Annotated in this window: 439 protein-coding genes, 2 tRNA genes and 16 pseudogenes (2 of these 457 only partly in view); 206 read left to right on the top strand and 251 right to left on the bottom strand. The window is 64.6% G+C overall.

Going from position 1 to position 446,467, the window contains the following annotated elements; translation table 11 throughout:
• From RX327_RS20030 to RX327_RS19995, 9 genes and pseudogenes are all read right to left on the bottom strand, one after another.
• Positions 1 to 117: the beginning of a S49 family peptidase gene (locus RX327_RS20030; protein WP_317246887.1), read on the bottom strand. 930 nt of this gene lie to the left of the window's left edge; 117 of the gene's 1,047 nt are visible here — the first part of the coding sequence; its start codon is at positions 115 to 117; its stop codon lies beyond the left edge, outside the window.
• On the bottom strand, positions 114 to 1,145 hold the full coding sequence (locus tag RX327_RS20025) for a phage major capsid protein (RefSeq protein WP_317246886.1): 1,032 nt from the start codon (positions 1,143 to 1,145) through the stop codon (positions 114 to 116). Before RX327_RS20025 ends, RX327_RS20030 begins: the two co-directional genes overlap by 4 nt.
• A gap of 3 nt (positions 1,146 to 1,148) precedes the next feature.
• Positions 1,149 to 1,748 (bottom strand): hypothetical protein, encoded by a 600-nt coding sequence (locus RX327_RS20020; protein WP_317246885.1) that lies wholly within the window; start codon positions 1,746 to 1,748, stop codon positions 1,149 to 1,151.
• A gap of 112 nt (positions 1,749 to 1,860) precedes the next feature.
• Positions 1,861 to 2,196, bottom strand: coding sequence for a hypothetical protein (locus RX327_RS20015; protein ID WP_317246884.1), 336 nt, complete (start codon positions 2,194 to 2,196; stop codon positions 1,861 to 1,863).
• A 25-nt stretch (positions 2,197 to 2,221) separates the two neighbouring features.
• A complete protein-coding gene (locus tag RX327_RS20010) occupies positions 2,222 to 2,623 on the bottom strand; it encodes a hypothetical protein (RefSeq protein WP_317246883.1) in 402 nt (133 codons plus the stop codon).
• Positions 2,620 to 2,907: a hypothetical protein gene (locus RX327_RS20005; RefSeq protein ID WP_317246882.1), complete on the bottom strand. Its 288-nt coding sequence runs from the start codon at positions 2,905 to 2,907 to the stop codon at positions 2,620 to 2,622. Before RX327_RS20005 ends, RX327_RS20010 begins: the two co-directional genes overlap by 4 nt.
• A gap of 220 nt (positions 2,908 to 3,127) precedes the next feature.
• Positions 3,128 to 3,715 (bottom strand): hypothetical protein, encoded by a 588-nt coding sequence (locus RX327_RS20000; protein ID WP_317246881.1) that lies wholly within the window; start codon positions 3,713 to 3,715, stop codon positions 3,128 to 3,130.
• The gene (locus RX327_RS39285; protein ID WP_410712066.1) at positions 3,715 to 3,993 is read right to left on the bottom strand and encodes a DUF6074 family protein; all 279 of its coding nucleotides are present in this window, start codon (positions 3,991 to 3,993) and stop codon (positions 3,715 to 3,717) included. The genes RX327_RS20000 and RX327_RS39285 overlap by 1 nt, the downstream gene beginning before the upstream one ends.
• 174 nt (positions 3,994 to 4,167) lie before the next feature.
• Positions 4,168 to 4,374, bottom strand: a pseudogene (locus RX327_RS19995) (hypothetical protein); the annotation flags it as partial.
• Positions 4,375 to 4,843: 469 nt separating this feature from the next.
• On the opposite strand from RX327_RS19995, the gene RX327_RS19990 reads away from it, so the two are divergent.
• Together RX327_RS19990 and RX327_RS19985 are read left to right on the top strand one after the other, a co-directional pair.
• The gene (locus RX327_RS19990) at positions 4,844 to 6,217 is read left to right on the top strand and encodes a methyltransferase (RefSeq protein ID WP_317246880.1); all 1,374 of its coding nucleotides are present in this window, start codon (positions 4,844 to 4,846) and stop codon (positions 6,215 to 6,217) included.
• A 773-nt stretch (positions 6,218 to 6,990) separates the two neighbouring features.
• Positions 6,991 to 7,122 carry a hypothetical protein gene (locus tag RX327_RS19985; RefSeq protein ID WP_256438746.1) on the top strand — a complete coding sequence of 44 codons (132 nt, stop codon included), beginning with the start codon at positions 6,991 to 6,993 and terminating at the stop codon, positions 7,120 to 7,122.
• Between the two features lie 365 nt (positions 7,123 to 7,487).
• Here the strand turns inward: RX327_RS19985 and RX327_RS19980 are convergent, their stop codons facing one another.
• Both RX327_RS19980 and RX327_RS19975 read right to left on the bottom strand, forming a co-directional pair.
• Complete coding sequence (locus RX327_RS19980; protein ID WP_050384381.1) at positions 7,488 to 7,724, bottom strand: hypothetical protein; 237 nt, start codon at positions 7,722 to 7,724, stop codon at positions 7,488 to 7,490.
• A gap of 201 nt (positions 7,725 to 7,925) precedes the next feature.
• Positions 7,926 to 8,090 (bottom strand): annotated as a pseudogene (locus RX327_RS19975) (ribonuclease Z); the annotation flags it as partial.
• A 217-nt stretch (positions 8,091 to 8,307) separates the two neighbouring features.
• Here RX327_RS19975 and RX327_RS19970 point away from each other — a divergent pair.
• The 3 genes from RX327_RS19970 (at position 8,308) to RX327_RS19960 (ending at position 10,847) form a co-directional block, all read left to right on the top strand.
• A complete protein-coding gene (locus RX327_RS19970; protein WP_193395206.1) occupies positions 8,308 to 8,595 on the top strand; it encodes a DUF5658 family protein in 288 nt (95 codons plus the stop codon).
• A 236-nt stretch (positions 8,596 to 8,831) separates the two neighbouring features.
• Positions 8,832 to 9,521 (top strand): GDSL-type esterase/lipase family protein, encoded by a 690-nt coding sequence (locus tag RX327_RS19965; protein ID WP_317246879.1) that lies wholly within the window; start codon positions 8,832 to 8,834, stop codon positions 9,519 to 9,521.
• 258 nt (positions 9,522 to 9,779) lie between these two features.
• A complete protein-coding gene (locus RX327_RS19960) occupies positions 9,780 to 10,847 on the top strand; it encodes an acyltransferase (protein ID WP_317246878.1) in 1,068 nt (355 codons plus the stop codon).
• A gap of 331 nt (positions 10,848 to 11,178) precedes the next feature.
• On the opposite strand, the gene RX327_RS19955 is transcribed toward RX327_RS19960, so the two are convergent.
• Together RX327_RS19955 and RX327_RS19950 are read right to left on the bottom strand one after the other, a co-directional pair.
• Positions 11,179 to 12,084 carry a ribonuclease Z gene (locus RX327_RS19955; protein ID WP_050384378.1) on the bottom strand — a complete coding sequence of 302 codons (906 nt, stop codon included), beginning with the start codon at positions 12,082 to 12,084 and terminating at the stop codon, positions 11,179 to 11,181.
• Positions 12,085 to 12,302: 218 nt separating this feature from the next.
• Positions 12,303 to 12,497: a hypothetical protein gene (locus RX327_RS19950; RefSeq protein ID WP_016846119.1), complete on the bottom strand. Its 195-nt coding sequence runs from the start codon at positions 12,495 to 12,497 to the stop codon at positions 12,303 to 12,305.
• Positions 12,498 to 12,763: 266 nt separating this feature from the next.
• On the opposite strand from RX327_RS19950, the gene RX327_RS19945 reads away from it, so the two are divergent.
• Positions 12,764 to 12,982 carry a hypothetical protein gene (locus tag RX327_RS19945; protein ID WP_050384377.1) on the top strand — a complete coding sequence of 73 codons (219 nt, stop codon included), beginning with the start codon at positions 12,764 to 12,766 and terminating at the stop codon, positions 12,980 to 12,982.
• 27 nt (positions 12,983 to 13,009) lie between these two features.
• On the opposite strand, the gene RX327_RS19940 is transcribed toward RX327_RS19945, so the two are convergent.
• The 3 genes from RX327_RS19940 to RX327_RS19930 form a co-directional block, all read right to left on the bottom strand.
• On the bottom strand, positions 13,010 to 13,468 hold the full coding sequence (locus tag RX327_RS19940; protein ID WP_050384375.1) for a hypothetical protein: 459 nt from the start codon (positions 13,466 to 13,468) through the stop codon (positions 13,010 to 13,012).
• Positions 13,469 to 13,503: 35 nt separating this feature from the next.
• The gene (locus tag RX327_RS19935) at positions 13,504 to 13,668 is read right to left on the bottom strand and encodes a hypothetical protein (RefSeq protein WP_016846117.1); all 165 of its coding nucleotides are present in this window, start codon (positions 13,666 to 13,668) and stop codon (positions 13,504 to 13,506) included.
• Positions 13,669 to 13,756: 88 nt separating this feature from the next.
• On the bottom strand, positions 13,757 to 14,017 hold the full coding sequence (locus tag RX327_RS19930) for a DUF3551 domain-containing protein (protein WP_028332076.1): 261 nt from the start codon (positions 14,015 to 14,017) through the stop codon (positions 13,757 to 13,759).
• A 376-nt stretch (positions 14,018 to 14,393) separates the two neighbouring features.
• Between RX327_RS19930 and RX327_RS19925 the strand changes: the two genes are divergently transcribed.
• The gene (locus RX327_RS19925; RefSeq protein ID WP_317246877.1) at positions 14,394 to 15,149 is read left to right on the top strand and encodes an anthrax toxin lethal factor-related metalloendopeptidase; all 756 of its coding nucleotides are present in this window, start codon (positions 14,394 to 14,396) and stop codon (positions 15,147 to 15,149) included.
• 157 nt (positions 15,150 to 15,306) lie between these two features.
• On the opposite strand, the gene RX327_RS19920 is transcribed toward RX327_RS19925, so the two are convergent.
• The gene (locus RX327_RS19920) at positions 15,307 to 16,158 is read right to left on the bottom strand and encodes a 3-hydroxybutyryl-CoA dehydrogenase (protein WP_317246876.1); all 852 of its coding nucleotides are present in this window, start codon (positions 16,156 to 16,158) and stop codon (positions 15,307 to 15,309) included.
• 580 nt (positions 16,159 to 16,738) lie between these two features.
• On the opposite strand from RX327_RS19920, the gene RX327_RS19915 reads away from it, so the two are divergent.
• From RX327_RS19915 to RX327_RS19885, 7 genes and pseudogenes are all read left to right on the top strand, one after another.
• Positions 16,739 to 16,888, top strand: a complete 150-nt coding sequence (locus tag RX327_RS19915) for a hypothetical protein (RefSeq protein WP_167350391.1) — start codon at positions 16,739 to 16,741, stop codon at positions 16,886 to 16,888.
• 215 nt (positions 16,889 to 17,103) lie between these two features.
• On the top strand, positions 17,104 to 17,319 hold the full coding sequence (locus RX327_RS19910) for a hypothetical protein (protein ID WP_050384374.1): 216 nt from the start codon (positions 17,104 to 17,106) through the stop codon (positions 17,317 to 17,319).
• Between the two features lie 128 nt (positions 17,320 to 17,447).
• A complete protein-coding gene (locus RX327_RS19905; protein WP_050384373.1) occupies positions 17,448 to 17,705 on the top strand; it encodes a hypothetical protein in 258 nt (85 codons plus the stop codon).
• Positions 17,706 to 17,869: 164 nt separating this feature from the next.
• Positions 17,870 to 19,160: pseudogene (locus RX327_RS19900) on the top strand (hemolysin family protein).
• Positions 19,161 to 19,280: 120 nt separating this feature from the next.
• Entirely contained in the window at positions 19,281 to 19,880 is a 600-nt protein-coding gene (locus RX327_RS19895; protein ID WP_317246875.1) for a formyltransferase family protein, read from the top strand.
• Between the two features lie 193 nt (positions 19,881 to 20,073).
• Positions 20,074 to 20,433 (top strand): hypothetical protein, encoded by a 360-nt coding sequence (locus RX327_RS19890; protein ID WP_317246874.1) that lies wholly within the window; start codon positions 20,074 to 20,076, stop codon positions 20,431 to 20,433.
• 121 nt (positions 20,434 to 20,554) lie between these two features.
• Complete coding sequence (locus RX327_RS19885) at positions 20,555 to 20,932, top strand: hypothetical protein (RefSeq protein ID WP_152977555.1); 378 nt, start codon at positions 20,555 to 20,557, stop codon at positions 20,930 to 20,932.
• A 92-nt stretch (positions 20,933 to 21,024) separates the two neighbouring features.
• On the opposite strand, the gene RX327_RS19880 is transcribed toward RX327_RS19885, so the two are convergent.
• Positions 21,025 to 21,423, bottom strand: a complete 399-nt coding sequence (locus RX327_RS19880) for a RidA family protein (RefSeq protein ID WP_317246873.1) — start codon at positions 21,421 to 21,423, stop codon at positions 21,025 to 21,027.
• Positions 21,424 to 21,566: 143 nt separating this feature from the next.
• Between RX327_RS19880 and RX327_RS19875 the strand changes: the two genes are divergently transcribed.
• The gene (locus tag RX327_RS19875; RefSeq protein ID WP_050384368.1) at positions 21,567 to 22,442 is read left to right on the top strand and encodes a DMT family transporter; all 876 of its coding nucleotides are present in this window, start codon (positions 21,567 to 21,569) and stop codon (positions 22,440 to 22,442) included.
• Between the two features lie 86 nt (positions 22,443 to 22,528).
• On the opposite strand, the gene RX327_RS19870 is transcribed toward RX327_RS19875, so the two are convergent.
• Positions 22,529 to 22,768 carry a BrnA antitoxin family protein gene (locus tag RX327_RS19870; RefSeq protein ID WP_317246872.1) on the bottom strand — a complete coding sequence of 80 codons (240 nt, stop codon included), beginning with the start codon at positions 22,766 to 22,768 and terminating at the stop codon, positions 22,529 to 22,531.
• Between the two features lie 18 nt (positions 22,769 to 22,786).
• On the bottom strand, positions 22,787 to 23,761 hold the full coding sequence (gene cysK / locus RX327_RS19865; protein WP_317246871.1) for a cysteine synthase A: 975 nt from the start codon (positions 23,759 to 23,761) through the stop codon (positions 22,787 to 22,789).
• 224 nt (positions 23,762 to 23,985) lie between these two features.
• Here cysK and RX327_RS19860 point away from each other — a divergent pair, with 224 nt between their 5' ends.
• A complete protein-coding gene (locus RX327_RS19860) occupies positions 23,986 to 24,201 on the top strand; it encodes a hypothetical protein (RefSeq protein WP_028332087.1) in 216 nt (71 codons plus the stop codon).
• A gap of 9 nt (positions 24,202 to 24,210) precedes the next feature.
• On the opposite strand, the gene tgt is transcribed toward RX327_RS19860, so the two are convergent.
• Positions 24,211 to 25,344: a tRNA guanosine(34) transglycosylase Tgt gene (tgt, locus tag RX327_RS19855; RefSeq protein ID WP_317246870.1), complete on the bottom strand. Its 1,134-nt coding sequence runs from the start codon at positions 25,342 to 25,344 to the stop codon at positions 24,211 to 24,213.
• A gap of 248 nt (positions 25,345 to 25,592) precedes the next feature.
• On the opposite strand from tgt, the gene RX327_RS19850 reads away from it, so the two are divergent.
• The 3 genes from RX327_RS19850 to RX327_RS19840 all read left to right on the top strand — a co-directional run bounded on the left by RX327_RS19850 (position 25,593) and on the right by RX327_RS19840 (position 28,464).
• Entirely contained in the window at positions 25,593 to 26,726 is a 1,134-nt protein-coding gene (locus RX327_RS19850) for a patatin-like phospholipase family protein (RefSeq protein ID WP_317246869.1), read from the top strand.
• 96 nt (positions 26,727 to 26,822) lie between these two features.
• The gene (locus RX327_RS19845) at positions 26,823 to 27,584 is read left to right on the top strand and encodes a TetR/AcrR family transcriptional regulator (protein WP_317246868.1); all 762 of its coding nucleotides are present in this window, start codon (positions 26,823 to 26,825) and stop codon (positions 27,582 to 27,584) included.
• A 262-nt stretch (positions 27,585 to 27,846) separates the two neighbouring features.
• Positions 27,847 to 28,464, top strand: coding sequence for a PepSY domain-containing protein (locus tag RX327_RS19840; RefSeq protein WP_050384363.1), 618 nt, complete (start codon positions 27,847 to 27,849; stop codon positions 28,462 to 28,464).
• Positions 28,465 to 28,549: 85 nt separating this feature from the next.
• Here RX327_RS19840 and RX327_RS19835 read toward each other — a convergent pair whose 3' ends face one another.
• Entirely contained in the window at positions 28,550 to 28,678 is a 129-nt protein-coding gene (locus RX327_RS19835) for a hypothetical protein (RefSeq protein WP_283087423.1), read from the bottom strand.
• 118 nt (positions 28,679 to 28,796) lie between these two features.
• Here RX327_RS19835 and RX327_RS19830 point away from each other — a divergent pair, with 118 nt between their 5' ends.
• Complete coding sequence (locus RX327_RS19830) at positions 28,797 to 29,834, top strand: aspartate-semialdehyde dehydrogenase (protein WP_317246867.1); 1,038 nt, start codon at positions 28,797 to 28,799, stop codon at positions 29,832 to 29,834.
• A gap of 368 nt (positions 29,835 to 30,202) precedes the next feature.
• Here RX327_RS19830 and queA read toward each other — a convergent pair whose 3' ends face one another.
• The 5 genes from queA to coaD all read right to left on the bottom strand — a co-directional run bounded on the left by queA (position 30,203) and on the right by coaD (position 33,394).
• The gene (gene queA / locus RX327_RS19825) at positions 30,203 to 31,279 is read right to left on the bottom strand and encodes a tRNA preQ1(34) S-adenosylmethionine ribosyltransferase-isomerase QueA (protein WP_317246866.1); all 1,077 of its coding nucleotides are present in this window, start codon (positions 31,277 to 31,279) and stop codon (positions 30,203 to 30,205) included.
• 125 nt (positions 31,280 to 31,404) lie between these two features.
• The gene (locus RX327_RS19820) at positions 31,405 to 31,869 is read right to left on the bottom strand and encodes a peptidylprolyl isomerase (RefSeq protein ID WP_317246865.1); all 465 of its coding nucleotides are present in this window, start codon (positions 31,867 to 31,869) and stop codon (positions 31,405 to 31,407) included.
• Positions 31,845 to 32,282, bottom strand: a complete 438-nt coding sequence (locus tag RX327_RS19815; protein WP_317246864.1) for a hypothetical protein — start codon at positions 32,280 to 32,282, stop codon at positions 31,845 to 31,847. Before RX327_RS19815 ends, RX327_RS19820 begins: the two co-directional genes overlap by 25 nt.
• Before the next feature lie 5 nt (positions 32,283 to 32,287).
• Complete coding sequence (locus RX327_RS19810) at positions 32,288 to 32,851, bottom strand: peptidylprolyl isomerase (protein WP_317246863.1); 564 nt, start codon at positions 32,849 to 32,851, stop codon at positions 32,288 to 32,290.
• 45 nt (positions 32,852 to 32,896) lie between these two features.
• Complete coding sequence (gene coaD, locus RX327_RS19805; RefSeq protein WP_317246862.1) at positions 32,897 to 33,394, bottom strand: pantetheine-phosphate adenylyltransferase; 498 nt, start codon at positions 33,392 to 33,394, stop codon at positions 32,897 to 32,899.
• 267 nt (positions 33,395 to 33,661) lie between these two features.
• On the opposite strand from coaD, the gene RX327_RS19800 reads away from it, so the two are divergent.
• Positions 33,662 to 33,919: a hypothetical protein gene (locus RX327_RS19800; protein ID WP_317246861.1), complete on the top strand. Its 258-nt coding sequence runs from the start codon at positions 33,662 to 33,664 to the stop codon at positions 33,917 to 33,919.
• 166 nt (positions 33,920 to 34,085) lie between these two features.
• Entirely contained in the window at positions 34,086 to 35,984 is a 1,899-nt protein-coding gene (locus RX327_RS19795; protein WP_410712194.1) for a potassium transporter Kup, read from the top strand.
• Between the two features lie 115 nt (positions 35,985 to 36,099).
• On the opposite strand, the gene RX327_RS19790 is transcribed toward RX327_RS19795, so the two are convergent.
• From RX327_RS19790 to RX327_RS19775, 4 genes are all read right to left on the bottom strand, one after another.
• Positions 36,100 to 37,875: an adenylate/guanylate cyclase domain-containing protein gene (locus RX327_RS19790; protein WP_050384361.1), complete on the bottom strand. Its 1,776-nt coding sequence runs from the start codon at positions 37,873 to 37,875 to the stop codon at positions 36,100 to 36,102.
• A gap of 169 nt (positions 37,876 to 38,044) precedes the next feature.
• Positions 38,045 to 40,771, bottom strand: a complete 2,727-nt coding sequence (gene gyrA / locus RX327_RS19785) for a DNA gyrase subunit A (RefSeq protein WP_317246860.1) — start codon at positions 40,769 to 40,771, stop codon at positions 38,045 to 38,047.
• 225 nt (positions 40,772 to 40,996) lie between these two features.
• Entirely contained in the window at positions 40,997 to 41,395 is a 399-nt protein-coding gene (locus RX327_RS19780) for a DUF2306 domain-containing protein (protein ID WP_050384359.1), read from the bottom strand.
• 253 nt (positions 41,396 to 41,648) lie between these two features.
• Positions 41,649 to 42,137: a single-stranded DNA-binding protein gene (locus tag RX327_RS19775; protein ID WP_317246859.1), complete on the bottom strand. Its 489-nt coding sequence runs from the start codon at positions 42,135 to 42,137 to the stop codon at positions 41,649 to 41,651.
• A 448-nt stretch (positions 42,138 to 42,585) separates the two neighbouring features.
• Between RX327_RS19775 and RX327_RS19770 the strand changes: the two genes are divergently transcribed.
• From RX327_RS19770 to RX327_RS19755, 4 genes and pseudogenes are all read left to right on the top strand, one after another.
• Complete coding sequence (locus tag RX327_RS19770; RefSeq protein ID WP_050384358.1) at positions 42,586 to 43,332, top strand: outer membrane protein; 747 nt, start codon at positions 42,586 to 42,588, stop codon at positions 43,330 to 43,332.
• 270 nt (positions 43,333 to 43,602) lie between these two features.
• Complete coding sequence (locus tag RX327_RS19765) at positions 43,603 to 44,262, top strand: outer membrane protein (RefSeq protein WP_317251287.1); 660 nt, start codon at positions 43,603 to 43,605, stop codon at positions 44,260 to 44,262.
• Positions 44,263 to 44,533: 271 nt separating this feature from the next.
• A pseudogene (uvrA, locus tag RX327_RS19760) lies at positions 44,534 to 47,516 on the top strand (excinuclease ABC subunit UvrA).
• Positions 47,517 to 47,573: 57 nt separating this feature from the next.
• The gene (locus RX327_RS19755) at positions 47,574 to 48,014 is read left to right on the top strand and encodes a hypothetical protein (RefSeq protein WP_050384357.1); all 441 of its coding nucleotides are present in this window, start codon (positions 47,574 to 47,576) and stop codon (positions 48,012 to 48,014) included.
• A 122-nt stretch (positions 48,015 to 48,136) separates the two neighbouring features.
• On the opposite strand, the gene RX327_RS19750 is transcribed toward RX327_RS19755, so the two are convergent.
• The 5 genes from RX327_RS19750 to RX327_RS19730 all read right to left on the bottom strand — a co-directional run bounded on the left by RX327_RS19750 (position 48,137) and on the right by RX327_RS19730 (position 51,995).
• Positions 48,137 to 48,709, bottom strand: a complete 573-nt coding sequence (locus RX327_RS19750) for a hypothetical protein (RefSeq protein WP_317246858.1) — start codon at positions 48,707 to 48,709, stop codon at positions 48,137 to 48,139.
• A 188-nt stretch (positions 48,710 to 48,897) separates the two neighbouring features.
• Complete coding sequence (locus RX327_RS19745; RefSeq protein WP_028332108.1) at positions 48,898 to 49,230, bottom strand: PRC-barrel domain-containing protein; 333 nt, start codon at positions 49,228 to 49,230, stop codon at positions 48,898 to 48,900.
• A 258-nt stretch (positions 49,231 to 49,488) separates the two neighbouring features.
• Positions 49,489 to 50,427, bottom strand: coding sequence for a cytochrome D1 domain-containing protein (locus RX327_RS19740; RefSeq protein WP_317246857.1), 939 nt, complete (start codon positions 50,425 to 50,427; stop codon positions 49,489 to 49,491).
• A 97-nt stretch (positions 50,428 to 50,524) separates the two neighbouring features.
• On the bottom strand, positions 50,525 to 51,070 hold the full coding sequence (locus RX327_RS19735; RefSeq protein ID WP_317246856.1) for an SRPBCC family protein: 546 nt from the start codon (positions 51,068 to 51,070) through the stop codon (positions 50,525 to 50,527).
• A gap of 157 nt (positions 51,071 to 51,227) precedes the next feature.
• Entirely contained in the window at positions 51,228 to 51,995 is a 768-nt protein-coding gene (locus RX327_RS19730) for an AAA family ATPase (protein ID WP_317246855.1), read from the bottom strand.
• Positions 51,996 to 52,078: 83 nt separating this feature from the next.
• Here RX327_RS19730 and RX327_RS19725 point away from each other — a divergent pair, with 83 nt between their 5' ends.
• Entirely contained in the window at positions 52,079 to 52,402 is a 324-nt protein-coding gene (locus RX327_RS19725) for a hypothetical protein (RefSeq protein WP_317246854.1), read from the top strand.
• 311 nt (positions 52,403 to 52,713) lie between these two features.
• Here the strand turns inward: RX327_RS19725 and RX327_RS19720 are convergent, their stop codons facing one another.
• From RX327_RS19720 to RX327_RS19705, 4 genes are all read right to left on the bottom strand, one after another.
• On the bottom strand, positions 52,714 to 53,589 hold the full coding sequence (locus RX327_RS19720) for a PCC domain-containing protein (RefSeq protein WP_317246853.1): 876 nt from the start codon (positions 53,587 to 53,589) through the stop codon (positions 52,714 to 52,716).
• 4 nt (positions 53,590 to 53,593) lie between these two features.
• Positions 53,594 to 55,234, bottom strand: coding sequence for an acyl-CoA synthetase (locus RX327_RS19715; protein WP_317246852.1), 1,641 nt, complete (start codon positions 55,232 to 55,234; stop codon positions 53,594 to 53,596).
• 210 nt (positions 55,235 to 55,444) lie between these two features.
• Complete coding sequence (locus tag RX327_RS19710) at positions 55,445 to 55,846, bottom strand: SPW repeat protein (RefSeq protein WP_028332114.1); 402 nt, start codon at positions 55,844 to 55,846, stop codon at positions 55,445 to 55,447.
• 180 nt (positions 55,847 to 56,026) lie between these two features.
• Entirely contained in the window at positions 56,027 to 56,971 is a 945-nt protein-coding gene (locus tag RX327_RS19705) for a tetratricopeptide repeat protein (RefSeq protein WP_050384346.1), read from the bottom strand.
• 100 nt (positions 56,972 to 57,071) lie between these two features.
• Here RX327_RS19705 and RX327_RS19700 point away from each other — a divergent pair, with 100 nt between their 5' ends.
• Positions 57,072 to 57,344, top strand: a complete 273-nt coding sequence (locus RX327_RS19700; RefSeq protein ID WP_317246851.1) for a GNAT family N-acetyltransferase — start codon at positions 57,072 to 57,074, stop codon at positions 57,342 to 57,344.
• 111 nt (positions 57,345 to 57,455) lie between these two features.
• Here the strand turns inward: RX327_RS19700 and RX327_RS19695 are convergent, their stop codons facing one another.
• The gene (locus tag RX327_RS19695) at positions 57,456 to 58,247 is read right to left on the bottom strand and encodes a fumarylacetoacetate hydrolase family protein (protein WP_028332117.1); all 792 of its coding nucleotides are present in this window, start codon (positions 58,245 to 58,247) and stop codon (positions 57,456 to 57,458) included.
• Positions 58,248 to 58,352: 105 nt separating this feature from the next.
• A complete protein-coding gene (locus RX327_RS19690) occupies positions 58,353 to 58,769 on the bottom strand; it encodes a DUF3597 domain-containing protein (protein WP_317246850.1) in 417 nt (138 codons plus the stop codon).
• Between the two features lie 288 nt (positions 58,770 to 59,057).
• Here RX327_RS19690 and RX327_RS19685 point away from each other — a divergent pair, with 288 nt between their 5' ends.
• The 3 genes from RX327_RS19685 (at position 59,058) to RX327_RS19675 (ending at position 61,016) form a co-directional block, all read left to right on the top strand.
• Positions 59,058 to 59,969 (top strand): DUF2189 domain-containing protein, encoded by a 912-nt coding sequence (locus RX327_RS19685; RefSeq protein WP_317246849.1) that lies wholly within the window; start codon positions 59,058 to 59,060, stop codon positions 59,967 to 59,969.
• Positions 59,970 to 60,052: 83 nt separating this feature from the next.
• Positions 60,053 to 60,193, top strand: coding sequence for a hypothetical protein (locus RX327_RS19680; RefSeq protein ID WP_160321740.1), 141 nt, complete (start codon positions 60,053 to 60,055; stop codon positions 60,191 to 60,193).
• Positions 60,194 to 60,200: 7 nt separating this feature from the next.
• The gene (locus RX327_RS19675) at positions 60,201 to 61,016 is read left to right on the top strand and encodes a lytic murein transglycosylase (protein WP_317246848.1); all 816 of its coding nucleotides are present in this window, start codon (positions 60,201 to 60,203) and stop codon (positions 61,014 to 61,016) included.
• A gap of 135 nt (positions 61,017 to 61,151) precedes the next feature.
• Here the strand turns inward: RX327_RS19675 and RX327_RS19670 are convergent, their stop codons facing one another.
• Positions 61,152 to 61,436, bottom strand: coding sequence for a hypothetical protein (locus tag RX327_RS19670; protein WP_050384343.1), 285 nt, complete (start codon positions 61,434 to 61,436; stop codon positions 61,152 to 61,154).
• Between the two features lie 723 nt (positions 61,437 to 62,159).
• Between RX327_RS19670 and RX327_RS19665 the strand changes: the two genes are divergently transcribed.
• From RX327_RS19665 to RX327_RS19650, 4 genes are all read left to right on the top strand, one after another.
• Positions 62,160 to 62,312 (top strand): DUF1127 domain-containing protein, encoded by a 153-nt coding sequence (locus RX327_RS19665; protein WP_317246847.1) that lies wholly within the window; start codon positions 62,160 to 62,162, stop codon positions 62,310 to 62,312.
• 110 nt (positions 62,313 to 62,422) lie between these two features.
• On the top strand, positions 62,423 to 63,856 hold the full coding sequence (gene trmFO, locus RX327_RS19660; protein WP_317246846.1) for a methylenetetrahydrofolate--tRNA-(uracil(54)-C(5))-methyltransferase (FADH(2)-oxidizing) TrmFO: 1,434 nt from the start codon (positions 62,423 to 62,425) through the stop codon (positions 63,854 to 63,856).
• A gap of 5 nt (positions 63,857 to 63,861) precedes the next feature.
• Positions 63,862 to 64,965, top strand: a complete 1,104-nt coding sequence (locus RX327_RS19655) for an AMP-binding enzyme (protein ID WP_317246845.1) — start codon at positions 63,862 to 63,864, stop codon at positions 64,963 to 64,965.
• Between the two features lie 150 nt (positions 64,966 to 65,115).
• Positions 65,116 to 65,337, top strand: a complete 222-nt coding sequence (locus RX327_RS19650) for a DUF1488 family protein (protein WP_244481965.1) — start codon at positions 65,116 to 65,118, stop codon at positions 65,335 to 65,337.
• Here RX327_RS19650 and RX327_RS19645 read toward each other — a convergent pair.
• From RX327_RS19645 to yajC, 5 genes are read right to left on the bottom strand one after another with little or no spacing between them, the layout of a single operon-like run.
• The gene (locus RX327_RS19645) at positions 65,334 to 66,197 is read right to left on the bottom strand and encodes a phytoene/squalene synthase family protein (protein WP_317246844.1); all 864 of its coding nucleotides are present in this window, start codon (positions 66,195 to 66,197) and stop codon (positions 65,334 to 65,336) included. The genes RX327_RS19650 and RX327_RS19645 overlap by 4 nt on opposite strands.
• Entirely contained in the window at positions 66,194 to 66,577 is a 384-nt protein-coding gene (locus RX327_RS19640) for an Mth938-like domain-containing protein (protein WP_018271534.1), read from the bottom strand. The genes RX327_RS19645 and RX327_RS19640 overlap by 4 nt, the downstream gene beginning before the upstream one ends.
• A gap of 6 nt (positions 66,578 to 66,583) precedes the next feature.
• Positions 66,584 to 67,618 (bottom strand): protein translocase subunit SecF, encoded by a 1,035-nt coding sequence (gene secF / locus RX327_RS19635; protein WP_317246843.1) that lies wholly within the window; start codon positions 67,616 to 67,618, stop codon positions 66,584 to 66,586.
• An 11-nt stretch (positions 67,619 to 67,629) separates the two neighbouring features.
• Entirely contained in the window at positions 67,630 to 69,231 is a 1,602-nt protein-coding gene (gene secD, locus RX327_RS19630; RefSeq protein WP_317246842.1) for a protein translocase subunit SecD, read from the bottom strand.
• Between the two features lie 39 nt (positions 69,232 to 69,270).
• On the bottom strand, positions 69,271 to 69,627 hold the full coding sequence (yajC, locus tag RX327_RS19625; protein WP_317246841.1) for a preprotein translocase subunit YajC: 357 nt from the start codon (positions 69,625 to 69,627) through the stop codon (positions 69,271 to 69,273).
• 190 nt (positions 69,628 to 69,817) lie between these two features.
• On the opposite strand from yajC, the gene RX327_RS19620 reads away from it, so the two are divergent.
• A complete protein-coding gene (locus RX327_RS19620; RefSeq protein ID WP_317246840.1) occupies positions 69,818 to 70,801 on the top strand; it encodes an ATP-binding protein in 984 nt (327 codons plus the stop codon).
• Positions 70,802 to 71,043: 242 nt separating this feature from the next.
• Here the strand turns inward: RX327_RS19620 and RX327_RS19615 are convergent, their stop codons facing one another.
• Both RX327_RS19615 and RX327_RS19610 read right to left on the bottom strand, forming a co-directional pair.
• A complete protein-coding gene (locus tag RX327_RS19615) occupies positions 71,044 to 72,435 on the bottom strand; it encodes a LysM peptidoglycan-binding domain-containing M23 family metallopeptidase (RefSeq protein ID WP_317246839.1) in 1,392 nt (463 codons plus the stop codon).
• Between the two features lie 111 nt (positions 72,436 to 72,546).
• Positions 72,547 to 73,203 (bottom strand): protein-L-isoaspartate(D-aspartate) O-methyltransferase, encoded by a 657-nt coding sequence (locus RX327_RS19610; protein ID WP_410712065.1) that lies wholly within the window; start codon positions 73,201 to 73,203, stop codon positions 72,547 to 72,549.
• Positions 73,204 to 73,579: 376 nt separating this feature from the next.
• Here RX327_RS19610 and RX327_RS19605 point away from each other — a divergent pair, with 376 nt between their 5' ends.
• Entirely contained in the window at positions 73,580 to 73,957 is a 378-nt protein-coding gene (locus RX327_RS19605) for a response regulator (RefSeq protein WP_026192734.1), read from the top strand.
• 108 nt (positions 73,958 to 74,065) lie between these two features.
• Here RX327_RS19605 and surE read toward each other — a convergent pair.
• Positions 74,066 to 74,834, bottom strand: a pseudogene (surE, locus tag RX327_RS19600) (5'/3'-nucleotidase SurE).
• 605 nt (positions 74,835 to 75,439) lie between these two features.
• Between surE and RX327_RS19595 the strand changes: the two are divergent.
• Entirely contained in the window at positions 75,440 to 75,856 is a 417-nt protein-coding gene (locus RX327_RS19595; RefSeq protein WP_317246838.1) for a hypothetical protein, read from the top strand.
• A gap of 108 nt (positions 75,857 to 75,964) precedes the next feature.
• Here RX327_RS19595 and serS read toward each other — a convergent pair whose 3' ends face one another.
• The 10 genes and pseudogenes from serS to RX327_RS19545 form a co-directional block, all read right to left on the bottom strand.
• Positions 75,965 to 77,296, bottom strand: coding sequence for a serine--tRNA ligase (serS, locus tag RX327_RS19590; RefSeq protein WP_317246837.1), 1,332 nt, complete (start codon positions 77,294 to 77,296; stop codon positions 75,965 to 75,967).
• 204 nt (positions 77,297 to 77,500) lie between these two features.
• The gene (gene tatC / locus RX327_RS19585; RefSeq protein ID WP_317246836.1) at positions 77,501 to 78,307 is read right to left on the bottom strand and encodes a twin-arginine translocase subunit TatC; all 807 of its coding nucleotides are present in this window, start codon (positions 78,305 to 78,307) and stop codon (positions 77,501 to 77,503) included.
• Positions 78,304 to 78,804, bottom strand: coding sequence for a Sec-independent protein translocase protein TatB (tatB, locus tag RX327_RS19580; protein WP_317246835.1), 501 nt, complete (start codon positions 78,802 to 78,804; stop codon positions 78,304 to 78,306). The genes tatC and tatB overlap by 4 nt, the downstream gene beginning before the upstream one ends.
• Before the next feature lie 159 nt (positions 78,805 to 78,963).
• A complete protein-coding gene (locus RX327_RS19575; RefSeq protein WP_317246834.1) occupies positions 78,964 to 79,197 on the bottom strand; it encodes a twin-arginine translocase TatA/TatE family subunit in 234 nt (77 codons plus the stop codon).
• A gap of 201 nt (positions 79,198 to 79,398) precedes the next feature.
• Positions 79,399 to 80,244: pseudogene (scpB, locus tag RX327_RS19570) on the bottom strand (SMC-Scp complex subunit ScpB); the annotation flags it as partial.
• 22 nt (positions 80,245 to 80,266) lie between these two features.
• Positions 80,267 to 81,088: a ScpA family protein gene (locus RX327_RS19565; RefSeq protein WP_317246833.1), complete on the bottom strand. Its 822-nt coding sequence runs from the start codon at positions 81,086 to 81,088 to the stop codon at positions 80,267 to 80,269.
• A complete protein-coding gene (gene nagZ / locus RX327_RS19560; RefSeq protein ID WP_317246832.1) occupies positions 81,085 to 82,107 on the bottom strand; it encodes a beta-N-acetylhexosaminidase in 1,023 nt (340 codons plus the stop codon). The genes RX327_RS19565 and nagZ overlap by 4 nt, the downstream gene beginning before the upstream one ends.
• A 46-nt stretch (positions 82,108 to 82,153) precedes the next feature.
• The gene (locus RX327_RS19555) at positions 82,154 to 83,620 is read right to left on the bottom strand and encodes an SPOR domain-containing protein (RefSeq protein ID WP_317246831.1); all 1,467 of its coding nucleotides are present in this window, start codon (positions 83,618 to 83,620) and stop codon (positions 82,154 to 82,156) included.
• A 118-nt stretch (positions 83,621 to 83,738) separates the two neighbouring features.
• Positions 83,739 to 85,535 carry an arginine--tRNA ligase gene (gene argS / locus RX327_RS19550; protein ID WP_317251193.1) on the bottom strand — a complete coding sequence of 599 codons (1,797 nt, stop codon included), beginning with the start codon at positions 85,533 to 85,535 and terminating at the stop codon, positions 83,739 to 83,741.
• Positions 85,536 to 85,544: 9 nt separating this feature from the next.
• Positions 85,545 to 86,753: a deoxyguanosinetriphosphate triphosphohydrolase gene (locus RX327_RS19545; protein ID WP_317251192.1), complete on the bottom strand. Its 1,209-nt coding sequence runs from the start codon at positions 86,751 to 86,753 to the stop codon at positions 85,545 to 85,547.
• Positions 86,754 to 86,892: 139 nt separating this feature from the next.
• Here RX327_RS19545 and erpA point away from each other — a divergent pair, with 139 nt between their 5' ends.
• Positions 86,893 to 87,222, top strand: a complete 330-nt coding sequence (gene erpA, locus RX327_RS19540; RefSeq protein ID WP_317251191.1) for an iron-sulfur cluster insertion protein ErpA — start codon at positions 86,893 to 86,895, stop codon at positions 87,220 to 87,222.
• A gap of 63 nt (positions 87,223 to 87,285) precedes the next feature.
• On the opposite strand, the gene RX327_RS19535 is transcribed toward erpA, so the two are convergent.
• Entirely contained in the window at positions 87,286 to 90,414 is a 3,129-nt protein-coding gene (locus RX327_RS19535) for an efflux RND transporter permease subunit (RefSeq protein WP_028332142.1), read from the bottom strand.
• Between the two features lie 3 nt (positions 90,415 to 90,417).
• Positions 90,418 to 91,551, bottom strand: coding sequence for an efflux RND transporter periplasmic adaptor subunit (locus tag RX327_RS19530; protein WP_028332143.1), 1,134 nt, complete (start codon positions 91,549 to 91,551; stop codon positions 90,418 to 90,420).
• 162 nt (positions 91,552 to 91,713) lie between these two features.
• On the opposite strand from RX327_RS19530, the gene xth reads away from it, so the two are divergent.
• Complete coding sequence (gene xth, locus RX327_RS19525; protein ID WP_317251190.1) at positions 91,714 to 92,505, top strand: exodeoxyribonuclease III; 792 nt, start codon at positions 91,714 to 91,716, stop codon at positions 92,503 to 92,505.
• A 21-nt stretch (positions 92,506 to 92,526) separates the two neighbouring features.
• Here xth and RX327_RS19520 read toward each other — a convergent pair whose 3' ends face one another.
• The 4 genes from RX327_RS19520 to RX327_RS19505 form a co-directional block, all read right to left on the bottom strand.
• The gene (locus RX327_RS19520) at positions 92,527 to 93,363 is read right to left on the bottom strand and encodes a tetratricopeptide repeat protein (protein ID WP_317251189.1); all 837 of its coding nucleotides are present in this window, start codon (positions 93,361 to 93,363) and stop codon (positions 92,527 to 92,529) included.
• Positions 93,350 to 95,074 carry a dihydroxy-acid dehydratase gene (ilvD, locus tag RX327_RS19515; RefSeq protein WP_317251188.1) on the bottom strand — a complete coding sequence of 575 codons (1,725 nt, stop codon included), beginning with the start codon at positions 95,072 to 95,074 and terminating at the stop codon, positions 93,350 to 93,352. Before ilvD ends, RX327_RS19520 begins: the two co-directional genes overlap by 14 nt.
• Before the next feature lie 988 nt (positions 95,075 to 96,062).
• Positions 96,063 to 96,323 (bottom strand): GGDEF domain-containing protein, encoded by a 261-nt coding sequence (locus tag RX327_RS19510; protein WP_283809398.1) that lies wholly within the window; start codon positions 96,321 to 96,323, stop codon positions 96,063 to 96,065.
• A complete protein-coding gene (locus tag RX327_RS19505; RefSeq protein WP_283809397.1) occupies positions 96,238 to 97,680 on the bottom strand; it encodes a PAS-domain containing protein in 1,443 nt (480 codons plus the stop codon). The genes RX327_RS19510 and RX327_RS19505 overlap by 86 nt, the downstream gene beginning before the upstream one ends.
• 485 nt (positions 97,681 to 98,165) lie before the next feature.
• On the opposite strand from RX327_RS19505, the gene RX327_RS19500 reads away from it, so the two are divergent.
• The gene (locus tag RX327_RS19500; protein WP_016846867.1) at positions 98,166 to 98,348 is read left to right on the top strand and encodes a hypothetical protein; all 183 of its coding nucleotides are present in this window, start codon (positions 98,166 to 98,168) and stop codon (positions 98,346 to 98,348) included.
• 317 nt (positions 98,349 to 98,665) lie between these two features.
• On the opposite strand, the gene RX327_RS19495 is transcribed toward RX327_RS19500, so the two are convergent.
• The 4 genes from RX327_RS19495 to RX327_RS19480 all read right to left on the bottom strand — a co-directional run bounded on the left by RX327_RS19495 (position 98,666) and on the right by RX327_RS19480 (position 104,509).
• Entirely contained in the window at positions 98,666 to 99,580 is a 915-nt protein-coding gene (locus tag RX327_RS19495; RefSeq protein ID WP_317251187.1) for a hydroxymethylglutaryl-CoA lyase, read from the bottom strand.
• On the bottom strand, positions 99,577 to 101,586 hold the full coding sequence (locus tag RX327_RS19490; protein ID WP_317251186.1) for an acetyl/propionyl/methylcrotonyl-CoA carboxylase subunit alpha: 2,010 nt from the start codon (positions 101,584 to 101,586) through the stop codon (positions 99,577 to 99,579). The genes RX327_RS19495 and RX327_RS19490 overlap by 4 nt, the downstream gene beginning before the upstream one ends.
• 4 nt (positions 101,587 to 101,590) lie before the next feature.
• Positions 101,591 to 103,195: a carboxyl transferase domain-containing protein gene (locus RX327_RS19485; protein ID WP_317251185.1), complete on the bottom strand. Its 1,605-nt coding sequence runs from the start codon at positions 103,193 to 103,195 to the stop codon at positions 101,591 to 101,593.
• Between the two features lie 141 nt (positions 103,196 to 103,336).
• On the bottom strand, positions 103,337 to 104,509 hold the full coding sequence (locus tag RX327_RS19480) for an isovaleryl-CoA dehydrogenase (protein WP_317251184.1): 1,173 nt from the start codon (positions 104,507 to 104,509) through the stop codon (positions 103,337 to 103,339).
• A 192-nt stretch (positions 104,510 to 104,701) separates the two neighbouring features.
• Between RX327_RS19480 and RX327_RS19475 the strand changes: the two genes are divergently transcribed.
• Both RX327_RS19475 and RX327_RS19470 read left to right on the top strand, forming a co-directional pair.
• Positions 104,702 to 105,355, top strand: coding sequence for a TetR/AcrR family transcriptional regulator (locus RX327_RS19475; protein WP_050384314.1), 654 nt, complete (start codon positions 104,702 to 104,704; stop codon positions 105,353 to 105,355).
• A 2-nt stretch (positions 105,356 to 105,357) separates the two neighbouring features.
• Positions 105,358 to 105,852: an Lrp/AsnC family transcriptional regulator gene (locus RX327_RS19470; RefSeq protein WP_050384390.1), complete on the top strand. Its 495-nt coding sequence runs from the start codon at positions 105,358 to 105,360 to the stop codon at positions 105,850 to 105,852.
• A gap of 32 nt (positions 105,853 to 105,884) precedes the next feature.
• Here RX327_RS19470 and RX327_RS19465 read toward each other — a convergent pair whose 3' ends face one another.
• Complete coding sequence (locus tag RX327_RS19465) at positions 105,885 to 106,190, bottom strand: ETC complex I subunit (RefSeq protein WP_317251183.1); 306 nt, start codon at positions 106,188 to 106,190, stop codon at positions 105,885 to 105,887.
• Between the two features lie 243 nt (positions 106,191 to 106,433).
• Between RX327_RS19465 and RX327_RS19460 the strand changes: the two genes are divergently transcribed.
• Complete coding sequence (locus tag RX327_RS19460; protein ID WP_317251182.1) at positions 106,434 to 107,597, top strand: OpgC domain-containing protein; 1,164 nt, start codon at positions 106,434 to 106,436, stop codon at positions 107,595 to 107,597.
• A gap of 83 nt (positions 107,598 to 107,680) precedes the next feature.
• Here the strand turns inward: RX327_RS19460 and RX327_RS19455 are convergent, their stop codons facing one another.
• Positions 107,681 to 109,498 (bottom strand): carbamoyltransferase, encoded by a 1,818-nt coding sequence (locus RX327_RS19455; RefSeq protein ID WP_317251181.1) that lies wholly within the window; start codon positions 109,496 to 109,498, stop codon positions 107,681 to 107,683.
• Between the two features lie 367 nt (positions 109,499 to 109,865).
• On the opposite strand from RX327_RS19455, the gene RX327_RS19450 reads away from it, so the two are divergent.
• On the top strand, positions 109,866 to 110,153 hold the full coding sequence (locus RX327_RS19450) for a hypothetical protein (RefSeq protein WP_080666942.1): 288 nt from the start codon (positions 109,866 to 109,868) through the stop codon (positions 110,151 to 110,153).
• A 321-nt stretch (positions 110,154 to 110,474) separates the two neighbouring features.
• On the opposite strand, the gene RX327_RS19445 is transcribed toward RX327_RS19450, so the two are convergent.
• Complete coding sequence (locus RX327_RS19445; protein ID WP_317251180.1) at positions 110,475 to 111,251, bottom strand: cyclase family protein; 777 nt, start codon at positions 111,249 to 111,251, stop codon at positions 110,475 to 110,477.
• Between the two features lie 425 nt (positions 111,252 to 111,676).
• Between RX327_RS19445 and RX327_RS19440 the strand changes: the two genes are divergently transcribed.
• Positions 111,677 to 111,859, top strand: coding sequence for a hypothetical protein (locus RX327_RS19440; RefSeq protein ID WP_028332156.1), 183 nt, complete (start codon positions 111,677 to 111,679; stop codon positions 111,857 to 111,859).
• Positions 111,860 to 112,029: 170 nt separating this feature from the next.
• Here RX327_RS19440 and RX327_RS19435 read toward each other — a convergent pair.
• The 4 genes from RX327_RS19435 to RX327_RS19420 all read right to left on the bottom strand — a co-directional run bounded on the left by RX327_RS19435 (position 112,030) and on the right by RX327_RS19420 (position 114,463).
• Positions 112,030 to 112,106: transfer RNA gene (locus RX327_RS19435), tRNA-Pro, on the bottom strand.
• Positions 112,107 to 112,225: 119 nt separating this feature from the next.
• A complete protein-coding gene (locus RX327_RS19430; RefSeq protein ID WP_410712171.1) occupies positions 112,226 to 112,705 on the bottom strand; it encodes a DUF192 domain-containing protein in 480 nt (159 codons plus the stop codon).
• Positions 112,706 to 112,826: 121 nt separating this feature from the next.
• Positions 112,827 to 113,492, bottom strand: a complete 666-nt coding sequence (locus tag RX327_RS19425; RefSeq protein WP_317251179.1) for a cold-shock protein — start codon at positions 113,490 to 113,492, stop codon at positions 112,827 to 112,829.
• Between the two features lie 209 nt (positions 113,493 to 113,701).
• Complete coding sequence (locus tag RX327_RS19420) at positions 113,702 to 114,463, bottom strand: SIR2 family NAD-dependent protein deacylase (RefSeq protein ID WP_050384309.1); 762 nt, start codon at positions 114,461 to 114,463, stop codon at positions 113,702 to 113,704.
• Positions 114,464 to 114,715: 252 nt separating this feature from the next.
• Here RX327_RS19420 and RX327_RS19415 point away from each other — a divergent pair, with 252 nt between their 5' ends.
• On the top strand, positions 114,716 to 114,877 hold the full coding sequence (locus RX327_RS19415; protein ID WP_162832435.1) for a hypothetical protein: 162 nt from the start codon (positions 114,716 to 114,718) through the stop codon (positions 114,875 to 114,877).
• A gap of 446 nt (positions 114,878 to 115,323) precedes the next feature.
• On the opposite strand, the gene RX327_RS19410 is transcribed toward RX327_RS19415, so the two are convergent.
• Positions 115,324 to 115,509 (bottom strand): hypothetical protein, encoded by a 186-nt coding sequence (locus tag RX327_RS19410; protein WP_035632016.1) that lies wholly within the window; start codon positions 115,507 to 115,509, stop codon positions 115,324 to 115,326.
• Between the two features lie 252 nt (positions 115,510 to 115,761).
• Positions 115,762 to 116,109 carry a GrlR family regulatory protein gene (locus RX327_RS19405; RefSeq protein ID WP_050384308.1) on the bottom strand — a complete coding sequence of 116 codons (348 nt, stop codon included), beginning with the start codon at positions 116,107 to 116,109 and terminating at the stop codon, positions 115,762 to 115,764.
• Positions 116,110 to 116,279: 170 nt separating this feature from the next.
• Between RX327_RS19405 and RX327_RS19400 the strand changes: the two genes are divergently transcribed.
• From RX327_RS19400 to RX327_RS19380, 5 genes and pseudogenes are all read left to right on the top strand, one after another.
• Entirely contained in the window at positions 116,280 to 116,453 is a 174-nt protein-coding gene (locus tag RX327_RS19400; protein ID WP_018271496.1) for a hypothetical protein, read from the top strand.
• A gap of 68 nt (positions 116,454 to 116,521) precedes the next feature.
• Positions 116,522 to 116,734 carry a hypothetical protein gene (locus tag RX327_RS19395; RefSeq protein ID WP_050384307.1) on the top strand — a complete coding sequence of 71 codons (213 nt, stop codon included), beginning with the start codon at positions 116,522 to 116,524 and terminating at the stop codon, positions 116,732 to 116,734.
• 202 nt (positions 116,735 to 116,936) lie between these two features.
• On the top strand, positions 116,937 to 117,155 hold the full coding sequence (locus RX327_RS19390; RefSeq protein WP_038377170.1) for a hypothetical protein: 219 nt from the start codon (positions 116,937 to 116,939) through the stop codon (positions 117,153 to 117,155).
• 818 nt (positions 117,156 to 117,973) lie between these two features.
• Positions 117,974 to 118,426 (top strand): VOC family protein, encoded by a 453-nt coding sequence (locus tag RX327_RS19385; RefSeq protein WP_317251178.1) that lies wholly within the window; start codon positions 117,974 to 117,976, stop codon positions 118,424 to 118,426.
• Positions 118,427 to 118,774: 348 nt separating this feature from the next.
• A pseudogene (locus RX327_RS19380) lies at positions 118,775 to 119,415 on the top strand (glutathione S-transferase family protein).
• An 18-nt stretch (positions 119,416 to 119,433) separates the two neighbouring features.
• Here the strand turns inward: RX327_RS19380 and RX327_RS19375 are convergent.
• Genes RX327_RS19375 through RX327_RS19365 form a run of 3 tightly spaced genes read right to left on the bottom strand, consistent with a single transcriptional unit; the run spans position 119,434 to position 120,465 of the window.
• A complete protein-coding gene (locus RX327_RS19375; protein WP_050384304.1) occupies positions 119,434 to 119,682 on the bottom strand; it encodes a hypothetical protein in 249 nt (82 codons plus the stop codon).
• Between the two features lie 31 nt (positions 119,683 to 119,713).
• Complete coding sequence (locus RX327_RS19370) at positions 119,714 to 119,971, bottom strand: PilZ domain-containing protein (protein WP_028332166.1); 258 nt, start codon at positions 119,969 to 119,971, stop codon at positions 119,714 to 119,716.
• Entirely contained in the window at positions 119,971 to 120,465 is a 495-nt protein-coding gene (locus RX327_RS19365) for a hypothetical protein (protein ID WP_050384303.1), read from the bottom strand. Before RX327_RS19365 ends, RX327_RS19370 begins: the two co-directional genes overlap by 1 nt.
• Positions 120,466 to 120,666: 201 nt before the next feature.
• Between RX327_RS19365 and RX327_RS19360 the strand changes: the two genes are divergently transcribed.
• Positions 120,667 to 121,308: a methyltransferase domain-containing protein gene (locus RX327_RS19360; protein ID WP_050384302.1), complete on the top strand. Its 642-nt coding sequence runs from the start codon at positions 120,667 to 120,669 to the stop codon at positions 121,306 to 121,308.
• 322 nt (positions 121,309 to 121,630) lie between these two features.
• Here RX327_RS19360 and RX327_RS19355 read toward each other — a convergent pair.
• From RX327_RS19355 to RX327_RS19345, 3 genes are all read right to left on the bottom strand, one after another.
• Positions 121,631 to 121,705, bottom strand: a tRNA-Glu gene (locus RX327_RS19355).
• 158 nt (positions 121,706 to 121,863) lie between these two features.
• Complete coding sequence (locus tag RX327_RS19350) at positions 121,864 to 122,013, bottom strand: hypothetical protein (RefSeq protein WP_016844593.1); 150 nt, start codon at positions 122,011 to 122,013, stop codon at positions 121,864 to 121,866.
• 84 nt (positions 122,014 to 122,097) lie between these two features.
• The gene (locus tag RX327_RS19345) at positions 122,098 to 122,442 is read right to left on the bottom strand and encodes a hypothetical protein (RefSeq protein WP_028332168.1); all 345 of its coding nucleotides are present in this window, start codon (positions 122,440 to 122,442) and stop codon (positions 122,098 to 122,100) included.
• 152 nt (positions 122,443 to 122,594) lie between these two features.
• On the opposite strand from RX327_RS19345, the gene RX327_RS19340 reads away from it, so the two are divergent.
• Positions 122,595 to 123,827 (top strand): Zn-dependent hydrolase, encoded by a 1,233-nt coding sequence (locus RX327_RS19340; protein ID WP_317251177.1) that lies wholly within the window; start codon positions 122,595 to 122,597, stop codon positions 123,825 to 123,827.
• A gap of 7 nt (positions 123,828 to 123,834) precedes the next feature.
• On the opposite strand, the gene RX327_RS19335 is transcribed toward RX327_RS19340, so the two are convergent.
• Positions 123,835 to 124,704: a sulfite exporter TauE/SafE family protein gene (locus RX327_RS19335; RefSeq protein WP_244481959.1), complete on the bottom strand. Its 870-nt coding sequence runs from the start codon at positions 124,702 to 124,704 to the stop codon at positions 123,835 to 123,837.
• 389 nt (positions 124,705 to 125,093) lie between these two features.
• Here RX327_RS19335 and RX327_RS19330 point away from each other — a divergent pair, with 389 nt between their 5' ends.
• The 4 genes from RX327_RS19330 (at position 125,094) to RX327_RS19315 (ending at position 130,046) form a co-directional block, all read left to right on the top strand.
• A complete protein-coding gene (locus tag RX327_RS19330) occupies positions 125,094 to 126,131 on the top strand; it encodes a PrsW family intramembrane metalloprotease (protein ID WP_317251176.1) in 1,038 nt (345 codons plus the stop codon).
• A gap of 79 nt (positions 126,132 to 126,210) precedes the next feature.
• Positions 126,211 to 128,070, top strand: coding sequence for an acyltransferase family protein (locus RX327_RS19325; protein WP_317251175.1), 1,860 nt, complete (start codon positions 126,211 to 126,213; stop codon positions 128,068 to 128,070).
• A gap of 88 nt (positions 128,071 to 128,158) precedes the next feature.
• On the top strand, positions 128,159 to 128,731 hold the full coding sequence (locus RX327_RS19320; protein ID WP_317251174.1) for an HdeD family acid-resistance protein: 573 nt from the start codon (positions 128,159 to 128,161) through the stop codon (positions 128,729 to 128,731).
• A 229-nt stretch (positions 128,732 to 128,960) separates the two neighbouring features.
• Positions 128,961 to 130,046 (top strand): 3-deoxy-7-phosphoheptulonate synthase, encoded by a 1,086-nt coding sequence (locus RX327_RS19315; protein ID WP_317251173.1) that lies wholly within the window; start codon positions 128,961 to 128,963, stop codon positions 130,044 to 130,046.
• A 66-nt stretch (positions 130,047 to 130,112) separates the two neighbouring features.
• Here the strand turns inward: RX327_RS19315 and RX327_RS19310 are convergent, their stop codons facing one another.
• The 3 genes from RX327_RS19310 to epmA all read right to left on the bottom strand — a co-directional run bounded on the left by RX327_RS19310 (position 130,113) and on the right by epmA (position 132,762).
• Positions 130,113 to 130,358 (bottom strand): hypothetical protein, encoded by a 246-nt coding sequence (locus RX327_RS19310; protein WP_225644401.1) that lies wholly within the window; start codon positions 130,356 to 130,358, stop codon positions 130,113 to 130,115.
• 263 nt (positions 130,359 to 130,621) lie between these two features.
• The gene (locus RX327_RS19305) at positions 130,622 to 131,713 is read right to left on the bottom strand and encodes a lysine-2,3-aminomutase-like protein (RefSeq protein WP_317251172.1); all 1,092 of its coding nucleotides are present in this window, start codon (positions 131,711 to 131,713) and stop codon (positions 130,622 to 130,624) included.
• A complete protein-coding gene (epmA, locus tag RX327_RS19300) occupies positions 131,710 to 132,762 on the bottom strand; it encodes an EF-P lysine aminoacylase EpmA (protein WP_317251171.1) in 1,053 nt (350 codons plus the stop codon). The genes RX327_RS19305 and epmA overlap by 4 nt, the downstream gene beginning before the upstream one ends.
• A gap of 344 nt (positions 132,763 to 133,106) precedes the next feature.
• Here epmA and RX327_RS19295 point away from each other — a divergent pair, with 344 nt between their 5' ends.
• The 4 genes from RX327_RS19295 (at position 133,107) to RX327_RS19280 (ending at position 136,486) form a co-directional block, all read left to right on the top strand.
• A complete protein-coding gene (locus tag RX327_RS19295; RefSeq protein WP_160321738.1) occupies positions 133,107 to 133,271 on the top strand; it encodes a hypothetical protein in 165 nt (54 codons plus the stop codon).
• A 165-nt stretch (positions 133,272 to 133,436) separates the two neighbouring features.
• Positions 133,437 to 134,003, top strand: a complete 567-nt coding sequence (gene efp / locus RX327_RS19290) for an elongation factor P (RefSeq protein WP_317251170.1) — start codon at positions 133,437 to 133,439, stop codon at positions 134,001 to 134,003.
• 127 nt (positions 134,004 to 134,130) lie between these two features.
• Complete coding sequence (locus RX327_RS19285) at positions 134,131 to 135,735, top strand: M23 family peptidase (RefSeq protein WP_317251169.1); 1,605 nt, start codon at positions 134,131 to 134,133, stop codon at positions 135,733 to 135,735.
• Between the two features lie 298 nt (positions 135,736 to 136,033).
• Positions 136,034 to 136,486, top strand: coding sequence for a DUF805 domain-containing protein (locus RX327_RS19280; RefSeq protein ID WP_082190562.1), 453 nt, complete (start codon positions 136,034 to 136,036; stop codon positions 136,484 to 136,486).
• Positions 136,487 to 136,608: 122 nt separating this feature from the next.
• Here RX327_RS19280 and RX327_RS19275 read toward each other — a convergent pair whose 3' ends face one another.
• The 3 genes from RX327_RS19275 to RX327_RS19265 form a co-directional block, all read right to left on the bottom strand.
• Positions 136,609 to 137,502, bottom strand: a complete 894-nt coding sequence (locus tag RX327_RS19275) for a dihydrodipicolinate synthase family protein (RefSeq protein WP_317251168.1) — start codon at positions 137,500 to 137,502, stop codon at positions 136,609 to 136,611.
• 147 nt (positions 137,503 to 137,649) lie between these two features.
• On the bottom strand, positions 137,650 to 138,156 hold the full coding sequence (locus RX327_RS19270) for a cupin domain-containing protein (protein ID WP_317251167.1): 507 nt from the start codon (positions 138,154 to 138,156) through the stop codon (positions 137,650 to 137,652).
• A gap of 41 nt (positions 138,157 to 138,197) precedes the next feature.
• Positions 138,198 to 138,677 (bottom strand): carboxymuconolactone decarboxylase family protein, encoded by a 480-nt coding sequence (locus RX327_RS19265; protein WP_317251166.1) that lies wholly within the window; start codon positions 138,675 to 138,677, stop codon positions 138,198 to 138,200.
• Between the two features lie 95 nt (positions 138,678 to 138,772).
• Here RX327_RS19265 and RX327_RS19260 point away from each other — a divergent pair, with 95 nt between their 5' ends.
• Both RX327_RS19260 and RX327_RS19255 read left to right on the top strand, forming a co-directional pair.
• Complete coding sequence (locus RX327_RS19260) at positions 138,773 to 139,348, top strand: MarR family winged helix-turn-helix transcriptional regulator (RefSeq protein ID WP_050384289.1); 576 nt, start codon at positions 138,773 to 138,775, stop codon at positions 139,346 to 139,348.
• 113 nt (positions 139,349 to 139,461) lie between these two features.
• Positions 139,462 to 140,688 (top strand): annotated as a pseudogene (locus tag RX327_RS19255) (lytic murein transglycosylase).
• Between the two features lie 199 nt (positions 140,689 to 140,887).
• On the opposite strand, the gene RX327_RS19250 reads toward RX327_RS19255, so the two are convergent.
• The 7 genes from RX327_RS19250 to RX327_RS19220 all read right to left on the bottom strand — a co-directional run bounded on the left by RX327_RS19250 (position 140,888) and on the right by RX327_RS19220 (position 148,633).
• Positions 140,888 to 141,706: a glucose 1-dehydrogenase gene (locus RX327_RS19250; RefSeq protein ID WP_317251165.1), complete on the bottom strand. Its 819-nt coding sequence runs from the start codon at positions 141,704 to 141,706 to the stop codon at positions 140,888 to 140,890.
• A gap of 18 nt (positions 141,707 to 141,724) precedes the next feature.
• Positions 141,725 to 143,566 carry a single-stranded-DNA-specific exonuclease RecJ gene (gene recJ, locus RX327_RS19245; RefSeq protein ID WP_317251164.1) on the bottom strand — a complete coding sequence of 614 codons (1,842 nt, stop codon included), beginning with the start codon at positions 143,564 to 143,566 and terminating at the stop codon, positions 141,725 to 141,727.
• A gap of 55 nt (positions 143,567 to 143,621) precedes the next feature.
• A complete protein-coding gene (locus tag RX327_RS19240; RefSeq protein WP_317251163.1) occupies positions 143,622 to 144,341 on the bottom strand; it encodes a haloacid dehalogenase type II in 720 nt (239 codons plus the stop codon).
• A 140-nt stretch (positions 144,342 to 144,481) separates the two neighbouring features.
• Positions 144,482 to 145,483 (bottom strand): class II fructose-bisphosphatase, encoded by a 1,002-nt coding sequence (gene glpX / locus RX327_RS19235; protein WP_317251162.1) that lies wholly within the window; start codon positions 145,481 to 145,483, stop codon positions 144,482 to 144,484.
• Between the two features lie 79 nt (positions 145,484 to 145,562).
• Positions 145,563 to 146,882, bottom strand: a complete 1,320-nt coding sequence (locus RX327_RS19230; protein ID WP_317251161.1) for a homoserine dehydrogenase — start codon at positions 146,880 to 146,882, stop codon at positions 145,563 to 145,565.
• A 38-nt stretch (positions 146,883 to 146,920) separates the two neighbouring features.
• Positions 146,921 to 148,141, bottom strand: a complete 1,221-nt coding sequence (locus RX327_RS19225) for an LL-diaminopimelate aminotransferase (RefSeq protein WP_317251160.1) — start codon at positions 148,139 to 148,141, stop codon at positions 146,921 to 146,923.
• 216 nt (positions 148,142 to 148,357) lie between these two features.
• Complete coding sequence (locus RX327_RS19220; RefSeq protein ID WP_050384285.1) at positions 148,358 to 148,633, bottom strand: hypothetical protein; 276 nt, start codon at positions 148,631 to 148,633, stop codon at positions 148,358 to 148,360.
• 291 nt (positions 148,634 to 148,924) lie between these two features.
• Between RX327_RS19220 and RX327_RS19215 the strand changes: the two genes are divergently transcribed.
• On the top strand, positions 148,925 to 150,730 hold the full coding sequence (locus RX327_RS19215) for a class I poly(R)-hydroxyalkanoic acid synthase (RefSeq protein ID WP_317251159.1): 1,806 nt from the start codon (positions 148,925 to 148,927) through the stop codon (positions 150,728 to 150,730).
• 109 nt (positions 150,731 to 150,839) lie between these two features.
• Positions 150,840 to 151,238 carry an MAPEG family protein gene (locus tag RX327_RS19210; RefSeq protein WP_317251158.1) on the top strand — a complete coding sequence of 133 codons (399 nt, stop codon included), beginning with the start codon at positions 150,840 to 150,842 and terminating at the stop codon, positions 151,236 to 151,238.
• Between the two features lie 50 nt (positions 151,239 to 151,288).
• On the opposite strand, the gene RX327_RS19205 is transcribed toward RX327_RS19210, so the two are convergent.
• The 5 genes from RX327_RS19205 to RX327_RS19185 form a co-directional block, all read right to left on the bottom strand.
• Positions 151,289 to 151,879 (bottom strand): class I SAM-dependent methyltransferase, encoded by a 591-nt coding sequence (locus RX327_RS19205; protein ID WP_317251157.1) that lies wholly within the window; start codon positions 151,877 to 151,879, stop codon positions 151,289 to 151,291.
• 14 nt (positions 151,880 to 151,893) lie between these two features.
• Positions 151,894 to 152,871 (bottom strand): N-acetyl-gamma-glutamyl-phosphate reductase, encoded by a 978-nt coding sequence (gene argC / locus RX327_RS19200; protein WP_317251156.1) that lies wholly within the window; start codon positions 152,869 to 152,871, stop codon positions 151,894 to 151,896.
• On the bottom strand, positions 152,868 to 153,545 hold the full coding sequence (locus RX327_RS19195) for an FMN-binding negative transcriptional regulator (protein ID WP_317251155.1): 678 nt from the start codon (positions 153,543 to 153,545) through the stop codon (positions 152,868 to 152,870). The genes argC and RX327_RS19195 overlap by 4 nt, the downstream gene beginning before the upstream one ends.
• Positions 153,546 to 153,885: 340 nt before the next feature.
• The gene (locus RX327_RS19190; RefSeq protein ID WP_050384280.1) at positions 153,886 to 154,875 is read right to left on the bottom strand and encodes an MBL fold metallo-hydrolase; all 990 of its coding nucleotides are present in this window, start codon (positions 154,873 to 154,875) and stop codon (positions 153,886 to 153,888) included.
• Between the two features lie 148 nt (positions 154,876 to 155,023).
• The gene (locus RX327_RS19185; protein ID WP_317251154.1) at positions 155,024 to 155,554 is read right to left on the bottom strand and encodes a DedA family protein; all 531 of its coding nucleotides are present in this window, start codon (positions 155,552 to 155,554) and stop codon (positions 155,024 to 155,026) included.
• A gap of 185 nt (positions 155,555 to 155,739) precedes the next feature.
• On the opposite strand from RX327_RS19185, the gene RX327_RS19180 reads away from it, so the two are divergent.
• The 4 genes from RX327_RS19180 (at position 155,740) to RX327_RS19165 (ending at position 160,281) form a co-directional block, all read left to right on the top strand.
• Complete coding sequence (locus RX327_RS19180) at positions 155,740 to 156,108, top strand: hypothetical protein (RefSeq protein WP_028332200.1); 369 nt, start codon at positions 155,740 to 155,742, stop codon at positions 156,106 to 156,108.
• Between the two features lie 126 nt (positions 156,109 to 156,234).
• The gene (gene parE, locus RX327_RS19175; protein ID WP_317251153.1) at positions 156,235 to 158,295 is read left to right on the top strand and encodes a DNA topoisomerase IV subunit B; all 2,061 of its coding nucleotides are present in this window, start codon (positions 156,235 to 156,237) and stop codon (positions 158,293 to 158,295) included.
• A gap of 226 nt (positions 158,296 to 158,521) precedes the next feature.
• Positions 158,522 to 159,313 carry a porin family protein gene (locus RX327_RS19170; RefSeq protein WP_317251152.1) on the top strand — a complete coding sequence of 264 codons (792 nt, stop codon included), beginning with the start codon at positions 158,522 to 158,524 and terminating at the stop codon, positions 159,311 to 159,313.
• A 197-nt stretch (positions 159,314 to 159,510) separates the two neighbouring features.
• Positions 159,511 to 160,281 carry a glucose 1-dehydrogenase gene (locus RX327_RS19165; RefSeq protein WP_317251151.1) on the top strand — a complete coding sequence of 257 codons (771 nt, stop codon included), beginning with the start codon at positions 159,511 to 159,513 and terminating at the stop codon, positions 160,279 to 160,281.
• A gap of 75 nt (positions 160,282 to 160,356) precedes the next feature.
• Here RX327_RS19165 and RX327_RS19160 read toward each other — a convergent pair whose 3' ends face one another.
• From RX327_RS19160 to RX327_RS19150, 3 genes are all read right to left on the bottom strand, one after another.
• Positions 160,357 to 161,133, bottom strand: a complete 777-nt coding sequence (locus RX327_RS19160; RefSeq protein WP_317251150.1) for an outer membrane protein — start codon at positions 161,131 to 161,133, stop codon at positions 160,357 to 160,359.
• Between the two features lie 199 nt (positions 161,134 to 161,332).
• On the bottom strand, positions 161,333 to 162,577 hold the full coding sequence (locus RX327_RS19155; protein WP_317251149.1) for an FAD-dependent oxidoreductase: 1,245 nt from the start codon (positions 162,575 to 162,577) through the stop codon (positions 161,333 to 161,335).
• A 76-nt stretch (positions 162,578 to 162,653) separates the two neighbouring features.
• Positions 162,654 to 164,150, bottom strand: coding sequence for a caspase family protein (locus RX327_RS19150; protein ID WP_317251148.1), 1,497 nt, complete (start codon positions 164,148 to 164,150; stop codon positions 162,654 to 162,656).
• A gap of 231 nt (positions 164,151 to 164,381) precedes the next feature.
• Between RX327_RS19150 and RX327_RS19145 the strand changes: the two genes are divergently transcribed.
• The 4 genes from RX327_RS19145 to RX327_RS19130 all read left to right on the top strand — a co-directional run bounded on the left by RX327_RS19145 (position 164,382) and on the right by RX327_RS19130 (position 169,422).
• Positions 164,382 to 165,335, top strand: coding sequence for a helix-turn-helix transcriptional regulator (locus RX327_RS19145; RefSeq protein WP_317251147.1), 954 nt, complete (start codon positions 164,382 to 164,384; stop codon positions 165,333 to 165,335).
• Positions 165,336 to 165,587: 252 nt separating this feature from the next.
• A complete protein-coding gene (locus tag RX327_RS19140; protein ID WP_317251146.1) occupies positions 165,588 to 166,280 on the top strand; it encodes a helix-turn-helix transcriptional regulator in 693 nt (230 codons plus the stop codon).
• A gap of 254 nt (positions 166,281 to 166,534) precedes the next feature.
• Positions 166,535 to 168,037 carry a DEAD/DEAH box helicase gene (locus tag RX327_RS19135; RefSeq protein WP_317251145.1) on the top strand — a complete coding sequence of 501 codons (1,503 nt, stop codon included), beginning with the start codon at positions 166,535 to 166,537 and terminating at the stop codon, positions 168,035 to 168,037.
• A 317-nt stretch (positions 168,038 to 168,354) separates the two neighbouring features.
• On the top strand, positions 168,355 to 169,422 hold the full coding sequence (locus RX327_RS19130; RefSeq protein WP_317251284.1) for a GGDEF domain-containing protein: 1,068 nt from the start codon (positions 168,355 to 168,357) through the stop codon (positions 169,420 to 169,422).
• A 128-nt stretch (positions 169,423 to 169,550) separates the two neighbouring features.
• Here the strand turns inward: RX327_RS19130 and RX327_RS19125 are convergent, their stop codons facing one another.
• The 9 genes from RX327_RS19125 to RX327_RS19085 form a co-directional block, all read right to left on the bottom strand.
• On the bottom strand, positions 169,551 to 170,033 hold the full coding sequence (locus tag RX327_RS19125; protein WP_317251144.1) for a TfoX/Sxy family protein: 483 nt from the start codon (positions 170,031 to 170,033) through the stop codon (positions 169,551 to 169,553).
• 150 nt (positions 170,034 to 170,183) lie between these two features.
• Positions 170,184 to 170,573, bottom strand: a complete 390-nt coding sequence (locus RX327_RS19120) for an iron-sulfur cluster assembly accessory protein (RefSeq protein WP_317251283.1) — start codon at positions 170,571 to 170,573, stop codon at positions 170,184 to 170,186.
• Between the two features lie 162 nt (positions 170,574 to 170,735).
• On the bottom strand, positions 170,736 to 171,107 hold the full coding sequence (locus RX327_RS19115; protein ID WP_317251143.1) for an SUF system Fe-S cluster assembly protein: 372 nt from the start codon (positions 171,105 to 171,107) through the stop codon (positions 170,736 to 170,738).
• Positions 171,104 to 172,348, bottom strand: coding sequence for a cysteine desulfurase (locus RX327_RS19110; RefSeq protein WP_317251142.1), 1,245 nt, complete (start codon positions 172,346 to 172,348; stop codon positions 171,104 to 171,106). Before RX327_RS19110 ends, RX327_RS19115 begins: the two co-directional genes overlap by 4 nt.
• Positions 172,345 to 173,667, bottom strand: coding sequence for a Fe-S cluster assembly protein SufD (gene sufD / locus RX327_RS19105; RefSeq protein WP_317251140.1), 1,323 nt, complete (start codon positions 173,665 to 173,667; stop codon positions 172,345 to 172,347). Before sufD ends, RX327_RS19110 begins: the two co-directional genes overlap by 4 nt.
• Before the next feature lie 17 nt (positions 173,668 to 173,684).
• Positions 173,685 to 174,437, bottom strand: a complete 753-nt coding sequence (sufC, locus tag RX327_RS19100; protein WP_317251138.1) for a Fe-S cluster assembly ATPase SufC — start codon at positions 174,435 to 174,437, stop codon at positions 173,685 to 173,687.
• 57 nt (positions 174,438 to 174,494) lie between these two features.
• Positions 174,495 to 175,991, bottom strand: coding sequence for a Fe-S cluster assembly protein SufB (gene sufB, locus RX327_RS19095; RefSeq protein WP_317251137.1), 1,497 nt, complete (start codon positions 175,989 to 175,991; stop codon positions 174,495 to 174,497).
• Between the two features lie 94 nt (positions 175,992 to 176,085).
• Positions 176,086 to 177,243 carry a cysteine desulfurase family protein gene (locus RX327_RS19090; protein ID WP_317251282.1) on the bottom strand — a complete coding sequence of 386 codons (1,158 nt, stop codon included), beginning with the start codon at positions 177,241 to 177,243 and terminating at the stop codon, positions 176,086 to 176,088.
• A gap of 100 nt (positions 177,244 to 177,343) precedes the next feature.
• Entirely contained in the window at positions 177,344 to 177,541 is a 198-nt protein-coding gene (locus RX327_RS19085; protein ID WP_157344967.1) for a hypothetical protein, read from the bottom strand.
• Positions 177,542 to 177,686: 145 nt separating this feature from the next.
• Between RX327_RS19085 and RX327_RS19080 the strand changes: the two genes are divergently transcribed.
• Complete coding sequence (locus RX327_RS19080) at positions 177,687 to 178,334, top strand: alpha/beta hydrolase (RefSeq protein ID WP_024337874.1); 648 nt, start codon at positions 177,687 to 177,689, stop codon at positions 178,332 to 178,334.
• Positions 178,335 to 178,529: 195 nt separating this feature from the next.
• Here RX327_RS19080 and RX327_RS19075 read toward each other — a convergent pair whose 3' ends face one another.
• The 3 genes from RX327_RS19075 to RX327_RS19065 form a co-directional block, all read right to left on the bottom strand.
• Positions 178,530 to 178,859, bottom strand: a complete 330-nt coding sequence (locus RX327_RS19075; protein WP_028332217.1) for a DMT family transporter — start codon at positions 178,857 to 178,859, stop codon at positions 178,530 to 178,532.
• A 3-nt stretch (positions 178,860 to 178,862) separates the two neighbouring features.
• Positions 178,863 to 179,537: a glutathione S-transferase family protein gene (locus RX327_RS19070; RefSeq protein ID WP_317251136.1), complete on the bottom strand. Its 675-nt coding sequence runs from the start codon at positions 179,535 to 179,537 to the stop codon at positions 178,863 to 178,865.
• Positions 179,538 to 179,619: 82 nt separating this feature from the next.
• Positions 179,620 to 180,723: an anhydro-N-acetylmuramic acid kinase gene (locus tag RX327_RS19065; protein WP_317251135.1), complete on the bottom strand. Its 1,104-nt coding sequence runs from the start codon at positions 180,721 to 180,723 to the stop codon at positions 179,620 to 179,622.
• A 152-nt stretch (positions 180,724 to 180,875) separates the two neighbouring features.
• Between RX327_RS19065 and tyrS the strand changes: the two genes are divergently transcribed.
• Together tyrS and RX327_RS19055 are read left to right on the top strand one after the other, a co-directional pair.
• Entirely contained in the window at positions 180,876 to 182,126 is a 1,251-nt protein-coding gene (tyrS, locus tag RX327_RS19060; RefSeq protein ID WP_317251134.1) for a tyrosine--tRNA ligase, read from the top strand.
• Between the two features lie 56 nt (positions 182,127 to 182,182).
• Positions 182,183 to 183,430 carry an MFS transporter gene (locus RX327_RS19055; protein ID WP_317251133.1) on the top strand — a complete coding sequence of 416 codons (1,248 nt, stop codon included), beginning with the start codon at positions 182,183 to 182,185 and terminating at the stop codon, positions 183,428 to 183,430.
• A gap of 674 nt (positions 183,431 to 184,104) precedes the next feature.
• Here RX327_RS19055 and RX327_RS19050 read toward each other — a convergent pair.
• The gene (locus RX327_RS19050; protein WP_317251132.1) at positions 184,105 to 187,806 is read right to left on the bottom strand and encodes a DUF3971 domain-containing protein; all 3,702 of its coding nucleotides are present in this window, start codon (positions 187,804 to 187,806) and stop codon (positions 184,105 to 184,107) included.
• A gap of 227 nt (positions 187,807 to 188,033) precedes the next feature.
• Here RX327_RS19050 and RX327_RS19045 point away from each other — a divergent pair, with 227 nt between their 5' ends.
• The gene (locus RX327_RS19045; protein ID WP_167350427.1) at positions 188,034 to 188,747 is read left to right on the top strand and encodes a peroxiredoxin; all 714 of its coding nucleotides are present in this window, start codon (positions 188,034 to 188,036) and stop codon (positions 188,745 to 188,747) included.
• 100 nt (positions 188,748 to 188,847) lie between these two features.
• On the top strand, positions 188,848 to 190,203 hold the full coding sequence (locus RX327_RS19040) for a peptidoglycan DD-metalloendopeptidase family protein (RefSeq protein WP_317251131.1): 1,356 nt from the start codon (positions 188,848 to 188,850) through the stop codon (positions 190,201 to 190,203).
• 69 nt (positions 190,204 to 190,272) lie between these two features.
• Here RX327_RS19040 and RX327_RS19035 read toward each other — a convergent pair whose 3' ends face one another.
• Both RX327_RS19035 and RX327_RS19030 read right to left on the bottom strand, forming a co-directional pair.
• The gene (locus RX327_RS19035; RefSeq protein WP_317251130.1) at positions 190,273 to 191,517 is read right to left on the bottom strand and encodes a DUF5666 domain-containing protein; all 1,245 of its coding nucleotides are present in this window, start codon (positions 191,515 to 191,517) and stop codon (positions 190,273 to 190,275) included.
• The gene (locus RX327_RS19030; RefSeq protein ID WP_050386551.1) at positions 191,514 to 192,389 is read right to left on the bottom strand and encodes a DUF6502 family protein; all 876 of its coding nucleotides are present in this window, start codon (positions 192,387 to 192,389) and stop codon (positions 191,514 to 191,516) included. Before RX327_RS19030 ends, RX327_RS19035 begins: the two co-directional genes overlap by 4 nt.
• Positions 192,390 to 192,552: 163 nt before the next feature.
• Here RX327_RS19030 and RX327_RS19025 point away from each other — a divergent pair, with 163 nt between their 5' ends.
• The 6 genes and pseudogenes from RX327_RS19025 to RX327_RS18995 all read left to right on the top strand — a co-directional run bounded on the left by RX327_RS19025 (position 192,553) and on the right by RX327_RS18995 (position 199,053).
• The gene (locus RX327_RS19025; RefSeq protein ID WP_317251129.1) at positions 192,553 to 192,984 is read left to right on the top strand and encodes a hypothetical protein; all 432 of its coding nucleotides are present in this window, start codon (positions 192,553 to 192,555) and stop codon (positions 192,982 to 192,984) included.
• Positions 192,985 to 193,420: 436 nt separating this feature from the next.
• A complete protein-coding gene (locus tag RX327_RS19020) occupies positions 193,421 to 193,633 on the top strand; it encodes a hypothetical protein (protein ID WP_050386552.1) in 213 nt (70 codons plus the stop codon).
• Between the two features lie 17 nt (positions 193,634 to 193,650).
• Positions 193,651 to 195,591: a glycosyltransferase gene (locus tag RX327_RS19015; protein ID WP_317251128.1), complete on the top strand. Its 1,941-nt coding sequence runs from the start codon at positions 193,651 to 193,653 to the stop codon at positions 195,589 to 195,591.
• 3 nt (positions 195,592 to 195,594) lie between these two features.
• Entirely contained in the window at positions 195,595 to 196,335 is a 741-nt protein-coding gene (locus RX327_RS19010; protein ID WP_050386553.1) for an ABC transporter ATP-binding protein, read from the top strand.
• Positions 196,332 to 197,760: pseudogene (locus RX327_RS19000) on the top strand (glycosyltransferase family 4 protein). Before RX327_RS19010 ends, RX327_RS19000 begins: the two are co-directional and overlap by 4 nt.
• A gap of 6 nt (positions 197,761 to 197,766) precedes the next feature.
• Entirely contained in the window at positions 197,767 to 199,053 is a 1,287-nt protein-coding gene (locus RX327_RS18995; protein WP_050386555.1) for an O-antigen ligase family protein, read from the top strand.
• 194 nt (positions 199,054 to 199,247) lie between these two features.
• Here the strand turns inward: RX327_RS18995 and RX327_RS18990 are convergent, their stop codons facing one another.
• On the bottom strand, positions 199,248 to 200,483 hold the full coding sequence (locus RX327_RS18990) for an ABC transporter substrate-binding protein (RefSeq protein WP_317251125.1): 1,236 nt from the start codon (positions 200,481 to 200,483) through the stop codon (positions 199,248 to 199,250).
• A 160-nt stretch (positions 200,484 to 200,643) separates the two neighbouring features.
• Between RX327_RS18990 and RX327_RS18985 the strand changes: the two genes are divergently transcribed.
• Complete coding sequence (locus RX327_RS18985) at positions 200,644 to 202,797, top strand: carbamoyltransferase C-terminal domain-containing protein (protein ID WP_050386557.1); 2,154 nt, start codon at positions 200,644 to 200,646, stop codon at positions 202,795 to 202,797.
• Here RX327_RS18985 and RX327_RS18980 read toward each other — a convergent pair.
• The 6 genes from RX327_RS18980 to RX327_RS18955 form a co-directional block, all read right to left on the bottom strand.
• Positions 202,757 to 203,692, bottom strand: coding sequence for a DMT family transporter (locus RX327_RS18980; RefSeq protein ID WP_317251124.1), 936 nt, complete (start codon positions 203,690 to 203,692; stop codon positions 202,757 to 202,759). The two genes, RX327_RS18985 and RX327_RS18980, sit on opposite strands and share 41 nt — an antisense overlap.
• 83 nt (positions 203,693 to 203,775) lie before the next feature.
• On the bottom strand, positions 203,776 to 204,645 hold the full coding sequence (locus tag RX327_RS18975; protein WP_317251123.1) for an NAD(P)-dependent oxidoreductase: 870 nt from the start codon (positions 204,643 to 204,645) through the stop codon (positions 203,776 to 203,778).
• A 2-nt stretch (positions 204,646 to 204,647) separates the two neighbouring features.
• A protein-coding gene (gene prfB, locus RX327_RS18970; protein WP_317251122.1) for a peptide chain release factor 2 occupies positions 204,648 to 205,779 on the bottom strand; the annotation gives its coding sequence in 2 pieces (ribosomal slippage) (positions 204,648 to 205,709 and positions 205,711 to 205,779; 1,131 coding nt in all).
• Positions 205,780 to 205,987: 208 nt separating this feature from the next.
• Positions 205,988 to 208,489 (bottom strand): penicillin-binding protein 1A, encoded by a 2,502-nt coding sequence (locus RX327_RS18965; RefSeq protein ID WP_317251121.1) that lies wholly within the window; start codon positions 208,487 to 208,489, stop codon positions 205,988 to 205,990.
• Between the two features lie 237 nt (positions 208,490 to 208,726).
• A complete protein-coding gene (locus RX327_RS18960; RefSeq protein ID WP_317251120.1) occupies positions 208,727 to 210,037 on the bottom strand; it encodes an N-acetylmuramoyl-L-alanine amidase in 1,311 nt (436 codons plus the stop codon).
• A 615-nt stretch (positions 210,038 to 210,652) separates the two neighbouring features.
• Positions 210,653 to 211,381 carry a hypothetical protein gene (locus RX327_RS18955; protein WP_317251119.1) on the bottom strand — a complete coding sequence of 243 codons (729 nt, stop codon included), beginning with the start codon at positions 211,379 to 211,381 and terminating at the stop codon, positions 210,653 to 210,655.
• Between the two features lie 27 nt (positions 211,382 to 211,408).
• Between RX327_RS18955 and RX327_RS18950 the strand changes: the two genes are divergently transcribed.
• Together RX327_RS18950 and RX327_RS18945 are read left to right on the top strand one after the other, a co-directional pair.
• A complete protein-coding gene (locus RX327_RS18950; protein WP_410712170.1) occupies positions 211,409 to 213,934 on the top strand; it encodes an Rne/Rng family ribonuclease in 2,526 nt (841 codons plus the stop codon).
• Between the two features lie 106 nt (positions 213,935 to 214,040).
• Positions 214,041 to 215,273, top strand: coding sequence for an FAD-dependent oxidoreductase (locus tag RX327_RS18945; RefSeq protein WP_317251118.1), 1,233 nt, complete (start codon positions 214,041 to 214,043; stop codon positions 215,271 to 215,273).
• Between the two features lie 70 nt (positions 215,274 to 215,343).
• Here the strand turns inward: RX327_RS18945 and RX327_RS18940 are convergent, their stop codons facing one another.
• Both RX327_RS18940 and RX327_RS18935 read right to left on the bottom strand, forming a co-directional pair.
• Complete coding sequence (locus tag RX327_RS18940; protein ID WP_317251117.1) at positions 215,344 to 216,678, bottom strand: dicarboxylate/amino acid:cation symporter; 1,335 nt, start codon at positions 216,676 to 216,678, stop codon at positions 215,344 to 215,346.
• Between the two features lie 219 nt (positions 216,679 to 216,897).
• Positions 216,898 to 218,083 (bottom strand): annotated as a pseudogene (locus RX327_RS18935) (pyridoxal phosphate-dependent aminotransferase).
• A gap of 227 nt (positions 218,084 to 218,310) precedes the next feature.
• On the opposite strand from RX327_RS18935, the gene RX327_RS18930 reads away from it, so the two are divergent.
• Together RX327_RS18930 and RX327_RS18925 are read left to right on the top strand one after the other, a co-directional pair.
• A complete protein-coding gene (locus RX327_RS18930) occupies positions 218,311 to 219,717 on the top strand; it encodes a M48 family metalloprotease (protein ID WP_317251116.1) in 1,407 nt (468 codons plus the stop codon).
• Positions 219,718 to 219,803: 86 nt separating this feature from the next.
• Entirely contained in the window at positions 219,804 to 220,571 is a 768-nt protein-coding gene (locus RX327_RS18925) for a DsbA family protein (protein ID WP_317251115.1), read from the top strand.
• Between the two features lie 22 nt (positions 220,572 to 220,593).
• On the opposite strand, the gene RX327_RS18920 is transcribed toward RX327_RS18925, so the two are convergent.
• Entirely contained in the window at positions 220,594 to 220,911 is a 318-nt protein-coding gene (locus RX327_RS18920) for a hypothetical protein (protein ID WP_167350428.1), read from the bottom strand.
• A 50-nt stretch (positions 220,912 to 220,961) separates the two neighbouring features.
• On the opposite strand from RX327_RS18920, the gene RX327_RS18915 reads away from it, so the two are divergent.
• The 8 genes from RX327_RS18915 (at position 220,962) to RX327_RS18880 (ending at position 228,552) form a co-directional block, all read left to right on the top strand.
• Positions 220,962 to 221,780, top strand: a complete 819-nt coding sequence (locus RX327_RS18915) for a DUF1236 domain-containing protein (RefSeq protein ID WP_050386562.1) — start codon at positions 220,962 to 220,964, stop codon at positions 221,778 to 221,780.
• Positions 221,781 to 222,143: 363 nt separating this feature from the next.
• Complete coding sequence (gene aroQ / locus RX327_RS18910; protein WP_317251114.1) at positions 222,144 to 222,629, top strand: type II 3-dehydroquinate dehydratase; 486 nt, start codon at positions 222,144 to 222,146, stop codon at positions 222,627 to 222,629.
• A 52-nt stretch (positions 222,630 to 222,681) separates the two neighbouring features.
• The gene (gene accB, locus RX327_RS18905; protein WP_317251113.1) at positions 222,682 to 223,176 is read left to right on the top strand and encodes an acetyl-CoA carboxylase biotin carboxyl carrier protein; all 495 of its coding nucleotides are present in this window, start codon (positions 222,682 to 222,684) and stop codon (positions 223,174 to 223,176) included.
• Between the two features lie 24 nt (positions 223,177 to 223,200).
• Positions 223,201 to 224,559 carry an acetyl-CoA carboxylase biotin carboxylase subunit gene (gene accC, locus RX327_RS18900; protein WP_317251112.1) on the top strand — a complete coding sequence of 453 codons (1,359 nt, stop codon included), beginning with the start codon at positions 223,201 to 223,203 and terminating at the stop codon, positions 224,557 to 224,559.
• A 99-nt stretch (positions 224,560 to 224,658) separates the two neighbouring features.
• On the top strand, positions 224,659 to 226,188 hold the full coding sequence (locus tag RX327_RS18895) for a sensor histidine kinase (protein ID WP_317251111.1): 1,530 nt from the start codon (positions 224,659 to 224,661) through the stop codon (positions 226,186 to 226,188).
• Complete coding sequence (locus tag RX327_RS18890; protein ID WP_317251110.1) at positions 226,185 to 226,625, top strand: response regulator; 441 nt, start codon at positions 226,185 to 226,187, stop codon at positions 226,623 to 226,625. The genes RX327_RS18895 and RX327_RS18890 overlap by 4 nt, the downstream gene beginning before the upstream one ends.
• Entirely contained in the window at positions 226,622 to 227,713 is a 1,092-nt protein-coding gene (locus tag RX327_RS18885) for a sensor histidine kinase (protein ID WP_317251109.1), read from the top strand. The genes RX327_RS18890 and RX327_RS18885 overlap by 4 nt, the downstream gene beginning before the upstream one ends.
• A gap of 203 nt (positions 227,714 to 227,916) precedes the next feature.
• Complete coding sequence (locus RX327_RS18880) at positions 227,917 to 228,552, top strand: hypothetical protein (RefSeq protein WP_028332254.1); 636 nt, start codon at positions 227,917 to 227,919, stop codon at positions 228,550 to 228,552.
• A 25-nt stretch (positions 228,553 to 228,577) separates the two neighbouring features.
• Here the strand turns inward: RX327_RS18880 and RX327_RS18875 are convergent, their stop codons facing one another.
• From RX327_RS18875 to RX327_RS18845, 7 genes are all read right to left on the bottom strand, one after another.
• Positions 228,578 to 228,904, bottom strand: coding sequence for a BA14K family protein (locus RX327_RS18875; protein WP_244482490.1), 327 nt, complete (start codon positions 228,902 to 228,904; stop codon positions 228,578 to 228,580).
• 11 nt (positions 228,905 to 228,915) lie between these two features.
• Entirely contained in the window at positions 228,916 to 229,224 is a 309-nt protein-coding gene (locus RX327_RS18870; protein WP_028332256.1) for a hypothetical protein, read from the bottom strand.
• 8 nt (positions 229,225 to 229,232) lie between these two features.
• On the bottom strand, positions 229,233 to 230,705 hold the full coding sequence (locus RX327_RS18865; RefSeq protein ID WP_050386566.1) for an efflux transporter outer membrane subunit: 1,473 nt from the start codon (positions 230,703 to 230,705) through the stop codon (positions 229,233 to 229,235).
• On the bottom strand, positions 230,706 to 233,990 hold the full coding sequence (locus tag RX327_RS18860; protein WP_317251108.1) for an efflux RND transporter permease subunit: 3,285 nt from the start codon (positions 233,988 to 233,990) through the stop codon (positions 230,706 to 230,708).
• A 3-nt stretch (positions 233,991 to 233,993) separates the two neighbouring features.
• A complete protein-coding gene (locus RX327_RS18855) occupies positions 233,994 to 237,101 on the bottom strand; it encodes an MdtB/MuxB family multidrug efflux RND transporter permease subunit (RefSeq protein ID WP_317251107.1) in 3,108 nt (1,035 codons plus the stop codon).
• The gene (locus RX327_RS18850) at positions 237,098 to 238,405 is read right to left on the bottom strand and encodes an MdtA/MuxA family multidrug efflux RND transporter periplasmic adaptor subunit (RefSeq protein WP_410712169.1); all 1,308 of its coding nucleotides are present in this window, start codon (positions 238,403 to 238,405) and stop codon (positions 237,098 to 237,100) included. The genes RX327_RS18855 and RX327_RS18850 overlap by 4 nt, the downstream gene beginning before the upstream one ends.
• 178 nt (positions 238,406 to 238,583) lie before the next feature.
• On the bottom strand, positions 238,584 to 240,029 hold the full coding sequence (locus RX327_RS18845; RefSeq protein WP_050386568.1) for a DASS family sodium-coupled anion symporter: 1,446 nt from the start codon (positions 240,027 to 240,029) through the stop codon (positions 238,584 to 238,586).
• Positions 240,030 to 240,252: 223 nt separating this feature from the next.
• On the opposite strand from RX327_RS18845, the gene aat reads away from it, so the two are divergent.
• Positions 240,253 to 240,933 (top strand): leucyl/phenylalanyl-tRNA--protein transferase, encoded by a 681-nt coding sequence (aat, locus tag RX327_RS18840; RefSeq protein WP_317251105.1) that lies wholly within the window; start codon positions 240,253 to 240,255, stop codon positions 240,931 to 240,933.
• A gap of 108 nt (positions 240,934 to 241,041) precedes the next feature.
• Here aat and RX327_RS18835 read toward each other — a convergent pair whose 3' ends face one another.
• The gene (locus tag RX327_RS18835; protein ID WP_317251104.1) at positions 241,042 to 242,046 is read right to left on the bottom strand and encodes a DUF2155 domain-containing protein; all 1,005 of its coding nucleotides are present in this window, start codon (positions 242,044 to 242,046) and stop codon (positions 241,042 to 241,044) included.
• Positions 242,047 to 242,304: 258 nt separating this feature from the next.
• On the opposite strand from RX327_RS18835, the gene RX327_RS18830 reads away from it, so the two are divergent.
• From RX327_RS18830 to RX327_RS18815, 4 genes are all read left to right on the top strand, one after another.
• On the top strand, positions 242,305 to 243,084 hold the full coding sequence (locus RX327_RS18830) for an SDR family NAD(P)-dependent oxidoreductase (RefSeq protein ID WP_050386570.1): 780 nt from the start codon (positions 242,305 to 242,307) through the stop codon (positions 243,082 to 243,084).
• Between the two features lie 120 nt (positions 243,085 to 243,204).
• Positions 243,205 to 244,149, top strand: a complete 945-nt coding sequence (locus RX327_RS18825; RefSeq protein WP_317251103.1) for an alpha/beta hydrolase — start codon at positions 243,205 to 243,207, stop codon at positions 244,147 to 244,149.
• Between the two features lie 164 nt (positions 244,150 to 244,313).
• A complete protein-coding gene (locus RX327_RS18820; RefSeq protein ID WP_028332265.1) occupies positions 244,314 to 245,537 on the top strand; it encodes an SLC13 family permease in 1,224 nt (407 codons plus the stop codon).
• A gap of 114 nt (positions 245,538 to 245,651) precedes the next feature.
• The gene (locus RX327_RS18815; RefSeq protein ID WP_063616696.1) at positions 245,652 to 246,086 is read left to right on the top strand and encodes a hypothetical protein; all 435 of its coding nucleotides are present in this window, start codon (positions 245,652 to 245,654) and stop codon (positions 246,084 to 246,086) included.
• A 246-nt stretch (positions 246,087 to 246,332) separates the two neighbouring features.
• On the opposite strand, the gene RX327_RS18810 is transcribed toward RX327_RS18815, so the two are convergent.
• Positions 246,333 to 246,551, bottom strand: coding sequence for a hypothetical protein (locus tag RX327_RS18810; protein ID WP_050386572.1), 219 nt, complete (start codon positions 246,549 to 246,551; stop codon positions 246,333 to 246,335).
• 122 nt (positions 246,552 to 246,673) lie between these two features.
• Positions 246,674 to 247,612, bottom strand: coding sequence for a GlxA family transcriptional regulator (locus RX327_RS18805; protein WP_317251102.1), 939 nt, complete (start codon positions 247,610 to 247,612; stop codon positions 246,674 to 246,676).
• A gap of 159 nt (positions 247,613 to 247,771) precedes the next feature.
• Here RX327_RS18805 and RX327_RS18800 point away from each other — a divergent pair, with 159 nt between their 5' ends.
• A complete protein-coding gene (locus RX327_RS18800; RefSeq protein ID WP_317251101.1) occupies positions 247,772 to 248,458 on the top strand; it encodes a DJ-1/PfpI family protein in 687 nt (228 codons plus the stop codon).
• Positions 248,459 to 248,832: 374 nt separating this feature from the next.
• Here the strand turns inward: RX327_RS18800 and RX327_RS18795 are convergent, their stop codons facing one another.
• Positions 248,833 to 249,243, bottom strand: coding sequence for an NADH:ubiquinone oxidoreductase subunit NDUFA12 (locus tag RX327_RS18795; RefSeq protein WP_317251100.1), 411 nt, complete (start codon positions 249,241 to 249,243; stop codon positions 248,833 to 248,835).
• A 268-nt stretch (positions 249,244 to 249,511) separates the two neighbouring features.
• Here RX327_RS18795 and RX327_RS18790 point away from each other — a divergent pair, with 268 nt between their 5' ends.
• Positions 249,512 to 250,078, top strand: a complete 567-nt coding sequence (locus tag RX327_RS18790; protein WP_050386575.1) for a BA14K family protein — start codon at positions 249,512 to 249,514, stop codon at positions 250,076 to 250,078.
• Between the two features lie 68 nt (positions 250,079 to 250,146).
• Here RX327_RS18790 and RX327_RS18785 read toward each other — a convergent pair whose 3' ends face one another.
• Positions 250,147 to 251,043, bottom strand: a complete 897-nt coding sequence (locus tag RX327_RS18785) for a DMT family transporter (protein ID WP_050386576.1) — start codon at positions 251,041 to 251,043, stop codon at positions 250,147 to 250,149.
• Between the two features lie 180 nt (positions 251,044 to 251,223).
• Here RX327_RS18785 and RX327_RS18780 point away from each other — a divergent pair, with 180 nt between their 5' ends.
• Positions 251,224 to 251,628 carry a response regulator gene (locus RX327_RS18780; RefSeq protein WP_317251099.1) on the top strand — a complete coding sequence of 135 codons (405 nt, stop codon included), beginning with the start codon at positions 251,224 to 251,226 and terminating at the stop codon, positions 251,626 to 251,628.
• A gap of 19 nt (positions 251,629 to 251,647) precedes the next feature.
• Entirely contained in the window at positions 251,648 to 253,885 is a 2,238-nt protein-coding gene (locus RX327_RS18775; protein WP_317251098.1) for a CHASE3 domain-containing protein, read from the top strand.
• A 6-nt stretch (positions 253,886 to 253,891) separates the two neighbouring features.
• On the opposite strand, the gene RX327_RS18770 is transcribed toward RX327_RS18775, so the two are convergent.
• The gene (locus RX327_RS18770; protein ID WP_317251097.1) at positions 253,892 to 254,785 is read right to left on the bottom strand and encodes a DMT family transporter; all 894 of its coding nucleotides are present in this window, start codon (positions 254,783 to 254,785) and stop codon (positions 253,892 to 253,894) included.
• Positions 254,786 to 255,592: 807 nt separating this feature from the next.
• Here RX327_RS18770 and RX327_RS18765 point away from each other — a divergent pair.
• The 3 genes and pseudogenes from RX327_RS18765 (at position 255,593) to RX327_RS18755 (ending at position 260,541) form a co-directional block, all read left to right on the top strand.
• Positions 255,593 to 259,370: pseudogene (locus RX327_RS18765) on the top strand (vitamin B12-dependent ribonucleotide reductase).
• 159 nt (positions 259,371 to 259,529) lie between these two features.
• The gene (locus tag RX327_RS18760; protein WP_317251096.1) at positions 259,530 to 259,742 is read left to right on the top strand and encodes a hypothetical protein; all 213 of its coding nucleotides are present in this window, start codon (positions 259,530 to 259,532) and stop codon (positions 259,740 to 259,742) included.
• On the top strand, positions 259,726 to 260,541 hold the full coding sequence (locus tag RX327_RS18755) for a hypothetical protein (RefSeq protein ID WP_317251095.1): 816 nt from the start codon (positions 259,726 to 259,728) through the stop codon (positions 260,539 to 260,541). Before RX327_RS18760 ends, RX327_RS18755 begins: the two co-directional genes overlap by 17 nt.
• Before the next feature lie 144 nt (positions 260,542 to 260,685).
• Here RX327_RS18755 and RX327_RS18750 read toward each other — a convergent pair whose 3' ends face one another.
• The 3 genes from RX327_RS18750 to RX327_RS18740 all read right to left on the bottom strand — a co-directional run bounded on the left by RX327_RS18750 (position 260,686) and on the right by RX327_RS18740 (position 262,392).
• Positions 260,686 to 261,087 carry a lysozyme inhibitor LprI family protein gene (locus RX327_RS18750; RefSeq protein WP_244482508.1) on the bottom strand — a complete coding sequence of 134 codons (402 nt, stop codon included), beginning with the start codon at positions 261,085 to 261,087 and terminating at the stop codon, positions 260,686 to 260,688.
• A gap of 86 nt (positions 261,088 to 261,173) precedes the next feature.
• Positions 261,174 to 261,881, bottom strand: coding sequence for a L,D-transpeptidase (locus RX327_RS18745; RefSeq protein WP_050386582.1), 708 nt, complete (start codon positions 261,879 to 261,881; stop codon positions 261,174 to 261,176).
• A gap of 250 nt (positions 261,882 to 262,131) precedes the next feature.
• Positions 262,132 to 262,392, bottom strand: a complete 261-nt coding sequence (locus RX327_RS18740) for a DUF2312 domain-containing protein (RefSeq protein ID WP_317251280.1) — start codon at positions 262,390 to 262,392, stop codon at positions 262,132 to 262,134.
• 158 nt (positions 262,393 to 262,550) lie between these two features.
• Here RX327_RS18740 and RX327_RS18735 point away from each other — a divergent pair, with 158 nt between their 5' ends.
• A complete protein-coding gene (locus RX327_RS18735; RefSeq protein ID WP_317251094.1) occupies positions 262,551 to 263,312 on the top strand; it encodes a hypothetical protein in 762 nt (253 codons plus the stop codon).
• A 156-nt stretch (positions 263,313 to 263,468) separates the two neighbouring features.
• Here RX327_RS18735 and RX327_RS18730 read toward each other — a convergent pair whose 3' ends face one another.
• Together RX327_RS18730 and RX327_RS18725 are read right to left on the bottom strand one after the other, a co-directional pair.
• Entirely contained in the window at positions 263,469 to 263,732 is a 264-nt protein-coding gene (locus RX327_RS18730) for a hypothetical protein (RefSeq protein ID WP_317251093.1), read from the bottom strand.
• A gap of 228 nt (positions 263,733 to 263,960) precedes the next feature.
• On the bottom strand, positions 263,961 to 265,085 hold the full coding sequence (locus tag RX327_RS18725) for a metallophosphoesterase (RefSeq protein WP_317251279.1): 1,125 nt from the start codon (positions 265,083 to 265,085) through the stop codon (positions 263,961 to 263,963).
• 629 nt (positions 265,086 to 265,714) lie between these two features.
• Here RX327_RS18725 and RX327_RS18720 point away from each other — a divergent pair.
• Positions 265,715 to 266,710, top strand: coding sequence for an LLM class flavin-dependent oxidoreductase (locus RX327_RS18720; protein ID WP_317251092.1), 996 nt, complete (start codon positions 265,715 to 265,717; stop codon positions 266,708 to 266,710).
• Positions 266,711 to 266,748: 38 nt separating this feature from the next.
• On the opposite strand, the gene RX327_RS18715 is transcribed toward RX327_RS18720, so the two are convergent.
• Together RX327_RS18715 and RX327_RS18710 are read right to left on the bottom strand one after the other, a co-directional pair.
• The gene (locus tag RX327_RS18715) at positions 266,749 to 267,597 is read right to left on the bottom strand and encodes a S1C family serine protease (RefSeq protein ID WP_317251091.1); all 849 of its coding nucleotides are present in this window, start codon (positions 267,595 to 267,597) and stop codon (positions 266,749 to 266,751) included.
• Position 267,598: 1 nt separating this feature from the next.
• Positions 267,599 to 267,967, bottom strand: coding sequence for a hypothetical protein (locus RX327_RS18710; protein WP_317251090.1), 369 nt, complete (start codon positions 267,965 to 267,967; stop codon positions 267,599 to 267,601).
• A gap of 273 nt (positions 267,968 to 268,240) precedes the next feature.
• Here RX327_RS18710 and RX327_RS18705 point away from each other — a divergent pair, with 273 nt between their 5' ends.
• Positions 268,241 to 268,591 (top strand): zinc ribbon domain-containing protein YjdM, encoded by a 351-nt coding sequence (locus RX327_RS18705; RefSeq protein ID WP_317251089.1) that lies wholly within the window; start codon positions 268,241 to 268,243, stop codon positions 268,589 to 268,591.
• 11 nt (positions 268,592 to 268,602) lie between these two features.
• Here RX327_RS18705 and panD read toward each other — a convergent pair whose 3' ends face one another.
• From panD to RX327_RS18675, 6 genes and pseudogenes are all read right to left on the bottom strand, one after another.
• A complete protein-coding gene (panD, locus tag RX327_RS18700) occupies positions 268,603 to 268,992 on the bottom strand; it encodes an aspartate 1-decarboxylase (RefSeq protein WP_050386751.1) in 390 nt (129 codons plus the stop codon).
• Positions 268,993 to 269,232: 240 nt separating this feature from the next.
• On the bottom strand, positions 269,233 to 269,535 hold the full coding sequence (locus RX327_RS18695) for a putative quinol monooxygenase (protein WP_028332283.1): 303 nt from the start codon (positions 269,533 to 269,535) through the stop codon (positions 269,233 to 269,235).
• A gap of 113 nt (positions 269,536 to 269,648) precedes the next feature.
• Positions 269,649 to 270,933, bottom strand: a pseudogene (locus RX327_RS18690) (cystathionine gamma-synthase family protein).
• 183 nt (positions 270,934 to 271,116) lie between these two features.
• Positions 271,117 to 271,377: a PepSY domain-containing protein gene (locus tag RX327_RS18685; RefSeq protein ID WP_028332285.1), complete on the bottom strand. Its 261-nt coding sequence runs from the start codon at positions 271,375 to 271,377 to the stop codon at positions 271,117 to 271,119.
• 130 nt (positions 271,378 to 271,507) lie between these two features.
• Positions 271,508 to 272,245, bottom strand: a complete 738-nt coding sequence (locus RX327_RS18680) for an ROK family protein (RefSeq protein WP_050386590.1) — start codon at positions 272,243 to 272,245, stop codon at positions 271,508 to 271,510.
• Between the two features lie 460 nt (positions 272,246 to 272,705).
• Positions 272,706 to 273,644 (bottom strand): LysR family transcriptional regulator, encoded by a 939-nt coding sequence (locus RX327_RS18675; RefSeq protein ID WP_050386591.1) that lies wholly within the window; start codon positions 273,642 to 273,644, stop codon positions 272,706 to 272,708.
• A gap of 116 nt (positions 273,645 to 273,760) precedes the next feature.
• Here RX327_RS18675 and RX327_RS18670 point away from each other — a divergent pair, with 116 nt between their 5' ends.
• Positions 273,761 to 274,564 (top strand): alpha/beta fold hydrolase, encoded by an 804-nt coding sequence (locus RX327_RS18670; protein WP_050386592.1) that lies wholly within the window; start codon positions 273,761 to 273,763, stop codon positions 274,562 to 274,564.
• Positions 274,565 to 274,837: 273 nt separating this feature from the next.
• Here the strand turns inward: RX327_RS18670 and RX327_RS18665 are convergent, their stop codons facing one another.
• Together RX327_RS18665 and RX327_RS18660 are read right to left on the bottom strand one after the other, a co-directional pair.
• Positions 274,838 to 275,506: an FMN-binding negative transcriptional regulator gene (locus RX327_RS18665; protein WP_050386593.1), complete on the bottom strand. Its 669-nt coding sequence runs from the start codon at positions 275,504 to 275,506 to the stop codon at positions 274,838 to 274,840.
• A gap of 86 nt (positions 275,507 to 275,592) precedes the next feature.
• Entirely contained in the window at positions 275,593 to 275,835 is a 243-nt protein-coding gene (locus RX327_RS18660) for a hypothetical protein (RefSeq protein WP_283090521.1), read from the bottom strand.
• Between the two features lie 588 nt (positions 275,836 to 276,423).
• Here RX327_RS18660 and RX327_RS18655 point away from each other — a divergent pair.
• From RX327_RS18655 to RX327_RS18625, 7 genes are all read left to right on the top strand, one after another.
• Complete coding sequence (locus RX327_RS18655; protein WP_166204622.1) at positions 276,424 to 276,597, top strand: hypothetical protein; 174 nt, start codon at positions 276,424 to 276,426, stop codon at positions 276,595 to 276,597.
• 10 nt (positions 276,598 to 276,607) lie between these two features.
• Positions 276,608 to 277,480 (top strand): pyridoxal kinase PdxY, encoded by an 873-nt coding sequence (pdxY, locus tag RX327_RS18650; protein WP_063779966.1) that lies wholly within the window; start codon positions 276,608 to 276,610, stop codon positions 277,478 to 277,480.
• Positions 277,481 to 277,498: 18 nt separating this feature from the next.
• Entirely contained in the window at positions 277,499 to 278,125 is a 627-nt protein-coding gene (locus RX327_RS18645; protein ID WP_050386594.1) for a LysE family translocator, read from the top strand.
• Entirely contained in the window at positions 278,125 to 278,469 is a 345-nt protein-coding gene (locus RX327_RS18640) for a tRNA-binding protein (protein WP_028332291.1), read from the top strand. The genes RX327_RS18645 and RX327_RS18640 overlap by 1 nt, the downstream gene beginning before the upstream one ends.
• A gap of 140 nt (positions 278,470 to 278,609) precedes the next feature.
• Entirely contained in the window at positions 278,610 to 278,840 is a 231-nt protein-coding gene (locus RX327_RS18635) for a DUF6894 family protein (protein ID WP_028332292.1), read from the top strand.
• Between the two features lie 9 nt (positions 278,841 to 278,849).
• A complete protein-coding gene (locus RX327_RS18630) occupies positions 278,850 to 279,023 on the top strand; it encodes a hypothetical protein (protein ID WP_317251088.1) in 174 nt (57 codons plus the stop codon).
• Positions 279,024 to 279,440: 417 nt separating this feature from the next.
• Entirely contained in the window at positions 279,441 to 279,677 is a 237-nt protein-coding gene (locus RX327_RS18625; RefSeq protein ID WP_016840755.1) for a hypothetical protein, read from the top strand.
• Between the two features lie 85 nt (positions 279,678 to 279,762).
• Here RX327_RS18625 and RX327_RS18620 read toward each other — a convergent pair whose 3' ends face one another.
• A complete protein-coding gene (locus tag RX327_RS18620) occupies positions 279,763 to 279,948 on the bottom strand; it encodes a hypothetical protein (protein ID WP_028332293.1) in 186 nt (61 codons plus the stop codon).
• A 128-nt stretch (positions 279,949 to 280,076) separates the two neighbouring features.
• Between RX327_RS18620 and RX327_RS18615 the strand changes: the two genes are divergently transcribed.
• Positions 280,077 to 280,805 carry a class I SAM-dependent methyltransferase gene (locus tag RX327_RS18615; RefSeq protein WP_028332294.1) on the top strand — a complete coding sequence of 243 codons (729 nt, stop codon included), beginning with the start codon at positions 280,077 to 280,079 and terminating at the stop codon, positions 280,803 to 280,805.
• Here the strand turns inward: RX327_RS18615 and RX327_RS18610 are convergent.
• From RX327_RS18610 to RX327_RS18600, 3 genes are all read right to left on the bottom strand, one after another.
• Positions 280,802 to 281,008, bottom strand: a complete 207-nt coding sequence (locus tag RX327_RS18610; protein ID WP_028332295.1) for a hypothetical protein — start codon at positions 281,006 to 281,008, stop codon at positions 280,802 to 280,804. The genes RX327_RS18615 and RX327_RS18610 overlap by 4 nt on opposite strands.
• Before the next feature lie 105 nt (positions 281,009 to 281,113).
• Positions 281,114 to 281,284 carry a hypothetical protein gene (locus RX327_RS18605; protein WP_160321804.1) on the bottom strand — a complete coding sequence of 57 codons (171 nt, stop codon included), beginning with the start codon at positions 281,282 to 281,284 and terminating at the stop codon, positions 281,114 to 281,116.
• A 382-nt stretch (positions 281,285 to 281,666) separates the two neighbouring features.
• Positions 281,667 to 282,248, bottom strand: a complete 582-nt coding sequence (locus tag RX327_RS18600; RefSeq protein WP_317251087.1) for a septal ring lytic transglycosylase RlpA family protein — start codon at positions 282,246 to 282,248, stop codon at positions 281,667 to 281,669.
• Between the two features lie 379 nt (positions 282,249 to 282,627).
• On the opposite strand from RX327_RS18600, the gene RX327_RS18595 reads away from it, so the two are divergent.
• Positions 282,628 to 283,722 carry a hypothetical protein gene (locus RX327_RS18595; RefSeq protein ID WP_050386595.1) on the top strand — a complete coding sequence of 365 codons (1,095 nt, stop codon included), beginning with the start codon at positions 282,628 to 282,630 and terminating at the stop codon, positions 283,720 to 283,722.
• A 76-nt stretch (positions 283,723 to 283,798) separates the two neighbouring features.
• Here RX327_RS18595 and RX327_RS18590 read toward each other — a convergent pair whose 3' ends face one another.
• Positions 283,799 to 284,428, bottom strand: a complete 630-nt coding sequence (locus RX327_RS18590; RefSeq protein ID WP_410712168.1) for a L,D-transpeptidase — start codon at positions 284,426 to 284,428, stop codon at positions 283,799 to 283,801.
• Between the two features lie 175 nt (positions 284,429 to 284,603).
• Between RX327_RS18590 and RX327_RS18585 the strand changes: the two genes are divergently transcribed.
• Entirely contained in the window at positions 284,604 to 284,987 is a 384-nt protein-coding gene (locus RX327_RS18585) for a hypothetical protein (RefSeq protein WP_317251085.1), read from the top strand.
• A gap of 85 nt (positions 284,988 to 285,072) precedes the next feature.
• On the opposite strand, the gene RX327_RS18580 is transcribed toward RX327_RS18585, so the two are convergent.
• Together RX327_RS18580 and RX327_RS18575 are read right to left on the bottom strand one after the other, a co-directional pair.
• A complete protein-coding gene (locus tag RX327_RS18580; protein ID WP_317251084.1) occupies positions 285,073 to 285,855 on the bottom strand; it encodes an SDR family oxidoreductase in 783 nt (260 codons plus the stop codon).
• A gap of 34 nt (positions 285,856 to 285,889) precedes the next feature.
• Positions 285,890 to 286,480, bottom strand: coding sequence for an NAD(P)H-dependent oxidoreductase (locus RX327_RS18575; protein WP_317251083.1), 591 nt, complete (start codon positions 286,478 to 286,480; stop codon positions 285,890 to 285,892).
• A gap of 196 nt (positions 286,481 to 286,676) precedes the next feature.
• Between RX327_RS18575 and RX327_RS18570 the strand changes: the two genes are divergently transcribed.
• Both RX327_RS18570 and RX327_RS18565 read left to right on the top strand, forming a co-directional pair.
• Positions 286,677 to 286,928, top strand: coding sequence for a hypothetical protein (locus tag RX327_RS18570; RefSeq protein ID WP_050386599.1), 252 nt, complete (start codon positions 286,677 to 286,679; stop codon positions 286,926 to 286,928).
• Between the two features lie 165 nt (positions 286,929 to 287,093).
• Positions 287,094 to 289,175: a HAMP domain-containing methyl-accepting chemotaxis protein gene (locus RX327_RS18565; RefSeq protein ID WP_317251082.1), complete on the top strand. Its 2,082-nt coding sequence runs from the start codon at positions 287,094 to 287,096 to the stop codon at positions 289,173 to 289,175.
• A 199-nt stretch (positions 289,176 to 289,374) separates the two neighbouring features.
• On the opposite strand, the gene RX327_RS18560 is transcribed toward RX327_RS18565, so the two are convergent.
• Positions 289,375 to 290,538, bottom strand: coding sequence for an acyl-CoA dehydrogenase family protein (locus RX327_RS18560; protein ID WP_092086311.1), 1,164 nt, complete (start codon positions 290,536 to 290,538; stop codon positions 289,375 to 289,377).
• Positions 290,539 to 290,773: 235 nt separating this feature from the next.
• Positions 290,774 to 291,451 carry a nitroreductase gene (locus RX327_RS18555; RefSeq protein ID WP_317251081.1) on the bottom strand — a complete coding sequence of 226 codons (678 nt, stop codon included), beginning with the start codon at positions 291,449 to 291,451 and terminating at the stop codon, positions 290,774 to 290,776.
• A 150-nt stretch (positions 291,452 to 291,601) separates the two neighbouring features.
• Between RX327_RS18555 and RX327_RS18550 the strand changes: the two genes are divergently transcribed.
• On the top strand, positions 291,602 to 291,850 hold the full coding sequence (locus RX327_RS18550) for a hypothetical protein (RefSeq protein WP_317251080.1): 249 nt from the start codon (positions 291,602 to 291,604) through the stop codon (positions 291,848 to 291,850).
• A 125-nt stretch (positions 291,851 to 291,975) separates the two neighbouring features.
• On the opposite strand, the gene RX327_RS18545 is transcribed toward RX327_RS18550, so the two are convergent.
• Both RX327_RS18545 and RX327_RS18540 read right to left on the bottom strand, forming a co-directional pair.
• A complete protein-coding gene (locus tag RX327_RS18545) occupies positions 291,976 to 292,221 on the bottom strand; it encodes a PilZ domain-containing protein (RefSeq protein ID WP_026192700.1) in 246 nt (81 codons plus the stop codon).
• 71 nt (positions 292,222 to 292,292) lie between these two features.
• Entirely contained in the window at positions 292,293 to 293,261 is a 969-nt protein-coding gene (locus RX327_RS18540; RefSeq protein ID WP_050386754.1) for an AraC family transcriptional regulator, read from the bottom strand.
• Positions 293,262 to 293,573: 312 nt separating this feature from the next.
• Between RX327_RS18540 and RX327_RS18535 the strand changes: the two genes are divergently transcribed.
• From RX327_RS18535 to RX327_RS18525, 3 genes are read left to right on the top strand one after another with little or no spacing between them, the layout of a single operon-like run.
• The gene (locus RX327_RS18535; protein WP_063779968.1) at positions 293,574 to 294,683 is read left to right on the top strand and encodes a DUF2336 domain-containing protein; all 1,110 of its coding nucleotides are present in this window, start codon (positions 293,574 to 293,576) and stop codon (positions 294,681 to 294,683) included.
• 8 nt (positions 294,684 to 294,691) lie between these two features.
• The gene (locus RX327_RS18530; protein WP_028332307.1) at positions 294,692 to 294,994 is read left to right on the top strand and encodes a PilZ domain-containing protein; all 303 of its coding nucleotides are present in this window, start codon (positions 294,692 to 294,694) and stop codon (positions 294,992 to 294,994) included.
• Positions 294,995 to 295,044: 50 nt separating this feature from the next.
• Positions 295,045 to 295,236 (top strand): hypothetical protein, encoded by a 192-nt coding sequence (locus RX327_RS18525; RefSeq protein ID WP_028332308.1) that lies wholly within the window; start codon positions 295,045 to 295,047, stop codon positions 295,234 to 295,236.
• 25 nt (positions 295,237 to 295,261) lie between these two features.
• Here RX327_RS18525 and RX327_RS18520 read toward each other — a convergent pair whose 3' ends face one another.
• Positions 295,262 to 296,137 (bottom strand): MBL fold metallo-hydrolase, encoded by an 876-nt coding sequence (locus tag RX327_RS18520; RefSeq protein WP_317251079.1) that lies wholly within the window; start codon positions 296,135 to 296,137, stop codon positions 295,262 to 295,264.
• 310 nt (positions 296,138 to 296,447) lie between these two features.
• Here RX327_RS18520 and RX327_RS18515 point away from each other — a divergent pair, with 310 nt between their 5' ends.
• From RX327_RS18515 to RX327_RS18505, 3 genes are all read left to right on the top strand, one after another.
• Positions 296,448 to 297,158 carry a dienelactone hydrolase family protein gene (locus RX327_RS18515; RefSeq protein ID WP_317251078.1) on the top strand — a complete coding sequence of 237 codons (711 nt, stop codon included), beginning with the start codon at positions 296,448 to 296,450 and terminating at the stop codon, positions 297,156 to 297,158.
• A gap of 65 nt (positions 297,159 to 297,223) precedes the next feature.
• The gene (locus RX327_RS18510; protein WP_317251077.1) at positions 297,224 to 298,198 is read left to right on the top strand and encodes a glycerophosphodiester phosphodiesterase family protein; all 975 of its coding nucleotides are present in this window, start codon (positions 297,224 to 297,226) and stop codon (positions 298,196 to 298,198) included.
• A gap of 76 nt (positions 298,199 to 298,274) precedes the next feature.
• On the top strand, positions 298,275 to 298,907 hold the full coding sequence (locus RX327_RS18505; RefSeq protein ID WP_317251076.1) for a DapH/DapD/GlmU-related protein: 633 nt from the start codon (positions 298,275 to 298,277) through the stop codon (positions 298,905 to 298,907).
• Between the two features lies 1 nt (position 298,908).
• Here RX327_RS18505 and RX327_RS18500 read toward each other — a convergent pair whose 3' ends face one another.
• Positions 298,909 to 300,531 (bottom strand): ABC-F family ATP-binding cassette domain-containing protein, encoded by a 1,623-nt coding sequence (locus RX327_RS18500; protein WP_317251075.1) that lies wholly within the window; start codon positions 300,529 to 300,531, stop codon positions 298,909 to 298,911.
• 159 nt (positions 300,532 to 300,690) lie between these two features.
• On the opposite strand from RX327_RS18500, the pseudogene RX327_RS18495 reads away from it, so the two are divergent.
• Positions 300,691 to 301,135: pseudogene (locus RX327_RS18495) on the top strand (DMT family transporter).
• Between the two features lie 10 nt (positions 301,136 to 301,145).
• Here the strand turns inward: RX327_RS18495 and RX327_RS18490 are convergent.
• Positions 301,146 to 301,850, bottom strand: a complete 705-nt coding sequence (locus RX327_RS18490; protein WP_317251074.1) for a GrlR family regulatory protein — start codon at positions 301,848 to 301,850, stop codon at positions 301,146 to 301,148.
• A 285-nt stretch (positions 301,851 to 302,135) separates the two neighbouring features.
• Here RX327_RS18490 and RX327_RS18485 point away from each other — a divergent pair, with 285 nt between their 5' ends.
• The 4 genes from RX327_RS18485 (at position 302,136) to RX327_RS18470 (ending at position 307,282) form a co-directional block, all read left to right on the top strand.
• Entirely contained in the window at positions 302,136 to 303,227 is a 1,092-nt protein-coding gene (locus RX327_RS18485; RefSeq protein WP_050386606.1) for a hypothetical protein, read from the top strand.
• A gap of 130 nt (positions 303,228 to 303,357) precedes the next feature.
• Positions 303,358 to 306,132 (top strand): xanthine dehydrogenase family protein molybdopterin-binding subunit, encoded by a 2,775-nt coding sequence (locus tag RX327_RS18480; RefSeq protein ID WP_317251278.1) that lies wholly within the window; start codon positions 303,358 to 303,360, stop codon positions 306,130 to 306,132.
• Positions 306,129 to 306,653, top strand: a complete 525-nt coding sequence (locus tag RX327_RS18475) for a (2Fe-2S)-binding protein (protein WP_028332318.1) — start codon at positions 306,129 to 306,131, stop codon at positions 306,651 to 306,653. Before RX327_RS18480 ends, RX327_RS18475 begins: the two co-directional genes overlap by 4 nt.
• 11 nt (positions 306,654 to 306,664) lie before the next feature.
• Entirely contained in the window at positions 306,665 to 307,282 is a 618-nt protein-coding gene (locus tag RX327_RS18470; protein ID WP_082190759.1) for an Isoquinoline 1-oxidoreductase subunit, read from the top strand.
• A gap of 16 nt (positions 307,283 to 307,298) precedes the next feature.
• Here RX327_RS18470 and RX327_RS18465 read toward each other — a convergent pair whose 3' ends face one another.
• The 5 genes from RX327_RS18465 to RX327_RS18445 all read right to left on the bottom strand — a co-directional run bounded on the left by RX327_RS18465 (position 307,299) and on the right by RX327_RS18445 (position 310,989).
• Positions 307,299 to 307,448: a hypothetical protein gene (locus tag RX327_RS18465; RefSeq protein ID WP_211985139.1), complete on the bottom strand. Its 150-nt coding sequence runs from the start codon at positions 307,446 to 307,448 to the stop codon at positions 307,299 to 307,301.
• Positions 307,449 to 307,511: 63 nt separating this feature from the next.
• Positions 307,512 to 308,330, bottom strand: coding sequence for a tetratricopeptide repeat protein (locus RX327_RS18460; RefSeq protein WP_317251277.1), 819 nt, complete (start codon positions 308,328 to 308,330; stop codon positions 307,512 to 307,514).
• Between the two features lie 32 nt (positions 308,331 to 308,362).
• Positions 308,363 to 309,049: a substrate-binding domain-containing protein gene (locus RX327_RS18455; protein WP_050386608.1), complete on the bottom strand. Its 687-nt coding sequence runs from the start codon at positions 309,047 to 309,049 to the stop codon at positions 308,363 to 308,365.
• 5 nt (positions 309,050 to 309,054) lie between these two features.
• The gene (locus RX327_RS18450) at positions 309,055 to 309,756 is read right to left on the bottom strand and encodes a GrlR family regulatory protein (protein ID WP_317251073.1); all 702 of its coding nucleotides are present in this window, start codon (positions 309,754 to 309,756) and stop codon (positions 309,055 to 309,057) included.
• A 198-nt stretch (positions 309,757 to 309,954) separates the two neighbouring features.
• Positions 309,955 to 310,989 (bottom strand): glutamine synthetase beta-grasp domain-containing protein, encoded by a 1,035-nt coding sequence (locus RX327_RS18445; RefSeq protein WP_317251072.1) that lies wholly within the window; start codon positions 310,987 to 310,989, stop codon positions 309,955 to 309,957.
• A 538-nt stretch (positions 310,990 to 311,527) separates the two neighbouring features.
• Here RX327_RS18445 and RX327_RS18440 point away from each other — a divergent pair.
• The gene (locus RX327_RS18440; protein ID WP_050386610.1) at positions 311,528 to 311,740 is read left to right on the top strand and encodes a DUF2735 domain-containing protein; all 213 of its coding nucleotides are present in this window, start codon (positions 311,528 to 311,530) and stop codon (positions 311,738 to 311,740) included.
• An 86-nt stretch (positions 311,741 to 311,826) separates the two neighbouring features.
• Here RX327_RS18440 and RX327_RS18435 read toward each other — a convergent pair whose 3' ends face one another.
• Positions 311,827 to 312,138 carry an MliC family protein gene (locus tag RX327_RS18435; RefSeq protein ID WP_028332324.1) on the bottom strand — a complete coding sequence of 104 codons (312 nt, stop codon included), beginning with the start codon at positions 312,136 to 312,138 and terminating at the stop codon, positions 311,827 to 311,829.
• Positions 312,139 to 312,223: 85 nt separating this feature from the next.
• Here RX327_RS18435 and RX327_RS18430 point away from each other — a divergent pair, with 85 nt between their 5' ends.
• Complete coding sequence (locus RX327_RS18430) at positions 312,224 to 312,967, top strand: tyrosine-protein phosphatase (protein ID WP_317251071.1); 744 nt, start codon at positions 312,224 to 312,226, stop codon at positions 312,965 to 312,967.
• 72 nt (positions 312,968 to 313,039) lie between these two features.
• Here the strand turns inward: RX327_RS18430 and RX327_RS18425 are convergent, their stop codons facing one another.
• Both RX327_RS18425 and RX327_RS18420 read right to left on the bottom strand, forming a co-directional pair.
• Positions 313,040 to 313,246 (bottom strand): hypothetical protein, encoded by a 207-nt coding sequence (locus tag RX327_RS18425; RefSeq protein WP_035634033.1) that lies wholly within the window; start codon positions 313,244 to 313,246, stop codon positions 313,040 to 313,042.
• Positions 313,247 to 313,380: 134 nt separating this feature from the next.
• Positions 313,381 to 314,070 (bottom strand): SGNH/GDSL hydrolase family protein, encoded by a 690-nt coding sequence (locus tag RX327_RS18420; protein ID WP_050386612.1) that lies wholly within the window; start codon positions 314,068 to 314,070, stop codon positions 313,381 to 313,383.
• A gap of 125 nt (positions 314,071 to 314,195) precedes the next feature.
• On the opposite strand from RX327_RS18420, the gene fabG (RX327_RS18415) reads away from it, so the two are divergent.
• Positions 314,196 to 314,876: a 3-oxoacyl-ACP reductase FabG gene (gene fabG, locus RX327_RS18415; protein WP_317251070.1), complete on the top strand. Its 681-nt coding sequence runs from the start codon at positions 314,196 to 314,198 to the stop codon at positions 314,874 to 314,876.
• Here fabG (RX327_RS18415) and RX327_RS18410 read toward each other — a convergent pair.
• Entirely contained in the window at positions 314,873 to 315,217 is a 345-nt protein-coding gene (locus tag RX327_RS18410) for a GrlR family regulatory protein (protein WP_035634127.1), read from the bottom strand. The genes fabG (RX327_RS18415) and RX327_RS18410 overlap by 4 nt on opposite strands.
• Positions 315,218 to 315,350: 133 nt before the next feature.
• Here RX327_RS18410 and RX327_RS18405 point away from each other — a divergent pair, with 133 nt between their 5' ends.
• The 3 genes from RX327_RS18405 to RX327_RS18395 all read left to right on the top strand — a co-directional run bounded on the left by RX327_RS18405 (position 315,351) and on the right by RX327_RS18395 (position 316,839).
• Positions 315,351 to 316,034 (top strand): DUF2161 domain-containing phosphodiesterase, encoded by a 684-nt coding sequence (locus tag RX327_RS18405; RefSeq protein ID WP_317251069.1) that lies wholly within the window; start codon positions 315,351 to 315,353, stop codon positions 316,032 to 316,034.
• A gap of 107 nt (positions 316,035 to 316,141) precedes the next feature.
• Positions 316,142 to 316,441, top strand: coding sequence for a putative quinol monooxygenase (locus tag RX327_RS18400; protein ID WP_317251068.1), 300 nt, complete (start codon positions 316,142 to 316,144; stop codon positions 316,439 to 316,441).
• Between the two features lie 89 nt (positions 316,442 to 316,530).
• A complete protein-coding gene (locus RX327_RS18395) occupies positions 316,531 to 316,839 on the top strand; it encodes a hypothetical protein (protein WP_317251067.1) in 309 nt (102 codons plus the stop codon).
• 136 nt (positions 316,840 to 316,975) lie between these two features.
• Here RX327_RS18395 and RX327_RS18390 read toward each other — a convergent pair whose 3' ends face one another.
• Together RX327_RS18390 and RX327_RS18385 are read right to left on the bottom strand one after the other, a co-directional pair.
• Positions 316,976 to 317,599: a GNAT family N-acetyltransferase gene (locus RX327_RS18390; RefSeq protein ID WP_050386614.1), complete on the bottom strand. Its 624-nt coding sequence runs from the start codon at positions 317,597 to 317,599 to the stop codon at positions 316,976 to 316,978.
• Positions 317,600 to 317,738: 139 nt separating this feature from the next.
• A complete protein-coding gene (locus RX327_RS18385) occupies positions 317,739 to 318,137 on the bottom strand; it encodes a PaaI family thioesterase (protein ID WP_317251066.1) in 399 nt (132 codons plus the stop codon).
• A 148-nt stretch (positions 318,138 to 318,285) separates the two neighbouring features.
• On the opposite strand from RX327_RS18385, the gene RX327_RS18380 reads away from it, so the two are divergent.
• A complete protein-coding gene (locus RX327_RS18380; protein ID WP_317251065.1) occupies positions 318,286 to 319,071 on the top strand; it encodes a cobalamin-binding protein in 786 nt (261 codons plus the stop codon).
• Positions 319,072 to 319,266: 195 nt separating this feature from the next.
• Here the strand turns inward: RX327_RS18380 and RX327_RS18375 are convergent, their stop codons facing one another.
• Both RX327_RS18375 and RX327_RS18370 read right to left on the bottom strand, forming a co-directional pair.
• Positions 319,267 to 320,544 (bottom strand): ArgE/DapE family deacylase, encoded by a 1,278-nt coding sequence (locus tag RX327_RS18375; RefSeq protein WP_317251064.1) that lies wholly within the window; start codon positions 320,542 to 320,544, stop codon positions 319,267 to 319,269.
• Positions 320,545 to 320,598: 54 nt separating this feature from the next.
• Positions 320,599 to 321,291: a pyridoxamine 5'-phosphate oxidase family protein gene (locus RX327_RS18370; protein ID WP_410712193.1), complete on the bottom strand. Its 693-nt coding sequence runs from the start codon at positions 321,289 to 321,291 to the stop codon at positions 320,599 to 320,601.
• Between the two features lie 106 nt (positions 321,292 to 321,397).
• Here RX327_RS18370 and RX327_RS18365 point away from each other — a divergent pair, with 106 nt between their 5' ends.
• From RX327_RS18365 to RX327_RS18355, 3 genes are read left to right on the top strand one after another with little or no spacing between them, the layout of a single operon-like run.
• On the top strand, positions 321,398 to 322,912 hold the full coding sequence (locus RX327_RS18365; protein ID WP_317251063.1) for a PLP-dependent aminotransferase family protein: 1,515 nt from the start codon (positions 321,398 to 321,400) through the stop codon (positions 322,910 to 322,912).
• Between the two features lie 46 nt (positions 322,913 to 322,958).
• Positions 322,959 to 323,108, top strand: a complete 150-nt coding sequence (locus RX327_RS18360) for a hypothetical protein (protein ID WP_167350431.1) — start codon at positions 322,959 to 322,961, stop codon at positions 323,106 to 323,108.
• Positions 323,109 to 323,119: 11 nt separating this feature from the next.
• Positions 323,120 to 323,365 carry a DUF6719 family protein gene (locus RX327_RS18355; RefSeq protein ID WP_038377224.1) on the top strand — a complete coding sequence of 82 codons (246 nt, stop codon included), beginning with the start codon at positions 323,120 to 323,122 and terminating at the stop codon, positions 323,363 to 323,365.
• 51 nt (positions 323,366 to 323,416) lie between these two features.
• On the opposite strand, the gene RX327_RS18350 is transcribed toward RX327_RS18355, so the two are convergent.
• Together RX327_RS18350 and RX327_RS18345 are read right to left on the bottom strand one after the other, a co-directional pair.
• Positions 323,417 to 323,824, bottom strand: coding sequence for a hypothetical protein (locus RX327_RS18350; protein ID WP_410712167.1), 408 nt, complete (start codon positions 323,822 to 323,824; stop codon positions 323,417 to 323,419).
• A 41-nt stretch (positions 323,825 to 323,865) separates the two neighbouring features.
• Positions 323,866 to 324,024, bottom strand: coding sequence for a hypothetical protein (locus RX327_RS18345; protein ID WP_167350432.1), 159 nt, complete (start codon positions 324,022 to 324,024; stop codon positions 323,866 to 323,868).
• A 430-nt stretch (positions 324,025 to 324,454) separates the two neighbouring features.
• Between RX327_RS18345 and RX327_RS18340 the strand changes: the two genes are divergently transcribed.
• The gene (locus RX327_RS18340) at positions 324,455 to 324,679 is read left to right on the top strand and encodes a hypothetical protein (protein ID WP_028332338.1); all 225 of its coding nucleotides are present in this window, start codon (positions 324,455 to 324,457) and stop codon (positions 324,677 to 324,679) included.
• A 43-nt stretch (positions 324,680 to 324,722) separates the two neighbouring features.
• On the opposite strand, the gene RX327_RS18335 is transcribed toward RX327_RS18340, so the two are convergent.
• Positions 324,723 to 325,280: a CreA family protein gene (locus RX327_RS18335; protein ID WP_317251061.1), complete on the bottom strand. Its 558-nt coding sequence runs from the start codon at positions 325,278 to 325,280 to the stop codon at positions 324,723 to 324,725.
• Between the two features lie 221 nt (positions 325,281 to 325,501).
• Here RX327_RS18335 and RX327_RS18330 point away from each other — a divergent pair, with 221 nt between their 5' ends.
• The 4 genes from RX327_RS18330 to RX327_RS18315 all read left to right on the top strand — a co-directional run bounded on the left by RX327_RS18330 (position 325,502) and on the right by RX327_RS18315 (position 329,671).
• Entirely contained in the window at positions 325,502 to 327,223 is a 1,722-nt protein-coding gene (locus RX327_RS18330; protein ID WP_317251060.1) for a L,D-transpeptidase, read from the top strand.
• A gap of 127 nt (positions 327,224 to 327,350) precedes the next feature.
• Positions 327,351 to 327,920, top strand: coding sequence for a glutathione peroxidase (locus RX327_RS18325; protein WP_317251059.1), 570 nt, complete (start codon positions 327,351 to 327,353; stop codon positions 327,918 to 327,920).
• 171 nt (positions 327,921 to 328,091) lie between these two features.
• Positions 328,092 to 329,096 (top strand): polysaccharide deacetylase family protein, encoded by a 1,005-nt coding sequence (locus RX327_RS18320; protein ID WP_317251058.1) that lies wholly within the window; start codon positions 328,092 to 328,094, stop codon positions 329,094 to 329,096.
• A gap of 17 nt (positions 329,097 to 329,113) precedes the next feature.
• Positions 329,114 to 329,671, top strand: coding sequence for a dihydrofolate reductase (locus RX327_RS18315; RefSeq protein WP_317251057.1), 558 nt, complete (start codon positions 329,114 to 329,116; stop codon positions 329,669 to 329,671).
• Positions 329,672 to 329,764: 93 nt separating this feature from the next.
• Here RX327_RS18315 and RX327_RS18310 read toward each other — a convergent pair whose 3' ends face one another.
• Together RX327_RS18310 and RX327_RS18305 are read right to left on the bottom strand one after the other, a co-directional pair.
• Positions 329,765 to 330,217, bottom strand: coding sequence for a DoxX family protein (locus RX327_RS18310; protein ID WP_317251056.1), 453 nt, complete (start codon positions 330,215 to 330,217; stop codon positions 329,765 to 329,767).
• 155 nt (positions 330,218 to 330,372) lie between these two features.
• Positions 330,373 to 332,682, bottom strand: coding sequence for an NADP-dependent malic enzyme (locus tag RX327_RS18305; protein WP_317251055.1), 2,310 nt, complete (start codon positions 332,680 to 332,682; stop codon positions 330,373 to 330,375).
• Positions 332,683 to 332,905: 223 nt separating this feature from the next.
• Here RX327_RS18305 and RX327_RS18300 point away from each other — a divergent pair, with 223 nt between their 5' ends.
• A complete protein-coding gene (locus RX327_RS18300) occupies positions 332,906 to 334,897 on the top strand; it encodes a hypothetical protein (RefSeq protein WP_050386623.1) in 1,992 nt (663 codons plus the stop codon).
• A 112-nt stretch (positions 334,898 to 335,009) separates the two neighbouring features.
• On the opposite strand, the gene aspS is transcribed toward RX327_RS18300, so the two are convergent.
• Positions 335,010 to 336,785, bottom strand: coding sequence for an aspartate--tRNA ligase (gene aspS, locus RX327_RS18295; RefSeq protein WP_317251054.1), 1,776 nt, complete (start codon positions 336,783 to 336,785; stop codon positions 335,010 to 335,012).
• 200 nt (positions 336,786 to 336,985) lie between these two features.
• Here aspS and RX327_RS18290 point away from each other — a divergent pair, with 200 nt between their 5' ends.
• Entirely contained in the window at positions 336,986 to 338,458 is a 1,473-nt protein-coding gene (locus RX327_RS18290; RefSeq protein WP_317251053.1) for a protein adenylyltransferase SelO, read from the top strand.
• 15 nt (positions 338,459 to 338,473) lie between these two features.
• On the opposite strand, the gene RX327_RS18285 is transcribed toward RX327_RS18290, so the two are convergent.
• A complete protein-coding gene (locus tag RX327_RS18285; protein ID WP_317251052.1) occupies positions 338,474 to 339,463 on the bottom strand; it encodes a zinc-dependent alcohol dehydrogenase family protein in 990 nt (329 codons plus the stop codon).
• 103 nt (positions 339,464 to 339,566) lie between these two features.
• Between RX327_RS18285 and RX327_RS18280 the strand changes: the two genes are divergently transcribed.
• From RX327_RS18280 to RX327_RS18255, 6 genes are all read left to right on the top strand, one after another.
• The gene (locus RX327_RS18280) at positions 339,567 to 340,466 is read left to right on the top strand and encodes a LysR family transcriptional regulator (protein ID WP_317251051.1); all 900 of its coding nucleotides are present in this window, start codon (positions 339,567 to 339,569) and stop codon (positions 340,464 to 340,466) included.
• Between the two features lie 117 nt (positions 340,467 to 340,583).
• Complete coding sequence (locus RX327_RS18275; protein ID WP_317251050.1) at positions 340,584 to 340,787, top strand: hypothetical protein; 204 nt, start codon at positions 340,584 to 340,586, stop codon at positions 340,785 to 340,787.
• A 36-nt stretch (positions 340,788 to 340,823) separates the two neighbouring features.
• The gene (locus tag RX327_RS18270; protein WP_028332351.1) at positions 340,824 to 341,318 is read left to right on the top strand and encodes a ferritin-like domain-containing protein; all 495 of its coding nucleotides are present in this window, start codon (positions 340,824 to 340,826) and stop codon (positions 341,316 to 341,318) included.
• 161 nt (positions 341,319 to 341,479) lie between these two features.
• Entirely contained in the window at positions 341,480 to 342,001 is a 522-nt protein-coding gene (locus RX327_RS18265) for an OsmC family protein (protein ID WP_050386625.1), read from the top strand.
• Positions 342,002 to 342,336: 335 nt separating this feature from the next.
• A complete protein-coding gene (gene chrA / locus RX327_RS18260; protein ID WP_317251049.1) occupies positions 342,337 to 343,560 on the top strand; it encodes a chromate efflux transporter in 1,224 nt (407 codons plus the stop codon).
• A gap of 112 nt (positions 343,561 to 343,672) precedes the next feature.
• Positions 343,673 to 344,785 (top strand): acyltransferase family protein, encoded by a 1,113-nt coding sequence (locus RX327_RS18255; RefSeq protein ID WP_050386626.1) that lies wholly within the window; start codon positions 343,673 to 343,675, stop codon positions 344,783 to 344,785.
• 144 nt (positions 344,786 to 344,929) lie between these two features.
• Here RX327_RS18255 and RX327_RS18250 read toward each other — a convergent pair whose 3' ends face one another.
• On the bottom strand, positions 344,930 to 348,397 hold the full coding sequence (locus RX327_RS18250; RefSeq protein WP_317251048.1) for an adenylate/guanylate cyclase domain-containing protein: 3,468 nt from the start codon (positions 348,395 to 348,397) through the stop codon (positions 344,930 to 344,932).
• A gap of 828 nt (positions 348,398 to 349,225) precedes the next feature.
• Here RX327_RS18250 and rnd point away from each other — a divergent pair.
• Positions 349,226 to 350,374: a ribonuclease D gene (rnd, locus tag RX327_RS18245; protein WP_317251047.1), complete on the top strand. Its 1,149-nt coding sequence runs from the start codon at positions 349,226 to 349,228 to the stop codon at positions 350,372 to 350,374.
• Between the two features lie 354 nt (positions 350,375 to 350,728).
• The gene (locus tag RX327_RS18240; protein WP_317251046.1) at positions 350,729 to 350,932 is read left to right on the top strand and encodes a cold-shock protein; all 204 of its coding nucleotides are present in this window, start codon (positions 350,729 to 350,731) and stop codon (positions 350,930 to 350,932) included.
• 77 nt (positions 350,933 to 351,009) lie between these two features.
• Here the strand turns inward: RX327_RS18240 and purN are convergent, their stop codons facing one another.
• Together purN and purM are read right to left on the bottom strand one after the other, a co-directional pair.
• The gene (gene purN / locus RX327_RS18235; protein ID WP_317251045.1) at positions 351,010 to 351,660 is read right to left on the bottom strand and encodes a phosphoribosylglycinamide formyltransferase; all 651 of its coding nucleotides are present in this window, start codon (positions 351,658 to 351,660) and stop codon (positions 351,010 to 351,012) included.
• Positions 351,660 to 352,733 (bottom strand): phosphoribosylformylglycinamidine cyclo-ligase, encoded by a 1,074-nt coding sequence (purM, locus tag RX327_RS18230; RefSeq protein ID WP_317251044.1) that lies wholly within the window; start codon positions 352,731 to 352,733, stop codon positions 351,660 to 351,662. The genes purN and purM overlap by 1 nt, the downstream gene beginning before the upstream one ends.
• 160 nt (positions 352,734 to 352,893) lie before the next feature.
• Here purM and RX327_RS18225 point away from each other — a divergent pair, with 160 nt between their 5' ends.
• The 4 genes from RX327_RS18225 to ppx all read left to right on the top strand — a co-directional run bounded on the left by RX327_RS18225 (position 352,894) and on the right by ppx (position 358,054).
• Complete coding sequence (locus RX327_RS18225; RefSeq protein WP_317251043.1) at positions 352,894 to 353,436, top strand: CDP-alcohol phosphatidyltransferase family protein; 543 nt, start codon at positions 352,894 to 352,896, stop codon at positions 353,434 to 353,436.
• 88 nt (positions 353,437 to 353,524) lie between these two features.
• Entirely contained in the window at positions 353,525 to 354,202 is a 678-nt protein-coding gene (locus RX327_RS18220) for a DnaA/Hda family protein (protein ID WP_050386630.1), read from the top strand.
• A 132-nt stretch (positions 354,203 to 354,334) separates the two neighbouring features.
• The gene (locus RX327_RS18215; RefSeq protein WP_317251042.1) at positions 354,335 to 356,539 is read left to right on the top strand and encodes an RNA degradosome polyphosphate kinase; all 2,205 of its coding nucleotides are present in this window, start codon (positions 354,335 to 354,337) and stop codon (positions 356,537 to 356,539) included.
• 12 nt (positions 356,540 to 356,551) lie between these two features.
• Positions 356,552 to 358,054 (top strand): exopolyphosphatase, encoded by a 1,503-nt coding sequence (gene ppx, locus RX327_RS18210; RefSeq protein WP_317251041.1) that lies wholly within the window; start codon positions 356,552 to 356,554, stop codon positions 358,052 to 358,054.
• Between the two features lie 87 nt (positions 358,055 to 358,141).
• Here the strand turns inward: ppx and RX327_RS18205 are convergent, their stop codons facing one another.
• Positions 358,142 to 358,981: a TerC family protein gene (locus RX327_RS18205; RefSeq protein ID WP_317251040.1), complete on the bottom strand. Its 840-nt coding sequence runs from the start codon at positions 358,979 to 358,981 to the stop codon at positions 358,142 to 358,144.
• 112 nt (positions 358,982 to 359,093) lie between these two features.
• Positions 359,094 to 359,516, bottom strand: coding sequence for a nucleoside-diphosphate kinase (ndk, locus tag RX327_RS18200; RefSeq protein ID WP_035670008.1), 423 nt, complete (start codon positions 359,514 to 359,516; stop codon positions 359,094 to 359,096).
• 346 nt (positions 359,517 to 359,862) lie between these two features.
• Here ndk and RX327_RS18195 point away from each other — a divergent pair, with 346 nt between their 5' ends.
• The 3 genes from RX327_RS18195 (at position 359,863) to RX327_RS18185 (ending at position 362,490) form a co-directional block, all read left to right on the top strand.
• A complete protein-coding gene (locus tag RX327_RS18195) occupies positions 359,863 to 360,126 on the top strand; it encodes a hypothetical protein (protein ID WP_018271306.1) in 264 nt (87 codons plus the stop codon).
• A 211-nt stretch (positions 360,127 to 360,337) separates the two neighbouring features.
• Positions 360,338 to 360,520, top strand: coding sequence for a hypothetical protein (locus RX327_RS18190; RefSeq protein WP_038377182.1), 183 nt, complete (start codon positions 360,338 to 360,340; stop codon positions 360,518 to 360,520).
• Between the two features lie 107 nt (positions 360,521 to 360,627).
• Positions 360,628 to 362,490, top strand: coding sequence for an ABC-F family ATP-binding cassette domain-containing protein (locus RX327_RS18185; protein WP_317251039.1), 1,863 nt, complete (start codon positions 360,628 to 360,630; stop codon positions 362,488 to 362,490).
• 134 nt (positions 362,491 to 362,624) lie between these two features.
• On the opposite strand, the gene RX327_RS18180 is transcribed toward RX327_RS18185, so the two are convergent.
• The 3 genes from RX327_RS18180 to RX327_RS18170 all read right to left on the bottom strand — a co-directional run bounded on the left by RX327_RS18180 (position 362,625) and on the right by RX327_RS18170 (position 365,251).
• Complete coding sequence (locus tag RX327_RS18180) at positions 362,625 to 363,179, bottom strand: hypothetical protein (protein ID WP_050386635.1); 555 nt, start codon at positions 363,177 to 363,179, stop codon at positions 362,625 to 362,627.
• Positions 363,180 to 363,280: 101 nt separating this feature from the next.
• Positions 363,281 to 363,733 carry a DNA polymerase III subunit chi gene (locus tag RX327_RS18175; protein ID WP_317251038.1) on the bottom strand — a complete coding sequence of 151 codons (453 nt, stop codon included), beginning with the start codon at positions 363,731 to 363,733 and terminating at the stop codon, positions 363,281 to 363,283.
• Positions 363,734 to 363,748: 15 nt separating this feature from the next.
• The gene (locus tag RX327_RS18170) at positions 363,749 to 365,251 is read right to left on the bottom strand and encodes a leucyl aminopeptidase (RefSeq protein ID WP_317251037.1); all 1,503 of its coding nucleotides are present in this window, start codon (positions 365,249 to 365,251) and stop codon (positions 363,749 to 363,751) included.
• Positions 365,252 to 365,621: 370 nt separating this feature from the next.
• On the opposite strand from RX327_RS18170, the gene lptF reads away from it, so the two are divergent.
• The 8 genes from lptF (at position 365,622) to RX327_RS18130 (ending at position 375,724) form a co-directional block, all read left to right on the top strand.
• Positions 365,622 to 366,788 carry an LPS export ABC transporter permease LptF gene (lptF, locus tag RX327_RS18165; protein WP_317251036.1) on the top strand — a complete coding sequence of 389 codons (1,167 nt, stop codon included), beginning with the start codon at positions 365,622 to 365,624 and terminating at the stop codon, positions 366,786 to 366,788.
• The gene (gene lptG / locus RX327_RS18160; protein ID WP_317251035.1) at positions 366,785 to 367,882 is read left to right on the top strand and encodes an LPS export ABC transporter permease LptG; all 1,098 of its coding nucleotides are present in this window, start codon (positions 366,785 to 366,787) and stop codon (positions 367,880 to 367,882) included. Before lptF ends, lptG begins: the two co-directional genes overlap by 4 nt.
• A 77-nt stretch (positions 367,883 to 367,959) precedes the next feature.
• The gene (locus RX327_RS18155) at positions 367,960 to 370,383 is read left to right on the top strand and encodes an LPS-assembly protein LptD (protein ID WP_317251034.1); all 2,424 of its coding nucleotides are present in this window, start codon (positions 367,960 to 367,962) and stop codon (positions 370,381 to 370,383) included.
• 82 nt (positions 370,384 to 370,465) lie between these two features.
• A complete protein-coding gene (locus RX327_RS18150) occupies positions 370,466 to 371,413 on the top strand; it encodes a SurA N-terminal domain-containing protein (RefSeq protein WP_317251033.1) in 948 nt (315 codons plus the stop codon).
• Between the two features lie 17 nt (positions 371,414 to 371,430).
• Complete coding sequence (pdxA, locus tag RX327_RS18145) at positions 371,431 to 372,432, top strand: 4-hydroxythreonine-4-phosphate dehydrogenase PdxA (protein WP_317251032.1); 1,002 nt, start codon at positions 371,431 to 371,433, stop codon at positions 372,430 to 372,432.
• Positions 372,433 to 373,287 (top strand): 16S rRNA (adenine(1518)-N(6)/adenine(1519)-N(6))-dimethyltransferase RsmA, encoded by an 855-nt coding sequence (rsmA, locus tag RX327_RS18140; RefSeq protein WP_317251031.1) that lies wholly within the window; start codon positions 372,433 to 372,435, stop codon positions 373,285 to 373,287.
• A gap of 19 nt (positions 373,288 to 373,306) precedes the next feature.
• On the top strand, positions 373,307 to 374,365 hold the full coding sequence (locus RX327_RS18135) for an alcohol dehydrogenase (RefSeq protein WP_317251030.1): 1,059 nt from the start codon (positions 373,307 to 373,309) through the stop codon (positions 374,363 to 374,365).
• 291 nt (positions 374,366 to 374,656) lie between these two features.
• Entirely contained in the window at positions 374,657 to 375,724 is a 1,068-nt protein-coding gene (locus RX327_RS18130; protein WP_050386641.1) for a hypothetical protein, read from the top strand.
• A 59-nt stretch (positions 375,725 to 375,783) separates the two neighbouring features.
• Here RX327_RS18130 and gmk read toward each other — a convergent pair whose 3' ends face one another.
• The 9 genes from gmk to RX327_RS18085 form a co-directional block, all read right to left on the bottom strand.
• Positions 375,784 to 376,443: a guanylate kinase gene (gmk, locus tag RX327_RS18125; protein ID WP_317251029.1), complete on the bottom strand. Its 660-nt coding sequence runs from the start codon at positions 376,441 to 376,443 to the stop codon at positions 375,784 to 375,786.
• Between the two features lie 3 nt (positions 376,444 to 376,446).
• Positions 376,447 to 377,334 carry a YicC/YloC family endoribonuclease gene (locus RX327_RS18120; protein ID WP_317251028.1) on the bottom strand — a complete coding sequence of 296 codons (888 nt, stop codon included), beginning with the start codon at positions 377,332 to 377,334 and terminating at the stop codon, positions 376,447 to 376,449.
• A gap of 213 nt (positions 377,335 to 377,547) precedes the next feature.
• Complete coding sequence (gene mltG / locus RX327_RS18115; protein WP_317251027.1) at positions 377,548 to 378,798, bottom strand: endolytic transglycosylase MltG; 1,251 nt, start codon at positions 378,796 to 378,798, stop codon at positions 377,548 to 377,550.
• Between the two features lie 127 nt (positions 378,799 to 378,925).
• Entirely contained in the window at positions 378,926 to 380,191 is a 1,266-nt protein-coding gene (fabF, locus tag RX327_RS18110) for a beta-ketoacyl-ACP synthase II (protein ID WP_317251026.1), read from the bottom strand.
• A gap of 96 nt (positions 380,192 to 380,287) precedes the next feature.
• Complete coding sequence (locus tag RX327_RS18105) at positions 380,288 to 380,527, bottom strand: acyl carrier protein (protein ID WP_008551805.1); 240 nt, start codon at positions 380,525 to 380,527, stop codon at positions 380,288 to 380,290.
• Between the two features lie 289 nt (positions 380,528 to 380,816).
• Positions 380,817 to 381,554, bottom strand: coding sequence for a 3-oxoacyl-[acyl-carrier-protein] reductase (gene fabG / locus RX327_RS18100; protein WP_317251025.1), 738 nt, complete (start codon positions 381,552 to 381,554; stop codon positions 380,817 to 380,819).
• A gap of 21 nt (positions 381,555 to 381,575) precedes the next feature.
• The gene (gene fabD / locus RX327_RS18095) at positions 381,576 to 382,529 is read right to left on the bottom strand and encodes an ACP S-malonyltransferase (protein ID WP_317251024.1); all 954 of its coding nucleotides are present in this window, start codon (positions 382,527 to 382,529) and stop codon (positions 381,576 to 381,578) included.
• A gap of 265 nt (positions 382,530 to 382,794) precedes the next feature.
• On the bottom strand, positions 382,795 to 383,820 hold the full coding sequence (locus tag RX327_RS18090) for a fatty acid desaturase family protein (protein ID WP_317251023.1): 1,026 nt from the start codon (positions 383,818 to 383,820) through the stop codon (positions 382,795 to 382,797).
• A complete protein-coding gene (locus tag RX327_RS18085) occupies positions 383,817 to 384,533 on the bottom strand; it encodes a TetR/AcrR family transcriptional regulator C-terminal domain-containing protein (protein ID WP_317251022.1) in 717 nt (238 codons plus the stop codon). Before RX327_RS18085 ends, RX327_RS18090 begins: the two co-directional genes overlap by 4 nt.
• A gap of 341 nt (positions 384,534 to 384,874) precedes the next feature.
• Here RX327_RS18085 and rpsF point away from each other — a divergent pair, with 341 nt between their 5' ends.
• The 4 genes from rpsF (at position 384,875) to rplI (ending at position 387,334) form a co-directional block, all read left to right on the top strand.
• Positions 384,875 to 385,345 carry a 30S ribosomal protein S6 gene (gene rpsF, locus RX327_RS18080; protein WP_317251021.1) on the top strand — a complete coding sequence of 157 codons (471 nt, stop codon included), beginning with the start codon at positions 384,875 to 384,877 and terminating at the stop codon, positions 385,343 to 385,345.
• 5 nt (positions 385,346 to 385,350) lie between these two features.
• Positions 385,351 to 385,590, top strand: a complete 240-nt coding sequence (rpsR, locus tag RX327_RS18075) for a 30S ribosomal protein S18 (protein WP_007592020.1) — start codon at positions 385,351 to 385,353, stop codon at positions 385,588 to 385,590.
• A gap of 121 nt (positions 385,591 to 385,711) precedes the next feature.
• The gene (locus tag RX327_RS18070; RefSeq protein ID WP_317251020.1) at positions 385,712 to 386,680 is read left to right on the top strand and encodes a hypothetical protein; all 969 of its coding nucleotides are present in this window, start codon (positions 385,712 to 385,714) and stop codon (positions 386,678 to 386,680) included.
• Between the two features lie 51 nt (positions 386,681 to 386,731).
• Positions 386,732 to 387,334, top strand: a complete 603-nt coding sequence (rplI, locus tag RX327_RS18065; RefSeq protein ID WP_317251019.1) for a 50S ribosomal protein L9 — start codon at positions 386,732 to 386,734, stop codon at positions 387,332 to 387,334.
• A gap of 49 nt (positions 387,335 to 387,383) precedes the next feature.
• On the opposite strand, the gene RX327_RS18060 is transcribed toward rplI, so the two are convergent.
• From RX327_RS18060 to RX327_RS18050, 3 genes are all read right to left on the bottom strand, one after another.
• A complete protein-coding gene (locus RX327_RS18060) occupies positions 387,384 to 387,845 on the bottom strand; it encodes a PaaI family thioesterase (RefSeq protein WP_317251018.1) in 462 nt (153 codons plus the stop codon).
• The gene (locus RX327_RS18055) at positions 387,842 to 388,447 is read right to left on the bottom strand and encodes a TetR/AcrR family transcriptional regulator (RefSeq protein ID WP_317251017.1); all 606 of its coding nucleotides are present in this window, start codon (positions 388,445 to 388,447) and stop codon (positions 387,842 to 387,844) included. Before RX327_RS18055 ends, RX327_RS18060 begins: the two co-directional genes overlap by 4 nt.
• Positions 388,448 to 388,538: 91 nt before the next feature.
• Positions 388,539 to 389,495, bottom strand: a complete 957-nt coding sequence (locus RX327_RS18050) for a hypothetical protein (protein WP_317251016.1) — start codon at positions 389,493 to 389,495, stop codon at positions 388,539 to 388,541.
• Between the two features lie 258 nt (positions 389,496 to 389,753).
• On the opposite strand from RX327_RS18050, the gene RX327_RS18045 reads away from it, so the two are divergent.
• Positions 389,754 to 391,007: a cyclopropane-fatty-acyl-phospholipid synthase family protein gene (locus tag RX327_RS18045; RefSeq protein WP_317251015.1), complete on the top strand. Its 1,254-nt coding sequence runs from the start codon at positions 389,754 to 389,756 to the stop codon at positions 391,005 to 391,007.
• Between the two features lie 20 nt (positions 391,008 to 391,027).
• Here the strand turns inward: RX327_RS18045 and RX327_RS18040 are convergent, their stop codons facing one another.
• Complete coding sequence (locus tag RX327_RS18040; RefSeq protein ID WP_167350434.1) at positions 391,028 to 391,198, bottom strand: hypothetical protein; 171 nt, start codon at positions 391,196 to 391,198, stop codon at positions 391,028 to 391,030.
• A 184-nt stretch (positions 391,199 to 391,382) separates the two neighbouring features.
• On the opposite strand from RX327_RS18040, the gene RX327_RS18035 reads away from it, so the two are divergent.
• From RX327_RS18035 to RX327_RS18020, 4 genes are all read left to right on the top strand, one after another.
• Complete coding sequence (locus RX327_RS18035) at positions 391,383 to 391,505, top strand: hypothetical protein (RefSeq protein WP_256520498.1); 123 nt, start codon at positions 391,383 to 391,385, stop codon at positions 391,503 to 391,505.
• A gap of 291 nt (positions 391,506 to 391,796) precedes the next feature.
• Positions 391,797 to 393,299 carry a replicative DNA helicase gene (locus tag RX327_RS18030; protein WP_317251014.1) on the top strand — a complete coding sequence of 501 codons (1,503 nt, stop codon included), beginning with the start codon at positions 391,797 to 391,799 and terminating at the stop codon, positions 393,297 to 393,299.
• Positions 393,300 to 393,347: 48 nt separating this feature from the next.
• Entirely contained in the window at positions 393,348 to 394,652 is a 1,305-nt protein-coding gene (gene alr, locus RX327_RS18025; RefSeq protein WP_317251013.1) for an alanine racemase, read from the top strand.
• Between the two features lie 30 nt (positions 394,653 to 394,682).
• Entirely contained in the window at positions 394,683 to 395,453 is a 771-nt protein-coding gene (locus RX327_RS18020) for an exodeoxyribonuclease III (RefSeq protein ID WP_317251012.1), read from the top strand.
• A 225-nt stretch (positions 395,454 to 395,678) separates the two neighbouring features.
• Here RX327_RS18020 and RX327_RS18015 read toward each other — a convergent pair.
• Positions 395,679 to 396,539: pseudogene (locus RX327_RS18015) on the bottom strand (IS30 family transposase); the annotation flags it as partial.
• 236 nt (positions 396,540 to 396,775) lie between these two features.
• Here RX327_RS18015 and RX327_RS18010 point away from each other — a divergent pair.
• The 9 genes and pseudogenes from RX327_RS18010 (at position 396,776) to RX327_RS17970 (ending at position 406,740) form a co-directional block, all read left to right on the top strand.
• Positions 396,776 to 397,501, top strand: coding sequence for a sulfite exporter TauE/SafE family protein (locus tag RX327_RS18010; RefSeq protein WP_317251011.1), 726 nt, complete (start codon positions 396,776 to 396,778; stop codon positions 397,499 to 397,501).
• Between the two features lie 452 nt (positions 397,502 to 397,953).
• Complete coding sequence (locus RX327_RS18005) at positions 397,954 to 398,241, top strand: hypothetical protein (RefSeq protein ID WP_050386652.1); 288 nt, start codon at positions 397,954 to 397,956, stop codon at positions 398,239 to 398,241.
• A gap of 172 nt (positions 398,242 to 398,413) precedes the next feature.
• Entirely contained in the window at positions 398,414 to 399,028 is a 615-nt protein-coding gene (locus RX327_RS18000) for a hypothetical protein (RefSeq protein WP_050386653.1), read from the top strand.
• Positions 399,029 to 399,124: 96 nt separating this feature from the next.
• A complete protein-coding gene (radA, locus tag RX327_RS17995; RefSeq protein WP_317251010.1) occupies positions 399,125 to 400,636 on the top strand; it encodes a DNA repair protein RadA in 1,512 nt (503 codons plus the stop codon).
• 204 nt (positions 400,637 to 400,840) lie between these two features.
• Complete coding sequence (locus tag RX327_RS17990) at positions 400,841 to 401,476, top strand: CvpA family protein (RefSeq protein WP_317251009.1); 636 nt, start codon at positions 400,841 to 400,843, stop codon at positions 401,474 to 401,476.
• A gap of 64 nt (positions 401,477 to 401,540) precedes the next feature.
• Positions 401,541 to 403,039, top strand: a pseudogene (gene purF, locus RX327_RS17985) (amidophosphoribosyltransferase).
• A 224-nt stretch (positions 403,040 to 403,263) separates the two neighbouring features.
• Positions 403,264 to 404,004 (top strand): SDR family NAD(P)-dependent oxidoreductase, encoded by a 741-nt coding sequence (locus RX327_RS17980; protein WP_317251008.1) that lies wholly within the window; start codon positions 403,264 to 403,266, stop codon positions 404,002 to 404,004.
• A 220-nt stretch (positions 404,005 to 404,224) separates the two neighbouring features.
• A complete protein-coding gene (locus RX327_RS17975) occupies positions 404,225 to 405,364 on the top strand; it encodes a hypothetical protein (protein ID WP_317251007.1) in 1,140 nt (379 codons plus the stop codon).
• Between the two features lie 149 nt (positions 405,365 to 405,513).
• Positions 405,514 to 406,740: an ABC transporter substrate-binding protein gene (locus RX327_RS17970; protein WP_317251006.1), complete on the top strand. Its 1,227-nt coding sequence runs from the start codon at positions 405,514 to 405,516 to the stop codon at positions 406,738 to 406,740.
• Between the two features lie 124 nt (positions 406,741 to 406,864).
• Here RX327_RS17970 and RX327_RS17965 read toward each other — a convergent pair whose 3' ends face one another.
• The 4 genes from RX327_RS17965 to RX327_RS17950 all read right to left on the bottom strand — a co-directional run bounded on the left by RX327_RS17965 (position 406,865) and on the right by RX327_RS17950 (position 409,630).
• A complete protein-coding gene (locus tag RX327_RS17965; protein ID WP_028335142.1) occupies positions 406,865 to 407,434 on the bottom strand; it encodes a DUF2147 domain-containing protein in 570 nt (189 codons plus the stop codon).
• Between the two features lie 51 nt (positions 407,435 to 407,485).
• A complete protein-coding gene (locus tag RX327_RS17960; protein WP_050386657.1) occupies positions 407,486 to 408,148 on the bottom strand; it encodes a DUF3313 domain-containing protein in 663 nt (220 codons plus the stop codon).
• Between the two features lie 391 nt (positions 408,149 to 408,539).
• A complete protein-coding gene (locus RX327_RS17955; RefSeq protein ID WP_028335140.1) occupies positions 408,540 to 409,214 on the bottom strand; it encodes a TetR/AcrR family transcriptional regulator in 675 nt (224 codons plus the stop codon).
• A 158-nt stretch (positions 409,215 to 409,372) separates the two neighbouring features.
• The gene (locus tag RX327_RS17950; protein ID WP_317251005.1) at positions 409,373 to 409,630 is read right to left on the bottom strand and encodes a hypothetical protein; all 258 of its coding nucleotides are present in this window, start codon (positions 409,628 to 409,630) and stop codon (positions 409,373 to 409,375) included.
• 199 nt (positions 409,631 to 409,829) lie between these two features.
• On the opposite strand from RX327_RS17950, the gene RX327_RS17945 reads away from it, so the two are divergent.
• Positions 409,830 to 410,222 carry a nuclear transport factor 2 family protein gene (locus RX327_RS17945; protein ID WP_050386659.1) on the top strand — a complete coding sequence of 131 codons (393 nt, stop codon included), beginning with the start codon at positions 409,830 to 409,832 and terminating at the stop codon, positions 410,220 to 410,222.
• A gap of 38 nt (positions 410,223 to 410,260) precedes the next feature.
• Here the strand turns inward: RX327_RS17945 and RX327_RS17940 are convergent, their stop codons facing one another.
• The 9 genes from RX327_RS17940 to RX327_RS17900 form a co-directional block, all read right to left on the bottom strand.
• The gene (locus RX327_RS17940) at positions 410,261 to 411,517 is read right to left on the bottom strand and encodes an MFS transporter (protein ID WP_317251004.1); all 1,257 of its coding nucleotides are present in this window, start codon (positions 411,515 to 411,517) and stop codon (positions 410,261 to 410,263) included.
• A gap of 49 nt (positions 411,518 to 411,566) precedes the next feature.
• The gene (gene der, locus RX327_RS17935; protein ID WP_317251003.1) at positions 411,567 to 412,949 is read right to left on the bottom strand and encodes a ribosome biogenesis GTPase Der; all 1,383 of its coding nucleotides are present in this window, start codon (positions 412,947 to 412,949) and stop codon (positions 411,567 to 411,569) included.
• A 212-nt stretch (positions 412,950 to 413,161) separates the two neighbouring features.
• Positions 413,162 to 413,719 (bottom strand): hypothetical protein, encoded by a 558-nt coding sequence (locus RX327_RS17930; RefSeq protein WP_317251002.1) that lies wholly within the window; start codon positions 413,717 to 413,719, stop codon positions 413,162 to 413,164.
• A gap of 33 nt (positions 413,720 to 413,752) precedes the next feature.
• Positions 413,753 to 414,409: a tetratricopeptide repeat protein gene (locus RX327_RS17925; RefSeq protein ID WP_317251001.1), complete on the bottom strand. Its 657-nt coding sequence runs from the start codon at positions 414,407 to 414,409 to the stop codon at positions 413,753 to 413,755.
• 205 nt (positions 414,410 to 414,614) lie between these two features.
• On the bottom strand, positions 414,615 to 416,213 hold the full coding sequence (locus RX327_RS17920; protein ID WP_317251000.1) for a class I adenylate-forming enzyme family protein: 1,599 nt from the start codon (positions 416,211 to 416,213) through the stop codon (positions 414,615 to 414,617).
• A 10-nt stretch (positions 416,214 to 416,223) separates the two neighbouring features.
• Positions 416,224 to 417,045, bottom strand: coding sequence for a 3-methyl-2-oxobutanoate hydroxymethyltransferase (panB, locus tag RX327_RS17915; RefSeq protein ID WP_016839889.1), 822 nt, complete (start codon positions 417,043 to 417,045; stop codon positions 416,224 to 416,226).
• Between the two features lie 2 nt (positions 417,046 to 417,047).
• Positions 417,048 to 417,632 (bottom strand): NnrU family protein, encoded by a 585-nt coding sequence (locus RX327_RS17910; RefSeq protein WP_317250999.1) that lies wholly within the window; start codon positions 417,630 to 417,632, stop codon positions 417,048 to 417,050.
• Positions 417,633 to 417,702: 70 nt separating this feature from the next.
• Positions 417,703 to 418,314 (bottom strand): hypothetical protein, encoded by a 612-nt coding sequence (locus RX327_RS17905; RefSeq protein ID WP_028335131.1) that lies wholly within the window; start codon positions 418,312 to 418,314, stop codon positions 417,703 to 417,705.
• Positions 418,315 to 418,551: 237 nt separating this feature from the next.
• Positions 418,552 to 420,171: a peptide chain release factor 3 gene (locus RX327_RS17900; protein ID WP_317250998.1), complete on the bottom strand. Its 1,620-nt coding sequence runs from the start codon at positions 420,169 to 420,171 to the stop codon at positions 418,552 to 418,554.
• A 153-nt stretch (positions 420,172 to 420,324) separates the two neighbouring features.
• Between RX327_RS17900 and sugE the strand changes: the two genes are divergently transcribed.
• Positions 420,325 to 420,639: a quaternary ammonium compound efflux SMR transporter SugE gene (sugE, locus tag RX327_RS17895; RefSeq protein WP_317250997.1), complete on the top strand. Its 315-nt coding sequence runs from the start codon at positions 420,325 to 420,327 to the stop codon at positions 420,637 to 420,639.
• A gap of 60 nt (positions 420,640 to 420,699) precedes the next feature.
• On the opposite strand, the gene RX327_RS17890 is transcribed toward sugE, so the two are convergent.
• From RX327_RS17890 to RX327_RS17860, 7 genes are all read right to left on the bottom strand, one after another.
• Positions 420,700 to 421,704: an inorganic phosphate transporter gene (locus RX327_RS17890; protein ID WP_317250996.1), complete on the bottom strand. Its 1,005-nt coding sequence runs from the start codon at positions 421,702 to 421,704 to the stop codon at positions 420,700 to 420,702.
• A 100-nt stretch (positions 421,705 to 421,804) separates the two neighbouring features.
• On the bottom strand, positions 421,805 to 422,449 hold the full coding sequence (locus RX327_RS17885) for a DUF47 domain-containing protein (RefSeq protein ID WP_317250995.1): 645 nt from the start codon (positions 422,447 to 422,449) through the stop codon (positions 421,805 to 421,807).
• Between the two features lie 146 nt (positions 422,450 to 422,595).
• Entirely contained in the window at positions 422,596 to 423,564 is a 969-nt protein-coding gene (locus RX327_RS17880) for a branched-chain amino acid ABC transporter permease (RefSeq protein WP_317250994.1), read from the bottom strand.
• A gap of 1 nt (position 423,565) precedes the next feature.
• Entirely contained in the window at positions 423,566 to 424,429 is an 864-nt protein-coding gene (locus RX327_RS17875) for a branched-chain amino acid ABC transporter permease (RefSeq protein WP_028178028.1), read from the bottom strand.
• A gap of 64 nt (positions 424,430 to 424,493) precedes the next feature.
• A complete protein-coding gene (locus RX327_RS17870; protein WP_317250993.1) occupies positions 424,494 to 425,723 on the bottom strand; it encodes an ABC transporter substrate-binding protein in 1,230 nt (409 codons plus the stop codon).
• A 40-nt stretch (positions 425,724 to 425,763) separates the two neighbouring features.
• Positions 425,764 to 426,507, bottom strand: a complete 744-nt coding sequence (locus RX327_RS17865; protein WP_317250992.1) for an ABC transporter ATP-binding protein — start codon at positions 426,505 to 426,507, stop codon at positions 425,764 to 425,766.
• Positions 426,500 to 427,255 (bottom strand): ABC transporter ATP-binding protein, encoded by a 756-nt coding sequence (locus RX327_RS17860; protein ID WP_317250991.1) that lies wholly within the window; start codon positions 427,253 to 427,255, stop codon positions 426,500 to 426,502. The genes RX327_RS17865 and RX327_RS17860 overlap by 8 nt, the downstream gene beginning before the upstream one ends.
• 338 nt (positions 427,256 to 427,593) lie before the next feature.
• Here RX327_RS17860 and RX327_RS17855 point away from each other — a divergent pair, with 338 nt between their 5' ends.
• Positions 427,594 to 427,755 carry a hypothetical protein gene (locus RX327_RS17855; RefSeq protein WP_167350425.1) on the top strand — a complete coding sequence of 54 codons (162 nt, stop codon included), beginning with the start codon at positions 427,594 to 427,596 and terminating at the stop codon, positions 427,753 to 427,755.
• Positions 427,756 to 427,758: 3 nt separating this feature from the next.
• Positions 427,759 to 428,376, top strand: coding sequence for a hypothetical protein (locus RX327_RS17850; RefSeq protein ID WP_050386668.1), 618 nt, complete (start codon positions 427,759 to 427,761; stop codon positions 428,374 to 428,376).
• 45 nt (positions 428,377 to 428,421) lie between these two features.
• On the opposite strand, the gene RX327_RS17845 is transcribed toward RX327_RS17850, so the two are convergent.
• The 3 genes from RX327_RS17845 to RX327_RS17835 all read right to left on the bottom strand — a co-directional run bounded on the left by RX327_RS17845 (position 428,422) and on the right by RX327_RS17835 (position 430,460).
• Complete coding sequence (locus RX327_RS17845) at positions 428,422 to 428,790, bottom strand: ArsC family reductase (RefSeq protein ID WP_317250990.1); 369 nt, start codon at positions 428,788 to 428,790, stop codon at positions 428,422 to 428,424.
• Between the two features lie 99 nt (positions 428,791 to 428,889).
• The gene (locus RX327_RS17840; protein WP_050386670.1) at positions 428,890 to 429,399 is read right to left on the bottom strand and encodes a cytochrome P460 family protein; all 510 of its coding nucleotides are present in this window, start codon (positions 429,397 to 429,399) and stop codon (positions 428,890 to 428,892) included.
• A 20-nt stretch (positions 429,400 to 429,419) separates the two neighbouring features.
• Positions 429,420 to 430,460, bottom strand: a complete 1,041-nt coding sequence (locus tag RX327_RS17835) for an alpha/beta hydrolase (RefSeq protein WP_317250989.1) — start codon at positions 430,458 to 430,460, stop codon at positions 429,420 to 429,422.
• A gap of 163 nt (positions 430,461 to 430,623) precedes the next feature.
• On the opposite strand from RX327_RS17835, the gene RX327_RS17830 reads away from it, so the two are divergent.
• On the top strand, positions 430,624 to 432,177 hold the full coding sequence (locus RX327_RS17830; protein WP_050386672.1) for a winged helix-turn-helix domain-containing tetratricopeptide repeat protein: 1,554 nt from the start codon (positions 430,624 to 430,626) through the stop codon (positions 432,175 to 432,177).
• Between the two features lie 343 nt (positions 432,178 to 432,520).
• A complete protein-coding gene (locus tag RX327_RS17825) occupies positions 432,521 to 434,995 on the top strand; it encodes an arylsulfatase (RefSeq protein ID WP_317250988.1) in 2,475 nt (824 codons plus the stop codon).
• Between the two features lie 220 nt (positions 434,996 to 435,215).
• Here RX327_RS17825 and RX327_RS17820 read toward each other — a convergent pair.
• The 3 genes and pseudogenes from RX327_RS17820 to RX327_RS17810 all read right to left on the bottom strand — a co-directional run bounded on the left by RX327_RS17820 (position 435,216) and on the right by RX327_RS17810 (position 437,853).
• Positions 435,216 to 435,856, bottom strand: a pseudogene (locus tag RX327_RS17820) (glutathione S-transferase family protein).
• 141 nt (positions 435,857 to 435,997) lie between these two features.
• Entirely contained in the window at positions 435,998 to 436,216 is a 219-nt protein-coding gene (locus tag RX327_RS17815; protein WP_063616606.1) for a hypothetical protein, read from the bottom strand.
• Between the two features lie 308 nt (positions 436,217 to 436,524).
• Positions 436,525 to 437,853, bottom strand: coding sequence for a dicarboxylate/amino acid:cation symporter (locus tag RX327_RS17810; RefSeq protein WP_317250987.1), 1,329 nt, complete (start codon positions 437,851 to 437,853; stop codon positions 436,525 to 436,527).
• 140 nt (positions 437,854 to 437,993) lie between these two features.
• On the opposite strand from RX327_RS17810, the gene RX327_RS17805 reads away from it, so the two are divergent.
• Complete coding sequence (locus tag RX327_RS17805; RefSeq protein ID WP_167350435.1) at positions 437,994 to 438,152, top strand: DUF5993 family protein; 159 nt, start codon at positions 437,994 to 437,996, stop codon at positions 438,150 to 438,152.
• Between the two features lie 8 nt (positions 438,153 to 438,160).
• Positions 438,161 to 438,706, top strand: coding sequence for a disulfide bond formation protein B (locus tag RX327_RS17800; RefSeq protein WP_050386675.1), 546 nt, complete (start codon positions 438,161 to 438,163; stop codon positions 438,704 to 438,706).
• Positions 438,707 to 438,711: 5 nt separating this feature from the next.
• Here the strand turns inward: RX327_RS17800 and RX327_RS17795 are convergent, their stop codons facing one another.
• On the bottom strand, positions 438,712 to 439,416 hold the full coding sequence (locus RX327_RS17795) for a glutathione S-transferase family protein (protein WP_317250986.1): 705 nt from the start codon (positions 439,414 to 439,416) through the stop codon (positions 438,712 to 438,714).
• Positions 439,417 to 439,510: 94 nt separating this feature from the next.
• Here RX327_RS17795 and RX327_RS17790 point away from each other — a divergent pair, with 94 nt between their 5' ends.
• Positions 439,511 to 440,392 (top strand): SDR family oxidoreductase, encoded by an 882-nt coding sequence (locus tag RX327_RS17790; protein ID WP_050386676.1) that lies wholly within the window; start codon positions 439,511 to 439,513, stop codon positions 440,390 to 440,392.
• A gap of 32 nt (positions 440,393 to 440,424) precedes the next feature.
• Here RX327_RS17790 and RX327_RS17785 read toward each other — a convergent pair whose 3' ends face one another.
• Both RX327_RS17785 and RX327_RS17780 read right to left on the bottom strand, forming a co-directional pair.
• Positions 440,425 to 440,769: a Lin0512 family protein gene (locus tag RX327_RS17785; protein ID WP_317250985.1), complete on the bottom strand. Its 345-nt coding sequence runs from the start codon at positions 440,767 to 440,769 to the stop codon at positions 440,425 to 440,427.
• A gap of 62 nt (positions 440,770 to 440,831) precedes the next feature.
• Positions 440,832 to 442,055, bottom strand: coding sequence for a CynX/NimT family MFS transporter (locus tag RX327_RS17780; RefSeq protein ID WP_050386678.1), 1,224 nt, complete (start codon positions 442,053 to 442,055; stop codon positions 440,832 to 440,834).
• Between the two features lie 98 nt (positions 442,056 to 442,153).
• On the opposite strand from RX327_RS17780, the gene RX327_RS17775 reads away from it, so the two are divergent.
• Positions 442,154 to 443,095 carry a LysR family transcriptional regulator gene (locus RX327_RS17775; RefSeq protein WP_028335110.1) on the top strand — a complete coding sequence of 314 codons (942 nt, stop codon included), beginning with the start codon at positions 442,154 to 442,156 and terminating at the stop codon, positions 443,093 to 443,095.
• Between the two features lie 48 nt (positions 443,096 to 443,143).
• On the opposite strand, the gene RX327_RS17770 is transcribed toward RX327_RS17775, so the two are convergent.
• From RX327_RS17770 to RX327_RS17750, 5 genes are all read right to left on the bottom strand, one after another.
• Positions 443,144 to 443,848, bottom strand: coding sequence for a PA1136 family autoinducer-binding transcriptional regulator (locus RX327_RS17770; protein ID WP_028335109.1), 705 nt, complete (start codon positions 443,846 to 443,848; stop codon positions 443,144 to 443,146).
• A 154-nt stretch (positions 443,849 to 444,002) separates the two neighbouring features.
• Positions 444,003 to 444,878: a glyoxalase III HchA gene (gene hchA, locus RX327_RS17765; RefSeq protein WP_028335108.1), complete on the bottom strand. Its 876-nt coding sequence runs from the start codon at positions 444,876 to 444,878 to the stop codon at positions 444,003 to 444,005.
• Positions 444,879 to 444,978: 100 nt separating this feature from the next.
• Positions 444,979 to 445,674 carry a GNAT family N-acetyltransferase gene (locus RX327_RS17760; protein ID WP_050386680.1) on the bottom strand — a complete coding sequence of 232 codons (696 nt, stop codon included), beginning with the start codon at positions 445,672 to 445,674 and terminating at the stop codon, positions 444,979 to 444,981.
• A 109-nt stretch (positions 445,675 to 445,783) separates the two neighbouring features.
• Entirely contained in the window at positions 445,784 to 446,428 is a 645-nt protein-coding gene (locus RX327_RS17755) for an O-methyltransferase (RefSeq protein ID WP_244482502.1), read from the bottom strand.
• A 26-nt stretch (positions 446,429 to 446,454) separates the two neighbouring features.
• A protein-coding gene (locus RX327_RS17750; RefSeq protein WP_317250984.1) for a PadR family transcriptional regulator crosses the window boundary here: on the bottom strand, positions 446,455 to 446,467 show its 3' end. The gene runs 620 nt beyond the window's last position; the window shows 13 of its 633 coding nt (coding positions 621-633); its start codon lies off the right edge, out of view; the stop codon is at positions 446,455 to 446,457.

Below are 446,467 nucleotides of genomic sequence, written 5' to 3'. Positions count from 1 at the left end.
TCCCATCCGCTCGAATAGCGGCATCAGCGTCGATCCGTAGCCGGAGATATCGAAGGCCATCACCTTGCCGTTGGCGCCGCGGATCTCGCGCTTGAAGTCGAGAAGAGCGCGGTTCATGGACGAGCCCCGAGCGCGACGAACGGGGACTGAGTGTTGGCCGAATTCTCCGGTGTGATCGGGGATGCCCACGCCGGCTGCCCCTCCGCTCGATACCTGAATTTGAACGTCGATTCGTCCGTGATAAACTTCACGTGGATCGAACTCATGAACTGGGGCTCTCGCTCGGCGAGCAGATACTGACTGAAATCACCGAGCACGATGTCGCCAGCCACGCCGAGCGAAGTGGTGTACTCGCAGAGTTCGATCGGCATCTGATGCAACAAGCGCTGCCCGTCGGCTCCGGTTTTGATGAGCTCGAGGCCAAGCTCGCTTTCGAGCTTCAGGATGCTGCTGAAGGCATCGTTGCCCATCAGCCAAACTGCGTTGGCGTGGGACGGGCCCCATAGTCTTTCGACCATGTTGGCGAGGTTCTCTTGCACAACGCTACCGGCTGCCTGCCCGGCCTCGGGCGCCACGGTGATCAGCGCGGGCGAATTTAGAACTCCGAGCGGTGCGCCGACGCCGGATCCTGAGATGATTGCTTTCTCGATTTCGAACGCAGCGGCTATGCCGAAGAGCCGCTCGACCGTCACGGCCAGGGCGGGTGCATCCTCGAGCAATTCGTCGGCTGCATAAACAACGGCCAACAGCTTCTTGAGCTTCATCTTGAGGAGATCGATCTTGGGGCGCGTCTCCCCGCCCGGCGCCGCCTCATCGGTCCAACTGATCTGGACGCCTCCGAAGCGCGCTGCGCCCACCCCGCCGGTGTCTGCAATGGCGGGAATCCGCACCTCGCGTTTGCCAGTGGAAATCTTCGCGCAGCGACGGATGATGGACCCGATGGCATAGACCCTCTGCCACAGGGCTTCAGCGACCTCTTCTTCGACGAGAAAGCCGCCGGTAGACCCGACACCTTCGTTCAGGCCGAGGGCAACGGCCTCCATGCGAAGCCGGCGATCTGGAATGTCCGCATTGTGCCCAGCGTGAAAGACTGCATCGAGGAAGGGTGCAAAGGTGCCGAACGATTCTTGCAGTTGAAGTGTCATTGATCAGCTCCGGAGAGATCGAATTCGGCGAGCCCAGCGCGCTGCTGCGCTGTCCCATTTCGCGAGGTCGGCCTCGGCGAGATCATCGCTGACGTTCGGCAAGAGGCACGATGTCGGCTCGGGCGAAACGGCCGCGTATTCTGCGCGAACCAGCCGTTCTGCCTTGAGCGCTTCCGCGAGGGACTCGACGGCGTCGATGATGGCCTGGACCGCGTCGCCGTGCCGGGCCCGGAAGGTCTCCGCGACGCGAACGGCTTCTTGACTCCGCGCAATGAGATATCGCTCTCTCGCGGCGGTATGCTTTGGCCGGAGTTCAGACAAGTCGAAGCGGAGGCTCTCGAGATCGGCGGCCGCACGGAGCGGGCTTCGCCGGCATGACAGAATCAGGCCAGTCACCTCGGCGGCGATATGCTTCGCTCGCTCGGGAATTTCCTGAACCGACGCAAACCACATCGCGTGCTCGAGCCGCTCGATAGAGCGGGTCAGATCTCGCAGTCGGCCATCGATCGACTTCCATTCGGCCAGCGCCGCCTGGTATCCGTCGGGAGTCGATGTAGCTGCGGCCGCCGGCGGGGCAGGCTTGGTTTTGGTAGCAGCGCCCATCGGTACCCCTCATCACCGCCCCGGTTTCGGATCACCATCGCGACCGCGCGGCTATCCTTGGGGGCGTGATTCGGGTTTCAGTGATTTGGTGGGTAAAGCAAACCCGCGATTTTTACCCACGTAGGATTTGGCGGAGCCGCTCGAACCCCAGCCGCGGGCCGGATGTCAGGATCTCGAAGGCTTCGGCCTGTTTCGGGTCCGAGATGCTCGGCATCACCCGCACGCTGAGCGGGCTCGCCGCAGCGCGTGCGAGATCTTGCTCGATCTGCCGGGCCGCGGCGCGGTCGCTGAGCTCGTGGTACCAGCTTTGCCGGTATGCCCGCAGCAAGCGGACATGCTGCCGAAGCAAGCTGCGCTTGCGCAGTTCGTCGGCAATGGCGAGACAATCCTCATCGTTCAGGTGCTGCAACACCATCTCGATGAACTGCCTGAAGACGTCGCGATCCATCAGCAAAGGACTGCCTCCCTCGCGCTCAGCGAAGCGGCACTTCGCGGAGCACCGGTCCTTCCTGTCCCGGCCCCGTATGCGCGCGGTCAAGCAGTGACGCGTAATGCCGTGGGTCCCTCCAGCGCACGGAATTGACGCCGGCGACACACGCACGAACGTAGGCAAGATCAATATCGGGGCGGACCTTCCGCTCATCCGCCGCGATCTGCAGCATGGCCTCGAGCAGTGCGGCGGCCAGCAAGCGCGACTCCGGCGGCCAGGTGGGATCAGCGCAAATCTTCAGCAATCTCTTGGGATCCGACGACGTCGCAAACACTGCATCGATCGCTGCACGGACCACGGCGAGACGCGCTTCGGACTGCTGGTCATGCAAGCCGACGTGTCGATAGGTTCCGACTGTCGGGATTGCGTCTTCGCTGTCAGTCATGCCCTGCCTCCGTTCAAAATGCGCAAAGCGCGCCTTGCGACCGGGTTGGTTTCCTGGTCCTCCGGCAGCCTCGGTCGCTGCGGCTCCGCGGTCCCGTTCAACAATGCGCGCGCGGCCTGCAGCCTGGCCGTCGCGGGTGCCGAGCGGTCGCCGGCGATCTCGAGCAAAACTTGCCGTGGATCGATCGTCGCTAGGTCGACACCGCGCAGCGCCTTTTTGCTGGCTTCGCGCCGGGTCGGCCTGCCCTTTTTGCGTTTCGTGGTTCGCTTGCTGGCCTTAGCCAATTTCTGCTCCTTTGGCATTTTCTGTGATTTTTCTCCGCGCGCGCGAATGGTGCGAATGCGGTCCTGAGCGGTCCTCGCCCTACCCATTCGTCGGGAATTCGCCCGGGGGGTAGCCATCCGTCGGCCGACGTCGCGTAAGCCGTCCCGATCAGCGCTGAACGGAGCCGCGCAGGTCCCGATACCGGCGGGTCGAGCATCGGAGGACCATGGTGAGGAGCGCTTAGGCAACACTGCGTCCCCTACCCGAAATATCGAGAGTACCCCCGGTTTCCGTACTATGCGTAGTGGTACTGGTTTCCGTACCTTTGGACGCCGGTTCTGAGTACGTTTCCCGTACCGAGATGTGCCGATTTCCGTACGTTTGATTTTGCTTTTTCGGCGGACGCTCTTTCCGAGCAGCAGCGGCGACGGCGGCGGCCTCTTCGTCCGTCGTTATTTTCATCCATTCGTGCGTGCCGTCCCCACGCACGCCCCTAGCGTGACGATAGGTGAGCCGAAATTTCGTTGGCTTGCGATAGTCCGGACCGCCGGCCACGCCTTGTTGCGTGACTTCGACAAACCCCAAGGCGACGGTCTCCCGGATTGCGGGATAGATCGCCTCGCGGTGAATGCCATAGTCGACGAAGTCCTGGTAAGTGCATGGCAAGTTGCCGTTATCTGTACCGCCATGGTCGGCCAGCTCGATCTCCAAACGATCGAGCACACGCCGGGCAGACAGGCTCAGGGCGCGATAGGCCGGCGAGCGCAGCATATCGATGCGACGAGGAGCAAATTGCCCGCCAATGCTCGTACGGCGTTCCCTGGCCATCAGCGGCCTCCCCTGGGGGCATCAATGACGGTACGCCACAGCGCAGCCCGGATGGCTGTCTCCATGCACCGCGCTTCACGGGCGATCAGGTCCTCGCCAATGCCGCGCCGGCGCATTGCGTCTACCTGGATCTGTACCTGGTTCCGGATATGTCGTTCGCCTGCGTCCGGGCTGAGTTCGGCGGCACGGCAAGCTTGGCGCTCGATGAACGAGTGTCGCCGCGTGATTGGGAATGGGATTACCCTAGCTGTACCAACAGATCCTTTTCGTTCCGACATGCGCAAATTTTCCTTTCGGCTCAATGGGGGGCCGAAAGGTGGTAATGTCGGAATGGAGATTGATCTTACTGGCGAGACGGCTGTCTTTTAATCATGGGGTCGAGGGTTCGAGTCCCTCCGCGCTCACCAAACAAATTCTTTGTCCAGCCCGGCGACATGGGTAACAGGTCGTACCTAAGACATGGGTGACAGCCTCGTGCCGAACGGGTTGTCGAGGGGTTGCAAGGTTTTCTGCTCCAGGTCGAAGTATCCCAAATCATCGTGCATGAAGCTGACGAGCAAAATGCCGTCGTCGACTTCCTCGATGCCGAGTTGTTGGCCGACCAGCACGGTGGAGATGTCGATCCGCTTGCGGTACAGGCAAAGCCGCCCGACGCTTGATGGAGCACGCGAGAGCATTCGAGCCGATCCAGGCGGCCGAATTTACATCGAGAAGATCAGCGCCCCCAATGCTCTACCGGGACAAGGCAACGCCGGCCGAGTGGACTGGGCTCCAGCATGCAATCGGAAAAAGCTGGCTTGAATATCACGAGAGCGGGACGTTCGCGCGGACGCTCCCGTCTGGGAAAGACCTGTTCGCCTGGGCTGTCCCATACGTTCGGAGTACCTCATCTAGTGGGGCTAAGGCCACGAGCCCTTGGCGTTTCGCACGTCGCAATATCCATCGGGAATTTGCACTTCCCCCGGCGCTAGGTCGGCGCCGCCCGCATGCATTTCAAGCGGACGGCGTTGGGTGTTCTCGCCATGCGGATGATTGACCAGGTGCCGAAAGAAGCTTGGGATGGCATCTGCCCGGCTCCTCCAAGGTCGGGCGCCCATTCCAAGGCGAAGCACCCGAGGACGATCTCAAATGGAAACGGCCACGCTTCTATCGGTTCTCCGCGACCGGAACGTCAGAGTATGGGTTGAAGGGGACCGCCTCAAGTGCAGCGCCCCCGCTGGCGCGCTTGACGCAGAGTTACGCGCGACACTGGCCGACCGAAAGCAAGAACTGCTCGCCTGGCTTCGGCAGGCGGAGACGCCGAAGAGCGGTCCGGCCGACTCCCTGCCGATCGAGCGCGAGGACGGGACAAGAGCGCTCCTGCCGACAGTTTCCAGGGAAGTTCCGCTGCCGATAATCCCGGCACAGCGTGAACGCATGAGCCGCTTCGTTAAGGAGTTCCGGAACTGCGGTTACGACCTCGCAAGCTGTGCCGAACGTCTTGAGGTCCTTCCTCGCCTCGGCGTCAATTTCTGGCAAAGAATGCGAATGTCCTGGACTCCTCGGAAGAGCGATCCGATCGACAATCTCATTACGCTCTTCATCGATGGCCAGCAGGTGAGCGCAGACGTTATCGCGAAGCAGATTTCGTCGTTCTTTGTCGATGCGGCCCTCGAAATGAGATTGGTTGAAAAAAACGGCGACTTGTTGCAGTCGAACTTCTGTTTGTTCCCATGTTATGGGAAATACCTGGTCACCGACCAAGCAGAGAAGAATACCGCAATCAATCAAGTCATGTGGTTGTGGGGAGAGAGCTTTATGCTCGGCGGCTTTGTGAAGCGGATCCCCCGCAGGCGCGCCATTGATCTCGGAACAGGCTCCGGAGTGCACGCTATTCTGGCAAGCGACCATTCTGCGACAGTAGTGGGCGCAGACGTCAGTCCACGCGCCATCGCCTTCTCCAACTTCAATGCAGCGCTAAACGAAAAGAGCAACATCGATTTCGTTACAAGCGATCTCTTCGATTCGATCGACGGGACATGTGATCTGCTGGTATGTAACCCTCCTTACGCACCGGACACTGCCGCCAAGGCGAGCGATAATTTTTGGAGCGGTGGAATAGAAGGCACTGAGCTTCTGCGGAGGGTCGTCGAGGCTCTTCCCACGAGGTTGGATGCGGACGGAACAGCGTACATCAATGCTCTGTTTCCGAATCCTCCGGGAACGAAAATCAGGGATCACTTCGATGCCTGGCTTGAAGGCAATCTCACGGAGTGGGACGTGCTGGATCACACCTGGCCTGTGCCGGGATATCAAGATTTGTTCTCCGAGCAACCATTCCAGGGTGATATGAGCGCGTGGCGCTTTGGCGTGGTGAGTATGCGTCGATCTCGGACTGGCCGGGGTTGGTGGAAGGAAGTCGCAGGCAATGGCCTGTTCTTCCGAGAGGACGGAAGTTGCAGCGTAATCGCTGATCACGATGCCTACGGGTCACCTGCTGGAATATCGCCGAACAACTCGTAGGACACGGTGGAGCACAGCATCACTCCCGGCAGACGTCCGTCATGGCCTCGCCGTCCAGCAGATGGGCGACAAAGCTAAGGCGCTCTTCCATCACCGAACTCGCTTTGCGCGGCAACCACACCTCCCGCAGAACGGAAGCGGAAAGTGTAACCCATGTGTCCGGTACGGACCGTCGCCCATGTCTCGGGCCGCTCATACATTTTGAGCCAAGTAGTCAGCCTCCCAAACATTCGCGAAATTTCCGTGCGGCAGTGACATCGCTCTCGTGGTGTTTGGAAGCCGGCCCGGGCCCTGGCACCGGCCCCTCTTCTTAATTTTGTGTGAACCAAGCCACAGTTGTTCGGCGTGATCTTTAGTAGGTTTTCGGCGCTGGGGATTTCAGGGCCCAGAGGCTGGAAGAACAGGGCGCCGCCGGGACAACTCATTTCGGGCCCGGCGGCGTAAATTTTCGGGACGGTCAGAACTCCAATCCCAATGCTCGGACCAGACGCATTCGGACGCCAACGGCTCGTTGCTCTCCCTGTCGCAGTCCACGTTCGGCGTCGCCTGCGTCGAGCCTGCCTGCGGTTCTCCGGACCGGTTGGCGGCGCGTGTATTCCGGCATGAGCCTTGCTCTTTAGGTGGCGCAGGAAATTTCAGTGTCCCGGTTCGGAACAAGCTGCCGCCGGATGTGTCTTTTGGAGACGAGCAGCTGGATTTATTGGGAGGCATCGTTGAGATACGCAGCGCCCCTACAGTCAAGGTTTGTCGTTCGGAGAGGAAGCACCGACTGGATGGTTTATGATCGCGAGCTCAAGGGGCCAGCGCAGTTGAAGAAAGACGGCCACTTCGCCGAGAAGCTGACGAAGGAACAGGCCGAACACATCAAGCAGGCATTGACGGACGCCCTGAAGCCCGAGCCGTAGGCAAAGCTGGATCGAGTACCCCGATTGGTGGCGACACAAACCGCGAACAGATGACATCTGTGTTACCTCGTAAGGTATATGAACAGAGTTGGGCAAAGCGAACGAGGCGCGGCAAAATGGCGGCGCATCGATGGAGCAAATTAGGCCCCTGCGGGATTTCAGCCTTGGCCACTGGACGTTCTGATCGGGCCAGAGTTGTCGTTGAAAGGGAACGATCGGGGAACAGCTCAAGGCACATCGAAAGCCGCCCGCCTCAGAAAGGTCACCCCCGCGCCGAGGGGTGGAGCGCGAGGCATGACGGCGCAAGCGCGCCGTTCAGCGCACAATTCGGAGCGAACATTCGGAACGCGGCTGGAGTTCGGCCGTCAAGATAACGGCAGTTCGCCCTGGCCGCCTGTCCAGTCGATAATGTCGAGCTGCAGCCCTCGCTTCAGCATCTCGGCCTCGAGGCTGCCGGCATGCCGCTTCCACTCGGGCGTCGCGCGGACGCGGAATTTTGGCTCTTCGCCGGCCGCCTCGAATTCGTCGTCGGCTCTGAGCGCACCGCGGACGGCTTCGTACATCATCTTCAGGCTGGCGTCGGTGAAGGCGCCGTAGTCCATCGGTCGTCTCCCTTGGCACTGTGAGACGCGAAAGGCCGCCACGTAGTCACTCGTGGCGGCCTTCTGCTAGCGGCCCATCCAGACGGCCTGGGACGACGTTGCGTGAGTTGGGTTAATGAAGCGTTGCTGGTACGGCACTGGCACGCTTTCACAGACAGCCTCGACAGCGTTCGGCCACCGGGATCGTGGAGGCCGCTGCACTCAGATCGCGATGCGATCGAAGTCGGCGGCTATCCGGCTGTTCGGGAAAATCCTCATCGCCTCCGTCAGAATGTCCTCATCCGGGTAGCGGCCGGAGATGTGGGTGAGCACGAGTTGCTTGACCCCGCTCCGCGCCGCGAGCGCGGCGGCTTCGTCAGCGGCAAGGCCAGCCCTTCAAGCGCAGCCACTTGGTGGCATTGCGAACCAACAAGGTTTCCGTTTTGAATCCGCCTTCGATGTGGTGGCTAGGCTAGCGATAAGAGGAGCCTTCGGAAAATGTCGAGCTGCTTCCAGCTGTATCCTCGTGGTGGAACCAACGATTAAGGAATTGACCTTAACTGTAGGGCTTTCACAGTCCGGCGGTCGAGACCGAGAGGCTGAAATGAATTTCGCAAAGCTGGTTTTGGTGCTTTCCGTCCTGCTACTAGGGTGTGCTGATCTCGCGACAACTAACAAGATTTTAGAAATGGGTTTCGGCGAGGCCAACCCGTTCATGCATTTGGCTCAAACGTGGCTCGGTGCATGGTGGCTGATCCCGAAGCTCGGTTTGACCTTCGTCATCATGGCGCTGCTTTGGCGCAGCAAGAGCATCTTCAACACAGCACTGGTGGTGGCTTTTTGCTCAACGCCTGTGATCAACAACTTGCTCCTCATCGCGGGCGCAAGCTGACCAATCATCCGTAGTCGAGATTTTTCTTTGACGAAAGAGAAGCTTGCTCGGGACGCCGCAGAGATATTTCGACTGCTGCGAACATTTCGCTCGATCAAGGATCGGACGGCACGGCGACGCATTATTGCGACGGCAGAGGCAATGGCCGAACGCAGCACAGCAGGCCGGCCACTAGACGGCTCCAAGGCGGACATGAGCACAAGATAACTATCGAGCAAATCATTGAAGCTTGCGTGATGAGCCCAATCGGCATGGTCGAGCATCTAAGTGGAACGGACAGCCGTCGAACCGAGCATGAGATTAGCTTTGCTCGCGACTGGCCGAATCTCGGCCAATACCGAGACAGCAATGCGGCGATAGCGGCGCCGTTGCGCGCGGTGTTTATCGGGGATTCTCTGACCGAAGCATGGCCCCACGTCGATTTTGAGTTGTTCTCGAACGGGATCGTCGGGCGTGGCATCGCTGGGCAGACCACGCCTCAGATACTGCTGCGTTTCATGGCAGACGTCGTCGCACTCAGGCCCAAAGTGGTTCACATTCTGTGCGGCTGCAATGACATTGCCGGCAATACCGGCCCGACGACCTTTCGCGACTATCAAAACAACGTGCTGGCGATGCTGACCCTTGCTGATGCGCACAACCTGCGTGTGATCCTCGGCAACTATGCCGATTACGACCTGTTCGCATGGGCGCCAGAAGTCGATCCCAAACCTTGGATCCGGCGCATGAATGCCTGGATCGAGGATACCGCAAGAATGCGGGGATATATATTTGCCGACTATCGAGCTGCATTCGGAGAGATCAATGACGCCAGAAAGGCGGCGATCATGCCTGATGGCGTCCATCCCAATGTCGCGGGTTATGCCTTGATGCGGCCTGTCGCGCTCCGAGCGCTGGACCAAGCCTTCGAACGGGCAGGCGCATAAGCAGCGAAACAAAGTGCCCGTCTAGGATGCCTCCATTCGCTGTCGTTCACCGAACTTATTGCGCACTCCTCGTGCTTCAGAGTGTAAGCCGTGACGGTCGCCATGGACACTCGCATTGCCAAACGGCGTGCTGAGAACTCCCATCCCGATCAGCAATGAGCGGCAATCACGCTTGCAGGTGCGGCGGCGCCATTCGCAGATATTGAATCCGAGCGAGTAACCCTATTATCATGTGCTTTTTTAAAGCAAATGATTTCGATGGGCGAGATGAAGCACAGCTCTGGGCTAGATGCGATCAGGGGCGTTGCGATTGGCTTGGTGTTGATCAGACACCTCATCGTCGAGGTGCACCACGATAGCCTGTTCGCTAAACTGTTTGTCCTTAGCGCGTGCGGCGTGGATCTCTTCTTTGTGCTGTCAGGCTTTCTGCTCGGAGGCATCCTGATCGACAATCGGTATAAGCAGAACTACTTCGAGGTTTTCTATGCGCGGCGCGCGCTTCGCATCCTTCCATTGTATCTGCTCTTGGTCATCCCGATCTGCAATTTGATCGGCGAGCCGCTATTTCCCTTTCTCACTTTCTCACAGAATTTTCTTTGGGCGGATGGCCGAGTTGGCAATCCGCTGACCGTCATCACGTGGTTGTTGGCGGTTGAAGAGCAATTCTACCTAATCCTGCCGGCAATCGTTCGATATTGGCCAACTGGCCGACTACTCCACTTGATTGTTGGACTAATCTGCGCCGCCCCAATCGCTAGGGTGATGCTCAATCATGCATATGGCGATACTGCTCCGGCGTACTTTCTCCTGCCCGCACGAATGGACGGATTGTTCCTCGGAGTATTGGCGGCTTGCCTGATCCGTAACCGCCAGAGCATTTGCTGGCTGAATGAACATCGACGAGAGCTGTACGTTGGAGCGATGCTTCTAACAGTGCCGCTGATTGTCATGACGTGGCTGATTTCGTGGCAGCAGGTAAGTGGGCGAAGCCCCTTGATGCAGTACCTGGGTTATAGCGCCGCGCCGCTCCTATTCTTTGTTGTGCTCTTGCTTGTCGTGACCGGAAGAAGGAGCGTCCCAAATGTGCTGTCCCCCCTTTGTTGGTTAGGCCTTGGTGCGTATTCGCTCTACCTGACCCACCGGTTATGTCTTTTTCTCGCGATTGGCGTTGTTGGCCAATATGTTTCGGCAATATCGCTCGCTTCTTCTGTCCTGGCGTCACTCGCTCTCTGGCTATTGATCGAGAAGCCGTTTATGACGTTCGGGCGCGAGCGATTTAAGTATAGGGACAGAGACAGCGATCTCGCTTCAATTCGGCCCGCGTAACTCGTCGGCATCTTATCGCCTGCCTTCAAGGTGAGGTGCCGGTCCCTCGTGCATCGAGAACGACGCTTCGCTTGTTTTTCGGCATGGACAAGCGAATGGACATCGTAAATTCAATCGCCGATCGCCCCAAGCGCCTTCTACAGACACTCTGGGGCGGCGCGTTGCCAAACTATCCGCCTGCGGTGCTCGGGCTACGACGATAACATGCAGCTTGGCCCGACAACTCGTATCGGCATTCAGCCCCGCCGGTGAAGCGTTGCTGGTACCGCACCGGCACGCTTTCACAGACACCCTCGACACGTTCCTCCACCGGGACCGTGGCGGCCGCCGCTCAGATTGCGATGCGATCGAAGTCGATGGCTATCCGGCTGTTCGGGAAAATTCTCGTCGCCTCCGCCAGAATGTCCTCATCCGGGTAGCGGCCGGAGATGTGGGTGAGCACGAGTTGCTTGACCCCGCTCCGCGCCGCGAGCGCGGCGGCTTCGCTGGCAGTCAAGTGTCCGTAGTCGCGCGCGATAGCCGCGTCGCGCTCGAGAAACGTCGCTTCGATCACCAGCACGTCGGCGTCCCTGGCGTGTTCGGCCAGCCCGTCGGTTGTTTCAGCATCACCGACAATGACGAGCTTCTTTCGCCCCTGGGCCGGGCCAAGCACATGCTCCGGATCGATGGTGCGACCATCGTCCAGCTTCACCTGCCGCCCCTCCGCGAGTTCCCGACGAACCGGCCCATCAGGCACGCGCAGCGCCAGAAGCCGGTCCGGGAGCAGATGCCGGCGCACCGCGCTCTGAAAGGAGAAGGCGAAGCTGTCCGTATCCCGGTGGCGGACCGGAAAGCAATCGATGGTGAATTCGCCGGCATCGAGGACCTGCCCCTCGCTCAACGGCACCAGATCAAGCGGGATCGGCGCTCTGCCCTCGCCCCATAGGCCTGCCAGCATCCGGACGACGACATCGAGCGTACCGGGTCCGGCATGAATTGTCATCGCATCCGAACTTTGCCGCAACCGGAGGGTCGAAAACAGCCCGGGGATGCCGAGCACATGATCGAAATGCCCGTGGGTCAACAGCAGATGATCAAGCCGTCGAAAGCCGGCGCCACTCCGCAGCAGCTGGCGCTGCGTTCCCTCGCCGCAATCGACCAGAATACGACTGCCGGCTGCCTCGACGAGGATGCCCGGGTGGTTGCGCTCGGGAGACGGCACGCTTGCCGACGTTCCCAGAAAAGTCAGCGAGAACATCGCAGCACCTCGCCTTCCGACTACCGACGGCGCCATGCCGCCGGGATCGCGCAATCTGATGGCAGCGTCGCCCGATGTGTTCAAGCACTTCGATGCGGACGACGGTGGACCGAGGCGTCCTGAAGCCGGCTGCGTTACGGGCAGACCGCATCCGCGCCGCCAACGGGATCGATCGTCGTGACCGGCGCGCGCGGCGGCCTCGTCACGCCCTCAACCGGTCACAGCCTCAAGCATCGAAACAGCTGCGCGAGCGCAGTGTTGGCGGATTGCGCGCGCCGTTCGACGATTTCGGCCGCGGCGGCGTAGTTGCGCGCCAGGATCTGGAGCGCGCGGCGGGCATCCGGCAGCGTGGATTGCTCCGCCATCTCCAGGCACTGATGCTCGAAATATCTGAGCTCCTCAAGTTCGGTCATTGGCGAATTGTCCGATCGGGTCCTGCATTTTCGAACTCAGTGCGCCAGCGCCCTAGTGAAAGTTTGGCAAGTTTGTTGCGGGGGCCGGGCAATCTGGTCGGAGTGTTTCTGGACGCATGATTTGATGATCACCGCTGCGTGACCGATGCGAGGTGAGCTGCGCGGATCGACAAGCGCGTGCAATCGTCTCACAATGCGGCGGTCTCGCTTGGCGAGCCCTGGAACGCACGCGGTTGATGCCGTAGCGAATTGGCTTTGTTGGACCGATGAGGAAACGCGATTGGGCTTTCGTGGCGGCCTGTGTGGCAGGCGCGCTGCTGTTCGGCGTCTGGAGTTTCCAGATGGGTATCGCGTTTCATCGATCCCAGCACGGTGCGACCGACCTCTCCAGTTCGCACCGGCGGAGCCAGGACGGTGCTTCCGCGCGCAGCCCGGCCCGGCTCGAGGCGGATGACGGCGATCAGCAGGCCGGACAGCCGCGATAGCGTTCGTCATCGCCAAATCGCGTCCGACTAGGCCCAAGCCAGGCCTGCCATGCCGGCGGCGCCATCGTCATCTGTCTTCGCATGCGTGAGCCGCCTGCGGCGCGTGCTGTCCTTGGCACGACGGTGACGAACGCCAAATCTGTGCAGCGCCATCGGCACATGCCGCATCGCGGCGCGGACGAGACCAATGGCCTGTCTGACGACGGCCACAACCGTTGCAACGCGGGTAAAGAAGCCGATCAGGAAGATCATCGAGAAGATGTCGATATAGGCCAGCACATCGCCGACCAGCATCAGCTCGGGAGGAAGCGGAATCCGGTGCCAATAGGCGCCGATCACGATCGCAACCGGAATCAGCGCGATCAGCTTCCGCAACGTCAGCCGATCGAGCAAGGCGGCGAGCTCAACGACCAGGATCTGCCACAGCCAATCGCCAAGCACGGCCGGCTTGTCGATCGTCCAAGTCTGCCACAAACGCTGCCACATCGCCGCTCCGCCTCCCCTTGCGCGCATTACCGGCGCTACGGCTTCGACGACGCCTCGCTGCCGCTGCCCTCGTCTGCGGCGCCTTGCGCATCAGCCGGATCGGCCGATGGAAAGATGCGCTCATAGTTCGCACGCGCCTCGCGGATCAGCCGCGCGCGCTCGCGTTCGGACTTCGAGATGAACCTGATGATCTCGCCCATATTCGCTCCAAGGCAAAAAAAATGATCCGACCGTCAGCTATGCAACCATCGTGCCCGACGGTCGCTTGGCCCGACCTCCTCGCACCGCTCAGCGGAATGCCCGCGGCGCCACCCGCTGCTGGCTGAACGCGACGCGCGGATTGATGCCGCAATAGGCGTCGCGGCCCGACGCGGATGCCTGGCACTGCTGGTAGGTCTGGTAGCCGCAATAGCCGGGATATCCCTCCTGCCGGCCCTGGATGCACCAGGGATACTCATAGGGATCGGCCGCCGCAGGCGACGCGGAACCGACAATCCAGCTCGTTCCGAGCGCCGCGAACGCCAGAATTGCCCAATTCGTCCTGCGCATGATCGTGTTTCCTTGCTCCATCGGCTCCCAGCCGCTGATCTAGGTACGCCTGCAGGATCTGCGAGGTTTCCGGTGACCGCCTCAAGAAGCTGTGACGATCGTTCGAAGCCTGGTCGCGGCACGGTGAGGACCGGCTGATCGATCATCGGCCCTCGCGGCCTCGAGACCCGCCGGCCCGCCATCTGCCGAGCCCCCCAACGCACGTAGTTAACCGGCGCCTAATCGCAGATGCGCGGTGGAAATGTACGACTTAAGCGCGCTGCAAGGCGGCTGCCCTAGTCTCCCGCGCGGCTCAATGGACGACGACACCCGGAGAGGCTCGTCGCACGGGGGATAATCATGCGCAGCGCGCTCATTGCTTCAATGATCCTGTCACTTGCGGCCGGGGCCGGCCGTTGCCGGACCACGAACGTCGGGGCCGTCCGAGGCGGCACCGAGCAGCGTCGAGAAATATCGCGGCTACGTCTTCGATCTCTCCGAGAACGCCGACCGGAAGGACGTTACCAGCATCGCCGACATGGTCCGCCGCCAACTCGACGTCGTGGAAACCGCAGGCTTCAGCCCGAAGGTGCTGCAGTTCTTCCATCGCGTGCCGATCGTTGCCAGCGAGATGGCGTGTCTCGATGAAGGCGCGGCGGCGGCCTGCTATGGCTTGACGGCGCCGGAATGGGATCGCGGCACGACGCGCGACGTCACCATCTGGGATCACGACAAGCAGCAATGGACCAATTCGGATCCGCTCGCGCTTGCGCTCGATTCCGGCATCGGCATCATCAGGATGCGTCCGAACATGATGCGTTACGCGAAGGACCCGGTGCTGCTGCACGAATTCCTCCACGCCTATCACGCCCGGCTGATGCCGAACGGCTATGAGAACAAGGGCATCAAGGCTTTCCTCAGCCAAGCGAAGTCGAAGGAACTGTTCGCCAAGGAGACCTATGCGTTGAAGAACCAGCAGGAGTTCTTCGCGGTGACGGCGAGCATCTTCCTGGCCGGCAAGGATTCCGAGCACGAACCCTATACGCGCGCCACGCTCAAGGAGAAGATGCCGGACTATTACAAGTACCTGGTCGGCGTGTTCGGCTTCGACCCCGAGGAAACCGGCGTCACGCCGGTCGCATCGGCCAACTGAACCCGGTATCCCACAAAAAAAACGAGGCCCGGTGTGCCTAGGAGACCGGGCCTCGTTTCTGATGTCCCCCGCCTCGTGGCGGATCAGGTCTTGTCGTTACGCGACCTTGTCCGCGCGATCCATCCCGGATGATTACGGGGTCGGGCGCGCGCCGGCCTCACTTGCTATAGGTGTAGAAGCCCTGCCCGGTCTTGCGGCCGAGATGGCCGGCATCGACCATTTCCTTCAGCAGCGGCGCTGGCCGGTATTTAGGATCGTTGAAGCCCTTGTAAAAGACCTCCATCACCGAAAGCATGGTGTCGAGCCCGACGAGATCGGCGAGCGCCAGCGGCCCGATCGGATGGTTGCAGCCGAGCTTCATGCCGGCGTCGATCTCTTCCGCGGTTGCGATCCCCTCCTGGAGCGCGAAGATCGCCTCGTTGATCATCGGGCACAGGATGCGGTTGACGGCGAAGCCCGGGCTGTTCTTCGCCGTGATCGCCACCTTGCCGACGCGCTTGGCGAAATCGAGCGCCTTGGCATGGGTGTCGTCCGAGGTCTGCAAGCCGCGGATGAGTTCCAGCAGCGCCATCACCGGCACCGGGTTGAAGAAGTGCATGCCGATGAACCGGTCGGGACGATCGGTCGCCGCAGCGAGCTTGGTGATCGAGATCGACGACGTGTTGGTCGCGACCAGCGTGCGCGGCGACAGCTTGGCGCAGAGGTCCTTCAGGATCTTGACTTTGAGCTCCTCGTTTTCGGTCGCGGCCTCGATCACGAGATCGCAGGCGGCGAGCTTGGCCTTGTCGGTGGTCGCATTGATGCGCCCGAGCGTCGCGTCGCGATCGGCCGCGGTCATTTTCTCCTTGGCGACCAGCCGATCGAGACTGCTCCCGACCGTCTTCAAGCCGCGCTGGACCGCCGCGTCGGAGATATCCACCATGGTCACGCCGAGGCCTGCCGCAGCGCAGATCTGCGCGATGCCGTTGCCCATGGTCCCGGCGCCGATAATGCCAACCGTCTCAATCATTGCGTTCGTCCCTCGTCGCTTGCGCGGCCGCGCGGCCGCATCGTCAAAAACGGCGGACCGGAGGGGTCCGCGGATGGCGCATGAATAGCAGTCCGGCCGCACGGCCGATACAGCGGAAGCCGGTATTCCGGTGAGGTCTATTCCGGGCGCGGCTGGACAGGTCGCCTTGGCGGAACGGCTGGCCGCGGCGGCAATTGGGTGCGCGGTGGTTCGGCCGCGCGCGACGGTTCGAGCACGCGATTAAGTCGGACGATCCACCAGGCCAGCCGCCCGTAGCTGCGGCGCAGCGTCGATCCAAATCCCTCGTCGATGTCCTGGTCACGATCCATACCCCTATCATTAACGTGCATCCTTGAAGGAACGGTGAGCGCCATCACGTGCTGCACCGGCAATCGTTAGGAACCTGGCAACTATTTCGCGCAAGCCGTCGGTTGACGGCGTGGGCGCCGGTAATCTCCCGGATTGCGTGCGGGAGGCCTTGCGCCGCAGCATCGCCATGCCGGTGCGACTCGCATTTTGTTGATCGAATTTTCCGCGGCGCGCCGCGACACAAGGACATTAGACGACGAGGGCTACGCCCATGCTTTCTGAAAAATTCTTTTTGGTGCTCGAGACATTGCTCAACGGCCAGACCCATTCCGACGGAAGCCCCCGCGTGGTGAGCACCGCGCCCCACATCCCGGTCGAGCTTCCGCGCGAAGGCCAGCCGAAACGCAGCCCTTCCCGCTAGGCCGCTTGCTGGCGGCAGGTGGCCGCCAAGGCCGGGCTGGAGTTTCAGTCGCCGCGGCCACGTCGCTGCGGAATGCCGATCGCGACGTTTGCCTCCGCCAGTTGGCCCGTCGCGACGCACGAAGCCGTTCGGCCGGAGCGGCGCCTCGCCCGTGATCCAGCTCATAGGTGGCGAAGCCGAACCACGCTACACCGCTCCCGCAACGAGGTGGCGCCGTGGACGACAAGACCGACAGCAAGACCGATTTCGGAAGCATCGCCGTCGCAATCTGCGTCGCCGCCTACATCGCGATCATGCTGGCCTATCTCGCCCAATACGATCTCGGCCTGACCGCCGCGCAGACGCGTCATCTCTCGATGCTCGCAGCGCTGGTCCTCGCGCTGCCGGTCGCGCTGGATTTGCTGCGCACCGGGCCCGGCGACGCTCGCTGACGCGGGCACGAACAAGCCTGCAGCCTTCGATCTCCCCTGCAGCAAGCGCGCCTGCGCAACATAGCGCTAGGTGAAGTGACGCGAATCAGCGTTACTTTGCAACTGATCGCTTCGTGGGATTTGGCGGCATGACCCAGCCCGACGTGTTTGATCAGAAGGTTCTGGATCAGAACATTCGCGAACTGCAGGAATGGCTGCGCAGGGCCTGGCAGCAACTCGCGGACCCCTCGCTCACCGCCTTCTCCCGCCGCGAACTGCGCAACCAGATGAAGCAATGCAACGCCGATTTGCGCGTGCAACTGCAAGCCGCCTCCAAGCGGATGCTGATGCAGCCCGCCTCATCGGGCAGGAGGTTCGCCAAGCCGGCGCTGCGGATCCTCGCCTAGGACCTGATGCCAGCGCGCCAAAATGCCGCGATATCTTGCTGCATGCTGGCCATACGCACCCTCTGCTTGTGCAGGAACGCCCGACAAGGCACAGCAAAACCGCTCCGGTATGCCTATATTGGGCGTCATGTAGCGGCTCACGCCGCCAATGTTTAGGGACTCCCGTGTTATATCTGGAACTTGCGATCGTGGCGGTCTTGATCGTCGTCAACGGTCTGTTGTCGATGTCGGAGCTCGCGATCGTCTCCTCGCGTCCGGGGCGTCTTGCGGCGCTGGTCGAACGAGGCGTCAGCGGTTCGCGCCGCGCCCTTGCACTGGCCGCCGATCCCGGCAAGTTCCTGTCGACGGTGCAGATCGGCATCACGCTGGTCGGCGTGCTCTCCGGCGCGTTCTCGGGCGCGACGCTCGGGCAGCGGCTGACGCAATGGCTGCTCGAGCTCGGCGTGTCCGCAAGCATCGCCGACGCGGTCGGCGTCGGCCTCGTCGTCGGCGTGATCACCTATGCCTCGCTGATCGTCGGCGAGCTGGTGCCGAAGCAGATCGCCTTGCGCGATCCCGAGTTCGATCGCGGTCAAGGTCGCTCCGGCCATGACCATGATGGCGCGGCTGTCGCTGCCGCTGGTGTGGCTGCTCGACCGTTCCGGCAAGCTGCTGCTATGGGTCCTCGGCCATCGCGAGGATGCACAAGACCGCGTCAGCGAGGACGAGATCAAGACGCTGGTGGTGGAGGCCGAGAACGCCGGTGTGCTGGAGCCCGGCGAAAAGGAGATGATCGCCGGCGTGATGCGGCTCGGCGATCTGCCGGTCGGCGCGGTGATGACGCCGCGCCACGAGGTCAGCCTGATCGACCTCGCCGCCCCCGCGGCCGAGATCCTGGCGACGCTGCAGAAGAGCAGTCACTCGCGCTGCGTGGTGTTCGACGGCAACCGCGATCATGCGCTCGGCATCGTGCAGGCCAAGGACGTACTCGACGTCTACCTCGCGGGCCAGACGCCCGACATCCGCGCGCTCACGCGCGATGCGCCGATCATTCCGGAGACCGTCGACGCCCGCGACGTGGTCGCGATCCTGCGCGACTCCAGAGTGCATATCGGCCTCGTCCACGACGAGTACGGCACCTTCCAGGGCGTCGTCACCAGCGCCGACATCCTCGAGGCCATCGTCGGCGCCTTCCACACCGAGGAAGGCCCGGCCGAGCCTGCCTATGTCCGGCGCGCCGACGGCTCCTATCTGATCTCGGGCTGGATGCCGGCGCTGGAATTCAGCGAACTGCTCGGCATCACGCTGCCCTCGCCGCGGCCGTACCAGACCGCGGCCGGCTTCCTGCTGCATGAATTCGGCGCGATCCCCGATGTCGGCGCGAAAACCGCCGCGCAGGGCTGGGAATTCGAGATCGTCGACCTCGACGGCCGGCGCATCGACAAGGTTCTGGCCAGCAAGCCGCCGGCGGCCTGACATTGCCACCCGGCCGTCCTGTTGATAAGCGGCAAGACAGCGAAACAGGCCGCCGCGGTGTGCTATCGGCATAGCGGCGGCCCGAGCAATCCCCGAGTAAACCCCACGGAATAGATACCCATGCGCATTACCCTCGTCGGCTCCCGCCATTTCGGCGTGACCACCCTGAACATGCTCCGAGAGCACCACGTCACGCTGGTCAGGGTGGTCGTCCATGACGGCGAGGACCGGCTGGCGGCAGCAGCCAGGGCGGCCGGCATCGAAGTCGTTGTGCAGGCCGATCCAAAGCTGGTGACGGCCGCCGAGATTGCGCCGGACACCGACCTGATCGTGACCGCCCATAGCCACGCCCGGGTCAGCAGAGAGGCGCTTGCCGCGTCCCGGCTCGGCGGGATCGGATATCACCCCTCGCTGCTGCCGCGCCATCGCGGCAAGGCCGCCGTGGAATGGACCATCAAGGAAGGCGATCCGATCGCCGGCGGCACGATCTATCATCTCGCCGACCGTATGGACGCTGGCGCCATCGCCGCCCAGGACTGGTGCTTCGTCAAGAAGGGCGAGACCGCACGGGAGCTTTGGGAGCGCGCGCTGGCGCCGCTCGGGCTGCGTCTGCTCGCCCAGGTCATCGACTATGGCAAGGTCAACGGCTCGCTGCCGGCCAAGGTCCAGGATGAGCAGTTTGCGACCAAGGCGCCGAATCTGAGCCCTGGCAAACACTAACCCGAGCTAGAGTATAATAGTACCTTGCTCGAAAAGGCCATGCCCGGATTTTCCGTTCCTGATCCGGAACCGAATTCACCGTGATGTGTTTGAGTTCACAGGAACATTTGGGGACTCCCGCGACGCAGCAAATTTTGAACACATTGTGACAGGATAAGCCGCGTCATCACACGAAATTACAGGGATTTGATTCATGCGTTCGATCCGCATTCGCGACCTGATTTTGGTCACTTCGGTCGCTTCGGCTGCCGCCCTCACCGCTGCTCCCGTGTCCGCGCAGCAGCCTTATGACGGCCTTTGGAACGTCACCGTCGTCACCAAGACCGGCAGCTGCGAACCGTCGCAGAGCTCGACCGTGACCGTCGCTGAAGGAAAGATCTCGGCACAGGGCGCGGCGATCTCCGGCACCATCGGCCGCGAGGGACTTGTGAAAGTTTCGATCAATGGTGCATATGCCAACGGTCAACTCAACGGCAACGCCGGATCGGGGAAGTGGAATGGAGCATCAGCAGGCATACCTTGCAGCGGGCGCTGGGAAGCATCCCGTCAGTAAGATCACCAGCCTATCAAGTTTCTTTGCCATCGCGCGGCGGCCAGCATTTGCATCCGCCGCATTTTTTGTGACCGCACTCGCAAGCACCACGGGCCATGCCCAGTCCGGCCCGTTCGCCGGCATGGCGGGCACCTGGTCGGGCGCCGGCTCGGTCACGCTGGACGACGGCTCCAGCGAGCGCATCCGCTGCCGCGCCACCTATCACGTCGGCGGGCCCCGGATGACCATGATCCTCACCTGCGCAAGCGACGCCTACAAGTTCAACCTGGCGGCCGATGTGCAGGCCGAAGGCAGCGCGGTCAGCGGCAATTGGAGCGAGTCCAGCCGCAATGTCAGCGGCTCGTTGCAGGGTCGCGGTGGCGGCGGCAACTTCCAGGTCGTTGCCAGTGCTCCCGGCTTCAACGCCGATATCTCGATGCGAACCACCGGCAACAAGCAGGCCGTTACCATCAGGGCCGACAGCCAGTTCCGCGGCGCCAGCATCACGCTGTCGAAGTAATCGATCCGCGCTCCAACGTGGAAAGCCCTCGGGTCATCCCCGAGGGCTTTTGTTTGGCTGAGCGGCAATTCCTCGCGTACGCCCCAGCGGTGCTATGCCGCAGGCACGAACGCCGTGACCTCGATCTCGACCTTGGCCCGGTCGTCCACGAGGCCACCGATATAGAGCAGCGTCGAGGGCGGGAAATTTCGTCCGAGCGTTTCCTTCCAGGCCGCACCGATGCCAGCACCAGCCGCTTCATACTCGTTGCGGCTGGTCAGGTACCAGGTCAGGCGGACGATGTGCTCGGGGCCGGCGCCGGCCTCGCCCAGGAGCTTGATGATCCGTTTCAGCGCGGTGGCGACCTGCGCTGCCATGTCGGGCGCGTAATTGCCGGCCTCGTCGCCGCCGGTCTGGCCCGCCAGCACGATCCACCTGCCGGGCGCGTCGAACGCGACACCGTGCGAGAAGCCGCGGGGTTTCGACCATTCGGCTGGTTGCAAGACACGCATGAGCAGATCCTCCTGATTTGATTTTGCCGACCTGCTTAGCAGAGATCACATGGTTGACGCATCACCGCGCAGGCAGAATTGCGCGTTGCAAATTCATGGCAGCTCGCCGATACCGGGCACCCCTCCTCCGCTCGTTCCCCGTCATGGATCGCACGCCCTCAAAGACCCGCGCAGCATTGTGGATGTCCGGCTGGCTCGCGCTGATGCTGATCGTGGCGGTGGCCGGCCGCGAGGCGACGCGCGAGGTCAACGTCTTCCAGCTGATGGCCGTTCGCGGCGTGCTCGGCTTCGCGATGCTCTATCCGCTGATCCACATGAATGGCGGGTTTGCGATCGTGAAGACGGCACGGGTGCACGTCCATATCGCGCGCAACCTGATCCATTTCTGCGCGCAGCTCGGCTGGTTCTTTGCGCTGACATTGATCCCGATCGGCCAGGTGGTCGCGATCGAGTTCACGATGCCGATCTGGACCGCGATTCTTGCGGCGAGCTTTCTCGGCGAGCGGATGACGCGGTGGAAGATCGTCGCGATCGTGCTTGGCCTGGTCGGCGTGTTCGTGATCGTGCGGCCGGCGGCCGGCGCGATCAATCCGGGCCAGCTGATCGCGCTCGCCGCGGCGGTCGGCTTCGGCATCTCGGTCGCCGTGGTCAAGTCGCTGACGCGGACCGAGCAGACGCTGACGATCATGTTCTGGATGCTCGTGGTGCAATCGCTCGCGAGCATCGGGCCTGCGCTCTACGTCTGGACCTGGCCGCCGCTCTCGACCTGGGGCTGGCTCGCCTTGATCGCGTTCTGCGGCACGTTCTCGCACTATTGCATGGCACGCGCCCTGCTCCACGCCGACGCGACTGTCGTGATCCCGATGGATTTCGTCCGCGTGCCGCTGACGGCGATCGCCGGCTGGCTGATCTATGCCGAAAGGCTCGATGTCTACACGGTGCTCGGCGCGGCCATGATCCTGGCCGGCAACCTCATGAACCTGAAACCGACCGCGAGGAAGCCGGCGCGCGCGAGGTGACATCCGTGCCGTGCGAGCGCAGCACCGCCGCGCGCCACCCGCCAAAGCCCGGGGATCGTCCCGCGCCTCCTGGCTTCGAAAGCGTGTTACTTTCCGGCGGCCTTTCGCAGAGCCTCGTTGATGCGGTCCTGCCAGCCGGGGCCACCCTCCTGGAAGAACTCCAGCACGTCCTGGTCGATGCGCAGCGTGACCTGCTCGCGGACGCCGGGGACAGCGACGGTCTTTGGCACCGCGTCCGCGACCTTGGTGGTGGCGCGCTTGAACGCCGCCTCGGCTTCGCTGCGGGCATCGCTCAGGGTTCGCGGTCGCCTCGGCTGGTCAGCCATATACTGGATTCCTGTGTCTCAGATTCCTTCAAACAAAGCCGTCGAGAGATAGCGCTCGGAGAAGGACGGCACGATCGCCAGGATGGTTTTTCCCGCCGCGTCCGGACGCTTGCCGATTTGCAGCGCGGCCGCAATCGCCGCACCCGAGGAGATGCCGCCAGGAATGCCTTCATGCCGTGCCAGCGCGCGCGAGGTCTCGATCGCCGTCGTCGAGTTGATCTTCACGATCTCGTCGATCACGGCGCGGTCGAGGATGTCGGGGATGAAGCCGGCGCCGATGCCCTGGATCTTGTGCGGCGTGTGCTGTCCTCCCGACAGCACCGGGCTCTCCTCCGGTTCGACCGCAACCACCCGCAGCGAGGCCTTGCGGGGCTTGAGCACCTGGCCGACGCCGGTGATCGTTCCGCCGGTGCCGACGCCGGCCACGAAGAAATCGATGTTGCCGCCGGTGTCGTTCCAGATTTCCTCCGCGGTGGTGCGGCGGTGCACCTCGGGATTGGCGAGGTTCTTGAATTGCTGCGGCATCACCGCGTTCGGCGTCGTCTTCACCAGTTCCTCGGCGGCCGCGATCGCACCCTTCATGCCTTGCGCCGCCGGCGTCAGCACCATCTCCGCACCGAGAAAGGCCAGCATCCGCCGTCGCTCGATCGACATCGACTCCGGCATCACCAGCTTGAGCCGGTAGCCGCGCGAAGCCGCTACGAAGGCGAGCGCAATACCGGTATTGCCGGAGGTCGGCTCGATCAGCACGGTGTCGGGCTTGACGATGCCCGCCTTCTCCATCGCGATGATCATGGCCGCGCCGATGCGGTCCTTCACGCTTGCTGCAGGATTGAAATATTCAAGCTTGGCGAGGATCGTCGCGTTGACGCCAGCCGCCTGCGGCAATCTGCGCAGCCGCACGATCGGCGTGGAGCCGATCGCATCGACGATGGAGTCAAAGACGCGGCCGCGTCCGGGTTGCACTGCACTCGTTGTCGACGGCGCGTCCATCAAGCGGCTCCTGTAGCGGATGTGCTGGGAATATGCGGTCTTGTCTCATTAGAAGCAGCGCACCATGGCGCGCAAGTGAGAAACCGCCGCAATGCGAATTCGTTGCATCGCAAAATAGAACCTGCGCAAATAACGTAAAACCTACGCATTTGTGTTGCGACAAGGTCAAACAAATGGGTTTATATACTTTCGTCAGGTGCAGCTCAGAACGCAAAGGAGGTCACATGCCAGCTCTCGCTGAAGTTCTGTCGACCACAGCGTCCAGGCCCGATCCGCGCGGCTGCGATTTGCCGACCTGTCCGGTGTGTGCGGACTCCATGGTGGCGGCGGAAGCGTCCGCGTACCTGTTCGACAATTTGATCAGCTATCTCTGGACCTGCGACAATTGCGGCTATGGCTTCGTGACCAAACACGCGGTGAAACCGATCGTGTGCAACTGATCACACAGCTCATCTTGGAGCGATGTCACCGCGCGCCCAACCGGCGCGCGTTTTCGTTCTGAAGTCCTCGAACGTGCCGTTCGCCACCGCATCGCGGATGCCCTGCATCAGCTGCTGGTAATAGGCGACGTTGATTTCGGACAGCAGCATTGCCCCAAGTGTTTCGCCCGACCGCACCAGGTGATGCAGATAGGCGCGCGAATAGCCGTTCGCCGCCGGCCACGGGCTTTCTTCATCGAGCGGACGCGGATCGTCGACGTGCCGGGCGTTGCGCAGGTTGATCTGCCCGAAGCGGGTGAACGCCATGCCGTGGCGTCCGTTCCGTGTCGGCATCACGCAATCGAACATGTCGATGCCGCGCTTCACGGCTTCGAGGATGTCGTCGGGCGTGCCGACGCCCATCAGGTAGCGCGGGCGCTCTCTCGGCAGCAATGGTGCGGTCTCGTCGATCATCGCCAGCATCACCGCCTGCGGCTCGCCGACCGCGAGGCCTCCGATCGCGTAACCGTGAAAGCCGATGCCAGTCAGCCCGCGCGCGCTGGCGTGTCGCAGATCCGGGACGTCGCCGCCCTGCACGATACCGAACAGCATGTAGCCGTCGGGGGCGTTCTCGAAGGCGCGCTTGCTTCTCTCGGCCCAGCGCAGCGACAATTGCATCGCGCGCTCGATGTCGGCGCGCTCGGCCGGAAGCCGCACGCATTCGTCCATCTGCATGGCGATGTCGGAGCCGAGCAAACGCTGCACCTCGATCGAGCGCTCCGGCGACAGTTCGACCTTGGCACCGTCGATATGCGAGCGGAAAGTGACGGCGTTCTCGCTGACCTTGCGCAAATCCGCCAGCGACATCACCTGGAAGCCGCCGGAATCCGTCAGCATCGGTCCGTTCCAGCCGGTGAACCGCTGCAATCCGCCGAGCGCGGCGATCCGCTCCGCGCTCGGACGCAGCATCAGGTGGTAGGTGTTGCCCAGCACGATGTCGGCGCCGGCATCGCGCACCTCGCGCCAATGCATCCCCTTCATGGCACCGGCGGTCCCGACCGGCATGAAGGCCGGCGTCCGCACGACGCCATGCGGCGTGGTCAGCCGCCCGGTGCGCGCGGCCCCATCGGTTGCCAGCAGCTCGAAATGATTGGGAAGATTCATGCGGCTGCTTATTGCGTGTCGCCGGTGCCCGATCAACCCGTCGGATAACGGCCCTCGCGCGACTTCGTGAACACGGACAACCGGCCGGACGCTTGCCTTGCATCATCAGCTAGCTTAAACAAAACGAAACCGTGTCGTTTTATGACGACAATATGGCAACCGGCTCCCCGCAGCGACGTCGATCCGCGAACGTGACTGGCAGAGATGGTCTTACCCCTAGCGTCCGGCCCGCCGGCGCCGGCCCTTGGATGACGGCTGCCTGCGCGATCCGGCAGGCGGTGCTGCTGTGCGGCCTCGCCCTAGCGCTTTCGGCCTGCAGTTCGCTGCCGCGGATGCCTTACACGGCCGCCGACGCCGCCAATTCCCGCGTGCTCGATCTCGATGGGCTGCGCCGCTATGCCGACGAGCCGGCATCAAAATTCAAGCTCGAGAAGCGCAGCGTCGCGCCGATCACGAGTTATCTCGCCCTCTCCGGCGGCGGTGCTGACGGCGCCTATGGCGTCGGCGTGCTCAACGGCTGGACCGCGGCCAGAACCCGCCCCACTTTCACCGTCGTCTCGGGCGTCAGCACCGGCGGCCTGATCGCGCCGTTTGCGTTCCTCGGTCCGCAATATGACGACACGCTGAAGGAGGTCTACACCAGCGGCATCGCGGAGAGCCTCCTGAACGACCCCAGCATCATGCGCGTGCTGTTCGGATCCGGCCTGTTCGGCAACACGCGGCTGCGCGAGCTGGTCGCGCGCTATGTCGGTCCGGAGATCTTGAGCGAGGTGGCGCGCGAAAACGCCAAGGGCCGAAAGCTCCTGATCGTCACGACCGACCTCGACACCCAGCGCACTGCGATCTGGAACATGGGCAAGATCGCCGCGGTCGGAACGCCCGAGGCCCTGAAGCTGTTTCGCGACGTGATGGCGGCCTCGGCCAGCATTCCGCTGGTGTTTCCGCCGATCATGATCGACGCCGAAGGCCAGGGCCGCAGGTTTCAGGAGATGCATGTCGACGGCGGCGTGACGGCCCCGGTGCTGACACTGCCGGAAGCCCTGCTGTTCCACGAGCGCGGCTGGCCCGCCAACAGCCGTATGAATATCTACATCCTCGTCAACAAGAAGATCGAGCGCAACTTCGAGCTGGTGTCGAATTCGACGATCGACGTCGCCTCCCGCAGCATTTCCGCGATCACGCAGGCGCAGACGCGCTCGGTCATCCTCTCGACCTATGACTTCGCCCGGCGCAACCGGCTGGGTTTCCATCTATCCTACATCGAGCGCGACTATCCGGCGCCGGAGACGCAGGGCTTCGACACCGCCTATATGCGCGCGCTCTACCAGTACGGATACGACAAGGCCGCCGCCGGGCAGGCCTGGACCGCGACGCCGCCGTAGGCGGCCTGCTCCCGGTACCGCCGAATGGACGAATCCGCTCGGCGCGGGTTATAGACCGGACGGACCCGTCCGACGCACAACGAGATGAATGGGCAAATGGGATTGACCGCAACCAAGGCCAAGGTGGCCAAGCGCAGCGTGATCAAGTCACGCGGCGGCCGGCCGACGCGGGACGCTGCGATCGAGCGCGACCAGCGGCTGATCGAGGTCGCCACCCGCCTTTTCCTGGATCGCGGCTTCGAGGCGACCTCGCTCGATGCGGTCGCGGAAGCGGCCCGGGTGAGCAAGCCCACGGTCTACGGTCAGTATGGCGACAAGCGCGGCCTGTTCGCCGCGGTGCTCCGCCGCGAGATCGCCCGCTGGCTTGCCCCGCTCGCCGCCGCGGCGGCCGAAGCGCAGGCCGGCGGCAACTGCGACGGTTCGGTCGAGGAACGGCTGACCGAGCTCGGGCGTCAGTTGTTGGTGCTGAATTGCAGCGCCGACTCCATTGCCTTCAGCCGGATCCTGACCGCGCAGGCAATTAATTTCCCCGAGGTCGCCAAGCTTGCCGTCGACGAGGGCTGGTCGAAAGCGGTGTCCACCACGGCGGATTTCTTCGACCATCTGGTCGACAAAGGCGCCCTCGACCTCGAGGACACCACGATCGCGGCCGAGACATTCCTCAACATGGTGGTCGGCCACACCCACCGGATGGCGACATTCGGAATTCCGATTGACATGAAGACCGCCGAGACCCGGATGGAAGTCTCGATCCGGCTGTTTCTCGCCGGCGCCGTCGGGCCGCAGGACCGGCTTCGTGATGCGGCCAAAGAGGCGATCAAGGAAGCGACGAAGACGCGCCGTCGCCCGGCCCGCTGACAGTTTTAGGATCGTTGCATCGCCTCACACGTTGTCGTGATGAGCCTTGAAGGAAACAGAACGAAACCGTATTGTTTAGTTGCAATGGGACGCGAGACCCAAGTTCAGCCCCCCAACGGTTTCGTGTCGCCTTGTAACTTCGATCGTCACGACGGAGCTGCCGCCATCGCTCCGTCTGAACGTTCGGCGGCCGACCTCTGACTAACAAAGGTCGGCCGCACTTTCTCTGCCCGGGCGGCGGTTCGACGCGACGGATGCGACCATGACGACGGGACGATTACACGCACTGCGGCATTGGGCATTCGGCACGCGGCTGCTGGCAACCGCGCTCATTGCCCTGCCCTTCGCGACGCCGGCGCACGCGATCACGAGCTCGACGGCCGCAGCGCTCACCCCGCAGGATAACGACACCGCGCTCGACGCGCACACGGTTCGCCGCGAGCTCGACAGCTTCCAGGCGGCCCAGATCTCGCTGCGCAAGGCGATGGCGATTGCGGAGGCGCTGCATTCCGGTTCGATCACCGCCGACATCAGCTTCGACGGCGCGTCGGAGCCCGCGGTCTACCGGGTCAAGACTATGCAGCAGGACCGCATCTGGCGGCACGCCATCGACGCGGCGACCGGCGAAGTGGTGGGTGGCGAGGCCGCCGCGCCGCTGAAGTCGCTCGGCGCCGAAGACCGTGACAACCTCGTCGTGCTCAAGGCGCTCCGGCATCGCCTCGCCGACGCCGTGCGGGTGGCCGAGCGCACGACCTCCGGGAAGGCGATCAGCGGCGGCCTGATGCGCGAACGCGGCAAGCTCAATTTCGTCATCGTCGTGCTCGCCGGCAGCGACCTGAAAGAGGTGATCCTCGAACCGCCCGGCGCGCGCAGGCGCTGAGGCCAAGAGCGTTTTCGAGCGAAGCGGACAGCGGTTCGCGTGAAGAAAGCGCGTCAAAACAAGAAGCTAGAGCTTCGGTTCTGATTCAATCAGAACCGAAAATGCTCCAGGCGGGCATCGCCAAGTTTTCGCCCAAAAGCCGTTGACGGACGCCGATCTGTCCCGCATAAGTCCGAGCCATGATCACCGCGACCAAACGCACCAGCAAAACCACCAAGCCCTCCGGGGCCTCGGGAGGCGTGCGCGCGTAGTCGGTCGAACCGCATCATCTCTGCCCGAAGCCCCGCCTGATGAAGGTCCGGGGCTTTTTTGTTGCCTGAAATACAACTCGAATGGAGGACAAAGTGAGTAACGATCCCGTCGTCGCGATTGTCGGCGTCACCGGTGCGGTGGGCGCCGAATTCATCGCCACCATGGACAAGCGCGGCTTTCGCGTCGGCAAGCTGAAGGCGCTCGCCAGTGCCCGCTCGGCCGGCAAGACGGTGTCGTTCCGCGGCAAGGACGTCGTCATCGAGGAATTGACCGAGCGGTCTTTCGAAGGTGTCGACGTCGCCCTGTTCTCGGCCGGCGGCAGCATCTCCAGGAAGTTCGCGCCGATCGCGGTCAAGGCCGGTGCGGTGGTGGTCGACAACTCCTCCGCCTTCCGCATGGACCCGAACGTGCCGCTGGTGATCCCGGAGATCAACGCCAGCCGTATTCGCGACCACAAGGGCATCATCGCCAACCCCAACTGCGCGGCGATTACCGCGCTGGTGCCGCTGTGGCCGATCCACCGGCAGAACCGCATCAAGCGCGTCATCATCTCGACCTACCAGGCGGCATCCGGCGCAGGAGCCGCCGCCATGGAGGAACTCGTCGAATCCACCCGCGCCAACCTCAACGGGCAGGTTTATACGCCCAGGGTGATGCCGCACCCCTACGCCTTCAACCTCTTCAACCACAACACCGCCGTCGATCCCGACACCGGCTACAACGACGAAGAGACCAAGGTCATCAAGGAAACCCGCAAGATCTTCGAGGACGACACCATCGCGGTCGGCGTCACCTGTGTCCGCGTGCCGGTGCTGCGCGCCCATTGCGAGGCCATCACCTTCGAATGCGAGAGGCCGATCACCGAGGATCAGGTCCGCGCCATCATGGCGCAGGCGCCGGGTGTGAAGGTCGTCGACGACCGCGCCAGGAACTACTTCCCAATGCCGATCGACGCCTCGGGCCAGGACGACGTCCTGGTCGGCCGCATCCGCAAGGACCTCAGCGACGCCAGCGGGCATTCGATCTCGATGTTCGTGGCGGCCGATCAGCTGCTCAAGGGCGCAGCGCTGAACGCGGTGCAGATCGCGGAGCTGCTCCCTGAGCGTGCGATGGCGTGAATGTAAGGACCGTCATCCTGAGGGCCCGCGCAGCGGGCGTCTCGAAGGATGCATCGGCCCCAGTCGGGCCGTCGCCCTTCGAGGGCCGCTGAAGAAGCGGCCACCTCAGGGAATGTGAATATATGGCGGAGGAGCGGTGCCAAACATTCAATGTCGTCCCGGCGAAGGCCGGGACCCATAACCACCGAAGGCCATTGTTGCGCAGGGCTGGGGCCACAGCCTTCCTCAACAATTAAACCCTGTGGTTATGGGTCCCTGCTTTCGCAGGGACGACGTCGGACATGTTGTCCCGCCTTCAGTCCCGTCATCCTTCGAGGCTCGCTCCGCTCGCACCTCGGGGTGACGGCGACAAAGTTGAGCTCGCTTAACTACCTGCCTGCGCGAAACAGCAAACACGCATCGCCATACGAATAGAACCGGTAGCCGCTCGCGATGGCGTGCGCATAGGCCTGCTTCATCGTCTCGAGCCCGGAGAAGGCCGAGACCAGCATGAACAGCGTCGATTTCGGCAGATGAAAATTGGTCATCAGGACATCGACGGCGCGGAAGCGATAGCCGGGCGTGATGAAGATCGCGGTCTCGGCCGCGAACGGCTGGATCGTGCCGTCGGCATTGGCGGCGCTTTCCAGCAGCCGCAGCGACGTGGTGCCGATCGCGACGATCCGGCCGCCCTTTGCGCGCGCGGCATTCAAGGCGGAAGCAGTCTCGGCGGTGACGCAGCCCCATTCGGCATGCATCTTGTGCTCCGAGGTCTCCTCGGTCTTCACCGGCAGGAACGTCCCTGCCCCCACATGCAGCGTGAGACGGTGCAACTCGACGCCGCGGCTCCTCAGCGCGGCCTCCAGTGCCGGCGTGAAATGCAGACCCGCGGTCGGCGCCGCCACCGCGCCTTCGTTGGCCGCGAACATGGTCTGGTAGTCGGCGAGATCCTGGTCGTCAGGCGTGCGCTTGGAGGCGATGTAGGGCGGCAGCGGCGGGCTGCCGAGATCGGCGATCGCCTGGTCGAGCGCTGGACCATGGAACGAGAACGACAGCGTCACCTCGCCCTCGCCGCCCTTGGCCTCGACCTCGGCATCGAGATGGCCGAGCAAGCACACCTTGCCCTCGTTGCCGAAACGGATGCGGTCGCCGGCCGTGAGCTTCTTCGCCGGCTTCACCAGCGCCTGCCAGCGCGAGCCGTCGAGCCGCTTGATCAGGGTCGCCTCGATCTTCGGCTCGGTCTCGCGGCCGATGCGGCGGCCCTTCAATTGCGCCGCGATCACCTTGGTGTCGTTGACGACGAGCTGGTCGCCCGGCTTCAGCCATTGCGGCAGGTCGGCGATCGAGGCGTCGCGCAGCACGCCTTCCGGATGCACCACCAGCATCCGCGCGGCATCGCGCGGGCTCGCGGGGCGAAGCGCGATGCTTTCCGGGGGTAGTTCGAAGTCGAAGAGGTCGGTGCGCATCTTACTCAGCAACGTCGTTCCGGGGCGATGCGACAGCATCGAACCCGGAACCTCGAGATTCCACAATGCGCAATTGCGCATTGGGGTTCACGCTTCGCGTGCCCCGGAATGACGGAGTGTTTGACTTACGTCGCGTCGACGGCCATCCGCGCCTTGACGATCTTGTCCGGATTCATCACGGGCTCGCCGCGCTTGATCTTGTCGACGTTCTCCATGCCCTCGGTGACCTTGCCCCAGACCGTGTACTGGTTGTCGAGGAAGCGGGCATCGTCGAAGCAGATGAAGAACTGGCTGTCGCCGGAATCGGGGTTGGCGGCGCGGGCCATCGAGGTGGTGCCGCGCACATGCGGCTCCTTGTTGAACTCTGCCTTCAGCTTCTTGCCGGAGCCGCCGGTGCCGGTGCCGTGCGGACAGCCCGTCTGCGCCATGAAGCCCTCGATCACGCGGTGGAACACGATGCCGTCGTAGAAGCCCTCGCGCACGAGCTCCTTGATGCGTGCGACGTGGTTCGGCGCAAGGTCGGGCCGCATCTCGATGGTGACGGGGCCCTGCGTGGTCTCGAGGATCAGGGTGTTTTCGGTGGCAGCCATGCTCGCTTCTCCTGGCTTCGGGGTGGATACTGCTTATTCCTGAACGGGATTGCGAATGGACGGCCGGCGACCGCGCCGCCCAGGCTCTCGGTAAATGGCATCGGCGTGCAGCGTTGCAACGCCTCCATCACCGCGATCCGGTACGCAATCCGGTCGTTGTCGGTCGCCTCCTGCGATTCATAGCTGATCCTGGGATGTCCGAGGATTGCGCCCTCGCGGTTGAAGCTGACAATGACGGTGATGTCGATCGGGCCGGCCTTCTCCGCCGGCGGCGGCCGCCAGCAGCGGTGGATGGCAAGAACAACGTCCTTGATCGTATTGAGTTGCTCCGGCTCGGCCTGCACCGGTACGGCCAGCGTCAGGCAAACCAGCGGCGCGGCGAACCAGGCGAGTGGTTTGCAGCGCGCCGCCATGCGGATCACTTGATGTCGGAGGCGACCTGAACCTTCACCATCTTGTCGGGATCGGTCACCGCGCCGCCTGGCGAGCCCGGGGGCGCCTTTTTCAGCTTGTCGACGACGTCCATGCCCTGCACGACCTCGCCGATCACCGTGTACTGGCCATCGAGGCTGCCGCCATCGGCGAACATGATGAAGAACTGGGAGTTGGCGCTGTCGACGCTGTCGCCGCGGCGGGCCATGCCGACGATGCCGCGGGCGAAATGCACCTTGGAGAATTCCTGCTTCAGGTTCGGGTATTTCGAGCCGCCGGTGCCGTTGAAATTCTGGCCGTCGCCCGTCTGCGCCATGAAGCCGTCCATCACGCGATGAAACGGCACGTTGTTGTAGAAGCCCTCCCGCGCGAGCTGCTTGATGCGCTCGGCATGCTGCGGCGCGATGTCGGTCCTGAGCTTGATGACGATGCGACCCTTGGTGCTGTCGATGACGATGGCGTTGGCCTTGTCGAGGTTCGCCGGCAGCGGCTGCGCGACCGCGGGCACGACGCAGAGCAGCGCGGCAACGAATGCAAGAATGCGGATCATGGCAACTCCGGAGCTTTAACGTTGAGGTGTGGCAGGCCGCCGGGATCAGCCGGCGAACTTGGCCTTCAGGCTAGCTGCGACCGATGACGGCACGAATGCAGAGAAGTCGCCGCCCATCTGGGCGATCTGGCGCACCAAAGTGGCGGTGATCGGGCGGACCATGGGAGAGGCCGGCAGGAAGACCGTATGCACCTCGGGCGCCATCGCCTCGTTCATGCCGGCGAGCTGCATCTCGTAGTCGAGGTCGGTGCCGTCGCGCAGGCCCCGGATCATCAGCGTGGCCTTGGCCGCGCGCGCCGCTGCGACCGTGAGATTGTCATAGGTTGCGCTTTCGAAGGCGCAGCCCGCCTGCTGGGCGATGGGGTCGAACACCTCATGGACCATGGCCAGCCGTTCCTCGATGGAAAACAGCGGCTTCTTGCCGGGATGGACGCCAATGGCGACGATCAGGCGGTCGCAGAGGAAGACGGCCTGTTTCACCACGTCCAGATGGCCGTTGGTGACGGGATCGAAGGAGCCGGGATAGATCGCGATACGGGACATGGTCCCTCCTAACCCGCCCGGCTCTCCCCGGCAAGCCGCCCGGGTTCCATCGCCCGCTCGAAACAAATTTCCAGTCGTCCAGTGAACGAGTCCTGGGATGCCAGCGTCTACGAGGGTGAATGTTTCGTCGGCCGTTGGCGGACGAAACAGAAGCGGTCCGCGACGAAACCATTTCGCGGGGCGGCGAAGACACCAGGAAACTTGCGGCCGGTAGACATTGGACAACGAAACGACGGGCCTGGGCGGCCCGATCAACTGGGGACCGTCATGATCAAGGCACTTTCCGCCATCGCTGTTGCCGCGTTCATTGCCGCTGCGCTCACCGTGCTGCCGGGCTTTGCGCCGCAGGTCGAAGCCTCCACGCCGCAGCCGCTGGCCAAGAGCGACCGGCTCGACATCCGCAGCGTCGGAAAGGACTGCTCGCAGCAGGCCTGGCCGAACTTCGAGGCCTCCTGCCTGCGCACCGCCGGCACCAAGACGGCGGTTCGCGAAGCCCGCCTGGTTACCGCCGACCGTACCCCGTAGCCCGCATTCAATCGAACTCCCTCGTCAGCCTGGCGTAAGGTCAGGCCGTCACACAAAACCCAATGGTAATTTGCGACGTCCCGTCGCAGACTATCGTCTAAGGCGCCCGGCCGGATGATCCGGCGGGCGCAGCCATCGGGGGATTGCCGTGACGAGTACGCCCGCCATCGTTTCTTCTGGCCACCCCCCGTCCAGTCCGATCCCGGTTGCCGTCACGCTCGGTGCCATCGGCGTCGTCTATGGCGATATCGGCACCAGCCCGCTCTACGCTCTGAAGGAAGCCGCCAAGGCCGCCACCCATGGCGGTCCCCTCACCGAGAGCGCGGTGCTCGGCGTGGTCTCGCTGATCCTGTGGGCGCTGATCCTCATCATCTCGATCAAATACGCGATGCTGATCCTGCGCGCGGACAACCGCGGCGAAGGCGGCATCGTCGCGCTCTTGGCGCTGCTCTCGGCGCGCAACGCGGCGCCCGGCACCTGGCGCGCCCATCTTCTGGTGGTCGGCCTGATCGGCGCCGCCCTGCTCTACGGCGACGGCGCCATCACGCCGGCCATTTCGGTGCTGTCGGCAATCGAGGGCCTCAAGGTCGACGCGCCCTCGCTGACCCCTGCGGTGGTGCCGATCACCGTCGTGATCCTGATCGGCCTGTTCATGATGCAGAAGCAGGGCACCGGCTTCATCGGGAGGATCTTCGGCCCGGTGATGCTGTTCTGGTTCGCCGTGCTGGCAGCCCTCGGCATTCACGGCATCGTCAAGGCGCCCGGCGTGCTGGTTGCGCTGAGCCCGCTCTATGCATTCGATTTCCTGATCCATCAGGATTTTCACGTCAGCTTCGCCATCCTTGGCGCCGCCTTCCTCGCGGTGACCGGCGGTGAGGCGATGTATGCCGACATGGGGCATTTCGGCCGCTTTCCGATCCGGCTCGCCTGGTTCGCTGTCTGCCTGCCCGCCTTGGTGCTGAACTATTTCGGCCAGGCCGCGCTGTTGATCACCGACCCGACCGCGATCGAAAACCCGTTCTTCCAGCTCTCGCCGGACTGGTCGCATTACCCGCTCGTGCTGCTCGCGACCATCGCCACCGTGATTGCTTCGCAGGCCATCATCTCGGGTGTGTTCTCGCTGACCCAGCAATCGATCCAGCTCGGCTTCCTGCCGCGCATGCACATCGAGCACACCACGAGCGATGCGATCGGGCAGATCTACGTGCCGCTGGTGAACTGGATGCTCGCCGCCGGCACACTCGGCGCGGTGCTCGCCTTCGGCAGCTCCGACGCGCTCGCTGGCGCCTACGGCATCGCAGTGTCGCTGTTGATGGCGATCACCACGCTGCTTGCAGCGCTGGTCGCGATCCAGTGGGGCTATTCGCCGATCATCGTGATCGCCGTGAACGGCTTTTTCTTCGTCATCGACGCGATCTTCTTTGCGGCGAACTCGACCAAGCTGTTCGAAGGCGGCTGGTTCCCGCTGCTGCTTGCGGCGGCCGTTGCGTTCCTGATGCTGACTTGGCGCGGCGGCGTGAAACTGGTCGAGACGGCGCGCAGCAAGCTGCGTCAGCCGGAAGAAGATCTGATCGAGACCGCGGTCAACAAGTGCCACAGCAGGCTGCCGGGCACCGCCATATTCCTCGCCTCCGCCCCCAACGGCGTGCCGCTCGCCTTGACCCAGTTCGTCAAGCACAACCACGTGCTGCACCAGCGCGTGCTGCTGGTCACCGTCCAGATCGAGGAATCCCCGCGCATCTCGGACGAGGATCGCGTTGTGGTTCACGACGTCACCCCGGGCATCATCCGGGTCATCCTGCGTTACGGCTTCATGCAATATCCGACCGTGTACGAAGGGCTGAAACTCGCCTGCCGTCAGGGCAAATTGCCCGGTCTGCGTCTGACCGATGTGACCTACTACATCGGTCGCGAGACCATCATTCCGCGGGAAGACATTCCGGGCATGTGGGTGTGGCGGGAATCGCTATTCGCGTTCCTGCAGCGCAACGCCGAACGGTCGGCGGCGTTCTTCGGCGTGCCGACCGGACAGGTCGTGGAGTTCGGGACGGAGATCGAGATTTAATCTCGTCGCCTGCGTAGCCCGGATGAAGCGAAGCGCAATCCGGGACAATGGAAACCGCACCGCAAGCCACCGGATTTGGTTCGCTGGCCACCTCGTCGGCGCCCGCAGGCACAATTCATTCGGGCAATCCCGCCTTCTGAAGCCCCTCGATCAACAGCTGCGCGTTTGGGTACCCGCCCCTGGCGATCATTGCGGATATTGTAAAGGCGGGATCGAGCTGAAGCAGGAGCGCCGCCGCCTCACGCGCCTCCGCGTCGCGTCCGAGATGGGCGAACGCGGACGCGAGACAACGGTAAGCCAGCGAATAGGAGGCATTCTGGCGCCGGCATTTGTTCGCTGCGGCAATGGCCTCGTCAAAGCGGCGAAGCTCGATGAAGGCCATCCCCATCCCAACAAACGTGATGGGTAGCCGCGGGTCTAACGGGCTCAGGCGGATGGCGCGTTCAAAACTCCGGACCGCTTCATCCGGAAGCCCGGCAACTCGATAGACACTGCCTCTGGCTGTCCATGCGCGATATGAATTCGGATTGAGAGCGACCGCCCGGTCGGCCAATTCGATCTCACTCTCACAATCGCCGACCATGTACGCCGAGGTGAGGGAAACCCAGGCTAATGTTTCCGCATCCCCATCGTCGATGCTCAATGCCAGGCGAAGCAGCCGAACCGCTTCCTTGCGGTCAAATTGAGGATCGACGGCATGCCCCCAAAGGATGTTCTGCATGTGCGCGAGACCTGCCAGAGCGGCGACAAAGCCGAACCGGGGGTCAAGCTCCAAAGCACGATGCGCCAGCCTGATCGCCTCGGCCAACCCGTCGGCGGTCATCAGGTAATGCTGCTGCATGGCGCGGAGATAGAAATCATAGGCGGTGAGGTTCTCCGGTCGCCGTGCCGACAGGCCGATTTCGATCTGCAGCAATTTTGGTTGAATGGCCGAAACGACGGCGACGGTCACCTCGTCCTGGAGGGCGAATATATCCGTCAGGTCGCGCTCGAACCTGTCTGCCCAGATGTGCGTTCCGGTCACCGCATCGATCAACTGCCCGGTGATGCGAACCTTCCCCGCGGCCTTGCGCACAGACCCCTCAAGGACATAGCGGACGCCAAGCCTGCGGCCGACCTCCTTGATATCGACCGCCCGGCCCTTGAAGGTAAAACTCGAATTTCGGGCGATCACGAACAGCCATTTGAAGCGCGACAGCGCGGTGATGATCTCCTCGACCATTCCGTCCGCGAAGTATTCCTGCTCGGGGTCGCCGCTCATATTCTCGAACGGCAGCACGGCGATCGACGGCTTGTCGGGGAGCGCCAGAGCTTGCGCGCTGTCGACCGGCGGCTCGATCGGCGCGCCCGCGGGATGGCCCGCATTTACCCTCAATCGCCACGCGCGCATCGGCTCAGCAATGTTCTTCAGGTTCTGCGAGCCCATGTCCTCGAACACGGCATCGACCTTGCCGCGGATTTGACGTTGCGCATCGTCCGAGATGCAGATTCCGCCGGGCTCCGCGATCCCTTCAAGGCGGGCGGCGATATTGACGCCGTCTCCAAAGATATCGTTTTCATCGACGATGATGTCGCCGACGTGGATACCAATGCGGAATTCGATCCGCTTGAGTTGCGGCACCGTGGCATTTTGCTCGGCCATTCCGCGCTGGACCTCAATCGCGCAACGCACCGCATCCACGACACTGCCGAACTCGGCGAGCACGCCGTCGCCCGTGTGCTTGACGACCTTGCCACGGTGTTCGCTGATCTTGGGATCAGCGAGTCCACGCAGACGCTCCCTGAGCCGGACGTGTGTCCCTTCCTCGTCCAGGCCGGTCAGCCGACTATATCCGGCCACGTCAGCCGCGAGGATCGCTGCAAGCCGCCGTTCAACGCGATGATCGGTCAAAACGGCCTCCCGAGATCGGTAGATCCGCCGGACCCCATCAAAGCATAGGGCGTTGCCCTTGGGCTAGGGGCGTGAGGCAGGCCGCCGGATTCCCGGAGCCTGTCAACGGGCGCGCATGTTGCGCGTCCGTTGGCGGCATTCGGGCTGGGGGTTCTCGGAAACGGCGGCGCTAGCCGCCGTTGCCGTTCTCGCCGTTTGCCTCTTCCGTGATGTGCTCGACCGACACCACATGCTCGTCCTCGGCGGTGTCGAACACGATCACGCCCTGGGTCGAGCGGCCGGCGATGCGGATGCCTTCGACCGGGCAGCGGATCAGCTGGCCCTTGTCGGTGACCAGCATGATCTGGTCGGCATCCTCCACCGGGAAGGAAGCCACCAGATTGCCGTTGCGGTTGTTGACGCTCATGGCGACGATGCCTTTGCCGCCCCGGCCCGTGGTGCGGTACTCGTAGGACGAGGTCCGCTTGCCGTAGCCGTTGACGGAGACGGTCAGCACGACCTGCTCCTGCGCCGACATCTCGGCATAACGCTCCTGCGACAGCTGGATCGCATTCGCGGTCTCCTCGCCCTCGGCCTCGACCGGCTCCTCGGTCGTGGCTTCGCCGGCCACCGCTCGGCGCATCTTCAGGTACGCCGAGCGCTCGTCGGACGTGGTCTCGACATGGCGCAGGATCGCCAGCGAGATCACCTTGTCGCCCTCGGCAAGCGCGATGCCACGCACGCCCATCGAGGTCCGTCCGGTGAACACGCGCACGTCGGTGACGGGGAAGCGGATGCACTGGCCGCCCGCAGCCGTCAGGAGCACGTCGTCGCGCTCGGTGCAGATCTGCACGTCGACGATCGCCTCGTTGTCGTCGAGCTTCATCGCGATGATGCCGGAGCGGCGGACGTCGACGAAGTCGGACAGCTTGTTGCGGCGGACGTTGCCGCCGGTGGTGGCGAACATCACGTCGAGATTGCCCCAGGTCGACTCATCCTCCGGCAGCGGCATGATGGTGGTGATGCGCTCGCCCTGCTCCAGCGGCAGGATGTTGATCATCGCCTTGCCGCGCGCGTTCGGCGCGGCCATCGGCAGCCGCCAGACCTTTTCCTTGTAGACCTGGCCGCGCGAGGAGAAGAACAGCACCGGCGTGTGCGTGGAGGCGACGAACAGGCGGCTGACGAAATCCTCGTCGCGGGTCTGCATGCCGGAGCGACCCTTGCCGCCGCGGCGCTGGGCGCGGTAGGCCGACAGCGGCACGCGCTTGACGTAGCCGGCGTGGGAGACGGTGACGACCATGTCCTCGCGCTGGATCAGGTCCTCGTCCTCGACCTCGCCTTCCTGCTCCATGATCACGGTGCGGCGTGGCGTGGCGAACTCAGCCTTCACCTCGGCGAGTTCGGTCTTGATGATGTCGAGGATGCGCGCGCGCGAGCGCAGGATCTCGAGATACTCGCCGATCTCGCCCGCGAGCTTGTCGAGCTCTTCGGAAATCTCGTCGCGCCCCAACGCGGTCAAGCGCTGTAGGCGAAGCTCCAGGATGGCCCTGGCCTGCTCCATCGACAGGCGAATCGTGCCGTCCGTATTGATCCGGTGCCGGGGATCGTCGATCAGCGTGATGATGTCCTCGACGTCGCGGGCGGGCCAGTCGCGCGTCATCAGCGTTTCGCGCGCAGCCGCCGGCGTCGGCGAGGTGCGGATCACGCGAATGATCTCGTCGATATTGGCGACCGCGATGGCGAGGCCGACCAGGATGTGGGCGCGGTCGCGCGCCTTGCCGAGCAGGAACTTGGTCCGCCGGGTCACCACCTGCTCGCGGAACGCGACGAAGATGGTGAGCAGGTCCTTCAAATTCATCGTCTGCGGACGGCCGGAATCCAGCGCCAGCATGTTGGCCGGGAAATTCGTCTGCAACGGCGTGAACTTGTAGAGCTGGTTCAGCACCACGTCGGGCATGGCATCGCGCTTGAGCTCGACGACGACGCGGTAGCCGTCGCGATCGGACTCGTCGCGAAGATCGGAGATGCCCTCGATCTTCTTCTCCTTGTAGAGCTCGGCGATGCGCTCGACCATGGTCGCCTTGTTCACCTGATACGGGATCTCGGTGATGACGATCGCTTCGCGTTCCTTCCGGATCGTCTCGAAGGCGACCTTGCCGCGCATCACGATCGAACCGCGGCCGAGATGATAGGCGCTGCGGATACCCTGACGTCCGAGGATGATACCGCCGGTCGGGAAATCCGGGCCCGGGATGATGTTGATGAGCTCGTCGATGGTCAGCGACGGATTGTCGATCAGCGCCACGCAGGCATCGACCACCTCGCCGAGATTATGCGGCGGGATGTTGGTCGCCATGCCGACGGCGATGCCGCCGGCGCCATTGACCAAGAGGTTCGGGAACCGGGCCGGCAGAACCGACGGCTCCTTCTCCGAATTGTCGTAGTTCGGCTGGAAATCGACAGTTTCCATGTCGATGTCGGCCAGAACGGCAAGCGCCGCCCGGGTCAGCCGCGCTTCCGTATATCGATAGGCGGCCGGCGGATCGCCGTCGACCGAACCGAAATTGCCCTGGCCGTCGATCAGCGGCACGCGCAGGGAGAAATCCTGCGCCATGCGGACCATCGCGTCGTAAATCGACTGGTCGCCATGCGGGTGATATTTACCGATCACATCACCGACGACGCGCGCGGATTTCACGTATTTCTTGTCCGGCGTATGTCCCTGCTCATGCATCGAATAGAGGATGCGGCGGTGCACCGGCTTCAACCCGTCGCGCGCATCGGGCAGCGCACGGGCCACGATCACGCTCATGGCGTAATCGAGATAGGACTTCTTCATCTCCTCGTAGATGGAAACGGGGCGAATGTCCGAGGGTCCCGGCGGCTCGCCGGGCTTGTGGTCGTCGTTATCGGACAATGGGGAAATCCGGTCGGTTCTACTGGGGAATCATATAGCCCATCAGGGGCCTGATAACCACCCTTGCGCGGCTCCGGCAAGCCGTTTTTCCGTTCGTTTTTTCATGCACTTACGGGTGGAGCGCCGAGGTTCCGGCTGCTTGGTCGCGAAGCGCGTGGCGAAGGGCGAATAGCCCATGGAAAAATCCCCTATTCGCTATCCGCCATTCGCTACTCGCCTCTCCCGTCAGTGGCCGAAAACCACCGCGTGCATGATCCGCCCGGGCATGAAGGTGAACAGCCCCGCGACGAGCAGTGCGCCGAAGAAGATGCCGATCATCGTGAACCTGTGGCGGCGGACATTGTGGCTCCGTGCGGCCGTCACGCCGAGCGCCAACATGGCGAGCGAGAAGATCGACAGCAGGTGGATCGGGCTCCAGGGACCGACCAGCTGGATCTGATGGATCCAGAACGAGCTTCCGGCGACCACCAGCATCAGGATCACCCAGATCCAGCCGAGGGTCCGGTGCGGCATCGTGCCCTTGGGGGCGGCGAGCTGGATGGAGCCGAGCACGAAGGCGGCCATCGCGGCAAAGGCGTGGAGCGGGATCGCAGGCGCGGCGTCGAGCAATGGCGCGAGGCTCATGGTGGCGGCCCTCGAGTGAAGCTCGCGGCATTCCACTCGCCGCAGACCAATGTAAATATCATTCACATCGAGATGTGTCAAAGTCCCGTGGAACCGCAACGGTTCCCTGTCAATGCTCAAATGAGATCAGCCGAGTGCAAGGTTATCCTCATAACCCACACGAAGACAGCCCTACCCGCAATCAGGACGCCGCTCCGGAGAATGATCTTCACGGAACGGCGCCTGACGGAATTGACGGAAGCGCGACCGCTGCTCAGAACGGGATATCGTCGTCCATGTCGCTGTTGCGGCCGCCGCCGGCGGCGACGGGACGGCGCGGTGCCGAACTGACCGGTCCGGCCGAGCCGAAATCGCTGCCGCCATCATCGGAGAAGCTGCTGCCTCCACCGCCACGCCCGTCGAGCATGGTGAGGTTGGAGTTGAAGCCCTGGAGCACGACCTCGGTCGAATACTTCTCGACGCCGCTCTGGTCGGTCCATTTGCGGGTCTGCAGCGCGCCCTCGATGTAAACCTTGGCGCCCTTCTTCAGGTATTGCTCGGCGACCTTGCAGAGCCCTTCATTGAAGATCACCACGCGATGCCACTCAGTCTTCTCCTTGCGCTCGCCGGTCGCCTTGTCACGCCATGTCTCCGAGGTAGCGATGGAAAGGTTTGCGATCGGACGGCCGTCCTGCGTCCGCCGGATTTCCGGATCCTTGCCGAGGTTGCCCACCAGGATCACCTTGTTCACGCTTCCTGCCATCGCATCATCTCCACTCAAAAACCGGGCGTCCGGACATCGGTCGCCACTCTCAACCTTCGCCACTTACATCGCAGGCGTCGTGGATGACCCTATACGCCGGTGCCGGCTCGCCGCCTTTGCCGTCGCGCCGGTTATCCACGATATTCGAGATATAGCATCGGATCCGGCGCCGTTCCAGTTTTGTTCGCCACAACCAACCGTAGAAGTGGCCAGTGCCGTCGGAGCGGCAGTCGATCTCGGCACCGGCCGACGCCCGGCAACAAAATTTAGAAAAACAATAAAGAAATCAGTATCTTGCCTTATCGGCACTTCCTCCGCGAGTGTTGCATTTGGGAGACTGCGTTTCCGGTTGAATCAGCGTATAGCTCCAACCGTGGCGCGGGCGCTCGCGTCTGGGATCGTGCTTCGGGACCGTTTGGAAGCCGATCGAGGAGTTGGGGGACTGATAATGAAGAAGTTTTTGCTGGGTACGGTTGCTCTGATTGCGTTTGCTGCGCCTGCAGCGGCCGCCGACCTCGCTGCGCGCCCCTACGCCAAGGCGCCGCCGCCGGTGGTTGCACCGATCTATGACTGGACCGGTTTCTACATCGGCGCCAACGGCGGCTGGGGCTCGAGCCACAATTGCTGGGACCAGCTCCCGGCCGGCATCTTCCTCGCCTCGGACGGTTGCCATGACGCAACCGGCGGCGTCGCCGGTGGCCAGATCGGCTATCGCTGGCAGGCCGGCACCTGGGTGTTCGGCCTTGAAGCGCAGGGCGACTGGGCTGACCTGAAGGGCAGCAACGGCAGCGCGATCTTCCCGGGCCTGTTCACCAACCAGTCCAAGATCGACGCATTCGGCCTGTTCACCGGCCAGATCGGTTACGCCATCAACAACGTGCTGCTCTACGCCAAGGGCGGCGCGGCGCTGACCGACAACCGCTTCAACACCTACTTCACCCCGACCGGCGTGCTGGTCGGCAGCGCCAGCGACACCCGCTGGGGCGGCACCGTCGGCGCCGGCATCGAAGTCGGCTTCGCGCCGAACTGGACCGCAGGCATCGAATACGACCACCTGTTCATGCAGGACAAGACCTACAACCTGATCGCCCCCAACGGCACGCTGAACAGCACCATCCGCGATCGCCAGGACGTCGACCTCGTCACCGTCCGCGTGAACTACAAGTGGGGTGGCCCGGTCGTCGCGCGCTACTGATCGCGCCAGGCCGATTTGATCCAGACGAAGGGCCGGCCTCGCGCCGGCCTTTTTGTTTGTGCTGGTTTGTGCGCCGGCTTTTTCGTTGCGTGTACACGCGCACCTCACCGGGGCCGTTTTCGGTGCGTTGTGGTTTCGTGGATACACACGTTCCGGCATTTCTCTGTAGAAGCACCAGCACGTCACGCGACACTGCTGTGACGCTCTCTTCAAAATCTTTGAAGGGACAACAAGAAAATGAGCAAGAAAAACGGGACTCGGACTTTGAAAATCAGGAATGTTTTGCTGGCCTCGGCCGGCATGTTTGCACTGAGCGCTTTTGCACCGGCGATGGCTGCCGACATGGCGGCACGCGCGCCTTACGTGAAGGCTCCGCCGCCGGCGGCGATCTACAACTGGACCGGCTTCTACGTCGGCGGCTTCGGCGGCTACGCCAGCGAGAACTCCGGCACCCCGAGCATGGAAGGCGGCTTCGGCGGCGGCACCATCGGCTACAACTGGCAGGCCGGCAACATCGTGTACGGCCTCGAGGTCGACGCTGCAGGCGCTGACATCGACGCATCGGTCTCGACGCTCGGCGTCACCGCCCGCAGCAAGATCGACTCGCTCGGCACCGTGCGCGGCCGCATCGGCTGGGCCGTCAACAACGTCCTGTTCTACGGCACCGGTGGTTACGCCTGGATCGACAACAAGATCAGCGGCACCGCGGGCGGCTTGACCATCTCGGACAGCAAGTTCCACTCCGGCTGGACCGTCGGCGCTGGCGTCGAAGCATTCTTCGCGCCGCAGTGGTCGGTCAAGGGCGAGTACCTCTATCGCAGCCTCGGTAGCGAGACCTATTTCGGCGTGCCGTCCGGTACGCTCGAGCTGCACAGCGCCCAGTTCGGCGTGAACTATCACTTCGGCGGCCCGATCGTCGCCAAGTACTAAGACAAGTATTGAGCGAATTGCTGACCGCCGTCGGCGGTCAGATCGCACCGAAAGGCCGGCCTCGCGCCGGCCTTTTTTGCGTCAGGGAACCGGCGCTGCTGACTGCTGCTGCCATCAGGCAAACTATCCGTTGATGGACGCTATTCAGCACTGGAAATTGTCGGCCGTTCTTCCTACGTTCCAGTCTTCACACCCCCATCGGCGCAAGGTCCCGGCAGCACCGGCGATGCGCGCCCAAAAGGCGCCCAAGCATGCGCCCGGAACTGTCGCAATGGATGAAGTGATCAAGGCGAAGCGCCAACAACAGAACGCGGGCTCCAGCCTGCGCGCAATTACGATCCGTGGCGCGCGCGAGCACAACCTCAAGAATATCGACGTCGAGATCCCCCGCGACAAGCTGGTGGTGTTCACCGGCCTCTCCGGTTCCGGCAAATCCTCGCTCGCCTTCGACACCATCTACGCCGAGGGCCAGCGTCGCTACGTCGAATCGCTGTCGGCCTATGCGCGCCAGTTCCTCGAGATGATGCAGAAGCCCGACGTCGACCAGATCGACGGCCTGTCGCCGGCGATCTCGATCGAGCAGAAGACGACGTCGAAGAACCCACGCTCCACGGTGGGCACGGTGACCGAGATCTACGACTACATGCGCCTGCTCTGGGCCCGCGTCGGCGTGCCCTATTCGCCGGCCACGGGCCTGCCGATCGAGAGCCAGACCGTCTCGCAGATGGTCGACCGCGTGCTGGCGCTGCCCGAAGGCACCCGCCTCTATCTGCTCGCGCCGGTCGTGCGCGGCCGCAAGGGCGAGTACAGGAAGGAGCTTGCCGAATGGCTCAAGAAGGGCTTCCAGCGCGTCAAGATCGACGGCACCTTCCATGAGCTCAGCGAGGCGCCGACGCTGGACAAGAAATTCCCGCACGACATCGACGTCGTCGTCGACCGCATCGTCGTACGCGCCGACATCGGCCAGCGCCTCGCAGAAAGCTTCGAGACCGCGCTGAAGCTCGCCGAGGGCCTCGCCGTGGTCGAGTTCGCCGACGCGCCGGCGTCCGCGCCTGCCGAAGAGAAAGAGAAAAAGAAGACCGCGAAGATCCACGACAAGAGCGGTCCCGAACGCATCCTGTTCTCGGAAAAGTTCGCCTGCCCGGTCTCCGGCTTCACCATCCCGGAGATCGAGCCGCGCCTGTTCTCGTTCAACAATCCCTATGGTGCCTGCCCGGCCTGCGGCGGCCTCGGCGTCGAGCAGCATGTCGACGAGGACCTCGTCATCCCCGAAAAGGACCTGACGCTGCGCAAGGGCGCGATCGCCCCCTGGGCCAAGTCGTCATCGCCCTATTACGTGCAGACGCTGACCGCGCTCGGCAAGCACTACAAGTTCACGCTCGACACCAAGTGGAAGGACCTGCCGAAGAAGGCGAGACGCGATCCTCTACGGCTCCGGCGACGACGAGATCAAGTTCTCCTACGAGGACGGGGTCCGCTCCTACGACACCAAGAAGCCGTTCGAGGGCGTCATCACCAACATCAACCGCCGCTATCGCGAGACCGAGAGCGAGTGGGCGCGCGAGGAGCTGGCGAAATATTTCCACGACGTCCCCTGCGAGGGCTGCAAGGGTTTTCGGCTCAAGCCCGAGGCGCTCTGCGTCAAGGTCGGCGGCAAGCATATCGGCGAGATCTCGGAGCTGTCGGTCAAGAAGGCTGGCGAGTGGTTCGAGACCGTGCCCGGCGCGCTCAACGCCCAGCAGAACGAGATCGCCGGCCGCATTCTGAAAGAGATCCGCGAGCGCCTGACCTTCCTGCTCGACGTCGGCCTCAACTATCTCACGCTGTCCCGCTCCTCCGGCACGCTGTCCGGCGGCGAGAGCCAGCGCATCCGCCTGGCCTCGCAGATCGGCTCGGGCCTGACGGGCGTGCTCTACGTGCTCGACGAGCCCTCGATCGGTCTGCACCAGCGCGACAACGCCCGCCTGCTCGACACGCTGAAGCGGCTGCGCGACCTCGGCAACACCGTGGTCGTGGTCGAGCATGACGAGGACGCCATCCGCCTCGCCGACTACGTCCTCGACATCGGCCCCGGCGCCGGCATGCATGGCGGCCACATCGTCGCCGAAGGCACGCCCGCCGAGATCATGCGCAACCCGAAATCGCTGACCGGCAAGTATCTGACCGGCGAGCTCGAGGTCGAGGTGCCGGAGCGGCGGCCGCCCAACCATCGCCGCACCATCAAGGTGGTCAACGCGCGCGGCAATAACCTCAAGAACGTCACCGCGGAGATCCCGCTCGGCCTGTTCACCTGCGTCACCGGCGTGTCCGGCGGCGGCAAGTCGACGCTGCTGATCGACACGCTGTACCGCGCCATCGCCCGCAAGCTGAACAATGCCAGCGAGGGCGCCGCCCCGCACGACCGCATCGAGGGCCTCGAGCACATCGACAAGATCATCGACATCGACCAGTCGCCGATCGGCCGTACCCCGCGCTCGAATCCGGCGACCTATACCGGCGCCTTCACGCCGATCCGCGAATGGTTCGCCGGCCTGCCCGAGTCCAAGGCGCGCGGCTACGAGCCCGGCCGCTTCTCGTTCAACGTCAAGGGCGGCCGCTGCGAGGCGTGCCAGGGCGACGGCGTCATCAAGATCGAGATGCACTTCCTGCCCGACGTCTACGTCACCTGCGACGTCTGCAAGGGCAAGCGCTACAACCGCGAGACGCTCGAAGTCCTGTTCAAGGGCAAGAGCATCGCCGACGTGCTCGACATGACCGTCGAGGAGGCCGCCGAGTTCTTCAAGGCGGTGCCGCGCGTCCGCGAGACCTTCCAGACCCTGCACCGCGTCGGCCTCGACTACATCCATGTCGGCCAGCAGGCGACGACGCTGTCGGGCGGCGAAGCCCAGCGCGTCAAGCTGGCGAAGGAGCTGTCCAAGCGCGCCACCGGCCGCACGCTCTACATCCTCGACGAGCCCACCACCGGTCTTCATTTCCACGACGTCAAGAAGCTGCTGGAGGTGCTGCACGAGCTGGTCGCGCAGGGCAACACGGTCGTCGTCATCGAGCACAATCTCGAAGTCATCAAGACCGCCGACTGGGTCATCGACCTCGGCCCCGAAGGCGGCGACGGCGGCGGCGAGATCGTCGCCTGGGGTCCGCCGGAGGACATCGCAAAAGCGCCGCGGAGCTATACGGGCAAATTCCTGGAGCCGGTGCTGAAGAAGGCGAACAGCAAGCCAAGGAAGAGCTCGGCGAGCGAGGCGGCGGAGTAGACTTGCCAACCATGCTTTGGATTTAGTATTTCTGAGCTGACCGGGGGAGTCTGAAACATGTTTATTCGACTTGGCAGTCTCTTCGTAAACTCTCAGTACGTCGCTGAAATTCATTTGCGGTCGAAGCCCGCCGCAGAGCACAATGCGACACTAGTAATGCATGACGGCTCAAAACGTGAGGGCTTCGTTCTCGATAGCGAAATCGAATCTCTTACGGAAACAATCGTGCCCGCACCCGCCGGCTTTGAGGCGAACCGCGAGTACGAGCCGGACTTTGACGACGATGTTCCAGTGACGCTCGACTGGAGACCTGTGGTCGCGTTCGCCGTGCATTCAGGTGGCGCCGGGCTTGATCCGATTACTGCCGATGATGGTCGCCTAGTGAAATATGCACTCCGCTCGCCGGACGGAAAGGTGCGGACCTCCGCTGATGAATTTTTTGACTCGTCAGATGAATATCGAGCCTTCTTGCAAAAGAAGAAGGGAAAGGCTGCCTAACCGTGTAGGCGGAATGGCGTCCCTGCCTTCAGCTAAAGCTCATAAGGCGGATTGGCGACACGTGGTTTGCTTCCCGTGCGAGCACGCGGCTGATCCCACGGGCCAATCCATCCCATCTGATCCTAGCCTTTCGGTGTGAAAACAATATCAACCTGATCAATCGTCTCCGTGATTTCGATACCGGATTTTTCGATCATCAGTTTCCAAATTTCATTCGTGTCGTCGTAGGCTTGCATGATTTCGTCGTGCGTCATCATGGACTCCCAAGCCTGCTTCAGGTTAAACGCCTTGCGTACCTCGTCAATGCTAGCTCCCTCTACATCCTCATTCAGATCCTGCTCGAACGCCTTGCCGTGCGCGATGGTATCGCGGAACGTTTTCATCTTCCAAAGTGACACGAAAGGCCGCTTTGACCAGTCGAATTCAATTGACAGAACTTCGAAGACTCTCTCGACCTTACCTTTCCAACGCTGATAATGGTTCCATGGTTTCAAAATGCGATTGCCAAAGAAATTTACTTGCGCTTCGAACGTGAATGCGAGCATCAGCCCACACGACATATAGTCGAAACCAATTCCGTCACGATTTCCTTCTAAGAGTTTCTTTTCGATAGCTGACTTAGCATTGAATGCGCCTTGATCCAGCGTGTTGTGAATGTAAAGGCGCCGATGCCCCTGAAGATGGAACGTAGCCATGAATGCCCCACGTTAAACCTGATAGGCTCGAAATCTCCTGCGATAACTACCCGTTTCTTCGCTCAACATTGAGCAAGTAGCCCGGATGAGCGAAGCGATATCCGTGACTATCGACCGAACAAGTTGACGGTCCCCGCATATCGCTTCGCTCATGCGGGCTACGACAACAACACCCCCTCACCTCCGCACTACACCGCCCAATAGTTCGGGTGCGTATACGACTGCGAGCGGTCGCCCCAGTCGAATGCGTCACCGTCGAACTCAGACGGTCCGGCGCGCAAATCCTCCAGCGTGACCTCGGCTTCGAAGGCCTGCCGCACGGGATCGAAGTGCAGCGCGGTCCACTTGACGGGATAGTGGTGGTGGGTGCTCAACACGCCGCCGGTCCTGATGATGGCGTAGGCCACCGTTCCGCTCACCTTGTCGAGCATCAGCCGCTCGATCGACCCGAGCTTTGCGCCGTCGCGCCCGAAGACGCAGACGTGCTCGACCCGGTCACTGGGCACCAAGGTATGATGCATGGCATCCTCCCTGTGTTTTCTCGTATTGCCCGATAATATATGCCTGCCGCGCTGGTGAGCCAATGGGGCGCGGTTCGGCGACAGGCCGGAGGAGCGATTGGCTATCGCGCGGCGGCGGACGCTTGCACAATTTCGGAATAATAAAAACGTATCGCTGATTTGCCCGACGCGTCAAGTCGCTTTTCGAATGTCGGCGGCAGCCTGCTCCTTTGCATGGGGTTGTTTTCGATATTTTGGGACACCCCACTCACCTTCCGCCTACTCCGTCCTCCTCAGGAACGCCCCGAACGCCCTCGGACCGTCGCCGACCTTGACCTCACCGATCACCTTCAGCTCGGCGGCGTCGATCACGCTCAGCGTGTTGCTCTCCCAGCAGGCGACGATGATGCGCGCGCCGTCGGCGGTCGCGTTGATCCCTTCCGGATAGTCGCCGACAGTGATGCGCCTGATCGGCTTCAGGCTCGCGAGGTCGAACACGCTGACGGTGCCGCCATATTGGTCGGTGACGAAGCCGCGGCCCGGCGTCAGCGCCACCGCATAGGGCCGCATCCCGGCCGGCACGCGGCCGATCTCGCGGGCTTCTGCAATGTCGATCACGGAGACATCGTCGGAGCCAACATTGGCGGTGTAGGCGCGTTTTCCGTCGGCATCGATGGTAACGCCGAACGGGCGGGTGCCGACCTTCACGATCCCTCTCCGCTCACGTGAGGCGGTGTCGATGATGGAGACGCTGTCGTCATCGCGATCCGCCGACAGCAGCAGCAGCCCATCCGGCGTCACCGCCAGCCCGGACGGCGATGCACCGACCGCGATACTCGCGGCGACACGGCGCTCTCTGGTATCGATCACCCGCACCGCAGCGGCATACCAATCGGCGACATAGACCGTGCGGCCATCGGGCGCGACGGCAATGCCGAGCGGCCCGCCGCCGACCTCGATCCGCCCCGCGACTTGCCGCGCGGCCGCGTCCACCACCGTGACCGCCTTGGCATCGGGACTCGTCACATAGGCAAAGCGCCCGTCGGCGCTGACGGCGACACCGGCCGGCTTGCCGCCGATCGGAATGGTCGCAACCGGCTTCGAGGTCGCGAGATCGACCACCGTGAGGTCTTCGCTGAGCTGGTTGGTGACGAACGCCTCCTCGGCGCGCGCGGCGCCGAGGCTGGCAAGCAGCGCGACGAGCGCAATCGAGCGCACGCCTAAAGCCCGATGAGATTGGGACAAACCGTCATCGCGCTTTGGCTCCTTGTTTTGAGCATGATCTTGTCGGAAAACCGCTTCACACTTTTCCGGATCATGCTCCGGTTCCGCTCTCGATCTTCTTCTTGAGCGCCTCGAGCCCGGCCTTGTACAGCCCGCTCACGGCGGTCCTGGCGGCCTCGTCGCTCAGCTCCGGCGGCGGATCGTTGTTGGGATAGCCGCGATAGAACGCGCCGGCCCATTCCAGCTTCGCCTTGCCGTCCGGCGCCGGCGATACCGTCAGTGTCGAGGAATAATTGGTCACCGGCAGCACCTTCACGTCGACCTTGGTGATCCGGTACGAATAGCTGAGCATGTCGGGCTCGTATTTGTAGAGCTCCTCCTCGACCGTTGCGCCGCCCGTGAGCGTCAGCGTCCGCGTCGCGCCGATCTCGTTGCCTTTCTCGCCCGTGGTCTTGGTGACGGGCTGGAGCCAGCTCATGTCCTGAAAATTGCTGATCACCGCCCATACCTTGGCCGGGGCCGCGTTGATCTCGATGGATTCCCTCACCTTCTGCCGCGTCGGCCCGTGCGCCCAGGCGGCCCCCAACACAGCCAATGCCGCCACCACGACGCCAGCTCGCGCGATCGTTCGCCTCATCCTCGTTCTCTCCCGATATGTGTCGGCCATCCGCCGCCTGGCGCATGCCGCAGTTTATGGTCCGGGTTCTAGACTAGATCGGGGACCGGCTTCTTGCACCAGAGCGAAGTCGCGGCCGGCGCCTTCGCCGGGAGGCAAGTCAGCCGGGCGGTGGGTTTCACTCCTCGATCGCCGCCTCGACAAACCTCTTCGGGTCGTCGCAGAACTCGCGCATCAGCCGGTAGTGATCGGTGTCCCTCAGGCTCACCGGCTCCAGCGCGTATTTGCTCAGCCGCAGCAGCGTCGCATCGGGATAGGCCATCAAGACAGGTGCATGCGTGGCCATGATCACCTGGCAGTGGCCGGTGCCGTTCATGCGGCGCAGCAGCTTCAGGAATTCGATCTGGCGCGCCGGCGACAGCGCCGATTCCGGCTCGTCGAAGATGAAGATGCCCTGGCGTTGGCAGCGTTCTTCGAAGAAGCGCAGGAAGCCCTCGCCATGCGAATACGACAGGAAGTTCGGCGGCAGGTCTCTGACGTCCAGCGCTGCCGCGTCCAGATATCGCGCGACCGAGAAAAAGCTCTCCGCGCGGAAGAACCAGCCATTGGTGATCTTCGGCAGCCAGCTTGCGCGCAGCGCCGCGGCAAGCGAGCCGCCCATTTTCTCCACTGCACCGCCGTGATCGACCGCACGGTAGCCCTTGCCGCCGCCAGCGTCATCATAGCCGGCCATCACGGCGATCCCCTCGAGCAGCGTCGACTTGCCGGTACCGTTCTCGCCGACAATGATGGTGATTGCCTTGTCGAAGCTGAGCTCGAAATCGTCGCGCAGCAGCGGCAGCGCGAACGGATATGCGTTGCGATTGGGAATGCGCTTGGGATCGAGCCAGACGCGCCTCAGATATGGCGCGGGCATGTTGATCGGGCGGTGTCGTCCTCTGGCCATCGGCGCGGATCCGGGGAAACAACGGCGGGTGGCCCAGTTTATATGATAGGAGCCCGCAGCAATCCTAGATGGCCGGATGTCCCATGCCTAGCAAAGCTTACGCCCTCTTCCGCAAGGCGATCCTCACCGAGCAGCAGGTCGTCTGCATCTATGACGGCCGGCCGCGCGAGCTCTGCCCGCACATCATCGGCTACAACAAGAGCGGTGAGGAGGTCGTGCTGGCCTGGCAGTTCGCCGGCGAGAGCTCGGGCAGGCTGCCGCAATGGCGCTGCCTGCGGCTCGCTCACGTCAGCGACATCAGCCTGCGCAACGGCCCTTGGCACGAGGGCGGATCGCACCGCACCGAGCAGACCTGCGTCAGCGAGATCGACCTCGACATCAACATCGATGTCCGCAAGCGGCGGTGAGCGGCCTCTGCGCCCTCTGGTCAAGAGAGGGCGGCGAAGGCAGCAAACCTCGGCCAATTCATGTCGCGAGTGGATGTGTGTCTCGCAGATCGCGCAACAAATTAGGTGTCATCCCGGGCAAGCGAAGCGCGAGCCGGGACCCATAACCACCGAAGGTCATTAGTGCATAACGCTGGAGCCACAGCTCGCTTCGACAACGAACGTCTGTGGTTATGGGTCCCTGCCTTCGCAGGGACGACAGCGGAGGCCGCCGCGCGATATCGGCTCCGGCCTTCGCCGGGACGACGATGGGGATGGAGCGTGCAGTGCCCCTACGGCTGCTCCGCCTCCTCAAGCACCTCCAGCGCCAGCTCCATCGTCATCAGCACCGGATTGTCGCCGCGCACCAGGCGTCCCTCGGCGATGCCGCCGAGATAGTCGACCAGTGCGACGTCGAGCTCGGCATGCAGCCGGCCATCCGCGTCCGGTGCGATCTCGCCCGCGGTCACCGCGAGCTCGGTCGCGAACGGCACCACGCTGTGGCCGTCGGTGAGGACGGCACCGATGGTCGAGCCGACGCCGCCATGCAGCCGCGCACGCAGGATGCCGTGCTGGCGGCAGAAGCCCTCCAGCGCGCAGGCAAAATCCTGGTTCGGCCGCAGCCGCAGCACGAAGGCATGGCTCGTGGTCCTGGCCCCACGCGGCGCGCTGGCGACGGGACCGAACAGCTTGAAATTGGTCTCACTGTCCGCTTCAGCCAGGAACATCGCGCCATCGATGCCGAACGCCTCGACCTCGAAGGGCTCGGCCACAACGGTCTCGTCCGGCAGCATGTGGCCGCCGCCTGCCTTGCCGTCGGCCTCGGTCCAGAGCCCATGGCAATGAAAGAACGGCGCGCCGTCCCGTTCGCCGAAGGTCAGCGCCGCCAGCTTGAGCCGCGTCACGCCGTCGGGACGGAACGTGTCGCTGTAGAACGCGGCGTTGACGCCATCCTTCGACAGCGCCGGCATCACATAGGCGAACGGCCCGAGCGCGCCGCTTTTCGCGCTCAGGACGCCGCCGAAAAAACCCTCCGCCGCAAAGCCGCGGCGCACGGCTTCGAGCAACGGAATGCCGGCCTCGAGCACGAATGAAAAGGCGCGGCCGCGCGCGCTGATCCATTGGATGCGCTCTTGATGCGGAGCGCCGGGCTGGGCGATGCTGCGCATCGCCTCAGGCGCCCGTCGATTTGGCGATCGCATCGAGCAGCCCGCGCGCCTCGAGCTCGTCGCGCACCATCCGCTTCGGCACCTTGCCGTACCCGGACTTCGGCAGCGCCTCCCAGAAGAAGAACCGCTTCGGCATCTTGTAGCGCGGCACCTTTGGCGAGAGATAGGCGGCAAGCTCCGCCTCCGCGACCGCCTCGGTGCCTTCGCGCGCAACGCAGACAGCTATTCCGACCTCGCCCCAGGTCGCATCGGGCACGCCGAGCACGGCGACCTCGCCGATCGCAGGATGCGTCAGGATCTTCTCCTCGATCTCGCGCGGATAGATGTTGGAGCCGCCGGAGATGTACATGTCGGAGGCACGTCCCGTGATGTAGACGAATCCCTCCTCGTCCATGTGGCCGAGATCGCCGGTGCGGAACCAACCATTGCGAAATGCCTTCGCATTGGCTTCGGGATTGTCGTAATAGCCGGCGAACACCGCAGGCCCGATCACGCAGATCTCGCCGCTCTGGTTGGCGGCGAGCTCCCGTCCCTCGTCGTCCTGGATCGAGACCTGCATGCCGGTGCGCTCGAAGCCGCAGGTGCCGATCTTCGCGTGCGGGCCGTCCTCGGGATCGTGCAGCGCGGCCGGCAGCACGGTGATGTTGCCGGTGACCTCGCCAAGGCCGAAATACTGCACAATGACCTTGCCGAGCTTCTTCAGCGCGGCCTTCTGGTCCTCGCGATACATTGGCGCGCCGGCATAGATCACCTGACGCAGCGAGGAATGATCGTATTTGTCGGCGGCGGGATGCTCGACCATCATCTTGAGGATCGTCGGCACCGTGAAGAGATTGCTGACGCGATGCTTGGCGATCAGCCGGAAGGCTTCGGCGATGTCGAACTTTTCCGACGGCAGCAGGATGGTCGGCACGCCGCGCGCGGTCTGCATCAGCTGATGCACGCCGGCGCCATGCGACAGCGGCGCCACCACCAGCGAGGCATCCTGCTCCGTCACACCTGGCGTCAGATCGGCGAGATGATTGGTGACGACGAACCCCATCTGGCCGTGGGTCAGCACGGCCGCCTTGGAACGGCCGGTGGTGCCGGAGGTGAAGAAGAACCAGCAGGGATCGTCGTGTTCGACGGCGACGTTCTCGACTACAGCGCCGGCGTGCTTGGCGATGACGTCGCCGAGCGTCGCCTCGCCGAAGGCGCCCTCCTCCCCAATCCGCCAGACGAATTCGAGCGCGGGATTGGCGGCTGCCTTGGCATGCTCGGGGAAATCGATATGGCACAGAAACGCCTTGGCGCCGGAGGCCTGCGCGAGATAGCTGACTTCGTCCGGCATCAGGCGGAAATTGGTGGGCACCCAGACCGCGCCGAGCCGGAACGCGGCGAACATCGAGACGAACATCTCATCGCCATTCTTGGAATGGACGAGGATGCGATCGCCCTTGACGATGCCACGCGCCGCCAATGCCGCCGCCAGCGCCGAGACGTTCTGGTCGATATGGCGCCACGACCAGGCCTTCTCGTTCCAGACGAAGCCGGGGCGATCGCCGTGCCGGCGGGCGTTCTGGGTCAGGATGTAGGCGAGGTTCATCACCCGGCGCGATACTCGCGCGATCCCGCCGCGCGGCGCGGCAGCAGCCGTCCCGCTCATTGCCGCCCCGCCGATACGCACAACAGACAGGGCAAGGTCAGGACGGTCATCGGGTGTTTCCTCGGTCAGAACCGGGCGTCTTCAAGCGCCGCAAGGGATTGGTACCGCCCGGTTTATCGCCAAGCCGCCGCCTTCGGCAAGGCCCGCCGGGCGCAGCCCGATGATTCCGCGCGCCGGTGGCGGTCAACCCGTTGTTTTCTGCCCAGGCCGCTACTGGGGGTGCTTGGCGAGTTCCTGCTCGCTCAGGTTCCAGTCCTGCCACAGCTGCAACGCGCCTATAAAGGCGACCAGCGCGCCGAGCAGGATGTGCCAGAACTGCAGCGCGTGGTCCTCGGCGTAACCAAAGACCATGGGCGACGCCATCAGCCAGAGACCGAGCAGGATGCTGGCCACCTCCTCCCAGCGGTGCAGCGCGACATATTCGAGCTGGGCGATGCCGAGCACCAGCATGCCGACCATGAAGCTGTTGAGGACGAGGTGGCTGCGCTCGATATCGACGGCGCCGCTCACCTGCATCGGAAACCAGGGAGAGACCATGATCAGCACGCCGAGCAGCATGCCGAACCAGTCCTCCCAGGGACGGTGTGTGTTGAAGAAACGATTGTCCGACATGACGAACCTCCTCCGACAAGAGGCATACGTCGGCGGCCGGCTCCGCCACTCCGTACCAGACGACCATCCGGCCGCATCAGGGGCGTATGTCTGACATCAAACCTAATCGAACTGCATCCATTCGCAAGGCCTGTGCCGCGTGTGCGCGACACGGCGGGAGCAGCCGTGGCCGGCAGGATGTCACCGCGCCCCGCCGAGCCGCGCCAGTGCCCCCTTGGCGCTCTGGAGATCGGGCTGCAGCTCGAGCGCCTTGCGGAAATCGGCCGCCGCGCCCTTCTTGTCGCCGAGCCGTAGCTTGGCTTGGCCGCGATTGTTCCAGGAATAGACGTCGGCGGGATCGTATTGCAGCGCCTTGTCGTAATCGGCGAGCCCGCCCTTGTTGTCGCCCTGAAAGAGCCGGATCATGCCGCGGTTGCGCCAGCCGCGCGCGTCGGTCGGCGCGATCCTCGCCGCCTCGCCATAGTCGGCGGCGGCGCGATCGAGCTGCTCGGTATCGCGATAGACATTGCCGCGGTTGATGTAGGCGAGCACGTTGGGCTCGAGCTTGATCTCGGTGGTGAAGTCGGCGATCGCATGCGCCGCATCGCGCTTGCGGTGGTAGACGAAGCCGCGATTGCCGTAGGCGGTGGCGAGTTGCGGATTGAATTTGATGGCGAGGCTGAGATCGGCCAGCGCGCGGTCGAGATCGCCCTTGTTGAGCCAGGCATCGCCGCGGTTGTTGTAGGCCAGCGCGAACGCCGGATCGATGCGGATCGCCTCGTCGTAATCGGCAATCGCATGATCGAGATCGCGCCTGAAGGCGTAGACGCGGCCGCGATTGGTGTAGGCGCAGGCATAGGCGGGATCGAGCTTGATGGCCTCGTTGAGGTCGGCGAGCGCAGCGTCGAGCTCGCGCTTCTCCGTCAGCCCATGGCCGCGATTGCAATACGCCCCGGCCAGCCGCTTGCCGGCCTCGGCCTTGCCGTCGATCACCGTGGTGCAGGCAGCCACGCGGTCGCCGGGTGCCGTCGTCAGGCCGACGCAGGTCTGCCAGCTCGGATCGTCGGTGGCAGCGGCTTGCGGCGGGTTTGGAAGCATCAACGCGACGCCGAGCAACACGGCGGTCAGACAGGCCAAAATGCGCATATCGTCAATCCACAAATGCCAATTTGCGGGTTGGTCGCGGCTTTGCACCGGCCGGTTCACACGCTTACATCAGGGCCTGTAAATCAACCGGGATTTTGCGATGGCCGCCGTCCGCGACAACAGGGACCAAAACCGCTTCGAGCTCGACACCGAGGGCGGCCTCGCTTTTGCGAATTACCGGCTGACGCCGTCGGCGGTCATCATCACCCATACCGAGACGCCGCGCGCGCTGCGCGGCCGTGGCATCGGCTCCGAGCTGGTCAAGGGCGCGCTGGACCTGATCCGGCGCGACGGCAGGAAGGTGATCGCCGGCTGCAGTTTTGTGGTGGATTACCTCAACAAGCATCCGGAATACGCGGACCTTGCCGGCTAGAGCCCGTTCCGTTCCGATGGAATCGGAACGGGCTCTAGCTTTTCCTTATGACGCGTCTTCTTTACGCGAACAGGTATCCACTTCGCTCGAAAACGCTTTGCGCCGCGTTCGTCAGACGATCTTGATCGACATGTCGGGCAGGCCTTCGAGCTTGCACAGCAACACGTCGCCCTTGACCACCGGACCGACGTTCTCCGGCGTACCGGAATAAATGATGTCGCCGGCCTTCAACTCGAATGCCTCGGACAGCTTTGCGATCTGCTCGGCGACGCTCCAGATCATGTTCTTCAGATCCGAGCTTTGTCGCACCGTGCCGTTGATCGCGAGCGAGATGGCCCCTTGCGTGAAATGGCCGGTCTTGTCAGCCGGATGGATCGGCCCAAGCACCGCGGCATGGTCAAAGCTCTTGCCGATCTCCCAGGGCTTCTTCTCCGCGGCCATGCCGTTCTGCAGATCGCGCCGCGTCATGTCGAGGCCGAGCGCGTAGCCATAGACATGATCGAGCGCCTTGTCGGCCGGAATATTGGTGCCGCCGGATTTCAGCGCGGCGACCAGCTCGACCTCGTGGTGATAGTTCTTGGTCAGCGACGGATAGGGATGATCTGCGACGGTGCCGATCGCGACATTCTGAACCGCATCCGTCGGCTTCTGGAAGAAGAACGGCGGCTCGCGCGTCGGATCCGAACCGCGCTCGATGGCGTGCGCGGCGTAGTTGCGGCCGATGCAGTAGATGCGGCGAACCTGGAACACCTCGCTGGCGCCGACGATCGGGATCGTCACGGCGGCGACCGGAAACATCGCCTTCGGCGTGGCCTCGGCATGGGCCGGCGCGGATTGCGCGGCGGCGCCGGCCAGTGCGAGGGCGCCGGTCGCAAGCATCGTCCGGCGATCGAGATCAGTCATGGGCGTTCTCCTTGTTGTTGTTGGCCGACCTATAGATGTTCGCCGATCGATAAAAAAGGGCCCGCGTTGGCGCGGGCCCTTTCTATGCACGGGAGGATGATCCCGTCAGTGCTTGATCTCCGGCGGCAGCTTGCCGCCGTTGGCGGCGAGCTTGGACATTACCTGCTTGTGCAGCCAGACGTTCATGCTGGCCGAGTCGTTCATGTCGCCGCCGTAGCCGAGTTCCTTGGCGAGATCCTTGCGCGCAGCGAGGCTGGAGTCGATGTCGAGCGCCTTCATGAGGTCGACGATCGAAGTGCGCCATTCCAGCTTCTCGCCCTTGTGCGCGGCAACCGCCTTGTCGAGGATCGGGGCGACGTCAACGGACTGCGCCGGCGCCGCGCCGGCGGGCACTGCGGCAGGAGACGACGATGCGCTGCCGGATCCACCGGCGGGGGCTGCGCTTGTGGCCGTTCCGCCGGCGGGCGCAGCGGTGGCGCTGCTGCCGAAGATCGCGCCCATGATTTTTCCGAAAATGCTCATCGTTCGCTCCCAAGAGAGTTGAGATGTGAAGGCCAGACGGCCTTGGGGCGCCTGACCGAGGTCACAGTTCAAGTCTATCGCCCCCTCCATAGCTTGCCAATGCGACATTCACTTAAGCGTGAGTGCTTTTGGCGCAGTTTGGGAGTAGCCTCATTGCACAGTTCGCGACACGGCCAGTTCCCTGCTCTGTCTTTCGCGTCTGGCTTGATCGTGATCGCTTCGAGAGGCGGCAGGTTTGTGCCCGCGTGCCGGGCGCCAGATGCGACCGCGCAGAGGGAGACAACAACCATGGCCACATCATACCAAGGCAATGTCAGTTCGATGACGCAGAGCGGACAAGGCGCCGCGTCTGCGCCGGTCATCCGCACCATCGGCCTGTCCGATTTGCATCATGCGCTGCGTCTCGGCTGGGAAGACTTCAAGGCGGTGCCAAGTCATGCCATCGTCCTCTGCCTGATCTATCCTGTGCTCGGCCTCGTGCTTGCGCGCACCGTGCACGGCTATTCCGTGCTCCCCCTACTGTTTCCGCTGGCCGCGGGCTTTGCCCTACTCGGCCCGTTTGCCGCCATCGGCCTCTACGAGATGAGCCGCCGCCGCGAGGACGGCGGGGAAGCATCTGCCTGGGATGCCATGGAGGTATTCCGCTCACCGTCATTCGGCGCGATGCTTGGGGTCGGAACGCTGCTGTTCGCGCTGTTCGTGACCTGGATCGCCACCGCCCAGGCGATCTACACGGCGGTGTTCGGCTATGAGACCGCGGCCAACATTCCCGATTTTGCCGCGCGCGTGCTGACCACCCAGCAAGGCTGGTGGCTCATCGTGGTCGGCTGCAGCGTCGGCTTCCTGTTCGCGCTCGTCGCGCTTTGCATCAGCGTGATCGCCTTCCCCATGATGCTCGACCGCCAGGCGACCGCCGGCGAGGCCATGGTGACGTCGATGCGCGCCGTCGCACAGAACCCCGTGCCGATGGCGGCGTGGGGCTTCATTGTGGCGGTGCTGCTCGCGCTCGGCACAATACCGGCCTTCGTCGGCCTTGCCGTGGTGATCCCGCTGCTCGGCCATGCCACGTGGCACCTCTACCGCAAGGTGATCGTCAAGGATCCGAATGCGCGGCCGGTGATCCCCGAACCGCGCGAACGCAAGCCCGCCGCGGACTTTCCGGCCAATTTGTTTCCGTGGCGGCGCAGCGATCGCGGCTAAGCGCCGCTAACCCGGATTCGTAAACGTCAAAGCAACCGCCGGCCGATATGTTCGGTCGGCGGTTTGTCGTTCAGGATCGTCAAATGGGTGTGAAACTGGCGTGGCATTTGCAGCGCTGCCTGAGAAAAAACGGCTCGGTCACGAGCCTTGTTTTGGCCGCTGTTGCCGCGAACATACCCGCCGCCTTTCGCGACCAATCGATGACATCGCAGACTCCGGAGTGAATTGCCTATGACCTCTCGCTCTTGCTTTCGCACGTTCGCCATCGGCGCGTGGCTCCTGACCTCGACGGCATCGGCGCTGGCCGCTCAATGCGGCACGGGCACGTTCGAATCCTGGCTCGACGATTTCAAGAAGGAGGCTGCGACGAAGGGCATTTCGCAGAACGCGATCCAGGCCGGATTGGCTGGCGTCACGCAGGACAAGGCGATCCTCGCCCGCGACCATTCGCAGCAGGTGTTCAGCCAGACCTTCGAGCAATTCTCGGGCCGCATGGTGCCGCCGCGGCTCAATCGCGGCTCCAACATGATGAAGCAATACGGCTCGGTGCTGTCGCGCATCGAGCAGGCCTATGGGGTGCCCGGCGAGATCCTGGTTGCGATCTGGGGTTTGGAGACCGATTTCGGCGTCAACACCGGCAAGTTCGCGACGATCCGCTCGCTGGCAACGCTTGCCTATGACTGCCGCCGCTCCGACATGTTCAAGGCCGAGTTGATGGATGCCTTGCGTATCGTCGAGCGCGGCGATCTGCCGCCGCAGGAGATGCGCGGCGCCTGGGCCGGCGAGATCGGCCAAACTCAATTCATGCCGTCGTCCTACATCAAGTTCGCGGTCGACTTCGACGGCAACGGCAAGCGCGACCTGCTGCACAACGCGCCCGACGTGCTGGCGTCGACGGCGAACTATTTGAAGAGCTATGGCTGGAAGAAGGGCAAGGGCTGGGAGCCCGGCAGCGAGAATTTTGCGGTGATCCAGCAGTGGAACAAGAGCGAGGTATACGCCAAGACGATCGGCTACTTCGCGACCCAACTCGCCAAGGCTCCGTAGCGCTTTCACTGCCAGCTTGCATGGCGCAGCGCGGCGAACCTTCTGCTCTGACTAGATCAAAGCTGGTTCAGCTACGAATAAATCAAAAAGGGCCGACTGCCCCAGGCAATCGGCCCTTATCGCTATGATCAAAACCTACTTCGCCGTGCTAGCTTCGGCAGCCTTGCTGAGATGCGCGCCGCAAGCGCCCCACTTGTTGTTCAGCATCGCGTCCTGGGCGAGCGAGACTTCCTTCTCCGCCGCGAATTTGACCTCATTGTCAGCCATGGCTTCGACTGCAGCTTCGGTCTTGCCGAGATTGGCACCGCTGCAGCCGAGGCCCGCGTGATGACGATGCGCGGCCTGAGCGGGAGCGACAGCATAGGCAACGGCAGCCACGGTGGCTGCTGCGATCAATGTCTTAATCATGGGATGATCCATCTGTTTTTCTTGGACAGATCCCAGCGTGATTGCGGAATCTGCGGAACGATTATTCGCTGTTCCCGACACCGTTCAGAATGAACTTCGCGCGATACAAATGTGATGAGCGCTGCGCGCGCATCGCGCATGCGTTGCATAGCCTTTTGATTACGTGTCGGTAAGGAAGCGCCGCCGCAATAGCTTTGCTCGATGCATTCACTTCAATCGAGCTGCGCTTCCGATAATCAGCAGACCGTTCGCGCGGCAGGCAAAAATCCGAACGGCGAGAAGGACCAAATTACCTCCGAGGTCAATGCGGCTGATTGACGCTGCGCCTGCCTAGGTGTCCGCGTCGTCATGTTATGAATACATACTCATTCATACCGCAACATTCAGCATGCGAATCACGCATGGAACACGTCGCCGTGATCCGGCGTCAGCCGTGCGTCATCCCTTGACCGAACGGTCCGTAATTACCATGTAGACGGCGTAATCCAGCGCGCTATCATCCTTCTAACTCACTGATCTCAAGATGATTTTGACGTCATCGTCCGATTCTATGGAACTTTGGTCCACGGGTCCTGTCTCCATGCGCCAAACGGTTAACCGGAACTTACCGTCGCTATGCGTTTTGAGCTTAGCTGCATCGCAACATAGGAACTTTCGCACTGCACTACTCCCATCTATATTCACTTCAACGATGAGGCTCGGGCAAGAGCTGAATCGAACTACAGGAGACTACCAATGCTGCTCTCGCTCATCCGCATGATCCAGGCCTTCCGGGACTATCAGCGCAATGTTGCCGAGCTGTCCCAGCTCAGCGATCGCGAACTGGCCGATATCGGCCTCGATCGCTCGGACATCCCGCGCGTTGCCGCCGGCACCTACAACGGCTAATCGGCCGCAAGCCATCTGCTGAACGGATAACGCCCGCTTCCACAGCGGGCGTTGTCGTTTGTGGTGCGGTTTCAGATGCATATGAGATCAAAACGCGCTAACGCTGCGCGATGACACCGCATCAATCCTCTTCGCAACCCGTGCACATCGTGGGCGCGGGGCTCGCCGGCTCGGAAGCCGCCTGGCAGGTCGCCAATGCCGGCGTCCGCGCCGTGCTGCATGAAATGCGCCCGCACCGGATGACCGAGGCGCATCGGACCGAAGGCTGCGCCGAACTCGTCTGCTCCAATTCGTTCCGCTCGGACGACGCCGCCAACAACGCCGTCGGCCTCCTGCACGCGGAGATGCGCCGGCTCGACTCATTGGTCATGCGCGCGGCCGATGCCAACCAGGTGCCCGCCGGCGGCGCACTCGCGGTCGACCGCGACGGCTTCTCGGCGGCCGTCACCAAGGCGCTGAAAGACCATCCCCTGATCGAGATCGCCCGTGGCGAGGTCGCGGGCCTGCCACCTGCCGACTGGAGCAACGTCATCGTTGCCACCGGCCCCCTCACCTCAGCGCCGCTGGCCGACGCCATCCGCGAGCTGACCGACGAGAACGCGCTCGCCTTCTTCGACGCCATCGCGCCGATCGTGCACCGCGAGTCCGTCGACATGTCGGTGGCCTGGTTCCAGTCGCGCTACGACAAGGTCGGCCCCGGCGGCAATGGCGCCGACTACATCAACTGCCCGATGACAAAAGAGCAGTATGACAGCTTCGTCGCCGCGCTGATGACCGGCGAGAAGACCGAATTCAAGGAATGGGAGACCAATACGCCCTATTTCGACGGCTGCCTGCCGATCGAAGTGATGGCGGAGCGCGGCCCCGAGACGCTGCGCCATGGTCCGATGAAGCCCGTCGGCCTCACCAATCCGCACAATCCGACCGTCAAGCCATATGCGATCGTCCAGTTGCGTCAGGACAACAAGCTCGGCACGCTCTACAACATCGTCGGCTTCCAGACGAAATTGAAGTACGGCGAGCAGCAGCGCATCTTCCGCACCATTCCCGGTCTGGAGAAGGCCGAGTTCGCCCGACTCGGCGGCCTGCATCGCAACACCTTCCTGAATTCGCCGAAGCTGCTCGACACCCAGTTGCGGCTGCGCGCACAGCCGCGGCTGCGCTTTGCCGGCCAGATGACGGGCTGCGAGGGCTATGTGGAATCCGCCAGCGTCGGCTTGATCGCCGGCCTCTGCGCCGCCGCCGACATGCGCGGTGCCGCGCTGACGCCGCCGCCGGGCACGACTGCGCTCGGATCGCTGCTCGGCCACATCACCGGCGGCCATATCGAGACCATCGAGCCGGGCACACGGTCGTTCCAGCCGATGAACGTCAATTTCGGCCTATTCCCGCCGCTGGCCAGTGCGCCGACCAAGAAGCCGGACGGCTCGCGGCTGCGCGGCAACGAGAAGACCGTCGCCAAAAAGCAGGCGATCAGCGCGCGCGCGCTCGCCGATCTCGACCACTGGATCGCAGAGCATCTGCGCGTTGCTGCAGCGGCCTGACAGTCATGAGCTTGCCGAAAGACGATGACGCCACCCTGTCGGTGCGGTGGAGCCAGGGCGTGCTGCTCAAACGCGACGTGTTCTCGACCGTCGAGCGCGGCCGCTTCCGCACCGAGAGCGGCGAGACCGACGCGGTGCTGCGCCGGCTCGACGAGGTGCCTTTCTGGTCGTTCGCCCTGGCGCTGCATCTGTTCTCGCGCGAGCGCCGCGCGCTGGCCTTGGCGCGCGATCTCGACGTCGGGCCGAAGCTGTTGTGGGCCGGCCGTCGCGCGCTGGTGCGCGGCTTCGTCGACGGCGTCGCGCTGCATCTGGCAAAACCGCATGGCGATCTCGCCTATTTCCGCTCGGCCAAGGCCGCGCTGCGCCGGCTGCGCCGCGCCGGTATCTGCCATAACGATCTCGCCAAGGAGCAGAACTGGCTGGTCGGCCGCGACGGCCGCGCCTACGTGACCGATTTTCAGCTTGCCGCGTGCTTCAACCGTCGCGGCCGGCTCTATCGCATCCTGGCCTATGAAGACCTGCGGCATCTGCTGAAGCACAAGCGCTCCTACGCGCCGGAGGCGCTGACGCCGAAAGAGCGCAAGGTACTCGCAAAGAAGTCCGCGGTCGCCAGCATCTGGCTCAAGACCGGCAAGAAGGTCTATCGCGCCATCACCCGCGGCCTGTTCAACTTCACCGACCGCGAAGGCGGCGGCCGCCGGCTCGTCAACGACGCGCCGGTGCTCGCCGAGCTGATCCGCCGGAATCCTGCCGTGCGCGACACCGCCATCGTCGCCTTTGCCGACCGCCGCTCCGGCGTCGGGCTCTATGCCTTCGTCGAAGCCGATCAGGCCGCGCTGGAAAAGACGCTGCGCAACGAGCTTACCGCGGCAAGGGGCGTCAAGCCGCCCGAGCACATCCAGATCGTGCACGCCTTGCCGCGCAACGCGAGCGGCGCGCCGCGCACCGAGGTCCTGCAACTGGTCGCCATGAACCAGCTCGACCTGATCGAGCCGATGATGAAGAACGAGCAGGACCGCGCCTTCCTGAAGGACATCCTGGAGCAGCGCAAGAACCTGCGCGACCGCTTCAATTTCGAAGTCGCCGAGATGGACCGGCCGGCGGGTTAGCGCGCGCTTCCCGGCGCGTGGCCCTCGACAAACGCGGCGCGAAGCTTCACTCTTTGCGAGGGGTAGCGCGCTCAAGGGACAAGTTTAATGCCACTCACCCGTGGCCGGATCGGGGGATACGATTCCGAACGACTGGCGTTCGGATTCACCATGATGAACGGCGACCAGGAAATCGAATGCCAGATCAGCGACGCCGCGTTGGACGAGCTGGCCGGCACGCGCGGAACGGCGAGCATGGCGCGGCAGGCGCAGTTCGTCGCGCTGCGCGACGCGGTCGAACAAATCGCATCCGACATCTATGACAGCGGTCGGATCGTCAGGGGCACAACGATCCGGATCTTCACCAAGCACATCGCGAAAGAGCAGAGCTAGCGACCGAACTCCTCCGTGCGCGCGGCTCGCCACAACGTCCAGAGCGTGCGCAGGCGCGAGACCGGCTTCGGCAGGAACGGGTCGTAGTCCTCCCTCCTCGCCCGGGTCAGCTCGCGCCTCACGCAAGCGAGCGTCAGGAAGATCGGCCTCACGCCGGACGGGACATCCGCAAGCAGCCCGAATGCGGTCTTGAGATGGCCCTGCGCCTCGTCCGCAAGCTGATCGATCGCGGCACGGATGTTCGGCGTCACCTTGCCGGCGAACACCTCCTCCTTGCTGCCGCCGTGCTGCTGCAGCAGTTGTAACGGCAGAAACAGCTGATGCCGTGAGGCGTCGCGGCCGAGCGAAGCGATGACCTGCGCCATGCCCTGGGCAAGACCCGCATGACGGGCCAGGTGATCGATCGCCTCCGACGGCCGCGCCACCACGCGCGTGGCCTGCGAGAACAGCACTGAGGCCGTGGCGTCGAGATAGCCTTCCAGCGCGGCCATGGTCGGCATCGGGTCGTTGTAGAGATCGAACTGGTGCTCCTCGACCAACTGCGAGAATGGCGAGACCGGCAGACGGTGATTGCGGATCGTGTGCAGCAGTTCTGCTGCAACCGGATTGCCCTCGACGCCGCCATGGCCCGCGCCGGACAGCATGTCGGTCCACCATTGCAGGCGGATCTCGCCGGGCAAGGGCTGGCTCACCTGCTCGTGCACGCGCGAGACCTCGATGTTGAAGGCGTAGATCGCAAGCATCGCCCGCCGTTCCGGGCCCGGCAGGAACAGGGTCGACGCGTAGCGCACAAAGTCATGGCTGCGCACCAGATCGGCGCAGAAGGCAGCGCCGTCCTTCGGTGCCTCCGTCGCGCTCATGGCACCGCGATCAGCGCCGCCGCGACGCGACGCCGCTCGCCCAGCATGATGTTGTAGGTGCGGATCGCAGGTCCCGTCTGCATCGGATCAAGCACCACCCGCACGGCCCGCAGGGCCTCGCGCAAGCCCTTTGGCGGGACCCAGACGTCGGTGCCGGTGCCGACGATCAGCGTGTCGATCGCATTGGCGGCCGCGAACACCTTTTGCAGCGAGTATTCGTCGATCTCCTGCGGCCTGGTGACCGGCCAGGCCCAGATCGAGTCAGGCAGGCACAAGAGCGAGCCGCGGTGCGACATATCGGCAAACGCGAAGCCGCCCTTGCCGTAGGCCTCGATCGGCGCCGACCTCGGAAGATGGGGAGCGTCCGAGGAGTTGCTCATGACCGGCTACTTCTTGGCTGCCGCCGTGTCCGGCTTCTTTGCCGGCGCGTCCTGCGCCGCGTCTCCACCCCGCGTGGTGTGAACACCGAGGTAGATCAGGATCGGGGCCGCGATGAAGATCGAAGTGTAGGTGCCGACCAGCACCACGCCGAACATCATCACTGCGGTAAAGCTGTGAATCGCGTGCCCGCCGAACAACAGCAGCGCGAGCAGCGCCAGCGTCACCGTGAAGTGAGTGATGATCGAGCGCGAGAGCGTCGAGTTGATGGACTCGTTGAGAAGCTGCGGCATCGGCATCTTCTTGTAACGCCGCAGCATTTCACGGATACGATCGTAGATGACGACGGTGTCGTTGAGCGAATAGCCCAGGATCGTCAGCAGTGCGGCGATACTGGTCAGGTCGAAATCGACCTGGCTGATCGACATGAAGCCGATGGTCAGCACGATGTCATGCACGTTCGCGATCATGGCGCCGAGCGCGAACTGCCATTCGAAGCGGAACCAGAGATAGATCAAGATGCCCAGGATCGCGAGCATCAGACCGAGCATGCCGTAGGCCAGCAGTTCGCCTGAGACGCGCGGGCCGACCACCTCGACGCGGCGATATTCGACGGAATCGCCAAGCGCGGCGCGAACCTTCGTCACCGCATCCTGCTGCGCCTTGTCGCCTCCGGGCTGCTCGGCAACGCGGATCAGGACTTCCGCCGGACCGCCGAACTGCTGCAGCTGCACCTCGCCGAGGCCAAGGCCGTTCAAGGTCGTGCGCATCGCCGCGATGTCGGCGGCGCCGGACTTGGCCCGCACTTCGAGCAGCGTGCCCCCCTTGAAATCGATGCCGAAATTCAGGCCATGGGTGAAGAACAGCGTGATCGCGACGATCGACAGCGCCGCCGAGATCGGGAAGCTGATGCGGCGGAAGCGCGTGAAGTCGAAATGCGTATCGTCAGGGACGATGCGCAGCGACGGCAGCAGGCCGAGCGCCGCGACCACGGTCAAGACGGCGATCAGGATGCCAAGGCCAATGAGAACGGTGTGAGTCACGATCAGGCTCCTCAGATCGGCACGCTCTGCGGCCGCTTCCACCGCACCCACCAGGCGACGATCAGCCGGGTCATGGTGAAGGCGGTGAACACCGTGGTGATGATGCCGATGCCGAGCGTCACGGCAAAGCCGCGCACCGGGCCGGTGCCGATGTAGAACAGCACCGCGGCGGCAATGAAGGTGGTGATGTTGGAATCGAGGATGGTCGCGAGCGCCCGCTTGAAGCCGGCGTCGATGGCCGAGATCGCGTTGCGGCCGCCGCGCAGCTCCTCGCGGATACGCTCGTAGATCAGCACGTTGGAGTCCACCGCGATGCCGACGGTGAGCACGATGCCGGCGATGCCGGGCAAGGTCAGCGTGGCATTGAGCAGCGACAGCAGGCCGAAGATCATCGCGACGTTGATCGCCACCGCGATGTTGGCAAACACGCCGAACAGACGGTAGGTCAGCAGCATGAAGACGATGACGAGGATCGAGCCGACATAGGCCGCAAGCTCGCCCTTCTCGATCGAATCCTGGCCGAGGCCCGGACCGACGGTGCGTTCCTCGACCACCGTGAGCGGCGCCGGCAGCGCGCCGGCGCGCAGGAGGATCGCGAGATCGTTGGCCGATTGCACCGTGAAATTGCCGGAGATCTGACCCTGGCCGCCGGTGATCGGCTCGCGGATCACGGGCGCCGAGATCACCTTGTTGTCGAGCACGATCGCGAAGGGCAGTCCGACGTTCTCCGTCGTGGCCTGCGAGAACTTGCGCGCGCCCGAGGTGTTGAACTTGAAGCTGACGACCGGCTCGCCCGTACGCTGGTCGAAGCCGGGCTGTGCATCGGACAGTTCGCCTCCGGAAACCAGAACCTGTTTCTTGACGACATACGGAACCGGCGGCGGCGATGCGCTCATCAGCAGCTCGGAGTCCGCCGGCAACCGCCCCTGCTGCGCCTGGTCCGGCGGCACGGAGGTGTCGACCATGCGGAATTCCATCTTCGCGGTCTTGCCCAGCAGTTCCTTCAGGCGCGTCGGATCCTGAAGACCCGGAACCTGCACCAGGATGCGGTCATTGCCCTGGCGCTGGATCACGGGCTCGACGGTGCCGAGCTCGTTGACGCGGCGTTCGACGATCTGGATCGACTGCTCGATGGTCTGCCGGATTCGCTCGGTGACCGCGGCCTGCGGCACCTTCAGGCGGATCAGGCCGCCGCCCGCGTCCTCAACCTCAAGGCTGCGCTGGCCGCTGGAGCCGAGCAGGCCGCCGAGCGGCTGCGACAGCTCGCGGAGCTTCGACAACGCCGTCGCCTGGTCGCCTTCCTTGGAGATGCGGACTTCCACCGCGTCGTTGCGGACCACGAGGCCGGTGTAGCCGATCTTGGCTTCACGAAGCACCTTCCGGACGTCGTCGCGGACCTGGTCGAGCCGCTCCTTCTTCACGTAGTTGGAATCGACCTCGAGCAGCAGATAGGAGCCGCCCTGGAGGTCGAGGCCGAGCACGAGCCTGCGCTGCGCCCAGGCGGGCCAGGTCTTGACCTCCGCCTCGGGGAAGAAGTTGGGGACCGCGCAGAGGCACACGATCAGCGCCGTCAGGATAATCCCCAGCGCCTTCCACCGCGTGAAATACAACATCGAGTTGACCCGTCAGATTCCAAAAAGGCACCGCGGCAATCAGCTCGCGGACGCCTCGTCCTTGGCGTCGCCTTTCGCCGGCTCGCCCTTGGCTCGCACGCCGGAGATCATCTGGCGCATCTGCCGCACGCGCACGCCGTCGGAAATCTCGAACTCGATCTGGTCGTCGTCGACGACCTTGGTGACCTTGCCGACGAGGCCTCCCGAGGTCACGACGGTGTCGCCGCGGCGGATGTTCTTCACGAGCTCGGCGTGGTCGCGGACCTTCTTCTGCTGGGGACGCAGAATCAGGAAGTACATGATCACGAAGATCAGGGCGAACGGCAGCAGCGACATCAACATGCTGTTGGTGTCGCCGGCGCCCGCGGCCTGGGCATACGCAGGGGTAATCAGCATTCGGACGATCCTCGGATAAGACGGGAAAGAACCGGCAGCGCCCTCGGATTCGGGGCGGTATGGCGGTCCGGACAAATTCGCGCGGACTATAGCGGCCGCGGTCCCAATTGCAACGTTAACGGACCTTCATTTAGGGCGCTTGCGGGACCGCCGCCAGCCCGATAAGGCTGCGCCGTCAGGAACTGGACAAATGCCGAAAAAAGCCAAGAAATCGACCAGTAAAACAGCCCGCAAAATAGCCCCCAGAGCCGCCGCCAACAGCGCCGCAAAAGCCGCGACAAAAAGCCCGGTAACGCCGCTCGACGGCGCGACCGCCGAGCGGATCGCGAACGCCCTGGAGACCATCGCGAGCCGCCTCGCGGCCGCCTCCCCGGCCGCCGATCCGGCCGAGTCGCTCAGTGCCGCGGACGCCTTCGTCTGGCATCCCGACGGCCGCCTCGCGCCCGTGCCGCGGGTCAGCCGCGTCGAGTTGTTCCTGCTGAAGGGCGTCGACCGGATGCGCGACATCCTGATGGAGAACACCGAGCGCTTCGCCAATGGCCTGCCGGCCAATAACGCCCTGCTCTGGGGTGCGCGCGGCATGGGCAAGTCGTCGCTGGTGAAGGCAGCGCATGCCAGCATCAACGCGGAGCGCAAACCGGCCGACAGGCTGAAACTGATCGAGATCCACCGCGAGGACATCGAGAGCCTGCCCGCGCTGATGGAGCAGCTGCGGGCCTCGTCCTTCCGCTTCATCGTGTTTTGCGACGACCTCTCCTTCGACGGCAACGATGCCTCCTACAAGTCGCTCAAGGCCGTGCTCGAAGGCGGCATCGAGGGCCGGCCCGAGAACGTCATTCTCTACGCCACCTCGAACCGCCGCCACCTGCTGGCGCGCGAGATGATCGAGAACGAGCGCTCGACCGCGATCAATCCGGGCGAGGCGGTCGAGGAGAAGGTGTCGCTGTCGGATCGCTTCGGCCTCTGGCTCGGCTTTCACCGCTGCAGCCAGGACGAATATCTCGCCATGGTGCGCGGCTATTGCGGCCATTTCGGCGTCAGGATCGATGACGAAGCGCTGGAGCGCGAGGCGCTGGAATGGTCCACGACGCGCGGCTCGCGCTCGGGCCGCGTCGCCTGGCAGTTCACGCAGGAACTGGCGGGCCGGCTCGGTGTGCGGCTGAGCGGCAACTAACAGGCAATCAGACGCATAGCCCTTCCGTCACCGCCTATGCAGTCCGGATGGAGCGCAGCGCAATCCGGGATCGGTGCACTCCGCGAGTGAGCCCCCGGATTTCGCTTCGCTCCATCCGGGCTACGCGGCTGAGCGGCAAGTCATTGTCGCAGCGATCGTCAAAACAAAACGGGGGAGGCTTGCGCCTCCCCCGCTGTCTTTGTTGTGAGACTTGGAAGTCCCTTGAAGTCCCGACGCGTAGCTTACGCGCCGTTGAGGAACTGGAGCGGATCGACCGGCGACGATCCCTTGCGGATCTCGAAGTGAAGCTGCGGCGACGCCACCTCCCCGGATTGACCCGACTTGGCAATGACCTGGCCGCGCTTGATGGTGTCGCCGCGCTTCACCAACAGCTCACTCGCATGGGCATATGCGGTGACGTAGCCGTTGGAGTGCCGAACCAGGACCAGATTGCCGTAACCTTTCAGCTCGTTGCCGGAATAGGCGACGACGCCGTCTTCAGCCGCCTTGACCGGCGTCCCTTCGGGCACCGCGAGATTGATGCCGTCATTGGCCTTGCCATTGGTCTTGGCGCCGTAGCTCGTGACCACCTTGCCGCGGACCGGCCAGCGGAAGGTCGGCAGCGCGCCGGTGGCCTCGCTCGACTTGGTGACGACGGGCGCTTCAGCGGCAGCCGCCGGCTGTTCGACCGTCGCGGTCGGCTGGACCAGCCGCGCGCTCTGCTGCGGCAGCGCGGTTGCAATGACCTTCGGGGCTGCGACCGCCGGTGCCGGAGCCACAGCCGCAACCGGCGCGGCAGCAACGGGTTGCGCAACGGGCGCGGGCGCCGCCATCGCCGTCTTGGCGCCGGGCACCACGAGCTTCATGCCGAGGCTGAGCCGGGCCGACTGGTCGAGATTGTTGGCGCGGGCGAGCTCGGCTACGGGAATGTGGTGCTGGCGCGCGATGCTGTGCAGCGTGTCGCCGCGATTGACATAGTGGACGCCGGCAGGCGCGGCCGCCACGGCGACGGGGCGCGCGGCGGGTGCGGCCAGCGCCGGCGCTGCGGCCGACGCCGTCGGGCGCGGAATGACCAGCTGCTGGCCGGGCGACAGCGCGCGCGGTCCCTTGTAGCCGTTGGCGCGCAGGATCTCGGCGGTCGAGACGTTGTAGCGGCGCGCCAGCACTTCCAGGGTGTCGCTGGTGCCGACGATGATGGTCGTGCCGCTATGCCCGGCATGGGCTGCTGCGACCGAATGCGGAACGGTGCCGGTGGATTCGATCTGCGGACGCGCGGGCGGCGGCGTGTAGGACGAGACCCCGCGCCCTCCTCCGGAGACGCCGGCATTGCCGTTGGCGACCGGATAGGACTGCGGCGCTGCGGCGACCGGCGGCGGCAACGGCTGCGATTGATATTGCGAATATTGCGGTTGCGTTCGAGGCCGCGCGTATTGCGGCAACTCGCGCGGCGGCGGCGCCTGCTGCACGGTGCCGGTCGGCTGCGGATCAAACGCAAACGGATTTTGCGAGTAGGAGTTTTGCGAGAAGCGCGACGACATGTCGGCGCTGCACCCTGCAAAGCTGAAGGAGATCAGCGCCAGCGCCGCGACCTGCGGCACGCGGCGCGAGTAAAGCAACTCGGCGACAGCGGACATGGTTACTCACTCGTACGCAACAGAACTGGTGTTTTAAGTAAACACCTGCCGAGTAAATAACGGCTTAACCCTCCCAATAAGGTGTTGGTGCCAAGCAGCAAATCGCCGAATTTACAATTCGCGCGCGATTCCCGGCAGCGCCGGCACAAAGCGGACGTCGACCAGTTCCTTGCGGTCGAAGCCGTTCTCGGTCCGCACCACGCGGACGAGGGTCTGGGTACCCTGATGCGGGCCGACCGGGGCGATCAGGATGCCCCCGACTTCCAGCCGCTCGATCAGGTTGTCCGGAATCTGCTCCAGCGCGGCGGTGACGATGATGCGGTCGAAGTCGCCTGCCCCGGCCGGAACGTCGAAGCCGTCCCCGAGCAGCACCTCGATATTGTAATAGCCCAGCTTTTCGAGGCGCTTGCGGGCGCCGTCGGCTAGCGTCCGGTAGCGCTCGATGGTCAGCACCTGCTTGCACAACCGCGACAGCACGGCAGCCTGGTAGCCAGACCCGGTGCCGATTTCGAGCACCCGGTGCTGCTTCTTGAGCTGGAGCTGCTCGGTCATGTAGGCGACGACGAAGGGCTGGCTGATGGTCTGCCCGCAGGCGATCGGCAGCGCGCTGTCACGATAGGCGCCGTCGCGATCGGCGTCCTCGACGAAAAGCTCGCGCGGCACCTCTTCCATGGTCCTCAACACGGCCTGATCGCTCACCCCGCGCCGCCGCAGGGTCAGCTGAAACATCATCTTCTCGGTCGGATCGGGGTTCACGGCCATGTTCATCAGCGTCTCTGGGCAGCAGCGCGGAATCTTGCCCTCTTTGATGCCATTGAAATCCGAAATACCGCGTTAAGGAAAAATTTCCCGTCGCGTTTTGTTCCCGGCCAGGAACCATCGCCAGATTTGGCATTGGCGCCGGCCCGGCTCCCTCACATATAATCGGCGGCGATGCGCAATTAACGTCTGGGTGGCCAGATCAGGGGCTCTCGGAGGGCCAACACACCTCGTTGGCTGTTGGGCAAATCTTGCGCAACAAAGCCGGCCACGGCGATGCGGCAAACGCTGTGGCGCGCTGGAAAAGGACCAATTCCCAAACGTTTGCATTGCGCGCTGTAATGTTATTTGCGAGCCTAATTCAGGGAAGGGCAAGGATTCCATCATGACAGCGATACGGCCGGCGGGCTGTTCAGTTTTCCTCGTAGAGGACGAGGTCATGATCCGGATGATGGTCGCCGATATGCTGGAGGAACTCGGCCATAGCGTTGCGGCCGAGGCCGGCGAAATCGGCGAAGCGGTCAAGCTTGCGCAATCGACCGAATTCGACCTCGCGATCCTCGACGTCAACGTCAATGGCAAGGTGATCACCCCGGTCGCCGAGCTGATTAACGCCCGCAACCGCCCCTTCATCTTCGCGACCGGCTATGGCTCGTCCGGCCTGCCTCCGGAGTACCGCGACCGTCCGGCGCTGCAAAAACCCTTCCAGCTGGAGACGCTGGCCCAGGTGATCTCCAGCGCGATGAAGGGCGCGCCGGTTTAACGGCAAGTTGCGCGCGTAGCCCGGATGGAGCGAAGCGCAATCCGGGGACTTCACAACACGGGTCCCGGATTTCGCTTCGCTCCATCCGGGCTACAGATTCCCCGAGGATTACTTCAGCGTATCAATCAGCGTTTCCGAAAATGCTTCATCGGTGCGATCGAGCCTGAGCGGCGTGACGGAAACGTAGCGCTCGCGCAAGCGCCGCGAGATCGGTGCCGTCGGCGGGCGCATCCATCATCGCGGTGCGCTCGAAGCCGATCCAGAAATAGGGATTGCCGCGTCCGTCGTGACGGCGATCGATCTTCAGGAACCCCTGATTGCGCTTGCCCTGCCGCGTGATCCGGATGCCCTTCACGTCATCGGGCATGCAGGACGGGAAGTTGACATTGATGACGGTATTCCTGGGGACGCCGGCGCCGATCACCTTGCGGATGATGTCGGGTCCGAATTTCAGCGCAGTGTCCCACAGCGGCGCGTTGCGCGTCTCGATCGAGAATTCCTGCGACAGTGCGAATGACGGCAGGCCCAGGATGGTGCCCTCCAACGCGCCGGCAATGGTGCCGGAATAGACCACGTCCTCGGCGACGTTGCGGCCCTTGTTGACGCCGGACAGCACGACATCAGGCAGCTTGGCACCCAGGATATGGCGGGCCCCCATGATGACGCAGTCCGTCGGCGTGCCGCGCACGGCAAAGTGCCGCGGGCCGACCTCGCGCAGGCGCAAGGGATCGTTCAGCGACAGCGAATGCGAGACGCCGGACTGATCGAGCTCGGGGGCAACGATCCAGACGTCGTCGGACAACGCGCGTGCGATCTGCTCGACGACCTGCAGGCCTGGAGCATGGATGCCGTCATCATTGGTGCAGAGAATTCGCATCCGTCAAAGTGCCTTTTGTTCCGATTCGGCGCGGGTATCTTACGTTGCGGTTTCTTGAGTTGATTGCCGTCTTAACCGGCTAGGGCCGCGGAGGCAAACTTGGCGATGGCCCGCGCCATCGTGCCGACGTCACGCGCCATGGACAGACAAATCGCGCGCTGCCGGCGATCTTGCGCTCGAACACCGGCCAGGCTGCTCTAGCCGGCCGCCGAACAACCGCGATGACGGGCGTTGGCCGCGGCGCCTCCGGCATTTTAACTCGCGGGGTCTGACGCAGTTCGGCCCCGAGCCCCCGGGACGTGACAGCTTCTGACGTTGGAGGCCCCGGCTTGGCAGGTTCAGGCTTTGGCGCTTCAACCTTAGCTTCAACCTTGGGAGCTTCAACCTTGGGCGGATCAACCCTCCGAGCTTCCGGCCTGGCCGGCTCAAGAGCAATTGATGCGGTTTGGCGTGGCTCAGGCTTGGGAGGCCTCGGAAGCTCCAATGGGGAGAGCTCGGACTTAATGGGATCGGCCGTGACCGAATTGGCCTTCATGGGATCGGCTTTGGCGGAAGCGGTCGTGAGAGACTCGGCCTTCGGAGCTTCGAACGCGCGAGGCTCAGCCATGGACGGTTCTGGGGCGACCGAAGCCGCTTGGGGGAGCTCGGACCGTGCCGGCTCGACCTTCCGAGGCTCAACCCTGAGCGGTTCGGGTTTGGGCGGCACGGGAGCGAGCGCCTCGGCCGGTTTTGCGACCGGCGCCGTCGCAGCCGATTTCGATTTCAGCCTGGCCAGCAGCTCCTCGATCGAGGGCACCGATGTCGCGTCAAGCGGAGCGCGCGGCGCGGCCGGCGGCGTCGCCCGGACCGGCGGTGGCGGCGACGCAATCGGTGCAGGTGGCGACAGATCGGCCGGCGCCATCTGGGCGAACTTGCCGCGCGCGATCTCCAGCGCCTTGTCGAAGTCGGGCCTGTCGATCCAGGCCTTCGATTGCACCTCGGTCACGCGCGCGTCCCACAGGCGCGCGGCCTCGACGTCGTAATAGCCCATCTGCTTCTGATTGATCAGCTGCAGACCGTGGCCCGTAACGGCCCATTGTCGACCTAGCCAGTGGATGTCACGGTGCAGCGGCATCACACTGGCCCTCGCCTCACATGCCGTGCTCGATGACCTTGAGCCCGCCCATATAGGGCTGCAGCACATCGGGCACCGCGATCGAACCATCCTGCTGCTGGTAGGTCTCCATCACGGCGATCAGCGCGCGGCCGACCGCGGTACCGGAGCCGTTCAGCGTGTGCACGAAACGCGGCTTGCCATCCGGCCCGCGCGAGCGCGCATCCATGCGGCGTGCCTGGAAGTCGCCGCACACCGAGCAGCTCGAGATCTCGCGGAACATGCCGCCGTCGCCCTGCCCGGGCATCCAGACCTCGATGTCATAGGTTTTCTGCGACGAGAAACCCATATCTCCTGCGCAGAGCGTCATCACGCGATAATGCAGGTCGAGTTTCTGCAACACCTGCTCGGCGCAGGACAGCATCCGCTCCAGCTCGTCCTTGCTGGTTTCCGGCGTCGTGATCGAGACCAGCTCGACCTTGGTGAACTGGTGCTGGCGGATCATGCCGCGCGTGTCGCGCCCGGCCGCGCCGGCCTCGGCGCGGAAGCACGGCGTCAGCGCGGTGAGCCGCATCGGCAATTGCTTCTCGTCGAGAATGGACTCGCGCGCGAGATTGGTGAGCGACACCTCGGCGGTGGGAATCAGACCGAGGCGCTCGGTCTTCAACCGCTCAAGGTCGGGCGAGAGCAGTTCGCCCTTGATCGCCCAGAACTGGTCGTCCTCGAATTTCGGCAGTTGCCCGGTGCCGAACATCACCTCGTTGCGCACCAAGAGCGGCGGATTGATCTCGGTGTAGCCATGCTCGGTCGTGTGCAGATCGAGCATGAACTGGCCGATCGCGCGTTCGAGTCGCGCCAGCCCCTTCTTCAGCACGACGAAGCGCGCGCCGGAGAGTTTGGCCGCCGCCTCGAAATCCATGTAGCCGAGCGCGGTGCCGAGATCGTCATGCAGTTTTGGCGCAAAGCTGTAGTTGCGCTTGTTGCCGAACACGTGATGCTGGACGTTGCCGTGCTCGTCGACGCCGTCAGGCACTTCGGCGAACGGAATGTTCGGGATCGCCGACAGCTCTTTCGTCAGCTGTTCATCGGCCGTCTTCGCCGCCAGCTCGAGCTGCGGCATCGTGGTCTTGAGCTCGGCGACCTCGGCCATCAGCTTGGCCGCCCGTGTCTCGTCCTTGGCCTTCTTGGCGTCGCCGATCTCCTTCGAAGCCGCATTGCGCCGCGCCTGCGCCTGCTCGGAGGCGAGGATCGCCGCACGCCGCCTCTCGTCGATCGCCAGCAGCGAGGGCGACAGGGCCTCTAACCCGCGGCGCTTCAGGCCGGCGTCGAAGGCTGTCGGGTTGTCGCGGATCGCTTTGATGTCGTGCATGAGTTAGTCCTGGCAGGCTTTGCGTAAGCAACCAACCATTGCGTTGGCAAACTACGGCTATGTAGTTCCACTACCACGACCGTCATCGTCAGCGAAAGCGGGTGATCCAGCATTCCAGAGACGTCGGCGTGTCACCGAGAGGCCGCGGCGTACTGGATACCCCGCTTTCGCGGGGTATGACGCCGAGTGTGAGGCGAAATCACTTTATTCGGCGGGATTGGTCGCCGACGGCGCCCCGGACGAGGCATTCGAGGTCGCGGCCTTCTTTTCCGCGATCCGGACCGCGATGATCGAGCCCTCGTAGAGCGCCATCAGCGGAATGGCCAGGGAGCACTGGCTGAGCACGTCAGGCGGCGTCAGCACGGCCGCGATGACGAAGGCGATCACGATGAAATAGCGGCGCTTCTCGCGCAGCATCTTCGAGGTGACGATGCCGATCCGCCCAAGCAGCGTCAGGATCACCGGAAGCTGGAAGGCGATGCCGAAGGCGAAGATCAGCGACATCATCAGCGACAGATATTCGCCGACCTTGGGCAGGAGCTGGATCTGCGCGGTCTCGTCGCTGCCTGCCTGCTGCATGCCGAGCGAGAAGCGAACCAGCATCGGCAGCACGACGAAATAGACCAGCGCCGCGCCGAGCACGAAGAAGAACGGGGTGGCGACCAGATACGGCAGGAAGGCCTGCTTCTCATGCTTGTAGAGCCCGGGCGCCACGAACTTGTAGATCTGCGTCGCCACGATCGGGAACGAGATGAAGCCGGCGCCGAACAGCGCGAGCTTCAGCTGTGTGATGAAATATTCCAGCAACGCCGTGTAGATGAACTTGGAGTTCTCGGGCCCTGCGACCCACACGAACGGCCAGACCAGCACGTTGTAGATCTGCTTGGCGAAGAAGAAGCAGAAGATGAAGGCAATGCCAAAGCCGAGCAGCGCCTTGATCAGCCGCGAACGCAGCTCGATCAAATGGTCCATCAGAGGGGCTTTGCTGGCCTCGATATCTTCGGCGCTCATGACGCCCTCGCGTCCTTGAGCGCTTCGGGCTGCGCCGGCGTCACGTCCTGCGGCGCCGGCTCACCCTTCACCTCATTGGTGATCGCAAGCGCCTCGCCCGCGGCCGCATGCGCCTCGGCCTCGACGAAGGTTTCCGGCGTCGGCTCGGCAGGAGTGGTGGGCGTCACCGGTGCGTCGACTGCGGACGCGACCTGTGCATCGACCGGCTTGTCGATCTGCAGGGCGTCGCTGACGTCCTTCTGCAGCGACGTCATGATGTTGCCGCTGGTGATGCCGGTCGCGGCCTCCTTGACCTCGTCAAAGCTCTTCTTGAGGTCGGCCATCTCGGCCTCGCGCATCGCTTCCTGAAACTGGCCCTGGAACTCCGCGGCCATCTTGCGGGCCTTGCCCATCCATTGCCCGACCATGCGCAGCACGCCCGGAAGCTCTTTCGGGCCGATGGTGATCAGGGCCACGACCCCGATCAGGACCAGTTCACTCCACCCGATATCGAACATGAGGTCTTCCGCCTAGCGCGCCGCCATCGGCCCCATCGCTCCCAACAGGATCTGGGGCTGCCGGCGCCTTTTCTCAATCGGCGTCCATAGCGCGTCTCTGCGACGGCGTCACCGTTTCGCGCAAGAAAAAACGTCGAAATATGCGTCAGTACAAGCGCGTTAGACGGCTTTGCTGCCGACGTCCTGGCGCGCGGCCGACGGCGCCCCATTGTGCTCGATCGACTTGGCCGGCTCCGGCTTCTCGGCGGGCTTGTCGTCGTCCTGCATGCCCTTCTTGAACGCCTTGATGCCCTGCGCCACGTCGCCCATCAGATCCGAAATCTTCCCGCGGCCGAACAGCAGCAGGACCACCGCGATCACCAAGATCCAGTGCCAAATGCTGAGTGAACCCATCCTGCAACCCTCCAGAAATGGCCGGCGGACCGGCCTGAACTTTGCCGGAAGGTAGGCCCGCGGGGTGTCAAAAACAAGGACCTCGGCCGCGGCAAATCGCTGTCGCGGCTACGTAATATTGCTAGGCTTAACCGGGAATATTCAGGCTTATTCGCCCTTGTCCTCGGTGTCGGCGTCATCACCGGCGTGGTCGGCGCGGTCTTCCGGCTCGCCGGCGTCAGGTTCGGCCGCATCCGCGTCAGAGGCAACGTCCGCCTCGACCTCCGCCTGGGCGGTCGCTTCGACCTCGGCAGTCCCAACCTCATCAGTCGTTTCTGCGTCGGCTTTCGGTTCCTCGGCTTCCGGCTCGACGGCCGGCGCCAGCAGCAGTTCCAGCGTATCACCCGGCTCGAGCGGCTCCTCGTCCTCCCGCAGCGTCGCGTCATCCGACGGCGACGGAACGGAAAATCCGGTCGGCAGACGCGAGTCGAGCAGACCCGTGCCCTTCAGCTCCTCGAGCCCCGGCAGGTCGCCGAGCGCTTCCAGGCTGAACTGCGACAGGAACGCGTCGGTGGTTCCGAAGGTCAAGGGGCGGCCGGGCGTCTTGCGGCGGCCACGCGGCTTGATCCAGCCGGTCTCCAGCAGCACGTCGAGCGTGCCCTTTGAGGTCACGACACCGCGGATCTCCTCGATCTCGGCCCGTGTCACCGGCTGGTGATAGGCGATGATTGCGAGCACCTCGATCGCCGCACGCGACAGGCGGCGGGTCTCGGTGGTCTCCCGCGTCATCAGCCAGGCGAGGTCGCCTGCCGTGCGGAAGGTCCATTTGTTGGCGACACGCACGAGGTTGACGCCGCGCGGCGCGTATTCCGCCTGCAGCTGCGCGAGCGCCGCCTTGACGTCGACGCCGTCGGGCATCCGCTTTGCCAGCGTTGCCTGATCGATCGGCTCGGCCGATGCAAACAACAGGGCTTCTAGGAGCCGCAATTCCTCAGGACGCGCCACCGGATCCATAGGAGAAACCTCCTCCTCGGGCTCTTCTCTGCGCACTTCCGCCAAGCTTGCCATGGGCCTGCTCTCCTTCTTCCACTTACTCAACCGACAGGTCCGGCGCCGCCACTGCGGCTTGCGCTTGACGCTTTCGGAAATAGATCGGCGCGAACGCCTGCTTCTGGTTGATCTCCATCTCGCCCTCGCGAACCAGTTCGAGGGCGGCAGCGAAGCTCGATGCGAACACCGTCGCCTTCTGCGTGGGATCGGCGACGTAATTCATCAGGTACTCGTCGAGGCAGCTCCAGTCCTCGGCGATGCCGACCAGCCGCTCCAGCGTGGCCCGCGCCTCGGCGAGCGACCACACCGTGCGCTTGGCAAGATGCACGCTCGCCAGCACGCGCGACTGGCGCTGTGCGGCATAGGCGGTGAGCAGGTCGTACAGCGTCGCGGTGTATTTCGGATGCTTGATCTCGGCGATCTGCTCGGGCTCGCCGCGCGGGAAGATGTCGCGCTGCAATTGCGGCCTGTTCATGAGCCGGTTGGCGGCTTCGCGTATGGCTTCCAGCCGGCGCAGGCGGTTGGCGAGCGCGGTCGCCATTTCCTCGGCGCTCGGCCCCTCCGCGCTCGGCGGCTCGGGCAGCAGGAGCCGCGACTTCAGAAAGGCAAGCCAGGCCGCCATGACGAGGTAGTCGGCGGCAAGCTCGAGCCGGATCTTCCGCGCGGCCTCGATGAAGTGGAGGTACTGGTCGGCCAGCGCCAGGATCGAGATCTTGGCGAGGTCGACCTTCTGCTGCCGCGCCAATGCGAGCAGGAGGTCGAGCGGGCCCTCATAGCCCTCGACGTCCACCACCAACGCCGGCTCGCCCTCGGCGAGCTCTGCGGGCCGCCCGGTTTCGAACGATAGGATTTCTGCGGTCATGCCGTCCCTACCCGATCCAACAACGCATCCAGTTCAGCCCGTGCCGCCAGCCGGTCGAGCGGCTGAGGCGGCTTGCGCGCGGCGAGCGTCGCCTTGGCGCGCTCAAGCGCCTTGCCGGTCAGTTCCGGCGTTTCGCGTGCGACGTCGCGCATCTCCTCGATGTTGCCGTTGCAATGCAGGGCAACGTCGCAGCCGGCCGCGAAGATGGCGCGGGTCCGCTCGGCGATATTCCCCGACAGCGCGTTCATCGACACGTCATCACTCATTAACAAACCCTGGAACCCGATTGCGCCGCGAATCACGTCAGCAATCATTGTCGCAGATGTCGTCGCCGGATGGGCGGGGTCGACCGCGCTAAACACAACATGTGCAGTCATGGCCATCGGCAGATCCGCGAGTGACTTGAACGGGGCGAAATCGGTCCGTTCCAGCTCGCCCTTGGCGGTATCAACGGTCGGCAGCTTGAAATGGGTGTCGGCGGTGGCGCGGCCATGCCCGGGAATGTGCTTGAGAACCGGCAGGACGCCGCCCTGCTCCAGGCCCTCGGTGACCGCACGGGCAATTGCCGCGACCTTGCCCGGCTCGGTGCCATAGGCCCGGTTCCCGATGACCGCATCCGCCCCGGCCACGGGAACGTCGGCCAAGGGCAGGCAATCGACGGTGATTCCGAGATCGATCAGATCGGCCGCAATCAGCCGTGAGCTGAGCCGGGCTGCCACAAGCCCGAGCTTCGGATCGATGTCGTAGAGCGCCCCAAAGCTCGCGCCCGGCGGATAGGCCGGCCAATGCGGCGGGCCGAGCCGCTGCACCCGCCCGCCTTCCTGGTCGATCAGGACCGGGGCATCGGCGAGGCCGACTGCGGACCGGAGTTCCCCAACAAGAGCCGCCACTTGGGCAGGACTCTCGATGTTGCGCTTGAACAGGATGAAGCCCCATGGCCGCTCGGTGCGAATGAATTCGCGTTCGGCGTCCTTGAGGATCAGCCCGGATATGCCCGTGATGAATGCGCGGTTCGTCATTCGGCCGATTAGGCCGTATGCAGCTCACGGGTCAAGGAAACGGCCTTTAATTTCTTTGGATGAGGCACTGCGGCCCACCCGCCGACATCAGGCTCTTGCACACTTGGCTCGCCTCTTCTGAGGACGCGAACGGGCCGGCAAAGGCGCGGTAGTAGACGCCCTTCTCGCCGAGATCGACGCGCTTCACCACCAGAGGCTGCGAACCGAGCACGTTGCGATACTTGCCTTGCAGCGTCCGATAGGACGCCTGCGCGTCCGCCTCGTTCTTCTGCGAGGAGACCTGGACCAGATACCCGCCGCCGCCAACCGGAGCCGCCGAGGTCGAGGCCACCCGGGTCGGAGGCGCGGCCGGAGCCGCCTCAGCCTGGCCGGGAACAAGCGACATTGGCGAGTTGACGCTGGCATTGGCCGCAGCCGGGTTGCCGCGCGACGCCGGAGGCTTGGCCGCCGCCGGAGGTTTCGCCGGCACGGCCGAGGTCGCCTGCGTGCCATCGGGCGTATCGCCCTTGACCGAGAGCGTGCGGACCTTGCGCGGCTCGTTGTTCGGCAACGTGCCGTTCGCGGTGATCGGCGCCGGCGCCGGCTGTGCCGTCTGCACGCTGGCGGGCGGCGGTGGATTCGCATTGGCGTTTAGCGGCGGAAACACGACGCGCGGTCCGGCGGTCTTCGAATTGACGTCGACGGGCGCCTCCTCGCGCGGCACGATCTTCTCGGTGCCGTCACCGCTGGCCATGCGGTCCGGCACCTTGGCCGAGGAGTCCGTCGGCGCCGGCACGATCTTGGTCGGCGTGTTGTCGGCCTTGATGATCGGCGGCTCGCCACTGCGGGGCGAGCCCATATAGGTCTTGTAGGCGTATGCGCCACCGACACCGAACACGCCGAGCGCCAGCACCGCGGCGACCGTTATCAAGCCGCTGCGCCGCCGGCGGGGCTCAGGTTCTTCCTCGTAGGCCTCCTCATAGGCATAGGGGTCGTCCGGATAGGCGGGATCGCGCTGATAGTCCTGCTCGCCTGTCTCCAGCCGGCCGTAGAGCGCATCGTCGTAGCGCGAGGGATCCTGACTCTGACCGCCACTCTGATAGTGCGGCTCCTCGTCAAAAGCCTCCGGCTGTCGAGGCGCCTCGACCGGCCGATATTGCGCCACCGGCGCAGGCGCGGGCTGCGCCTGCTGGGCCGCATAGCGATGCAACGGATGCACCGGCTTCGGCTGGTAGTCCTGCTCGGGCTCTTCGTCTTCGATGTTCTGCACGGGAGGCGGAGCGACAGCCTCCTGCCGCGCGCGCTGCATCCAGGGCGGCGGGCCCGCGGGCCGCGCATCCTCGTCCTCGGCCTGCGGCTCGTATTGTTGCGGCCGCGCGTTGGCGCGCGACTGCAGCGGACGCGGCGGCGGCTTGTTGGCGGAGCCGAAGGGATCCGTCTGGCCGATCAGCCGTGCCAGTTCGGCAAGCGGATCGCTGTCGGCCTTGGAAGCCGTGTCGGCGGGAAAATGTCGGTCCTGATATCGATCAGCCATTGTGATGATGCATCCCCTTCGGGACAGCGCCAAGATCGCCGGCACAGCCGGTCCGTACGAGTTGGCCTCTGCCAGATGCCCTCACAAATCCCCACTCGTGAGGGCCTAATGCCCCTGCCTACCGCATCTCGGTCGGAGCGTGGACGCCTAGAACGGCGAGGCCCGATGCCAGGACCGAGACGACGCCCTGGACCATGGCCAGTCGCGCCTTTGTAAGATCTGCATCATTATTGATAATGAAGCGTAAATAGGGCAAATCGCGCCCCTTCGTCCAAAGTGCGTGAAATTCGCTCGCTAACTCATAGAGATAAAAGGCAATTCGGTGCGGCTCGTGGGCCGCGGCGGCGGCCTCGAGCATGCGCGGATAAAGCGCAAGCCGCTTGAGCAGCTCGAGCTCGGCGGGGTCGGTCAGCCGCTCGACCGTAGCATTACGGAGATAGGCCAGCCGGGCCTCATCGGTCGCGGGCAGATCGGGAACCGCTTCCTCTCGCGCGTTGCGGAAGATCGAGTGGCCGCGGGCGTGACCGTACTGGACGTAGAATACCGGATTGTCGCGCGACTGTTCCATGACCTTGGCGAGGTCGAAGTCGAGCACCGCGTCGTTCTTCCGATAGAGCATCATGAATTGGACAGCGTCGGAGCCGACCTCGTCGACCACCTCGCGCAGCGTGACGAATTCGCCGCTCCGCTTCGACATTTTGACCGGCTCGCCGTTGCGCAAGAGCTTCACGAGCTGAACGATCTTGACGTCGAGCGCACCCTTTCCGGAGGTAGTCGCCTTTACCGCCGCCTGCATGCGCTTGATGTAGCCGCCATGGTCGGCGCCGAATACGTCGATCAGATTGGTGAAGCCACGCTCGAACTTGTAGCGATGGTTGGCGATATCGGATGCGAAGTAGGTGTAGGAGCCATCCGACTTGATCAGGGGACGATCGACGTCGTCGCCGTAGGCGGTTGCCTTGAACAGCAGCTGCTCGCGATCCTCCCAATCCTCGACCGGGGCGCCCTTCGGCGGCGGCAGGCGACCTTCGTAGATGTCGCCCTTGGCACGCAGGAAATCGATGGTCTCGGCGACCTTGTTGTTGCCCGTCTCGATCAGCGAGCGCTCGGAGAAGAACACGTCATGACGGATATTGAGGGCGGCGAGATCGTCCTTGATCTCGTCCATCATCATCGCGATGGCCTTGGCGCGCACGATCGGCAGCCACGCGGCTTCCTCCATGTCGAGCAGCTTCTCGCCGTATTCCCCGGCGAGCGCCTGCCCGACCGGCTTGAGGTAGTCGCCAGGATAGAGCCCTTCCGGGATCGCGCCGATGTCCTCGCCGAGCGCCTCGCGGTACCTCAGGAAGGCCGAGCGAGCGAGCACGTCGACCTGAGCGCCGGCATCGTTGATGTAGTACTCGCGCGTAACGTCGTGACCGGCGAACTGGAGCAGGCTCGCCAGCGCATCGCCGAACACGGCACCGCGGCAATGGCCGACATGCATCGGCCCGGTCGGATTGGCCGAGACGTATTCGACATTGACCTTTTCGGCCTTGCCGACATCGCTGCGCCCGTAAGCCGAGCCGGCGGCCAGCACGGCGCGCAGCGCGTCCGCCCAGACCTGCGGCTTCAAGGTCAGGTTGATGAAGCCGGGACCGGCGACGTCGACCTTGGCGATCAGCGCGTCGGCACGGAGCCGCTCGGCGATCTGCTCGGCGAGATCGCGCGGCTTTGCCTTTGCCTCTTTCGCCAGCACCATGGCAGCGTTGGTCGCCATGTCGCCATGGGAGGCATCGCGCGGCGGTTCGACCACGACACGGGACAGGTCGATGCCGGCGGGCCAATTGTCCTCGGCAGCGACAGCGGCACAGATCGCGTGCACGCGCGTCAACATGTCGGCAAAAAGGTGTGGTGAAGCAGTGGTGTCGGCCATGGCAGGGCGCTAACGCAAATCCGGGGTCGAGTCAAAAAGCCGCTGGTGCTCGGTCAGGGCGAAACGGTCGGTCATCCCGGCAATGAAATTGCCGATCCGCCTGTTCCGAGCGCTCCCGGTCTCCTGCACGCTGCCCTCGATCCATTCTGCCGGCAGGTCTTCGGGCGATTGCTGGTAGCGCTCGAACAGATTGCGGACCACCTGCTCCGCCTCCCCCATCACCCGCATCACCCGCTTGTGGCGGTACATGTGCTGGTACAGGAAGGCCTTGATGGCGGCCTCCTGCTCCGCCACCTCCGACGGAAAGGCGATCAGCGGGGTGTTGTGGTGGCGCACGTCGTGCGCCGATTGCGGCTGCGCGGCCGCGAGGCGCCGGCTCGCTTCGTTGAAGACCGCGCTGATGAAGTGTGAGATCAGCTCACGCACCAGTTCGGCCCCGCGCCGGACCTCGTCGAGCCCGGGATAGTGGCGGTCGATCCCGGTGATGATCTCCGCGGTCAGCGGCATCACCTTGAGATCGTCGACCGCGAACAGGCCGGCGCGCAGGCCGTCGTCGATGTCATGGGCATCGTAGGCGATGTCGTCGGCGATCGCGGCGACCTGCGCCTCCAGTGAGGCGAAGCTCCACAGTTCGAGGTCGTGGCCCTTGTTGTAGTCGGCAATTCCGATCGGGATTCCACTCTCCAGATAGCGCCCGACCGGAGCGCCGTTGCGGTCGGTCAGCGGGCCGTTGTGCTTGACGATGCCCTCCAGCGATTCCCAGGTCAGGTTGAGCCCGTCGAACTCGGGATAGCGGTGCTCGAGCGAGGCGACGACGCGGAGCGTCTGGGCGTTGTGGTCGAAGCCGCCGAATTCCTTCAGGCAGGCGTCCAGGGCCCGCTCGCCGGCATGCCCGAACGGCGGATGACCGAGATCGTGCGCGAGCGCGAGGGTTTCAGTGAGGTCCTCATCCAGCCCGAGCTGCCGGGCCAGCGCGCGGGCGATCTGCGCCACCTCCAGCGAATGGGTCAGCCGGGTGCGGTAATGGTCGCCTTCATGGAACACGAACACCTGGGTCTTGTACTTCAACCGGCGGAAGGCGGTGGAATGGATCACCCGGTCGCAATCCCGCCGGAACGGGCTGCGGGTCCGGCTCGGGGGTTCGGGGACCAGCCGGCCGCGGCTGCGATCGGGATCGCAGGCATAGGGCGCACGGGGGGCTGCCATTCCGACGGACACGGCGAATTTAGTCCCTATCCATTTGATTCTATGGTCCGACGCACTTAACTATGACTAAGGCGGCCGACCAAATGAATTGGGGATGACGCCGGGCCTGATCCGGATCAGATCATGCTCAAATAGGGTTTCGGAGACCGACATGACTGCTGCCATCACCGTCAGCGAACGGGCCGCCCGCCGGATCGGGCAGATCCTCAGCAAGGAAGGCGAAGGCGCCATGCTGCGCATCTCCGTCGAGGGCGGCGGCTGCTCCGGCTTCCAGTACAAGTTCGACATCGACCGCACCCAGGCCGATGACGACCTCGTGATCGAGCGCGACAGCGCGGTGGTGCTGATCGATCCGGCCTCGGTCCCGTTCCTCGCGGGCTCCGAGGTCGATTTCGTCGATGATCTGATCGGCGCCTCGTTCCGCGTCAACAATCCCAATGCCACCGCGTCCTGCGGCTGCGGGACCAGCTTCTCGGTCTAACGCTTCGCGATCCCAAGCGGTTTCTCCCGGCGAGCCGGTTTCCGGCTCGCGCCGAACGCTCGGCTATTCCGCCGCGACCACCTGCGGCCGCTCGACGTCGCCGCCTGTCTCCGCATGGGGATCGAGCTTGCGCCGCAGCCTGCGGTCGATGCGGTCGAGATAGATGTAGATCACGGGCGTGATGAACAGCGTCAGCAATTGCGACACGCAGAGGCCGCCGACCACGGCGACGCCGAGCGGCTGACGCAGTTCGGCGCCGGCACCCGCGCCAAGCGCGATCGGCAGCGTGCCGAAGATCGCCGCGAACGTCGTCATCATGATCGGGCGGAAGCGCAGCAGTGCCGCCTCGCGGATCGCGTGCTCGGCGCTGAGGCCGACGCGGCGGCGCTCCAGCGCGAAGTCGACCATCATGATCGCGTTCTTCTTGACGATGCCGACCAGCATCACGATGCCGATCATCGCGATGACCGACAGCTCCATCCCGAACATCATCAGCGTCAGGATCGCGCCGATGCCGGCCGACGGCAGACCGGAAATGATCGTGATCGGATGGATGAAGCTCTCATAGAGAATGCCGAGGATCACGAAGGCCGCGAACACCGCGGCGAGGATCAGCACGCCCTGCCCGCGCAGCGAATCCTGGAACACCTGCGCGGTGCCGGAGAAGCCGGTCGCGATCGTCGGCGGCAGGTTCGCGTTCTGCTCGAGCTCGGTGATCTTGTCGACCGCGTAGCCGAGTGAATAGCCCGGCGCGAGGTTGAACGAGATCGTCACCGCCGGCTGCTGGCCCTGGTGGTTGATCTGCAGCGGTCCGACCGTCGGCACCAACCTCGCAACCGCATCCAGCGGGATGGTCTGGCCATTCGCGGTCTTCATGTAGAGCTTCGACAGATCGGACGGATCGACGCGAAACTGCGGCTGCACCTCCAGGATAATCTGGTAGTCGTTCGACGGCATGTAGATGGTGCCGACCTGCCGCGCGCCGTAGGCGTTGTAGAGCTGGTTGCGGACCTGGTCGACGGTGACGCCGTAGACCGCCGCCTTCTCGCGGTCGATGTCGACCGTCATCTGCGGGTTCTTGATGTAGAGGTCGGTGGTGACGTCGAGGAGTCCTGGGATCTTCTCGATCTTGTCGCGCATCTCGGGCGCCAGCCGGTACAGCGACTCGGTGTCGCCGCTCTGCATCACATACTGATACTGGCTCTTGGAGATCCGGCCGCCGATGTTGAGGTTCTGGACGCTCTGGAAGAACGCCTGCATGCCCGGAATCTCGCGTGCCTTCTGACGGAGCCGGCCGATCACCACGGTGGCGTTGTCGCGGGTCTTCTGCGGCTTCAGTGCGATGAACAACCGACCGTAATTGGTGGTCGGATTGGGACCGCCTGAGCCGACGGTGGAGTTGATGTAATCCACCGCTGGATCGGTCCGCATCACCTCCACCAACGCCTGCTGGCGCACCTTCATCGCCTCGAACGAGGTGTCGGTCGCGGCCTCCGTCACGCCGATCAGGAAGCCGGTGTCCTCCTGCGGGAAGAAGCCCTTCGGCACGATCATGTAGAGATAGACGGTACCGCCGAGCGTCGCGAGCGTCACCACCAGCATCAGCGCCTTCTTGGCCAGCACCCAGTCGAGCGCCCATTCATAGGCGCGCAGCCAGGCCTCGAACATCGCCTCGAACGCCCGCAGCACGATGTTCGGCCGCTTGGTCGCGTCATGCGCGCGCAGCACGCGGGCGCACAGCATCGGCGTCAGGGTCAGCGACACGAAGCCGGAGACGATGATCGCAACCGAGATCGTCACCGCGAACTCGCGGAACACGCGGCCGACGATACCGCCCATCAAGAGCACCGGGATGAACACGGCGATCAGCGAGAAGGTGATCGAGATGATGGTGAAGCCGATCTCGCGGGCGCCCTTCAGCGCCGCCTCGAACGGCTTCATGCCGTGCTCGATATGGCGGACGATGTTCTCCAGCATGACGATGGCGTCGTCGACCACGAAGCCGACCGAGAGCGTCAGCGCCAGCAGCGTCATGTTGTTGATGGAGTAGTCCAGCGCGTACATCGCCGCGCAGGTGCCGAACAGCGAGATCGGTACCGCCAACGCCGGGATGAAGGTCGCAGAGGCCGAGCGCAGGAACAGGAAGATCACGAGGATCACGAGCCCGATCGCGATCAGCAGGGTCTCCTCGACGTCGCTGACCGCCTGGCGGATCGAGACCGAGCGGTCCATCATGACCTGCATGGTCACCGAGGGCGGAATGGCGGCGCGCAGCGACGGCAGCTTGGCCAGCACGGCGTCGACCACCGCCACGGTGTTGGCGTCGGGCTGCTTCTGGATCGCGAGCACGATCGCCCGCTCGTCGTTCATCCAGGTCGCGATCTTGTCGTTCTCGACGCTGTCATAGACCTTGGCGATCTCGTCGAGCCGGACCGGCGAGCCGTTGCGCCAGGCGACATAGATCTGGCGGTAGTCGGCCGCCTTGTCCATCTGGCCGGAGGCCTGCAGTGCCACGTCCTGCTTGGGGCCGTTCAAGGTACCGACCGGCGTCGACGAATTGGCGCGCGACACCGCGGCGCGGATATCCTCCATCGAGACGCCGCGCGCGGCGGCGGCCTGCGGATCGGCCTGGACGCGGATCGCGAATTTCTGCGCGCCGTAGATCAAGACCTGGGCGACGCCCGGCAGCTGCGACAGCGCCTGCCCGATCGTGATGTCGCCATACTCATTGACGCTCGACAGCGGCAGCGTCGCCGAGCCGAGCGAGACGAACAGCACCGGGAAGTCCGCCGGGTTCACCTTCCGGAAGCTCGGCGGGATCGTCATCTCGATCGGCAGCCGGCGCTGCGCGATCGTCAACGCGGTCTGCACGTCGAGCGCGGCGGCATCGATGTTGCGGTTGAGGTCGAACTGGATGGTGATGACGCTCGTGCCCTGCGAGGAGTTCGAGGACATCGAGGAGATGCCGGCAATGGTCGAGAGCTGGCGCTCGATGATGCCGGCGACCGAGGCCGCCATGGTGTCGGCGCTGGCGCCGGGCAAGGTCGCGGTCACCGCGATGGTCGGGAAGTCCACCTTGGGCAGCGCCGAGACCGGCAGCAGGCGGAAGCCGAACACGCCGAATGCGATGATCGACGCCGTGATCAGCGTCGTCATGACCGGGCGGCGGATGCAAAGCTCGGAGAGCGTCATCGGTCAGGCTCCGGCCTTGCGCGCCCGCAACTCGACCCGCGATCCCTCGGACAGCAGCAGCTGGCCGTCGACGACGACGCTTTCATCGCCCGCCAATCCGTCCGAGATCACCGAGCTGCCCTGAAAGGTGCGATCGACCTTGACCGGCCGGACCTTGGCGACGCCGTCCTTGACGACGAAGACGAAATTGCCGTTCTGGCTGCGCTGCACCGCGACCGTCGGCACCACGACCGCGTCTTCGCTGCGGATGATCAGCTTGGTCTGCACGATGGTGCCGGGCCAGAGCGTCTCGCTCTCGTTGTTCATGATGCCGCGCACGGTCACCATGCCGGTGGTCGCGTCGACGGCGTTCTCGACCATCGCGACCTTGCCGCGCTCGGAGCGCTGGTGGCCGGGAATGGTCGCGATCACCTTTGAATCGCCCTTCCCCATGGCGTCGCGCAGATCGACCAGCGCCCGCTGCGGAATCGCGAAGGTGACGTAGACCGGTGCCATCTGGTTGATGACCGCGAGCGGCTGGGTGTCGGCGGGGCGGACGAAGTTGCCGACCTTGACATTGGCGGCGCTGATCCGTCCCGCGAATGGTGCGCGGATGACGGTGTAGCTCTTCTGGACGCGGAGATTCTCCAGCGCGAAGCGGTCGGCCTTGATGGTGCCGATCAGGACGTCGGACTGGGTCTTGGCGTTGTCGAGGTTGACCTGGGTGGTCGCACCCTTGCCGACCAGCTCGGTGTAGCGGCGGAGGTCGCGCTGCGCGCCCTCGAGCTGGGCCTGGTCGCGGGCCAGGACGCCCTCGGCCTGTTCGATCTGCGCGTCGATCTGCCGCGCGTCGAGGGTGAACAGCAGGTCGCCTTCATTGACCCTGGCGCCGTCCTCGAAATGCACCGCGACAATGGTGGTCTCCAGCCGCGACTTCAGTGCCACGCTGGAGATCGGCGTGACCTGCCCGATGGCATCGACATCGACCGGAACCGATTTGCGTTCCGCCTTGGCGAGATCCACGGACACCACGCGCGGCCGCGGGGTCCCTTGCGCGGTGGCGGCGCCGCCACCCATCCATGAAGTGCGGGTCATATAAGCCGCCCCGGCCGCAATGCCGAGAACAGCGACAGTCAGAACCAAACTGCGTTTTTTCATAAGTTTTGCACGTGCGCCGCCGGCTTCCCTTGCAAGCCGGAACGCGTCGTCACTCCCCCGTCGGCAATTGTTGCGCCTTGTTTCCGGAGAGAGTTAGCACAGGCGGACCGCCCATGGTATGCCACCTAAGTGAAATAGTGCGGCTTCAATCCGGTCATTTGCATGCGCATCGCTACCTGGAACGTGAACTCGGTCCGGCAGCGGATCGATCTCCTGCTGACCTGGCTGAAGGAGTGCCAGCCCGACATCGTCTGCCTCCAGGAGATCAAATGCGTCGACGAGGCCTTTCCGCGGCTGGAGATCGAGGCGCTGGGCTACAACGTCGTCACCCATGGGCAGAAGACGTTCAACGGCGTCGCCCTGCTCTCGAAGCTCCGATTCGACGAGACCAAGTCGGGGCTTGCCGGCGACGACGAGGATACGCATGCCCGCTTCCTCGAGGGCGTGGTCACGCTCAAGCGCGGGGTGCTCCGCATCGCCTGCCTTTATCTGCCCAATGGCAACCCGGCTAATAGCGACAAATATCCCTACAAGCTCAAATGGATGTCCCGGCTTCTTGAATATTCGAAGGAGCGCCTCAAGGCTGAGGAGCCGCTGATCCTTGCGGGCGACTTCAACGTCATCCCGCATGCCCGCGACGTGCACAATCCGGCCGCCTGGACCGAGGACGCCCTGTTTCGGCCTCAAACCCGCGAGGCCTTCCAGTCCCTGCTCGGCCTTGGCCTGACCGACGCCTTGCGCGCCGTCACCGACGAGCCCGGGCTCTACACCTTCTGGGACTACCAGGCCGGGGCCTGGCAGAAGAACCAGGGCCTGCGGATCGACCACCTGCTGCTGTCGCCACAGGCCAGCGACCGGCTCGCCAATGTCGGCATCGACAGCTATGTGCGCGGCTGGGAGAAGCCATCGGACCACGTGCCGGTCTGGGCCGATCTCGATTTCGAGATCGCCTGACCCCGCCGGCCGACCGGAAGATCAGTCCCGGCGGCCCTGCACCCACTGCTCCAGCATTTGCAGGCACATGGCGCGGTCGTCGTCGGAGGCCTTGGCGAAGGCGCGGTTGTAGCTTTCCTTGATCCAGGTCTCCTCGGCGCCGGCGCTGTCGCGCGCTAGGGTCAGCCACATCAGGCCGCGCGCGGCCTGGCGCGGCAGGCGGTCGCCGTTGAACAACATCTGGCCGAGCAGCGCCTGCGCCTGGTGCTGGCCCTTCTGCGCGGCGAGGCCGAGCCAGCGCGCGCCATAGCGGAAATCCTCGCGCGAGGCGTCCGGGGTCTTCAGGTACAGCCGCGCGAGATCGTATTGCGCGTCGGCATTGCCGAAATAGGAGGCCGCATAGGAGAACATCTCCCGCGCCCGCTCCGGGTCCGACTTGATCTTCGAGTTCGGGATGCCGCTGAGATAATAGCGGCCGAGCGCGACGAAGGCGTTGGCCACGATCTGCGCCTGCGGCGCCGAGGGGCTGTCCTCGGCATGCGCGTTGGCGATCCGGCTGAAATATTCGAAGGCACGCAAATCGTCCTGGGCGACGCCGTCGCCGTTGGCGTACATGCGGCCGAGCTTCCACTGCGCGATGGGGTGGCCACCCTCGGCCTGGTACTGCAGCGTGCTGAACGACGAGGTCGGCGAGGTCGCCGCAGGCGCCACTGGGGTGGCGGCCCGTTTCAGCGCGCCGGCGGTCCCGGGCTGCGGGGAAACCACAGGAAGAACCTTATCTTGTGGGTTGACCGGGGCGCCGTCGAATCCGAATCCGGGGCCTGCCACCGGAATGGCCCCTAACGCAAACGCCAATATCGTACGCCTAAACGTCCGCATAACACTGTTTCTCGTACGCGCCACCCGGATGGGTGACTGCGCCATCCACCGCCGGCCCCACTTGCTCGGCGTACTTCCACAGCGCACCAGATGTATGGTTCGTCGCGCGAGGGGCCCATTTGGTCTTACGATTTGCGAGTTCGGCGTCGCTCAAATTTACGTTAAGGGTGCCGGCGACCGCATCGATCTCGATGACGTCGCCGTCTTGCAACAACCCGATCGGCCCGCCGACGGCCGCTTCAGGTCCAATATGTCCGATGCAGAAGCCACGGGTGGCGCCGGAGAACCGGCCATCGGTGATCAGGGCAATCTTGCCGCCCATCCCCTGCCCGGTCAGTGCCGCCGTGGTCGCCAGCATCTCCCGCATGCCGGGGCCGCCCTTCGGCCCCTCGTAGCGGATGACGATGACTTCGCCTTCGCGGTAGGTGCGGTTCTGGACCGCCTCGAACGCATCCTCCTCACGGTCGAAGCACCTGGCCGGACCGGTAAACCTGAGGTTGGACATTCCCGCGACTTTCACGATCGCACCTTCTGGCGCCAAATTGCCCTTCAGACCGACCACACCGCCTGTCACGGTGATGGGCTTGTCTGCCGGGTGCACCACGTCCTGGTGCGGATTCCATTTCACGCTCTTGAGGTTTTCGGCGATCGTGCGGCCCGTGACGGTAAGGCAATCACCGTGCAGGAAGCCATTGTCGAGCAGCGTCTTCATCAGAAGCGGTATGCCACCTACTTCAAACATGTCTTTGGCGACATAACGGCCGCCTGGCTTCAAATCCGCGACATAAGGTGTCTTTTTGAAGATTTCAGCGACGTCGAACAGGTCGAACTTGATTCCGACCTCGTGCGCGATCGCCGGCAGGTGCAGCGCAGCATTGGTGGAGCCGCCGGAGGCCGCAACCACGGCAGCGGCATTCTCCAGCGCCTTGCGGGTGACGATGTCGCGCGGCCGGATGTTCTGGGCGATCAGGTCCATCACCTTCTCGCCCGCGGCAGCGCAGAAGGAGTTGCGGATCTCGTAAGGCGCCGGAGCCCCGGCGGAATACGGGAGCGCAAGGCCGATCGCTTCGGAGACGGTCGCCATGGTGTTGGCGGTGAACTGCGCGCCGCAAGCGCCCGCCGACGGGCAGGCCACACGCTCGATCTCGTCGAGGTCCTCGTCCGACATGGCGCCGACCGAGTGCTTGCCGACCGCCTCGAACATGTCCTGCACGGTGACCTGCTGCCCGCGGAAATTGCCGGGCAGGATCGAGCCGCCATAGATGAAGATCGAGGGCACGTTGAGGCGGACCATCGCCATCATCATGCCCGGCAGCGACTTGTCGCAGCCGGCAAGGCCGACCAGCGCGTCATAGGCGTGACCACGCACCGTCAGCTCGACCGAGTCGGCGATGCATTCCCGCGACGGCAGCGAGGAGCGCATGCCGTCATGGCCCATGGCGATGCCATCGGTGACGGTGATGGTGCAGAATTCGCGCGGCGTGCCGCCGGCCGACGCCACGCCCTTCTTCACCGCCTGGGCCTGGCGCATCAGCGCGATGTTGCAGGGAGCAGCCTCATTCCAACATGAAGCAACGCCGACAAAGGGTTGATGAATCTGGGCTGTCGTCAGCCCCATCGCGTAGAGATAGGAACGGTGCGGAGCGCGCTCGGGCCCTTCCGTCACGTGACGGCTGGGCAGCCTGCCCTTGATGTTCGGTTTGGCGTCCATCGCGACCCTGTTCCCGGCGCTCTTTCCTCCATCAACGCCGGAACCCGAAAAAATGTCCCGCCGTCGGAGCGCTGGCTATTCAGCTACGTGAATATCCTTTCATGTCGGGGTGTGGCTAAAAAGCGGCGCGACTACGGACCGGGTGCTTTTAAGGTTAAATGTTCAGGCACCGTTGCATCATCGCAACAATCGTGGCCGCCGGGCAACCATGTATTATTAGTCCTTATGGGAACTTGGCGCGAGCCTGACCACGTAGCCGACAGATTGCCACCTTGTGATCGAGCTCGCTTGAGTAGCGGGATTGCTTGGATAACGGGATTGAGGGACAGCCGTTGCGCACGGACTCAACTGTCAAACAGCGTATTCGGTGTCATCACCCGCGCATGCGAGCGATCCAGCATTCCAGAGGCGCCAGTGCTTGAGCCGAGGGGGTGCGTCCTCCGCTGTCGTCCCGGCGAAGGCCGGGACCCATACTCCGCAGCGGATGTTGTGAATGGGGCTCGTCGTATCAGAATCGCGCAATAGTCGGCATTGGTGGTTATGGGTCCCTGCTTTCGCAGGGACGACACTGAGTGTGTTGCGCGGTCAGTGGTTATAACTTCGCATTCTCGCGACATGTTTTGCCCGAGCTTTGCTCTTCGTTCAGCCCTCTCTGTTGAAGAGGGCGCAGGAAGAGCCGGGTGCCGATCGCACCCATGGGCCCCGAGCAATGGGTAGTAAGCTCGGGGGTAGGACCACAGGTGTAACCGGAGCAATCCAGCTTTCCCTGCGCGATGGGCTACGGCTTACTTCGTGCTCTCCCCGGCGAGACTGGGCTTGCGCAACACGGCTCACAGCGGACGGTCGAGCAAATTGGCGACCCCGTTGGTCGCGAGCAAGAGTTGTCCATGTCCGCACCAGCGGGAGGCCGCACCCCATCCACGCGTCATTCCGGGTTCTCGCTTCGCACGCCCCGGGAATGACGACGGGGAGACGGCGTTCGCAACCTCTACTCCGCCGCCAGCTTCGGCGGCACCGGAGACGACCAGCACTCAACGCGATCTCGACCGCGCTCCTTGGCTTGATAGAGTGCGGCGTCGGCAGCCTTCATCAGGGCGTCTATCCCGGGCATGCTCGTGATGGCCTCGGCAACGCCGATGCTCACCGTGAGTGACACCGGTCGATCATCCGCGCCCACCGTTAACGCTTCCGCCCGCTTGCGGATGCGCTCGGCGACGGTTCGGGCGCGCGACAATGTGGTCTCCGGCAGCAGGACGGCGAACTCCTCGCCTCCGACGCGACCGACGACGTCGGACTTGCGCTTTGCCCCGAATGCATATCCCGGCAACAGCCTTGATGGCCTCGTCACCGACCGCATGCCCGAAGCGATCATTGATGCTCTTGAAGTGATCGATATCGACCATCAGCACGGATACGGAACGATAGTAGCGCTGGAACCGGCTCCACTCCGCATCCAGCGTTGTCAGGAAGTGCCTGCGGTTGAACAATCCGGTGAGCGGATCGGTGGTCGCAAGTACCTCCAGCTGCCGTGCGTTGCGGACGAGATCGGTCACGTCGACGAAGGTCAGCATGCGACCGCCGTTTGCCATCGTCGAGCAATGGATCCTGATATCGCGGCCGTCCGGCGTCTGCACGTCGCGCTTGTGATCGCCTGCCTTGATCTCCGCGATCCGCTTCGCAGGAAAGGCCCTGATCTGCTCCGGGGTCGCGCCCGCCGGAACGGCGCGGCGGTTGCGCGTGAGCAGTGTGATGTATGCCGGATGCCGCGCGACCTCCTCCTCGCTCACCTCCCAGAATTCCCGCATTCGCCGATTGAGGAAGATCGCATTGAGATCGCGGTCGAGCAGGACGACACCGTCCTCCACGTTCTCGAGCGCGCCGGTCAGCACCTTCAGCTTGTCGGATGCGCGCACGATGTCGGTCACGGGCGTGTAGCTCACAATCCGGCCGCCGTCGGGCAGCGGCGTGCACTGACATCGAACCACATCACCATTGCTGCGCCTGAGATCGATCGGGTTTGGGTCCCCGACGCTCACGAGGCGGACGCGCTCGGCAACATAGGCTTCGAGCTGCGCGGCCGGCAGCTCGTAGGCCATGGCCTTGCAGCCGTGATGCATCAGGTCGGTGAAGCTGGGGTTGCGGTCGGCCACCTCGTCCGGAAGCCGCCACATGTTCTGAAACGCGCGGTTGATGAACAGGGCCTTCAGCTCCGCGTCCAACAGCAGGATGCCGACGGGGATCTGATCGAGCGCCGCGCGCAGCGCCAGCATGTGCCCGCGCAGAATGTCGCCGCTGCGCCGCTCCGGAATGACGGCCGGCGCAGGAGCGGCAGGCGCGGGCGCCGCAGCGTTGGCCTGTTGCTCTTCAAAAGCCAGGCCGAGCTGGCGGTCCGATTGCCACAGCCGTTTGCATGGCTTCACCTGATTGCTGCCGACGAGCAACAGTTGAATGTGATCGGGAATGCCAACGACACTTTCAAGTTCCACGGTAGCGCCCATCTCCGTGAGCTGGCGCACCGTGCAGTCGAAGGCCGACCGGCCGAAGTTGAAGACGATCTTTCCGGCCAGAAACGTTCGGCCGCGGGAAGCTGACACCTGTCCGGACATGGCGAGAATCCACCTGGAGCAATTGCGAGCCCTCTCACCTCAGCACGTTTGAGTCACCAAGCCATGAACGCTTCGGGAGGGTTTATCGGGAGCCGAGCCGATGACGCCGGCTGTGTGCGCCGCAAAACGGGTTCCATCCGGCGAGAGGACTCGCTCGTAGGGTGGAGCGAAGCGCTACCCATCATTTGCGCCGCGGATACTGAATTGATGGGCTTCGCTGCGCGCTACCGATCCGATTACGGCTCCGCCGCATCGTCAGTTGCTCACCTCATATCCGAGCGCTTCGATTTGCCTCCGGAATGCCTCGAAACGCTCATGCGCTTCCGCCTTCGTTGTACGAGCTACGGCGGACAAGTCGCTCCCATCAATCTGTCAAAGTCACTGCCGGAAGAATTTAGTTCTACCCTATAATTATGCTGTGTTAGACGCAGTCCGAGTAGTAGCGTCACAACTCCCTCAGTAACAGTGTCAGGGAAGCGCCCGCCATGTCTGCTCTCCAAGCAAAGCTGGAACGATTTGAGATCCTCGCCGACGAATGCGAGCTGATCGCAAGCAGGACGCTGGATGGGAGCAACCGCGAGCTATACCAGCGGTTGGGCGGGCACTATCGCGAGCTGGCGACCGATATGAGGGCCGTGATCGCGACGATCAATGCTCCGGCGGCGTAAGAAAAAGGGCCGCTCGAAACAACAAGCGGCCCAAGTCTAGGGAGGAAACGCCCTCAAGGAGGGCGGCGATAGCGCGAGGCGCTGTCGCACGATATGCATATGGGTTGAGTGTCCAGCTTCGGGAGCCCGGACTGCGCAAGCCAGGGGCGCGACGATGAGCCTTGAATCTGCGCTTCGCAGCGCATAACTCCGAGCGCGACCGCCGGAGATTGAGGCGGCTGCAATCCCGATACCCGTCAATGCCGCCCGGGCCGCGATGGGTATCGCTACCGCCTTCGCTCCTCGAGCAACGGAAATCGCTCCAAGCATCCCACAATTTACGAGTTGCCGAGCCGCCTGCGCTTCGCGTTGAGCGCGGACGCAACACGGCTCACCGGCGGACGGCCGAGCAAGCCGGCCATCTCGTTGGTCGCGGCCAGCAGTCTGTCCATATCGATCCCGGTCTTCACGCCCATGCCCTCGAGCATGTAGACGACGTCCTCGGTCGCGACGTTGCCGGTCGCGCCCGGCGCATAGGGGCAGCCGCCGAGGCCGCCCGCAGCGCTGTCGATGACGCGCACGCCCTCTTCCATCCCTGCATAGAGATTGGCGAGCGCCTGGCCGTAAGTGTCGTGGAAATGCATCGCGAGGTTGCCGATCGGCAACTCAGAACCGACCGCGCGCAGCATCTCCTTCGCCTTGGATGGCGTGCCGACCCCGATGGTGTCGCCGAGCGAGATCTCGTAGCAGCCGAGCTCGAACAGCGTGCTGGCGAGATCGGCGACCGCCTTCGGCTTGATCTCGCCGTCGAAGGGGCAGCCGAGCACGCAGGAAATATAGCCGCGCACCTTCACGCCATCGGCCCTGGCGCGCGCCAGCACCGGCTTGAAGCGCTCGATGGACTCCGCGACCGTGCAGTTGATGTTAGCGCGCGAAAACCCTTCCGAGGCCGCCGCAAACACCGAGACCACTTCGGCGCCCGCGGCACGCGCGGCGTCATAGCCCTTCTCGTTCGGCACCAGCACGTGGAATTCGGCGCCCTTGATGTGGCTCACTCCGCGCAGAACCGCGTCGGAGCTAGCCATCTGCGGGATCGCCCTGGGCGAGACGAAGGCGCCGACTTCGACCGTATGGAGGCCGGCCGCGACCAGCGCCTCGACGAAGGCAATGCGCGCCTCGACGCTGACCGGCGTCTTCTCGTTCTGCAGGCCGTCGCGCGGCCCCATCTCGACGAGTTGGATCTGATCGCTCATAACGCGGCCGCAGGTTCGACTTCGGCAAGCTCGACGCCCTCGCCGACGATGTCGCCGATCTTGCATTTGAGCTTCTTCAGCACCCCGGCATAGGGCGCGCGCAGGGTCTGCTCCATCTTCATCACTTCCAGGGTGAGGATCGGCGCGCCCTTCTCGAGCTTCGCCCCCTCCTCGGCGAGCACGGCGACGACCGTGCCCGGCAGGGGCGCCGCGATCTTGTCCTCGCCGGCCTGCTCCTCGCTCTCGCCGCCGAACGGATCGACCCAGTGCAGGTCGAACCGGCCGTTACGCGTGCGCAAGTAAAGCTCATGGCCGTCGATGACCGCGGCAATACGCGACTTGAGGCCGCCAAGCGTCAGGTCGAAGCCGTCATCGCCGGCTGACGAGATGGCGAAGACGAGTTCGCGCCCGCCGACGGAGAGCGTCGACGGTCCGTTGCCATAGTGCAGCGTGATGGTCTGGGCGGGCTCATGGCCCTGCCGGAACGAAAACACCCGCTGACGGCGGCCGACTGGCATCCAGCCGAACGCCTGCCACGGCGAGTTGGCCTCGCGCTGCGCCGCCTTCTGCTCGTCGTTGACGATCGCGGCGACCGCCGCGCAGAGCTCGAACTCGCCGGCCGTGCCGGTACCCGATGTCAGGTTCTTCAGCTCGCGCTCGATGAAGCCGGTGTCGATCGCATTCGCGCGCACCTTGGGATGCGTCATCAGCGCCGACAGGAACGGGATGTTCGTCACGATGCCGCGGACGTCGGACTCTTCCAGTCCCCGATTGAGCCGCTCGATCGCGACGTCCCGCGTCGGCGCCCAGGCGATCATCTTGGCCAGCATGGCGTCGTAGTACGGCGAGACGTTATCGCCGCTGCGATAGCCGGCATCGATGCGCAGGCCGTCGCCTTCCGGCGGCGTCCGCCAGGTCGAGATCCTGCCGACCGACGGCATGAAGTTCTTAGTGGGATTCTCCGCATAGACGCGCGCCTCGACGGCATGGCCGTTGAGCCGGATCTCGTCCTGCTTCAGCGGCAGCGCCTCGCCGAAGGCGACGCGGAGCTGCCACTCCACGAGGTCGAAGCCGGTGATCAGCTCGGTCACGGGATGCTCGACCTGCAGACGCGTGTTCATCTCGATGAAGAACACGTCCTTGCCGTCGGAGACGAACTCGATCGTGCCGGCGCCGACATAATTCACCGCTCCGGCCGCCTTTCGCGCGGCGGCGCAGACCGTCTCGCGCTGCGCGGCATTGAGTGTCGGCGACGGCGCCTCCTCGATCACCTTCTGGTGCCGGCGCTGCAGCGTGCATTCGCGCTCGAACAGCGAGAGCAGATTGCCATGGCTGTCGCCGATCACCTGCACCTCGATATGCCTGGGATTGTCGACATATTTTTCGATCAGCATGCGATCATCGCCGAACGCCGCCAGAGCCTCGCGCTTGGCGCTGACGATCGCGGGCCCAAGCTCGGCCGCCGAACGTACGATCCGCATGCCGCGGCCGCCGCCGCCGGCGGAAGCCTTCACCAGGATGGGGAAACCGATCCTGTCCGCCGCCTTCGACAGCGTCGCCTCGTCCTGGGCCTCGCCGTGATAGCCAGGCACCAGCGGCACGCCGGCCTTCTCCATCAGCGCCTTCGAGCCGGACTTCGAGCCCATCGCAGTCATCATTTCGGCGGTAGGCCCGACGAAAACGAGCCCCGCGTCAAAGCAGGCCTGCGCGAATTCGGCGTTCTCGGACAGGAAGCCGTAGCCGGGATGCACGGCCTCGGCGCCGGTCGCCTTGGCGGCGGCGATCAGCCGCTCGACATTGAGATAGCTGTCGCGGGCGCGCGCCGGCCCGAGCAGCACGGCTTCATCCGCGAGCGCGACATGCATCGCGTCGCGGTCGGCCTCGGAATAGACCGCCACCGTGCGCAGGCCCATGGCGCGGGCGGTGCGGATGACGCGGCAGGCGATCTCGCCCCGGTTGGCGATCAGGAGCGTGCGAAAACGCCGGTAGAGCTTGGAACGGTCCATCGCATCACATCCTGAACAGGCCGAATTTCGTCGGTTCGATCGGCGCATTCGATGCCGCCGAGAGGCCAAGGCCGAGCACGAGGCGGGTGTCGGCCGGGTCGATCACGCCGTCGTCCCACAGGCGCGCGGTCGCGTAATACGGGTGCCCCTGGCTCTCATATTGCGCGCGGATCGGCTCGCGGAACTTGTCTTCCTCTTCCTTCGACCAGCTGTCACCCTTGGCTTCGATGTTGTCGCGGCGGACCTGGCTCAGCACCATCGAGGCCTGTTCGCCGCCCATCACCGAGATGCGCGCGTTCGGCCACATCCAGAGGAAGCGCGGCGAGTAGGCACGGCCGCACATGCCGTAATTGCCGGCGCCGTAGGAGCCGCCGATCACGACGGTGAACTTCGGCACGGAGGCGGTCGCGACCGCCGTCACCAGCTTGGCGCCGTCGCGCGCGATGCCGCCGGCCTCGTATTTCTTGCCGACCATGAAGCCGGTGATGTTCTGCAGGAACACCAGGGGAATGCCGCGCTGGCAGCACAGCTCGATGAAATGCGCGCCCTTCAGCGAGCTCTCGCTGAACAGGATGCCGTTGTTGGCGATGATGCCAACCGGATAGCCCCAGATATGCGCGAAGCCGCACACCAGCGTCGTGCCGTAGAGTTTCTTGAATTCGTCGAATTCCGAGCCATCCACCACGCGCGCGATGATGTCGCGCACGTCGAACGGCTTGCGGCCGTCGACGGGCACCACGCCGTAGATCTCCTCAGCCGCGAACAGCGGCTCTTGCGGGGGACGCATGTTGAGCTGCGCCTTCACCGGCTGCTTCAGCGTGCCGACGATGCGCCGCGCGATGCCGATCGCATGGGCATCGTTCTGGGCATAGTGATCGGTCACGCCGGACTGGCGCGAGTGCACGTCGGCGCCGCCGAGCTCCTCCGCGCTGACCACCTCGCCGGTCGCGGCCTTCACCAGCGGCGGCCCACCGAGGAAGATGGTGCCTTGATTGCGCACGATGATGCTCTCGTCCGACATCGCCGGCACATAGGCGCCGCCGGCGGTGCAGGACCCCATCACGATCGCAATCTGCGGGATTCCTTGTGAGGACATCTGCGCCTGGTTGTAGAAGATGCGGCCGAAATGCCGCTCGTCCGGGAAGATCTCGTCCTGCAACGGCAAGAAGGCACCGCCGGAATCGACCAGGTAGACACAGGGAAGATTGTTCTGCCGCGCGATGTCCTGCGCACGCAGATGCTTCTTCACGGTCATCGGGTAATAGGTGCCGCCCTTGATGGTGGCATCGTTGGCGACGATCACACATTCGCGGCCCGAGATGCGCCCCACTCCCGTGACGACGCTCGCCGAATGCACGTCACCGCCATAGAGGCCATAGGCCGCGAGCGGCGACAGCTCCAGGAACGAGGTGCCGGGATCGACCAGCAGATCGACGCGCTGTCGCGCCAGCATCTTGCCGCGCGCTGTGTGGCGGTTGCGCGAGATCTCGCCGCCGCCGCCGGCGACCTGGCTGAGCTTTCCGCGGAGCTCCGCGACCAGGCCGCGCATCACCTCGGCGTTGCGGGCGAATTCAGAAGATGTGGGATCGATCGTCGAATGAAGCGGCATCGGTGTTGCACGTTTCGTTGGAGTATCGGTGGGGTTCAAGGTCAATCATCGTGCCGGGATGAACACAACTGCCACCATTGATGCGGTGACAGCCCCGCACCCCGCCCCTCTCCCCGCAAACGCGGGGCGAGGGAGAAGATATCAGGCTGTCTTGGCGAACAGCTCGCGGCCGATCAGCATGCGGCGGATCTCGCTGGTGCCGGCGCCGATCTCGTAGAGCTTTGCGTCGCGCAGCAAGCGGCCGGTCGGATAATCGTTGATGTAGCCGTTGCCGCCCAAGAGCTGGATCGCATCCAGCGCGCACTGGGTGGCCTTCTCCGCGGCATAGAGGATGGCGCCGGCGGCGTCCTCGCGCGTGGTCTCGCCGCGGTCGCAGGCCTTCGCCACGGCATAAACATAGGCGCGCGAGGCGTTCATCGTGGTGTACATGTCGGCGACCTTGCCCTGCACCAGCTGGAACGAGCCGATCGGCTCGCCGAACTGCTTACGCTCGTGCACGTAGGGCAGCACCACGTCCATGCAGGCCTGCATGATGCCGATCGGCCCCGCCGCCAGCACCGCGCGCTCATAGTCGAGACCACTCATCAGCACGTTGACGCCGCGGCCGACCTCGGAGAGCACGTTCTCCTCCGGCACCTCGCAATCCTCGAACACCAGCTCGCAGGTGTCGGAGCCGCGCATGCCGAGCTTGTCGAGCTTCTGCGCGGTGGAAAATCCCTTCATGCCCTTTTCGATGATGAAGGCGGTGATGCCACGCGGGCCGGCATTCGGATCGGTCTTCGCGTAGACCACCAGCGTATCGGCGACCGGGCCGTTGGTGATCCACATCTTGTTGCCGTTCAGCACGAAGCGGTCGCCCTTCTTGTCGGCGCGGGTCTTCATCGAGACCACGTCCGAGCCAGCCTGCGGCTCGGACATCGCGAGCGCGCCGACATAGTCGCCGGAGATCAGCTTGGGCAGATAGCGCTCCCGCTGGGCGTCGTTGCCGTTGCGGCGGATCTGGTTGACGCAGAGGTTGGAATGGGCGCCGTAGGACAGCCCGACCGCAGCCGACGCCCGCGAGATCTCCTCGACCGCGATGCAGTGCTCGAGATAGCCGAGGCCCGAGCCGCCATACTCCTCCTCGACGGTGATGCCGTGCAGGCCGAGCGCGCCGATCCTGGGCCAGAGGTCGCGCGGAAACTGGTTGCTGCGGTCGATCTCGGCGGCGCGCGGCGCGATCTCGTTGGTCGAGAAATCATGCACCGTCTCGCGGATCGCATCCGCGGTCTCGCCAAGGTCGAAATTGAAGATTGCCGCCTGGTTCGAGGCCATGATCCCTCCCGTGAGATTCATCTTGCAATTAAACGATCATACGTTTTTTTCTTGGCTTCGCAAGCAATCGTGCTAAGGTTTGGGCGCGAAATCCGCAGTTCATTGAATTCACTGGGATTTCATGCGATATACATACGGTCGTTCGCTTGTTTCCTGGTTCTCCCTGGCAAGCCAACACCCTCCGAGGCCCCGATGGCACGCACGATCGGCTCACACGGTCCCACCACGCTGGAGGCGATCCGCAAGGCCGGCGTGCGCCTGATCTTCGAACACGGCTACGAGGCCATGAGCCTGCGCCAGCTTGCCGCCGAGGTCGGCATCCAGGCGGGCTCACTCTACAACCATATCTCAACCAAGCAGGACCTGCTGTTCGATCTGGTCCAGGACCATATCAACGATTTGCTGCGCGAGCTTGACCTTGCGCTGGAGGGCAAGGCCGATCCGGTCGAGAAGCTGCGCGCCTTCGTGGCCTTCCACGTCACCTATCACATGACCCGCAAGCGCGAGGTCTTCATCGCCAATTCCGAGCTGCGCAGCCTCGATGCGAAGAACTACGACGCGGTGGTGGCGCTGCGCGGCGCCTACGAGCAGCGGCTGGCGCAGATCCTCACCGATGGAGTGTCGGACGGCGTGTTCGAGGTGGTCGACATCCAGGTCGCGACCTTCGCGATCCTGGCGCTGCTCACCGGGCTGTGCACCTGGTACCGCCCCGGCGGCCGGCTGACCCGCGACGCCATCATCGCGGCACATGAGAAGCTGGTGCTGTCGGGTGTCGCGCCGCAGGCCGCGATCGGCCAGGCGAGCTACGGCAGCGACAGCCGGCGCGCCGCCGTGGCGGGCTCGTGACCGTGACCGAGCGCCCACAGCTCGATGACATCGATCTGCGGATCCTGTCCGAGTTGCAACAGGACGGCCGGATCAGGATCAACGAGCTTGCCGAACGGGTCGGCATCACCGCCCCGCCCTGCCTGCGCCGGGTTCGCGCCCTGCGCAGCCGCGGCGTGATCCAGGCGATCCGCGCCACGCTGGACGAACGGCTGCTCGGCTACGAGGTGACGACCTTCGTGCTGATCCAGCTCGACAGCCAGACCCTGAGCGCGATCGAGGCGTTCGAGGCTGATGTGGCGGCCGTGCCGCGCTTCCTGCAATGCTGGCGGATCTCTGGCGATGCCGACTTCATGCTGAGATGCGTCGCACCCAGCGTCGACGACATGCGCCAGCAGCTGCTGCAATTCGCCGGCCTGCCCAATGTGCGTAAGATCAGAAGCTTTCCGGTGCTCGGCGTCTCCAAGGACGCGCCGCTGCCGATCCCGGGCGCCCTCGCTGCGCCTGCGGCGAGCTGATCCGGGCGCTAGTCCAGACCAGTGCGTCTAACCTAGTGGGTCCAAGGCTCCCAGCGGCGGAACGCGAAATTGTCGGCATAGGCGATCTGGCGATGCGCCGAATCCTGGGGCTCGATGACCTGGTAGGCGATGCCCTTGCGCTCGCAATAGGCGACCGCCTCTTCCTTGCTGTGGAAGCGCAGCGTGATCTGCTGCTTCATGTCGCCGGACGAAGTCCAGCCCATCAGCGGCTCGACCGAGCGCGGCTGCTCCGGCTCGTAATCGAGCTGCCATTCCTTCGTCTTGGACCGGCCGGATTGCATCGCGTTCTTGGCAGGCTTGAAAATGCGTGCGGTCATGGCTGGTCCGCCCCGTGGGATGTGCGACATGGAAGCGATTTGAAGGAGACCGCCGGGATAGTATAGAGACACCTATCAACGATCTGATCGGTGATTCCTCGATCTCGGAGGCAGCCTTCGCCGGACCGGTATAGTCATTCTACCGCGCTGTGACAATCTGGCCTCGGGAGGCTTCCCTTAGGAGTCCCCCGGGCCCGCGGCGCGATCTTCTCGACAAGCATCACCTCGAGGAAACGGCGCGCCATGGAAATCCACGCTACCCTGCCCGAAAAAGGACGTGATCTCCGGCTCGACCTGTTTCGCGGCGTCGCGAACTGGGCGATCTTTCTCGACCATATCCCCGACAACGTCGTGAACTGGATCACGACCCGCAACTACGGCTTTTCCGACGCGGCCGACCTGTTCGTCTTCATCTCCGGCTATACCGCTTCCTTCGTCTATGCGCGGATGATGCTGGAGCGCGGCTTCATCGTCGGCGCCACGCGGCTGACCAAGCGGGTCTGGCAGCTGTATGTCGCCCACATCATCCTGTTCGTGATCTACATCGCCTCGATCAGCTATCTGGCGTTGCGCTTCGGCGATTCCGAGATGATCAACGAGTTCAACGTCGCCGGCCTCGTCGACAACGCCACCGAGACGTTGCGCCAGGGCCTGTTCCTGCGCTTCAAGCCGCTCAATCTCGACGTGCTGCCCCTGTACATCGTGCTGATGGGCCTGTTTCCGCCGGTGCTCTGGTTCATGCTGCGGCGGCCGAACTGGACCATGGCGGCCTCGCTCGTGCTGTGGCTGGTGTCGCGCCACCAGGGCTGGAACCTGCCGGCCTACCCGGCCGGCAGCTGGTACTTCAATCCGTTCGCCTGGCAGGTGCTGTTCGTGTTCGGCGCCTGGTGCGCGATGGGCGGGGCCCGCAACAACATGCGCATCATCAACTCGCGCTACACGTTGTGGTTCTGCATCGCCTATATGATCTTCGCGCTGATCATGACGATGGCCGGGCGCTTCCCGGACTTCGGCGGCATGTTCCCGGAATGGCTGTTCTCGGCCTTCAACCCGAATGACAAGACCAACCTTGCGCCGTATCGCTTCCTCCATTTCGTGGTGATCGTGATCCTGGTGATCCGCTTCGTGCCGAAGGAGTGGCCGGGGCTGGAGTGGAAGGTGTTCGATCCCTTGATCGTCTGCGGCCAGCAATCGCTCGCCGTGTTCTGCGTCGGCGTGTTCCTGTCCTTTGTCGGCCATTTCGAGCTGTCGATGAGCTCGGGTTCGCTGCTCGCGCAGATCTTCGTCAGCGTCGCCGGCATCGCGATCATGACGACGGTGGCCTATTACATCTCGTGGTCGAAGAAGCAGGACAAGCCGTTGAAGCCGCCGGCGGCAAAACCCACGGCGCCGGCGAAGGCGGCGTAAGTCCTTTATTTTTTGAGCAAGGCCGCGCGAACGCTTCGCGTCTGTCGCGGGAAGAACCGCTTCGCACTTTTTCGGGCCATGCTCTAGCCGCCGCGACTGGTGTCCTGCGTGGTCGAGGAGACGATGGTGGCGACGTCGCCGAACGTCGTCATCACGGGCGTGACCACCTTGTGCATGGCGGTCTTCGACACCAGCGTGTCATGCATCACGAGGTTGTCGATCCCGGTGGTGAGGAAGCAGCTCACCGCGTCCTGCGGCGTCTCGATGATCGGCTCGCCCTTGACGTTGAACGAGGTGTTGATCAGGACCGGCACGCCGGTCAGCGCCTCGAACTCCTTCAGCAGGCGATAGAGCATCGGGTTGGTCTGTTCCCGCACGCTCTGCACCCGCGCCGAACCGTCGACATGCACGATCGCCGGGATCCTGTCGCGCCATTCCGGCCGCACCGGCTTTGCGATCAGCATGTAGGGCGAGTCCTCCTCGCCTTCGAAGATCTCCTTCATGCGCTCGGCCAGCACGATCGGCGCGAACGGCCGGAAGGCCTGGCGGTGCTTGACCCGGCTGTTGAGGATGTCCTTCATCTCGGCCTTGCGCGGATCGGCGATCAGGCTGCGGTTGCCGAGCGCGCGCGGACCGAACTCGGAACGGTCCTGAAACCAGCCGATCACGCGCTGGTCGGCGAGCAGCTTTGCGGTGTCGCGGCAGATATTGTCGCTGCGCTTGGCGTCGATCTGGATGCGCACCAGGAAGCTTTGCAGCGCAGCGGCCACCTCGGCCTCGCTGTAGCGCCGCCCGACATAGGCGTGGTCCATCACGAACGAGCGGCGCTGCTTGAGCACCTCGAGCCAGCCGTAATAGGCGCAACCGATGGCGATCCCGTCGTCGCCGGCGGCGGGCTGGATCCAGATGTTTTCGAAACCCAACTCGCGCGCGATGCGCCCGTTGGCCACGCAGTTCAGCGCGACGCCGCCGGCGATGCAGAGATTTTTCGCACCCGTGGTCTCGCGCAGCCAGCGCGCCCGCGCCAGCAGCACGTTCTCGGTGTCGTCCTGCACCCGCCAGGCGATGTCCTCCCAGTGCCGCATCGTCGGGCTTTTGTCCCAGCTGCCGCTGTCGAGCACGAAGGGCTGCTGGTTCTCGGCGCCCCAGAACGGCACGTGCAGCTTGCCGTCCTTCATCTCGAGCAGATGGCCGACCTGCTCATGGCGGCCATAGGGCGCCAGCCCCATCAGCTCGCCGCACTTGTTCCAGTCGCCGAATACATAGGTCGAGACCCGGCTGTACAGCGCCCCCAGCCCCGGCATGTTGTAGAACTCGTCCGACAAGAGCCCGCGCGCCGGCTCCATGAAGACCTTCTTCAGGCATTCGAGCCTGGTGTCGTCGAACCTGTAGTAACTCTCGGACTCGCGGGCCAGCGGCGATGCCCCGTCCTGCGGATAGGACTCCATCGCGTCGACCTGATAGTTGCCGACGCCATCGACGATCATCACGACGCCGTCCTTGAATGGCGACACCGCGAACGCGCTGTAGGCATGCGCGAGGTGGTGCGAGATCGACACCACCTTGTCGGATTTGGAACGAAACAGCGGGTGCTTGATTGCCTCGTTGCGTTCGGCGATCGGCAGGAAGCCCGGCATATCCTGGTGGAGCATCCGCTCCTCCATCTCGGGCACCGGCAGGATGTAGCTGTTGCGCACCACGAGATCGACATCGTCGAGGGTGATGCCCTCGGCTGACAGGCAGTAGTCGACGACTTCCTTGTAGAAGCCGGAGGCGTGCTTCTCGCGGGTGATGCGCTCCTTGGAGATCGCGTAGGCGATCGCGCCGTCACGCAGCAGGCAGGCGCTGACGTCATGGTCGTAGACGTTGAGACCAAGGACGTAAGTGTGTTGTTTCGGCATGGGCACTCTTTGGGAAGGATACTGCAACGCTGAGAGAACAGGATCGTGTCGACTTCAAGTTCTCGCCGGCAATTTCCGAGGTTCTCAAATCTCTGCTTCTGCGATGCACAAATCAAATCGGCGCAACGCAAGATGAACAGAATGAACGGCGGATGAACGACAAGATGAGCGCAGCAACGACAGCATCCTTTGCAGGCGGGACTGTAACTTGACCTTACCTGTTGGTCTCAATAGAGTTGTTAAAGCTCGCAAGAACCTTAGTGAAAATATCGTCTTAGCATGCTCGAACCGAATGCCGGTCTTGCGCGTCTAAGCGAGACAGCCAGCATCAGTTCAGATGTTTGGAAGTGGACTGGAGATCTTCAGAATGACTAAACGCTACAATATCCTGACTCGTTGCCTAGCAGCAGTCGCTTTGTTGTTCGTCTATGTCGCAAGCACCTCCGCCATCCTGGTCGGCGTCACGACAGCGCCTGCGCAAGCCTGGCGCGGACGTGGCGGTGGCTGGGGCTATCGTGGTGGTGGCTGGGGCTATCGTGGCGGCTGGGGCCGCGGTCGCGGATGGGGCTATGGCCGCGGCTATGGCTACTACGGTGGTTATGCCGGTCCCCGTTGCTGGTGGACCCCGCGTGGCGTTCGCGTTTGCCGGTGGTAACAACCGCCCGGCCGACACAAGCGATATTGAAGATAATGATCAGGTGCGTCGATCGCGGCGCACCTGATTTTCTTTTGCGGCCAGCCTCAGCTGCGGCACTCAAGAAAGAGCCCCGGGAGACGCCGGGGCTCTAGTCACGGGAGAGAACGCTTCCGAAATCGGGACGCGAGGACGAGCCGACGGCCCGATCACCCAATGCATCTACTACGTGCATAAGAACAGATTTGGCTGCCTCAAGCTGTAGCTGTGCCGCAACAACCGGCAGTAATGCACAGCCTGTCCACCGGTTCCCGAAGCTGGCCGGACAGAACCCAGGCGCGGCTAGCCGTCGAGGATCGCCACCGCCCTCGTCCAGCCCGCGGACGCGCGCTCGATCTTCACCGGAAAGCAGGAGATCGTGAATCCGGTCGATGGCAGCTGGTCGAGATTGTGCAGCTTCTCGAGATGGCAATAGCCGATGTGCCGTCCCGCCTTGTGGCCTTCCCAGATCAGGCTGGCATCTTTCGTTTCGGCATACTTCCGCGCGGTGTAGACGAACGGCGCGTCCCAGCTCCAGCCGTCGGTGCCCGTCAGCCGCACGCCTCGTTCGAGCAGGTACATGGTGGCTTCATAGCCCATGCCGCAGCCGGAATTGACGTAGTCGGCCTTTCCGAACTTTGCGCCGGCGCTGGTGTTGACGACGACGATCTCCAGCGGCGACAGCGCATGCCCGATGCGCTTCAGCTCCGCCTCGACGTCGGCCGCACTTGCCACGTAGCCGTCGGGCAGATGCCGGAAGTCGAGCTTCACGCCGGGCTGCAAGCACCATTCGAGCGGTACCTCGTCGATCGTCCATGACCGCTCGCCGCGGTTCATGGTCGGATGGAAGTGCCAGGGCGCATCGAGATGCGTCCCGTTGTGGGTCGACAGCGAGACCTGCTCGACGGCCCAGCCCTGACCATCAGGCAGATCCTGCGCCTTGAGGCCGTCGAAGAACTGCAGCATGCGCGGCAGCCCCTGCTGGTGATCGATATACTGGATCGTCGGGTGATTGCCCGGCGGATCGGCTGGAACGTCGTTTTGCAAGGGAACGGAGATATCGATCAGTCTGCGCGCCATGGTGCTTTCTCGCGGATTGGTCTTGTCGGGCCGAACTACCCTGCCAGCGCGCGCGCGTTATCGGCAAGCCACATCCGCTCGAGATCGCAGCTCACGATGTTGTGCCCTGGACTGCGGCAAGGCGGCGCAACGTTGAACCTATCCCCCGCCCGCACGACCCATTGGCACTGGGGATTTCAGGGCCCAGTATTTCGACGGCGCCGTCTGGACGAGCATATTCCGTCCAGGCGGCGTTGTTGCATTAGGCGAGACAATCTCGGCCGAAGCCTGGTTGCCCGTGCCAGAGCTGTTCACGCACAGAGAGCCGCAGAAACAATACGTGTGCTCATGTCGCGCGGATTGCTGGTGGTGTTGCCACGCCGATACAGAGATACCCCCACAACGATGCTAACCAACCAGCATCTGAACCAAGACGGGGTTGCGTCGTGTCGGGATTTGATCACTGGAACGGTGCAAATAGAGCCTACTCGTCCGCCGATGCGCCACATCTGCGCGATGAGCAGCAGCAGTTCGACCGCTATCACAAATTCGACGACCCCATCTCGCGACCGCCGGAGAGCGGCTCGAGAACCGTGATCCTGGACCGCTACAACCCGCCGGCTCGTTGATCCGGTCAGGCAGTGGAGCGCGGGGGCTTGGGTCCGGCGCTTGCTATTTCAGGGAGCCAACTGACCGCGATGTGTGGTCCAGGTCAGACACGAATGCCGAGCACGCGCCGATAAACATCGCGTCAGCTTCATCTGCCGGCGGAGCGTCTCTGTTAAGTCTTTGATTTGGATGGTCGGGGCAGCTGGATTCGAACCAACGACCTGCAGTACCCAAAACTGCCGCGCTACCAGGCTGCGCTATACCCCGAATGTCCGGCGAGCCCCGTCGATACACGCTTCAGCCAGCCCCAGCAAGGCACGGATGGGGGCTTCGTGCGGCGAATCCGGGCACCTCTTTCCGTCCGGAAATCGCGTCAAAACCGGACGCTAACGGCCGCCGAACAATGGATGGGCAACCCGGTCGCCGGGCTGAATACCGTATTTCTGCGCGGTCCCGGCAATCACCTCGAGCACGCCCTTGGCGAGCCCGCGCGACGAGATGATCTTCGTCGACAGCGGCTCGGTATTCTCGGCGATGCGCAGGATGCGGCCGTCGGCGCGGATGAAGATCATGTCGAGCGAGACATAAGTGTTCTTCATCCACATCGAGATTTCCTGCTCGGGATTGAAGTCGAACAGCATGCCTTTGCCGTCCGCCAATTCCTTGCGATACATCAGGCCGGTCTCCTTCTCTTCCGCGGTCGTTGCCATTTCCACGGAGAACACCTGCACGCCGTTCTTGGTGACGATCTCGAGCGGCTGGAAGCTGGCGGCCTGCGCGGCCGGCGCCAGCAGTGCACCAAACATGATCACGAGGCAGGCCATCAACCACGAACGATGGCACCCAACAATGCGAACGAAATTCATCGGCAAATACTCACACCGGGAAGATTTTCCGGCGGACCCTAACCCGACGATTGCGGCAAATGCCAGAGCCGAGACGGCTCGCCGGCGGCTCACGTTTCCGTCAGGGAGTATCAGACCCGGATCAGTGCGACGACAGCGCCGACGGACCGGTCTCGGGATGGATCTCGGCCGCCATCATGCCCTTGGAGCCGGGCCCGAAGCGGACCAGGACGTACTGGCCCGGCCTGAGTTCAGTCATGCCGAAGCGGCGCAGTGTCTCCATGTGCACGAAAATGTCGGGCGTGCCCTCGCCGCAGGTCAGGAAGCCGAAGCCACGCAGCCGGTTGAACCATTTGACCTGGGCCCGTTCCAGCCCGCTGGTCGGGGTGACCGTGACGTGGGTGCGCGGAGGCAGCATCTGCGCCGGATGGATCGCGGTCGACTCGTCCATCGAGACCACGCGGAAGGCCTGGTAGCCCTTGGTGCGCTGAATGCACTCGACGACGATGCGGGCTCCCTCATAAGCGGTCTGGAAGCCGTCGCGCCTGAGCACGGTCACGTGCAGGAGCACGTCGGGCCAGCCATTGTCGGGAACGATGAAGCCATAGCCCTTGGAGGCATCGAACCATTTGATGACGCCGGAAACTTCGACGAGGTTGGCCGCTGTGTCACCGAGGCCTGAGAAAGCATCCATCGCCGGATCGCGTGGCGCGCTTCCATACTCGCCTTGACCAATCCTGCTTTGCCCAACTCCGCCCATCGGCGGTCCGCCGAGCTTCTTGGACTCAAATCCGTCCGACGACCCCATAACCCCGGATCCCACACATCAAATGCAGATCGCCGTCGTTGCGGCGCACCCTGTACACGCTGCTCTCCATGACCAACTCACTCGGACTGATTTGGACGCGGCGCGAATCTCTCAACCAAAAGATAACACTCCCGCTTGCCGGGCATAGCTAAAAAACGATTCTTGCGGGAACTATGAACAGACTTGCACAGCCGCGAATCAATTGGGCATCAATTTCCTACGAAAGGACCAAGCGTGTCGCCGATGTCGTGGCGGATCACCAGATCGGCGAGGTCGTCCTGATCGGTGGGCTCGTTGTTGATGATCACGAGCCGCGCGCCGCTCTCCTTCGCCATCATCGGAAAGCCCGCGGCGGGCCACACCACAAGCGATGAGCCGATCGCCAGAAACAGGTCGCAGTGCCGGGAGAGTTCCGCCGCGCGGCGCATCGCATCCTCAGGCATCGATTGCCCGAACGAGATCGTCGCGGTCTTCACCGGATCGCCGCAGTCCGCGCAATCGGGGGCGCTGCCCGTCTTGTCCAACTGCTGCTTCACCCACGACAGCTCGTAGTCCTTGCCGCAGCCGATGCAGCGGCCATAGGTCGTGTTGCCGTGCAGCTCGATCACGTCGTCGGCCTTGAAGCCCGACGCCTGATGCAGGTTGTCGATGTTTTGCGTGATGATGCCGGGAACCTTGCCGGCCCGGTAAAGCGACGCAAGTGCGCGATGCCCGCGACCGGGTTTGGCCGCCGCAAACGTCTGTTCCATCGCAAAGCGGCGCCGCCATGACTCGTCGCGCGCATCCTGGCTGGCGATGAACTCGTCGAAGGGAATCGGTCGGTTGCGGGTCCACAGCCCGCCGGGCGAGCGGAAATCGGGAATGCCGCACTCGGTGGAGATGCCCGCCCCGGTGAAGGGCACGATGGACGACGCCTCCGCAATCATGTTGCCGAGCTGCTCGACGCCGCTGCGCAAGTCTTTTGCGATCACTGAAAACAATCCGGTTGGCCGCAGCGACTATAGCACGGCCAGACCGATTGCGAGCTCAACCGTTGCGCGAGCGATCGGCTGCGATTAGGGTGCCTTGATCGATCGGCTTGCGACCAGCTGCGTCGGCGCCTCCGCCTGGTCGCTCTTCCACCGCCTCAGCATCATCACATTCCTGCACTGGCTGCTCCGCATTGACGCCCAATTCGCCGACGCCAATGCGCCCGGGACAGGACCACGGCCAGGAGGATGGGCATGACCGATCAGGAAGACCGCGTCGCGCGCGAGCGCGAGGAGATCGTCGCACGCGTTGCCAGCTTCAGGGCGACGCAGCAGAAATTCGAGCGCGATCGCCAGGAATATTACGACAACACGCTCGGCAATGCCTGGAGTGGATTTCAACGCAAGACCGCTTAACGCAAGACCGCTTGATGACCTACCAGGCGATCGCGTTCATGGTCCGGGCGCCCGCGATTGCGCCATGAGGCGCAAGTGAGAAAGCCCCGAGCGGTGCGCTCCGGGCTTATGGCTATTGCCAGTGCCGCTTTGCGATGGTTGCCGCAAACGCAGTTCCCGTTCCCTCGAGCGTTTTCCGTTCCGATCGGATCGCTCGAAAACGCGCCAGCCATGCGATAGCGCAAAGCTACCATCGGTTAGCGCTGGAACAAAAATACAACCTCAGAGATTAGCTTGGCGGTGAACGAGGTTGGCATTGATGCCGGCATGGATGGAACTGCTGCTTAACGTGATGGGCTTTGCCGGCTTCATCGGCATCGCGATGTATCACAAGCGTCCGAACGGGAAGCTGCCGGACTGAGCGCCGGCGGCGCGTCCCGACTTGCCGCTCCCCCGGCTTGCCGTCTTCAGTTTGCCTTCCGGGCCTCTCCCGCGGTCCGGACCAGCCGGTCCGACTTCACAAGCACCTTGCCGCTCTCCGGCTGCGGCCGAAGCCAGAAGCTGATCGCGACAAAAGCCGAGCAGAACAGCAGCCCCACCACCATTACGCGCCGGTGGGTCGGTCGATCAGCACTATGGAACGATGGCATCATGGCTGTCACCCGCAGCCATCCCAATCGCAATCGCAGGTGGTGACAACACCATGCTGCCCTTAACCTAACCAGGTAGGGTTAGCGGTGGCCGGATAGTGCCTCGTCCGGGATCTCCCGATTGGCGGCCGTATCGGATTCACAGTGATATCCCCTGCTTGTCCGCAGCAAATCCACAACGCCAGCGGGCCCAATTATCCAACAAAATACGGTTCTTGCTGCACGCTCATCCACAGCCTCGCGCCGCGCGCGCATTCAGGCATCGGCGAGCCATTTCAGGGTCGCCCGGAAACTCAGGCTGCGGGTTCCAACCAGCACGGTTCCGAACGCCTCAGCCTCATCGCCGCTGAATGTGCCGGAGAACCCGCTCGTCACTTCCTGTCCGGCGAACAATGGCCGCGCGAACGGATCGGCTAATGGCGAATGTTGATTGGTGCTGAGATGTCCCTTCCAGGTCCCCTCGCCGGCCGTGTAGGCCCCGATCGACCAGAAATATGGCCCACCGCCGATCAAAAGGCCGTCGCGCAGGATCAGGATGCCGCTGTCGCGGCCCTTCACGCCGTCGGTCATATGGATGTGGATCGAATAGAGCCCGTTCTTCATCGATCGCGCCGCCCGGTCCTGACGGCCCGCAGTATGGCTCCAACCGGGCCGGCATGCGAGCGGGGCCGATACCGTCCGCCCTTCCGAATCGAGGCAAAGAACGGGCCCTGGGCGCTTACAAATCGTTAAGAAAGCCCTGACAAGGTTCGGTCCTCCGGAGGGAGAGAGCCATGCTCGTATACCCCGTACCTGTCGAAGTGACGCAAGCCAGAGTGCAGCTCGTCGTCGACCAGACGGCGAAGGAGCAGCCGCGCATCATCAATGAGGATGTGCTGGACGTCTTCGCCGCGAAGAACCAGGCCGACCGTGAAGCGGTCGAGACCATCCTCGACATCAAGGTGTGAGAGCGGCGCCGGCCGACAGGAACCTCTCGACTGCGCGCGGGTCATCCTGGTGACGCCAGAAGGCAGCCATGTGCAAGCTGATCGCGGTCACCGTCCTCACCCTGATATGCGGCGCGGCCTTTGCCCAGAATACGGGTCCCGCGCCGCAGAGCGGCATGGAACGGCCTGAAAACACCAACGGAGCCACTCAGAGCGGCGCGATGGACGTGAAGCGGGCCAACAAATCCGAGACGAAGGACACGGCAAAGGGCGCGGCGAAAAGGGACGACGCAAAAAAGTAGGTTCCCACGACCGAACGTCCGGGGAGCTGCAACCATAAAAAAGTGACCTTCAAAAAAAGGTGGCGACCTTCAAAAAAGGAAGGAACGAGTTTCTCGTTCCGCCGTTGGTTTGCCGAGCGGTACAACGAGGGAGAAATCCACCGGAAATATCAGCTCAACAAGCCCCGTCAGCTTACTTCGGTAACTGGCGGGGTTTTGGTTTGTGGAGGCGCCCACGTACGCCCTGTTCCGCGGCAACACGCAGCTCGGAAGATCGTTCGCGACAGAGAAGGAAGTTTGGGAGGCGGCGCTGATCGACGGCTTTGTCGAGGATGTTCCCGTCGCAGACGAACTGGGTGGCCAGATCCTGCCTGCCGGTTATCGCGTCGAGCGGGTCGACGAATACGAGCCGCAGCCCGATTGGAAACCCGGACGTTCCTGACGCCGGTCAGCCAATTCGAGGAACCAGTCGGCCGAAACGACATGCACATAACAAGTGGTGCCGACAGCTCACCGCCTTTGTCGGCTTTGGAAGCCCCCCGCGAATCCCTCTCGCGGGGTCTTTCTTTTGAACCTTTCGCGCCGCGCGAAGACATAAAGGGCGCTGGGGGATTTCAGGGCCCAGCATCCGGCGCAGCGCTGTGGGACGAACATACTCCGTCTACGCGGCGCTGTTGCATTTTACAAATTCAACCTTAAGTTTGGTCTCCAACAGTTGACGGCTCACGCCCTGAGAGATCCCAGCCCGTCAGCTGGGAAAGCCCCGCATCCAGCCTGCGGGGCTTTCTATTTTCCGCACCCAGGAACCTTCCGCGCGCAGCGACATTGTATGCCCGGTTGCCGGCACGATCTCCCCAAGGCCGGTCGGCATCAGACCTCGCGAGCCCACTCGCGGGGTTTTGCGCTTTAGAGGCCGTCCAACCTCGCGCGTCCTTGATTGGCCGTGATCGGCAATCGGTGCGATAGAGGCCGCGCCTCCAAGGCTCGACCACAAGCCCCGTCCCAGAAATTTTGCTGGGCGGGGCTTTCTTGCATCCGCTTGCTGCGCAAGCGTGTCGCCGGCACGTCCCGTCCATATTTGGCTGCGTGATCGCGCGGCGCGACGGGAGCCGGCGCTCGCGAAGGCGTGAGCATGCAAAGGCGAAATGCGATCGGCAAAACTCGCGCAAACCCCTGCCCCGCGTCGCGTTTTGCTGCTATTCCTTGCCCCGTCTCGCCCGAGCCCAAACAAAATCTCTGAATCTGCAGGAGGATAAAAAAATGCGCTATCTGCACACCATGCTGCGCGTCCGCAATCTCGATGTCGCGATGAAATTCTATCAGGACGCGCTGGGGCTGAAGGAAGTGCGCCGCATCGACAATGAAAAGGGCCGCTTCACGCTGGTGTTTCTCTGCGCGGAGGAAGACCTCCATCTGCTCAAGTCCCTGCCGCCGACGCGCGGAGCGCCGCTGGTCGAGCTCACCTACAATTGGGACGAGGAGACCTACGGCGAGGATCGCTTCTTCGGCCATCTCGCCTATGAGGTCGACGACATCTACGCCACCTGCGAGAAGCTGATGAAGGCCGGCGTCACCATCAACCGGCCGCCGCGCGACGGCAACATGGCCTTCGTGCGCTCGCCGGACCTGCACTCGATCGAGCTGTTGCAGAAGGGCGAGCCGAAAGCTCCGGCCGAGCCGTGGGCATCGATGCCGAACACCGGCCATTGGTAAACACCGCGCCCGCACCTACGTTCCTGTCGGCGTTTCGCCCTCGCTGAAGCGCCGGGCGATCGCGAGGAACGCGACGCGATCGTTGACGTTGCTCCCTCACAAGCATGCGAGGAGGCAACGATGGGAAGAGGAATTTTGCTTTGGCTGTTGGGTGTGCCGATCCCGGTGATCATTGTGTTGTGGTTGTTGTTCGGTCACTGACGGCGTCTTGACGCATAGCTTTCAGCAAGGCTCTGCCGCTATGCGGCGGAGCCTCTTTTTTTGCTCTCGGTGCAATTCACCCCGCGCTTTTCCCCGACGCTTCAGCTATGAACGCGCGCAAAGCACAACAGCGGGAAGAAACGCGTGATGGATAGCAAGCCGCAGCTGACGATCTGGGGCCGTGCCAATTCGGTCAACGTGCAGAAGGTGCTGTGGTGCCTGACCGAGCTCGGCCTCGCTTGCGAGCGCATCGATGCCGGCATGAGTTTGGCAAGAACGATCAGCCCGACTATCTCGCGATGAATCCGAATGGCCGTGTTCCGACGCTGGTCGACGGCGACTATGTGCTGTGGGAATCCAATTCGGTGATGCGCTATCTCTGCATGGCCTATGGTCATGGCGCGTCGCTCTATCCACAGGCGCCGAAGCAGCGCGCCTCGGTCGACCGCTGGCTCGACTGGACGCTGTCGACCGTGCAGCCGGTCGACCGCCCGGTGTTCTGGGGCATCGTGCGCACGGCGCCGGAGAAGCGCGACATGGTGCAGATCCAGAAGGATGCCGATGCCGAGGGCGTGGTGTGGCGCGTCGTCGAGGCCCAGCTCGCCACGCGCCGCTTCATCGAGGGCGATGCGTTCACGTTGGCCGACATCGCGATCGGGTCCTATGCGCGGCGCTGGCTCGGGGTCGAAGGCGTCACCAAGCCGAAGCTGCCCCATCTCGAACGCTGGTTCGGTGAGATCGCGGGGCGGCCGGCTTTCGTGCGGTTCATCGCGCCGCCGATGTCGTGAGCGCGGGCGGCAAGCCGCTCAACGCCCGCCGCTGGACATCCCGCCACCGACGCTGACGGCGCCACCAAGCTTCACGCAGGTGTCGGAGCCTTCCACCTTGACGAAGCCGGGTCCGTACGACGCGCATGGATTGCTCCGCGTCGCGGATTTCGACGGCAAGGTTTTGCCGGTGTCAGCGGGCGTCTGGAAATTGCGGCGGTCGCCCTGCTGCGCCAACGCGGCGGCGGGAAGCAGGACGGCGATGATGGCAATGCAGGTCTTGCGCATCCGGCCTTTTATCCCACGCCACCGGATCAGGCTAGCGCACGAACTTGACGCCGAACGTCCTGCCCTCGCGCCACACCACTTCGCAGGCGCGCCCGGTGCGGGCGTCGCGCGAGAACGCCAGCCGCAGCTTTGCCGGCAGCGTGTTGTTGTCCTGGACCGTGATCTTGGCGCCCGACGAGGACATGTCCTCGACCACGCAGGGCCGCGCTGCGAACCCGCCATCGAGCGTGATCCAGCCGGATTGCCGCAGCGATTTGCGCGCTTCGCGCTTCTTGGTCCCTGGAGCCATCACATCATCCCGGGCCCAGCCGTATCGCCGTTGGCTTTACAAAGGGTTGCCAAAGAAGCGCGGATTGCAGCGATCTCGGGATTGTTCACATCTACATCTGCCAGCGCGGCACGGCAAAGCGCCCCCTGACTGTGATCGTGCCCGCTCCAGGCGGCACCCAATGCCAAGGAACCTCGGCAAGTCATCACCAGACGAGCCACCGAACGCCTACGTCCGGAGATTGTCGGCGGCCGTCTGCGCAAGTTTGTCGGCAATCTTTCCGAGCGCGTTTGGGCCTGCAGTCTTGGCTGCGCGTCCATGGCGGAAGCGCCGTTGCAAATCCGGGTTTCGAAGTCGGTTAGGACTCCGCGAGTGATATCCTGGCTGACTTGGCTGATCTGCAGCATGGTTTGTACCAAGCGCAGCGCGGCTGCCTGGCCGCTGCCAAGTGCTGCGGTGTCGTCGTTGCCGTAAATGCCCGCCAGCGTTCGCGCGATCCTCACATCGTCACTCATAAGGAATGCGTTCTTGGTACCGAACCCAATTGATGCAAGTCTCGAACCGCTAGACGCCGCACTTGATCGGATTGATCGTGGTGCATATGCTCTTCTCTTTAATTGAAGGGAGCGGGCGACTGCCGCACATCTCATTTCCATTTGCTGGGGCTCAGTTCGATATTTGCACTACGGTAGTGTGCCACCTTCAAGGGAAAAACAATGGACGGTCTCTCGCCAACCACCATTCGGCAACTTTACGAACACGCTCTCGACGCGCCTGGTCCAAAGACGTGGTGGATCACGCGCCTCGCGATGTACAAAGCGCTCCATCGCGCTCTATCAGAATATGACGGAAACGAAAAAACGTGCCTCTCGATATCCGGATCGAAAGGACTCGGCGTTGAGCTGGGACTGACCAAAACGAAATACACAGAGGTCAGCTATCCTGATGCCAACTTCATAGATTTGCCATTCGAGAGCGGCACTTTTGACTTCTGTATCTCGGACCAGGTTCTCGAACACGTCGAGGGAGACCCTCAAAGAGCATTCTCTGAATCAATCAGAGTTGTGAAGCCGGGCGGCTACGTCTGTCACACGACATGTTTCGTCAATGGCATTCACGCGGCGCCGAAGGACTTTTGGCGTTTCACTCCGGAATCGCTAAGGCTGATATCTGACAAGGCGAACGCCGAGTCGATCGTTTGCGGAGGATGGGGCAACCGCGAGGTGATCGGATTGATGGCATCCCCGCTTCGGATGAAACCCATCCCGGACGACCCGTCCAATCCAATTTACCAATTGGCGTTACGAAATGAGCCGAGCTGGCCGATCGTCGTGTGGATTATTTCCAGGCGAAATTGAGCTAGCAATTCTCGCAGTCGCGCAGCAGGCCGAAAAAGTCATCGGTCTGCCCTGCCGTCATGCTCGGAGCAGCGCCAATCGCGATCGTAAGCCCCAACCAAGAAGCAGTTGCGGCAATTGCTGGTCTGACGGCAGAGCAAAGACAAGCGCCAGTTCACCCGGGACCGTTCCGGCCCCAAGCGCGGCGATCGCCCGCGCTTGGGGATCACTTCACGTAGTTGCTGATAGAACTGTCGTCGCGAGATCGACCGGATGATGCGCCGAAAATGTTAATCTGGACGCTTAAACGCCTGATTTTGTGGAGTCTTCACTTTGGCCGTGATGGCGCTCCCTAGCGGAATCGAACCGCTCTCTCCACCGTGAAAGGGTGGCGTCCTAACCGATAGACGAAGGGAGCAAAACTCCCGGCAAATCAATACGTTAGACGTGAGATGCGCCGGACTGGCCACAGCTCTCAAGCCGCGACGGGCGAACGTATAGTGGCGATTGGCCGGACGGGCAAGCGTTCAGAACGCTTTTCCCGGCTTGCAGGTCACTGGGAAGGACACCTGGAGATCACCTGCAGGACAATCCGGCCTCGATCGAGGTCCAGAAGCCGCAATGCGTCGGCACATGCGCATGCGCACGCGAGCCCCCGACGTGAATCAGGATTGCTGCGGCAAGCGCGACGACGACGACGGGAACAATAAATCTTCGGATGGACATGAGCCTGCGCATCGACCGACATCGTGGCCTAACTAAGGCCTGCGAGCCGGCTGGGTGTCCAGCAACAGCGCTCAGCGCCAGCCGCTAGTGATTGCTGGCGACGTCCTGACGATTATTCGGCTGATCCGCCACGGGCGTCCGCTTGATGCAGGTGCTGCAGATCACGAGCTTGCGCGCCAGCCGGTCGTCGGCATCCGCTTCCGACAGTTGCGCAGGCGATGTGTCCGCCACCGCGGGCGACACATTCCGCGCATGGCGCCGCGGCTGCGGGAGATTGGGGTCCTGTCCGGCACCGTCCCAGGCCAGCGGACCTGTCCCCGGCGGGGGCGTGGTCATGCTGTATTGCTGCGAGACCTGCGCGCAGGCGCCGAGCGCGATCGGAAGAAACAGCACAGCGGCCTTGCGAGCCCAGTTCCGGAATGCAGACATGATCACACTCTCACGCTATTCGTACTGCGACCTAAGAGCAGAACCGCTAAGAAATCGTTTGCCCTGATTGTTCCGTCGCATCCAACCGCGACGGCATCAAGACGGGAATGAGGCGCCAGGGCGCAAATCAAGACGCAATCCGGAGTCCAATCATGCCAGGCATCAACGGTCGCTTCGACGGCAAGCGCGTCCTCGCCGACCTCCATGCGCTCCGCGCCATGGGTGCCTACAAGACCGGCGTGCACAAGCCGACCTTCTCCGAGCCGCATCTGCGCTCGCTCGACTGGCTCGCGGCGCGTTTGCCCGAGGCCAACCTCTCCGCGACGATCGACGGTATCGGCAACGTGTTCGGCACCAGCGCGAAGCGCGGGCCGAAGCTGCTGGCGGGCTCGCATCTGGAGAGCCAGAACTACGCCGGCTGGCTCGATGGCCCGCTCGGCGTCGTCTACGCGCTCGAAGCCGCGCGCGTGCTCAATACCGATCCCTCGTTCAAAGGCGCGGTCGAAGTCGCCGCCTGGTGCGACGAGGAGGGACATTTCGGCAGTTTCCTCGGCAGCCGGTCGTTTGTCGCTGCAGTGACCGAAGCCGACATCGATGCAGCCCGCGACCGCTCCAGCGATCGCACCATGCGCGATGCATTGCGCGAGGCAGGCTTCGCCGGCCGCCCGCGCCTCAACGCCGAGGCCGGCCGCCATATTGGCTATCTGGAGGCGCATATCGAGCAGGGCGACACGCTCGAAAGCGGCCGCCTCGCGATCGGCGTCGTGACCTCCATCGTCGGCATCTGGCAGTACCAGATCAATTTTACCGGCGAGCAGAACCACGCCGGCACCACGCGCATGGCAGTGCGGAAGGATGCCGGCCTCGCGCTGGCAAAATTCTGCGTCGCGATCGACGAACGCTTTCCGTCTGCCTGCGGCCCGCGCACGGTCTGGACCACCGGGCGCATCACGCTCGATCCGGGCGCACCGAGCATCATTCCAGGCGGCGCCGAGATGCTATTCCAAATTCGTGACGACAATCCCGAGGTGATCGCACGTCTCGAGGAGCAGCTGCATCGGCTGGCGGCCGAGGCCACCGCTCAGGGCCGTTGCGGCGTGAAGGTTGAGCGCATCCGCACCGGGGTGCCCGCGATGATGACGCCCGCATTCCAGGATGCGATCGAAGCCGCGAGCGCAGCCTGCGCCGGCGGCAAATCGATCCGCATGCCCAGCGGCGCCGGGCATGACGCGCAGATGCTCGCGACCGTCATGCCTGCGGGCATGCTGTTCGTGCCGTCGATCGGCGGCATCAGCCATCACTGGACCGAGAACACCGCCGACGCCGATATCGTCACCGGTGCTGAGGTATTTGTCGAAACCTGCCGGCGCCTGCTCGCAGGTTAGAGCACCTTCAGGTCGGACCGCCCCGGTTGCCCGACTTCAGCGAAGCCAACGCGTGCGAGCTCTGCACGGTGCTTCTCCTCGCGGTGAAGAAGACGTACAGCAAGCAGATGTCGATCAGGATCGTGCCGGCCATGACGCTGTAGGCCCACGGGCTTTCCATCAGCTTCACTTCGATCAATACGCGCGACAGGCCGAATCCCACGACCCACGCATCAAAGCTCATGCAGATCCGGCGAAACGTCTCGGCGTCCAGCCGCCGGATCAGCCAGGCACCGAGCGGTATGCCGAGGACAACGCAGGGAACGAGCACCAACAGGATGCTCCGGCTCTCGTCGACGAACAGACCGAGCTTGTAATACGCGATTGCAGTCAGGCTGGACTCCGTCACCCGAACCAGTGCGAGACCGGCCCGAAACTCATCTTTGACGAGACCCTGATTGTTGAAGAGGATCGCCAGCGGCGGGCCCGAAATGGTCGTGACCGAGTACAATATCCCGAGCATCGTTCCGAAAGGCAAACCGACCAGCCATTTCGACTGGATCGGCCTCCGCCAACCGGCCGCCTGCAGCAGAATGAGCGGCAGAATGATCGAGTAGGTGGCGAACTTGGTCCAGCCGGGCTGAAGCGACGTCAGCGCAAACGCTCCGACCGCGATGCCGGGCAGCATGCCGATGAGAATAGGCAGCACGCGCCGCCACACGGCCGGAACACCGCTCAGGTTGATGCACAGGACATACAGATTGACGAAGACTTCGACGATGACCACCGCGGGATTGAGGACGCGGTTGGTGTAGAAGACGAGTGCGACCGGCACCGTGAGCGAGGAAAACCCGTAACCAAGCGCGCCATTTACGAACGCCGCAAACAGCGCGATCACGGCAAGAACGATCACAGCAGAATCAATCGAAAGCATCTCTGGCTTTTACCGGATCAGTCGCCTTGCCCACGGCATTATAGCCCAACGACAGGGACGCGGTGCCGAAAGCTGATCGGACCCACAGGTCGCGATCCCGGCATCGTCGGGCTACCAAAGCTCCTGCGCCTGGAACGCCATGGACCTGCCGCCCGTCAGGAACCTGTCCGGGAGCCGCCCTCGGCCCTTAGCTGATCAAGGTCCCGCAACGGCACCCTTCCAACCCGCTTTCGTAAGGCACCGTGGCATATTGGTCACGAGAACGGCATCAGACCGATTTGCAATCCGCTGAACTTGCTGCCATTTCTTCGGCACGCATCGCCTTGGTGCCATCAAAGGGGCCCGTCCGGCTCATGTTGTTGCTTGAGTCGCTTCCAACCGTCATCGGCGCCGCCGCCATTGCCCCCGCATTGCTGGTGTTGTGGCTGGTCATCGCCGCCGACGAGCGCCCCGGACCGCCGGTTCAGGTGTGGCTCGCCTTCGTGCTCGGCGCGGCCAGCATCTCGCTGCTCGGCCTGGCGCGAATTCCGTTCAATGCACTGCTCGCCATTCCCGACAATCCCTGGGCGACGCAGGCGGTGCGTGCAGCGTTCGGAGTCGCGGCACCGGAGGAGATCGTCAAGGTGCTCGTCATCGTCGCGATCTCGACGCGGCGCCGCGCCTTCGCCGATCCAATGGACACCGTGGTCTATGGCGCCGCGGTCGGCCTCGGCTTCGCCGCCTACGAGAACCTCGCCTATCTGGTCCAGCACGCGGAGATGTGGCGCTCGCTGGCCGCCCTGCGCAGCGTGCTGACCGTGCCCTTCCACGGCGCACTCGGGATCATTGCGGGCGCCTACCTGACGATCGCGCGCGCCGGTGGCGCGCTCGGCGCCTACCGGGGTCACCGCGACTGGGCGCGCATGACGAATTGGGCACTGGTGCTGGTCGCGCCGGTCGCGCTGCACGCGGCGTTCGATTTTCCGCTGCTCGCGCTCCAGCGCATCCCCGATCTCGGCTCGACCACGCGGCTGCTGCTCGGCTCGGCCAGCGTGCTGATCGGCTTCTCCTCGATCGGCTTTGCAATCCGCCTGGTGCGACGCCTCGGCAAGCATCATGCGCCGCGGACCGATGTCGCGCGCGAGCGGCTCAGCCAGCTCCGCCGGATGTGGGCGCTGCTGCTGGCCGGCGGCGGCATCGGCTTTGCCGGCGTCTCCTTCCTGCTCACCTCGCTGCATCATTGGTACGTCAATCCCGAGCGCAATGCGTCGTTCATCCTGGTCCCGATCGGCTTCACCTCGATCCTGATCGGACTGGCGCTGCTGATCGCGACCACCGCGGTCTACTTCCTCGGCCGCAACCGGATGCGGACCGCCTCGGAGGGCTTTCCGTCCGCTCCCGGTCAAAGCTAGCGCCCCGGCCGGCACCGCTCCCCTTGCAAAACAACCTCGGCAGGTTCAGGGAGAGACACAGACCAGGCGCGAGAGGACGATGGGGCACAACTACAAGAATTATCGGCCGGATATCGACGGCCTGCGGGCCGTTGCCGTCTCGTTGGTCGTGCTCGGCCACGCGTTCCCGCAATATGTTCCCGGGGGGTTCGTCGGGGTCGACATCTTCTTCGTCATTTCCGGGTACCTGATCACCGGGATCATCTATGGCGACATTCAGAACGGGAGCTTCAGCCTTGCGACGTTCTATGCGCGTCGCATTCGCAGGATTTTTCCCGCCCTGATCGTCGTCTTGATCGCCGCCTTCATCGCCGGATGGCAACTTCTGATGCCGAGCGAGTTGGTGGCCCTTGGAAAGGAGATTGCGGCAGGCGCGGGTTTCTCGGCAAACCTGCTGTTCTATTCGGAGGGTGGCTATTTCGATGCGGCCGCGCAAACGAAACCACTGCTCCATCTCTGGTCGCTCGGCATCGAGGAACAGTTCTATCTTGTCTGGCCTTTGCTGCTGTGGGCGCTGATGCGATGGCGGATCGCCGCCGCCGCTCCCCTTGCCCTTATCTTCATCGCATCGCTTGTCGCAAATATCCTGGTGGTTCGAACCAACCCTGAAGCCGCATTCTACCAGCCGTTCACGCGGGCGTGGGAGCTCGCGGCCGGAGCATTGGTGGCCGTCTGCCTGCCCAACGGATTCTCCGCGGCGCGCGACCTTCTCGGATGGTCCGCGCTCGCAGTGATCGCGGCGGTAACCGCGTTCTATTCGCCCTCCATGACCTACCCCGGGATCGCAGCGGTGGCGCCGGTCGCCGCAGCCGCCGCCCTCATCATGTCAGGTCGCAATCGATTTCTCTCGACCCGTACCGCGGTCGCGATCGGGCTGATCAGCTATCCGCTCTACCTCTGGCATTGGCCGATCCTGGTTTTTGCGGCGAGCTTCAAAGGTCGTCCCCTGACCTTGGCCGAGAACGGGCTGGCCGTTGGGGCCAGCTTCATTCTGGCCTGGGCAACCTATCGCTACGTCGAGCGCCCAATCAGGTTCGGGCAGTGGCGGGTGGCGCCAGTCCTTGCGGCATCGATGGTGGCCGTTGCATCGGTGGGAGCGTTGGCGATCGTCGACGGCTTTGCCTTTCGGCTTCCGGCGATCGTTCGCGAAGCCGGCGCCATGATCGTATCCAGGGACTTCCTGAGATACGGCGAATGCCACATCTCCGCTTCCGCCGATCCCGTGTTTGATCCGAGTTGCGTCGACGCCAGCAAGCGCCCGCTTGTTTTCGTCTGGGGCGATTCGACCGCCGGCATGCTTGCCGCCGGGCTGCGCCAAGTCCAGGGCGATCAATTCGGGTTAGCCCAGTTCACCGTCAATTCCTGCCCGCCGCTCTTCACCGCGCAGGCCGAGGTCATTCCGTTTTGTGTTCAAACCAACCGCCACATCGTTGCTGCGGTTGCCCACTCGCACCCCGATGTCGTGCTCCTGCACCTGGCGTGGAGCAGAGAACCCACCACCGACGATCTCCGCCCGACGATTGCCGCCCTCAGACAGGCCGGCGCCGCCCGTGTCATCCTGGTCGGCCCTGTCCCGGTCTGGACCGACACGGTGCCCCATCTGACGGTGCAATATTTCCTGCGCCATCATGCATTGATCCCGGAACGCAGCCACGATGTGCGATCGACCAAGCAGACTGACGGCAGGGTTGGGCAGATCGCCGCCGATCTCGGGATCGAATATCTGTCGCCCTATGATGAGCTGTGCAACGCGGACGGATGTCTGACGAGGGTCGGGACCAGCGCAAACGATCTGGTGTCGGCCGACTTCCTGCATCTGTCGCCGCGCGCCTCGCGATATCTGGCGGCCAGGCTTGTGCCAAAGATTCTGGCTGTCGAGAACCGCCATGCGGAAAGATGAGCGCACAGCTATTGCTGCCGCAACTGACGGGCTGACCATTTGTAACCGGTTAGGATAGACTGCACACGCGCAGATCCGGAGAGCCGCGATGACCCTGTCCAACGACCTCGACAAGCTGCGATCGGAAATGCAGGCCGCGGTGAAGGCGCACTGGAAGGCGTTCCTGTTCGAAGGCATCCTGCTGGTGATCCTCGGCATCGCCGCGATGATCGTGCCGACCTTCGCGAGCCTCGCCGTCACCATCTTCCTCGGCTGGATGTTCCTGATCGGCGGCATCGGCGGACTGATCGCGACCTATTGGGCGCGCAGCACGCCGGGCTTCTGGTGGTCGCTGATCTCGGCCGCTCTTGCCGTGCTCACCGGCATGCTGCTGCTGGCCCGGCCGACGCAGGCCGTACTGACCCTGACCATCGTGCTCGGCGCCTATTTCCTCGCGGAGGGCGTCACCACCATCATGTACGCGCTGGAGCACCGCCGCGAATTGTCGGGACGCTGGTCGTGGCTGCTGATCGCCGGCCTGATGGACATCGTGATCGCCTTCTTCATCATCGCAGGCTTGCCGGAATCCGCGGGGTGGGCGATCGGCCTCCTCGTCGGCCTCAATCTGATGTTCGGCGGCGCGACCCTGATCGGCATGGCGTTGGCGGCGCGAAACACCTGACGCCGAACCGCGGAGGGCTTGCATTTGGGGGGTGACAGCCCCAAATCCCTGCGCTATAGAGCCGCCCATGATCACCGTCGCCACCAGCTATTTTTGGTACTTTAGCTACGACAGCTCGCTGGCGGCGGGAGGATCGCGCTCAATCTGACACATTGCAGCAAACGTCCGAACAAGCCGCCAGACCTGGCGGCTTTTTTATTTGCCGGCAGGTGCTAAAAAGGAGCCCGCCGTGCTGAGCACGACCGACGATCTTCGTATCCGTGAACTGAAAGAACTGAATACGCCAGAAGAGGTGATGCGGGAGGTCCCGCGCACGCTCACCGCGACGCGCGTGGTGATGGCCGCCCGCAATGCCATCCACGCCATCCTGAGCGGCCAGGACGATCGCCTGTTGGTCGTGGTCGGCCCCTGCTCGGTGCATGATCCCGAGGCCGCGCTCGACTACGCCGAGCGCCTTGCGCGCCTGCGCGAGGACCTTGCCGACCAGCTCGAGATCGTGATGCGGGTCTATTTCGAGAAGCCGCGGACCACCGTCGGCTGGAAGGGCCTGATCAACGACCCCAATCTCGACGGCAGCTTCGACATCAACAAGGGCCTGCGGCTGGCGCGCAACGTGCTGTCGGCCGTGAACAATCTCGGTCTGCCCGCCGGCACCGAATTCCTGGACATGACGACGCCGCAATACATCGCCGACCTCGTCTCCTGGGCCGCGATCGGCGCGCGCACGACCGAGAGCCAGATCCATCGCGAGCTGGCCTCTGGGCTGTCCTGCCCCGTCGGTTTCAAGAACGGCACCGACGGCAACGTGCGGATCGCGGCGGACGCGGTGAAGTCGGCCTCGCATCCGCATCATTTCATGGCGGTGACGAAGCTCGGCCGTTCGGCGATCGCCTCGACCGCGGGCAACGAGGACTGCCACATCATCCTGCGCGGCGGCCGGGCGCCGAACTATGATGCCGCGAGCGTCGCTGCTGCCGCCGCCGAGCTCGGCCGCGCCGGTGTCGCGGCGCGGCTGATGATCGACACCAGCCACGCCAACAGCAGCAAGAAGCCGGAGAATCAGCCGGCGGTTGCCGCCGACATCGCGCGCCAGGTCGCAGGCGGCGAACAGCGCATCATGGGCGCGATGATCGAGAGCAACATCGTCGCCGGTCGCCAGGACGTGGTGCCGGGCAAGCCGCTCACCTACGGCCAGAGCATCACCGACGGCTGCATCGACCTCGGGACGACGGCAGACGTGTTGAAGCAGCTGGCCGATGCTGTCGACGCAAGGCGCAGGGTACAGCGTGACGGCCTGCAGGAGCGTTCGGCCTGACGCGGCCGAACGGATTGAGCGTTGCCGGCGGGGCGGATATCGCGCCTCGCCGGTCAGCTGCGTGGGTTAGCAGCCGCGGCAGATGCTCTTGATCTTCCTGTCGAGCGCCGCGTCTTCCTTGTTGGCCTGACTGTTCGGATCGCTGATATTCTTCTCACTGCCAACGTCGCCGCGGCGCGGCTGACGATGTCCGATCGGCGCCTCCGGGACCGTCCCGCCCTTCTGCATGGAGGACGATCCGCCCTGTTGCTGCGCCCAGGCTTGGGAGATGCCAAGCTGGGGCGCTCCGGCCGCAACCATCATCAGAGCCATCAACAAAACTGTCTTCCGCATCTCGCGTCTCCGCTTCTCAACCCTATCGCGCCCGTTCCGGCGCCTCGACGGTAGCACAGTTGCGTCGCCCCTGCGCTGCGCAATCCTGTACCTTCCGTATATCGGCCATCGTGCCAAGGAGCCAGATTCCCGCGGCGACCAGCACCACAAAGAAGCCGAACATCACAGCATTTTCGATGCTGCGGTTGCCCCCGTCTTCGGGCGGCTCCTGCCGTCCGTCCCCGGCCCCGCTCATCGCCGCCTCAGGGTTGCGGCGGGTAAAGATGAACGTCGCCGCAATAATCGACGATACGATAGCGCCGTTCCATCGGATCTTCACGTTCGCGGGAAGCCGGCTGCGACAAATAGCTCGGGCCGATCGGCGCCTTGCCGTGGCCGCCGGGGATGTCGAGCACATAATCCGGCTGACAAAGTCCGGACACACGCCCGCGCAACGCCCGCATCAGTTCCTGCCCGGCTTCGATCGCGGTGCGCAAATGCGCTGTGCCAGGCGCAAGGTCGCCGTGATGCAGATAATAGGGCTTGATCCGGCACTCGACGAAGCCGCGCATCAGCGCTTCGAGCGTCGCAGCATTGTCATTGACGCCGCGCAACAGCACGGACTGGCTCACCAAGGGAACTCCAGCGTCGGCAAGGCGCGCGCACGCCGCGCGGGCAGTGTTGCTCAGCTCACGCGGATGGTTGGCGTGGATCGCAATCCAGGTCGTCGCGCCTTCGACCCGCAGTGCCGCGATCATCTCGGGATTGATACGGCCTGGATCGGCGATCGGAACACGGGTGTGGAGGCGAACGATCTTCACATGATCGATATCGGCGAGATCAGCCATGATCTCGGTCAGCCTGCGCGGCGACAGCATCAAGGGATCGCCGCCGGTCAGGATGACTTCCCAGATCTCCGGATGGCCGCGGATGTAATCCAGCGCCGCGCGGTAGGCGTCATCGGACAAGGCCGAGGCCTTGCCGGGCCCCACCATCTCGCGGCGGAAGCAAAATCGGCAATAGACCGCGCAGACGTGAACGAGCTTGAACAACACCCGGTCGGGATAGCGATGCACGATTCCGGGAACCGGCGAATGCGGATGGTCGCCGATCGGATCGGCATTCTCGCCCGGCTGCTCGACGAGTTCGTCGGCGCTCGGGATGAACTGCCGCGCGATCGGGTCGGTGGGATCGGCCGGGTCAATCAGCGCGGCGAGCTCCGGCGTCACCGCGACCGCGTAGCGCGCAGCGACCTGCTCGAGCTCGACCAGTGCTGCGACCGGCGCGAGCCCGGCATCGACCAGCTCGCGCGGCTGTCGCAGCGTCGCCGCCAGTTTTGGATCGATCCTGTTCATGTCTCTTCCGCAGGCGGTGTCCACACCACCTGATCAATTCGTGTTGCGCCGCTCGCCAGCATGACCAGCCGGTCGAAGCCGAGTGCGACACCACTCGCCTCCGGCATCTGGCCGACCGCGACAAGGAAATCGTCGTCCAGCGGATAGCGCTCGCCATAACGGCGGGCCTTCTCGTCCATCGCTGCGGTGAAACGATGGCGCTGCTCGGCCGCGTCGGTCAGCTCGCCAAAGCCGTTGGCGAGCTCGACGCCGCACGCATAGACCTCGAATCGCTCGGCGACATCAGGATCGCCGGCCTTGGTGCGCGCCAGCGCCGCCTCTGGAGATGGGTATTCAAACAGGATGGTCAAACGCCCCTGCCCGAGATGCGGCTCGACATGCTCGACCAGGACCTTGCTGAAGATGTCGGACCATGTGTCGTCCTCGGCAACCCGCACCCGCGCTGCTGCAGCCACCGCCAGCGCCTCGCGGTCGCCTTCGCCGCCCGTGATCGTCGCCAGGAGATCGATGCCGGCGAAGCGCTCGAAACCCGCCGCGACCGTCAGCAACTCCGGCTCGGCGAAGGGATCGGCGGTCCTGCCGCGGAAGGCAAAGGTCCCGATGCCGGTCGCCTGCGCCGCACGGGCGATCACGACGACGCAATCGGCCATGATGGCATCATAGGGGGCACCTGCCCGGTACCATTCCAGCATGGTGAATTCGGGCAGATGCAGGTCGCCGCGCTCGCGGTCCCGGAACACCCGGGCGAATTCGAAAATCCGCGTCTCGCCCGCCGCCAGCAGCTTCTTGCAGGCGAATTCCGGCGAGGTGCGCAGATAGCGCGGCGCATGTGAGCCATCGGCGTGCCTGAGCTCGGTGCGGGGGGCGTGCAAATGCGCCTCGTTGCCCGGCGAGATCTGCAGGATCGCGGTCTCGACCTCGGCAAATCCCTGCTCCTCGAACCAGGCGCGCACCGCTCGCGTGATCGCCGTCCGCGCCTGCAGGAACGGCCTGCGGTCGGCATAGCGCTGCGGCGTCCACCAGGGCGACGGCCGGTCATGAGCTGTCATCGCCAGAGCATCCTCATGGATTCAACATCAACGAGCCGCCATCCGCACTCAAGAGTCCTGCGCAACCGATTGATTCCACACAAGTTCATAAGCCTACACAGCCCGAGCCTCCGCGGAACGCAGCGAGACTGATCCCTTCTTGTCGAAAGACGCGCACCTTGTCCATGCGCGCATGGCTGAACCTGAACGACGGCTCGCGCGTCCCATCCGCAGATTCCCTGAAACGGATGAGCCCCATGGCCAGTTGGTTACGCGGAACAGCCCTGCGTGTGTGTCTCGGCCTTGTCTGATCAAGGGGCTCGAGGACAACTACGCCTCGATGCGCCAGCACTGGCCCGCTAACCGTGATCGGCCTGTCGTTCGACATCCAGGGGGAGGAAACGCCGTTCCCCTGGGTCGAGGACTGGCGCTGCCTCTACGATCTGAAAACCGGGACATTCTCGGTTCCCGCGAGCTTTGCCGAGCACAACCGGACCGCACTGAAAACGCCCGATCCGGCCCGAAAATAGCGCCGATCGGGACGGCCGGGACGGTTGGCAACCTTGCGAATTCGGCCGCAAAAGACTGGCATCTCAGGGACAAATCAGTATGTTGCAGCCCGAAATCGCCGCCATGGCCGAGGGGCTGCCGATCCGGTTGGCGCCCTTAGGCTCTCAAATTCAGGAAATACAGCTTTGAGAGTCATCGCCAGTTCTATTCGCAAGGGCAACGTGATCGAGCAAGACGGCAAGCTTTATGTCGTCGTGAGCGCCGAGAACATCCATCCCGGCAAGGGCACCCCGGTCAGCCAGATCGAAATGCGCCGAATCTCGGACGGGGTAAAGATCTCCGAACGCTACAAGACCACCGACCAAGTCGAAAAGGCCACGATCGAAGAGCGCAATTACACCTATCTCTATGAGGATGGCGACGGCTACCACTTCATGAACCCTGAGACCTACGACCAGGTCCAGGTCTCGAAGGACGTCGTCGGCTCGTCCGCGCCGTATCTGCAGGAGAACATGACCGTGAAGCTCTCGATGCACGAGGGCAACCCGGTCGCGATCGCGCTGCCGCAGCGCGTGACGCTGGAAGTGGTAGACACCGAGCCCGTGACCAAGGGTCAGACCGCCTCCTCCTCCTACAAGCCCGCGGTTCTCTCCAACGGCGTGCGCACCACCGTGCCGCCGCACATCACCACGGGCACGCGCATCGTGGTCATGACCGAAGACGGTTCCTACGTCGAACGCGCCAAGGACTAAGCGCTGACGCGCGGTGGGATTTGAAATGAATCGTCACCGCGCCTCAACTTGTTGGTTAAGCGTCAACTTTACCGAAAACGGCTACACACTTTTCCGGAACTTGCTTTAGTCTCTCGGGCGATCAGACATGAGCCCGGGGTGTGCAGTGAACAGGAAGGTGGTCAGCTTCGTCAGTTGCTGGCTGGCAGCCCTGCTCTCGCCTCTTCCCCGCGCCCATGCCGACGAATTCCGAACGCCATCGATCTCGGCCATGCGGGTCGAATGGCGTGCCGTGCTCGACCAGCTGCGGCAAGAGATCGGCAGCCGCCCGGCCATCGCCGCCGGCTTCACTTTCGCCGGCCAGCGCCGCGTCGCCGCCACCGATCCGCGGGCGACGCCTGCGCTGGTGCAGTTGAACGCGGTGACAGCGCCGCTGTTTCCCGGCATCGCGCAGAGCCCGATCCCGGTGCTGCTGCCGTTCGACCCCGCAAGCTATCTCGACGCGCGGCAAAACAGTGCGCCGGACAGCCTGTCGATCGCGCGCTACCAGGCCGATTTCCGCGCGGTCGATTTCTTCCATGCCGGTGCGTCGGGCTACGATGCCGTGTTCTCGCTCGACCCCGGCGCCGGCGACGGCCTGCCGCAGCGGACATTTGCAAAGCCGGTCGAGGTGCAGATTTCCGGCTCGATCCTGGTCTACGACCTCGCCGACCGGCTCGGCGGCAAGGGCGAGCCGGTCAAGACGCTGGCCGCGCAGTTTCCGGACCTGCGCCGCTTCATTCGCGAGGGCTATGTCCGCTACGCCTTCACCCGCTTCGGGATTCCCTATGTCCTGTCGATCCAGTGCCTCGACAGCGCGCCGCGGCCGAAGCGGCTGGCCTGCCGCGAGGCCTATCCGGTCGCCGAGCGATTTCTGAAGGCCTTGCGCATCGCCGGCGGCCAGCCGTCACGGCCGCGCAGCGACGTCGCCTCCGACATCGCCGAGCGGCCGGCCGTGCAATCCGCCGACTTCACCTACCACCCGAGCGGCGACATCGTCGCGGGCAGCGGCGGCCGCAGGCAACAAGGCGGCCACGCCGACTTCACCGTCTATTCGCAGATCCGCTTTCCGCTCGAGAAGGCGCCGGCCTTCGCGCACTCGCAATCCTTCGCCAAGCGCAAACCCGGCGCGGCCATCGACACGTATCCCTGGCAAGACAATTTCTGCGAGGCGCGCAGCTTCGAGGTCGGCCAATGCGCCAGCGGCTACGGCCATCAGGGCCAGGACATCCGCCCCGGCGCGTGTCCGGCCGACAGCAAGGATGGTTGCGATCCCAAGCAGCAGGCGGTCGTTGCAGTGCGCGACAGTATCGTGATCCGCTCGGCGCAACAGCAGGCCGCGACGTTGCAAGTCAACAGCCGCACCGAGCACATCCGTTTCCGCTACATGCATATGAACCCGAACGCGTTGAACGCCGATGGCGTGCTCAATGGCCGCATCGTCACCGAAGGCGAGAAGATCGGTGTGATCTCGAACTATCTCGACCATCCCGCCGGCACGTCGATGCACCTGCATTTCGATGTGCAGGTGTTCACACGCGACGGCTGGATCTGGGTCAGCCCCTACGTCACGCTGGTCTCCGCCTATGAGCGCCTGATCCGCGCCCGCGGCCGCGAGATCGGACCGGAGCCCGGGCTTGCAGCCGCCGTGGCCCATGCCCTGCCCGACGACGTCTTGCATCGCATCGACACCCAGGAAGGCGGCGGCAATTAGAGTGTTGTCGAGCGAAAGGGACACCGGTTCGGGGCGCACTGCCAAAATATCGAAAAACAACCCCATGCAAAGTAGCCGGCGGCTGCCATCGTTCGACACGACAACTTGACACGCCGGGTAAATCAGCGGCACTATTTCATTATTCCGAAATTGTGCAACGCCCACCGCAGGTTCCATTCGGAATCGCATCGATGCGCGCCATGTCGCGGCGACAATTGCCAGCTTGAATGATCATGATGGAAGCAGCAAACCGCGGGAACCTGTCCCGCTTTGACCATCGGACGCAAGTCCCTATCAGATGCCCATTCAGGCCGGACCACAAACAAGCATGCTTTCGACCTTCAGCTGGTTTTTTCTCTCGGTGAAGGGCCGCATCAGTCGGCAGGAATTCAGCCTGGGGTTTTTCGGCCTCGTGCTGGTCGACATGCTCGTCATTCGCATCGGCGTAAGGCTCGACCCCGGTCCACGGTATTACGACAGCAGCCCGCCCGCCGACGACCTGTCCGTCCTGCGTTTGCTGCTCATGCTGTCATTGTGGCCGTTCGCGGCGATCCTGGTGAAGCGGCTGCACGACCTCAACGTGTCGGGCTGGTGGGCGCTGACGATCCTCGCCATTCCCCACCTCGCCGCCGCGCTGCACGTCAAATACTGGATCCCCTATCTGGCGTTCGTCGCAACGCTGAGCGTGCTGCCGGGATCGAAGGGTGATAACCGGTTCGGCCGCGACCCGCTGGCGCGCGCCGGCATCTAAAGCGCGATAAGATCAGGTTGAATCGTCATCGCGCTTTAGATCGTTGCTCAAGCATGATCTTTCCGGAAAACCGCTGCGCACTTTTCCGGATCATGCTCTAGCGCCCTCCGCCGTAGTTGCGATCAGTCGATCTCCATCGCAGCCAACGTCTCCTTGACGCGCCTCTGAGCGTCCGCGGGCAGCGGCAATATCGGACGTGGAGGCTCGGCCGTGCAGACCCCTCTGAGATTGGCAAGTGCGTAGACAACACGCAGACTGGAATATGTCCTGAACAGATCCCAAATCGGCTGCAGACGCGCGTTGAGCTCTCGCGCCCGGGCCGCATCGCCGCTCGTCGCAGCGCGAACGATGTCCACGCAGACCTTCGGGAAGATTCCTGCGAGAACGCTGTACCAGGTGTCTCCGCCCGCCAGCAGCGCCTCGGTGCAATTCCAGTCGGCGCTGTAACCCAGCGCAACGCCGTCCGGAACCACAGCCCGCAATTCCCTGAGATGGCCCGCCACGGTCGAAGCATCCAGCGCCGGACTTTTCACCGCGACGATTCCCTCGACCAGGCTCAGACGGCCGATGAGGGCCGGCGTGAATTGAAAATGAGTCGTTCCGGGATTGTCATAGATGCAGATCGGCAATCCGCTCTCGCGGGCCACGGTTTGAAAATGCTCAAAGACCTCGTCATCGGTCAGCGGCGTATAGGAAACCGCCGCCAACAGCCCTGCCGTCGCGCCGGCATCACGCGCGTCTTGAGCCAGCCGCACCGCATCGTCGGTGCGCAGTGCGCCGATGCCAACCAGTATTGGTGTGTTGCCGTCCGCCAAGGCGGTCGCCGCCTGCACGGCGCGCCGCCGCTCATCGCGGCTGAAATACGGGTACGAGCCGGTACTGCCCAGCAGCCCGACCAAATCCACCTTCGCCGCAATCAAGGGGTCGAGCAAGGCACGGAGCGCACCCGCATCGACCCGCCCATCCCGGTTCGAAGGCGTTATCGGGAAGGCAGAGAGCCCCTTCAGACTGATCATCGATTTGTCCCTCGTCGGCAACCGTCGCCGCAACGTGTCGTGCAATCAATCGACACGCCCCGTTGCGTGCAAGGTCCAGTTTCAGGCGAACTGAGCACCAAACTGGTCCAATGCGCACGTCTTGCAGAACGAGCGCTCAACCGATCGCTACTCCAGGAACGTCGTCAGTTGCGCGCCCTCGTCTGCGACGAACACCGCGATCAACTCCGCCGGCTCAGTCATACTTGCATTGGCCGAGACCAGATGCGTCGAGCCGGGCGGCTCGAAGAAGGACTGGCCAACGCCGAACGTCTCGACCGGGCCGCCGCCGAGCTGCGAGCGAATCTCCCCCTTGGTGATGTAGGCGGTGACCGAACCGGAATGGCGGTGCGGCGGCGTGAAGCCGCCGGGACCATAGAACACGCGCACCACCGTGATGCGCTTGCCCGCCACATTGGGCAGTGCGTGCGAGCTGATGACCTCGACCTTGTCGAGCGGCGACGCCGCATTGGCGCTGGCGCACAGCGGCGCGATGACGGATGAGATCGCGTCCATCGGGGTCGGCAGTGCCTTGCCGATCACGAAGGCGGAGGCCAGTCCCGCGATCACCGCCAGCGCGACCGGCCGCGGCGGATGCGCGAATGGAAGGGATGGTGTCATCGCCATCGAGGTCATTGTTTTTCTCCCTGTCAGTTGCCGTTTTATCCGTCTCGACCTTACGAAGCCGCCGCGTCCGCACGCTGCCGGCGCGGCGGCGGCGTCCAGCGATAGGCCGCGCCGAACCGGTTCCAGACATTGATCGATGCGATCGCCGAGGTCAGGTAAGTCAGCTCCTGCTCGGAGAATTCAGCGGTGGCCTGCGCATAGACCTCGTCGCTGACGCCGTTCGGCAGGGTCGTCAACGCTTCGGTCCAGGCCAGCGCGGCGCGCTCGCGCGGCGTGAACTGCGGCGCCTCGCGCCACACCACGACGAGGTTCAGCTTGTCGGCGGGCACGCCGAGGCTCTCGCCCTGCAGGATGTGGTGCTGCACGCAGAAGGCGCAGCCGTTGATCTGCGAGGCGCGCAGCTTGACGAGCTCGAGCAACTGCTTGTCGAGGCCGGCCTTCGCCGCGAACTGGCCGAGCGCGCGCACCGCGGCGAAGACGTCGGGCGCGAGCTTCTCGAAGTCGGTGTATTCCTTGCGGGCATGTGACATTGGCCTGGCCTCGTGTTATCAGTGTACTGAGATATTATCAGAGCTCTGATATCATCGGCAAGATGCGGACATCGGCAAAGGCGACAGCACGCGACATGGCGGCAATGCAGAACCGAGGCAAATCCGGCACCGCCGAGCGGCGTCCGGTCGAAAAAGCCGCCGGCCGAAGGGCCGCAGCGAATGCGGGATCGACCGCAGGCGACGTCCTGCTCGCCCCTTCCGTTCCGGCGCCGGGCGAAGGCAAGCGCGGCGAGCAGGGCTATCTTGCCTATCTGCTGCGCCAAGCCCACGCTGCCTCGCGGCTGTCGATGGAGCGCCAGCTGGGACGGCTCGGCGTCACCTCTCCGCAATTCGTCGTGCTGACGATGCTGAAAGCCTATCCGGGGCTCTCAGGCGCCGATCTGGCCCGCGTCGCGCTGCTGACGCCGCAGACCGTGAGCGTGATCATCCGCAACCTCGAGCGCGACGGCGCCATCGGCAAGACGCCGCACCCCGTCCACGGCCGGGTGCTGCAATGGACGTTGACCAGCCATGGAACCGCGCTGCTGGAGAAATGCCGGCAGATCGCCCAGGCCCAGGAACGCCGGCTCGCCGCCAGCCTCGATGCCAGGTCGGAACAGGTGGTGCGCCGGTGGCTGTCAAAAATCGCCACAGATTTGCAGGATAGTTAGAGCATGACCCGGAAAAGTGGGAACCGGTTTTCCGATGAGGTCATGCTCAAAACTATAGCTCCTGCGGCGGCGTGGCTTTTGGCTCACCCGATCGGCGCCGCTACACTGGCCCGATGAAACAGCCTGATTCTCCGAAATCCCCTGCCCGCCGCGCCGTCCTGAAGGCCGGGCTCGCGGCCGGCGTGGTGCTCGTCAATCCGCTCGGCGCGCTCGCGGCCACCCCACCGGGCTTCGACCAGTGGCGCGACAATTTTCGCGCCCGCGCGCTCGCAAAAGGCATCTCGGAGGCGACGTGGAATCGCTGCATGGGGCAGGTCGAGCCGGACATGAGCGTATTCAAGCAGATGCGCAACCAGCCGGAATTCAACGAACAGCTCTGGCAATACATCAACCGCCGTGTCTCCGACTGGCGCATCATCAACGGCAAGATCGCGCTGAAGAACAACGAGGCGCTGCTTGCGCGCATCGAGCGCGATTTCGGCGTCGAACGCGGCACGCTGCTGGCGCTGTGGGGCGTCGAGTCCGCCTATGGCGATCCCCTGGTGCAGCAGAACCACATGAGGCCGGTGTTTCCCTCGCTCGCAGCGCTCGCCTGGAATGAGCCACGCCGCAAGGCCTATTGGGAGACCGAGTTGATCAACGCGCTGCGCATCGTCGCGGCTGGAGCACGCCCGAGGAGATGCGCGGCTCGTGGGCCGGCGCGATGGGGCATTCGCAATGGATGCCGGAGGTCTGGCTCAATGTCGGCATCGACTATGACGGCGACGGCAAGGTGTCGCCATTCGGCAAGCCCGGCGACGCGCTGGGTTCGACGGCAAAGTATCTCGTCAACCGCGGCAAGTGGCATCGCGGCGAGCATTGGGGCTACGAGGTGCGCGCGCCCGGCAGCGAGCGGAAGCCGCACCTATGCGGCGTGGCAGGCGGCGGGCGTGACCCGTGCCGACGGCCAGCCGTTTCCGCAGCCGAACGCATCCGCGCAGATGTGGACGCCGGTTGCGGGCGGGCCGACCTTCCTGCTCGGGCCGAATTTCTATTCGGTGAAGAGCTATAACCCTTCCATGAATTATGCGCTGGCGATCTGCCATCTCGGCGACCGCTGCCTGGGAGCGCCACCCTTCATCCAGCCCTTCCCCGGCTCCGAGCGTGCGCTGACGCTGGCCGAGGTGCAGGAGATGCAGACGCGCCTGACCAAGGCCGGCTTCGATACCGGCGGCACCGACGGCCGCGTCGGCAACGACACGATGAAGGCGGTGAAGGATTTTCAGATCAAGATGGGCCTGTTGCCCGCCGACGGTTACGGCGGGCTCAAGGTGCTGGCGCGGTTACGGCAAGGCAGCTAAAGCGCGATGCGATTAGGATGAATCGTCATCGCGCTTTAGGTCGTTGTTTGAGCATGATCTTTTCGGAAAACCGCTGCGCACTTTTCCGGATCATGCTTTAGGCATCATGCGATCTGCGTAGCCCGGGTGAGCGAAAGCGAAACCCGGGGACGCATTACCCGCATATCGCTCCGCTCATGCGGGCTACGACAGTTCGCTCCTACCGGGTCGCAGGCTGCCGCACCACGCCGCCGGCATTCATGCCGCCGTCGATGACGAGCTCGCTACCGGTGACGTAGCGCGAAGCATCGGAGGCGAGATACAGCACGCCGGAGGCGATCTCCGCGGCCTGGCCGGCACGGCCGAGAGGTGTGACGACGCGGGCGCGCTCCTCCGGATCGATCGGCGCGTTCTGGCCGGCGCCGGTCGCCCCCGTCGGGATCTTGCCCCAGATCGGGGTATCGATGATGCCGGGGTGAACCGAGTTGACGCGGATGCCGTCGCCCGCCGCCGCGCACTCCATCGCGATCGACTTGGCGAACAGCCGCACACCGCCCTTCGTGGCGCTGTAGCCGGAAAGGGTCGCTGCGCCGCGCAGGCCCGCCAGCGACGACATCATGACGATCGAGCCGCCGCCGCTCTTGCGCATCAGCGGCAGCGAGTGCTTCACCGACAAGAATACGCCGTCGATATTGATGGCGGTCTGGCGACGCCAGTCCGCGAGCGACATCTCGACAATCGAGGGCGCTCCGATGCCGATGCCGGCATTCGAGACCATGATATCGAGGCGACCATGGCGTTTGCCGATCTCACTGATGATCTCGATCCAGCGCTCCTCGCTGGTAACGTCCTGCGGCAAGAAGGTCACGTTCCGCCCGGCCTTGGTGAGCCGCGCGGCGAGCTCGGGTCCCCTCAACTCATCGATATCGGTCGCAATAACGGTCGCGCCTTCCTGCGCGAGCAATTCGACGATGGCCTCGCCAATGCCCGATGCGCCGCCGGTCACCAGCGCGACCTTGCCTTCAACCTGTCCTGACATGTCCTCTCCCAACGTTTCTTATCGGATCACCGTCGGGCCCTGATCCGGCACCGCGACGTCGAGGACACGGAATTGCACACGTTCGGTGCCTTGCCAACGGTCGACCGCAAGAGAGCCCGCCACGTGCAATTGCTGGCCGCGATTTTGCGTCAAGGCGCTGCCGAGCTTCTGTCCGACGGAACGGAATGCGATACCGTTGACGATCGAGCCATCGCCGGACTTGAAGCGCAGCCGCAGATGCGCCTGCCCGACCTCGTCGGCATAGACCAGCTGATGCGACGGCAGCGCGATCACCGGCTCCGGATTGGCGCTGCCGAACGGGCCAGCGCGATTGAGTGTCCCGGCGAACTCCGGCGTCACCGCGCGCGCGCTCACGGCGCCATCGATGAACAGCTCGTTCTCGTGGCGCGAATTGGCGACGTCGGCCGCCAGCGCGCTCTCCATGTAAGCGCGGAATTCGGCGAGCTTCTCTTTCCGCAGCGTGACGCCGGCGGCCATCGCATGCCCGCCGCCCTTGAGCAGGATGCCGTCGGCGACCGCCTGCCGCACTGCCTTGCCGAGATCGACGCCGGCGATCGATCGACCCGAGCCGGTGCCGATGCCGCCGGGCTCCAGCGCAATGGCAAAGGCAGGCCGCGAGAACTTCTCCTTCAGACGGGAGGCGACGAGGCCGACCACGCCGGGATGCCAGCCTTCCGAGGCCGTGACGATCACGGCAAGCTTGTCCTCCAGCCCGATCGAGGCCAGTGCCTCGGCTTCGGCCTGGGCTTCGGCGGCCTGCTCGATGACGCGCCGCTCGGCATTGAGACGATCGAGCTCCGCCGCGATCCTCGCAGCTTCCGAGATATCGCCTTCCAGCAGCAACCGCACCCCGAGATCGGCGCGGCCGATGCGGCCGCCGGCATTGACGCGCGGCCCCAGCATGAAGCCGAGATGCCAGGCCTCCGGCGGGCCGTTGAGCCGCGCCACGTCCATCAGTGCGGTGTGCCCGACATGGTCGCGCCGTCGCATCGCGATCAGGCCCTTGGCCACGAAGGCGCGGTTGAGGCCGATCAGCGGCGCCACGTCGGCGACCGTGCCGAGCGCGACGTGATGCAGCATGCCCAGCAGATCCGGCTCCGGCATCTCGGAGGTCCAGAAGCCGCGCTGGCGCAGCTCGCGGTTGACGGCGACCAGCGTCACCAGCACGAGGCCGACGGCGGCGAGATGACCGAGGCCGGAGATATCGTCGGGGCGGTTCGGATTGACCAGCGCATCGACTTCGGGCAACTCATCGCCGGTCTGGTGATGATCGATCACGACGACCGACATCCCGAGCTTCTTCGCTTCCGCGAGCGGCTCGATGCTGGTGGTGCCGCAATCGACGGTAACGAGCAGCGTCGCGCCCTTGGCGGCGAGCGCCCGCACCGCCTCGGTATTGGGGCCGTAGCCTTCGAATATCCGGTCGGGAATATGGATCAGCGGATCGAGCCCGCAATGGCGCAGGTGCCAGGCGAGCAGCGCGGCCGAAGTCGCACCGTCGACATCATAGTCGCCGAAGATCGCAACCTTCTCGCCGCGCACCGCGGCATCCGCGATGCGCTTGGCGGCATGCTCCATCTCGGTGACCGTGTGAGGATCCGGCATCAGCTTGCGGATGGTCGGGTCGAGGAAGTCGGGAACCTCGTCGATCCCGACGTCGCGCCCCGCCAGCACGCGCGCCAGCATTTCCGGCAATTGATAGCGCTGCACGATCGCGAGCGCCCGCGCCGCCCCGCGCGCATCCAGCCGGTCGCGCCAGAGTTTTCCGGTCAGCGACCGCGTCACGCCGAGGAACGCCTGTGGCGCCTCGACGGGCAGTGCGGATGCGTGCAGCGTCATGAGCCCTTCCCAATCAGGCAGGAATCGTAACGCTTCGATGATTTGTGGACCAGTTCTAGCAGCCCATTCGGCTGGCGATTTCCCCGAAATCCTTGGCCACGATGTCCCACTCGCCGGTGGCCTCGAAATCGTACTTCTGCAGCGGACCGTATTCGGTCGGACGCGCCACGAAGGCGGTCTTCAGGCCGAGCTTCTGCGCGTGCTTCAGGTCGTAATTGTGCGCGGCGACCATCATCACCTCTTCCGGCTCGAGACAGAGCAGCTTTGCTGCGCCAAGATAGGTCTCGGGATCTGGTTTGTAGTGTTCGAACAGCTCGGCCGACAGGATGAGGTCCCAGGGCAGGCCGGCGAATTTCGCCATGTTGGTGAGCAGTGCGACATTGCCGTTCGACAGCGGCGCGATGACGAATTTGGTCTTGAGCCGGGTCAGGCCGGCGACGCTGTCCGGCCACGGGTGCAGGCGGTGCCAGCCCAGCGTCAGATGCTGCAAATCGGCCTCACTCAGCCCCTTGATGTCGAACTGCGCGACGAGTTTTTCCAGCGAGCGGCGGTGCAATACGTCCAGGATGACGTAGCCGTTCTGCGGGTTCTTGCGCACCTCGTCCATCGAGGCCGCATAGACCGCGCGCCAGCCATCGACCAGCGCGGTCCAATCGGCCTTGATACCGCGCGTCTCGCCCCATTTGGTGAAGTCGTCGATCAGGCTGGTGCGCCAGTCCACCACGGTCCCGAACACGTCGAATACCAGCGCCTTGACCCCGGACAGATCGGACATGCGCGTCTCCCTTTTTCTTGTTGTTGTTTATCCCGTCGTTCCGGGATGGTGCGAAGCACCAGACCCGGAACCTCGAGATTCCCCGATGCGCAATTGCGCATCTGTGGTTCGTTCTTCGGACGCCCCGGAAATGACGTTGCCTAGTCCAGGTGGAATTTCTCGAGCTCGCGGTGCTCGGCCTTGATGTAGCGCACGGTGCCGGTGACGGAGCGCATCACAACCGTCTCGGTCTCGATCACGCCGTCCTTGCGGAACTTGACGCCCGACAGCAGCGAGCCCGTGGTGACGCCGGTGGCGGCGAACAGGCAGTCACCGCGCGCCATGTCCTCGATGCCGTAGATCATCTTGGGGTCGTTGACGCCCATCTTGGCGGCGCGCTCGCGCTTCTCCTCGGAGTCGAGGATGAGGCGGCACTGCATCTGGCCGCCGATGCAGCGCAGCGCCACGGCGGCGAGCACGCCTTCCGGCGCGCCGCCGGTGCCGAGATACATGTCGACGCCGGTGTTATCAGGATCGGCGCAGTGGATCACGCCGGCGACGTCGCCGTCGGTGATCAGGCGCACGGCGGCGCCGGTCGAGCGCACGCCCGCGATGATGTCGGCATGGCGCGGACGATCGAGCACGAGCACCGTGATGCCTTCCGGCTTGACCCCCTTGGCCTTGGCGAGGCGGCGGACGTTGTCGGCAGGGCTCGCATCGAGATCGACGACGCCCTTGTCGTAACCGGGGCCGATCGCGAGCTTCTGCATGTAGACGTCGGGGGCGTGCAGCAGCGTGCCGCCGTCAGCCATCGCCATGGTGGCGATCGAGCCCGGCATGTTCTTGGCGCACAGCGTGGTGCCCTCGAGCGGGTCGACCGCGATGTCGACCTCGGGTCCGGTCTTGAGGCCGACCTCCTCGCCGATATAGAGCATCGGCGCCTCGTCGCGCTCGCCCTCGCCGATCACGATGGTGCCCTGGATCGGCAGCTTGTTGAGCTCGCGCCGCATGGCGTCGACGGCGGCCTGGTCGGCCGCTTTCTCGTTGCCGTGCCCGCGCAGCCGCGCCGAGGACACCGCCGCCCGCTCCGTCACCCGCACGATCTCCAGCGTCAGAATGCGCTCTAGCAGCATCTGCGGCGGAACGGAAATATGGGTCGACATCGGCGTACTCCTTAAGCCTCGGGGACAGGCCAGCCTGCCCGCATCAATCGTCTCACGCCCGACCCGTTCAGGCCATGCGCTAGTTTTTCTCGATCCGGATCACCTGCGGCCGGCCGCTGATGACCTTATCGCGCTGCACTGCGGCCAGCGCACGATGCACGGCATCCTCGCTGGTCGCATAGGTAATCAGAATGACCGGGACCGGTGAAGGTTTTTTGGCCGCGCCGTTCACATCGACGCCATCCGGGTGCCGTTGCACGATGGATTCCAGAGATATCTTCTGTTCCGCCAGCCGGGTGGCGATTGTTGCGGCAGTGCCTGCAAGATCGCGCGCCATCAGGCGGATATAATAGCCACCTTCATGGCGTTCCATCGGCGCCTTGGTGGTGTCGCGCAACCGCTCCACCGGCCGGCCGAACGGATTGGCGCGGATGCCGCGCGCAACGTCGGCGATGTCGGCGACGACGGCGGATGCGGTCGCAGCCGCCCCGGCGCCGGGACCGACCAGCGTGATCGGCGGAATGCCCTCGCCGTCGATCGTGACCGCATTGGTGACCCCCATCACCTGTGCGATCGAGGATGATTTCGGCACCATGGTCGGATGCACGCGCTGCTCGATGCCCTTGGTGGTGCGGACCGCAACGCCGAGCAGCTTGACGCGGTAGCCGAGATCGGCCGCCGCCCGAAGATCTTCCGGCGCGATGGATGAGATGCCTTCGACATACACCGCACTTTGCGCGACCTTGGTTCCGAAGGCGAGGCTGGCGAGAATGGCGAGCTTCTGTGCGGTGTCGTGGCCGTCGACGTCGAAGGACGGATCGGCCTCGGCATAGCCGAGCCGCTGCGCGTCCTTGAGGCATTCGGCGAAGGACAGCCCCTCCTGTTCCATCCGGGTCAGGATGTAATTGCAGGTGCCGTTGAGGATGCCGTAGACGCGGTCGATGCCGGTTCCGGCGAGACCTTCACGTAACGTCTTGATGACGGGGATCGCCGCGCCGACCGCTGCCTCGAAATTCAGCGCGCCGCCGTGCTTTTCGGCAGAAGCGGCGAGACGCAGTCCGTGCTTGGCCAGCAGCGCCTTGTTGGCGGTGACCACCGACTTGCCGGCGCTGAGCGCGGCCTCCACTGCCGACAACGCCGGATCGCCGGCGCCGCCCATCAGCTCGACGAAGCAGTCGATATTGGGATCTTCGGCGAGCGCCTCGGGGCTCTTCGCCCAGGCGATGCCGCGCAGGTCGAGGCCGCGCTTCTTGGCTTTCGAGCGCGCCGTGACCGCGACGACGCGAACGCCGCGCCCGCTGCGCTCGGCCAGCGCCCGTCCTTGCGTTTCGATCAAACGGACAACTTCGGCGCCCACGGTGCCGAGCCCCGCTATGCCCACTTTCAGGGGTGCAACCATGGATTTAAGGGACCTGGAGATTGAGCAACCTGGAAGGATTAGCGCCGATTGGCGAGCGGAACGACGTTGTGCAACGTTTCGATGCCGCTTTCAAGGAAGCGGCGCACGCCGCGCGCGGCCTGCCTGATCCGTTGCTCGTTTTCCACCATGGCGATGCGGACATATCCTTCACCATGCTCGCCGAAGCCGACGCCGGGCGAGACCGCAACGCCGGATTTCTCCACCATCAGGGTCGCGAACTGCATGCTGCCGACGCTGCGGAAGGCTTCCGGCAGCGGCACCCAGGCGAACATCGAGGCCTCTGGAGGCGGGATCTCCCAGCCGGCGCGGCCGAACGATTCCACCAGCGCGTCGCGGCGCTTGCGGTAGGTGTCGCGCATCTCCCTGATGCAATCGTCCGGACCGTTCAGCGCGGCGGTCGCGGCGACCTGGACCGGCGTGAACGCGCCGTAGTCGAGGTATGATTTGACGCGGGCGAGCGCCGCGATCACGCGCTCATTGCCGACCGCAAAGCCCATGCGCCAGCCGGCCATCGAATACGTCTTCGACATCGAGGTGAATTCGACGGTGACGTCCATCGCGCCGGGCACCTGGAGCACCGAGGGCGGCGGGTTGTTCTCGTCGAAATAGACCTCGGCATAGGCGAGATCGGACAGGATCAGGATCTCGTGCTTCTTCGCGAAGGCGACGAGGTCCTTGTAGAAATCGAGGCTCGCGACATAGGCGGTCGGGTTCGAGGGATAGCAGACGACCAGCGCCAGCGGCTTCGGAATCGAATGCACGATCGCCCGCTCCGCCGCCTCGAAGAATTGCGGCGTCGGCTCGGACGGCACCGAGCGGATCACACCGCCCGCCATCAGGAAGCCGAAGGCATGAATCGGATAGCTCGGGTTCGGACAGAGGATGACGTCGCCGGGCGCGGTGATCGCCTGCGCCACATTGGCAAAGCCTTCCTTCGAACCCAGCGTCGCCACCACCTGGGTTTCGGGATTGAGCTTCACGCCGAAACGGCGGGCGTAGTAGCCGGCCTGGGCCCTGCGCAGTCCGGGAATGCCGCGGGAGGCCGAGTAGCGGTCGGTGCGCGGCTTGCCCAGCGTCTCCTTCAGCTTCTCCAGCACATGCGCCGGCGCCGGCAGATCCGGATTGCCCATGCCGAGGTCGATGATGTCGGCGCCGGCATTCCGCGCAGCTGCCTTGGCCCGGTTGACCTGTTCGAACACGTAAGGCGGCAGGCGGCGAATGCGGTAAAAATCTTCCATGGGACCCTTGCTCCGACAACCGCGATGCCAGAATCGACCCCCTTGGTCCAGTTTGCGGAAGCCGGCTCGGCCTCTGACAGAAATCGCACTAAATCAATGACTTAGAGCGAATTCAGGCGCGCGATCTGGGGGCTGCGGCCGGATCTGCGGTTGAACTGGGTTTCTTTTAGCACGGACACCGGGCGGCGCCAGCGCTGATCGGCCGTTCGTCGGGCGCTACTTCCCGCTTTGGGCGGCCGACGAGGCCTGCCGCGCGCGCGCGGCTATCAGCTCCTGCTCGATCTTGGCCTGATCGGCCGGCTTGATCGTCGGGTCGGCGCGGTCGGGCGGAAGATCATGGACCGGCAGGTAGCCGCCGGCGTCCTTCTCGCGCGCCGGCGCATCGGCCGGCATCGTCATATCGGCGATCGTGCTCGAGCACCCGCTCAGCGCCACCAACGACGCGAGCAGCACTGCGGCCGCGAGCCCCCTGTTCATTCGATCGATCGGCATGCGCCGAATTGTCCCCAACAAGCTAGCGCGCACGTCGCACGTTGCCGACACGGGTCGCACTGGTACGAGCCTTGCAGCGTCCCCGCTGCGTTAATTCCGACTTCAGCGTTTCAAACCATTGTCGCCCGAAACGCTTAAAGCGGGAACACCAAAAGCGACCCCTGAGGCTTCAATATGACTAAACAAAGATTTTTTCTCGCACCGCAACAGAGCGAAACATCGGATTTTGACTGATTTCCATTGCCGCACCGCGCGATGACGCCCTCCAAACGACGCGATATTGTACCTCAGATGAGCAACGTTAGTACCGACACCCAGGCCACCCCGAAGTTCGACGCGGAAGCCTTCGCGATGAATGTCGCGCGGGCGATGGAGAGCGGCGGCAAGGCGCTCGCCGCCTATCTCAAGCCGCGCGAGACGGGAGAAGTCCGCGACAAGCCGCCCAATGAGCTCGGTGAGGTCATCAAGACCTTCAGCGTGATCGCCGAATACTGGCTGTCCGACAAGGAACGCGCCTCGTCGCTGCAGATGCAGCTCGCGAAGGACTATCTCGACCTCTGGGGCTCGGCGGTGCGCCGCATGGCCGGTCAGGACGCCCAGCCCGCGATCGCGCCCTCGCCGCGCGACAAGCGCTTTGCCGATCCGGAATGGAAGTCGAACCAGTTCTTCGACTTCGTCATGCAGCTCTATCTGCTCACGACCAAATGGGCGCAGGAGCTGGTCCATGACGCCGACGGGATCGATCCCCACACGCGCAAGAAGGCGGAGTTCTACATCCAGCAGGTCATCAACGCATTGTCGCCGTCCAACTTCGTGCTGACCAATCCGGAGGTGCTGCGCGAGACGGTGGCGAGCAGCGGCGAGAACCTCGCGCGCGGCTTGAAGATGCTGGCCGAGGACATCGCGGCCGGCAAGGGCATGCTGAAGATCCGCCAGTCCGATCCGGACAATCTCGTCGTCGGCGTCAACATGGCAACGACGCCGGGCAAGGTGATCTACCAGAACGAGATCATGCAGCTGATCCAGTACACTCCGACCACGGAGAAGGTGCTGCGCACGCCGCTCCTGATCGTGCCACCCTGGATCAACAAGTTCTACATCCTCGATCTGAAGCCGGAGAAATCCTACATCAAGTGGTGCGTCGATCAGGGCATCACCGTGTTCGTGATCTCATGGGTCAATCCCGACAAGCGGCTCGGCAACAAGAGCTGGGAAGCCTACATGAAGGAGGGCCCGCTCACGGCGATGGACGTGATCGAGAAGGTCACCGGCGAGATGAAGGTGCACACCGCCGGCTATTGCGTCGGCGGCACCATGCTCGCGACCACGCTCGCCTGGCTCGCCGAGAAGCGCCGCCAGCGCGTGTCGTCCGCGACGTTCTTCGCCGCCCAGATCGACTTCACCCATGCCGGCGATCTCCTCGTGTTCGTCGACGAGGAGCAGATCTCGGCGCTCGAGCAGGACATGAAGGCCGCCGGCGTGCTCGAAGGCTCGAAGATGGCGATGGCCTTCAACATGCTGCGCTCCAACGACCTGATCTGGTCTTATGTCGTCAGCAACTATCTGAAGGGCCAGCAGCCGAGCGCGTTCGACTTGTTGCACTGGAACTCGGACGCGACACGGATGCCGTCGTCGAACCACTCCTACTACCTGCGCAACTGCTATCTGGAGAACCGCCTGTCGACCGGCACCATGGTGCTGGACAACACGCTGCTCGATCTGTCGAAGGTGAAGGTGCCGGTCTACAACCTCGCCGCACGCGAGGACCACATCGCTCCGGCCGAATCGGTGCTGTACGGCTCGCAGTTTTTCGGCGGTCCGGTGAAGTATGTCCTGTCCGGCTCGGGCCACATCGCCGGCGTGGTCAATCCGCCCGCTTCGAACAAGTACCAGTACTGGACCAACGACAACATCAAGGACGTCAGTATCGCGCAGTGGATGAAGGACGCCGTGGAGCACAAGGGCTCGTGGTGGACGGACTGGCGCGGCTGGCTGGAAAGCCATGATCCGGAGACGGTCCCGGCGCGCATGGTCGGCTCCGACGGCACGCAGGTGCTCGAGGACGCCCCGGGCAGCTATGTCCGCGTGCGCGCATAGCGTCAGGTGTTCGCGTAGCATCAAGTCTTCGCGTAGCGCCAAGTCTCCCGCTCAGCTATAAACAGACGGTCCCGACGGTCGGGAATCGAATTCACGTGAGGGGGAGACTATGACGCGCGAATTGTTCTGGCTGACACTGACGGTGATCCTGACCGGGATCCTCTGGATTCCCTACACCATCAATCGCTGCCAGGTTCGCGGGCTTAGCGGTGCCATGGCCAACCCGTCGCGCGGCGACAAGCCGCAGGCGGAATGGGCGAACCGGCTGATGTTCGCGCATGACAACGCGGTCGAGAATCTCGTGATCTTCGCCCCGCTGGTGCTGATCCTGAACGCGATCGACTATTCCACGAAATGGACCGTGCTCGCCTGCGCCGTCTATTTCTGGTCGCGCGTCGCACATCTGATCGTCTATGCACTCGGGATCCCGGTGTTCCGCACGCTCGCCTTCACCGTCGGCTTCCTCGCGCAGGCCGTGCTGGCGCTGGCAATCTTCAAGGTCGTCTGATCCAAATATTCCCGCCGGTTGCGGCGACAGCCGCGCCGGCGCGGCATCAACTAGCAGCCCTTGCGCACCACGATGTGCAGCATCGTCGCGGGCGCCTCGTCAAAGCTCTTGATCTCGCTGGTGTCGGACGAGACTTGCGTCCATGCCCCTGAAGCGGCGTAGGTCGCAGCGAGCCAGTCCGCCCCGGGATAATTGTAGTAGCGGCCGATGCTGTCGCGGCCATCGCCATGGCCGATCTTGTAGCTCGCGTAGAAAACGCCACCGGGTTTCAGCGCCCGATGGATGCGGCCGATGATGCCGGCCAATTCGTCGCGCGGCACGTGCAGCAGGCACGCGCTGGCCCAGACGCCGTCATAGGCTTCGCGGTCCTCGAGCTCATCGAACAGCATCGCCTCGACGGGATGTTTGATGCGGCGCGCCGCGACCTCGGCCATTTCAGGCGAACCGTCGGTCGCGCGCACCGAAAACCCTTCGGCCAGCATCACCGCCGCATGATTGCCGGCGCCGCAGCCCAGCTCGAGGATCGCGCCGCCGGATGGCAGCAGCTTCAGAAAGCCGATCAGCCGGGTGGACGGGGCTTTCGCCCACCCGGCATAGGCCTCGGCATTGCGCCGATAGAACTGCAGCGTGGCGTCGTCCACGATCCGCGTCGCCGTCAGCTGTCGGCAAGGCCCAGCATCAGCCGCATGTTCTGCACGGCAGCGCCCGATGCGCCCTTGCCGAGATTGTCGAGCCGGGCGACCAGCAGTGCCTGATGGTACTTGTCGCTGGCGAAGACGTAGAGCTCAAGCATGTTGGTCTCGTTGAGCGCCTCCGGTTCGAGCCGGCCGGCCTTGGTCGCCTCGTTCTGGAGCGGCATCACGGAGACATATTTGCTGCCGGCGTACCATTTCGCCAGAACCGCCTGCAGGTCGGCACCATCAGTCTTGCCCGGCAGCATGTCGAGCTGCAGCGGCACCGAGACCAGCATGCCTTGCCGGTAGTTGCCGACCGAGGGAATGAAGATCGGGCGCCGCGTCAGATTGGAGTAGAGCTGCATCTCCGGCAGATGCTTGTGCTCGAAGCCGAGGCCGTAGAGCTCGAACGACGGCGCGCTGCCGTCTTCGAAGCTCGCGATCATCGACTTGCCGCCGCCGGAATAGCCGCTCACGGCATTGACGGTGACGGGATAATCTGATGGCAGCAGACCGGCATCGACGATCGGCCGCAGCAGCGCGATCGCGCCGGTAGGATAGCAGCCGGGATTGGAGACCTTCTTCGCGTTACGGATCTTGTCGGCCTGGTCGGGCGCGAGCTCGGGGAAACCGTAGGCCCAGTCCGGCGCGACCCGGTACGCCGTCGAGGCGTCCAGCACCTTCGGCGCCGACGCGCCCATGCTGTCGACCAGCGCGACGGTCTCCTTCGCGGCATCGTCCGGCAGGCAGAGGATGACGAGGTCCACCTCCTCCATCAGCGCCTTCTTGGCCGCGGGGTCCTTGCGCTTGTCGTCGGCGATGTGCTTCACCGCGACGTCGCCGATCGAGAGCAGCCGCTCCTGGATGCCGAGGCCGGTCGTGCCGGACGCGCCATCGACGAACACGGTGGCCTTGGTCGCACCGCTCTTGGTCTTTGGATTGGTGTCGGTGAGAGTCATGGCACGCTCCTTTCGAGCTCGTTCGTTTGGTTTGCAAAGACATCCGGCCGCGCCTGCCGCATCAGATGCGCGATCTGTTGCGCGCCGGCATCCGCCTGCACGCCAAGGTGGGCTGCGACCGCCGCAAAGTCGGTCTCGGACTTGTGCTGGTTCAGCTTGAAGCTGCCCTCGACCTCTTCAACCGTCATGACCAGACCCACGATCGCCTTCTTCATCGCCTCGAACCGCCCGGCAGTCATCTTGCCCGACGTCCATGGCTTCTTCGGCAACAGCCAGCTCTCGAACTTGGCGCTCAGCGCATCGATCTGAAGCGCAAGTTCCTCACCCGACAGGGTCCGCACCGGCCCGCTCAGATGCACCGACTGGTAGAGCCAGGTCGGCACCTGATCCGGCGAGACGTACCAGTCCGGCGACACATAGGCATCGGCGCCGTTGACTGCGAGCAGCCAGGCCCCCCCACTTGGCAACCCGCCCGCCAGCTTTACCAGCGGATTGTGACGGGCAACATGAAACAGCGCCCGCGGTGTCCCGTCCGCGGCATAGGTCAGATAGAACGGCAGCGCGGAGGCGATCGGCTTGGCGCCGTCCCACGCGCAGGCCATGCCGAAGCCGCGCGCTTCCGCGAAGGCAAGGCTCGCGGCGCGGTCTGGCTTGAAGGGCGGTGGCGTATACATGATTGATGCTCCTGCATGACGAAGGAGCCGCCAGATCGAACCGCGTGTCTTTTTCAGGAGAGCGCCGCGGGATCAGGTCCGGCGGCAGAGGCGATGGTCTTAAACGCGAGCGACCGCCCATACCGCGAAAATGCGGCGGCGGCTGGCAATGAGGATGGTCGCGGCGTTGATCATGGCGCGCGGCTATAAGGCCGCGCCGGCTTGACGTCAAGGTTGCTTTTGTCATTCCGGGGCGCGCATTGCGCGCGAACCTCAGATGCGCAATCGCGCATCGGGGAATCCAGAGGTTACGGCGCGAGATTCCGGGTTCGATGCCTACGCATCGCCCCGGAATGACACCTTAAATCGCCGGATTCCACGGTGCCGGCACGACGCGATAGCCGCTGCCGTCCTTCACCACATTGCCGAGGCCCGGGAACGGATAGTGGAAGCCCTGCACCTGGAGCCGCTCGGCAACCACCATGTCGTAGATGCGCCGGCGGGTCTTCTCCGCCACGTCGCCGTCCTGGTCGAAGAACGCATGCCAGCCGGGGTTGGTCGCGAACAGGTTCGGATTGTTGGTGACGTCGGACTGGATGAAGACCTTGTCCGGGCCTGAGGCCAGCACGTAGGAGGTGTGGCCCGGCGTGTGGCCGACGGTCTCGACGGAGGTCAGGCCCGGCGCGATCTCCTTGCCCCACTCGTAGGGGGTGACCTTCTTCTTCAGGCCGGCTTCGAAGATATTGCGGTTGTTCTTGAACAGGCCCTGCATGCGGCCGGCCGGCGCCCGGCTCATCTCGCCATCGTCCATCCAGAACTTCCATTCGGTTGCCGGCACCAGCACCTCGGCATTGGGGAATGCCGGCGTGCCTTCGGCGGTCAAGAGGCCGTTCACGTGGTCGCCGTGGAAGTGCGAGATCACGACCATGTCGACATTCTTGGGATCGAAGCCGGCGGCGACGAAATTGTCGGCGAACAGGCCATTGGCGCCCTTCGTGCTGGCCTTCGCCAGCGCGCCATTGCCGGTGTCGATCACCACCAGCTTGCCGCCGGTGTTGAGCACCAGCGGTGCGAACCAGATCGTCATCATGTCCCGCGGCATGAACGCCTTCTCCAGCGCCGCGTTGACGTCGTCCCGCTTCGCATTGGGGATGAAGGAGTCTTCCAGCTTGAAGACGTTCTTGCCGTCGGACACCACGGTGACGAGGATGTCGCCGACCTTGTAGCGATAGAAGCTCGGCGCCTGCTTGTCGGCGACCGCCGCCACAGCGGCCGCAGGAACGGCTGATAGCAACGGTGCAGCGGCGATGCCGGCAGCGCCGGCGAGAGCATGACGTCGTGTCAATTCCATGTGCTGTCCTTCCCAGTGAGACTGCGCCCGATGAATTCGCGCCCGGTGGGCGCGGTTGTATCAGCGTTTCGATACTCGCGCGATGCCGACAGCGCGAGCGGTTACCCTCCCGCCTAACCCCTGCAGGTCGGCCTTATTCCGGAGCTTGCTACACCACCCGCCACACCCACTCGATGGCATGCGCGATGACGTCGCCGAACAGCAGCAGCGCTGCCGACCAGACCAGGGCGGACACGAAATTGGCGATCTGGAATTGCCAGTACGACATCTCGAAAATGCCGGCCGCAAGCGGCACGGAGGCGCGCAAGGGGCCGAAGAACCGCCCGATGAAGATGCTGGGTATGCCCCAGCTGCGCACGAAAGCCTCGCCTCTGGGCAGCAGGTCCGGATAGCGCGAGAGCGGCCACATCTGGGCAACCCTCTCCTTGTAGCGATAGCCGAACCAGTAGGAGACCCAGTCGCCCAGCGCCGCGCCAAGGCCGCCGGCAATCCAGACCGGAAAGAAACTGATGCCGCTGGCCCCGATCAGCGCACCGATGGCCACCAGCGCGCCCCAGGCCGGAACCAGCAACGAGATGAACGCAAGCGATTCAGCGAACGCCAGCAGCATGACGATCGGAGCGGCCCAGGCCTGGTGGTGGCGCACAAACTCGGCCAGGGCCCGCGCAAGGTCTTCCATCTCGTCGTGTGCCTTCCCGCTCCGTTGAACCTCGATTGAACCTTTCTAGCAGCACGCAGCCTAAGAACAGGTAAGCCAGCCGATCGCGTGACATCAAGTCACAAAGGCGGGGATCGAGCGTGATTTCCCGTAAGGCCCCTGAGGTCCAGGCTGGCATCTCCCTCACAAGAAAAAGGAATTACTGGATGATCGGATCGCTGATGATGTGCGTGAGCGTTCTCGTCCTGCTGTTCGGAATGCTCGCGGGCATCGCCATGGGTATCCATCACGACTTCACGTTGGGACCGGCGCATGCGCATCTCAATCTGGTCGGCGGCGTACTGCTGTTCCTGTTCGGCCTCTACTACCGGCTGGTGCCGGAAGCGGGCAGCATGCTGCTCGCCAGAATCCAGGGCTGGCTGCATATCGTCGGCGGCGTCCTGTTCCCGGCCGGTGTGGCCGCCGTGCTGCTGAAGGGACCGTCGTTCGAGGCGGCGCCGATCGTCGGATCACTGCTGGTGGTCGCCGCCATGGCCCTGTTCACGGTCGTTGTATTCCGCACCTCGCGGGCGTAATCGCGGTCTCCTATCTATGAGGATGGCCGGGCTCCAGGGTGCGGCCGTCCCCATTTGCAGCCCATCCGTGGCATAGTCAGAGCAACCGATTCGCCGCGCCGTGACCGGTGCGCCACTTGAAGAACCATGGCCAAATCATTGAAGTCGAACGCCAAAAGTAAATCTGCCGACGATCTGTTCGGAGCCCCGGAACCGAAGGGACGCGCTCCGGCGAAGGCTGCTTCGCGATCCGCCGGAGGCGCCGAAGCCGGCTACACGGCAGCCGACATCGAGGTGCTCGAAGGGCTGGAACCGGTGCGTCGCCGGCCTGGCATGTATATCGGCGGCACCGACGAGAAGGCGCTGCATCATCTGTTCGCCGAAGTCATCGACAACTCGATGGACGAGGCGCTCGCCGGGCACGCGACCTTCATCGAAGTCGATCTCAGCGCGGACGGGTTCCTGACCGTGACCGACAACGGCCGCGGCATCCCGATCGATCCTCACCCGAAATTCCCGAAGAAGTCAGCACTTGAAGTCATCATGTGCACGCTGCATTCGGGCGGCAAGTTCGACAGCAAAGTCTACGAGACCTCGGGCGGCCTGCACGGCGTCGGCATCTCCGTGGTGAACGCCCTCTCCTCGCGTCTCGAGGTCGAGGTCGCGCGCAGCCAGAAACTCTACCGCATGACGTTCGAGCGCGGCCACCCGAAGGGCAAGCTCGAGGACCTCGGCAAGATCAACAACCGCCGCGGCACGCGCGTGCGCTTCAAGCCCGACACCGATATTTTCGGCGCTAAGGCCGCGTTCAAGCCGCAGCGCCTGTTCAAGATGACGCGCTCGAAAGCGTATCTGTTCGGTGGCGTCGAGATCCGCTGGAACTGCGCACCCGAGCTGCTCAAGGGCATCGAGGACGTGCCGGCCGAAGCGACGTTCCACTTCCCCGGCGGCCTCAAGGATTATCTCGCCGCGGCGATCCACGCCGACACGCTGGTGCATCCCGACATCTTCTCGGGCAAGTCGGGCCGCAACGGCGCGCATGGCGCCTGCGAATGGGCCGTGGCCTGGACCGCCGATGCCGACGGATTCCTCTCCTCCTACACCAACACCGTGCCGACGCCGGATGGCGGCACGCACGAATCCGGCCTGCGCAGCGCCCTTTTGCGCGGCCTGAAGGATCACGCCGAGCGCGTCGGCCAGGGCAAGCGCGCGGCCTCCGTCACCTCGGAAGACGTGATGGTCGGCGCCGCCGTGATGCTGTCGGTGTTCGTGCGCGAGCCGGAATTCCAGGGGCAGACCAAGGATCGCCTCGCCACTGCAGAGGCGCAGCGCATCGTCGAGCAGGCGATGAAGGATCCGTTCGACCATTGGCTGTCGGGCAATCCGAACATGGCCAACCGGCTGCTCGACTTCGTGATCGACCGCGCCGAAGAACGGTTGCGGCGGCGGCAAGAGAAAGAGACCGCGCGGAAAACCGCCGGCAAGAAGCTGCGCCTGCCCGGCAAGCTCGCCGACTGCACCGACGCCGGCACCGATGGCTCGGAGCTGTTCATCGTCGAGGGTGACTCGGCCGGCGGCAGCGCCAAGCAGGCGCGCGACCGCAAGACCCAGGCCGTGCTGCCCCTGCGCGGCAAGATCCTCAACGTCGCTTCCGCCGGCAAGGACAAGCTGACGGCGAACGCACAGCTCTCCGATCTCGTGCAGGCGATCGGCTGCGGCCAGCTCCTGCAATATCGCGAAGAGGATCTGCGCTACCAGCGCATCATCATCATGACCGACGCCGACGTCGACGGCGCCCACATCGCTTCACTGCTGATCACCTTCTTCTACCGGCAGATGCCGAAGCTGATCGACGAAGGACACCTCTTCCTCGCGGTGCCGCCGCTCTACAAGCTGACCCACGGCACGAAGTCGGTCTACGCACGCGACGACAAGCACAAGGACGAGTTGATCAAGAGCGCGTTCAACGCCAACGCCAAGGTCGAGGTGAACCGCTTTAAAGGCCTCGGCGAGATGATGCCGGCGCAGCTCAAGGAGACCACCATGGATCCGGCCAAGCGGACCCTGCTCAAGGTGGTTCTGCTGCCCGACGACCGTGACACCACCGCGGATTCGGTGGAGCGCCTGATGGGCACCAAGGCCGAGGCGCGCTTCGCCTTCATCTCGGACAAGGCCGAATTTGCCAGCGAAGAGCTGCTGGACGTCTAGGCCCAACCGATTGATCTGAAATGAGTTTCCGGCCGCCCCCAGATCGGGGCGGCCGTTGCCATTTTGCCCGTTCGGAGAGCCCCAGTGGCTTCGTTTTCGGCCGGATGTGTCTCACCAGCAACAGCATTTCCAACGGAACCACGTATAGTCCCAACATGAGTTTCGGGAATCGGTGCCAGCGCACTCCCCTGAGCGACCTGATCGAACGCTAGTCGAGGATTTGGACATGAAGAAGACTTTGCTCGCTCTGACCGCGGTTGCGGCGATGACGGCATCGGCGTCGGCTGCCGACCTGGCCGCCCGCCCCTACACCAAGGCTCCTGCCCCGGTTCCGGTCGCTCCGAGCTGGACCGGCTTCTACATCTTCGGCGGTGGCGGCGGCGGCGTCTGGGATGCTGACACGGGCGTCCAGTCGACCGTCACGGGTGCGCCGATCCTCGGCTTCAACCAGCGCCAGGGCGGCGATGGCTGGTACGGCACCGTCGGCGCCGGTTACGACTGGCAGACCGCCAACAGCTGGGTCATCGGCGTGTTCGCCGACGGTCAGTTCGGCAGCCTGAAGGGCACCATCCAGGATCAGGGTCCGTTCGTCGCCGGCAACATCAAGAACGACTACAGCTGGGCGGCTGGTGCGCGCCTCGGCTACCTGATCGCGCCGAACGTCCTGTCCTACGTCAACGCCGGTTACTCCAGCTCGCACTGGAAGGGCACCACGCTGTTCAACACCGCAAGCGCGCTTCCCTCGGGTCTCCACACCAACGACTTCGATCGCGGCGGCTGGTTCGTGGGTGGCGGCGTCGAGAACAGCCTGAACATCTTCGGCATCACGTCGCCCGGCTGGTTCATGAAGACCGAGTATCGCGCCGCTTACTACGACAACAAGAACATCTCGGAGCTGGTCGACGGCACCAACATCTCGAATGGCCGCGACATCACCTTCAAGCCGCTTGTCCAGACCATCAGCACCTCGCTGGTCTACCGCTTCAACTGGACCGGTCCGGTCGTCGCGAAGTACTGAGCTGCGTACTGATCCCTGCTGAGATTGCAGAGCAAAAGCCCCGGCATTGTCCGGGGCTTTTTTGTTGCCCGAACGTCGTGGAAATCGCCCCACGCGCAAGCCCGCCGGCGCAGGGCGGACCGGCTGTGGCCGATCTGGTCAGCGCCGTGACGATCGGGCACTCTCGCGCCCGGTTCAAACCTCAGCGGACAACAACAATGAAGAACGGACAGTTTGATCTCTCGGGCCGGGTCGCCATCGTCACCGGCGGCAATGGCGGCATCGGGCTTGGCATGGCGCGCGGCCTGGCGGACGCCGGCGCGGCGGTTGCCGTGGTCGGCCGCAACGAGGCGAAGTCAAAGGCCGCCGTCGAGGATCTCGGCAAGCGCGGCGTGAAGGCGATCGCCGTCGCCACCGACGTGACCGACAAGACGGCGGTCGCTGCGATGATCGAGCGCGTCGTCGGGGAGCTCGGCCGCATCGACGTCCTCATCAACAATGCCGGCATGAGCATCCGCAAGCCGCCGCACGAACTCGAGCTCGACGAGTGGAACAAGGTGATCGACACCAACCTCACCAGCGCCTTCGTGTGCTCGAAGCTGGCCTATCCGGCGCTGAAGGCGTCCGGCAACGGCAAGGTGATCAATATCGGTTCGATGATGTCGATCTTCGGCGCGAGCTTCGCGACGGCCTATGCCGCGAGCAAGGGCGGCATCGTGCAGTACACCCGCGCGTGCGCCAACGCCTGGGCGCCCGACAACATCCAGGTCAACGCCATCCTGCCAGGCTGGATCGACACCGACCTCACCCGCGGCGCGCGGCAGCAGGTGTCGGGGCTGCACGAGCGCGTGCTGGCGCGCACGCCAGCGGGGCGTTGGGGCGACATCGACGACTTCGCCGGCATCGCCGTGTTCCTCGCCTCGCCCGCGTCGGACTTCGTCACCGGCACCGCGATCCCCGTCGACGGCGGCTATTCGGTGATGGCCTGAAAACACGAGCGCCCTGAAACACGAGAGCCCCGGCGCATCGCCGGGGCCCTCGCATCCTGTTCGCCTCAGAGTAGTTCAGTAGCGCGCGATGGCCGGCGCGTCGAACTTGTAGTTCACGCGCACCACCGCCCACTGAATGTCGCGCGGCTTGGCATCGAACGTATAGGTCCCTGCGGCGGTGCCGGCGAGCTGATAGGCCTGACGCTCGAAGGCCGCGTAATTGTATTCGACGCCGATGGTCCAGTTGCGGGTGATGCCGTATTCCCAGCCACCGCCGACGGTCCAGCCGCTGGCCCAATGAGTCTGGCTGCCGGAGCCGGTCGACGGCGGAAGATTGTCGACGACGGACAGACGGTTGTTCACGCCGGCATAGCCACCCTTGAAGTAGAACAGGTTGTTCTGGATCGCGTAGCCGGCACGACCGACGATCGTCGCCATGACATTCGAGCGCCAGCTGAACTGATCGTCGCGGCCGACGCCGAACACCGTGTTGGTGACGCGGCCGGAGTTGTCGAGGCCGGAGATCGTGCCCTCAATGCCGAACACGTAGTTGTTGGCCTGCCAGTTGTAGCCGATCTGGGCGCCGCCCATGATACCGGAGTTGCGCTGACGGAGGCTGTCGCCCGGCGAAAGATCGCCGAACGGCGAGGTGTTGGCGCTGTTGACCCACTGCTCGTTGGTCCAGGCACCGCCGAGGTGCCCGCCGATGTAGAAGCCGGCCCAGTTGTAGATCGTTTCCACATAGGCCGGTGCCTTGCTGTACGGACGGGCGGCAAGGTCGGCGGCCGATGCGGCGCTGACGCCGAGCGCCGTGGTTGCAGTCAGGACGGCAATGAATTTGGTACGAAACACAGCAGCACCCCCAGGTTGTCTGATGGCACAGCTTTTCCAGAGAGACCCTTACCAAAAGAAAATCGCTGAAGCTGCCGGAGCGGAATCCGCTCGCGCGCATTTCGAATCTTGTCTTGCTGTTGCGGTCGAGCAACTTTCATCAATCGAATTAAGCAGCTGTTATCCCTGATGAATTCCTTCCGGCCGCACGGCGCGCCGTTCAGCCCGCCGCCGGCGAATGCACGTGCTCCGGCCGCACCCCGACGGCGACCATACGTGCGGTGAGACCCTGCAGCCATGGCATTGCCGTGATCAACCGCAGCGCCAACGGCACCGGCTGATCGCCGGCCTTCAGCGCGCCGCTGATGATGTTGTTCTGCACGATCACCTGCATGCGCTGTGTCACGCGCACCGGGAATTCGCGGCGCCGTCGCACCGCATCGAGCTCGTCTTCCGACGGTACGCCGTGAACGAGCTTCGCCGCCAGGATATTGGCGGTCGCAACCGCGTCCTGCACGGCGAGATTGACGCCGACGCCGCCGATCGGCGACATCGCATGCGCGGCGTCGCCGATGCACAGCAGGCCCGGCTGCGTCCAGCGCTCGAGGCGGTTGATCGCGACCGTAAGCAGCTTGATATCGTCAAAGCTCTTCACATCAGTGATGCCGGATCGAAGGATCGGCGCCATGCGCACGACGTCGTCGAGCAACGCCTGCAATCCCCTCGCCTTCACCGCTTCGTATTGTCCCTTGGCGATGACATAGGCGCATTGCCAATAGTCGCCGCGGTCGAAGGTGATCATCATCTTGCCGGGCTCGACCCGCGCGAACACGTTCTCGGTCTCGTCGGGTCTGCGGCCGGCGCGGAACCAGAGCACGTCCATCGGCGCGCCGATCTCCTCGACCTCGAGGCCGGCGCGTCCGCGCACGGTCGAATGCCGGCCGTCGCAGGCAATGGTGAGATCGGCCTCGATGTCGATCGGGCCGTCGGGTGTGTTCGCGTGCACGCCTGCGACAGCATCGCCGCGCCGGATCAGATCGGTCGCCTCGGCCTTCATCAGCACCTTCAGCGAGGGGAAGCGCTTGCCGCTCTCGCGCAGGTAATTGAGGAAGTCCCACTGTGGCATCATCGCGATGAAGGGGTATTTGACGCTGAGGCGGCGGAGATCGGCGATGCGCACCGGCGTGCCGCCGAACAAGCCGTCCATCTTCTGCAAGCGCTGATGCGGCAGCTTCAGGAAGCCGTCGATCAGGCCGAGCTCGTCCATCACCTGAAGCGTCGAGGGATGCACGGTGTCGCCGCGGAAGTCGCGGAAAAAATCCGCATGCTTCTCCAGCACCACCACGTCGATCCCGGCCCGCCCCAGGAGATAGCCGAGCATCATGCCGGCCGGCCCGCCGCCGACGACGCAGCAGCGCGCCCTGATCTGACGCGTGTTCGGCCCTGCCGGATAGCCTGCATCCATGATGCCGTCCTCACCGCTGCCTCGCCCCTCAGAACCAGATTGTAACGCGGATCGATCGGGCAACAAGGATGCAAGGCTATCGCCTGAAGGTCTTGATTTCCGACACGCTGCCGTCGCGATAGGTCAGCTCGACCGAGACCGCCTTGGTCTGCGGCGCGAGCTTCAGATAGGGCTGCGCGTCAGACGGGATCGCGCTGGGATCGCGCGAATTGCAGGACGGCATCTTCAGCACCTGGTTGGGCACGGCGGTGTCGATGCCGATGCGCACCTCGCGGATGGCGCAGCGGTAGGACACGAGATGCGTGTAGTAGACCAGGAGCCCGTTGAACTCGCGGAACGACAGCCAGCTCGTCGAGGTCATGTCGAGGATCTTGCGCTGGTCACGGATCAAAGCGGCCTCGGGATCGAACCTGATCGGGAACGGTCCCTGCATCTCGCCGGACTGATCGACATAGCGGACCTCGATGGTGCCGGCCTGCGCATCAGGCGGCAGCTCGATCGACGGGTTCGGCATCCGCTTGCGCGTGCGCGGATCGAGCGTGTCGATGAATCCGGTCTCGCGGAAATCGCTCTTGCCGGCGATGCGCCAGGAAATGCCGAGCGTCGGGTCGGCGAAGGAGAACGTAACGCTCCAGCCGCCATTGTGCCGCGAGAAGCTCGCGATCGGCGCGTTGATGGTCTCCTCCTTCGGCAGCTTCGGCACCGCGACCGGCGGCAGCGCGGCCACCTGCTGCGGCGGCGCGGACGGCTTGACCGCCTCGGCCTGCCCCTTTGCGATCCCGTTGAGGAAGACGTCGTCGACCATCTGGTCGAAATAGACCGGCACCTGCCTGTGCTTGACCGTGTCGGCCATCTCGCTGACGGCACGGCGCGTGCGTTGCGCAACCTGGACGAGGTTCTCGCCGGGCTTGAGCAGCTCCTTGGCGAAGGTGCGCGTGAACACCGAATTGGGATTGGCGTCGTCGTTGGACAGGCGATCGAGCGCGGTCTGGCGGGGCCCCGCCGAGAACACCGAGAACACGCCTTCGGGCAGCTGCGTCATCGGCGCGAGCCCGCCGCCGCCGGCGACCGCACGGGTGCCCTTGCGCTCGAACGGGTTGTTGCGGCAGGCGTCGAACACCAGGATCGAAGTCCGCGCCTTCTTGTTCTGAAGGCGCTCGACGATGCGGTCGGCCAGGATCGAGGCGTCGCGCACCAGCTCTTCCTGACCTTCCGTCGCCGCCGGCACGTCGGTCGGCAGCAGATAGTTCTGGCCGGCGATCTCGAAACCGTGGCCGGCGTAGAAAAAGAACGCCGTGTCGCCGGGTTCCACGGCGCGGTCGAACGCGAGCAGCGTCTCGGAGAACGCCTGCCGATTGAGGTTCTCGGCCACCATAACGCTGAAGCCGAGCTGCTTCAGCGTGTCGCCCATGGTGCGGGCGTCGTTGACGGCCTTGAGCAGCTTCGGGACGTTCTTGTAGTCGTTGTTGCCGACGACCAGCGCGACGCGCTTCTCGGCATGGGCCGGTGCGGCCGATACGACAAATGCAACCGCCCAAAGGATCGCCGAAAGTCTCGAAAGCCAGCTCTTCATCCCGTTTTCCCGCCTGCACGACAAACGCGCCGCCCGTGCGACCGCCGCCTAATAGTCGGACCAGCCGTTTCGCCGGTTCAAGGCCGGCCGCGGACGGCCATTCCGGCCGGCCACGCCAGGCCGAAATGAGGGGTCCGATTTGTCTTAGGTCAAGTTTCTTTTTACGGCCCGCGTGATAGATTTCGAACCTCCATCCGGCTCGAGCTCTCCGCACGTCGCAACGGCTTTTCCGTGCACACATGGTCTACTGATCAAGTCGATCCCAAGGATCGCTTCGACTATTGGCGCGAGGTTCGCGCCAAGGGGCTGTTCGGCGTCACTGCCGAGCTGGAAGCCGACCGGCGCCGCGACTTCTTCGGCGAGTTCTCGCTGCGCAAGCTCGGCGATGCCGGGCTGGTCGAGCTGCGGGCCTCGCCGTACCGTGTCGAGCGGCGCACGGGCGACATCGCCGACGCGGCCAGCAACAGCCTGTGCATCTACCAGCAGCTTGGCGGCGGCGGCTGGTTCGGCGGCGCGCGGCTCGATGAATTTTCCGTTCGCGACGGCATGTTCGCGACCAGCTATTCGGACCTGCCCTATCGCACTGTCCCCCTGCACGATGACGGCTTCCACCTGCGCATCATCAAGGTCCCGGTGGCGAACATCGTCCCGTCGGGCGCCGAGCTCGGCGAACTGGTCCCCAGGCCCTTGCAGGATGAGACCGCGCTGCGGGCTCTGCTGGAATCATGCTTCCGCGACCTCATCGAAAGCAACGATGCCGCGACGGCGGGCACGGCTCCGACGGTGCAGGCTCTGGCCCATATAGCGCTGATCGAGCGCGGCATCATGCGGCCGAAGAGCCGGCTCGCGCAGCAGGCCTTGCGAACCGCCCATTTGTCGCTGGCCCGGCGCCTGATCCGGCGCCATCTGGCGCGTGCAGCGCTGTCGCCAACCCTGATTGCCGGCCTGCTCGGCATCTCGGTCCGTCATCTGCACATCCTGTTCGAGGAGACCGAGATGAGCTTCTCGGAGACCGTCACCGCGCTCCGGCTCGAACAAAGCCGCCGCCTGCTCCGCGAGCAGCCCGGGCAGACGATCGCTGAGATCGCCTTTGCTTGCGGCTTCGAGAGCCTTGCGACGTTCTACCGCCTGTTCAATGCATCCGAATCCATGACGCCGGGCGACTATCGCGCACAAACGGCCTGAGCGCCCGTCCGGACCGGCCGGGACACCGCGCTCGCAATTTGCCGTAGCTCGGCCGCGCCCCCTTCACCTCCCTGAACTTCACACCGCCGCGCGATCCGACGTTCGTTGAACCGAAGTGATCAGCCTGCGCGCATTGAGAAGATATTTTCCGGCCGTTTCGCAAGAACCACTGCGGCGCTTCGTCCGGGTTCGGCACCGCAAATTTCCTTGCCGGCGACGCGCGCTCTCATGCAGAGCGAGGGATCAGTCACGATGCGCGGTAAGCACGGGGATCACAGCCAGGAAACGCTAGCTAGAGGCGCGACGCGCATTTATCTCGATGCCGCGGACCTGCGGGCGGATCAAATCCCGTCATCTGAGCCAGCCCGTCAGGGCTCAGCGGCGACCAGCAATCACGGCTGGGCGCCGCTGCTAGAAGCTTGCCTCGCCGACTTCAAGGAGGCGACGGAGGCCGGTGATAACGCTTGCATTCCTGCGCTGGTTAAGATCGTGGCGGACCTTGCGCTGATCGAGCGCGGTGTGATCAGGCCGGGCAGCCGGCGGGCGCAGCAGGCGCTGCGCGTCGGCCGGCTCAGCCTCGCGCGCCGCCTGATCACGCGCCATCTTGCCAGGCCAAGTCTGTCGCCAGGGATGGTCGCCGGCATGCTCGGCGTCTCGGTCCGCTACCTGCACGTCTTGTTCGAAGCAACCGGGACGAGCTTTTCGCAGACCGTCACCGCCCAGCGCCTGAGCGAGAGCCGAAGGCTGCTTCGCGAGAAGCCGCCGCGGCCGATCGCCGACATCGCCCTCACCTGCGGGTTCGGCAGCCTCGCCACTTTCTACCGGATATTCGGCGCTTCCGAAGGCCTGACGCCCGGCAAATTCAGGATGAAAAACAGCGCGGAAGCCCCCGCTGTGGCCTCGCCGTCCGGGGCGGGAGTCGTGATTCATTTGACCGCCAAATGACGAAAAAGACGCGTATTTCAGTCAAAACGTTAAGCTTTTTCGGCTATCCGGCCGGTTCCAAGATTGACTTTACCGGTTTCGCCCCTATGTTGCGAGGCAACGCGGCCCTCGGATCGAAACGCGATTCGTCAGGTTTGCCGTCCGTCAGCGTTAGTCAGAGCCCCCGAGCTTTATAGAAGAGCGCGCCGTTTCGGGGTGGAACGCGACAGCCTTATTACCCTCGATTCCGAACGGCGGTTTCGACCAGAGGCTCAATGTCCTTTTCAAATCTCGGACTATCCGAAAAAGTCCTCGCCGCAGTGGCGGCCACCGGTTATACCAATCCCACCCCCATCCAGGAACAGGCGATCCCTCACGTCCTCGCACGCAAGGACGTGCTGGGAATCGCCCAGACCGGCACCGGCAAGACCGCGGCCTTCGTGCTGCCGATGCTTACCATCCTCGAGAAGGGCCGAGCCCGGGCGCGCATGCCGCGCACCCTGATCCTCGAGCCGACCCGCGAGCTTGCGGCCCAGGTGAAGGAAAACTTCGACCGCTACGGCGCCGGCCAGAAACTCAACGTCGCCCTCCTGATCGGCGGCGTCTCCTTCGGCGACCAGGATGCCAAGCTGATGCGCGGCGTCGACGTGCTGATCGCAACCCCCGGCCGCCTGCTCGACCACACCGAGCGCGGCGGCCTGCTGCTCACCGGCGTCGAACTGCTCGTCATCGACGAGGCCGACCGCATGCTGGACATGGGCTTCATTCCCGACATCGAGCGCGTCTGCAAGCTCGTCCCGTTCACGCGGCAGACCCTGTTCTTCACCGCGACCATGCCGCCGGAAATCCGGCGCATCACCGAAGCCTTCCTGCACAATCCGCAGAAGATCGAGGTCTCCAGGCCCGCCACCACCGCCGTCACCGTCACGCAAGCCCAGGTGCCTGCCGGACGCGAGGCGCACGAGAAGCGCGAGCTGCTTCGCCGCCTGCTGCGGGAGGCCAAGGACCTCAAGAACGCGATCATCTTCTGCAATCGCAAGCGCGAGGTCGCCATCGTTCACAAGTCGCTTCAGAAGCACGGCTTCAGCGTCGGCGCGCTGCACGGCGACATGGACCAGTCGGCCCGCACGGCGGCACTCGAACAGTTCCGAAAGGGTGAGCTGCCGCTGCTCGTCGCCTCCGACGTCGCCGCCCGCGGCCTCGACATTCCCGAGGTCAGCCACGTCTTCAATTTCGACGTTCCCCATCACGCCGACGACTACGTTCATCGGATCGGCCGCACGGGCCGCGCGGGCCGCACCGGCACCGCGATCTCGATCGTGACACCGCTCGACAGCAAGTCGATGGCCGCGATCGAGAAGCTGATCGGCCAGCAGATTCCGCGCACCGAGGGCGACTACACCGTTCACAGCGAAGCCTCTGACGAGGATGCCGCGCCGCGCCGCTCGCGTGGCCGCGAAGGTTCGCGCGATGGTGCCCGCGGCGGCCGCAAGCCGCGCCGTGAGCGCGAAGCGCGCCACGGTGAGCGCGAGGCGCGCCACGGTGAACGCGAGCCGCGCGAAGCGCGTCACGAGCGGGAGCCCCGCGAGGAGCGCGCAGCGAAGCCGGAGCGTGAACCGCGCCACGGCCGCAATTCGGCTCCGCAAGCCGCTCCGTCGCACGTGCCGTCGATCGGGCGTGCCGAGCCACGGCGACCGCAGCGCGAGGTGGACCACGAGCCCGCCGATCATTCGCACCTGCCCGCCTTCCTGCTGCGACCTGTGCGCGCACGCGCATAAGGCCTGCTCCGATGCCGCCGCGCCAGCGGCGGTAGTCCAGCCAATCTCCGTTGCCACCCGCGACCGGCGCACGCGCTGATCCCCAGCGTTTGAAGCAAATGCGCGCAGTTTGCGCATCGCAATCGCGAACAAACGAAAAGCGCCCGAAAGTGGCGCTCAAGGCGGACAAAGATCGGGCGCGCCGCATGGTCGTTGCAGCGGACCTCCCCGTAGTTCCACTGTTTACCTTGCCTTCACTCTCGTCCCGTACCCTCGCCCCAATAGTTTAGTCATTGCTGCCGGGTTTAACCGGCATTGCGTGCATTGAGGGCGTGACAGTGGTCAAGCTGCTGGACGAACACGAACGCACGATGGCGTTCGCCGAGGTGGCGCTCGGTCAGATCCGATCGCTTCGACAGACGGCAATTCCCCGCAATTACGAGATCTGGTACGTCTACGCCACCGGCTACAACGCGCCGCTCAACAAGATCATCAACGAGACGCTGGCGCGCAGCGGCAAGCTGACCGAAGCCGATCTCGAGCAGATCTACGAGACCTATCTCTCCCACATCAAGACCACCGACCGCATCGACAAGGTCGGCGCGCGCGTCATCGGCGAGATCGACGACGTGATGAAGGTGATCACCGATGCGCTCGGCGTGTCCGCGACCTATGACGCCAGCCTCGTCGGTGCCAGCGATAAGCTTGCGAGCGCGACCACCCGCGATCACATCAAGGCAATCGTCGATAGCCTGGCAAAATCGACGCGCGAGATGCGCGAGACCAATCAGGCATTGGAGAGCCGGCTCGCGCTGTCGAAGTCGGAGATCAGCGACTTCCAGCAGAGCCTGGAAGCGATCCGCGCCGAGAGCCTGACCGATCCCCTCACCGGCCTCGGCAACCGCAAATATTTCGACCGCATGATCGGCATGGCCGTGCAGAACGCGCTCGCCTCGGGCGAGCCGCTGTCGCTGCTTCTGTTCGACATCGATCACTTCAAGTCGTTCAACGATTCCTACGGCCATCTCACCGGCGACCAGGTGCTGCGGCTCGTCGGCCTTTCGATGAAGCAGACCATCAAGGGCCAGGATATCACCGCACGCTATGGCGGCGAGGAATTCGCGGTCGTGCTGCCCAACACCGCGCTGCGCCAGGCTCTCACGGTCGCCGACCACATCCGTCGCGCCGTGATGGCGAAGGAATTGAAGAAGAAATCGACCGGCGAGATCCTCGGCCGCGTCACCATCTCCGTCGGCGTCTCCATGCTCAAGGAGGGCGACGACACCGACGCGCTGATCGAGCGTGCGGATGCCTGCCTCTACGCCGCCAAGCGCAATGGCCGCAACCGCGTGATCTGCGAAGCCGATCCGGAATACAGCACCGAGATCCAGACCCGCGTGGCGTGACCTGGTCGCTCAACTGCCTCCACCGTCATTGCGAGCGAAGCGAAGCAATCCAGCTAACCGCATATGCGGACCCATGGATTGCTTCGTCGCTATCGCTCCTCGCAATGACGTGGACGGAGGTGGCTGTCTTAGGATGAGGACTTTTTCTTCGGAGCGCGCCTACTCGTCGTCTTGACCGCTTTCTTTGCCGCTCTTTTGGTCGCCGCTTTCTTGCCTGCAGTCTTCTTTGCAGCAGTCTTCTTCGCAGGCGCCTTCGACTTTCGCGCAGCCGCTCGTTTCCTCGGCCGCTTGCGCAGCGCAGCGCGCTGGGCGGCGCCGAGTGCCGACCGTGCCCAGACCGCGAGTTCTTCCGAATCATCGAACAGCCGTGCCGGCAGCTGCCAGTAGGAGTTCACCGTGACGGTCTTCGACCGTGTCTGATATTGGAATGGCCCGCTGCCCTCCGCCTCAAATTGCGGGATGGTCTGCTCGTCGGCACGAAAGTAGAGCCCGGCGCGCAGGGACAGCGCGAAATTGACGCCGGCGGCGGAGATGCCGTAGCCCGAGAACATCTTGCGGATGGTGACGGGGCCGAAATCGGCGAACAGGTCGATCAGGAATTCGCGGTCCATGTGCCCACCGTCATGCCGGCCGAGTGCGCAATTGCGCATGGGGTGCCAGGACCCATACGCCGCAGCCTCTCGATGAGGCAGTATGGGCGACGATCGGATCAACAATCAATGGTGGTGCGCCCGGCGCGCGCGCAACCGGCCGGGACGCCGTCAGACCGTGGCCGGCTTGAGCTGGACCGATTCGCCGCAGCCGCAGGCGGAGACCTGGTTGGGATTGTTGAAGACGAATTGGGCCTGCATCTTGTCGGCCCTGTAGTCCATCTCGGTGCCGAGCAGGAACAGCACGGCCTTGGGATCGACCAGGATCTTGACGCCCTTGTCCTCGACGACCTCGTCGGTCGGCCGGATCTCGTGGGCGTATTCGACCGTGTAGGACTGACCGGCACAGCCGCCATTCTTCACGCCGACGCGGAGCCCGACGATCTCGGAATCGGCGCGCTTGGTCAGCTCGGTGATCCGCTCCGCGGCGGCATCGGTCAGTTTCATGACCTGCGGGCGCGGCCGCTTCGGTTTGGCTGGGGTCGGTGAAGCTTGCGTCATGTCACTCATGTGGTCAGTCCCAGCGGCAAATCAATTGCCGGTCTTCTTGAGCCTAAGTCCAATCCGTAAAGGTTCTGACTTGATCAGAACCTTTACCTCTTGTTCTGACGCGTTTTCTTGACGCGAACCGGCATCCACTTCGCTCGAAAACGCTGTGACACATCACCACATATTGAGGACGAGGCGTGCCTCGTCCGACATCCGGTCCGGCGTCCAGGCCGGATCCCACACCAGATTGACGTTGACGACGCCGACGCCAGGGACGCTGGCGACCGCGTTCTCGACCATGGTCGGCAGTTCGCCGGCGGCCGGACAGTTCGGCGTCGTCAGCGTCATCTGCACGTCGACCGAGCGGTCGTCCTTGATCTCGACCTTGTAGATCAGGCCGAGCTCATAGATGTCGGCCGGAATTTCCGGATCGAACACGGTCTTGAGCCCGGCGATGATCTCGGTGGTCAGACGCTCGGTCTCCTCCGGCGGCAGCGCCGAGGTGGTTTCCATGGTGGCCGTCTTGACTTCGGCTGTATCGGTCATGCGAACAAATCCCGCGCCTTCAACAGCGCATGTGCCAGATGATCGACTTCTTCCCGCGTATTATACATGCCGAACGAGGCCCGGCACGTCGCGGTCACGTTGAACCGCTCTAAAAGCGGCATCACGCAATGGGTGCCGGCGCGCACCGCGATGCCCTGGCGGTCGATCACGGTGGCGACGTCATGGGCATGCGCGCCCTTGAGCTCGAACGAGATCACCGGGCCCTTGCTGCGGGCGGTTCCGATCACGCGCAACGAGTTGATCTCGCGCAGACGCTCCTGCGCATAGGTGAGATCGTGCTCGTGCGCAGCGATCCTCTCCTTGCCGATCGAATTGACGTAGTCGATGGCGGCGCCAAGGCCGACGGCCTCGACGATGGGCGGGGTGCCGGCTTCGAACTTGTGCGGAGGATCGCCATAGGTGACCCAGTCCTTGGCCACCTCGCGGATCATCTCGCCGCCGCCGTTGAAGGGCGGCATGGCTGCCAGATGCTCGTACTTGCCGTAGAGCGCGCCGATGCCGGTCGGCCCGTACACCTTGTGGCCGGTGAAGACATAGAAGTCGCAGCCGATGTCCTGGACGTCGACCGGCAGATGCACCGCGCCCTGGCTGCCGTCGACGAGCACGGGAATGCCGCGGGCATGCGCCAGCCGGATCACGTCCTTGACCGGCACGATGGTGCCGAGCGCGTTCGACATCTGCGTGATCGCAACCAGCTTGGTCTTCGGCGTCAGGAGCTTCTCGAACTCGTCGATCAGGAAATTGCCCTCGTCGTCGACCGGCGCCCATTTGATCACGGCACCCTGGCGTTCCCTGAGGAAATGCCACGGCACGATGTTGGAGTGGTGCTCCATGATCGAGAGGACGATCTCGTCGCCCTCTTTGATATTCGGCCCACCCCACGAGGACGCGACCAGGTTGATCGCCTCCGTCGCGTTGCGGGTGAAGATCACTTCTTCGGTGCGCGGCGCGTTGATGAACTGCGCGACCTTGGTGCGGGCGCCTTCATAGGCCTCGGTCGCGGCATTGGCGAGGTAATGCAGGCCGCGATGCACGTTGGCGTATTCGCTGGTGTAGGCCTGCGTCATGCGGTCGAGCACCGCATTCGGCTTCTGGGCCGAGGCCGCGTTGTCGAGATAGACCAGCTTCTTGCCGTAGACCTGCAATGCGAGCGCCGGGAAATCCTCGCGCACGCGCGCGACGTCATAACTGCCGTTGGCGACCGCCTTGTGCATGCTCACGCCCTCGCCTGAAGCCAGCGCTGCGCGGCGGCAATTGCGACCTCGCGCAACTCGTCGCTGGCGATGGTCTCGATCACCTCGCCGACGAAGGCCTGGATCAGCAGCGCCTCGGCTTCCTTCTCGGGCAGTCCGCGGGCGCGCATGTAGAACAGCAAACTCTCGTCCAGCGCGCCGGCGGTGGCGCCGTGGCCGCAGGAGACGTCGTCGGCGAAGATCTCGAGCTCGGGCTTGTTGTCCGCCTCGGCTTCGTCCGAGAGCAGCAGCGCGCGCGTCATCATCTTGCCGTCGGTCTTCTGCGCGTCGGGACGGACGATGATGCGGCCCTGGAACACCGAATGGGCGCGATCGTCGATCACGGCGCGGAAGATCTCGCGGCTGACGCAGTTCGGCACGGCATGATCCATGAACAGCGTGGTGTCGGCGTGCTGCTTGCCGTTGATCAGATTGACGCCGTTGGTCTCGACCGTCGAACCTTCGCCGGCGCAGGTCACCGTCAGCTGGTAGCGGCTGACATGCCCGCCCGAGGTCAGGCCGAAGGTGTTGAAATGGACATGCGCGCCGAGCGAAACCGTCGCCGAGGAAATGTTGAAGGCATCGACGCTGTCTTCGACGAGGCGCACGTGATCGAGCCGTGAATTGTCACCGATCGCAACAACCAGTCCGTCATGGGTCTGGTAGGCCTTGGCGCCGTCGGCAGCGAGATAGCTCTCCACCAGCGTCACGCCTGCATCGCGGCCGAGCCGGAGCAGCGACCGCGTGAACGTCGAGGCCGGCGCAGTGCCGGATGCGACATGCACGATGTGCAGCGGCTGGGTCAGTACCGTGCCGTCAGCGACGTCGATGACGACCCCGTCGGTCGCCATCGCGCCATTCAGCGCGATCATGGGGTTGGCGACATCGGACGCGAGAGCCTGTGTCGCGACGATCTCGTCGCCGGCTTCCAGCGCGAGGCGCAGCGGATTAATCGAGAGCCCATTCTCCAGATCCTGCCAATCGGAGAGATCAGGCGCGAATGCGCCGTCGACCAGCACCAGGCGCCGGACGCCTTCGATCGCGCGGGCCTGTACGACAGCCCTGGCGCGGCTCAGCGCGGCATCATCCGGGGACGCCGCGAGCGGCAGCACTTCGCGCACCAGCGCGCGCAGGTCGGTGTATTTCCATTCCTCGATCCGGCGATGCGGCAGGCCTGATCGTTCATAAGCCTCGAAGGCCTGGCGCCGCTGATCGGCGATCTTGCCCTCGCCCGGCAGACGGTCGCGCACGACGGCGAATGCATCGCCCAGCGCACGCCCGGTCTCGGTCTTTGCAACAACGTTCATCACAAAACCCGTGTTTGTCAGGCAGCGTCTTCGAACTGGGCGTAGCCGGACGCCTCCAGTTCCAGCGCCAGCTCCTTGCCGCCGCTCTTCACGACGCGGCCTCTCGACATCACGTGCACGACGTCGGGCACGATGTAGTTCAGCAGCCGCTGATAGTGGGTGATCACGACCATCGCGCGCTTCGGCGACCGCAGCGCATTGACGCCGTCGGCCGCAATGCGCAGCGCGTCGATGTCGAGGCCGGAATCCATCTCATCGAGGATGCACAGGCTCGGCTCGAACAGCGCCATCTGGAGCATCTCGTTGCGCTTCTTCTCGCCGCCGGAGAAGCCGACATTGACGCCGCGCTTGAGCATGTCCTGCGGGATGTTCAGCGACTTCGAGACCTCGCGGACCTTCTTCAGGAAGTCGGGTGTCGAATATTCGCTCTCGCCGCGCGCCTTGCGCTGGGCGTTGAGCGCGGTGCGCAGGAAGGTCATGGTGGCAACGCCGGGAATCTCGACCGGATACTGGAACGCCAGGAACACGCCCTTCGCGGCGCGCTCGTCCGGCGCCATCTCCAGGAGGTCCTCGCCCTTGAACAGGATTTGGCCGTCGGTGACCTCATAGCCGGGCTTGCCGGCGATGACGTGCGAGAGCGTCGACTTGCCGGAGCCGTTCGGCCCCATGATCGCATGCACCTCGCCTTCATTCACGGTCAGCGTCAGCCCGTGGAGGATCTCACGCTCCTCGACACGAACCTTGAGGTCTTTCACTTCAAGCAAAGCCATCTGATTTTTCCTGAGCATCACCCCGAGGCGCGTCGGCCGCGCCGTTAGCGGGATGGATTAGCCAACCGAACCTTCAAGGCAGATCGAGATCAGCTTCTGCGCCTCTACCGCGAACTCCATCGGCAGCTGCTGCAGCACGTCCTTGACGAAGCCATTGACGACGAGGCCGACGGCCTCTTCCTGGCTGAGCCCGCGCTGGATGCAGTAGAACAGCACGTCCTCGGAGATCTTGGACGTCGTCGCCTCGTGCTCGAACGTCGCCGACGAGTTCTTGGCCTCGATATACGGCACGGTGTGCGCGCCGCATTTGTCGCCGATCAGCAGCGAATCGCAGGCCGTGAAGTTGCGCGCGCCGGTCGCCTTGCGGTGCGCCGTGACGAGGCCGCGATAGGTGTTCTGCGACTTGCCGGCGGCGATGCCCTTGGAGATGATCCGGCTCGTCGTGTTCTTGCCGAGATGGATCATCTTGGTGCCGCTATCGACCTGCTGATAGCCGTTCGAGATCGCGATCGAGTAGAACTCGCCGCGGGAATTGTCGCCGCGCAGGATGCAGCTCGGATATTTCCAGGTGATCGCCGATCCCGTCTCGACCTGGGTCCACGAGATCTTGGAATTGTTGCCACGGCAGTCGCCACGCTTGGTGACGAAATTGTAGATGCCGCCCTTGCCTTCCGAATTGCCCGGGTACCAGTTCTGCACCGTCGAATATTTGATCTCGGCATCGTCATGGGCGACGAGCTCGACCACGGCCGCATGCAGCTGGTTCTCGTCGCGCTGCGGCGCGGTGCAGCCTTCGAGATAGGAGACGTAGGCGCCCTTGTCGGCGATGATCAGCGTGCGCTCGAACTGGCCGGTGTTGCGCTCGTTGATGCGGAAATAGGTCGACAGCTCCATCGGGCAGCGCACACCCGGCGGCACGTAGACGAACGAGCCGTCGGAGAACACCGCCGAGTTCAGCGTCGCGTAGAAATTGTCCGAGGTCGGCACCACCGAGCCCAGATATTTCTGCACCAGTTCAGGATGCTCGCGGATCGCCTCCGAGATCGGCATGAAGATCACGCCGGCCTTCTTCAGCTCCGCCTTGAACGTGGTTGCAACCGAGACGGAGTCGAACACGGCATCGACCGCGATCTTGCGGTTCGGCGTCTGCTCACCACCAGGCGGCGGCTCGACGCCCTCGAGCATGGCGACTTCCCGCAAGGGGATGCCGAGCTTCTCGTAGGTCTTGAGGATCTCCGGATCGATCTCGTCGAGCGAGGAGACCGTCTTCTTCGGCTTCGGCGCCGCGTAATAATAGAGGTCCTGGAAGTCGATCTTGGGATAATCGACGCGGGCCCAGGTCGGCTCGGTCATGGTCAGCCAGCGCCGATAGGCTTCCAGCCGCCACTGCAGCATCCAGGCGGGCTCGTTCTTCTTCTCGGAGATGAACTTGACGGTTTCTTCCGACAGACCCTTGGGGGCCTTGTCGGACTCGATCAGGGTCTCAAACCCATAACGATACTGGTCGACGTCGATGCGCTTCACGCGCTCGACCGTCTCTTGTACGGCTGGCATTCCATCCTCCGCTCGCGGTTTCAAGGACCGCGGTGGATCTCAAGTTCCGAAAATCTCTTACGATGCTTTGGTGACGAAATCCGCTTAGAACAGTTCAAGCTGTGTTTCGTCGCTCCCCCTTAACTAAGGTATCGGCGAGCTTTCGCCAAGCCTTGAGGGTCAAATCCACGTCTGTCTCCGTGGTAGACCAGCCAAGACTGAGCCGCACCGCTCCCTGGGACACCTCCGAACGGTATCCCATTGCCTCTAACACGTGGGACGGCTGGACCTTGCCCGACGAACAGGCGGAACCGGACGAGACCGCGATTCCCCCAAGGTCGAACCCGATGACCGCCGTCTCGGCCTTTATTCCGGGCGCCGTGAACAGGACGGTATTTGGCAACCGCTTGACGTCATCGGAGAACACCAGCACGTCCGGCGTCTGCCGCAGCCCGTGCTCGAGCCGGTCGCGCAGTCCCCTGACGCGGGCCGCGTCGGCTTGCAGCGCCGTCATCGCCGCCTTGGCGGCCGCACCGAACCCGGCGATGCCGGCGATATTCTCGGTCCCTGCCCGCCGCCCGAGCTCCTGCCCGCCGCCGCGCAGAAACGCCTCCAGACCCTCGACGCCCTCGGCGAGCACCAGCGCGCCTGCACCCTTCGGTCCGCCGATCTTGTGCGCCGACAGCGTCACGAGGTCGGCCTGCGTCGAGGCCAGATCGAACGGGATCTTGCCGAACGCCTGGATCGCATCGACATGCAGCAGCCCGCCAGACGCATGGACGATTTCGGCGACATCAGCCACCGGCTGAATGGCACCGGTCTCGTTGTTCGCCAGCATCACCGAGACCAGAGCCGGCGGACCATCGGCCAGCAGTGCGCGCAGATGGTTGAGATCGATCACACCGACCCGCGTGACATGGATTGCGGAGGTCGCCTCCGTCGCAAACCGACCGCCCGCGAGCACGGACGCGTGCTCGATCGCCGACACCAGGAGCCGCTGCACCGGCGCGCCCGCGGCGCGGCGCAATCCCGGCGTCAGTGCGAGCGCATTGGCTTCGGTCCCACCGGAGAGAAACACCACGTCCTGCGGCCGGCCGCCGACCGCCTTCGCCACGGCATTGCGGGCATCCTCAACGAGCCGTCGCGCCCGCCGTCCCTCGCTGTGCACCGAGGATGGGTTGCCGATCAACTCCCATGCCGCAGCCATCGCCGCCTTCGCCTCCTGGCGAAGCGGCGTGGTGGCATTCCAGTCGAGATAGACGCGATCGGCCATGGAGCTATCCGCGGCAACCACCGTGGTTGCGGCCTTCACTGCGAGATAACGACAGTTGACGACCGAGACCAGATCAGACGTCACCGGCACGGGAGATTTTTCACTCGCGCCAGGAGCCTTGCTGCCGCGAGACACGACGTTCGCGGTCCCCCAAGCGCGATAGCATGATGAGAAACTTCAGGTAGCCTTCGAAGCAATCCGGCGTGTCGATCCGGATCGCCGCCGACGCACTGGCTGCGCGCGCGGATTCGCGACCGCCAAGCGGCACAATTTCCTTGATTTTTGCCCCTTGCGTCATGCTAGAAGGCCTCCAGCGTGCCGCGCGGCGGTGCCTGCGCCGATTTCATCACGAGCTGCTCTGTTCGCGAACCGTCGCTGAAGATGGCTCCAACCGGTTGATTGATCGACGTCAATCAAGGGAACGCGGCAATCAAGGGAACACAATGCCTGAAGTCATTTTTACCGGCCCTGCGGGCCGTCTCGAAGGCCGCTATCACCCGGCCAAGCAGAAGAACGCGCCGATCGCGATGATCCTGCATCCGCATCCGCAGTTCCACGGCACGATGAACCATCAGATCGTGTACCAGTGCTACTACGCCTTCGCGCATCGCGGCTTCTCGGTGCTGCGCTTCAATTTCCGCGGCGTCGGCCGCAGCCAGGGCTCGTTCGACCACGGCACCGGCGAATTGTCGGATGCAGCCGCCGCGCTCGACTGGGCGCAGACCATCAATCCCGAAGCGCGCGCCTGCTGGGTCGCCGGCTTCTCCTTCGGCGCCTGGATCGGCATGCAGCTCCTGATGCGCCGCCCCGAGGTCGAAGGCTTCATCTCGATCGCGCCGCCCGCGAACCTCTACGACTTCTCGTTCCTCGCGCCCTGCCCGTCGTCGGGCCTGATCGTGCATGGCGAGAAGGACGCGGTGGTGCCGCCCAAGGACGTCAACACGCTGGTCGAGAAGCTGAAGACGCAGAAGGGCATCGTGATCGACCAGCAGATCATCCCCGGCGCCAACCATTTCTTCGACGCCAAGCTCGAGCCGCTGATGGAGACCATCACGGCCTATCTCGACATGCGTCTCGCCAACGTGCGGTGAACCGCGCTGCTGTATTTGTAGCCCGGATGAAGCGCAGCGAAATCCGGGATCACTGTCTCCGCGGGCTTCGCTCCATCCGGGCTACGGATTCCACGTAGCCCGCATGAGCGAAGCGACATGCGGGTCGCGGCCGACAAGAACCCGGATATCGCTGCGCTCATCCAGGCTACGGTCCCTCCTCTACGGTCCCTACTCTCATTCCGGCGCCAGCTTCAACGCCGCAATCCCGACCAGCACCAGCGCAATCCCCGCGACCTTCATCGGGTTGAGCGCCTCGTTGAACAGCAGCACGCCCATGGCGAGCGTGCCGGCCGCGCCGATGCCGGTCCACACCGTGTAGGCGACGCCGACGCCGAGCACCTGCAGCGCGCGTCCGAGCAGGAACACGAACGCAGCCAGCAGCAGCAGCGAGACCAGCGTCCAGCCGAGCCGTGTATAGCCTTCGGCATATTTCATCGAAATCGCCCAGCCGACGTCCAGCAGGCCGGCGACCACGAGCGCGATCCAGGCAACCGAATGCGACATGGCTTACGCGGCAAGCTTCAGCATATGCGCGCGGTGGCCGACCAGGAACGCATGCAGCAGCGCCGGATAGTCAGGCGACACCGCGCTGCGTACGCTCGGCCGCTGCGCCAGCGCGCTGCGGCAGGCGCGAAGTTTTGGCGTGTGGGTGAAAACAGCGAGATCGGTCAACTGGTCGAACAAATCGAAATAGCGGAAGATCGGCGCGAACGCCGCATCCACCAGACTGAAATTCTGGCCGGCGAAGAACGGACCGGCGCCGAGCGCGGCCTCGACGCGCGCAAATTTCGCAACGAGCGCCTGACGCTTGCTTTCGAATGTCGTCGGATCGGTCGTCGTCTCCAGGCCCCAGAGATCGCCAAGGATCGCCGAGCCGAACTCCATCCAGGCGCGGTGCTCGGCACGCTTCAACGGATCCGCGGGATGCAGCTTCGCGCCGCCTTGCGTTTCCTCGATGTACTCGCAGATCACGTTGCTCTCGAACAGCGCGACCTCGCCCTGCTCCGTCGTCACCACCAGCACCGGCACCTTGCCAAGCGGCGAAAGCTTCAAGAACCAGTCGGGCTTGCTGGCGAGATCGATGTCGATCCGCGCGAACGGCACGCCCTTCTCCTCGAGCGCGATCACGGCGCGCTGCACGTAGGGACAAAGCTTGTGGCTGATCAATTTCAGGGCGGCCATGACGAACCTCGCGTTCAATGCAACTGCATCGAATTAAATGCAATGGCATGGAACTGTCAAGGTAGATGCATTTGCATCTAAATCACGGTCGCGCGATAATGCCCCCTGTCATCGGGATCGGCACTCCCGTGGTGGCGGGGTAGCTCAACGGCAGGCCCTTCATGCCGCGCGCGGCAAGGAAGCCGAACGCCTGCGCCTCGATCGCATCCGCCGCCCAGCCGAGCGCCTCGGCCGGCTCGACGGTCGCCGGCGCCAGGCGCTCGCGCAGCATCCGCAGCATTGTGAGGTTGGAGGCGCCACCGCCGCAGATGATCCAGTTTTTCGGCCGTTTCGGCAGCAGCGGCACGATGCGGGCGATCGCCGCCGCGGTGAAGGCGGTCAGCGTCGCGGCACCGTCGGCCGGAGCGACGTCGCCGAGCCTCAGGGCGGCAAAATCGTTGCGGTCGAGCGATTTCGGCGGCGGCAGCGCAAAGAACGGCAGCTCCAGCGCCCGCGCAATCCAGGCTTCGTCGGGCCTGCCCAGCGCGGCGAACTTGCCGGCGGTGTCGAACGGCTGATGCATCTGACGGTACATGAAATCGTCCAGCAGCGCATTGCCCGGGCCGGTGTCACAGGCAATCAGCGCCTCGTTGCCGTCGATATAGGTAACGTTGGAGACGCCGCCGATATTGACCACGACGATCGGCCCCTCGCGCTGCAGCGATTGGACCAGCGCCCGGTGGTAGACCGGCACGAAAGGCGCGCCCTGCCCGCCGGCCTCGACGTCGGCCGCGCGGAAATCATACATGACGGGAATATGGATCGCCCTGGCCAGTGCCGGCCCATCGCCGATCTGCACCGTCAGCCGCTTCTCGGGCCGGTGCAGCACCGTCTGACCATGGAAGCCGACGATGTCGATATCCTGGGCCGAGATCCGGTGCTGAGCCGTGAAGCTGGCGACCGCCTCGGCATGGGCCGTGGTGACGGCCTGCTCGGCCTGCCGCAAAATCCCCGGCCGGGCGTCGCGCCGCGACAGGTGGACCGCCTCAGTCAGCGCCTGGCGCAGCAGGCTGCGCTCGCCTTCGGTATAAGGCCGATAGCCCGAGGGCCCGAAGGCCTTGATCTGACGGCCGTCGGTTTCGATCAGCGCGACATCCACCCCGTCCAGCGAGGTGCCGCTCATCAGACCGAGTGCCGTCAACATCATGCTGGAAGCGCCCCAGCCGGGAACCCCCGGCTTGTCTCAAACAAGTACATCCTATAATGCCACTGCACGTCCGCCTGCGGCAGCCTCAAGCATCAAGGTTCCGCAAATAGATGCAAAAACAGTAAACCAAGAATTGTCAGGCACGCCGACAGATGACTGCATTTAAATCGGATTTCCTCAATATCCTGCAGGAACGAGGATTCATCCACCAGTGCTCCGATTTCGAGGGGTTGGATGCGCTCGCCGCCAAGGGCGAGGCCATCGCCTATGTCGGCTACGATTGCACCGCCCGCTCGCTGCACATCGGCAATTACCTGACCATGATGATGCTGCACTGGCTCCAGCAGTCCGGCAACAAGCCGATCACGCTGATGGGCGGCGGTACCACCATGGTGGGCGACCCCTCCGGCAAGGACGAGACGCGCGCGATGCGGACCGTCGCCGAGATCGAGGCCAACAAGGAATCGATCCGCGGCGTGTTCGCAAAGGTGCTGCATTATGGCGAGGGGCCTTCCGACGCCATCATGCTCGACAATGCGGAGTGGCTGACCAGGCTGAACTGGATCGAGATGCTGCGCGATGTCGGCCGGCACTTCTCGGTCAACCGCATGCTGACCATGGACTCCGTGCGGCTGCGTCTCGAGCGCGAGCAGGAGATGAGCTTCATCGAGTTCAACTACATGGTCTGCCAGGCCTACGACTTCGTCGAGCTGGCCAAGCGCACCGGCTGCCGCTTGCAGATGGGCGGCTCGGACCAGTGGGGCAACATCATCATGGGCGTCGATCTCGGCCGCCGCATGGGCACCCACCAGCTGTTCGCGCTGACGACGCCGCTGCTGACGACAGCGTCGGGCGCCAAGATGGGCAAGACCGCGCAAGGCGCGGTGTGGCTCAATGCCGACCAGTTCTCGCCCTATGACTTCTGGCAGTATTGGCGCAACACCGAGGACGCCGACGTCGGCAAGTTCCTGAAGCTGTTCACGACGCTGCCGATCGCCGAGATCAAGAAGCTCGAGGCGCTCGGCGGCGAGATCAACGAGGCCAAGAAGGTGCTCGCGACCGAGGCAACTGCGCTGCTGCATGGCCGCGATGCCGCGAACGAGGCGGCGGAGACCGCGCGCCGCACCTTCGAGGAAGGCGCGCTCGCCGAAAGTCTGCCGACGGTGGAAATTCCGCGTGGCGAATTTGAAGCCGGCGTCGGCGTGCTGGTCGCCTTCGTCAAGGCCGAGCTCGTCGCTTCCAACGGCGAAGCGCGCCGGCAGATCAAGGGCGGCGGCCTTCGCGTCAACGATGCAGCCGTGACCGATGAGAAGATGCTGCTGACTTCGACCAATCTCACGCCGGAAGGCGTGGTGAAACTGTCGCTCGGCAAGAAGCGCCACGTCCTGTTGAAGCCTGCATAGGCGCATTCGCATTTGTCGGTTGTCGGGAGTGCGGAAAGCGCGCTCCCATCTTTCCGATGGACCAGACCACGCCTCCGGACGACACGCTTGCCACGCCGGCGAAGCAGTCCCGCATCGCGCTGAACGTGCTCGCGCTCTGCTTCGTGCTGTCGGTGCTTGGGCGCGGCCTTAGCGACAGCTTCACCGTTTTCCTGAAACCGATCTCGGAAAATTTCGGCTGGGATCGCGCCGCTGTGGTGTCGGTCTACTCGCTGACCTGGCTCGCCAGCGGCCTGACCGCGCCACTGGTCGGACGCCTGTTCGACCGCTCGGGTCCGCGCGTGGTCTATGCGCTGGGCCTGTCGCTGCTCGGTTGCGCCTTCCTCGTCGCCTCGCGCGCGCAAGCGCTCTGGCAATTCCAGCTCAGCGTCGGCCTCTGCGTCGGTTTCGGCACCGCGCTCATCGGCAATGTGCCCAACTCGATCCTGCTCGGCCGCTGGTTCGGACCGCGGCTGCCGACCGCCATGGCGGTGGTCTATTCGGCGACCGGCGCCGGCCTCTTGCTGCTGTTGCCGCTGTCGCAGGTCTTGATCGACCGGATCGGCTGGCGCGAGGCGTATCAGATGTTCGGCATCGGCGCGCTCTGCCTGCTTGTTCCGCTGGTCTTTCTGCCGTGGCGGCTGCTCGCCGGCGGTTCGCCGCATATCGTCAGGAAGGCGGAAAGCAGCTTGGCCGACGAAGGCTGGACGCTGCTCAGCGCGATGCGCCACCACGCCTTCTGGGCGCTGTTCTCCACCTTCTTCTTCACCGCGATCGCGATGTATGCGCTGACCGCGCAGATCGTCGCCTATCTGATCGATGTCGGCTTCCCGCCGCTGCAGGCGGCAACCGCCTGGGGCTTCTCTGGCGTCGTGCTGGTGTTCGGCATGCTCGGCGTCTCCGCGCTCGACGGACTGATCGGACGCCGGCCGTCGGTGCTGCTCAGCTACGCGATCTCGATCCTCGGCATCGTTCTGCTCTGGCTGCTGCAGTACTATCCGAACGTCATCCTGCTCACCGGTTTCGTCGTCTGCTTCGGCAGCATGATGGGCTCCCGCGGGCCGCTGATCACCGCCACCGCGATGAAGATCTTTCGCGGCAAGCGCGTCGGCACCATCTTCGGCACGATCATGATCGGCAGTGGTCTTGGATCGGGGCTAGGCTCATGGGGCGGCGGTCTGATCCACGACTGGACCCACAGCTACAATCCGCTGATCGCCTTCGCGCTGGTCAATGTGGTGCTCGGCTTGATCCCGTTCCTGGTGGTGCCGGCGCTGCGGCGGTGAGCTCGGACGCGTCCGCTTGCCCTGCGGAGGCGATGTGGAATCCGACATGAACGCATGCCGGCCTTGGGCCAACGCCTTTGGGCCGACAGGCGGCATTCGCGAAATGAAACAGGCCGCCAACAGCGGCGGCCCTAGTCGATGGCTCCAATTCCTTGATTGCGAGAACCGACTCGAGCGGCCTTCTAAGCCCGGAAGTCGATCCTCTGGTCCGGTACTGTTAGCCGCAGCGACGAACTCTCCGGACCGATCCGTCGTCACGCTCGATCGTGACGGTGCGGCATCCGCGATATCCGCGATCATACCCGTAGGCGCGATAAGCGGGTCGATCGTAGTCTCGGTAGTAACGGGGCTCCGGGCCAACTCTTACGCCGCCGAGCGGAGTATCAACGGCAACCTGAGCTGACGCGGGTACAATGGAGATCGGCGTGGCCATAGCGAAACCGGCGACCGCCAGTATACCAGCCAATAACAGGGCTCTCATGAGAGTTCCTCCTGAGTTGTTGAATTGCTCTCCAACATCCCAGACAGGGCAAGGTTCCTGCGCGAACGTCATCCGGACGGCGGGTCGCTCGGACTTGGTCGCAGCCTCGGATGAATGCGGACAGGAACCCGCCGCCGCGCGTCAGCGCGCGATCTCGACCGACCTTGAAAGCAGGCGTCGATGAGCGAGCGTTCTAGTTGTTCGTCGTCGGCAGATCGTTCGGGCCGTACTGCTTGAACTCGAAGATCTTCCGGAACAGGCCGGGCGCCATCGCCGAGATCGGATTGACGCGCATCACCGGGGCCGCCGGGGTGCCGACGACCTCGTAGGTCACGCCGATCAGTCCCTCGTTGTTGCCGCCGCCGAGGAAGATGCCGAACAACGGGATCTGGCCGAAGATGTTGTTGACGCCGTACATCGGCACGAAGGTGCCGCTCATGCACACCTGGTTGCCGGGATAGTCGATCCTGCCTTCGATGGTCGCGCCGATGGTCGGTCCCTTGACCACACCGTTGCGGATCGACAGCTGGCCGCTCTGGCGCGTGAATTCGGCGCGCAGCGCGTCGAACCCGATGCCGTTCTGGGTGCTGACCGGCCCGCCGGCAACGGCGCGATCGAGCTGGGTTTCGCCCTTCACCGAGAAGCCGGTGATATTGATGAGCCCCTCCCTTGGGCTTGGCTCAGGGATCGGCGGCTCCATCGCGAGCGTAAGCTGGCCGCCGACCACCTTCGAATAGGTGTCGATGAAGCGCAGGAACGCACCGGCGTCGCTGGTCTGCAGATAGATCACCTCGCGGCCCTGCTGGCGTCCGCGCATATCGACCGTGACGGGGGTGTCGCGGCCGACCTTGCCGCTCAGCGTGAACGCCTTGAAGAACCCGTTGCGGCGCGAGACCTTGGCGTCGACGCTGCGCAGCGCTTCGCCGTTGAATCCTGCGACCGCGCCGAGTTTCAGATCGACATCGAAATCGGTGGTCCTGGTCTTGCTCTTGGGATCGCCGTCGCGGCCTGAGATCGCCGACTTCAGGAAACCGCGGCCGTCGAACACGTCGCCGCGCATGGTCACCTTGATCACGCCGTCGGGACCGCGATCGGCCCGCAGCGATGTCTTGTCGCCTTCCGACGGCGCGTAGGTCGGGAAGTAGGCATTCATGAGGTCGCCGTTCTGGTCGACCTCGAGCGCGCCCTTGATCGACACGCCGGCGCCGTCGATCGAGATGTCCTCGAACCTGGTCGATTGCCCCTTCGGCACCACGTTGAAGGTCGCCTTGCCGGCCCGGCCCTGCGCCTTGACCCAGCCCGGCAGGATGTTGTCGAGCTTGAGCTGGGTCAGGTCGGCTTCGACGCCCATCTTGGTGGTGGGGTTGTCGCCGCTGCCGATCTTGCCGCTCAGCTTGATCGGGATCGCGCCCGAGACCGCGGGACCGAGATCGAATCCCAGGCGCGCGCGGCTGGCATCGTCCAGCGTCGCCTGCAATCGGACGTCCGCGTCGCCCTCGGCCGGCTTGCGATAATCGAGCGAGGCCGCCTGGCCGTTGATCTTGACGTCGCCCTTGACCTGATAGCCGGCATTGCTGGCGATCACCTTCAGCGTGTTGGCTTCGAGCTTCTGGTTCATCACCAGCTTGTCGACGGCAACGCCGGAGATGTCGGCGGTGACCGAGTAGAGCGTATCGGCCTTGGTCAGCTCGCCCTTCACGGGCATGCCGAGATTGATCGTCGCGGTGACGTTGCCCTTGCTGGCGTTGGGATCGATCGGCGGACCGGAGAGATCGCTGAGCCGGTCGGAGGCGAGGATTTCGGCGGCGGCCGGCACCGGACAGTCGACCCGGAACTTGACCTTGGACGGCGACGGCTTCGGCGCCATGTCCGGCACCTCAAAGGTGAAGTCCGATAGCGTGATTTTGCGGCCCGCCGGCGTGTCGGCAATGCCCTGGTTGATGGTCACGGTCGCGGTGCGGCCGGTCACTCTGGCCTTCAGATCCGCGTCATGCACCGCGGGCATCTGATCCACCGGACGCACCGTGACACCCGAGGCGACAATGTTGACCGAGAGGCCGTCATCCGGGATCGGCGGTCCCTTGCGCGACAGGTTGTGCACCGGCGAATTGACGCCGACATCGATACGCTGGAGCGTGCCGCGGTCGATCCGCTCGAGCACCCATTCGCGTACCTCGGGCACGATGATGACCGGCCACATCCGCTTCAGGGCTGAGGCCGACATCGGCGTTCCCGCAAAGCCCAGCGTCAGCCGCGGCTCGCCGGAATAGTCGATGGCACCGGTGCCGGCGACGCCGATCTCGCCATTGCTGATGTCGGCCTGCGTCAGCAGCACGCGCTTCTTGTCGGTGTCGAACCGGAAGCCGATGTTGATGCGATTGAAGATCAACGGCGGTTCGTTCTTGTCGGCGCCGGCCAGCACGATGGTGCCGCCCGACAGGCCGGCCTGCCAGTCGGTGACGTTGTCGTTCGGCGGCTCGAGATGGCCGAGCAGCGTGATGCGGTTGGCGCCCGAGATGACCTTGATCGGCGCCAGCAGCACGCGCCGCCCCGAATCCCATTCCACGCTGATCTCGGCCGAGTCGATGGCCATCGGATAGTCGGGCGTGTCGGTGTCGATGATGTTGCCGGCGCCGACGGCGATCTTGCCGCGGAAGAAGGTCGGCACGCCGTCGCGGCCGAGTTCGCCCTTGAGTTCGCCGGTCAGCGGCAGGTCGGCGGTGTAGGTCAGATCCTTGGTCCGGAGCGCGAGCAGGATGTTCCGGGAGGAAACCTTGTCGGCCTTGATGTCGACCGAGCGCACGCCATTCTGCTGCGGTCCGACCAGCACGCGCACCGACCAGGGTTTCGCGCCCTCCTCGCCGAGGCTGAGCGCGACGCCGCCGCGGCTCGGCCGGCGCAGGCTGAGCGTGATGTTCTCGAACGACCATTTGCTGCCGCGCTGCTGATCGTCGACGACCAGGTTGCCGTTCTTGAGGCCGATCTCGTTGAGGTTCTGGCCGTCGAGGCCGGTCATGCTCAGACTGTCGAGCCAGTCGAGGCCGGCGAGCAGCCCGCTCTGGGCCGAATTGGGCGACGCCGAGGGCTCGGCGGCAGCTGGCGGCGAGGTAACCGGCGGCGGCGGTGCTGCGGGTGTCGGACGCGGAAATGTCGGCGGCATCCCCGCCTCCCGCTTGGACGCGACGCCGGTCGCCAGCGGCTTCGCGGTGTCGCCGGCCGACACGGTGACGGTGCCATCGGGCGCGATGCGGATCGCGAGCTCGGCATCGACGAGATTGAGGCTTTCGGCGCGCAGGTGCCCCATCAAGAGCGCGGTTCCCGACAGGCGCACTTCGGCCTTCGGCGCGCTCGCAACCACCGCATGGTCGCGGTCGCGGACGATGATGTCGCGGATGCGCACCGCGATCCTGACCCGGCCCGCGCGCTCGATCTGGGTGCCGCCGATCTCAACCGTGTTGCCGTGGCCGATGTTGTCCTCGATCGCGGCTGCCAGCCATGGCGTTGCGATGTCCAGATTGATGGGACCGGCGCCGAGCCGCCACCACAGCGCGCCGAAACAGGTCGCGAACATCGCGACCAGCACCACGAGGACCAGTCCGATGCGACGGATCCAGCGCTCGCCGTTCAGCCAGCGCTGCATGCCGGAGCAGAAATCGGTGAAGCGATGCAGGTTGGTGTTGGAACGCGCCAGCAATTGCCGCGCACGGTTGCCCGCCGCCTCATCCTGCTCGTCCCACGCAGCGTCGTCTTCCCATTGCGAGAAGTCAGCCCCGGCGCGCGGATTTGGACCCTGCGGCGACGTGTTCCTTGCCATTGCCTCTCGGTGCTGACGGCGAAGCTGATCGCCGCCATCGGGGCGCCCGTCGATACGTATCGAGCGCTCCTGTGCCGGCATCGCCGCCTATCCTCGCCTAATCATGTTACTCGCCGATGGCCCCCAGAGCGGACCAAACCAACCAATCAAAAGCCAATTCAGCAAGCGGACGGGTCACGCGTCGAATTCCTTGTCACCATACTCCGTGGCCATCAAACTTGCCCAGCGGCCGGTGCGAATCCGGCCGCCGCCAATAAGACCGCAATACCCCAATGGTTGAGCTTCGGAAAGCGACGAAAGGAAGGCGTATGTACAAGAAAACGCGCAAGAAATCCTCCAACACAACCGGGAAGCGGGTCGCAACAAAGGTTGCGCGCGCCGCAAGCGCAAGCACTGGGAAGTCCGCGACGAAAACCCGCACAGCGGTTGCGAAGAAGGCAGCGGCCAAGAAAACGACCAGGGCGACCGCAGCGGGTGTTCGAAGCAAAGCCTCGCAGAAGGCGGCATCCAAACCGTTAAAGCGAGAGCCGGCCGCAACCGTGACCAGTTCGTCCGCCGTCACACTTGCCGAGGGCGCCACTGCACCGGCCTTCAACCTGCCGCGCGACGGCGGGGACAGCGTTTCGCTGAAGGATTTTGCCGGCAAGAAGCTGGTGCTGTTCTTCTACCCCCGCGCCGACACCCCCGGCTGCACCAGGGAGGCGATCGATTTCACCCGGCTCAAAAGCGCGTTCGCCGCTGCAGGGACCGAAGTGGTCGGCATTTCCGCCGACACGGTTAAGGCGCAGGAGTCATTTCGAAACAAACACCAGCTCTCGGTGCCGCTGGTCTCCGATCCGGCCCACCAGATGCTGGAGGCGTATGGCGCCTGGGGCGAAAAATCCATGTATGGCAGGACCTTCATGGGAATTATTCGCACGACGGTTCTGGTCGATTCCGGTGGAAAAATCGCCCGCATCTGGCGTCATGTGAAGGTCGACGGCCACGCCGAAATGGTATTGGAGGCGGCCCGGGCGCTCTGACGGGACGGGTTCCGTTTCCTGAAAATTAACCATGACGGGCTCAAATCGGCCCCGCAAATAAGCCGTCCGGAGCTTGGTCCGACCGGCCGCGGGAGTGCCGATGTCGAGCCGGTCCGGTCACCACAAACACCATCATCCGCAGGACCATGGCCGGACGCCGGCGCGCCGTCCGGCAGCCCATCACCCCGCACCTGCCGCCGCGGCGGTGGCGGCCTCCGGCGAGGGCTATACCATCGTCCATGCCGGCAAGCAGGTCCGCTTTGGCCCTGTGGTATTCTGGATCGTGGTCGGCACCGTGGTGCTGCTCGGGCTGTGGTCGGCCGCGACGGCCACCTATTTTGCGTTCCGTGACGACGTTCTGACCCGGCTGATCGCCCGCCAGGCCGAGATGCAATATGCCTATGAGGACCGCATCGCCGAGCTGCGTGCCAAGGTCGACCGCGCCACCAGCCGCCAATTGCTCGACCAGGAGCAGTTCGACCAGAAGCTCGACCAGATCATGAAGCGGCAGTCGACGCTGGAATCGCGCGCCACCGCACTCGGCGCGATGGCTGATGTTACGACCACCGGATCGATCAAGCCGCAGGGCCGCGCCGAGGCGGCGCCGTCCTCAGGTACGCTGAAACCCTCACCGATCAGCGACACCGTCATCTTCGTGGCGCCGCCGGACCGCGAAGCGCGCCTCGAATCGCGCGCGCCGCTGATCGCCAAGACGCAGCCGAACCAGTTCGCCAAGGCCCAGGGCGTCGACAACGTGCTGGTCCGCCTGCAGACCTCGCTTGACCAGGTCGAGCGACGCCAGGTTGCCGCGCTCGCCTCGGTCGAGGACAGCATCGATTCCAAGGTGCGCCGGATGCGCGGCGTGATCTCCGATCTCGGCCTCAACATGGCGCAGCTCGAGGCGGCGACGCCGCGCTCCGGCATGGGTGGACCCTTTGTCCCCGTGAAACTCTCTGCCGACGCCGGCGCGTTCGAACGCCAGCTCTATCGCATCAACATCAACCGGGCACAGATGCAGCGACTGAACCAGACGCTGGCGCTGGTGCCTTACCGCAAGCCCGTGGTCGGTGAAGTCGAGTTCACCAGCGGCTTCGGCGTGCGCAGCGATCCTTTCCTCGGCCGGCCCGCGATGCATACCGGGCTCGACTTCCGCGCCGCCTCCGGCGATCCCGTTCGTGTCACCGCCAACGGCAAGGTGGTCTCGGCGGGCTGGTCCGGCGGCTATGGCCGCATGGTCGAGGTCGACCACGGCAACGGGCTGTCGACCCGCTACGGCCATCTCTCAGAGATCAACGTCAAGGTCGGCGAGATCGTGAAGATCGGCCAGGTCGTGGGTCTGGTCGGCTCGACCGGTCGCTCCACCGGTCCGCATCTGCATTACGAGACCCGCATTGAGGGCGAAGCGGTCGACCCGCAGAAATTCCTCCGCGCCGGCGTCCGGCTCAGCGCCGGCTAGCTCAATCGCACAACGATCGATCTGAACATCGGCGCAAGCAGTCTGCTTGCGCCGATCGCGTTTGTGGTTTCAGCGGCGGCCGCCGCCCATGCCGCCGGGCGGTCCGCCGCCACCGAATCCGCCGCCGGGCCCGAACGGACCACCGCCACCGCCGCCAGGACCGAACGGCCCACCTGGCGGTCCGAAGCCGCCGGGGCCGGTCGTTCCACCGCTCAGCGGATCAGGCGCGGGCCCACCGCCTGGCGGGCTGCCGCCGGGCATGCCGGACGGCGCCCCGCTGGGGCCGCCACCTGGACCGCCGCCACCAGGCGCACCGCGGCCGCCCGGGCCGCCAGGTCCCGCTCCATGCCCGGGTCCGGATCCGCCGCCGGGGCCACGGCCCGGCGCGCCCGGGCTCTTCACCGACGAGCCCGGGAACTTGCCGACCGACTGCACCGATTCGACGCGCAGCTCGCGCGGGCCCGACAACTGCGCGTTGACGACGACGCGCGTATCGGCCGCCGGCGAAAACCGCGAATGGTCGCGCGCGACGAAACCAGAGCCGAGTTGCAGGTCGTTGCCGACCCGCCGCACATAGGCCTCGATCAGCAGCCGGTTCGCGCCCGCGAGATCGGAGAAGTCGTCGGCGCGGCTGCGCGACACCTGCATTACGCCCTGCGCGACGTGTCCCTCGGCCTGCACGCGCTGACCGGCCAGCGCCGGGTCGACGCCGGCGAGCTTGAGCTCGCCGATCCGCAAGACGCCGGCACGGTCACGCTCGAGTGGCCCTGCGACGCGCGCGGCGGCGTCATGGCGCTCCTGCACCAGACTTGCGACGACGACGCCGTCGGTGCGACGCAGCCCGAACACGGCGACATGCGCGCCCACCTTCAGCCAGCTCTCGCGTCCGGTCCAGGCGACCGTCTGGCCGAGCACCGTCAGCCCGCCCGGCTTCATTTGCTCGACCGGCCCGGTCACCTCGCTGGTCACATCGATGCGTTTGGTCGACAGCGTGCCGCCGGCATCACGCTGCGCCACCACGCGTGCGAGCTGTCCGATCCGCAGCGCCTTGGCGCTCGCCGCCTCGCCGTCGATTCTGACCGGCACGTCGGGTGCATAGGCGACGCGCTCGCCATTGACATAGATCGAGCCGAACCGCTGGATCACCCCGACGATGCCGGTGCCACCGATGCCCTGATCGGAACCGGTGATGCCGGTGCCGCCGATGCCCTGATCGTTGCCGCGCTTCTTGACCTGCGCGCCCGCGAGCGACGTTCCGGCGAGCCAGAAGCCGATAAGCAGCGCGCGGCGCGAAATGACCGGCGGGCGCTTCACCCTGCACCGCCTTCGTCGGCATCGTCATCCACTGGACCATCCGGACCCTCGCGATAGATGTAGATGCCGAAATTCCAGCGATAGTCGCCGCCCTTGTCTTTTGCGAGCGCGCGGTTGGCCTCACGGTTGGCGACCTTGAGCGCCTCCATCGCCAGCTCGCGCGAGCGCCCCTCGAGCCGTTTCGCCAGCTTCGCCGACAGCCCGTCGTAATGCACCGCGCGTTCGAGGAAGCGCGGCGCGGCCGAGGACACGTTGAGCTCGGCGGCCGCGACATGGTCGTGCAGGTTGCGGCCGAGATAGTGCCATTTGCGATCGTCGTCGCCATGCGGCACGAAGGCCTCCTCGACCAGCATGATCTCGTCGTCGTCATTGATGGTGACGAGCTTGCGGTCGAGCCATTCGTCCAGCACCGCGCGCGGCCGCACATCCTTGGTGATCGATTCGACCAGCGTCTCGAACGACGGCGCGCCGCCGTCGGCGGTGCGCGGCAACGGCAGCGGATCGCCCTTGGCATCGGTGAACTCGGGCGCCGCCAGCCAGCGCGCGATGATCGCGCTGGTGCGCGACAGCGTCGCCGGCACCGCATTGACCGGTGCGCCGGCGCCGCGCAGCCGTGCCACCTCCTTGCGGTGGATGCCGGTCAGCAGGCTGACGCGGCTGTCGGTCTGCTCCTTGCCCTCGAGCGCGAAGTCGTGCTCGGCGACGTTGACATAGAGCTCGCGCAGCAGCTGGGTCAGCGCCGGGAACGTCATGCCGCCGCGGATGCAGAGCCGCACCAGCGGGCGCAGCATGCGCGCCAGCGGCGCATGCAGCTTCGCTGCGGCGATCGGCGCGGACGATCCCACCTTCGACTTCGGGGCCTTGGCATTCATGCCTAACTTTTAGCCGTCCGCGCCGTGGGACACAATCCCACCTCACTTGACGTGTGATATTTTCCCACTTATGGGAAACAAAATCACCTCCGGACACAATTCCGCGTGCTCGCCAGCGGGTGCCACGGAGTCCGGTACTGCCGCCATCGCCACGGACCGCTCCATGACGTCTGCCCAATTCGACCTTGCGATCGCGGAAGCCTGCCGGATCGCCCAGGTTCCCTTTGAGGAGTTCGTGTCGACGGTGATGGCTGGCGGCTATCCCTGTCTGCCGGGCGTTGCGCCCGGATCGCCGCGCCGCTTCGACGAAACCGACCTGCTCGCGCTCTACATCTACGGCCGCCTGCTCGCCTTCGGTTTCGGCGGCCTGCGCGCCGGCGAATATGCCTGCCGCGCGCATGCGGGCCTCCGCGCCGAGCCACGCGCACAATCGATCTCGATTGCGCTGACGTCCGACGGCGGCAAGCGCGTCGTGATCGAGCAGGATCTGCAGCGCCCGGCAGCGGCAATGCTGCCCGAGCGGATTCATTTCGACATCGCCGCGATCAGGCGCCAGTTGCAGCCGGTCGAACGCAGCACCGCCGAGCCGGCCTGACGCTCCGCTAGAGCAAGATGAGATTCGGTCGAATGGCGAGCGCAATGGTGCTGCGCTCCCTCTCCCCGTTCTTACGGGGAGAGGGTTGGGTGAGGGGCTGTCTCTGCATCTGCGGTGATAGCTGAGCTCGCGGAGACTCCCCCTCACCCGGAACGCATCTGACGATGCGTTCCGACCTCTCCCCGCACGCGGGGCGAGGTGAAGCGGAGGCCGTTGCTCGACCCACAAGTTGGCTCACGGCGCTTAGAAACTCCCGCATTCGCTCGCTCCCCGTGCCGTCGCGGCGCGATCGCACCGTCATGCGTTCCGATCCTCGCCTCTCAGAAAAGTTATCCACCGCCATACGTGGGACATAATCCCACATTTTAGTCCGACACCATTGACGTGTGAAATTTTCCCACGTATCCCGAATCCGTTCACCAGGGAATTCGACGCAATGTCTCTTCGTTCGGCCCACGAATCCTGTTCGTTTCACGAATCCGGTCGGTTCGCCGCCACCACATTCCGCTTCACGCCGCAGGCGCCATTCTGTTTCACGCCGCAGGCGCCTTGCGGCCCGATCGAGCCGGTGTTTCCGGCGCTGCTGCGCTCGCTGGTGTTCGCCGCCGCGCTGGCGCTGCCGTTCATCGTCGCCCTGTTCGTCGCATGATCCGGATCGAGCCACCCATGATCGTCGTCAACGAGCCGGCCCGGCGTCCGTCGGTGCTCCACATCTTCAAGGTCTACTATCCCGACCTGTTCGGCGGCACGCTGACGGTGATCCGCGATATCTGCGCCGGACTGAAGGACACGTTCAACGCCGCCGTGCTGGTCTGCTCGCGCTCCGACGGCGAGCGGCAGATCGTGGTCAACAACGTTGCGGTCGAGCGCGTGCACTCGTTCGGCGACGTGCTGTCGCTGCCGGCGGCGCCGACCTATCCGTGGCGGCTGTGGCGCCGCATCGCCGAGCACGATCTGCTGGCGCTGCACGCCCCCTTCCCGCTCGCCGATCTCGTCTTCGCATTCGGGCTCGGCCGCACCTGCCCGCTGGTCGTGCACTGGCACGCCGACATCGTCTCGCACGCGGCCTTGCGCTTCCTCGTCGAGCCGATGATGCGGCGAACGCTGCGCCGGGCCGCCGCGATCATCGTCTCCGATCCGGTGCTGATCGAAACCACGCCGCTGCTGCAGGAATTCTCCGACAAATGCCACGCCGTTCCGTTCGGCGTCGATGTCGCCAAATATGACCGGCCGGCCGCCCAGGCCGACGACGTCAACGCCCGCGGCCGTCTCGTGCTCGCCTGCGGACGCCTCGTGCCCTACAAGGGTTTTGACGTGCTGGTGCGCGCCGCGCACGCCCGTAATTTCGAGGTCTGGATCGTCGGCGAGGGCCGCGAGCGCGACAACCTCGAGCAACTGATCCGCGACTACGGCTTGCAGGATCGCGTCCGCCTGCTCGGCTCGGTGTCCGAAAGCGAGCGCGTCAAGCTGATGCGCATCGCCGACGTGTTCGTGATGCCGTCGGTGACCAATGCGGAGACCTTCGGGCTGGCGCAGCTTGAGGCGATGGCCGCAAGCCGGCCCGTCGTCAACACCGCGCTCGACACCGGCGTTCCGCATGTCGCCCGCGACGGCCTCGAGGCCATCACGGTGCCGCCCGGCGATCCCACCGCGCTCGCCGACGCCATCGAGACGCTGATCAACGATCCCGAGCGGCGCCGCCGCATGGGTCAGGCCGCGCGCCATCGCGCGCTGACGAAATACTCAACCGCAGCCTTCAAGGAGGGAGTCGAGACGGTGTATCGCAAGGTCGTTACCGAGGAGGCCGCCGCAAGGGACGCGGGGTCGTCAGCCCCAGCCCCGCGTTCCCGAACGGCCGGTTTCGTCGGCGCGATCCAGATCGCGGCAACACTGGCCTGGTCCGACGTGCGTCATCGCTACGTCCGCTCCCTCCTTGGACCCTTCTGGATGTCGATCCAGATGGCGATCATGGTGGCCGTGCTCGGCTCGGTCATCGGCCATCTCTCCAACGCCAGCGCGGTGGCGCGGCTGCCGATGCTGGCGGCGAGCCTCACCGCCTGGACCTTCCTCAACAGCGTGGTGCTCGACGCCACCACGGCGCTGCAGGGCTCGGCCAGCCTGATCAAGGATCGCGCGCTGCCCCCTGTGATCTTTCTGCTGCAATGTACCTTCCGGCAGGCACTGTTCGCCGCCCATAACGCGGTCGTGCCGCTGCTCCTGTGGCTCGTGCTGACGCCGCGCGATGTCGGCGGCGCCATCGCCGCCCTCCCCGGCCTCGCCCTGTTCGTGGTCTGCACGCTGGGCCTGAGCCTCGTGCTCGGCGCGCTGGCGACGCGTTACCGCGACATCAAACCGATCATCGAGTCCTCGCTGACGCTGGCCTTCCTGGCCTCGCCGATCATCTGGACATCCGAGATGATCGATCGCGGCTCGACCGTGATGCGGCTCAATCCGCTGACGCATTTGTTCGCGATCTGGCGCGACCCGCTGGCGACCGGTCATGTCGCAACGGCAAGCGTGATCTACGTGCTGGCCTGCCTCGCCGCGCTCGCGGTCGCCGCGATCGTCACCATGACCCATCTGCGCAAAGCGGCATTCTGGATCTAGGGAATGGCAAGCATCCACCTCCACGACGTCTGCCTCGATTATCCGCTGTACGGCGCCTACGACTTCTCGCTGAAGCGCCGCCTGCTCGGCCGCCTGTTCCGCCAGACCAGCGAGATGCGGACCATCCGCGCGGTCGATGACATCTCGATCGAGGCGAAAGCCGGCGCACGCATCGGCCTCGCCGGCCCGAACGGCTCCGGCAAGTCCACTCTGCTGCGGCTGATCGCCGGCGTGTTCCCGGCGACCAGCGGCCGCGTCGAGATCTCCGGCAACATCGTGCCGCTGCTCGGCCTCGGCGCCGGCGTCAATCTCGATTTCGTCGCCGCCGACAATATCAGCCTGCTGCTGCGGATCTCTGGACGCAAGCCGACGCCGGCGGTCCTGGACGAGATCTGGGCGTTCACGGAACTGGAGGAGCGCATGCGGCGGCTGCCGCTGCGCATGTTCTCGTCGGGCATGCTGATGCGCGTGCTGTTCGCGACCGCGACGGCGTTTCCCGCCGACATCCTGCTGCTCGACGAGTGGCTCAGCGTGGTCGACGAGAATTTCTCGGCCAAGGCCGAGCAGCGGCTGCGCAAGATGGTCGAAACCGCGGCGATCGTGATCATCGCCTCGCACGACCACGCCCTGCTACGCCGGACCTGCAACAGCATCATCAATCTCGATCACGGCCGCATCGCCAGCACCGTCGCGCTGGATGCGCCCGTCCCGCATCACCTCGAGCTCGGAGAAATCAGCGCATGACAAAGATCCTGGTCGTCAGCGAGGCGCTTGGCGAGCCCAACCACAAGCGCGGCATCTTCCATTTCACCCGTGAATTGATCCGCTCGCTGGCCGGCGACGGCCATGCCCTGACCCTCGTCGTGGAGACCACGCGCCGGTACCGGAAGCTGCGCCGCAGGCAGCAGCGGACGCGCCTGCTGCCCGAGGAACTCACGGCTGATCGAGCTGCTCGCGCTCTATCGTTACCTCGATGAAACCGACATGAACTCGCCGATCATGCGCGGCGGCCTGCGCCGCACCGTCGACTGGTTCAAGCACAAGCTCAACGCGGCGACCTCGCTCGAATTCATCATCGCCTTCCTGCGCTCAATTCATCTGCTGCCGACCAGCGTCAAGCTGATCGAGAACCGGACCGAGGGCCTCGAATACATTCCGACCGATTTGCGCCATCTCGAGTTGTTCGGCGATTTCCTGCTCGAGCCCGGCTTCTACAGCTATCAGGACACGTCGGCCCTGACCCGGTTGCCGCCGCCGCGGGTCGATGCGCGCGACTATGACGTCATTCTCATCGACACCCCGACCCGGGTTGCGATCCAGCGCCGCCCGGGCGCAAAGGTGATTTGCGTCGTGCACGACCTGTTGCCGATCACCGATCTCAAGCTGGATGACATCGCAACACGCCTGTTCCTGTCGCGCCTTTTCACCAGCGTGAATCAGGCTGACGAGCTCGCCTTCGTCTCGAACTACAGCATGAACCGCTTCCGCGTCCTGCTCCCGCAATATGCGCATATTCCGACGCGAGTGGTCTATCCGCGGACCCGCTTCGACGGCGCGGAAGCGCCGCTTGCGCCGGTGCCAACCGCCGTCCCGGCACGGCCGAGCTTCGTCGTCATCGTCTCGAACGAGCCCCGCAAGAACCTCGCGGCCGTCATCCGCGCCTTCCGCAAGCTGCCGGAGGCCGATCTCGTCGTGATCGGCTATGCCGGCGGCGCCAACCAGGCGCGCAACCTGCCGAAGAACGTCCGCTTCTCCGGCTATGTCGACGAGCACGAGAAGGCGGCACTGATCGCGGGCGCGCACGGCCTGATCATGCCGAGCCTCGCCGAAGGCTTTGGCGTCCCGATCATCGAGGCGTTCGCGGCCAATACCCCCGTGCTGTGCTCCGATATTGCCGTGTTCCGCGAGGTCGCGGGCGAGCTTGCCGATTATTTCGATCCGTTCTCGACCGGCTCGATCTGCGCCTCGGTGCGGCGCATGCTGGCGCAGCAGGAGCAATGGCGCGACCGGATCCGCGCGCGGCGGGCCGAGCTCGCCGAGCGGTTCGGCCACCACACCCAGGCGCGCGACCTGCTGTCGCATCGGGCTGGCCCGGACGTCGCGGCCGCCGCCGCGGCGCTCACCGCCGCGATGGCGACCTTCAACGGTGCAACCGCGCACGGCGTGTGACCGGTCATGAGCACCGATTCCGACGCCATTGGTCTCGCAATCGAACCGCCAGCACGATGGCGCGATCGCGTCCGCACCTGGTCCGGCTCAGTCCCCTATGTCCGCGCCACCGATACCCTGATCGCCTTGGCCGCGGCGTCGCTACCCTGGACGACCACGGCACTCGCCGTTTTCATGCTGCTGTGGCTTGTCGCCGTGATCCCGACCATCGACTGGCGGCAGTTCGTGCTCGACCTCGCGCAGCCGGCCTTTGCGTTGCCGATCGCGCTGGTCGCACTCGCGCTGATCGGCGTGGCGTGGTCGGAGACGAGCTGGGTAGAACGGCTGCATGGCATCAAGCCGCTCAGCAAGCTGCTGCTGCTCCCGTTCCTGCTCGGCTATTTCCAGCGCTCGCAGCGCGGGCTCTGGGTGTTCTTGGCCTTCCTGGTGTCCTCCTTGGTGCTGATGATCCTGTCCTGGATCGTGCTGGCGCTGCCGCAGCTCAAGCTCGCGCACACCGCCTCCGACGGCGTGCCGGTCAAGAACTACCTCGACCAGAGCCAGGAGTTCGCGCTCTGCGCGTTCGCGCTGGCGCTGCCGGCATTGACGGCGGTGCGGGCCAGGCAATGGCGCATCGCAGTCGGCGCCATCGCGCTGATGCTGCTGTTCGTCTTCAACATGCTCTATGTCGTCTCGGCCCGGACCGCGTTGGTCTACATGCCGGTGCTGTTGATCCTGTTCGCCTCGTTGCATTTGTCGCGGCGCGCCACCCGGCTGCTGTTCGCCGGCGTCGCGGTCACCAGCCTCGTGGTCTGGACCACGTCCCCATACCTGCGCCAACGCATCGCCGATGTCAGTATCGAGTATCGGGCGCACGATACGTCAGGCATCGCTTCCACGGCGCAGCGCCTGACCTACTGGCGGAAGTCCGTGAAGTTCATCGGCGAGGCGCCGTGGCTCGGCCACGGCACCGGTTCGATCAGGCACATGTTCACGCAGGATGCCGTCGGACAAGCCGGCCTTGAGGCCGAGGTGATCAACAACCCGCACAACCAGACCCTTAATGTCGGGGTCCAGTGGGGGCTGATCGGCATCCTGCTGCTCTACGCGATGTGGATCAGCCACGTCAGGCTGTTCGCCGGCCGCGATCTCGTGAGCTGGATCGGACTCGCCGTGGTCGTGCAGAACATCACAAGCTCGCTGCTCAATTCGCATCTGTCCGATTTTCACGAAGGCTGGATGTACGTGATCGGTGTCGGCGTCGCCGGCGGCAAGGCGCTCCGCGCCCGCCGGCCGGAAAATGCGGATGTGTGACTCACAGATCGCGCCACACGTTCAGTGTCGTCCCGGCGAAAGCCGGGACCCCATTACCCCAAGCTCTTGTTATTGCGCGTCGCTGAAACGACGAGCCCCTTCAGCAACGTCCGCCGCGGAGTATGGATCCCGGCTTTCGCCGGGACGACGGCGGTGTTTGCGGCGCTGGCAACGCCGTTCTAACAACCGACCGCCTACCGCGACGCTTCGTGCCCGACCTCGCCGGTGATCACGTCGCCGAACAGCTCCCATGCCTCGCCGTTGAAGCGCATCAGCTGCATCTGCTCGATCGGGAAGTAGTCGTCGGGGGAGGTGTTGACCATGACGCCCGGCAGCATCAGGTCGGAGTGGAAGTTCTTCAGGCTCGCGGCCTGCTTCATCACGTTCTCGCGCGTCAGGTTGTCGCCGCACTGCTTCAGCACCTGCATCATCGCCTCGGCCTGGACATAGCCATAGAGGTTGTTGGCGTTGGCCTTGTCGCCGTCGGGGTAATACTTGTCCATGAAGGCGCGCCAGTTTTGCACCGCCGGATCCTTGTCCCAGGTCGGATCGGTCGGGTCTTTGAGATAGGCGGTCGAGATGATGCCCTTGGAGAACTCGAGTCCGGCCGGTTTCAGCACCGAGGCGACCGAGGTCGCGGTGTTGGCGAGGAAGAATTTCGGCTTCCAGCCGAGCTCGCCCACTTTCCGGATCGCCTGCGCCGATCCCTTCGGCGCCGCCCAGGAGAAGAAGATGTCGGCGCCGGAATCGTGCAGCGCGACGATCTGCAAATCGATCGAGGGATCGGAGACCTCGTACGACTTGTCGGCGATGATCATGCCGACCTTGTCGCCGAGCCCGTCCTTCAGGCCCTTGAACTGATCCTTGCCGGCATCGTCATTCTGCCAGAACACCGCGATCTTACTGTCGGGGAATTTGTCGCGAATGTACTTTGCGTAGATGCGGCCCTCGCTCTGGTAGTTGGGCTGAAAGCCCATCGTCCAGGGGAAGTTCTTGGGGTCGCCGAACTTGGTGCCTCCGGAGGCGACGAACAATTGCGGCACCTTCTTGGCATTCATGTATTTCATGATTGCCGAATTGGACGGCGTGCCGAGCGGCTGGAAGATCAGCAGCACCCCGTCGCTCTCGACCAGCTTGCGCGCCTGCTCCACCGTTTTCGGCGGCGAATAGGCGTCGTCGTAGCTGATGAAGTTGATCTTGCGGCCGTTGATGCCGCCCTGCTCGTTGATCATCTTGAAGAACGCGGCCTCGGTCTTGCCGATCACCCCATAGGACGACGCGGGGCCGCTGTATGGCATGATGTTGCCGATCTTGATTTCGCCATCACTCGCGCCGGGATCGTATTTCTTCTGCGCGGTGGCCGAGGTCGCGATCAGTGCGGCACTTGCGAACGCCGCGATTGCGCCAATATATCCGAAACGAGCCGGCATCGTTTTCTCCCGATTTTTGTCGTTGGTTTTGGCGGCAAGTCTCGCAAGAGACGCATGTGCTGGCAAGCGTTGGGTTTTTCCGTTGGGCGAAACGGCATTGTTGCCTGGCGCTATTTATGATTGAAGGTCGATCTGGGGATCACGAGTCGAGGCGTTCTGATTGCGTAAGCCGGACATCCGTACCGGTCCGCGGCATCCGCATCTTGCGGCCGCGGGCTATGAGATCACGCGCCGCCTCAGCGAGTCTGCGTTGGCGAAGCGTGGCCTGCACAAGGCCAATGGCGCGTTCGCGCAGCGCACGATCGCCTCGATCCGCGAGAAGCTGCAGCGCGGCGAGACCGTCTATATCGCAGGCCTCGCCTGCCCCGGCACGCACAACACCGGCGTCGCGCTGGTCGAGGTCACCCGGAAGGACGGACCGCGCCTGATCGTCAACAACGAGGAAGAGCGCTTCTCCGGCAACAAGCACACCAACGAGTTCCCGCAATACGCACTCGACGACATGCGCAAGGTGTTGCAGCGGATGGGCCGCGATGTCGGCGACATCGCCGCCTTCGTCACGACATGGGACTATCCGGCGCTGCTGGCGATGCTGATCCGCACCTCGCTCGAGGAAGCGCCGGCCAGCCTCAAATTGCTGCGCGCCCCGATCGCTCCGGCAATCAATCTGCGCCAGCTGGATCAGGTGCGGCGGCTGTCGCGCCGGCTCGGCAGGATGTACGGGCTCGACAAGCAATTGCCGCTGATCTGCATGCCGCACCACGACAATCACGCCTGGTACTCGTTCACGGCCTCGCCGTTCGCCGATACGCGCGAGCGTGTCGCGATCGCTGTGCTCGACGGCACCGGCGACGTCGGCTCGATCTCGCTCTATGTCGCCGAGAATGGCGAGATGAAGCAGCTCTATTGCAATGAGAGCCTGTTCGACTCGCTCGGCGCCTTCTACACCGTGATCTCGTCGAGCCAGGGCGGCTGGACCTGGCTCTCCAGCGAGGGCCGCTACATGGGCGCCGCCGCCTGGGGCGACATGAACCGCGCCACCAATCCGTATTATTCGCGCCTGAAGGCGGTGCTGCAGCTCGGGCCCAATGGCAGCGTGCAGCTCAATCGCGCGATGGCCAATTGGTACGCCGATCCCGCCGACGATCCCTATCATCAGCCGCTGATTGACATTCTCGGTCCGCCGCTGCGCCCTGACCAGCTCTGGAATCCCGACGCCGTGTTGCGCGTCGAGGACATCAATCACCGCCCCGACACCAAGGACCGCGTCGATAAGGCAGCCGCGACGCAACTGGTGTTCGAGGACGCGATGATCCACGTCATCGACCATCTCCTGCGCACCACCGGCACCGACCGCCTGGTGCTGACCGGAGGCGTCGCGCTGAACGCGCTCGGCAACATGCGTCTGCTCGAGCATTTCGACGAGGCGTGGTTTGAGCGGGCGCAGCAGCGCAAGACGCGACTGCATATGTGGGTGCCGCCGGTGCCCGGCGATCCCGGCGTGCCGATCGGCGCCGCCTGGCTGTTCGCGCATATGGCGGGCGCGCCGCGCGGCGCGCCGCTGTCGCACGCATTCTATTGCGGCCTGCCGCCCTCGAACGCCGACATCACCGCGGCGTTGCAAGCCGACGACATCGCCTCGACCGAGATCGGCAATGTGGCGACGTCAGAAGGGCGCGACGCGGTTGCCGACCTGATGGCATCCATGGTCGCGCAAGGCGGCGTGATCGCGATCTATCAGGGCGCCGCTGAAACCGGCCCGCGCGCGCTCGGCCATCGCTCGATCCTCGCCAATCCCTGCGATCCCGAGGTGCGCGAGCGGCTCAACGAGCGCGTCAAGTATCGCGAGGCGATCCGGCCACTGGCACCGATGGCGACGCTAGAGGCCGCACGCGACTATTTCGAGCTCGAAGACGGCGCCTCCGATGCCGACTACAACGCCTATAACTACATGGTGCTCACGGCGCATTCGAAGCCCGAGGCGCGCGCGAAGATTCCGGCGGTGGTGCATGCCGACGGCACCGGCCGCATCCAGATCGTGCGCGAGGCCGACGATCCCCTCACCCATGCTTATCTGAAGGCGCTCGGCCGTCATGTCGGCGTCGAGATGTCGGTCAACACCTCGTTCAACGTCGCAGGTCCGATCGCGCAGACGCCGGCGCAGGCGATGGACACGCTGCGCCGCTCCAAGGGGCTCGATGCCGTGGTGCTGGTCGCGGATGACGGCACCGCCCATGCCGCCTGGCACGGCGGCGAGCGCGACAGCGGACGCTTCAGCGGATGGTATGCGGCGTGGAAGCAGGCGCGCGGCTGAACCAGGCCAGCACGCGGCCGTCGATCAAGAGCAGCGCGCTCGCGATCACCAGCGCGCCGATCACCTCGCGCAGCGCGATCGGCTCGCCGAGCACGAGATATCCGAGCAGCAGCGCGGTGACGGGAATGAGCAGCGTCACCAGCATCACGTTGGTCGCGCCGGAGCGCCGCAGGATCTGGAAGAAGACGATGTAGGCGAGCGCCGTCGACAGGCCGGCGAGGCCGAGCACCGCAAGCCATGTCGCCGGATGCGGCATCGGCAACAGCCACGGCCGTTCGACGACGGCGGCGATGGGCGCCATCAGCATCGCCGAGGCGATCATCTGGAACGTCGCCGTCCCCAGCGGCGGCAGGCGCTGCGGCAGCCGCCGCCCGACCAGCGCCGCGATGCCGTAGCTGAAGGCGCCAGCGAGGCACAGCAGGATGCCGATGCCCTGCCGGCTGTCGAAACCGAGCGCGTCGCCGTGCAGGATCGCAACCCCGATCAGCCCGACCAGGACGCCCACGACGCGGCGCGCCTGCAGCCGCTCCTCGCCGGCCGCCGCCATCACGACCACCGCGAACAGCGGCGTCGTCGCATTGAGGATCGAAGCCAGCCCGCTCGGAATATAGGTCTGCCCGAACACGATCAGCGCGAACGGCAGCACATTGTTGAACAGCCCCATCGCGGCGAACGGGACCCAGCCGGACAGGCCGCGCGGGAATTCGATTCCGGCGGCCCGCAGCAGCGGCAGCAGGATGATCGTGCCGAGCGCGACGCGCAGCAGCACCAGGGTCAGCGGCGGCAATTCGCGCAGGATCACGCCGTTGAAGAAGAACGAGCCGCCCCAGAGTACCGACAGCAGGATAAGCAGCCCCCAGTCGCGGCGATCGATGCGGTTGTCGGCGGAAGGCATGTCGGGCACTCACCTGCAGTCGGACAGGTGACTAGGGCAGCGCCGCGAATATTCCCACCCGATTTCCGAGAATGGCGGCCCGCCTATTTCGGCCGCGACACGATCTCGATCATCTGGCCCTCGTCGGCGTCGGGCGCATGGGCCTTCGCCTTGTCGTAGGCGGCGAGCGCGGCGCGGCTAACGGGTACGCCGGGCAGCAAGGTCTCGGCGAGCCGCACGGCGTAATCGGCGTCCTTGTGGCGCAGCGCCGCGGTGAACGATGCGCCGGAAAAGTTGCGGTCGATCATCCGCTTGGAGTGGCGGATCACCTGCGGGCTTGCCACCGCGCCGGTCGCCAGCGCCTCGGCCACCAGTTGCATGTCGAGGCCGGCCTGCTCGGCGATCGCGACGCCCTCGGCGAGGCTTGCGATCTGCACCGCGCCGATCAGGTTGTTGATCAGCTTGAACACGGTGCCGGTGCCGACCGGGCCGAAATGCCGGATCGTGCTGCCGATCGGCGCGAGATAAGGCTGCGCGCGTTCCAGATCGGCCGGATCGGCCCCCACCAGCAGCGTCAGCTTGCCGGCGGCCGCCGCCTCCGGCAGGCCGGTGACCGGACAATCGATGTAGATCAGGCCGCGGCTGTTGAGCTCGCGCGCCATCTCGAGCGTGTGCTGGTACGAGACTGTGGAGCATTCGATCGCGAGCGTGCCGGCCTTCATGTTGGCGGAAGCGCCGTCCTTGGTCAGCCAGACCGCGCGCGAGGCCTCGTCGTCGGCGACCATGGTCACGACCGCGTTGGCATCGATCGCCGCGTCCTCCGGCGAGGTCGCCCAATGCGCGCCGCGCGCGATCAGGTCTTCCGCCTTGGCCTTGCTGCGATTCCACAGCGTCACCGTGAAGCCGGCATCGAGATAGCGGCCAGCCATGCCATGACCCATCCGCCCCAATCCGATGAAGGCGACACGGGGCATGGCTAGTCCACGTCCTCGATGGAGCCGGGCCCGGTGCCGAACGCGCGCTGCGCCAGCGTCGCGGCCATGAACTCGTCGAGCTCGCCATCGAGCACGCCCGCGGTGTCGGAGGTCTGCACGCCCGTGCGCAGATCCTTCACCATCTGGTAGGGCTGCAGCACGTAGGAGCGGATCTGGTGGCCCCAGCCGATGTCGGTCTTGGCCGCCTGATCGGCGGCGGCCTTCTCCTCGCGCTTCTTCAGCTCCATCTCGTAGAGCCGCGCGCGCAGCATGTCCCAGGCCTGCGCCCGGTTCTTGTGCTGGGAGCGTCCGGCCTGGCAGACCACGGCAACGCCGGTCGGAATGTGCGTCAGGCGCACTGCGGATTCGGTCTTGTTGACGTGCTGGCCGCCGGCGCCGCCTGAACGCATGGTGTCGACGCGGACATCGGATTCCTTGATGTCGATCTTGATGCTGTCGTCGATGACGGGGAAGACCTGCACGCTCGAGAACGAGGTGTGCCGCCGCGCGTTGGAATCGAACGGCGAGATGCGCACCAGGCGATGCACGCCGGCTTCCGTCTTCAGCCAGCCATAGGCATTGTGCCCGGAGACCTGGATGGTCGCGGATTTGATGCCGGCCTCTTCGCCCTCGGATTCTTCCAGGAACTCGACCTTGAAGCCGTGGTTTTCGGCCCAGCGCGTGTACATGCGCAGCAGCATCTGCGCCCAGTCCTGGCTCTCGGTGCCGCCGGCGCCGGCATGGACTTCGAGATAGGAATCGAAGCGGTCGGCCTCGCCCGACAGCAGCGCCTCGAGCTCGCGTCGCGCCACTTCCTTCTTGAGGTTCTTCAGCGCAGCTTCGGCTTCGGCAACGACGCCGTCATCGCCCTCGGCCTCGCCGAGCTCGATCATGCCGATGTCGTCTTCGAGCTCCTGCTCGACCTTGCCGATTCCTGAGAGCGCATCCTCGAGCGAGGTGCGCTCCTGCATCAGCTTCTGGGCTTTCTGGGGATCGTTCCAGAGGTTGGGATCTTCTGCGAGCTTGTTCAGCTCAGCGAGGCGCGCCGTCGATTTCTCGACGTCAAAGATGCCTCCTCAGCAGCCCGACTGACTGCTTGATCTCTTCTACCAACCGTTCGATTTCGGCGCGCATGGTCTTTCAGGTGTTGGCTAAAAAGGTTCCGGGGGATGTAGCGACCGGCGCAGCAAAGCGCAATCGGCTTGGCCGCAATATCCCGGCGATTTGGCCGTGCTGGAGGCCAGCGCTGTTTCCGTTCCGATTGGATCGAAACGGGGCTCTAGGTTGTTGTTTTGACGCGTTTTCTTGACGCGAACCGGTGTCCACTTCGCTCGAAAACGCTCTAGTAAAGCCCCCCGGTTCCCGGACGCATGAAGAAGCCGCCATCGGGCTGGGCCCCATTCTGCGACGGCTGCGGGCCAGGCGCCGGGCCGCGCCCGTCGGCGTCGGCAACGCCGATGACCGAATAATTGTCCGGCGGCGCGGTGCCCGGCTTGAAGGCTTCGAGGATGGTTCCGCCGGTCTCGCCGGGGCCTGCGCGCATGCCGGTCTTGGCGACGACGCGCACGAGCTTGATGCCCGCCGGCACCTTGAACGGAACGGCCGGCTTGTCGGCGAGCGCGAGCTTGAGGAAATCGCGCGCGATCGGCGCGGCGACGTGGCCGCCGGTGGCGGCGCGGCCGAGATTGCGCGGCTTGTCGTAGCCCATGTAGATGGCGACGGCGATATCCGGCGAGAAGCCGACGAACCAGGCGTCCTTGGCCTCGTTGGTGGTGCCGGTCTTGCCGGCGACGGGTTTGCCGACGTCCTTGATGACCGTGGCCGTACCGGCCTGCACCACGCCTTCCATCAGCTCGGTGATCTGATAGGCGGTCATGGAGTCCAGCACCTGCTCGCGGCGGTCGATCAGCTGCGGCTCGGGCTGGTTCTTCCAGCCGCCCGGCGCGTCGCAGCCGCGGCATTCGCGGGTGTCGTGCTTGAAGATGGTGTGGCCGTAGCGATCCTGGATGCGATCGATCAGCGTCGGCTTCACCCGGCGGCCGCCATTGGCGAACATCGAATAGGCCGTGACCATGCGCATCACGGTCGTTTCGCCGGCACCGAGCGCATACGACAGATAGTTCGGCAATTCGTCATAGACGCCGAAGCGCTTGGCGTATTCGCCGACCAGCGGCATGCCGATGTCCTGTGCGAGCCGCACCGTGACGGTGTTGAGCGAGCGCTGCAGCGCGTTGCGCAGCGTGGTCGGGCCGTAATACTTGCCGGTCGAATAGTTTTCAGGCCGCCACACGCCGGCGCCCTGGCCCTGATCGATTTCGATCGGCGCATCGAGCACGACGGTCGAGGGCGTATAGCCGTTGTCGAGCGCGGCCGAGTAGACGATCGGCTTGAACGACGAACCCGGCTGCCGATAGGCCTGCGTGGCGCGATTGAACTGGCTCTGGTCGAACGAGAAGCCGCCCACCATCGCGAGCACGCGGCCCGTCCAGGGATCCATCACCACCATGGCGCCGGAGACTTCAGGCAATTGCCGCAGGCGATACTGGCCTTCGACCGCGTTGCCGTCCTTCGTCACCAGCGGATCAGCGTAGATCACGTCACCCGGCTGTAGCACCTGCGAAACCGCGGTCGGCGCCTTGCCCTTGGTCTTGGCCCAGCGCACACCGTCCATCGTGATGATGCCGGTCTGCCGTTCCTTGCTGACCGCGCCGCCGAGTTCGCGACCCGGCTGGAAGCCGATCCGTGCCGACTGATCGCTGGTCTCGAGCACAACAGCCATCCGCCACGGCGAGATGTCGGACAGCGACTTCACGTCGGCAAGCTTGACGCCCCAGTCACCGGAAATGTCGAGCTTGTGCAGCGCCCCGCGCCAGCCCTGCGCCTCGTCGTAATTCACGAGGCCGGCGACCATGGCCTTGCGCGCCATGACCTGGATCTTCGGATCGAGCGTGGTGCGAACCGACAGGCCGCCTTCATACAGCTTCTTCTCGCCGTAGCGTTCGAAGATGTCGCGGCGGACTTCCTCGGCGAAATATTCGCCGGCGAAGGTGTGGGCGCCGTTGGACCGGCTGGTGACGGCCAGCGGCTCCTTGCGCGCCTTGTCGGCGTCGGCCTGCTTGATCCAGCCGTTCTCCAGCAGACGGTCGATCACATAATTGCGGCGCTCGATGGCGCGGTCGCGGTTGCGGACCGGATGCAGCGTCGCCGGCATCTTCGGCAGCGCCGCCAGATAGGACGCTTCGGCCACCGTCAGCTCGTTCACCGACTTGTCGAAATAGACCAGCGAGGCGGCCGCGATGCCGTAGGCGCCGAGGCCCAGATAGATTTCGTTCAGATAGAGCTCGAGGATGCGGTCCTTGGAATAGGCGCGCTCGATGCGCATCGCCAGCAAGGCTTCCTTGATCTTGCGGGCGAAGGAGACCTCGTTGGTCAGCAGGAAGTTCTTGGCGACCTGCTGGGTGATGGTGGACGCACCCTGCGGGCGGCGGTTGGAGCCGTAGTTCTGCAGATAAAGCAATCCGGCGCGCGCCATGCCGGTGTAGTCGATGCCGCCGTGCTCGTAGAAATTCTTGTCTTCCGCGGCCAGGAACGCGTTGATCACGAGTTTCGGCACCGCCTGGATCGGCAGATAGAGCCGGCGCTCCTTGGAGTATTCGCCGAGCAGCGCGCCGTCGGCGGCATGCACGCGGGTCATTACCGGCGGCTCGTAATCCTGAAGCTGAGAGTAGTCCGGCAAGTCCTTGGAGAAATGCCAGATCAGGCCTGCCACGGCCCCGACGCCGACAAGGAACACCACCGTTCCCGCGGCGAACAGGAAGCCCATGAACCGCACCAGCAAGCGCATTATCGACGTTCCGTTCCTACCCTCCGGCGCTCAGTCGTCAGAAGCGCCTGTCCAAAAGTGCGAAAGCCTCACACAACGAAGCTTTGGCCCAGCGAGCCACCTTGCGCACGCGAGTATACAAGAGCCGCCGGACAATATGGTCGATTCTGCGGACCTGCGGTCCATTGTCTATACCGTCGCGGCTGTGGCCAAACTAGGGCTTCGGCGCAACGGCCCCGGCTTTTCAGCGAGCCGATTTCACTTTGCCGACCCGGCAGTTGCCAGCCGTTTGGCGAAGAACGTGTCGATCGCCTGCACCATCGAGCCGACCGCCTTGTTCCGCCACCCCTCGGAGACCAGGTGCTCGAGATCCCCCTTGTTGGAGACATAACCGATCTCGACCAGCACGGAGGGCACATCGGGCGCCTTCAGCACCCGGAAGCCGGCGGACTTCAGGGGATGCTTGTGCATCCGCACCGTCGCCTTCATCTCGTCCATCAGAAGACGGGCGAAGCGATTGGAGAACGTCTTGGTTTCACGCTGCGCGAGGTCGATCAGAATGTCGGCGACCTCGGTCGGCTCGTCGGTCAGGTTCACGCCGGCGATGGCGTCGGCCTTGTTTTCCGCCTCCGCCAGCCGTTCCGCCTCGGCATCGGAGGCCTTGTCCGACACCGTGTAGATCGTGGCGCCCTGGGCATCGCCCTCGCGGCGCGGCAGGGCGTCGGCATGGATCGAGACGAACAGTGCCGCGGACTGGGAGCGCGCAATCTTCACCCGATCGTTGAGCGGGATGAAAGTGTCGTCGGACCGCGTCATGACCACCCGATACTTGCCCGACTTCTCGATCCGGTCGCGCAGGGCAAGGCCAAAGCCCAGCACCAGGTTCTTCTCGGTCTGGTCGCCGGATTGCGTGCCGTTGTCGATGCCGCCGTGACCCGGATCGATCACGATCAGCGGGCGCGCGTCAGTGACCGCAACCGGCGGCAGCGCCGCAGACGTAACGGCCGGAATGGTCGCCGTGGTGGATTCGGAAATCGCCGGTTTCGATTCGGGCCGGCTCGCGGGCGCCAGCGACTGCACGAAGCTGGTGCGGTCGACCTCCTCGAAGTCCAGCACCAGCCGCGGCGGCTGGCCGTTGGCGGCTTCGACCACGTAGGAATTGGCGATCTTCGCCGGTCCTGTCAGGTCGAACACGATTCGCGAGCCGCCGGGCATGACCAGCCCGTAGCGGAAAGCCTTGACCAGGCCCCGCCCCGCCGAGCCGGTGCCGGCCGCGAGCTGAAAATCGACCTGCGGGATATCGACCACGACGCGGTAGGGGTCGGCCAGCGGGAAGGCGCGAAATTCGATCTTGCGGTCGAGGTCGAGGATGAATCGGGTCTGCTTGGCGTCGCCGGCGAGCCTGGCGCCGGATGCGACAGGGAAATTCGGGGCGCTCGCGGCCGGCGCAGGCTGGCCGTTCTGCGGTCCCTCGGCGGCGCTCGGGGCGCCGGCAATGGCAAACACCCATGTTGCGGCGCACAACAGCCCGCATCCCAGAAAAACAAGGTGTTTTGCGCGGTTCGCCACCCAATTCGTAGCCTCCCAGCTGCTTCTTACCGCATTAGAACCACACGGTTAATCGCTCCCTAATGACGCTCCGGCGAAAAGAACCGAGTGTTGCGGCGGCGTGACGCTTCCCTTGCACGCGGCGGTCAATCCACGTATGTACGAGGTGCTGACGGCTAGTACTCCCGGTTGTGTCGCGTTCAGCCTCCCGGTGCAGCGGTGGAACCTTCCTGATCGAAGATCCCGCCGTGTTTTTCCGGTCCCTCCCCAGCCAGCGCCGCGCGCGGCTGACACGGAGTGGCGGATTCAAGCCCGAGCGGCGTCCGGTCCCAGGCACACTCCCTCGCCAGAGGGACGGTTTGAGACACGGCATAACCGATTATCCGGTCCCTTGGGGCCTCGATATGCGATGGCCGGCGGGCGCTTCGGCGCCAGGCGGGGCTTTCAGCAAAAGATACGGCGGTATTTTTCGCCGCCAACATGTTTAGACGGGCCGACGCTTAATGCGCCAGACTGTATTGCCGACCAGGATCCCCCGAATGATCGCGCTGACGCGAGGTGAAAACTTCGCCCGTCGCATCATCCCGGTGAGTTCCCGTCCGGCGCTGCGCCGCGAGATGCGTTTCGGCCTTCCCCTCACCCCCGAATCAGGTGGACCGTCGCGTCACCCGGCGGCGCGATACGCGCCCATGGTTTATCGCGTCCGCCGCCGCCAAGAGTTAAGACATGCCCAACAAGATGTTGATCGATGCCACCCACCCGGAAGAGACCCGGGTCGTCGTGGTCCGCGGCAATCGCGTCGAAGAGTTTGATTTCGAAACCGCGCAACGCAAGCAACTGCGCGGGAATATCTACCTCGCCAAGGTCACACGGGTCGAACCCTCGCTCCAGGCCGCCTTCGTCGAATATGGCGGCAATCGCCACGGCTTCCTCGCCTTCAGCGAAATCCATCCCGACTATTATCAGATCCCGGTCGCCGACCGGCAGGCGCTGATCGAGGCCGAGGAACAGGCCCATCGCGAGGCCGAGGAAGAGAGCGAGAACCGCTCGCACGGCCGCCGCCGTTCGCGCCACCGCAACGCCCGCCGCCGCGGTCATGGCGAGCGCGTCCAGAGCGAGGTGATCGAGGGCGCGAACGACACGCAGGCGCTGCCCACCATCGAGGCCCACGAACATCCCGTCGATGCCGAGCATCATGAACATGATGCTGGGCACCACGATCACGGCGTGGTCGCCCAGGAAGGCCACGAACATGAGGCGCATGATCATGCGCATCACGAGGACCATGAGCATCAGCATGATCATGACCACGACGATCATGGCCACCACGATCATGGTCACGACGACCATCACGACCACGATCATGCACATGATCACGACCACGCCCCCGAGGTGAGCGAGGCGGCGGTTGCCGACGCCCCGTCCGACCCCGTCGTTGCTGTGGTCGAAGCCTCCGCCGCGTCGGCCGCGCCCGAGACCATCGACACGGTCGAGGTCAATCATGAGCCTGAGCGCGCCCATGAGGAGCAGATCGAGGAAAACGCCGCGCATGCCGACGACGCGCCGCACGTGGCTTCCGACGAGGTTCATGCCGCCGATGAGCACGCGGTCGCCGAATATGGCGCGCTCGCCGAGGTGGTCGCGCCCGAGACCGGGCCGGGCGACGAGGCCGGCGAAGACGAGGACGAGGAGGACGGCGAGGAAGCCGAAGAGGAAGTCGTCGAATCCGTCGGCGGCGACGATGTGCTGGAGGAAGTGCCGGAGCGCACCTTCCGTCCGCGCCGTCAGTACAAGATCCAGGAAGTCATCAAGCGGCGCCAGGTGATGCTGGTGCAGGTGGTCAAGGAAGAGCGCGGCAACAAGGGCGCGGCGCTGACGACCTACCTCTCGCTCGCCGGCCGCTATGCCGTGCTGATGCCCAACACCGCGCGCGGCGGCGGCATCAGCCGCAAGATCACCAGCGCGCAGGATCGTTCGCGCCTGAAGGAAGTGGTGCAGGATCTCGACGTGCCCGAGGGCATGGGCATCATCCTGCGCACGGCAGGCGCTTCCCGCACCAAGCCCGAGATCAAGCGCGACTTCGAATATCTGATCCGGATGTGGGAAACGGTACGCGACCTCACGCTGAAGTCGCAGGCCCCGACCCTCGTCTACGAGGAAGGCTCGCTGATCAAGCGCTCGCTGCGCGACCTCTACAACAAGGAGATCGACGAGATTCAGGTCGCCGGCGAATCCGGCTACCGCGAAGCCCGCGATTTCATGAAGATGCTGATGCCCGCCAATGTCGGCGCGGTGAAGCAGTATCGCGACGGCCAGCCGCTGTTCTCGCGCATGGGCGTCGAGAGCCAGCTGGACGCGATGTTCTCGCCGACCGTGCAACTGCGCTCCGGCGGCTACATCGTGATCAACCAGACCGAAGCGCTGGTCTCGATCGACGTCAACTCCGGACGATCGACGCGGGAGCACCATATCGAGGACACCGCGCTCAAGACCAATCTGGAAGCGGCCGAAGAGGTCGCCCGCCAGCTCCGGTTGCGCGACCTCGCCGGCCTGATCGTCATCGACTTCATCGACATGGACGAGAAGCGCAACAACCGCGCGGTCGAGCGCAAGCTGTCCGATTGCCTCCGGCAGGATCGCGCGCGCATCCAGGTCGGCCGCATCTCGCATTTCGGCCTGCTCGAAATGTCCCGCCAGCGCATCCGCGCCAGCGTGCTGGAGAGCTCGACCGATCCGTGCCCGCATTGCGGCGGCACCGGCCACGTCCGCTCGGTGTCTTCGGTGGCGCTGCAGCTGCTGCGCGGCCTCGAAGAGATCCTGATGAAGGGCGCGACCCACAATCTCGTGGTCCGCACCCGCACCGACGTCGCGCTCTACGTGCTGAACCACAAGCGTGGCCATCTGCGCGACCTCGAAGACTCCTTCCGGGTTTCGCTGTCGATCGTCGCGGACGCCACAGTGCACGGCCAGCAGTCCTACATGATCGACCGCGGCGAGCAGGTGCATACGCTCGAAGCGGCCAAGGCGCTGCTCGTTGCGCAGACTGCTGCGGCTCCGGCTCAGGCCGAAGAGGCCGATGACGAGGAAGAACTGTTCGAATACGAGGCCGAGATCGAGACCGACGAGACCGAGGGTCTCGCCGACGAGCGGGCGGCCGGTGATGAATCGGGCTCCGCCGAGGGCGAAGGCGACGGTCAGCGTCGCAAGCGGCGCCGCCGGCGCCGCGGCCGCGGTGGCGGCAGCGAGGCGCGTGAAGGCGCCCAGCAGCCGCGCGAGGACGGCGATCTCATGCATGTCCTGCCAGAAGGCACCGAGGCGGTTGCCGCCGCCGATGCCGAAGGTGATGAGGACGAAGGCGACGAGCAGCAGACCGCTGCCCGCGACGACCAGGCCGGCAATGGCGATCGCCGCCCGCGGCGCCGCGGGCGCCGTGGCGGCCGCCGCCGGCGCGGCAGTGGCGGACCGGATGACGGCCTCGCCGGATCGATCTCCGATGAGTTGAGCCCGGCGGCGACGTCGGAGGCCTCCGACGCAGTCGCCGATTTCGATAGCCATGATGCGGAGCCGGCTCCCTCGCTGGCGCAGCCCGAACTGGTCGCCGAGCCGCCGGAGTGGCAGCCGACCGAGGTCGCACCTGTTGAGCCGGTCGCGGCACCCGAGCCCGAAACCGCCGCGGCGTCTGCCGCCGAGGACACTGCCGAAGGTGACCGCGCGCAGCGCCGCCGTTCGACGGTGCGCGAAAAGGTCAACTTCGCATCGAGCCCACAGCCCGAGGCATCAGCGGCGCTGGTTCAAAGCCCGGCGGAGGAAGCTGCCCCTGAGCCGGCCGCGGCTGCTCCAGAACCGGCACCGGCCGCTGCGGCCGAGGCTCCGGCCCGCAAGGGCTGGTGGTCGCGCCGCTTCGGCGGCGGCAATTAGCACCACCTGCAAGTCAGAACGCCCGGCTCACGCCGGGCGTTTTTATTGAACAGGCAATCCGTTCGTCAGACGCCGGCGTAACGGAGCCTGACGGAGACGGATCCCAATGCAAAGCGCGATAGTTCTCGGCGGCGGCATGGTCGGTGTGAGCGCGGCGCTGCACCTGCAGCAGCGCGGTTGGTCCGTCACGCTCGTCGACCGCAGGGAGCCGGGCCGCGAGACCAGCTACGGCAATGCCGGGATGATCCAGGCGGAAGCGGTGCGCCCCTATCCCATGCCGCGCGACCCCGCCATCCTCGCCCGGATCGCGATGGGGCGCACCAACGACGTGCGCTACCGTCTGGCGTCGCTGCCGCAGCACGCCGGCCCGCTGCTGCGCTATTGGTGGAACTCGACGCCCGAGCGGCACCGTGAAGCCACCATCGCATGGGCGCGCCTGATCGCCTACGCCACCGCGGAGCACGACACGCTGATCCGCGATGCCCATGCCGATAATCTGATCCGCCGCGCCGGCTATCGCCTGCTGCATCGCGACCCGGCCGCGCTCGAACAGGCCATTGCAATCGCCGAGGAGAACCAGCGCGACTTCGGCGTGACGTTTCGCGTGCTTGACGGCCGCGAGCTCGCCAAGGCGGAGCCGTTGCTGCGTGACGACCTGCCCGGCGCCATTCACTGGCTTGGGCCCTGGACCGTGTCGGACCCCGGCGGGCTTGTTTCCGCCTATGCCGGACTGTTCGAGCGTCTCGGCGGCACGTTGCTGCGCGGCGATGCCCAGACGCTGACGCAGACGACGTCCGGCTGGTCGGTCGACACCAGTGGCGGCCGGATCGATGCCGCCCACGTCGTGGTCACGCTCGGGCCGTGGTCACCGCAATTGCTGCGCAAATTCGGCTATCGCATCCCGCTGGTGCGCAAGCGCGGCTACCATATGCATTACAGCGGCGGCGCGTCGCTCGACCTGCCGCTGATCGACAAGACCGGCGGCTATGCCATGGGTCCGATGGCCAAGGGCATTCGCATCACGACGGGAGCGGAGCTGACCAGTCCCGACGCACCGGCGACGCCGATCCAGCTCGGCTACGCCGAAGCGGCCGCGCGCGAACTGATCGAGATCGGCAGCCGCGTCGAGCCCGAGCCTTGGTTCGGCACCCGCCCCTGCACGACCGACATGCTGCCGGTGCTCGGGCCCGTGCCGCGCCATCGTGGGCTATGGGTGAATTTCGGTCACGGCCATCAGGGCTTCACGCTCGGCCCGGCGACCGCGCGCGTGCTGGCCGAAACGATGAACGGCGAGGCATCCGCGGTGGACACCTCGCCGTATCGACTGGACCGGTTCTGACGTCGACAAAGCGTTTTCGAGCGAAGTGGACTCCGGTTCGCGTGAAGAAAACGCGTCAAAACAAGGATCTTTAGTCCGTCGTGATCGCGGTCTCCATGTCGGTCGGATCGATCTGCTTGGCGAGGTTGGCGTTGAGCTTGTCGCGGTCGAGCTCGCCTTCCCACCAGGCCACGATCACGCAGGCGACACCGTTGCCGCACAGATTGGTCAGCGCGCGGCACTCGCTCATGAACTTGTCGATGCCGAGCACGATCGCCATGCCAGGCACGAGGCGTGGATCGACCACGGCGAGCGTCGCCGCCAGCGTGATGAAGCCCGCGCCGGTGATGCCGGAGGCGCCCTTCGAGGTCAGCATCGCCACGACCAGGATCGTGAGCTGCTGGCCGAAGGAAAGATCGACGCCGAGCGCCTGCGCGATGAACAGGGTCGCCAACGTCATGTAGATGTTGGTGCCGTCGAGATTGAACGAGTAACCCGTGGGCACCACGAGGCCGACCACCGATTTTGAGCAGCCGAGACGTTCCAGCTTCTCCATCAAGGACGGCAGCGCGCTCTCCGAGGACGAGGTGCCGAGCACGATCAGCAGCTCGTCCTTGATGTAGGCCAGGAACTTGAAGATCGAGAACCCGGCAAGGCGCGCGATGATGCCGAGCACCACGAACACGAACAGCGCCGCGGTGACATAGAACGTCGCGATCAGACCCATCAGGTTGAGGATGGCACCGGTACCGAATTTGCCGATCGTATAGGCCATCGCACCGAACGCACCGATCGGCGCCGCGCGCATCACGATCGAGATGACACCGAACACCGCGTGCGCGGCATCGTCGATGAAGCTGCGAATCGTATGGCCGCGCTCGCCGAGGCTCATCAAAGCAAAGCCGAACAGCACCGCGAACAGCAGCACCTGCAGAATTTCGCCTTGCGCGAAGGCGCCGACCACGGTGTCGGGAATGATGTGCAGCACGAAGTCGACGGACTTCTGCGCCTCCGCCTGCTTGGCATAGCCGGCGACCGCCTGCGCGTTCGCCGCCGCATTGCCGAAGCCGGAGCCCGGCTTGACGAGATTGCCGACGATGAGACCGATCACCAGCGCGAAGGTCGAGACGACCTCGAAATAGACCAGCGCCTTGACGCCGATGCGTCCGACCTTCTTGGCGTCCTGGATATGGGCGATGCCGGAGACCACGGTGCAGAAGATGATCGGAGCGATCACCATCTTGATCAGCTTGATGAAGCCGTCGCCGAGCGCCTTGATCCATTCGTTGGTGGCGAACTGAGGCCACAGCCAGCCGACGATGGCGCCGAGCACGATGGCGATCAGCACCTGGACGTAGAGGACTTTGTACCACGGCTTGCTGCCGGCGCTCGCCGGCGCAGCCGTGACAACGGTTGCCGTTGCCATGTGTCACTCCCCCTCAGAAATGGCGGAAACAGCCAAGATCAACTTGGCGGTTCAAGTCAAATGGAACTGTGTGGGCCCTGCCGCTTATCCGCGATGATCGGTCCGCCACAGTGCCGGCGAAACCACGGCACTGCGCTGCGAAACCGATCCGAAAGGCAAAGCGAACGCCGGAAGGCTCTTGGTGGCTCTTGGAGTTTGAAGGCTCCTGGAGTTCGCGGGCTATTTAAGCCAATGCGCGATCCGTGCAACTGCTTCCTGCATCTCCGGGGCCGAGCGTGCATATGAAAAACGGATGAAGGCGCGGCCGTGGATCGGATCGAAATCGACGCCGGGGGTCGCCGCGACATGCGCCTTCTCGAGCATCTCGCTGGCGAAGGCGAAGCTGTCGGCGGTGAAGTCGGAGACGTCGGCATACAGGTAGAACGCGCCGTCTGCGGGGAGGAATTTGGTCAGGCCAGCCTTCGGCAGGCCTTCGATCAGGATGCGCCGGTTTTCCTGATAGCCGTGCTTGATTTCCTCCATCTCCCGCGCCGTCGAAGGCAGCCTCTGCCGCGATCTGCGACAGCGACGGCACCGAGATCGAGAGGTTCTGTTGGAGCCGCTCGATCGGCCGCACCAGGATCTCGGGCACGACCATCCAGCCGACGCGCCAGCCCGTCATGCAAAAATACTTCGAGAACGAGTTGATCACGAGTGCGTGCTCGGACAGCGCCGCCGCCGTCACGGCTGGAAACGCGTAATCGAGCCCGTGATAGATCTCATCCGAGATGAAGCGGATGCCAGCGTCTTCCGCGGCCGCAATGAGGCCGGCGAGCGCTTCGCGGGACATCATCGTGCCCGTCGGATTGGCGGGACTGCCGACCAGCACGCCTTTCAGCGGCGCCTTGCGATGGGCGGCGATGAGCGCCTCGCCGGTCAGCGCGTGGCGCGTCTCGTTCGTGGTTTCGATCAGCACCGGCTCGCAGCCGAGCGCGGTGAGGATATGCCGGTACGGTGGATAGCCCGGCACGGTCACGGCGACGCGATCGCCGGGCTCGAACATCGACAGGAAAGCCAGGATGAAGCCGCCGGACGAACCGGTCGTGACGATGATGCGCTCCGCGTCGACCGCGCAACCATACGTGTCGCTGTAGTGCTGGGCGATGCGCGCGCGCAGCGAGGGAATGCCGAGCGCCGAGGTGTAGTCGATCCGCCCGTCCGCAAGCGCGGCCTGCGCGGCCGCGATCGCCGGCTTCGGCGCGCCTGCCGCGGGCTGGCCGACCTCCATATGGATGACACGACCACCGGCGGCCTCGATTCGGGCTGCCGCCGCCATGACGTCCATCACCATGAACGGGGGAACATCGCTCCGTCCGGACGCTGTCAACAGGCTGCTTACACGGTCTCTCGGTGTCGCTTCACGCATGGATTTCTGCTATTGCACGGCCGCTGCCGAATTCGGGTTCCCGTTACCGGCTGCCGCCCCAGACTGGCCGCATTCGGTGGCTCCTTATAACGCTTTCAGGCCAAGTGAATACCCGGTTCGCGTGAAGAAGAACTGCAAAAACAACAGATTGCGCCACGCGCCTGATCCGGTCGGGCCCGAAACCCGGACTTGTGCCGGCGCGGCCAGTCATCGCCGATAGATCGCCCATGCTGTTCCGCCTCTCGCTCCGCACCAGGACCTTCAAGCTGACCGCGCTCATGACTGCGGTTACGCTCGCGATCGGGCCCGTCGTCCCTGCGCGAGCCCAGCAAAAGGGGCCGCCGGTGCTGCGCGACACCGAGACCGAGCAGTTGCTGCGCGAATACACCCGTCCGATCCTGCGCGTCGCAGGTTTGGAGAAGCAGAACATCCAGATGGTGATCATCAACGACGGCTCGTTCAACGCGTTCGTCGCGGACGGCCGCCGCATCTTCGTCAATTGGGGCGCGATCCTGCAGTCGGAGACGCCGAACCAGATCATCGGCGTGCTCGCGCACGAGACCGGGCATCTGGCCGGCGGTCACCTGTCCAAGCTGCGCGAGCAGCTCGCCACGGCCCAGACCCAGATGATCATCGCGATGCTGCTCGGCGCCGGCGCGCTTGCCGCGGGTGCGGGCGGCCGCGGTGGCGGCAACGGTCTCTCCAGCGCAGGCGCCGCGGCGATCTCGGCGCCGCAAGCGGTCATTCAGCGCACGCTATTGTCTTATCAGCGCCAGCAGGAAGAGAACGCCGACCGTGCCGGCGTCAAGTTCCTGAACGCGACCGGACAGTCTGCCAAGGGCATGTACGAGACGTTCAAGCGCTTCACCGACGAGAGCCTGTTCGCCTCGCGCGGGGCCGACCCCTATCTGCAGTCGCACCCGATGCCGGTCGATCGCGTCTCCGCGCTGCAGGAACTGGCGCGCTCCAGCCCCTATTGGGACAAGAAGGACGATCCGGCGCTGCAGCTGCGCCACGACATGATGCGCGCCAAGATCTCGGGCTTCATGGAGCGGCAGGACACGGTCTACCGCCGCTATCCGCTGTCCAACACCAGTCTGCCGGCGCGCTACGCACGCGCGATCACGACCTATCTGCACGGCGATCTGCGCTCGGCGATCGCGCAGATCGACGGCTTGATCCAGGTGCAGCCCAACAATCCCTATTTCCATGAATTGCGCGGCCAGGCGCTGCTCGACGGCGGCCGGCCGGCCGAAGCCATCGCGCCGCTGCGCCGCGCGGTGCAGCTCTCCAGCAATTCGCCCTTGATCGAGATGCTGCTCGGCCAGGCGCTGGTCGCCTCCGACAACAAGGCCTATACCGACGAAGCGATCAACATGCTGCGCGCCGCGGTGGCGCGCGAGCCCGAGGCGCCGCTCGGCTATACCCAGCTCGCGATGGCCTATGGCCGCAAGGGCGACTATGCCCAGGCCGACCTCGCCTCGGCGCAGGCCGCTTATCTCCGCGGCGACACCAAGACCGCCCGCGACCTTGCGTCACGCGCCAAGACGCGATTCGCGATCGGCACGCCCGGCTGGGTCAAAGCTGACGACATTGTGAGCGCCAAGCCCATGCCGGGTCAGAAAAACAACTAGAAATAAACCGTAGTTCCATACAACGATCACCGAAACCGGCTCACGGCCCCGCCGTATTTTGGGCCACCGCGAACAAGGATTTTGTCATGCCAGCGCTTCGTTTTCTTGCCCCTGCCCTGCTCGCGCTCGGCGTTTGCGCCGCGCCGCTTCCGGCCTCCGCGCAGAGCTTCACCGACACCCAGCGCGGCGACATCGAGACCATCGTGCGCAACTATCTGATCGCGCACCCGGAGGTGCTCGAGGAGGCGATGAACGAGCTGAGCAAGCGGCAGGCCGCCGCCGAAGCCGAGAAGCATGAGCAGAGCGTCGCCAAGAACGCCGACACGATCTTCAACTCGCCGCGCCAGGTCGTGCTCGGCAACAAGGACGGCGACGTCACCTTCGTCGAGTTCTTCGACTACAATTGCGGCTACTGCAAGCGCGCGATGGACGACATGCTGACCATCATGAAGAGCGATCCGAAGCTGAAGGTCGTGCTGAAGGAGTTTCCGGTGCTGAGCCAGGGCTCGGTCGAAGCGGCGCAGGTCGCGGTCGCCGTGCGCATGCAGGATCCCACCGGCAAGAAATATCTCGACTTCCACCAGAAGCTGCTCGGTGGTCGCGGCGCCGCCGACAAGGCGCGCGCGCTGGCGGTCGCCAAGGAGGTCGGTCTCGACATGGCGAAACTCGAGAAGGATATGGCGAGCCCCGAAGTGAAGGCCACCATCGAGGAGAACTTCAAGCTTGCCGAAGCGATGGGCATGAACGGCACGCCGAGCTACGTCATCGGCAAGCAGATCGTGATCGGCGCTGTCGGCGTCGAAGGCCTCAGGGAAAAGATCGGCATCGCCCGCTGCGGCAAAGCGACCTGCTGATCGCCGCAAGGATAGCGCTCATTCAGAAAAATCCGGCTGCCAGGCAGCCGGATTTTTTTATTGCCGTCACCGAACCGATTCCGCGCGGGCCGCAAGCAAGGGCCGTCCCCAACGACGCAAGTCGCGCGAAGCTGAAAATACAGCGCGACCTGCTCTCGAGATCGAAGACTATTTCGGCGGCTTCAATTTCGGCGGCGGCAACGGCCAGCTCGATCTTGCGAGCATGGAGTTCTACTGGGCCTGCAGTTGAAGCAGCCGCGCATTCATCTCGCGCGTTCATCGCGCATTCACCTGAAGAACAAACCGCAAGGAACCGCAAATCAACAGGAACATCGCACATGCTCTCCCGTTGTCGGCGCGGGCAATGCTGAAAAACGAGGAGGAATTACGATGTCTAACCGCTTTCTGATTTCGGTCGCCGCAGCCGCTTTGATCGCCGGCACCGGTTTCGCGAACGCACAGGGCGCCGGCGGCGCCAACAAGGAAACCGGAGCCGGTGGTGGTGCGACCACGCAGCAGTCTTCACCGTCCGGCGGCGCGTCATCGGGCACCATGCAGCATGACAAGAGCGGCATGAAGGGTTCCGAGCATTCGACCACCGGTGAGTCGAGCACCAAGGGAGCTGAGTCCGAGAAGTCCGGCACGGCCACCAAGGGTGCACAGGACAGCACCCAAAAGTCGAAGGGCATGAGCTCGGAGAACGAGGCGACCAAGGGCTCCAAGGAAGGCTCGAAGGACATGAAGGCCGAGGGTCGCGACAAGAGCGGCAACATGAAAGCCGAGGAGCGTGACAAGAGCGGCAAGATGAACGCCGAGAGCCGCGACAAGAGCGGTGCCGGTGCCACGACCAACCAGAACGCTCAGACCAAGAGCCCGGCCGACCCCAACCGCGCGCAGACCAACGACACGAGCCGCACGCAGACGACGACCGGCAACGCGGCAACGTCGGCCACCGCGGCTCCGCCGGCCGAGAAGCGCACCCAGATCACGACCGCGATCAAGTCGGAGCACGTGACCGAAGCCACCAACGTGAACTTCAATGTGGCGGTCGGCACCCGCGTTCCGGCTGACGTCCACTTCTACCCGGTGCCGGAGCGGGTCGTGACGATCTACCCGCAGTGGCGCGGCTATCAGTTCATCCTGGTCAAGGGCCGCTACGTGATCGTTCAGCCTGAGACCCATGAGATCGTCTACATCATCGAGGGCTAAACCGGCCTCGGTGCGAGGGCGCCAAGACGGGCCCTCGAAGACGGGCCCTTGCCTTCATCTCGACCCCGCCCCCTTCAGGGCGGGGTCTTGCTTTCGGCCGCCCCCGCATCACGCAGTGGATGGCGGGCCGGAGCGCCCCACGAAGGCGACTTCCGCAAGATTTGGTTAATCAGCATTTTCCGGAGGTTAGGACAGTTATCTAACAGGGTGGAGGAAGTTGTTGAAGACGTTCTGATTTCACCTAAAGACTTCCCCTTCGGCCGGTTGTTACCTATAACCCGGCCCACTCCACCCCTTGTCGGACCCCCTTCGGAACCTTTGGCCGGAACCCTTGGCAGGAAAACTTTGGCAGGAAACTCTGGAATGGCTGCTGCCGGAACGATCTATGTGCTGAACGGCCCGAACCTCAATCTGCTGGGGACGCGCGAGCCGGAGACCTACGGCCACGCCACCCTCGCCGACGTCGAGAAGCTGTGCGCGGACACCGCGCGCCAGTTCGGGCTGAAGGCCGACTGCCGGCAGTCCAACCGCGAAGGCGAGCTGATCGACTTCATCCATGAGGCACACGCCAAGAAAGCGGTCGGCATCATCATCAACGCCGGTGGCTACTCTCATACCTCGATCGCGCTGCATGACGCGCTGGTCGCGGTCAAGATACCCGCGGTCGAAGTTCACGTCAGCAACATCCACGCCCGCGAAAGCTTCCGGCACCACTCGTTCACTGCTAAAGCCGCCTTCGCGTCACTTTGCGGCTTCGGCATCGACGGCTACCGGCTTGCGATCATCGGCCTCGCCACCAAGATCGGTGCCAGGATCGATACCAAGATCGACGCCAAGCCAAAGACTTAATCGTCAATCCTGACGTTCCCCGTCACCAGACAAAGATTTTGGATCACAGAGCATGGCGCGCCAGCCAGACGACAAAGCAGCCGCAAAGTCCAAGAACGACTCCAAGAACGACGACAGCGCCCTCATTCGCGAGCTCGCGCTGCTGCTCGCGGAAACCAATCTGACCGAGATCGAGATCGAGCGTGCCGGCCTGCGCGTCCGTGTCGCGCGCAACATCAGCATCGCGGCCTCGGTGCCCGCGGCCTCCGTGGCGAGCGTTGCCGGACCGGCCGCCTTGGCCGTCCCGGCGGCTGCGACCGATCTCGCCAAGCATCCCGGCGCCGTGACCTCGCCGATGGTCGGCACCGCCTATTGGGCGCCGGAGCCGGGCGCAAAGCCGTTCATCGAGGTCGGCACCAAGGTCTCGGTCGGCCAGACGCTGCTGATCATCGAAGCCATGAAGACGATGAACCAGATCCCTTCGCCGCGCGCCGGCACGGTGACGCAGATCCTGGTCGAGGATGGCCAGCCGGTCGAGTACGGCGAGCCGCTCGTCATCATTGAATAGCTTCCGTCAACGCCAGGCGCTGCCATGTTCGACAAGATCCTCATAGCCAATCGCGGCGAGATCGCCCTTCGCATCCTCAGGGCCTGCAAGGAGCTCGGGATCGCGACCGTCGCCGTGCACTCCACGGCCGACGCCGACGCCATGCATGTGCGGCTGTCGGACGAGAGCGTCTGCATCGGGCCGCCGTCGTCCAAGGACAGCTATCTCAACGTGCCCGCGCTGCTCGCGGCCTGCGAGATCACCGGCGCCGACGCCGTGCATCCCGGCTACGGCTTCCTGTCCGAGAACGCGCGCTTTGCGGAAATCCTCGCCGAGCACAATCTGCATTTCATCGGCCCCAAGGCCGAGCACATCCGCCTGATGGGCGACAAGATCGAGGCCAAGAAGACGGCGAAACGCCTCGGCATTCCCGTGGTGCCCGGCTCCGACGGCGCGGTCGGCCCCGATGACGACGCCATGGCGATCGCCAGGAAGATCGGCTTCCCGGTGCTGGTGAAGGCGGCGGCCGGCGGTGGCGGCCGCGGCATGAAGGTCGCGCACAGCGAGGCCGACCTCCAGCTGGCGCTGTCGACGGCGGCCAACGAGGCCAGGTCCGCCTTTGGCGATGCGTCCGTCTATCTGGAGAAATATCTCCAGAAGCCGCGCCACATCGAGATCCAGATCCTCGGCGACGGCCGCGGCGGCGCCATCCATCTCGGTGAGCGCGACTGCTCGCTGCAGCGCCGGCACCAGAAGGTCTGGGAGGAAGGTCCCTCGCCCGTGCTCTCCGCCGCGGCGCGGGCCAGGATCGGCGAGACCTGCGCCAAAGCGATGCGCGAGATGAAATATCTCGGCGTCGGCACCATCGAGTTCCTGTACGAGGACGGCGAGTTCTACTTCATCGAAATGAACACGCGCATCCAGGTCGAGCATCCCGTCACCGAGAGCATCACCGACATCGACCTCGTGCTGGAGCAGATCCGCATCGCCGCCGGCGGCGACCTGCCCGCCAGGCAGGACGAAATCCAGGTCATCGGCCACGCGATCGAGTGCCGCATCAACGCCGAGAATCCGCAGACCTTCCGCCCCTCGCCCGGCCGGATCCTGCAATATCATCCGCCCGGCGGCCTCGGCGTCCGGATCGATTCCGCCGTCTATCAGGGTTACACGATCCCGCCCTATTACGATTCGCTCGTCGGCAAGCTGATCGTGCATGGCAAGACCCGCGCCGAATGCCTGATGCGGTTGCGCCGGGCGCTGGACGAGATGGTGGTCGAAGGCATCGAGACCACGCTGCCGCTGTTCCGGGCGCTCGTGCGCGAAGACGCCATCATCAACGGCGACTACCACATCCACTGGCTGGAGCAGTACCTCGCCGGCCAGCCATCCGACGCCGCAAAATAGTTCGGAACTCCGTGGAACCCAGCCCTTCCTCAAACGTACTATAGGGTTATTGGCTTTCCACGGGGACGCGTTAAATCCCACTCCCATAGCGAGATCGTCGTGACGGTCGTTTCACGGCGCCGGTCGACGTTACAGATCCTCCTGCTATCGGCGGGGTTTTTCGTGCTGGTCGCGGTCAGCGTGGCGTCCGTCCTGCTGGTCAACAAGGCGCGCGAGGACAACGCCTGGGTGATTCACACCGTCGAGACCGAGAGCCAGGTTGCCAACCTGCTGCTCGACGTCAGGCGCGCCGAAAGCGCGACCAGGGCGTATCTGCTGACATCAGCACCACAATACCTGTCCGAGTACCAGTCCGCGGCAGCGAGAGTGCCGGCCGCGCTCAACCATCTCCAGATGATGACCGTGGACAATCCGGCGCAGGTCGCCAATGCCGCGAAGCTCAAAGCCGCCGTCGAGCAACGGCTGGCCGAGTTCGCGCTCAGCATCGAGCGTGTCAAGAACAACAACACGGCGACCAGCATCGACGTCCTGCGCAAGACCACATCGACCGATGCGGTGGAGGCGATCGCCCGGATCGCCCGCGACATCCGCACCGAGGAGAATCGTCTGCTGGCATTGCGCACAGCGACGGCGGACAAGACCCAGGTGCTGGCCTCCTCCGTCACGATCGCCGGCTCCTGCATGGTGCTGGCGCTCGCCGCTCTCTCGGTCGTGCTGCTGCGGCGATCGTCGCGGGCGCGCGACGAGGCCGAGGCCAGGCTGCGCGACAGCAACGTCAATCTGGAGGCCGTCGTCGACGAGCGCACGGCAGACCTGCGCGAAGCCAACGACGAGATCCAGCGCTTTGCCTATATCGTCAGCCACGATCTGCGCTCGCCGCTCGTCAACATCATGGGCTTCACCAGCGAACTCGAGGAGCTCGGCGGCGACATCTTCAAGCGCATCGCCACGCTCAATCGCGCCGCCTCGCTGGCGCCGGCGATGCCGGAAGACGCGACCGATGTGGCCGAGCCCGAGCTCGAAGGCTCCGACAAGCAGCTATCCGACGACTTCAATGAATCGCTCGGCTTCATCAAATCGTCGATCGCCAAGATGGATCGCCTGATCAGTGCGATCCTCAATCTCACCCGCGAGGGCCGCCGCGAGTTCAAGCCCGAACGCATCGATCTGCGCGAGCTCATCGACGGCATCGTCAAGACGGTGGCTCACCAGGCCGTCGAGGCCAATGCGACCGTCGAGGTCGGCGCGTTGCCGAATATCGTCAGCGACCGCCTCGCGCTGGAGCAGATCTTCTCCAATCTGATCGACAACGCACTCAAGTACCTCAGGAACGGCGTTCCCGGCGAGATTTCGATCGAGGGCCGGACCAAGCTCGGCTACGCCATCTTCGAGATCAGCGACAACGGCCGCGGGATCGATCCGAGGGACCACCAGCGGATATTCGACCTGTTCCGCCGCGCGGGAACCCAGGACAAGCCCGGCCAGGGCATCGGTCTTGCGCATGTCCGTGCACTTGTGCGTCGCCTCGGCGGCACCATGTCGGTATCATCGGAACTGAACGCAGGCAGCACCTTCACGATCACGCTGCCGATCAATTGGTCAGGCAAGAACCGGGACAAAGTGACATGAGTGATCCTGTCACCATCATCATGATCGAGGACGACGAGGGCCACGCCCGCCTGATCGAGCGCAACATCCGCCGCTCGGGCGTCAACAACGAGATCGTTCCGTTCACCAACGGTACAGAGGCCGTGAACTACCTGTTCGGCAAGGATGGCAGCGCCGTCGAGCGCAAGGGCCAGGCCCTGCTGATCCTGCTCGACCTCAACCTCCCCGACATGACCGGGATCGACATCCTGAAGCAGATCAAGGAGAACAAATATCTGAAGGCCTCGCCCGTGGTGGTGCTGACCACCACCGACGATTCCCAGGAAATCAAGCGCTGCTACGAACTCGGCTGCAACGTCTACATCACCAAGCCCGTCAACTACGAGAGCTTTGCCAACGCGATTCGTCAGCTTGGCCTGTTCTTTTCGGTAATTCAGGTGCCGCCGGCTGCCGTATGACCAGCCCAACGCCGACACTGCTCTACATCGACGACGACGACGCGCTGGCGCGCCTGGTCGACCGCGGCCTGACGCGGCGCGGCTACAGGGTCGTTCACGCCGCGAGCGGCGAGGAAGGTCTCGAGCGGCTCGGCCAGGGCGGCATCGACGTCGTCGCGCTCGATCAGTACATGCCCGGCCTCGATGGGCTGGAGACCCTGGAGCAGATCCTCAAGATACCGGACGCTCCGCCGGTGGTGTTCGTCACCGCGTCGCAGGATTCGGCGATCGCCGTCACCGCGCTGAAGGCCGGCGCGGCGGACTATCTGGTGAAGGACGTCCAGGGCGACTTCATCCCGCTCCTCCACGTCGCCGCCGATGGCGCGCTGCGCCAGGCCGCGCTGCAGAGGGCGCGCGAGGAAGCCGAAGCCGAGATCCACGCCTCGCGCGACCGCTACGCGGCGCTTGCCGCCGAACGCGAGCTCCTGCTGCGCGAGGTCAACCACCGTGTCGGCAATTCGCTCCAGATCATCGCCTCGTTGCTGCACCTTCAGGCGAGCTCCGCCGCGCAGGACGAGGTCAAGGCGGCACTGACCAATGCGATGGGCCGCGTCGCCGCGGTCGCGCAGGTGCACCGCCGCCTCTACACCTCTCAGGACCTGAAAAGCGTGGTCCTGAACCAGTATCTGGACTCACTGCTCGAAGACCTGCGCCGCTCGGCCGAAGGCAACCGGATGTCGCGCCTGACGCTGAAGGCCGAGCCGATCGAGATCGACCCGGACCGTGCGGTCGCCGTCGGCATCATCGTCAACGAGCTGGTGATGAACGCGGTGAAATACGCCTATCCCGACGGCGCCGGCCCGATCCATGTCGAGCTCAAGCCGCAAGGCGACGATCTGCAGCTCGCGATCAGCGACGACGGGGTCGGCTTTTCCGACCAGGCCGATCCGCGCGGCACCGGCATGGGCCAGCGGATCGTCAGCGCGATGGCAGCCAAGCTCGATGCCAGCGTCGAGCGCGACCCCGGCCACAAGGGCACCCGCTTCGTGGTGCGGTTCGCCCGCGTCAGCCCGGCGCTCGACAAATCGGCAAGCGCCGCCGCCAGCTAATGCCGCAAATTTCAGCAAATTCGATTGATTTGTCCGGATCGCTTTAACGACTGCGTCATGCTGTTGATGAATCGCGGCGCGCCGGGCCTGACCAGTTAAGAAAGTTCTGGGCGTTCTTTGCGATGCTCGTGCCAACTGCTTGGCAGGAGCGGCACGCGATGTTCGGGCGCAGGCCAGTTTTTGGAAAGAAGCAAGAAACGACCTTGGGCGAGCTCAAGGAGACCGTGTGTCCGGCGCCGGGCGCCGACGGCGCGACGCCCGCTTTTCACAAGCAGCAGTGGGATCACCCGCTGATCGGCTCGATGCTGCGCGATGCAGGTTTCGCGCCTGATGACGAAGCCAGCATCGTGCCGACGGCAGACAATCGCCTTGCCGTGTTCGCTGCGGCCAACAAGCGATTGCAGGACCGTACTGAGACCTTCAACCGCGACATGACGGCGCGGCACGGCCACTGCCACGCGGTGCCGTTCCTGGTCATCGACCAAAATATCTGGGATGGACCGCATGGCGCGTTCCTCTACGCGCAAATGGGGCTGATCGGCTACGACGAGTGGAACGTGATCATGCTGGCAGGAGACCCGCAGACCACGGCGTCATGCGGCCTGGCAGGCCATCCCGGTTTCCTTCCATCCGTGACGCAAGTCATGACCGAGCATGTGATCGCGTGGAAGGCGCGGCACAACGCCCTGCTCGAGACGTACGGGATCACCGCGACCGGCAGCCGGGATATCTCGCATGAAGGATACGAGATGGAAAAGGACACTCTGCGCAACGAAATCATCGACAAGGCCGGCTGGATGAAGCCGCGCATCATCGACGAGCTCTTGCGCTGGGCCTAGAGGCATCAAGCCTCTGCGAAGCGCCTTACTCGTGCCTGCCGCGATGCCGGCGTGCGCGGGGCGGACGGCAATCCTGACACGGTGCGCCAAACACGACCTGCGACGGATAGGGTCGCGCGGAGTGATATGGCGTCGAGCCGAACAGGCCGGCCGCACCGAACCCCGCGCTGAAGGGATCGGCCGCGAAATTGCCGGGGAAATAGCCGTTGCTGCGAAAATCGCGGTCGTCGTCCCTGCCGTCGAAATACGCGCCGCCGGTGCTGCCGTAGCGCAACGGCCGCTGCTGGGCCGACGCCGCGGCTACGCTGAGTGCGATGGCGGCGCAGGCGATCAGTCCTCTGATGGCAATCATGGCGAAAACCCTCATTGCGGAAGGGTGCCCCAGTCGCCCTTCCAGGCGATCAGGCGTCCCTTGCCGAATTGCAGATAGAGCCCGTCGCTGCGCCGCGACAGCACGCTGCCCCTGACATTGGGCAGCGCGACGAACAATTCATTGCCCGGCGTGCCGCGCACGTAATTCAGGGGAACGCCGAGCGACTGGCTGGCCTGGTCGGCGCTCATGCCGAAGGCGAGCGGAACGCTGTTCGGTGGCCGCTGCTGCGCGCGGGACGCGCCGGTCGATGCGCCGAGCGCGATGACGAGGGCAACGAGGAGTGTCGCGAAACGCTGCATGGCTGACCTCATGGCACCGCCGCCGCCAGCGTACCGGCGGGCGTCCAGCCGCCGCCGAGCGCCTGGAACAGGCTGCTTGCCGCCAGCAGCTTGTTGAGCCGGACCGTGACCAGATTGTTCTCGGCCGTGAACAGCGTCTGCTGCGCCTGCAGCACCGTGATCAGGTTGACCGTACCGCCGCGCAGCTGCGTCTCGGCGACCTCGAACGCCTTGCGCGAGGCGGCGACGACGTCGGACTGCAGGCGCTCCTGCAATGTGTACTTCTGCAACGCGATCAGTGCCTTCTCGACATCGGCGAAGGCCGACAGCACCGCCTTGCGATAGGCCTGCAGGTTTTGCAGCTGCTGGCCCTTGGCGAGCTTGAGCTGGCTCTCCAGCAGGAAGCCGTCGAACAGCGGCTGGGTCAGCCCGGCGGCGAGCGTGTAATACCAGGCGCCCGGCGCGAACAGCGAGGCCAGCGCCGCGCTCTGGAAACCGGTGGTGCCGGTCAGCTGGATCTGCGGAAAGAATGCTGCGCGCGCCGCGTCGACGCTGAAATTGGACGACGCCAGCTGCGCCTCGGCCTCGCGGACGTCAGGCCGCTGGTAGAGCAATTCCGACGGCAGTCCCGGCGTGACGCGCGGCACCGCGATCTGGGTGGTGGACCCGCCGCGCACCTTGAAATCGGCCGGCGCGCGCGCCACCAGCACGGCGAGCGCCGCGATGTTCTGCCCGACCGTTACCTCGAGCGGCGGGATCGCCGCGCGCTGCGTGGCGACCAGCGCCTCCTGCTGCGACAGATCGAGCTGCGAAGCGGTGCCGCCGGCGAATTGCGACTTGATCAGCGCAAGGATGCGCTCGGCCGCGGCGAGGTTGCGACGGGTGACCTTGATCTGGTCCTGCGCCGCCAGCAGCTGGAAATAGGTGTTGGCGACCGTCGCCATCGTGGTCAGCGCGACCACCTCGCGATTGTAGCGCGCGACGGTCGCGCTCTCCTCCGAGGCCGACAGCGTCGCGCGGTTCTTGCCCCAGAAATCGACGATGTAGCTTGCGCTCAGCCCCAGGCTGTACTGCGAGAAGGTGCCGCTGGTGCCGAACGACGAACTGGATCCCGTCGCCACACGCTGGCGCTCGGCATTCGCCGATCCGGAGATGGACGGCAGCAGCGCGGCGCCGGAAACGCCGACCTGGGCGTCTGCCTGCACGATCTGGGCGATCGCCACCGCGATGTCGAGATTGTAGAGCTGCGCGGATTCCATCAGCCCGGTCAGTTCGGGCGAGCGGAAGCCGCGCCACCAGGCGAGCGCCGGAACAGCCGCATCGGCATCGCCCTTGGCCGCAGACTTGTAGCTCGCCGGCACTTCCAGGCTGAGCTCGGGCTTCTCCGCCCCGGGAATACAGCCGGACAGACCGAGGCTGAGGCCGCCGAACGCCGCCACGCGCAGAAGCCGGATCGGCTTGCGCATCAACTGAAGATTTCGCAACGCTGCACCTGTCGGCATTTACTCGCCCGGTTGAAGTGAGGAGCCCGGCATCCGCATCGCGCCGCCGCGGCGCACGCGCTGGGCCCACAGGCGGAACCGGTCGAGATAGAGGTAGATGACCGGCGTCGTGTAGAGCGTGAGGACCTGGCTCAGGATCAGGCCACCGACGATGGCGATGCCGAGCGGCTGCCGCAGCTCGCCGCCATCGCCCATGCCGATAGCCAGCGGTACCGCCCCGAGCAGCGCGGCCATCGTCGTCATCATGATGGGGCGGAAGCGCAGCAGGCAGGCCTCCCGGATCGCCTCGAGCGGCTCCAGCCCGCGCCTGCGTTCCGCATCCAGCGCAAAGTCGATCATCATGATGGCGTTCTTCTTCACAATGCCGATCAGCAGGATGACGCCGATCAGCGCCATGATACTGAACTCGGTCTTGAATGCCATCAGCGCCAGCAAGGCGCCCACACCCGCCGAGGGCAGTGTGGACAAGATGGTCAGCGGATGGATGTAGCTCTCATAGAGCACGCCCAGCACGATGTAGATCGCCACCAGCGCCGCCAGGATCAGGAACGGCTGGTTGCTCAGCGAGTCCTGGAACGCCTTGGCGGTACCCTGGAAGGTGCCGCGGATCGTGGCCGGGACCCCGATCCGGTTCATGGTCGCCTCGATGCTGCCGACCGCCGTGCTCAGCGACACGTTCGGCGGCAGGTTGAACGAGATGGTGTTGGCGACCAACAGGCCCTGGTGATTGACAGCAAGCGGCGTCGCGCCCTGCTTGAATGCTGCAACTTCCGACAACGGGATCATGGTCTCGCTGCTGGTGGAGACGGCCGATCCGGTCGAGGCCACGCCCTTCCCGGTCGAACCGATCGAATTGGTCGCCTGGTTGCGCGCCGCCTGGGCGTTGGCCGCACTGGCCGCGCTCGAGGTGCCCGGCGCCACCACGGTGCCCGCCACCGCGTTAGTCGATTGCGAGCCGCCGACCGAACCGCCGGACGTGCTGATATAGACGTCCTTCAGCGTCTCCGGATTCTGCCAGTAGCGCGGCGCGACCTCCATGATGACGTGATACTGGTTGCGCGCGACATAGATCGTCGACACCTGCCGCTGGCCGAAGGCGTCGTAGAGGGTGTTGTCGATCTGGCTCACCGTGATGCCGAGCCGGGCCGCCGCGTCGCGGTCGATCACGAGATCGGATTCCAGGCCCTTGTTCTGCTGGTCGCTGTTGACGTCGGCGAGGTTCGGATCGCGCTGCAGGGCCGCCGCGATCTTCGGCGTCCATTCATTGAGCTCCTCCAGCGTCGATCCCTGCAGGGTGTACTGATACTGCGCGTTCGAGGCCCTGCCCCCGACCCGGATGTCCTGCACCGCCTGCAGGAACAGGCTCGCGCCCGGCACCACCGACATCTCGCGGCGCAGCCGCGCGATCACGCCGTCGGCGCCGATCTTGCGCTCATCGAGCGGACGCAGTGAGACGAACACGAAGCCGGAATTGGTTTGCCCGCCGCCGGTGAAGCCGACCGCCGTCTCCACCGCCGGATCGCGCTTGATGATGCCGACGAACTGCGCGAGCTTCTGCTGCATCAGCTGGAACGACACGCTCTGGTCGGCTTGGATCGAGCCGACCAGCCGGCCGGTGTCCTGCTGCGGGAAGAAGCCTTTCGGGATTACGTCGTAGAGATAGAAGTTGAGGCCGAACACCGCCGCCAGGATCAGCATCACCAACAGCGGATGCGCCAGCGCCGCGGTCAGCGTTCTGCGGTAGAAATTCAGCATCGCCTCGAAGAAGCGCTCGCTCGCCCAATAGAGCCGGCCATGGCCGCCGGCGTCCGGCTTGAGCAGCACGGCGCACATCATCGGCGTGGTCGCCAGCGAGACCGCGAGCGAGATCAGGATCGAGATCGAGATCACCATCGCGAACTCGCGGAACAGCCGCCCTACGATGCCGGCCATCAGCAGGATCGGGATGAATACCGCGATCAGCGAGATGCTCATCGACAGCACGGTGAAGCCGACCTCGTTGGCGCCCTTCAGCGCCGCCTCGAGCGGGCTCAGGCCGTCCTCGATGTAACGGGTGACGTTCTCCAGCACCACGATGGCGTCGTCGACCACGAAGCCGGTCGCGACCGTCAGCGCCATCAGGGAGAGATTGTCGAGGCTGTAGCCGAACAGGTACATCGCCCCGAAGGTCGCGACCAGCGACACCGAGACCGCCACTACCGGAATGAACGTGGCGCGCGCATTGCGCAGGAACGCGAACACCACGATGATGACCAGCAGCACCGCCAGAACCAGGGTTCGTTCGACGTCCCGGAGCGAGGTGCGGATGGTGGTCGAACGGTCGACCGCAAAGCCGATATCGATCGCCGGCGAGACCGACGCCTGCAGCTGCGGCATCAGCCCCTTCACGAGGTCGACGGTACTGATGATGTTGGCGTTCGGCTGCCGGTAGAGGATGATCAGGACCGCCGGCTTGCCGTTGGCGAGCCCGGCATTGCGCAAATTCTCGACGCCGTCGGCCACCTCGCCGACGTCGGAGAGATGAACCGGTGCGCCATTGCGGTAGGCCACGATCAGCGATCTGTAGTCGTCGGCCTTGTTGGCCTGGTCGTTGGCGTAGACCTGGTAGCGCTGGTCGCCGACGTCGATGCCGCCCTTTGGGCTGTGGGCGTTGGCGCTCGACAGCGCCGCGCGGACGTCTTCCAGCCCGATGCCGTATTTGTAGAGCGCCTGCGGGATCAGATCGACGCGCACGGCCGGCAGCGAGCTGCCGCCGACCACCACCTCGCCGATGCCCTCGACCTGCGACAGCTTCTGCGCCAGTACGGTGGAGGCGGCGTCGTAGAGATCGCCGCGCGTCAGCGTATCCGACGTCAGCGTCAGGATCAGGATCGGCGCGTCGGCCGGGTTGACCTTGCGGTAGGTCGGATTGCTGCGCAGGCTGGTCGGCAGGTCGGCGCGCGCCGCATTGATCGCGGCCTGCACGTCGCGCGCCGCGCCGTTGATGTCGCGGTTCAGCCCGAACTGCAGCGTGATGCGGGTCGCGCCGACCGAGCTCGACGACGTCATCTCGGTGACATCGGCGATCTGGCCGAGATGGCGCTCGAGCGGACTGGCGACCGTGGTCGCGACATCCTGCGGGCTGGCGCCGGGCAGCGTCGCCTGCACCGAGATGGTCGGGAAATCCACCTGCGGCAGCGGCGACACCGGCAGCTTGAAGAACGCGACGATGCCGGCCGCCGCGAGCCCGAACGTCAACAGCGTGGTCGCTACCGGCCTACGGATGAAGGGCGTTGACGGATCCATGGCTCAACGCGACCCGCTCGCCTCGCCGATCTCGTCTGCCCGCCCGGCAAACCGCAGCGCGAGGCGATCGAACCAGAGATAGATCACCGGTGTCGTGAACAGGGTCAGCAGCTGGCTCACCAAGAGACCGCCGACGATCGAGATACCGAGCGGATGCCGCAGCTCGGACCCCGCGCCGCTGCCGAGCATCAGCGGCAGCGCGCCGAGGACAGCCGCCATCGTCGTCATGATGATCGGCCGGAACCGCAGCAGGCAAGCCTGGTAGATCGCCTCCCGCGGCGGCTTGCCCTCGTTGCGCTCGGCGTCGAGCGCGAAGTCGATCATCATGATCGCATTCTTCTTCACGATGCCGATGAGAAGGATGATGCCGATGATCGCGATGATGGTGAGATCCTGACCGCACAGCATCAGCGCCAGGATCGCACCGACGCCGGCCGAGGGTAGCGTCGAGAGGATCGTGATCGGATGGATGTAGCTCTCATAGAGCACGCCCAGCACGATATAGACCGTGATGATCGCGGCCAGGATCAGGAACAGCTGGTTGGAGAGCGAGGACTGGAACGCCAGCGCCGCGCCCTGGAAGCTCGTGATCATGCCGAGCGGCTGGTTGATGTCGGCCTGGGCCCGCTTGATCGCCGTCACCGCCCCGCCGAGCGAGGCGCCGGGCGCGAGGTTGAACGAGACCGTCGCCGACGGGAACTGGCCGAGATGCGAGATCTGCAGCGGCGCGGTCTCCACCCGCATCTTGGCCATCACCGACAGCGGCACTGGCGTCGAGCCCACCGATGACGGCAGATAGATCGACGACAGCGAATCCAGCGAAGTCTGCAGCGACGGATCGGCTTCCAGGATCACGCGGTACTGGTTCGAATTGGTGAAGACGGTCGAGACGATGCGCTGGCCGTAGGAATCGTACAGCGCGTTGTCGATCGTCGCCGGCGTGATGCCGAACCGCGCAGCCTGGTCGCGGTCGATGTCGACGAACACCGAAAGCCCCTGCGCCGAAATATCGCTGGTGACGTCGCTGAGCTCGGGCAATTCCCGGAGCTTGTCGACCAGCTTCGGCGTCCATTCCGCAAGCTCGTTCGGATCGGCATCCTGCAGGATGAACTGATACTGCGTCCGGCTCACCGTGCCTTCGATGGTGAGGTCCTGGACCGGCTGCATGTAGAGCGTGATGCCGGTCAGCGCCGCCGTGCTGGCCTTGATCCGGTCCATGATCGTCGAGACATTGGCCTTGCGCTGCTCATGCGGCTTCAGATTGATCAGGATGCGGCCGCTGTTCAGCGTGGTGTTGGTGCCGTCGACGCCGATGAACGAGGACAGGCTCTGCACGTCCGGGTCCTTCAGGATCGCGCTGGCGAGCCGCTGCTGCCGCTCGGCCATCGCCGCATAGGACACCGATTGCGGCGCCTCGGAGATCGCCTGGATCACGCCGGTGTCCTGCACCGGAAAGAAGCCCTTGGGGATGACGACATAGAGCAGCGCCGTCAGACCAAAGGTGGCGAGCGCGATCAGCAGCACGAAGGTCTGGCGATCCAGCACCCAGTTGAGCATCCGGGCGTAGATCGCGATCACGGCATCGAAGCCTTCGCGGCTGAGCCGCTGGAAGGTGTTCTCGCGCGTCATGGCCTCCGGCTTCAGCAGCTTCGCACAGGCCATCGGCACCAGGGTCAGCGACACCACGGCCGAGATCAGGATCGTGACCGACAGCGTGATGGCGAATTCGCGGAACAGGCGGCCGACGACGTCGCCCATGAACAGCAGCGGGATCAGCACCGCGATCAGCGACACCGTCAGCGATATGATCGTGAAGCCGATCTGCTCGGACCCGCGCAAGGCAGCTTCTAGCGGCGACTCACCTTCCTCGATGTAGCGCGAGATGTTCTCGATCACGACGATGGCGTCGTCGACCACGAAGCCGGTCGCGATCGTCAGCGCCATCAGCGACAGATTGTTCAGGCTGAAGCCGAACAGATACATCGCACCCAGCGTGCCGACCAGCGAGAGCGGCACCGACAGGCTCGGGATCAGCGTGGCGCGGGTCGAGCGCAGGAACACGAAGATCACTAGCACGACCAGGATCACGGCGAGCGACAGCTCGTATTCGACGTCGCGCACCGAGGCCCGGATCGTGACGGTGCGGTCAGTCAGGATATTGAGGTCGATCGCGGCCGGCAGCGTGGCCTGCAGCTGCGGAAGCAGATCCTTGATGCCCTGCACCACCGAGATGACGTTGGCGCCGGGCTGGCGCTGGATGTTGAGGATGATCGCCGGCGTCTCGTTCATCCAGGCGCCGAGCTTGTCGTTCTGCGCGCCGTCGACGACGTTGCCGACATCGCTGAGGCGGACCGGCGAGCCGTTCTTGTAGGCGATGATCAGCGAGCGGTAGTCACTGGCATTGCGGATTTGGTCGTTGGCATTGATGGTGTAGGCGCGCATCGCGCCGTCGAAATTGCCCTTCGGCGTGTTGACGTTGGCGTTGCCGAGCGTGGTACGGAGATCGTCGATGTTGAGGCCATAGGCCGCGAGCTTGCGGATATCGGCCTGGATGCGCACCGCGGGCCGCTGGCCGCCGCTGATGCTGACGAGGCCGACGCCGGGCAGCTGCGAGATCTTCTGCGCCAGCCGCGTGTCGACGAAATCCTGCACCTGGGTCAGCGGCATGGTCTTCGAGGTCAGGCCGAGGGTCAGGATCGGTGCATCGGCCGGATTGACCTTGGCGTAGATCGGCGGCGCCGGCAGGTCCGACGGCAGCAGATTGCCCGCGGCATTGATCGCGGCCTGCACCTCCTGCTCGGCGACGTCGAGCGAGATCGACAGGCCGAATTGCAGCGTGATCACGGACGAGCCCGCCGAGCTCACCGAGCTCATCTGGGTCAGATTCGGCATCTGGCCGAACTGCACCTCGAGCGGCGCCGTCACCGACGAGGTCATCACGTCGGGGCTCGCGCCCGGATAGAAGGTCTGCACCTGGATGGTCGGATAGTCGACCTCCGGCAGCGCCGCGACCGGGAGAAATCTGAACGCCAGCATGCCCGACAGCATGATGGCGATCATCATCAGGGTCGTCGCCACCGGCCGCAGGATGAATGGCCGCGACGGGTTCATTTCTTCTGCCCGTCCTCGGACCGCTTGTGGTGGCCGCCTCCGGGATCAGCGCCGTCCTTACTATCTCCCTTGCCGTCTCCCTTCGCCGCCCCCTTGGCCGCAGCGGCCGGGTTCGCGGCGGCGGCGGCGGAGCGCACGACCACCTTGGCGCCCTCGCGCAGCTTGTCGGCGCCGTCGATCACGATGCGATCGCCGGCCACGAGCCCGGACAGCACCTCGACCCGGTCGCCATCGGTGACGCCGAGCTTGACCGGCCGCACCGAGACCGTGCTGTCGCCGTTGACGAGATAGACGAAGGTGCCGGGGACACCGCGCTGGATGCCGGCGGTCGACATCGTCGTCGCATCCTTGTGGGTATCGAGCAGCAGGCGGACGTTGACGAACTGGTTCGGAAACAGTGTGCGCTTATCGTTCTCGAACTGCGCGCGCAGCTTGATGGTGCCGGTGGTCGCATCGATCTGGCTGTCGAAGGTCTGCAACGATCCCTCGGCGAGCTTGTTGGCGCCGCTGCGGTCATAGGCCGCCGCCGGCAGCACCGCGCCCTCCTTCAACCGCTTCGCGACCGCCTGCAGATTGTCCTCCGGCAGCGTGAACAGCACGCTGATCGGCTCGAGCTGCGTGATCACGACGAGGCCGTTGGTATCGCCCGCCGTCACATAGTTGCCGAGATCAACCTGGCGCAGTCCGACGCGCCCGTTGATCGGCGACACGATGTGACAATATTGCAAATTCACCTCGGCCGACTTCACCGAAGCGCGATCGGCTTCCACCGTGCCCTGATACTGCGCGACCAGCGCGACCTGGGTGTCTAGCGTCTGGTGCGGCACCGCATTCTGCGCGGCGAGGTTCTGGTAGCGCGTGAGATCGACCTGGGCGCCCTTCAGCTGCGCCTCGTCGCGGGCGAGCTGGCCCTTGGCCTGCGCCAGCGTCGCCTCATAGGGGCGCGAATCGATCTCGGCGATCAGGTCGCCTTTCCTGACCTCGTCGCCCTCCTTGAAATCGATCTTCATCAGATAGCCGCTGATCTGGCTCCTGATCGTCACGGTCGCGAGCGACGTCACGGTGCCGAGCGCATTCAGGCTGACGCCGATATCGCCCTTGCCGATCGTCTCCGGCACGATCGACATCGGCCCGGCGTTGCGCCCGCCACCGGCCTGCGGCGGCGCGGCCTGCTGCCGCGTCCACCAGACGATGCCTGCCAGCACCGCCAGCACGAGACATCCCGTCAGAACCCCCCGCCAACGCGACCCTCGCCTGGTTTGCTCGGGCGCTAAAATCGACGGGTCTTTGATCTGCTGGTCCATAACTTGCCCACGAAGAAACACGAACGAGCTCGCGCGGCTCTATGTGTCCCCTGAACTCCGCGCGCGCCACATCCGACGAAGCATTTTGAAGGCTCCTGCCGGACAAAGCGCGTTAAGAATCGGAAAGGAAAGTGCTCCTTCCCGGTCGGCGGCTGTTTCTCGCTGGATTGTGGCTATTTTACCCGATCATTTGTAACCAGGGCAACACGATCAGCAACAATCCGGCAAAGTAGATCAGGCCGAAGATCAGCCCGAATTTCCAGAAGTCGCCTTTGCCGATATAGCCGCTGCCGTAATACATCGGCGCCGGTCCCGTGGCATAGGGCGAGATCACGCCCATCAGGCCCAGCGAATAGACGCAGAGCAGCATCAAGGTCTGCACCGACAGGCCGGGAATGCTGGAGCCGACGGCGAGCACCACCGGCAGCACGGCGGCGGTATGCGAGGTGATGCTCGAGAAGAAATAGTGGATCCAGAAGAAGAAGGTGACGAGCAGGATCATCCCGACCAGCGGCGACGTGCCGGAGAGCGGCTTGGCATAGCCCTCGGCGACCCATTTGATGAAGCCGATCTCGTTGAGGCCCGACGACAGCGTGAGCAGCGAGGTGAAATAGAAAAATACCTCCCACGCGCTCTTCTCCGCGACGATGTCCTCGAACGCGATCACGCCTGATAGCAGCATCAGCGAGATCACGACGAACACGACCGTGGTCGCGTTGATGAAGTTCGAGCCGAGCAGCGGCACGCTGATATTGGGATTGGAGCCGCAGATCCACAGGAACATCGCGAGCACCACCAGCACCGCCATGATCCATTCGTGCCGCGACGGCGGCCCCATCTTGGCGAGCTCGCCCTCGCTCCAGGTCACGATCTCCGGGCTCTCCTTGATCTCGGGCCGGCAGACCAGATAGCTGAGCAGCGGCACCAGCAGCAGCAAGAGGATCCCGAGCGGCGCGAAGCCGATGAACCATTGCGACCAGCCGACCTCGATGTTGACGAGCTTCTTGGCGATCGAGAGCGCGGCGGCGTTCGGCGCCAGCGCGGTCAGGAACAGCGAACTCGTGACGGCCGTGGTCGCGAACGCGGTCCACATCACGAAGGTGCCGATCTTGCCCGCGGTCGGGCCGGGCTCGGAGCCGTAGATGCACGGGATGTTGCTGACGATCGGATAGATGGTGCCGCCCGAGCGCGCGGTGTTGGACGGCGTCGCCGGCGCCAGCACGAGATCGGAGAACGCCACCGCGTAGCCGAGCCCGATGGTGCGGCGGCCGAGGCCGCGCACCAAGAGCAGCGCCAGCCGGCGGCCGAGCCCGCTCTTGCGATAGCCGATCGAGAACACGAAGGCGCCGACGATCAGCCACACCGTGCTCTCGGAAAAGCCGCCGAGCATCCAGCGCAGCGACTTGTTCGGGTCGTGCTCGACATAGCCGCCGATGCCGGCGACCGTCAGGCCGATCAGACCGACCGCGCCGACCGGCATCGATTCAAGGATCAGCCCGGTGATCACGGCGGCGAACACCGCGAAATAGTGCCACTGATTGGCGTTCAGCCCCGAAGGCACCGGGACCAGATAGATCACCAGCCAGACCAGCAACGGCGCAAACGTCCGCCATGACCATTTCATGCAGCGTCCCCCTCACCTGTGTCGATTGTCGGGCGCGCGAGCCACCTTGTCCCGGCAGCGCCGCCATCTTTTTGTTGCAATCTAGCACGACCGCGCAGTCCGTCTCGGGAAACTGCGGCGGAACGGCGCGGCTTGTGGAGGAACCGGCGCGTTTCGTCAACACGTAGCGTCCCGGTGGCAGCCCCCATCGCAAGACCGCCCGCGCTTTGCTATCCTTGGCGGCATGACTTCGCGCGACTCCGCCCCGTCTGAAATCACGCCGGCCGTGCTGCTGCGCGCTTATGCCTGCGGCATCTTCCCGATGGCGGAAAGTGCCGACGATCCGACCCTGTTCTGGGTCGAGCCGGAATTGCGCGGCGTCATCCCGCTCGACGGTTTTCGCGTCGCCTCGCGGCTTGCGCGCACCGTACGGTCCGACGCCTTTCGCGTGACCGTCAACACCGCCTTCAAGGCGACGATCGCCGGCTGCGCCGCGCCGCAGCCCGGCCGCGACGACACCTGGATCAACAGGCGCATCCGCGATCTCTATGTCGGGCTGTATGCGTCGGGCCATTGCCACAGTGTCGAGGCCTGGCAGGGCGACGACCTCGTCGGCGGGCTGTACGGCGTAAGCCTCGGACGGGCCTTCTTCGGCGAGAGCATGTTCCACACCGCGCGCGATGCCTCGAAGGTCGCGCTGGTGCATCTGGTCGCGCGGCTCATCTATGGCGGCTTCGAGTTGCTCGACACCCAATATGTCACCGAGCATCTGAAGAGCTTCGGCGCGGTCGAGATTTCGCGGCGACGCTATACGGCGCTGCTCGACAAGGCGATCACGGGCGCGCCGGCGGATTTCCGCAAGCTCGACGCCACCCAGCCGGTCAAGGGTGCCGACGCGCTGGCAATCATCGCCGCGCGCAATTGATCTTGTGGTGCACGTAGCCCGGATGCAGCGAAGCGCAATCCGGGAAAGTCTCTCCGCGGAGAAGACCCCGGATTTCGCTTTCGCTCCATCCGGGCTACGCCGTGCTTGCTAATTCCCGAACAATCCGCCGAACAACCCGCCCGGGCGCTGCTGTTGCTGGGGGGGCGGAGGTGGCGGCTGCTGCTGGTATTGCGGCAGCGGCTGCGGCGGCGGACGCGGCGCGGCCTGCTTCTGCGGCGCGCGCTTCTGGGCCGGCGGCGGAGGCGGCGTCGGCGCCTTCGGCGGATCGGGCGCGGCGGTTACGATGGTCTGCTGCGGCTCTTTGCAGTCGGTCAGCCAGATGTCGTAGATCGGATGCTCGACGCCGTGCAGGCCCGGGCTTGCCGCATACATCCAGCCCGAGAAGATGCGCTTCACCTCGCCCTGCAAGGTGATCTCGTCGACCTCGACGAAGGCGTCGGTGTTGGCGGCCTCCGTCGCCGGCCGTGTATAGCAGGCGTCAGTCTTGACCCTGAGCGCGCCGAACTGGACGGTCTCGCCGATCTCCTCGTCGAAATTGATGATGCGCCCGGTGATCTTGTCGAGGCCGGAGAAGGTCGCCTTCTTGTTGGTGATCTTGGTCGACGGCGGCTCCTGCACGACCTCGTCGCCCGGCTGCAACGCGGCAGGCGTCTGCGGCGGAGTGCCCTGGGGCGTGCCCTTGGGACGCTGCCCCGGCGGCAGCGGGTTGGCGCCGGGCGGCGTATTGGCAACGGCGGGACCGCCGGGTTGCGGCGGCTGCACGGCGACACCGGGCTGGGTGCCCTGCGGAGCCACCGGCGAGCCGGGCGGCGGCGCCAGCGGCTGCGACTGCACGCTACCGGGCGGCGGCACCGCCTGGCCTGGCGGCAGCGCCCGCGGCTGTGTCGGCAGCAGGCGGCCGCGCGGCAATTCCGGTACTTCCTCGTCGTCGTCGCTGGGAGGGGCCGGCTGACCACGCGGGATCGAGCCGGGCGGACGCGGCGCGGGATCGGAGAAAATCGTTCCGATCTGCGCGCGCGCGGGCGGCGCAAGCGAGATGGTTGAGGCGGCAACCAGGGCCGCAAAGCCAGTCAGGGCAACGGTTCGAAGCATCTCGCGCGGCTTTAAAGGGCGAATCGGGCTCGCGACAGTCTACCTTGATATCGGCCGCTCGCAGGCCATCGGTTAACACGCCGAATACGGCGGGGAAAGGGCACCCGGCCACCTCTCCCCGGCGCAACTGCTCAGCCTCTGGTCACCCTCTGGTCACTCCTGGGAACACGTGTGATAGTCCTCACGCTCAAGCCACGCGGCCACGCGTGAAAATCAGGAAAATCCGGATCGAACCGGACCAGCCAGAGGAAACCCACCATGCCCGATCGCATCAGGCTCGACGGCCGGGTCGCCGTCGTCACCGGGGCTGCCGGCGTCATCGGAACCGCCTCGCTCCAACTGCTCGCCGAACGGGGTGCGCGGATTGTCGCAGTCGACCGCAAGGGCGCCGATCTCAAAACCGCCATCAAGGACCTGCCCGCCTCGGCCGAGGCCCTCGCAATCGAAGCCGACGTCACCGACGAGGAGGAGGTCAAGGACTATGTCCGCGCCGCCGTCGATCACTTCGGCACCATCGATGCCTTCTACAACAACGCCGGCGTCGAGGGCGACATCAGGCCGATCCCTGAATATTCGCTGGAGAGCTTCCGCCGGGTGCTCGACGTCAATGTCGTCGGCGTCTTCCTCGGCATGAAGCATGTGCTGCCTGTCATGCTGAAGCAGAACAAGGGCAGCATCATCAACACCGCCTCGATCGCCGGCCTCGTGGGATCGCCGATGATCGCGGTCTACAGCGCGAGCAAGCACGCGGTGATCGGGCTGACCAAGAGCGCGGCCTGGGAATGCACCGGCACCGGCGTGCGGGTCAATTGCGTCTGCCCCGGCATGATCGAGAGCCGGATGCTGAGCACGATCCTGCAGGGCCGCTCCGGCGGCAACGCGCCGCCGCCGATCGAGAAGATCGTCGACCGCATCCCGGCGCGCCGGCTCGGCCTCGCAAGCGAGGTCGCCTCCGTCGTCGCTTTTCTTGCCTCCGACGAGGCGAGCTACGTCTCCGGCTCCGCCTACACCGTCGACGGCGGCCGCACCGCCGCCTAGGGCCACTGTCATTCCGGGATGGTGCCTAAGCACCAGACCCGGAATCTCGAGATTCCGGGTTCGATGCTCTGCATCGCCCCGGAATGACATCACCAAGCATCACAAGAAGGTTTGTTGTCCATGCCCGTCGTTCTCGATCCCGATGCCGCTGCCGTCTACAAGGCGTTCCAGGAGGCCGGCCGGCCCGCCTATGAGACGCTGACCGCGCTGGAAGCGCGCGACTATTATCGAGCCGCCCGCGTCGTCTCCAATCCCGAGCCGCCCGCGCTGGAATCGAGCAAGCCGCACGCGATCCCGGCGCCGCACGGCACGATCCCTGCCCGCATCTACACGCCGAACACGCTGCGCAAGAAAGACGGGCTCGCGCCCTGCCTGGTGTTCTTCCACGGCGGCGGCTGGGTGATCGGCGATCTCGATACCCATGAGGTGGTCTGCCAGAAGCTTGCCCATGAGGGCGAGCTGATCGTGATCTCGATCGATTATCGCCTCGCGCCCGAGCATCGTTTCCCTGCCGCGGTGGACGACGCCGTCACCGCGACCCGATGGGTCGCCGCCAATGCCGGGGATCTCGGCATCGACGGCGAGCGCCTGATCGTCGGCGGCGACAGCGCCGGCGGCAACCTCGCGGCCGTGGTTGCCCTCACCGCCCGCGACGGCGGGCCGAAGCTTGCCGCCCAGCTGCTGATCTATCCCGCAACAGATTTCTCGCGGAAGCATCCCTCGCATCGCGAGCCCGAGACCAGCATCCTGCTGACGCATTCGGTGATCCGCTGGTTCCGCGACCACTACCTCAATGGCGCCGCCGACATCCACGACTGGCGCGCCTCGCCGGCGCGCGCGCAGAACCTTGCCGGCCTGCCCCCCGCCTACGTGCTGACCGCCGGCGCCGATCCCTTGCGCGACGAGGGCGACGAATATGCCGAGCGCCTCAGGCAGGCCGGCGTGCCCGTCACCTACAAGCACTTCCCCGGCCAGTTCCACGGCTTCTTCACCATGGGCAGGCTGTTCAATCAGGCCAACATCGCGGTGACCGAGATCAGCGCCTGGCTGAAGACGCTGGGCTGAGCAATCGGGCCCGCTGCGACGTGGCTGGCGTCGTCCCCGATCGGGGCTCGCGAGCGCATCGCGAGCCTGTTGCGGCGTTAGCGCGCCTTGAAGTTCCCCACGCCGCGCGATAGTGCCGCCGTCAGCGCTTCATGCCGCCCGGCACTCCAGCCAGCGAGATCGTCTTGCTCACGCCACTCCTCGTCTACGGTATCCCGCTCGATTTCATCCTGTTCGCGCTGACGCTGCTCGGCGTCGCGATCTTCCATCACCACACGCTCGCGGTGGCGCTGACGGGCCTTGCCGCGATCGTCGCCTACAAGCTGCTGTTCGCGGGCTTTGCGAAATTCGGCGCCGGCCTGCCCGGTCTCGCGCATCACATGGAGCATGAGTGGGTCACGCTCGCCAACCTGTTCCTGCTCCTGATGGGCTTTGCGCTGCTGTCGCGCCATTTCGAGGAGAGCCGCATTCCCGACGAGATGCCGGCGCTGCTGCCCGATGACTGGAAGGGCGGACTGATCCTGCTGGTCATCGTGTTCGTGTTGTCGGGCTTCCTCGACAACATCGCCGCTGCGCTGATCGGCGGCACCGTCGCGCGCCACGTGTTCCGCGGCCGCGTCCATATCGGCTATCTCGCGGCCATCGTCGCCGCATCGAATGCCGGCGGCGCCGGCAGCGTCGTCGGCGACACCACGACGACGATGATGTGGATCGACGGCATCAGCCCGCTCACGGTGGTGGAGGCATATGTCGCAGCCATCGTCGCGATGCTGGTGTTTGCGGTGCCGGCCTCGCTGCAACAGCACCGCTTCTCGCCGATCGTGAAGGATGCACCGTCCGGCCTCAGAATCGACTGGGCGCGGGTTGCGATCGTGGCCGTGATCCTGCTCGCCGCGCTGACGGCCAATGTGACGGCCAATCTGAAGTTCCCCGCGCTGCTCGATACACTGCCCGTGCTCGGGCTCGCGGTCTGGGCCGCGATCCTGGTCACCTCAGTGCTGCGCCGGCCGGACTGGTCGGTGATGCCCGAGACGCTGAAGGGCACCGTCTTCCTGCTCGCGCTGGTGACGGCGGCCTCGATGATGCCGGTGGAGAAATTGCCCGCGGCGTCGTGGCAGACCGCGCTCGGGCTCGGCTTCGTCTCGGCGGTGTTCGACAATATTCCCCTGACCGCGCTGGCGCTGAAGCAAGGCGGCTATGACTGGGGCTTTCTCGCCTACGCAGTCGGATTTGGCGGGTCGATGGTCTGGTTCGGCTCGTCGGCCGGCGTTGCGGTGTCCAACATGTATCCGGAAGCCAAATCGGTGGTCCGCTGGATCACCCAGGGCTGGCCGATCATGGCGGCCTATGTCGTCGGCTTCTTTGTGATGCTCGCACTGCTTGGCTGGCACCCCGACGCGCCACATTGACGCAACACAATGCCGCAGTGCACAATTGCACTTGCCTCAAAACTGTGGAAAATCGAGACAAATCCGTTGACATTGCTAAACTCCATTCGCCGTAACAACTTATGGAGAGTCCGCATGAGTGTTAGTGCAGAAGTCCTCGCCCGCGCTCCGTCGGAGCAGATGGAGGACGAAATCAACACCGTGACGTCGCATCGACCACGCAGCAACATCCGCCCCCTCTCACCGATGCCGGACTACGTCGAGCATCGCAATGGCGTCAACGAGGTGGGCAAGCTGTCGGCCGAGGCAGTCGTGCGCGAATATGAAGCGGCGGTGAAAGAGATCGAGGCCCTTGGATCGGAACTGCAATTGGCCGCCAAGAACTGCGAGGTCATGGTCGCAGGCGTTCATGACATGATCGCGGAGATCAAGGAGTTCGCTGCCGGTTACCGCGATCAGGGCAAGCGTTTCTTCCTGCAGATCGAAGCCGTCTCGTTGATGACCGCGGAAGTCAGGGATACCTGCGAAGCACTCAAGAAGAAGATCGCAACCGATACATTGAGCCAGTGATTTTTCGGTTGAAGCCCGTTTCGTGATCAGCGCATCCGTGGATCTCTGCGATCGTGGGCTGATCCTGTATTGGTGAATGACTGCGCTATTCCGGCGCGGCGGAACCGTTAGTTCTATTCAAGACCAAGTCGCTCAAGACGAAGTCGTTCAACATCTTGCCCCGCTTCGGCGGGGCTTTTTTGTTGCGAGACGAGTGATCTCAGCACGGGTCGCGTCCCCGACCGGGCCGCACCTCCGTCCATGACCTTAACGCGCGTCAGCGGCACGCCCGGTCATTTCCGTCGCCGGAGGCAAATCGGATATCGCGGACCAGCGATCGCTGAAATCCTTGGCCGGGAGCGCGTCCGTGCCGGCGACGGCAATGCCGTCGGTCCGGGGCGCGTGCGACCTGATGGTCGCGGCGGTCGCGGTGACAGCTAGCAGGGCGACAGCCACGAACCCGGTAATCGTTCGATGCTTTGTCATTAGAACCTCCTCGGGTCCCCAATGCCCACTTAACGTGGGTCACGGGAACCCTCGCCAGGTTCATCACTGCAAAGACGAGATGGGTCGGGTGATATCGGACAACGAGTTTGTCCCAAACGCGCCTAGCCTGCCCGCGCGGCACGCCGCAGCGATTGCGGCGGCTGGCCGAAGGCGCGGATGAAGGCGCGCCGCATTCGCTCGGGATCGCGGAAGCCGGTCGTTTCCGCAACGAGCTCGATCGCCTCGCGCGAGGACTGCACGCGCTCGCGCGCGACTTCGAGCCGCAGGCGCTCGATCGCCTTGGATGGCGTCGTGCCGGTCTCCGCGATGAAGGCGCGGGTGAAATGCCGCGAACTCATCCCGGCCTTGTCGGCGAGGTCCACGACCGTCAGCGGCGCATCGAGATGCTCGCGCGCCCAAGCGAGCAGCGGCCCGAACCGCCCGTTCGGCGTCTTCAGCTCCAGCAGCGAGGAGAACTGCGACTGGCCGCCGCTGCGGCGGTGATAGAGCACGAGCTGGCGTGCGGTCTGCTGTGCGATCTCCTCGCCGTGGTCCTCGGTGATCATCGCGAGCGCGAGATCGATGCCCGCGGAGATGCCTGCCGAGGTCCAGACATTGTCGTCCCGGGTGAAGATCTGGTCCGGCTCGAGCTTGATCTTCGGATAGGTCTTCACGAAATGCGGCGTGCGCTGCCAATGCGTGGTAGCGCGGCGGCCGTCGAGAAGTCCCGCTTCGGCGAGCACATAGGCGCCCGAGCAAACGCTCGCGACCCGAACGCCACGGCCCGCCATCCGCCGCACGAATGACAGCGTGGCGGGACAACTCGCCGGCGTGCGCACGCCGTTGCCGCCGGCAATGATCAGCGTGGTGATCGCCGTCGCTGGCTTGAAGCCGCGCGCGAGCATCTCGACACCGGACGAAGAGCGCACTGGTCCTGCCTTCACCGCAAGCGTCCTGATCACCGGCGCGTTGTTGGCGAAGCGCGCTGCGATCTCGAACGCCGAGATCGGGCCTGCCGCATCGAGCAGCTGGAAATCCGGGAAGATCAGGATGCCGATCATCGCCAAATCCTCACAGGTGACGTTACTTTCTTGGCGGCCCTCTCTCAGGCGCCTTGCGTCTCTCAGAGGCCCTGCGTCCGAAAATGAGGGAAATACGCCATTTTGGACGAGAGGCCATCATGACATCGTGGTTCCGTCAAGCGCTATTTGGAGGCTCCGATGACCGAACCCCTGCAGATTGGATTGCTCGTCTTCCCGAAGGTGACCCAGCTCGACCTGACCGGTCCGCTGCAGGTGTTCTCCTCGGTCCCCGGTGCCAAGGTGCATCTGATCTGGAAACGCATCGAGCCCGTGCCGAGCGATTCCGTGATTGCGCTGACGCCGACCACGACCTTTGCCGATTGCCCGCAACTCGACGTGATCTGCGTGCCCGGCGGCTATGGCACCGACGACCTGCTCAACGACGAGGAGGTGCTCGACTTCCTGCGCAGGCAGGCCGATGGCGCCAGATACGTCACCTCGGTCTGCACAGGATCGCTCGCGCTCGGCGCCGCAGGCCTGCTCAAGGGCTATCGCGCGACCACGCATTGGAGCTCGATTGATTTCCTGTCGGGCTTCGGGGCCATTCCGACCAGGACGCGGGTCTGCGTCGACCGCAATCGCTTCACCGGCGGCGGCGTCACCGCGGGCATCGACTTCGCGCTGACGCTGGTGTCGGAACTCGTCGACCGCAAGACCGCGGAAGCGATCCAGCTCAGGCTCGAATACAACCCGGCCCCGCCATTCAATGCCGGCTCGCCCGATAGCGCGCCGGCCGAGGTCCTCGCTTTCATGAAAGAGCGGATCGCGCCGTCGCAGGCGCGCCGCGCCGACTTGATGGGCCGTGCTGCGGCACGGCTGTCCTGACTTGATCGCCGCAAAGAAAAAGGCCGCCCGGTTTCCCGAGCGGCCCTTCCTGTCTCACGGTAGCCTCACATTTGCGGGCGATTTCAGGACGTCTGTACCGGGGGCCTATTTCCCGGCCGCATCCAACTCGGCGGCCGCTGCATCTCGGGACAGTCGCGAGCTGTTGCCCGAACCGAACGCGATGGTCTCCCATCTCCGTAAGATGGCCCTATTGAGCCGCGAACCCGCGCTCGGCGCAAGCGGACAGCATCGGCTGCAGCCGATCTGTCCCCGCTGTTACCGTTGTTCACAGGCGCGCGCTTGCGCTGCCGGGCGCGTGTGCGATGCACGCGCGTCGTTACGCACGCGCACGTCAGAACAACAATGCGTGAGAGTCAGCTTCCTGGGGTCCAGGCGTGATAGTCGCCGGTCGCCTTGGGGCGGCGGCCGCTCGCCAGCGTCGAGCCGGACGGACGGTAGGCCTGCGCGGTGCCGGTCAGGTTCGGCAGATGCGGCTTCTCCCATTCGCGCGCCTGGTAGCTCTGCTCAGTCGGGGGCACATCGACCGTATGATGCAGCCAGCCGTGCCAGCCGGCCGGAATGCGGGAGGCTTCGGCGTAACCGTTGTAGACCACCCAGCGACGCTCGAAATGCAGCGTGGGATCGATCGCACCGCCGCGGGTGCGGTAGTAACGGTTGCCCTGCTCGTCCTCGCCGACCAGCTCCCCGTACCGTTTGGTCCAGAGCTGGGTGCCAAAAGTCTGGCCATTCCACCAGGTGAAGAACTTGAGGAAGAATTGTTTCATGCGTGGCCGGTCGTCGGTTCGAGCTATGCGGCTCTGATGCCACCTCATTCCCCAAATGTCCAGCCGCCGCCAAGGTAGCCCCGCACCCCTCGGACAGCCCCCGGTTTATGCTCCCATTTGGCGACCAAATGACGCGGTCACGAGGAGTTTTGTTCAGCTGCCATACATGAGCCGCCGGCTACGCGAAGATGACCCACAATCAATGTGGAGCACGGGAACGTCCGACCACAGAGATGGTTAGACATTCACCGTTTTGATGGAGTCCAAAATGATCAATATGAAGGTTCTGGGCACCGCCGCGGCTCTGGCGCTTGCGCTGCCGTTGGCCGCGGCGCCGACCGTTTCGTTCGCCCAGTCTGCCGCACAGATGGGCGCGATGGGCGGCGGCGGTGGCCACGTTGGCGGCGGCGGCGGTGGTGGTGGTGGCTTTGGCGGCGGCGGCCGCGGAGGCGGAGGTGCCATGGGCGGCGGCGGTGGCGGCGGCTGGCACGGCGGCGGTGGCGGCGGTCACTGGGCCGGTGGTGGCGGCGGCGGTTGGCGCGGCGGTGGCGGCTGGCACGGGGGTTACCATCGTGGCGGCGGCTTCTGGCCCGGCGCGGTGGCCGGTGCGGTCGTCGGCGGCGCCCTCGCCTCGGGCGCGTATTATGGCTCCGGCTATTATGGCTACGGCCCCGGCTACTACGACGACAGCTACGGCTATTACGATGAACCGTCTGTCGCCGTAGAGGTGCCGAGCGGCGGCGGCGCCAGCTACTGCGCGCAGCGCTACAGGTCCTACGATCCGGCTTCGGGCACCTATCTCGGTTACGACGGCCGGCGGCATCCCTGCCCGTAAATGAAGGCCTGAATTCCTAATTGCAAAAGGGCGGCGCCAGCGCCGCCCTTTTTTCATGTACGCAAGTCTTATGTGCGCAAGGCGACCGCGACGGCCGCGAACGTCACCACGAGCGCTGCGATGTCGCTCGCGCCGAGCGGCTCGCGCAGCATCGCCGCTGCCGCGAGCACGCCGACGACGGGGACCAGCAGCGTGCCGATCGACGCGGTCGCCGCCGGCAATCGCTCGAGCGCCGCAAACCAGCAGACATAGCAAAGGCAGAACTGGATCAGCGTCATGTAGATCATCGACGCCCAGCCGAACTGCGACAGCGCGGCGAGCTGCGGCTGCTCGATCATGATGCCGATGATCGCGATCGGCACGCAGCCGATCGCAAGCTGCCAGGCCGCGAGCGACAGCGGCGGCATCGCCAGCTTGAACGATTTGGTCAGCACCGTGCCAAGCCCGACGCAGATCGCGCCGGCGAGCGCGAACAAAATCCCCGGCAGCTTGCCGAGGCTAGCGTCGATGCCGCCGCCGCCGATCAGCGCGGCGATCCCGGCGAGCGCCACCGCAAGCGCAAGCGCACGCGGCAGCGACACGCGCTCGCCGAGCACCGGCCAGGCCACCAGCGCGACCCACACCGGAATCGATATCCCGAGCACGGCCGCCTCGCTGGCCCGCAGCCAGATCAGCGCGAGACCCATGGACGCGACCCAGCCGCCGATCGACAGCGTCGACACCAGAGCGAGCCGCAACCACATGCCGTCAGGCACGCGCAGCGTCTGTCCCCGCAGCAACGCGACCAGGCCGAGCGCAACCGCGCCGACCACGCCGCACAGCCCGCGCGAGGACAGCGGCGGCCACTCCGTGAGCAGGAACTTCATGATCGGGAAGTTGAGTCCCCAGCCGATCGAGGCGACCACGAGGAATGCGAGGCCGAGCGGTGACAGTGGGGCGCGGCCGGCGACGGGAACTGCGGTCATGGACCTGTCGTAAAGGGGATGGACAAATACAAGTGATGTGTCACGGCTAGCTGGAAATCCGCTTGTCAGCAAACAGCATATGCATTCTATGATACAGACTTTCCGTCTAGGTTCCGCCTTAATTGACGAACAGGCCAAGCGAGTCGCCGGCACGCGAGGCCGTTAGAAAGAGGATGCATCGTGCCGAGCGTTCTCGTGGTCGATGACGACCCGATGGTGTGCGTTGCCATCGAGGTGTGTCTGCAACGCCAGGGCTTCGAGGTCACCGTCGCCGATGGCGGCGAAGCCGGCATGCGCGCGCTCGAGCAGGCGACCTTCGACGTGATGCTGGTTGACATCTTCATGCCGCATATGCGCGGCTTCGAATCCATCCGCATCTTTCACGAGCGCGCGCCGACCACTCCGCTGATCGCGATGTCGGGCTACGCCTTCGCCAATGCCGACCGCGCGCCGGACTTCCTGCGGATGACGATCGAGCTCGGCGCGTCCGCCTGCCTGCGCAAGCCGTTCACCCCGCAGGCGCTGATTGCCGCCGTTAACGAATGTCTTGCGAAGTATGCACCTTCCGCTCGTCTTTCGAAATAATTGCTCGTACTAATCGTCGATGGCTTCCCAGCGTCTCATTCTCGGCAGCGGCCTTGCGATCCTCCTCGTCATCAGCGCGGCGTCGATCGGGTTGGACGTCAAGTCGCGCAGCGAGATTGATTCGGTCGACCGCACGCTCAGCATCCTCAAGCGCATTTCGGACGCGCGTCAGCTGCCGCGCAGCGTCGAGAGCGCGGCGCGCGGTTTCGCGCTGACCGGTGATGCGTCCTTTGCCGACGAGTTTCGCGAGCAGAGCGCAGCCCTCACCTCGGCCTTCGACGACCTGATGGCCGCGGTGACATCGGCGCCCGAGGAGGCGCAGCTGATCACGGGCACCAGGGTCGAGGTCCAGCGTGCCATTGCGCTCGGCGCCGAACTCCTCAGGTTGCGCAGCGCGGGCGATACCGCCGGCGCCGCGGCGCTGATCTCCGCGGGCGAGAGCCGCGCGCTGACCGACAAGGTCGGCGCGGCGCTCGACCGCCTGGTCACCGAAGAGCGCCGCCTGCTCCGGATTCGCACCGACCAGTCCAAGACAAATGGACGGCTGCTGCTGATGATCGATCTCGCGGGCGTGGCGATGATCCTGCTGCTCGCGATCGCGCTGACGCTGACGGCCCGACGCGCCAGCCGCGAACTGCAGGGCGCGCTCAGCGCGACCAAGGCGACCAATCTGTCGCTCGAGGGCAAGGTCGCCGATCGCACCAAGGATCTCGGCGCCGCTCTCGAAGAGCTCCGCCGCTCCACCTCGGTGATGGAAACCACCTTCCGCACCATGGCGGAGGCGGTGCTGGTGATTGACAGCGCGGGCACCGTGCTGCTGTCGAACCCGGCCGCCGAGAAGATGCTGCGCTACAAGCCGGGCATGACGGTCCGGCAGCTGCGCGCCATGAGCAACGTGTTCCAGTCCGACGGCGTCACGCCGATGCAGGCCGACGACATGCCGTCGGCCAGGACGCTGCGCGGCGAGGAATTCGACGGGCTGGAATTCGTCGCCAAGCCGGTGCGCGGCGCGCCGGAGATTCACCTCGTGGTGTCGGGCCGGCCGCTGCGCGACGGCGACGACACCGTCACCGGCGCGGCACTGATCTATCACGACATCACCGCCTCGCGCGAAACCGAGCACAAGCTGCACCAGTCGCAGAAGCTGGATGCGATCGGCAAGCTGACCGGCGGCGTCGCGCACGATTTCAACAACATGCTGACCGTCATCTCCGGCAACACCGAGACGCTGGTGGAGAGCCTGCGCGCCCAGCCGCAGCTCGCGAAAACCGCCGAGCTGATCGACCGCGCCGCCGAGCGCTGCCGCGAACTGATCCAGCATCTGCTCGCCTTCGCGCGCCGCCAGCCGTTGGAGCCGCGCACCGTCGATATCAACGGCACCGTGGTCGACATCGCCAAGCTGCTGCGGCCGACGCTCGGCGAGCAGATCGAGATCAATTCGGTGCTGGCGCCCGATGTCGCCAGCGTCCATATCGATCCGTCGCAGCTTGCCAACTCGGTGCTCAACATGGCGATCAACGCCCGCGACGCCATGCCGAACGGCGGCAAGCTGCTGCTCGAGACCAGCAACATCGTGCTCGACGACGCCTATGCGGCTGTTAATCCCGACATCACGCCGGGCCGCTACGTGCTGCTCGCGGTCAGCGATACCGGCACCGGCATGTCGGTGGAGACCCAGCAGAAGGTGTTCGAGCCCTTCTTCACCACCAAGGAGGTCGGCAAGGGCTCCGGCCTCGGCTTGAGCATGGTCTACGGCTTCGTCAAGCAGTCCGGCGGCCACATCAAGATCTACAGCGAGGAAGGCCACGGCACCACGATCAAGCTCTATCTGCCGCCTGCCCGCGGCCAGGTCGAGGTGGAGGCGCCTCCGCCGGAGCCGGTGCGGCGCGGCAGCGAAGTCATCCTGGTGGTGGAAGACGACCAGCTGGTGCGCAACTATGTGGTTACGCAGCTAGGCGCGCTCGGCTACAAGACCATCGCCGTGCCCGACGCCCGCGCCGCGCTGGCGCTGGTCGACAAGGGCGAGAAGTTCGACCTCCTGTTCACCGACGTGATCATGCCCGGCGGCATGAACGGCCGCCAGCTCGCCGACGAGGTCCAGAAGCGCCGGCCCGGCATCAAGGTGGTCTACACGTCAGGCTACACCGAGAACGCGATCATCCATCACGGCCGGCTGGATACGGGGGTTCTGCTGCTGGCAAAGCCCTACCGCAAGGCGCAGCTCGCCAGCATGCTGCAGCAGGCGCTCGGCGAGTGATGTGAGCTACCGCGTCGCCAGCGCGACGCCGGCGAGCGTGAACAGCAGCGCGACGATCTGGCTTGGCCCCAGCGGCTCGTGCAGTGCGACTGCGGAGGCCACGACGCCGATCACCGGCACCGCCATGGTGCCGATCGCGGCGACTGAGGCCGGCAGCCGCGCCAATGCGGCGAACCAGCTGACATAGGCGATGCAGAACTGCACCACGGTCGAGTAGACCAGCAGCCACCAGCCGACGGTCGTGATGCGGTCGAGATGCGTGGTCTCGACCAGCAGGCCGACGATCGAGATCGGCAGGCAGCCGATCCCGATCTGCCAGGCCGCGGCCGTGATCGGCGGCAGATGGATCGGGTACTTCTTCGAGAACACCGTGCCGACAGCGAAGCCGAACGCGCCGGCGAGCGCCATGATGATTCCCGGCGCCTTCTCCGCGCTGGCGGCGATGCCGTTGCCGCCCATGATCGTGGCAAGCCCGGCAAAGGCCATCACCAGCCCCAGCGTGCGCAAGACCGTCGGCCGCTCGCCGAGCACCGGCCAGGCGATGATCGAGGCCCAGACCGGCATGGTGTAGGCGATCAGCGCCGCCTCGCTCGCCGGCAGCCGGAGCAGCGCCAGCCCCATCAGCACCATCCAGCCGGTGACGTTGAGCGCCGCATACAGCACGAGCCGCGGCCACAGCCGGCTCTCGACATGCAGGCTCTGGGCGCGGATCAGCGCCAGCACCGCCAGCAGCACGGCGCCGATCACCCCGGTGGTGCCGCGCAAGGTCAGCGGTGGCAGTTCGCCGAGCAGGAACTTGGTGGCCGGCCAGTTGAAGCCCCAGCCGATCGAGGTGATCGCGAGGAACATCAGGCCGGCCGGGGCGATGCGCGGTCGCGCGGAAGGCTTCTGGACTGTCATGGAACCCGGCGGGGATGTGAGTCGGCCTCACCTTGCCCGCGATTTTGTCGCCCGACCATCACGGCTCTGACATGCCTGATCCGTACTTTGCCCGTAGGCCTACGTGAGTCCCCAAAATTCAATCCGGGACCGCGAATAAAAACTTCGCCTGTGAACAGCGGGGCGAAGCTCCGATCCACAGGCGATACGAATTTTTTCGGTTGGGAATCCCTGAGGACTCACTGATACTTGGCTCCACAACAGGCGTGGCGAAGACCCCTGTTATCCCCCACAATCCACCATATTTAGTATTTGATTCAGGAACTCGCACTAGTTCTTGACGGGCGCAACGGACATGGCCTAGCTTTGAATCTGTTCGGCGCGAGTGTGTTTGGGTCCCCGCCGGTCGCTCCCACAAGGGTTCCAAAATGACCACTCCGCCAGGCCTTTGGGCCGCGGGCGAAGGGCTTCTCTGCCCTGATTTTGGGGCACCGTCGGGGACGACAAACGGGCCGCGAAGGACCCGGAAACAGAGGCCGTAACCGGCCCGCGAAGAAGCGTTGGCGTGACGTGTCGCGTGAAGCGTTTTGGGGCGTTGAATGCATGACCCGGCGCACCCGACCAGTCGGGCGCCGCGCCGGGACGATGCCGCCGCAGGGCCGGGTCAAACTGGCGCCGAACGGATGAGAGAAAACAGGCCGGATCCACCGGCTGAGCTGCGGATGACGGGAGGCGTGCTGACGCGTGTTCCGAAGTCCGCGAACAGACAACATTCCGGCACCTGCGGAAAAACGTGGGGCCGGGCAGAAGAAGAGACGGGGCTCGACCATGCGAATCGAACGACGCAACACCACCAGCGGACAATCTCCCTATGCCGGGATCAATTTCCGCCTGACCACGTCGGAGATTCGCAATCCCGACGGCTCGGTCGTGTTCAAGCTGGAGAACGTCGAGGTGCCGGAGTTCTGGTCGCAGGTCGCCTCCGACGTGCTGGCCCAGAAATATTTCCGCAAGGCCGGCGTTGCCGCGCGCCTGAAGACGGTCGAGGAGGAGACCGTGCCGTCGTGGCTGTGGCGTTCGGTGCCCGACACCGAGGCGCTTGGCCTCCTGCCGGAGAACGAGCGCATCGTCGGCGAGACCTCGGCCAAGCAGGTGTTCGACCGCCTCGCCGGCTGCTGGACCTATTGGGGCTGGAAGGGCAAGTATTTCTCGACCGACGAGGACGCCCAGGCCTTCTACGACGAGCTCCGCTACATGCTCGCCAGGCAGATGGTCGCGCCGAACTCGCCGCAATGGTTCAATACCGGCCTGCACTGGGCCTATGGCATCGACGGCCCCGGCCAGGGCCATTATTACGTCGACCCCTTGGAAAACCGGCAAGCTGACCAAGTCCAAGTCGGCTTACGAGCATCCGCAGCCGCATGCCTGCTTCATCCAGGGCGTCGGTGACGACCTCGTCAACGAAGGCGGCATCATGGACCTCTGGGTCCGCGAGGCCCGCCTGTTCAAATACGGCTCCGGCACCGGCTCCAACTTCTCGCGCCTGCGCGGCGAAGGCGAAAAGCTGTCCGGCGGCGGCCGCTCGAGCGGCCTGATGAGCTTCCTCAAGATCGGCGACCGCGCCGCCGGCGCGATCAAGAGCGGCGGCACCACGCGCCGCGCCGCCAAGATGGTCGTCGTCGACGTCGATCATCCCGACATCGAGACCTATATCGACTGGAAGGTGAAGGAGGAGCAGAAGGTCGCCGCCCTCGTCACGGGCTCCAAGATCAACCAGAAGCACCTGAAGGCGGTGCTGAAGGCCTGCGTGAACTGCGAAGGCTCGGGCGACGATTGCTTCGACCCCGAGAAGAACCCTGCTCTCCGCCGCGAGATCAAGCTCGCGCGCCGGAGCCTGGTGCCTGACAATTACATCAAGCGCGTCATCCAGTTCGCCAAGCAGGGCTACAAGGACATCCAGTTCGACACCTACGACACCGACTGGGACAGCGAAGCCTACCTCACGGTATCAGGCCAGAACTCCAACAACTCGGTCTCGCTGCGGGACGACTTCCTGCGCGCGGTCGAAACCGACGGCGACTGGAATCTCACCGCCCGCACCTCCAAGAAGGTGACGAAGACGCTGAAGGCGCGCGACCTCTGGGAGAAGATCGGCTACGCCGCCTGGGCCTCGGCCGACCCGGGCCTGCACTTCAACACCACGATGAACGACTGGCACACCTGCAAGGCGTCCGGCGACATCCGCGCCTCCAATCCGTGCTCGGAATACATGTTCCTGGACGACACGGCGTGCAACCTTGCCTCGGCGAACCTGCTGACGTTCTACAACACCGAGACCAAGCGGTTCGACGTCGAGGGCTACGAGCACCTGTGCCGGCTCTGGACCATCGTGCTCGAAATCTCCGTGATGATGGCGCAGTTCCCGTCCAAGGCGATCGCCGAGCTCTCCTACGAGTTCCGCACGCTCGGCCTCGGCTACGCCAATATCGGCGGCCTCCTGATGACCATGGGCCTGCCCTATGACTCCAAGGAAGGCCGCGCAATCGCCGGCGCGCTGACCGCGATCATGACCGGCATCACCTACAAGACCTCGGCGGAGATGGCCGCCGAGCTCGGCACCTTCCCCGGCTACAAGAAGAACGCTCAGCACATGCTGCGCGTGATCCGCAACCACCGCCGCGCCGCGCACGGCAACGCCACCGGTTACGAAGCGCTCTCGGTCAACCCGGTGCCGCTCGATCACGCCTCCTGCCCGCAGCAAGACATCGTCACCCATGCCAGGCTGGCCTGGGACGACGCGCTGGCGCTCGGCGAGGTCAACGGCTATCGCAACGCCCAGACCACGGTGATCGCGCCGACCGGCACGATCGGCCTCGTCATGGATTGCGACACCACCGGCATCGAGCCCGACTTCGCGCTGGTGAAGTTCAAGAAGCTCGCTGGCGGCGGCTACTTCAAGATCATCAACCGCGCGGTTCCCGCGGCGCTGCGCGCGCTCGGCTATCGCGAGAGCGAGATTGCGGAGATCGAAGCCTATGCCGTCGGCCACGGCTCGCTCTCCAACGCGCCGGGCATCAACGCCTCGACCCTCAAGGCCAAGGGCTTCACCGATGAAGCCATCGCCAAGGTCGAGAAGGCGCTGCCGACCGCCTTCGACATCAAGTTCGCCTTCAACAAGTGGACCTTCGGCGAAGATTTTATTCGCGACCAGTTGGGCATCGGCGCTGAAGCCATTGCCGCGCCAGGCTTCGACCTGCTCCAGGCCGTCGGCTTCACCAAGCGCGAGATCGAGGCGGCCAACGTCCACATCTGCGGCGCGATGACGGTGGAAGGTGCCCCGCACCTCAAGGCCGAGCACTATCCGGTGTTCGACTGCGCCAATCCCTGCGGCAAGATCGGCAAGCGGTACCTCTCGGTCGAGAGCCACATCCGCATGATGGCGGCGGCCCAGCCCTTCATCTCGGGCGCGATCTCCAAGACCATCAACATGCCGAACGACGCCACGGTGGAGGACTGCAAGTCCGCCTACATGCTGTCGTGGAAGCTCGCCTTGAAGGCCAACGCGCTCTATCGCGACGGCTCCAAGCTCTCCCAGCCGCTCAACTCGCAGCTCATCAGCGACGACGAGGACGAGGACGATGCGGTCGAGCAGCTCTACGAGAAGCCGATGGCCGCGCGCGCGACCCAGGTCTCGGAGAAGATCGTCGAGAAGCTGGTCGAGCGCATCATCGTGATGCGCGAGCGCGAGAAGATGCCGGATCGCCGCAAGGGCTACACCCAGAAGGCGGTCGTCGGCGGCCACAAGGTCTACTTGCGCACCGGCGAATATGACGACGGCCGTCTCGGCGAGATCTTCATCGACATGCACAAGGAAGGCGCGGCGCTGCGCTCCTTCATCAACAACTTCGCCATCGCGGTGTCGCTCGGCCTGCAATACGGCGTGCCGCTCGACGAATATGTCGACGCCTTCACCTTCACCCGCTTCGAGCCGGCGGGCCCCGTGCAGGGCAACGACAGCATCAAGTACGCGACCTCGATCCTCGACTACGTCTTCCGCGAGCTCGCGGTGAGCTACATGTCGCGGTTCGATCTCGCCCATGTCGATCCGACCGAGTCGAACTTCGACGCGCTCGGCAAGGGCGTCGAGGAAGGCAAGGAGCCGGACGAGCCGCCCGCCCAGCACCAGGCCACAAAGTACCTGTCGAAGGGCCTGACCCGGTCGCGCACCGACAACCTCGTCGTCATGCGCGGCGGCTCGGCCGCGGTGAGCCAGGGCGCCGACAACGCGCCCGCCGGCAACCGCGTCACCGCGCTCGCCTCCCACGGCGCAACCGCGCGCGGCGCCTCCGACACCGTCGAAGGCGCCGTCGCCCTGAAGCAGGAAGTCCAGCACGACCTCTCGCCGACGGAGAAGCTCGAGGCATTGAACTGGAGCAAGCCCGGCACCGCCGCAGCCGCCGCTCCGTCCAAGGCCGAGCGCCGCGCCGAAGCCAAGGCCAAGGGCTACGAGGGCGAGATGTGCTCGGAGTGCGGCAACTTCACGCTGGTGCGGAATGGCACGTGCATGAAGTGCGATACGTGTGGGTCGACGACGGGGTGTTCGTGAAATCGCAGAACTAAGACAGCAGGCCGCCCACGCAAGAGGGCGGCCTTTTTCTCGTCAATTCCTACAACTTGCAGTACGCGCACAACATACCAAACAAGTACCCCGAAGTACTCGACATATTGCTAGCGCACTGAAAGCATTTTCCTGCGGCGGGTCCCAATGTCCTCAATTAGCGACGATCTTATCTCCGTGGCCACCGAACTTGCCCAAGCGCAAATTGAGTTTGCGGATACTTTGGCTCGTCCAACAACAGACAAGACGCGGTTCGATCCAACGAAGGACATTCCAAATGGCTACCAGTCGCTCGGCGCTCTCGACACCCAGCTGACGACCGTTGTCCAAAGTATAAGAGGGATTGCGGAGAACCGCTAGCGAATATCTAGCAGAAGCTACGACGAAGCTCGAAGGAATACGAAAAGTCTCGTCGGATGCAACCTCGCTTACTGACGCCATTAACGAGTACCAAACTGAATTTGATCGATTTCAAACTCAACTCGATGACCGGACTAGAAAGTTTACGGATGGCACCCAAGAACTAAATGACCTCATCCAGAGACTGAGCGATCGCGAGAGCACAATCGATCAACTCATCGCCAGATCGGAAGCAATGCTTGTTGGGGCGACTAACGCAGGCCTTGCTGGCTCGTTGAGCAAACGGCTCACGGAGATCACGCGAGAAGTCAGCAGAGCTCGGATAGCCTACTATTTCTCGATTTTTCTTTTGATCTGCGCGACAGCTCCTATTGCCTTCGATGTCATCCCCAGGGAGCTGCTGGGGCCTATTCTAAAGAAACTATCAGCTGGATTCATTGAGATTGCCACCAGCGGCGAAAAAGGTTCGCAATCCGATCTGATTGGCCATGTAATCGCCAGAGCGCTATTGCTGGTACCAGCTCTTCTGTTGGTAAGATTTGCAGCTGCGAGGCACGAGCGCCTATTTCGACTACGCGAGCACTATGCTTACAAATATTCCATCGCGTCTTCAGTCGAAGGCTTCAAGCAACAGTCGCCTGAACAATATAAGGACTATGTTGCGCTTATTGCGTTCAATGAACTTACATTTAATCCCGCTACCCAAATGGAAGCCAAAGGATCGGAGACCAAACATCTCAATCCGCTATTAGACGCCGCAATGAAGAAGATGGGACTTGCGCCCGAACAACAAGCTTAGCAAGCGTAAGGTGGATCGGCCAAGGGCGTAATCCGCCGCTTCGCCCGCAACAGTCTCGGCGGGTTACGCTTCCGCCTTCGCCCAATGAGCTACGGCGGACAAGTCGCTAACCCGCCCTCCTCGCTGACGATCAAACGGTTCCGTCTACCGCGAGGCGTGGGCGCGCTTTTCGAGAAGCAGCGTGCGGTCGGCGATGTCCTTCAATTCGAATGCCTGGGAGTCAAGGAAGGCGACGGACCCGTTGTTGGGGTCCGCGGCGAGGCGATGGGTTTCGCTGAGATGATGCTTCAGCCAGGCCCGCTGCTCCGTCAGCAATTGCGCGTGCGTCTCGCCCTTCGACGTGGCGAGAAGGGCTTGATAGGCGGTGTTGAGCCGCGTGTCCCACTTGTCGATTTCGGTCTTGCCGCAATCGAGCATCTTCGTTGACACCCCTTCTGCCTTGTCCATGCACGCATCATACTCGGCGCTTTGCTGCGCGCGGACCGATAAAGTCCCGAGCACGAGCATAGAAGCAACAATGACAAGCCTTCGCGAAAGCATCACCACGTCCAAATCACCCTGCCTGCGTCTTCGACAAGCATCGCCGCACAAAGGCGTCGCTGGCAGCGCCTGGAGCCGACGGCCGCCGCCGTTTACGCCGGCAGCACGATCACCTTCGTTTTGACGGGCGTTCGCGAATAGAGGTCGATCATGTCCTGACTGAGGAGGCCGGTACAGCCGCTCGTAATGCCGTTCCCGATCGTTTCGGGAGCGCTGGTGCTATAGATCGTGTAAAGCGTGTACACGCCATTTTGGTAGAGGTAGAGCACGCGCGCGCCAAGTGGATTGTCGAGACCTCCCGGCATGCCGCGAGCATATTTGCCCGCCTCCGGCTGGCGCGCGATCATCTCCTTGGGCGGCGTCCAGGTCGGCCATTCGGCTTTTCGCCCGACATAAGCCTCCCCGCTCCATCGGAACCCATCGCGACCGACATTGGCGCCATAGCGGGTCGCGTTTCCTTCGCCTTCGATGCGGTAGACATAGTATTTGCTCGGATCGACGATGATCGTCCCGGGCGCCTCAGCGCTGTCGTACTTCACTGTCTTGCGATAATATTTCGGATCGACCTTGCTGACGTCGACCGCGGGGATCGGGAATTTCTCGTCGGGCACGGGCCCGTAGACCTTCTGCGCCTCGGCCAGGCTCATGTAGTCGGATGCACAACCGGCCAGGCTCAGTGCGGCGAGACCGGCAGCAGAGCCGGCCAGAAACGCCCGGCGGTTGAGAAGCCGTAACCGAGGCACAGGCAGAGCGCCCTCGCCCATCGCACCGGCGTCGGCAATTCCACGGTCCATGATCATGATTTCGGATCTTCCCTTGTCCCGTTGCGCGGCCGGAGCAGACTTTGGCATACAGTAGAAGGGAAAAGAAAAGTTCTTCGTCATTGTCTGAGGTTGACCAAAGGACGGTCTTGTGAATCCTCCCCGGGAACAATGCGAGAACTTCGGCGGGTTACGCTTCCGCTTTCGCTCAATGAGCGACGGCAGACAAGTCGCTAACCCGCCCTAGCCGCTGTCTGCCTATGGAAGCACGCGACGCGCTTCCTAAACCTCACGCCGCCTTCGCTGCCTCGCCTGCCGGCGCGGTCTCCATCGCGCGCATGTAGAGGTCGAGCAGGCTTTCGCGTTCGTCGCGCTCGTTCTTGTCTTCCTTGCGCAGCTTGATGATCTCCTTGAGGATCTTCACGTCGAAACCCTCGCCCTTGGCTTCCGCGAAGACTTCTTTCTTCTGTTCGCTCAACTCCTGCATTTCGCTGTCGAGGTTCTCGATCCGCTCGACGAAGGAACGGATCTTGCCGCCGGGAATGGTGATGTCAGCTCGTAGGGCCGATTAGCGCAGCGTAATCCGCCATTGCGTCGTTAAAGGTCGGCGGGTTACGCCTTCGGCTAATCCGCCCTACGCGATGGCAACAACTGATTGATCACGTCTCTATGCGATTGATCTGCGGCGCTTTGTCGGACCAAATTAGTATGGAATCACCGCCCCACCACCCTGCCGCATTCCATGCGGAAAATGAATTCGAAGGTGAAAACCCAATGAGACGCGTTGTCCAGGCTTCGCTCGGACTCCTCGCATGGAGCATTCTCCAAACCTCGCCCGCATCCGGCCAGTTCAAGGGCAACGCCGACAACATTTGTCGGAACGGATATTTCCCGCGCGAGAGCACCGACTACAGGCTGGCGAAGATCAAAGGCGCAGCCGGCGACAGGATCTATTTCCGCGGCGATGGCAACGAGCGTTGCCCCGACGACCAAGTCTGTCGTCTGAAAACTTATGTCGTTCGCAACGATGAAGTCATTGTTTCCCGGACGTCAGGCAAGTTCGCATGCAGTTGGTTTCAACCTCGCAAGGGCACTGAGACGGTCGGCTGGATCGAGATCGAAAGGCTTGCGTGGCAGGAGGACATACGACGACCGGCAGAACGGGATTGGCTCGGCGAATGGCGTGCCTACGACAACGTCATTCGCATCTCGAAATCGAAAGAGGCAGGTCAGCTGGCCATCAAGGGCGAGGCCATTTGGGGTTCGGGCAGCCGCACCCATTCCGGCGAGCTTGATTACGAAGCAAAACCTTCAGGCGATAAGATGAAATTCGGTGACGGGACGGACGAACTCGACTGTCAGGTCACGATGCAGCTCGTCGGCAAGTTACTGGTTGTCGGCGACAACCTCCATTGCGGCGGGACAAACGTCTCATTTTCAGGTGTCTACCAAAAGAGACCGACGCGATGAGCATCTCGCGGCTCGTAGGGCGGATTAGCGCAGCGTAATCCGCCCTTCGTGGCGGTAACGCCGAGCGGCGGGTTACGAGGAGTTTATCATCGGACACGCGCTCCGCGCGATCCGTTGGCGAACCCACCCTACTCGTTACGTGCTTGTTCGTTTCGCTCAGGCCGCATTCGCTGCCTTGTCCGGCGGCGCGGTTTCCATGGCGCGCATGTAGAGATCGAGCAAATTTTCACACTCGTCGCGCTCGTCCTGCTCCTGGACGAATTTCCGCCGGGAATGGTGATGTCGGACATGGTGCCTCTTTGCTGACTGAGGTCGTGAAAATGACCGCAAAGAAAAGAGATGACCAATGTCTTGAGCAAACGGCATCGCGGCGGCTTGTTCATAGCTTGAACCATGCATTGCTTCGGTGCCCTCACCCACACCGTCATCGCCCGGCTCCGACCGGGCGATCCAGTACGCCGAGGCCTTTCGGCTCCAGCATCGGCGTCTCTGGAATACTGGATCACCCGCCTTCGCGGGTGATGACACCGACCTAGCAGTTTGACAGGAGAATCAAGTCGATCCGTCATCCCCGGGAGCATTGTGCCACGCAGCTGAGGTATTTTTTGACGACCTCGCAATGGCATCATCGCATCCGTTACAAATCACTCATCTATCGTCAGCCACACGCAACGTGATCCGCGTCAGTTCGGACGGACGGCCGAGCCGCAAGGCGAAACCCGGCCATAGCGCGGTGCCGTTGTTGACGTAGAGCGTCATCCCGTCGACGTCGTAACGCCCCGAGACGAAGCCGGCATTGGCACGCGCGGCGAGGCGGTCGATCCCCAGGATCAATCCGCCATGGGTGTGTCCGGAGAGCTGCAGCGCGACGCCGAGCCGGGCTGCCTTTCGTGCGTCGCTCGGCTGGTGATCGAGCAGGATGATGGGCGCGCCTTTCGGGGCGCCGTCGAGAACCGCGGCAAGGTCGCGGATGGAATGCCCCCTGTGGCGCGATGCGCGGTCGGTGATCCCCGCGATCACCAGGTGGCCAGCACCGCGTTCGAGCACGATGTGCCTGTTCTCGAGCGAGCGCAGGCCGAGCGTTTCGTAGTGCGCCATCCAGCCGTCATAGCCGAAGATATATTCGTGATTGCCCGAGATCACGTAGACGCCGTCGGCCGCCATCAGGTCGCGCAGCGGCGCGATGTTGTTGCGCCGCGCATCGATGGTGCCGTCGATCAGGTCGCCGGTGATCGCGATCAGGTCCGCGCCGAGCTTGTTCGATTGCTCGACCACGGCGCGCGCCCACGGCGCCGGAAACAGCCGGCTGATGTGCAGATCGGTCAGTTGCAGCATGGTGTAGCCGTCGAACTGTCGCGGAAGTCCGCGGATCCCGACCTCGACATCCCTGAGCGGCGGAATCCGCATCGCCTGATGGACGCCGATCGCGGCGGCTGCGGCCGCGAGCGCGGCAAGTGCGTAGCGGACGCCGTCGGGCGCGCCGACGAAGCCGCCGTGGATCAGCGCGGCCACCAGCAGCCCGGCATCGAGCGCCAGTTGCAGCAGTGCCAGCAGCATGATCGCGCCGAACGCCCAGTTGAACAGGACGACCACCGGACGCGGAAACTCCGGCGAGAATTCCGATCCCGACGACAGCCTGTTCCAGCGGTGAAACTGCAAGGCGACCAGCACGAACAACGCCGCGACGATCTTTGCCGTGAGCGGCCAGTCGAGCGGCCAGATGAAGCGGGCCAGAATCAGCAGGCTGGTCAGGCCGAAGATGAACTGGGGAATAGGTCTCGCTCCGGATCGGATCGGTTAAGGCTGCGGGGTCGGCGCCCAGCGAAGGTAGGGTGGATCGGCCGCGGGCGTAAGCCGCCATCGTCAGCACATTTTCGGCAAGTTGCGCTTCGCGGAAGCGCCCTGCGCGCACACGGCCGCCGACCCGCGCAAAGCCGAAGGCCGCGTTGAAGCTTTGGACGGTCCCCAGGCGCCTCCCCGCATAGGCATCATCAGCCGCTCCTTCGGAAATAGAACCTGAACGTCGCTCAATTTCGCCACGGCCGCAATCGTCTGGGGGCTGACGCGTCGATTCTCCGATGGCGGTCGGGTTCGGCAGATTGACCCACACTTTCGCGTGGCTGCGAGCGCCCGGGCTATTTCGGAATAATGGAAAAGTACCGCTGATTTGCCCGACGCGTCAAGTCGTACTTCCGAGTGCCGGCGGCAACCTACTTTGCATGGGGTTGTTTTCGATATTTTGGGTGGGCAGCTCTGCTTCCTCGGTCGCATCGGGCGGATTGACCCGCGTGGCGACCGCATCCATATGCATCCGCATGAACCGGCTGCTCCCCGCCGTTTCGCACCCACCTGGACACAGCCAAATACCATCGGCTCCCCGTCCCTAACGCTCCGGAGCCGCCGTGGCCGCCCTCTCCATACTCGATCTCGTCCGCGTCACCGAGGAAACCGACGCGCGCGGCGCGCTCTATAACGCGCGCGATGTCGCTCGCCATGCGGAGGCGCTCGGCTATCGCCGCATCTGGGTGGCGGAGCACCACAACATGACGGGAATCGCGAGCGCGGCGACGTCGGTCGTGATCGGGCATGTCGCGGGCGGAACCAAGACGATCCGCGTCGGCTCCGGCGGGATCATGCTGCCGAACCATTCGCCGCTCGTCATCGCCGAGCAGTTCGGCACGCTGGAGCGGCTGTTTCCTGACCGCATCGACCTTGGCCTCGGCCGCGCGCCGGGCACCGACCAGCTCACGCTGCGCGCGCTGCGCCGCACGCCGGAATCCGCCGAGAACTTTCCGCAGGACGTGCTCGAGGTGCAGGCCTTCCTCGCGGCGGCCGGTCCCAACCAGCGCATCCAGGCGGTGCCGGCCGCGGGCACCGACGTGCCGCTGTGGATTCTCGGATCGAGCAATTTCGGCGCGATGCTGGCCGGCGAGCTCGGCCTGCCCTACGCCTTCGCCTCGCACTTCGCCCCTGAGCTCTTGATCCAGGCGCTGCAGATCTACCGCGCCCGCTTCAAGCCGTCGGAGCAGCTCGACCGCCCCTACACCATGGTCGGCGTCAACATCATCGCCGCCGACACCGACGAGGAGGCGCGGCGGCTGGCGACCACGCAGCAGATGTCGTTCACCAACATCTTCCGCGGCGCGCGCGGCCTCAGCCAGCCGCCGATCGACGACATCGAGGGCTACTGGTCGCCCGCGGAGAAGGTGCAGGCGATGCGGATGCTCGCGCGCTCCATCATCGGCTCGCCCGCGACGGTGCGCGCCGGCATCGACGCGCTGGTCGCGGAAACCGGCGCCGACGAGCTGATGATCGTGTCCGACGTCTACGATCACCAGAAGCGGCTGCGATCGTTCGAGCTGATCGCCGAGGCCGGCGGGATCGCGCCGCAGACGTAGCCTGCGGGATGGGCAGCGGCCTACGCGCTAACGCAGCCTCACTTCGGCGTGCCGGCGGGCGCCTGCGACTGTGCGAGCTGGCCGAGCGTCACGCTCAGCGAATTCGGCGCATTGTCCCGCAGCATCGAAAGCTTGACCGAACTGCCCGGCGCTCCCGCATAGACCTTCTTGGTCAGCTCGTTGGCGCTCTTGATCGGCTCGTCATTGACCGAGGTGATGACGTCTCCGCGCCTCAATCCGGCCTTCGCTGCCGGACCTCCGGTCTGCACGCCGACCACGACCGCGCCGTGCAGATTGTCCGCACCTAAGCTTTCGGCAATGCCGGGGGTGATCGATTGAATCTGGGCGCCCATCCAGCCGCGCGTGACCGTGCCCTTGTCCTTCAGCTGCGGAATCACCGTCTTCACGGTATCCGCGGGTATCGCGAACGCGACACCGACCGAGCCGCCGGAGGGCGAGAAGATCAGGCTGTTCACCCCGATCACCTCACCATGCGTGTTGAAGCTCGGCCCGCCGGAATCGCCGCGGTTGATCCGCGCGTCGATCTGGACGAAGTCTTCAGAAGACCCCGTCTCCAGGTCGCGCGCACGCGCCGAGACGATCCCCGCGGTGACGGTGTTTCCGAGGCCGAATGAATTGCCGGCCGCGAGCACCCAATCGCCGGTGCGCGGCGCTTGATCCGCGAGCTTGACATAGCTGAAGTCGGTCCGCCCATCGACCTTGAGCAGGGCGAGATCGCTGACCGGATCCTTGCCCAGCACCTTCGCCTTGTAGACCTTGTTGTCGCTGGTGCGGACATCGGCGCGGTCGCTGCCGCCGAGGACATGATTGTTCGTCACCGCATAGCCGTCCGCCGAGATGAAGAAGCCCGAACCGATCGAGGTCATCTCACCCAGCTTCGGCAGATTGCCCGGTCCGCGCCTGCCGGGATTTCGGAACGGTCCGCCCCGGCGTGTCCTGATCGGGCGAGCCGTCCGGCCCGAGAGAACCGCCGGGGGAGTCGCCGGGAGAAGAATCGTCATCATCCGCCGCAGCCGCCACCTTGGCGTTGACGCCAATCACGGCCGGCCCGACCCTCTCCGCAAGGTCGGCGAACTCGCCGGGACCACCATTGCCATGATCCGCGCGCGAATTCACTGGCTGTGCGTGGGCAAGACTTGCGCTCACAAGGCTTGCGCCCACCAGCAACGCCGACGTGAAGGCGGCGGTGACGAGCGACGTGCGAAGGCAGACGAAGGCCGGATTTCTCTGATTCATCTTCCGCGTCCATGTTTGGGATCAGCCGATTGCTCCTGGATGAATTGCCGGCCCGGACGCGACGATCAGTGAACCGTTCCCTGCAGCACAGGGGCGCAATGCCGAGCGACGAACGGCAACGGATAGCGGCGCAGACCGTTCCACCGGCATCCGCGGGTGGACGGGCGGCTCGCCACCTTTGCGCCGCTTTGCGCATGAAATCGCCGGGTTTTCGCTTGCTTTGCCCGCCTGTGCCCCTACGGTGCGCCCGCAACGACGGAGACGATCTCGACCATGGACGCCGCAATGAACTGCCCGAAATGCAATTCCGAGCACGCCTATCAGGACCGCGATCTCTGGGTCTGCCCGGAATGCGGCCATGAATGGAGCAGCGATGCGGCCGCGGCCGCCGAGACCGCGCAGGAAGCGAGCGCGCGCGACGCGCACGGCAACCCGCTGACGGACGGCGACAGCGTCATCGTGATCAAGGATCTCAAGATCAAGGGCTCGTCCTCGGTCGTCAAAGGCGGCACCAAGGTGCGCAACATCCGCCTGCAGGACGCCAGCGACGGCCACAACATCGCCTGCAAGATCGACGGCATCGGCGCGATGAATCTGAAATCGGAGTTCGTGAGGAAGGCGTAGCGTAGCCCGGCTTATGCATCCGCCAGTGCTTTCGCCGGTGAGGCGGCAGCCTTCGCGATGAGCCGGTTCTTGTCGTCGACCAGCACGACCCGCGGATGAAATTTGCGCGCCTCGTCGGCGTCGAAGCTGGCATAGGCGACGATGATGACCTTGTCGCCGGCCATGGCGAGCCGCGCGGCCGCGCCGTTGAGGCCGATGGTGCCCGATCCCGCCGGCGCCTCGATCACGTAGGTCGAGAACCGCGCGCCGGTGTCGATGTTATAGATGTCGACGCGTTCATTGATGAGAAAACCGGCGGCCTCGATCAAATTGCGGTCGATCGAAATCGACCCCTCGTAATGCAAGTCCGCTTCGGTGACGTGCGCGCGATGAATCTTGCCTTTCATCAAAGTCACTTGCATCGAGACCATCCCGTATCGTTGCGTCGGAATTTTCCGCGCCGCCAATAACGACGCGCCGCCTCCGCGTCAACGTTGTCCGCTCTCGCGTTCGCTTCAAGCGCAGTTCCGCCGCGGCGGGTTTGTCCTGAAATCGCCGACCGCGCCGGTCTACAATGCTCCGCGCCGCCCAAATCGGAGAATGAATGCGCTACGGCGAAGCCTTTCCGGAGCAGGCTATTATTTGTGACCCGGTGGCCAACCCTACTCCGGCTTGCTCGCAATCTCGTTCGCCGAGACCAGGATCACCTCGCCGTCGAGGATCGGCTTCGCGATCTCAAAGAACCGCGCCACAGCCGGCGAATTGTTGTGCCGGTCCATGGCCGCCTGATCGAGATATCGTTCATAGGTTGCGAACCCGCAGGGATCGGCTGCATCCTGCGAGACGTAGTAGCCGACGGTGGACGGCTCGTTGGCGCGGACATGCTCGACGACATCGAGCAACGCCTGACGCATCGTCGCCTCATGGCCCTTCTTCGCGCGGATGATCGCCGTGATTGTCAGCATGCACTCTCTCCGGAGATTTGGTAGCCCGTGGGACGGGTTTCGTGGAGCCTGTCATCGGGCCGCGCGTCGCGCGGACCCGTTGGCCCGACCCATCCTACACGCTTCTTTCTCGCTCACACCCGGCTCAACGCCTGTGCGATGTCGGCCACCAGGTCGGACGGATGCTCGATCCCGATCGAGAGCCGGATCGTCGAATCCAGCACGCCGATCCGCGTGCGGATATCGGCCGGCACGCCGGAATGCGTCATGGTGGCCGGCAGGCTCGCGAGCGACTCGGTGCCGCCGAGACTGACTGCGAGCTTGAAGATCTGCAGCGAGTTGAGGAATTTCTCCGCCGCCTGCTGCCCGCCGACGATGTCGAACGAGAAGGTCGAACCGGCGCCGCTGCTTTGGCTCGCGAACACGCGCCCCGCGGGGGATGCCGGATCGTGATGGCCGAGGTAATGCACCTGCGCCACCTTGGGATGATCGCGCAGATAATCGGCGACGATCCGCGCGTTGCGGTCGGCCTTCTCCATCCGCAGGCTCAGCGTCTCCAGCGAGCGGTTGATCATCCAGCAGGAATGCGGATCGAGCTGGGTCCCGATGGCGCCGCGCAAGGCCTTGATGCCTTTCATGATCGCCTTCGAGCCGAGCGCGGCGCCCGCGATCAGGTCGGAATGACCGCCGACATATTTGGTCAGCGAATACAGCGACAGGTCCGCACCATGCTCGATCGGCCGCTGAAACACCGGTCCAAGCAGCGTGTTGTCGCAGGCGATGACCGGTGTGTGTCCCTGCGCCTTTCCGATCGTGTCGGCAACACGGCGGATCATCGCGATGTCGACCAGGCCGTTGGTCGGATTGGCCGGCGTCTCGATCAGGATCATCGCGACACGCCCCTTCTTCATCGCCTCGTCGGCAGCGGCGCGGATGACACTCTCGTCGAGGCCGTCGGCAAAGCCCACGGCGTGAATTCGAGAAGCCCGCCAGCGTCCTGGCGAACAGCGTCTCCGTCCCGCCATAGAGCGGCTGCGAGTGCAGGATGACGTCGCCAGGGCGAACGAAGGCCAGGATCGTGGTTGAGATGGCCGCCATGCCGGATGAGAACAGCGCACAACTCTCCGTACGCTCGTAGATCGCGAGCCTGTCCTCGACGATTTCGCTGTTGGGATGATTGAAGCGCGAATAGACGAGGCCCGCGCCCATGCCTTCCGGCGGCTCGCGCCGGCCGGCGACGTAGTCGAAGAAGTCCTGCCCGTCCTCGGCCGTCTTGAACACGAAGGTGGAAGTCAGGAACACCGGCGGCTTGATGGCGCCCTCCGACAGTTGCGGATCGTAGCCGTAGTTCAGCATCTGGGTTTCCGGATGCAGCAGGTGATTACCGATATGGGTTTTGGATGGAAACGGTTTTGTCATGGCCGGTCTCCTGTTCACGGGCCGCCGCGCTGGCGGCGATTCCCGGAATGATGGGACCAGCATACCCCAGCTTTATGCCATTCAGCCAAAGCACGGCATCAGACAGTTCTGGATAGCGAACGGCCGGCGTGCACCCTGCTCCGCCGGCCGTTCCGAATTTTCACGCAGTGGTGAAGACGCGGGTTACCAGCCGCGATCCACGTTGCGCACCTCGCCGGTCCGCGCGTCGACATCGACCTGCATCCAGCGGCCGAGGCGGTCACGCCCCTCGACCTCCCACTCGTCGCCGAGGAACTGGGTGTTGGACACCGTCACGATGCCGAGACCGGTCGCGACATCGAGCGCGGCCTCCATCGAGATCTGACTGCCGGAATCGTAGGCCATCGCCGGCGTCGCTGCGCCGATCGCCAGGGCCGCGATCGCGGGAATAATGAAACTTCGCATGGCTCACTCCTCATGGAACGGGATGTTATGCCGCATCAAACGAGCGGCGCCCCCAATCAGTTCCGACAACAGGGGTGACGAAGCAGCGCGAAACTTCGGCAGTTGCGGCGATTTGGTGGCGGTTCCGGTTTCATCGACGCGCGCCGTTCGCCTTGCGCGCTCGCTTCTTCCACATTCGAAATCCGCCCTCGAATGCGTTGGCGTTGTCGCCGAACCTCACCTTGGGCGGCGGGTTGTCGACCTTGTCGGCATTGCCGCCGCCGAGCACGATGTACTCGGGCTCCAGCGCGGCGGACAGCCGCGCGATGACGTCGTCGACGCTCTTGCGCCACTTCTTCCGGCCGCGCCGCTCGAGACCCGCGGCGCCGACATAATCCTCGAACGTCGCGCCCTTGCGGTACGGCAAATGACCGAGCTCCATCGGCTCGTAAACACCATCCACGATCATCGCCGAGCCGAGGCCGGTGCCGAGGCCGAGAAACAGCATCCGACCGCCCTGATAACTGCCGATCGCCTGCATCAGCGCATCGTTGACGACCCTGGTCGGGCGGCCGAACGCGCGGTGAAAATCGAAGCCGGCCCAGCCGCGGCCGAGATTGTGCGGCTCGGTCAGCGGACGGTTGTGAACGACGGGTCCCGGATAACCGACCGAGATCACGTCATAAGACCAGTCCTTGGTCAGCAACTTGACCTGCCGCACCATCTCGGTCGCGGACAGAGTTGGACCCGACTCGAATTCGCGCTTGACGCGCTCCTTGTCGGTCATGACCTTCACATGCGTGCCGCCGACGTCGATCGCCAGCACGGTGCGGCGCGACGCGGGCCCGTTCGTCTTCTTGCCGGTCTTGTTGCCTGCCTTCTTGGCCATCAATCCGCTCTCCTATGCGCGCCGAGTGGAGCAGAGAAACATATCGCGCGCCACAGCGACGTTCTGCATCTGACTCCAATTTGTTCGCGAAGAACGAATCGGAATCAGGAAAATCGGCGCGACCCAGATGTTAACAACGCACATACATCGACCGCATCCGAACAATCGATGTTGTATCATGATGGGATTATTGCTCTCGGCACGCAACATCGCGGCGCATCTCAGGCGCACTGCGTTCTCCCGCATCACTGATCGATCGATGAGTCGCACCACGGCCACGTTCCCGATCCGACTCCAGTTTGTTCGCGCGGAACGAATCGGAATCGAAAAATCGGCGCGAAACGATTCTTAACAATAGGTTTGCGCGACTTCGATGCCGCGGCACTTTGTACGGCGGATGCACGCAAGCCTAATCGGACATCCACCGACGACGTCACTGCGTCGGGTTACTCCGCGCCAATTATCGGCCGCGCTTCGCGCGGTCCGGTCGGGTCGCCCGCCCTGCACGCTGAGCGAGCCGCCAGCTCTTGAGATGAAGCCAGAGCGCTTCCGCCACCGGTCCGTGCGAATGCTGGCGATGGCGGACTGCCGCAAGATTTTCCTCGCGGCCCAGAAAATTCGGTCCGGCGATGCTGATCAGCCTGCCGTCCCGCAGCTCGTCCTCGATCAGCCATGCGGGCAGATGGCCCCAGGCGAGACGATGCAGGATCAGCTCCTTCTTCATCATCTGGTCCGGCACGCTACACTGGTGCGCACCTTCGATCAGGAAGAAGTTTTCCGACGACGCTCGCCGCGCCGTGTCGCGGATGACGCACTGCGTGAAGGGGCGCATCTGCTCCGGCGTGACCTTCTTCGTCCACGCAAACGGCAGAAAGCCGGGAGCGACGACCGGCACCATGGCCGTGGTCGAGAGCTTGACCTGTTCGAATCGCGGATCGGACGGCTCCGCGCGATGAAACACCAGATCGGCGTTATCATCGATCAGGCGCTCGAGCGGTCCGCCGACCGCCTCATATTCGAGGTGCAGGCGCGTGTTGGGATAGCGGGCAAAAAACGCCGACAGCATCTGCAGCACCGGCGGCCGCGGGCACAGGTCGCCGATGACCACACGCAGGACGACCTCTTCTCCGCCGGCAAGCTGCTCCGCATAGCCCTGCAGCAGATCGAGTTCGCGCAGCGTCACCTGAGCGCGTGCGTAAAACGTCCGGCCGGCGTCCGTCAGCCCGATACGGTATCCGCTGCGATCGAATAGCGTGAGGCCGAGCTGCTGCTCAAGCCGGGCGACCGCCGCGAACACCGACGGGTGCGACCGGTTGAGCGCCGTGCCGGCGGCCTGAAAGCTTCCCTTGGTCGCGACAGCGTCAAAGCAACGCAAATCGTGCAGCTTGATCCGATCCATTGTCCATAAAACCTACAGAGATTGATCAATCTTAGTAATTTTTCTTCGGAGGCGCGAGTCCTAGCCTGGCTCGACGCGAAGCCTGCCGGCTTCCGCCAGCACAAGGGACTGACGAGATGAGCGGCGATCGACACTTCACCACGGCGGACGGCTGCCGGATTGCGTACCGTATCGACGGTCCCGACGATCGGCCGGTGCTCGCGCTGTCGAACTCGATCGCCACCAACCTGCACATGTGGGATCGTTCGATGCCGGCCCTCAGCCGGTCGTTTCGGGTGCTCCGCTACGACACCCGCGGTCACGGCGGCTCGGACGCGCCTACGGGCGCCTACTCGATGGACCGGCTCGGCCGCGACGTGGTCGAATTGCTCGACGCCCTCGGCATCGATCGCGCGCATTTCCTCGGCCTGTCGCTCGGCGGCTTCGTCGGGCAATGGCTCGGCATCTTCGCGGCTGACCGCATCGACCGCCTGATTCTCTCGAACACCTCGTCCTATCTGGCGTCCGAACTGCCGTTCGACGAGCAGATCCGCGCGGTGCTCGCGGCCACGGACATGGACGGAATCGCGGATGGCTTCATGCGCAACTGGTTTCCGGCGGCGATGCTGGCCGCGCCGAACGAGGTCGTCGACGAATTCCGCAACATGGTGCTGACCACGCCGCCGCGCGGTCTCGCCGGATGTTACGCCGCACTTCGCGACGCCGATCTCCGCCGCGTCATCTCGCTGATTGCGGCGCCGACCCTGGTGATCGGCGGCGAGAGCGACACCGTCACGCGGGCCAGCCACAGCGCTGATATCGCCGCGACAATCACCGATGCCAAGCTCGTTCTGCTGCCCGGCGTTCACATCCTCAATATCGAGCAGCCGGATCGATTCAACCGAGAGGTCGTGAGCTTCCTGGCGCTCTCCGCCACATGACTGCGTAGCCCGGATGAGCGAAGCGACATCCGGGACCGCTCCAAGAGTACGCGATCAGGCCACGCATATCGCTTCACTCATGCGGGCTACATGGATCACGCACCACATGTTCCCCATTCGACTCCATTTTGTTCGCAAAGAACGAATCGGAATCGAGCAAATCAGCACGGAGCGATTCTTAACAACACGTTTGCGGATTCGATGCCGATCGGCTCTATGTCGCGGATTAGCGCAAGCGTAATCCGCTCTCTGCCGCGTTGAGACAGCGCCGGGTTACACGGAGCTGCCCCTCCCTGCGCACCGTCCAACGTTAAATTCAAGCTCCGGCCGCAGCGCGCGCATCTTCTCGGCCAGCCTTTGGCTCGTCGTCTCCTGCGCTTGCGCAAGGCGGTTGACCAGCGCGACATAATCCGCATCGCTCTTGTGCTGGTTCAGCTTTGACTGGCCCTCGATCTCGTCGACGACGATGTCGATCACCCTGATCCCTGCCAGCATCGTCTCGCGCTTGCCGGGCTCCATCTGCGTCAGGTCCCAGGGCTGCTTTTGCAGCCGCGCCTCGGAGGCCGCGAGCAGCGCGTCGCCGTGGCTGCGGTTCTCGCCGTGATCGCGCAGATGCGCGACGCCGGACAAATGCACCGCCTCGTAGAGCCAGGTCGAGACGTTGTCGGGTGAGACATACCAGTCGTTCGAGATGTAGGCGTCATCGCCGGAGGCGATCAGGAGGAAGCGACGCGCTCCGTCGGCGAGTTCGACCAGCGGATTCTTCGCGGTGAGATGAATCTGCACGATCACGCGATCGTCGCGCCGCTCGATCACGAACGGCACGTGGGACGCGTGCGGGCCGCGCGCATCGGCGGCGACGACGGCGCCGAAGCCGCGCGCCGCCGCAAAAGCGAGCGCCTGGTCTTGCTCGATGCGAAACTGGGGACGGAGGATGTGCATGGCGGCGGCGCTCGCGAGCTGGAGGGAGACAACCCAGCAAGGCTAGCGCAACTTTCGCCGGAGATCACCGCCATGCACGATCCGGCTCAGCAGATCATGGCATTGTCGCCGTGATCGCAGACGCCGCCGGGCTGGTCGCGGGGCAGCGCCTCGGACTCGCCGAAATGCGGGGCCGCCATGCGCGGCGGACCGCCGCTCCAGCGGCCGGCGGCGGCATGGCTCTTCGCGAGCACGGATGGGCCCGCCGCCGGCACTTCGTGCGCCATGGCCGCCCCCGTCAGCGTGGCGAGCGCGGTCAGCGCGGCCGCAACCTGTTTGATCCTGGACATCATTTGCTCCTGTTGGATTCGGCACGCCGGCGCATTGTTCGCCGCCCGCCGATCGGTTCGCGCTCACATCATGATCGATCGCTCTGCCGTCTTATTCCGACGCCATAAGGCAAGCGTTTGGATGCAGGACAGTCCACCCGTGCATCTTCTTCCACGTCGATCCGACACGTTCGGTTGATCGCGGCGTGACAGACGGGGTTCCGACGCGAACCCGCAAATCAAACCGGGCTGCGCCGCCTGCGACAAAACAGCCCGACGGGCAACTCAGCAAGACCTGTCCACATGTCGCGAGAACGCGGATGTATAACTCACTGGCCGCGTCACACATTCACCGTCGTCCCGGCGCAGGCCGGGACCCATAACCACAAAAGGTGATTGTTGCGCGACGCCGCGGCCACAGCTTTCCTCATCGCCCGATCCTGGGGGTATGGGTCCCGGCCTACGCCGGGACGACGATGTGGAAAAACGCGGGCCCGGACTATCACCGCCATGCTGAGCCGCGCAGCAGCCGTGTCCGCCGTTGAACTGACTGCAACTAGCAGGTTACGCTGCCTTCACGCTCACGCCCTCCCGCTGGAAGGATTCACCATGAACGGCAACCGCTATTACGGCGTCCGCGTCGAGGGCGCGAAATACGGCGTGGGATTCGGCTCGGCGCTTGCCATCGCGATCTCCTACACCAACAACCATTCGATCCTGTGGGCGATCATCCACGGCATCCTGGGCTGGCTCTACGTGATTTACGCCGCACTGTTCGGGTGATGCGCACAAGATGACCGTCATCTCAATCCAGTCACAGGTCGCCTGGGGTCATGTCGGCAACAGCGCCGCCAGCTTTCCGATCCAGCTGCACGGGATCGACGTCGTCGCCGTGCCGACCACGCTGCTCAGCAACCGGCCCGGCTATCCGACCATCCGCGGCCGGGTGCTCGACGTGCAGCTGGTCGCCGACCTGCTGCGTGGCATCGAGGAGCGCGGAGCGGTCGAGGCCGCGCGGCTGATCCTGTCGGGCTATCTCGGCTCGGCCGACATCGCCATGGACGTCGCCGACTTCGTCGACCGCGCGAAGGCGGCGAACCCGGCCCTGCTCTATTGCTGCGATCCCGTGCTCGGCGACCGCGACCGCGGCATGTTCGTGCGATCGGACATTCCGCCGCTGGTGCGCGACCAGCTCTGCCCGCTCGCCGACATCATCACGCCCAACCATTTCGAGTTCGAGTTCCTCTGCGGCGCACGCGTGACGACGATCGACGACGTCGTCGCGCAGGCGAGCGCGCTGATGGCGCGGGGACCTCAGACCGTCGTCATCACCAGCGCCGAGCCGGCGGGCACGCCGCAGAGCGAGATCGAGACGCTGGCGATCGAGCGCACTCGATCCGAAAAGACCTGCGCCTGGCGCGTGCGCACGCCGCGGGTTCCGATCAGCCCGTCCGGCACCGGAGACCTGTTCGCCGCGCTGTTCGTCGCCGCCCGCACGCGCGGCCTGGCGACGCCGGACGCGCTGAGCCACGCCGCCTCAGGCGTCCACGGCGTGCTGGAGCGCACGGCGCAGAGCGGAACCGAGGAAATGCGCATTGTCGAAAGCGCCGGCGTGATGCTTGATCCGAAGCCGCGCTTCGCGGCGGTCGCCATCGCCGCATCCTGACATCCGGGACAGGTCTTCATGATCGACATCACCACCCTCCTCACCTACGCCGCCGTCGTGCTCGGCCTGTTCCTGATCCCCGGGCCGGCGGTGCTGCTGGTGCTCGCGCGTTCGGTCACCGGCGGCGCACGCGTCGGCGTCGCGACCGGGTTCGGTATCGCGCTCGGCGATCTCGTCCACACCGCGATGGCGACATTCGGCCTTTCGGCCGTGCTGATGACGTCGGCGCTGGCGTTCTCGGTCGTGAAATATGCCGGCGTGATCTACCTGATCGTGCTCGGCGTCCGCGCCCTGTTCGAAAAGAACGACGAGCTGGATTTGCCGGCGGCGCAGCCGGTCGATCCGCGGCGTGCGTTCCGGCAGGCGATCTGGGCGGAAATGCTCAATCCGAAGACCGCGCTGTTCTTCCTCGCCTTCCTGCCGCAGTTCGTGCACCCCGGCCACGGCTCGGCGGTGGCGCAGTTCGCGACCCTCGGCCTGATCTTCGTCGTGATGAGCGCGGTCTACACCTCGCTGCTGGCGCTCGCCGCCGGCCAGATCAGCCCGTGGATCAGGCGGCATCGCAGCATCGGTCAGTGGCAGGGCCGTGTGGTCGGCACGATCTATATCGCGCTCGGTGTCCGCCTTGCGTTCCAGGAGCGCTGATGTCTCCGCTCAAGCCGCAGGCCAGCTACGACGACTTCGCCCGCCTCGATATCCGGATCGGCGAGGTCGTCGAGGTGCAGCCGTTTCCCCGCGCCCGCAATCCGTCTTACAAGGTCGGCGTCGATATCGGCGCCGGGCGGATCATGTGGTCGAGCGCGCAGATCACGAATTACGAGCCGGCGGCGCTGGTCGGCTCGCTGGTCGTGTGCATCTGCAATCTGGGGCCGAAAAACATCGCGGGTTTCACCTCGGAACTCCTGATCCTCGGCGCCAAGGACGCCGGCGGCAAGGTGATCGTGCTCGGCCCGCGCAGCGAGGTTGCGATCGGCGAGCCGATCTTCTGACGTCGGGCTGATCACGGCCGCGTGATTCAAATCGTCTGGAATCCCCGTAGTTTACCGATGGGGGATCACCCGGATTCTCAGTGCCCGCGCGCGCTGCTATTTCAGCGCGCGAGAATCGCTTCGGCATGGGAATCGGAAGAATGTCCGCAGTTTTCTTTCACTGCTCCGACGACAAGCACGTCATCCTGGATCGCACCGGCGCCGCGATGGATCTGGCGGAGGCGCGCGTGTATGCGGAGCAGCTGGCGCGCAGCTTTGTCATGACACCGAGCGTGGAGGACTGGCGCAACTGGGCGGTCCACGTCACCGACGACATCGGAACCGAGATCTTCGAGCTGCCGTTCACCGCCATCCTCGGCGAGCTGCACTGAGGGCATGCCATGAATTCGATGGAACTTGCCCTACAGCCGTTGCGGCGCCACCTCGCCCGCTTCGTCGCGCGCTGCGGCATGCTGATCGATGGTGTCATCAACCCCTACCGCCCCGAGCTGCACTACATGCGCGGGCCCGGCCCGAAATGGCGCGCCCGGCGGCAAGCCGCTGTGCGCGACTAAAGCCCGATGAGATTGGGTCGAATTGTCATCGCGGTTTAGCTCTTTGTTTGATCATGATCTTTTCGGAAAACCGCTTCGCACTTTTCCGGATCATGCTCTAGCTTCGCGGCATCCCCGACGAGAAAAGGCCGTCGGGATCTATGCCGCCGGCCTTCTCGTGCAGCTGCCGGTTCCCGGAGCCCGGTTCTGCTGCAATTCCATTTGGTCTCGAGCTTGCGACGACTGTTTTAATCAAATCTTAACGGCATGGCGGTGAGCTGGTTCAAAGGACTCCTTCGCCGTGCGGTGTGGCTTCGTCGTGCTTGATGCGCTGCACATCGTTTTTGCGCCGATCGCACGCCGATTGTGCGCCACGCATCTTAGGGAATGCTCGACTCAGTGTTACCCTGTGATGCAAACCGAAACGGAGACTTCGGAATGCCGTACTACACCTTTGATCTCGTGGTGGGGGACGAGTTCCGCAATCAAGGAACCATCATCCTCGAAGACATCAGCCTCGCCTCCGACCGCGCCGACCAGCTCGCCAACGAGCTGTCGCAGGTCAAGCCGGAGCTGAAGGCGCGCGGCTGCGCCGTGCGCGTCACCGACATCGACCGGCGCGAACTCTATCGGACGCCGCTCGATCCCGTGCCGCGGTGGCGCAGGGCGGGCTAGCGTCCGTCGGTTAGGGCTGCGGCGATCGCGCTCGCGCGGTCCCAGTGTTGTTGCGCGACGGCGGGGTCGTCTGCCCTGCCCGCCGTCAGCTCTGGTGCGGTCCGCGCATCATCTTCATCGCGTCCTCGATATGGCGCCAGTCGCGCGCGTCGTCGGTTTCGCCCTTGCTCTCGCAGGCCACGGCGTTCTGCGCGGCCTGGGCGATCGCCTCCGGACCGTGCTTCAACAGCATCTGCCGCGCGATGGTGTGGATTTGCATCTCGGCTAACATGGCGCTCTCCTCGGCTGTCGACTGCTGACATCAGAAACCACTGAGCGCCGCATCTGGTTCCAGCAGCACGCCGGGCGCGCCACAATCAGCCGTTCCCACGCGGCGCGGCGGCGGTTACAGAGAGAGCCATGGCGCAGAACATCTATGACGATCCCGGCTTCTTCGCCGGCTACAGCCAGCTGCCGCGGCAGGTCCGCGGACTGCTCGGTGCGCCCGAATGGCCGGCGATCCGCGCCATGCTGCCCGATGTCGCGGGCAAGCGCGTGGTCGATCTCGGCTGCGGCTTCGGTTGGGTGTCGCGCTGGATGCGCGAGCAGGGCGCATCCGACGTGCTCGGCGTCGACCTCTCGCAGAACATGATCGCCCGCGCCGCGGCCATGACACAGGATGCGGCGATCACCTACGAGATCGCCGACCTCGAGACGCTGGAGCTGCCGAAATCGACATTCGATCTCGCCTACTCCGTCCTCGCCTTCCACTACATCAGGGATTTCGATCGCCTGGCGCGCATGCTGTATCGCGCTCTTGTCCCGGAGGGGCATCTGGTCTTCACCATCGAGCATCCGGTCTACATGGCGGCGGCCCATCCGGACTGGGGGCAGGACGAAGACGGCCGCAAGACCTGGCCGGTCAACCGCTATTTCATCGAAGGCGACCGCCGGACCGACTGGTATGTGAAGGGCGTGCTGAAATATCACCGCACCATCGGCACCACGCTCAACGCGTTGATCGGCGCCGGCTTCACGCTGCGCCATGTCGAGGAATTCTCCCCGACGCGCGAGCAGATCAAGGCGATGCCCGAACTGGCCGACGAGCTCGAACGCCCGATGATGCTGCTGGTGTCAGCGCAACGCTAGGCCGCGAGCAGCTTGTCGAACTCCTCGGGCGGGTATGATTTCCCGTCCTTGTCGGTGATTACCACCTGCCACCCTTCGCTCGCCCAGACCTTGGCCTTGGCGATGATGATGAAGGTGCTCTCGCGCTCGATCCTGACCGTTTCGTTCTCGCGTTCTGCGATCATCTTGTAGGCCAACGCTTGTCCCTCGCCGACGTGGTCCATCCGGCGATTTGTTGGCAGCGGCTTTGGGCCGGATTTCGCTGGGAGTGTGACAATTTGGTGGAACCGCCGGCGCAAGATGCGGCAGCGCGCAATCCGCGGACGCGCCTATGCGAGCTTTCCCATCAAGGTCGGCATATCCAGCGCCAATGAGTTGACGTTGACGCTGCGCGCGAATCGCATCTGCGGTCCCAGGACGGCAGAGGCACGCACCGGATCGAGGTCGGCCTCGACGCGCCGCGCGAGGGCACCACGACGATGACCGGCAACAAGCTGCAAGCATGACCGCGGCGCCGCCCAGGAAGAGCTGCAATGCCCCGCGCCGTGACGGCCGCCCCAATGCGAAGCCGTCAGTTTCTTGATTGTTGTTTGGCATCGCCGCCCTCCAGAGCAGGACGGAAGTTATGGCGCCGGCTTGCCCTGTCAACGCATGCGGCGCCCATGGCGGCCACAAGAAAAACCCCGCCCTGGAGGGACACCAAGGCGGGGAAGGTTCATTGGGTAGAAATCCACGCGCCTGGAAATGGAGAGCGCGGGGAAGTAGCGGCAACAATTCTATTTGCCGCCATCGTTCGGGCAACAGGATTAAAGCGCGCCCAACGCCGGGACTTTTTCCCGATTGCGCCGGCAAAAATCCCGAGCCCGGCTTGCAGCACGCCGTTCACTGCACGACGTCGAGCCTGACATTCGTGATGCCCTTGCCGATCATGCCGAGCGATTGCGCCGCAGAATGCGAGACGTCGACGATGCGCCCGGGAACGTAGGGTCCGCGGTCATTGACGCGCACCGTGACCGAACGGCCGCTCTTGACGTCGGTAACGCGCAGCTTGGTGCCGAACGGCAGGGTCGGATGCGCCGCGGTCAACTCGTCCTTGTCGAACTTCTCGCCGCTCGCGGTCGGCTGCTCCTCGCTGTAGAAGCTCGCAACGCCATGCGAGGCGATCTTGCTGTCGCCGGTCCTGCGCGAGGCATAAGGCGTATGCCTGCGCGCCGTGGCGATGCGTGTGCGCGTGGCGGAAGACGCAGCCCGCGACGGCTCGATCGATGCCGGCCGGCTCGCGAGCGCCTGCGAGCGCTGGCTGACAACGGAGGACTGCGCGCACGCCGCGAGCGACGCCGCGCCGATCATCACAGCAAGCAGCCTGAGCGGCTTTTGGGCATGCGCAAACAGGATCGAGGCCGCAGCACCATGCGCGCTGCATCTGACGCCGACGTACGAGTTGACTGCATCGTCGCGTGACATGTTGCACCCCCAACTTGCGCCCCAGCCCAAGCCGAAAATCCAACGGCCTATCAGCCGAATCCAATCGGGGCGGAACGGTGGCGGAGCACGGTCGGACCTGCCGGACGCGATGCGATTTGCCCTCGGGTGTGGTGGATACGCCACACAACCCAGGGAGCTTTCATCCGGAATGCAGTACGGGGCGCTGCGCGAGAGGCCGTGGACGCTCGTGCGCTTCGTCCCCGGCCTGGGTTCCCGAAACTCCCCAACCTCTCCACCCTCTCGCCTTGCTTTGGTCAAACCGGACTGGAGTCGTGGGGACAGGGTCAGGGGTCAATACAGAGCGTAAATTTGCCGGCCGCCCATTTGCGGTTGACCTTGGAATGAAACGGGGACCGCCATGCAATCGACACTGAAAGACGCAGATCCACACGATATTTTCGCGATCGAACCCAGCTTCGCTCCGGTACGTCCGGACAACCCCGTTGCGCCTGCCGGAAGGGCAGCGCCGGGGCAGCGCGAGCCCTATTTCGGCCCGAGCCTCGCGCCTTCGTCCGCGCCCCCGGTCGCATCCGCCGCGGCCGTCGCCTCGGTGCCGCCGGTCACGCCAATGTCAGTGGCGCCGGAGCCGCCGGCCGAGCCGGCCTATAGCGCGCCAAGCCATAACGGCCGACTTGACGACATCAGATTGGACCGCGCGCCGCGCCCCACCAGCAAATGGGCGATCCGCGCTTTCTGGTTCTGCTTCGCGATCGCCGGCGCCATGGGCACCGCGGCGTGGCAGCACTACGGCGATCGCGCCAGGCAGATGGCTGCCGAGTGGGCGCCTCAGATCGCTGCACTGACTTCGCTGATCCCGGGCAAGGCAGCCTCCGCCTCGGATCAGGCGAGTGCGCCGCCAGCACAGGCGGCGACCACCGATCAGGCGGCAGCTGAAGCCGCACCGGCCACTCCGCCACAGGACGTCGCCACGGCCGTGCCTGCCACAGCCGCGCCGGCGCCCGCCCCTGCCGCGGCTCCGGCTGCTGCAGCAGCGCCGGTTGCGCCCGCTGCCGCGGCGGCACCAGCCGCAGCCACACCTGACCAGACGCAGTTGCTGCAATCGATGGCGCGCGATCTCGCGTCGATGGGACAGCAGATCGAGCAACTGAAGACCAGCATCGACCAGCTCAAGGCCAGCCAGGATCAGTTGGCACAGCGGGTCGCGAAGACGACCGAGACCAGGGCCGTCGAGCCGCGGCCGGTCGCTCCGCCGCGCCCGCGCGCCGCGGTCACGCCACAGGCAGCGCCGCATGCCGCCGTTGCGCCGCCGCCGGTCCGCCGGCCGGCGCAGGCCTATATCCCGCCGCCTCCGCCGCCCGCGTCAGCAGCGCCGCTGCCGGCTCCCGCCGCCCCGCAGGCGGTTGCGGCACCGCGGCCGGTGCAGCAGCAGTCCTCGGTTGTTGACGCGGATGATGGCGGCCCGGTGGTTCGGCCGCCGATGCCGCTGCGCTGAAGCCTGACCGACCGGTAAAAAAGCGTGCGGCCGATCGCGATGACGCGATCGGCCGCGATAACGCTTCGTATTCGAATTAAGCGCTCTGTCCCGGCGGCAGCACGACCACGGTCGCGCCCGGCTTGACCCGCTGATAAAGATCGATCACGTCGCCATTGGTCATGCGGATGCAGCCGGACGAGATCGCCTGGCCGATATATTCGGGCTGGTTGGTGCCATGGATGCGGTAGAGCGTGTCCTTGTTGCCGACATACAGATAGATGCCCCGCGCGCCGAGCGGATTGGCGGGACCACCGGCGACACGCTTCGGATACGGGCCGAGCCGCGCTTGGATGTCCGCCGTCGGAACCCAGTCCGGCCATTCCGCCAGGCGACCGACCCGCGCGACGCCGGAGAACGCCATGGCTTCCTCGCCGACCGCAACGCCGTAACGGATCGCCTTGCCCTCGGGGAGCACGTAATAGAGGTAGCGCGCATCGGTATCGACCAGGATCGTGCCCGGCTGCTCCCGACGGGTGTACTCGACAATGTGCCGCTGGAACTGCTGCGGGATCTTGGCGTCCGCATAGGGCGGATGCGCCAGCAACTGCCGATCACGCGGCGTCATCGCGACATCCGTCGCCGGCGACAGCGTCGCCTGCATGCAGCCGCCAAGCGCAAGCGACCCCACCAGCACCGCAGCAAGCCCCAACTTTGACACGATCATTCTCCCCTGCGTCAACTTGTGCCACATGCTGCCGAAATCGTGCTGAAATCGTGGCAGCGCAGGTTGGAACACGTCTGTTTGATCGGTTCTTTCCGTGAGTGTGTCCCGGCGGTTGCACTCGGTTCCCTTGGACGCTAGCCTCACAAAAAACGTCCAAAACCTCCGGAGGAAATTCATGCGCTACGCTCTGCTGATCGGCGGCCTGATTGTCGCAGCAACCCCTGCCCATGCCGATCCGCGCGCGACCTATGTAACGATGGTCTTGCAGGCCTTCGCCGCCAAGGTCGAGTGCCCCAACACGGACCTCGTCTATCAGGACCTCGTGCAGAGAGCGCAACAGATGCACCTGCCCGACGGCACCACCGAGAAGGTGCGCAAAGCGATCGCCTGGATGCACACCGGCGGCAAGATGGGCGAGAAGCAGGACGATGACTTGATGGCCGAGGTCGCGGTCGCGACCCAGGCCACCGACCTGGACCAGCGCCGCGCCGGCAGCATGACCACCTGGTGCCAGGACCAGAAGACGCGGCTTGCGGGTTACATCAGGACGAAGGAATAGAAAGCGTTTTCGAGCGAAGCCTGTCCCGCACTTGATGCGGGATGGGCACCGGTTCGCGTGAAGAAAACGCGTCAGACAAGAATCCTCAATCGAGCTCCGGCGGCGCGAACCAGTTGGTCAGCGACAGGCCGCCGTCGACTATGATCGACGCCCCGGTGACGTAAGCGGAGAGCTTGTTCGACAGCACCGTCAGCGCCATCGGCACGAGGTCCTTGGCCTCGCCGAGACGCCCGAGCGGAATGTGCCGCGCCAGCGCGGGATCCGCAACGAATCCGCCGGCCGCGATCGCGCCGGGCACCAGCGCGTTGACGCGGATATCGTGGCGGCCAAACGTCTTGGCCAACTCCTTCACCAGCATCGCCAGCCCCGCCTTCGTCGTCGAATAATGCGGCAGGTTGCGCGGGGTGCCCGCATGCAGCGAGGTCAGCAGCAGGAACGACCCCGGCGTCTTCGCTGCGATCAGCTTACGCGCCAGTTCGCGCGACATATGAAAGCCGGCCTCGAGATTGACCGCATGCATTTGCCCCCAGGTCTCTTCGTCGACGGCCATCGCATGATCGGCCTCCCGTCGCGGCGGCGAGGCGCTGTGGACGAAATGGGTCACCTCTCCGACTGTGGCTTGCGCATGCGCCAGCAGGGCGTCGCACGCCGCGCGCTGCGCGAGATCGCCGGCCCACGCGACCGCGAGTTCGGGACGCGGCGCGGCCTTGATCGCCGCCAGAACCTTGTCCTCATACAGATCGGCAAACACCGTCCGCACACCTTCGCCGACCAGGGCCTGCGCAATGGCGCGGCCGATGCCGTTGCCCGCGCCGGTCACCAGGGCTGTCTCGCGCGCGGGATCGAACGGCGATGTGAAGAGGCTCATGATCGCGAAACTCCCGGAATTGGCAGACCTGCGCTCAGTAGGGCGGCGCCTTGCGCGCGCGCTGTGCCTTTGCGGCTTCGATCCACCAGGAAAAATCGTCGGCAAAACGCGGAAAGGAGCGTTCCAGCGCCTTGCCGCCCTCGCCGATCGGCTCGGCGTCCGCCGACAATGTCTGCGCGATCGGACCGACGCCGATGGTGCTCGACACCACCACCATCCCCATCTCCGAAAGCGTGCCGTGCCAGGCCGTCGCCGCGCGCGCGCCGGACAGTCGGCCGGCGGAATAGCTCACGATCGCGGCCGGACGCCAGAACCACTCTTCGAGGAAGTGGTCGGTGAGATTCTTCAGGCCGGGCTGGATGCCCCAATTGTACTCGCCGGTGACGAAGACGAAGCCGTCGGCGCCGCGGATCTGCCCGGCCAGCTTCTCCAGCGCCTCGGGCGCTGCGCCCTTGGGATATTCCTTGTACATGCGGTCCAGCATCGGCAGGCCGATCGCCTTGGCATCGATCAACTCGACATCGTCGCCGCGCGCACGAAGGCCGTCGACGATGAAGTGTGCCAGCCGGATGCCCATGCGATCCGAGCGATAGGAGCCGTAGAACACGAGTATGCGGTGGGTCATGACAAGCCGATCCTAGCACGGTGCGGCAACAGCGTCCTGCGGTGCGGCGCGCGACGAGCCGCCGCGCACGAGTGTTAACCGGCATTCCAGCTCTTTCCGCCGGCATTAAGCAATTCGTCGCAGGCCCTTCGCCGTGGCCAAAAATCGCCAGATTTGTTTTCTGGATATGTTTTCGCTTCGAGAAGGAGGAACCGACATGCAGATCACAAAGCTGGTCTTCGCAGGCTCGCTCGCAGCCATCGCTGCCGTTGCCACGCCTGCGCTGGGCAAGAGCACCGAGCGGCAGAAGGCCGACGAAAAATCCACCACCACCACTTCGTCCGGCTGCCAGGCTTATCAGCAGGCCGCCGATGGCACCTGGAACCAGCTCCCCTGCGGCGAAGCGGGCTCGAACGGCGCCACCCAACACCGCCCCGCGGCCAAGGGCGCTGACGACGACGAGCACTGACGTGTCACGCCCTGCCGCCACGCGCGGCCGGGCGACGCGGCGCCTTCGACTTTCGGACCAAACGGCCGGGACCGTTGCGGCGGCTCCCGCATCATAAACCCAAGCTTAATGCACGCCCGCTACGGTTGAGGCCTCCCCTCTCTCGTCAAGAATGGCGCGCATCCCATGAAAATCGGTACTCTCCTGACGGCCGCGATCGTCTCATTGTCCGCGGTCGGCGGCGGACTGGCGGCCTATGTCGCGGTGACCAAGTACCAGACCATGGACAAGGTCTCGACCGCGCAGAACCGGCTCGAAATCGTCCGCGCCGTCGGCGACATCCCGCGCTACATGAACTCCGAGCGCGGCATGTCCACCAACCTCTTGTTCGGCACCGGCGCGATCGACCAGAAGCAGATCGCCGATCTCGACAAGCTGCGCAAGCTGACCGACAGCGCGCTCGCCAAGGTCAATCAGGTCCGCGCCACGCTGCCCGGCTCGCTCGACGACGGCGAAACGGTTGCGAGCGCGATCGATGCGCTGAAGGCCAAGTTCGCCGCGCTCCGCGACGCGATCGAGAAGGCGATCGCAGGTCCGGTCGACGCCCGCCGTCCGGCCGCAACCAAGATCGTCGCTGACAACTCCGTCTTCAACGCTGGCGTCACCGTGCTGCTCGACGAGCAGGTGCGCCGCCTCGCCGGCCTTGACGGCAACGCCTACCGCCAGGCCAATTACGCCAACATCGCCATGACGCTGCGCGACATCGGCGGCCTCAATGCCAGCGTGCACAAGGCGCTGGTCGGCGCCAAGCGTGTCGCGACCGAACAGGAAAAGCTGGAGCTGTTCCGCAGCACCGGCCGCACCGAGCAGATCCTCTCGACGCTGCAGGAGTTGCGCAACAATCCGGCGACATCAGCCAATGTCCTGACGGCGCTGGGCAAGATGCAGGCCGACTACGTCGAGCGTTTCGGCAAGGCGCTGAAGCTCGCCAAGGAAGGCGCGATCTCTGGCAAGTATGAGCAGGACGTCGAGACCTATTACGCTGAATCCCAGATCGGCCTCGCCTCCATCATCACCGTGCGCGACGCATTCTACGAGAATGCCGAGCAAGGCCTTGCGGGCGCCTATTCGTCGGCGCGCTTCAGCTTCGTGGTGGCGCTGATCGAACTGCTCGCGGTCGTTGCCGTCAGCGCCGGCCTGATCGTCATGGTCCGCCGCCGCATCCTTAACCCGATCGCGGCCCTCACCGGCCGAATGTCGCGCCTTGCCGCGGGCGAAGTTGCCGAGACGATCCCGGGCGCCGCGCGCAAGGATGAGATCGGCGCGATGGCCGCCGCGGTTCAGGTCTTCAAGGACAACATGATCCGGGCCGACCGGCTCGCCGCCGAGAAGCAGGCCGAGAACGACGGCAAGATGCGGCGCGCCCGCGTGCTCGACGACCTGACCCGCGCCTTCGAAGCCAAGGTCACCGAGCTGGTCGGCGGGTTGTCCGCGGCATCCTCGGTGATGGAGGACACGGCGCAATCGATGTCGGCCACCGCCGCCGCCACCAATCGCCAGGCCGCCGTTGTCGCCGCGGCGTCCGATCAGACCTCGACCAACGTGCAGACGGTGGCGAGCGCCACCGAGGAGCTGACCTCCTCGATCTCGGAGATCGCCCGCCAGGTCGCGACCTCGACCGAGATCGCCGCGCGCGCGGTCGACCATGCCCAGCGCACCGGCGACACCGCCCGCGCGCTCGCCGAGGGCGCCCAGAAGATCGGCGACGTCGTCACGCTGATCCAGAGCATCGCGGCACAGACCAATCTGCTCGCGCTCAACGCCACCATCGAGGCGGCCCGCGCCGGAGAGGCCGGCCGCGGCTTTGCCGTCGTCGCCTCCGAGGTGAAGTCGCTGGCCGGCCAGACCGCCAAGGCCACCACCGAGATCTCCGAGCAGATCACCGCGATCCAGGCCGCAAGCGACGAGACGGTGGCCGCGATCCGCAACGTCGCCGACGTCATCGGCGAGATCGACCAGATCGGCACCGCGATCGCCGCTGCGATCGAGGAGCAGGGCTCGGCCACCAAGGAGATCGCCCGCAGCGTCCAGGAGGCCGCCCGCGGCACCCAGGAGGTCAACAGCAACATCTCCGGCGTGCAGCGCGCCGCCGACGACACCGGCGGCGCCGCGAACCAGGTTCTAGGCGCGGCCGAACAGCTCTCGACGCAGTCCAAGGACCTCGCCGGCCAGGTCAACCGCTTCCTGTCCGACGTGCGGGCGGCGTAATCGAGAGCACGCCGCGATCACAGGAGCGGAAAGGTTCTCCCCGTCACTGCGAGCCAACGGGTCGCGCGAACGCGCGCCCGATGACAGGCTCCGCGAAGCAACCCATCGCACCGCAAGTGGCAGCATGGATTGCTTCGTCGCTTCAGCGCAAAATTGCTACGCAATTTTGTCGCGAGCTCCTCGCAATGACGTTGAGGGCCTAGCCGCCGCGCAGGCCGAGCACGCGGCGGGCGATCGCCTGGCGATGCACCTCGCTCGGGCCTTCGTAGACCCGCATCAGGCGCGCCTTCTGCCACAGCGCGTTGAGCGGCAATTCCAGCGTCACGCCGAGCGCGCCGAGCGTCTGCATCGCGTGGTCGCAGGCGTCATAGGCCATCTCGGTCGCGAACACCTTGATCATCGAAGCCTCGTGGCGGATGTCCTCGCCGCGGTCGGTCTTGTCGGCGGCCTCGCGCACCATCAGCCGGCACGCATGCATGCGCGTGGAGATATCGGCGATCCACCACTGGATCGCCTGGCGCTCGGCGAGCTTGACGCCGAACGTCTCGCGCTGCCTGGCGTGCTCGCACATCATGTCGAGCGCACGCTTGGTGATACCGACGCAGGTCGATCCCATCTCGAGCCGCCGCGTGCGCAGCCGCAGCTGCATCGGCGCGTAGCCCTTGCCGACCTCGCCGAGCACGGAGTCCTTCGGGATGCGGCAATCCTCGAACACGATCTCGTAGGTCGAGCCGCCGCCGACCATCGGGATCTCGCGCTCGATGATGAAGCCCGCCGTGCCCTTCTCGACGATGAAGGAGGTGATGCCGCCCTGGCGCTGATCGTTGCCGACCCGCGCCATCACGATGATGAAGTCGGCGGCGCGTGCATTGCTGATCCAGATCTTGCGGCCGTTGAGCACCCACTGTTCGCCTTCGAGCACCGCGCGCGTCTTCATGCCCGCGGGATCGCCGCCGGCGCCGGGCTCGGAGATTGCGATCGCCGAGGCCATCCGGCCTTCGATATAGGGCTGCAGATACTTCTTCTTCTGCGCGTCGGTACCGACCGCCTGCAGCATGCGCAGGTTCGGCGAGTCCGGCGGCAGCACGAACGGCACGCAACTGCGGCCGAGTTCTTCGTGCACCGCAGCCATCGTGCGCGTCGGCAGGTCGTGGCCACCGAGATCCTCGGGCGCATCGAGGCCCCAGAGGCCGAGCTCCTTCGAGACGTCGCGCAGCCGCTTGCGCTGTTCCGACGTGAGCTCGGGGTGATCGCTGCCGGGCAGCTTCGATTTCAGATAGTGCGGCTCGAGCGGGATCAGTTCGCGATCGACGAATCTCGCGACGGTTTCGCGGATCATGGCTGTCTGTTCATCGTCGCTCATCTGAGATTCCTCGCCTGCGCTGTTGTGCTTCAAAAAACCAGTAGCGCATTTTTTATCGGCGGGAATAGCGGAAATGCGCAGCCGTGCTCACGCTCGCGCGATGGTTTCACGGCGCGGAATTCAATATCCCGCGGCATGGTCGATGCGTGCGCAAATGCGCCGGACGCGCCCATGCATCGCGCAGCTGATCGCGCCCCACGAGGTTGTTGCCCCTGAGCAAGCGATCGACGCCGCGCTAATCGGCAAAACCCACGTAACGCACGAACTCGTCGTTGTGCTCGCGGTCCGAGCGAACGGCGTTCGCGGCAAAGCTGTCGTCGGGATAGCCCATCGCGACGCAGGTCATGATGACCTCGTCCTCCGGAATCCCGGCGACCTCGCGCACGATGTCGGAACGCATGATGCCCTGTCCGTTGATCACGGAGCCGAGGCCGCGGTCCCATGCCGCGAGCACGATACCGTAGCAGAGCGCACCGAGATCGAAATGGCAGACCGCGCCGGGATCGAGCACACGGTCGTAGGTCAGGACCAGCGAGACCGGCGCGTCGAACTGACGGAAACCGCGCAGCACCCAGTCCTGCCGCATCGGCTTGTCGTCGCGCGCGATTCCCATCGCGCCGAACAGCTTCTTGGCGATGTCGACCTGCCGCGTGCGGTGCACACCCTGGTACTCGCCGTGGCTGACGATGTCGCGCTTGACCTTGGCGCCACCGACCATCTCTTCCATGTTGCGGCGGCGCACCTCTTCGAGCGGGCTGCCGGCGAGCACGTGGACATGCCAGGGCTGGGTGTTCATCGACGACGGCGCGCGCTTGGCGCTCTCGATGATCGCCTCGACCGTCGCCCGCAACACCGGCTGCTTCTTGAACCCGCGCACGCTTTTGCGTGACTGTACCAGCGTCTCGAATTCCATTCCGCGCTTCCCCGATTTTGTTCCGCGCTGCGCGCGGAATTTCCTTGATCTGACCAGGGTATTTTATCGACAAAATCGGCCATGGGAACTTGATCGGACCAGGAATCCCGTATCCAATCCGGCCACTGGTTTGGTTTAGGGAGAACCCAGATGAAGCGGATTTTCTTGGCGGCCGTGATCGCGACCTTTGCCGCCGGTTCGGCATTTGCACAGGACGCCTCCTGCGAGAGCAAAGCGATCGGCAAGGACGGCAAGCCGCTCGCCGGCGCCGCCAAGACCTCGTTCCTGAAGAAGTGCAAGGCGGATGCCTGCGCACCCAAGGCGGTCAGCTCCGACGGCAAGCCGCTCGCCGGCGCCGCCAAGACCTCGTTCATGAAGAAGTGCCAGAGCGGCGCCTGAGCCCCCGCATCGACGCCTTTTCACTCCCATCGGGACAGACTTCAATCGGGACAAACCATCGGGTCGCGCAGGGCGCGGCCCGAACGGCTATTGGCCGGTGGATCGCCCCTGACCGGCGGGCGCCCTCAGAACGAGACGCCGACCCGCACGCCCCTGCTCCAGACCCGCCGGCAACGCTTCCTGGTGTTGCCGTGAAACATTTCGAAACGTTCCGGCAACTGGATCGGCTTGGCAAATTCCAGGCAGGCCCCGCCGGCGGAATAGTCCACCAGCCGGCATTCGATCAGCGGCGCCTTCGGTTCAAGCTGGAGCTTGACCACGCTGGATACGCATCCGCTCGGACGAACACGCGCAAATCTCCGGGGATGCATTGCCGTCGCCTCTGGTGAAATCGTACCCACAGGCTCGTCGGCGGCCGTTAAGATTCCGTTCAGATCGGTGGTTACGAACCGTGGCTGCGGGACGGATCGGCCCGGGTGGCGCCCAGACGGCGCGCGGCGGCCAGCGTCTCCGACGGCGCTTCCCCGAACTGCGACCGATAGCTGCGCGAAAAATCGCTTAAGTGCCAAAATCCGTAGGCCAGCGCGCACGTCTTGACGCTGGGCGCACCGGCCAGCAGTTGCTGGCGCACCAGCCAGAGCCGGCGCAACCGCAAATAGCGATGCAGGCTGACGCCCCGGTAGCGCTGAATGGCGTCATGCAGCGTGCGCACCGACACGCCGATCTGCCTGGCGAGTTCGCCGCTGTAGATCGGGTGCGCCACGTCGCCTGCCAGAATTGCGCGCGCGTCGTTGAAGACCTTGAACTGGCGCGTCGTGTTGGCCCGCGTCGTCCACTTGGCCGGCACGATCTCGGCGAAGGCCTTGTCGATCGCGGCAAGCAGCGTCTCCTTGATCGACTCGCCGCTGGCGAACTGGGCATCCTCGGTCGGCTGCGAGGTCACGAGCAGGATGTGCCTTACTACTTCACGCAGCCGATCCTGCGCGCGTTGAGAAATTTCGTGAATGCTGAAATGAAGACCCGCTTGCGGCCAACCGCGGTCGACAATCTCCGGCGTAAACATCACCGAGGCATATTGGCGGGGCGTCTCCTCCACCGACGAGTAGAACGCGCCGCCGCCACCGAGCACAATGACCGCGCGATCGCGCTCGACGCCGTTGAAGCGGATCGGGACCCCGTCATCCATCGTGAAGCCGACTGCGGCGGTGTGCGGCGCAAGCTGTGCGTCGACGATCCGCGGAAAGGACTGCGTGTAGTTGAGGTCGCATCCCGGCAAACTCAGGATGACCTGCTCGGCCGAAATCTTCCGCGCAAGTGGCGTGAAATCAACATCCAGATTTCGGATCGAACTCCGGAATGCATCAACATCGTCAAAACGAAAGACTCTCGGCACCGGTAATGGCGCCGTCAAATGACCGCTCCCGTGAAATGCTCTTGAAAAATTGTGCGCGACGCGGCGCCTTGCGCGCCGGCCTCATCAATAAATTCCATGCACAAAATGCGAATCGTCCAATAGGTTCAATCAGGAAAAATGCGGTCCGTTCGTCGAACCGGGCAATCCGGCAATGTAACGCGGCTGCAGAATTTCGATAGTCTTTAGCGGGATATCCACCGCCGCGATCGGCCCTCCCAATCAATTTCTATACCCCTATTAAAGATTCGAGGAGCAAATTGGCATCGGGAACGATGACGTTCCTCGTCGCGGAGCATTTTAGGTACCGCAATGACAGTTATTGCCTCGCCCGATCTTATTGCCAAACTCGACCTTGTCTTGAAAGCCGGCTCACCCGACCTCCGCACGCGCATGCTGCAGGAGGTGGCCGGGCTGTTTCTCGAAGACGCTCACCGCCTCAGCGCGCACCACGTCGAGATGTTCGACGGCATCCTGGTCCGCCTGACCGAGAGCGTCGAACTGCGGACCCTGACCACGCTCAGCCGCTCGCTTGCCGATTTGCACCTGGTGCCGCGGGAACTCGCGCGCCGCCTGGCCAACCATGACGACGCCGATGTCGCCGCTCCGATCCTGCGCAAATGCGAATGCCTCCCCGATGCCGACCTGATCGACATCGCCTGGATGCGGGCCGAGGGACACCTCTGCGCGATCGCAGGACGCAAGGCCGTCAATGCGGAGCTCACGGACATTCTCTTGATGCGAGGCGACAGCAGCGTGCTTCGGGTCCTCGCGCGCAATCCCGGCGCTGATCTGACCAGCGCGGGCCTCGCCATGATGGTCGATGCCGCCGAGCGCGACGACGACGTCGCCGACGCGCTGATATCGCGCAGCGACCTGCCCCACCGCGTTCTCGTCGACCTCGTGATGCGATCCACGCCGCGCCAGCAGGCCCGGCTGCTCAAACGCGCACGCCCCGACATTCAGGACGCGATCCGCGCTGCGATCGATGCCAGCGCAGCCCGCGCCTCCGCAACCCCACCAGCCACAATCGACTATGCGGAGGCGCGGGCCACCGTGCTGGCCTTAAACAGAACCGGGCAGTTGAACGATTCCAGCGTCAACCGTTTCGCGATCAGGCGAGAGGTCCGCAACGTCGTCGCAGCGCTGGCGCAGCTCGCAACCGTTCCGATCGAGACGATCGCACCGCTGATGGAAGCCGCCGACATCAGCGGACTCGTAATCGCCTGCCGCGCATCGCGACTGAACTGGAACACAACGGCTGCCATCGTCAGCTGCCGGAAGGCCGGGCTGACGGTTGCACCTGATGAGCTACAGCGCGCACGGGACATGTTTGGAGGACTGGCGCTCTCTAACGCGCAGCGCACGATCCGGTTCGGTTCGCTTAGCGAGCTGACCGCGAAGCGCTCCCAGGCAATGTGAGTGATGCTATGACGTATGGTGACCGCAGGGCGGAACGCGTCAGGCTCGAGACGCGCTATCCCGTCAATCTCATGGGTGTCGACGGCACGTGGCGGCGGAGTTGCATCCTGCTCGACGTCTCGCAGAGCGGGGCCCGGCTCGAGGTCGACGGAACGCTCGATGTGCTGAAGGCCCAGGAGTTCTTCCTGGTGCTGTCCTCGCGTGGACTGGCCTTCCGCCGCTGCGAGCTGGTTCGCGTCGACGGTGCCGAGATCGGCGTGAGATTCATCGAAGAGAGACGGCGAAAGGGACGCCCCGTCATTCCAAGGTGAGGATTGCCAGATGAGGATTGCCGCAACCGGCCCGAAGGGAAGTTGACGACATGACCGTACAGAGAGCGACCAACATCACGGTATCGACCGTCTCCGCCGCACCATTGCGCGGGACCATCGAGATCGACTGCGCCGGCACCGTCGCGACGTTTGCGATCGACGAGGAAATGGCGCATCGCCTGTGCGCCGATCTGGAACGGTTCCTGACCCAGGTCCCGCGCCGGACCCGCGCAGCGCGGTGACCTTGAGCTGCCGACTGTTGCGCGCCTACTCTCGCTTGAAGCGATAGTCGAAACGATCGCCATCCGCCTTGATCAGGCCCACCGTCGGCGCCGGAAAATGCACCGGCAGGATCAGCGTGTCGGTGTCGGCAACCGACGCAAAGAATTTTCGCCGCGACACCGCTGACTGCTTCGGGTCCCAATCCGGCTTCGCCGACCAGTCCGGCTCGCGGCACTGGATCTGGTGATGCATGAGGTCGCCGGCGACCACCGCGCGCTCGCCTTTGGAGAAGATGTTCACGCAGCAATGGCAGGGCGAATGCCCCGGCGTCGGCGTCAGCGTGACGGTGTCGTCGAGCGCGTAATCGTCATCGACCAGCAGCGCCTGCCCGGCCTCGACGATCGGCAGGCAATTGTCGCGAAACACGGTTCCCGGCGGATCGTTGCCCTTGGCATGCTCGGCCTCCCAGGCCGCATACTCGCCCTTGTGGAAGACGTATTTCGCATTTGGAAACGTCGGCACCCAGCGGCCGTCGCGCAAACTCGTATTCCAGCCGGTGTGGTCGATGTGCAGATGCGTGCAGAAGACATAGTCGATCTGCTCGAAGCCGATGCCGAGCGCGAAGAGCTCGTTGCGCCAGCGTTCCTTGCCGGGAAAGTCGAACGGCGGCGGATGGCCCTTGTCCTCGCCGGTGCAGGTATCGACCAGGATCGTGTAGCGCGGCGTCCGCACCACGAAAGTCTGATACGTGATGACCATCATGCCGCGCGCTGCGTCGAAAACCTCCGGCTCCATCGTCGGCAGATGGCAGGCGAACACGCCCTCGTCATAGGCCGGGAAGAAATCCTGCGGCCGCCGCCACGGCCCTTCCCGCTCGATCACCGCGTCGATGGTGATGTCGCCGATCCGGATCTGCTTCATGGTTGTTTCGCTCCCAGTTTTTTGTAAAGCGTAGCGGGCGGCACCTCGCCTCACAAGCCGAGCACCGCGCAGCACGCCATGCGGCTTTGCATTGCTGGCGGGAAACAGCCATGCCGCAATTCGTCCGAAATCCTGCTCATGCTGCGGGAATGACCCATCGCGCGATTCCGATCGTCCTCATGATACTCACGACATTGCCGACAGCGGCGGTAGCCGCGCCCGACACCGTTTTCTTTCCGAGCGCCGACGGCAAGACCGAGATCGTCGGCTATCTGTTCAGGCCGCAAACGCCGGGCCCGCACCCCGCCACGTGCTGCTGCACGGCCGCGGCGGGCCCTATTCGATCAACGTCAACAGGGACTGCACGCTGGTGTCGCGGACCAATCCGTCGGCGGCCTGCAATGCCGCCAGCCTGTCCAAGCGCCACGCGATGTGGGGACAGTATTGGGCCGACCACGGCTATTTCGCGCTGCTGCCGGACAGTTTTGGGCCGCGCGGCAAGGCGCACGGCTTCGGCCGCTTCACGCATGACAATTCTGATCGCACCGACGTCAATGAGAAGACCGTGCGGCCGCTCGACGCCGAGGGCGCGCTGAGCTGGCTGCGCAGCCAGAAGGAGATCAGCGGCAATCGCATCTTCCTGCAGGGATGGTCGAACGGCGGCAGCACCGCGCTGAACGTGATGCAGCGGCAGGGCGCCGCGACGTCGGGCTATCGCGCCGCGCTCGTGTTCTATCCGGGCTGCGGGCCGGCCGCGCTGTTGGCGCAGACGCTCAGGTCGGCAGCACCGATCACGATGTTACTGGGCACGGACGACGAGGAAGTATCGCCCGACCGCTGCCGGGACGTCGCCGGTCGCTCCGTTGCTGCCGGCAGCAAGATCGACGTCGTGGTCTATCCGGGTGCCACCCACGATTTCGACGATCCCGACCGCCGCCGCCAGTCGAATCCCGCCAACAACGCGGCGCTCCACGACGCGATGGTGCGGGCGATTGCCGCAATCGACGGCTTGATTGATTAGGCCGCCGCAAATCGACCAGAAAGCACCCCTACCCGGACCGGCGATCCAGCAAGGAACCGAGTTGCTTGGGCAGGAAACTGAAATACGCGGCAGCGACGATCGTTGCCGTCGCAGCTGGCATCTACATCAACAACACCAGCCTTCTGGCGCCGCATCAGGACGGCAAGCCGGTGCTGCTCGCCCATCGCGGCATAGCGCAGCGCTTTGACGAGCGGGACCTGGATAACGACACCTGCACCGCCGCGCGGATGTTGCCGCCGGCGCACGACTACCTCGAGAACACGCTGCGCTCGATGCGCGCGAGCTTCGAGCGCGGCGCCGATATCGTCGAACTCGACGTCCATCCGACGACCGACGGCGAGTTCGCCGTGTTTCACGACTGGACCGTCGATTGCCGCACCGACGGCCAGGGCGTCACCCGCGAGCAGCCGATGGCGCGGCTCAAGATGCTCGATATCGGCCATGGCTACACGGCCGATGGCGGCAAAACCTTTCCGTTCCGCGGCAAGGGCATCGGCCTGATGCCGTCGCTGGACGAGGTGCTCAAGACCTTTCCGGGTCGCCGGCTCCTGATCAACGTCAAGAGCCGCGATCCCGCCGAGGGCGAGAAGCTCGCAACGGTCTTGAACCGGTTCCCCGCCGAACGGCGCAAGCTGATCATGGCTTATGGCGGCGACGAGCCGATCGAGACGATCCGGCGGCTTTCGCCGGAGACCCGCACCATTTCCCGCGCGGCGCTCAAGAGCTGCCTCATCCGCTATATCGGCTATGGCTGGACCGGCATCGTGCCTGATGCCTGCCGCAACGCCATCGTGCTGGTGCCGGTCAACTACGCACCCTGGCTATGGGGATGGCCGGACCGCTTCCTCAACCGAATGGCGGCGGCCAACAGCGCGGTCTTCGTGCTCGGCCCCTATCAGGGCGGCGAATTCTCGACCGGCATCGACGATGCCGACCTGTTCCGGCGCCTGCCCGAAGGCTATTCCGGCGGCATCTGGACCAACGAGATCGAGGCAATCGCCCGCCTCGCCGGGCGTTAAATCCGGCCTCCTCCTGTCATCTGTCCGTCATAGAAATTGTGCGACTGAAGCGGCTCGTCGCATCGAGGACAACGCTATGAACGCACCGAGCCTGACCCGCCCCAAGATTGCCGAAACCGTCATCGAGCCGACGGTCAAGCTGCGCGAGGTCAAGGTCGGACGTTGCTGCGAGATTCTCGGCGACACCGCGATCGAATACACCGAGCTTGGCGACTACTCCTATCTCGGCAGCGGCTGTATCGTCGCCGACGCCGTAATCGGCCGCTTCTGCGCGATCGCGGCGCAGGTCCGGATCGGCGCGCCCAATCATCCGATGGGCCGGCCGTCCCAGCATCGCTTCACCTACTGCCCCGAATATTACACGGCCTCTGCCGAGCGCGATCATGACTTCTTCAGGAACCGACGCGCGGATCGCGTCGTGATCGGAAACGACGTCTGGATCGGCCACGGCGTGATCGTGCTGCCCGGCGTCACCGTCGGAGACGGCGCAGTGCTGGCGGCCGGCGCCGTGGTCTCGCGCGATGTCGAGCCCTACACCATCGTCGGCGGCGTTCCGGCCCGGCCGATCAAGGAGCGGTTCAACCGCAAGATCGCCGCCGAGCTGTCGCAGATCGCCTGGTGGAACTGGCCGGCTGAAACCATCTGGGAACGCCTGCCCGAATTCCAGTCCGGCGATGTCGAGGCGTTTTGCGCGCGGTGGCGGGCTTGAGCTAGCTCCGCAATCCCGGAGCCTCCTGCCCGGTGCGCGCGACATATTCGGTATAGCCGCCGCCATACTGGTGGATGCCTTCCGGCGTCAGCTCCAGCACGCGGTTCGACAGAACGCTGAGGAAATGTCGGTCGTGCGAGACGAACAGCATGGTGCCCTCGAAATCCGACAGCGCCGTGATCAGCATCTCCTTGGTGGCGAGGTCAAGATGGTTGGTCGGCTCGTCCAGCACCAGGAAGTTCGGCGGATCGAACAGCATCTTGGCCATCACGAGGCGCGCCTTCTCGCCGCCTGACAGCACCCGGCAGCGCTTTTCGACGTCGTCGCCGGAGAAGCCGAAACAGCCGGCGAGCGCGCGAAGGCTGCCCTGCCCGGCCTGCGGAAACGCGTCCTCCAGCGACTGGAACACGGTGCGCTCGCCGTCGAGCAGGTCCATCGCGTGCTGGGCGAAATAGCCCATCTTGACGCTGCCCCCGAGCGCGACCGCGCCGTCATCGGGCTCGGTTGAACCGGCGATCAGTTTCAGGAGCGTCGACTTGCCGGCGCCGTTGACACCCATCACGGCCCATCGCTCGCGCCGGCGGATCATGAAGTCGAGACCGTCATAGATGCGCTTGCTGCCATAGCCCTTGTGCACGTTCTTGAGCGCGACGACGTCCTCCCCCGAGCGCGGCGCCGGCAAAAAGTCGAAGGCCACGCTCTGGCGGCGGCGCGGCGGCTCGACCCGTTCGATCTTGTCGAGCTTCTTCACCCGGCTCTGCACCTGTGCTGCATGCGAGGCGCGCGCCTTGAATCGCTCGATGAACTTGATCTCCTTGGCCAGCATGGCCTGCTGCCGCTCGAACTGCGCCTGCTGCTGCTTCTCGTTCTGCGCCCGCTGCTGCTCGTAGAACTCGTAATTGCCGGTGTAGGTGGTGAGCGAGCCGGAATCGATCTCGATCACCTTGGAGATCACGCGGTTGATGAATTCGCGGTCGTGCGAGGTCATCAGCAGCGTGCCTTCGTAATCGTGCAGGAATTTTTCCAGCCAGATCAGGCTTTCGAGATCGAGATGGTTGCTCGGCTCGTCGAGCAGCATCACGTCGGGACGCATCAGGAGAATACGGGCCAGCGCCACGCGCATCTTCCAGCCGCCGGAGAGTTTTCCGACGTCGCCGTCCATCATCTCCTGGCTGAAGCCCAGGCCGGACAGCGCTTCGCGCGCACGGCCATCGAGCGCATAGCCGTCCAGTTCCTCGAAACGATGCTGCACCTCGCCGTAGCGCGCGATGATGTCATCCATCTCGTCGGCCTTGTCGGGGTCGGCCATCGCCGCCTCGAGTTCCCTGAGCTCGGCCGCGACCACGCTGACGGGCCCTGCCCCATCCATCACCTCGGCCACCGCGCTGCGGCCGCTCATCTCGCCGACGTCCTGGTTGAAATAGCCGATGGTGATGCCGCGATCGGTCGAGACCTGCCCCTCGTCGGGCAGCTCCTCGCCGGCGATCATCCGGAACAATGTGGTCTTGCCGGCGCCGTTCGGCCCGACGAGGCCGATCTTCTCACCCTTGTTAAGGGCGGCGGAAGCTTCGATGAACAGGATCTGGTGGCCGGCTTGCTTGCTGACGTTGTCGAGGCGGATCATGCTCTAATACTGGGAAACTGAGGATTTGCGGCCTCTTATTCGATCTGGGACGCGGGTGGAAGCCCATTCCGCAGGTTCGTGCCGCGTTTCGTGCATGCCACGATCATTGCCAATCGAATATGACATGAAGCGGTTCGATGATCGGTTTTGGGGCATCTTATGCAAGTCTGGTTTCTCTATCTCCTCGCGCTTGGCGCCGGCATCTGCGTCGCGGTTCAGCAGGTCCTGAACGGCAATCTCAGGTCTGCCCTCAACTCGCCGGCCTGGGCCGGGCTCGTCAGCTATCTCGGCGGAACTCGTGACGATGGCGGTCGTGCTGGTCGCGACGCGCGAGCCGGTGCCGTCCTGGAAGCTGGTGACGGCAGTGCCGTGGTGGGCCTGGAGCGGCGGTGTCCTCGGCGGCATCTTCATCCTGTTGATGATCCTGCTGCTGCCGCCACTCGGCGCCGCGACCCTGCTGGCACTGGTGGTTGCGGGTCAAATGCTCGCGGGCATCGCGATGGACCATTTTGGCCTGTTCGGGCTGGCGCAGCACCCCGTGTCGGTTTCACGGCTGGCCGGCATCGCACTGATCATCGGCGGCGTGCTTCTGATCAAGGATTGACGGGCTCTCGTTACGCCCGGCGCATCAGCCGCAGTTCGGCCGACAGGCGAAGGCTGCGCTTGCCGGCCAGCGCAATTCCTTCGAGCTCGGCACCATCCGCACGGCACGAACCGGCGAAGCCGATGCCGACTTCATAACCGCCGAACACCGGGTACTCGCCCTTCGCCGAGGTATGCTCCTGGTTGACGATCTCGCCCTTCCAGCGGCCGTCCGCCGAGGAATAAGAGCCGAGATAGTAGAAGAACGCATCGCCGCCGAGGATGCGGCCGTCGATCAGGAGCATCACGCCGGAGAGTCCGGCGTCGACCCCATCAAGCGCGCGGAGATGGATGGAGTACAGTCCGTTGACAATGCCGCCGGGACCAACCGCCCCGCGCGGCGGCAAGGCCTCGTCGTCGAGCGGCGCCAAATTCGCCCAGAACACGCCGTCCGGCATGGCGTCGGCCTTGCCCTCGAGCAGGATGGTGGAACCCTCGCTCCTGCCGCGCACCTTGATGACGGTGACGTCGGCGCCCATCAGCGGCTTGAAGTTCGGATCGTCATTGTGGCGCTCGGTGATCACCTCGGCGGCGATCTCGCCTTCCGTCACCTGATAGGTGCCAAGATGCGCAAAGCCCGAATTGCCGCCCAGCATCTTGCCGTCGTGCAGGCACATGATGCTGCAGCCGAACGCGCCGTTGATGCCGTACTCGACCTTGTAAAGTCCGTTGAGCACGCAAAAATCCAAAAAAATAAAATTGATTCTGTTCGCCACATAGCACCGGGCCGAACGCCGCACCATTGCGTCTTTTGGCGCAGGCAAGCCCGCAATGTCCGGGTGTGGACAGCAGCCAATTCGTCGCTTAGCTGTAGGCACCGCCCGCGTCGTACTGCGTCACGCGGGATCTGGTCTGCCGGTCCTCCACTATCTCAGTTCATTGTGTCCAAGCATTTGCGCATTCCGCCAATGGTCGAGCGCCGCACCCGGCCTCGACACAGGCGAGGCTTCGAGGAGCATCACATGATCAATCGCTTTGGCCTGGCCGCCGCGCTGGCGCTGCTGCTCGGCAGTGGCGGTGCTGCCCTGGCGCAGTCGCTGCCCGACTATATGGGGCCGATCTCCGGCAAGACCTCATCAACGCCGGCCGCCGTCGCGACCAAGGACGTGCTGGCGCTCAACACCGGCATGTTCGAGCTCTATGGCGATGCGGCGCGGATCTTCCAGAAGAACATCCTCGACAAACACCCCGTGATCCTCGGCCTGTTCTCCGGCGCCGGCGGCCGCCTGATCCTGTACCGGCCGGGCAAGCCGCCGACCGAAGCGCCGCAGGTGCCGATCGTCTATCAGCTGCTCAAATCGGTCGGCCACAGCACGATGGCGCTGGCCGAGGTGGTCGGCCCCTATGTCAACAATCCCGACGACAAGGCGTGGCGCGGGTCGATGCAGGCCTATCGCAGCCGGATGCAGTCGGCGCTCGACGGGCTCGATGCTACGCCGATGCAGGCGGACTGGCGCGACAACAACCGCGCCATCCTCAAGAACAACATCGCCTTCATGGATGAATGCCTCACCGCCGGCGCGATCCTCTTCGCGACGCTCGAGGCGTTCGGCAAGAAGCAGGCGCCGCTGCTCGCCAGGAACGTCGCCTGGGCTGCGCAGACCCAGGTCGCGCACTGGATGACAGTCATGGCCGACTGGAAATCCCAGCTCGGCGCCGACTGGGACAAGACCTACGGCGCGAGCAACACGATCTATGTGGCGCGGCAGAACAACGTGATCTTCAGCGTGCTGGCCCAGTTCTTCGGGCCTGACGCCATCAACAGCCGCCTGATGCTGATCGAGACGATCTCCTTCACCACGACGCCGTCGGACATGCTGGAGTCGCTGACCCGGATCATCGCCGACCGCTCGGTCGGCGCGCTGTTTTTCGGCAGCTATCACCTGATGGACTATGAGCTGATGGGGGGCGATGCGCGCGAGGCGATCATCGCCGAGACCAAGAAGCGCGGCATGACGGCCTTCCTGCCGCCGCTGGTGCCGTTCGGCTCCAAGCAGTGGCCGACGCTGATCACGCCGGGTCCGGGACCGGCCACCATCGCCGACCTGAAGTGAGACCACGCCTACGACCTATTGCGACGTTGCGGTTGTGCTCGCTTTGCCGCAATACTTTCACGTGCATTGCACCAATTGTTAAACCCCGGCGCGATATGCCGTCGTCGAGGTGTCGATGAAAGATCAGACCATGCGGCCTTCGCGACGCGAATTCGTGAAGTGGTTGTCGGCAGGCGGCATCTCGGTCAGCCTGTCGCATCTGGCGCTGGCGAAGGAACCGGCTTTCGCGACCCGCGAGACGCTGCCCGGTCACGGCCATTTCAATCCGGCGGAAAAGGGCGCCGGCCGTGTCGACGGCGTGGCCAAGGTCACCGGCGCAAAACTCTACGCGTCCGACTTTCGCGCCGCCGACATGCCGGGCTGGCCCGCGACCACCGCGCACGCCATCCTGGTCCGCGCCGATGACGCGACGCATGTCTATGCCGGCATGGACCTCGCCCGTCTCGATGATCAGGCAAAGCCGTCGGTTATCGTGACCGCTGCCGATCTCGACCGGATCGGCACGCGGGTCCCGGAATTCTACACCGGCGACCTGTTCTGCCCGGTCGGCAAGACGCCGCTCTATCTCGGACAGCCGGTCGCGCTGTTGATCTTCGAGCAGTTCGACGCCTTCGACCGCGCGCGCCTCGCGTTGCGCGACGGCGGCTTCGTCAAATTCGGCGACGAGACCGGGCCGGTCATCCTGCCGAACTACGGCGCGTATCGCTTCACGCGCGTGGCGGGCGCCACGCCTGACGCGCCCGACGTCTATTCGCCGATCCAGGCCGGCTGGGTTTCGCCGAGCCGCATTCAGAACGCGGCGCTGCCGGTCTGGCTGCCGCTCGCCAAGGAGACCAAGGCCGACTACGCCAAGGCCGCGACCCATGGCGAAGCGATCCGCGCCCAGCTCGCCAAGGACGATCCGACACAGCTCGTGCTCGACCGCGAGTTCGAGACCCAGTCGGTCGATCCGATGTTCCTCGAGCCGGAGAGCGGTCTCGCCTGGTACAGCGACAACAACGGCAATCTCGAACTCTTGCTCGGCGTGCAGTCGCCCTATGAGGCGACCGAGTCGATCGCCTTCATGCTCGGCAAGGCCCGCCCGCCGTTCCGGCCCTCGCACATCAACGCGCAGTTCGCCCATGTCGGCGGCGGCTTCGGCGGCCGCGACCATACGCCATTCGTGCTTTACGTGGCGCTGGCGGCGATGTTCCTCCCGGGCCGGCCGGTGCGGCTGGCGCAGGACCGCTACCAGCAATTCCAGGGCGGCATCAAACGCCACCCGATCAAGATGCGCTCGCGGATCGGCATCGATCGCGCCAGCGGCAAGATCACTGCGTTCGCCGCCGACCATGTGCTCGACGGCGGCGGGCTCGCCAACTTCTCGGCCAATGTCGCGGTCGTTGCCGCGACCGCTGCGATCGGCATCTACGACATCCCGAAAGTCGACGTCACCACCGTGGCGCTGCATTCGCGCGGCGTCACCGCAGGGTCGATGCGCGGCTACGGCACGCTGCAGACCATGACCGCGCTGGAAGTCCTGATCGACGAGGCCGCCAGCGAGCTCAAGGTCGATCCGATCGCGTTCCGGCGCAACAATGCGCTGAAGCAGGACGGCCGGACCATGACCGGCAATCCCTACATCGTATCGGTGCGCACATCAGATATCCTCGACAAGCTCGAGAAGCATCCGATCTGGCGGCAGCGCGCTGACTTCAAGCAGAAGGCGCTGGAGGGACGCCTGGTCGGCACCGGCGTCGCCTGCGTCACCAAGGATTACGGCTCGGGCGCGGATTGCTCGCTCGGCCGGGTCGAGATCGATCCCGAGGGACGGATCGCGATCCACTGCGACCATGTCGAAATGGGCAATGGCGTCGGCACCGCACTCGCCAACCGGGTCGCGAGCCATCTCGGCGCCGTCGCCGGCGAGGTCGCGGTCTCTCGGGTCGACAGCTATGACGCGCTCGGCCTGGTCACCTCGGGCGATCCCTACACGATGGATCAGAAGACCCAGGATCTTGCCGAGAAGAACACGCGCTGGGTGCCCGTGATCAGCTCGGCGACCAGCGCGTCGATCGGCGCCCATGTCGGCACGCACTCGTCGGCCGAGGCGGCCCGCGTCATCTTCCGCTTCGGCCTGTGGCCGGCGGCGCTCGAGCTCTGGCACATCGCCAAGGCCGATCCCCGCGCCCGCCAATGGGACCAGGCGCACTGGAAGGATGGCCAGCTGGCGCTCGACGATCTCGCGCCGCTACCCTTGCCGAAGCTTGCCGCGACCGCGCATGCGCGCGGCTTCGTCACCGGCGCCATCGCGCACAGCTTCTCGCGCTGGGCCTGGTCGCGCGCGCGCTTCCCCCTGTTCGGCGAACAGTACCGCGCCGAGATCGACGCGCTCGCTGTTCGTCGTGGCCGGAGCCAATTCGAGCGGATCGACCGAACAAGCGTGAAATTCCCGCCGACCGACAACAACCGGATCGGCACCGCCTACACCTCGATGTGCGGCACGCTGGTCCGCGTCGAGATCGAGCGCACGACCGGCAGCTTGCGCATTGCCAAGGCCTACAGCGTGTTCGAATGCGGCCAGGCGCTGGTGCCCGAAGTGGTGCTCGGCCAGTCGCATGGCGGGTTCGCCATGGGCGTCGGCTACGCGCTGCTGGAAACTTTGCCGCCGTTCGAAGGCGGGCCCGGCAACGGGCAGTGGAATCTCGGCCAGTACCTGATCGCGCGCGGCTCCGATCTGCCGCTGCACGATCTTGAGATCGAGATGCTGCCGCCACTGACGCCGGACGAGCCGCCGAAGGGCATGGCCGAGGTGGTGATGATCCCGATCGTGCCGGCGCTGCTCAACGCGATCAACGATGCGACCGGCCACCGCTTCCGCTCTCTGCCGGTGACAACAAGCCTGCTCAAGGGAGCGCTGGCGTGACGACGCTCAACCTCACCATCAACGGCCAGAAGCACGGCCCGATCGAGGTCCGCGACGACCTCTCGATGAACGATTTCCTTCGGGAAATGCTCGGGATGACCGGGACCAAGTTCGGCTGCGGCGCCGCGCAATGCCTGAGCTGTGCCGTCATCATCGATAATCCCGACGGCACGAGCTACACCACCCCGACCTGCGTGGTACCCGCCGCGAATTTCGACGGCAAGGCGATCCGCACCGTCGAGGGCCACGCCAGGGACGGCGAGCTCTCGGCGTTGCAGCGCGCCTTCATCGACCACTTCGCGTTCCAGTGCGGCTATTGCACGGCCGGCTTCCTCAACGAGGGCCAGGTGCTGCTCGAACGGCTGGCAAAGACGCCGGTGGCACGGGACCAGCTCGAGAGCGTCATTGCGGATGCGCTCGACGGCCATCTGTGCCGCTGCACCGGCTACATCAAGTATCACCAGGCTGTGCGCGACGTGATCCTCGCCGATTCCAAACGCTATCTGACCGCCAGCAAGTAAGCGCGCAAGCAATGCCATCGGAAATGCGGTTTCGGATCGTTGCAGTGCTGACGGCGCTCGCGACCAGCCTGTGCGCAGGCTACGCGGCGTCGGAAAGCGCGAGCCACGCCCTCGCCTCGCCGGAAAGCTTTGCCGGCATCGAGAACGTCGAGCAGCGCTCGGCGGCGATCTTCACCGAACTCGGCAAGGTATTGACGCATCCGCGCTGCACCAACTGCCATCCCGCCGGCGACAGCCCGCGGCAGGGCGATGTCAGCCGCATGCATCAGCCGCCGGTGACGCGCGGTGCCGACGGCCACGGCAACGACGCCATGCGCTGCTCGATCTGTCACCAGCACGCCAATTTCGATCCCGGTCGGGTGCCGGGCCACCCGGAATGGCACCTTGCGCCGCGCGAGATGGCATGGGCCGGCAAGACCGTCGGCGAGATCTGCGCACAAATCCGCGACCCCGCGCGGAATGGCGGCCGCAAGGTCGAGGAGCTGATCGAGCATATCGGCAAGGACACGCTGGTGGGCTGGGCCTGGCATCCCGGCTTCGGCCGCGCACCGGCACCCGGCACGCAGGCGCAGGCCGGCGCGCTGGTCGAGGCCTGGGTGAAGACCGGCGCGGCCTGCCCAGCGCCCTAGTCGCGCAACGTCCGAACTAGTGGCGCTTGAAGTACTGCACCTCGCGCTCGTGCTTCTCGGCGGCTGCACGGCTCTTGAACGTACCGAGGTTGCGACGCTTGCCGGTCTTCGGATTCACCTTGCGTGAATAGAGGCGGTATTCGCCCGAACTTAGTTTGCGGATCATCGCAACGTCTCGCCAATGCCTTTCGCATGTCAACGACATGCCGCGGCGAGCGTTCCAGTTTGCTTAGAAGCACAGATTGGTCACGGGATTGCCGCGCTTGTCCTTGATGACGTAGGGACAGCGGGCCCGCTCCAGCGCCTTCTTGGCATCCTCATCGCCGAGCGCCGCCGCCCGCTCGTAATAGGCTTTTGCGGCATCGCTATCCTTCGGCCCGCCGCGACCGGCCTGCGCGAAGGCACCCATCCGCTCCAATGCGCCGGGATGGTTTTGTGCCGCCGCCTTCTCGAACAGCGCACGCGCCGCGACGTCGTCCTTCGCGCCGCCCGTGCCTTCGGAGAGCATCAGGCCGAGCTGGTACTGCGCTTCCGCGTTGGTCTCGGCAGACCTGGCAAGCAATTCGCGCGCGCGTGCCGGATCAGCCGCCGCCCCGCCGCCGAGCGCCGCAAGGTTGCTGACGCCGCGCGCATTGCCGGCCTGCGCCGCCTTCTCGAACAGCTTTCGCGCTTGCGCCTCGTCCTTGGCAACACCCGCGCCGGTGGCATAGGCCACGCCGAGCTCGACCATGGCCGCGCTCGATCCCTTGTCGGCGGCCTTGCGCCAGGCTGCGATCGCCTCTCCGGTCTGCCTGTTGGCCGCATAGGCGCGGCCGAGCGCGAACATCGCGCGCCGCGACGATCTTGCCGCCACCGCGCAGTACTTGATCGCGGTCGCGATGTCGGCCGACGCGATCTCCGCCATGCCCTTCACGTCGGCCGGCTTGTCGGGATCGCTGGGATCGGCGGCGACCCGGTCGCACAGAACGAGATCGGCCGATTGCGCCTGGGCAACCACGGGCGCGGCCAGCGCCGCAGCAAAGACAATCGCGTGAAGTGGTTTGAACATGACAAGCAGGTTGCGTCGCGGTGCGGGCGAATTCATGGCTCGAGCCCGGTCTCGCGCAGCACCGGCGCGACGTCAGCCGACGACAGATAGCGCAGCAGATCATCGGCGGCCGCTGCGCGCTGCGACGCTGCCATGCGGCCGGCGGAGAACACCGCCGGAACCTGCAAATCCAGCGGAATCGGCCCGACGACCTCGATGCCCTCGATCTGCTTCAACTCGCTGATCTGCTGGATTGCAAGGTCGGCGTCGCCGCTGACGAGCTTTTCCGCGGTGAATCCGCTCGGAACGATCACCGCCCGCGCGTTGATCGCCTCCACAATGCCGAGACGCTCGATCAGCTGCGCGAACAGGATGCCGCTGGCGCCGAGCCGCGAATAGGCCACCGCGCTCGCTCCGAGCAGCGCCGCACGCAACGCGGCTTCAGTCGCGATGTCGGGATGCGCGGCTCCCGCCTTCATCGCGACGCCGACATAGGAGCGCGCAAGATCCACTGCGCTCTCCCGCGCAACGCGGCCCTCGCCGATCGTCTCGTCAAGACCCTCGCGGGTCAGGATCACGAGATCAGCGGCCTCGCCGCCGCGCAGGCGCTCGAGCAGTGCCAGCGTCGGGGCGAAATCGGCGTCGATCGCAACGCCGCTCGCCGCCTGATAGGAGGCGGCTAGCCGCACGACCGCGCCCTTCAGCGCCAGCGTCGAAAGAACGCGAACCGAATTGCCCATATGTCCTACGCCCGCCGCATCAGCTTGAGCGCGGCAGCGAGGCGCAGGCTGCGCTTGCCGGCAAGCGCTGTCGCCTCGAGCACGGCGCCATCGGCGTCGCAAGTGCCTGCAAAGCCGATGCCGACCTCGTGGCCGCCGAAGATCGGGTCGTCCTTGGCCGGCGTGTGCTCCTGGTTGAGAATCTGGCCCTTCCAGCGGCCGTTCGCGGCGGTGTAGCTGCCGAGATAGTGGAACGACGCGTCGCCGCCGAGGATGCGGCCCTGGTTGAGCAGCATCACGCCGGTGAGGCCTCCGTCGAGACCGTCGAGCACGCGGATGCGGATCGAATAGAGCCCGTTGATGACGCCACCCTCGCCGACCCCGCCGGCGATCGGGATGTCCTCCCCGGTGATCGGCGTCATCACCGATTGGAAGGGCACGCCGGGCAACTCCTTCAGCTCGCCCTTGAAGCGATAGAGATCACCGTCCGGCCGGCCTTTGGCAATCAGCGTGGCATCATCGGTACCGGCCATCGCGCGGTAGGTCGGATCGGGATTGTGGCGGACGGTCTGGATCTCGACTGCCACCTCGTCGCCGGCTTTCTCGTAGGTGCCGATATGGGCGAACGCCGAGTTGCCGCCCAACATCTTGCCGTCGCCGACATACATCACGCTGCGGCCGACGGCGCCGCCGAGTTCGAACCGGACCTTGTAAAACCCCTCAAACAAGCGCCGCGTCCCCGGCAGCCAACATGCACCCGTTATCTAGCGCGGTTCATAACGCAGCGAAACCGGTTTCGGCGGAACGCCACCTGCAAAGGGTATCGCTAAATAGCGAAGGTCCGCCAAGGCTGTCGCCCTGGCGGACCTGATTTGCGGTACCGGATGGCTCCATCCGGGTCCGATAGCAGCTTAGCCCGCAGCCACTTAAGCCGCAGCCTTGGCGCCGGTCGGAACCTCGGAGATCGTCTTCAGGATCTGCGAAGCGATCTGGTAGGGGTCGCCCTGCGAGTTCGGACGGCGGTCTTCCAGATAGCCCTTGTAGCCGTTGTTGACGAAGGAGTGCGGAACGCGGATCGACGCGCCGCGGTCGGCAACGCCGTAGCTGAACTTGTTCCACGGCGCGGTCTCGTGCTTGCCGGTCAGACGCTTGTCGTTGTCCGGGCCGTAGACGGCGATGTGGTCCATCAGGTTCTTCTCGAAGGCCGCCATCAGCGCCTCGAAATACTCCTTGCCGCCGACTTCGCGCATATAGGCGGTCGAGAAGTTGGCGTGCATGCCGGAGCCGTTCCAGTCGGTGTCGCCGAGCGGCTTGCAGTGGAATTCGATGTCGATGCCGTACTTCTCGGTCAGGCGCAGCATCAGGTAGCGGGCCATCCACATTTCGTCAGCGGCCTTCTTGGAGCCCTTGCCGAAGATCTGGAATTCCCACTGGCCCTTGGCGACTTCCGCGTTGATGCCTTCATGGTTGATGCCGGCGGCGAGACAGAGGTCGAGATGCTCTTCGACGATCTTGCGGGCGACGTCGCCGACGTTCGAGAAGCCGACGCCGGTATAGTACGGGCCCTGCGGCGCCGGATAGCCGGCGGTCGGGAAGCCGAGCGGGCGGCCGTCCTTGTAGAAAAAGTATTCCTGCTCGAAGCCGAACCAGGCGCCGGCGTCGTCCAGGATGGTGGCGCGCTTGTTGGACGGATGCGGGGTCTTGCCGTCGGGCATCATGACTTCGCACATCACCAGCACGCCGTTGGTGCGCGCGCCGTCCGGAAACACCGCGACCGGCTTCAGCACGCAATCGGAGCTGTGGCCTTCGGCCTGCATGGTGGAGGAGCCATCGAAGCCCCAGAGCGGAAGCTGCTCGAGCGTCGGGAACGACGCGAATTCCTTGATCTGAGTTTTGCCGCGCAAATTCGGAGTCGGCGTATATCCGTCGAGCCAGATGTACTCGAGCTTATACTTGGTCATTGAGCCTCTCTGTAGATGATGCAAAACCGTGAGGAACCGAAAGCCAGTCGGCCGCCGCACGCGTACCCGGCCACCATCGGCCGGCTCTTACTAAGCAATTAAAATGCCAGTCGCTGCACTGCGGCGGCCGCCCGGCCGCGGATGTCCACAGCGGAGATCGCATTTTTTTCTGCGACATAGCAGCGCGGCTGGCATGCGCGCGCTCAGTCAAAATCTTCTCCCGGCGCCCTCCACCGCCCGTTTCTGCAGCAAATTTGGCTACGGCATCGCCTGCCGCTTAATGCGGCGGCAGCACCATGTGACAGTTCGCGTCCAGCGGTCGGGCGCCCCGCAACCATCGTCGCGGCTCAAGCGTTGGTCAGCTGCACCCTGCCTCACAGGAAGCAAACCCGAATCTGCCCACGAATTGACCAAACAATGACTATTTCTTGGTCACTTGCACCCCGCCCAGCCCGGGCCGATATCGAAAACACGGTAACCACACGCGAATGAGTCGGGCGCACCATGGAGGCTCGCTCCGGCCAAAGGAGACTTTGACATGATCACCACGGGCCAAAACCAAGGACCGATCCAGGGATCGGCAACAATCTATCAATTCCCGGCAGGAGGCCGCGCGGCTCTCGGCGGACGCCGCTACGGCGAGGCGCGGACCGCGCTCGAACTCGCCGCTGAGGTCGAGACCTCGGCCTGCAGCGAGAGCTGGTACCATCAGGCGGCCATCGACGACGCCAAGCCAGGCCGCGATCACTGATGCAGATGCGATCGAGGGGCGCGACGCAAAAACGTCAGACAGCAGCAGAATAACAAGGGTCGGAACGCGAGCGTTTCGGCCCTTTTTTATGCCAGCTCGCAGGCCGTCGCCGGCCGCCTCGCATGCCGGAGCCTGGCAAGCCCGGCCCGGCTGATCTCGAGCGTGACCCCGCCGCCCTTGTAGCGCGTGCCAGTCAGCGACAGGCGCTTCTTCAGCGTCACCGCCTTGCCGTCGAGTTGCAGATGCGCGCGCGTATCCCCGTTGAAGAACCCGGCAATGAACTGCGTGCCGTCAGCGCAATGATAATTCCGGAAGGCGGACTGCGCCGACACGTTCGAGGAACCAAAGAGCTCGAAAAGAATTGCGCCGATGACAATGGCGCCCCCGCGATAAGTCATATTCTCCCCCCAACGGGCCGGTTATAGACCTGTCTGCGCCGCTATTCCTGCGCCAAGACCTCATCAGCTGCAACAGGCCCGCCCGATGTCCGAAGCCCCTGCCCGTCATCTCAATCTCGCCGGCGCCAGCAATTTTCGCGACCTTGGCGGCTACCAGACGCGCGACGGGCGGACGGTGCGCTGGCGCCAGATCTTCCGCTCCAACCATCTTGCGCACCTCACCGAGCAGGACGTTGCCGTGGTGCGCTCGCTCGGGGTCAGGAGCGCGTTCGATTTCCGCGGCGTCGCCGAGCGCGCCGAGGCGCTGTGCGGCATGAGCGACGTCACCGTGCATTCACTCCCGGTCGAGCCGACCGTAGTGGCTTCGCTGCGCGAGATCGCCAGCAACCGTCAGATCTCGGAAGCCGATGCGATCGACGTGATGCGGGACTCCTACCGGGGTTATGTGCAGGACAACACGGCGCGCTACCGCACGCTGTTTGCTCATCTATTGGAAGACCGTGCGCCGCTGGTGATCCACTGCACCGCCGGGAAGGACCGCACCGGCTTCGCCAGCGCGCTGATCCTGCATGCGCTGGGCGTGCCCGAGCAGGTGATCGCGGACGACTATCTCCTGACCAATCAGTTCTACAAGCGCGACCCGGCCCACAGCACCGAGCTGCCTGACGACGTCAAGCAGGTGCTCGGCACCGTGCGCGCGGCATTTCTGGAGGCTGCATTCGAGGCGATCGATGCCGACTATGGCAGCCTCGACGGTTATTTCCACGAAGGCCTAGGGCTCGGCCAGGCCGAGCGCAAGGCGCTCGAAGGCCGCTATCTGCGGGCCTGATCAGTTCGCCCGACTTTTCGAGCGACGTGCACACCGGTTCGCGTGAAGAAAACGCGGCTGAACTAAAAAAGCTCAGGCCGCTGCGGCCTCGAGCTCGAGCTCCGCATCGAGGTCGGCAATCACATCCTCGAACGCCGAGATCGCCTGCTGGATCGCGGCGATCTGCATCAATTCCCAGCTGCCCACTGGTCCCTTGCGGTTTTGCAGCGCCACCACGAGATCGCGCCGCTGCTCCTTAAGCTGAACGAGCGGTAAACCGTGATCCGGAAGATTTCCCATTCGCATAACCCCTGCCTTGGCTGGAGTTCCGCTTCTACGGAAAGGGTTCTGCGAACGACTTACAGAACTGCTGCAAATTTTATCCAACAGGCCCTACCCCGTAGTCTTACGTAGTCGGGCCGACGTTGTTGGGCTTACGTGATCGCCTCCGGCTTCAATGCGTCGTCGATCGCGCCGAACAGCGACTGGGTCACGCAATTGGTCGCCCATTCGCTGGTATGAAGCTGCCCGCCATCGTCGAGCTCGGCGAGTGGAATCCCGTCATCGGTCCAGTGCTTCATCAGCGCGAACCGGCTGAACAGATTCACCTTCTTGCTTGCAGCTACTTCGGCGATCATCGGCATTATCACGTTGGCGAGATTGAGCGCAGCTTCCGTGCCGACGATCGCCTGCGTGTACTGGGAATCCATCACGACCACGTCAAGCGGAAGCGCTGCGAGCACGTCGAGCCCCGCCTCCAGCGTCGCGCGCACCTCGGCCGGATTGTAGCTCTTGTAGACGGCGTTGGTGCCGACCTGCCAGATCACCAGCACCGGCGCCTCAGCCGTCACGTCGGACTCGATGCGCGAATATTCCTCCGGCGCCTCCTGCCCGCCGATCCCGCGATTGATCACGTCGATCATCCGGCCGAAGAAGCGTTGCCGCAGCAGCATCTCGAGCCGCGGCGGGAACGGCAGGATGTTGTCGGCGCCCGCGGTCGAGGACGATCCGAGCGCCACCAGCTTGATCTTGCGCTGATGCCGGAGCGCATCCGCGAAGTGCGGCAGCTTGTGTCCGAACCTGACGACATCGAGATGGGTTTCGCACGATCTGGGCGTCGGCATAGCAAACATCCTTGAGGCGAATGAATTGATAAATACGCGCAGTAGGCGGCGAAATTGGCGGCATTGCAAATGAATTCCGCCTGATCATAGTGGGCATTCGTTTGCTCGCGAATGCGGAGACCGCCATGCACGGAAAAGCCATCGTCATCACGGGCGCACTCGGCGCGCTCGGCAAGGTGGTCGCCGAGACGGCGCTGGCGCGCGGCGCGCGCGTGGCCGGCATCGATCATGCCGCGTCAACGCTTGCGGCGACGGCCGACCATATCGAGCTGGGCGGTGTCGACCTCACCGACACTGCGCAGGCGACCGCCGCGATCGACAAGGCGGCCGCGCATTTCGGCCGGCTCGATGCGCTGATCAACATTGCCGGCGGCTTCGCCTTCGAGACCATCGGCGACGGCGATCCGGCGACCTGGCAGCGCATGTATGCGATGAACGTGATGACGGCGCTCAACACCTCGCGCGCCGCCATCCCGCATCTCACCAAATCGGGCGCCGGCCGGATCATCAATATCGGCGCGCTCGGTGCCTTGCAGGCCGCCTCCGGCATGGGGCCCTATGCGGCCTCGAAGGCCGGCGTGCATCGCCTCACCGAGGCGCTCGCCAACGAATGGAAAGGCAAGGTCACCGTGAATGCCGTGCTGCCCTCGATCATCGACACCGCGGCCAATCGCGCCGACATGCCGAAGGCGGATTTCTCCAAATGGGTGACGCCGCGGGAGCTCGCCGAGGTCATCCTGTTCCTCGCCAGCGACGCCGCGAGCGGCGTCACCGGTGCGCTGATTCCGGTGAACGGGCGGGTTTAGTCCGCAACCAGCAGCCGCAGCTTCGACCTGAAGCGGATGCTCTGCTTGCCGGCGAGCGCCATGCCGTCACCTTCGGCGGTCTGGTCGGTATAGGTGCCGGTAAATCCGATCGTGACCACCTTGCGTTCCCACACCGGGCGCTCGCCATAGGTCGGCGAATGCTCCTCGTTGGTGACCTCGCCCTTCCACTTGCCGTCGGCTGCGGTGTAGCTGCCGTAGGCAAAGAAAAACGAGTCGCCGCCGCGCATCTGTCCGTCGCGCAGCACCATGACGCCCTGGTTGCCGCCAGAGACGCCGTCGAGAAATTCGACAGTGATGTGATAGAGCCCGTTCCGGATCATGAGCTGCGCCTGGTCCCGGTTCCGACCATAGCCGCTCGGCCGTGCCTTGAGCAAATTCCATCCGCCTCGGCGGGCGCAATTCCGCGCTATGCTGGCGCACCGAGTCGCGGCCGATGCCGCAGGAGCCTGCCTGTTGGAAACCGCGCTTTACCTGCCCGTCAAACGCTTCCTCGAAGAGCTCGGCTTCACGGTCAAGGGCGAGATCGGCGGCTGCGATCTCGTCGGTCTCGGCGCCGGTGATCCGCCGGTCGTGGTCATCGGCGAGCTCAAGCTAGCCTTCAATCTCGAGCTGATCCTGCAGGCGGTCGACCGCGCGCCGGCCGGCGACGAGGTCTGGATCGCGGCCAAGATGTCAGCGCGCGGCAAGGGACGCGAGAGCGATGCGCGCTACCGCAATCTCTGCCGCCGTCTCGGCTTCGGCATGCTCGGGGTGACCGATCGCGGCCAAGTCGAGGTGCTGGTGAAGCCGCCGACCGCTGCGCCGCGCCGCGAGCCGAAGAAGCGTTCACGGCTGATCGCCGAGCACCGGAAACGCAAGGGCGATCCCGCAATGGGCGGATCGACGCGGGCGCCGATCATGACCGCCTACCGGCAGCAGGCGCTGGCCTGCGCCTGTGCGCTTTCGGATGGGCCGCGGCGGGTGCGCGACCTCCGCGCGGATATTCCCGACGCCGGCAAGATCCTGCTGCATAATGTCTATGGCTGGTTCGATCGCGCCGAGCGCGGCATCTATGTGCTGACCGATGCCGGTCGCGCCGCGCTGAAGCGCTGGCCGCAGCAACAGATGAGTGCATCCGGGGCAGAAGCCATCCCGTAGGGCATGATCCGGAAAAGTGCGTAGCGGTTTCCCGAAAAGATCATGCTCAAACAATAACCTAGAGCGCGATGACGACTTGGCTTCATCGCGCATTGGAGGGGGATATCATGATCGTCGTCACCGGCAGCGTCACCGCCCGCCCCAACTCGTTCGACGAGGCACGGCGGCTGAGCCTCGAGCACGTGCATCGCTCTCGCTCCGAGCCCGGCTGCATCTCCCACGCAGTCCATGTCGACTGCGAGAATCCGCTCAGACTGGTGTTCTTCGAGCAATGGGCCGACCGCGCCGCGCTGGCGGCGCATTTCGCGGTCCCCGCGTCACGCGATTTCGTCCGTTTGCTGCAATCTCTCGCGGCCGCGGCGACCACCATCGAACTTTATGACGCTCACAAGATTGAGAGACTCTAGCTGCATGGCTGGATTGCCATCTCACATTCATATTGCAATGCAACATTGGGGACCTTACGTATCTCCCGCGATTCAATGATGAGGCGGCGATGAGCGGAGACTGGAATACCAAGTATGGCACCCGGCGCGTGCGGCATGATCCGCCGACGCTGGAAGAAGCAATCTTCGCCGCCATCGGCATCACCGATGACGTGGAGGCCCAGGCCGAGATCGCGTCGGCCCTGATGGGGCTGCCTTATGACGATGTGCTCGCAGAGGTGAAGAAGACCGCGCGCGTCAGTGCCCGCACCGGCACGGCAACCCGCGTCATCGCTGGCGAACAGGGCGCGCAGCGCTCCGTGGTGGTCGAGCGCCGCGTCGTCCGCCGTTTCGGCAACGACAAGCGCACCGGCACCTGAGACGTACCATCCAATTGCTGAAAGAAAAAGGGCAATCCATTGAGTGGATTGCCCTTTTTCGTTTGATCCGAGATTCTTGCTCGACGCGTTTCCCTCACGCGAAGCGGTATCCACTTCGCTTGGAAACGCTACCGACTCAGGCCGCCCGGCCCCAGCCGGAGATCTGCATCACCATGCGCCAATAAGCGCGGTTCATGTCGACGATCGCGCGCGCAGCCTCGACCGGCGTCACCGCGGCGACAGCCGGCGCCGCTTCGGGCTGCTGCTGCTCGGTCAGGTCTATGCTGCCGGTCGACTCGCCATGACGGAAGGTCAGTTGGGCACCGAACTTGGTGGCGAGCGCCCGCATAGCATCGTTCTGTGCGCCGGTGGTGATGCGCAGGCTGCCGTATCCCTTGGCGTGCGCCTCGGCGATCAGCTTGCGGAACAGGGTGCTGCCGACGCCCTTCCGCCGCGCCGACCGCTCGACGCTGAAGGCGATCTCGGGCTGGGCATCCGGTGATTGTTCCGGCGGATGCAGCTCGGCCGCGCCGCGGACCACGCCATCCTCGAAGTAGGCGATGATGACCGTGCCGTCATTGGCGCAGCGCTCGGCGTAGCGGCGGATGAAACTGTCGTCGATGAAGCCATGAAAACGATCATGACGGCTGGCGCGATCCAGCCGCAGCAGGTGATCGCGCAGCAGAGGAAGCTCTTCCTGCTGGCTCAACGTCCGCACGGTGCCCTTGGCGGGCGTCGGACGAATGGAATCATAGTTCATTTCATACTCCTCTTGGTAGCCCTCGAGGAGGCGTCGAGTCCCTAGCAACTCCTATATTGTGCGACGCACCATAAAATTCAAGCGTTGAGATTCATTCAATTAAGGCATGCGGTGATTGGCAAATCACATTATCGCCCCATCATAGTACCAGCTGTGTCTGGGTCACCACCGCGACCAGCTTGCCGTCTTCGGTCTCCAGCCTGGTCTGCCACACCTGGGTCCGCCGCCCGCGGTGAACCGGTGTTGCGGTCGCAATCACGGTGGTTCCCTCCTTGGCTCCGCCGATGAAATTGGTCTTGCTCTCCAGCGTGGTCGTGCCCTTGGCATCCTCGGGAAGGTTGATGACGGTCGCCGCCGCGCCGACGGAATCGGCGAGCGCCATCACCGCGCCGCCATGGATGGTGTTGCGAAGGGTGCAGAGGTCCGGCCGCACCACCATTTTCGCGACCACCCGGTCCTGATCGGCCTCGATGAAGGTAACGCCCTTCAGTTCCGCAAACGGCATCTTCATCGACTGGATCTTTTCGAGCGGCGTCATGGGCACTCCCTGCTTTGTGGCCTTCTTCGAGGTTGGTATCGGCATGATGGATTGCCCGAGCGGGCCCGGCAATGACGTCTGAGGTAATGGCGCGAATGACGTCATGACATCAGTGACAATATGCCTCCGAGCCTGCATACCGCCTGATATGCGCCACTTCCCGCCCCGCCGCGTCGTCTGTCTCACCGAAGAGACGGTCGAAACGCTTTATCTGCTCGGCGAGCAGGACCGTATCGTCGGCGTCTCCGGCTACGCCGTGCGCCCACCGCAGGTCCGGCGCGAGAAGCCACGCGTTTCGGCGTTCATCTCGGCCGACATGCCAAAAATCCTCGCGCTCGACCCCGATCTGGTGCTCGCCTTCTCCGATCTCCAGGCCGGCATCGCCGCCGATCTCGTCCGCGCCGGCATCGATGTCCACGTCTTCAACCAGCGCGACATCGCCGGGATCCTGGCGATGATCCGCACGCTGGGTGCACTGGTCGGTGCCGCCGACCGCGCCGATCAGCTCGCGCAAAACCTCGAACAACGGCTGGCGACGATCGCGGCAACGCCGCGTGCGGCGCCGCCGCCAAAAGTCTATTTCGAGGAATGGGATGATCCGTTGATCTCGGGCATCGGCTGGGTCTCCGAGCTGATCGAGATTGCCGGTGGCAAGGATGCGCTGCCGCATCTGCGCGCGCACCAGGCGGCCAAGGATCGCATCGTCACGCCTGACGCCGTGCGCGTGGCGATGCCTGACGTGATTCTCGCATCCTGGTGCGGCAAGAAGGTCGTGCCCGCCCGCATCAAGCAACGTGACGGATGGAGCGGCATCCCGGCCGTGCGCGACAATCGCATCATCGAGATCAAGTCGCCGATGATTTTGCAGCCGGGACCCGCGGCGCTGACGGATGGGCTCGATGCGATCGTAACCGCGTTGTGGGCAGAGCGTTGAGCCTTCAGCGTCGTCCTGGCCGATTGCGCACGGAGCCGGAACCCATAACCACAAATCTTGATTGATCTGCAGCGCTGCAAGGACGAGTCCCGATCACAACATCCGCTGCGGAGTATGGGTCCCGGCCTTCACCGGGACGACGCCGGATTTGTTGCGCTATCGCGCGCAATACTGAGTGAGGGGCGCAGACTGTAGCTAGGCCTTCTCCACGCCGCACCATTCCGCAATGAACAGCGCCATCGCCTTGGTCGTCTTCCGCAGCAACTCCAGCTCGACATATTCGTTGAAGCCGTGCATCGCCGCGCCACTGGCGCCGAAGCAGAGGCTCGGGATGTTGTGGTTGAGGCCGTAGAAGCGCGTATCGGTCAACGCGGTGAAGGCGCGGTCTTCCACCGCGCCGCCATAGACGACTTCGTGCGCCTTGGCGAAGGCGGCTTCCGGTGCCTCGGAGTTCACCAGCTCGTAGCCTTCCGACAGGAAGCCCGACCATTCGACCTGCGGCGGATTGTTGGAGAGGAAGCGATGATCGCGCGCCGCCGCCGCAACGCAAGCCATGATCTCCTTCTGGTGATCGGCGATCGACCAGCCCGGCAATACCGCAATCCGGCAATCGACGTCGCACCAGGCCGGCACGCTCGAGGCCCAGTCGCCGCCCTTGATGATGCCCGGGTTGAAGTTGATGGGATGGTTGAGCGTCTTGAAGTGACGATCGGCCTTGGCGCGCTCGTTCCATTCGATCTCGAGCTTTTGCAATGCCTGGATCAGGTGATACGCCGCCATGATCGCGTTCGCGCCCGCGCCGGCCTCGAACACATGCACCGGGAAACCGCGCACCTTCAGGCGGAACCAGATCACGCCGACCTGCGAGCGCACCATCTTGCCGCCGGTCGGCTCCGGAATGAAGCAGGCGTCCGCGCGATAGCCGCGCTGCAGCGTGGAAAGTGCGCCGACGCCGGTGCTCTCTTCCTCGATCACGGACTGGAAGTGGATCCGCGCCGTCGGCCTGAAGCCGGCGGCCTTGATCGCGTCCAGCGCATAGAGCGCGCCGATCGTGCCCGACTTCATGTCGCAGGCGCCGCGGCCGAACATCTTGCCGTCCTTGATGACCGGCGAGAATGGCGGCGTATCCCACAATTCCAGCGGGCCGGCCGGCACCACGTCGCAGTGCCCCTGCAGGATCAGCGATTTACCGCCGTTGGTCTGCGGACGGTAAGTGCCCACCACGGAACGTGCCTTCGAAAAATCGTGCTCGATCGGACCAAAGCCGCGCAGATCCTTCAAATCGTCGACATTGATGTGCCAATCGTCGACCTCGTAGCCACGTTGCCGCAGGAGATCGCCGATCATGTCCTGGCACGGCCCCTCCGCCCCGCGGGTCGAAGGGATCGCAACAAAGGCCTGCGTCGTCGCAAGCTGCGCATCGAATCCCTCGTCAACGGCGGCAAGGATTCGTTGTTGCGTCTCGGCAGTCATGCTTTGGCTCCATCGGGAAAACAGATCAGGCGGGAGCCGCAACGTAGCCCGATTTCACTCCGCCTTGTATTGCGCAAAATAAGCATCCCGCAATGCATCTTCGAGCAGCCGGCCTTCGGAATAGCCATTCAGCGTCGCGGGTCGGCTCACACCGTCGAGCAGGCGCGGGCACGGCTCCGGGGCGCCGAGCACGGTGCGGACCGGAATGCGCTCCGCGTAGATCGGCAACGCATAGTCCTCGTCGTCGTCAGCGACGCCCTTGGCGCGGATCTTGGCCGAGGCTTCCTCGATCTCCATCGCGATGAAGGAGGTTGCCTTGATCTCCTGCTTGTTGCTGGCACGCAGGCTCGCGGTGCGATCCGGGAAGAAGCGGTCGACCATGGCGATCACCGCCCGCTCCTTCTCCTCGGGATCGGTGACGAGATAGGCCGTGCCGAAGGCCATGACTGCGCGGTAGTCGGCGGAATGGTTGAAGCCGCAGCGCGCCAGCACGAGGCTGTCGAGATGGGCGACGGTCAGGCAGACGCGCTCGCCCTTGCTCTGGTTGCGCAGCATGCGGCTGGCGCTCGAGCCGTGCCAGTAGAGCCTGGTGCCCTCCCGCCAGAAGAAAGTCGGCGTGCAATAGGGCTGGCCGTCGACCACATAGGAGACGTGGCACAGCATCGAGGCATCCAGGATGCGGTGGACCGTGGCGTGATCGTAGAAGCCGCGATCGTGCCGGCGCTTGACCTGGTTGCGGGACGACATGGGGTAGGACGGAGCGGATGCGCCTTCGGTCACGGTGGTGCCTTTCGAAATCTGGAATCTGTCCAGAGTTGTAGCGGGGCTTTTGGTCTGCGATAGTTCCAATTCCATGCGAAAAATTCCGACCAATTCCCGGGAGCCCACGGCGCGCAAGGCCGAGGTGCCGCTCGACCTCGCCGGCCCGCACGTCACTCCCGGCGCGGCTTCGCAGCAGCGGCTCTATCAGGCGCTGTGCGAGACAATCGTCTCCGGCCTCGTCAAGCCCGGCGAGCCGCTGCCGCCATCGCGGACGCTGGCAAGGCAGACCGGCTTCCGGCGCAACGCCGTCGTCACCGCGTATGAGCGTCTGATCGCCGACGGCTTTGCCGACGCAACCGTTGGCTCCGGAACGTTCGTCGCCGCACGCATTCCGGCGCAGGTCGCCGCGCCGCGCCGCGCAAGGATCGCGATCGAGCCGCCACAGCACAATGCGCTGTCGCTCGGCTGCACGCATATCGACGAGCGCGCGCTGCAGCGCTTCCGCGCCTTTGCCGGCCGCAGGCTGCGCGCGTTCGGGTCCGAGCATCTGCATTACGGCGATCCCCGCGGCAGTAGCGAGCTGCGCGCGGCGATATCGGACCATCTTCTGTCGGCGCGCGGGCTGCGCTGCGACCCCGACCAAATCATGCTGGCGTCCGGCACGCTGCATGCCCTGCGCATCGTGCTCGGGGCGATCCTCAAGCCCGGCGACCAGGTCTGGTGCGAAGACCCCGGCTATCCGGCGGCGCGGCGCGCGATCGAGCATTGCGGCTATCGTCCGGTGTCGGTGCCGGTCGACATGTCGGGCATGCGCATCGACAAGGGGCGAGCGTCCGCGCCGCACGCGCGCGCAGCCTACGTCACACCGTCGCATCAATTTCCACTTGGCGTGCAGATGTCGATGCCGCGGCGCCTCGAGCTTCTGGATTGGGCAAGGCAGGCCGGCGCATTCGTGCTCGAGGACGATTACGACAGCGAGTTCCGCTATGACGGCGCACCGCTGATGTCGCTCGCCGGCATCGATCGCCTCCAGCGCGTGATCTACCTGGGCACGTTTGCCAAGACGCTGTTTCCGGGCCTGCGCATCGGCTATTGCGCCCTGCCCGAACGCCTGATCGCGGATGTGGCGGCAGCGCGCGCGGCGCTCGATCGCTTTCCCGGCACGCTGATGGAAGGCGCGGTGGCCGACATGCTCAATTCCGGCGCCTTCGCCGCCAACTTGCGCAAATCGCGCAAACTCTATCGCGAGGCGCGCGACGTCCTGGCGTCGACGCTTGCCAATGCATCGGAGGGCGAGCTCACGGTTCCCGTGCCCTCGCAGGGCCTTCACCTAGTGGCGCGGCTCGATCCCGCGACCGATCCGCTGATTGCCGCGCAGGCAAAGGCTAATGCCGGCGTCGGCGGCTGGCTGCTCGCCGAGACCTATCATCGCGCACCGCCACTGCCCGGCTTCGTGCTGGGATTTTCCGGCCATCCGGTTCCGCAACTCGTCGCGTCGGCGGAACGACTGGCGAAGACTACGCTCGCCGCGCTGCGCGCGACGCGCAAGACATCGGTCAAGCCATCCGCCAAGCCGCAGCGCTCTAGGAGAATCGCAGTCACCTGACTAAGGTCGCCCGCGTTCAGTCAGTGTCCGCTTACGGAGATACCGGATGCCAAATCGCAACGTCCTGTATCTCGTGATCGCCGCGCTGGTCGTGATCGCAGGCATGCTCGGCTACAATCTTTATCAGGCGAACAAGCAGCCCGAAGGCCTTCAGATCAATGTCGGCCCCGACGGGCTCAAGATCCAGAACAAGTGAAGGAGGCCGCGATGCCGCGCTTGGGATTCGTCGCGCTGGTCAGCGTCGCGGCTCTTGGCGCGATGGCTCAATCCGCCGCTGCAGAGCAGTCCTACATGCGTGAGGGCGACATCGTCGATCTGCGGGTCGGCCAGCGCGTCCTTGTCGATGACGGCTCGTGCCCGGCCGGGCAGATCAAGCAGGTCGTCGGCTCCAGGCTGAGCGAGAACGGCGTGGTGCGGACCCGCAGCTGCGTGCCGCGCCTCGCCAAAAAGTAAAACGCCCCGCTGTCGCGAGGCGGTGCGGTCCTCATTGCTTTGATGCTCAGCTCAGTTCGAGACCGGATCGAACATGCACTGCAAGGTCGGCTTGGCGATCTTGGTGAAGGTCGGGCCGATCTCACCCTGCTTGGATACCGGCACCCAATCGGTCTCGATCGTCGGCACGCCGGTCTCGGTGATGCCGCGCAGCAGCGCCTCGCGCAGATCGCGGTCCTCGACCGCAGCGGCGGCATGGTCGTGGAGGCAGCCGCACACGGCCTCGGGATGCGCCCAACGGCCGAGCATATGGGGCGCGCATTGCCGCACGAACTCGTCGCGCGGTTCAGGCACGCGGTACAGCGAGCGGATCTGCATCGATTCGAGGGGGAGCTGGGATTGGGCCTGCGCGGCGCCCGCCAAGGGCCCCATTAGGACAAGCGATGCCAACATCGCGGCGGAACAGATACGGAGCACCATTGGGAGAGCCTTTACCGGCAGTTCTGTTTTTTGCGTCGCGCTCAGTTGGCCTGTGCCATCACCATCGGGACCGGGGTGACTACCGGCGAGCCGTTATAGGAGAAGGTGCCGATCCCGGGCAAACCGCTGTCCGGCGAGCCTGCCATTGACGAGCCGGCCATCACAAAGGCGAAGGCGAGGATCAGGCTCATGGTTCGCATCTGACAGTCTCCGTTATTCCGCTCGGCATCCGGCGCCGTTGTGTGACGGTCTGATAACGATCTGCCGTTTCCGGAGTTCTGCGGAACAAGCCGAAAATGGTTTCGTCGGACCTGGAATTGTTTCGTCGACCAGCGGTCCACGAAACATTCGGCGGAAAACACCAATGATTTCAGCGGCAGGAGCGTGGCTGATAGGCTGTTGAAAACTTCGCGCGACAATGCCGGACCCCGGCCACTGCCGGAGCGAGGGCCAATTATGCGTGCAAACTGAACGAGCTAGCGCGCTTTGTTAACTTTCCTCTGCTGAGAGGAGAAGCAGCACAGCAAGGGCGGCGTGAACCGGGCGACGGTTTGGCCGACTCATATTTGGGCGCCGTGCAACCATCTTCGCGGTGGCACGTTGTCGTGATCACTCCCGATCCAACGAAGGATGTCAGTCGTGGGCAATGGCAACATCGGTGTTGGCAATGAATCCGCGGCGAGCAAATCCGGCCAGCAACAGATGACGGCCGCGATGCCGCAGCAAGGCGCCTATGTGATGGGCGACAATGAGTGCGCGCCGCAGAAGCTGGTCCGCCTCGTCGGCTGCCGCGACTCGAAGGTCAAGCCGGCCCTTGGCATCAGCGCGAAGCAGTTCGGGCAAACCGAGCGCTAGCTCGCCCGCCGCCTCAGCCGCCTGGGCCAAGCCCCTGCTCCAGCTACTGAATGAACTCGCCGCACTTCTGGACGTTTGCGTCCGCCGGTCCCCACGGCATGATCGGCACGGTCGAGGTCGAGTTCTTGGGCGAACCCTCGATCAGCCTGTCCGAATAGACCATGTAGACCAGCACGTTGCGCTTGGCGTCGCAGCCGCGCACGATCTGCATCTTCTTGAAGAACAGCGAGCGCCGCTGGCGGAACATGTCGTCGCCCTGCTCCATCTTGTTCTTGAACCTGATCGGGGCGACCTGGCGGCAGGCGAGCGAGATGTCCGAGACCTCCTCGGCAAGGCCCAGCCACCCCTTGAAGCCGCCCCTCTCCGGCACCGTGAAGTGACAGGCGACACCCTCGACCTCGGGATCGTCGACGCCATAGGTCGCGAGCTTATCGTTGGGGCTCACCCATTTGAACACGGTGGAGCGGCGGAAGATCAGGTCCGGCTCGTCGGCCGCGACCGCAGGACCCGCCTGCCCCAAAGCCAGCAACATCAGCAGCACCGCGCATCCCCAGCGAGACAACCGTCGCAGGTCACACAAGCTCACAGTTCTCGATGTCATTGAGGTCTCCGGGGTGGGTCCCGCCTATGTAGTGCGCAAACGCCGCACAGGAAGGCGCTGACAGTTCGGTGATCGAACGCGGCGCTTTAACCTCTTGTGAGGCTTTTTTGTTACTCTTTCGTCGAAAATACCGCCCTCACGGAAGGGTTAGATCGCTTGCGCTGGTGAACGCGTTGTGCGTCTGCGACAACCAACAGGTAGTCTGGACTGGGATTCGGAATATGCGCGCAGGTGGACGGCGGATTTCGATTTTTGATTTCGCGAATGAGCGGTTCTGGCAGCTTGCAATTCTGACGACCGCCGGCACCGTCGCCGCCTCCACGCAGGCCGATGCAGCGCTCTATTACTGGAACCGCGACTCCGCCTTCTACGGCGAATACGAGCCGATGCCGCTGCCCCAGCCGCACCGGCAAAAGCCGAAGCGCAGCACAGCCAAGAAGAATCCGGCGATCGAGAAGGAGGCCGGCAGCAAGCCGCAAGGTCCCCTGATCATCTCGGTCTCGATCGACCAGCAGCGGGTCAGCCTCTACGACGCCAATGGCCTCTATGCCGAGAGCCCGGTGTCGACCGGCATGAAGGGTCATTCGACGCCGATGGGTGTGTTCAGCGTCATCCAGAAGCACAAATTCCACCGCTCCAACATTTATAGCGACGCGCCGATGCCGTACATGCAGCGGATCACCTGGTCCGGCGTCGCCATGCATGCCGGCGTGTTGCCGGGTTACCCGGCCTCGCACGGCTGCATCCGCATGCCGATGTCGTTCGCGGTGAAGATGTACAATTGGACGCGGATGGGTGCCCGCGTGTTCGTCACGCCGGGCACGATCTCGCCGGAGAGTTTCTCGCACCCGCTGCTGGTCACGCAGAAGGTGGCGCCGCAGCAGCCGGTTGCCGACGACATTCTGAAGATGGATGCGCCGCTCGGCGTGAAGAGCGACAAGGGCGCCGACAAGCAGTCCAGTCTCGATTTGCGCAGCAGTGTCGGCCATGCCGCCGCGTCGCTGCGCGACAACACCCACACCGCCGACGCCAGCAGCGCGATGCCGGCAGCGAGTGCGTCGGTGACGATGTCCGATGCGACCTCTTCCACGGCGCGCGACGCCATTGCGGAGAAGATCGCAGCGAACAAGTCCGAGACAGTGAAGCCCGAGACGGCCGCCGCCGACAAGCCGGCCGAGACCAATTCCGCCGGCCACGACAGCAACCCGACCACAGATGACAACACGGTCGGCGAAACCACCGCCGGCACCGACACGCCAAAGAGCGAGGTCTCGGCAAGCGATCCGGTGAAGGCGGAAGCCAAGGCCGACGAGCCGAAGGCGGACGCCGCCATGCCTGGTGCTGCCGAGGCGCCCAAGATCGATGCACCGAAGACCGATGCACCGAAGGCCGCTGACAAACCCGCCGAGGCGGCGACCGCAGCTGATGCGCCCGACGCCAAGAAGGATCCGGCACGGCTGCCGGGCACGGCCAGGATCGACGTGCCCAAGCGGGCCGGCCAGATTGCCGTCTTCATCAGCCGCAAGGATGCCAAGCTCTATGTGCGGCAGAATTTTGCGCCGCTGTTCGAGGTGCCCGTCACGATCGCCGCGAGCGACCGGCCGCTCGGCACGCATGTCTTCACCGCCGAAGTCGACAAGACCGATGCCAATTCGCTGCGTTGGTCGGTGGTGTCGCTGCCGACCCGCAACGTCGCCCGCATCGACGTCGAGGAGCGTGCCTCGCATCGCCGCAAGATCGCGGCCGCAGCGGTGGCCGAGGCCAAGCCGCAGCCGGTGACCAACACCCCGGCCGAGGCGCTCGACCGCATCTCCATTCCGGCCGACGTGATGGCGCGGATCAGCGAAGCTCTCGGCACCGGCGGATCGATCATCGTCTCCGACCAGGGCATCAACCAGGGCGAGACCGGCGAAGGCACCGATTTCATCGTGCCGCTGCGTTGAGGCGATCGATCCCGGATTGGGCTTCGCGCCATCCGGCCACCCGCTTCCGGCAATAACGCCTTCTTGAAAGCCTGCGCCTCCCCGCCGGATTATGATCCCGACGAACATCTGTTCCGGGGACGAGACCATGATGGACCGCAGGACACTAATTGTGACCGCGATCGCCGCAGCCGCATCATCCCGCCCGCTGCATGCCGAGCAGCCCGCGATGAGCCGGATCACCGCCTACGCCTTCTCATTTCCGGCACCTGGCGGCGGCGATATCAGACTTGCCGACTATGCCGGCCGTCCGTTGATGATCGTGAACACCGCCTCGCTCTGCGGCTACACTCCGCAATATGCCGGCCTGCAAGAACTCTGGAACGAATTCCGCGATCGCGGCTTCGTCATCATTGGCGTCCCCTCCAATGACTTCGGCGGCCAGGAGCCCGGCGGCCCAACCGAGATCGCCGAGACCGCGCAGCATCAATATGGCGTCACCTTCCCGATCGCGGCGAAAGCAATCGTCCGCGGAACGAGCGCGCATCCGTTCTACCGCTGGGCGGCGGAGGCTCGGCCGAAGGACGTACCGCGCTGGAACTTCCACAAATACCTGATCGGCCGCGACGGCTATATCGCCGAAGTTTTCGCTGAGTCGGTTGCGCCCGACGACACGCGCATCAAGACCGGGATCGCACGGGCACTGGCGGCCGCCTGAGATATGACGATAATCCCCGGAATTAACTGATCCGGCGAGGATTTTGGACACGCGCTCGCCACGTTCATTGCCTTGGCGTCGCCACTGCGACTAGGGTACGATCGGTTGGGGGCGAAGCGACCCGGTCGCGGCAATGCCGGCGCCGGGAGCGCGAGCAGCAGGGAACACGCCATGCGCATTGCGACAGGTCTGATTTTTGCGGGGACCGTATCGTTGCTCGCGTCGAGCGCAGCTTGGTCGCAGACGTCGCCCGCCAAGGGCGCTACTGCGGCACCGGCAGCACCAGCGGCCGCGGCTCCCGCGCCCGCCGCCGCAGCCCCGGCACCGGCCACCGCAACCGCTGCCCCGGTTCCGCCCAAACAGCCGCCGCAGCCGGCGCGCGCGGCCTGCAACACGCCGGGTGCGCTCGGCGTCGCCCGCACCGTCGAGATCGACACCACCGGCGGTCCCGGCTTCGGCTTCGAGCATTTCAAGCAGCTCGACTTCCTGCGCGACAAGGAGGTGGTGCTGACCTTCGACGACGGCCCGTGGCCGGGCAACACGCCCGCGGTGCTGAAGGCGCTCGCCGATGAATGCACCACCGGCATCTTCTTCTCGATCGGCAAGCACGCGACCTATCAGCCGGAAATCCTGAAGCAGGTCTACGCGGCCGGCCATACGGTCGGCGCCCATACCTGGTCGCACGCCAACCTCAACAACAAGAAGCTCACCGAAGATCAGAAGAAGGACGAAATCGAGCGCGGCTACGCCGCGGTCAAGTGGGCGCTCGAGACCTCACCTTCACCGTTCTTCCGCTTCCCGGCGCTCCAGCATCCGCCGGAGATGGTCACCTATCTCGGCAACCGCAATGTCGCGATCTTCTCCTGCGACATCGACTCGTTCGACTTCAAGGCCTCCAAGCCCGAGAAGGTGGTCGAGACCGTGATGAAGAAGCTCGATACCAAGCTCGGCAAGGGCATCATCCTGATGCACGACTTCCAGAAGCACACCGCGGAAGCCCTGCCCGAACTGCTCACGCGGCTCAAGGCCGGCGGCTACAAGGTGGTGGCGATGCGCGCCAAGTTCCCGGCATCGACGCTGCCGGAATACGACCAGGAGCTGCTCAAGGACGCCAAGCTGCCGACGGTGAGCCAGCGCCCGGTGAACAGCGTCGTCACCACCGTCGATCAGCAATAGCGCCGGCGACAATCCTGGTGCCGGCGTTGCGCATCGAAGGCTTCGTCATCGTCTCCGCCGATGGCCGGCTGGCGAATGCGCGGAACGTGATGCCCGACGATCTCAAGATCGAGGGCGACAAGCGGTTCTTCACCGCAGCCCTCGACCGCGCCGACCTCGTCGTGCATGGCCGTCACTCCCAGGAAGAGCAGCCGAATGCGCCAAAGCGGCGGCGCCTGATCCTGACCAGCAAGGTCGCGGCCACCGCGCCCGCCCCCGATAATCCGAAGGCGCTGTTGTGGAATCCCGCCGGCTGCCCGTTCGAGACGGCGAGCCGCGAGGCCGGCGTGACCTCGGGCATGGTCGCGGTCATCGGCGGCCCCGGCGTGTTCGGCATGTTCATGGACCGCTACGACACGTTCTGGCTCTCGGTCGCCCCGAAGGTGCACATCCCCGACGGCGAGCCGTGCTTTCCCAGCGTTCCCGCCCGCACCCCGCAGCAGATGCTCTCGGCGCACGGCCTGCACGCCGGCGCGCCGCAGCTGATCGATGCCGCGCAGGATGTCAGCGTGACGCCGTGGCGGCGGATGGGTTGAAAGATCGCTGTTCGTAGTCCGTAGGATGGGTAGAGCGCAGCGAAACCCATCGCTACGTGCCAGCCTGGCGCATGATGCCTACGCTGCCGCGTCCTACACGTCCCCATAGGCCGGGTCGTCGCGGCGCGGGCCGCGGCCGTAGCCGGCGATGATGAACAGCGCGCCGATCAGCGACAGGTTCTTCAGCGCATCGATCAGCGTGCTGAGGTTGTCGGGCGCCGGCTGATTCCAGAAGTCATGGAAGTAGAAGGTGGCGAAGCACACGAAGATGATCAGGAAAATCGCGAAGAAACGCGCCAGCACGTTCACCGCGATCATCAGCCCCGCGACGATCTCGAAGCCACCGATCGTGATCGCCAGCAGCTGCATGAAGGGCATGCCGACGGAGGTTTCGATCTGCTGCGTATAGGGCACGACCACGGCCGGGATCGTCACCTTGGCCGCCAGCAGATCCGCGGTCGCCTGGATGGCAAAGAGCTTGGTCGCGCCCGTGTAGATGAACAGCACGGCGAACAGGATTCGCCCGAAAGTCACGAACGCTGGCATGATCGGCCTCACTGGATGGCAGAAATCGGACGAAGCAGGCGAAGCGATTATGGTCGCTCCACCTGCCTCGATCAAATCGAATCCATCTCGGTTCAAACACGATGCGGAAAGCTGCGCTGCGGTTTTCCGAACATAACGTGCTCAAACAACGGCCGTCAGCCGAACAGCGTCGGCTGCGCGCGGCCGGCGCGCTCTTGGGCTTCGACCGCGGCCACCGCCGTCATGTTGAGGATGCCGCGCGCCGTCACGCCGGGGGTCAGGATATGTGCCGGGCGTGCCGGGCCGACCAGGATCGGGCCGACGGGCAACGCGTCCGCCAGCGACTTGATCATCTGATAGGCGACATTGGCGGTGTCGAGGGTGGGCATGATCAGGATGTTGGCCTCGCCCTCCAGCTTGGAGTGCGGCAGCACCATCCTTCGCGCAGCGGCGGAGAGTGCGGTGTCGCCCTGCATCTCGCCGTCGGCCTCGATCTCCGGATGCTTCTCCTTCAACAGCTGGGTCGCCCGCCGCATCTTGCGCGAGGATTCGGTGTCGTAGCTGCCGAAATCCGAGTGCGAGACGAAGGCGATCTTCGGCTTGATGTTGAAGCGCTGCACGTGGACCGCGGCGAGCGATGCCACTTCGGCGAGTTCCTCCGCGCTCGGGTTCGGCCGCACCTGGGTATCGGCGAGGAAATGGGCGCCGGTGGAGGTGATCAGCAGCGCAAGCGCCGCGTAGTCGCTGATCCCCGGCGAAAAGCCGATGATCTCGCGGACATGACGCAGATGGCTCATGTAGCGACCCTCGACGCCGCAAAGCATGGCATCCGCCTCGCCGCGCGTCACCGCGAGCGCGGCGATCACGGTGTTGTTGGTGCGCACCACCGTGCGGGCTGCATCCGGCGTGACGCCGCGGCGGCCGGCGACCTCGACGTAAGACTGCACATAGGAGCGGTAGCGCGGATCGTCCTCGGGATTGACCAGGTCGAAGTCCTTGCCGGCGCGGATCGAGAGCCCGAAGCGCTTGATGCGCGCCTCCACGACCGAAGGACGGCCGACCAGGATCGGCCGCGCCAGGTTCTCCTCCAGCACGACTTGCGTCGCACGCAGCACGCGCTCGTCCTCGCCTTCGGCATAGATCACGCGCACCGGCTGGGTCTTGGCCTTGGCGAACATCGGCTTCATGACGAGGCCGGAGCGGAAGGCGAAGCGCTCCAGCAGCGCGGTGTATTCGTCGAAATTGGTGATGGGTCGCGTCGCGACACCCGACTCCATCGCCGCCTTGGCCACAGCCGGCGCGATCCGCAGAATCAGGCGCGGGTCGAACGGACTTGGGATCAGCGAGCCCGGGCCGAAGCCTTGGGTCTCGCCGGTGTCGAAACCCTGCGCGACCGCATCCGACGGCGCCTCGCGCGCGAGCTGCGCGATGGCCTCGACGGCGGCGTGCTTCATCTCCTCGTTGATCGCGGTGGCGCCGACGTCGAGCGCGCCGCGGAAGATGAAGGGAAAGCAGAGGACATTGTTGACCTGGTTCGGATAGTCCGAGCGGCCGGTGCAGATCATGGCGTCGGGGCGCGCCTTTCGCGCCTCTTCCGGCATGATCTCCGGTACGGGATTGGCAAGGGCCATGACAAGCGGCTTGTCGCCCATCTGCTTGACCATTTCGGGCTTGAGCACACCCGGCGCCGACAGGCCGATGAAGATGTCCGCGCCCGGAATGACGTCGGCGAGCACGCGTGCGTCGGTCTTCTGGGTATAGACCGCCTTCCAGCGATCCATCGTGGTGTTGCGGCCCTCATAGACCACACCATCGATGTCGCAGACCCAGATGTTCTTGCGCTGCGCCCCCATCGAGACCAGCAGATTGAGGGTTGCGATCGCGGCCGCGCCCGCGCCCGAACAGACGATCTTCACGTCAGAGAGTTGCTTGCCGTTCAACAACAGCCCGTTGGTGATCGCCGCGGCGACGATGATGGCGGTGCCATGCTGGTCGTCATGGAAGACCGGGATTTTCATGCGCTCCTTCAGGCGCGTCTCGATCTCGAAGCATTCCGGTCCGCGGATGTCTTCCAGATTGATGCCGCCGAAGGTCGGCTCGAGCGCCGCCACCGTCTCGACCACCCGGTCGATGGTGTCAGCAGCGATCTCGATGTCGAACACGTCGATGCCGGCGAATTTCTTGAACAGGACCGCCTTGCCTTCCATCACCGGCTTGGAGGCCAGCGGGCCGATATTGCCGAGGCCGAGCACCGCGGTGCCGTTGGAGACCACCGCGACCAGGTTGGCGCGGGTGGTGAGCGTGGCCGCCTCGGCCGGGTTCTTGGCGATCTCGGTGCAGGCGGCGGCAACGCCCGGAGAATAGGCCAGCGCGAGGTCGCGCTGGTTGGCAAGCGGCTTGCTTGCCTGGATCTCGAGCTTTCCGGGGCGCGGCAGACGATGATAGGCCAGCGCGGCGTTATGGAGTTCTTCAGACGATGACGACATGCGTGCTCCCCGCGTTTCCGGCCCAAATTTCTTGTTTCTGTGCTAATTCAGGCGAAAGTCATTTGTCCGGCAAATCGAGCCGGATGTGAAGCATGTCCGGCCGCTTGGATGCAACATCGGATAATGTCCCCGTCAACAGGCCCGGGCCGGCCCGTTCGTGGATGCTGCACCTTCCGGCCGCGGATTGGCAATTTTTTCCCCTTGATCATCCGGAGTTGACCGAATGAAGAAAATTCTGCTCGGCCTGATTGCCGTGGTTGTGATCGCGGCTGCCGGCTTCTTCGGTTTCGACTTCTATGCCCAGCGCCGGGTCACGCGCGACGTCGAGGCCGCCTTCGAGCAGGTCCGTGCCAGCGGCGCCAAGGCGAGCCACGGCAAGATCACGTTCGACGTTAAGAGCCGCACCCTGACGATCGCGGACGTCGCCACCGAGTCGGGGACGCAATCCCCGGTCAGCGTCAAGATTGCCAGTCTCACGATGACCGGCCTCGGTCAAACCGACGCGGCACGGGTCTCCGCCGGCAATGTCGAGTTCAGCGATGTCGAGATCGGCGTGGCAGGACCTACCCCGACGATCACCTCACTGACCTACAAGGCGCCGCGGATCACGGTGAAGGATTATTCCGGCCCCGCCAGCCTGCCCCAGCTTCCAGCCTCGTCGTCGATCTTCGAGCTGTACCGGTCCGCGTTCGGACTGCTTGCGAGCATCAACGCATCATCGGTCGCTGCGCCCAGCCTGACCGGAACGATGACCTTCAGTGCCGCCGCAAAAGCCGGCGACGGCGCCGGCGGCGAATTCGCCTATTCGGGCATCGCCATTGAAAACATGAAGGACGGAAAGATCGCGTCCAGCAAAACCGACAAGGTTGTGTTCACGATCAACCAGCAGGCGGCAGGCAAGCCGATCAAAATGACCGGCGAGCTCGCCAATATCGCCGCGACCGATATCGACGTTGGCGCGATGGCGGCGATATTCGATCCGGGCAAGGCCAACGATGACAGGGAGTACCGGATCCAAGGACACGTTTCGGCCGGTCCTTATGTCATTACCGCTGCGCCCGGCGTGAACATGCGGATCGAGGGCGTGACCGTCGACGACACCAGGATCAATCCGTCACGGATGCAACTGCCGGCGCTGCTGGCAATGATCCCGCCGCAAGGGAGTCCGCCGCCGTCTGCCGCCCAGGCACGCGAACTGCTGGACAAGATCGCCGGCCTATATTCGGGCATCGGAATTGCAAATGCCGAGATGCATGGGCTCTCGGTCGAGACGCCGCAGGGCCCGCTCAAGCTCGCCTCGATGCGGTTCAACTTCGAACACGGCAAGATCGGCGAACTTGCGGTCGAGGGACTCGATACCCGTGCGCCGAACGGTCCCATCAAGGTCGGACGCTTTGCGCTGAAGTCGCTCGACGTCGCCAGCTTCATGCGGCTGTCGGCACAATTCGCCGCGCAGAAGCCGTCGGCCGAACAGGCGCTGGCGCTATTCCCGCTGATCGAAGGCGTCGAGGTCAAAGGCGTCGCGTCGCCCTACAAGGCCACCGGCAAGCCGGTCAACATCGACGTCTTCAGTCTCGACTGGGGTCAGTTCGTCGGATCGATCCCGAGCAAGCTGCGGCTGACCGCGAAGCTGGCGGCACCGCTCGATGCGGCCGATCCGCGGCAGCAACCGTTCGTCGCCGCCGGGATCGACCGGATGGCTGTCGACGCCGATCTCGGCGCTGTCTGGACCGAGACGTCGCGCGTGTTCGTGCTCGAGCCGGTCAAGCTCGACATGGCGGGCCTGCTGAATGCGTCGGCGAAGCTCTCGCTTGGCAACGTGCCGCGCGAGACCTTTTCGGCGAGCGCCGCAGAAGCCATGGGCGCGGCCGCGCAGATCGAAGCCGGCATGATCGAGCTCACAATTCACGACCTCGGCATCATCGACCTCGCTGTCGCCCAGTACGCCCGCACCCGGAACATCAGCCGCGACGAGGCGCGCAAGGTCATCCTCGACGCTATCAAGGCGCAAGGCGCCGAGATCGGCGGAGCCAATCCCGACGCCACCGCGCTCCTCACCGCGATCGGCCAGTTCATCGAGACGCCGGGACAGACGCTGGTCATCAAGCTCACTCCGCGCGCGAAAGCGCCGGCGCTTCAGCTGATGCAGTTGCTCAAGACCGATCCGCAATCGGCGCTGGCGCAATTCCGGATCGAGGCCTCGACGGGGTTGTGATTCCCGTAGCCCGGATGGAGCGAAGCGCAATCCGGGAACAGCGTCGCCGCAGGAGAGACCCGCCCCGGATTTCGCTTTCGCTCCATCCGGGCTACGCACCTCTCCTGCCCGCCTAACCCTTCGCCGGCAGGTTGGTGCGGATGTGAAGCTCCTTGAGCTGCTTGGTGGTGGCTTCCGAGGGCGCGCCCATCAGGAGGTCCATGGCCTGCTGGTTCATCGGGAATAGCGAGATCTCGCGCAGATTCGTGGTGCCGCACAGCAGCATCACGATGCGGTCGACGCCCGCGGCCATGCCGCCATGCGGCGGCGCGCCGTACTGGAAGGCGCGGTACATGCCGCCGAAGCGCTCGACCACTTCCTGCTCGCCGTAGCCTGCGATCTCGAACGCCTTCACCATGGCCTCCGGCACGTGGTTGCGGATGCCGCCGGAGGCGATCTCGTAGCCGTTGCAGGTGATGTCGTACTGGAACGCCTTGATGGTCAGCGGGTCCTGCGACGTCAGCGCGTCGAGGCCGCCCTGCGGCATCGAGAACGGGTTGTGCGAGAAGTCGACCTTCTTGTTCTCCTCGTCATACTCGTACATCGGGAAGTCGACGATCCAGGCGAGCTCGAACCGGTCCTTGTCGATCAGGTTCAATTCCTCGCCGAGCTTGGTGCGCGCGAGACCCGCGAACTTCCAGAATTTCTCGGGATCGCCGGCGACAAAGAACGCGGCATCGCCTTCCTTGAGGCCGAGCTGGTCGCGGATCGCTGCCGTGCGCTCCGCTCCGATGTTGTTCGCCAGGGGACCCGCGCCCTCGCCGCCCTCGCGCCACATGATGTAGCCGAGGCCGGGCTGGCCTTCGCCCTGCGCCCACGAGTTCATGCGGTCGCAGAACGCGCGGCTGCCGCCGCCGGTACCCGGGATCGCCCAGACCTGGTTCTTCGGGTCCTCCAGCATGCGTGCGAACACCTTGAAGCCGGAGCCGCGGAAGTGCTCGGAGACTTCCTGCATTACGATCTTGTTGCGCAAATCGGGCTTGTCGGAGCCGTATTTGCGCACGGCCTCCGCAAACGGAATCCGCGGCCAGCCCTTCGTCACCGGCTTGCCCTTGGCAAACTCTTCAAAGACGCCCGTGATCACCGGCTCCATCGCGGCGAAGACGTCCTCCTGCGTCACGAAGCTCATCTCGACGTCGAGCTGGTAGAACTCGCCTGGCAGACGGTCGGCGCGCGGGTCCTCGTCGCGGAAGCAGGGCGCGATCTGGAAATAGCGGTCGAAGCCCGACATCATCAGCAGCTGCTTGTACTGCTGCGGCGCCTGCGGCAGTGCGTAGAACTTGCCGGGATGAATGCGCGACGGGACCAGGAAGTCGCGCGCGCCTTCCGGCGAGGACGCGGTCAGGATCGGCGTGTTGAACTCGAAGAAGCCCTGCCCCTCCATGCGCCGACGCATCGACTTGATGATTTCGACGCGCGTCATGATGTTCTGGTGCAGCTTCTCGCGGCGCAGGTCGAGGAAGCGGTATTTCAGGCGGATGTCTTCGGGATATTCCTGGTCGCCGAAGACAGGCAGCGGCAGGTCGCCGGCCGGGCCCAGCACCTCGATCTCGCTGACATAAACCTCGACCTTGCCGGTCGGCAGATCCGGGTTGTCGGTGCCGGCGGGACGGCGGCGCACCTTGCCGTCGATCCGCACCACCCATTCGGAGCGGAACTTCTCGACCTCGGCGAATGCCGGCGAGTCCGGGTCGACCACGCACTGGGTCAGGCCGTAATGGTCGCGCAGGTCGATGAACAGCACGCCGCCATGGTCGCGAACGCGATGGACCCAGCCCGAGAGGCGGATCGTCTCGCCGATGTTGCTGTCGCGGAGCGCGCCGCATGTATGTGACCGGTAGCGATGCATGGTCGTCCCAAAAATCAATGTCGGAGGAGAATCGCGATAGGAAACTTCCTATCCGAAGGCGCTGGGTTTACCCGAGCCCGCTCGGGGCGGCAACCAAGGGAACGCCCGCTTTTGGCCCGAAACTGCAGATTTTGCTGCGATCCGGCGCCAGGTGGGCGCCAATCGTTTGCCTATTCGGCCCGCGAGCCTATCTTCGGGATATGACCATCCATTTCCCCTTCCAGAACTCCTATTCGGCGCTGCCGGACAGCTTCTTTGCCCGCGTCGCGCCGACCCCGGTCGCCGCCCCCCGGCTGATCAAGCTGAACCGGCCTTTGGCAATCCAGCTCGGGCTGGATCCGGACCTGCTTTCGACGCCGGAGGGCGCCGAAATCCTTGCCGGAAAGCGGCTGCCTGACGGCGCCGATCCCATCGCCATGGCCTATGCCGGCCACCAGTTCGGGCATTTCGTGCCCCAGCTCGGCGACGGCCGTGCCATCCTGCTCGGCGAGGTCATCGACAAGAACGGCATCCGCCGCGACATCCAGCTCAAGGGCTCGGGCCCCACCCCGTTCTCCCGCCGCGGCGACGGCCGCGCCGCGCTGGGTCCGGTGCTACGCGAGTACATCGTCAGCGAGGCGATGCACGCGCTCGGCATCCCGACCACGCGCACGCTTGCCGCCGTCGTCACCGGCGAGCACGTCATCCGCGAGACCGCGCTGCCCGGCGCGGTGCTGACCCGCGTCGCCTCCAGCCATATCCGCGTCGGCACCTTCCAGTTCTTCGCCGTCCGCCGCGACACCGAGGCGGTGCGCCGGCTCGCCGACCATGTGATCACCCGCCACTATCCCGAGCTGAAGGACGCCGCCCAGCCCTACCACGACCTGCTCGCGAGCGTCGTCGCGCGCCAGGCCGAGCTCGTGGCGCGCTGGCTGCTGGTCGGCTTCATCCACGGCGTGATGAACACCGACAACACGTCGATCTCAGGCGAGACCATCGACTACGGCCCCTGCGCCTTCATGGACGCCTACAACCCCGCGCAGGTCTTTTCCTCGATCGACGAGATGGGCCGCTACGCCTATGCCAACCAGCCGCGCATCGCGCTGTGGAATCTGACGCGCCTCGCCGAATGCCTGCTGCCGCTGTTCTCCGACGAGCAGGAGAAGGCGGTCGCGCAAGCGCAGGTGATCCTCGGCGAATTCCCTGAAAAGTTCACCGCGGCCTACAACACCGGGCTGCGCGCCAAGGTCGGCCTGTTCACCGAGCGCGACGGCGACGAGGCGCTGATCCAGGATCTGCTCGACGCCATGGCGAAGAACCAGGCCGACTTCACCCTCACCTTCCGCAAGCTCGGTGAGGCCGCAAGCGATGACGCCGCCGACGTCCGCGCGCAGTTCACCGATCCCGCGGCGTTCGACGAATGGGCCGCCCGCTGGCGCGCCCGCCTCGCGCTTGAGCCGCAAGCGCCGGCCGAACGCAAGGCCGCGATGCAGGCGGTCAATCCGGCCTTCATCCCGCGCAACCACCGGATCGAGGCGGTGATTGCGGCTGCGGTGAACTCGGATGACTACGCGCCGTTCGAGGAACTGCTGACGGTGCTGGCCAAGCCCTATGAGGACCAGCCGCAGTTCGCAGCCTACGCCGATCCGCCACTCCCCGAGCAGCGCGTGACGCAGACATTCTGCGGGACGTGAACCCATCCTGCGCATTCACACCGTCACCACGATCTTGCCCAACTGCGTGTTCGACTCCAGGTACCGGTGCGCGTCGACGATCTCCTCGAAGCGAAACGTCCTGGCGATGACAGGCTTCAACGTGCGGTCCGACAGCCCGTCGAGAATGAACGCCTTTGCCTTCGCAAGACGCACGGGATCGCGGATGATCTCGTGCACGAGATAGCCGCGCAGCGTCAGGCTCTTGCCGAGCACGTTGAAGAGCGGGAACGGCGTCGGCTCAGGACTGAGTCCACCATATTCGATCAGGATGCCGCCGGGTGCCATCGATGCCGTCAGCGGCACGAAGGCGGGGCCGCCGACGGCATCGAGCACCACGCGCACGCCGTTCGGTCCCGCGATCTGCTCCAGCCTTGATTGCAAATCTTGCTCCGCCGACGCGATCACGTGCGTCGCGCCGGCCTCGCGCAGCGCCTGCGCCTTGGCCGATGTCCGCGTCACCGCAATCGGGACCGCGCCGACACGGTTCGCGATCTGGATCGCCGCGAGCCCGACACTGCTCGATGCCGCCGTGATGGCGACGACATCCCCTCGCCCGAGCCTTGCAAGATCGACCAGCGCACCGAACGCGGTGAGGTACTGCATCCACACCTCAGCCGCCGTTTCAAAACCGAGCGCGGGTGGATGCTTGACGACAAGCTCCGCCGGAAAGGTCGCGAGCTCGGCATGGGCAGGCCAGCGCACCATCGAGACCGGCGGCACAATGCTCACGGCATCGCCCGGCGCAAATCCTTCGACGTCCTCGCCGATCGCCGCGACAATCCCGGCGACTTCCAGCCCGAGGCCGGACGGCAGCGTCGCGGTCTCGATATAGCTGCCCCGGCGCAGCGAGGCCTCGGCGCGGTTGAGCCCCAGCGCCTTGCTGCGGATCTGAACCTCGCCGCGGGCCGGCGGCGCAATCGCGATCTCCTCGATGCGCAGCACCTCGGGACCACCATGCTGGTGAAAGCGGACGACACGGGCCATGGGCGAACTCCAAAACAATTGAATGGAATGTCGCTATGCCCGGCGGCGATCCCCGGATAAATCACCCGGTAGTTCCGACAGTCGAAACCGGGAGTTTTCAATCATGGACCGCCTGACCAGCATGGCCGTTTTCGTCAAGGCTGTCGATCTCGGCTCGTTCGCGGCCGCGGCGGACGCCCTGGAGATGTCGGGGCCGATGGTCGGCAAGCACGTGCGCTTCCTCGAAGAGCGCATCGGCGTTCGCCTGCTCAACCGCACCACGCGGCGCCAGAGCCTGACCGAGGCCGGCAAGGCCTATTACGAGCGCTGCCGCATCGTGCTCGGCGAGGCCGAGGCCGCCGACGCGCTCGCCTCCGATCAATCGTCGCAGCCGCGCGGGCGGCTGCGGGTGACGATGCCGTCGCTGCTCGGCCGCTACTGCATCGTCCCCACGCTGCTGAAGCTCGCGCAGAAATATCCCGCGCTCGAGCTCGATCTCGCGTTCGGTGATCCGATCGCCGATCTGATGGAGGGCGGTTACGATCTTGCGATCCGGACCGGCGATCTCGACGACCAGTCCGGTCTGATCGCGCGGCGCATCGCAAGCCAGCGCATGGTGGTGTGCGGCGCGCGCACCTATCTGAAGGCCCATGGCAGGCCGCGCACGCTCGACGAACTCGGCCGGCACCAGGCGATCGTCTACCGCCGCTCGGGCCGCGTTCGCCCCTGGCTGTTTCCGCGCGACGGTCTTGCGCCGCACGAGGTCTGGCCGGCCGGGCGGCTGAGGCTCGACGATCTGGAGGCGATCGCCGATGCCGCCGCGCAAGGCATGGGGCTCGCCTGGCTGCCCTACTGGCTGGTTCGCGAACGCCTCGACACCGGCGCGCTGGTGCGCGTTCTCGGCGACAACGGGGAATTTCCCTACGATTGCCACGCGCTGTGGCTGCCGACGCCGCGATTGCCACTCAAGGTCCGGCTCGCGGTGGATGCACTCGCAGCCGCGCTGCCGAAGCTCGTGGCGTAGCGCCGCGCCCCCGATTTGTTTGCAACGATTTCGCGCGCGCATCGTTGGCCGGTCAGCGCGGAACGGGCGGCCTCGTCCGATCCAGGTTCCGTGCCGCCGTGATGATGGAGCGCCAGCATGAACCAGCGCGATGACGACCTGAAAACCGCGATCGAGCGCAGCAACCCGAACGGCGTCGAGCCGCCCTTCTCCGAGGACGATCTGCAGCGCCGGCAACTCGGGCCGCGCGGCGTGCCCGGGCAACCGGACCCGGCGAAGATGACGCCACAACGCGCCAAGAAGACGCCGATCAATTCCGGTTCCGGCGGCCACACCGCCTGAACGCCGAAACAACGAAGAAACGAGAAGGATTCCACGATGAAGATCACCAGCTTCAAGGACATGTATGTCGCCGAGCTTCAGGAACTCGCAAGCGTCGAGGAGCAGCTCGCCGTGGCGCTGGCGCGGATGGCAGAGATCGCCTCGCATCCGTCGCTCAAGGATGCGTTCAGCCGCCATCACCGCGAGACCATCGTGCAGGGCGAGCGGTTGAAGTCGCTGCTGCGGATGCACGGGGCCGATCCGCTTGAGCACACCGACCAGGCCATGCAGGCGCTGATCCACGAGACCGCCAAGATGGTTTCGCTGCTGCCCGACGACAATCTGCGCGATGCCGGCCTCGTCGCGTCGGCGCAGAAGCTCGAGCACTACGAGATCGCCGCCTATGGCAGCGCGGCCGCCCTCGCCGGCCAGCTCAATCTGCGCGACGATCAGCGGCTGCTGCACGACAGTCTCGAGGAAGAGCGGCACGTCGACACGCTGCTGACGGCGCTCGCCAAGGGCGAGATCAACCAGGACGCGCTCGCCGCGTGACGCCGCAGGCTCTACTCATCCTACGCATCTACGCGCGCGGGAAAAATGCTGCTGAAAAATTCGCGCTTCGCGGAGTTGCTGTCGTTTTTATCCCGCGACTATTGCCCTGCGTGAGTCGTTCGATCAGCCTCTCATGATCGATGCCATGGGGAAGACGAACGATGAGCTTCAGGTTCAAGCAGGTTTTCGCAGACACCCAACAGGCGCTCGGCGCCGATCCGGCGCAGGCGCAGGTCGTGTTCCAGGCGACTTCGCAACTCGGCGACGGCGTCAATAGCCGCGTTGCCGTGCGGCAATTCTACGTCAGCGTCGACGAGCCGCCGGCGCTGGGCGGCAAGGACACCGCACCGAACCCGGTCGAGTACATCCTCGCCGCGCTCGGCGCATGCCAGGAGATCACCTATCGGCTCTATGCCGACGCGCTCGGCATTCCCCTCAGCGGCGTGTCCGTCAAGCTGTCGGGTGCCATCGATCTGCGCGGCTTCTTCAGCGTCGATCCAGACGTGCGAGCCGGTTTCCGCCAGATCGAGGCCGAGGTCGCCATCGACAGCCCGGCCTCCGCGGCCGACATCGCTCGGCTGAAGGAAACCGTCGACCGTCATTGCCCCGTGCTGGACATCCTGCGCAACCCGACGCCGGTGGATCTGAAGCTGCGCACCGGACCGTTGAGCGTGGCCGCCTAGCGCGCCATGTGAGCGTTAACTCACTCTCCACCATGCGCCGAGGCCGGCAGCGGTAACCATAAGGCTTAACAGCGCGTCAACGCTCCCCCAACAAGTCTAACTGTTTCTGATGGGGGAGAATGGCCCGTGGACGCATTTGCATTCGAATTTATGGGATTGGCGATGATCGCGCTCTGTCTCGTCGTGCTGGCGATGCCCGCCGCGCGCCGGCCGTCGAAGAACATCCGCTACGAGTGAGAGCCGCGAGAAATAACGCGCTCAAACGTCATCGAATGGCGATATGCTCGCGCTGACGAGTCCTGACCTTGGACGCAAATTGCGGGAATTGACGACGCTTGAACGACACCGACGTCCCGCAGCCAGGCCCAGCGCCCGCCACCGCGAGCTCGACGCACTCGCCGCTCGAGGTGCTGCTCATCTTCTTCAAGCTCGGCGTCAGCTGCTTCGGCGGCCCGATCGCCCATATCGGCTATTTCCGCGACGAGTTCGTCACCCGCCGCCGCTGGCTTGACGAGCAGGCCTATGCGGACCTGGTCGCGCTCTGCCAATTCCTGCCGGGCCCGGCGAGCAGCCAGGTCGGCTTTTCGCTCGGCCTGATCCGCGCCGGATACCTGGGGGCGCTGGCGGCCTGGACCGGGTTCACTTTGCCGTCTGCGATCGCGCTGGTGCTGTTTGCCTTCGGCGCCGGCGGATTGAGCGGTCCGGCGGGTACCGGCCTGGTGCACGGCCTCAAGCTGGTCGCGGTGGCGATCGTCGCCCAGGCCGTCTGGGGCATGGCGCGCTCGCTCTGCCCCGACCGCGAACGCGCCTCGATCGCGACGGTCGCGGCACTCGTCATCCTCGCCAGTTCGTCGTCGATCGCGCAGATCGGCGCCATCGTGCTCGGCGCCGTCGCCGGGCTTTGGTTCTGCCGGGCGCAAGAGGCCAACGGGGCCACCCATATCGCGATGCCGGTATCGCGCCGCGTTGGCGTCGTGGCGCTGATCCTGTTCGTCGCGCTGTTGGTCGGACTGCCGCTGCTGTCGCGGACATGGCCCGGCCTCGGCCTGTTCGAGGCCTTCTACCGCTCGGGCGCGCTGGTGTTCGGCGGAGGCCACGTCGTGTTGCCGCTGCTGCGCGAAGCCGTGGTGACGCCGGGCTGGATCGGCGACGATGCGTTCCTGACCGGCTACGGCGCCGCGCAGGCGGTGCCGGGCCCGCTATTCACCTTTGCCGCCTATCTCGGCGCCGTGATCGGCGGCCTGCCGGGCGCGATCGTCGGCCTCGTCGGTATCTTCCTGCCAGGAATTCTCGTCCTGCTCGCGGCACTGCCGTTCTGGGATAGCTTTCGCAAACGGCCGGCGGCGCAGGCGATGATGCGCGGCGTCAACGCCGCGGTCGTCGGCCTTCTGGGGGCCGCGCTCTACAATCCGGTGCGGACCAGCAGCGTCCACCGTCCGCTCGATTTCGGCATCGCGCTGGCCGGCTTCGTCCTGCTCACGGCATGGCGCGCGCCGCCGCTCGTGGTGGTCGTGCTCAGCGCGGCCGCCGGCATCGCCACGGGGCTCCTGCAATCGTGAACGATCGCGCGGTCGTTTCGCCGGGCGGATTAAGAACGCCTTCATGCCTCGCCGCCACGATAGCGGATATATGCCGAGCGCTTCTAAACAACCGGATCCGACCCGGGTTCCCATGCTGGACCTGCTGCGGCTCGCCGCGGTCGGGGCCGTGATCCTGTACCATTACGGCTTCTGGGGCGTGGCATCGAACGGCGTGCAAAAGGTGGCGATGCCGTACCTCGCCCCGGTCGCGCAATACGGCTTCCTCGGCGTCCCCGTGTTCTTCGCGATCTCTGGCTTCGTCATTGCCTATTCCGCCGAAGGCCGCACGCCGATTGGCTTCGCGATCGCCCGCTTCAGCCGGATCTATCCGACCTTCGTCATCTGCATGACGCTGACCTTCCTCGCGACGCTGCTGTTGGGCCACGCGTACTTCCACGTGACGTGGGGGCAATGGCTGGCAAACCTGTTCATCGCAGCCCCGATGCTCGGTCAGCCCTACATGGACGACGCCTACTGGTCGCTGGTGATCGAGGTCGTGTTCTACGCCTGGATCGCGCTGTTCCTGGCCTGGGGCATCTTTCCGCGGCGCATCGACACGATCATCGTAGCGTGGATCGCAATCACCTTCGCCAACGAGCTGACCCTCGACGTTCCCCTGTTCGAGAAGCTGTTCATGGCCGACGACAGCGGCTTCTTCGCCGTCGGGCTCCTGATCTATGAGCATTACCGGGGACGGCGCGACACCAGGCTGTACAGCCTGCTGACGCTGGCGACAGGCACGGCGACGTTCCAGGCCGTGCACAAGCTGGAGCGGCTCGGCGTCCACACCCATGGCAGCTTCGATCCCGGCGTTGTGACGGTGATCTGCATCGTCTCGCTCGGCATCGTGTTCGCTGCCACCCGCATCAAGTCGGTAGCCCTGCCGGCAGGCCTCGTCAGGGCCGTCGGCGGCATCACCTATCCGCTCTATCTGCTGCATCTGCAGCTCGGCTACGTCATCCTGCTCTTGATCGCACCAACGCCGAACGCGCTCTCGACCGTGCTGGTCGTGACGGGCATGGTGCTGCTGGCATGGTTCGTCTGGCGCTTCCTCGAAGGCCCGGCGCATTATCTAGTCAGGGACAGGCTGACGATGCTGGCCTCACGGCACGGATGGCCGTCGCGCATTCGCGCGAACGAAGCGCGGATTGATCGGGACGACGTTGCCCCGCCAATCGAGGCCAGGAGCATCGCCAACCGCTGATCAGTCCGGCGCACATCGCCGGAACAGCATCCACCCAACGTTGCCGCCGCCGCGAACCGTGGGCGGAAGCGAACACCATCATTCATCTGCGATGCGACGGTCAGGCGTAAGCGGGCGGATAGCGCCCGGGGCGCCTCGGTATGCTCAGACCCGCCCGCTCCATTCATGATCTCCGGGCATTTCCATTGTCAGTTCATTCGCCAGCTCGAGCGCTTCCTTGACGTCAGGCGTAGACAGACCTTCCGTGAACGTTCGAACGACGGGTAGCAACAGCTCAGCCGCTCGCGCCTGTTTGCCGGAATGTCGCCATAGGCGCGCCAGGCTGACAGCTGACCGCAATTCAAAGGACCGCGCGCTTTGCCTGCGCGCCAGCTCGATCGCGGCGAGGAACATTCGCTCGGCGGATTCGACGGACGATGGTTTCGAGTCATTGAGCGTTATCTCACCCTGCAGACGATAGATCTCGGCTTCGTAAAAATGCTCTCCCGTTCTTCTCCCGATCGCCGATGCACTGTCGAGTTCGTGCAAGGCAGCATCCGGCAAGCCGGCACTTGCATAGGCCTTCGCGAGCAGGCTCCTGAACCAGCAACTGGCGAGCCGGGCGCTCATGCCCTCGTAACCGTCGATAGCCATTCGCATCTGGTTCAATCCCTCATCGACATTCCCAAGCTCGGTCATCGCCCATCCTCGCAGGATGGTTGTCTGATGCTTCCAATGCAGGAAGCCGTGTTCCGATGAGAGAGCCAGTGCCCTGTTGGTGTAGTCGTGGGTCCCTTCGACATCGCGTAGATGCTGGCAAACGTAAGCGCCGAATGTCAGTGCAAACGACAGCGTGAAGGGGTGGCGAAGGTCTTCCGCTTCCGAAATAGCCTGCTGGCTATATCGGCGCGCCGCGTCAGGGCGGCCCAGAAACCACGACACGTACCCGAGATACGAGAGCGAGACGATCCCAGGATGGATGCCATGCGTTGCCGTCAGGGCGCCGTGTAGATCGGGACGATACAAATTCCTGAAGCGATGAAGGTGATGTTCGGCGGCGACAAACCGCCCGCGGTACAGCATGGTCATCGCGATCGCCCGATGCGCCTCGATCAGATATCCCGTCTGTTGCGTCGCGGACGAACTTTGGTTCGATGCCTCGCGCCTTGCGAACTGCAGGAGCTCCGCGCTCAGCTCATGCGCCCGCGCGAGATCGCCGCGGATAAAATGGCACACCCAAAGTCCGCGCGTCGCCGCAAAGACCTTCGCCATGTTGCCAAGATTCCGGCCGAGTTCGAGCGCGCGAACATAGTTCTCCTCGACTTCCTGCACGGCGTATCCCTTTGCCGCGATCAGGGCGGTGCCCAGGGCGATGCGAAGCTCAAGCTCGGACTCGTTTCGGCCCAGCATGCCGGGTGAGGCTTGCAGAACCCCGAGCCCACGACGCAAATGACCGATCGCCTCCAGAGTCGCACCCTTCATCGCGGCCTGCTTTCCGGCCTTGAGCCAGAAACCCGCAGCCGGCTCGCTTTGGCCAAACTCGGTCAGATGGTAGGCGAGAAGCTCCGGTTCGCGTTCGATCTTTTCCGGATATTTTTCGGCGAGCACGCGTGCGATCTTGGAGTGCAGCGTCCTTCTTTCCCTGTGCAACAAGCTTTCATGCGCCGCATTCTGGATCATCACGTGCTTGAACGAGTACAGCGCCTCCGGCAGAAAGCCGAAGCGGACGATCAATCCGGCTGCCTCCAGATGGTTCAGGGCGGCTTCGATCTGGTCCGCCGGCGCCTCGGCAACCTCGCGAAGGATCTCGTAGGAGAACTCGCGACCTATCGTGGCGCCGATCTGCGCGATCCGCTTGAACGGTCCCATCCGGTCGAGCCGCGCCATCAGCGAGTCGTTCAATGTCGCGGGAATAGCGAGCTGATGCCACGGACCGGACAAGACGTAACGTCCATGTTGTTCAGTCAAGACGTCGGATTCGAGAACGGCCTTGGTCAGCTCTTCAAGGAAGAGCGGCACACCATCGGTTTTGACAATGATGTCCTCAATCACCTCTTTGGGAAGCTCCTTTTCTCCAGCCACACGTTCAACCAATATCGTGCGGACCTGTCGGCCGAGACGCTTGAGGTTCGCACTGATGGTGTGCGCGTGATCCTTCCAGCCCGGCTGAAACTCCGGACGACAGGTGATCACGACGAGGATCGACGTGTTGCGAACGTTCTCCACCAGCAGATCGAGCACGGCCCGCGAGGTGGGATCGATCCAATGTACGTCCTCAAAATCGATCAGGAGCGTCTGCCCGCGTGCTTGCGCGAGCAGATGGTTGACGAGCGTGGAAATCGTCGCATCCTTCAGCTGCTGCGGCGAGAGATCCAGGGCCGCGTAGCGGTCCCCGGTGGGAATTGAAAGCAACGCCGCAAGGATCGGGACCACTGTGTCCGCCTCGCCGTTCGAGGCGGCGACACCGGCTTCAAGCTTTGTCAGCCAAAGCGCAGACGCGTTCTCGCCGTCAAGGCCGAGCGCGAATTTGAGATGCTCGATGAAGGGATGAAAAGCGGTGCTGCTGTAATAGGGAGAGCACTGGAACGAAACCTGTCCGTGCTGATCACCTGCGATCCGCTCCCGCAATTCCTGAACGATCCTGGACTTTCCAATTCCCGGCTCGCCCGTCAGCACCACGACCTGCCCCTCATGGGCTTTCGCTTGCTGCCAACGCGTGAGCAGCAACGCCACCTCTTCGGTGCGGTTGACCAGCGGCGTCAATCTGGAGCCCATGGCTGCGGCAAATCGCGTCTCGGCGCGGCAGGGCCGAACCACGAGCCAGGCCTGGGCCTTCGCGGATATCCCCTTCAGCGCGTGAAATCCGAAGTCCTGGTAGTCGAACTTTCCTCTCAGCAGGGATTGCGTCGAAGACGCAATGACGACGCCGTCCGGAGGCGCCAAGGCCTGCAGACGGGCAGCCAGATTTGGCGTCTCGCCGACTGCGGAATCGTGCTCCTCGGTGTCCTGTCCAACCAGGTCTCCGACGACAACAAGGCCGGTCGCAATCCCGATGCGCACACTGGGCCCATGATTTGCAACGTCGCGGGCGTCACTCGCTCTCGCCGACGACAGGCTCCGTACAATTTCGAGCGCCGCACGCACCGACCGCTCGGCGTCATCCTCATGGGCATTCGGATAGCCGAAATAGACCAGGATACCGTCGCCGACGAAACGGGCGGCAAAGCCCTCGTAATGCTTGACCACGCGGACGCAGGTTTCGCGGAAGCCCGCAATCATGTCGCGGACGTCTTCGGGATCGAACTGCGCGGACAGCGAGGTGGAATCCACCATGTCGCAGAACATCGTGGTGAGCTGGCGCCGTTCGGCGCTCACCGCCGCGCCTTCCGCGACGCTCCTACCGCCGGCGGGACCTTCTGCCGAACGGGTCAGGGAAGCAACCGCGCGCTGCAAGCGCTTGCGGTCTCCCAGCGGAAGTCCAAGCTCGACCAGATCCTGCTCGGTCAAATCGGGCAGGATGTCCAAGTCGATGCGATGCAGTACAAAGAGGTCGCTGTACTGGCCGAGATCAACGGTTTCGAGCCAGTGCTTGAGAGCAGCCTCGATATCGGCGCTTGGCTGTTTCTCCGGCATTGTGATCCGTCCGACTGCGGGCCATTGGCGACAATGGGCCTCGTTCGACGATGCCAAGGGGTTTGTTTACCCCAGACTGGACGCGTTCACAAAGTGCGAAAACAAGGAGCAGGCCGATCGAAGACGCACTCTGCCCTCGGTCGCTCAGATATTCGAGATGGCGCACGCGCCGGTATTTTGGCCGTGGTCCTAGCCCCGAGCTTGCTACCCATTGCTCGGGGCCCATGGGTGCGATCGGCACCCGGCTTTCCCTGCGCCCTCTGAGAGAGCGCGAAACGAACAGCAAGACTCGGGCAACTCATGCCGCGAGAATGCGGAAACATGACTCACAAGAGGCGCAGCAAACTCAGTGTCGTCCCGGGCTTGACCCGGGACCCGTAACCACAAATGCAAGTTTGTTGCGCGGCGCTGGGCCAGGGCCCTCTTCAACAACAGATCCCTGTGGTTATGGGTCCCTGCTCCCGTGCGCATTGCGCACTAGGCAGGGACGAGGATTGCGGATGTCGTCCGTGCGATACATTCGGTGTCGTCCTGGCCTGGTGCGCAATTGCGCACGGAGCCACGACCCATCCCCCCAATGCCCATTGCCGCGCGCGACTGGGGCCGCGATCGCCCGACCTACGAATTCCGGCGGCTACGGGTCCCGCCTTTCGCCCGCACGACCGACGAATTGTCGGCACGACCAGGCCGAAAACACCCTCGAATCACGCCCAATCAATTCAAAAATGCCCTGTCCCTCGCCCCGCGCAGGGCCAAAATCCCTGCAAGACCCTTGACATAGCTGCCCTTTCGGCAGAACGCGTGGGGTCAAGCCGTTATGGACACTTCATGGATTTGATTAGCACGACCTCCGACCTCGCCGCCGCCTGCGACCGGCTCGCCAAACACAAGGTCATCACTGTCGACACCGAGTTCCTGCGGGAGACGACCTACTATCCGCTGCTCTGCGTCGTGCAGATGGCGAGCGCGGACGAAGCGGTCGTGGTCGACGCGCTGGCACCCGGCATCGACCTCAAGCCGTTCTTCGAGCTGATGGCCAACGAAGGCGTGCTGAAGGTGTTTCACGCCGCCCGCCAGGACATCGAGATCATCTGGCACCTCTCCGGCACGATTCCACATCCGATGTTCGACACCCAGGTTGCCGCGATGGTGCTCGGCTACGGCGACAGCATCGCCTACGACGCGCTGGTCGAGAAGGTCACCGGCCACCGTCCGGACAAGACCCACCGCTTCACCGACTGGTCGCGACGGCCGCTGACCAAGGAGCAGATGCATTACGCGGTGTCCGACGTCACCCATCTGCGCGACGTGTTCGCCGCGCTGGACGCCGACCTGAAGAAGCGCCGCCGCAGCGAATGGGTCTCCATCGAGATGGAGGTCCTGACCTCCCCCCGCACCTATGATTTTCATCCCGAGCGCGCCTGGGAGCGGCTGAAGACGCGGGTGCGCAAGCCCAAGGATCTCGCTGTGCTGATGGAAGTCGCGGCCTGGCGCGAGCAGGAGGCGCAGAGCCGCGACGTGCCGCGTTCGCGCGTGCTCAAGGACGATGCGGTCGGCGATATCGCCACCCATGCGCCGACCTCGCTGGAGAAGCTCGGCAATCTGCGCTCGCTGCCGAAGGGCTTTGAGCGCTCGAAATGGGGCGCCGACATCATTGCCGCCGTGCAGCGCGGGCTCGCCCGCGACCAGGCGACGCTGCCGAAGCTGGAGAAGCCGCGCAACAATTCCAACGGCGCCGCCATCGTCGAGCTGCTGAAGGTGCTGCTGCGGATGACCGCCGAGCGCCATGCGGTCGCCAGCAAGGTGATCGCGACCGTCGACGATCTCGAGGAGATCGCGGCCAGCGATCAGGCCGAGGTCGGCGCCCTGCACGGCTGGCGTCGCGAACTGTTCGGCGAGGCCGCGCTCAAGCTCAAGCACGGCCAGCTCGCGCTGGCGATCGACAAGGGCCGCGTGGTGCGGGTGGACCGGAGTTAGCGCGTTCGCCTGGTGCGCGCCGGGTTCCGCCGGCAGTCGGCCAGTGGCCGAACGCGTTGCCCCGGAGTTCGACCGGCACAGGCTGAGGTTGCGTCACGCAAAACCACCGCGCTTGCTAAGGCGCAATTTTCGTGTTGCAATCCCTTCACAATCGGATTGCGGCCGTTCGACTGTGCGTTTCGCGACGTTGATATCCAAGGCTTCGATGTACAGGCTTCGAGAGGCGAAACTTCGGACTTGAAGACTTTGGATCTGACGACCCGGAAAGTGAACAGACAGCGCAAAGTCCGCTTGTGGCGTGGCACGTGGAAAACGTGGCCGCGTCTTTTTTATGTCTAAACTGGGAGAGAGACGATGCCGAAGGGCACCGTCAAATGGTTCAACCCGACCAAGGGTTATGGGTTCATCAAGCCGAACGGCAGCGACAAGGACGTGTTCGTCCATATCTCCGCCGTCGAGCGCGCGGGCCTCAGCACATTGAACGAGAACCAGTCCGTCGAGTACGAGCTGGTGGAGAACCGCGGCAAGGCGTCGGCAGAGAACCTCAAGGTTCACTGAACGCCGCTGCCAGCGGAATTCATCCTGATGCCTCCCCCGGCCGCATCACCCCGGGGGATGTCTCCTGCAACCGCGCGCTAAGGCGCCGGCGCGATCAGCGTATCGTCGGTTGCGCCGCTGCCCACGGTCTTGCAGAGATCGCCTTCGAGCTTGAGCCGGCCGCTTGCCAGCAGCCGCAGCGCCTCCGGATAGATGCGATGCTCGATGGTGATCACGCGCGCGGCGAGCGTCTCGGCGGTGTCGTCGTCAGCGACCGTCACCGCGCCCTGCATCACGATCGGGCCGGCATCGGTCTCGGGGATCACGAAATGCACCGTTGCGCCCGACAGCTTGACGCCGGCGCGCAAGGCCTGGCCGTGCGGATCGAGGCCGGGGAAGGACGGCAGCAGCGAGGGGTGGATGTTGAGCATCCGCCCGTACCAGGCCCTGGTGAATTCCGCCGTGAACAGGCGCATGAAGCCGCCGAGACAGATCAGCTCGATGCCGTGCCGATCGAGCGCTGCCTGCAGCACCTTCTCGAAGCCGGCGCGATCCTTGCCGAACGGCTTGCTCTCGATGACGATGGTCGCAATGCCGCTCGCGGCCGCCTTCTCGAGCCCGGCAGCATCGGCGCGGTTCGAGATCACGGCGACGATCTCAGCTGGGAAATCCGCAGCCTTCGCAGCCTCGATCAGCGCGGCCATGTTGGAGCCGCGTCCGGAGATCAGGATGGCAACGCGGCGCTTCATCACAGCGCCAGATCGAGGTGGCCGTTATAGACGACGCGGTGCTCGCCCTTGGCCTCGATCACCTCGCCGAGCAGCGTCGCGGTCTCGCCGCCGGCGGTGAACGCCTCGGTCACGGCGTCGACCGCATCAGCCTCGACGATCGCGATCATCCCGATGCCGCAGTTGAAAGTGCGCAGCATTTCCAGCTCGGCGATGCCGGCCTGCGCGGCCAGCCATTTGAACACCGGCAGCACCGGCAGACGTGCGAGGTCAATGCCGACGCCGAGGTGCTTGGGGAGCACGCGCGGGATGTTGTCGGTGAAGCCGCCACCGGTGATATGGGCAAGCCCCTTCACCGCGCCGGTCTCGCGGATCGCGCGCAGGCAGGATTTGACGTAGAGCCGCGTCGGCGTCAGCAGCGCGCCGCCGAGCGTCATCACGGGCGCGAACGGCGCCTGCGCGTCATAGGCAACGCCGGATTGTTCCACGATCTTGCGCACCAGCGAGAAGCCGTTGGAATGCACGCCCGATGAAGCAAGACCGATCACGGCGTCGCCAGCGGCGATGTCCTTGCGCGGCAGCAGCGTACCGCGCTCCGCAGCGCCGACGGCAAAGCCGCCGAGGTCATAATCGCCGTCCTTGTAGAGGCCGGGCATCTCGGCGGTCTCGCCGCCGATCAGGGCGCAGCCGGATTCGCGGCACCCCTCCGCAACGCCGGCGACGATCGCGGCGGTGGCCTCGGGATCGAGCTTGCCGCAGGCGAAATAATCCAGGAAAAACAGCGGCTCGGCGCCCTGCACCACGAGGTCGTTGACGCTCATGGCAACGAGGTCGATGCCGATGCCGCCATGCAGCCCGGTCTCGATCGCGATCTTGACCTTGGTGCCGACACCGTCGGTCGCGGCCACGAGGACCGGGTCCTTGAAGCCGGCCGCCTTGAGGTCGAACAGGCCGCCGAAGCCGCCGATCTCGGCGTCGGCGCCCGGCCGTGCGGTGGCGCGCACCATCGGCTTGATCAGGTCGACCAGGCGGTTGCCCGCGTCGATATCGACGCCTGAATCGGCGTAAGTGAGGCCGTTTTTGCGGTCGGTCATGCCCGATTCCAGATGATCAGGGGCTGGTTACGAGGAATTCCGCCCCCGCGCAATGGCTCGCGGCGCTGCTGCCGCGATACTATGTAGATAACATAAGGCGGCTGCGCAAAAGAGCCGGATATCGAGTAAAATCAGGCTTCTAGCCGGGAAGCGACCCAAGTTGAGTATTCCGAACATCATTACCCTGGGCCGCATCATGCTGGTCCCGATCATCGTCTGGGCCATCGTGTCGAGCCAAATGGAGGTGGCGTTCGCCGTCTTCCTGATCGCCGGCATCAGCGATGCCGTGGACGGCTTTTTGGCCAAGCGCTTCAACATGACGAGCGAGCTCGGCGCCCTGCTCGATCCGCTCGCGGACAAGGCGCTGCTGGTCTCGATCTACATGGCGCTCGGCATCTGGGGCGCGATCCCGCGCTGGATCGTGATCCTGGTGGTCTCGCGCGACATCATGATCGTCGCCGCCGTGATCGTATCCTGGCTGTTCGACCGGCCGGTCGAGATGAAGCCGTCGATGGTGTCCAAGCTCAACACCGTGGCACAGGTGGCGTTCGCGGCGCTGGTGCTGGCGTCGCTCGGCTTCGGCTTTCAGCCGCACCCTTACGACCTGATCCTGATGGGCCTGGTCACGATCTTTACTTTGGGTTCGGTGTCGCTCTATCTCGTCGAGTGGCTGCGGCACATGAGCACGATCGAAGCTCGGTAGGCGGGATCCGGAAAAGTGGAAGCCGGTTTTCCCGCGACAAACGCGACGCGTTTGTGCATGGCTAAAATGACGTAGTTTGGAGACTTGTGTGGCCGGTAGCGTTCAACCTCGTCAATTGGCCTTGGCCCTGCCGCACGAGGAGAAGCTGACCCGCGACGATTTCCTCGAGGGCCCTGCCAATGAGGCGGCGCTGGCGCTGATCGACGGCTGGCCGGACTGGCCGAACCGAATCATGCTGCTGGTCGGGCCTGACGGCTCCGGCAAAAGCCACCTCGCCGCGATCTGGGCCGAGAGCGCCGGCGCGCGCTCGACCGCGGCGCATGCGCTGACCGCCGACACGGTGCCGACCGCGCTTGCGACCGGTGCGCTGGTGGTCGAGGACCTGAGGCCGTCGGATTTCGACGAGCGCGCGATGTTTCATCTGATGAATCTGGCGCGCCAGGACGATGCCTACGTGCTGATCACGGCGCGCGTCCCGCCGTCGGCGTTCGATATCGAATTGCGCGACCTGCGGTCGCGGCTCCGCGCGGTGCCGACCGTGACGCTGCTGCCACCGGACGACCAGCTGTTCCGCGGCCTGATCGTCAAGTTCTGCGCCGACCGCCAGATGAGCGTGGACGAACCGCTGGTCAGCTATCTGAGCAACCGGATCGAGCGTTCCTACGTTGCCGTCCGGCAGGCGGTCGAGCTCCTGGATACCGAGGCACTCCGGCTCGGCCGTCCCGTCACGCGGGCGCTGGCGGCGGAGCTGTTGCGCGATGCCTGATCCATCCCCGCGGCTTGACGGCGCAGGCGAGCGGAACATCAATGTCATCGAAACGTCATCGCTGTAACACATGGTCTCTGCGGCTCTCGGCTAGACCGCCCCGGCCCCTGCCCTGAATTGGACCAGCACTTGATGGACTCGGCACAAGCTACTGAAATCAAAGAAAAAGAGGCGGATTTTCCCGCCATTCCCGCGATCGCGTCCAGCCCCGAACGGTTCATCAACCGCGAGCTGTCCTGGCTGCATTTCAACCGCCGCGTCCTGGAGGAAGCGGTCAATCCCAGCCACCCCGTGCTGGAGCGGGTGCGGTTCCTGTCGATCTCGGCGAATAACCTCGACGAGTTCTTCATGGTCCGCGTCGCCGGCATCAAGGCCCAGGTGCGCGAGGGCATTGCCGAACGCAGCCCCGACGGCCTGACGCCATCGGAGCAGCTCGCGCTGATCAACCGCACCGTCTCCCAGCTCGCCTCGGACCAGCAGGCGATCTGGAGCGACCTGCGGGATATCCTGGCCAAGGTCGGCATCCAGCTGGTCGACGGCCGCGACGTCACCAAGCCCGAACGCAGCTGGATCGAGGATCATTTCCTTCACAACATCTTCCCGCTGCTGACCCCGCTGGCGATCGACCCGGCGCATCCGTTCCCGTTCATCCCGAATCTCGGCTTCACGGTGGCGCTGCAATTGTCCCGGATTTCCGACGGCAAGCAGATGAACGCGCTGATCCGCATGCCCGGCAAGATCGACCGCTTCATCCGCATCCCCTCCACCAAGGAAGGCGCGCCGGCGCGGCTGATCTCGCTGGAGCAGGCGACTGCCCTGTTCATCAACCGCCTGTTCCCCGGCTACAATCTGCACGGCCAGGGCTCCTTCCGGATCATCCGGGACTCCGAGCTCGAAATCGAGGAAGAGGCGGAGGACCTCGTCCGCCTGTTCGAGACCGCACTGAAGCGCCGCCGGCGCGGATCCGTGATCCGGCTCGAGATCGACGCCAAGATGCCGGAGGAGCTGCGCAGCTTCGTGCAGCATGCGCTGTCGGCGGCCGACGACGAGGTGTTCCTGGTCGACGGCGTGCTCGCCATGAACGAGCTCTCGCAACTCACGCGGCTCAATCGCCCCGACCTCGAATTCCCACCCTACGTGCCGCGCCATCCCGAGCGCGTGCGCGAGCATGGCGGCGACATCTTCGCCGCGATCCGGCAGAAGGACCTCGTCGTCCATCACCCCTACGAGTCCTTCGACGTGGTGGTGCAGTTCCTCCAGCAGGCCGCGCGCGACCCTGATGTCGTCGCGATCAAGCAGACGCTCTACCGCACCTCCAACAACTCGCCGATCGTGCGCACGCTCGCGGAAGCGGCCGAAGCCGGCAAGTCCGTCACGGCCTTGATCGAACTGAAGGCGCGGTTCGACGAAGAAGCCAACATCCGCTGGGCGCGCGATCTCGAACGCGCCGGCGTGCAGGTCGTCTACGGCTTCCTCGAATTGAAGACGCACGCAAAGCTCTCGATGGTGGTGCGTCGCGAGGGCGGCAGCCTCACGACTTACGTCCATACCGGCACCGGCAACTATCATCCGGTCACCGCGCGCATCTACACCGACCTCTCCTACTTTACCTCCGATCCGACCATCGGCCGCGATGCCGCGCGCGTGTTCAATTTCATCACCGGCTATGCCGCACCCAGCGACCTCGAGAAGATGGCGGTGTCGCCGCTGACGCTGCGCAAGCGCATCATCGAGCACATTCAAGGTGAGACCGCGCATGCGCGGCACGGCCGGACCGGCGCGGTCTGGATGAAGATGAACGCGCTGGTCGACCCCGACATCATCGACGCGCTCTACGAGGCCTCCCAGGCCGGCGTCCAGGTCGAGCTCGTGGTGCGCGGCATCTGTTGCCTCAGGCCCGGCATCCCCGGCCTGTCGGAGAACATCCGCGTCAAGTCGATCATCGGGCGCTTCCTGGAACACGGCCGAATCTACTGCTTCGGCATGGGCCAGGGCCTGCCGAGCGCGAAAGCCGCTGTGTATATCTCGTCCGCCGACATGATGCCGCGCAACCTCGACCGCCGCGTCGAGGTGCTGTGCCCGCTGCAAAATCCAACGGTGCATCAGCAGGTTCTCGAACAGATCATGGTCGCCAATCTGAAGGACAATGAGCAGAGCTGGCAGTTGTTGCCGGACGGGTCGTCAACGCGTATGAAGACCGCGAAGGGCGAGGAGCCTTTCAACGTCCACAACTACTTCATGACAAATCCGAGTCTGTCTGGCCGTGGAAAGTCGCTCAAGGAATCCTCGCCGCGTCGTCTCACGCGCCGGAACGAACGTCAGCAGCCATCGTCTTAAGGGGGCCTTACGGTGAAGCGGCCGCGCAAGCGCGGCTCGAGCGTCGCGGTTATCGACATCGGCTCCAACTCGGTCCGTCTCGTCGTCTACGAGGGACTGAAGCGGAGCCTCATCCCGATCTTCAACGAGAAGACCCTGTGCGGCCTCGGGCGCGAGGTGCAGAGCACGGGTCTGCTCGCGCCCGACGCCGTCGACAAGGCGCTGACCGCGCTGCGCCGTTTTCGCGCGCTGTGCAGGATCCAGCAGGTCGGGCGCGTGTTCGCGATTGCGACCGCGGCCTGCCGCGACGCGTCCAACGGCCCCGACTTCATCGCCAAAGCCGAGCGCATCTGCGGCGCCAAGATCGAGATCCTCACCGGACCGCGTGAAGCGAAGCTGTCCGCGCTCGGCGTCGTCTCGGGGGTGCACAATCCGAACGGCATCGTCGGCGACCTCGGCGGCGGCTCGCTCGAGCTGATCGACGTGCGCAGGAACAGCGTGCGCAGCGGCGTGACGCTGCCGCTCGGCGGTCTCGCGCTCCAGGACCTCGCGCACAAATCGCTCAAGCGCGCCGATCGCATCGTCAAGAATGAGCTGCTCGGCGTCGCCCAACTCAAGACCGGGCGTGGCCGTACCTTCTACGCCGTCGGCGGCACCTGGCGCGCGCTCGCGCGCATCCACATCATCCAGAGCGGCTATCCGCTCCAGGTGATGCACGGCTATTCGATTTCGGCCGCCGAGGCGCTCGACTTCGCGCAGCGGCTGCGACGGCTGGCGGCCACCAACATGCTGGCCAATATCGAGTCGGTCGCCGATGCGCGGCGGCCGCTCCTCACCTATGCGGCGCTGGTGCTCGAGCACGTCATCCGCGTTGCAAAGCCGAAGAACATCGTGTTCTCGACCTTCGGTGTGCGCGAAGGCCTGCTGCACGAGAAGCTGCCGGAGACCGAACGCAACAAGGACGGGCTGATCTGCGCGGCGCAGAACCTCAACGAATTGCTGTCGCGCTCGGCCCGTCACGCCCAGGAGCTGACGGCGTGGACCGACCGGCTGGTGCGCGTCGTCAGGCTGCGCGAGACCGAGGAAGACCGCAGGCTGCGGCACGTCGCGTGCCTGCTCTCCGACATCGGCTGGCGGGTGCATCCCGATCATCGCGGCGAGGAAACCCTCAGCCTGATCATGAACGGCAATTTCGGCTCGATCACGCATCAGGGCCGCGCCTTCGTCGCGCTCTCGGTGTTCTATCGCTACGCCGGGCTCAGCGAGGAAAACGAACCGCCGCCGCAGATCCGCGCGCTGGTGACGCCGGCGATGGACGAACGCGCGCGCCTGCTGGGCGCTGCATTCCGCGTCGCGCACCTGATCTCGGCGGCGCGTCCGGGCGTCCTGCCCGCCACGCATTTCCACAGCGAGGGCCGCAAATTGATGCTGGTGTTCGAGCACCGGCTCGGCGACCTCGTCGCCGACCGGGTCGGCAGCCGCTTCAAGCAATTGGCGCGGCTGGTTGGGCGCGCCGGCTCGATCGTGCGGCGCTAGAGCATGATCCGGAAAAGTGCGAAGCGGTTTTCCGGAAAAGATCATGCTCAAACAACGACTCGACCCAATCGCATCGCGATTTAGGGCTCACGCCGCCTTGGCCGCGTGCTTGGCCTTGCGGAGCGCGCGGCGGCGCCAGATCGACCCCACGACCAGCACCACGATGATGCCGAGCACCGCGAGCGCGATCTCGCCGCCATTGCCGCCATGGGCGAATTGCGGCGACATCCCGACCGACGTCAGCCAGGAATCGAGCCTGGCACCGAGCGGTCCGGCGAACAGCGCGTCCAGCTTCGGATGCACGGCGGGATCGGTCGCGATCACCTCGCCCGCGACCCAGCCGAGCAGCGCAGCGCCAGCCCAGACCAGGACCGGCAGCTTTGCGAGCAGCGCCATGATCAGCGCAGCGCCGGCGACGATCAGCGGCACGCTGATGGCGAGGCCGAGGATCAGGAGCGGCACGCTGCCATTGGCCGCGGCGGCGACCGCAATGACGTTGTCGAGACTCATGACGATGTCGGCGACCACGACGATCTGAACCGCGGCCCACAAATGCGCGGCCGCGTGCACGCTGTCCTCGTCCTCCTGCTCCGGCACCAGCAGCTTGGCGGCAATCACGATCAGCGCCAGTCCGCCGACCAGCTTCAAATAGGGAAGCTCCATCAGGCTGGCGACGATGCCGGTGAAGATGATCCGCAGCATCACCGCTGCGCCGGCGCCGAAGATCATGCCCCAGAGCCGGTGGCGCGGCGAGAGACCGCGGCAGGCGAGCGCAATCACCAGCGCGTTGTCGCCGGAGAGCAGGATGTTGATCCAGATGATCTTGCCGACCGCAATCCAGAAGGTCGGCGTCGCCATCTCGTTCTTGAATTCGGTGAAGAACGCGCCGATGTACGCCGGATCAAAGATCTGCCACAGCCAGTCCACAGCGAGTCCTATTCGGCCTTGCGGCCGCCCCTGGCGGCGGTCGTCCGCCGCTCCCCGGTTCTACTTCGACGCGGTCTCCTCGGGAGACCGCGCCACTTTCAGCAATACGGCGTCAGCCGACGATCTCGTTGCCCGAGAAGAACTGCGCGATCTCGATCGCGGCCGTCTCCGGCGCATCCGAACCGTGCACCGAGTTCTCGCCGATCGACTTTGCGTAGAGCTTGCGGACGGTGCCCTCGGCAGCCTTGGCCGGATCGGTCGCGCCCATCACCTCGCGGTACTTGGCGATCGCGCCCTCGCCTTCCAGAACCTGAACCACGACCGGGCCGGAGGTCATGAACGCGACGAGCTCGCCGAAGAACGGGCGCGCCTTGTGGACGGCGTAGAAGGTCTCGGCCTGCTCCTTGGTCATGCGGATGCGCTTCTGCGCGACGATGCGCAGGCCCGCCTTCTCAATCACGGCGTTGACCGCGCCGGTCAGATTACGCTCGGTCGCGTCGGGCTTGATGATCGAGAAAGTGCGTTCGATGGCCATAATGTTGTCCTTGTAAACGTGGCTGGGAGTTGCCGGGGCTTATATCGGCGCGATGGGGTAACGGCAAGCGACCCTGTGACGCGTTAGCCTTTAGTTTTGACGCATTTTCACGACGAAAGCCGTCGTTTGGGCGCCCTCCGGACAGCGGCCGGCTCGGCCAACTTACCGCGATTTCACCTACGTGAACCCATTCTGTCAGCGCCGTGCCGCTGCCGTTCAGCTCAAGCCACATAGGCTCTGCAGCGATCGGACGCCTTGCTGGCCCCCCATCCGCAAGCCTCACAGGACGTCTCGGGAAATGTCACCGCGGGCGCGTCGCGCGCGCCCATACCTCGAGGAGACGATCATGTTACGCAAACTCTCGCTTGCCGCCGTCGCCGCGGTTTCGCTCGGTGCCGCCGCGCTCGCCCCGACCTCCGCTTCTGCGTGGGGTGGTTGGCATGGCGGCTGGCACGGTGGATGGCACCACGGCTGGTGGGGCGGTCCGCGCGTCATCGTCGGCGGCCCGGCCTATTACGGCGGTTATGGCTACGGCGGCGGCTGCTACGTACGCCGCGTGGTGCCGACCCCGTGGGGCCCCCGCTGGCGCCTGGTCAACCGCTGCTACTGATCCATCGAATCTAGGACTGCTCCCCTGACTTGCTTCTCGCCCCGGCCCTCGCGCCGGGGCTTTTTTTCGGGTCCGCCGGGGAACCCGGGCATATGATGGGGCTCACTACCTCAAGGCGAGAGTGAGGCGCGGAAACCAAATTCGGGGTCGCGACTTGTCATGGCGAGGAGCTACTCGAACATGCGAGGTGGAACTCGCCAAGAGACATGCCATGACGATGACAATGAGCAAGATCGACAAGGACGCCGATCAGATTGATCACAAGACCTGCCGTTACATCTGCGATGCCGTAGGCGAACGGCTTCAGCAAAGCATGCGGCCAGAGCCCGCACTTTCGTCTCGCCTCCAGCAACTCCTCGACGAGATGCAACGACGGGAAGGCGATCGCCATTAGATGTTGAGGGCTGAACAGCAGCCCAATTGCGTTTTTGCAACAGCCCCGGGAGAGATTTTACGAACAGACGGGGTTGCGTTTGGCGGCGGGTCCGGTGACAACGCTGCATGCTCTCCATCACTGACATCTCGGTCCGGATCGCCGGACGGCTGTTGATCGATCACAGTTCGGTGCAAATTGTACCCGGAGCCCGCGTCGGATTTGTCGGCCGCAACGGCGTCGGCAAATCGACGCTGTTTCACGCCATCCGGGGCGACATCCCGACCGAGAGCGGCAGCATCGCCCTTCCGCCGCGCTGGCGCATCGGCAGCCTCGCGCAGGAAGCGCCGAACGGTCCAGAAAGCCTGATCACGGTCGTGCTCAAGGCCGATCTCGAACGCGATGCGCTGCTCGCCGAAGCCGAGAGCGCGACCGATCCGCACCGAATCGCCGAGATCCAGACCCGGCTCGTCGACATCGACGCGCATTCGGCGCCGAGCCGCGCCGCCGCGATCCTCTCCGGCCTCGGCTTCTCGGCTGCCGACCAGCTGCGCCCCTGCGCCGAATTCTCCGGCGGCTGGCGCATGCGCGTCGCGCTCGCCGCCACGCTGTTCGCGGCCCCCGACCTTCTGCTGCTCGACGAGCCCACCAACTATCTCGACCTCGAAGGCACGCTGTGGCTGGAGGATCACCTTGCGCACTATCCGCGCACGGTGATCGTGATCAGCCACGACCGCGACCTCCTGGAAAGCTCGGTCGACCAGATCCTGCATCTGGAGCGCGGCAAGCTCACGCTCTACAAGGGCACCTATTCCTCCTTCGAGGAGCAGCGCGCCGCGCGCGAGCTGCTCGACGCCAAGCACGCCAAGCGGCAGGCCGATGAGCGCAAGCGCCTGCAGGATTTCGTCGACCGCTTCAAGGCCAAGGCCTCGAAGGCGCGGCAGGCGCAGTCGCGCGTGAAGATGCTGGAGCGGATGAAGCCGATCACCGCGCTGGTGACCCAGGATGTTCATGAGATCTCGTTCCCGGCGCCGGAGAAGCTGCTGTCGCCGCCGATCATCGCGGTCGACGACGTCTCGGTCGGCTACGAACCCGGCAAGCCGGTGCTCAATCGCGTGACGCTGCGCGTCGACACCGACGACCGCATCGCGCTGTTAGGAGCCAACGGCAACGGCAAGTCGACGCTGGTCAAGCTGCTGGCGGGCAAGCTCGCGCCGTTTGCCGGCAGGGTCACGAGGGCCGACAAGCTGTCGGTCGGCTATTTCGCCCAGCACCAGGTTGACGAGCTCAATCTCGACGGCTCGCCCTATGATCACATCCGCAAGCTGATGCCGGAGGCGCCGGAGAGCAAGGTGCGCGGCCGCGTTGGCGCGATCGGCTTCTCCGGCAAGGCCGCCGACACCAAGGCCGGCAAGCTCTCGGGCGGCGAGAAGGCGCGGCTCTTGCTGGGGCTTGCGACCTTCTTCGGCCCCAACATGATCATCCTGGACGAGCCGACCAACCATCTCGACATCGACAGCCGCGCCGCGCTGGCGGAAGCCATCAACGAATTCCCCGGCGCCGTCATCATGGTCTCGCACGACCGCTATCTGATCGAGGCCTGCGCCGACCGCCTGTGGGTCGTGGCGAACCAGACCGTGACGGCCTATGACGGCGATCTCGACGAGTATCGACGCATGATCCTGTCGGCCAATGACGGCCGGCCGGCTTCGCGCGAGCGCGTCAAGGAGCCCGCCAAGCTGGAGCGCGCCCGCAATGAAAAGCGTGCTTCACCCAGGCAGCGGGTCGCGCAAGCCGAGGCCGAGATCGAACGCATCAACGGCATCATCGCCAAGATCGATACCGCGCTCGCATTGCCTGATATTTTTACCCGCGACCCCAAGCAGGCCGCGCAACTGACCAAGGCGCGCGCCGGCGCCGAGAGCGCGTTACAGCGCGCCGAGGAAGACTGGCTGGAAGCCAGCGCCGAACTCGACGAAGCGGCGAATTAGATTTGACCCACCGGGCGGAGCGGTGTCGTCCCTGCGAAAGCAGGGACGACGTGTGGAGGGAGCCTGGGCTCTCATTCTTTCCGGTGTCATGCCCGCGAATGGAGGCATCGACCTGCGGCTGCGGCGAAAACGCACTAGCCCTGCGAGGTCTTTTTCTTCTTCGGCTTCGCCTGCTTCGGCTCCGGCACAGCGTCCGGGCCGCGCTCGACGGACGACAGGCGCCCCGAGGTAAAGGTGTAGATGCCGGCGCGCGGGCCGCGCGACCAGGTCACGACCGCAACGCGCCCGCCGCCCGGAGCACTGGACAGGTTGACGCTGTCGGGAGCGCCGATACCGCGCACGACATCGCATTCAGTGTGGCCGAGTGCAACGCTGCCGCCCGTTGGCTGCGGCGGCGGTGCACCGCCGGCCTGCGCGTTGGCATCGGTGGCGCCCGGCGGCGGTGCCATGCCTGGACAACTGCCGTCGGCACTAACGAGATCGTCGTTCGTCACCGGCTTGTCAGGCGTGAGCGGCGGCGATTCGATCGAGATGTTGCGGATGAACACCCGCCCGGGACGCGAGAACCATTCCGCATCGCGCGAAAACAAATCGGATCCGGCGCCCGAACAGCCGGCAAGTCCCGGTGCAAGCACCAGCAAGGCCAGCAGCGACTTCCGACTGAATGTTCCGTCCCGCACGATCGACAAAGCTCCTACCCCTTACCTAAGGGCTTGTCCGAACATCACTTTGCGGCATGACCGTGGCCCGCCCCAAGAAACGTCGAATTATCATTAATTAGTAGCTATCGCTATTGGCGCCGCTGCCAGCGTCCCCGCTCGTCGGTCTGCCAATAGGTGACCTCGAAGCCGCGCGCCTTGCAAGCAGTCCAGCTTTCCCTGGCCGAGGCAACCGCGTCGGGGTCGTCGCCGTTGAACACGAGGACCACCCGCTCGTAGCTGTCGCAGTCGGCCGGCAGCGCCGCATTGTCGACCAGGAAGCGGACATTGGCCCGATTCGGATTGCCTTCCTCGATCGACAGGATGATCGGCTGGTCCTGCGCGTCGGCAACCCGCGAGGTCGCGTGCGGCAGGAAGGAATCGTCGCGATAGGTCCACAAATGCGAATCGAGCGCATCGGCGCGTTCCTCCGAGCTCGACTGCACCACGACGCGCCAGCCGCGCTCGAGCGATTTCTCGAGAAGCGGCGGCAACACATTCTCCACCGTCATGTTTTGGAGATGGTAGAACAGAACCTCGGTCATGCGCCAGCCGACACTCTATTTCCCGGCTTCATAATGGTCGGAGACCAGGCGATCGAGCAGACGGACGCCGTACCCGCTTCCCCAGCTCTGGTTGATGTCCGTCTTCGGCGCGCCCATGGCGGTGCCTGCGATGTCGAGATGCGCCCAGGGCGTGCCATCGACGAAGCGCTGGAGGAACTGCGCCGCAGTGATCGAGCCGCCATGGCGGCCGCCGGTGTTCTTCATGTCGGCAAACTGGGAATCGATCAGCTTGTCGTATTCGGGGCCGAGCGGCATCCGCCAGACCTTCTCCCCACTCTCGACGCCGGCCACGAGCAGCCGGTCGGAGAGTTCGTCATTGTTGGAGAACATGCCGGCGTGCTCGGTCCCGAGCGCCACCATGATCGCGCCGGTCAGCGTCGCCAGGTCCACCATGAATTTCGGCTTCGCCTTCTTGGCGACGTACCAGAGCACGTCGGCTAGCACGAGGCGGCCCTCCGCGTCGGTATTGATGATCTCGATGGTCTGACCGGACATCGAGGTCACGATGTCGCCCGGCCGCTGGGCGTTGCCGTCGGGCATGTTCTCGACGAGGCCGATGGCGCCGACCACGTTGACCTTGGCTTTACGCGCAGCGAGCGCATGCATCAGGCCGACGACGCAGGCCGCGCCTCCCATGTCGCCCTTCATGTCCTCCATGCTGCCGGCCGGCTTGATCGAGATGCCGCCGGTGTCGAAACAGACGCCCTTGCCGACGAAAGCGACCGGTGCCTCGCCTTTCTTGCCGCCGTCCCAGCGCATGATCACGGTGCGGCTCGACCGCGCCGAACCCTGACCGACGCCGAGCAGCGCACCCATGCCGAGCTTCTGCATCGCCTTGACGTCGAGCACCTCGACCTTGACGCCAAGCTTGCGGAGCTGACCGGCGCGGCGCGCGAACTCCTCGGGGAAAAGCACGTTCGGCGGCTCGTTGACGAGGTCACGCGCCAGATTCACACCGTCGACGACAGACGCTTCAGGCGCATAGGCCTTCTTGGCGGCGGCAACATCGTCGACGGCGATCGAGACGTCGGCCCGCACGGCACCCTCCTCGCCCTCCTTCTTCTTCGTCTTGTAGCGGTCGAACTTGTAGGCGCGCAGACGGATGCCGGTGGCGATCGCGGCAGCCTGGCCGGCGGCCATCGCGGCTTCGGGCAGTTCCGCGAGCACGGTCATCGAACCGCTGCCGGCATTGAGCTTGCCGGCCGCCACGCCGCCAAACTTGAGAAAATCCTTCTCCTTGAGGTCGGCCGCCTTGCCGGTGCCGATCACGATTAGCCGCTCGACCTTGATTCCCTCCGGCGCCAGGATGTCGAGGACCGCCCCGCTCTTGCCCTTGAACTGGTTGGCGGCCGCAGCCCGCTTGACCGTCTCGGCGGCGGCTCCCAGCGCCTTCCGGGCGGCGGCTCCCAGCTTCAATTGGTCGTCGCAAAAGACCACCAGAATACCGCGAACGGACGCGGAGAACGGGACAAAGCCGACCTTGACGGCGTCGGACATAGGAAAATCCTCCAGAACTCAGGGTGTTGCTCGGACCTGAGGCGGTCCTTCCGGCACGCGGGGTGAGCATTGCGATGGCGGTCCGGAACCGGCCCGGACCGGGCTTGTCGTACACTATGACCCGCCGGCTGCGCCGCTGCCAAGCGCCGGAGTGGCCGGAAGGCCACAAAAGCGATTAATTAACCATAAATTAAGCGCGCCTTGGCCCAGCCATTTTGTTGACGGATCAAAGGGATGGTAGTGAGAAAGTGACTAGAGAGTGAGCCGGACGGATCCGCGGCTCGACCATAGGGGAACCCGGGTTGACGGGGATGGTCGAAAGCCGTGCGTTTGGTTGCGTGCAGGGGGCCTTGGGGGTCGTGCGGTAGCGATGGGGTCGATCGACAAGTACATCTTTAAAACGACGCTGGCGTCGTTTGCGTTGGTCCTGGTCAGCCTCACCGGCGTGATCTGGATTACGCAGGCGTTGCGCGGCATCGACCTGATGACGAGCCAGGGTCAGACCATCCTCACCTTCCTCGGCATCACCAGCCTGGTCATCCCGGCCCTGGTCCTGATCATCTCGCCGATCGCGCTGATGATCGCGATCTCGCACACGCTGAACAAGCTCGCGACCGATTCCGAGATCATCGTGATGAATGCCGCCGGCTTCTCGCCGTTCCGGCTGTTCTATCCGTTCTTCTATGCCACCTGCGTGGTGGCGCTGCTGGTTGCCTTCATCGCGGCTTATCTCGCCCCCGACGGGATGCGGCGGATCAAGCAGTGGGACGCCGAGATCACCGCGGACGTGCTGACCAACATCCTCCAGCCCGGCCGCTTCGCCCAGCTCGACAAGAACCTGACGATCCGGATCCGCGAGCGCCTGCCCGGCGGCATCCTCGCCGGCATCTTCATCGACGACCGCCGCGATCCCAACGAGCGCGTCACCATCATCGCCGACCACGGCACCGTGCAGAAGACTGATCGAGGTTCATACCTCGTGCTCTATGACGGCAATCTGCAGCGGTTCGAGGTTGGCAAGCGCGATCCGGCGCTGGTCGCGTTCGCCCGTTACGCCTTTGACATGTCGAAATTCTCGCAGGGGCGCGACGTCACGCTCGGGATTCGCGAGCGCTATCTTTGGGAGTTGATGTGGCCGGACGAGGAAGACAAGACCTATCAGCAGCTGTCGGGCCAGTTCTTCGCGGAGCTGCATGATCGCTTCATGGCGCCGATCTATCCGTTTGCGTTCGCTGCCCTGACCTTCGCCTTCCTGGGCGCGCCTCGCACCACCCGCCAGAGCCGCAATTTCTCGATCGGCTCCTCGATCATCGCGGTGTTCGGCCTGCGCATGGCCGGCTTCGCCTGCTCGGTGATGGCGGTGAAGACGCCGCTCGCGGCGCTGGTGCAATATCTGATGCTGTTCGGCGGCATCGGCGTCGGCATCTGGATGATCGTCGGCGGCGTGGTCGTCGAACCGCCGCCGCGGCTGATGGAAGCGATCAACAGGAACAACGAGCGCATTGCGCGCCTCTTCCGGAGGCCGGCAACCGCATGAGCATGCTCACCAACACACTCGGGCGCTATTTCGCCGGCCGCTTCGTGGTGGCGGCGCTCGGCGTGTTCGCCAGCATCTTCCTGCTGCTGGTGCTGGTCGACTACATCGAGATGGTGCGCAAGACTTCGGGCCTCGCCTCCGCCTCCGCGATCATGGTGGCCGAGACCTCGCTGTTCCGGGTCCCGCAGCTGCTGGAGAAGCTGACGCCGTTCTGCATGCTGATCGGCGCCATGACCTGCTATCTCGCCCTCTCCCGCCGGCTCGAGCTCGTGGTGGCGCGCGCCGCCGGCATCTCCGCATGGCAGTTCATCTCGCCGGCGCTCGGCAGCGCGATCATGCTCGGCATCTTCGCGACCACCGCCTACAATCCGATGTCGGCCAATTTGCGCGAAGCCTCCAAGCGCATGGAAGCCGAGCTGTTCGGCTCGGCGCCCGGCGGCGGCATCCAGGACGCCTCCGGCTTCTGGCTCAACCAGATCAACGACGAGGGTCAGGCGATCATCAATGCGGCCCGCAGCGAACAGCAGGGCGTGCGGCTGACCGGCCTCACCGTGTTCCGATTCGATACGGCACTCCAGTTCAAGGAGCGAATCGAAGCGCGCGAAGCGGCGCTCGAAGACGGCCGTTGGGTGTTCAAGGGAGTGCGCCGATTCACCCTCGACAAGCCTCCGGTGGATCAGGACACCTTCTACCTGACCACCACCCTTACACCGGCACAGGTGCGCAACAGTTTCTCCACCCCGGAAACTGTGTCCTTTTGGCAACTGCCGAACTACATCCGTTCGTCGGAGAGCTCAGGGTTCGCGACGGCTGGCTATCGCTTGCAGTATCACAAGCTCATCGCACAGCCGTTTTTGCTGGCTGCGATGGTGATGTTGGCGGCTTCTGTGAGCCTGCGCTTCTTCCGGATGGGCGGCGTGCAGAAGATGGTTTTGAGTGGCGTGGGCGCAGGCTTTCTGCTCTACGTTCTGTCGAAAGTAACTGAGGATTTGAGCAAGGCTGAGTTGATGCATCCGATCGCTGCGGCGTGGTTGCCCGTTGTGGTGGGCGGCCTCACCGGCTTTTTGGCCTTGCTCTATCAGGAGGACGGATAGTGACTATCGTCGCCGCCCGCCAGTTGAGGTCGCCTGCTCTCGGGCGGCGCAGTGTCCTGCGCCGTCAACGGAGCCGCATGGCCGCGTTTGGCGTTTCGATCTCAGCTCTCCTCGCCGCGTTCGTCGTGGTCAGCGCGCTCGACGTTGTCGCGTCGACGCCGGCTGCCGCGCAGGCCTTCACCTATAATCCGCGCCCGCCGAAGCCGCCCCGCCCGCCGGCCAAGAATGACGGGCAGATGCTGGTTCAGGCGACCGAGGTCGACTACGACTACAACAATTCGCGCGTCTCCGCGGTCGGTAACGTCCAGCTGTTCTACAACGGCACCAGCGTCGAGGCCGACAGGGTCATCTACGACCAGAAGACCAAGCGCCTTCATGCCGAAGGCAACATCCGCATGACGGATGCCGACGGCAAGATCACCTATGCCGAGATCTTGGATCTCTCCGACGATTACCGCGACGGTTTCGTCGATTCGCTGCGCGTGGACACGGCCGACCAGACCCGCATGGCCGCGAGCCGCGCCGACCGCTCCAGCGGCAACTACACGGTGTTCGAGAACGGCGTCTACACCGCCTGCGCGCCGTGCAAGGACGATCCGAAGAAGCCGCCGCTCTGGCAGGTCAAGGGCGCGCGCATCATCCATAACCAGACCGAGAAGATGCTCTATTTCGAGAACGCCCAGCTCGAGTTCTTCGGCGTTCCGATGGCGTATCTGCCCTACTTCTCGACGCCCGATCCGACCGTGAAGCGCAAGAGCGGCTTCCTGATGCCGGGCTTCACCACGTATTCGGCGTTCGGCGTCGGCGTCGAAATCCCCTATTACTTCGCGCTCGCGCCGGACTTCGACGCGACGTTCAATCCGCGCATCACCTCGAAGCAGGGCGTGCTGTTCCAGGGCGAATTCCGGCAGCGCCTGTCGAACGGCGCCTATCAGATCCGGCTCTACGGCATCGACCAGCTTGATCAAGGCGCCTTCGCCGGCCAGCCCGGCGACCGCCAGTTCCGCGGCGGCGTCGAGACCAAGGGTCAGTTCGCGCTGAACGACAAATGGACCTGGGGCTGGGACGGCGTGCTGCTGTCCGACTACTACTTCATGTCCGATTACCGGCTGGCCCAGTACAAGGACCCGCTCGGCTCGTTCCTGCTGCTGCCGACGGAAGCGCTGTCGCAGCTCTATTTGACCGGCGTCGGCAACCGCAGCTTCTTCGATGCGCGTACGATCTATTATCTCAGCTACTCCGGCAACCAGAACCAGGTTCCGGTGGTCGCGCCTGTTATCGACTACAACAACGTGATCAACAGCCCGATCTTCGGTGGCGAGTTCAGCTACAAGGTGAACTTCACCAACCTGACCCGCGAAACCGCGGTGTTCGACCCGATCACGGCACAGGCCGCCGACCCCCTTAACCCGTTGTGCACGACCACGTCCGCCGATCCGCTGGCCCGTACGCCCTCGCAGTGCCTGCTGCGCGGCTTCCCCGGCACCTACACCCGCCTCACGGCGGAGGCGCAGTGGCGCAAATCCTTCACCGATCCGCTCGGCCAGATCTGGACGCCGTTCGCCAGCCTGCGCGCCGACGCGATCAACTCCTCGGTCTCCAACCAGCCCGGCGTGTCGAACTACCTGCCCATCGGCGACACCCAGGCGTTCCGCCTGATGCCGACCGTAGGCTTCGAATACCGCTACCCCTTCATCAACGTGCAGCCGTGGGGCACGACGACCGTCGAGCCGATCGCGCAGGTCATCATCCGCCCGAACGAGACCTATGCCGGCAAGCTGCCGAACGAGGACGCCCAGAGCATGGTGTTCGACGCCTCGAACCTGTTCAGCGTGGACAAGTTCTCCGGCTACGATCGCGTCGAGGGCGGCGGCCGCGCCAATGTCGGCGTGCAGTCCACCACGCAGTTCGACCAGGGCGGCGCCGTCAAGGCGCTGTTCGGCCAGTCCTACCAGCTGTTCGGCCTGAACTCCTTCGCGGTCCAGGACACCATCAATACCGGCCTCGATTCCGGCCTGCAGAATCCGCGCTCGGACTATGTCGCGAGCCTCGCCTATTCGCCCAACAGCACCTACACGTTCAGCGTCCGCTCCCGCATGGACGAGCAGACCTGGAACATCAACCGGTTCGAGGCCCAGGCCAGCGCGAACTTCGACCGCTGGTCGGTCAGCCTGATGTACGGCGACTATGCCGCGCAGCCGGAGCTTGGCTATTTGACGCGCCGCGAAGGCATCCTCGCCAGCGGATCGGTCAAGGTGGCCGCGAACTGGGTGGTTCAGGGCGCGGCGCGCTGGGACCTTGAAGCGAACAAAATCAACCAGTACGCGTTCGGCGCGGGCTATGTGGACGACTGCTTCGTGCTGGCCGCCAACTATGTCACGTCCTATACCTATCAGGCCGGCTCGACGCCGCCCGTCCTCAGCCACGCGTTCATGTTCCAGATCGGGCTGCGGACGATCGCGCAGACCTCCACGTCCAGCAGTTCGGCTGGCATGCAGTAGCGAGCGGTCTGGCGGGGGGCTTGGATTGCCTGCGGGCCTGGGGCTCTGGCTTGAATTGGTTTAAACGGCTGACATGACGATAATGACGACCGCTAGCCTGCCAACGCGCCGCCATCAGCTAGTGTTGAGTTCCCTGCTGGCTCTTTTCCTCCTGCTCGGAGGCGGTGCGCGACTGCATGCCCAGGCCATCGCCGTGATGGTCAATGGCGAGCCTATCACCAATTACGACATCGAGCAGCGTGCCAAGCTGAACGCCCTGACCGGCGGCAAGACGCCTGATCGGAAGACCGTCCTCGACGAGCTGATCGATGAGAAGCTGAAGATCAAGGAAGCCAAGAAATTCGGCGTCGATCCCTCCGCCGGCGATATCGACCAGTCCTTCGGCGGCATGGCGCAGCGGATGCGGCTTTCCGGCGACCAGCTCACCAAGGTGCTCGAGGGCAAGGGCATCCGCCCGGACACGCTGAAGCAACGCATCAGGGCCGAGATGGTCTGGACCAGCCTGGTGCGCGGCCGCTACAAGGAGCGCCTGCAGGTTGGCGAAAAGGACGTGGCCAACGCGGTCAAGGAGACCGGAGGGGCGGCTGAGGCCGAGGCGTTCGAATACAGGATGCAGCCCGTCGTTCTGATCGTGCCCCGCGGCGCGCCGCAGTCGGAGTTCGAGGGGCGCCGCAAGGAAGCGGACAGCCTGCGTGAGCGCGTCACCAGTTGCGAGGAAGCCAACACCTTCTTCAAGTCGATGCGCAACGCCGCGATCCGCGAGATAGTCGTGAAGACCTCGGCTGACCTGCCGCAGTCGCTGCGCGACATCCTGGACAAGACCCCGGTCGGCCACCTCACCCCTCCCGAGGTCACCAAGCAGGGCGTTGAAATGGTCGCCCTCTGCGGCAGGAAGGCAACCACCGTCGACACGCCGAAGAAGCGTGAGATGCGCGACAAGATGTACGTGCAGAAGTACGAGGCGAAGTCGAAGGCCTACCTGCAGGAAGTCCGAAAAGCCGCGATGATCGAATATCCAGGCGGGCGATGATCGACTATCGTTGACGCATGGCTCAACCTCTCGCACTGACATCCGGCGAGCCCGCAGGCATCGGCCCCGACATCACGCTCGCCGCATGGCTGCGACGCCGCGAACTCGATCTCCCGCCGTTCTATCTGCTCGGCGACCGCGCCTCGCTTGGCGAACGCGCCAAGGCGCTCGGACTTGCCGTCGAGTTGGCCGAGGTCAGCGCCGAGGAGGCATCCGCGACGTTCGAACGCGCCCTCCCCGTGGTTGCGACCGGCAAGGCGGCGACGGCGCGACCGGGCCAGCCCGACGGTACGAGCGCCGATGCGGCGCTGGCATCGATCCGGCAGGCCGTCGCCGATGTCGCCGCCGGCAAGGCCAGCGCCGTCGTCACCAACCCGATCGCCAAGAGCGTGCTCTATCGCGCCGGCTTCCGCCATCCCGGCCACACCGAATTCCTCGCCGAGCTTGCCGCGGAGAACGGCCGCGTGCCGCAGCCGGTGATGATGCTGTGGTCGCCGGCCCTCGCCGTCGTCCCGGTGACGATCCATGTGTCGGTCCGCGAGGCGCTGGCGCAATTGTCGGCCGACCTGATCGTGTCGACCGCGCGGATAGTGGTCGCGGACATGAAGGCGCGGTTCGGTCTCGCGGCGCCGCGGTTCGCCATTGCCGGCCTCAATCCCCATGCCGGCGAAGACGGCACGCTCGGCATGGAAGACGTCGAGATCGTCGCGCCCGCGGTCGAGATCCTGCGCCGCGACGGCATTGCCGTCCGGGGCCCGCTGCCCGCCGACACCATGTTCCACGAGGCCGCGCGACGGACCTATGACTGCGCGGTCTGCATGTATCACGACCAGGCGCTGATCCCGATCAAGACGGTCGCCTTCGACGATGCCGTCAACGTCACCCTCGGCCTGCCCTTCATCCGCACCTCGCCCGATCACGGCACCGCCTTCGACATCGCCGGCACGGCCAAGGCCAATCCGGCGAGCCTGATCGCCGCCCTCCGGCTCGCCGCGCGCATGGCCGCGGCATCAAGCTAAGTGAGCGCGATCGACGATCTGCCGCCGCTGCGCGACGTCATTCGCGAGCATTCGCTGTCGGCGCGCAAATCGCTCGGCCAGAATTTTCTGCTCGATCTCAACCTCACCGCGCGCATTGCCCGCGCCGCGGGCCCGCTGGAAGACTCCACCGTGATCGAGGTCGGGCCCGGTCCCGGCGGCTTGACGCGCGCGCTGCTTGCGCTGGGCGCCAAGCGCGTGATCGCCATCGAGCGCGACGAGCGGGCGCTGGCCGCGCTCGACTACATCGCCAAGCGCTATCCCGGCCGCATCGAGATCGTGCATGGCGACGCGCAGCGCTTTGACCCGCGTCCCTTGCTCGATGGCGCCAAGGCCAAAATCGTCGCCAACCTGCCCTACAACATCGCGACCCAGCTTCTCATCAACTGGCTCACCATCGAGCCCTGGCCGCCCTGGTACGAGATGATGGTCCTGATGTTCCAGCGCGAGGTCGGCGAGCGCATCGTGGCGCGCGAGGACGAGGAGGCCTATGGCCGGCTCGGCGTGCTCGCCAACTGGCGCTGCGAGACCAAGATCCTGTTCGACATTGCGCCGTCCGCCTTCGTGCCGCCGCCGAAGGTCACCTCCTCGGTCGTACGATTGATACCGCGCGCCGCGCCCGAGCCGTGCGACCGCCGCATGCTCGAGCAGGTCGCCGCCGCCGCCTTCGGCCAGCGCCGCAAGATGCTGCGGCAAAGCCTGAAGTCGCTCGGCGTCGATCCCGCGCGGCTTGCGAGCGCAGCCGGCGTCGATGCGACGCGGCGCGCCGAGACCGTTCCGATTCCGGGCTTTGTTGCCATGGCGCGCGAATTGGCCGATATACGGGCCACAAAATAGAACAACAGGAGAAAACGTAATGGCGCGTATGGTTCGGCAATCCCTGGTCAAGTTCGATGCGCCGCTGTGCGAGACCATCGTGGACACGCCCAAGCCGCAGGGCCGCGAGGTGCTGGTGCGCATCGAGCGCTGCGGCCTCTGCCATTCCGACCTGCACATCCAGGACGGCTATGCCGATCTCGGCGGCGGCAAGAAGCTCGACACCACGCGCGGCATGACGCTGCCCTTCACGCTCGGCCACGAGATCGCCGGCGTCGTCGACGAAGTCGGCCCGGACGTCGCGGCCAGCCTCGTCGGTGCCAGGAAAGCCGTCTTCCCGTGGATCGGCTGCGGCCAGTGCCGCGATTGCCAGAACGGCGACGAGAACCTCTGCGTCAAGCAGCGCTTCCTCGGCGTCTCCATCGACGGCGGCTTCGCCACCCACGTGCTGGTGCCCGACGCGAAATATCTGCTCGACTACGATCCCCTTCCCGTCAACCAGGCCGCGACCTTGATGTGCTCCGGCGTCACCGCCTACGGCGCGCTCAAGCGCCTGGTCGACCGTCCGCGCCAGCGCAACCTCTTGCTGATCGGCCTCGGCGGCGTCGGCATGATGGGCCTGTCGTTCGCGCAGGCGATGTTCAAGCAGCCGATCACGGTCGCCGACCTCTCTCCGGCCGCGCGCGAGACCGCGCTCAAGAACGGCGCGGCCTTTGCCTATGACCCGGCCGAGCCCGATGTCATCAAGCGCATCCTCAAGGAGACCGAGGGCGGGTTCGACGAGATCGTGGATTTCGCCGGCAACGAGAAGTCGATGGCGTTCGCGGTCGCGGTCGCCGCGCGCGGCGGCAAGATCGTGGTCTCCGGCCTGATGGGCGGCCAGTTCACGCTGCCGATGGTGCAATGGGTCTACAAGCGCATGACCATCGAGGGATTCATGGTGGGCACGCTCGCCGAAGCCCACGAGCTGATGGCTCTCGCACGCGCCGGCAAGATCAAGCCGACGCCGATGCGCGAGGAGCCGATGGGCGACGTCCAGAAATGGATCGACGAGCTGCGTGCCGGCAAGGTCGTCGGCCGCATCGTGCTGAAGAACTAGAGTATGATCCGGAACAGTGTGACGCGGCTTTCCGAAAGATCATGCTGAGACATGACGTCCCGTCGGTGCTGCTACCGCCGGCGGGACACAGCCGCTCCGACGGAACCTGACAGTCGAACCAAGCCATCGTTCGGTTCATGTTCCGCGGCCTCGGGCCCGCCGCAATTGCGGCACGCCGCGAGCCCCAATTAAGCCCTACCCGTTCCGGATTTGCGGCGCATTGCGACCCAACTCTTTGCCGAGATTAAGATCTCCAGCGTTTGCGTAAAAAAAGAGATACCGGGGACGCGTATGTCAAATCGTTCAGCGAAATTCGCTGCGGCGCTTGCCGCCAGCATCCTGGCCGGCGCCAGTTGCAGCGCCATGGCCCAGACCGCCGCCAATACGGCCAATAGCACCAACACCGCGGACACCTGTCTGTCCGCGCCCAAGGGAACCGCGCCTGCGGGCAGCCACTGGTTCTACCATCTCGATCGCAGCAAGAAGAAGTGCTGGTATCTCGGCGAGGCCAAGAACAAGGCCGCCAAGACGGCGACCACGAGCACGCAGCAACCGCCAGCGGCAGCCGCGCCCGATACCACAACGGCCGACGCGATGCCGCCACAGAGCCAGCCGACGCCGCAGAGCCAGCCCGCGCCGCAGCAGCCGGCGATCCGCAAATCAGTCGCTGATGCCCATGCCGAATGGCCCTCGCCGCAGGTCGCAGCCGTACCTGCGCCAAGCGCCGACGCCGGCCAGGCCGGCGGGACGGCAGCGACGCCCGACCCGGCAGCCACGCCCGCCGGTACCAACGCGCAGTCGTCCGACGTGAACGCCCGATGGCTGGATGCATCGAGCATGGCCGGAACCAACGGAACCCGGCGCGCCGCGGATCAGCCGACCGTGGCCGCGCAAGCAGATGCGACACCGCAACAAGCGGCCGCGCCGGCGCCTGCCGCGCCCGCCTCGGCCGAGGCATCCGTGGAGAAGTCACCGTCGTCGACACAGATGCTGCTGATCGTGATGGTTGGAGCCCTGGCGCTGGCCGGCCTGGTCAGCACGCTGGTGTTCCGGCTGACCCGCACGCGTACGCCGCCTTACGAGACCAAGGATGAGTGGCAGGCGCCATGGGATTCGCTGCACACCGAGCCGGCGCCCCCGATGGCAGTTGTCAGCCGGGACCGTCCGCTGCGGCTGTCCGAGGCTGCGCCGCGCCGCGCCGAGACACCCGTTCCGCGCCGTGCGGAGACGCCCGCTCCACGCCGCGCCGAGAAGCCAGCACCACGTCGCGAGACTACGCGTGATCGGGATCAAAGGGAGCAAGACAACAAGCAGATCGCCGCAATGCTGCAGCGGCTTGCGCGCAGCGCGACGAATTAAGGTCCGCTTAGGAAAAAATGCTAACGGACGTGATGCGGTCGCATCACGTCCGCAACGCGCTACTTCTCGAGCTGACGCTGCAGGCCGCGCACGAATTCGGTGAGGCCGATCCGCCGCTCGCGCTTGAGGCGCTCGGCCTTCAGGATCGACTGCACCTCGGCGAAGGCCTCGTCGATGTCGTGGTTGATCACGATGTAGTCGTACTCGGCCCAGTGGCTCATTTCGTGACTTGCGCGGCTCATGCGTCCGCGGATGACCTCTTCCGAATCCTGCGCCCGGGTATGCAGCCGCCTCTCGAGATCGGCGGCCGACGGCGGCAGGATGAACACCCGCACCACATCGGCGCTGGCTTTCTGGTGGAGCTGCTGAGTGCCTTGCCAGTCGATGTCGAACAGCACGTCCTGCCCGGCCGACAGCGCCGCTTCGACCGGCGCGCGCGGCGTGCCGTAGCTGTTGTCGAACACGGTCGCCCATTCCAGTAGTTCACCGTGCTCGACCATCTTCTCGAACTTCTTCTTGTCGACGAAGAAGTAGTCGCGGCCCGCGACCTCGCCCGGCCGCATCGGCCGCGTGGTCGCCGACACCGACATCTTCAGGCCCGGCTCGCGCTCCAGCAGCATGCGTGACAGTGTCGTCTTGCCCGCGCCCGAGGGCGAGGACAGCACGAACATCAATCCGCGCCGCTCGACACCGTCAGTTCCGTGACCGCCCGTCGTCATCGATCACTCCAGATTCTGGACCTGCTCGCGGAACTGCTCGACCACGTTCTTCATGGCCAGCCCCGTGTTGGTCAGCTCGATGTCGTTCGACTTCGAGCAGCAGGTGTTGACCTCGCGGTGAAATTCCTGCGCGAGAAAATCGAGCTTGCGTCCGATCGGGCCGCCCTTGCCGATCAACTCGCGCGCCTGTGCGATGTGGGAAGCGATGCGGTCGAGCTCCTCGCGGATGTCGGCCTTGGTGGCGATCAGGATCGCCTCCTGCATCAGGCGGTCGGAATCGAACCGATCAGAGGTGTCGAGCAGGGTTGCGATCTGCTCGGCGAGCCTGGCCTTGATCGCCTCGGGCTTGCGGCCGGGAGCGGTCTCGGCACGCTTGGCAAGCCGCTCGATCTCGTCCATCCGCTGCATCAGGATCTGCCCCAGCGCATCGCCCTCGCGGCGGCGCATCTCGACAAGGCTGCCGAGCGCCTGCTCGAAGGCCATCGCCGCCGCCTCGCGCGCCGCCTTGTCCTCGTCCTCGTTGCTCTCGGGCTCGACCACCTCGATGACGCCCTTGATGCCGAGCAGTCCGTCGATGCTCGGTGCCACCGCGTCGATCCGCTGCGCGAGCGTGCCGGCGACCTTCACCACGGCGGCAAGCACGTCCTCGTTGATGCGGACCGTGGCGGCCGCATTGGTGCGCTTGACGTTGAGATTGGCGTAGACCGTTCCGCGCGACAGAAGCTCGCCGGCGTGCTTCTTGGCATGCGCTTCCAGTTTGTCCCAGCCCGGCGGAAGCCGCAACCGCAGGTCAAAGCCCTTGGCATTGACCGATTTCAGCTCCCACTCGAACGTATAGGGACCGCTTGCGCCATGGCTTCGGGCAAAGCCAGTCATGCTCGACAGCGCCATCGCGTGAAACTCTCCAACAGAAGGATATGGGACTCACCCGGAGCCTGCGAGAACTCGTGGGGAGCCGGCGCGACCTTAAAACGGATTCCGTGAAAGTGGAATTACGTTCCACCGCCGGAAACGCAGAGCTACAGCATGATCCGGAAAAGTGTGTGGCGGTTTTCCGAAAGATCATGCTCAAACAAGAAGCTAAAGCTCGATGACGATCGCGCTTTAGCGCTGCACCACCGGCGGCGAATTGGTCTGCTGGGCTGCGCCCTGCCGACCGCGCGGCGGCTTCTTTTGATTGGTGGGCTTCGGCGTCGTCGCCGTGGGATTGGTGTCGGCGCCGGGCGCCGCGGCGGCGGGCGCCGGATCATCCGCGGGCTCGACCGTGTCGTTCTGGATCTGCTTCTCCATCGCGCGGAGCTTCGCGACGTTCTTCTGATGCGCGTCGTAGGTCTCGGTGAAGGCATGCCCGCCGGTGCCGTCCGCGACGAAATAGAGGTCGCGGGTGCGGGCCGGATTGGCGGCGGCCTCGAGCGAGGCCCGGCCCGGATTGGAGATCGGACCCGGCGGCAGGCCCTCGATCACATAGGTGTTGTAGGGCGAGGGCTGCGTGATCTCGCTGCGCTTGATCGGCCGGCCCAGCGTGCCCTTGCCGCCGACGAGGCCGTAGATGATCGTCGGATCGGACTGCAGCTTGATCCTCTGCTTCAATCGGTTGACGAACACCGCGGCGACCCGGCTGCGCTCGTCGGGCTTGCCGGTTTCCTTTTCGACGATGGACGCCAGCGTGACCAGCTGCTCCGGCGATTTCAGCGGCGTGTCGGTATTGCGGCGCTCCCAGATCTCGGCCAGCACGCGCTTGTGCGCCTGCTGCATGCGCTGGACCACCTGCTCGCGCGGTGTGCCGCGCGGGAACTTGTAGGTCTCCGGCAACAGCGTGCCTTCGCGCGGCAGCTCACGCACGCTGCCGGTGAAGATGTCGTTGTCGGAGAGCCGCGCCACGATCTGCTCGGAGGTAAGACCTTCCGGAATCGTGACGGCATGCTGCACCACCTTGCCCTCGACGATGGTGGCGATGACGTCGCGCAGCGACGCGTTCTTCTGGAACGAATACTCACCCGGCTTGAGGTCCGAGCTCGCCTTCAACGCGAACACGCCGCCGATGAAGACCCACGGATTGACGTTGATCACGCCCTCACGCGAGAGCACCTCGGCGATGTCACGCTTGCCCGCGCGCTGCGGGATGTTGACGATCTTGTCCTCCTGCAGCGGTCCCGGCAATTCCAGTGCCTGCTTGCCGTAGTAGTACGTCGCTCCGGCGCCGATCATCAGGATGATCAGGATGGTGAAGATGGCATTGCCGACGATCACGAAGGGATTGCGGGCGCGATCCGAGCGCTTGGGCGGCGGCGGAAGCTGTTCGGGCTCCAGCGCGGCGCGTGGACTCCTCGGTGAAATGGGCGGCCTCTCACTCATCGATGCAAACCAATATCCTGCCGGTTGAATCGTGGCCGGACAAACCCCTGCCCTGCCAATAGCATACGCCCGCTATTAGGAGTCACCGCGGAATACGGCAAAACGGTGGACTAGTTCTAAAGACCTACTAATTGGTCACGCGCTGCACGATCACGGAAGCGTTTGTGCCGCCGAAACCGAAGGAATTGGACAGCGCCACATTGACGTCACGCTTGCGCGACGTATGCGGCACGAGATCGATCGCCGTTTGCACCGACGGGTTGTCGAGGTTGATCGTTGGCGGCACGACGTTATCGCGAATCGCGAGAATCGCGAAGATCGCTTCGATCGCACCGGCCGCGCCGAGGAGATGGCCGGTCGACGACTTGGTCGAGGACATCGCAACTTTGGAAGCGGCATTGCCGAGCAGACGCTCGACCGCACCGAGCTCGATCTCGTCGCCGAGCGGCGTCGAAGTGCCGTGCGCGTTGATGTAGTCGAGATCGGACGGCGTGAGGCCCGCGCGCTTCAGCGCCGCCAACATGCTGCGGAAGCCGCCATCGCCGTCGGGCGACGGCGAGGTGATGTGATAGGCGTCGCCCGAGAGGCCATAGCCGATCACCTCGGCGTAGATCCTGGCGCCGCGGCGCCTGGCGTGATCGAGCTCTTCCAGCACGAGGACGCCGGCGCCCTCGCCCATCACGAAACCATCGCGGTCCTTGTCGTAGGGACGCGAGGCCTTCTCGGGCGTTTCGTTGAAACCGGTCGAGAGCGCGCGCGCCGCGTTGAAGCCGGCAATGCCGATGCGGCTGATCGGCGACTCGGCGCCGCCCGCGACCATCACATCGGCATCGCCGAGTGCGATCAGGCGGGCAGCATCGCCGACCGCATGCGCGCCGGTCGAGCAGGCCGTGACCACGGCATGGTTCGGCCCCTTCAGCCCGTGCGCGATCGAGACGTAGCCAGAGGCGAGATTGATCAGGCGGCCCGGAATGAAGAACGGCGACACCCGGCGCGGTCCGCGCTCCTTCAGGAGGATGGCGGTTTCGGCGATGCCGTTGAGACCGCCGATGCCGGACCCGATCATGGTGCCGGTCGCGCACTTGTCCTCTTCCGACTTCGGATGCCAGTCGGCATCGTCCAGCGCCTGCTTGGCCGCGCACATCGCATAGATGATGAAGTCGTCGACCTTGCGCTGGTCCTTCGGCTCCATCCACTTGTCGGGATTGAAGCTGCCGCCAGTGCCGTCGCCGCGCGGAATGTAGCAGGCGACCTGGCTCGGCAGGTCGGACACGTCGAACGTGTCGATCTTCTTGCCGCCGCTGTCTCCGGCGAGGATGCGCGCCCAAGTTGCGTCAACGCCGCAGCCGAGCGGTGTAAGCATGCCCAGCCCCGTGACGACAACTCGTCTCATTTCCACGTCTCCGGCCAGCAATGCGCGGCTGATAATAAGAAGCCGGGGGACCGCTCGATCACGGTCCGTCCGGCCCCGTCAACTTCGCGATCGGCGTCAGCTCTTCGCGTTCTTCTCGAGAAACTTCGTGGCGTCGCCGACGGTGAGAATCGTTTCCGCAGCGTCGTCCGGAATCTCGCAACCGAATTCCTCTTCAAACGCCATCACCAGCTCGACGGTATCCAGACTGTCGGCGCCGAGGTCGTCGATGAAGCTCGCGTTGTCGACAACCTTCTCGGGCTCAACACCAAGGTGTTCGACCACGATCTTCTTAACCCGCTCGCCAATGTCACTCATCGTTCAACCTCGTTGTTCCATTGGACCCGACCCCAAGACGATACGAGCCATCGTGGTCGTCTCGATTACTCAGTCGCGCATAGTCTTGATTCGGCCCGGTCGTAGCCGACTAAAGCCCCGGCGAACGGCAGGCGTCGCCTCGCCAATATACAGGGTTTCAAAAACCTGCAATGGCGTTCTTTGCCCATCCACGGGGGCTTCAGCTACCATACTTCCAAAGCCTTGACTACACGCCTGAACCGGCTCCCGAAAACGGCTTTTCGCCGCATTGCGAGAGCCGGCCAGTAGCTCAAATCATAGCCATCCCGCCGTTGACGTGGATCGTCTGTCCGGTGACGTAGGCGGCCTCGTTCGAGGCCAGATAGACCGCCGCAGCAGCGATATCCTCGGGCGTTCCGAGCCGAGCCGCAGGAACCTTCGCCAGGATGGATTCGCGCTGCTTGTCGTTGAGCGCATCCGTCATCGGCGTCTTGATGAAGCCGGGCGCGATGCAGTTCGCGGTGACGCCACGCTTGGCGTATTCGGCACCCAGCGTCTTGATCATGCCGATCAGGCCTGCCTTCGACGCAGTATAATTGCCCTGCCCCGGATTGCCGGTGACACCGACCACCGAGGTGATGGCGATGATGCGGCCGAAGCGCTTGCGCATCATCAGCTTGGTCGCGGCGCGCGCCAGGCGGAAGGTCGCGGTCAGATTGACATTGATGACCTCGTCCCAGTCCTCGTCACGGAGTTGCACGAAGAGGTTGTCGCGCGTGATGCCCGCGTTGGCGACGAGAATGTCGACCTGGCCCATCGCAGCTTCCGCAGCCGGCACCAGCGCCTCGACCTCGTCGGCCTTGGAAAGATTGCAGGGCAGCACGTGGGCGCGCTCGCCGAGCTTGCCCGCAAGCTCGTCCAGCACGTCCTTCCGCGTCCCCGATATCGCGACGGTGGCGCCCTGCGCGTGCAGCGCCTGCGCGATCGCGCCGCCGATGCCGCCGGTCGCGCCGGTGACGAGCGCCTTTCGGCCAGTCAGATCGAACATCGAATTCTCCTTCCGGCTGCTTCAAGCCGAAGCTGCGAGCGCATCCTTGGCGGCGGCAATATCGTTCGGACCGCCGACCGCAACGCCCACGGCACCGTCCGCGATGCGCTTGACGAGACCTGTCAGCACCTTGCCGGCGCCGATCTCGAAGAAGCGGGTGACGCCCTGCCCGGCCATGTAAGCGACCGACTCGCGCCAGCGCACCGTGCCGGTGACCTGCTCGACCAGGCGGCGGCGGATCTCGTCGGGATCGGTGATGGCGCTCGCCAGCACGTTGCTGACGAGCGGCGCCGCGGGCGCCTTGATGGTCACGCCCGACAGCGCCTCTGCCATCGCATCGGCAGCCGGCTGCATCAGCTTGCAATGGAACGGCGCGGACACCGGCAGCAGCATCGCGCGCTTGGCACCCTTGGCCTTGGCGATCTCCACGGCGCGATCGACCGCGGCCTTGTCGCCCGAGACCACCACCTGCCCGCCGCCATTGTCGTTGGCGGCCTGGCAGACCTGCCCCTGCGCCGCCTCGCCCGCGACCTCCATGGCGGCTTCATAGTCGAGACCGAGCAGTGCAGCCATCGCGCCGGCGCCGACCGGGACGGCCTTTTGCATTGCGAGACCGCGCGTGCGAAGCAGACGCGCGGTGTCGCTGACGGAGAGGCTTCCGGCGGCGGCCAGCGCCGAATACTCGCCGAGCGAGTGCCCGGCAACGAAGGCCGCGTTGCGGCCGACCGAAAAGCCGGCTTCGCCCTCGAGCACGCGCAATGTGGCGATCGACACCGCCATCAGCGCCGGCTGGGCGTTCTCGGTGAGCTGGAGGGTTTCGCCGGGCCCCTCCCAGATGGTGGCCGTCAGCTTCTCGCCAAGCGCGGCATCGACCTCGTCGAACACGGCGCGCGCCACCGGAAAGGCGTCGGCCAGGGCCTTGCCCATGCCGACGGCCTGGGAACCCTGCCCAGGAAATGTGAATGCAGCCGTCATCGGCGCTCCCTACCTTGTTGAGCGTGATCTCCGCGCAGGCGCTTTACGCCCGCCGCAGGGGAAAACGGTATCCGCGTCGCGCAAAACGCGCCACAGCGGGTCCGGGCCAATCCCTTGCAACCAAGCCTTGGCAATAAGGCCTTGGCAACCAAGCCTTGACAACCAAGCCTTGCAACCGGCCCCGGACCGGGCCGTAAGACACTGATGGAGGCGGTGCTGTCAAGCCGCGCCGGAGGAACCCTGGGGATGCCGGTCCGGCTCCAGGCTAGAACCCGCCGGCATTCTGGTCGGCGTTAACTTCGGCGCCAGCCCTCGCCCGGCGTGCGCTGTTGACCAGCTGCCCCGGACGATCCTCGCTGGCGGGCTTGGCCGTCGCCAGCCGCAGCACCGCCGCGTAGTTCGGCTGCACTTCCATGCGGCCGGCGTACCGGCTCGCACTCAGGAGGCGATGCACCTTCGGCAGATTGTAGCAGGGCACGTAGAACAAGAGATGATGCTCGAGGTGATAGTTCACGTAGTACGGCGCGATGAACAGGCGCTCGAGGAAATTGGCATGTGTGGTGCGGGTGTTGCGCAGGGGATCGCTGCTGTCGGGGACGACGGCGTGCTCTGCGATGTTGCGAATGCGGGTGATGACCATCATCCAGGTCAGGAGCGGCACCAGCCATAGCAGAGGATAGGCCCACCACACGCCAGCGGCGGCGAGGCCCGCGAACAGCAGCGCATTGGTGACGCATTGCGGCCCGAGCTTCTGCCAGAAGTTGGCGGCGCGCCGCGACAACGGCCACTCCTTTGGCCCAAGCGCGTTGAGCAGTTGCGCCTTCCGCTGCTGGTAGCCGGTCTGGCCGGTGATGTCGCGAAAGAACTTGCGGCGATAGCTCAGCCTGGTGATCGGAAACGGCGCCGACAGCACGAGATCGGGATCGTCCTCCTGCTGAGTGCGCGCATGATGCTGCAGGTGATAGCGCCGGTAGCTGCGCGTCTCCGCAAACAGCGGATAGGCGCAGAACCACTGGCTCAGCGCCAGATTGGTCTTCTCATCGGCGGACAGGCAGCCATGAGCACCGTCATGCATCAGGATCGCAAGGCCGAGCTGGCGCGAGCCGATGATGGCGACGGCCAGGACGTAGGTGATCGGATTGGGCCACCACGCGACCAAGGCGATCGCTCCTGATATCAGCGCCCAGGCGTGCGCGATCAGGGCTGCGCCCTTCCACGTGGTGCGCTCGCGCACCGCGACCAGTTCGTCCTCGGTGAGGAAATCACGGGCTCGCATGCGAAGCGCGGTCATGTGCTTGTCTCCCCGTCCGTTGAGGATGAAGTGCTGTGATCGCCGACCAGCCGCAGACGCGTCCCGTCATTGGCCGACGTTGAAGTTGATGTCGCCTGCTCGCCGAGCGCGCGCAGCAATTCGCGGCACATTTCCTCGGAGCCGCGGCCCATGGCATAGCCTTCGAGAATGACGCCGATGGCGACGGCCCAGAACCGCCGCGAGCTTTCGTCGGGCGCACGCAGGGAGCGCCAGCCGTGCCGCGCCACCTGGCTGGCATAGGCGCGCGCGCCTTCGCCGTGCAGGCGCTCGATGGTCCGCTCGACCAGCGGCGCAAGGTCCTGCCGGCGTCGCGTGAGGGTCAAGGCCTCCGCGAAGAAGGCGACCGTGTCGGTCGCGGTCACGGTCTCGGCCAAAGCGTGGGTGTAGTCCCGCGGGGTGTGCGCATTCAGGGCGGCCTGCTCGGTCGCCCGCGCCAGATACAGCAGATCGCGGCAGGCGCACTCGACGAACAGCGCCTCCTTGGTGCGGAAGTAATAGGTGATCTGGCTCGGGAACGCGTCCGCGGCGGCCGCGATGTCGGTGATCGATGTGCCCGAGAGCCCGCGCTCCTTGAACAGGCGGCTGGCGGCATCGAGCAGCAGCGAGCGCATCTTGCGCCCCGCCGACCGCGTCGCGCGAACCGCGTGCTTCGGATCGGGCGCAGACATGCCGCTGGCGGTCTCCGAACCCATATCTCGTCCTCCCAAGATATTTGTATGACATACAAACAAAGAAATCAACGGGAAAACGCCCGAGGTTGCGTCAAACGGCCCGGAGGGCTACGACGCCTCGCGCATCCGGAGGCCGAGAACCCTTGCTTTCGTACCCAAAATCCGTATAAGCGCGGCATTCGTGGGCTCCGGCCGGGAGCTGAACGGACGGTCTCAGCAAATCATTCGTGATTTTGGTGTGGCAGGGCCAGTCGGCCCGTCGTCCCGTGTTTCCGCCTTCTGAGCTTCATCCCAGAGTCCTTTCCGAAGGTCTCCTAAGGGCTTGACGCCGGGCGATGCGCCAACATGAGGAAAGGACTTCCATGCCTCTTTACGAGCATGTTTTTCTTGCGCGCCAGGACGCGAGCCCGCAGCAGGTCGAAGAGCTGACGGCGCAGATGACCGGCATCGTCGAAGGCCTCGGCGGCAAGATCACCAAGACCGAGAATTGGGGCGTACGCTCCCTCACCTACCGCATGAACAAGAACCGCAAGGCGCACTTCGTGCTGCTCAACATCGACGCGCCGTCCGCGGCGATCGCCGAGATCGAGCGCCAGGAGCGCATCAGCGAAGACGTGATCCGCTATCTCAGCGTCCGCGTCGAGGAGCTCGAGGAAGGCCCGTCCGCGATGATGCGCAAGGCCGACCGTGATCGCGAGCGTGACGATCGTGGCGGCGGCTTCCGCGGCGAGCGCGAAGGCGGCTTCCGGGGTGACCGCGAGGGCGGCGGCTTCCGCGGCGATCGCGGTCCGCGCCGTCCGCGCGACGAAGCTGAAACCACGGATGGGGAGTAAGAACAATGGCTGAAGCTGGTGCACGTCGCCCGTTTTTCCGTCGTCGCAAGAGCTGCCCGTTCACGGGCGCCAATGCGCCGAAGATCGACTACAAGGACTCCAAGCTGCTGATGCGTTACGTCTCCGAGCGCGGCAAGATCGTGCCGAGCCGCATCACCGCGGTGTCCGCAAAGAAGCAGCGTGAACTCGCCCGCGCCATCAAGCGCGCGCGCTTCCTGGGCCTGCTGCCCTACGTCATCAGGTAATCGTTTCCGGCCGGCGGCTTACGTCGCCGGCCGCTCATTCTCATAAGGCTTCCGGGTCGTCCGGTCGCCGATAGTTGGGGCAAACGACGCCTCTAACCGCTCGAAGGGAGCGGGACAGCTGATGATGGCATTTGGACTCATTGCCCTGATCGCCGGCGCCGCGTCGGCCCTGATGTTCGCCTCGATCATCTCGGGCGCGATGATCTCGCTCGTCCTGTTCTATCTCGCACCGCTGCCGCTGATGGTGTCGGCACTCGCTTGGGGACCGCTTGCCGCGGCCATCGGCGGCGTCGCTGCTGCATCCGTTCTCGGCGCGATCTTCGGACTTCCCTATTGCATCGCGTTTGCCATGATCGTCGCCGTGCCCGGCTGGTGGCTCGGCCACCTTGCGCTGCTCGGACGGCCGATCGAGAGCTCCGCCGGCGACAGCGCCACCCAGCAGCCGCCAGCGCTCGAATGGTACCCCGTCGGCCGTATCCTGCTCTGGATCGCAGCCTTCGCCATCATCACCACGACCGCAGCGCTGCTCACGCTCGGCTCGGATGCCGACACAGTCACCGGTGCTTTGCGGCGCGGCCTGCTTAAGGTGCTCGGCACCGGCGAAGGGTTGCCCAGCGGTGAGATCGAACGATTGGTCGACGTGCTGGTGATCCTCGCGCCCCTCGCTGCAACGATCCTCGCGATGGTCACGCTGACGCTGAGCCTGTGGCTCGCCGGCAAGATTGCGCAAACCTCGGGGCGGTTGAATCGGCCGTGGCCGGATTTCCGCACCACGGCGCTTCCGGCCGTGACGCTGGTCGCGCTGCTGGCGGCGGTCGGCGTCAGCTTCATCGGCGGCATGCTTGCGCTGCTGGCGCAGATCATCACTGCGGCACTCGTAATCGCCTATGCGCTCGTCGGCTTCGCCGTTCTGCACACCTTGACGCTGTCGCTCACCAATCGCGGCTTCTGGCTCGGTGGCATCTATGCGGTCGTCGTCATGTTCGGCTGGCCGATCGTGGCGATGTTCGCGCTCGGCATCGCCGACGCCGTGTTCGGGCTGCGCCAGCGCTATCTGCAGACAAGACCGCCGCCTTTGCCCGCGGCTTGAGATTCGATCCAACCGCTTAAACCCGTACTTAGCATCTAAAGGAGAACGAATATGGAAGTCATCTTGCTGGAACGCGTCAACAAGCTCGGCCAGATGGGCGAAGTCGTGAAGGTTCGCGACGGCTACGCCCGCAATTTCCTGCTCAAGCGCGGCAAGGCGCTGCGCGCCACCGCCGACAACCGGGCCAAGTATGACGGCATGAAGGCCGAGCTCGAAGCCCGCAACCTCAAGGCAAAGGGCGAAGCGTCCAAGGTCGCCGAGAAGATCGAAGGCAAGAACATCATCGTGATCCGCCAGGCTTCCGAAGCCGGCCAGCTGTTCGGCTCGGTCACGGTGCGCGACATCGTCGTCGCGCTGGCGACCGACGGCGTGACGGTTTCGCGCCCGCAGGTCTGGCTCGACTCGCCGATCAAGGTAATCGGCGCGCAGAAGGTGACGATCGCCGTCCACCCCGAGGTCGAGACCAGCGTCACCGTGACGGTCGCTCGCTCCGCTGAAGAGGCCGAGCGGATCAAGCGCGGCGAGGACATCTCGACCCGCCAGGAAGACCAGGACGCGGCTGCCGAGGCGCTCGCCGCCGCCGGCGAGTTCTTCGATCCGGAAGCCCAGCACGACGAGGAAGCCGCGCCGGCTCCGGCCGCCGAAGAGAAGTAAGCTTCTCGCCATCGTCCAACCGACTAAACGCTACGAAGCCCGGCCTCGATCAGGCCGGGCTTTGGATTCGTGCCGCCGTCTTGTCGTCGAGCATGGCGATCGAGGCCAATGCGGTCGCGGTGTGCTTCTCCTTGCCGTCGATCACGCAGAACACGTCGGCTGCAACGACGGCGACCTGACGTCCCGGCTTGATCACGCGCGCCCGGCAGATCAGACGATCGCCCGACGCTGGCGACAACAGGTTGAGCTTGTATTCGGCCGTCAGCGCCGCCTGGCCGCGCGAGGTCGCGGCCGCGATCGTCGTGGCGTTGTCGACCAGGAAGGCGGTAACGCCGCCATGGAAGAAGCCATGCTGCTGAAGCAGCTCCGGCCGGCGCTCCACGGCGATGGTGCAGGTGCCGCGCGACAGCTCGGCCAGTTCGGCACCGACAAGACCCATGAAGCCCTGCCGGCCGACATTGTCGCGAATTCGCGTCGCGATCGGTGCAAAGTCGGGATCGGTCTCGCTCATGAAGTCCCTCCTGTTCGCTCCGGCGCACCCGACGCCACCACTGCGCGGATCGCGCAGGCGATCAGCGTCTCGATCTGTTCGCGCGGATCGCCGGTATGGCGGCCCGACAGAAAGGCACGGCAGAAGATCTGCGCCGGACCGATGAGCTGGCTGACGAACATCACCGGCGTCATCGGCAGAAGCTCGCCGCCTGCAACCAGCGGCGCCCGCCAGCGCTCGATGCCTTCGGCAAGCCGCGCGTTCTGCGCGCGCTGGACATCGCGCACGTCCTCGCCCCATTCGCTGCGCGAAATCTCGAAGAGGTAGCGCGCCTCGCGCCGGCTGGTCACGACCCAATCGAGATGGGCCCGGATCAGCCGCGCAACGCCCTCGCCCGCCCCGCAGCTGGCGTCGACCGAGCTGATGATGGCGGCGTGATAGGCCTGCAGGATTTCCAGGAACAGGGTGCCTGCGAGCTCCTTCTTCGAGGTGAAGAAGTGGAAGAAGCTGCCGTTGGACGCGCGCGCGCGGGAGCGGATTTCGGCCACCGTCGCGCCCTCAAACCCGTCGCGGTCGAACACCGCCAGTCCTGCCGCCAGCAGATCTTCGCGTGCCGTGCTCAAGTCGTCCTCTCCTGACTAGATTAACACTCTAGAGTATTGCTCTAATGATGGTCAATCGAATACGCCGGACCTTGGGGCCCGGCGTTGGCGATTACTTCGAGGTCGGGGCTTCCGGCGGGCCGGAGCCTGGCGTCGTGGGCGGAGGTGGCGGCGGCGCCGTCGCAGTCACCGGCGGCGCGGCTGGCGCCGGAGCGGGGGATGCGGCTGCGGCCGGCTCGGATGCGGCAGGCGCAGCCGCCGCAGGTGCCGGTGTGACCTGCGGAACCGGATCGGATCGCACGGCAGGCGGTTCACCGCCGCCATTGCTCTTCGGCGCGTCGACCTTTGCCGTGTCGGGCTCGGCGGCAGGCTTCGCCGTCTTCTCGGCTTCACCCTTGTCATCATGCCTGGTGGATGTCTTGGAATCGTCGCTGGTCGCCACGCCCTTGGGTGTCTCCTCGGACTTCGGCTCCTCGACGGGCTTGCCGCGACGGCCGTGCTTCTGACGCGACGGCTTGCCCTCGCCCAAGGCCTGCGGCGTCTGGCCGTCGTCCGGCTTCGCGCCCTCCGGCGCCTCGCTCGGGCGGGCCATCCGCTTGCCGCGGTGAACTGGACGTCCTTCGGGATTCAAACCGTCGGTGTCAGGCTTGGCCCCTTCCTTGGCACCTTCCTGCGGCGCTGCATCCTGGTGCCGTCGCCGGGCTGGACGCTCGGACGGCTGTTCCGGAGACTGGTTGGCCTCCTGCCTGCCTTCCCGGCCCTTGGCGCCCTTGGGTTGATCCTTGGCCTGGTAGCGCGGGTCGTTGGCGCCGTTCGAAATCAGATAGGACGCAAGCACGCCGGCCATGTCGCTGGACGTCGTGTAGTGCTGGCGCAGGAATCCCGGCAACGAGCCCGGCGTCACGGACTTCAGGAGTCCGCGCGGGCTCTTGTGGCAGGCGTTGCAGGTCTGCGCGAAAAGCTGGGACGGGGTCTTGCCGGCCTCGAGGTTTTGCGCTTGCGCCGATACGGCTGACAGGCAGCCAGTCAGAAGCGCCACCGTCGCCAGACTGAGGGCTCGGCTCAACATTCCTTAAGTCTCCAGATTCCGGAAAAATCGCCGCCGGCGCCTGATGGATCGGCCGCGGCGGTCACCTTTTAGCCGATTATCGCGCGAATGGAAGCGCAGCCATGACGCATCCACGCAATTGTCACATTTTGGAATATCGGCTTTGACCACAACGCAATAGCGCGATCTAATTCCCTGCCTATCTTGAGGTTGGGGACACATTGGAGTGATCAACTCCGGTGGTGTCGGTGTGCAGCTTGCCGTTCCGTTGGTGTTTCGATGGACCGATTGTTGCGATACTTCTTGGGGCGCTTCATCCGCCGCGGTTCGATCACGTTCACGACCGCAAGCGGCGCTCAGTTCACCTGCGGTGACGGCACGGGCGTACCGGTCGCCGTGCGCTTCATGACGCGAGGAGCGGAACTCCGCATCCTGGTCGATCCCGAACTTTATCTCGGCGAAGCCTTCATGGACGGCACGTTCGTGGTGGAGCAAGGCACCATCGCCGACGTGCTCGCGGTCCTGATGGGTCAGGCAGCCATGCTGCCGAACTTTGCCAGGCTGCAAGCCTGGGTACGCTTCCTCGGACGCCGCGCCCAGCAGATCAATGTACGCGGCCGGTCCAAAAGCAACGTCGCCCGTCATTACGATCTCGACGGCCGCCTCTATTCCCTCTTCCTCGACGCGGACAAGCAATACAGCTGCGCCTATTTCGAGACGCCGGACGCGACGCTGGACGATGCCCAACTCGCCAAGAAGCGTCACCTCGCCGCAAAACTCCTGATCAAGCCCGGGCACCGCATGCTCGACATCGGCTCCGGCTGGGGCGGCCTCGGGCTCTATCTCGCCGAGATCGCGGGCGCCGACCTCACCGGCATCACGCTGTCGACCGAGCAGTTGCAGATTTCCAACGCCCGGGCGGCGGAGCGGAACCTCGCGCAATCGGCGCGCTTCCTGCTGCAGGACTACCGCGACATTCCCGGGCCGTTCGACCGCATCGTCTCGGTCGGCATGTTCGAACATGTCGGGGTCGCCTACTATGAAACCTTCTTCGCGCGCTGCGCCGAACTGCTCAGCGACGACGGTGTCATGGTGCTGCATTCGATCGGCCGCTCCACCGGCCCCGACGTCACCAGCCCCTGGATCCGGAAATACATCTTCCCCGGCGGCTACATCCCCGCCCTGTCGGAGGTGCTGCCGGCGATCGAGCGAGCGGGCCTGCTGGTCTGCGACATCGAGGTTCTGCGCCTGCACTATGCCGAGACGCTGAAGGCCTGGCGAGAGCGCTTCATGGCGCGGCGCGAGGAGGCGGTGCAGCTCTACGACGAGCGCTTCGCCCTGATGTGGGAGTTCTATCTGGCGGCCTCGGAGATGTCGTTCCGCGTGCAGAACATGATGAACTTCCAGCTGCAGCTCACCAAGCGCCAGGGCATCGTCCCGATAACGCGCGACTATATCGGCGGCGAAGAAGCCCGCCTGCGGCTGAAGGAGGCCGGCGCGGCCAAGCCCCGGCTGCAACTGGCCGGCGAATAGGCCCGAAGGAACAGGTGCTGCTAGTTGCGCAGGCTATAGGCCGATCCGCAATGGCCAAAGGTCGGCGCCGGACGCGCCAGATGCGCCGCGGCGGCCGAAATCAAGCTGGCATCGCAGGGAACAGTGCGGACTTCGGGACGCGCCGCCTGCTCCATGGCATCGACAAGCGCCACCAGCCAGCGGCGGTCCATGCCATCTGCCCGGCCAAGCCTTGATCGCACAGTTTGAAACTCTCGAGCCATCGCCGCCGTATCTTGCCTGAGCGAAGACAACCCGGAATCCGCCGGGTCGTTCCCGCGAACCTGCCGCAAAGAAAGTGCGGCGCATGTGATCTACTTCACAGAGGTCTGTCCCGGGCTGTCGTAGTGGTCCGGAATGACCCGAGAAACACACCAGACGATGTTGGACCCGCAGCGCGATATCGCGACCGACTACGCCCTGATCGCCACTGGCGTGGTGGCCGCATTGATCGCGCTGGCCTTCCTCATCCTGGTCTGAGAAATCGACGCCAACAGCCGCCTCGCCTCTCCATGGGTCCGCTCGCCTGGCAAAAGGTTCAGGCTGCGTCCAATTTTTGCCAAGACCGTGCTGATCGGCCGGCTCCCGCCCGGTTTCGGACAAAACCCCAGTCAAGCGGAATGCATCCGGCTGTTTCGGATTCACACCTCGCGTTGTGTGAATCGTGCATAAGAAACATCCGTCCTTTCGCTTCGTGCCGGGCTGGCGCTTCATCGCCGCCCCACAGCCGAAAATCTCAGTAACGACGAAATCAGAAGACTAAGCTCGTCCATGGCCTTGATTGATTCGAACGTCCACAAGCTCGCGCCCGACGCCGCATCCCCGGCCTACCGAAGTGCGCCGCACAACATCGAAGCGGAACAGGGCCTGCTGGGTGCGATCCTGGTCAACAACAACGCCTTCTACCGGGTCTCCGATTTCCTGGAGCCGAAGCACTTCTTCGAAACCATCCATCAGCAAATCTATGAGACCGCCGGCAGCCTGATCCGGATGGGCAAGATCGCGACGCCCGTCACGCTGAAGACGTTCCTGCCCGCCGATACCGATGTCGGCGGCATGACCATCGGACAATATCTGGCGCGGCTCGCCGCCGAGGCCACCACCATCATCAACGCCCAGGATTATGGCCGCACCGTCTACGACCTGTCGTTGCGGCGCGACCTGATCGGCATCGGCGAGGACATGGTCAACGTCGCCTACGACGCACCGGTCGACTTCGCGCCGCGCGCCCAGATCGAGGATGCCGAGCGGCAGCTCTACAGCCTTGCTGAAACCGGCCGCTATGACGGCGGCTTCCAGCGCTTCGCACAGGCACTGACGATCGCCGTCGATCTGGCGGCAAAGGCTTTCCAGCGCGACGGAAAGCTGTCGGGCATCTCGACGGGCATGCGCGACCTCGACACCAAGATGGGCGGCCTGCAGCACTCCGACCTCATCATCGTCGCGGGCCGTCCCGGCATGGGCAAGACCTCGCTCGCGACCAACATCGCCTACAATGTCGCACGAGCCTACGTTCCGGAACTCCAGGCCGACGGCACCACGAAGGCTGCCAATGGCGGCGTGATCGGCTTCTTCTCCTGCGAAATGTCGGCCGACCAGCTCGCCACGCGTATCGTGGCCGAGCGCACCGGCGTTCCCTCCTCCCACATCCGGCGCGGCGGCATCTCGGAAGCCGATTTCGAGAAGATCCGAGAGGTCTCGATCGAGCTGCAATCGCTGCCGTTCTATGTCGACGCCACCGGCGGTCTGTCGATCGCGCAGCTGATGGCGCGGGCGCGACGGCTGAAGCGCCAGAAGGGCCTCGATCTGCTCGTGATCGACTACATCCAGCTGCTCTCGGGCTCGAGCAAGCGCGCCAACGACAGCCGCGTGCAGGAAATCACGGAGATCACCACCAGCCTGAAAGCGCTCGCCAAGGAGCTCAACGTTCCCGTGATCGCGCTGTCCCAGCTTTCACGCCAGGTCGAATCCCGCGACGACAAACGGCCGCAGCTCTCCGACTTGCGCGAATCCGGATCGATCGAGCAGGACGCCGACGTTGTGCTGTTCGTTTACCGCGAGGAATATTACCTCGCGATGAAGGAGCCCCGCCCAGGCACGCCTGAACACGAGAAGTGGCAGCTCGACATGAGTCTTGCGCACGGAAAGGCCGAAGTCATCATCGGCAAGCAGCGCCACGGCCCCACCGGCACCGTCGATCTGCACTTCGAGGCCAGCGTCACGCGCTTCGGCGACCTCGCACCCGACGGTCAGGTTCCGGATCACGGCCACTGAGATCCGGACTCGGTTGAACGACGCAAGGCACCCGCGTAAAACTGAGCCATGAACATCGTGACTGACGCGAAATCGCAGCTGACACCCGAGGCCAGTTTGCTGGCGGCCCACCCGACCGCCAGCGGTATCCTGACCGTCGATCTCGATGCGATCATCGCCAATTGGCGCAAGCTCGAGAAGACGGCGGTGCCGGCCGAATGCTCGGCGGTGATCAAGGCCGACGCCTATGGCTGCGGCGCCGAGCAGGTGTCACGGGCGCTGAGCAAAGCAGGCTGCAGGACCTTCTTCGTCGCCACCCTCGAGGAGGCCGCCGCGGTGCGCGCGGCCGCTCCCGAGGCGACGGTGTATTCGCTCGGCGGCTATTTCCAGAACACCGGCGAGCACTACGCCAAGATCAATTGCCGTCCGGTGATCGGCGATCTGAACGAGCTCGCCGAATGGGACGTATTCTGCCGCCGCAGCGGCTGGACCGGCGGCGCGGCTGTTCACATCGACACCGGCATGAACCGGCTCGGCCTGACGCTTGCGGACGCGCAGGCCATCATCCCCCGCATCAACGCCGGCGATCACGGCATCACGCTGGTGATGAGCCACCTCGCCTCCGCCGAATTGCTCAACAATCCTGCCAACGCCAAGCAGCTCGCGAGCTTCCGCGAGATCGCGAGCCTGTTCACCGGCGTGCCGGCCTCGCTGGCGAATTCTTCCGGCGTGTTTCTCGGCGCGCAATTCCAGTTCGAGATGGTGCGGCCGGGCTGTGCGCTCTACGGCGTCAACCCGACGCCGGAGGCCGACAATCCCATGCAGCCGGTGGTCGAGCTCAAGGCGCGCATCGTGCAGATCCGTAATATCGAGCGCGGCGAGAGCGTCGGCTATGGCGGCACCTGGACCGCGCGGCGGCCGACGAAACTTGCGATCATCGCGGTCGGTTACGCCGACGGTTATTTCCGTGCCGCCAGCTCCAATGACGGCACCCGCGGCGCCGACGTCATCGTGGCCGGCAAGCGCTGCCCAATCGCGGGCCGCATCTCGATGGACCTCATCGCGGTCGATGTCACCGACCTCGACAAGAATGCCGCGCGGCGCGGTCACATGGTGACGCTGCTCGGCGACGGCATCACCGTCGACGAACTCGCGCACCATTTCGGCACGATCGGCTACGAGGTGCTGACGAGCCTCGGCCACCGCTATGCGCGCGTCTACAAGGGCGGCGATGCCGTCGCCGCGAGAAGCGACGCGGTCACCGAGACGAGCGAGCCGGCTGCCACGCCCGCTGCGCCGCCAGCCTTGCCAACAGCAGCGCCCGCTGCGCCGCCGCCACTGCCGGCCGCCGAGCCAACAGCGACGTCCACCTGACATGATCAAGGTTCGCGATTGCCGGTGCGCATGAAGATCGCGACATTCAACATCAACAACATCAACCGCCGCCTGCCCAATCTGTTGCGCTGGCTCAAGACCGCCAAGCCCGACATCGTCAGCCTGCAGGAGCTGAAGGCCAGCGACGGCGAATTTCCGGCGGCTGCGATCGAAAAGGCCGGCTACGGCGCGGTATGGTGTGGACAGAAGACATGGAACGGCGTCGCGATCCTTGCCCGCAATGCCGAGCCGGTGCTGATCCGCACCGCCCTGCCCGGCGATGCCGGCGATCACGAAGCACGCTACATCGAAGCCGCGGTGCGCGGCATCGTCGTCACCAGCCTCTATCTGCCGAACGGCAATCCGCAGCCCGGGCCGAAATTCGATTACAAGCTCGCCTGGTTCAAGCGACTGCGCGCCCATGCCGCCAAGCTGCTCAAAGAGGACGTCCCGGTGGTGCTTGCCGGCGACTACAACGTCGCGCCAACCGAGATCGACATCTATCCGACGCGGTCATGGGACAAGGATGCGCTGATCCAGCCGAAGAGCCGCGCGGCCTTTGCGTCGCTGGTCGAACAAGGCTGGTGCGACGCGATCCGCACCCTGCATCCGGACGATCAGATGTTCACGTTCTGGGACTACAAGCGAAACCGCTGGCCGCGCGATGCAGGGCTGCGGCTCGATCATCTCCTGCTCAGCCCGGCCCTCGCCCCGCGTCTGGCAAAAGCCGGCGTCGACAGGAAGATCCGCGGCGAGGATGGCGCGAGCGATCACGCGCCGGCATGGGTGGTGCTGCGGTGATGCACCGGCATCACGCCTCGTGACAATCGGCATGATGGTGGTCGCGACGTGGATCGGATGATGCCGCACACACCGCCGTCGTCCCGGCGCAGGCCGGGAGGTAGATTCACATTCGAAGTGCAACACTTGAGCAAAGGCCTCGGCAGGCGTGCGGTAGTCAAGGCATTTGCGCGGGGTGTTGTTGTAGGCGGCGATGAACTGGCGGAATCTGGCGGTCGAGAGGGTTACGAGATCGGTCTTGCGGGGAATAAAGCGGCGCATCCTGCCGATAGCGTTCTCGATGCCGCCCTTCTGCCAGGGGGCGTGGGGATCGCAGAAGAAGGTCTCGATCGAGAGGCGGTGCAGCGCCAGGTGACCGGCGAACTCGGTGCCGTTGTCGAAGGTCACGGTCTGGCGCAGCTCCTGTGGCAGGGTCGCGAAGAAGCCCACGAGATGGCGGGCGACACCGCGCGCGACCTTGCTGGCAAGGCGGATGCCGAGCAGCAGACGCGAGGTGCGCTCGTGCACGGTCAGCACGGCCTGACCGTATTTCGAGAACATCATCAGGTCGGCCTCCCAGTGTCCGGGCACGCTGCGGTCGGCCACTTCGATCGGCCGATTTGCCAAGGAAACACGGCCTTCGATGAAGCTTGCGGGGCTGCCGCCCCTCTTGCCGCGGCGGCCGCGCTTGCTCTTGGCGCGCGGCAGATAGCGCCGCCAGTTGAAATCCGTGGTGCGCCTGAGTTGGGCATAGATGAAGCGGTAGATGGTCTCGTGCGAGATCACCTTGCGCCCGGACTCGCGGGCCAGCCGGCCGGCGACCTGCTCGGGCGACCAGCCCCGGCGAAGGCGTTCCAACACCGCGCGGCGCAGGCCGGGCTCCCGTTCGAGGCGTCCGCCCGTCCAGCGCCGCGCTCGCATCTGGTGCTGGGCATAGTTTGGCTTGTAGCCGACCTGGCTCCCCCGATTGCGCCTCAGTTCCCGAGAGACCGTTGATGGCGAGCGATCCAGAGCTGCCGCGATTTGCCGGACCGAGCTGCCATTGGCCGATAGGCAGGCAATCTCGCATCGGTCGTCCAGAGAGAGCTGCTTGTAAGTCCGCCCCATGGCAACACCTCCTCAAGGAAGTGTTGCACTTCGTTTGCGAACTCAGGGGACCCATAACCACAGAATTGGCTTGGTAGGGAAAGCTGTGGCCCCAGCGTCGTGCAACAATCGCCTTCGGTGGCTATGGGTCCCGGCCTGCGCCGGGACGACATCGAGTTTGTTGCGCGAACTGCGGGGGCTTGCGCGATCGGGCAACTCAGAGGTATGGGGCGATCACACCTCACCGGAGCGCGCAGGTGGGCTTTCTCTTCGTCCTCAGCGTCGGCCTCGTCGCCGGCACCATCTCAGGCATCGTCGGCACCGGCTCATCGATCATGCTGATGCCGGTGCTGGTCTATGCCTATGGACCGAAGGAGGCCGTGCCGATCATGGCGGTCGCCTCCGTGATGGCGAACTTCTCGCGTATCCTGGCCTGGTGGCGTGAGGTCGATTGGCGGGCCTGCGCGGCCTATTCGGTCACGGGCATTCCCGCCGCAGCGCTCGGTGCGCGGACGTTGCTGGCGCTGCCCTCGCACGTCGTCGATCTCACCATCGGTATCTTCCTGATCGCGATGGTGCCGGTGCGGCACTGGCTGGCGCGGCATGACCTCAAGGCCAATCTCTGGCATCTGGCCGTCGGTGGCGCAGTCATCGGCTATCTCACCGGCATCGTGGTCTCGACCGGCCCGCTCAGCGTGCCGCTGTTCCTGTTCTATGGCCTCAGCAAGGGCGCTTTCCTCGCCACCGAAGCGGCGAGCTCGCTCGGGCTCTATGTCAGCAAGTCGGTGACGTTCGAGCGTTTCGGCGCGCTGACGCCGGACATCGCACTGAAGGGCCTGATCGCCGGCGCCTCGCTGATGGCCGGCGCCTTCATCGCCAAGCGCTTCGTGCTGCAGCTGAAGCCGGAGTCGTTCCGCCTGATTATGGACGGCATCATGCTGGCGGCGGGCACGGCGTTGCTGTGGTCTGCAATGACGCAGTAAAATTCCGGCATCGACTGCGTGAGACCAGGCCTTGGGCAAACGGATTTCACCGTGACGAACACCAAACATCCTCCCGATGATGTCGTAATTCTACGGGGCTTTGCGCATCGGGTGGCGTGTACCCCGAAAGAGTTTTGTTGAGCGCTCACCTTCCGTTGTTATCCGGATTGCCACCGTCCAGCCACTGCGTTTATGACAATCTCATTACTTGCACTTGATCGTTTGCGGAAAAGAACTTTGCTCCAGCAGGCATCACGGGGTTGATCGACGGCCCGGATGCGAGTCCCGAGAGTTCAGGCGACAAGAGTCAGCGACAGATGGCGTGCAGATCGGGCGCACAGCCCGGCGCCTGATGTCGCCGATGTCGGCCTGACGAATTCGGGATCGCAAGTCGAAGCATTTGGAGTCGCGGGTCGTCAAAGCCCACGACAGGCGGGAAAGGCAGGCGCGCGATGCGCAAGATGATGATCACGACTGCGGCGATTGTGACGTTCGCCGTTGCCGGCTCGGCGTTGTGGCCGACGGCAAGGCCCGATGTCGCGCAGTTCGGCGACAGCGTCTACGAGACGATCTGGGTCTGGCGCATTCCGGCCTACGCGAACAATCCGTCGTGGCGGGTTCGCTGGAGTTGGAGCGATCCGTTGCGCGCGCAGGCGAGATGCTGCCGGGCTCTGCCGACGAGTCTGACGCCGCGCGAGAATCCGCCGCTGCTGCTGTCGAGGCGGGACCTCCACGTTTGACCGCGCGTACAATCAAGAGCAGTTCCCTTGCGCGAAGCGCATTTGATTCAAATTCGCGCTGTAGTTGAACTTACTTTTTATCCTTAACCAGAAACCTGATCTTTGATTTACATCTGCAAGATGCGGTTTACCTTGTCTCCGCGAGCACAGCGGATTCAGGGACAACAAAAACATGCGCCAACGAAGCCTCACCCTGTGGTTGACCGTTGTTCTGGCGACACAGGGTTTGAGCGTCGCGGCCGACGATACAAGACCGGGACAACCGGGTGCCGTTGCCGCTGCTGACCGCGTTGCATGTTCCCAGCAGCCGAAAAGCGAGGAACCGTCCGATCCGTCGTCGACCTCGGCAATTCCCCACGCCGAAAAATTCGTCGCGCGGGAACATTTCAAGGAGGACATCGCCTCGAGCGCGCCGGTCAGGATTTCCTGGTTAGGCGCGACGTTCGCGCAGCGCTTCACGAACAAGGTCGAGGACGATAGCGGCGGCGCATCGTTGCAGACCTTCATCCTGAGCGCAGCCTCGAGCGACAAGGAGATCCTCGCCAAGCTCGGTCAGAGCCACGAGAGCAGGCTGGCCGACGTCTGGTGCGCGTTGAGGCGACAGTCCAGCGGCAGCAACGGCCCGCTGGAAGTCAACGCCAAGCCGAACGTGTTCTACGTCCGCGACAGCGCCGGAGAGCTTGGCGCCGTCGACGTGCTGTGGGGCGGCGTCGGCTGGGAAATCGGTGCAAGCCCGGTCGGCGACAAGCCGCGCTGGCCGAGCGGAACGCGGGTGTTCTCGCGCTGAGCCGGCCCCGCCATCTGGCGCTCCGTCTTCGATGGATCGTGCGCGGCGGCCGAACCGTGCTATGCATCGTGCGCGATAGCGCGACTCACCTGCTCCATGGCCAAATCCACCCTCTCCTTCGTCTGCCAGAACTGCGGCGCGGCCTATAACCGCTGGCAGGGCAAGTGCGAATCCTGCGGCGAGTGGAATACGCTCGCGGAAGAAGACACGAGCGGCAGCGTGCCGGTATCGATCCGCTCCAAACGCAAGGGCCGAACGTTTGCGCTGGAATCGCTGTCCGGCAAGACCCAGGATGCGCCGCGCCTGTCCTCAGGCATGACCGAGCTCGACCGCGTCACCGGCGGCGGCTTCGTCCGCGGCTCGGTGCTGCTGGTCGGCGGCGATCCCGGGATCGGCAAGTCGACGCTGCTGACGCAGGCGACCAGCCTGCTGGCGCGCGCCGGCCACCGCGTGGTCTACATCTCCGGCGAAGAGGCGGTCGCTCAGGTGCGCCTGCGCGCCGAGCGGCTCGGGCTGTCGGACGCACCGGTCCAGCTCGCCGCCGAGACCTCGGTGGAGGACATCGTCTCGACGCTGTCGGAGGGGGCGGTGCCCCGGCTGATCGTGATCGACTCGATCCAGACCATGTGGACCGACACGGTGGAATCCGCGCCGGGGACCGTCACCCAGGTGCGCGCCTCGGCACAGGCGCTGATCCGCTTTGCCAAGAAGACCGGTGCCGCCATCATCCTGGTCGGCCACGTCACCAAGGACGGCCAGATCGCAGGTCCCCGCGTGGTCGAGCACATGGTCGACGCGGTGATGTCGTTCGAGGGCGAAGGCTCGCAGCAATTCCGCATCCTGCGCGCGGTGAAGAACCGCTTCGGCCCGACCGACGAGATCGGTGTGTTCGAGATGACGGGCCTCGGACTGCGCGAGGTCACCAACCCTTCCGAGCTGTTCCTGTCCGAACGCGATCTCGGCACGCCCGGCACCGCAGTCTTTGCGGGCATCGAGGGCACAAGGCCCGTCCTGGTCGAATTGCAGGCGCTGGTGGCGCCGACCTCGCTCGGCACCCCGCGCCGCGCCGTGGTCGGCTGGGACCCGAGCCGGCTGTCGATGGTGCTGGCGGTGCTGGAGGCGCATTGCGGGGTCAAGCTGTCAGGCCATGATGTCTATCTGAACGTCGCCGGCGGCCTGCGCATCCACGAGCCCGCGGCCGACCTCGCCGCTGCCGCGGCGCTGGTGTCGTCCCTGGTTAATGCGCAGTTACCCACCGATGCCGTTTATTTCGGCGAGATCTCGCTCTCGGGCGCGATCCGCCCGGTGGCGCAGACCCCGGCCCGGCTCAAGGAGGCCCTCAAGCTCGGCTTCGCCCGCGCCATCCTGCCCGAATCGGCCCGCGGCGAGAGCGGCGGCGATTCAGGGCTCACCCTCAACAGCGTCGGCAATCTCACCACGCTGGTCGCCGAAATTGCGGCACGCGGTACGCCAAGAGGCGACCGGGGTACGCCAAGAGGCGACCGGGGTACGCCAAGCGGCGGCCGGCGCGACCAGGGCGGCTCCGGAGGCCCTGATGCGGCTGAGAAAAATGCCACACCGGCCCGATTCCGTCGCGAGACCAGCTAAAGCGGGCGTGACGTATCAGCCCCCCGCCGCTATACATCCGCCGCGCGGGACAGGTGGCGCTCTGGCCTTGCCGGATGCCCCCAATGCGCCTCAGTTAGGACGGCACCGACTTTGCCAATTCGCGAGAGCCCTTAGCAGCGTAAGCCCTTAACAACGTAAGCCCTTAACAGCGTACCGAAACGTACCAGCGGACCTGACCAGCCGATGCCCATAACGATACTTGATCTCGTCCTGCTCGGTGTGATGCTGATCTCGGGCCTGCTCGCGATGGTCCGCGGCTTCATGCGCGAAATCCTGTCGATTGCGGCCTGGGGCGCGGCGGCGATCGTGACTTTGTACTCGTTCTCGAAGCTGCTGCCGACCGCCAAGACCTATTTCAACAACGACACGGTCGCGAGCGTGGTCGTCGTCGCCGGCGTGTTCGTGGGCACCCTGGTCGTGGTCTCCGTGATCACGGTCCGGATCTCCGACATGATCCTGGATTCGCGGATCGGCGCGCTGGACCGCACCCTCGGCTTCCTGTTTGGCCTGGCTCGCGGGCTTTTGATCGTCGTGGTCGCTTTCCTGTTCTTCACCTGGCTGGTTCCGGACAAGCAGCGTCCGGACTGGGTCTCTGGGGCGAAGTCCCGCGTGGTGCTCCAGGGAACCGGGGACTGGCTGATGGCCCTCTTGCCTGACGACCCCGAGAACACCATCTTGAAGAGATTCAAGAAAAATAAGCCAGACGACGATTCTGCGGCCGATACCAATGATCAGGCGACGCCGGCGTCGGGCGATGGCTATAGCAAACCTGCGCGTGACAGCTTGAAGAAGCTGATCGAGAAACCCGCGGGCCGATAAACTATTTGGGCCCTTACGAGAGGCGATGAACGAGATGCAGACCCCTTCGGATCATACCGACCAAATGGATCTCGACCTCGGCCCGATCGAACTGCAAGACCCTCTCAGATATCACCCCGATCTCGATGGCGATACGCTGCGCGAGGAATGCGGCGTGTTCGGCATCTACGGTCACCCCGATGCGGCCGCCATCACCGCGCTCGGCCTTCACGCCCTTCAGCACCGCGGCCAGGAAGCCGCCGGCATCGTCTCCTACGACGGCAGCCGCTTTCACTCGGAACGCCGCCTCGGCCTCGTCGGCGACACCTTCTCCCGCCGCGAGGTGATCGACCGCCTGCCTGGCAATGTCGCGGTCGGCCATGTCCGCTATTCCACCACCGGCGCCACTATCCTGCGCAACGTGCAGCCGTTGTTCGCCGAGCTCAATGCCGGCGGCCTCGCCGTCGCGCATAACGGCAACCTCACCAACGGCCTGACGCTGCGCCGCGAGCTGGTCAAGGGCATGGCGCGATGATGCAGTCGACCACCGACACCGAGGTGATCCTGCACCTGGTCGCGCGCTCCAGGCGGAGCCGCTTCATCGAGCGCTATATCGACGCGCTGCGCGAGATCGAAGGCGCCTATGCGCTGGTCTCGCTCACCAACAAGAAGCTGGTCGGCGCGCGCGATCCGCGCGGCATCCGCCCGCTGGTGCTCGGCGAGCTCGACGGCTGCCCGATCCTGACCTCCGAGACCTGCGCGCTCGACATCATCGGCGCGCGCTTCGTCCGCGATATCGAACCCGGCGAAGTCATCGTGTTCGACGAGAACGGCCAGGACATCCACAAGCCGTTCCCGCCGATGGCACCGCGTCCCTGCATCTTCGAGTACATCTACTTCTCCCGTCCGGACTCCATCGTCCACGGCCGGTCGGTCTACGAAGTGCGCAAGGCCTTCGGTGCGCAGCTCGCGCGCGAGAGCCACGTGCCGATCGACGTCGTCGTGCCGGTGCCGGATTCCGGCGTGCCCGCCGCGGTCGGCTACAGCCAGCATTCCGGCGTGCCGTTCGAGCTCGGCATCATCCGCAACCATTATGTCGGCCGCACCTTCATCCAGCCGACGCAGGCGATCCGCGAATCCGGCGTGCGCATGAAGCATTCGGCCAACCGCGCCGCGATCGAAGGCAAGCGCATCATCCTGATCGACGACTCGCTGGTGCGCGGCACCACCTCGAAGAAGATCGTGCGCATGATGCGCGATGCCGGCGCCAAGGAAGTCCATTTCCGCCTCGCTTCGCCCCCGATCCTCTATCCCGACTATTACGGCATCGACCTGCCCGACCGCGGCGGCCTCCTGGCGGCGACGCATTCGCTCGAGGAGATGCGCGAGATCATCGGCGCGGACTCGCTCGCGTTCCTGTCGATCGACGGCATGTACCGCGCCATGGGCGAGCCCGGCCGCGACCCCGCCAATCCGAAATTCTCGGACCACTGCTTCACCGGCGCGTATCCGACCCACCTCACCGACCAGAGCGAGACTGAGCCCGCGCCGCGCCAGCTTTCGCTGTTGGCGGAGGCGAGCTGACGCGAAGCGTCATCCCGGGGCGCGCGAAGCGCGAACCCGGGATCTCGACGTTGTTTTGCGATGGTGCCTCAAAGCTCTGGATTCCGGGTCTGGCCCTTCGGCCATCCCGGAATGACCCTGCTTTCCGTCATGGCCGGGCTTGTCCCGGCCATCGACGTCTGTAATACCCGCCGCGAAGACGTGGATGCCCGGCACAAGGCCGGGCACGACGAAGAGATCGGCTCATGCAAACACCCCTCACCTCCCGCATCGCTCTCGTCACCGGCGCCTCGCGCGGCATCGGCTTCGCCGCGGCCAAGGCGCTGGCCAAGGCCGGCGCGCATATCGTTGCGGTGGCGCGCACGCAGGGCGGGCTGGAGGAGCTCGACGACGAAATCCGCAAGGACGGCGGCAGCGCCACCCTGGTGCCGCTCAACCTCACCGACTCCGACGGCATCGCGCGGCTGGGCGCCGGCCTGCACGAACGCTACGGCAAGCTCGACATTCTCGTCGGCAATGCCGGCACCGCAGGGCCGTCGTCGCCGCTCGGCCATATCGAGCTGAAGCCATGGAACGACGTGTTCGCGATCAACGTCACCGCCAATTTCCAGCTGATCCGCTGCATGGACCCGCTGCTGCGCCAGTCCGACGCCGGCCGCGCGGTGTTCGTGACGTCGGGCGTCGCCCACAAGGCCAACGCCTATCTCGGCCCCTATGCGGCCTCGAAGGCCGCGCTGGAGGCACTGGTGCGCTCCTGGGCCAACGAGACCGCCAACACGGCGCTGCGCGTCAACCTGTTCAGCCCCGGTCCGATCCGCACCCGGATGCGGGCGCAGGTGTTTCCCGGCGAAGACCCGATGACGCTGGATACGCCCGACATGGCCGCCGAATTCATCGTGCCGATGTGCGCGCCTGACTGGACCGAGACCGGCAAGTTCTACGACTACAAGGCGCGCACGCTGCGAACCTTCCAGCCGCCGGTGTAGGTCGCTTCGCGCCCGACAAATGAAGGCCCGTAGCCCGGATGGAGCGAAGCGTAATCCGGGACGGCTTCTCCGCGGAGAGACTTTTCCCGGACTTCGCTTCGCTCCATCCGGCTACGCAACCGCCGCGCAATGGCGGCTGGGTGATTGACACCCTCCCCGCCCCACGATTGACTACGCTCCCAGCGGGACCACCGCCAAGAAAAATCTCGGGAGGCAACCAATGACGCCGACGTTCAATCGCGCGCGCTCCATTCTGTCCGGATTGTTTCTCTCCGCCTGCATCGCATCATCAGCCCTCTTCGCTACACCAACCCCCGCGAAAGCCGGCGACATCCCGACCTTCACCGTGGATGCATCATGGCCAAAGCCGCTGCCGAACAACTGGATCCTCGGCCAGGTCGGCGGCATCACGGTGGATTGGCAGGGCCACATCTGGATGATTCACCGGCCGCGCTCGCTGACCGACGACGAGAAGGGCGCGAGCCTCAATCCGCCGCGCTCGAAATGCTGCATCTCGGCGCCGCCGGTGCTCGAATTCGACGCTGACGGCAATCTGCTGCGGTCCTGGGGCGGTCCGGGTGACGGCTACGAGTGGGTTGGCCGCGAGCACGGCATCGAGGTCGACGAGCGCGGCTTCGTCTGGATCGGCGGCAACGCCGACAATGACAATGCGATCCTCAAGTTCACCCTCGACGGCAAGTTCGTCTCGCAGATCGGCTCGATCGCACCGAGCAAGGGCAGCAACAACACCACCCAGCTCGGCAAGCCCGCCGAGACCGCGATCGACAAGGAGGCCAACGAGATCTACGTCGCCGACGGTTACGGCAATCGGCGCGTCATCGTGTTCGATGCCACCACCGGCGCCTACAAGCGGCATTGGGGCGCCTATGGCAACAAGCCCGACGACGCCAAGCAGCCGCCCTACGATCCGAAGGCGCAGGTCGCGCAGCAGTTCGGTAATCCCGTGCACTGCGTGAAGATCGCCAATGACGGACTGGTCTATGTCTGCGACCGCATCAACAACCGCATCCAGGTGTTCAGGAAGGACGGCAGCTTCGTGAAGGAGTTCTTCTTCGAGAAGAGCACGCTCGGCAACGGCGCGGTGTGGGATATCGCGCTGTGGCCCGATCCCAAGCAGACCTACCTGCTCTCCGCCGACGGCGAGAACAACGAGATCCGCATCATCAGGCGTGACGACGGCGCGGTGGTCGGCAGCTTCGGCCGCAACGGCCGCAACGCCGGGCAATTCCACTGGGTGCACGCGCTCGCGGTCGACGCCAGGGGTAACGTCTATACCGCCGAGGTCGACACCGGAAAGCGCATTCGGAAATTCAGGCTGACATCGGACGCGCTCAAGTAAGGATTTCACCGGATGACGCTTCGACGCAGGCCCACCCGGCTTTAGGCGGATTGCCGCGTCCCCCGGGAAAGGGTAAGCGGGAACCTGAGCGACCGGCAAAAAGGCTCCGCAAGAGGGCTGTCCGGGCTTTAGACAGCGGAGGGAATTTCATGACAACGACGTTTGCGCGGCGCTGCGCCGCGCTTCTTGCTTGCGCCGCACTCAGCCTTTCAACTTCTGCGTTCGCCCAGGACAAGACCGTCAAGATCGGCGTGCTCAACGACATGTCGAGCCTGTACGCCGACATCGGCGGCCCGAATTCGGTCGTCGCGATCAAGATGGCCGTCGAGGATTCCGGCCTGCTCAAAAAGGGCTGGACCATCGAGGTCCTCTCCGGCGACCACCAGAACAAGCCCGACATCGGCGTCAACATTGCCCGGCAATGGATCGATGCCGACAAGGTCGACGCCATCGCGGACACGCCGAGCTCCGGCGTTGCGCTCGCGGTGAGCAACCTCGTCAAGGAAAAGAACGCGGTGCTGCTCAATTCGGGCGCGGCCACCGCCGACCTCACCGGTAAGGCCTGCACGCCCAACACCGTCTCGTTCACTTACGATACCTACATGCTCGCCAACGGCACCGGCAAGGCGCTGACCAAGGCGGGCGGCGATAGCTGGTTCTTCCTCACCGCCGACTATGCCTTCGGCCACTCGCTGGAGCGCGACGCCTCCGCCGTCGTCACCGCCAATGGCGGCAAGGTGCTCGGAAGCGTCAAGCATCCGATCAACACCGCCGATTTCTCCTCGTTCCTGCTGCAGGCACAATCGTCCAAGGCCAAGGTGGTCGGCCTCGCCAATGCGGGCGGCGACACCACCAACGCGATCAAGCAGGCCGCCGAATTCGGCATCGTCCAGGGCGGTCAGAAGCTCGCCGCCCTGCTGCTGTTCATCAACGACGTGCATTCGCTCGGCTTGAAGACCGCGCAGGGCCTGACGTTCACCGAGTCCTTCTATTGGGACCTCAACGACCAGACGCGCGAATGGTCGAAGCGCTTCGCCGCCCTCGCCAGCAAGAACGCGATGCCGTCGATGACCCAGGCCGGTAACTACGCGATGGTGCTGCATTACCTGAAGGCGATGGACGCGCTCGGCAGCAATCCGCATGACGGCGCCAAGGTCGTCGCCAAGATGAAGGAGCTGCCGACCGACGATCCGCTGTTCGGCAAGGGACCCCTGCGCGCCGACGGCCGCCGCCTCATCCCGGCCTATCTGTTCGAGCTGAAGAAGCCCGAGGAGTCCAAGTATCCCTGGGACTATTACAAGCTGGTCGCCACCATCGCGCCTGAGGACGCGGCCAAGCCGCTCAAGGACAGCGACTGCCCGCTGGTGAAGAAGTGACCGCGTAGCGGTCATTCCGGGGCGCGCAACGCGCGAACCTCAGATGCGCAATTTGCGCATCTGAGGATCTCGAGATTCCGGGTTCGACGCTGCGCATCGCCCCGGAATGACTTTTTGCACCTTCTTATTTCGCCGCCGACTTCGCCTTGACGGGCGGCGGCAACGATGCCCATTCCCTGTCGGCGCGCGGGCCGCCGACGTCGCCGGTCAGGCCGACGAGCTGGCCCGGCTGCACGTCCAGCGTCTGCGTCCAGGTCTGGGTCTGGCACAGCAGCTTGAGCAGACATCCCTTGAGCTTCAGCCGGTCGGATTTGTCGCGCCACAGCGAGACCGCATAGGACTTGCCGTCCTCGGCGTTGTAGATGTCGCCGTCGAACCTGCCCTCCGGCGTCAACTTCAATCCGAGGATCAGCTGATGGCCGAGCAGCGCACGCGTCCGCTTGTCGGGATCGGGATTGAAGCTATCGCGGAACGGCTGGTCGTGTGAATCGAGCGGATCCTTCATCCACACGATGAAGCCGCAGACGCGGTCACGCGCGGTGCCGCAGCGCTCGAGACGGATGCGTGCGCGGCCGTCTTCGGTCAGCCAGGTGCCGCTGGGATCGACCGGGGCGATCGTCTCGGCGCGGCCGGTCGAGCTCATCAGCAAGGCAGCGACGAGGCTGCGCAGGAACATGCGAACCAGAAAGTTCATGGTAAAGGACCTTTCAGTGTCGGGATGGTTTGCGGACGCGCGCGGCGCGCCTCACTTCAATTGCGCCATGAAGGCATCGGCACCCTTGTCGATGCCGGCGGTGGCCGCGGCGAGATCGCCGACGCTGGCCTTGATGTCGTAGGCGTTGGGATACTGCCTGCTGACATAGGCGCCGAGCAGGCGCGAGGTCGAGCTGTCGAACATCTCGACGGCATAGATCACCGAGCCGGTCATCGTACCCTCGCCGTCGCGCGCGGCCTGCACGCCGTTATAGACCGCGCCCGCCAGATCGAAACGCGACAGCGTGCCGAGCACCGGCGTGTTGGCGACCGCGCCGGTCAGCGTCAGCCGCAGGCGGAACGTGTTCGGCCCGCGCGTGTTCACCAGCGTGAAGCGGCCGCGCAGCTTGTCGGCGAAGCGGGTCTGCATGTAGGCGGCGAGCGTCTGCTTGTCCCTCTCGGACATGTCGCCGAACTGATGATCCGCGCCGCGATAGATCACGACCGGATCGATCATCACTTTGTTGTAGCTTCGCCAGTCGACCGGCGGCGCATAGCGATACGGCACACGTCCCGAAGAATCGGACGTGTCCGGCGTCATGTAGGCCGACGATGCCACCTCCGAATAGGCCACCGGCGTGACGGCGGCACATCCTCCCGCGAGGACGCAAAGCGCCATCGCTCCCAGACCGCGCGCGGCGATCGAGCTCTCCATTCCAATCTCCTCATCCGACCCTAAAGCGGGAGAGCAGCTCGGCCGCAGCCGCGTCCGGGGCTGAAAGTACGGCTGCGGCCGTCACTGCCGACCTGGCTCGCCGTCGCGGCGCCGCCAGATCTTGCCTCAGTGCGATCAACTATAAAACCGACCAGTTGGTTTGTAAAGTTGCAATCGCAAGAAGCGCGCCGGAAAAATGCGGCGGTCGACATGTCGTGTTAACTGGCGAGGCCGCTTCGCGAATGGCGGCCGCGCGTTGTCACAAACCCGCGACATCTCGTGTGGTACGGCAGAAATCGCCGGGGGATTTCAGGGGCCCGGTGCCGATCCAACGCCGCCAAGCGATCCATATTCCGCTTGGGCGGCGTTGTGCTTTCGGCAGCGCCGGAATTCAGCTGCGCTTGCGAACCGATGCGAGCTTTTCCGCGCGCGCACCGGCCGGAGGCGAAGATGCCGTGCGCACAGCCGTCGTCTTGGCTGGCTTTGCTGCCTCCGTCGCGCCCTGCTCCATCGCGGTCCACTTGCTGTCGTCGAGCAAGCGCTCGAACAGGCGATCGCGCTCCGCCTCGGTCAGCGACAACATGCCGAACAACGAACTCAACAGCAGCCCCCGCGCCGCGGCCCAGCGCAGCAGCGCGAGATCGGGATCCCTCGCCTCGGCCTTCATCAGCGCGACCTTCTTGATGTCGACATCGCGCGGCATCGCCATCAATTCGGGGTTCTCGTTCATCGCCGCCAGCAGTGCGAACGCCCCTGCCCGCGGCGTTGAGATCGCCTCCCGCAGCGTCGCGATCTGCGCCGACAGTTCCGGCTGGTCCGTGGTCCCGCGTACCTTTTCGATGTAGCGGTTCGAGAATTCCTCGAAATGCGCCATCTGCTGCTCGAGCAAGGCGCGCAGCACCGCTTCCTTGGTGCGGAACTGATGCATCACGCCGCCCTTGCTGAGACCGCTCTCGCGCGCAATCGCGTCCAGCGTCAGGCGCCCCGGACCATCGCGCGTCACGATGGTGATCGCGGCGTCAAGTGCGGCGTTGCGGGAGCGTTCCGAGCGGGAAGGATTATCCATGGTGTACTCAGGAAGGAGTCGCTTGAGATCACAGTATCTCAGCGGCATCGGTCAATCTCAAGCGCTGCGAGGCAGCGCGAACGGCGTCCCCGGAATGGCGGTGTCGCCCTCGGAAGACGCATCAATCTCGGGAATCGGTCATCGAGCTATCCGATCGCTCACGCGCACAAGCGAACCTTCTGCAGCAGACCATGAAGGAAACCGTAGGCCATTCGGCCGACGACCCTTTCCCCTCGACCGCGCGCGCGGGCGATGGCCTGCGCGTCGCCATAACTGGCGGCGACAATCGTCCCGTGCCTGCCGCCATCGAGTTTCAGGTCGGTCAGATAGACAAGGCCGCGCGACGTCAGCAGCGCCGCCTGCGTGGCGCTGAAGCGGGTCAATTCATCGCAGATATCAACGGCCTCGTCGGTCACCATGCTGCTCCTGGCAGCGCACCCCGGAGCGAGGCGCGTCTTCATCCGGTATCAGCTCTATATAAACCAACCGGATGGTTTGTAAATAGACAATATGACGCAATCCGCCCGGTGCGGCCGGACGCATCAGCGTGTCGGATCGGCGCGCTCGCATTCGTCCTCGAAGCAGCGATCGGCCAGCATTCGGAGCACGCGAGCGATGACACAGCAGAAACAGACGGCGGAAACCCAAATCAGGACGCTCATCGACGCCTGGACGGACGCCGTCCGCAGGCAGGACTATCCGGGCATTTTCGCCCATCATGATCCGGACATCGTGATGTTCGACGTTCCGCCGCCATTGCAGTCACGCGGATTGGACGAATACGGCAAGACATGGGATCTGTTCTTCAGATATCACCGCCCCTCCTACGCCTTCGATATCGAGGAGATCGCGATCACGGCCGGCGACGATGTGGCCTTCGCGGTCGCGGTGATGCGGTGCGGGCCGCCTGATGCCACGTTCCAGTTCAGGCTGACGATCGGATTGCGCAAGGTCGACGGCCAGTGGCGCGTCATGCACGAACACCATTCGGTGCCGGCGACGGAATAGCGCGTCTCATGGTGGATCCGTTGGCGGCTTTGCACGCCCTAGGCTTGCTTCGCCGCCGTCGCGCGCCAGGCGATGGCGAGCGCGAGCAACAGCAGCGCGCCGGCCAGATAGAACGGCGCGCCGGGCATCTTCACCGGCACGTTGTCGCCGATGAAATACGCAAACGTCAGCGTGAACAGGAACGGGCCGATCAATTCCGACATGCTCTGCACGCTTGATGTCGCGCCCTGCAACTGGCCCTGCTGGTCGGCGGCGACGAGCTGTGTCGTCAGCGCCTGGGTCGCGGCGCCCGAGAGGCCCCACAGCGCCATCACGGGAATGCCGATCCAGAACAGCTGGCCGGTCGGCGCGGCGCCGAAAATCACGAAACCCAAGGCGCCGCAGACGAGGCCGAGGAACAGCGCGTTGCGCTCGCCGAGGCGCTGCCCTATCGGCCCGATCGCCGCGCCCTGCACGATCATGCCGCAGAGGCCGACCAGCGCCAGCGTCGCGCCGACGGTGCCGGTGTCCCAGCCATAGCGATAGGTGGCGTAGAGCACGAACACCGAGGGCAGCACGACATGCGCGAGCTGGCCGAAGAACGTCGCCAGCGACAGACCGGCGAGCGTCCGGTTCGAGCGCAGGAAATGCAGCGCGCCGATCGGATTGGCGCTCTTCCATTTGAACGGCGCCCGCCGCTCCACGGGCAGCGATTCCGGCAGGATGAACAGGCCATACAGCCCGTTGACGAAGCTCAAACCCGCCGCGGCCCAGAACGACAGCCGCGGATCGATCTCGCCGAGCAGGCCGCCGAGCGCCGGTCCGAGGATGAAGCCGGCGCCGAAGGCGACGCCGATCTTGCCGAACATCGCCGCGCGCTGCTCCGGCGCGGTGACGTCGGCGATATAGGCGAACACGGTCGAGATGCTCGACGAGGTGATGCCCGAGATCGCCCGCCCGATGAACAGCCAGATCAGGTTCGGCGCCAGCGCCATCAGCACATAGTCGGCGGCGAGACCGAAATTCGACAGCAGCACCACCGGTCGGCGGCCGAAGCGATCGGACAGCGCGCCGAGGATCGGCGAGCAGACGAACTGCATCAAGGCCCAGATCGAGCCGAACACGCCGAAGATGCGCGCCGCATTCGCGGTGTCGTTGTTGACGAAGCCTTCGATCAGCTTCGGCAGGATCGGGATGATGATCCCGAGCGCGAGCATGTCGAGCAGCAGGGTGATGAAGATGAAGATCACCGCGCCGCTGCGCGCCTGCGGAACAGCCGCAGGCTTGGGATTCTCATTTTGACGCGCTTTCTTCACGCGAAGCGGTACCCACTTCGCTCGAAAACGCTTTGCTTGACCTCTTCGCTCATGACGGCCGCTTGCGCTTGTGTGCGAAAGGATTGGCCTTCTCGCGCAGGGTGATGCGCACCGGCGTGCCCGGCAGTTCGAAGGTCTCGCGCATGGAGTTGGTCAGATAGCGCAAGTAAGATTGCGGCACGGCGTCCGCACGCGAGCAGAACAGCACGAAGCTCGGCGGGCGCGCCTTGTTCTGCGTGATGTAGTTCAGCTTCAGCCTGCGGCCGGACACCGCCGGCGGCGGATTGGCCTGGACCGCCTGCTCGAACCAGCGATTGAGCGCAGAGGTGGGCACGCGCTTGTTCCAGATCGCGTAGGCGTCCTGGATCGCCTGCATCAGTCGGTCGATGCCCTCGCCCATCAGGCCTGAGACGGCGACGATCGGCACGCCCTTGAGCTGCGGCAGCCAATGATCGGCATCGGTGCGCAGCTGCGAGATCTGGTTGGGCTTGCGCTCGACGAGGTCCCATTTGTTCACGGCGAGCACGACGGCGCGGCCCTCGCGCTCAATGAGATCCGCGATGCGCAGATCCTGCTCCTCGAAGCGGTTCTGCGAATCCATCATCAGCACGACGACTTCGGCAAAGCGCACCGCGCGCAGCGCATCGGCGACCGAGAGCTTCTCCAGCTTCTCCTCGATCCGCGAGCGCCGGCGCAGGCCTGCGGTGTCGAAGACGCGAAAATCGCGGCCCTTCCAGTTGATCTCGACCGCGATGGAATCGCGCGTGGTGCCGGCCTCCGGGCTCGTCAGCAGACGCTCCTCGCCGAGCAGATGATTGATCAGCGTCGACTTGCCGGCATTGGGTCGACCGACGATGGCGACCCGGATCGGACGCGTCGCGGCCTCCTCCTCCGAGATGTCCTCATCGTCCTCGACCTCGTCGTCTTCCTCCGGTGTCTCCGGCACCAACGCGCTCAGCGCGTCATAGAGCTCGCCCATGCCCTCGCCATGCTCGGCCGAGATCTGGATGGGATCGCCGAGGCCGAGCGCAAAGGCCTCCATCGCGCCGGCATCGCCATGCTTGCCCTCGCTCTTGTTGGCGATCAGCAGCACCGGCTTGTTGGCCTTGCGGGCGAAATCGGCGAAGGCGCGATCGGTGGGCGTGAGGCCAATGCGGGCATCGACGACGAAGAACAGCGCGTCGGCTTGCGCGATCGCGGTTTCGGTCTGCTCCTGCATGCGCGCGGTCAGCGAGCCCCTGGCGCCCTCGTCGAGGCCGGCGGTATCGATGATGGTGAAGTCGAGATCGTAGAGCTTCGCCTGACCCTCGCGACGGTCACGCGTCACGCCGGGCTCGTCATCGACCAGCGCGAGCTTCTGTCCAACCAGGCGGTTGAACAGCGTCGATTTGCCGACATTGGGCCGGCCGATGATGGCGATTGTGAAGGACATCGATCATCCAGGCGCGGTCTGTTGTCCGCGGGTCAAGGTGCTGGAAAGAACTACAGCAGGAATGGGGGGCGGTCGAAGCAAATGATGGAGCATCTTCCCCTTTCCCCGCTCTTACGGGGAGAGGGTTGAAACTCCCCCTCACCCGGAATTCAAGCTGCGCTTGAATTCCGACCTCTCCCCGCAAGCGGGGCGAGGTGGAATCCCGCTCGCAATTAGCGTGAAAATCCGCCGCTCGGTAGCGGTGCGGGGAAGGCGCCGCCGGATTGTTGCGTGGTCTGGGTCTGCTGAGCCGGCGCCGCAGGCTGCGCCTGCTGATCGTCGGCGGGTGGCGCGGTGGTGCGGCGGCGGACGATCTTCTTCGGCTTCGGCTCCGGCGGCAGCGCGGCGGGCGCTCCCTCCTCGGCAGCGGCATCGGGAGCAGCCGCCTGATCTGCGGCCGGCGCTGCCCTGCCCTTGGCCTGCTTCTTGGCACCCTTCGGCGGCTCCGGCGGTGGAGCCGGCTGGGCGGCAGCGGCCGCCGCGGCGTTCTGCTGGTCGAGCTGCTGCTGCTGCGCGCCCTTGTACAGCTCCCTCGGCACGCCCTGCTCGAGGCCCGGCACGCCCTCCGGGAAGACCGGCTTGCGGTCGCCCGGCAGCTTCTTCTTGGTGTCGAGGAAGTCGAGCATGTCGCTTGGATCGAAATTGGACATGCCGCCACCGCCGCAACCCGCCAGCACGCTGCAAAGCGCTGTCAGAACTGCGGCTGCGATCAGGCGTTGCGAGCGGCGCATGGTCGATCTCTCAAACTCGGGTTTCGCGCCAAGTCAGCTTTTCGCGACCGGCGGCAACAAGGCCTGCAGCGCTTCGGCACGCGAGCGCAGGCTCGGCGGCGTCTCGCCGTCATTGGCAATCTGGTCGAGCCACTGCCGCGCGGCGGTGGCATCGTTGGCGCGCCAGGCCGACAGCGCCAGCAGCTCGCGCGCGGAATGGCGGAACGTCGAGTCCTTCGCCGTTGCCGTGGCCTCGAGCCGCTGCAGCATGTTCGGATAGGTGGTGGTTTCCATCGCGAGCTGCGCGGCGCGGATCCGCGCCAGGTCCTGCTCGGGACCGCCGACACTGCGGTCGGCTGCGATCTCGTCATAGAGCTTCGCGGCAGCCGGCTGATCGCGGGTCGCGACCTCGGCGGCCATGCGCAACCGCGCCAGGTTGCGATAGCCGGACGGTGCCTTGGTGATGAGAGCGGCGAACGCAGCCTCCGCGTCGGCGTGCTTGTCCTGCTCGGACAGTTCGACGGCCTTCTCGAAGGCGGCGCCGGCCTCGGCGGCCTTCCTGGCCTCCAGATATTGGTAGCCGCGCCAGCCACCGACGGCGGCCACGACCAGCACCATCAGGGCGATGAAGACAATCGAATACTTGTCCCACAGCTTCTTGAGCTGTTCGCGACGTACTTCCTCGTCGACTTCGTTAAATAATTCAGACACTTAAGGCTATCCCATCCCCTCGGGACCGCTGCTATCGGTGGGGCCCAGCCCTACCCGATCCCCACATCGCGGCGGCGTTACCCTAATGGTGTGGCGGAGGCAAGGCAAAGCGAGGCGGATCAAAGCGTTAACGGGGGACGTTTGCAGCGGGCCGCAACCGGACTGCGTGGCCTCCCTCTCCCGCTTGCGGGGGAGGTGCAGAACGCTAAGCCCCCATTTCCGACAGGCTCTCCCTGATCTGGCGCTTGATCACCTTGCCGTTGGCGTTGCGCGGCAGCGGCTCTGATGTCAGCGCCATGGTCTCCGGCACCTTGTAGTCCGAGAGCCGCTCGGCGCACCAGGCGCGCAGGCTCTCCGCGTTCACTTCGGTGCGGGTCACGATCACGGCGTGGACGCGCTCGCCCAGCACCGGGCACGCCCTGGCAATGATCGCGCTCTCGACCACGGCGGGATGCCCCGCCAGCACGGATTCGACCTCGGCCGAATAGATCTTCAGGCCGCCACGGTTGATCATGTCCTTTTGCCGGTCGAACACGCGGACGAAGTTTGCCGCGTCGATCGAACCGAGATCGCCAGAATGCCAGAAGCCGGCCGTAAAACTCTCCGCGGTCGCCTTCGGATTGTTCCAATAGCCCTTGATGACGGAGGCGCTCTGGATCCAGAGCTCGCCGATCTCGCCGTGAGGCAGTTCGCGGCCGTCAGCGCCCATCACGATGATCTCGGCACCGGGGCACGGCAGGCCGACGCTGTCGATGTGGCTCTCCGTCAATTCGCCCGGCATGATCGTCGAGGGCGACGTCGTCTCGGTCGCGCCGTAGCAATTCATCAGCTTCAGGCCGGGAATCTTCACTTTGAGCTTCTCGATGGTCGCGACCGGCATCGGCGCGCCGCCGAAGCCGCCGATGCGCCAGCTCGAGAGATCGTAGCCGTCGAAATCGGGCTGCAGCAGGCAGAGATTGTACATCGCCGGCACCATCACCGTGTAGGTGACGCGCTCGCGCGCGGCGAGCTTGAGGTAATCGGCCGCCTTGAACTCCGGCATGATGATCAGCGCGCCGCCGCAGCGGATCATGGTCGTGATGTTGGCGACGACGCCGGTGACATGGCCGAGCGGCACCGCTGCGATGGAACGGTCGGCCCTGGTCAGCTTCAGGCAGGAGACGAAGACCATCGAGGAATGTACGATGTTGCAATGGGCCAGCATCGCGCCCTTCGGCTTGCCGGTGGTGCCCGAGGTGTAGAGGATCATCGCGGTGTCCTCCTCCCTCACCTCCGCCGGCGCCTGGGCCGCAGCGTTGTCGACGAGACCGGCGAATTGCGACGCGCCGTCGTCGCCGACGGAGATGCGGTGCTTGAGGCCGGGAATGTCGGCCGCATCGGGGATGCGGTCGGCGAGCGTGGCCTCATGGACCAGAAGCGTTGCGCCGCAATCGGTCAGCACATAGGCGATCTCCGGCTTCTGTTGGCGCGTGCCGAGCAGCACCGTCACCAGCCCCTCATGCGCGGCGGCAAACAGCAGCAGGGGAAACTCGACGCGGTTGCCGAGCAGGATCGCGATACGGTCGCCGCGCCCAAGGCCGAGTTTGGCAAAGCCCGCCGCGACCTTGGCCGATTTCTCCGCGACCTCGCGCCAGCTCAGGCGCGTCGCGCCGCAGACCAGCGCCTCGCCGTCGCCATTCTGCGCAACGGCGTCCGCGATCATCGCCCACAGGGTGCCGGGCCGCTCCGGGAAAGCCGGCACGACGCGGTCGCCGAAGCGCGGCTCGAGCCGCATCGGCGGAATTGCGTGCTGCGACCAGTCCATGCGCGCCCCGTCAGCTCTTCTTCATGCCGTAGACGTGTTCCGGCCCCGGGAAGGCGCGGCTCTTCACGTCGCGCGCATAGCCCGCGATCGCCTCCTCGATCATCGGCCCGAGATTGCCGTAGCGGCGCACGAATTTCGGCGCCCGCGGCGACAGGCCGAGCATGTCCTCCAGCACCAGCACCTGGCCGTCGCAGGCCGCGCTGGCGCCGATGCCGATGGTGGGCACGGCGATCGACTGCGTGATCTTGCGCGCCAGCGGCTCGGCGACCGCCTCGACCACGATCGAGAAGGCGCCGGCTTCCGCGATCGCCCTGGCGTCGTTCTCGATCGGCGCCCAGGTCTCCTCCTCGCGGCCCTGCGCGCGGAACGAGCCGAGCGTATTGATCGACTGCGGCGTCAGGCCGATATGGCCCATTACCGGAATGCCGCGCTCGGACAGGAACGCCACCGTCTCTGCCATCCGCGCGCCGCCCTCGAGCTTGACCGCGCCGCACAGCGTCTCCTTCATGATCCGCACCGCGGACTGAAACGCCTGCTCCTTCGAGCCCTCATAGGAGCCGAACGGCATGTCCACCACGACGAGCGCAGCTTGCGAGCCGCGCATCACCGCGCGGCCTTGCAGGATCATCATGTCGAGCGTGACCGGCACCGTGGTCTCGAAGCCGTGCATGACGTTGCCGAGGGAATCGCCGACCAGGATGGCATCGCAATGACGGTCGACCAGCGCCGCGGTGTGCGCGTGATAGGACGTCAGCATCACGATCGGCTCGCCGTTCTTGCGGGCGCGGAGATCGGGCGCGGTCTTGCGCTTGATGGCGGATTGAACAGACATAGTCAGGCTCCCATGACAGGCACGCCGATCACGACCGGGTGGAACGCAAACGCCAGCGCCAGATAGACGATGACACCGACCGCGATCGCGATCAGGTCGTTGGTTGGGCCGCCGACCGGAATCGGCGGGCCGCCGGCGTCGGTGCGATGCTTGAGCGAAATACGGTCATACACCGCCCAGCCCAGGAACGAGCCGAACAGGATGATCGAGCCGAGATCGCCGTTGGCGAGCAGGTGCGCGGCGGCCCACAGCTTGATGCCGGCCAGCATCGGGTGCTTCAATGTCGCATAGATACGGCCGCGCAGATATGACGCGACCACCAGGATGACCGCGGGCAGCATCAAGGCCACCGTGATGTGCTTGAGCGCGGTCGGCGGGGTCCAAACGTCGATCCATCCGGTCGCGCGATAATGCGCAAAGCCCCAGATGATCAGCACGAGCCCGGCCGCGGAGGCCAGCGAATAGGCGATCTTGTAGACGCCCTCGCCCATCGCCTTGATCAGGCCGGCGCGCATCTCGCGCAGGCTGGACAGGACATGGACGCCGAGGAACAGCACGAGACCCAGGATCATGACGAGCAGTCCCACGATGTTCCTCCCCTGATCGATTAATGCCTTCGCGTATCACCTTCGCCGGGCGGGTGGCAATGCGTCAGCTTCACGGCTTGTCGGCCGATTTGGCCAGCTCCCGGTTGTCGACATAGCGGATCATGATCGGGCGACCGGCCAGCGCCCCGCCCAATCCGCCGGTGAATTTCAGCGGCAGGCAGGCATCCAGCGAGGCATTGATCGCGTTGAGGTAGGTGGTGCGGGTGTCGGCCGGGATGCCCCGCGTCGAAAACGTCAGGTGCGGCGCGCCGATCATCTCGCCCGATCGTTTGAAGCTGAAACGCACCGACATCTGCATGCCCGCGCGCGCGTCGTCCGGCGGTGGCGGCGCCCAGCAGGCGCGCAGCGCGGCGAACAGATCGCCGATGGTATTGAGATCATGATCCGGCTTGCGATACTTCTCGGCCTGATCCTGCGGTGGCACGGTCAGGATCGTGAGCTGGAGATTTTCGCCGTACGGATAATCCATCTCGGGAAAGCACGGCCCGTGATTGAGCACGCTGCAATAGGACGGGATGCAAGGCCCTTCGTCGAGCACGCTGCAGGGCGTGTGTGCGAAGGGCGCCGGGTTGGTTTGTTGCCGCTGCTGCGCAGAGGCCGCGCTCGCGAGCGCAAAGGCCGGCACGGCAAAAGCGAGACAGATGGCGACGCGTCGGAGCATGCAGGCGGATCCGGATTGCACTCCGGAGAAAATGGGTCCGCAGCCGGAGCGCATCAAGCGGGGCCGTGTTCAAATCCTTGCGCGTGTAGCTGTTATCCGTCGCTCCACAACCCCGCTGTCATCGCCCGGCTCGACCGGGCGATCCAGTATTCCAGAGACGGCAGTTATCGATCGATAGGCGGCGGCGTACTGGGCCCCCGGTCGAGCCCGGCAGACGACAGTGAATGGTCGGCGCCACTACCCCTTCTTCTTGACGTCCTTGACGTTGCTGAACTCGATGCCCTCGGCGCGCTCCCTGGTGTAGCCGAGATAGAATTCGTTCCGGGCGAGATACACGGGATCGCCGTCGACGTCGTCGGCGATGCTGGAGGTGTTGGCGGCGATGAAGGTGTCGAGCTTCTTGCGGTCCTCCGAGGAGACCCAGCGCGCCAGCTGAAATTCGCTGACCTCGAACTCGACCGGCAGCGAATATTCCGCCTCGAGCCGCGCCTTCAGCACGTCGAGCTGAAGCGCACCGACCACACCGACCAGCGCCGGCGCGCCGTCGCGCGGGCGGAACACCTGCACCACGCCCTCCTCCGACATCTGCTGCAGCGCTTCCTTCAGCTTCTTCGCCTTCATCGCGTCGGTGAGACGGACGCGGCGGACGATTTCCGGAGCGAAGCTCGGTACGCCGACGAAGTTGAAATCCTCCCCTTCCGTCAGGGTATCGCCGATGCGCAGCGTGCCGTGGTTGGGAATGCCGACGACGTCGCCGGCGAAGGCCTCATCCGCGACCGAGCGGTCCTGGGCGAAGAAGAATTGCGGGCTCGACAGCGGCATGCTCTTGCCGGTGCGCACCAGCTTCGCCTTCATGCCGCGGCTGAGCTTGCCGGAGCACAGCCGTGCGAAGGCGATGCGGTCGCGGTGGTTCGGATCCATGTTGGCCTGGATCTTGAACACGAAGGCGCTCATGCGCGGATCGGTGGCCTCGACCTTGCGCTGGTCGCTGTCCTGCGCGCGCGGCTCGGGTGCGAACTTGCCGAGGCCTTCCAGGAGGTCGCCGACGCCGAAATTGCGCAGCGCGCTGCCGAAATAAACCGGCGTCAGATGACCTTCGCGGAACGCCCCGAGCTCGAACGGCTTGCAGGCTTCCGAGGCCAGCGCGAGCTCGTCCTTCACGGCAGCGACGTCGAGATTGGCGTTGAGCTTGGCGAGTTCCTCGATCTCGATCTGCTGCGCCGCACCGGTCTTGGCGCCACCGCCTTCGAGCAGGCGCACGCCGCCATTGACGACGTCATAGGTGCCGAGGAAGTCGCGGCCGCGACCGACCGGCCAGGTCATCGGCGTGGTATCGAGCGCCAGCGTCTTCTCGATCTCGTCGAGCAGCTCGAAAACGTCGCGGCTCTCGCGGTCCATCTTGTTGATGAAGGTAATGATCGGAATGTCGCGCAGGCGACACACCTCGAACAGCTTCCGGGTGCGCGCCTCGATGCCCTTGGCGGCGTCGATCACCATCACGGCGGAATCGACCGCGGTGAGCGTGCGATAGGTGTCTTCCGAAAAGTCCTCGTGGCCCGGCGTGTCCAGGAGGTTGAACACGAGGCCTTCGAACTCGAAGGTCATCACCGAGGTCACGACCGAGATGCCGCGTTCGCGCTCGATCTTCATCCAGTCCGAGCGCGTGTTGCGTCGCTCGCCCTTGGCCTTGACCTGACCGGCCAGGTTGATGGCGCCGCCGAACAGCAGCAGCTTCTCGGTCAGCGTGGTCTTGCCGGCGTCAGGGTGGGAGATGATCGCAAAGGTCCGCCGCCGCGCCACTTCAGCGGCAAGCGGGGAACGGGCCGGCGATTCGGCTGAAACTGAAATGTCGGACATGGCGGGGCATTTGGCAGGGAAAACGGGCGCAATCAAGGGCGTTTTGTCGCAATGCGGAACGGCCGCACCATCCCCATATAGCCACCGGAAGGACGACCTTCTCCTCACCATACCGTCAGCGGGGACGACCCTGCCTTATCTGGAGGGTTCGTGATGGCTTGGACCATTCTGTTCACCGCTGGCCTGCTCGAGATCGGCTGGGCGATCGGGCTAAAATATACCGAAGGTTTCTCGCGGCTGGTGCCGTCGGTGCTGACGCTGGCGGCGATGGCCGGCAGCGTGATCCTGCTTGGCCTCGCGCTGAAGACGCTGCCGATCGGAACCGCCTATGCGGTCTGGACCGGCATCGGTGCGGTCGGGACCGCGACGCTCGGCATCATCCTGTTCGGCGAGCCCGCCACGGCATTCCGCCTCGCCAGCATCGGCCTGATCGTCGCCGGGATCGCCGGATTGAAGTTGGTCGGCTGATTACTCCTTTTTGGGACGCGTTTTCTTAACGCGAACCGGCTTCCACTTCGCTCGAAAGCGCTACTTCAAAATCTGCACCGCCCAATAGCTCGCGGCTGCGACCGCGGCCGAGGCCGGGATCGTGATCACCCAGGCATAGACGATCGAGCTTGCGACGTTCCAGCGCACCGCCGAGACGCGGCGGGCGGCGCCGACGCCGACGATGGCACCGGTGATGGTATGGGTGGTCGAGACGGGAACTCCGAGATAGGTCGCCATGAACAGGGTCGCGGCGCCCCCCGTTTCGGCGCAAAAGCCCTGCATCGGCGTCAATTTCGTGATGCGCAGGCCCATGGTGCGAACGATGCGCCAGCCGCCCATCAGCGTGCCAAGCGCCATCGCCGCCTGGCAGGACAGAACCACCCAGAACGGCACCGAGAACTCGCTGCCGAGATGGCCCTGCGAATACAGCAGCACCGCGATGATGCCCATGGTCTTCTGCGCGTCGTTGCCGCCATGGCCGAGCGAATAGAGCGAGGCGGAGGCGAATTGCAGGATGCGAAAGGCGCGATCGACCGCGAACGGCGTCGAGCGCACCGAGGCCCAGGACACGATCGCCACCAGCATCGTTGCGAGCAGGAAACCGACCAGCGGTGACAGCACGATTGCCAGCACCGTCTTGGACAGGCCGCCCCATACCGCGGCCGATATCCCCGCCTTGGCCATGCCGCCGCCGACGAGGCCGCCGATCAACGCGTGCGACGACGAGGACGGGATGCCGAGCGCCCAGGTCACGAGGTTCCAGACGATCGCGCCGACGAGCGCTGCGAAGATCACGGTCGCATCCACCACCGACGGCTCGATGATGCCGGTGCCGACGGTCTGGGCGACGTGCAGTCCGAACACCATGAAGGCGATGAAATTGAAGAAGGCGGCCCAGAACACCGCGAATTGCGGCCGCAGCACGCGGGTCGAGACGATGGTCGCGATCGAATTGGCAGCGTCGTGCAGGCCGTTCAGGAAGTCGAACAGCAGCGCGACGGCGATCAAGATGGTCAGAATTGGAAGACCCAGCGTGGCGTCCACGTGATGCCCCGCTCTATGGTGCTTTGTTGAGCATGATCGCCGCGCAAACACTTCGCGTTTGTCGCAGGGAAAACCGCATCACACTTTTCCGGATCATGAGCTAAACCTGCTCGATGACGATGCTGTTGATCTCGTTGGCGACGTCGTCGAATCGGTCGGCGACCTTTTCGAGATGGTCGTAGATCTCGGCGCCGACGATGAAGTCCATCGCATTGCCCTCGCGATGCTTGAGGAACAGCTCCTTCAGGCCGATGTCGTGGAGATCGTCGACCCGGCCCTCCAGCTTGCCGAGCTCTTCGGTGATGGCGGTCAGCATGGCGACGTTCGGGCCGATCGACTGCATCAGCGGCAGCGCACGCCCGACCAGATTGGCGCATTCGATCAGGAGCCCGCCGATCTCGCGCATCGGAGGCTCGAAGGTGCGGACCTCGAACAGCATGACCGCCTTGGCCGTCTGCTGCATCTGGTCGATGGCATCGTCCAGCGACGTGATGAGGTTCTTGATGTCGCCACGGTCGAACGGGGTGATGAAGGTGCGGCGCACCGCCGTCAGCACCTCACGGGTGATGTTGTCGGCGTCGTTCTCGAACTGGTTGACGCGCTGGCAATAGACCGGCGTCTCCTCGCCCCCCTTCAGCATGTCCTGCAACGCCAATGCGCATTGCACGGAGGTCCGGGCGTGTCGGGCGAACAGGTCGAAAAACCGCTCTTCCTTGGGCAGGAAGGCGCGAAACCAGCGCAGCATGTCTCAGTTCCATCATTCCGGGACAGCCCTTTTAGCGACTGTCACAGAACTGTCATAGAGCATCTGGCGGGGAAAACACCTGACACGACCGCCCGAGCGGGCGGTCGTCCACCGCTAAAGTCGGCCGAAAATCGCCGAGACCTGCCCTACAGCGACCGCCGCAGGAGGTGGGCGAGCTCACCGACCAGGCCGCGCCGGAACAGCAGCACGCAGATCACGAAGATCGAGCCCTGGATCACCGTCACCCATTGGCCGAAACCCGCCAGATATTGCTGCATGGCGATGATGACGAAAGCGCCGACCACGGGGCCGAAGATGGTGCCGAGGCCACCGACCAGCGTCATCAGCACGACCTCGCCCGACATCGACCAGTGCACGTCGGTGAGCGAGGCGTTCTGCGCCACGAACACCTTCAGCGAACCGGCAAAGCCCGCCAGCGTGCCCGACAGGACGAAGGCCAGGAACTTGTACTGGTCGGTGCGGTAGCCGAGCGAGATCGCCCGCGGCTCATTCTCGCGGATCGCCTTCAGGACTTCGCCGAACGGCGAGTTGATGATGCGGAAGATCAGGAGGAAGCCGGCAAGGAAGCCGACCAGCACGACGTAATAGAGCACCGTCGGCTTGGAGAGATCGAAGATGCCGAACATGTGCCCCTGCGGGATGCCCTGGATGCCGTCCTCGCCGTGGGTGAACGGGGCCTGGAGATAGATGAAGTACAGGAGCTGCGACAGCGCCAGCGTGATCATCGAGAAATAGATGCCCTGGCGGCGAATCGAGATGTAGCCGGTGATGATCGACAGCACGAACGCCGCAGCGATGCCGACGAGGATGCCGAGCTCCGGCGGCAGCGCCCACACCTTCAGCGCATGCGCGCTGCAATAGCCCGCCGTGCCCAGGAACATCGCGTGGCCGAAGGACAGCAGGCCGCCGTAGCCGATCAGCAGATTGAAGGCGCAGGCGAGCAGCGCAAAGCACAGCGCCTGCATCACGAAGAAGGGATAGACGCCGGTGAACGGCACGGCCGCCAGCAGCAGCGCCATCACCACGAACACGATCATCTCGTCGCGCATCGCGCGAGGGGTCACCGGCAGCGTGTCGTCCGTCAGGGTTGTCATCTCAGGCCGCCCTTCCCGTCAATCCCGTTGGCTTCACCAAGAGCACCAGCACCATCAGCACGAACACGACGGTGTTGGAGGCCTCGGGGTAGAAATACTTGGTCAGGCCTTCGATCACACCGAGCGCGAAGCCGGTGATGATGGAGCCCATGATCGATCCCATGCCGCCGATCACGACCACCGCGAACACCACGATGATGAGGTCGGCGCCCATCAGCGGCCGCACCTGGTTGATCGGCGCCGAGAGCACGCCGGCGAGCGCGGCAAGGCCGACGCCGAGACCGTAGGTCAGCGTGATCATGCGCGGCACGTTGATGCCGAAGGCACGCACCAGCGTCGGATTTTCAGTGGCGGCGCGCAGGTAGGCGCCGAGCTGCGTCTTCTCGATCAGGAACCAGGTCGCAAGGCACACCACCAGCGAGAACACGACGACCCAGCCGCGATAGACGGGCAAGAACATGAAGCCGAGATTCATGCCGCCCTTGAGCTGGTCCGGGATGGCGTAAGGCAGGCCGGAGGAGCCGAAATAGTTCTGGAACACGCCCTGCACGATCAGCGCGATGCCGAAGGTCAGCAGCAGGCCGTAGAGATGATCGAGCCCGGTCAGCCATTGCAGCATGGTCCGTTCCAGGATCATGCCGAAGATGCCGACGATGATGGGCGCGAGCAGCAACGCCCACCAGTAGTTGATCCCGCCGAGGTTCAGCAGGAAATAGGCGACGAAGGCGCCCATCATGTAGAGCGCGCCATGGGCGAAATTGATGATGTTGAGCATGCCGAAGATCACGGCAAGCCCGAGACTGAGCAGCGCGTAGAACGAGCCGTTGATCAGTCCCACCAGTAGCTGAGCGTATAGAGCCTGCATCGAATGAGCTTTCGCTAGATAGATGAAGCCCGCCGGCCACGCCCATGGCCGGCGGGCATGATCGTCACTTCTTCAGAAGCGCGCACGTGCTCTCGGCCAGCGGCGTGAAAGCCTGGTCGCCCGGCACCGTGCCGACCAGCTTGTAGAAGTCCCATGGCCCCTTGGACTCCGAGGGCTTCTTGACCTCGAACAGATAGGCGTTGTGGATGGTGCGGCCGTTGGGCTGGATCTCGCCCTTGCCGAACAGGTCGTCCTCGGTCGGCATCGACTTCATCTTCTCGACGATCTTGGCACCGTCATGCGAATTGCCGCCGAGCGCTTCCAGCGCCTTGAGATAGTGACGCACGCCCGCATAGACGCCCGCCTGCACCATGGTGGGCGGGGCATTGTTCTTCATCTTCTCGGCGAAGCGCTTGGAGAACGCCCGGGTCTTGTCGTTCATGTCCCAGTAGAACGTCTCGGTGAAATTGAGTCCCTGCGCCGTCTCGAGGCCGATCGCCTTGACGTCGGTGAGGAAGAGCAAGAGCGCTGCGAGCTTCTGGCCGCCCTTGCCGATGCCGAATTCGGCCGCCTGCTTGATCGTGTTGGTGGTGTCGCCGCCGGCATTGGCAAGGCCGATGATCTTGGCCTTGGAGGCCTGCGCCTGGAGCAGGAAGGAGGAGAAGTCCGCCGTGTTGAGCGGGTGCTTGACGCCGCCGACCACCTTGCCGCCGTTGGCGGTGACGACCGCGCTGGTGTCGCGCTCGAGCGCCGCGCCGAAGGCGTAATCCGCGGTGAGGAAGAACCAGGTGTCGCCGCCGGCCTTCACGAGCGCCTGGCCGGTGGTATGGGCCAGCATGTAGGTGTCGTAGGTCCAGTGCACGGTGTTGGGCGAGCACTGCGCGTTGCTGAGGTCGGAGGTCGCCGCACCCGAATTGATGTAGACGCCGTTCTTTTCCTTGATCACGTTGTTGACGGCGAGCGCAACGCCCGAGTTCGGCACGTCGACGATGACGTCGACCTTGTCGACGTCGAACCACTGCCGCGCGATCGCAGTGCCGATATCGGGCTTGTTCTGGTGATCGCCGGAGATGACGTCGATGGTCCAGCCCTTGGCCTTGAGGCCGGAGTCCTCGACGGCCATCTGCGCGGCGAGCGTCGAGCCGGGGCCGCCGAGGTCGGCATAGAGCCCGGACTGATCGGACAGCGCGCCGATCTTGACCGTCTTGTCGAGCTTTTCCTGGGCGGAGGCGACGCTTGCGGCAGACAGCACCATCGCGGTGCCGAGCAAGAGCGCCGAAATCTTGTTCTTCATATCGTATTCCCTCGTCCTAAATTTTCTGGTTCTGGCGATATCAGACGCCGAGATAGGTATGGAGCTTGTCCATGTTGGCCGACAGCTCCGAATTCGCGAAGCCGTCGATCACCTTGCCGTGCTCGACCACGTAGTAGCGGTCGGCGACGGTGGATGCGAAACGGAAGTTCTGCTCGACCAGGAGGATCGTGAAGCCCTCCTTCTTGAGCCGCGCAATGGTGTGACCGATCTGCTGGATGATGACGGGCGCAAGGCCCTCGGTCGGCTCGTCCAGCATCAGGAAGCTCGCGCCGGTGCGCAGGATGCGCGCAATCGCCAGCATCTGCTGCTCGCCGCCCGAGAGCTTGGTGCCCTGGCTGCCCAGGCGCTCCTTCAGGTTCGGAAACAGATCGAAGATCTGGTCGAGCGGCAGCCCGCCCTCGCGGACGACCGGCGGCAGCATCAAATTCTCCCGCACGTCGAGGCTGGCGAATATGCCCCGCTCTTCCGGGCAGAACGCGATGCCCATCCGCGCGATCCTGTCGGAGGTCGCGCGGATGATTTCCTGATTGTCGAAGCGGATCGAGCCGGCGCGCTTGCCGATCACGCCCATCACCGACTTCAGCGTGGTGGTCTTGCCGGCACCGTTGCGGCCGAGCAGCGTCACCACCTCGCCGGCCTTCACGTTGAAATTGATCCCGTGAAGGATGTGGGATTCGCCGTACCAGGCCTGCAGATCCTTGACCGTCAGCACGTCGGCGCCGGCCGCAGCCACGGGCTTCTCCGCCAGTTTTGCCTCAGGCATGACCGGCTCCCAGATAGGCTTCCTTGACGCGCTCGTCCTTGGTGAGCTCGGAGTAATGGCCCTGCGCGAGCACCTGCCCGCGCGTCAGCACGGTGATGATGTCGGAGAGGTTGGCCACGACGCTCAAATTATGCTCGACCATGAGGATGGTGTATTTCGCCGAAATGCGCTTGATCAGCGCCGCGATCTTGTCGATGTCCTCGTGGCCCATGCCGGCCATCGGCTCGTCGAGCAGCATCATCTCTGGGTCGAGCGCGAGCGTCGTTGCTATCTCAAGTGCGCGCTTGCGCCCATAGGGCATCTCGACCGCGGGCGTGTTGGCAAACTCGCTGAGGCCGACATCGTTGAGCAGCTCGCGCGCGCGATCGTTGAAGCGGTTGAGCACGGACTTGGAGCGCCAGAAATCGAACGAAGAGCCGTGCTGGCGCTGAAGCGCGACACGGACGTTTTCCTGCGCGGTAAGATGCGGAAATACCGCCGAAATCTGGAACGAGCGCACGAGGCCCATGCGGGCCACGTCGGCCGGCGCCATCGCCGTGATGTCCTGCCCCTTGTAGCGAATCTGGCCTGCCGACGGCTTCAGGAATTTGGTCAGCAGATTGAAACAGGTCGTCTTGCCGGCGCCGTTCGGCCCGATCAACGCATGGATACTGCCCCGACGCACTTTCAACGCGACGTCGCGAACGGCGAAGAAACCCGCGAATTCCTTGGTCAATCCGCTGGTTTCGAGGATGAACTCATCTGCCAAATAGATTCCCCCATACGCCATCGCTGCGAAGCCCCTCGCCCGCGTGGCCAGCTTTTTTCGTGTCCGACAGGCGTCCGATCCGTCTTGGAAACCGTCCGGGGCCCGTCGCCTCCGGGCCGGAATATGCCGTCATCTGCGGCGGTTACGCAAGGTGGAAAGCTGTGCACTGCGGCATCAGCGTGACCGGTTCCGGTTGATCCTTAGTCGAATGGCATTTCGGCGCGCTTTGCGCCTCGGGAAAGCGGTTGTTAACGGTGTTTTGCTCCGGACTCCCGCTTTCATAGAATATTTGCGCCTCTCGCCGAAGCTCCGGCCATTGCATATGAATGGCTAGAGCCTTGCATTTCGAGCGCGCCAGTTCTTCGGTCGTCAAATCGATCCCGCAACGTGATTTCCTCGGCACGTGGCTGCGACTTTATGCCCGCAGCCAAACCATCCCGCAGATCGATGAACTTGTCCTTGGCCGCATCCCGTTCGGGGATGTGCCTGAATTCGGCTAGCCGATGCAATTCAGAAGTGCCGATCCATCGGTGGTCAAATCGATCACGCAGCGGGTGCTGCTGAACGCCTGGCTGCGCGCGCTGCGTATGCCGGACGCGCTTCCCCTGCTGTGCGACTTCCATATCGAGGACACCGCCGACGAGCGCGCCGACATGATGAGCTTCGACGTGGTCGGCAGTGGCGAGGCCGCGCGTTTCCTGATCACGCAGGAAGGCGCGCGGCTGACGACGGCCTATGGCAACGAGCACGTCGAGTCGCGGCTGCGCACCAACCGCTACCTCGATGACGCGATCGGACCCGAGCGCTACGCGGGGGTCATCCTGTCATATCGTGCCTGCCTCGTGCGCAAGCGCCCGACCTACACCGTTGCGACGGTCGCCGACGCCGACGGCAAGGAGGTTTCCTATGAACGGCTGCTCTTGCCGTTCGGACGCGGCGATGCCGTCGAGCACATCATCGGCTCCTACAAGGCGATCAGCACCGAAGGCCGCTTTCGGCTGCACAATCTGATGGGTGTGGCTGCGAAGTCGGCCCCGGTGGTCACGGAGCGGGCGGTGATCGACCGCAGGTTCGTCCCGACGGATCGTCCCGTGAGCCATGATTCAGTCGAGTTGATCTAGACGCGTCGCTTCACGCGAAGCGGTCACCCCATCGCTGGAAGCGCCTTAGCCCTTCTTGCGCGCCTTCGCCGGCACTTCCTTGGCGTAGATGTCCGGCTTGAAGCCGACGACGCGCTTCGGTCCGAGATCGAGCACCGGGCGCTTGATCATCGAGGGCTGCTCGGCCATCAGCGCCAGCGCCTTGCGCTCGCTCAAGCCTTCCTTGTCGGAGTCTGGGAGCTTCTTGAAGGTCGTCCCGGCGCGATTGAGCAGCGTCTCCCAGCCGACCTTGTCTCTCCACTGCTTGAGCTTGTCCTTCTCCACGCCCGCCGCCTTGTAGTCGTGAAACTCGTAGGGCACGCCATGAGCATCGAGCCAGGCGCGGGCCTTCTTCATGGTGTCGCAGTTCTTGATGCCGTAGATGATGATGGACAAAGCCGTTCCCCGCATGCGATTGCCGCGGGGAAACTAGCCTCGCGGCAATCCCGGCGCCAGATCAGAGCCATCAGGTCTCCACACCGATATTGCCGGCGTTCAATGCGCGTAATGGGTAAAGACGAAATCGTGATCGCTGGCGTGGGCCTCGTGGCAGGCAAAACACGTCTCGTGCTGGGCGGCGTCGACCGGCTTGCCGTCGATGAAGCGGCCAAAGCCCCAGCCGCCGGTGGAGGCATATTTGACGGAGTCCTTGACCATGACCTGGACCGTGGTCGCGGGCCCCGTGATGAAGGCGCCGTCGAGGCCTGCAACCGGCTTGCGCTTCCAGGCGAGCTTGACCAGCACGGTGCCGTCGGGGAAACGCGCGGCGCCGTCCTGATAGGCCTTCACGGCGGTCGCGTTGCCGAGCACGCTGCGAAGTTCGTCCAGCCCGGTCTCCTCGCCGACCGCGATCAGCTTCCAGTCGCGATAGCCGTCAGGGATTTTCACGCCGAAGATCGGCGATGCCAGTGCCGCGTCATCGGCGCGCCCAACGGCGAACGGCAGTGCCGCGCTGATGCAGGCTGCCGCGATCGCGGCAGCTGCCCATTTCACAACCTGTCTCATGATCGGTGATCCGCTCCGTCTCAGACCTTGCTGACGTCGATGATGGCCTGCACGAAGGCCTGCGGCGCTTCCTGCGGCAGATTGTGGCCGATACCGCCGATCAGGAGCCGATGCTCATAGTGGCCGGAGAACTTCTTGGCATAGGCTGCGGGCTCGGGATGCGGCGCGCCGTTGGCGTCGCCTTCCATCGTGATGGTCGGCACGTCGATGACGGGAGCCGCCGCGAGCTTCTTTTCGAGATGCTCGTACTTCGCCTCGCCCTGGGCGAGCCCGAGCCGCCAGCGGTAATTGTGGATCGTGATCGCGACATGATCCTTGTTGTCGAGCGCCGCCGCGCTGCGATTGAAGGTGGCGTCGTCGAACTTCCACTGCGGCGAGGCGAGCTTCCAGATCAGCTTGGCGAAATCGTGCGTGTACTTCTCGTATCCGGCGCGGCCGCGCTCGGTGGCGAAGTAGAACTGGTACCACCATTGCAGCTCCGCCTGCGGCGGCAACGGCGCACTGCCGGCAGCCTGGCTGGAAATCAGATAGCCGCTGACCGACACCATGGCCTTGCAGCGCTCGGGCCAGAGCACCGCCATGATGTTGGCGGTGCGCGCGCCCCAATCATAGCCGCCGAGCACGGCCTTCTCGATCTTCAACGCATCCATCAGCGCGATGATGTCGGCTGAGACCGCGACCGGCTGGCCGCTGCGCATGGTGTCGCTGGAGAGGAAGCGCGTCGTGCCGTAGCCGCGCAGATGCGGCACGATCACGCGGTAGCCGGCCTCGGCGAGCGCCGGCGCGACGTCGGCATAGCTGTGGATGTCGTAGGGCCAGCCGTGCAGCAGGATCGCGACGGGACCGGACGCAGGCCCCATCTCGACATAACCGGTATCAAGCACGCCGGCATTGATCTGCTTGACCGGACCGATCGTGGTGTGCGCGCCAGCCTTGATCGCAGGCAGCGCCGGCTTGGACTGTGCCTGAGCCGAGCCGATGAAGCCGAGCCTGGAGGCGGCAAGGATCCCGCCGGCGATGCCAAGGAAGCGGCGGCGTTGCTGATTGATGGACTGCGACATGGCGATCTCCTGCGTCTGGTGTCGGGATGAAATATTGCAGAGACCGCCCCCGTCCGCTTTCAGAGGACGTGGATTTGCCCTTCAGACCGTCGTGATTTTGGCTCCGGGCCGCCTGTGCTAGGTTCCGCCACGCATTCAGCCGCCGGCCGCCGGACTCTTCGATTTGACTTACCATTTCAACGACTTGACCCTCGATTCCGAGCGCCGTGAGCTGCGCCGTGGCGATGCTCTGGTGGCCGTCGAGCCGCAGGTCTTCGACCTCATCGAGTTCCTGATCCGCGCCCGTGATCGGGTGGTCAGCCGCGACGAGGTGCTGGCCGCCGTCTGGCACGGCCGGATCGTCTCGGAAGCGACGCTGAGCAGCCGGATCAACGCCGCACGGACTGCGATCGGCGACAATGGCGAGGAGCAGCGGCTGATCCGCACCCTGCCCCGCAAGGGCCTCCGCTTTGTCGGCGATGTCCGGGAGGACACCGCGCCCGATCGCCCGGCTGCAGACAGTGCCAGCCCGCCGCGGCCGAGCGAGGGCCCGTCGATCGCGGTGCTGCCCTTCACCAACATGAGCGGCGATCCCGAGCAGGATTATTTCGCCGACGGCATCGCCGAGGACATCACCACCGCGCTCGCGCGTTGCAGCCGCCTCACCGTGATCGCGCGCAACTCCGCCTTCACCTACAAGGGCAAGGCGGTCGACATCCGCCAGGTTGGACGCGATCTCGGCGTCGGCTATGTGCTCGAAGGCAGCGTCCGCCGCGGCGGCGATCGGCTGCGCATCACCGGGCAGCTAATCGACGCCGTCTCCGGTGCGCATCTGTGGGCCGATCGGTTCGATGGCGCAGCGACTGATGTGTTCGACCTGCAGGACCGCATCACCGAGAACGTGGTCGGCGCGATCGAGCCGACCCTGCTCGTCGCGGAAGCCGAGCGGGTGCGGGCAGCGCCGCCCGACAGGCTCGACGCCTACGATCTGCTGCTGCGCGCCTACAGCCTGCGTTACGAGTTCACGCCCGAGAGCATGGAAGCGGCGCTCGATTGCCTCGACCAGGCACTGGCGCTCGACCCCGCCTATGCACCGGCGCTGGCGGCCTCCGCCTATTGTCATGCGATGCGCCATGTCCAGGGCTGGCTGAAGCCGAACGATGCCTACCGGGAACGCGCGGTCGCGCAAGCCTGGCGCGCGGTCGAGCTCGCGCCCGGTGACCCGCAGGTCTTGTGGATGGCGGCGTTCGCGATCTGGAACATGGCCGACAAGATCGAGCCCGCACGCGATCTGTTCGAGCGCTCGCTGGCGATCAACCCGAACTCGGCGATGGCGCTGGTGCTCGGCGGCTGGATCGAGGCGATGCGTGGTAATCAGAAAGCCGGCCGCGCCATGATCGAGCGCGCGCAGCGTCTGAACCCGCGCGATCCGCGCGGCTGGTTCGCCGCCGCGGCGCTCGCGATCTGCGCGGTGCTCGACCAGAATTTCGCCGAGGCGGTGATGTGGGCGGACAAGGCGCTGGCGCAGAACCGCCGCTTCGCGGTGGCGCTGCGCGTCCTGATCGTGGCGCTCGTCAAGACCGGCGAGACCGAGCGCGCGACCCAGATCGCGCGCGAGCTGCTCAAGGTCGATCCGGAGTTTTCGATCTCCGGCTTCCTGTCGCGGATTCCGTTTCCGGTAGAAGCGATGTCCGCGACCTATCGTGAGACCCTCAAGGCCGCCGGCGTCCGGGATTGAGACGCTCCGAGGACGCGACGATCATTCACCCGTGGTACGTTGCGCGGGCTGCCTGGCAGCATCGGCCTGATGACAGTCTCTTCCTCGTCGGAGAATTCGTAACGCATGATTCAACCGCCTTCGGTCCAAGATTGGAATCTTGCCCGGCAGCGAGGCTCAATGAGCCCGTGCCGACGGGATCGGTCGCGATGCGCCCGAAAGTGGACGCATTTTGCTCACCTTGAGTTTTGCCGAGTTTAGCCCGAAGCGGACATTCGTTGATCTAAATCAACCCCAAGCTGCCGGCCGTTTATTTCAGTGTCAGTATGTGGCCCGTGCGTCGAGCCCGTCTGGAGGATCGATCATGAATTTGTCCGCCCTGATGTTGTCTACTGCTGCGTTGACCTTGCTCACAACGCTGCCCTCGATAGCGCAGCAGACGACCGGAGCAGCGGGTTCGCCCGGCGCTACGATCACAATCGACGGCAAGCAGCTTCCCCCCGAACCTCCGAAGTTCGGCGGCGTGATCAACGAAACCGCCAAAGACTCAAAGCCCTACTGGCCACCGTCCGTCGTGCCGCCCAAAGGCGCGCCAAACGTACTGCTGATCATGACCGACGACCAAGGTTATGGTGTGTCGGGTACGTTCGGTGGCGTCGTTCCGACCCCTGCGATGGATCGTGTCGCCAAGGCCGGCTTGCGCTATACGCAATTTCACTCGACAGCACTTTGCTCGCCGACGCGGGCGGCACTAATTACCGGTCGTAACCACCACTCTGTCGGGTTTGGCGTGATCGGTGAAATGTCGACCGGTTATCCCGGATACGATTCCGTCATCGGACCTGAGAGCGCGACAATCGGGACGATTCTGCGGGACAATGGCTTTGCGACCTCATGGTTCGGTAAGAACCACAACACGCCGACCTATACGTACAGCTCGGCGGGGCCGTTCGATCAATGGCCGATCGGCATGGGATTTGAGTATTTTTACGGGTTCATGGGCGGCGAGACGGACCAATGGACGCCCTATCTGTTTCGTAACACGACCCAGGTATTTCCGTGGATCGGCAAGCAAAACTACAACCTCATCACGGATATGGCGGACGACGCCATCAACTACATGAACGGATTGAACGCCGCCGCTCCCGACAAACCGTTCTTCGTCTACTACGTGCCCGGAGGAACGCATTCGCCGCATCAGCCGAAAAAGGAATGGATAGACAAGTTCAAGGGCAAGTTCGACATGGGTTGGGAGAAGCTGCGTGAGCAGATTTTCTCCAACCAGAAAAAGCTCGGCGTGATCCCGGCTAACACCCAGCTCACCCCATGGCCCGACACGTTGCCGAAGTGGGACTCGCTGTCATTGATTCAGAAGAAGCTATATGCGCGCGAGGCCGAGGTATTTGCCGGCTACGCGGCATATACCGACTATGAGATCGGCCGCGTCATCCAGGCCGTCCAGGACATGGGCAAGCTCGATAACACGCTGATCATTTACATCAGTGGTGACAACGGCACTAGCGCTGAAGGGACGTTGGAAGGCACTCCGAACCAGATGACCGCCTACAACGGCGTGTTGAAATTGCCCGAAGCCGAGCTGATGCTCCATTACGAGAATTGGGGCTCCGACAAGACCTACCCGCACATGTCGGTGGCATGGTCCTGGGCCTTCGACACGCCGTTCAAATGGACCAAGCAGGTGGCATCGCATTTCGGCGGCACCCGGCAGGGTATGGCCATCTCATGGCCCGGACACATCAAGGATGTCGGCGGCATTCGCTCCCAGTTCCACCACATGATCGACATCGTGCCGACCATTCTTGAAGCCACAGGCATCCAAGCTCCGACGACGGTGAACGGAATTGCGCAAAAGCCCATCGAGGGCGTGAGCATGGCTTACACGTTCGACCAGGCCAATGCCAACGCGCCGTCGAAACGCGACACCCAGTACTTCGAGATGTTCGCCAACCGCGGAATCTATCACGATGGTTGGTATGCATGCACGACGCCGCCGGCGCCGCCCTGGCTTCTGGGAACGGCCAAGCTGCCTGAGATCAGCGACTACAAGTGGGAACTCTACAACATCGCGGACGACTATTCGCAAAACAACAACCTTGCCGGTCAGAATCCCGACAAGCTGAAGGAGATGCAGGCGTTGTTCCTGGCGGAGGCAGCCAAATTTCAGGTCTTGCCTTTGGATAATTCAGTTCTGCCGCGCCTCATCACACCGCGGCCGAGCGCCACCGCGGGACGGACCGTCTTCACGTATACAGGTTTCAATTCCGGTATTCCGGTCGATAACGCGCCAAGCCTCTTAAACAAAGACTACAAGATCACTGCCGAGATCACGGTCCCACCGGGCGGGGCCGAGGGCATGATCGCAACGCTGGGCGGCCGCTTCGCCGGGTATGGCCTCTACCTGCTGAAAGGCAAGCCCGTCTTTGTCTACAACATGCTGGATCTGAAACGGTATCGCTGGGAAGCCGGCGTAGGAGCGCGCGACTGGCTCGGCTCGCCGCTCAAGCCGGGCAAGCATACGATCGTGTTCGATTTCAAATATGATGGGCCCGGCTTCGGCAAAGGCGGCACCGGGGTACTCTCGGTAGACGGCAAAGAGATTTCCCGCAAGTCGATGCCGCACTCGATTGCGTTCCTGATGGCCATCGACGAGTCTTTCGACATCGGCTCCGATACCCGGACCGGCGTGGATGACAGCTACAAGCTGCCATTCCAGTTCACCGGGAAGATCGACAAGCTGACCTTCAACCTCGGGGCAACGCAACTATCGAGCGATGAGCAGAAGGTAATGCGGCACGCGCTTGAAAAAGCCAGGGATTGAACTGACCTTTCGCTGATTACAAGCCCGCGATTGGCACGAGGCGGAAACAATCAACCGCGAGTCGACGTCTGCTACAGGCCCTTTCGGCGATCTCGGGAGATATCCGCTTCTCCGCCGCTGATGGGGGTTAAGCGGACATCGGGCGCCAGCCGCTCGATGAGTACACGGCCCAGGCAGTAGACTTGTAAGCCCGGAGCCACAGCCGGATTGAAGCGAAACACTACAATCCCGGTGATCTTGCCGCCCAGGCCTTGGTGGCCTGGCAGCTTTCCATCGCTCGGAGGTAGGCAGGGCGTACCGTCGTGCGGGCGAGATAGTCCCGCTCGGTCGGACCGGGGACGTAGTTGCCGGTTCGCAGGCCGAGCAGCAGGGCGTAGCTCACCGAGATATCGGCAGCCGTGAAGCGGTCGCCGGCGAGATAGGGCAATCCGCGAGGCGGCGGATAACCAGCCCCAGCCGGCTCTCGAAGGTCTCGAATGCCCAGCAGGTCACCCGGGCATCTCGCTCGGCTGCGGGCGCCAGTTGGCGACCGACAATGACGGCGTTCATCGGCCCGGCGAGCCCGGCCTCGCCCAAGTGGAGAAATTGCAGATAGGACGCGAAGGCGGGATCATCAGGGGCGACGGCAAGCGAACCCGAGCCGTGGCGGGCGAGCAGGTACTCGAGAATCCCAATCGATTCGACCATGATTGTCTCGCCGTCCTGCAGTACGGGAATGAAGCCGGCGGGGTTGATCGCGAGGAAATCGCGATCATTCTCGACTGCGAACAGATCGACCGGGCGCAGCCGATACGCCAATCCCAATTCCTCGAGCAGCCAGACAACACGGAAGCCACGACCTTCGCCATAGACGGTGAGCATGGTTAAGCGTTCCTGGATTGGGCTAGTGGATCGAATCTAACGCTTGGTACCTGCCCACGACCGTCCTTCCGATTCGTGTAAGAGCACCGCGCCCTTGCCCATTAGCAGACGTTGCGAAGGTCGCAGGAGGGTGAGACTCGGTCACTCACGTTCCAAGACCGGCGGCTTCCATGCGTCGATCGCCGTCTCTGGGTAAATCTGCACCGAGCCAGGCTCGAAGTAGCTCTCGATCGCGTATCCGAGCTTGGTCAAATCCGTACGATACCAACCAACGATTCTACCGCGCCATGATGCTCGCCCCTTCTTTGCAGCATAGTCACCCATTTGAAACTTTGCATCTGGGGGCCACGGATCGACCATCTCGCCTCCGACCGAATTGCCTTAAAAAGAAGACATTTTTGCCGCCCCACCTACGTCCCCAACGGGTCGATTTTGTCCCGTCGATCTCGGTCCGAAACCTGACGTTCGATGAGGCGACAGCATACGATAGGCCGTACCTAGCGGACTAAGTCCAGGCTGCGCAATTTCGGAATATTAGAAGAATATCCCTGAGTTGCCCGACGTGTCAAGTTGTTTGGCCCAACGCCGGCCGCCGGCTGCTTTGCATGGGGTTGTTTTCGCTATTTTTGGCAGCGCCCCCTGCGACGGCCCCATAACTTCATATTACTCTAGCCTGATCCGCCCGGTTCCAGCGCCTCGCCGATCTCCAGCGGGTGGGCCATGGTCTCGTGCAGCGCGTCGCGGTCGAGCTCGCCTTCGGAGATGCTGATGACGACGCAGGCGACGCCATTGCCGATCAGATTGGTCAGCGCGCGGCACTCGCTCATGAACTTGTCGATGCCGACCAGGATCGCGATCGACTGGATCGGTATGTCGGGCACGATCGAGAGCGTTGCCGCGAGCGTGATGAAGCCGGCGCCGGTGACGCCCGAGGCGCCCTTCGAGGTGATCATGGCGATGCCGAGAATGCCGAGCTCCTGCCAGATGGTCAGATGCGTGTTGGTTGCCTGCGCCAGGAACAACGTCGCCAGCGTCATGTAGATGTTGGTGCCGTCGAGATTGAAGCTGTACCCCGTCGGAATGACGAGGCCGACCACCGAGCGCGAGGCGCCGAGATGCTCCATCTTCTGGATCATCTGCGGCAGCACCGTCTCGGAGGAGGACGTGCCGAGCACGATCAGCAGCTCGTCCTTGATGTAGGCGATGAAGCGCAGGATCGAGAAGCCCGCCAGCCGCGCGATCGCGCCGAGCACGACCAGTACGAACAGGATGCTGGTGAGATAGAACGTGCCGATCAGCGCCGCGAGGTTGAGCAGCGAGCCGAGGCCGTAGGCGCCGACGGTGAACGCCATCGCGCCGAAGGCGCCGATCGGCGCGACGCGCACGATGATGCGGATGATGCCGAAGAACATCTTCGCGGCCTTGTCGATCGCATCCGCAATGGGCTCGCCGGCCTTGCCGAGGAAGGCGATGGCGAAGCCGGATAGGATCGAGATCAGCAAGACCTGCAGGAGGTCGCCGCGCGCGATCGCGCCCAGATAGCTGTCGGGGATGATCGCCATCAGATGGGCGACGATGCCCTCTTCCTTGGCCTTGGTGACGTAGGTCGCGACCGACTTCGGGTCGATCGTGGCGGGATCGATGTTGAAGCCGTGCCCGGGCTGGAGAATCTCGCCGACCAAAAGTCCGACCGCGAGAGCGACGGTCGAGACCGTCTCGAAATAGATCAGCGACTTCAGGCCGACCCGGCCGACGCGCTTGAGGTCGCCCATCGAGGAGATGCCGTGCACCACGGTGCAGAAGATCACCGGCGCGATCATCATCTTGATCAGCGCGATGAAACCGTCGCCGAGCGGCTTCAAGGCCTTGCCGAGATCAGGATAGAAGTAGCCGATGAGCACGCCGAGCGCGATCGCGATCAGCACCTGGACGTAGAGGATCTTGTACCAGGGCTGGTGCCGGGGATGGGCAATGGGCTTGATCGCGGCTGTGGTCATGAGGTGCCCCGGCTAGGATGAACTCAACTGGTGATGCCATCTTGGCGGAGCCGCGCGCAAGCGACAATGCCCATTCGTGGCGTCGCGAGCGCACACGAATCTGTCATAGAGTGCGGCCGGCTCGCATCGGGAGGCTGGGAATGGAATTCACGGCATTGTTTCTCGCCATCACCATCGCCATGCTGGTGGCCTGGCGTGGCCCGCGCCCCGTCGCGATCGGCTTGTTCGCGGTGATCCTGATCGCCTGCGTCGCGACCTTGCTGCACCACGCCACCGACCGTCTCAATTTGTCGTTCTGAGGCCGGCCATGAACGACACCCAGGCCGTCACCCTCAATGCCGTCGCGCTCTATGGGCTGGCGCTGGTACTGGCCGCCGCCTTTGCCGCGCAGCTGCTGCTCCACGAGCTGCCCTGCCCGCTCTGTCTGTTGCAGCGCATCCTGTTCGCACTGTTGGCGATCGGGCCGATCCTCAATATCCGCTTCGGGCCGCGGCCAAGTCATTATGCGTTGTCGCTGCTGACGGCCGTCGTCGGCGCGACGGTCTCGACCCGGCAGGTGCTGCTGCACATCCTCCCCGGCGATGCCGGCTACGGTTCGGCGCTGTTCGGCTATCATTATTATACGTGGGCGCTGATCGGATTCATCGCCGCGATCGTGCTGCTCGCGGCGATGCTGCTGTTCGACCGCCAGTTCGAGCGCCGCGCGGCGCCGGGCAGCTCGCCCGGCGCCTTCGCGCAAGGTGCGGTGTGGCTGGTGGTCGGGCTGACGGCACTGAATGTGCTCTCCACCCTGCTCGAGTGTGGCTTTGCCGCCTGCGCCGACAATCCCATCGTCTATGAGCTGCTGAAGTAGGCTGCTTAGGGCCGTTTCGGAATATTCAATCCGCGCTCCACGGCCGGCCGCTTGAGACCGCGCTCCAGCCAGGCCGCGACCTGCGTGAACTGGTCGAATTCGACGAGCTCGCGCGCACCGTAGAAGCCGATCAGATTGCGCACCCAGCCGAGCATGGAGATGTCGGCGATGGTGTAGTCGTCATCCATGAACCACCGCCGGCCGGAAAGATGCGTCTCCATCACGCCGAGCAGGCGTTCGGACTCATCGACGTAACGCTCGAGCGGCCGCTTGTCCTCGAAATCCTTGCCGGCGAATTTGTGGAAGAAGCCGACCTGGCCGAACATCGGCCCGATGCCGCCCATCTGAAAGTGCACCCACTGGATGGTCTGGTAGCGGCGAGCGGGGTCCTCCGGCAGAAGCTTGCCGGACTTCTCCGCGAGGTATTGCAGGATCGCTCCGGACTCGAACAGCGGCAGCGGCCTGCCCCCGGGACCGTTGGGGTCGAGGATCGCCGGGATCTTGCCGTTCGGATTGAGCGAGAGAAACTCCGGCGTCTTCTGGTCATCCTTGCCGAAATCGACCAGGTGGACTTCGTAGGGAAGTCCGATCTCCTCCAGCATGATCGAGACCTTGACGCCGTTTGGCGTCGGCAAGGAATAGAGCTGGAGGCGGTCCGGATGCTGGGTGGGCCAGCGTTTTGTGATGGGAAAGGCAGACAAGTCGGTCATGTCGACATTCTTTGCAGGGTTGTTGCTTTGCACGGTTGTTGTTGGATGGCTAATGTACGGAGCTCAGTGAAAGCCGCAAGGTCTGCAACCGGCCATGAACGATCAACAGACAGGCGCAACAACAGGCGCAACGCTCGGCCTCTCCGACGACGAACTCGCAACGCACCCGACCGTGTTCGCGGCTGATGCGCTCGCCGGTCAGGTGGTCGTGGTGTCCGGCGGCGCCGGCGGCATCGGCCGCGCCATCGCATGGCTGTTCGCCCGGCTCGGCGCGCATGTCGTGGTCGCCGGCCGCAATGCCGACCGGCTCGACGCACTGGTCGATCGTCTCGTCCATCGTGGGCTCAAGGCGTCCGCGCATGTCGCCGACATCAAGGATCCCGACGCGGTCAATGCGATGTTCGAGGCGCTGTGGACCGAGCACGGCCGTGTCGATCATCTCGTCAACAGCGCCGGCGGCCAGTTCCCGCAAGCTGCGATCGACGTCTCGATCAAGGGCTGGAATGCGGTCATCAACACCAACCTCAACGGTACCTGGTACATGATGCAGGCCGCGGCGCAGCGCTGGCGCGACCGCAAGCATCCCGGCAGCATCGTCAATATCGTCGTGGTCACGACGCACGGCCTCTACGGCATTGCGCACTCGATCGCGGCACGCTCCGGCGTGATCGGCCTGTCGCGCGCGCTCGCGGTCGAATGGGCGCCGCTGAACATCCGCATCAACTGCATCGCGCCCGGCGCGATCGAGACCGAGGGCTGGAACGTTTACAGCGAAGCGGCGCGCGCCGCCTACCCGCGCTCCAATCCGATGATGCGCCCGGGCACGCCATGGGACATTGCGGAGGCAACCGTCTACCTCGCCGCGCCCTCCGGCAAGTTCGTCACCGGCGAGACGCTGACCGTCGACGGCGGCGGCCAGCATTGGGGCGAGACCTGGACGACCGGCAAGCCCGACTATTTCAGTGGCGGCGAATAACGCACGCATGCCGGTCGCCTGACGCGCTTCCGTCACTTGCCGTCGTCGAAGCTGACGATGACGGCGGCGTTCGCGATCAGAATCGGGTCGTTGCCGAGATCAGACGGAATCTCGAGCCCACCCGCGATCGCCTTCACGGTCTTGGTGCCATAGGGCAATTCCTTCGCGACCGCTGCGGTATCGATATCTTCGGGATTCGGCACGGCGATCGTGACATCGACGAACATGTCGTTTGCGGTCTTGCCGAACATCCGGAAGAAGCCGAGGCTGGAATGCCTGATGGCATCCGACACTGCACGCTTGGCCGCCTTGGTGGCGTCCCTGCCGTGAACGTCGACGCCCATGCCCATCTCGGTGACACAACGAACGCGAGTCATGAAGGTTCCTGCTGTCGTTGGCGTGAGAGACCGTCACTCCTTCGGCCCCTGCGCGCGCGGCGTCAAGCCGGGTCCCTCGCCTCGCTTACGCTGTTGTGATCGCCCCGCGCCAGCATCCACGCCGCGAGACCGGCAAGGATCGCCGCGGCCACCACCATGACGCAAGCCGCGCCCCAGCCCCATGCCGAGACCACGGCGCCGACCGCGATCGGACCGGTGACCTGGCCGAAATTGCTGCCCGTCATCAACAGGCCCATCATGACAGGCACCATCGCCGCCGATCGCGCCGCGGCGGGTGCGGTTGCCAGCAACGTCGCCGGGATCAGGCCGCCGATCGCGGAGAACAAAAGGCACAGCCAGAATGCGCCCCAGCCGCCGAGCACCGGCAGGAAGATTCCGAGCGCGGACGCGCCCATCACGAATGCCGCCACGGCAATCAGCAAATTGCGGCTGACGCCGCGCGCAAGCAGATGACCGGCGGCGAGATTGCCGACGACGTTGCCGGCCGCGGCCAACGCACTGAGCCCGCCGGCGCCTTGGCTGGACACGCCGAGCCGCTCGGTCAGCACGATCGGCAGGAAGCTGAACAACGCAAAGAACATCAGGCTGTAGAGCGCAAACAGCACCATCAGAAGCGCCGGGGTGCGGCGCTGTGCCAGCGCGGTGGCTTCCCGCATCAGGCCGCTCCGCGCCGCGCCGGTCCGCGATGCCACTTCAGGCACGATGAGGCCGGCTAGGATGAACAGCACGGCAACAAAGGCCGCACTGGCCCACCAGATCGTGCGCCAGCCATCGAAGATCGGTCCGGCGACCAGGGCCAGCGCGATCCCGAACGGCATCACGCAGCTCCACACCGCCATGGTGACGTCACGTGCGCTGACATCGACGACGCGATCGAGCAATGCGGGGGCCGCGACCATCACCAGAAGGAAGCCGAGCCCTTCCAGCATGCGCGATGCCAATAGCACCGCGAGCTGTGGCGCGAGCGCGCCCGAGCCTGCCCCCAGCGTGATCGCCGCGAGCCCGCACAGCAGCACCCTGCGCGTGCCAACCGCGGCAATCACCACGCCCGCCGGAACGCTGCCGACAAGCCCGAGGACCGCAAAGATGCCGGCGATCGTTCCGACCGCGGCAAGGTCGATGCCGAGGCTCTGCTGCAGCATCGAGGCGGCAATCGGAACCTTGCCGACCTGCAGCGCCGCGCCGATCCCGCAACCGATCACGATGGCGACCGTGGCCCATCGCTTCGCCTCGCTCTGCTGCATCACGGCCGTCTCGATCGTCATGCGTCCACTCCGCCCCTGGCTCACGGCACAGAGATAGCGTTTCCCGACCATCGACAGGAGTGATATGTTTTGCATCCGATTGATCGATTTCATAGATCATGCTCGACAACCTGACGCTCGATCAGATCCGCACCTTTGTCGCCATCGCCGAGAGCGGCAGCTTTCGCGCCGCCGCGACCAAACTGGCGCGGGTGCAATCCGCGGTCAGTCATGCCATCGCCAACCTCGAGGCCGAGCTCGGGCTCACGCTGTTCGACCGCTCCAACCATCGCCCGGCGCTGACGGCCGAGGGCAAGGCACTGCTGGGCAACGCGCGCGACCTGCTGCTGCGTGTCGACGCGATGCGGGCGCGGGCACGCAGCCTGGGCGATGGCGTGGAATCGGAACTCTCGCTGGTGGTCGATACGCTGTTTCCGATCGCCGCCGTCGGCGCGGCGCTGACGGAAATGCGGGCGGCCTATCCGTCTGTCAGCGTGCGGCTCGCGGTCGAACCGATGGGCGGTCCGATCGCCGGCTTGACCGAACGGCGCAGCGCGCTCGCCGTCACGGTCGGCGAGGATTTTCGCGATCCCCGTCTTGCGCTCGATGCGATCTGTGCGGTGCAGATCGTCGCCGTCGCCTCCGCAAGCCATCCGCTCGCGCGCCGCGGCCGCAAGAGCGTGGCGGATCTCGCCGATCATCTCCAGATCGTGCTGTCGGATCCGACCCCGCTGTCGGAAGGCCGTAGCTTCGGCGTGCTCTCGCCGCAGATATGCAGGGTGAGCAATCAGGACACCAAGCACGCCATGATCCTGGCGGGGCTCGGCTGGGGCCGGCTGCCGCTCTGGCAGGTGGCGCGCGACCTGAAGGAGCGCCGCCTGGTGCGGGTCGAAACCGGCGCGCTCGGCCGCAACGCCGCGCTTGCAATGGAGGCCTATCTCGCCCACCGGCTCGATGAACCGCTGGGACCTGCGGCACGCGCGTTTGCCGATGCATTGACGCGGATCGCGGCGGGCACGCATGCGCCGAAGACCAGGGCGAAGACGGCGAAGAAACACTGAGCCGCGGCGATCGCTCGCCCGGCCCTGTGGCGGCCGTCCGCAAGCGCCTCAGTCCTCGATCTCACCGCTGCGGATCGCGAGCCGAATGGCCTGCGCTGTCGTGGCGACGCCGAGCCGAAGCCGCGCACGTCGCAAATGGTTCTCGACCGTGCGTTCCGACAGGCCGAGCGATGCCGCGATGTCGGCCTGGCGACGTCCCGCGGAGGTCCAGCGCAACACCTCGCGCTCCCGCGGCGACAGGCTCGACGCACCGTTCGGCTCGTGGGCTTCCATCAGCCCGCGGGCGGCGCGGAAGGCCGCCGCACCGATCATGGTCAGCGCCGCACGCGTCCGCGCCGACGCATCGATCCGCGTCCCGGCGAAGCTCATCGCGCCTTCAAGGCCGGTGCGCCCGAACACCGGAACCTGCAGCCCATGGAAACCGGGCCCGCGCGGCGTGCGCACCACGCGGTACTTCTCGCCGCGCGCCGACATCACCTTGGTCCAGAAAAACGCCTGGTCCACATCGAGGAAATTGCGCGTCACCGGACAATGCCGGACATAGGTCTCGGCATCGACGGTCACGCCTTTGCCGAACCAGTCGCCTTCGACCCAGTAGATCCGGTCAACCAGGTCCTCGCGTGCCGGCGACGCCGAGAACATCACGAACCGGTCGTAGCCGAGCGGCAGGCTCGCGGACCGCACCGCCGCCTGGATCGCGGGCAAGCTCTCGCTGCCCTCGATCGCAACCACGGCTTCGATGTAGCGGTCCATGCGGTACCATCGTGTCTTGCGGAAGGCCGATCGTGCGGCCCAGCGCGTTGAGGATTTTCCCTCAAGCGAGACCGGCCTGCAAGGCGCGCGACATTGAGCCGCCACCGGCGGCGCGGCGGGGTGCGCCGCGCCCGCAGCTTGAGCCGCCGACCGCTCAGCGCCCGCCGAGCGTATCGAGCAGCGCCTTTGCGGCAGCCTTGCCGACATTATTGGCGGCGAAGGGGCTGTCACCGGTGATCAGCTTGCGATCCTGATGGGTCTTGCCGGTGATGTCCTTGTTCAAGATCTCGACGCCGAGCGCCTGCAACTGTTCGCCGAATGCCCAGGTCAGCGCGCCCGGCATGTAGCCGATATCGGGCGTGGTCCGATCGATGGCGTCGGGAAATGCGCAGATCTTGTAGCCCTTGAAGGGATAGTCGCCCTTGGCTTCGCCGACCGCGGACGCCAGCAACGCCGCCGGGCCATGGCAAAGCGAGATGATGTGCTTGTCGTTGTCGAGCGCCCATTTCAGGGCGGCCTTCACGTCGGTGCTTTCGGGCAAGCCGATCAGCGCACCATGGCCGCCGGGAATGAACACCGCGATATAGTCGGAATCCTTGCCGAGCTTTTTTTCGATCACGTCGGAGAGCTTCAGCGGCTGCTTCAGCCTGGGGAGATATTTCTGGTAGATGCTCTTGACCGCGTCGTCCTCCTTCGGAAACGCCCAGAGCTCGAATTTGACCGGATTACCCGACACGGTCGCAATATCGAATTCGAAGCCCGCCTTGTCGAGGTGATACATCGGCAACAAGGTCTCAACGGGATGGTTGCCGGTCGAGAACATCGTGCCGTTCTGCAACAGCAGATAGCGCTCGTCCGCGGCGATCATCAGAATTTTCCAGCGGCCGCCCCTGTAGGCGTTGGGGTAGTCCGCGCCGGAGAGATCCGACTTGGCCGAGGTGAATTGCCCAAGCGAGTAAGGCGACGGAAAGAAAGCGTTGTTCTCCGCCGGATCGGGTACGGGACGCTTGTCCTGGGATTGCTCGGACATCGAGATATCCTCTCTCATCGTGTTGCGATCCGGCAAAGGTAAGCACGAGATCCGCGATGAGGAATGAGGGATTTCCCTCAACCCACTCTGCCGGGCATCCCTACCCTTGCTTCTGCAACACCGTGATGTGCAGGCGGCGGCGGACCTCCATGCCCTGGCGACGATAGAGCGCGATCGCCGAGACATTGCTGGTGAAGACGTGCAGGAATGGAATTTCGCCGCGCGCCACGATCTGGCCGGCGACCGCCGACAGCAGCGCCTGCGCGTAGCCGCGGCCGCGATGCTCCGGATGCACGCAGACGGCGGTCATCTCGGTGTAGTTCCCCGGCTTCATCCGTTCGCCGGTCATCGCGACCAGTTCGCCATTGATACGGATGCCGAAAAAGCTGCCGAGCTCATGCGTCCGCGCACTGAACGGGCCGGGCTTTGTCAGCTCCGTCAACGCCATCATCTCCGGAACATCGGCAGCGCCGAGCGTGACGATCTCGACGCCGGGCGCAGAATGGTCCGCGGGCACGCCGATCATCTGCTCGCCGGTCTCGGCCAGCAGCACCTTGAACTGCGGCGGCACCGGGACAGGATCGGGCGTGAACAGCACCGCGACGTCAGGTCCCGACAGCAGCGCACCGAGCGCGGCAAAGCTCCGTGGCGACATGTCGACCATGTCGGCGAAGGGTGCGATCGCAAGCGGAAAGCGCCTTGCATCGGCGCCGCCTTCCGCCAACTCGCGCTGTCTCGTGGTCAGCGCGCTCCAGATCGGGCGATCGAGCGGATGAATGGGCGGGACTTCGGACATGCGGCGCTTCGCTCCTGATTTTCCTCGAACAGAGCAAGAAGCGCCGGCAAAATCCAGCATGGCATGGTGTGGTTGCGGCTCACAATCACGACAGCAGGTGAAAACCCCGCTACGCCACCTTCAGGCAGAGCTCGGTGCCACCCTTGAGCGGCAGCGTGATCGACACGAAGCCGTTGCCGGGATCGCGTACGAATTCCAGGAAATCCGCCTCGGCATTGTCGTTCATGACGTAGCCGCCGACACGCAGCTGCGGCGCGACGATCTCGATCACCTGGCGCGCCAGCGTCGGCCCCTTGTCGCCCGGCCAGCCGTCGATCAGGACGAAGTCGACGGGACCACCGAGATCGCGCAGCGTCTTGCGCGCATCGCCCTCGCGGATCTCGGCGTAGTCGGCAAGGCCGGCCTCCGCAAGATTGCGCTTCGCCGCTGCGACCTTGGCCGGTACGATCTCCGACCCGATCACGGTGCCGCCGCCATTGTCGCACATCGCGGCAGCGAAATAGAGGGTCGACATTCCGACCGAGGTCGCGAACTCGGCGACGCGCTTGGCGCGCAGGCCGCGGCACAACAGATAGATGAGCTCGCCCTGCTCCGGGTGGATCGAGAATCCCTGCTCGGCGTAGTCGTGCGGGTCGCGGCTGCCGCTCTGCATCGGATTGCCGCGCACGGGCGCCCGGCGGGTGGCCTGCAGACGCTCGATGACGGCGGTGACGCGGGCATCACGGATCGCGCTGTGCGGTTCGGCGTTGTACAAGAAAGGTCTCGTTTGCTGCGACGGCGTCATTGCTGCAGG

Origin of the sequence: Bradyrhizobium sp. BEA-2-5 (assembly GCF_032918025.1) — a bacterium.
In the GTDB taxonomy this organism is placed as follows: Bacteria; Pseudomonadota; Alphaproteobacteria; order Rhizobiales; family Xanthobacteraceae; genus Bradyrhizobium; species Bradyrhizobium pachyrhizi.
This window is presented reverse-complemented; position numbering and strand designations above follow the sequence as displayed.

Excerpts from the sequence above, each read along its gene's own strand:
- RX327_RS18420 (WP_050386612.1), bottom strand. The coding sequence starts at position 314,070 with ATGCCGACGCCCAGATCGTGCGAAACCCATCTCGATGTCGTCAGGTTC.
- RX327_RS19520 (WP_317251189.1), bottom strand. The coding sequence starts at position 93,363 with ATGCGGACGTTTAGGCGTACGATATTGGCGTTTGCGTTAGGGGCCATT.
- RX327_RS19880 (WP_317246873.1), bottom strand. The coding sequence starts at position 21,423 with ATGCGTGTCTTGCAACCAGCCGAATGGTCGAAACCCCGCGGCTTCTCG.
- RX327_RS18830 (WP_050386570.1), top strand. The coding sequence starts at position 242,305 with ATGCCCGATCGCATCAGGCTCGACGGCCGGGTCGCCGTCGTCACCGGG.
- cysK (WP_317246871.1), bottom strand. The coding sequence starts at position 23,761 with ATGGACGCGCCGTCGACAACGAGTGCAGTGCAACCCGGACGCGGCCGC.
- RX327_RS19735 (WP_317246856.1), bottom strand. The coding sequence starts at position 51,070 with ATGAGGCGAACGATCGCGCGAGCTGGCGTCGTGGTGGCGGCATTGGCT.
- RX327_RS18460 (WP_317251277.1), bottom strand. The coding sequence starts at position 308,330 with ATGTTCAAACCACTTCACGCGATTGTCTTTGCTGCGGCGCTGGCCGCG.
- RX327_RS18170 (WP_317251037.1), bottom strand. The coding sequence starts at position 365,251 with ATGTCCGACGCCGTCAAGGTCGGCTTTGTCCCGTTCTCCGCGTCCGTT.
- rpsF (WP_317251021.1), top strand. The coding sequence starts at position 384,875 with ATGCCTCTTTACGAGCATGTTTTTCTTGCGCGCCAGGACGCGAGCCCG.
- RX327_RS18430 (WP_317251071.1), top strand. The coding sequence starts at position 312,224 with ATGTCCGAAGCCCCTGCCCGTCATCTCAATCTCGCCGGCGCCAGCAAT.
- RX327_RS17795 (WP_317250986.1), bottom strand. The coding sequence starts at position 439,416 with ATGACCGACTTGTCTGCCTTTCCCATCACAAAACGCTGGCCCACCCAG.
- RX327_RS19495 (WP_317251187.1), bottom strand. The coding sequence starts at position 99,580 with ATGAGCGATCAGATCCAACTCGTCGAGATGGGGCCGCGCGACGGCCTG.
- RX327_RS19455 (WP_317251181.1), bottom strand. The coding sequence starts at position 109,498 with ATGCCGAAACAACACACTTACGTCCTTGGTCTCAACGTCTACGACCAT.
- RX327_RS18300 (WP_050386623.1), top strand. The coding sequence starts at position 332,906 with ATGAAGAAAATTCTGCTCGGCCTGATTGCCGTGGTTGTGATCGCGGCT.
- RX327_RS18945 (WP_317251118.1), top strand. The coding sequence starts at position 214,041 with ATGCAAAGCGCGATAGTTCTCGGCGGCGGCATGGTCGGTGTGAGCGCG.
- RX327_RS18425 (WP_035634033.1), bottom strand. The coding sequence starts at position 313,246 with ATGGGAAATCTTCCGGATCACGGTTTACCGCTCGTTCAGCTTAAGGAG.
- RX327_RS19215 (WP_317251159.1), top strand. The coding sequence starts at position 148,925 with ATGAGCAACGTTAGTACCGACACCCAGGCCACCCCGAAGTTCGACGCG.
- RX327_RS19030 (WP_050386551.1), bottom strand. The coding sequence starts at position 192,389 with ATGAATGCCAAGGCCCCGAAGTCGAAGGTGGGATCGTCCGCGCCGATC.
- RX327_RS19720 (WP_317246853.1), bottom strand. The coding sequence starts at position 53,589 with ATGCGCAGCATCGCCCAGCCCGGCGCTCCGCATCAAGAGCGCATCCAA.
- rplI (WP_317251019.1), top strand. The coding sequence starts at position 386,732 with ATGGAAGTCATCTTGCTGGAACGCGTCAACAAGCTCGGCCAGATGGGC.
- RX327_RS18435 (WP_028332324.1), bottom strand. The coding sequence starts at position 312,138 with ATGACTTATCGCGGGGGCGCCATTGTCATCGGCGCAATTCTTTTCGAG.
- RX327_RS19155 (WP_317251149.1), bottom strand. The coding sequence starts at position 162,577 with ATGGATGCAGGCTATCCGGCAGGGCCGAACACGCGTCAGATCAGGGCG.
- panB (WP_016839889.1), bottom strand. The coding sequence starts at position 417,045 with ATGTCTGTTCAATCCGCCATCAAGCGCAAGACCGCGCCCGATCTCCGC.
- RX327_RS18240 (WP_317251046.1), top strand. The coding sequence starts at position 350,729 with ATGCCGAAGGGCACCGTCAAATGGTTCAACCCGACCAAGGGTTATGGG.
- RX327_RS19385 (WP_317251178.1), top strand. The coding sequence starts at position 117,974 with ATGCGCTATCTGCACACCATGCTGCGCGTCCGCAATCTCGATGTCGCG.
- RX327_RS19640 (WP_018271534.1), bottom strand. The coding sequence starts at position 66,577 with ATGAGCAACTCCTCGGACGCTCCCCATCTTCCGAGGTCGGCGCCGATC.
- RX327_RS18330 (WP_317251060.1), top strand. The coding sequence starts at position 325,502 with ATGCGCGCAGGTGGACGGCGGATTTCGATTTTTGATTTCGCGAATGAG.
- RX327_RS19690 (WP_317246850.1), bottom strand. The coding sequence starts at position 58,769 with ATGAGCATTTTCGGAAAAATCATGGGCGCGATCTTCGGCAGCAGCGCC.
- RX327_RS18595 (WP_050386595.1), top strand. The coding sequence starts at position 282,628 with ATGCAATCGACACTGAAAGACGCAGATCCACACGATATTTTCGCGATC.
- RX327_RS19275 (WP_317251168.1), bottom strand. The coding sequence starts at position 137,502 with ATGATCAGTCTGAAGGGGCTCTCTGCCTTCCCGATAACGCCTTCGAAC.
- RX327_RS19045 (WP_167350427.1), top strand. The coding sequence starts at position 188,034 with ATGTACAAGAAAACGCGCAAGAAATCCTCCAACACAACCGGGAAGCGG.
- RX327_RS18735 (WP_317251094.1), top strand. The coding sequence starts at position 262,551 with ATGGAATCACCGCCCCACCACCCTGCCGCATTCCATGCGGAAAATGAA.
- RX327_RS19665 (WP_317246847.1), top strand. The coding sequence starts at position 62,160 with ATGCTGCTCTCGCTCATCCGCATGATCCAGGCCTTCCGGGACTATCAG.
- accB (WP_317251113.1), top strand. The coding sequence starts at position 222,682 with ATGGCGCGCCAGCCAGACGACAAAGCAGCCGCAAAGTCCAAGAACGAC.
- RX327_RS18120 (WP_317251028.1), bottom strand. The coding sequence starts at position 377,334 with ATGGCGCTGTCGAGCATGACTGGCTTTGCCCGAAGCCATGGCGCAAGC.
- serS (WP_317246837.1), bottom strand. The coding sequence starts at position 77,296 with ATGCACGACATCAAAGCGATCCGCGACAACCCGACAGCCTTCGACGCC.
- RX327_RS19985 (WP_256438746.1), top strand. The coding sequence starts at position 6,991 with ATGGTTTATGATCGCGAGCTCAAGGGGCCAGCGCAGTTGAAGAAAGAC.
- RX327_RS19285 (WP_317251169.1), top strand. The coding sequence starts at position 134,131 with ATGAGCCCGGGGTGTGCAGTGAACAGGAAGGTGGTCAGCTTCGTCAGT.
- fabG (WP_317251070.1), top strand. The coding sequence starts at position 314,196 with ATGCACGGAAAAGCCATCGTCATCACGGGCGCACTCGGCGCGCTCGGC.
- RX327_RS18545 (WP_026192700.1), bottom strand. The coding sequence starts at position 292,221 with ATGCATCCCCGGAGATTTGCGCGTGTTCGTCCGAGCGGATGCGTATCC.
- RX327_RS18035 (WP_256520498.1), top strand. The coding sequence starts at position 391,383 with ATGACCCGAGAAACACACCAGACGATGTTGGACCCGCAGCGCGATATC.
- RX327_RS19775 (WP_317246859.1), bottom strand. The coding sequence starts at position 42,137 with ATGGCAGGAAGCGTGAACAAGGTGATCCTGGTGGGCAACCTCGGCAAG.
- RX327_RS18285 (WP_317251052.1), bottom strand. The coding sequence starts at position 339,463 with ATGGCCCGTGTCGTCCGCTTTCACCAGCATGGTGGTCCCGAGGTGCTG.
- accC (WP_317251112.1), top strand. The coding sequence starts at position 223,201 with ATGTTCGACAAGATCCTCATAGCCAATCGCGGCGAGATCGCCCTTCGC.
- RX327_RS18530 (WP_028332307.1), top strand. The coding sequence starts at position 294,692 with ATGACGTATGGTGACCGCAGGGCGGAACGCGTCAGGCTCGAGACGCGC.
- RX327_RS19850 (WP_317246869.1), top strand. The coding sequence starts at position 25,593 with ATGACGGCTGCCTGCGCGATCCGGCAGGCGGTGCTGCTGTGCGGCCTC.
- RX327_RS18090 (WP_317251023.1), bottom strand. The coding sequence starts at position 383,820 with ATGACCGCGCTTCGCATGCGAGCCCGTGATTTCCTCACCGAGGACGAA.
- RX327_RS18400 (WP_317251068.1), top strand. The coding sequence starts at position 316,142 with ATGATCGTCGTCACCGGCAGCGTCACCGCCCGCCCCAACTCGTTCGAC.
- RX327_RS17805 (WP_167350435.1), top strand. The coding sequence starts at position 437,994 with ATGGAATTCACGGCATTGTTTCTCGCCATCACCATCGCCATGCTGGTG.
- RX327_RS19115 (WP_317251143.1), bottom strand. The coding sequence starts at position 171,107 with ATGACCGATACAGCCGAAGTCAAGACGGCCACCATGGAAACCACCTCG.
- RX327_RS19360 (WP_050384302.1), top strand. The coding sequence starts at position 120,667 with ATGGACGGTCTCTCGCCAACCACCATTCGGCAACTTTACGAACACGCT.
- RX327_RS19025 (WP_317251129.1), top strand. The coding sequence starts at position 192,553 with ATGACGTCTGCCCAATTCGACCTTGCGATCGCGGAAGCCTGCCGGATC.
- RX327_RS17875 (WP_028178028.1), bottom strand. The coding sequence starts at position 424,429 with ATGCAGGCTCTATACGCTCAGCTACTGGTGGGACTGATCAACGGCTCG.
- RX327_RS19230 (WP_317251161.1), bottom strand. The coding sequence starts at position 146,882 with ATGGTTGCACCCCTGAAAGTGGGCATAGCGGGGCTCGGCACCGTGGGC.
- RX327_RS18890 (WP_317251110.1), top strand. The coding sequence starts at position 226,185 with ATGAGTGATCCTGTCACCATCATCATGATCGAGGACGACGAGGGCCAC.
- RX327_RS19195 (WP_317251155.1), bottom strand. The coding sequence starts at position 153,545 with ATGTATACGCCACCGCCCTTCAAGCCAGACCGCGCCGCGAGCCTTGCC.
- RX327_RS19225 (WP_317251160.1), bottom strand. The coding sequence starts at position 148,141 with ATGGAAGATTTTTACCGCATTCGCCGCCTGCCGCCTTACGTGTTCGAA.
- RX327_RS19920 (WP_317246876.1), bottom strand. The coding sequence starts at position 16,158 with ATGATTGAGACGGTTGGCATTATCGGCGCCGGGACCATGGGCAACGGC.
- RX327_RS19845 (WP_317246868.1), top strand. The coding sequence starts at position 26,823 with ATGGGATTGACCGCAACCAAGGCCAAGGTGGCCAAGCGCAGCGTGATC.
- RX327_RS19410 (WP_035632016.1), bottom strand. The coding sequence starts at position 115,509 with ATGATGCCATCGTTCCATAGTGCTGATCGACCGACCCACCGGCGCGTA.
- RX327_RS19750 (WP_317246858.1), bottom strand. The coding sequence starts at position 48,709 with ATGGCTACGTTCCATCTTCAGGGGCATCGGCGCCTTTACATTCACAAC.
- RX327_RS19185 (WP_317251154.1), bottom strand. The coding sequence starts at position 155,554 with ATGGAAGACCTTGCGCGGGCCCTGGCCGAGTTTGTGCGCCACCACCAG.
- RX327_RS18715 (WP_317251091.1), bottom strand. The coding sequence starts at position 267,597 with ATGACCTCGATCGGTTCGGGCTTCTTCATCTCGGCGGACGGCTATGCG.
- fabD (WP_317251024.1), bottom strand. The coding sequence starts at position 382,529 with ATGACGGCTGCATTCACATTTCCTGGGCAGGGTTCCCAGGCCGTCGGC.
- RX327_RS19090 (WP_317251282.1), bottom strand. The coding sequence starts at position 177,243 with ATGGCCGATCGCGTCTATCTCGACTGGAATGCCACCACGCCGCTTCGC.
- RX327_RS17800 (WP_050386675.1), top strand. The coding sequence starts at position 438,161 with ATGAACGACACCCAGGCCGTCACCCTCAATGCCGTCGCGCTCTATGGG.
- alr (WP_317251013.1), top strand. The coding sequence starts at position 393,348 with ATGAACATCGTGACTGACGCGAAATCGCAGCTGACACCCGAGGCCAGT.
- RX327_RS18550 (WP_317251080.1), top strand. The coding sequence starts at position 291,602 with ATGAAGCGGATTTTCTTGGCGGCCGTGATCGCGACCTTTGCCGCCGGT.
- lptG (WP_317251035.1), top strand. The coding sequence starts at position 366,785 with ATGAGCATGCTCACCAACACACTCGGGCGCTATTTCGCCGGCCGCTTC.
- RX327_RS18695 (WP_028332283.1), bottom strand. The coding sequence starts at position 269,535 with ATGCTGACAATCACGGCGATCATCCGCGCGAAGAAGGGCCATGAGGCG.
- RX327_RS18615 (WP_028332294.1), top strand. The coding sequence starts at position 280,077 with ATGGCGCAGAACATCTATGACGATCCCGGCTTCTTCGCCGGCTACAGC.
- glpX (WP_317251162.1), bottom strand. The coding sequence starts at position 145,483 with ATGTCGACCCATATTTCCGTTCCGCCGCAGATGCTGCTAGAGCGCATT.
- RX327_RS17990 (WP_317251009.1), top strand. The coding sequence starts at position 400,841 with ATGCCCATAACGATACTTGATCTCGTCCTGCTCGGTGTGATGCTGATC.
- xth (WP_317251190.1), top strand. The coding sequence starts at position 91,714 with ATGCGCATCGCTACCTGGAACGTGAACTCGGTCCGGCAGCGGATCGAT.
- hchA (WP_028335108.1), bottom strand. The coding sequence starts at position 444,878 with ATGTCCGAGCAATCCCAGGACAAGCGTCCCGTACCCGATCCGGCGGAG.
- RX327_RS18920 (WP_167350428.1), bottom strand. The coding sequence starts at position 220,911 with ATGTGCGATGTTCCTGTTGATTTGCGGTTCCTTGCGGTTTGTTCTTCA.
- RX327_RS19240 (WP_317251163.1), bottom strand. The coding sequence starts at position 144,341 with ATGTCCGATCTGTCCGGGGTCAAGGCGCTGGTATTCGACGTGTTCGGG.
- RX327_RS18500 (WP_317251075.1), bottom strand. The coding sequence starts at position 300,531 with ATGATCCGCCTCGACAACGTCAGCAAGCAAGCCGGCCACCAGATCCTG.
- parE (WP_317251153.1), top strand. The coding sequence starts at position 156,235 with ATGGCCAAATCATTGAAGTCGAACGCCAAAAGTAAATCTGCCGACGAT.
- RX327_RS18390 (WP_050386614.1), bottom strand. The coding sequence starts at position 317,599 with ATGAACTATGATTCCATTCGTCCGACGCCCGCCAAGGGCACCGTGCGG.
- rnd (WP_317251047.1), top strand. The coding sequence starts at position 349,226 with ATGGATTTGATTAGCACGACCTCCGACCTCGCCGCCGCCTGCGACCGG.
- RX327_RS19265 (WP_317251166.1), bottom strand. The coding sequence starts at position 138,677 with ATGTCACATGCCCGCAAGGAATACACCGACTTCGAGAAGCTCGCGCCC.
- RX327_RS19140 (WP_317251146.1), top strand. The coding sequence starts at position 165,588 with ATGCGCGGTAAGCACGGGGATCACAGCCAGGAAACGCTAGCTAGAGGC.
- RX327_RS17780 (WP_050386678.1), bottom strand. The coding sequence starts at position 442,055 with ATGACGATCGAGACGGCCGTGATGCAGCAGAGCGAGGCGAAGCGATGG.
- RX327_RS18620 (WP_028332293.1), bottom strand. The coding sequence starts at position 279,948 with ATGTTAGCCGAGATGCAAATCCACACCATCGCGCGGCAGATGCTGTTG.
- RX327_RS19820 (WP_317246865.1), bottom strand. The coding sequence starts at position 31,869 with ATGGCTGCCACCGAAAACACCCTGATCCTCGAGACCACGCAGGGCCCC.
- RX327_RS18975 (WP_317251123.1), bottom strand. The coding sequence starts at position 204,645 with ATGCCCCGTGTCGCCTTCATCGGATTGGGGCGGATGGGTCATGGCATG.
- RX327_RS17960 (WP_050386657.1), bottom strand. The coding sequence starts at position 408,148 with ATGGAGAGCTCGATCGCCGCGCGCGGTCTGGGAGCGATGGCGCTTTGC.
- RX327_RS19810 (WP_317246863.1), bottom strand. The coding sequence starts at position 32,851 with ATGATCCGCATTCTTGCATTCGTTGCCGCGCTGCTCTGCGTCGTGCCC.
- sufB (WP_317251137.1), bottom strand. The coding sequence starts at position 175,991 with ATGCCAGCCGTACAAGAGACGGTCGAGCGCGTGAAGCGCATCGACGTC.
- RX327_RS17790 (WP_050386676.1), top strand. The coding sequence starts at position 439,511 with ATGAACGATCAACAGACAGGCGCAACAACAGGCGCAACGCTCGGCCTC.
- RX327_RS18375 (WP_317251064.1), bottom strand. The coding sequence starts at position 320,544 with ATGACTGCCGAGACGCAACAACGAATCCTTGCCGCCGTTGACGAGGGA.
- RX327_RS19415 (WP_162832435.1), top strand. The coding sequence starts at position 114,716 with ATGACCGATCAGGAAGACCGCGTCGCGCGCGAGCGCGAGGAGATCGTC.
- RX327_RS18265 (WP_050386625.1), top strand. The coding sequence starts at position 341,480 with ATGAGCTTCAGGTTCAAGCAGGTTTTCGCAGACACCCAACAGGCGCTC.
- RX327_RS39285 (WP_410712066.1), bottom strand. The coding sequence starts at position 3,993 with ATGTCGGAACGAAAAGGATCTGTTGGTACAGCTAGGGTAATCCCATTC.
- RX327_RS19350 (WP_016844593.1), bottom strand. The coding sequence starts at position 122,013 with ATGTCCATCCGAAGATTTATTGTTCCCGTCGTCGTCGTCGCGCTTGCC.
- RX327_RS18855 (WP_317251107.1), bottom strand. The coding sequence starts at position 237,101 with ATGAACCCGTCGCGGCCATTCATCCTGCGGCCGGTGGCGACGACCCTG.
- trmFO (WP_317246846.1), top strand. The coding sequence starts at position 62,423 with ATGACACCGCATCAATCCTCTTCGCAACCCGTGCACATCGTGGGCGCG.
- RX327_RS17785 (WP_317250985.1), bottom strand. The coding sequence starts at position 440,769 with ATGACTCGCGTTCGTTGTGTCACCGAGATGGGCATGGGCGTCGACGTT.
- RX327_RS19075 (WP_028332217.1), bottom strand. The coding sequence starts at position 178,859 with ATGTCGCATTCGGTTGCCTGGATCGCGCTCGTGGTCGCCGGCCTGCTG.
- RX327_RS19050 (WP_317251132.1), bottom strand. The coding sequence starts at position 187,806 with ATGCCGGCACAGGAGCGCTCGATACGTATCGACGGGCGCCCCGATGGC.
- RX327_RS18000 (WP_050386653.1), top strand. The coding sequence starts at position 398,414 with ATGCGCCAACGAAGCCTCACCCTGTGGTTGACCGTTGTTCTGGCGACA.
- RX327_RS17980 (WP_317251008.1), top strand. The coding sequence starts at position 403,264 with ATGCAAACACCCCTCACCTCCCGCATCGCTCTCGTCACCGGCGCCTCG.
- RX327_RS17870 (WP_317250993.1), bottom strand. The coding sequence starts at position 425,723 with ATGAAGAACAAGATTTCGGCGCTCTTGCTCGGCACCGCGATGGTGCTG.
- RX327_RS17850 (WP_050386668.1), top strand. The coding sequence starts at position 427,759 with ATGCAATTCAGAAGTGCCGATCCATCGGTGGTCAAATCGATCACGCAG.
- RX327_RS19485 (WP_317251185.1), bottom strand. The coding sequence starts at position 103,195 with ATGCCGCTTCATTCGACGATCGATCCCACATCTTCTGAATTCGCCCGC.
- RX327_RS18625 (WP_016840755.1), top strand. The coding sequence starts at position 279,441 with ATGCCGTACTACACCTTTGATCTCGTGGTGGGGGACGAGTTCCGCAAT.
- RX327_RS18345 (WP_167350432.1), bottom strand. The coding sequence starts at position 324,024 with ATGCGAACCATGAGCCTGATCCTCGCCTTCGCCTTTGTGATGGCCGGC.
- RX327_RS18030 (WP_317251014.1), top strand. The coding sequence starts at position 391,797 with ATGGCCTTGATTGATTCGAACGTCCACAAGCTCGCGCCCGACGCCGCA.
- RX327_RS18610 (WP_028332295.1), bottom strand. The coding sequence starts at position 281,008 with ATGGACCACGTCGGCGAGGGACAAGCGTTGGCCTACAAGATGATCGCA.
- nagZ (WP_317246832.1), bottom strand. The coding sequence starts at position 82,107 with ATGACGAACCGCGCATTCATCACGGGCATATCCGGGCTGATCCTCAAG.
- RX327_RS18800 (WP_317251101.1), top strand. The coding sequence starts at position 247,772 with ATGACCGAACCCCTGCAGATTGGATTGCTCGTCTTCCCGAAGGTGACC.
- RX327_RS19800 (WP_317246861.1), top strand. The coding sequence starts at position 33,662 with ATGATCAAGGCACTTTCCGCCATCGCTGTTGCCGCGTTCATTGCCGCT.
- RX327_RS18685 (WP_028332285.1), bottom strand. The coding sequence starts at position 271,377 with ATGCGAAGTTTCATTATTCCCGCGATCGCGGCCCTGGCGATCGGCGCA.
- RX327_RS20015 (WP_317246884.1), bottom strand. The coding sequence starts at position 2,196 with ATGGATCGCGACGTCTTCAGGCAGTTCATCGAGATGGTGTTGCAGCAC.
- RX327_RS18575 (WP_317251083.1), bottom strand. The coding sequence starts at position 286,480 with ATGACCCACCGCATACTCGTGTTCTACGGCTCCTATCGCTCGGATCGC.
- RX327_RS19715 (WP_317246852.1), bottom strand. The coding sequence starts at position 55,234 with ATGAGCGGGACGGCTGCTGCCGCGCCGCGCGGCGGGATCGCGCGAGTA.
- RX327_RS20025 (WP_317246886.1), bottom strand. The coding sequence starts at position 1,145 with ATGACACTTCAACTGCAAGAATCGTTCGGCACCTTTGCACCCTTCCTC.
- RX327_RS17975 (WP_317251007.1), top strand. The coding sequence starts at position 404,225 with ATGACGCCGACGTTCAATCGCGCGCGCTCCATTCTGTCCGGATTGTTT.
- RX327_RS17965 (WP_028335142.1), bottom strand. The coding sequence starts at position 407,434 with ATGAACTTTCTGGTTCGCATGTTCCTGCGCAGCCTCGTCGCTGCCTTG.
- RX327_RS18630 (WP_317251088.1), top strand. The coding sequence starts at position 278,850 with ATGAATTCGATGGAACTTGCCCTACAGCCGTTGCGGCGCCACCTCGCC.
- RX327_RS17825 (WP_317250988.1), top strand. The coding sequence starts at position 432,521 with ATGAATTTGTCCGCCCTGATGTTGTCTACTGCTGCGTTGACCTTGCTC.
- tatB (WP_317246835.1), bottom strand. The coding sequence starts at position 78,804 with ATGTTCGATATCGGGTGGAGTGAACTGGTCCTGATCGGGGTCGTGGCC.
- RX327_RS19085 (WP_157344967.1), bottom strand. The coding sequence starts at position 177,541 with ATGACGCAAGGGGCAAAAATCAAGGAAATTGTGCCGCTTGGCGGTCGC.
- RX327_RS19615 (WP_317246839.1), bottom strand. The coding sequence starts at position 72,435 with ATGTCCGCTGTCGCCGAGTTGCTTTACTCGCGCCGCGTGCCGCAGGTC.
- RX327_RS19345 (WP_028332168.1), bottom strand. The coding sequence starts at position 122,442 with ATGTCTGCATTCCGGAACTGGGCTCGCAAGGCCGCTGTGCTGTTTCTT.
- RX327_RS19670 (WP_050384343.1), bottom strand. The coding sequence starts at position 61,436 with ATGGATCATCCCATGATTAAGACATTGATCGCAGCAGCCACCGTGGCT.
- RX327_RS19710 (WP_028332114.1), bottom strand. The coding sequence starts at position 55,846 with ATGTCGGACAATCGTTTCTTCAACACACACCGTCCCTGGGAGGACTGG.
- RX327_RS18455 (WP_050386608.1), bottom strand. The coding sequence starts at position 309,049 with ATGGGCAATTCGGTTCGCGTTCTTTCGACGCTGGCGCTGAAGGGCGCG.
- RX327_RS19575 (WP_317246834.1), bottom strand. The coding sequence starts at position 79,197 with ATGGGTTCACTCAGCATTTGGCACTGGATCTTGGTGATCGCGGTGGTC.
- RX327_RS19830 (WP_317246867.1), top strand. The coding sequence starts at position 28,797 with ATGGAGGACAAAGTGAGTAACGATCCCGTCGTCGCGATTGTCGGCGTC.
- RX327_RS19190 (WP_050384280.1), bottom strand. The coding sequence starts at position 154,875 with ATGGAATTGACACGACGTCATGCTCTCGCCGGCGCTGCCGGCATCGCC.
- RX327_RS19480 (WP_317251184.1), bottom strand. The coding sequence starts at position 104,509 with ATGGCCTCGAACCAGGCGGCAATCTTCAATTTCGACCTTGGCGAGACC.
- RX327_RS18795 (WP_317251100.1), bottom strand. The coding sequence starts at position 249,243 with ATGAAACAATTCTTCCTCAAGTTCTTCACCTGGTGGAATGGCCAGACT.
- RX327_RS19320 (WP_317251174.1), top strand. The coding sequence starts at position 128,159 with ATGACCCTGTCCAACGACCTCGACAAGCTGCGATCGGAAATGCAGGCC.
- RX327_RS19960 (WP_317246878.1), top strand. The coding sequence starts at position 9,780 with ATGGGCGAGATGAAGCACAGCTCTGGGCTAGATGCGATCAGGGGCGTT.
- RX327_RS18280 (WP_317251051.1), top strand. The coding sequence starts at position 339,567 with ATGGACCGCCTGACCAGCATGGCCGTTTTCGTCAAGGCTGTCGATCTC.
- RX327_RS18825 (WP_317251103.1), top strand. The coding sequence starts at position 243,205 with ATGCCCGTCGTTCTCGATCCCGATGCCGCTGCCGTCTACAAGGCGTTC.
- RX327_RS19555 (WP_317246831.1), bottom strand. The coding sequence starts at position 83,620 with ATGGCTGATCGATATCAGGACCGACATTTTCCCGCCGACACGGCTTCC.
- RX327_RS19755 (WP_050384357.1), top strand. The coding sequence starts at position 47,574 with ATGTTTATTCGACTTGGCAGTCTCTTCGTAAACTCTCAGTACGTCGCT.
- RX327_RS17955 (WP_028335140.1), bottom strand. The coding sequence starts at position 409,214 with ATGGATAATCCTTCCCGCTCGGAACGCTCCCGCAACGCCGCACTTGAC.
- RX327_RS18680 (WP_050386590.1), bottom strand. The coding sequence starts at position 272,245 with ATGGCCAAGAAGGCAGGCAACAAGACCGGCAAGAAGACGAACGGGCCC.
- RX327_RS18670 (WP_050386592.1), top strand. The coding sequence starts at position 273,761 with ATGAGCGGCGATCGACACTTCACCACGGCGGACGGCTGCCGGATTGCG.
- RX327_RS18370 (WP_410712193.1), bottom strand. The coding sequence starts at position 321,291 with ATGTCGTCCCGCAACCAGGTCAAGCGCCGGCACGATCGCGGCTTCTAC.
- RX327_RS19725 (WP_317246854.1), top strand. The coding sequence starts at position 52,079 with ATGCCTAGCAAAGCTTACGCCCTCTTCCGCAAGGCGATCCTCACCGAG.
- RX327_RS19270 (WP_317251167.1), bottom strand. The coding sequence starts at position 138,156 with ATGACCTCGATGGCGATGACACCATCCCTTCCATTCGCGCATCCGCCG.
- coaD (WP_317246862.1), bottom strand. The coding sequence starts at position 33,394 with ATGTCCCGTATCGCGATCTATCCCGGCTCCTTCGATCCCGTCACCAAC.
- RX327_RS17840 (WP_050386670.1), bottom strand. The coding sequence starts at position 429,399 with ATGAGACAGGTTGTGAAATGGGCAGCTGCCGCGATCGCGGCAGCCTGC.
- RX327_RS19945 (WP_050384377.1), top strand. The coding sequence starts at position 12,764 with ATGAGGAAACGCGATTGGGCTTTCGTGGCGGCCTGTGTGGCAGGCGCG.
- RX327_RS18355 (WP_038377224.1), top strand. The coding sequence starts at position 323,120 with ATGCCGCGCTTGGGATTCGTCGCGCTGGTCAGCGTCGCGGCTCTTGGC.
- RX327_RS18885 (WP_317251109.1), top strand. The coding sequence starts at position 226,622 with ATGACCAGCCCAACGCCGACACTGCTCTACATCGACGACGACGACGCG.
- RX327_RS19475 (WP_050384314.1), top strand. The coding sequence starts at position 104,702 with ATGGCACGCACGATCGGCTCACACGGTCCCACCACGCTGGAGGCGATC.
- RX327_RS17835 (WP_317250989.1), bottom strand. The coding sequence starts at position 430,460 with ATGTCGCAGTCCATCAATCAGCAACGCCGCCGCTTCCTTGGCATCGCC.
- RX327_RS19955 (WP_050384378.1), bottom strand. The coding sequence starts at position 12,084 with ATGTTCTCGCTGACTTTTCTGGGAACGTCGGCAAGCGTGCCGTCTCCC.
- RX327_RS17885 (WP_317250995.1), bottom strand. The coding sequence starts at position 422,449 with ATGCTGCGCTGGTTTCGCGCCTTCCTGCCCAAGGAAGAGCGGTTTTTC.
- RX327_RS19210 (WP_317251158.1), top strand. The coding sequence starts at position 150,840 with ATGACGCGCGAATTGTTCTGGCTGACACTGACGGTGATCCTGACCGGG.
- RX327_RS19135 (WP_317251145.1), top strand. The coding sequence starts at position 166,535 with ATGTCCTTTTCAAATCTCGGACTATCCGAAAAAGTCCTCGCCGCAGTG.
- RX327_RS19730 (WP_317246855.1), bottom strand. The coding sequence starts at position 51,995 with ATGGCCAGAGGACGACACCGCCCGATCAACATGCCCGCGCCATATCTG.
- RX327_RS19505 (WP_283809397.1), bottom strand. The coding sequence starts at position 97,680 with ATGTCCGGACAGGTGTCAGCTTCCCGCGGCCGAACGTTTCTGGCCGGA.
- RX327_RS19180 (WP_028332200.1), top strand. The coding sequence starts at position 155,740 with ATGATCGGATCGCTGATGATGTGCGTGAGCGTTCTCGTCCTGCTGTTC.
- RX327_RS18785 (WP_050386576.1), bottom strand. The coding sequence starts at position 251,043 with ATGACCGCAGTTCCCGTCGCCGGCCGCGCCCCACTGTCACCGCTCGGC.
- yajC (WP_317246841.1), bottom strand. The coding sequence starts at position 69,627 with ATGCTGATTACCCCTGCGTATGCCCAGGCCGCGGGCGCCGGCGACACC.
- tatC (WP_317246836.1), bottom strand. The coding sequence starts at position 78,307 with ATGAGCGCCGAAGATATCGAGGCCAGCAAAGCCCCTCTGATGGACCAT.
- RX327_RS18965 (WP_317251121.1), bottom strand. The coding sequence starts at position 208,489 with ATGCGCTTGCTGGTGCGGTTCATGGGCTTCCTGTTCGCCGCGGGAACG.
- RX327_RS19305 (WP_317251172.1), bottom strand. The coding sequence starts at position 131,713 with ATGAACAGGATCGATCCAAAACTGGCGGCGACGCTGCGACAGCCGCGC.
- RX327_RS18915 (WP_050386562.1), top strand. The coding sequence starts at position 220,962 with ATGTCTAACCGCTTTCTGATTTCGGTCGCCGCAGCCGCTTTGATCGCC.
- tyrS (WP_317251134.1), top strand. The coding sequence starts at position 180,876 with ATGACTGCATTTAAATCGGATTTCCTCAATATCCTGCAGGAACGAGGA.
- RX327_RS18335 (WP_317251061.1), bottom strand. The coding sequence starts at position 325,280 with ATGACATCGAGAACTGTGAGCTTGTGTGACCTGCGACGGTTGTCTCGC.
- RX327_RS19915 (WP_167350391.1), top strand. The coding sequence starts at position 16,739 with ATGCTTTCTGAAAAATTCTTTTTGGTGCTCGAGACATTGCTCAACGGC.
- RX327_RS18815 (WP_063616696.1), top strand. The coding sequence starts at position 245,652 with ATGAGTGTTAGTGCAGAAGTCCTCGCCCGCGCTCCGTCGGAGCAGATG.
- RX327_RS19500 (WP_016846867.1), top strand. The coding sequence starts at position 98,166 with ATGTCTGCTCTCCAAGCAAAGCTGGAACGATTTGAGATCCTCGCCGAC.
- RX327_RS19280 (WP_082190562.1), top strand. The coding sequence starts at position 136,034 with ATGCCCATTCAGGCCGGACCACAAACAAGCATGCTTTCGACCTTCAGC.
- RX327_RS18250 (WP_317251048.1), bottom strand. The coding sequence starts at position 348,397 with ATGCCGGAGAAACAGCCAAGCGCCGATATCGAGGCTGCTCTCAAGCAC.
- epmA (WP_317251171.1), bottom strand. The coding sequence starts at position 132,762 with ATGACAGCTCATGACCGGCCGTCGCCCTGGTGGACGCCGCAGCGCTAT.
- RX327_RS18305 (WP_317251055.1), bottom strand. The coding sequence starts at position 332,682 with ATGTCGTCATCGTCTGAAGAACTCCATAACGCCGCGCTGGCCTATCAT.
- RX327_RS19375 (WP_050384304.1), bottom strand. The coding sequence starts at position 119,682 with ATGCGCAAGACCTGCATTGCCATCATCGCCGTCCTGCTTCCCGCCGCC.
- RX327_RS19170 (WP_317251152.1), top strand. The coding sequence starts at position 158,522 with ATGAAGAAGACTTTGCTCGCTCTGACCGCGGTTGCGGCGATGACGGCA.
- RX327_RS20000 (WP_317246881.1), bottom strand. The coding sequence starts at position 3,715 with ATGGCCAGGGAACGCCGTACGAGCATTGGCGGGCAATTTGCTCCTCGT.
- RX327_RS19840 (WP_050384363.1), top strand. The coding sequence starts at position 27,847 with ATGACGACGGGACGATTACACGCACTGCGGCATTGGGCATTCGGCACG.
- lptF (WP_317251036.1), top strand. The coding sequence starts at position 365,622 with ATGGGGTCGATCGACAAGTACATCTTTAAAACGACGCTGGCGTCGTTT.
- RX327_RS19395 (WP_050384307.1), top strand. The coding sequence starts at position 116,522 with ATGTGCAAGCTGATCGCGGTCACCGTCCTCACCCTGATATGCGGCGCG.
- RX327_RS17905 (WP_028335131.1), bottom strand. The coding sequence starts at position 418,314 with ATGCTCCGACGCGTCGCCATCTGTCTCGCTTTTGCCGTGCCGGCCTTT.
- RX327_RS19930 (WP_028332076.1), bottom strand. The coding sequence starts at position 14,017 with ATGCGCAGGACGAATTGGGCAATTCTGGCGTTCGCGGCGCTCGGAACG.
- RX327_RS18480 (WP_317251278.1), top strand. The coding sequence starts at position 303,358 with ATGCGGCCTTCGCGACGCGAATTCGTGAAGTGGTTGTCGGCAGGCGGC.
- RX327_RS18640 (WP_028332291.1), top strand. The coding sequence starts at position 278,125 with ATGTCTCCGCTCAAGCCGCAGGCCAGCTACGACGACTTCGCCCGCCTC.
- pdxY (WP_063779966.1), top strand. The coding sequence starts at position 276,608 with ATGACCGTCATCTCAATCCAGTCACAGGTCGCCTGGGGTCATGTCGGC.
- RX327_RS18085 (WP_317251022.1), bottom strand. The coding sequence starts at position 384,533 with ATGGGTTCGGAGACCGCCAGCGGCATGTCTGCGCCCGATCCGAAGCAC.
- RX327_RS18600 (WP_317251087.1), bottom strand. The coding sequence starts at position 282,248 with ATGTCACGCGACGATGCAGTCAACTCGTACGTCGGCGTCAGATGCAGC.
- RX327_RS19620 (WP_317246840.1), top strand. The coding sequence starts at position 69,818 with ATGCCGAAAAAAGCCAAGAAATCGACCAGTAAAACAGCCCGCAAAATA.
- RX327_RS19535 (WP_028332142.1), bottom strand. The coding sequence starts at position 90,414 with ATGACGCTCTCCGAGCTTTGCATCCGCCGCCCGGTCATGACGACGCTG.
- RX327_RS18505 (WP_317251076.1), top strand. The coding sequence starts at position 298,275 with ATGAACGCACCGAGCCTGACCCGCCCCAAGATTGCCGAAACCGTCATC.
- RX327_RS19965 (WP_317246879.1), top strand. The coding sequence starts at position 8,832 with ATGAGCCCAATCGGCATGGTCGAGCATCTAAGTGGAACGGACAGCCGT.
- RX327_RS18385 (WP_317251066.1), bottom strand. The coding sequence starts at position 318,137 with ATGACGCCGCTCGAAAAGATCCAGTCGATGAAGATGCCGTTTGCGGAA.
- RX327_RS18760 (WP_317251096.1), top strand. The coding sequence starts at position 259,530 with ATGTCCTCAATTAGCGACGATCTTATCTCCGTGGCCACCGAACTTGCC.
- RX327_RS19870 (WP_317246872.1), bottom strand. The coding sequence starts at position 22,768 with ATGGCTGACCAGCCGAGGCGACCGCGAACCCTGAGCGATGCCCGCAGC.
- RX327_RS18275 (WP_317251050.1), top strand. The coding sequence starts at position 340,584 with ATGAACCAGCGCGATGACGACCTGAAAACCGCGATCGAGCGCAGCAAC.
- RX327_RS18005 (WP_050386652.1), top strand. The coding sequence starts at position 397,954 with ATGCGCAAGATGATGATCACGACTGCGGCGATTGTGACGTTCGCCGTT.
- RX327_RS18050 (WP_317251016.1), bottom strand. The coding sequence starts at position 389,495 with ATGTTGAGCCGAGCCCTCAGTCTGGCGACGGTGGCGCTTCTGACTGGC.
- RX327_RS18360 (WP_167350431.1), top strand. The coding sequence starts at position 322,959 with ATGCCAAATCGCAACGTCCTGTATCTCGTGATCGCCGCGCTGGTCGTG.
- RX327_RS17970 (WP_317251006.1), top strand. The coding sequence starts at position 405,514 with ATGACAACGACGTTTGCGCGGCGCTGCGCCGCGCTTCTTGCTTGCGCC.
- RX327_RS19935 (WP_016846117.1), bottom strand. The coding sequence starts at position 13,668 with ATGGGCGAGATCATCAGGTTCATCTCGAAGTCCGAACGCGAGCGCGCG.
- RX327_RS17880 (WP_317250994.1), bottom strand. The coding sequence starts at position 423,564 with ATGACAACCCTGACGGACGACACGCTGCCGGTGACCCCTCGCGCGATG.
- RX327_RS19895 (WP_317246875.1), top strand. The coding sequence starts at position 19,281 with ATGCGCATTACCCTCGTCGGCTCCCGCCATTTCGGCGTGACCACCCTG.
- RX327_RS18465 (WP_211985139.1), bottom strand. The coding sequence starts at position 307,448 with ATGATCCGCAAACTAAGTTCGGGCGAATACCGCCTCTATTCACGCAAG.
- fabG (WP_317251025.1), bottom strand. The coding sequence starts at position 381,554 with ATGTTCGATCTGACTGGCCGAAAGGCGCTCGTCACCGGCGCGACCGGC.
- fabF (WP_317251026.1), bottom strand. The coding sequence starts at position 380,191 with ATGAGACGAGTTGTCGTCACGGGGCTGGGCATGCTTACACCGCTCGGC.
- queA (WP_317246866.1), bottom strand. The coding sequence starts at position 31,279 with ATGCGCACCGACCTCTTCGACTTCGAACTACCCCCGGAAAGCATCGCG.
- RX327_RS18590 (WP_410712168.1), bottom strand. The coding sequence starts at position 284,428 with ATGATCGTGTCAAAGTTGGGGCTTGCTGCGGTGCTGGTGGGGTCGCTT.
- RX327_RS19645 (WP_317246844.1), bottom strand. The coding sequence starts at position 66,197 with ATGAGCGCGACGGAGGCACCGAAGGACGGCGCTGCCTTCTGCGCCGAT.
- RX327_RS18310 (WP_317251056.1), bottom strand. The coding sequence starts at position 330,217 with ATGCCAGCGTTCGTGACTTTCGGGCGAATCCTGTTCGCCGTGCTGTTC.
- RX327_RS18525 (WP_028332308.1), top strand. The coding sequence starts at position 295,045 with ATGACCGTACAGAGAGCGACCAACATCACGGTATCGACCGTCTCCGCC.
- RX327_RS18255 (WP_050386626.1), top strand. The coding sequence starts at position 343,673 with ATGCTGGACCTGCTGCGGCTCGCCGCGGTCGGGGCCGTGATCCTGTAC.
- RX327_RS18045 (WP_317251015.1), top strand. The coding sequence starts at position 389,754 with ATGGACCGATTGTTGCGATACTTCTTGGGGCGCTTCATCCGCCGCGGT.
- RX327_RS18135 (WP_317251030.1), top strand. The coding sequence starts at position 373,307 with ATGGCGCGTATGGTTCGGCAATCCCTGGTCAAGTTCGATGCGCCGCTG.
- RX327_RS18105 (WP_008551805.1), bottom strand. The coding sequence starts at position 380,527 with ATGAGTGACATTGGCGAGCGGGTTAAGAAGATCGTGGTCGAACACCTT.
- RX327_RS18395 (WP_317251067.1), top strand. The coding sequence starts at position 316,531 with ATGAGCGGAGACTGGAATACCAAGTATGGCACCCGGCGCGTGCGGCAT.
- RX327_RS19970 (WP_193395206.1), top strand. The coding sequence starts at position 8,308 with ATGAATTTCGCAAAGCTGGTTTTGGTGCTTTCCGTCCTGCTACTAGGG.
- RX327_RS18130 (WP_050386641.1), top strand. The coding sequence starts at position 374,657 with ATGTCAAATCGTTCAGCGAAATTCGCTGCGGCGCTTGCCGCCAGCATC.
- RX327_RS18835 (WP_317251104.1), bottom strand. The coding sequence starts at position 242,046 with ATGCTTCGAACCGTTGCCCTGACTGGCTTTGCGGCCCTGGTTGCCGCC.
- RX327_RS18580 (WP_317251084.1), bottom strand. The coding sequence starts at position 285,855 with ATGAGCCTCTTCACATCGCCGTTCGATCCCGCGCGCGAGACAGCCCTG.
- RX327_RS19655 (WP_317246845.1), top strand. The coding sequence starts at position 63,862 with ATGAGCTTGCCGAAAGACGATGACGCCACCCTGTCGGTGCGGTGGAGC.
- RX327_RS18560 (WP_092086311.1), bottom strand. The coding sequence starts at position 290,538 with ATGAGCGACGATGAACAGACAGCCATGATCCGCGAAACCGTCGCGAGA.
- RX327_RS19685 (WP_317246849.1), top strand. The coding sequence starts at position 59,058 with ATGGCCACATCATACCAAGGCAATGTCAGTTCGATGACGCAGAGCGGA.
- RX327_RS18875 (WP_244482490.1), bottom strand. The coding sequence starts at position 228,904 with ATGATTGCCATCAGAGGACTGATCGCCTGCGCCGCCATCGCACTCAGC.
- RX327_RS19675 (WP_317246848.1), top strand. The coding sequence starts at position 60,201 with ATGACCTCTCGCTCTTGCTTTCGCACGTTCGCCATCGGCGCGTGGCTC.
- RX327_RS19430 (WP_410712171.1), bottom strand. The coding sequence starts at position 112,705 with ATGAATTTCGTTCGCATTGTTGGGTGCCATCGTTCGTGGTTGATGGCC.
- RX327_RS18860 (WP_317251108.1), bottom strand. The coding sequence starts at position 233,990 with ATGGATCCGTCAACGCCCTTCATCCGTAGGCCGGTAGCGACCACGCTG.
- RX327_RS18270 (WP_028332351.1), top strand. The coding sequence starts at position 340,824 with ATGAAGATCACCAGCTTCAAGGACATGTATGTCGCCGAGCTTCAGGAA.
- secD (WP_317246842.1), bottom strand. The coding sequence starts at position 69,231 with ATGTTGTATTTCACGCGGTGGAAGGCGCTGGGGATTATCCTGACGGCG.
- RX327_RS19465 (WP_317251183.1), bottom strand. The coding sequence starts at position 106,190 with ATGACCGCACGCATTTTCAAGCCTGCCAAGAACGCGATGCAATCCGGC.
- RX327_RS18520 (WP_317251079.1), bottom strand. The coding sequence starts at position 296,137 with ATGAAGCAGATCCGGATCGGCGACATCACCATCGACGCGGTGATCGAG.
- RX327_RS18565 (WP_317251082.1), top strand. The coding sequence starts at position 287,094 with ATGAAAATCGGTACTCTCCTGACGGCCGCGATCGTCTCATTGTCCGCG.
- RX327_RS18070 (WP_317251020.1), top strand. The coding sequence starts at position 385,712 with ATGATGGCATTTGGACTCATTGCCCTGATCGCCGGCGCCGCGTCGGCC.
- RX327_RS19990 (WP_317246880.1), top strand. The coding sequence starts at position 4,844 with ATGGAAACGGCCACGCTTCTATCGGTTCTCCGCGACCGGAACGTCAGA.
- RX327_RS19700 (WP_317246851.1), top strand. The coding sequence starts at position 57,072 with ATGGCCGCCGTCCGCGACAACAGGGACCAAAACCGCTTCGAGCTCGAC.
- RX327_RS18665 (WP_050386593.1), bottom strand. The coding sequence starts at position 275,506 with ATGCACATCCTCCGTCCCCAGTTTCGCATCGAGCAAGACCAGGCGCTC.
- RX327_RS18340 (WP_028332338.1), top strand. The coding sequence starts at position 324,455 with ATGTCAGTCGTGGGCAATGGCAACATCGGTGTTGGCAATGAATCCGCG.
- RX327_RS19070 (WP_317251136.1), bottom strand. The coding sequence starts at position 179,537 with ATGGCCGCCCTGAAATTGATCAGCCACAAGCTTTGTCCCTACGTGCAG.
- aat (WP_317251105.1), top strand. The coding sequence starts at position 240,253 with ATGACTTCGCGCGACTCCGCCCCGTCTGAAATCACGCCGGCCGTGCTG.
- RX327_RS18150 (WP_317251033.1), top strand. The coding sequence starts at position 370,466 with ATGACGACCGCTAGCCTGCCAACGCGCCGCCATCAGCTAGTGTTGAGT.
- RX327_RS18790 (WP_050386575.1), top strand. The coding sequence starts at position 249,512 with ATGATCAATATGAAGGTTCTGGGCACCGCCGCGGCTCTGGCGCTTGCG.
- RX327_RS18365 (WP_317251063.1), top strand. The coding sequence starts at position 321,398 with ATGCGAAAAATTCCGACCAATTCCCGGGAGCCCACGGCGCGCAAGGCC.
- erpA (WP_317251191.1), top strand. The coding sequence starts at position 86,893 with ATGACTGCTGCCATCACCGTCAGCGAACGGGCCGCCCGCCGGATCGGG.
- ndk (WP_035670008.1), bottom strand. The coding sequence starts at position 359,516 with ATGGCCATCGAACGCACTTTCTCGATCATCAAGCCCGACGCGACCGAG.
- RX327_RS19165 (WP_317251151.1), top strand. The coding sequence starts at position 159,511 with ATGAAGAACGGACAGTTTGATCTCTCGGGCCGGGTCGCCATCGTCACC.
- aspS (WP_317251054.1), bottom strand. The coding sequence starts at position 336,785 with ATGCATCGCTACCGGTCACATACATGCGGCGCGCTCCGCGACAGCAAC.
- tgt (WP_317246870.1), bottom strand. The coding sequence starts at position 25,344 with ATGAATCTTCCCAATCATTTCGAGCTGCTGGCAACCGATGGGGCCGCG.
- RX327_RS19340 (WP_317251177.1), top strand. The coding sequence starts at position 122,595 with ATGCCAGGCATCAACGGTCGCTTCGACGGCAAGCGCGTCCTCGCCGAC.
- RX327_RS18350 (WP_410712167.1), bottom strand. The coding sequence starts at position 323,824 with ATGGTGCTCCGTATCTGTTCCGCCGCGATGTTGGCATCGCTTGTCCTA.
- RX327_RS18555 (WP_317251081.1), bottom strand. The coding sequence starts at position 291,451 with ATGGAATTCGAGACGCTGGTACAGTCACGCAAAAGCGTGCGCGGGTTC.
- RX327_RS18440 (WP_050386610.1), top strand. The coding sequence starts at position 311,528 with ATGATCACCACGGGCCAAAACCAAGGACCGATCCAGGGATCGGCAACA.
- RX327_RS19650 (WP_244481965.1), top strand. The coding sequence starts at position 65,116 with ATGATGAACGGCGACCAGGAAATCGAATGCCAGATCAGCGACGCCGCG.
- RX327_RS19770 (WP_050384358.1), top strand. The coding sequence starts at position 42,586 with ATGAAGAAGTTTTTGCTGGGTACGGTTGCTCTGATTGCGTTTGCTGCG.
- RX327_RS17900 (WP_317250998.1), bottom strand. The coding sequence starts at position 420,171 with ATGTCCGACATTTCAGTTTCAGCCGAATCGCCGGCCCGTTCCCCGCTT.
- RX327_RS18060 (WP_317251018.1), bottom strand. The coding sequence starts at position 387,845 with ATGAGCGAGACCGATCCCGACTTTGCACCGATCGCGACGCGAATTCGC.
- RX327_RS19405 (WP_050384308.1), bottom strand. The coding sequence starts at position 116,109 with ATGAAGAACGGGCTCTATTCGATCCACATCCATATGACCGACGGCGTG.
- RX327_RS18925 (WP_317251115.1), top strand. The coding sequence starts at position 219,804 with ATGCCAGCGCTTCGTTTTCTTGCCCCTGCCCTGCTCGCGCTCGGCGTT.
- RX327_RS18635 (WP_028332292.1), top strand. The coding sequence starts at position 278,610 with ATGTCCGCAGTTTTCTTTCACTGCTCCGACGACAAGCACGTCATCCTG.
- RX327_RS19020 (WP_050386552.1), top strand. The coding sequence starts at position 193,421 with ATGTCTCTTCGTTCGGCCCACGAATCCTGTTCGTTTCACGAATCCGGT.
- der (WP_317251003.1), bottom strand. The coding sequence starts at position 412,949 with ATGTCCTTCACAATCGCCATCATCGGCCGGCCCAATGTCGGCAAATCG.
- RX327_RS18955 (WP_317251119.1), bottom strand. The coding sequence starts at position 211,381 with ATGATCGTGGTCGTGATGGTCGTCGTGACCATGATCGTGGTGGCCATG.
- purN (WP_317251045.1), bottom strand. The coding sequence starts at position 351,660 with ATGAAGCGCCGCGTTGCCATCCTGATCTCCGGACGCGGCTCCAACATG.
- RX327_RS19425 (WP_317251179.1), bottom strand. The coding sequence starts at position 113,492 with ATGGGGTCGTCGGACGGATTTGAGTCCAAGAAGCTCGGCGGACCGCCG.
- sufD (WP_317251140.1), bottom strand. The coding sequence starts at position 173,667 with ATGAACGTTGTTGCAAAGACCGAGACCGGGCGTGCGCTGGGCGATGCA.
- RX327_RS19080 (WP_024337874.1), top strand. The coding sequence starts at position 177,687 with ATGCCTGAAGTCATTTTTACCGGCCCTGCGGGCCGTCTCGAAGGCCGC.
- RX327_RS19605 (WP_026192734.1), top strand. The coding sequence starts at position 73,580 with ATGACAGCGATACGGCCGGCGGGCTGTTCAGTTTTCCTCGTAGAGGAC.
- RX327_RS18810 (WP_050386572.1), bottom strand. The coding sequence starts at position 246,551 with ATGACAAAGCATCGAACGATTACCGGGTTCGTGGCTGTCGCCCTGCTA.
- RX327_RS19120 (WP_317251283.1), bottom strand. The coding sequence starts at position 170,573 with ATGACGCAAGCTTCACCGACCCCAGCCAAACCGAAGCGGCCGCGCCCG.
- RX327_RS19680 (WP_160321740.1), top strand. The coding sequence starts at position 60,053 with ATGGGTGTGAAACTGGCGTGGCATTTGCAGCGCTGCCTGAGAAAAAAC.
- RX327_RS18645 (WP_050386594.1), top strand. The coding sequence starts at position 277,499 with ATGATCGACATCACCACCCTCCTCACCTACGCCGCCGTCGTGCTCGGC.
- panD (WP_050386751.1), bottom strand. The coding sequence starts at position 268,992 with ATGCAAGTGACTTTGATGAAAGGCAAGATTCATCGCGCGCACGTCACC.
- RX327_RS19040 (WP_317251131.1), top strand. The coding sequence starts at position 188,848 with ATGTCGAGCCGGTCCGGTCACCACAAACACCATCATCCGCAGGACCAT.
- RX327_RS17815 (WP_063616606.1), bottom strand. The coding sequence starts at position 436,216 with ATGGTCGATCCGTGGCCCCCAGATGCAAAGTTTCAAATGGGTGACTAT.
- RX327_RS18870 (WP_028332256.1), bottom strand. The coding sequence starts at position 229,224 with ATGCAGCGTTTCGCGACACTCCTCGTTGCCCTCGTCATCGCGCTCGGC.
- RX327_RS19065 (WP_317251135.1), bottom strand. The coding sequence starts at position 180,723 with ATGATGTTGACGGCACTCGGTCTGATGAGCGGCACCTCGCTGGACGGG.
- RX327_RS19530 (WP_028332143.1), bottom strand. The coding sequence starts at position 91,551 with ATGAAAAAACGCAGTTTGGTTCTGACTGTCGCTGTTCTCGGCATTGCG.
- RX327_RS19260 (WP_050384289.1), top strand. The coding sequence starts at position 138,773 with ATGGCGGCAATGCAGAACCGAGGCAAATCCGGCACCGCCGAGCGGCGT.
- RX327_RS19745 (WP_028332108.1), bottom strand. The coding sequence starts at position 49,230 with ATGCATCATACCTTGGTGCCCAGTGACCGGGTCGAGCACGTCTGCGTC.
- RX327_RS19450 (WP_080666942.1), top strand. The coding sequence starts at position 109,866 with ATGACTAAACGCTACAATATCCTGACTCGTTGCCTAGCAGCAGTCGCT.
- RX327_RS18470 (WP_082190759.1), top strand. The coding sequence starts at position 306,665 with ATGCCATCGGAAATGCGGTTTCGGATCGTTGCAGTGCTGACGGCGCTC.
- argS (WP_317251193.1), bottom strand. The coding sequence starts at position 85,535 with ATGGCCGACACCACTGCTTCACCACACCTTTTTGCCGACATGTTGACG.
- RX327_RS19595 (WP_317246838.1), top strand. The coding sequence starts at position 75,440 with ATGGACGGTTCTGGGGCGACCGAAGCCGCTTGGGGGAGCTCGGACCGT.
- RX327_RS18215 (WP_317251042.1), top strand. The coding sequence starts at position 354,335 with ATGGACTCGGCACAAGCTACTGAAATCAAAGAAAAAGAGGCGGATTTT.
- RX327_RS19860 (WP_028332087.1), top strand. The coding sequence starts at position 23,986 with ATGCCAGCTCTCGCTGAAGTTCTGTCGACCACAGCGTCCAGGCCCGAT.
- RX327_RS19330 (WP_317251176.1), top strand. The coding sequence starts at position 125,094 with ATGTTGTTGCTTGAGTCGCTTCCAACCGTCATCGGCGCCGCCGCCATT.
- RX327_RS18705 (WP_317251089.1), top strand. The coding sequence starts at position 268,241 with ATGGACGCCGCAATGAACTGCCCGAAATGCAATTCCGAGCACGCCTAT.
- RX327_RS18585 (WP_317251085.1), top strand. The coding sequence starts at position 284,604 with ATGCGCTACGCTCTGCTGATCGGCGGCCTGATTGTCGCAGCAACCCCT.
- RX327_RS19875 (WP_050384368.1), top strand. The coding sequence starts at position 21,567 with ATGGATCGCACGCCCTCAAAGACCCGCGCAGCATTGTGGATGTCCGGC.
- gmk (WP_317251029.1), bottom strand. The coding sequence starts at position 376,443 with ATGACGACGGGCGGTCACGGAACTGACGGTGTCGAGCGGCGCGGATTG.
- sufC (WP_317251138.1), bottom strand. The coding sequence starts at position 174,437 with ATGGCTTTGCTTGAAGTGAAAGACCTCAAGGTTCGTGTCGAGGAGCGT.
- RX327_RS18995 (WP_050386555.1), top strand. The coding sequence starts at position 197,767 with ATGAGCACCGATTCCGACGCCATTGGTCTCGCAATCGAACCGCCAGCA.
- RX327_RS17865 (WP_317250992.1), bottom strand. The coding sequence starts at position 426,507 with ATGCCTGAGGCAAAACTGGCGGAGAAGCCCGTGGCTGCGGCCGGCGCC.
- RX327_RS19150 (WP_317251148.1), bottom strand. The coding sequence starts at position 164,150 with ATGAAGAGCTGGCTTTCGAGACTTTCGGCGATCCTTTGGGCGGTTGCA.
- RX327_RS17930 (WP_317251002.1), bottom strand. The coding sequence starts at position 413,719 with ATGCGCCGCTCGCAACGCCTGATCGCAGCCGCAGTTCTGACAGCGCTT.
- pdxA (WP_317251032.1), top strand. The coding sequence starts at position 371,431 with ATGGCTCAACCTCTCGCACTGACATCCGGCGAGCCCGCAGGCATCGGC.
- RX327_RS19310 (WP_225644401.1), bottom strand. The coding sequence starts at position 130,358 with ATGGCTCTGATGATGGTTGCGGCCGGAGCGCCCCAGCTTGGCATCTCC.
- RX327_RS18570 (WP_050386599.1), top strand. The coding sequence starts at position 286,677 with ATGCAGATCACAAAGCTGGTCTTCGCAGGCTCGCTCGCAGCCATCGCT.
- RX327_RS18980 (WP_317251124.1), bottom strand. The coding sequence starts at position 203,692 with ATGCCTTCCGCCGACAACCGCATCGATCGCCGCGACTGGGGGCTGCTT.
- RX327_RS18655 (WP_166204622.1), top strand. The coding sequence starts at position 276,424 with ATGAACGGCAACCGCTATTACGGCGTCCGCGTCGAGGGCGCGAAATAC.
- RX327_RS18410 (WP_035634127.1), bottom strand. The coding sequence starts at position 315,217 with ATGATCCGGAACGGGCTCTATCACATCACTGTCGAATTTCTCGACGGC.
- RX327_RS19980 (WP_050384381.1), bottom strand. The coding sequence starts at position 7,724 with ATGGACTACGGCGCCTTCACCGACGCCAGCCTGAAGATGATGTACGAA.
- RX327_RS19890 (WP_317246874.1), top strand. The coding sequence starts at position 20,074 with ATGCGTTCGATCCGCATTCGCGACCTGATTTTGGTCACTTCGGTCGCT.
- ilvD (WP_317251188.1), bottom strand. The coding sequence starts at position 95,074 with ATGGACGCCAAACCGAACATCAAGGGCAGGCTGCCCAGCCGTCACGTG.
- RX327_RS18190 (WP_038377182.1), top strand. The coding sequence starts at position 360,338 with ATGACGATGACAATGAGCAAGATCGACAAGGACGCCGATCAGATTGAT.
- RX327_RS17920 (WP_317251000.1), bottom strand. The coding sequence starts at position 416,213 with ATGGACTGGTCGCAGCACGCAATTCCGCCGATGCGGCTCGAGCCGCGC.
- RX327_RS18185 (WP_317251039.1), top strand. The coding sequence starts at position 360,628 with ATGCTCTCCATCACTGACATCTCGGTCCGGATCGCCGGACGGCTGTTG.
- RX327_RS18155 (WP_317251034.1), top strand. The coding sequence starts at position 367,960 with ATGGCCGCGTTTGGCGTTTCGATCTCAGCTCTCCTCGCCGCGTTCGTC.
- mltG (WP_317251027.1), bottom strand. The coding sequence starts at position 378,798 with ATGAGTGAGAGGCCGCCCATTTCACCGAGGAGTCCACGCGCCGCGCTG.
- RX327_RS19015 (WP_317251128.1), top strand. The coding sequence starts at position 193,651 with ATGATCGTCGTCAACGAGCCGGCCCGGCGTCCGTCGGTGCTCCACATC.
- RX327_RS19815 (WP_317246864.1), bottom strand. The coding sequence starts at position 32,282 with ATGGCGGCGCGCTGCAAACCACTCGCCTGGTTCGCCGCGCCGCTGGTT.
- RX327_RS17945 (WP_050386659.1), top strand. The coding sequence starts at position 409,830 with ATGACACAGCAGAAACAGACGGCGGAAACCCAAATCAGGACGCTCATC.
- RX327_RS19780 (WP_050384359.1), bottom strand. The coding sequence starts at position 41,395 with ATGAGCCTCGCGCCATTGCTCGACGCCGCGCCTGCGATCCCGCTCCAC.
- rpsR (WP_007592020.1), top strand. The coding sequence starts at position 385,351 with ATGGCTGAAGCTGGTGCACGTCGCCCGTTTTTCCGTCGTCGCAAGAGC.
- RX327_RS18865 (WP_050386566.1), bottom strand. The coding sequence starts at position 230,705 with ATGCCGACAGGTGCAGCGTTGCGAAATCTTCAGTTGATGCGCAAGCCG.
- RX327_RS18845 (WP_050386568.1), bottom strand. The coding sequence starts at position 240,029 with ATGAAATGGTCATGGCGGACGTTTGCGCCGTTGCTGGTCTGGCTGGTG.
- RX327_RS17760 (WP_050386680.1), bottom strand. The coding sequence starts at position 445,674 with ATGTCCGAAGTCCCGCCCATTCATCCGCTCGATCGCCCGATCTGGAGC.
- RX327_RS19220 (WP_050384285.1), bottom strand. The coding sequence starts at position 148,633 with ATGCCGATCGATCGAATGAACAGGGGGCTCGCGGCCGCAGTGCTGCTC.
- RX327_RS19905 (WP_050384373.1), top strand. The coding sequence starts at position 17,448 with ATGACCCAGCCCGACGTGTTTGATCAGAAGGTTCTGGATCAGAACATT.
- RX327_RS18770 (WP_317251097.1), bottom strand. The coding sequence starts at position 254,785 with ATGACAGTCCAGAAGCCTTCCGCGCGACCGCGCATCGCCCCGGCCGGC.
- RX327_RS18710 (WP_317251090.1), bottom strand. The coding sequence starts at position 267,967 with ATGAATCAGAGAAATCCGGCCTTCGTCTGCCTTCGCACGTCGCTCGTC.
- RX327_RS19885 (WP_152977555.1), top strand. The coding sequence starts at position 20,555 with ATGGCGGGCACCTGGTCGGGCGCCGGCTCGGTCACGCTGGACGACGGC.
- RX327_RS18745 (WP_050386582.1), bottom strand. The coding sequence starts at position 261,881 with ATGATCATGGACCGTGGAATTGCCGACGCCGGTGCGATGGGCGAGGGC.
- RX327_RS18485 (WP_050386606.1), top strand. The coding sequence starts at position 302,136 with ATGATCAATCGCTTTGGCCTGGCCGCCGCGCTGGCGCTGCTGCTCGGC.
- RX327_RS18675 (WP_050386591.1), bottom strand. The coding sequence starts at position 273,644 with ATGGATCGGATCAAGCTGCACGATTTGCGTTGCTTTGACGCTGTCGCG.
- RX327_RS17810 (WP_317250987.1), bottom strand. The coding sequence starts at position 437,853 with ATGACCACAGCCGCGATCAAGCCCATTGCCCATCCCCGGCACCAGCCC.
- RX327_RS18020 (WP_317251012.1), top strand. The coding sequence starts at position 394,683 with ATGAAGATCGCGACATTCAACATCAACAACATCAACCGCCGCCTGCCC.
- RX327_RS18940 (WP_317251117.1), bottom strand. The coding sequence starts at position 216,678 with ATGGCAACGGCAACCGTTGTCACGGCTGCGCCGGCGAGCGCCGGCAGC.
- RX327_RS19950 (WP_016846119.1), bottom strand. The coding sequence starts at position 12,497 with ATGACCGAACTTGAGGAGCTCAGATATTTCGAGCATCAGTGCCTGGAG.
- sugE (WP_317250997.1), top strand. The coding sequence starts at position 420,325 with ATGGCTTGGACCATTCTGTTCACCGCTGGCCTGCTCGAGATCGGCTGG.
- RX327_RS17770 (WP_028335109.1), bottom strand. The coding sequence starts at position 443,848 with ATGGACCGCTACATCGAAGCCGTGGTTGCGATCGAGGGCAGCGAGAGC.
- RX327_RS18775 (WP_317251098.1), top strand. The coding sequence starts at position 251,648 with ATGGCTTCCCAGCGTCTCATTCTCGGCAGCGGCCTTGCGATCCTCCTC.
- aroQ (WP_317251114.1), top strand. The coding sequence starts at position 222,144 with ATGGCTGCTGCCGGAACGATCTATGTGCTGAACGGCCCGAACCTCAAT.
- RX327_RS19325 (WP_317251175.1), top strand. The coding sequence starts at position 126,211 with ATGGGGCACAACTACAAGAATTATCGGCCGGATATCGACGGCCTGCGG.
- RX327_RS18445 (WP_317251072.1), bottom strand. The coding sequence starts at position 310,989 with ATGACCAAGTATAAGCTCGAGTACATCTGGCTCGACGGATATACGCCG.
- RX327_RS19250 (WP_317251165.1), bottom strand. The coding sequence starts at position 141,706 with ATGTCAGGACAGGTTGAAGGCAAGGTCGCGCTGGTGACCGGCGGCGCA.
- RX327_RS18320 (WP_317251058.1), top strand. The coding sequence starts at position 328,092 with ATGCGCATTGCGACAGGTCTGATTTTTGCGGGGACCGTATCGTTGCTC.
- RX327_RS18805 (WP_317251102.1), bottom strand. The coding sequence starts at position 247,612 with ATGATCGGCATCCTGATCTTCCCGGATTTCCAGCTGCTCGATGCGGCA.
- RX327_RS19490 (WP_317251186.1), bottom strand. The coding sequence starts at position 101,586 with ATGGACCGTTCCAAGCTCTACCGGCGTTTTCGCACGCTCCTGATCGCC.
- RX327_RS19370 (WP_028332166.1), bottom strand. The coding sequence starts at position 119,971 with ATGGCTCCAGGGACCAAGAAGCGCGAAGCGCGCAAATCGCTGCGGCAA.
- RX327_RS19400 (WP_018271496.1), top strand. The coding sequence starts at position 116,280 with ATGCTCGTATACCCCGTACCTGTCGAAGTGACGCAAGCCAGAGTGCAG.
- RX327_RS19460 (WP_317251182.1), top strand. The coding sequence starts at position 106,434 with ATGGAAATCCACGCTACCCTGCCCGAAAAAGGACGTGATCTCCGGCTC.
- RX327_RS19565 (WP_317246833.1), bottom strand. The coding sequence starts at position 81,088 with ATGACCGCAGAAATCCTATCGTTCGAAACCGGGCGGCCCGCAGAGCTC.
- RX327_RS19695 (WP_028332117.1), bottom strand. The coding sequence starts at position 58,247 with ATGACTGATCTCGATCGCCGGACGATGCTTGCGACCGGCGCCCTCGCA.
- RX327_RS19445 (WP_317251180.1), bottom strand. The coding sequence starts at position 111,251 with ATGGCGCGCAGACTGATCGATATCTCCGTTCCCTTGCAAAACGACGTT.
- RX327_RS19365 (WP_050384303.1), bottom strand. The coding sequence starts at position 120,465 with ATGAGTGACGATGTGAGGATCGCGCGAACGCTGGCGGGCATTTACGGC.
- recJ (WP_317251164.1), bottom strand. The coding sequence starts at position 143,566 with ATGACGCTGCACGCATCCGCACTGCCCGTCGAGGCGCCACAGGCGTTC.
- RX327_RS18175 (WP_317251038.1), bottom strand. The coding sequence starts at position 363,733 with ATGACCGAGGTTCTGTTCTACCATCTCCAAAACATGACGGTGGAGAAT.
- RX327_RS20020 (WP_317246885.1), bottom strand. The coding sequence starts at position 1,748 with ATGGGCGCTGCTACCAAAACCAAGCCTGCCCCGCCGGCGGCCGCAGCT.
- RX327_RS18990 (WP_317251125.1), bottom strand. The coding sequence starts at position 200,483 with ATGCCGGCTCGTTTCGGATATATTGGCGCAATCGCGGCGTTCGCAAGT.
- RX327_RS19125 (WP_317251144.1), bottom strand. The coding sequence starts at position 170,033 with ATGGACCGCGAATTCCTGATCGACCTGTTCGCCGATTTCGGCCCCGTC.
- purM (WP_317251044.1), bottom strand. The coding sequence starts at position 352,733 with ATGACCGACCGCAAAAACGGCCTCACTTACGCCGATTCAGGCGTCGAT.
- RX327_RS19940 (WP_050384375.1), bottom strand. The coding sequence starts at position 13,468 with ATGTGGCAGCGTTTGTGGCAGACTTGGACGATCGACAAGCCGGCCGTG.
- RX327_RS19010 (WP_050386553.1), top strand. The coding sequence starts at position 195,595 with ATGGCAAGCATCCACCTCCACGACGTCTGCCTCGATTATCCGCTGTAC.
- RX327_RS18660 (WP_283090521.1), bottom strand. The coding sequence starts at position 275,835 with ATGTCCAGGATCAAACAGGTTGCGGCCGCGCTGACCGCGCTCGCCACG.
- RX327_RS18195 (WP_018271306.1), top strand. The coding sequence starts at position 359,863 with ATGTTACGCAAACTCTCGCTTGCCGCCGTCGCCGCGGTTTCGCTCGGT.
- RX327_RS18040 (WP_167350434.1), bottom strand. The coding sequence starts at position 391,198 with ATGGACCGCCGCTGGCTGGTGGCGCTTGTCGATGCCATGGAGCAGGCG.
- RX327_RS18850 (WP_410712169.1), bottom strand. The coding sequence starts at position 238,405 with ATGGACCAGCAGATCAAAGACCCGTCGATTTTAGCGCCCGAGCAAACC.
- radA (WP_317251010.1), top strand. The coding sequence starts at position 399,125 with ATGGCCAAATCCACCCTCTCCTTCGTCTGCCAGAACTGCGGCGCGGCC.
- RX327_RS18535 (WP_063779968.1), top strand. The coding sequence starts at position 293,574 with ATGACAGTTATTGCCTCGCCCGATCTTATTGCCAAACTCGACCTTGTC.
- RX327_RS19705 (WP_050384346.1), bottom strand. The coding sequence starts at position 56,971 with ATGCGCATTTTGGCCTGTCTGACCGCCGTGTTGCTCGGCGTCGCGTTG.
- RX327_RS18290 (WP_317251053.1), top strand. The coding sequence starts at position 336,986 with ATGACCATCCATTTCCCCTTCCAGAACTCCTATTCGGCGCTGCCGGAC.
- RX327_RS19610 (WP_410712065.1), bottom strand. The coding sequence starts at position 73,203 with ATGAACATGGCCGTGAACCCCGATCCGACCGAGAAGATGATGTTTCAG.
- argC (WP_317251156.1), bottom strand. The coding sequence starts at position 152,871 with ATGACTCTCACCGACACCAATCCAAAGACCAAGAGCGGTGCGACCAAG.
- RX327_RS18325 (WP_317251059.1), top strand. The coding sequence starts at position 327,351 with ATGATGGACCGCAGGACACTAATTGTGACCGCGATCGCCGCAGCCGCA.
- RX327_RS17775 (WP_028335110.1), top strand. The coding sequence starts at position 442,154 with ATGCTCGACAACCTGACGCTCGATCAGATCCGCACCTTTGTCGCCATC.
- RX327_RS18930 (WP_317251116.1), top strand. The coding sequence starts at position 218,311 with ATGCTGTTCCGCCTCTCGCTCCGCACCAGGACCTTCAAGCTGACCGCG.
- RX327_RS20010 (WP_317246883.1), bottom strand. The coding sequence starts at position 2,623 with ATGACTGACAGCGAAGACGCAATCCCGACAGTCGGAACCTATCGACAC.
- RX327_RS18380 (WP_317251065.1), top strand. The coding sequence starts at position 318,286 with ATGCGCCACTTCCCGCCCCGCCGCGTCGTCTGTCTCACCGAAGAGACG.
- RX327_RS19055 (WP_317251133.1), top strand. The coding sequence starts at position 182,183 with ATGGACCAGACCACGCCTCCGGACGACACGCTTGCCACGCCGGCGAAG.